Source organism: Nocardia asteroides, from assembly GCA_019930625.1.
GTDB classification, from domain to species: Bacteria; Actinomycetota; Actinomycetes; order Mycobacteriales; family Mycobacteriaceae; genus Nocardia; species Nocardia sputi.
On the sequence record CP082844.1, the window covers coordinates 6,093,386 to 6,554,758 of the forward strand.

At 68.4% G+C, this 461,373-nt stretch carries 411 protein-coding genes, 3 rRNA genes, 12 pseudogenes and 1 riboswitch (2 of these 427 only partly in view); of the genes and pseudogenes, 238 read left to right on the forward strand and 188 right to left on the reverse strand.

The genetic code is table 11. The features are described from left to right. Positions 1–59, forward strand: the 3' end of a protein-coding gene (locus K8O92_27490) for a hypothetical protein (protein UAK31488.1). Its footprint begins 115 nt before the window's first position; 59 of the gene's 174 nt are visible here — the last part of the coding sequence; the start codon falls outside the window, past its left edge; its stop codon occupies positions 57–59. A gap of 802 nt (positions 60–861) precedes the next feature. Here K8O92_27490 and K8O92_27495 read toward each other — a convergent pair. Together K8O92_27495 and K8O92_27500 are read right to left on the reverse strand one after the other, a co-directional pair. After that, positions 862–1,665 (reverse strand): annotated as a pseudogene (locus tag K8O92_27495) (serine/threonine protein kinase). A 303-nt stretch (positions 1,666–1,968) separates the two neighbouring features. Further along, the gene (locus K8O92_27500) at positions 1,969–4,383 is read right to left on the reverse strand and encodes a hypothetical protein (GenBank protein ID UAK31489.1); all 2,415 of its coding nucleotides are present in this window, start codon (positions 4,381–4,383) and stop codon (positions 1,969–1,971) included. A 35-nt stretch (positions 4,384–4,418) separates the two neighbouring features. Between K8O92_27500 and K8O92_27505 the strand changes: the two genes are divergently transcribed. The 3 genes from K8O92_27505 to K8O92_27515 all read left to right on the forward strand — a co-directional run bounded on the left by K8O92_27505 (position 4,419) and on the right by K8O92_27515 (position 7,031). After that, complete coding sequence (locus K8O92_27505; GenBank protein UAK35975.1) at positions 4,419–4,985, forward strand: GtrA family protein; 567 nt, start codon at positions 4,419–4,421, stop codon at positions 4,983–4,985. Positions 4,986–5,113: 128 nt separating this feature from the next. Next, complete coding sequence (locus tag K8O92_27510; GenBank protein ID UAK31490.1) at positions 5,114–6,475, forward strand: M20/M25/M40 family metallo-hydrolase; 1,362 nt, start codon at positions 5,114–5,116, stop codon at positions 6,473–6,475. A 22-nt stretch (positions 6,476–6,497) separates the two neighbouring features. Next, positions 6,498–7,031 (forward strand): YbhB/YbcL family Raf kinase inhibitor-like protein, encoded by a 534-nt coding sequence (locus K8O92_27515; protein UAK31491.1) that lies wholly within the window; start codon positions 6,498–6,500, stop codon positions 7,029–7,031. A gap of 60 nt (positions 7,032–7,091) precedes the next feature. On the opposite strand, the gene K8O92_27520 is transcribed toward K8O92_27515, so the two are convergent. Then, the gene (locus K8O92_27520; GenBank protein ID UAK31492.1) at positions 7,092–7,748 is read right to left on the reverse strand and encodes a maleylpyruvate isomerase family mycothiol-dependent enzyme; all 657 of its coding nucleotides are present in this window, start codon (positions 7,746–7,748) and stop codon (positions 7,092–7,094) included. Between the two features lie 72 nt (positions 7,749–7,820). Between K8O92_27520 and K8O92_27525 the strand changes: the two genes are divergently transcribed. From K8O92_27525 to K8O92_27535, 3 genes are all read left to right on the forward strand, one after another. Beyond that, positions 7,821–8,771, forward strand: coding sequence for a MerR family transcriptional regulator (locus K8O92_27525; GenBank protein UAK31493.1), 951 nt, complete (start codon positions 7,821–7,823; stop codon positions 8,769–8,771). Between the two features lie 117 nt (positions 8,772–8,888). Beyond that, a complete protein-coding gene (locus K8O92_27530) occupies positions 8,889–9,308 on the forward strand; it encodes a hypothetical protein (GenBank protein UAK35976.1) in 420 nt (139 codons plus the stop codon). A gap of 158 nt (positions 9,309–9,466) precedes the next feature. Beyond that, positions 9,467–10,660 carry a glycosyltransferase gene (locus K8O92_27535; protein ID UAK31494.1) on the forward strand — a complete coding sequence of 398 codons (1,194 nt, stop codon included), beginning with the start codon at positions 9,467–9,469 and terminating at the stop codon, positions 10,658–10,660. Positions 10,661–10,831: 171 nt separating this feature from the next. Here the strand turns inward: K8O92_27535 and K8O92_27540 are convergent, their stop codons facing one another. Then, the gene (locus K8O92_27540) at positions 10,832–10,984 is read right to left on the reverse strand and encodes a hypothetical protein (protein UAK31495.1); all 153 of its coding nucleotides are present in this window, start codon (positions 10,982–10,984) and stop codon (positions 10,832–10,834) included. Positions 10,985–11,411: 427 nt separating this feature from the next. Here K8O92_27540 and K8O92_27545 point away from each other — a divergent pair, with 427 nt between their 5' ends. Further along, positions 11,412–11,558, forward strand: a complete 147-nt coding sequence (locus K8O92_27545; protein UAK31496.1) for a hypothetical protein — start codon at positions 11,412–11,414, stop codon at positions 11,556–11,558. A 55-nt stretch (positions 11,559–11,613) separates the two neighbouring features. Here K8O92_27545 and K8O92_27550 read toward each other — a convergent pair whose 3' ends face one another. Continuing rightward, positions 11,614–13,446, reverse strand: coding sequence for a long-chain fatty acid--CoA ligase (locus K8O92_27550; protein ID UAK31497.1), 1,833 nt, complete (start codon positions 13,444–13,446; stop codon positions 11,614–11,616). A gap of 278 nt (positions 13,447–13,724) precedes the next feature. Beyond that, complete coding sequence (locus K8O92_27555; protein UAK31498.1) at positions 13,725–15,227, reverse strand: hypothetical protein; 1,503 nt, start codon at positions 15,225–15,227, stop codon at positions 13,725–13,727. 769 nt (positions 15,228–15,996) lie between these two features. On the opposite strand from K8O92_27555, the gene K8O92_27560 reads away from it, so the two are divergent. Further along, complete coding sequence (locus tag K8O92_27560; protein ID UAK31499.1) at positions 15,997–16,380, forward strand: hypothetical protein; 384 nt, start codon at positions 15,997–15,999, stop codon at positions 16,378–16,380. Positions 16,381–16,395: 15 nt separating this feature from the next. Here the strand turns inward: K8O92_27560 and K8O92_27565 are convergent, their stop codons facing one another. From K8O92_27565 to K8O92_27575, 3 genes are all read right to left on the reverse strand, one after another. Continuing rightward, positions 16,396–17,472 (reverse strand): quinone-dependent dihydroorotate dehydrogenase, encoded by a 1,077-nt coding sequence (locus K8O92_27565; protein UAK31500.1) that lies wholly within the window; start codon positions 17,470–17,472, stop codon positions 16,396–16,398. Between the two features lie 4 nt (positions 17,473–17,476). Further along, entirely contained in the window at positions 17,477–17,698 is a 222-nt protein-coding gene (locus K8O92_27570) for a DUF5703 family protein (protein ID UAK35977.1), read from the reverse strand. A gap of 77 nt (positions 17,699–17,775) precedes the next feature. Beyond that, entirely contained in the window at positions 17,776–18,786 is a 1,011-nt protein-coding gene (locus tag K8O92_27575; protein ID UAK31501.1) for a hypothetical protein, read from the reverse strand. A gap of 153 nt (positions 18,787–18,939) precedes the next feature. Here K8O92_27575 and K8O92_27580 point away from each other — a divergent pair, with 153 nt between their 5' ends. The 3 genes from K8O92_27580 to K8O92_27590 are packed head-to-tail and all read left to right on the forward strand — an operon-like array spanning position 18,940 to position 21,945. Beyond that, a complete protein-coding gene (locus tag K8O92_27580; protein ID UAK31502.1) occupies positions 18,940–19,293 on the forward strand; it encodes a hypothetical protein in 354 nt (117 codons plus the stop codon). A gap of 6 nt (positions 19,294–19,299) precedes the next feature. Further along, the gene (locus tag K8O92_27585) at positions 19,300–19,836 is read left to right on the forward strand and encodes a hypothetical protein (protein ID UAK31503.1); all 537 of its coding nucleotides are present in this window, start codon (positions 19,300–19,302) and stop codon (positions 19,834–19,836) included. 15 nt (positions 19,837–19,851) lie between these two features. Next, on the forward strand, positions 19,852–21,945 hold the full coding sequence (locus K8O92_27590; GenBank protein UAK31504.1) for an MMPL family transporter: 2,094 nt from the start codon (positions 19,852–19,854) through the stop codon (positions 21,943–21,945). Positions 21,946–22,134: 189 nt separating this feature from the next. On the opposite strand, the gene K8O92_27595 is transcribed toward K8O92_27590, so the two are convergent. From K8O92_27595 to K8O92_27610, 4 genes are all read right to left on the reverse strand, one after another. After that, on the reverse strand, positions 22,135–22,968 hold the full coding sequence (locus K8O92_27595) for a heme ABC transporter ATP-binding protein (protein ID UAK31505.1): 834 nt from the start codon (positions 22,966–22,968) through the stop codon (positions 22,135–22,137). A gap of 82 nt (positions 22,969–23,050) precedes the next feature. Continuing rightward, a complete protein-coding gene (locus K8O92_27600; protein UAK31506.1) occupies positions 23,051–24,145 on the reverse strand; it encodes an iron ABC transporter permease in 1,095 nt (364 codons plus the stop codon). Next, on the reverse strand, positions 24,142–25,197 hold the full coding sequence (locus K8O92_27605; GenBank protein UAK31507.1) for an ABC transporter substrate-binding protein: 1,056 nt from the start codon (positions 25,195–25,197) through the stop codon (positions 24,142–24,144). Before K8O92_27605 ends, K8O92_27600 begins: the two co-directional genes overlap by 4 nt. A 20-nt stretch (positions 25,198–25,217) precedes the next feature. Further along, positions 25,218–26,183, reverse strand: a complete 966-nt coding sequence (locus K8O92_27610; protein UAK31508.1) for an aldo/keto reductase — start codon at positions 26,181–26,183, stop codon at positions 25,218–25,220. Between the two features lie 291 nt (positions 26,184–26,474). On the opposite strand from K8O92_27610, the gene K8O92_27615 reads away from it, so the two are divergent. The 7 genes from K8O92_27615 to K8O92_27645 all read left to right on the forward strand — a co-directional run bounded on the left by K8O92_27615 (position 26,475) and on the right by K8O92_27645 (position 32,657). Next, positions 26,475–27,404 (forward strand): undecaprenyl-diphosphate phosphatase, encoded by a 930-nt coding sequence (locus K8O92_27615; protein ID UAK31509.1) that lies wholly within the window; start codon positions 26,475–26,477, stop codon positions 27,402–27,404. Between the two features lie 16 nt (positions 27,405–27,420). Next, on the forward strand, positions 27,421–28,179 hold the full coding sequence (locus K8O92_27620) for an MSMEG_4193 family putative phosphomutase (GenBank protein UAK31510.1): 759 nt from the start codon (positions 27,421–27,423) through the stop codon (positions 28,177–28,179). Positions 28,180–28,252: 73 nt separating this feature from the next. Next, positions 28,253–28,837: a DUF3090 domain-containing protein gene (locus tag K8O92_27625; GenBank protein ID UAK31511.1), complete on the forward strand. Its 585-nt coding sequence runs from the start codon at positions 28,253–28,255 to the stop codon at positions 28,835–28,837. Positions 28,838–28,841: 4 nt separating this feature from the next. Then, on the forward strand, positions 28,842–29,651 hold the full coding sequence (locus K8O92_27630) for an SCO1664 family protein (GenBank protein UAK31512.1): 810 nt from the start codon (positions 28,842–28,844) through the stop codon (positions 29,649–29,651). A gap of 84 nt (positions 29,652–29,735) precedes the next feature. Next, positions 29,736–30,158, forward strand: coding sequence for a hypothetical protein (locus K8O92_27635; protein UAK31513.1), 423 nt, complete (start codon positions 29,736–29,738; stop codon positions 30,156–30,158). Between the two features lie 137 nt (positions 30,159–30,295). Then, complete coding sequence (mshC, locus tag K8O92_27640; GenBank protein ID UAK31514.1) at positions 30,296–31,534, forward strand: cysteine--1-D-myo-inosityl 2-amino-2-deoxy-alpha-D-glucopyranoside ligase; 1,239 nt, start codon at positions 30,296–30,298, stop codon at positions 31,532–31,534. Between the two features lie 43 nt (positions 31,535–31,577). Next, on the forward strand, positions 31,578–32,657 hold the full coding sequence (locus K8O92_27645) for an MBL fold metallo-hydrolase (protein ID UAK31515.1): 1,080 nt from the start codon (positions 31,578–31,580) through the stop codon (positions 32,655–32,657). Here the strand turns inward: K8O92_27645 and fadD11 are convergent. Further along, positions 32,641–34,488: a fatty acid--CoA ligase FadD11 gene (fadD11, locus tag K8O92_27650; GenBank protein ID UAK31516.1), complete on the reverse strand. Its 1,848-nt coding sequence runs from the start codon at positions 34,486–34,488 to the stop codon at positions 32,641–32,643. The genes K8O92_27645 and fadD11 overlap by 17 nt on opposite strands. A gap of 723 nt (positions 34,489–35,211) precedes the next feature. Further along, a pseudogene (locus tag K8O92_27655) lies at positions 35,212–35,805 on the reverse strand (TetR family transcriptional regulator). A 202-nt stretch (positions 35,806–36,007) separates the two neighbouring features. On the opposite strand from K8O92_27655, the gene K8O92_27660 reads away from it, so the two are divergent. Further along, positions 36,008–36,556 carry a TetR/AcrR family transcriptional regulator gene (locus tag K8O92_27660; protein ID UAK31517.1) on the forward strand — a complete coding sequence of 183 codons (549 nt, stop codon included), beginning with the start codon at positions 36,008–36,010 and terminating at the stop codon, positions 36,554–36,556. A 9-nt stretch (positions 36,557–36,565) separates the two neighbouring features. Here the strand turns inward: K8O92_27660 and K8O92_27665 are convergent, their stop codons facing one another. After that, the gene (locus K8O92_27665; GenBank protein UAK31518.1) at positions 36,566–38,422 is read right to left on the reverse strand and encodes a Na+/H+ antiporter; all 1,857 of its coding nucleotides are present in this window, start codon (positions 38,420–38,422) and stop codon (positions 36,566–36,568) included. A gap of 127 nt (positions 38,423–38,549) precedes the next feature. On the opposite strand from K8O92_27665, the gene K8O92_27670 reads away from it, so the two are divergent. The 5 genes from K8O92_27670 to K8O92_27690 all read left to right on the forward strand — a co-directional run bounded on the left by K8O92_27670 (position 38,550) and on the right by K8O92_27690 (position 42,488). Further along, positions 38,550–39,452, forward strand: coding sequence for an alpha/beta hydrolase (locus tag K8O92_27670; protein ID UAK31519.1), 903 nt, complete (start codon positions 38,550–38,552; stop codon positions 39,450–39,452). A gap of 84 nt (positions 39,453–39,536) precedes the next feature. Further along, positions 39,537–40,508 (forward strand): enoyl-CoA hydratase/isomerase family protein, encoded by a 972-nt coding sequence (locus K8O92_27675; protein UAK31520.1) that lies wholly within the window; start codon positions 39,537–39,539, stop codon positions 40,506–40,508. Between the two features lie 80 nt (positions 40,509–40,588). Beyond that, complete coding sequence (locus tag K8O92_27680) at positions 40,589–41,161, forward strand: TetR/AcrR family transcriptional regulator (GenBank protein ID UAK31521.1); 573 nt, start codon at positions 40,589–40,591, stop codon at positions 41,159–41,161. Positions 41,162–41,582: 421 nt separating this feature from the next. Continuing rightward, positions 41,583–42,059, forward strand: coding sequence for a DUF1772 domain-containing protein (locus tag K8O92_27685; GenBank protein UAK31522.1), 477 nt, complete (start codon positions 41,583–41,585; stop codon positions 42,057–42,059). A gap of 30 nt (positions 42,060–42,089) precedes the next feature. Then, positions 42,090–42,488 carry a PPOX class F420-dependent oxidoreductase gene (locus K8O92_27690; protein UAK31523.1) on the forward strand — a complete coding sequence of 133 codons (399 nt, stop codon included), beginning with the start codon at positions 42,090–42,092 and terminating at the stop codon, positions 42,486–42,488. Between the two features lie 253 nt (positions 42,489–42,741). Here K8O92_27690 and K8O92_27695 read toward each other — a convergent pair whose 3' ends face one another. The 3 genes from K8O92_27695 to K8O92_27705 all read right to left on the reverse strand — a co-directional run bounded on the left by K8O92_27695 (position 42,742) and on the right by K8O92_27705 (position 45,991). Next, positions 42,742–44,955 carry a molybdopterin oxidoreductase family protein gene (locus tag K8O92_27695; GenBank protein ID UAK31524.1) on the reverse strand — a complete coding sequence of 738 codons (2,214 nt, stop codon included), beginning with the start codon at positions 44,953–44,955 and terminating at the stop codon, positions 42,742–42,744. A 65-nt stretch (positions 44,956–45,020) separates the two neighbouring features. Next, on the reverse strand, positions 45,021–45,611 hold the full coding sequence (locus K8O92_27700) for a GNAT family N-acetyltransferase (protein UAK31525.1): 591 nt from the start codon (positions 45,609–45,611) through the stop codon (positions 45,021–45,023). A gap of 218 nt (positions 45,612–45,829) precedes the next feature. Continuing rightward, entirely contained in the window at positions 45,830–45,991 is a 162-nt protein-coding gene (locus K8O92_27705) for a hypothetical protein (GenBank protein ID UAK36109.1), read from the reverse strand. A 507-nt stretch (positions 45,992–46,498) separates the two neighbouring features. On the opposite strand from K8O92_27705, the gene K8O92_27710 reads away from it, so the two are divergent. Next, on the forward strand, positions 46,499–46,690 hold the full coding sequence (locus K8O92_27710; GenBank protein ID UAK31526.1) for a hypothetical protein: 192 nt from the start codon (positions 46,499–46,501) through the stop codon (positions 46,688–46,690). A 70-nt stretch (positions 46,691–46,760) separates the two neighbouring features. Here K8O92_27710 and K8O92_27715 read toward each other — a convergent pair whose 3' ends face one another. Together K8O92_27715 and K8O92_27720 are read right to left on the reverse strand one after the other, a co-directional pair. Continuing rightward, on the reverse strand, positions 46,761–47,387 hold the full coding sequence (locus K8O92_27715; GenBank protein UAK31527.1) for a histidine phosphatase family protein: 627 nt from the start codon (positions 47,385–47,387) through the stop codon (positions 46,761–46,763). Positions 47,388–47,506: 119 nt separating this feature from the next. After that, positions 47,507–48,445, reverse strand: coding sequence for a hypothetical protein (locus K8O92_27720; GenBank protein ID UAK31528.1), 939 nt, complete (start codon positions 48,443–48,445; stop codon positions 47,507–47,509). 533 nt (positions 48,446–48,978) lie between these two features. On the opposite strand from K8O92_27720, the gene K8O92_27725 reads away from it, so the two are divergent. Together K8O92_27725 and K8O92_27730 are read left to right on the forward strand one after the other, a co-directional pair. Beyond that, positions 48,979–49,521 (forward strand): ATP-binding protein, encoded by a 543-nt coding sequence (locus tag K8O92_27725; protein ID UAK35978.1) that lies wholly within the window; start codon positions 48,979–48,981, stop codon positions 49,519–49,521. Positions 49,522–49,765: 244 nt separating this feature from the next. Beyond that, entirely contained in the window at positions 49,766–50,329 is a 564-nt protein-coding gene (locus K8O92_27730) for a substrate-binding domain-containing protein (protein ID UAK35979.1), read from the forward strand. A gap of 41 nt (positions 50,330–50,370) precedes the next feature. Here the strand turns inward: K8O92_27730 and K8O92_27735 are convergent, their stop codons facing one another. Both K8O92_27735 and K8O92_27740 read right to left on the reverse strand, forming a co-directional pair. Beyond that, a complete protein-coding gene (locus K8O92_27735) occupies positions 50,371–50,619 on the reverse strand; it encodes an SCO4226 family nickel-binding protein (GenBank protein ID UAK36110.1) in 249 nt (82 codons plus the stop codon). Between the two features lie 240 nt (positions 50,620–50,859). Further along, positions 50,860–50,937 (reverse strand): annotated as a pseudogene (locus K8O92_27740) (GNAT family N-acetyltransferase). Here K8O92_27740 and K8O92_27745 point away from each other — a divergent pair. Together K8O92_27745 and K8O92_27750 are read left to right on the forward strand one after the other, a co-directional pair. Beyond that, a complete protein-coding gene (locus K8O92_27745) occupies positions 50,936–51,166 on the forward strand; it encodes a hypothetical protein (protein ID UAK31529.1) in 231 nt (76 codons plus the stop codon). The pseudogene K8O92_27740 and the gene K8O92_27745 sit on opposite strands and share 2 nt — an antisense overlap. 126 nt (positions 51,167–51,292) lie before the next feature. Then, complete coding sequence (locus K8O92_27750) at positions 51,293–52,528, forward strand: glycosyltransferase (GenBank protein UAK31530.1); 1,236 nt, start codon at positions 51,293–51,295, stop codon at positions 52,526–52,528. 524 nt (positions 52,529–53,052) lie between these two features. On the opposite strand, the gene K8O92_27755 is transcribed toward K8O92_27750, so the two are convergent. After that, the gene (locus K8O92_27755) at positions 53,053–53,991 is read right to left on the reverse strand and encodes a DMT family transporter (GenBank protein UAK31531.1); all 939 of its coding nucleotides are present in this window, start codon (positions 53,989–53,991) and stop codon (positions 53,053–53,055) included. On the opposite strand from K8O92_27755, the gene K8O92_27760 reads away from it, so the two are divergent. From K8O92_27760 to K8O92_27775, 4 genes are all read left to right on the forward strand, one after another. Further along, positions 53,990–55,399, forward strand: a complete 1,410-nt coding sequence (locus K8O92_27760; GenBank protein UAK31532.1) for a PLP-dependent aminotransferase family protein — start codon at positions 53,990–53,992, stop codon at positions 55,397–55,399. The two genes, K8O92_27755 and K8O92_27760, sit on opposite strands and share 2 nt — an antisense overlap. 338 nt (positions 55,400–55,737) lie before the next feature. Next, on the forward strand, positions 55,738–56,988 hold the full coding sequence (locus tag K8O92_27765; GenBank protein UAK31533.1) for an MFS transporter: 1,251 nt from the start codon (positions 55,738–55,740) through the stop codon (positions 56,986–56,988). Between the two features lie 1,107 nt (positions 56,989–58,095). Beyond that, positions 58,096–59,265, forward strand: coding sequence for an FAD-dependent monooxygenase (locus K8O92_27770; GenBank protein UAK31534.1), 1,170 nt, complete (start codon positions 58,096–58,098; stop codon positions 59,263–59,265). Positions 59,266–59,766: 501 nt separating this feature from the next. Then, positions 59,767–60,528, forward strand: a complete 762-nt coding sequence (locus K8O92_27775) for an AraC family transcriptional regulator (protein UAK31535.1) — start codon at positions 59,767–59,769, stop codon at positions 60,526–60,528. Here K8O92_27775 and K8O92_27780 read toward each other — a convergent pair. Together K8O92_27780 and K8O92_27785 are read right to left on the reverse strand one after the other, a co-directional pair. Beyond that, a complete protein-coding gene (locus K8O92_27780) occupies positions 60,460–61,035 on the reverse strand; it encodes a dihydrofolate reductase family protein (protein UAK31536.1) in 576 nt (191 codons plus the stop codon). The genes K8O92_27775 and K8O92_27780 overlap by 69 nt on opposite strands. A 145-nt stretch (positions 61,036–61,180) precedes the next feature. Further along, on the reverse strand, positions 61,181–61,810 hold the full coding sequence (locus K8O92_27785; GenBank protein UAK31537.1) for a TetR/AcrR family transcriptional regulator: 630 nt from the start codon (positions 61,808–61,810) through the stop codon (positions 61,181–61,183). Between the two features lie 65 nt (positions 61,811–61,875). Here K8O92_27785 and K8O92_27790 point away from each other — a divergent pair, with 65 nt between their 5' ends. From K8O92_27790 to K8O92_27815, 6 genes are all read left to right on the forward strand, one after another. After that, positions 61,876–62,283: a RidA family protein gene (locus K8O92_27790; GenBank protein ID UAK31538.1), complete on the forward strand. Its 408-nt coding sequence runs from the start codon at positions 61,876–61,878 to the stop codon at positions 62,281–62,283. Positions 62,284–62,655: 372 nt separating this feature from the next. Then, positions 62,656–63,231 (forward strand): EF-hand domain-containing protein, encoded by a 576-nt coding sequence (locus K8O92_27795; GenBank protein UAK31539.1) that lies wholly within the window; start codon positions 62,656–62,658, stop codon positions 63,229–63,231. Between the two features lie 191 nt (positions 63,232–63,422). After that, a complete protein-coding gene (locus K8O92_27800; GenBank protein UAK31540.1) occupies positions 63,423–63,668 on the forward strand; it encodes a hypothetical protein in 246 nt (81 codons plus the stop codon). Beyond that, positions 63,665–64,600, forward strand: a complete 936-nt coding sequence (locus tag K8O92_27805; protein UAK31541.1) for an NAD(P)-dependent oxidoreductase — start codon at positions 63,665–63,667, stop codon at positions 64,598–64,600. Before K8O92_27800 ends, K8O92_27805 begins: the two co-directional genes overlap by 4 nt. Positions 64,601–64,687: 87 nt before the next feature. After that, positions 64,688–65,125 carry a MarR family transcriptional regulator gene (locus tag K8O92_27810; protein ID UAK31542.1) on the forward strand — a complete coding sequence of 146 codons (438 nt, stop codon included), beginning with the start codon at positions 64,688–64,690 and terminating at the stop codon, positions 65,123–65,125. Beyond that, entirely contained in the window at positions 65,122–65,970 is an 849-nt protein-coding gene (locus tag K8O92_27815; GenBank protein ID UAK31543.1) for an alpha/beta hydrolase, read from the forward strand. The genes K8O92_27810 and K8O92_27815 overlap by 4 nt, the downstream gene beginning before the upstream one ends. Here the strand turns inward: K8O92_27815 and K8O92_27820 are convergent. The 6 genes and pseudogenes from K8O92_27820 to K8O92_27845 form a co-directional block, all read right to left on the reverse strand. Continuing rightward, positions 65,926–66,999 carry a MerR family transcriptional regulator gene (locus K8O92_27820; protein UAK31544.1) on the reverse strand — a complete coding sequence of 358 codons (1,074 nt, stop codon included), beginning with the start codon at positions 66,997–66,999 and terminating at the stop codon, positions 65,926–65,928. The two genes, K8O92_27815 and K8O92_27820, sit on opposite strands and share 45 nt — an antisense overlap. 13 nt (positions 67,000–67,012) lie before the next feature. Continuing rightward, a complete protein-coding gene (locus K8O92_27825) occupies positions 67,013–67,678 on the reverse strand; it encodes a HEAT repeat domain-containing protein (protein ID UAK31545.1) in 666 nt (221 codons plus the stop codon). A gap of 284 nt (positions 67,679–67,962) precedes the next feature. Next, positions 67,963–68,273: pseudogene (locus K8O92_27830) on the reverse strand (hypothetical protein). A gap of 313 nt (positions 68,274–68,586) precedes the next feature. Then, positions 68,587–69,120, reverse strand: a complete 534-nt coding sequence (locus K8O92_27835) for a hypothetical protein (protein UAK35980.1) — start codon at positions 69,118–69,120, stop codon at positions 68,587–68,589. A gap of 273 nt (positions 69,121–69,393) precedes the next feature. Then, entirely contained in the window at positions 69,394–70,176 is a 783-nt protein-coding gene (locus K8O92_27840; GenBank protein ID UAK35981.1) for an SGNH/GDSL hydrolase family protein, read from the reverse strand. Between the two features lie 77 nt (positions 70,177–70,253). After that, on the reverse strand, positions 70,254–70,670 hold the full coding sequence (locus K8O92_27845; protein ID UAK35982.1) for a nuclear transport factor 2 family protein: 417 nt from the start codon (positions 70,668–70,670) through the stop codon (positions 70,254–70,256). A gap of 119 nt (positions 70,671–70,789) precedes the next feature. Between K8O92_27845 and K8O92_27850 the strand changes: the two genes are divergently transcribed. Both K8O92_27850 and sigJ read left to right on the forward strand, forming a co-directional pair. Continuing rightward, positions 70,790–71,353, forward strand: coding sequence for a PadR family transcriptional regulator (locus K8O92_27850; protein ID UAK31546.1), 564 nt, complete (start codon positions 70,790–70,792; stop codon positions 71,351–71,353). A gap of 175 nt (positions 71,354–71,528) precedes the next feature. Continuing rightward, on the forward strand, positions 71,529–72,464 hold the full coding sequence (gene sigJ, locus K8O92_27855) for an RNA polymerase sigma factor SigJ (GenBank protein UAK31547.1): 936 nt from the start codon (positions 71,529–71,531) through the stop codon (positions 72,462–72,464). A gap of 100 nt (positions 72,465–72,564) precedes the next feature. Here sigJ and K8O92_27860 read toward each other — a convergent pair whose 3' ends face one another. Then, entirely contained in the window at positions 72,565–73,275 is a 711-nt protein-coding gene (locus tag K8O92_27860; protein ID UAK31548.1) for an alpha/beta hydrolase, read from the reverse strand. Between the two features lie 153 nt (positions 73,276–73,428). Further along, positions 73,429–74,076, reverse strand: coding sequence for a TetR/AcrR family transcriptional regulator (locus K8O92_27865; GenBank protein UAK31549.1), 648 nt, complete (start codon positions 74,074–74,076; stop codon positions 73,429–73,431). A 75-nt stretch (positions 74,077–74,151) separates the two neighbouring features. Here K8O92_27865 and K8O92_27870 point away from each other — a divergent pair, with 75 nt between their 5' ends. Together K8O92_27870 and K8O92_27875 are read left to right on the forward strand one after the other, a co-directional pair. Further along, a complete protein-coding gene (locus tag K8O92_27870; GenBank protein UAK31550.1) occupies positions 74,152–75,048 on the forward strand; it encodes an alpha/beta fold hydrolase in 897 nt (298 codons plus the stop codon). Between the two features lie 243 nt (positions 75,049–75,291). Next, positions 75,292–76,115 (forward strand): annotated as a pseudogene (locus tag K8O92_27875) (NAD(P)H-binding protein). A 255-nt stretch (positions 76,116–76,370) separates the two neighbouring features. On the opposite strand, the gene K8O92_27880 reads toward K8O92_27875, so the two are convergent. Continuing rightward, a complete protein-coding gene (locus K8O92_27880; GenBank protein ID UAK31551.1) occupies positions 76,371–77,570 on the reverse strand; it encodes a lipase in 1,200 nt (399 codons plus the stop codon). A gap of 358 nt (positions 77,571–77,928) precedes the next feature. On the opposite strand from K8O92_27880, the gene K8O92_27885 reads away from it, so the two are divergent. Continuing rightward, entirely contained in the window at positions 77,929–78,543 is a 615-nt protein-coding gene (locus K8O92_27885; GenBank protein ID UAK31552.1) for a YdcF family protein, read from the forward strand. Between the two features lie 44 nt (positions 78,544–78,587). Beyond that, complete coding sequence (locus tag K8O92_27890) at positions 78,588–79,631, forward strand: MaoC family dehydratase N-terminal domain-containing protein (protein ID UAK31553.1); 1,044 nt, start codon at positions 78,588–78,590, stop codon at positions 79,629–79,631. 21 nt (positions 79,632–79,652) lie between these two features. On the opposite strand, the gene K8O92_27895 is transcribed toward K8O92_27890, so the two are convergent. From K8O92_27895 to K8O92_27910, 4 genes are read right to left on the reverse strand one after another with little or no spacing between them, the layout of a single operon-like run. Further along, positions 79,653–80,705, reverse strand: coding sequence for an LLM class flavin-dependent oxidoreductase (locus K8O92_27895; protein ID UAK31554.1), 1,053 nt, complete (start codon positions 80,703–80,705; stop codon positions 79,653–79,655). Positions 80,706–80,748: 43 nt separating this feature from the next. Further along, the gene (locus K8O92_27900; GenBank protein UAK31555.1) at positions 80,749–81,777 is read right to left on the reverse strand and encodes an esterase family protein; all 1,029 of its coding nucleotides are present in this window, start codon (positions 81,775–81,777) and stop codon (positions 80,749–80,751) included. After that, positions 81,774–82,724 (reverse strand): acyl-ACP desaturase, encoded by a 951-nt coding sequence (locus tag K8O92_27905; GenBank protein ID UAK31556.1) that lies wholly within the window; start codon positions 82,722–82,724, stop codon positions 81,774–81,776. Before K8O92_27905 ends, K8O92_27900 begins: the two co-directional genes overlap by 4 nt. Before the next feature lie 57 nt (positions 82,725–82,781). After that, positions 82,782–83,759, reverse strand: a complete 978-nt coding sequence (locus tag K8O92_27910; GenBank protein ID UAK35983.1) for a transcriptional regulator — start codon at positions 83,757–83,759, stop codon at positions 82,782–82,784. Between the two features lie 550 nt (positions 83,760–84,309). On the opposite strand from K8O92_27910, the gene K8O92_27915 reads away from it, so the two are divergent. The 5 genes from K8O92_27915 to K8O92_27935 all read left to right on the forward strand — a co-directional run bounded on the left by K8O92_27915 (position 84,310) and on the right by K8O92_27935 (position 90,984). Next, positions 84,310–85,860: an acyl-CoA carboxylase subunit beta gene (locus K8O92_27915; GenBank protein ID UAK31557.1), complete on the forward strand. Its 1,551-nt coding sequence runs from the start codon at positions 84,310–84,312 to the stop codon at positions 85,858–85,860. 1,259 nt (positions 85,861–87,119) lie between these two features. After that, complete coding sequence (locus tag K8O92_27920; GenBank protein ID UAK31558.1) at positions 87,120–87,938, forward strand: hypothetical protein; 819 nt, start codon at positions 87,120–87,122, stop codon at positions 87,936–87,938. A gap of 326 nt (positions 87,939–88,264) precedes the next feature. Beyond that, on the forward strand, positions 88,265–88,426 hold the full coding sequence (locus K8O92_27925) for a hypothetical protein (protein UAK31559.1): 162 nt from the start codon (positions 88,265–88,267) through the stop codon (positions 88,424–88,426). A 260-nt stretch (positions 88,427–88,686) separates the two neighbouring features. Beyond that, positions 88,687–89,706 (forward strand): sterol desaturase family protein, encoded by a 1,020-nt coding sequence (locus tag K8O92_27930; GenBank protein UAK31560.1) that lies wholly within the window; start codon positions 88,687–88,689, stop codon positions 89,704–89,706. A 300-nt stretch (positions 89,707–90,006) separates the two neighbouring features. Then, positions 90,007–90,984, forward strand: a complete 978-nt coding sequence (locus tag K8O92_27935) for a YdcF family protein (GenBank protein UAK31561.1) — start codon at positions 90,007–90,009, stop codon at positions 90,982–90,984. Between the two features lie 357 nt (positions 90,985–91,341). Here K8O92_27935 and K8O92_27940 read toward each other — a convergent pair whose 3' ends face one another. The 7 genes from K8O92_27940 to K8O92_27970 form a co-directional block, all read right to left on the reverse strand. Continuing rightward, positions 91,342–91,923, reverse strand: a complete 582-nt coding sequence (locus K8O92_27940) for a hypothetical protein (protein UAK31562.1) — start codon at positions 91,921–91,923, stop codon at positions 91,342–91,344. After that, a complete protein-coding gene (locus K8O92_27945; GenBank protein ID UAK31563.1) occupies positions 91,905–92,564 on the reverse strand; it encodes a TetR/AcrR family transcriptional regulator in 660 nt (219 codons plus the stop codon). Before K8O92_27945 ends, K8O92_27940 begins: the two co-directional genes overlap by 19 nt. Positions 92,565–92,698: 134 nt before the next feature. Continuing rightward, positions 92,699–93,562: a helix-turn-helix domain-containing protein gene (locus tag K8O92_27950; GenBank protein UAK35984.1), complete on the reverse strand. Its 864-nt coding sequence runs from the start codon at positions 93,560–93,562 to the stop codon at positions 92,699–92,701. 116 nt (positions 93,563–93,678) lie between these two features. After that, positions 93,679–94,605 carry a helix-turn-helix domain-containing protein gene (locus K8O92_27955; GenBank protein ID UAK35985.1) on the reverse strand — a complete coding sequence of 309 codons (927 nt, stop codon included), beginning with the start codon at positions 94,603–94,605 and terminating at the stop codon, positions 93,679–93,681. A 271-nt stretch (positions 94,606–94,876) separates the two neighbouring features. After that, the gene (locus K8O92_27960) at positions 94,877–95,941 is read right to left on the reverse strand and encodes a MaoC family dehydratase N-terminal domain-containing protein (GenBank protein ID UAK31564.1); all 1,065 of its coding nucleotides are present in this window, start codon (positions 95,939–95,941) and stop codon (positions 94,877–94,879) included. 184 nt (positions 95,942–96,125) lie between these two features. Further along, the gene (locus K8O92_27965) at positions 96,126–97,487 is read right to left on the reverse strand and encodes a lipase family protein (protein UAK31565.1); all 1,362 of its coding nucleotides are present in this window, start codon (positions 97,485–97,487) and stop codon (positions 96,126–96,128) included. 232 nt (positions 97,488–97,719) lie between these two features. Next, a complete protein-coding gene (locus K8O92_27970) occupies positions 97,720–98,895 on the reverse strand; it encodes a lipase family protein (GenBank protein UAK31566.1) in 1,176 nt (391 codons plus the stop codon). A gap of 344 nt (positions 98,896–99,239) precedes the next feature. On the opposite strand from K8O92_27970, the gene K8O92_27975 reads away from it, so the two are divergent. Continuing rightward, positions 99,240–99,482, forward strand: a complete 243-nt coding sequence (locus K8O92_27975; protein UAK31567.1) for a hypothetical protein — start codon at positions 99,240–99,242, stop codon at positions 99,480–99,482. Between the two features lie 10 nt (positions 99,483–99,492). On the opposite strand, the gene K8O92_27980 is transcribed toward K8O92_27975, so the two are convergent. Beyond that, complete coding sequence (locus K8O92_27980; GenBank protein ID UAK31568.1) at positions 99,493–100,602, reverse strand: lipase family protein; 1,110 nt, start codon at positions 100,600–100,602, stop codon at positions 99,493–99,495. A 216-nt stretch (positions 100,603–100,818) separates the two neighbouring features. Between K8O92_27980 and K8O92_27985 the strand changes: the two genes are divergently transcribed. From K8O92_27985 to K8O92_28000, 4 genes are all read left to right on the forward strand, one after another. Continuing rightward, positions 100,819–101,295 (forward strand): DUF2599 domain-containing protein, encoded by a 477-nt coding sequence (locus K8O92_27985; protein UAK35986.1) that lies wholly within the window; start codon positions 100,819–100,821, stop codon positions 101,293–101,295. A 34-nt stretch (positions 101,296–101,329) separates the two neighbouring features. Then, positions 101,330–101,989 carry an SDR family oxidoreductase gene (locus tag K8O92_27990; GenBank protein ID UAK31569.1) on the forward strand — a complete coding sequence of 220 codons (660 nt, stop codon included), beginning with the start codon at positions 101,330–101,332 and terminating at the stop codon, positions 101,987–101,989. A 62-nt stretch (positions 101,990–102,051) separates the two neighbouring features. After that, positions 102,052–102,354: an antibiotic biosynthesis monooxygenase gene (locus K8O92_27995; GenBank protein ID UAK35987.1), complete on the forward strand. Its 303-nt coding sequence runs from the start codon at positions 102,052–102,054 to the stop codon at positions 102,352–102,354. 298 nt (positions 102,355–102,652) lie between these two features. Further along, positions 102,653–102,880: a hypothetical protein gene (locus tag K8O92_28000; protein UAK31570.1), complete on the forward strand. Its 228-nt coding sequence runs from the start codon at positions 102,653–102,655 to the stop codon at positions 102,878–102,880. A 249-nt stretch (positions 102,881–103,129) separates the two neighbouring features. Here the strand turns inward: K8O92_28000 and K8O92_28005 are convergent, their stop codons facing one another. Next, positions 103,130–104,017 (reverse strand): helix-turn-helix domain-containing protein, encoded by an 888-nt coding sequence (locus tag K8O92_28005; protein ID UAK31571.1) that lies wholly within the window; start codon positions 104,015–104,017, stop codon positions 103,130–103,132. A 90-nt stretch (positions 104,018–104,107) separates the two neighbouring features. After that, positions 104,108–104,329, reverse strand: a complete 222-nt coding sequence (locus tag K8O92_28010; GenBank protein UAK31572.1) for a DUF397 domain-containing protein — start codon at positions 104,327–104,329, stop codon at positions 104,108–104,110. 326 nt (positions 104,330–104,655) lie between these two features. On the opposite strand from K8O92_28010, the gene K8O92_28015 reads away from it, so the two are divergent. The 4 genes from K8O92_28015 (at position 104,656) to K8O92_28030 (ending at position 107,943) form a co-directional block, all read left to right on the forward strand. Continuing rightward, positions 104,656–105,453 carry an SAM-dependent methyltransferase gene (locus K8O92_28015; protein ID UAK31573.1) on the forward strand — a complete coding sequence of 266 codons (798 nt, stop codon included), beginning with the start codon at positions 104,656–104,658 and terminating at the stop codon, positions 105,451–105,453. Between the two features lie 225 nt (positions 105,454–105,678). Further along, the gene (locus K8O92_28020) at positions 105,679–105,915 is read left to right on the forward strand and encodes a hypothetical protein (GenBank protein ID UAK31574.1); all 237 of its coding nucleotides are present in this window, start codon (positions 105,679–105,681) and stop codon (positions 105,913–105,915) included. 236 nt (positions 105,916–106,151) lie between these two features. Further along, the gene (locus K8O92_28025; protein UAK31575.1) at positions 106,152–107,414 is read left to right on the forward strand and encodes a helix-turn-helix domain-containing protein; all 1,263 of its coding nucleotides are present in this window, start codon (positions 106,152–106,154) and stop codon (positions 107,412–107,414) included. Positions 107,415–107,508: 94 nt separating this feature from the next. Continuing rightward, positions 107,509–107,943, forward strand: a complete 435-nt coding sequence (locus tag K8O92_28030; protein ID UAK31576.1) for a CBS domain-containing protein — start codon at positions 107,509–107,511, stop codon at positions 107,941–107,943. Here K8O92_28030 and K8O92_28035 read toward each other — a convergent pair. Next, entirely contained in the window at positions 107,940–108,371 is a 432-nt protein-coding gene (locus tag K8O92_28035; GenBank protein UAK31577.1) for a pyridoxamine 5'-phosphate oxidase family protein, read from the reverse strand. The two genes, K8O92_28030 and K8O92_28035, sit on opposite strands and share 4 nt — an antisense overlap. 205 nt (positions 108,372–108,576) lie before the next feature. Here K8O92_28035 and K8O92_28040 point away from each other — a divergent pair, with 205 nt between their 5' ends. From K8O92_28040 to K8O92_28055, 4 genes are read left to right on the forward strand one after another with little or no spacing between them, the layout of a single operon-like run. Further along, the gene (locus K8O92_28040) at positions 108,577–109,773 is read left to right on the forward strand and encodes an aminotransferase class V-fold PLP-dependent enzyme (protein ID UAK35988.1); all 1,197 of its coding nucleotides are present in this window, start codon (positions 108,577–108,579) and stop codon (positions 109,771–109,773) included. After that, positions 109,770–111,056 (forward strand): heavy-metal-associated domain-containing protein, encoded by a 1,287-nt coding sequence (locus K8O92_28045; GenBank protein UAK31578.1) that lies wholly within the window; start codon positions 109,770–109,772, stop codon positions 111,054–111,056. Before K8O92_28040 ends, K8O92_28045 begins: the two co-directional genes overlap by 4 nt. Beyond that, positions 111,053–112,591: a decarboxylase gene (locus K8O92_28050; GenBank protein UAK31579.1), complete on the forward strand. Its 1,539-nt coding sequence runs from the start codon at positions 111,053–111,055 to the stop codon at positions 112,589–112,591. The genes K8O92_28045 and K8O92_28050 overlap by 4 nt, the downstream gene beginning before the upstream one ends. After that, positions 112,591–113,916: a pyridoxal-phosphate dependent enzyme gene (locus K8O92_28055; protein UAK31580.1), complete on the forward strand. Its 1,326-nt coding sequence runs from the start codon at positions 112,591–112,593 to the stop codon at positions 113,914–113,916. Before K8O92_28050 ends, K8O92_28055 begins: the two co-directional genes overlap by 1 nt. Positions 113,917–113,940: 24 nt before the next feature. Here the strand turns inward: K8O92_28055 and K8O92_28060 are convergent, their stop codons facing one another. Beyond that, on the reverse strand, positions 113,941–114,261 hold the full coding sequence (locus K8O92_28060) for a hypothetical protein (protein ID UAK31581.1): 321 nt from the start codon (positions 114,259–114,261) through the stop codon (positions 113,941–113,943). Next, positions 114,242–115,009, reverse strand: a pseudogene (locus K8O92_28065) (hypothetical protein). The gene K8O92_28060 and the pseudogene K8O92_28065 overlap by 20 nt, the downstream one beginning before the upstream one ends. Positions 115,010–115,205: 196 nt before the next feature. On the opposite strand from K8O92_28065, the gene K8O92_28070 reads away from it, so the two are divergent. Beyond that, positions 115,206–115,835 (forward strand): TetR/AcrR family transcriptional regulator, encoded by a 630-nt coding sequence (locus tag K8O92_28070; GenBank protein UAK31582.1) that lies wholly within the window; start codon positions 115,206–115,208, stop codon positions 115,833–115,835. Between the two features lie 20 nt (positions 115,836–115,855). On the opposite strand, the gene K8O92_28075 is transcribed toward K8O92_28070, so the two are convergent. Then, on the reverse strand, positions 115,856–118,882 hold the full coding sequence (locus K8O92_28075) for an ATP-binding protein (protein UAK31583.1): 3,027 nt from the start codon (positions 118,880–118,882) through the stop codon (positions 115,856–115,858). Between the two features lie 119 nt (positions 118,883–119,001). Here K8O92_28075 and K8O92_28080 point away from each other — a divergent pair, with 119 nt between their 5' ends. From K8O92_28080 to ligD, 5 genes are all read left to right on the forward strand, one after another. Beyond that, a complete protein-coding gene (locus tag K8O92_28080; GenBank protein ID UAK31584.1) occupies positions 119,002–119,235 on the forward strand; it encodes a hypothetical protein in 234 nt (77 codons plus the stop codon). A 20-nt stretch (positions 119,236–119,255) separates the two neighbouring features. Continuing rightward, positions 119,256–120,356, forward strand: a complete 1,101-nt coding sequence (locus tag K8O92_28085) for a flotillin (protein UAK31585.1) — start codon at positions 119,256–119,258, stop codon at positions 120,354–120,356. A 38-nt stretch (positions 120,357–120,394) separates the two neighbouring features. After that, positions 120,395–120,790, forward strand: coding sequence for a cold shock domain-containing protein (locus K8O92_28090; GenBank protein UAK35989.1), 396 nt, complete (start codon positions 120,395–120,397; stop codon positions 120,788–120,790). 127 nt (positions 120,791–120,917) lie between these two features. Further along, a complete protein-coding gene (locus K8O92_28095; protein UAK31586.1) occupies positions 120,918–122,003 on the forward strand; it encodes an ATP-dependent DNA ligase in 1,086 nt (361 codons plus the stop codon). Next, entirely contained in the window at positions 122,000–123,001 is a 1,002-nt protein-coding gene (ligD, locus tag K8O92_28100) for a non-homologous end-joining DNA ligase (protein ID UAK31587.1), read from the forward strand. Before K8O92_28095 ends, ligD begins: the two co-directional genes overlap by 4 nt. Positions 123,002–123,010: 9 nt before the next feature. Here ligD and K8O92_28105 read toward each other — a convergent pair whose 3' ends face one another. The 3 genes from K8O92_28105 to K8O92_28115 all read right to left on the reverse strand — a co-directional run bounded on the left by K8O92_28105 (position 123,011) and on the right by K8O92_28115 (position 125,889). Continuing rightward, positions 123,011–123,766, reverse strand: a complete 756-nt coding sequence (locus K8O92_28105) for a DUF4190 domain-containing protein (protein UAK31588.1) — start codon at positions 123,764–123,766, stop codon at positions 123,011–123,013. A 331-nt stretch (positions 123,767–124,097) separates the two neighbouring features. After that, complete coding sequence (locus K8O92_28110; GenBank protein ID UAK31589.1) at positions 124,098–124,760, reverse strand: TetR/AcrR family transcriptional regulator; 663 nt, start codon at positions 124,758–124,760, stop codon at positions 124,098–124,100. Then, positions 124,744–125,889, reverse strand: a complete 1,146-nt coding sequence (locus K8O92_28115) for an acyl-CoA dehydrogenase family protein (GenBank protein ID UAK31590.1) — start codon at positions 125,887–125,889, stop codon at positions 124,744–124,746. The genes K8O92_28110 and K8O92_28115 overlap by 17 nt, the downstream gene beginning before the upstream one ends. A 349-nt stretch (positions 125,890–126,238) precedes the next feature. On the opposite strand from K8O92_28115, the gene K8O92_28120 reads away from it, so the two are divergent. The 3 genes from K8O92_28120 to K8O92_28130 all read left to right on the forward strand — a co-directional run bounded on the left by K8O92_28120 (position 126,239) and on the right by K8O92_28130 (position 129,133). Further along, on the forward strand, positions 126,239–127,171 hold the full coding sequence (locus K8O92_28120; GenBank protein UAK31591.1) for an alpha/beta fold hydrolase: 933 nt from the start codon (positions 126,239–126,241) through the stop codon (positions 127,169–127,171). Positions 127,172–127,281: 110 nt separating this feature from the next. After that, entirely contained in the window at positions 127,282–128,712 is a 1,431-nt protein-coding gene (locus tag K8O92_28125; GenBank protein UAK31592.1) for an SDR family NAD(P)-dependent oxidoreductase, read from the forward strand. A 46-nt stretch (positions 128,713–128,758) separates the two neighbouring features. Continuing rightward, positions 128,759–129,133, forward strand: a complete 375-nt coding sequence (locus K8O92_28130) for a DUF2784 domain-containing protein (protein ID UAK31593.1) — start codon at positions 128,759–128,761, stop codon at positions 129,131–129,133. A 34-nt stretch (positions 129,134–129,167) separates the two neighbouring features. On the opposite strand, the gene K8O92_28135 is transcribed toward K8O92_28130, so the two are convergent. Continuing rightward, positions 129,168–130,109, reverse strand: a complete 942-nt coding sequence (locus K8O92_28135; GenBank protein ID UAK31594.1) for an alpha/beta fold hydrolase — start codon at positions 130,107–130,109, stop codon at positions 129,168–129,170. Between the two features lie 52 nt (positions 130,110–130,161). Next, complete coding sequence (locus tag K8O92_28140) at positions 130,162–130,701, reverse strand: hypothetical protein (GenBank protein ID UAK31595.1); 540 nt, start codon at positions 130,699–130,701, stop codon at positions 130,162–130,164. A 590-nt stretch (positions 130,702–131,291) separates the two neighbouring features. On the opposite strand from K8O92_28140, the gene K8O92_28145 reads away from it, so the two are divergent. Next, positions 131,292–132,632 (forward strand): CoA transferase, encoded by a 1,341-nt coding sequence (locus K8O92_28145; GenBank protein UAK31596.1) that lies wholly within the window; start codon positions 131,292–131,294, stop codon positions 132,630–132,632. A gap of 88 nt (positions 132,633–132,720) precedes the next feature. Further along, entirely contained in the window at positions 132,721–134,307 is a 1,587-nt protein-coding gene (locus K8O92_28150; protein UAK31597.1) for an MFS transporter, read from the forward strand. Here K8O92_28150 and K8O92_28155 read toward each other — a convergent pair. Next, a complete protein-coding gene (locus K8O92_28155; protein ID UAK31598.1) occupies positions 134,304–134,879 on the reverse strand; it encodes a TetR/AcrR family transcriptional regulator in 576 nt (191 codons plus the stop codon). The two genes, K8O92_28150 and K8O92_28155, sit on opposite strands and share 4 nt — an antisense overlap. 117 nt (positions 134,880–134,996) lie before the next feature. On the opposite strand from K8O92_28155, the gene K8O92_28160 reads away from it, so the two are divergent. From K8O92_28160 to K8O92_28170, 3 genes are read left to right on the forward strand one after another with little or no spacing between them, the layout of a single operon-like run. Beyond that, on the forward strand, positions 134,997–136,049 hold the full coding sequence (locus K8O92_28160) for a nucleoside hydrolase (protein UAK31599.1): 1,053 nt from the start codon (positions 134,997–134,999) through the stop codon (positions 136,047–136,049). Further along, complete coding sequence (locus K8O92_28165) at positions 136,046–136,930, forward strand: amidohydrolase (protein ID UAK31600.1); 885 nt, start codon at positions 136,046–136,048, stop codon at positions 136,928–136,930. Before K8O92_28160 ends, K8O92_28165 begins: the two co-directional genes overlap by 4 nt. Then, entirely contained in the window at positions 136,927–138,018 is a 1,092-nt protein-coding gene (locus K8O92_28170) for an endonuclease/exonuclease/phosphatase family protein (GenBank protein UAK31601.1), read from the forward strand. The genes K8O92_28165 and K8O92_28170 overlap by 4 nt, the downstream gene beginning before the upstream one ends. Positions 138,019–138,046: 28 nt before the next feature. Here the strand turns inward: K8O92_28170 and meaB are convergent, their stop codons facing one another. From meaB to K8O92_28185, 3 genes are read right to left on the reverse strand one after another with little or no spacing between them, the layout of a single operon-like run. After that, the gene (meaB, locus tag K8O92_28175; GenBank protein UAK31602.1) at positions 138,047–139,090 is read right to left on the reverse strand and encodes a methylmalonyl Co-A mutase-associated GTPase MeaB; all 1,044 of its coding nucleotides are present in this window, start codon (positions 139,088–139,090) and stop codon (positions 138,047–138,049) included. Continuing rightward, the gene (gene scpA / locus K8O92_28180) at positions 139,087–141,366 is read right to left on the reverse strand and encodes a methylmalonyl-CoA mutase (protein ID UAK31603.1); all 2,280 of its coding nucleotides are present in this window, start codon (positions 141,364–141,366) and stop codon (positions 139,087–139,089) included. The genes meaB and scpA overlap by 4 nt, the downstream gene beginning before the upstream one ends. Next, positions 141,366–143,222 (reverse strand): methylmalonyl-CoA mutase, encoded by a 1,857-nt coding sequence (locus tag K8O92_28185; GenBank protein ID UAK31604.1) that lies wholly within the window; start codon positions 143,220–143,222, stop codon positions 141,366–141,368. Before K8O92_28185 ends, scpA begins: the two co-directional genes overlap by 1 nt. Before the next feature lie 274 nt (positions 143,223–143,496). Here K8O92_28185 and K8O92_28190 point away from each other — a divergent pair, with 274 nt between their 5' ends. Next, positions 143,497–144,180 carry a TVP38/TMEM64 family protein gene (locus tag K8O92_28190; GenBank protein UAK31605.1) on the forward strand — a complete coding sequence of 228 codons (684 nt, stop codon included), beginning with the start codon at positions 143,497–143,499 and terminating at the stop codon, positions 144,178–144,180. A gap of 7 nt (positions 144,181–144,187) precedes the next feature. Here the strand turns inward: K8O92_28190 and K8O92_28195 are convergent, their stop codons facing one another. From K8O92_28195 to K8O92_28205, 3 genes are all read right to left on the reverse strand, one after another. After that, a complete protein-coding gene (locus K8O92_28195) occupies positions 144,188–145,090 on the reverse strand; it encodes a trypsin-like peptidase domain-containing protein (protein ID UAK35990.1) in 903 nt (300 codons plus the stop codon). A gap of 320 nt (positions 145,091–145,410) precedes the next feature. After that, entirely contained in the window at positions 145,411–145,779 is a 369-nt protein-coding gene (locus tag K8O92_28200) for a nuclear transport factor 2 family protein (protein UAK31606.1), read from the reverse strand. Positions 145,780–145,926: 147 nt separating this feature from the next. Next, entirely contained in the window at positions 145,927–146,868 is a 942-nt protein-coding gene (locus tag K8O92_28205; GenBank protein UAK31607.1) for a hypothetical protein, read from the reverse strand. 838 nt (positions 146,869–147,706) lie between these two features. On the opposite strand from K8O92_28205, the gene K8O92_28210 reads away from it, so the two are divergent. Beyond that, on the forward strand, positions 147,707–147,955 hold the full coding sequence (locus K8O92_28210) for a metalloregulator ArsR/SmtB family transcription factor (GenBank protein ID UAK31608.1): 249 nt from the start codon (positions 147,707–147,709) through the stop codon (positions 147,953–147,955). A gap of 33 nt (positions 147,956–147,988) precedes the next feature. Here K8O92_28210 and K8O92_28215 read toward each other — a convergent pair. Continuing rightward, positions 147,989–148,324 (reverse strand): annotated as a pseudogene (locus tag K8O92_28215) (hypothetical protein). Here K8O92_28215 and K8O92_28220 point away from each other — a divergent pair. Together K8O92_28220 and K8O92_28225 are read left to right on the forward strand one after the other, a co-directional pair. Next, positions 148,235–148,831 (forward strand): TetR/AcrR family transcriptional regulator C-terminal ligand-binding domain-containing protein, encoded by a 597-nt coding sequence (locus K8O92_28220; protein ID UAK35991.1) that lies wholly within the window; start codon positions 148,235–148,237, stop codon positions 148,829–148,831. The pseudogene K8O92_28215 and the gene K8O92_28220 sit on opposite strands and share 90 nt — an antisense overlap. A gap of 350 nt (positions 148,832–149,181) precedes the next feature. Beyond that, entirely contained in the window at positions 149,182–150,489 is a 1,308-nt protein-coding gene (locus tag K8O92_28225; protein ID UAK31609.1) for a hypothetical protein, read from the forward strand. 21 nt (positions 150,490–150,510) lie between these two features. Here K8O92_28225 and K8O92_28230 read toward each other — a convergent pair whose 3' ends face one another. Further along, complete coding sequence (locus tag K8O92_28230; GenBank protein ID UAK31610.1) at positions 150,511–151,335, reverse strand: helix-turn-helix transcriptional regulator; 825 nt, start codon at positions 151,333–151,335, stop codon at positions 150,511–150,513. An 11-nt stretch (positions 151,336–151,346) separates the two neighbouring features. Between K8O92_28230 and K8O92_28235 the strand changes: the two genes are divergently transcribed. The 4 genes from K8O92_28235 (at position 151,347) to K8O92_28250 (ending at position 155,746) form a co-directional block, all read left to right on the forward strand. After that, complete coding sequence (locus K8O92_28235; protein ID UAK31611.1) at positions 151,347–152,267, forward strand: NAD(P)-binding domain-containing protein; 921 nt, start codon at positions 151,347–151,349, stop codon at positions 152,265–152,267. 115 nt (positions 152,268–152,382) lie between these two features. Continuing rightward, a complete protein-coding gene (locus K8O92_28240; GenBank protein UAK31612.1) occupies positions 152,383–152,832 on the forward strand; it encodes a helix-turn-helix transcriptional regulator in 450 nt (149 codons plus the stop codon). A 5-nt stretch (positions 152,833–152,837) separates the two neighbouring features. Further along, positions 152,838–153,248: a VOC family protein gene (locus tag K8O92_28245; protein ID UAK31613.1), complete on the forward strand. Its 411-nt coding sequence runs from the start codon at positions 152,838–152,840 to the stop codon at positions 153,246–153,248. A gap of 104 nt (positions 153,249–153,352) precedes the next feature. After that, entirely contained in the window at positions 153,353–155,746 is a 2,394-nt protein-coding gene (locus tag K8O92_28250) for an excinuclease ABC subunit UvrA (protein ID UAK31614.1), read from the forward strand. A 56-nt stretch (positions 155,747–155,802) separates the two neighbouring features. Here the strand turns inward: K8O92_28250 and K8O92_28255 are convergent, their stop codons facing one another. From K8O92_28255 to K8O92_28265, 3 genes and pseudogenes are all read right to left on the reverse strand, one after another. Continuing rightward, a complete protein-coding gene (locus K8O92_28255) occupies positions 155,803–156,144 on the reverse strand; it encodes a metalloregulator ArsR/SmtB family transcription factor (protein UAK31615.1) in 342 nt (113 codons plus the stop codon). Next, positions 156,141–156,593 carry an SRPBCC family protein gene (locus K8O92_28260; GenBank protein ID UAK35992.1) on the reverse strand — a complete coding sequence of 151 codons (453 nt, stop codon included), beginning with the start codon at positions 156,591–156,593 and terminating at the stop codon, positions 156,141–156,143. The genes K8O92_28255 and K8O92_28260 overlap by 4 nt, the downstream gene beginning before the upstream one ends. 159 nt (positions 156,594–156,752) lie before the next feature. Next, a pseudogene (locus tag K8O92_28265) lies at positions 156,753–157,377 on the reverse strand (LppP/LprE family lipoprotein). A gap of 239 nt (positions 157,378–157,616) precedes the next feature. Between K8O92_28265 and K8O92_28270 the strand changes: the two are divergent. Both K8O92_28270 and K8O92_28275 read left to right on the forward strand, forming a co-directional pair. After that, entirely contained in the window at positions 157,617–159,164 is a 1,548-nt protein-coding gene (locus K8O92_28270) for a phosphatase PAP2 family protein (GenBank protein UAK35993.1), read from the forward strand. Positions 159,165–159,248: 84 nt separating this feature from the next. Then, positions 159,249–159,791, forward strand: a complete 543-nt coding sequence (locus K8O92_28275) for a YaeQ family protein (GenBank protein UAK31616.1) — start codon at positions 159,249–159,251, stop codon at positions 159,789–159,791. Positions 159,792–159,875: 84 nt separating this feature from the next. On the opposite strand, the gene K8O92_28280 is transcribed toward K8O92_28275, so the two are convergent. The 3 genes from K8O92_28280 to K8O92_28290 all read right to left on the reverse strand — a co-directional run bounded on the left by K8O92_28280 (position 159,876) and on the right by K8O92_28290 (position 161,885). Then, positions 159,876–160,331, reverse strand: coding sequence for a hypothetical protein (locus tag K8O92_28280; GenBank protein ID UAK31617.1), 456 nt, complete (start codon positions 160,329–160,331; stop codon positions 159,876–159,878). 164 nt (positions 160,332–160,495) lie between these two features. Further along, positions 160,496–161,296 carry a MerR family transcriptional regulator gene (locus K8O92_28285; GenBank protein UAK31618.1) on the reverse strand — a complete coding sequence of 267 codons (801 nt, stop codon included), beginning with the start codon at positions 161,294–161,296 and terminating at the stop codon, positions 160,496–160,498. A gap of 97 nt (positions 161,297–161,393) precedes the next feature. Beyond that, positions 161,394–161,885, reverse strand: coding sequence for a hypothetical protein (locus tag K8O92_28290; GenBank protein UAK31619.1), 492 nt, complete (start codon positions 161,883–161,885; stop codon positions 161,394–161,396). 834 nt (positions 161,886–162,719) lie between these two features. On the opposite strand from K8O92_28290, the gene K8O92_28295 reads away from it, so the two are divergent. Beyond that, positions 162,720–163,136 (forward strand): hypothetical protein, encoded by a 417-nt coding sequence (locus K8O92_28295; GenBank protein ID UAK31620.1) that lies wholly within the window; start codon positions 162,720–162,722, stop codon positions 163,134–163,136. Between the two features lie 21 nt (positions 163,137–163,157). Here the strand turns inward: K8O92_28295 and K8O92_28300 are convergent, their stop codons facing one another. The 6 genes from K8O92_28300 to K8O92_28325 form a co-directional block, all read right to left on the reverse strand. Beyond that, positions 163,158–164,879: an urease subunit alpha gene (locus tag K8O92_28300; protein ID UAK31621.1), complete on the reverse strand. Its 1,722-nt coding sequence runs from the start codon at positions 164,877–164,879 to the stop codon at positions 163,158–163,160. Positions 164,880–164,931: 52 nt separating this feature from the next. Continuing rightward, positions 164,932–165,243, reverse strand: a complete 312-nt coding sequence (locus K8O92_28305) for an urease subunit beta (protein ID UAK31622.1) — start codon at positions 165,241–165,243, stop codon at positions 164,932–164,934. Positions 165,244–165,299: 56 nt separating this feature from the next. Beyond that, the gene (locus K8O92_28310; GenBank protein UAK31623.1) at positions 165,300–165,602 is read right to left on the reverse strand and encodes an urease subunit gamma; all 303 of its coding nucleotides are present in this window, start codon (positions 165,600–165,602) and stop codon (positions 165,300–165,302) included. A gap of 76 nt (positions 165,603–165,678) precedes the next feature. Beyond that, the gene (locus K8O92_28315; GenBank protein UAK31624.1) at positions 165,679–166,125 is read right to left on the reverse strand and encodes a PaaI family thioesterase; all 447 of its coding nucleotides are present in this window, start codon (positions 166,123–166,125) and stop codon (positions 165,679–165,681) included. Positions 166,126–166,167: 42 nt separating this feature from the next. Beyond that, a complete protein-coding gene (locus K8O92_28320) occupies positions 166,168–166,941 on the reverse strand; it encodes a carbonic anhydrase family protein (GenBank protein UAK35994.1) in 774 nt (257 codons plus the stop codon). A 436-nt stretch (positions 166,942–167,377) separates the two neighbouring features. After that, on the reverse strand, positions 167,378–168,088 hold the full coding sequence (locus K8O92_28325; protein UAK31625.1) for a hypothetical protein: 711 nt from the start codon (positions 168,086–168,088) through the stop codon (positions 167,378–167,380). Between the two features lie 129 nt (positions 168,089–168,217). Between K8O92_28325 and K8O92_28330 the strand changes: the two genes are divergently transcribed. The 13 genes and pseudogenes from K8O92_28330 (at position 168,218) to K8O92_28390 (ending at position 182,811) form a co-directional block, all read left to right on the forward strand. Beyond that, positions 168,218–169,264, forward strand: a complete 1,047-nt coding sequence (locus tag K8O92_28330; protein UAK31626.1) for an iron ABC transporter permease — start codon at positions 168,218–168,220, stop codon at positions 169,262–169,264. Positions 169,265–169,338: 74 nt separating this feature from the next. Then, the gene (locus K8O92_28335; protein UAK35995.1) at positions 169,339–170,352 is read left to right on the forward strand and encodes an iron chelate uptake ABC transporter family permease subunit; all 1,014 of its coding nucleotides are present in this window, start codon (positions 169,339–169,341) and stop codon (positions 170,350–170,352) included. Then, the gene (locus tag K8O92_28340) at positions 170,349–171,248 is read left to right on the forward strand and encodes an ABC transporter ATP-binding protein (GenBank protein ID UAK31627.1); all 900 of its coding nucleotides are present in this window, start codon (positions 170,349–170,351) and stop codon (positions 171,246–171,248) included. The genes K8O92_28335 and K8O92_28340 overlap by 4 nt, the downstream gene beginning before the upstream one ends. Positions 171,249–171,319: 71 nt before the next feature. After that, positions 171,320–171,718 (forward strand): BlaI/MecI/CopY family transcriptional regulator, encoded by a 399-nt coding sequence (locus K8O92_28345; GenBank protein ID UAK31628.1) that lies wholly within the window; start codon positions 171,320–171,322, stop codon positions 171,716–171,718. Between the two features lie 49 nt (positions 171,719–171,767). After that, complete coding sequence (locus tag K8O92_28350; GenBank protein ID UAK31629.1) at positions 171,768–172,706, forward strand: M56 family metallopeptidase; 939 nt, start codon at positions 171,768–171,770, stop codon at positions 172,704–172,706. 179 nt (positions 172,707–172,885) lie between these two features. Next, positions 172,886–174,472 carry a DEAD/DEAH box helicase gene (locus tag K8O92_28355; protein ID UAK31630.1) on the forward strand — a complete coding sequence of 529 codons (1,587 nt, stop codon included), beginning with the start codon at positions 172,886–172,888 and terminating at the stop codon, positions 174,470–174,472. A gap of 4 nt (positions 174,473–174,476) precedes the next feature. Next, complete coding sequence (locus K8O92_28360; GenBank protein ID UAK31631.1) at positions 174,477–175,322, forward strand: DMT family transporter; 846 nt, start codon at positions 174,477–174,479, stop codon at positions 175,320–175,322. Between the two features lie 55 nt (positions 175,323–175,377). Continuing rightward, the gene (locus K8O92_28365; protein ID UAK31632.1) at positions 175,378–176,814 is read left to right on the forward strand and encodes a GuaB1 family IMP dehydrogenase-related protein; all 1,437 of its coding nucleotides are present in this window, start codon (positions 175,378–175,380) and stop codon (positions 176,812–176,814) included. A 244-nt stretch (positions 176,815–177,058) separates the two neighbouring features. Beyond that, entirely contained in the window at positions 177,059–178,441 is a 1,383-nt protein-coding gene (locus K8O92_28370) for a hemolysin family protein (protein ID UAK35996.1), read from the forward strand. Beyond that, positions 178,434–179,498: a hemolysin family protein gene (locus tag K8O92_28375; protein ID UAK31633.1), complete on the forward strand. Its 1,065-nt coding sequence runs from the start codon at positions 178,434–178,436 to the stop codon at positions 179,496–179,498. The genes K8O92_28370 and K8O92_28375 overlap by 8 nt, the downstream gene beginning before the upstream one ends. Positions 179,499–179,526: 28 nt before the next feature. Next, positions 179,527–180,447 (forward strand): 3-methyladenine DNA glycosylase, encoded by a 921-nt coding sequence (locus tag K8O92_28380; protein UAK31634.1) that lies wholly within the window; start codon positions 179,527–179,529, stop codon positions 180,445–180,447. A gap of 146 nt (positions 180,448–180,593) precedes the next feature. Next, positions 180,594–182,167, forward strand: a pseudogene (locus K8O92_28385) (hypothetical protein). 2 nt (positions 182,168–182,169) lie between these two features. After that, complete coding sequence (locus K8O92_28390) at positions 182,170–182,811, forward strand: DUF305 domain-containing protein (protein UAK31635.1); 642 nt, start codon at positions 182,170–182,172, stop codon at positions 182,809–182,811. Between the two features lie 8 nt (positions 182,812–182,819). On the opposite strand, the gene K8O92_28395 is transcribed toward K8O92_28390, so the two are convergent. Next, the gene (locus K8O92_28395; GenBank protein UAK31636.1) at positions 182,820–183,578 is read right to left on the reverse strand and encodes an NAD(P)H-dependent oxidoreductase; all 759 of its coding nucleotides are present in this window, start codon (positions 183,576–183,578) and stop codon (positions 182,820–182,822) included. 181 nt (positions 183,579–183,759) lie between these two features. Here K8O92_28395 and K8O92_28400 point away from each other — a divergent pair, with 181 nt between their 5' ends. Next, complete coding sequence (locus K8O92_28400; protein ID UAK31637.1) at positions 183,760–184,494, forward strand: hypothetical protein; 735 nt, start codon at positions 183,760–183,762, stop codon at positions 184,492–184,494. Positions 184,495–184,516: 22 nt separating this feature from the next. After that, a complete protein-coding gene (locus tag K8O92_28405) occupies positions 184,517–185,440 on the forward strand; it encodes a hypothetical protein (GenBank protein ID UAK31638.1) in 924 nt (307 codons plus the stop codon). Here the strand turns inward: K8O92_28405 and K8O92_28410 are convergent. After that, complete coding sequence (locus K8O92_28410; GenBank protein UAK31639.1) at positions 185,434–185,949, reverse strand: hypothetical protein; 516 nt, start codon at positions 185,947–185,949, stop codon at positions 185,434–185,436. The two genes, K8O92_28405 and K8O92_28410, sit on opposite strands and share 7 nt — an antisense overlap. Positions 185,950–186,602: 653 nt before the next feature. Continuing rightward, positions 186,603–188,783, reverse strand: coding sequence for a malate synthase G (locus K8O92_28415; protein ID UAK31640.1), 2,181 nt, complete (start codon positions 188,781–188,783; stop codon positions 186,603–186,605). 244 nt (positions 188,784–189,027) lie between these two features. Between K8O92_28415 and K8O92_28420 the strand changes: the two genes are divergently transcribed. The 9 genes from K8O92_28420 to K8O92_28460 all read left to right on the forward strand — a co-directional run bounded on the left by K8O92_28420 (position 189,028) and on the right by K8O92_28460 (position 196,389). Continuing rightward, positions 189,028–189,768 carry an SDR family oxidoreductase gene (locus tag K8O92_28420; protein UAK31641.1) on the forward strand — a complete coding sequence of 247 codons (741 nt, stop codon included), beginning with the start codon at positions 189,028–189,030 and terminating at the stop codon, positions 189,766–189,768. Next, a complete protein-coding gene (locus tag K8O92_28425; protein ID UAK31642.1) occupies positions 189,765–190,814 on the forward strand; it encodes an alcohol dehydrogenase catalytic domain-containing protein in 1,050 nt (349 codons plus the stop codon). Before K8O92_28420 ends, K8O92_28425 begins: the two co-directional genes overlap by 4 nt. Continuing rightward, positions 190,811–191,449 (forward strand): TetR/AcrR family transcriptional regulator, encoded by a 639-nt coding sequence (locus K8O92_28430; protein ID UAK31643.1) that lies wholly within the window; start codon positions 190,811–190,813, stop codon positions 191,447–191,449. The genes K8O92_28425 and K8O92_28430 overlap by 4 nt, the downstream gene beginning before the upstream one ends. Positions 191,450–191,451: 2 nt before the next feature. Further along, positions 191,452–192,741, forward strand: a complete 1,290-nt coding sequence (locus tag K8O92_28435; protein ID UAK31644.1) for an acyl-CoA dehydrogenase family protein — start codon at positions 191,452–191,454, stop codon at positions 192,739–192,741. Between the two features lie 159 nt (positions 192,742–192,900). Then, positions 192,901–193,434: a DM13 domain-containing protein gene (locus K8O92_28440; GenBank protein ID UAK31645.1), complete on the forward strand. Its 534-nt coding sequence runs from the start codon at positions 192,901–192,903 to the stop codon at positions 193,432–193,434. Positions 193,435–193,477: 43 nt separating this feature from the next. Next, complete coding sequence (locus K8O92_28445) at positions 193,478–193,705, forward strand: hypothetical protein (protein UAK31646.1); 228 nt, start codon at positions 193,478–193,480, stop codon at positions 193,703–193,705. Positions 193,706–193,759: 54 nt separating this feature from the next. Beyond that, positions 193,760–194,305, forward strand: a complete 546-nt coding sequence (locus tag K8O92_28450) for an HNH endonuclease (protein UAK31647.1) — start codon at positions 193,760–193,762, stop codon at positions 194,303–194,305. A 28-nt stretch (positions 194,306–194,333) separates the two neighbouring features. After that, positions 194,334–194,606, forward strand: coding sequence for a WhiB family transcriptional regulator (locus K8O92_28455; protein ID UAK31648.1), 273 nt, complete (start codon positions 194,334–194,336; stop codon positions 194,604–194,606). Positions 194,607–194,724: 118 nt separating this feature from the next. Next, complete coding sequence (locus K8O92_28460; GenBank protein UAK31649.1) at positions 194,725–196,389, forward strand: substrate-binding and VWA domain-containing protein; 1,665 nt, start codon at positions 194,725–194,727, stop codon at positions 196,387–196,389. Between the two features lie 39 nt (positions 196,390–196,428). On the opposite strand, the gene gcvP is transcribed toward K8O92_28460, so the two are convergent. The 8 genes from gcvP to K8O92_28500 all read right to left on the reverse strand — a co-directional run bounded on the left by gcvP (position 196,429) and on the right by K8O92_28500 (position 205,124). Then, on the reverse strand, positions 196,429–199,239 hold the full coding sequence (gene gcvP / locus K8O92_28465) for an aminomethyl-transferring glycine dehydrogenase (protein ID UAK31650.1): 2,811 nt from the start codon (positions 199,237–199,239) through the stop codon (positions 196,429–196,431). A 156-nt stretch (positions 199,240–199,395) separates the two neighbouring features. Further along, a riboswitch (glycine riboswitch) is annotated at positions 199,396–199,496 on the reverse strand. Between the two features lie 101 nt (positions 199,497–199,597). Next, on the reverse strand, positions 199,598–200,950 hold the full coding sequence (locus K8O92_28470; protein ID UAK31651.1) for a hypothetical protein: 1,353 nt from the start codon (positions 200,948–200,950) through the stop codon (positions 199,598–199,600). A gap of 142 nt (positions 200,951–201,092) precedes the next feature. After that, the gene (locus tag K8O92_28475; protein ID UAK31652.1) at positions 201,093–201,650 is read right to left on the reverse strand and encodes a MerR family transcriptional regulator; all 558 of its coding nucleotides are present in this window, start codon (positions 201,648–201,650) and stop codon (positions 201,093–201,095) included. Between the two features lie 187 nt (positions 201,651–201,837). Then, positions 201,838–202,311 carry a bifunctional nuclease family protein gene (locus K8O92_28480; GenBank protein ID UAK31653.1) on the reverse strand — a complete coding sequence of 158 codons (474 nt, stop codon included), beginning with the start codon at positions 202,309–202,311 and terminating at the stop codon, positions 201,838–201,840. A 159-nt stretch (positions 202,312–202,470) separates the two neighbouring features. Further along, positions 202,471–203,274: a MerR family transcriptional regulator gene (locus tag K8O92_28485; GenBank protein UAK35997.1), complete on the reverse strand. Its 804-nt coding sequence runs from the start codon at positions 203,272–203,274 to the stop codon at positions 202,471–202,473. Positions 203,275–203,368: 94 nt separating this feature from the next. Then, on the reverse strand, positions 203,369–203,854 hold the full coding sequence (locus K8O92_28490) for an FHA domain-containing protein (GenBank protein ID UAK31654.1): 486 nt from the start codon (positions 203,852–203,854) through the stop codon (positions 203,369–203,371). Positions 203,855–204,023: 169 nt separating this feature from the next. Then, positions 204,024–204,422, reverse strand: coding sequence for a glycine cleavage system protein GcvH (gcvH, locus tag K8O92_28495; protein UAK31655.1), 399 nt, complete (start codon positions 204,420–204,422; stop codon positions 204,024–204,026). A gap of 42 nt (positions 204,423–204,464) precedes the next feature. After that, the gene (locus tag K8O92_28500; GenBank protein ID UAK31656.1) at positions 204,465–205,124 is read right to left on the reverse strand and encodes a CDP-alcohol phosphatidyltransferase family protein; all 660 of its coding nucleotides are present in this window, start codon (positions 205,122–205,124) and stop codon (positions 204,465–204,467) included. Between the two features lie 145 nt (positions 205,125–205,269). Between K8O92_28500 and K8O92_28505 the strand changes: the two are divergent. The 3 genes and pseudogenes from K8O92_28505 to K8O92_28515 all read left to right on the forward strand — a co-directional run bounded on the left by K8O92_28505 (position 205,270) and on the right by K8O92_28515 (position 208,249). Beyond that, a pseudogene (locus K8O92_28505) lies at positions 205,270–205,757 on the forward strand (GMC family oxidoreductase). A gap of 73 nt (positions 205,758–205,830) precedes the next feature. Beyond that, positions 205,831–207,228, forward strand: coding sequence for a DUF2252 domain-containing protein (locus tag K8O92_28510; protein ID UAK31657.1), 1,398 nt, complete (start codon positions 205,831–205,833; stop codon positions 207,226–207,228). A 124-nt stretch (positions 207,229–207,352) separates the two neighbouring features. Beyond that, positions 207,353–208,249 (forward strand): NERD domain-containing protein, encoded by an 897-nt coding sequence (locus tag K8O92_28515; GenBank protein ID UAK31658.1) that lies wholly within the window; start codon positions 207,353–207,355, stop codon positions 208,247–208,249. A gap of 96 nt (positions 208,250–208,345) precedes the next feature. On the opposite strand, the gene K8O92_28520 is transcribed toward K8O92_28515, so the two are convergent. After that, positions 208,346–210,298, reverse strand: a complete 1,953-nt coding sequence (locus K8O92_28520; GenBank protein UAK31659.1) for an acyl-CoA dehydrogenase family protein — start codon at positions 210,296–210,298, stop codon at positions 208,346–208,348. A gap of 103 nt (positions 210,299–210,401) precedes the next feature. Between K8O92_28520 and K8O92_28525 the strand changes: the two genes are divergently transcribed. From K8O92_28525 to K8O92_28545, 5 genes are all read left to right on the forward strand, one after another. Then, positions 210,402–211,055 (forward strand): TetR family transcriptional regulator, encoded by a 654-nt coding sequence (locus K8O92_28525; protein UAK31660.1) that lies wholly within the window; start codon positions 210,402–210,404, stop codon positions 211,053–211,055. Beyond that, a complete protein-coding gene (locus K8O92_28530; protein UAK31661.1) occupies positions 211,055–211,987 on the forward strand; it encodes an ABC transporter ATP-binding protein in 933 nt (310 codons plus the stop codon). The genes K8O92_28525 and K8O92_28530 overlap by 1 nt, the downstream gene beginning before the upstream one ends. Then, positions 211,984–213,618, forward strand: a complete 1,635-nt coding sequence (locus K8O92_28535) for an ABC transporter permease (GenBank protein UAK31662.1) — start codon at positions 211,984–211,986, stop codon at positions 213,616–213,618. Before K8O92_28530 ends, K8O92_28535 begins: the two co-directional genes overlap by 4 nt. Positions 213,619–213,773: 155 nt before the next feature. Beyond that, on the forward strand, positions 213,774–215,651 hold the full coding sequence (locus K8O92_28540; protein UAK31663.1) for a VWA domain-containing protein: 1,878 nt from the start codon (positions 213,774–213,776) through the stop codon (positions 215,649–215,651). Positions 215,652–215,811: 160 nt separating this feature from the next. Further along, positions 215,812–216,666, forward strand: coding sequence for an alpha/beta hydrolase (locus K8O92_28545; GenBank protein ID UAK31664.1), 855 nt, complete (start codon positions 215,812–215,814; stop codon positions 216,664–216,666). A gap of 294 nt (positions 216,667–216,960) precedes the next feature. Here K8O92_28545 and K8O92_28550 read toward each other — a convergent pair whose 3' ends face one another. Continuing rightward, complete coding sequence (locus K8O92_28550) at positions 216,961–217,860, reverse strand: bifunctional helix-turn-helix transcriptional regulator/GNAT family N-acetyltransferase (GenBank protein UAK31665.1); 900 nt, start codon at positions 217,858–217,860, stop codon at positions 216,961–216,963. A 308-nt stretch (positions 217,861–218,168) separates the two neighbouring features. Further along, on the reverse strand, positions 218,169–219,023 hold the full coding sequence (locus tag K8O92_28555) for an LLM class F420-dependent oxidoreductase (GenBank protein ID UAK35998.1): 855 nt from the start codon (positions 219,021–219,023) through the stop codon (positions 218,169–218,171). Positions 219,024–219,161: 138 nt separating this feature from the next. On the opposite strand from K8O92_28555, the gene K8O92_28560 reads away from it, so the two are divergent. From K8O92_28560 to K8O92_28575, 4 genes are all read left to right on the forward strand, one after another. Next, complete coding sequence (locus K8O92_28560; protein UAK31666.1) at positions 219,162–220,682, forward strand: threonine/serine exporter family protein; 1,521 nt, start codon at positions 219,162–219,164, stop codon at positions 220,680–220,682. Between the two features lie 107 nt (positions 220,683–220,789). Continuing rightward, on the forward strand, positions 220,790–221,446 hold the full coding sequence (locus K8O92_28565; protein ID UAK31667.1) for a biliverdin-producing heme oxygenase: 657 nt from the start codon (positions 220,790–220,792) through the stop codon (positions 221,444–221,446). A gap of 79 nt (positions 221,447–221,525) precedes the next feature. Next, complete coding sequence (locus K8O92_28570; protein UAK31668.1) at positions 221,526–223,217, forward strand: bifunctional metallophosphatase/5'-nucleotidase; 1,692 nt, start codon at positions 221,526–221,528, stop codon at positions 223,215–223,217. A gap of 316 nt (positions 223,218–223,533) precedes the next feature. Beyond that, positions 223,534–225,567 (forward strand): SDR family oxidoreductase, encoded by a 2,034-nt coding sequence (locus tag K8O92_28575; protein UAK31669.1) that lies wholly within the window; start codon positions 223,534–223,536, stop codon positions 225,565–225,567. A gap of 72 nt (positions 225,568–225,639) precedes the next feature. Here K8O92_28575 and K8O92_28580 read toward each other — a convergent pair whose 3' ends face one another. Together K8O92_28580 and K8O92_28585 are read right to left on the reverse strand one after the other, a co-directional pair. Continuing rightward, positions 225,640–226,296, reverse strand: a complete 657-nt coding sequence (locus K8O92_28580; protein UAK31670.1) for a cutinase family protein — start codon at positions 226,294–226,296, stop codon at positions 225,640–225,642. A 157-nt stretch (positions 226,297–226,453) separates the two neighbouring features. Continuing rightward, a complete protein-coding gene (locus K8O92_28585; GenBank protein UAK35999.1) occupies positions 226,454–227,458 on the reverse strand; it encodes a zinc-binding alcohol dehydrogenase family protein in 1,005 nt (334 codons plus the stop codon). Between the two features lie 226 nt (positions 227,459–227,684). Here K8O92_28585 and K8O92_28590 point away from each other — a divergent pair, with 226 nt between their 5' ends. Further along, on the forward strand, positions 227,685–228,350 hold the full coding sequence (locus K8O92_28590) for a TetR/AcrR family transcriptional regulator (GenBank protein UAK31671.1): 666 nt from the start codon (positions 227,685–227,687) through the stop codon (positions 228,348–228,350). Beyond that, on the forward strand, positions 228,326–230,011 hold the full coding sequence (locus tag K8O92_28595) for an FAD-binding dehydrogenase (GenBank protein UAK31672.1): 1,686 nt from the start codon (positions 228,326–228,328) through the stop codon (positions 230,009–230,011). Before K8O92_28590 ends, K8O92_28595 begins: the two co-directional genes overlap by 25 nt. A gap of 3 nt (positions 230,012–230,014) precedes the next feature. On the opposite strand, the gene K8O92_28600 is transcribed toward K8O92_28595, so the two are convergent. From K8O92_28600 to K8O92_28610, 3 genes are all read right to left on the reverse strand, one after another. Continuing rightward, on the reverse strand, positions 230,015–230,854 hold the full coding sequence (locus tag K8O92_28600; GenBank protein ID UAK31673.1) for a hypothetical protein: 840 nt from the start codon (positions 230,852–230,854) through the stop codon (positions 230,015–230,017). Positions 230,855–231,107: 253 nt separating this feature from the next. Next, positions 231,108–231,947 (reverse strand): IclR family transcriptional regulator, encoded by an 840-nt coding sequence (locus K8O92_28605; GenBank protein ID UAK31674.1) that lies wholly within the window; start codon positions 231,945–231,947, stop codon positions 231,108–231,110. A 170-nt stretch (positions 231,948–232,117) separates the two neighbouring features. Then, positions 232,118–232,375: a hypothetical protein gene (locus K8O92_28610; GenBank protein ID UAK31675.1), complete on the reverse strand. Its 258-nt coding sequence runs from the start codon at positions 232,373–232,375 to the stop codon at positions 232,118–232,120. A gap of 263 nt (positions 232,376–232,638) precedes the next feature. On the opposite strand from K8O92_28610, the gene K8O92_28615 reads away from it, so the two are divergent. Both K8O92_28615 and K8O92_28620 read left to right on the forward strand, forming a co-directional pair. Continuing rightward, the gene (locus tag K8O92_28615; protein ID UAK31676.1) at positions 232,639–233,115 is read left to right on the forward strand and encodes a nuclear transport factor 2 family protein; all 477 of its coding nucleotides are present in this window, start codon (positions 232,639–232,641) and stop codon (positions 233,113–233,115) included. Positions 233,116–233,191: 76 nt separating this feature from the next. Then, positions 233,192–234,244: an aminotransferase class V-fold PLP-dependent enzyme gene (locus K8O92_28620; protein ID UAK31677.1), complete on the forward strand. Its 1,053-nt coding sequence runs from the start codon at positions 233,192–233,194 to the stop codon at positions 234,242–234,244. 39 nt (positions 234,245–234,283) lie between these two features. Here K8O92_28620 and K8O92_28625 read toward each other — a convergent pair whose 3' ends face one another. Next, positions 234,284–235,360 (reverse strand): diacylglycerol kinase, encoded by a 1,077-nt coding sequence (locus K8O92_28625; GenBank protein ID UAK31678.1) that lies wholly within the window; start codon positions 235,358–235,360, stop codon positions 234,284–234,286. Position 235,361: 1 nt separating this feature from the next. Further along, positions 235,362–236,153, reverse strand: coding sequence for an SDR family oxidoreductase (locus K8O92_28630; protein ID UAK31679.1), 792 nt, complete (start codon positions 236,151–236,153; stop codon positions 235,362–235,364). Between the two features lie 93 nt (positions 236,154–236,246). Here K8O92_28630 and K8O92_28635 point away from each other — a divergent pair, with 93 nt between their 5' ends. Next, positions 236,247–237,119: a MarR family transcriptional regulator gene (locus tag K8O92_28635; GenBank protein ID UAK31680.1), complete on the forward strand. Its 873-nt coding sequence runs from the start codon at positions 236,247–236,249 to the stop codon at positions 237,117–237,119. Positions 237,120–237,184: 65 nt separating this feature from the next. On the opposite strand, the gene rrf is transcribed toward K8O92_28635, so the two are convergent. From rrf to K8O92_28655, 4 genes are all read right to left on the reverse strand, one after another. After that, positions 237,185–237,301, reverse strand: a 5S ribosomal RNA gene (gene rrf / locus K8O92_28640). A gap of 138 nt (positions 237,302–237,439) precedes the next feature. Further along, positions 237,440–240,552 (reverse strand): 23S ribosomal RNA (locus tag K8O92_28645). A 326-nt stretch (positions 240,553–240,878) separates the two neighbouring features. Beyond that, positions 240,879–242,397: ribosomal RNA gene (locus tag K8O92_28650) — 16S ribosomal RNA — on the reverse strand. Together the 16S, 23S and 5S rRNA genes form the textbook arrangement of a ribosomal RNA operon. Before the next feature lie 682 nt (positions 242,398–243,079). Continuing rightward, positions 243,080–244,048: a WYL domain-containing protein gene (locus K8O92_28655; protein ID UAK31681.1), complete on the reverse strand. Its 969-nt coding sequence runs from the start codon at positions 244,046–244,048 to the stop codon at positions 243,080–243,082. A 54-nt stretch (positions 244,049–244,102) separates the two neighbouring features. On the opposite strand from K8O92_28655, the gene K8O92_28660 reads away from it, so the two are divergent. The 6 genes from K8O92_28660 to K8O92_28685 all read left to right on the forward strand — a co-directional run bounded on the left by K8O92_28660 (position 244,103) and on the right by K8O92_28685 (position 251,880). Continuing rightward, positions 244,103–246,397, forward strand: coding sequence for an excinuclease ABC subunit UvrA (locus K8O92_28660; GenBank protein ID UAK31682.1), 2,295 nt, complete (start codon positions 244,103–244,105; stop codon positions 246,395–246,397). A 78-nt stretch (positions 246,398–246,475) separates the two neighbouring features. Then, positions 246,476–247,354 (forward strand): family 43 glycosylhydrolase, encoded by an 879-nt coding sequence (locus tag K8O92_28665; GenBank protein UAK31683.1) that lies wholly within the window; start codon positions 246,476–246,478, stop codon positions 247,352–247,354. A gap of 122 nt (positions 247,355–247,476) precedes the next feature. Beyond that, positions 247,477–248,889, forward strand: a complete 1,413-nt coding sequence (locus tag K8O92_28670) for an L-fucose/L-arabinose isomerase family protein (GenBank protein UAK31684.1) — start codon at positions 247,477–247,479, stop codon at positions 248,887–248,889. Further along, positions 248,886–250,373, forward strand: coding sequence for an FGGY-family carbohydrate kinase (locus K8O92_28675; protein ID UAK31685.1), 1,488 nt, complete (start codon positions 248,886–248,888; stop codon positions 250,371–250,373). The genes K8O92_28670 and K8O92_28675 overlap by 4 nt, the downstream gene beginning before the upstream one ends. Positions 250,374–250,429: 56 nt before the next feature. Further along, complete coding sequence (locus K8O92_28680) at positions 250,430–250,873, forward strand: thioredoxin family protein (protein UAK31686.1); 444 nt, start codon at positions 250,430–250,432, stop codon at positions 250,871–250,873. Next, positions 250,870–251,880: a DUF2961 domain-containing protein gene (locus K8O92_28685; GenBank protein UAK31687.1), complete on the forward strand. Its 1,011-nt coding sequence runs from the start codon at positions 250,870–250,872 to the stop codon at positions 251,878–251,880. Before K8O92_28680 ends, K8O92_28685 begins: the two co-directional genes overlap by 4 nt. Here the strand turns inward: K8O92_28685 and K8O92_28690 are convergent. Continuing rightward, complete coding sequence (locus K8O92_28690) at positions 251,871–252,365, reverse strand: hypothetical protein (GenBank protein UAK31688.1); 495 nt, start codon at positions 252,363–252,365, stop codon at positions 251,871–251,873. The two genes, K8O92_28685 and K8O92_28690, sit on opposite strands and share 10 nt — an antisense overlap. Before the next feature lie 332 nt (positions 252,366–252,697). Between K8O92_28690 and xylB the strand changes: the two genes are divergently transcribed. Then, complete coding sequence (gene xylB, locus K8O92_28695) at positions 252,698–254,104, forward strand: xylulokinase (protein UAK31689.1); 1,407 nt, start codon at positions 252,698–252,700, stop codon at positions 254,102–254,104. A gap of 154 nt (positions 254,105–254,258) precedes the next feature. Continuing rightward, complete coding sequence (locus tag K8O92_28700; GenBank protein UAK31690.1) at positions 254,259–254,888, forward strand: maleylpyruvate isomerase family mycothiol-dependent enzyme; 630 nt, start codon at positions 254,259–254,261, stop codon at positions 254,886–254,888. Between the two features lie 12 nt (positions 254,889–254,900). Here K8O92_28700 and K8O92_28705 read toward each other — a convergent pair whose 3' ends face one another. Beyond that, entirely contained in the window at positions 254,901–255,686 is a 786-nt protein-coding gene (locus K8O92_28705; protein ID UAK31691.1) for a helix-turn-helix transcriptional regulator, read from the reverse strand. 87 nt (positions 255,687–255,773) lie between these two features. Here K8O92_28705 and K8O92_28710 point away from each other — a divergent pair, with 87 nt between their 5' ends. Further along, positions 255,774–256,154 (forward strand): nuclear transport factor 2 family protein, encoded by a 381-nt coding sequence (locus K8O92_28710; protein ID UAK31692.1) that lies wholly within the window; start codon positions 255,774–255,776, stop codon positions 256,152–256,154. Positions 256,155–256,204: 50 nt separating this feature from the next. Beyond that, entirely contained in the window at positions 256,205–256,726 is a 522-nt protein-coding gene (locus K8O92_28715; protein UAK31693.1) for a DinB family protein, read from the forward strand. A gap of 146 nt (positions 256,727–256,872) precedes the next feature. On the opposite strand, the gene K8O92_28720 is transcribed toward K8O92_28715, so the two are convergent. After that, positions 256,873–258,552, reverse strand: coding sequence for a 2-isopropylmalate synthase (locus K8O92_28720; GenBank protein ID UAK36000.1), 1,680 nt, complete (start codon positions 258,550–258,552; stop codon positions 256,873–256,875). 260 nt (positions 258,553–258,812) lie between these two features. Here K8O92_28720 and K8O92_28725 point away from each other — a divergent pair, with 260 nt between their 5' ends. The 5 genes from K8O92_28725 (at position 258,813) to K8O92_28745 (ending at position 262,607) form a co-directional block, all read left to right on the forward strand. Continuing rightward, positions 258,813–259,484: an FCD domain-containing protein gene (locus K8O92_28725; GenBank protein UAK31694.1), complete on the forward strand. Its 672-nt coding sequence runs from the start codon at positions 258,813–258,815 to the stop codon at positions 259,482–259,484. Continuing rightward, positions 259,481–260,320, forward strand: a complete 840-nt coding sequence (locus K8O92_28730) for an ATP-binding cassette domain-containing protein (protein ID UAK31695.1) — start codon at positions 259,481–259,483, stop codon at positions 260,318–260,320. The genes K8O92_28725 and K8O92_28730 overlap by 4 nt, the downstream gene beginning before the upstream one ends. 47 nt (positions 260,321–260,367) lie before the next feature. Further along, positions 260,368–260,718: a YciI family protein gene (locus K8O92_28735; GenBank protein UAK31696.1), complete on the forward strand. Its 351-nt coding sequence runs from the start codon at positions 260,368–260,370 to the stop codon at positions 260,716–260,718. Positions 260,719–260,731: 13 nt separating this feature from the next. Then, complete coding sequence (locus K8O92_28740) at positions 260,732–262,012, forward strand: RNA polymerase sigma factor (protein ID UAK31697.1); 1,281 nt, start codon at positions 260,732–260,734, stop codon at positions 262,010–262,012. A 115-nt stretch (positions 262,013–262,127) separates the two neighbouring features. After that, complete coding sequence (locus tag K8O92_28745) at positions 262,128–262,607, forward strand: hypothetical protein (GenBank protein UAK31698.1); 480 nt, start codon at positions 262,128–262,130, stop codon at positions 262,605–262,607. Between the two features lie 139 nt (positions 262,608–262,746). Here the strand turns inward: K8O92_28745 and K8O92_28750 are convergent, their stop codons facing one another. Both K8O92_28750 and K8O92_28755 read right to left on the reverse strand, forming a co-directional pair. After that, the gene (locus tag K8O92_28750) at positions 262,747–263,268 is read right to left on the reverse strand and encodes a hypothetical protein (protein ID UAK31699.1); all 522 of its coding nucleotides are present in this window, start codon (positions 263,266–263,268) and stop codon (positions 262,747–262,749) included. Next, positions 263,265–263,633, reverse strand: coding sequence for a hypothetical protein (locus tag K8O92_28755; GenBank protein UAK31700.1), 369 nt, complete (start codon positions 263,631–263,633; stop codon positions 263,265–263,267). Before K8O92_28755 ends, K8O92_28750 begins: the two co-directional genes overlap by 4 nt. A gap of 21 nt (positions 263,634–263,654) precedes the next feature. Here K8O92_28755 and K8O92_28760 point away from each other — a divergent pair, with 21 nt between their 5' ends. Continuing rightward, positions 263,655–264,248, forward strand: coding sequence for a TetR/AcrR family transcriptional regulator (locus K8O92_28760; GenBank protein UAK31701.1), 594 nt, complete (start codon positions 263,655–263,657; stop codon positions 264,246–264,248). Between the two features lie 25 nt (positions 264,249–264,273). On the opposite strand, the gene K8O92_28765 is transcribed toward K8O92_28760, so the two are convergent. Next, a complete protein-coding gene (locus K8O92_28765; protein ID UAK31702.1) occupies positions 264,274–264,924 on the reverse strand; it encodes an HAD family phosphatase in 651 nt (216 codons plus the stop codon). Positions 264,925–265,124: 200 nt separating this feature from the next. On the opposite strand from K8O92_28765, the gene K8O92_28770 reads away from it, so the two are divergent. After that, positions 265,125–265,799 carry a PaaI family thioesterase gene (locus tag K8O92_28770; protein ID UAK31703.1) on the forward strand — a complete coding sequence of 225 codons (675 nt, stop codon included), beginning with the start codon at positions 265,125–265,127 and terminating at the stop codon, positions 265,797–265,799. A 436-nt stretch (positions 265,800–266,235) separates the two neighbouring features. Here the strand turns inward: K8O92_28770 and K8O92_28775 are convergent, their stop codons facing one another. The 3 genes from K8O92_28775 to K8O92_28785 are packed head-to-tail and all read right to left on the reverse strand — an operon-like array spanning position 266,236 to position 269,348. Next, on the reverse strand, positions 266,236–267,405 hold the full coding sequence (locus K8O92_28775; protein UAK31704.1) for a sulfotransferase: 1,170 nt from the start codon (positions 267,403–267,405) through the stop codon (positions 266,236–266,238). 3 nt (positions 267,406–267,408) lie between these two features. Beyond that, a complete protein-coding gene (locus tag K8O92_28780) occupies positions 267,409–268,185 on the reverse strand; it encodes an SDR family oxidoreductase (GenBank protein UAK31705.1) in 777 nt (258 codons plus the stop codon). After that, positions 268,185–269,348: a hypothetical protein gene (locus K8O92_28785; GenBank protein UAK31706.1), complete on the reverse strand. Its 1,164-nt coding sequence runs from the start codon at positions 269,346–269,348 to the stop codon at positions 268,185–268,187. The genes K8O92_28780 and K8O92_28785 overlap by 1 nt, the downstream gene beginning before the upstream one ends. 84 nt (positions 269,349–269,432) lie before the next feature. Between K8O92_28785 and K8O92_28790 the strand changes: the two genes are divergently transcribed. Genes K8O92_28790 through cysC form a run of 3 tightly spaced genes read left to right on the forward strand, consistent with a single transcriptional unit; the run spans position 269,433 to position 273,120 of the window. Beyond that, complete coding sequence (locus tag K8O92_28790) at positions 269,433–270,320, forward strand: helix-turn-helix domain-containing protein (GenBank protein ID UAK31707.1); 888 nt, start codon at positions 269,433–269,435, stop codon at positions 270,318–270,320. Positions 270,321–270,352: 32 nt separating this feature from the next. Further along, a complete protein-coding gene (gene cysD / locus K8O92_28795; GenBank protein UAK31708.1) occupies positions 270,353–271,285 on the forward strand; it encodes a sulfate adenylyltransferase subunit CysD in 933 nt (310 codons plus the stop codon). Then, a complete protein-coding gene (gene cysC / locus K8O92_28800; GenBank protein UAK31709.1) occupies positions 271,285–273,120 on the forward strand; it encodes an adenylyl-sulfate kinase in 1,836 nt (611 codons plus the stop codon). The genes cysD and cysC overlap by 1 nt, the downstream gene beginning before the upstream one ends. 115 nt (positions 273,121–273,235) lie before the next feature. Here the strand turns inward: cysC and K8O92_28805 are convergent, their stop codons facing one another. The 3 genes from K8O92_28805 to K8O92_28815 all read right to left on the reverse strand — a co-directional run bounded on the left by K8O92_28805 (position 273,236) and on the right by K8O92_28815 (position 275,093). Beyond that, positions 273,236–274,234, reverse strand: a complete 999-nt coding sequence (locus tag K8O92_28805; GenBank protein ID UAK31710.1) for an FAD-dependent monooxygenase — start codon at positions 274,232–274,234, stop codon at positions 273,236–273,238. Positions 274,235–274,383: 149 nt separating this feature from the next. Continuing rightward, positions 274,384–274,752: a hypothetical protein gene (locus K8O92_28810; GenBank protein UAK31711.1), complete on the reverse strand. Its 369-nt coding sequence runs from the start codon at positions 274,750–274,752 to the stop codon at positions 274,384–274,386. Continuing rightward, complete coding sequence (locus tag K8O92_28815) at positions 274,752–275,093, reverse strand: hypothetical protein (GenBank protein UAK31712.1); 342 nt, start codon at positions 275,091–275,093, stop codon at positions 274,752–274,754. The genes K8O92_28810 and K8O92_28815 overlap by 1 nt, the downstream gene beginning before the upstream one ends. 213 nt (positions 275,094–275,306) lie before the next feature. On the opposite strand from K8O92_28815, the gene K8O92_28820 reads away from it, so the two are divergent. Then, entirely contained in the window at positions 275,307–276,518 is a 1,212-nt protein-coding gene (locus K8O92_28820; protein UAK31713.1) for a helix-turn-helix domain-containing protein, read from the forward strand. A 110-nt stretch (positions 276,519–276,628) separates the two neighbouring features. Here K8O92_28820 and K8O92_28825 read toward each other — a convergent pair whose 3' ends face one another. Beyond that, a complete protein-coding gene (locus K8O92_28825) occupies positions 276,629–277,126 on the reverse strand; it encodes an NUDIX hydrolase (protein ID UAK31714.1) in 498 nt (165 codons plus the stop codon). A gap of 228 nt (positions 277,127–277,354) precedes the next feature. Next, the gene (locus K8O92_28830) at positions 277,355–278,512 is read right to left on the reverse strand and encodes an epoxide hydrolase (GenBank protein UAK31715.1); all 1,158 of its coding nucleotides are present in this window, start codon (positions 278,510–278,512) and stop codon (positions 277,355–277,357) included. A 158-nt stretch (positions 278,513–278,670) separates the two neighbouring features. On the opposite strand from K8O92_28830, the gene K8O92_28835 reads away from it, so the two are divergent. The 10 genes from K8O92_28835 (at position 278,671) to K8O92_28880 (ending at position 292,665) form a co-directional block, all read left to right on the forward strand. After that, a complete protein-coding gene (locus tag K8O92_28835) occupies positions 278,671–281,514 on the forward strand; it encodes an AAA family ATPase (GenBank protein ID UAK31716.1) in 2,844 nt (947 codons plus the stop codon). Between the two features lie 136 nt (positions 281,515–281,650). Further along, positions 281,651–283,447, forward strand: a complete 1,797-nt coding sequence (locus tag K8O92_28840) for an acyl-CoA dehydrogenase (protein ID UAK31717.1) — start codon at positions 281,651–281,653, stop codon at positions 283,445–283,447. Positions 283,448–283,478: 31 nt separating this feature from the next. After that, positions 283,479–284,105 (forward strand): TetR/AcrR family transcriptional regulator, encoded by a 627-nt coding sequence (locus K8O92_28845; GenBank protein UAK31718.1) that lies wholly within the window; start codon positions 283,479–283,481, stop codon positions 284,103–284,105. Positions 284,106–284,628: 523 nt separating this feature from the next. Further along, positions 284,629–285,414, forward strand: coding sequence for a GntR family transcriptional regulator (locus K8O92_28850; protein UAK31719.1), 786 nt, complete (start codon positions 284,629–284,631; stop codon positions 285,412–285,414). Next, positions 285,415–285,642 (forward strand): ferredoxin family protein, encoded by a 228-nt coding sequence (locus K8O92_28855; protein UAK31720.1) that lies wholly within the window; start codon positions 285,415–285,417, stop codon positions 285,640–285,642. It begins immediately after the preceding gene. A 12-nt stretch (positions 285,643–285,654) separates the two neighbouring features. Beyond that, entirely contained in the window at positions 285,655–287,079 is a 1,425-nt protein-coding gene (locus K8O92_28860; protein ID UAK31721.1) for an ABC transporter substrate-binding protein, read from the forward strand. After that, entirely contained in the window at positions 287,076–287,936 is an 861-nt protein-coding gene (locus K8O92_28865) for an ABC transporter permease (GenBank protein ID UAK31722.1), read from the forward strand. Before K8O92_28860 ends, K8O92_28865 begins: the two co-directional genes overlap by 4 nt. Beyond that, the gene (locus K8O92_28870; protein UAK31723.1) at positions 287,933–288,673 is read left to right on the forward strand and encodes an ABC transporter ATP-binding protein; all 741 of its coding nucleotides are present in this window, start codon (positions 287,933–287,935) and stop codon (positions 288,671–288,673) included. The genes K8O92_28865 and K8O92_28870 overlap by 4 nt, the downstream gene beginning before the upstream one ends. Continuing rightward, positions 288,670–291,378 (forward strand): fumarate reductase/succinate dehydrogenase flavoprotein subunit, encoded by a 2,709-nt coding sequence (locus K8O92_28875; protein UAK31724.1) that lies wholly within the window; start codon positions 288,670–288,672, stop codon positions 291,376–291,378. The genes K8O92_28870 and K8O92_28875 overlap by 4 nt, the downstream gene beginning before the upstream one ends. Positions 291,379–291,525: 147 nt before the next feature. Continuing rightward, complete coding sequence (locus K8O92_28880) at positions 291,526–292,665, forward strand: MarP family serine protease (GenBank protein ID UAK31725.1); 1,140 nt, start codon at positions 291,526–291,528, stop codon at positions 292,663–292,665. A 6-nt stretch (positions 292,666–292,671) separates the two neighbouring features. On the opposite strand, the gene K8O92_28885 is transcribed toward K8O92_28880, so the two are convergent. From K8O92_28885 to K8O92_28915, 7 genes are all read right to left on the reverse strand, one after another. Then, on the reverse strand, positions 292,672–293,256 hold the full coding sequence (locus K8O92_28885) for an NAD(P)H-binding protein (GenBank protein UAK36001.1): 585 nt from the start codon (positions 293,254–293,256) through the stop codon (positions 292,672–292,674). Positions 293,257–293,336: 80 nt separating this feature from the next. Beyond that, entirely contained in the window at positions 293,337–293,825 is a 489-nt protein-coding gene (locus tag K8O92_28890) for a GNAT family N-acetyltransferase (protein ID UAK31726.1), read from the reverse strand. Positions 293,826–293,876: 51 nt separating this feature from the next. Then, positions 293,877–295,574, reverse strand: coding sequence for a GMC family oxidoreductase (locus K8O92_28895; GenBank protein ID UAK31727.1), 1,698 nt, complete (start codon positions 295,572–295,574; stop codon positions 293,877–293,879). 118 nt (positions 295,575–295,692) lie between these two features. Further along, positions 295,693–297,462 (reverse strand): cytochrome c oxidase subunit I, encoded by a 1,770-nt coding sequence (gene ctaD, locus K8O92_28900; protein UAK31728.1) that lies wholly within the window; start codon positions 297,460–297,462, stop codon positions 295,693–295,695. 174 nt (positions 297,463–297,636) lie between these two features. After that, the gene (locus K8O92_28905) at positions 297,637–298,047 is read right to left on the reverse strand and encodes an arsenate reductase ArsC (GenBank protein ID UAK31729.1); all 411 of its coding nucleotides are present in this window, start codon (positions 298,045–298,047) and stop codon (positions 297,637–297,639) included. A gap of 70 nt (positions 298,048–298,117) precedes the next feature. Beyond that, positions 298,118–299,203 (reverse strand): ACR3 family arsenite efflux transporter, encoded by a 1,086-nt coding sequence (gene arsB / locus K8O92_28910; GenBank protein ID UAK36002.1) that lies wholly within the window; start codon positions 299,201–299,203, stop codon positions 298,118–298,120. A gap of 32 nt (positions 299,204–299,235) precedes the next feature. Then, entirely contained in the window at positions 299,236–299,613 is a 378-nt protein-coding gene (locus K8O92_28915) for a metalloregulator ArsR/SmtB family transcription factor (protein UAK31730.1), read from the reverse strand. Positions 299,614–299,730: 117 nt separating this feature from the next. Here K8O92_28915 and K8O92_28920 point away from each other — a divergent pair, with 117 nt between their 5' ends. The 3 genes from K8O92_28920 (at position 299,731) to K8O92_28930 (ending at position 301,281) form a co-directional block, all read left to right on the forward strand. Further along, positions 299,731–300,081 (forward strand): hypothetical protein, encoded by a 351-nt coding sequence (locus K8O92_28920; protein ID UAK31731.1) that lies wholly within the window; start codon positions 299,731–299,733, stop codon positions 300,079–300,081. Between the two features lie 5 nt (positions 300,082–300,086). Then, entirely contained in the window at positions 300,087–300,521 is a 435-nt protein-coding gene (locus K8O92_28925; protein ID UAK36003.1) for a MerR family transcriptional regulator, read from the forward strand. Between the two features lie 235 nt (positions 300,522–300,756). Continuing rightward, the gene (locus K8O92_28930; GenBank protein ID UAK31732.1) at positions 300,757–301,281 is read left to right on the forward strand and encodes a MerR family transcriptional regulator; all 525 of its coding nucleotides are present in this window, start codon (positions 300,757–300,759) and stop codon (positions 301,279–301,281) included. On the opposite strand, the gene K8O92_28935 is transcribed toward K8O92_28930, so the two are convergent. Then, on the reverse strand, positions 301,282–302,487 hold the full coding sequence (locus K8O92_28935) for an FAD-dependent monooxygenase (GenBank protein ID UAK31733.1): 1,206 nt from the start codon (positions 302,485–302,487) through the stop codon (positions 301,282–301,284). 280 nt (positions 302,488–302,767) lie between these two features. On the opposite strand from K8O92_28935, the gene K8O92_28940 reads away from it, so the two are divergent. Further along, complete coding sequence (locus K8O92_28940) at positions 302,768–302,929, forward strand: hypothetical protein (protein ID UAK31734.1); 162 nt, start codon at positions 302,768–302,770, stop codon at positions 302,927–302,929. A gap of 71 nt (positions 302,930–303,000) precedes the next feature. On the opposite strand, the gene K8O92_28945 is transcribed toward K8O92_28940, so the two are convergent. Next, positions 303,001–303,399, reverse strand: coding sequence for a TetR family transcriptional regulator (locus K8O92_28945; GenBank protein UAK31735.1), 399 nt, complete (start codon positions 303,397–303,399; stop codon positions 303,001–303,003). Between the two features lie 469 nt (positions 303,400–303,868). Between K8O92_28945 and K8O92_28950 the strand changes: the two genes are divergently transcribed. Continuing rightward, positions 303,869–305,269 carry a DEAD/DEAH box helicase gene (locus tag K8O92_28950; protein ID UAK31736.1) on the forward strand — a complete coding sequence of 467 codons (1,401 nt, stop codon included), beginning with the start codon at positions 303,869–303,871 and terminating at the stop codon, positions 305,267–305,269. Between the two features lie 318 nt (positions 305,270–305,587). Here K8O92_28950 and K8O92_28955 read toward each other — a convergent pair whose 3' ends face one another. Next, entirely contained in the window at positions 305,588–306,772 is a 1,185-nt protein-coding gene (locus K8O92_28955) for an FAD-dependent oxidoreductase (protein ID UAK31737.1), read from the reverse strand. A gap of 312 nt (positions 306,773–307,084) precedes the next feature. On the opposite strand from K8O92_28955, the gene K8O92_28960 reads away from it, so the two are divergent. Together K8O92_28960 and K8O92_28965 are read left to right on the forward strand one after the other, a co-directional pair. Next, positions 307,085–308,155: an acyl-CoA desaturase gene (locus K8O92_28960; GenBank protein ID UAK31738.1), complete on the forward strand. Its 1,071-nt coding sequence runs from the start codon at positions 307,085–307,087 to the stop codon at positions 308,153–308,155. Positions 308,156–308,536: 381 nt separating this feature from the next. After that, a complete protein-coding gene (locus K8O92_28965; protein UAK31739.1) occupies positions 308,537–308,806 on the forward strand; it encodes a hypothetical protein in 270 nt (89 codons plus the stop codon). A 124-nt stretch (positions 308,807–308,930) separates the two neighbouring features. Here K8O92_28965 and K8O92_28970 read toward each other — a convergent pair whose 3' ends face one another. Next, entirely contained in the window at positions 308,931–310,199 is a 1,269-nt protein-coding gene (locus tag K8O92_28970) for a DUF3754 domain-containing protein (GenBank protein UAK31740.1), read from the reverse strand. Positions 310,200–310,763: 564 nt separating this feature from the next. Next, positions 310,764–311,726, reverse strand: a complete 963-nt coding sequence (locus tag K8O92_28975) for a ferritin-like domain-containing protein (protein ID UAK31741.1) — start codon at positions 311,724–311,726, stop codon at positions 310,764–310,766. A gap of 387 nt (positions 311,727–312,113) precedes the next feature. Here K8O92_28975 and K8O92_28980 point away from each other — a divergent pair, with 387 nt between their 5' ends. From K8O92_28980 to K8O92_29000, 5 genes are all read left to right on the forward strand, one after another. Next, on the forward strand, positions 312,114–312,821 hold the full coding sequence (locus tag K8O92_28980) for a hemerythrin domain-containing protein (GenBank protein ID UAK31742.1): 708 nt from the start codon (positions 312,114–312,116) through the stop codon (positions 312,819–312,821). 1,016 nt (positions 312,822–313,837) lie between these two features. After that, complete coding sequence (locus tag K8O92_28985) at positions 313,838–314,452, forward strand: hypothetical protein (protein UAK31743.1); 615 nt, start codon at positions 313,838–313,840, stop codon at positions 314,450–314,452. A gap of 180 nt (positions 314,453–314,632) precedes the next feature. After that, positions 314,633–315,670, forward strand: coding sequence for a magnesium and cobalt transport protein CorA (locus K8O92_28990; GenBank protein ID UAK36004.1), 1,038 nt, complete (start codon positions 314,633–314,635; stop codon positions 315,668–315,670). 262 nt (positions 315,671–315,932) lie between these two features. Continuing rightward, positions 315,933–331,469, forward strand: coding sequence for an amino acid adenylation domain-containing protein (locus K8O92_28995; protein ID UAK31744.1), 15,537 nt, complete (start codon positions 315,933–315,935; stop codon positions 331,467–331,469). 15 nt (positions 331,470–331,484) lie between these two features. Further along, positions 331,485–332,240, forward strand: coding sequence for an alpha/beta hydrolase (locus K8O92_29000; protein UAK31745.1), 756 nt, complete (start codon positions 331,485–331,487; stop codon positions 332,238–332,240). Between the two features lie 127 nt (positions 332,241–332,367). Here K8O92_29000 and K8O92_29005 read toward each other — a convergent pair whose 3' ends face one another. Beyond that, a complete protein-coding gene (locus tag K8O92_29005; GenBank protein UAK31746.1) occupies positions 332,368–333,579 on the reverse strand; it encodes a cytochrome P450 in 1,212 nt (403 codons plus the stop codon). A gap of 404 nt (positions 333,580–333,983) precedes the next feature. On the opposite strand from K8O92_29005, the gene K8O92_29010 reads away from it, so the two are divergent. Both K8O92_29010 and K8O92_29015 read left to right on the forward strand, forming a co-directional pair. Then, a complete protein-coding gene (locus K8O92_29010; GenBank protein UAK31747.1) occupies positions 333,984–334,925 on the forward strand; it encodes an alpha/beta hydrolase in 942 nt (313 codons plus the stop codon). A 158-nt stretch (positions 334,926–335,083) separates the two neighbouring features. After that, entirely contained in the window at positions 335,084–335,749 is a 666-nt protein-coding gene (locus K8O92_29015) for a hypothetical protein (GenBank protein UAK31748.1), read from the forward strand. Positions 335,750–335,763: 14 nt separating this feature from the next. Here the strand turns inward: K8O92_29015 and K8O92_29020 are convergent, their stop codons facing one another. Beyond that, positions 335,764–336,327: a hypothetical protein gene (locus tag K8O92_29020; GenBank protein UAK31749.1), complete on the reverse strand. Its 564-nt coding sequence runs from the start codon at positions 336,325–336,327 to the stop codon at positions 335,764–335,766. A gap of 281 nt (positions 336,328–336,608) precedes the next feature. Here K8O92_29020 and K8O92_29025 point away from each other — a divergent pair, with 281 nt between their 5' ends. Continuing rightward, on the forward strand, positions 336,609–337,712 hold the full coding sequence (locus K8O92_29025) for a glutamate--cysteine ligase (GenBank protein UAK31750.1): 1,104 nt from the start codon (positions 336,609–336,611) through the stop codon (positions 337,710–337,712). 195 nt (positions 337,713–337,907) lie between these two features. Next, the gene (gene lipB, locus K8O92_29030; protein UAK36005.1) at positions 337,908–338,528 is read left to right on the forward strand and encodes a lipoyl(octanoyl) transferase LipB; all 621 of its coding nucleotides are present in this window, start codon (positions 337,908–337,910) and stop codon (positions 338,526–338,528) included. Between the two features lie 313 nt (positions 338,529–338,841). Here lipB and K8O92_29035 read toward each other — a convergent pair whose 3' ends face one another. Continuing rightward, complete coding sequence (locus K8O92_29035) at positions 338,842–339,582, reverse strand: DUF2236 domain-containing protein (GenBank protein ID UAK31751.1); 741 nt, start codon at positions 339,580–339,582, stop codon at positions 338,842–338,844. After that, entirely contained in the window at positions 339,579–339,806 is a 228-nt protein-coding gene (locus tag K8O92_29040; protein ID UAK31752.1) for a hypothetical protein, read from the reverse strand. The genes K8O92_29035 and K8O92_29040 overlap by 4 nt, the downstream gene beginning before the upstream one ends. A 476-nt stretch (positions 339,807–340,282) precedes the next feature. On the opposite strand from K8O92_29040, the gene K8O92_29045 reads away from it, so the two are divergent. From K8O92_29045 to K8O92_29055, 3 genes are all read left to right on the forward strand, one after another. Beyond that, complete coding sequence (locus K8O92_29045; GenBank protein UAK31753.1) at positions 340,283–340,492, forward strand: hypothetical protein; 210 nt, start codon at positions 340,283–340,285, stop codon at positions 340,490–340,492. A gap of 225 nt (positions 340,493–340,717) precedes the next feature. Beyond that, the gene (locus K8O92_29050) at positions 340,718–341,671 is read left to right on the forward strand and encodes a DUF5996 family protein (protein ID UAK31754.1); all 954 of its coding nucleotides are present in this window, start codon (positions 340,718–340,720) and stop codon (positions 341,669–341,671) included. Between the two features lie 337 nt (positions 341,672–342,008). After that, positions 342,009–342,257, forward strand: coding sequence for a hypothetical protein (locus K8O92_29055; GenBank protein ID UAK31755.1), 249 nt, complete (start codon positions 342,009–342,011; stop codon positions 342,255–342,257). Between the two features lie 157 nt (positions 342,258–342,414). Here the strand turns inward: K8O92_29055 and K8O92_29060 are convergent, their stop codons facing one another. From K8O92_29060 to K8O92_29100, 9 genes are all read right to left on the reverse strand, one after another. Continuing rightward, positions 342,415–342,696 carry a hypothetical protein gene (locus K8O92_29060; protein ID UAK31756.1) on the reverse strand — a complete coding sequence of 94 codons (282 nt, stop codon included), beginning with the start codon at positions 342,694–342,696 and terminating at the stop codon, positions 342,415–342,417. A gap of 596 nt (positions 342,697–343,292) precedes the next feature. Next, positions 343,293–344,234 (reverse strand): ABC transporter substrate-binding protein, encoded by a 942-nt coding sequence (locus K8O92_29065; GenBank protein ID UAK31757.1) that lies wholly within the window; start codon positions 344,232–344,234, stop codon positions 343,293–343,295. A gap of 31 nt (positions 344,235–344,265) precedes the next feature. Next, positions 344,266–344,973: a class II aldolase/adducin family protein gene (locus K8O92_29070; GenBank protein ID UAK31758.1), complete on the reverse strand. Its 708-nt coding sequence runs from the start codon at positions 344,971–344,973 to the stop codon at positions 344,266–344,268. A 13-nt stretch (positions 344,974–344,986) separates the two neighbouring features. Beyond that, positions 344,987–346,156 carry an LLM class flavin-dependent oxidoreductase gene (locus tag K8O92_29075; GenBank protein ID UAK31759.1) on the reverse strand — a complete coding sequence of 390 codons (1,170 nt, stop codon included), beginning with the start codon at positions 346,154–346,156 and terminating at the stop codon, positions 344,987–344,989. Continuing rightward, a complete protein-coding gene (locus tag K8O92_29080) occupies positions 346,153–347,253 on the reverse strand; it encodes an LLM class flavin-dependent oxidoreductase (GenBank protein UAK31760.1) in 1,101 nt (366 codons plus the stop codon). The genes K8O92_29075 and K8O92_29080 overlap by 4 nt, the downstream gene beginning before the upstream one ends. Further along, complete coding sequence (locus K8O92_29085) at positions 347,250–348,275, reverse strand: ABC transporter substrate-binding protein (protein UAK31761.1); 1,026 nt, start codon at positions 348,273–348,275, stop codon at positions 347,250–347,252. Before K8O92_29085 ends, K8O92_29080 begins: the two co-directional genes overlap by 4 nt. Further along, positions 348,272–349,075, reverse strand: a complete 804-nt coding sequence (locus K8O92_29090; GenBank protein UAK31762.1) for an ATP-binding cassette domain-containing protein — start codon at positions 349,073–349,075, stop codon at positions 348,272–348,274. The genes K8O92_29085 and K8O92_29090 overlap by 4 nt, the downstream gene beginning before the upstream one ends. Continuing rightward, the gene (locus K8O92_29095) at positions 349,048–349,887 is read right to left on the reverse strand and encodes an ABC transporter permease (protein UAK31763.1); all 840 of its coding nucleotides are present in this window, start codon (positions 349,885–349,887) and stop codon (positions 349,048–349,050) included. The genes K8O92_29090 and K8O92_29095 overlap by 28 nt, the downstream gene beginning before the upstream one ends. A gap of 1 nt (position 349,888) precedes the next feature. Then, positions 349,889–350,929 (reverse strand): NrtA/SsuA/CpmA family ABC transporter substrate-binding protein, encoded by a 1,041-nt coding sequence (locus K8O92_29100; GenBank protein ID UAK31764.1) that lies wholly within the window; start codon positions 350,927–350,929, stop codon positions 349,889–349,891. Between the two features lie 256 nt (positions 350,930–351,185). Between K8O92_29100 and K8O92_29105 the strand changes: the two genes are divergently transcribed. The 3 genes from K8O92_29105 (at position 351,186) to K8O92_29115 (ending at position 353,350) form a co-directional block, all read left to right on the forward strand. Continuing rightward, entirely contained in the window at positions 351,186–351,941 is a 756-nt protein-coding gene (locus K8O92_29105) for an IclR family transcriptional regulator (protein ID UAK31765.1), read from the forward strand. Positions 351,942–352,092: 151 nt separating this feature from the next. Continuing rightward, positions 352,093–352,911 (forward strand): SAM-dependent methyltransferase, encoded by an 819-nt coding sequence (locus K8O92_29110; GenBank protein UAK31766.1) that lies wholly within the window; start codon positions 352,093–352,095, stop codon positions 352,909–352,911. 85 nt (positions 352,912–352,996) lie between these two features. Further along, positions 352,997–353,350: a hypothetical protein gene (locus K8O92_29115; GenBank protein ID UAK31767.1), complete on the forward strand. Its 354-nt coding sequence runs from the start codon at positions 352,997–352,999 to the stop codon at positions 353,348–353,350. Here K8O92_29115 and K8O92_29120 read toward each other — a convergent pair whose 3' ends face one another. Further along, a complete protein-coding gene (locus K8O92_29120; GenBank protein ID UAK31768.1) occupies positions 353,351–354,376 on the reverse strand; it encodes an NADP-dependent oxidoreductase in 1,026 nt (341 codons plus the stop codon). 51 nt (positions 354,377–354,427) lie between these two features. After that, complete coding sequence (locus K8O92_29125; protein ID UAK31769.1) at positions 354,428–355,201, reverse strand: SDR family oxidoreductase; 774 nt, start codon at positions 355,199–355,201, stop codon at positions 354,428–354,430. A gap of 66 nt (positions 355,202–355,267) precedes the next feature. Here K8O92_29125 and K8O92_29130 point away from each other — a divergent pair, with 66 nt between their 5' ends. Both K8O92_29130 and K8O92_29135 read left to right on the forward strand, forming a co-directional pair. Continuing rightward, complete coding sequence (locus K8O92_29130; protein ID UAK31770.1) at positions 355,268–355,855, forward strand: TetR/AcrR family transcriptional regulator; 588 nt, start codon at positions 355,268–355,270, stop codon at positions 355,853–355,855. Between the two features lie 151 nt (positions 355,856–356,006). Then, complete coding sequence (locus K8O92_29135) at positions 356,007–356,813, forward strand: LLM class flavin-dependent oxidoreductase (protein UAK31771.1); 807 nt, start codon at positions 356,007–356,009, stop codon at positions 356,811–356,813. Between the two features lie 7 nt (positions 356,814–356,820). On the opposite strand, the gene K8O92_29140 is transcribed toward K8O92_29135, so the two are convergent. Then, positions 356,821–357,405, reverse strand: a complete 585-nt coding sequence (locus K8O92_29140) for a LysE family transporter (GenBank protein UAK36006.1) — start codon at positions 357,403–357,405, stop codon at positions 356,821–356,823. A 113-nt stretch (positions 357,406–357,518) separates the two neighbouring features. Between K8O92_29140 and K8O92_29145 the strand changes: the two genes are divergently transcribed. The 3 genes from K8O92_29145 (at position 357,519) to K8O92_29155 (ending at position 360,382) form a co-directional block, all read left to right on the forward strand. Beyond that, on the forward strand, positions 357,519–358,400 hold the full coding sequence (locus K8O92_29145; GenBank protein ID UAK31772.1) for a LysR family transcriptional regulator ArgP: 882 nt from the start codon (positions 357,519–357,521) through the stop codon (positions 358,398–358,400). 167 nt (positions 358,401–358,567) lie between these two features. Further along, positions 358,568–359,317: a hypothetical protein gene (locus K8O92_29150; GenBank protein UAK31773.1), complete on the forward strand. Its 750-nt coding sequence runs from the start codon at positions 358,568–358,570 to the stop codon at positions 359,315–359,317. A gap of 54 nt (positions 359,318–359,371) precedes the next feature. Beyond that, positions 359,372–360,382 (forward strand): zinc-binding dehydrogenase, encoded by a 1,011-nt coding sequence (locus tag K8O92_29155; GenBank protein ID UAK31774.1) that lies wholly within the window; start codon positions 359,372–359,374, stop codon positions 360,380–360,382. Positions 360,383–360,955: 573 nt separating this feature from the next. On the opposite strand, the gene K8O92_29160 is transcribed toward K8O92_29155, so the two are convergent. Next, a complete protein-coding gene (locus tag K8O92_29160; protein ID UAK31775.1) occupies positions 360,956–361,852 on the reverse strand; it encodes a helix-turn-helix domain-containing protein in 897 nt (298 codons plus the stop codon). 424 nt (positions 361,853–362,276) lie between these two features. Between K8O92_29160 and K8O92_29165 the strand changes: the two genes are divergently transcribed. The 3 genes from K8O92_29165 (at position 362,277) to K8O92_29175 (ending at position 364,553) form a co-directional block, all read left to right on the forward strand. Then, positions 362,277–362,744: a hypothetical protein gene (locus K8O92_29165; GenBank protein UAK31776.1), complete on the forward strand. Its 468-nt coding sequence runs from the start codon at positions 362,277–362,279 to the stop codon at positions 362,742–362,744. Between the two features lie 175 nt (positions 362,745–362,919). Beyond that, positions 362,920–363,843 (forward strand): SAM-dependent methyltransferase, encoded by a 924-nt coding sequence (locus K8O92_29170; GenBank protein ID UAK31777.1) that lies wholly within the window; start codon positions 362,920–362,922, stop codon positions 363,841–363,843. Positions 363,844–363,848: 5 nt separating this feature from the next. Further along, positions 363,849–364,553, forward strand: coding sequence for a DUF6081 family protein (locus K8O92_29175; GenBank protein UAK31778.1), 705 nt, complete (start codon positions 363,849–363,851; stop codon positions 364,551–364,553). A gap of 72 nt (positions 364,554–364,625) precedes the next feature. Here K8O92_29175 and K8O92_29180 read toward each other — a convergent pair whose 3' ends face one another. The 13 genes from K8O92_29180 to K8O92_29240 all read right to left on the reverse strand — a co-directional run bounded on the left by K8O92_29180 (position 364,626) and on the right by K8O92_29240 (position 376,159). Next, a complete protein-coding gene (locus tag K8O92_29180) occupies positions 364,626–365,528 on the reverse strand; it encodes an oxygenase MpaB family protein (protein UAK31779.1) in 903 nt (300 codons plus the stop codon). Between the two features lie 97 nt (positions 365,529–365,625). Then, entirely contained in the window at positions 365,626–366,270 is a 645-nt protein-coding gene (locus tag K8O92_29185) for a hypothetical protein (protein UAK31780.1), read from the reverse strand. Between the two features lie 8 nt (positions 366,271–366,278). Next, entirely contained in the window at positions 366,279–367,457 is a 1,179-nt protein-coding gene (locus K8O92_29190; GenBank protein ID UAK31781.1) for an MCE family protein, read from the reverse strand. Further along, on the reverse strand, positions 367,454–368,578 hold the full coding sequence (locus K8O92_29195; GenBank protein ID UAK31782.1) for an MCE family protein: 1,125 nt from the start codon (positions 368,576–368,578) through the stop codon (positions 367,454–367,456). Before K8O92_29195 ends, K8O92_29190 begins: the two co-directional genes overlap by 4 nt. Next, positions 368,575–369,669: an MCE family protein gene (locus K8O92_29200; GenBank protein UAK36007.1), complete on the reverse strand. Its 1,095-nt coding sequence runs from the start codon at positions 369,667–369,669 to the stop codon at positions 368,575–368,577. The genes K8O92_29195 and K8O92_29200 overlap by 4 nt, the downstream gene beginning before the upstream one ends. Before the next feature lie 5 nt (positions 369,670–369,674). Next, the gene (locus K8O92_29205; protein UAK36008.1) at positions 369,675–370,694 is read right to left on the reverse strand and encodes an MCE family protein; all 1,020 of its coding nucleotides are present in this window, start codon (positions 370,692–370,694) and stop codon (positions 369,675–369,677) included. Further along, the gene (locus K8O92_29210; GenBank protein ID UAK31783.1) at positions 370,685–371,707 is read right to left on the reverse strand and encodes an MCE family protein; all 1,023 of its coding nucleotides are present in this window, start codon (positions 371,705–371,707) and stop codon (positions 370,685–370,687) included. The genes K8O92_29205 and K8O92_29210 overlap by 10 nt, the downstream gene beginning before the upstream one ends. A gap of 1 nt (position 371,708) precedes the next feature. Beyond that, positions 371,709–373,148 (reverse strand): MCE family protein, encoded by a 1,440-nt coding sequence (locus K8O92_29215; protein ID UAK31784.1) that lies wholly within the window; start codon positions 373,146–373,148, stop codon positions 371,709–371,711. A 6-nt stretch (positions 373,149–373,154) separates the two neighbouring features. After that, positions 373,155–374,018 (reverse strand): ABC transporter permease, encoded by an 864-nt coding sequence (locus K8O92_29220; GenBank protein ID UAK31785.1) that lies wholly within the window; start codon positions 374,016–374,018, stop codon positions 373,155–373,157. 2 nt (positions 374,019–374,020) lie between these two features. Continuing rightward, positions 374,021–374,896 carry an ABC transporter permease gene (locus tag K8O92_29225; protein ID UAK31786.1) on the reverse strand — a complete coding sequence of 292 codons (876 nt, stop codon included), beginning with the start codon at positions 374,894–374,896 and terminating at the stop codon, positions 374,021–374,023. Positions 374,897–375,182: 286 nt separating this feature from the next. Continuing rightward, a complete protein-coding gene (locus tag K8O92_29230) occupies positions 375,183–375,368 on the reverse strand; it encodes a hypothetical protein (protein ID UAK31787.1) in 186 nt (61 codons plus the stop codon). After that, a complete protein-coding gene (locus K8O92_29235; GenBank protein UAK31788.1) occupies positions 375,368–375,592 on the reverse strand; it encodes a hypothetical protein in 225 nt (74 codons plus the stop codon). The genes K8O92_29230 and K8O92_29235 overlap by 1 nt, the downstream gene beginning before the upstream one ends. A 417-nt stretch (positions 375,593–376,009) precedes the next feature. Beyond that, positions 376,010–376,159: a hypothetical protein gene (locus tag K8O92_29240; GenBank protein UAK31789.1), complete on the reverse strand. Its 150-nt coding sequence runs from the start codon at positions 376,157–376,159 to the stop codon at positions 376,010–376,012. Between the two features lie 456 nt (positions 376,160–376,615). Here K8O92_29240 and K8O92_29245 point away from each other — a divergent pair, with 456 nt between their 5' ends. Both K8O92_29245 and K8O92_29250 read left to right on the forward strand, forming a co-directional pair. Continuing rightward, positions 376,616–376,912 carry a hypothetical protein gene (locus K8O92_29245; GenBank protein ID UAK31790.1) on the forward strand — a complete coding sequence of 99 codons (297 nt, stop codon included), beginning with the start codon at positions 376,616–376,618 and terminating at the stop codon, positions 376,910–376,912. A gap of 287 nt (positions 376,913–377,199) precedes the next feature. After that, the gene (locus tag K8O92_29250; GenBank protein ID UAK36009.1) at positions 377,200–378,786 is read left to right on the forward strand and encodes an AIM24 family protein; all 1,587 of its coding nucleotides are present in this window, start codon (positions 377,200–377,202) and stop codon (positions 378,784–378,786) included. A gap of 15 nt (positions 378,787–378,801) precedes the next feature. Here the strand turns inward: K8O92_29250 and K8O92_29255 are convergent, their stop codons facing one another. Both K8O92_29255 and K8O92_29260 read right to left on the reverse strand, forming a co-directional pair. Further along, on the reverse strand, positions 378,802–380,097 hold the full coding sequence (locus K8O92_29255) for a metallophosphoesterase (GenBank protein ID UAK31791.1): 1,296 nt from the start codon (positions 380,095–380,097) through the stop codon (positions 378,802–378,804). Between the two features lie 58 nt (positions 380,098–380,155). Then, entirely contained in the window at positions 380,156–380,776 is a 621-nt protein-coding gene (locus K8O92_29260) for a DinB family protein (GenBank protein UAK31792.1), read from the reverse strand. 109 nt (positions 380,777–380,885) lie between these two features. Between K8O92_29260 and K8O92_29265 the strand changes: the two genes are divergently transcribed. From K8O92_29265 to K8O92_29295, 7 genes are all read left to right on the forward strand, one after another. Next, the gene (locus K8O92_29265; GenBank protein UAK31793.1) at positions 380,886–381,233 is read left to right on the forward strand and encodes a hypothetical protein; all 348 of its coding nucleotides are present in this window, start codon (positions 380,886–380,888) and stop codon (positions 381,231–381,233) included. Between the two features lie 604 nt (positions 381,234–381,837). Then, a complete protein-coding gene (locus K8O92_29270) occupies positions 381,838–382,389 on the forward strand; it encodes a hypothetical protein (GenBank protein ID UAK31794.1) in 552 nt (183 codons plus the stop codon). A gap of 257 nt (positions 382,390–382,646) precedes the next feature. Continuing rightward, a complete protein-coding gene (locus tag K8O92_29275) occupies positions 382,647–383,849 on the forward strand; it encodes a transcriptional regulator (GenBank protein UAK31795.1) in 1,203 nt (400 codons plus the stop codon). 106 nt (positions 383,850–383,955) lie between these two features. Continuing rightward, on the forward strand, positions 383,956–385,473 hold the full coding sequence (locus K8O92_29280; GenBank protein UAK31796.1) for an aldehyde dehydrogenase family protein: 1,518 nt from the start codon (positions 383,956–383,958) through the stop codon (positions 385,471–385,473). Then, positions 385,473–385,874 (forward strand): DUF779 domain-containing protein, encoded by a 402-nt coding sequence (locus K8O92_29285; GenBank protein UAK31797.1) that lies wholly within the window; start codon positions 385,473–385,475, stop codon positions 385,872–385,874. Before K8O92_29280 ends, K8O92_29285 begins: the two co-directional genes overlap by 1 nt. Positions 385,875–386,059: 185 nt before the next feature. Continuing rightward, a complete protein-coding gene (locus K8O92_29290; GenBank protein UAK31798.1) occupies positions 386,060–387,469 on the forward strand; it encodes an MFS transporter in 1,410 nt (469 codons plus the stop codon). A gap of 202 nt (positions 387,470–387,671) precedes the next feature. Then, entirely contained in the window at positions 387,672–388,040 is a 369-nt protein-coding gene (locus tag K8O92_29295) for a DUF4345 domain-containing protein (GenBank protein ID UAK31799.1), read from the forward strand. A gap of 22 nt (positions 388,041–388,062) precedes the next feature. On the opposite strand, the gene K8O92_29300 is transcribed toward K8O92_29295, so the two are convergent. After that, entirely contained in the window at positions 388,063–389,460 is a 1,398-nt protein-coding gene (locus K8O92_29300) for an amino acid permease (protein ID UAK36010.1), read from the reverse strand. 258 nt (positions 389,461–389,718) lie between these two features. Between K8O92_29300 and K8O92_29305 the strand changes: the two genes are divergently transcribed. Then, on the forward strand, positions 389,719–390,906 hold the full coding sequence (locus tag K8O92_29305; protein UAK31800.1) for a beta-lactamase family protein: 1,188 nt from the start codon (positions 389,719–389,721) through the stop codon (positions 390,904–390,906). A gap of 68 nt (positions 390,907–390,974) precedes the next feature. Next, the gene (locus tag K8O92_29310; GenBank protein ID UAK31801.1) at positions 390,975–391,967 is read left to right on the forward strand and encodes an LLM class flavin-dependent oxidoreductase; all 993 of its coding nucleotides are present in this window, start codon (positions 390,975–390,977) and stop codon (positions 391,965–391,967) included. 10 nt (positions 391,968–391,977) lie between these two features. Here the strand turns inward: K8O92_29310 and K8O92_29315 are convergent, their stop codons facing one another. Further along, positions 391,978–392,814 (reverse strand): NADPH-dependent oxidoreductase, encoded by an 837-nt coding sequence (locus K8O92_29315; protein UAK31802.1) that lies wholly within the window; start codon positions 392,812–392,814, stop codon positions 391,978–391,980. A gap of 101 nt (positions 392,815–392,915) precedes the next feature. Between K8O92_29315 and K8O92_29320 the strand changes: the two genes are divergently transcribed. Continuing rightward, a complete protein-coding gene (locus K8O92_29320) occupies positions 392,916–393,671 on the forward strand; it encodes a siderophore-interacting protein (GenBank protein UAK31803.1) in 756 nt (251 codons plus the stop codon). A gap of 54 nt (positions 393,672–393,725) precedes the next feature. Here K8O92_29320 and K8O92_29325 read toward each other — a convergent pair whose 3' ends face one another. The 6 genes from K8O92_29325 to K8O92_29350 all read right to left on the reverse strand — a co-directional run bounded on the left by K8O92_29325 (position 393,726) and on the right by K8O92_29350 (position 399,696). Then, the gene (locus K8O92_29325) at positions 393,726–394,481 is read right to left on the reverse strand and encodes an HD domain-containing protein (protein UAK36011.1); all 756 of its coding nucleotides are present in this window, start codon (positions 394,479–394,481) and stop codon (positions 393,726–393,728) included. Positions 394,482–394,827: 346 nt separating this feature from the next. Beyond that, the gene (locus tag K8O92_29330; GenBank protein ID UAK31804.1) at positions 394,828–396,039 is read right to left on the reverse strand and encodes a NupC/NupG family nucleoside CNT transporter; all 1,212 of its coding nucleotides are present in this window, start codon (positions 396,037–396,039) and stop codon (positions 394,828–394,830) included. A 160-nt stretch (positions 396,040–396,199) separates the two neighbouring features. Beyond that, positions 396,200–397,252, reverse strand: a complete 1,053-nt coding sequence (locus K8O92_29335; GenBank protein UAK31805.1) for an ABC transporter substrate-binding protein — start codon at positions 397,250–397,252, stop codon at positions 396,200–396,202. Positions 397,253–397,254: 2 nt separating this feature from the next. Next, entirely contained in the window at positions 397,255–398,142 is an 888-nt protein-coding gene (locus K8O92_29340) for an ABC transporter permease (GenBank protein UAK31806.1), read from the reverse strand. Beyond that, positions 398,132–398,938 (reverse strand): ABC transporter ATP-binding protein, encoded by an 807-nt coding sequence (locus tag K8O92_29345; GenBank protein UAK31807.1) that lies wholly within the window; start codon positions 398,936–398,938, stop codon positions 398,132–398,134. Before K8O92_29345 ends, K8O92_29340 begins: the two co-directional genes overlap by 11 nt. 473 nt (positions 398,939–399,411) lie before the next feature. After that, positions 399,412–399,696 carry a hypothetical protein gene (locus K8O92_29350; GenBank protein ID UAK31808.1) on the reverse strand — a complete coding sequence of 95 codons (285 nt, stop codon included), beginning with the start codon at positions 399,694–399,696 and terminating at the stop codon, positions 399,412–399,414. Between the two features lie 338 nt (positions 399,697–400,034). Between K8O92_29350 and K8O92_29355 the strand changes: the two genes are divergently transcribed. From K8O92_29355 to K8O92_29385, 7 genes are all read left to right on the forward strand, one after another. Continuing rightward, on the forward strand, positions 400,035–401,723 hold the full coding sequence (locus tag K8O92_29355; protein UAK31809.1) for a sensor histidine kinase: 1,689 nt from the start codon (positions 400,035–400,037) through the stop codon (positions 401,721–401,723). Further along, the gene (locus K8O92_29360) at positions 401,705–402,379 is read left to right on the forward strand and encodes a response regulator (protein ID UAK31810.1); all 675 of its coding nucleotides are present in this window, start codon (positions 401,705–401,707) and stop codon (positions 402,377–402,379) included. The genes K8O92_29355 and K8O92_29360 overlap by 19 nt, the downstream gene beginning before the upstream one ends. A gap of 284 nt (positions 402,380–402,663) precedes the next feature. Then, positions 402,664–403,716 carry a Gfo/Idh/MocA family oxidoreductase gene (locus tag K8O92_29365; GenBank protein UAK31811.1) on the forward strand — a complete coding sequence of 351 codons (1,053 nt, stop codon included), beginning with the start codon at positions 402,664–402,666 and terminating at the stop codon, positions 403,714–403,716. Positions 403,717–403,805: 89 nt separating this feature from the next. After that, positions 403,806–404,696, forward strand: a complete 891-nt coding sequence (locus tag K8O92_29370) for a bile acid:sodium symporter family protein (GenBank protein UAK31812.1) — start codon at positions 403,806–403,808, stop codon at positions 404,694–404,696. An 87-nt stretch (positions 404,697–404,783) separates the two neighbouring features. Beyond that, positions 404,784–406,460 (forward strand): protein kinase, encoded by a 1,677-nt coding sequence (locus tag K8O92_29375; GenBank protein UAK31813.1) that lies wholly within the window; start codon positions 404,784–404,786, stop codon positions 406,458–406,460. Positions 406,461–406,540: 80 nt separating this feature from the next. Beyond that, positions 406,541–407,335 (forward strand): M50 family metallopeptidase, encoded by a 795-nt coding sequence (locus K8O92_29380; GenBank protein UAK31814.1) that lies wholly within the window; start codon positions 406,541–406,543, stop codon positions 407,333–407,335. A gap of 149 nt (positions 407,336–407,484) precedes the next feature. Continuing rightward, entirely contained in the window at positions 407,485–408,399 is a 915-nt protein-coding gene (locus K8O92_29385) for a DUF5995 family protein (GenBank protein UAK31815.1), read from the forward strand. Here the strand turns inward: K8O92_29385 and K8O92_29390 are convergent. Continuing rightward, positions 408,396–408,878 (reverse strand): gluconokinase, encoded by a 483-nt coding sequence (locus tag K8O92_29390; GenBank protein UAK36012.1) that lies wholly within the window; start codon positions 408,876–408,878, stop codon positions 408,396–408,398. The two genes, K8O92_29385 and K8O92_29390, sit on opposite strands and share 4 nt — an antisense overlap. Positions 408,879–409,113: 235 nt before the next feature. On the opposite strand from K8O92_29390, the gene K8O92_29395 reads away from it, so the two are divergent. Continuing rightward, positions 409,114–410,034: an LLM class F420-dependent oxidoreductase gene (locus K8O92_29395; GenBank protein ID UAK31816.1), complete on the forward strand. Its 921-nt coding sequence runs from the start codon at positions 409,114–409,116 to the stop codon at positions 410,032–410,034. Between the two features lie 37 nt (positions 410,035–410,071). Here the strand turns inward: K8O92_29395 and K8O92_29400 are convergent, their stop codons facing one another. Next, complete coding sequence (locus K8O92_29400; GenBank protein UAK36013.1) at positions 410,072–412,075, reverse strand: CocE/NonD family hydrolase; 2,004 nt, start codon at positions 412,073–412,075, stop codon at positions 410,072–410,074. 223 nt (positions 412,076–412,298) lie between these two features. On the opposite strand from K8O92_29400, the gene K8O92_29405 reads away from it, so the two are divergent. The 5 genes from K8O92_29405 (at position 412,299) to K8O92_29425 (ending at position 416,427) form a co-directional block, all read left to right on the forward strand. Continuing rightward, positions 412,299–413,198, forward strand: coding sequence for a dienelactone hydrolase family protein (locus tag K8O92_29405; protein ID UAK31817.1), 900 nt, complete (start codon positions 412,299–412,301; stop codon positions 413,196–413,198). Positions 413,199–413,305: 107 nt separating this feature from the next. Beyond that, on the forward strand, positions 413,306–414,424 hold the full coding sequence (locus K8O92_29410) for a PQQ-dependent sugar dehydrogenase (protein ID UAK31818.1): 1,119 nt from the start codon (positions 413,306–413,308) through the stop codon (positions 414,422–414,424). A 128-nt stretch (positions 414,425–414,552) separates the two neighbouring features. Continuing rightward, the gene (locus K8O92_29415) at positions 414,553–414,999 is read left to right on the forward strand and encodes a MarR family transcriptional regulator (protein UAK31819.1); all 447 of its coding nucleotides are present in this window, start codon (positions 414,553–414,555) and stop codon (positions 414,997–414,999) included. A 2-nt stretch (positions 415,000–415,001) separates the two neighbouring features. Further along, positions 415,002–415,424, forward strand: a complete 423-nt coding sequence (locus K8O92_29420; protein UAK31820.1) for an organic hydroperoxide resistance protein — start codon at positions 415,002–415,004, stop codon at positions 415,422–415,424. A 16-nt stretch (positions 415,425–415,440) separates the two neighbouring features. Next, complete coding sequence (locus tag K8O92_29425; protein ID UAK31821.1) at positions 415,441–416,427, forward strand: zinc-binding dehydrogenase; 987 nt, start codon at positions 415,441–415,443, stop codon at positions 416,425–416,427. On the opposite strand, the gene K8O92_29430 is transcribed toward K8O92_29425, so the two are convergent. Beyond that, complete coding sequence (locus K8O92_29430; GenBank protein ID UAK31822.1) at positions 416,415–417,974, reverse strand: NAD(P)/FAD-dependent oxidoreductase; 1,560 nt, start codon at positions 417,972–417,974, stop codon at positions 416,415–416,417. The two genes, K8O92_29425 and K8O92_29430, sit on opposite strands and share 13 nt — an antisense overlap. 299 nt (positions 417,975–418,273) lie before the next feature. On the opposite strand from K8O92_29430, the gene K8O92_29435 reads away from it, so the two are divergent. After that, a complete protein-coding gene (locus K8O92_29435) occupies positions 418,274–418,558 on the forward strand; it encodes a hypothetical protein (protein ID UAK31823.1) in 285 nt (94 codons plus the stop codon). Positions 418,559–418,803: 245 nt separating this feature from the next. Here the strand turns inward: K8O92_29435 and K8O92_29440 are convergent, their stop codons facing one another. From K8O92_29440 to K8O92_29465, 6 genes are all read right to left on the reverse strand, one after another. Further along, positions 418,804–419,280, reverse strand: a complete 477-nt coding sequence (locus K8O92_29440; protein UAK31824.1) for a DUF3237 domain-containing protein — start codon at positions 419,278–419,280, stop codon at positions 418,804–418,806. Positions 419,281–419,283: 3 nt separating this feature from the next. Further along, entirely contained in the window at positions 419,284–419,730 is a 447-nt protein-coding gene (locus tag K8O92_29445; GenBank protein ID UAK31825.1) for an ester cyclase, read from the reverse strand. Between the two features lie 138 nt (positions 419,731–419,868). After that, positions 419,869–420,930 carry a hypothetical protein gene (locus K8O92_29450; GenBank protein UAK31826.1) on the reverse strand — a complete coding sequence of 354 codons (1,062 nt, stop codon included), beginning with the start codon at positions 420,928–420,930 and terminating at the stop codon, positions 419,869–419,871. A gap of 407 nt (positions 420,931–421,337) precedes the next feature. Beyond that, complete coding sequence (locus K8O92_29455; protein ID UAK31827.1) at positions 421,338–421,499, reverse strand: hypothetical protein; 162 nt, start codon at positions 421,497–421,499, stop codon at positions 421,338–421,340. A 14-nt stretch (positions 421,500–421,513) separates the two neighbouring features. Continuing rightward, on the reverse strand, positions 421,514–423,520 hold the full coding sequence (locus K8O92_29460; protein UAK31828.1) for a serine/threonine protein kinase: 2,007 nt from the start codon (positions 423,518–423,520) through the stop codon (positions 421,514–421,516). Positions 423,521–423,688: 168 nt separating this feature from the next. Next, positions 423,689–424,294, reverse strand: a complete 606-nt coding sequence (locus tag K8O92_29465; protein ID UAK31829.1) for a TetR/AcrR family transcriptional regulator — start codon at positions 424,292–424,294, stop codon at positions 423,689–423,691. Positions 424,295–424,405: 111 nt separating this feature from the next. On the opposite strand from K8O92_29465, the gene K8O92_29470 reads away from it, so the two are divergent. Both K8O92_29470 and K8O92_29475 read left to right on the forward strand, forming a co-directional pair. Further along, entirely contained in the window at positions 424,406–425,221 is an 816-nt protein-coding gene (locus tag K8O92_29470; protein UAK31830.1) for an SDR family NAD(P)-dependent oxidoreductase, read from the forward strand. 231 nt (positions 425,222–425,452) lie between these two features. Beyond that, positions 425,453–426,622 carry a type III polyketide synthase gene (locus K8O92_29475; protein UAK31831.1) on the forward strand — a complete coding sequence of 390 codons (1,170 nt, stop codon included), beginning with the start codon at positions 425,453–425,455 and terminating at the stop codon, positions 426,620–426,622. 86 nt (positions 426,623–426,708) lie between these two features. Here K8O92_29475 and K8O92_29480 read toward each other — a convergent pair whose 3' ends face one another. Continuing rightward, entirely contained in the window at positions 426,709–427,887 is a 1,179-nt protein-coding gene (locus tag K8O92_29480; GenBank protein UAK31832.1) for an MFS transporter, read from the reverse strand. A 297-nt stretch (positions 427,888–428,184) separates the two neighbouring features. Continuing rightward, positions 428,185–429,555 (reverse strand): helix-turn-helix domain-containing protein, encoded by a 1,371-nt coding sequence (locus K8O92_29485; GenBank protein UAK31833.1) that lies wholly within the window; start codon positions 429,553–429,555, stop codon positions 428,185–428,187. Here K8O92_29485 and pruA point away from each other — a divergent pair, their 5' ends adjacent. The 5 genes from pruA (at position 429,556) to K8O92_29510 (ending at position 435,784) form a co-directional block, all read left to right on the forward strand. Beyond that, positions 429,556–431,193 (forward strand): L-glutamate gamma-semialdehyde dehydrogenase, encoded by a 1,638-nt coding sequence (gene pruA, locus K8O92_29490; protein UAK31834.1) that lies wholly within the window; start codon positions 429,556–429,558, stop codon positions 431,191–431,193. After that, positions 431,193–432,152, forward strand: coding sequence for a proline dehydrogenase family protein (locus tag K8O92_29495; GenBank protein ID UAK31835.1), 960 nt, complete (start codon positions 431,193–431,195; stop codon positions 432,150–432,152). Before pruA ends, K8O92_29495 begins: the two co-directional genes overlap by 1 nt. A gap of 126 nt (positions 432,153–432,278) precedes the next feature. Beyond that, the gene (locus K8O92_29500) at positions 432,279–433,721 is read left to right on the forward strand and encodes an amino acid permease (protein UAK31836.1); all 1,443 of its coding nucleotides are present in this window, start codon (positions 432,279–432,281) and stop codon (positions 433,719–433,721) included. Positions 433,722–433,833: 112 nt separating this feature from the next. Beyond that, the gene (locus tag K8O92_29505; GenBank protein UAK31837.1) at positions 433,834–435,243 is read left to right on the forward strand and encodes an amidase; all 1,410 of its coding nucleotides are present in this window, start codon (positions 433,834–433,836) and stop codon (positions 435,241–435,243) included. A gap of 58 nt (positions 435,244–435,301) precedes the next feature. Then, positions 435,302–435,784 carry an Lrp/AsnC family transcriptional regulator gene (locus tag K8O92_29510; GenBank protein UAK31838.1) on the forward strand — a complete coding sequence of 161 codons (483 nt, stop codon included), beginning with the start codon at positions 435,302–435,304 and terminating at the stop codon, positions 435,782–435,784. Between the two features lie 20 nt (positions 435,785–435,804). On the opposite strand, the gene ald is transcribed toward K8O92_29510, so the two are convergent. Next, the gene (gene ald, locus K8O92_29515; GenBank protein ID UAK31839.1) at positions 435,805–436,911 is read right to left on the reverse strand and encodes an alanine dehydrogenase; all 1,107 of its coding nucleotides are present in this window, start codon (positions 436,909–436,911) and stop codon (positions 435,805–435,807) included. A gap of 239 nt (positions 436,912–437,150) precedes the next feature. Between ald and K8O92_29520 the strand changes: the two are divergent. After that, positions 437,151–438,036 (forward strand): annotated as a pseudogene (locus K8O92_29520) (MFS transporter). Positions 438,037–438,190: 154 nt separating this feature from the next. On the opposite strand, the gene K8O92_29525 reads toward K8O92_29520, so the two are convergent. Both K8O92_29525 and K8O92_29530 read right to left on the reverse strand, forming a co-directional pair. Next, positions 438,191–438,622 carry a nitroreductase family deazaflavin-dependent oxidoreductase gene (locus tag K8O92_29525; protein UAK31840.1) on the reverse strand — a complete coding sequence of 144 codons (432 nt, stop codon included), beginning with the start codon at positions 438,620–438,622 and terminating at the stop codon, positions 438,191–438,193. Positions 438,623–438,716: 94 nt separating this feature from the next. Continuing rightward, positions 438,717–439,124 carry a TIGR03668 family PPOX class F420-dependent oxidoreductase gene (locus K8O92_29530; GenBank protein ID UAK36014.1) on the reverse strand — a complete coding sequence of 136 codons (408 nt, stop codon included), beginning with the start codon at positions 439,122–439,124 and terminating at the stop codon, positions 438,717–438,719. 139 nt (positions 439,125–439,263) lie between these two features. Between K8O92_29530 and K8O92_29535 the strand changes: the two genes are divergently transcribed. Next, entirely contained in the window at positions 439,264–439,716 is a 453-nt protein-coding gene (locus K8O92_29535; protein UAK31841.1) for a hypothetical protein, read from the forward strand. A 4-nt stretch (positions 439,717–439,720) separates the two neighbouring features. Here K8O92_29535 and K8O92_29540 read toward each other — a convergent pair whose 3' ends face one another. Further along, a complete protein-coding gene (locus K8O92_29540) occupies positions 439,721–440,500 on the reverse strand; it encodes an MBL fold metallo-hydrolase (protein ID UAK31842.1) in 780 nt (259 codons plus the stop codon). A gap of 556 nt (positions 440,501–441,056) precedes the next feature. On the opposite strand from K8O92_29540, the gene K8O92_29545 reads away from it, so the two are divergent. The 10 genes from K8O92_29545 (at position 441,057) to K8O92_29590 (ending at position 449,675) form a co-directional block, all read left to right on the forward strand. Continuing rightward, on the forward strand, positions 441,057–442,388 hold the full coding sequence (locus K8O92_29545; protein UAK36015.1) for an ATP-binding protein: 1,332 nt from the start codon (positions 441,057–441,059) through the stop codon (positions 442,386–442,388). Then, positions 442,385–442,801 carry a roadblock/LC7 domain-containing protein gene (locus tag K8O92_29550; GenBank protein ID UAK31843.1) on the forward strand — a complete coding sequence of 139 codons (417 nt, stop codon included), beginning with the start codon at positions 442,385–442,387 and terminating at the stop codon, positions 442,799–442,801. Before K8O92_29545 ends, K8O92_29550 begins: the two co-directional genes overlap by 4 nt. Continuing rightward, positions 442,798–443,163 carry a DUF742 domain-containing protein gene (locus K8O92_29555; protein UAK31844.1) on the forward strand — a complete coding sequence of 122 codons (366 nt, stop codon included), beginning with the start codon at positions 442,798–442,800 and terminating at the stop codon, positions 443,161–443,163. Before K8O92_29550 ends, K8O92_29555 begins: the two co-directional genes overlap by 4 nt. 52 nt (positions 443,164–443,215) lie before the next feature. After that, positions 443,216–443,788 carry an ATP/GTP-binding protein gene (locus K8O92_29560; GenBank protein UAK36016.1) on the forward strand — a complete coding sequence of 191 codons (573 nt, stop codon included), beginning with the start codon at positions 443,216–443,218 and terminating at the stop codon, positions 443,786–443,788. Beyond that, positions 443,785–445,056, forward strand: a complete 1,272-nt coding sequence (locus K8O92_29565) for a cytochrome P450 (GenBank protein UAK31845.1) — start codon at positions 443,785–443,787, stop codon at positions 445,054–445,056. The genes K8O92_29560 and K8O92_29565 overlap by 4 nt, the downstream gene beginning before the upstream one ends. A gap of 41 nt (positions 445,057–445,097) precedes the next feature. Beyond that, positions 445,098–446,282 carry a cytochrome P450 gene (locus K8O92_29570; GenBank protein UAK36017.1) on the forward strand — a complete coding sequence of 395 codons (1,185 nt, stop codon included), beginning with the start codon at positions 445,098–445,100 and terminating at the stop codon, positions 446,280–446,282. Between the two features lie 27 nt (positions 446,283–446,309). Further along, the gene (locus K8O92_29575) at positions 446,310–447,161 is read left to right on the forward strand and encodes a helix-turn-helix transcriptional regulator (GenBank protein ID UAK31846.1); all 852 of its coding nucleotides are present in this window, start codon (positions 446,310–446,312) and stop codon (positions 447,159–447,161) included. A 76-nt stretch (positions 447,162–447,237) separates the two neighbouring features. Then, positions 447,238–448,008 carry a glucose 1-dehydrogenase gene (locus K8O92_29580; protein ID UAK31847.1) on the forward strand — a complete coding sequence of 257 codons (771 nt, stop codon included), beginning with the start codon at positions 447,238–447,240 and terminating at the stop codon, positions 448,006–448,008. Between the two features lie 67 nt (positions 448,009–448,075). After that, entirely contained in the window at positions 448,076–448,474 is a 399-nt protein-coding gene (locus tag K8O92_29585; GenBank protein ID UAK31848.1) for an NUDIX domain-containing protein, read from the forward strand. A 307-nt stretch (positions 448,475–448,781) separates the two neighbouring features. Further along, a complete protein-coding gene (locus K8O92_29590) occupies positions 448,782–449,675 on the forward strand; it encodes an IS5 family transposase (GenBank protein UAK31849.1) in 894 nt (297 codons plus the stop codon). A 47-nt stretch (positions 449,676–449,722) separates the two neighbouring features. Here the strand turns inward: K8O92_29590 and K8O92_29595 are convergent. Next, a pseudogene (locus tag K8O92_29595) lies at positions 449,723–449,941 on the reverse strand (PaaI family thioesterase). Between the two features lie 60 nt (positions 449,942–450,001). Further along, a complete protein-coding gene (locus tag K8O92_29600; protein UAK31850.1) occupies positions 450,002–450,193 on the reverse strand; it encodes a DUF6011 domain-containing protein in 192 nt (63 codons plus the stop codon). A gap of 309 nt (positions 450,194–450,502) precedes the next feature. Between K8O92_29600 and K8O92_29605 the strand changes: the two genes are divergently transcribed. Further along, positions 450,503–459,625: an IPT/TIG domain-containing protein gene (locus K8O92_29605; protein UAK31851.1), complete on the forward strand. Its 9,123-nt coding sequence runs from the start codon at positions 450,503–450,505 to the stop codon at positions 459,623–459,625. 30 nt (positions 459,626–459,655) lie between these two features. Here K8O92_29605 and K8O92_29610 read toward each other — a convergent pair whose 3' ends face one another. After that, positions 459,656–460,060 (reverse strand): hypothetical protein, encoded by a 405-nt coding sequence (locus K8O92_29610; protein ID UAK31852.1) that lies wholly within the window; start codon positions 460,058–460,060, stop codon positions 459,656–459,658. Positions 460,061–460,528: 468 nt separating this feature from the next. Between K8O92_29610 and K8O92_29615 the strand changes: the two genes are divergently transcribed. Beyond that, positions 460,529–461,373, forward strand: the 5' portion of a protein-coding gene (locus tag K8O92_29615; GenBank protein UAK31853.1) for a lipase. 316 nt of this gene lie beyond the right edge of the window; the window shows 845 of its 1,161 coding nt (coding positions 1–845); it begins with the start codon at positions 460,529–460,531; its stop codon lies off the right edge, out of view.

Genomic DNA, 461,373 nt, shown 5'->3' on the forward strand with positions numbered 1-461,373 from the left:
CCGCGATGGTCGAACACTGGTGGAGTGAAGCGCTGGCCCGTGAACTGCTGAGCTCGTGAACCGAGCCGCTGCCGACCGCCCCGGGTGCAAGCCTTCGGCCATCGAGCTGCCTGCTCGCGCGGCTTCCGCCGCGACGGGGGAATCATTTCTGGCCGAGGGAACAAGCGCACCGACGAGTCCCGGAGGCGGGTCACCAGGCAGCTGCCTCGGTCTTGCACCTCACCGGGTCCTGGATCGCTTGTAGGCGATCCACCGCTTGGTTGAGGGAGACACCGTGCACGCCAATCCTGTGAACGCCAACATCAGTATCGTGCCGGAGAACACCACCTCCCCGAGGGTGTTGCCCAGGCTGGCTCCTACCGCGATCACCCCGAGCAACGTGAGAATCCCGGTGCCCAGCGCCACAGCGATACGCCCGGCGCGTCTGCCCGCGAAAAGTGCGAGGGAACCGCAGATCAGCAGCAGCGACATCGTCGAAGAGGCCGCCACGGGCCCGACGAGATCAATGGCCGTTGTCCGCGGCGTTCGGCCGTGGCCGCCGCTGCGCCGGGTTGCCCACTCGGCCACCCCGAGCGCGACGAGCAGGGCCACGAGCACACCGAAACCGAGTCCGACGACGGCCCCGATCCTGGCGACGACCCCGGAGGGCCGCCGATCGCCGAGGGGAGCGAGGGCACGCGCGGCGGGGCCGAACTCCGCGCGCGGGATCGGGTCGGGAGGCTGGTGGAACTCGGACGGTCCGGAACGAAGCCACGGATCGACCGCCACGGCCGGGTGAGCGGATCTCTGGTTGACCACGGTTCGCGCGGGTGCGGCCCACGCACCGGGATCTTCCCCGCGCAGCGCCGCCGCCGCGACCGTGGCGAAGTCGCCGCAGCTGGCGAATCGTTCGTCCCGGTGTTTGGCCATCGCGCGTGCGATGACGTCGTCGAGCCGCCGGGGCAACGCGGGACGGATATCACTCAGCCGCGGCACCGGCTTGGCCAGATGCCCTGCGACGATCTGACCGGGATTGGTCGAGGGATACGGCGGCTGTCCCGCCAGCAGGGTGTACAGGGTGCAGCCGAGGGAATACTGATCGGCGCGGTGATCGACCGGCTCACCGGAGAGTTGTTCTGGTGAGGCGTAGGCGAGGGTGGCGGTGAATGTGCCGGTGGTGGTCAGTTTCGTGTCGGCGTCGAGCAATCGCGCGATCCCGAAATCGGTCAGCAGGGCGCGGCTTTCGCGCCCGGCTTCCGGCTCGGCGATCAGGATGTTGGCCGGTTTGATGTCGCGGTGCAGCACACCTCGGCTGTGGGCGTAGTCGAGCGCGTGGGCCGTATCGCGGATGATGCCGACGATTTGATCCGGGCTCGCGGTGCGTGGATCGAGCCGGGCGGCGTCGGTGCCGCGGATGTACTGCATCGAGATCCACAGGTGCCCGTCGTGGGTGCCGCGATCGTAGACGCCGACGATGCCCGGATGGTCCAGGCGCGCGACGACATTGGCTTCTTGCTCGAACCGCCGCCGCAGCTCTCGATCTTCGGACACCCCGCGATTGAGCAGTTTGAGCGCGACCAGCCGCGGCAGGCGCGGGTGCCGGGCCAGATAAACGGTGCCCATGCCTCCTTGCCCGAGTACGCCCTCCACCAGGTAGCCGGCGAACGACTCATGCTGCCTCAACACCTGTAGCCCCCTTAGACCAAACCCACCCGGACCGAGGGCAGCATAACGCCCCGGACCGGAGACGAGCCGGGTCGGCGAATGCCGCTCACTTCCTTACCGCATGCACGCGGACGCCGACAGCTTCCCGGTGAAGCTTCGGCCAGCCGAGGTGTCGAAATCGGTGGCCGGGCGTGGGAGCGGTAGAAGTGCTCGCTTTCCTGGTCCACACGAGGCCTGGCCGCGCCGCACGTCGCTGTTGCAGGCGGGCGACAGTGCGTCCACCGTCGGATCTGCCGCGTCGCCGAATTGTTGCCGAAAGCCTGTTCAGCCGAGCAGTTCTCGGCTCAACGCCACCAATTCGGCGGTGGAAAGGACCTCCTCCGGCGTCAGCGGGTCCACCGGCCGTACCGGATCCGCTATAGGTGTACTGGTCGTGCGGGCGAGCGGCTCCCCCGGTGCGTGACCCGGCCCGAGTCTGGCGCTCAGTTCGGCGGCCAGCGACTCCACCGTCGGGCAACCCCAGATGATAGCGGCGGGAACGTCGATGCCGAGACGGGCGGCGAGGCGGGCGGACAGCTCCACGGCGTGCACCGAACCGATGCCGAGCTGATCGAAGTTCTGGCGCGCGGCGACCCGGTCGGGGGCGATGCCGACGACTTCGGCCAGTTCCCGCGTGACCAGCACGGCCAGCGCCGCGACGCCGGAATCGTCAGCGGCTTGCGGCGGTCCTTGTTGCGTGGTCGCGGACTGCGCTGCCGCATCTCGCACGGCCGGTGCGGCGGTCGGCATCGATGGCACGGTCGGCTTCTCCGACCACACGCGGACAGCGGCCGAATGATCGACCCGTACAGCGATTTCGACCGGGTCGGTGGCGGCGGTCGGCGCCGCCGGAGTGCCGCCGCGTTCCCCGGCGGGTGTCTGCGGATCCGCCCAATGCCGTTCCCTCTGGAAGGGATAGGTGGGTAGCGAGATCGGACGTCCGGGCGGGTTCACGGCCGCCCAGTCGAGTTCGATGCCACGCTGGAACAGTGTCCCCGCCGCGGTGAGCAAGTCCCGGCGGGCCACCGTGCCGGGGCGTAGCGCCGCCGACAGCACCAGGTTCAGCGCTTTGCGCTCCGCGTCGCCTGCCCGTTCCGGAGCGGTCTCGCCGAGGTAGCCGTCGAGGAACTCGACGACCTGGTCCACCTCGTCGGCCACCACCGAAAGCCGATGCTGGAACGGTGTTCTCGTCGCGAGAGTGTGCGCGATGTCCCCGAGGCGGATGCCGGGATGGCGCACGAGATGCTCACGTAGCCGCTGCGCGTGCGCGCGCAACGCGGTCTCGGTGCGCGCGGACAGCACCACCAGCCGCTCCGAGAATGCGGGCGCGGTCAGCGGGCCGGGTAGGGGCGCCGCTTCGACCACGACGTGAGCATTGGAGCCGCCGAAACCGAACGCGCTCACCGCCGCGCGCGCCGGGCCGTCGTGCCGTGGCCACGGCAACGCGGCGTCGGCGATCCGCAGTCCCGTGGTCTTCGAATCGAATTCCGCTGGGAGGCGGTCGAAGTGGAGACTGCGCGGAATGCGACCACGGGACAGGGCGAGCGCGACCTTCACCAGCCCCGCCAGGCCCGCCGCCGCTTCGGTGTGCCCGATATTGGTCTTGATCGAGCCGACGATGAGCGGCGCTTCGGGAGCGCGGCCGGTGCCGTAGACCTCGGCCAGCGTGGACAACTCGGCGCGGTCACCGACAGCGGTGCCGGTGCCGTGCGCCTCTACGTAGTCGATGGTGGCGGGATCGACCCCGGCGTGCGCGCAGGCGCGCCGCAACAACTGCCGCTGCCCATCGGCGCTGCTGGCGGGCATGGAGCGATGCCTGCCGTTGTTGTTGGTGGCGCTGCCCAATAGCGTGCAGTAGACGCGGTCGCCGTCGCGCAGCGCCTGCCGCAGTGGCTTGAGAATCACGACTGCGCCGCCTTCGCCACGAACGTAGCCGTCGGCGGAGGCGTCGAAGGTGCGCGAGCGGCCGCGCTCGGACAGCACCCCCAGAGCGGACAGCCCGATCGCGGTCTCCGGGATCAGATTCAGCTGCACACCACCGGCGACGGCCAGCGTGCTCTCACCCGCGCGCAGCGCCTGGCAGGCCAGGTGCACCGCGACCAGGGACCCGGCGCAGGAGGCGTTCACGGTCATGCTGGGGCCGTCGAGACCCAGGAAGTACGACACCCGGTTGGCGATCACGCCCTCGACGTCTCCGGTACTGGTGAACGGCGTGATCGCGGTGGCGCCCCTGGCGAGTTTGACGGCGCGGTAGTCGTTGAACTTGTTGGCGAAATACACGCCGGTCCGCGGAATTCGATCGGGCCGGATCGCCGCGTCCTCGAACGCCTCCCACGCCAATTCCAGCGCCAAGCGTTGCTGCGGATCCATATCGGTCGCCTCGCGCGGGGTGATTTCGAAGAACTCGGCATCGAAACCGGCGACGTCCGGCAGATATCCACCGGCGACCGATACCGTTTTGCCCGCGGCGGCGCGGTCACGGTCACGGTAGTCACCCGGCCAGCGACCGGGCGGCGGTTGGTCGGCGACCGCGTCGGTCTCCTCGATCAGCAACCGCCACAACGCTTCCGGGGAATCCGCGCCGCCCGCGAAGCGGCAGCTCATGCCGATCACGGCGATCGGCTCCACGGCGTAGGCGGGGACGTCGGACTCTGCCTGCCGAAGACGGTTGCGCCGCTTGGCCTTTTTCACGCTACTCACCTGCCCGCGATCCACCGACCGTGCACCCGCGGAACATGCGGTGCGGTGAATCCGCCGATCTTGTTGTGGGGTCGGGACATGTGCCGGAGACTTTACCTGTGCTGTTTTCCGAACGCCCCGTTTTCGCTCGGGTGACGTCCGTGCTGGGGGGCGAGGCACGGCGTCGAGAACTATTTCGTTTCGCCTCCGTCGGCCTCGCGGCGTTCACGCTGGACACCGCGGTCTTCCTGACATTGAAGAGCACTGTGCTCGAGTCGCACCCGGTCACGGCGAAGGTGGTCGCGGTGCTGGCGGCGATCACGCTGTCGTACGTGCTCAACAAGCAGTGGTCCTTCGATGCGCGCGGCGGGCGGCGCGGGCATCACGAGGCCGCGCTGTTCTATCTGGTCAGTTTCCTGGCCGTCGCGATCAACACCGCACCGCTGTGGGTGTCGCGGTATGTGCTGCATCTGGAGGTGCCCGAGGTCTCCCGCTTCACTCAGAACGTGGCCGACTTCGTCGCCGCCCAGCTGATCGGCACGGCGCTGGGCATGGTGTTCCGATTCTGGGCGTTCGTGCGGGTGGTGTTCCCGCACGAGGTGGACCGCCCCGGCACGGTGTGAACGCGCGGTTGCGATCACCCTGACCGCAACCCTGTCGCGCGTGATCGCCCACCGTGCGGGTAGCGGCGCCACGTCGCGATACCCCGGTCACACGTTTGCGCCACCGCGCGGGTGGTAGGAAGGGGGACGTGTCCGCAACTGGCGAAGGAATCGACCCGAACAGAAGCTCGCGCGCGGTGTCGGAAGTGGTGGAGCTGGTCAGCACGCTGATCCGCTTCGACACCTCCAATACCGGTGACCTGGCCACCACCAAGGGAGAGCGCGAATGTGCGCAGTGGGTGGCCGACCAACTGCACCAGGCCGGATATGTCACCGAGTACGTCGAGTCCGGAGCGGAAGGTCGCGGCAATGTCTTCGCGCGGCTGGAAGGCGCGGACCCGCGGCGCGGCGCCCTGATGATCCACGGGCATCTGGATGTGGTGCCCGCCGAGGCCGCGGACTGGAGCGTGCATCCGTTCTCCGGCGCGGTGCGCGACGGCTACGTGTGGGGTCGCGGCGCGATCGACATGAAGGACATGGTCGGGATGACGCTGGCGGTGGCCCGCCAGTTCAAGCTCGAGGGCACGGTGCCGCCGCGGGATCTGGTCTTCGCCTTCCTCGCCGATGAGGAGAACGGCGGCAAATGGGGTTCGCAGTGGCTGGTGGACAACCGCCCCGACCTCTTCGACGGCGTCACCGAGGCGGTGGGGGAGGTCGGCGGGTTCTCGCTGACCGTGCCGCGGCCCGACGGCACCGAACGCAGGCTCTACCTGGTGGAGACCGCGGAGAAGGGGCTGGGCTGGATGCGGTTGCGCGCCAAGGCCCGCGCGGGCCACGGCTCGTTCCTGCACGAGGACAATGCCGTCACCATCCTCGCCGACGCGGTGGCCCGGCTGGGCAAACACACCTTCCCGGTGGTGCTGTCGGATTCGGTGGCCGCCTTCCTCGCCGCCGTCGCCGAGGAGACGGGCCTGCAGTTCGATTCGACCAGCCCCGACATCGAGGGACAGCTGGCGAAGTTGGGCACCATTTCCCGGATCATCGGCGCCACACTGCGTGACACGGCGAATCCGACCATGCTGCAAGCCGGCTACAAGGCCAACGTGATCCCGCAGACCGCCGAGGCGGTGGTCGACTGCCGCGTGGTGCCCGGGCGGCAGGCGGCGTTCGAACGTGAGGTCGACGAGTTGATCGGCCCCGACGTCGAACGCGAGTGGATCACCAAGCTCGATTCCTATGAGACGACCTTCGACGGCGATCTGGTCGACGCGATGAACAACGCCGTGCTGGCCCATGATCCGCGGGGCCGCACCGTGCCCTACATGCTCTCCGGCGGCACGGACGCGAAAGCGTTCGCCCGCTTGGGTATTCGCTGCTTCGGTTTCGCGCCGCTGCAGTTGCCGCCGGAGCTGGACTTCACCGCCCTGTTCCACGGCGTCGATGAGCGGGTGCCGGTGGAGGCTCTCGAATTCGGCACTCGCGTGCTGGAACACTTCCTACTGCACAGCTGAACCCGACTCGAAAAGAGGTTCCATGACCTACAACCCCTACGACGCGCTTCCCCAGGTGCCGTCGTTCACCCTCACCTCCACCGACGTCACCGACGGGCAGCCGTTGGGCAACGATCAGGTCAGCGGCATCTTCGGCGCGGGAGGCAAGGACATCTCCCCGCAGCTGTCCTGGTCGGACTTCCCGGCGGAGACCAAGAGCTTCGCGGTGACGGTGTACGACCCCGACGCACCCACCGCCTCCGGTTTCTGGCACTGGGCCGTCGCCGACATCCCCGCGAGCGTGACCTCCCTGCCCGCGGGCGCGGGCAGCGGTGAGGAAGGCGGCGCCATGCCGACCGGCTCGATCACCCTGCGCAACGACGGCGGCTTCCACGGCTTCGTCGGCGCCGCCCCGCCGCCCGGCCACGGCCCCCACCGCTACTTCGTCGTCGTTCACGCCGTCGACGTCGACAGCCTGGGTATCGACGAGAGCGCCACGCCCGCCTACCTCGGCTTCAACCTGTTCTCCCACACGCTGGCGCGCGCCACCCTGATCGGCACCTACGAGCAGAAGTAGGGCACCCTCGCCGGAATGTGGCCTCGAGCGGACGCTCGGGGCCACAATGCGTTCCGCCGCCTACGGGCGGTCATCTGCCGCGAACCGTGCCGCCCCGTCTCCGGAGAGCTGGTCCCACGCTTGGCTGCGACCGGTCACGGTCAGCAGGAGGGCAGCGATCGGGCCCGTGATGATCGCCCCGTCGCCCGCGGCCCAGTCGGCGTCGGTAGCGACGAGACGGTAGCCGGCGAATTTCCTCCGCGCGTGGAAAGGGGCGCCCGTCGTCCAGATTCGCTCCATCGCCACTCGCGCGGCGGCGCTCGGCATCTCCCGGGCGATGCCGAGCGGGATCGCGATGTCCTGGCCGTGCACCAGCAGGTCCATCAGCCGGTCCGCCGGTGTCGTGCCGAGCGCCGTGACCCGCGCGTCGATGCTGCCACGCAGTTCATCGAGCAACTGGCCGGTCGTGACGCGGTCCGCGTGGCGAATGGCGGTATCGCGGATCGCTCGGTCCAGGCTGCCTCGGGCGCGGATCAGATTGACCAGAATCCAGCCGATATCGGCGCGGGCCGACAGGACCAGGTGCGCGACGACCTCACGCACCCGCCAGCCCTCGCACAGCGAAGGGTGGTCCCAGCCGGTTTCGGGCAGTTGTGCCAGCAGCGCGGCCAGACCGGCTCGTTCGGCGGCGACAGCCCGCCAGATCTGCTCGGCGCTCATCGTGGTGTCCTCGGTCATCGGTGTAGCTCCTTGTCGCAGTGGGTGTTCCGGTACGGTAGGAACTCCACTCGGGTGGAGGTTCCAGCGATCGTGACGGAGAACACACGCCGCGACGGCCTGGTGAGTATCGGGGAGCTGTCGCGATCGACCGGCGTCGCGGTGCGCACGCTGCGCTTCTACTGCGACGAAGGGATTCTGGAGTCGCGGCGCAGCGGAGGCGGTCACCGGTTGTTCGATCCGGTGACCGCGGCCGATCGGGTGCTGCTGGTGCGTCGGCTGCGCGCACTCGGTCTGAGCCTGTGCGCGATCACCGACGTTCTCACCGGCGGGATCTCGATCGCCGAAGCAGTCGCCGCCGAGCGTGCCGCGCTCGACACCGAACTCGGCGCACTGGCCTGGCGACGGGCCTCGCTGGTCGCGGTCGAGAACGCTGCCCCCGCCGACCGCGCCGCACGCTTGAAGATGCTTGCCGCCGTGCAGGACCGCAGCCACGCGCACGACGCGCTCGTGCGGTTCTGGCGACGACTGCTCGCACCTCTACCGCCGGCGATGTTCGACGGGTTCGTCGCGATGAACATCCCCGACCTGCCGGCCGACCCGGATCCTCGGCACGTCCTCGCCTACGCCGAACTCGCCATCGGCATCGCCGACCCAGCCCTGAGCGCCGCACTCTCACACCAGCTCTGGCGCACAGATCCCGCCGGAATCGGCGACAAACGCGCCCTGCTGACCGCGGTGGCCGAAGTCTGCGAGAGCGTGGACTCGCTCATCACCACATACCGCGAACCGCACCCCGGTCCCGAACTCGACCGATTCGTCCACGCCCACGCAGCCGCTCGACGCGACCGCGACACCCCGCGCCTGCGGCGCCAACTGCTCGCCGACGCCACCGACACCGACCCTCGCATCCACCGCTACTGGACGCTCACCACTCGGATCACCGGCGCCAGGACCACCGGGGCGGCTCAGTATTGGCTCTACCGAGCACTGGCACGATGGGCCGATCAGGCATCGCTGGATGGTGGCCGACTCGATTGCTGAGGGTATGCCCAGCAGTGGTTGTCGTTGTCGCGCCACGGTCGGCCGAAGGCGGTACTCTGCCGCTGGACGGCCGCCCAAGTGGGTGCGCGATGGAGTGATGAGGGCACGGATTTGATCATTCGCACGGAAACGGCTTGGGTACTGTTCTTCGCTGGGCTCATCTTTCTGTGGGCACTGATTCTCGGCGTATGGAAGTGGCAGGCGATGACCACCTCCCCGGATGGTCTGGCACATCCTTACGTCGACATCGCCCACCGAGCCGCTTTGCTGTATTCGTTCGCGACCGGACTGATCGCACTGTTCGTCGAACTGTCCGGCTGGCCGACCGCGGTGAACGCCACAGCCGCCGGTGCGATAGTCCTGCTGTTCGCAGTCACCATTTCCAACTACATCCGCCTGGGATTGCAGCGCGAAACCGACAACCAGATGCGCAACCCACCGCCCTCGATGCGTTTCGTCCTCGTCGCCCTGATCATCGGCGAGATCGGAGGCTTCGCCGTACTGCTCACCGGCTTCGCCGTAGAGCAGTTGGGCTAGGGGTTCGACGTCACACACAGGTGATTTTCAAGGGTGGGAACGATTCTGGGGTCGTGGCATGGCGCTTCGGCTCGATGATGGTTGGCATGGGCGGCATCGATGACCTCGTTCTGACTGAATGGCTCACTGCGGATCCGGCTGCGGATCGTCGGTGACACGTGCGGGCGTTATTGGTGGCCAGCGGGTCGCGTGGGGACGTCGAGCCGCTGTTGGGGCTCGCGCTGTGGTTGCGGGAGCTCGGCGCCCAAGCGCGTGTGTGCGCGCCGCCGGACATCGCGCCGCGTTGCGCTGAGCTCGGGTTGTCGCTGGTGCCGCTGGGGCCGCTGAAGGCCGGTTCGGGAGGCGGGAGGCTGTCGCGGGTCGAACTGTCGCAGTACGTGACCGATTGGCCCGCGATTCAGTTCGACACGATCCTTCCAGCGGCCGCCGGATGCGACGTGGTCGTCGCATCCGGCGTGACACAGATCGCGGCCCGGTCCGTCGCCGAGAAGCTGGGCATCCACTACCAGTACGTCACCTACCAGCCGACCACCCTGCCCTCGCCACATCACCCGCCGATGCCGCTGCCGGGCGATCGACCCGCACCGGCCGCCATCGGCAACCAGCTGCTGTGGGAAATCGACACCCACGGTTGGAACGCGCAGTTCGGTTACCCGCTCAACACCGGCCGGGCGGCGCTCGGGCTACCGCCGGTAGCCGCGGTACGCGACCACGTCATCACCGAGAGCCCATGGCTGGCCGCGGACCCGGTCCTGGGTCCATGGTCGCCATCGCCGGATCTGAACGTTGTGCAGACCGGTGCCTGGATCGTGCCCGACGAACGCGCATTGCCCCCCGAGTTGTCGGCGTTCTTGGACGCTGGCACACCACCGGTGTACGTCGGGTTCGGCAGTATGCCGATGCGCGCCGGCATCGCCCGGGCGGCGATCGAAGCGATCCGCGCCCACAACCGCCGTGTGCTTCTTTCTCGTGGCTGGGCCGAGTTGGCTTTGACCGATGACCTGCCCGATTGCATGGCCGTCGGCGAGGTCGACCATCAGGCGCTGTTCGCTCGGGTCGCCGCCGTCATCCACCACGGCGGCGCCGGCACGACGACGGCCGCCGCACGGGCGGGCGCGCCTCAAGTGGTGGTACCCCAGATGATGGACCAGCCGTACTGGGCGCGCCGAGTAGCCGATCTCGGCGTCGGCGCGGCATGCGAAGACGCTGACCCCAGCACCGCGTCGTTGTCCGCCGCTTTAGACATCGCCTTGGCATCCACCACCCGAGCGCGCGCGAGCGCGGTGGCCGACATGATCCGCGCGGACGGGGCGGCGGTGGCGGCGAAACTGCTGATCGACGCGATCAGCTGAGACTCCACCCGCACCCGGCCCGATGCGGACACGATCGCGGGTCGCCGGTCTGCGATGGTGTGTGGCTCTGCCACCGGCCCGCACCCCGGCGCCCCGAACGCGAACACCTATGTCTCCCGCCGATTGTGCCCTATCCGTTGTCGCGTCGGAACCCGGTGCTGGGTAGACGATTCAGAACGCGTAGCGGTGGTATTGGGCGATCATCCGCACGGCCGGAACCAGTGATATCAGTTTGCCCATCAACCGGTAGCCGCGGGACACGCCCTGTTCGAACGACTCGGAGTCGAATACCGATATCGCATCCCCGGTCGCAACGGTGGACATTTCTGACACAGCCCGATTTGCCGGAGGACATGACGTTGTTCGCGGAACTGTTCCGGCTCGACGTCTCGGTGGTGCGGGCGGCTGGCACGGTGGCGTTGCCGAGTCCTGCCGATCGGGGGACCGGGTTCCGTGCGTGGGTCGTGTGCCCGCGCAGTGGTTTCCGGATTTCCGGGAGTGTTGTGGTCGCCGCGATTCGTGGCTGTGCCGCCGAGCGCGCCGCTCGCCGGAGGACGGGCCGCGTGTATGCGCAGGGGTGCGAAGGGGCCCTGGATCATGTTGGTGCACTGCGGGTTCGGCACATGCGATACTTGTTTGCTGGCGCGCTACAAGAGCGTAGGGAGCGACAGTGAACCGTGATGAGCGGCGGGAATCTCCGAGGCCTTGCGAGCCGGATGTCCACCTGTCGGTGTTCTGGCACGGTGCCCGGATGGACTTCGTCGCGTGCGTCACCGCCGCGTGCTTGTTCGTGCAGGAGTGGCGTGCCCGGCACTGGCACGAGGCGGTCGAGGTGTCGGCCGACGACACCGACGGGTATCCGCGCTTGCCCTGTGAGCGGCTGTATCTGGAACCGTGAGAGCGCTGTGGCCCTGAGCGTAATACTCAGGGCCACAATGCTTTCGGCGCGCCGCCTACTTGACGTTGATCACCCGATCGGAGGGTTCCTTGGCGTACAGCGCCTCGATCTCGGCCTGGTACTCGGCCGCGATGGGGGCGCGCTTGAGCGACATCTTCGGAGTCAGCTCCTCACCGCCGGGCTCCCACACGGCACCGAGGATGGTGAACCGCTTGATCTGCTCGACCCGCGACAGTTTGGCGTTGCCCGCCTGCACCGCCGCCAGCACCTCGTCGACGATCTGGGGGCGGGTGGCCAGGGCGGCGATGTCCTCGCCGGTGGCGTCGAGTTCCTTGGCGCGGATCGCGGCGACGTCGGGGTCGAGCACGATCAGCGCGGCGATGTAGGGCTTGGCGTCGCCGATCGCGACGGCCTGGCCGATCAGCGAGGAAGCGGCCTTCACCGCGTTCTCGATGTTGCTGGGGGCGATGTTCTTGCCCGCCTCGTTGATGATCAATTCCTTCTTGCGGTCCACGATCCGCAGGTAACCATCCGCGTCGAGAGTGCCGACATCACCGGTGTGCAGCCAGCCGTCGGCGTCGATGGCCTCGGCGGTCTTGTCGGGCATGTTGCGGTAGCCGCGGGTGACGATCGGTCCGCGCACCAGCACCTCGCCGTCGGCGTCCAGCCGCAGTTCCATGCCGTCGACCGGGCGCCCCACCGAGCCGGGGCGGGGCTTGTCCAGCTCGGTGAAGGTGCCCACGCCGGTGGTCTCCGACATGCCCCACACCTCGCTCACAGTGAAGCCGAGACCCAAGAAGTATTCCAACGTCTCCGGCGGGATCGGGGCGGCGCCGGAGGAGGCGACGGTCAGCTGATCCAAGCCGAGTGCGTGGCGCAACTTGGACAACACCAGCGTCTCGGCGATCTTGTGCTGCGCGCTCAGCAGAGGACCGCGACCCTTGCCTGCCAGATCGGCGCGCGCGGCGGCGACTCCGGTGGCGATCGCCCAGTTGGCCAGCGCTTTCTTGACCGGGCTCGACTCTTCGGCGAGCTTGCCCTCCACACCGGCCTTGATCTTCTGCCACACGCGGGGCACGCCGAAGAAGGCGGTCGGGCGCGCGTCGGGCAGCGCCGCGGCGACTTCGCGCGGGTCGGGCACGGTGGTGATCTGGATGCCGGTGAGCAGGTTGATCGCGTGGGCGGAGATCCGGTCGGCGACGTGCGCGGCGGGCAGGTAGGAGACTGCGCGGTCGTCCAGGCCGACCTGTAGCGGGCCGTTGACCAGGGCGATGATCTGGGCGAGCACGTTGCGGTGGGTGATCTCCACACCCTTGGACGGCCCCGTGGTGCCGGAGGTGTAGATCAGGGTGGCCAGATCGTCGGCGCCGACGGCCTGCCATGCGGCGTCGAAATCGAAGTCGGCGGCGGGGGCGGCCTCGACCTGCTCCAGGGTGATGGCGCCCTCGGCGGGACCGTCGACCATGATGATGTGCTCGATCGGCACACCGGAGGCGGTGATGCGGTCGAGGAAGACCTGTTCGGTCACGACGACTTTGTTGCCCGCGTTGGTGAACAGGTGGGTGATCTGGTCGGGGGAGCTGGTGTTGTAGATCGAGAACGGGGTGGCGCCCAGGTGCAGTGCGGCGGTGTCGACGAGGTTGAATTCGGGGCGGTTGGTCAGCATGATGCCGACGGTGTCGCCGTGGCCGATGCCGAGACCGGCCAGGCCCGCGGCGATCGAGCGCACCCGTTCGGCGTACTCGCGCCAGGTGTATTCCTGCGTGCCGCCGACCTTGCGCAAGGCGATCTGCTCCGGGCGCAGCCGCGCGGTCTCCTGGAATGCGGCGGGCACGGTGTACACCGTCTTGCCCGATTGGTGCGCGTATCCGATTTCTGTTGTCGTCATATCCCTGTTCCCGATATCGCTGGGGGTGAACCGGACGCCGGTGTGCGCCGATGCCCGATCCGAAACTCGAAATTTGACGTGATGCGGTGAATGCTCCATCAGTCTCTCACGAGTCGGTGCGCCACGTGTGGCGCGGCTCACTCATCGTAGCCAGACGCGGCAATCCGGGTGGGCCGAACTTCAACAATCCTTCAGGCAATGATCGGGCTCGTCGCCGCACTGCGGACTGCCGGATCACTGCCCTTACGACGAACCGGTGCCGGGCGTCGCCAGGCCGGTCAAGGCTCGTGTACGGCCAGCCGGGAAATCCTGTCGATCTCACTGGGTAGCGGCATGGCTCCGGGAACGTCGCCCACCGATTGGGTCGCCACCATGGCGGCGGTCGCCCAGAGGTAGTCCTCGCGTGCGGCGGGGCGCCGCGATGTGAGCAGACGGTAGACCAGAGCGGCGCAGAAGGCGGCATGAGCGCCGACAGAGCGCTCGAGCGCGGTCGGATAGGGCTGGAATCGGTCGTCGACCTCATCCGACCACACCGCGCACCGGAAATCCCGCAGCGCGCACACCGTGCCCACGCCGAGCGCCCGCAACCGCGTCGCGGTCTGTGCACCGCATGCGGTCGCGCCGTCGGCGACCATCGCCAGCGCCTCCAGGTCCTTGTCGCCGCCGACGAGGTAGTCCACCACGCCGAGATGCCGATACAGGTATTGCGGGCGATCCAGGCGCGGGGCCGGATGCGCGACCACCAGCGGGCGGGCCGGGAGCTTGCGCAGCTGGGCCAAGATCAGCTCGAGCACCCCGGCGGGTTGCTCGAAGGTCAGCAGCAGCGCCTCGGAACCCGCGATCGCCGATGCGATGGCGTGGCCGCGTAAATCCGGGGCGCTCAACCGGATTCGCTCGTCTTTGCAGCCGACTCGGCTGGCCACACCTGTACTCGCGACGATCACGGCCGTGACCGGTGTCGGCGCATGGGGCACCACTTTCACCAGTTCGGTGTCGACACCTTCGCTGCGCAGATACTCCAGGATGCGGTCGCCTGCGCCGTCGTCGCCCACCGCCGAGATCAGCCGCACCCGCAGGCCGAGCCGGGCGGCCGCGACGGCGCGGGTGAGTCCCTTGCCACCGGGATGCTCCTGATAACTGCCGCGCGCGGCGGCACCCGGACCGGGGATCTCGTCGACCACGTACATGTGGTCGATGACCGCGTCGCCGATCACGGTCACCACGCCGCGGCGATCTGACGAATTCCGTTGCGGAGCAAACTCTTTCGATGAGAAATCAGCGTCCACGGCATGTGCTCCGGCGAATACCGAGGCCGTGGCCAACCGCACGGCCAGTTCGGCGAACGCGCGACGCGCGGGAGTCCCGCGCAGGGACCGCACCGTCAGCGTGCGGGGAATCGGTTGCGCCCCGGACGTTTCGTGCAGAACCGACCATTTTTCGGTGAGGTATTCGCGGCGCTCGCCCAGATCATGGGCGTAGAGCCGGGCGGGATCCACATCCGGGGGCGGATTTTCGCGCAACAGTCCCAGCGACAATTCCGCGTCGGTGATGAAACGATCACTGGGCGTCAATCGTCGCGCCAGCTCACGTACCACCGGCAGCACCGCCTCTTCCCGCGGGACGCCCGCCCGTCGCGCGAACTGGCGCACTGCCAGCAGATCCAGTAGCGGCAGCACGTCGATCTCGGTGCTGCGCAACCGATCCGAGCTCAGACCCGAGCGCGTGCACAGCCGGGTGAGGATATCGCGAATGGCAACCATTCCCGGATCGGGCGCGACCATGGCGATGCCACCTCCTCGATCGGCGGGAGACCGACGCGTGTACGCGCCTACGCCGCGCAAATCGGGTTTATCCAGCAGGCGAAATGTCAATTACCAAATTACAACGGCAATTGCACTCGGGGAACGGCAAATGCCACAATGGTTGTGGCGATCCCATCGCTCCACCAGGCGCATCGGGAGGGCTGGTGACGAGAATGCTACTTCAGATCAAGCGGCTCCGACGGCGACGGCGGCACCGCCCCGCCGCACCGGAGATCGACCCGGCGCCGAAGTCGGTGATGGACTGAACGGCCCGTGAGCTACGCTCGCGGCACCGAGCACCGGACATCGACCGGCCTGCGTGCTCTTCATGGCGTTTCCCCGCCGACCACGCCTCCGACGAGGACGGATTCGTTCCAGACGTCGCCGACGCCCGGTATCCCCCTGTCACGGGCGCCGTCGGCCCCGGCAACGTCCCTCACCGGCCGCACCGCACCACGCCGCAGGCGTGGACCGCACAGCTGCGGCGAACTCACCGCCGACCCATCTCGCCGACACACCCGTACATCACCGGACCGCACCGCTGCCGAGCGACGCGCTCGACGGCTTGGGCCGGCCGCGGGCCACTCGGCCCGGGCACGGGCTGCCCGCGCCCACCGACACAGCACACGGCAGGTGCGGCACATCCACCGCGCCGCACCAACAGATGCACGACCGGAGGCATTCGTGATCATCGAACTCGAAGCGCCCTGGAGCCTGCCTCACTCCACCTGTCGCACCGGAGACCGCGATGACCATCCACACCACCGAGTGGACGATGACCAGTGACCTGACCCCGGAATCGGCCTGCCGCGACACCGACGCCACCGACGACTGGCGGCTGAGCTGGCTGCCGGACCGACGGCTCACCCGCAGTCAGGCGCTGGCCGGCATGCACCTGGACGAACTGCTCAGCGACCCGCACCTCGTGCACGACCGCATGGCACAAGCCCGCGTCGACGTCTACGCCGACCAACTGGGCATCTTGCGCGACCACGCGGTGATCCTGCTCGCCAAGCGCATGGCGGCGCGGCTGGGCCGGCAATTGGCAGCGAAGGAGGATCCGGCGCCGCCGGGGCACGATACCCGCGACCGGCGATCGCACAGCCCGGAAACACCGTTCGTGCACGGCTGAACGCCATCGCGCGGGTCAGGCGTGCGCTTTGTGCTCCGCGCCGACTGCCTCGCCGATGCTGCCGTACCCCTCGGCGCGCAACCGCTGCGCCAGGCCGCGATGGATCCTGCGCATCCAGAACGGACCGCCGTAGATGAAACCGGTGTAGCCCTGCAACAGCGTCGCACCGGCGAGGACGCGTTCCCACGCCTGGTCGACGGTTTCGATACCGCCGACCGAGATCAGCACCAGACGATCGCCGACGCGCCGGTACAGCCGCCGCAGCACTTCGAGCGAACGGTCGGCGACCGGCGGACCGGACAGACCACCCGCCCCCATGGCCTCGACCTCACCGACCGGGGTGCGCAGGCCGTCGCGGCGGATGGTGGTGTTGGTGGCCACGATGCCTGCCAGGCCGAGTTCGACGGCCAGTTCGGCGACCGCGTCGATGTCCTCGTCGGACAGATCCGGTGCGATCTTCACCAGCACCGGCACCCGCACGCTGTCCAGCACCGCCCGCAGCAGCGGGCGCAGCGATTCGACCGCCTGCAGATCCCGCAGGCCGGGGGTGTTGGGGGAGCTGACGTTGACGACGATGAAATCGGCCAGCGGCCCCAGCAGCGCCGCGCCGGCGGCGTAGTCCGCGGCCGCGGCATCCGGCTCGACGACCTTCGTCTTGCCGATGTTCGCGCCGATCGGCACCCCGCCACGCCGCCTGCGCAGACGTTCGGCGGCCGCGGCGGCGCCGTGGTTGTTGAAACCCATCCGGTTGATCAGCGCCCGATCGGCGGGAAGCCGGAACAGCCGCGGCGCCGGATTGCCCGGTTGCGCCTGCGCGGTGACGGTGCCGATCTCGGCGAAACCGAACCCCAACGGCGCCCAGGCATCGACGCCGTCGGCGTTCTTGTCGAAACCGGCGGCCAGGCCCAGCGGCGCGGGGAACTCGACCCCGAAGGCCTCGGTGCGCAGGATCGGATCGCGGGTGCGCAGGATCTGACTCATCGCCCAGCGCAGGGGCGGTAACCAGGCGGCGAACCGCATGGCCGCGAACACGAGGTGGTGGATGCGTTCCGGCGCGACCAGGAACATCAGTCGGAGTAGCAGGGCGTACATCGGCTCACATTCCGGGTTCGGGCTGGGGTAGTAGTGCGGATTTTCGCCGCCGCAGCAGCACCCGCCTGCTGCCGTCGGTGTAGGCCCGCACGCGGGAGAGTTCCCAGCCACCGAACTCGGCCTGGATCGCCAGCCGCATGGACGCGGTCACCCGCGTGACATCCGGCGGCAGCCGCAGCGGCACGTACTCGTAGTCGTCGCTCGTGGTTTCCCAGCCCGCGGGCAGCGCGCGCCCGCGCCCCCGATGAGCTGTCGGATCAGCAGATGCCGCGGAATCGTCGCCCGCGCGTGATGTCCGAGCCATCAGTGCCCTCTCTTCCGATCGTCCGCACCGATCCGTTGCAGACCCTCGCCGGTCGCGGACCCTACGAACAGATCGCCGGTGCGTTGCTCGATGGCCACCGAGTTCGGTTGCCGGACGGTGGCGTAGCGGCCCACTTCCTTCGGTATACCAGTCGACAGGTCGAATCCGACGACCTCGTTGCGCTGCGTGCACGTCACCCACACGGTGTCGGACCGCTGATCGTAGGCAAGTGCGTAAGGCGAAGATCCTACCGGGAAACGCTGGCGCAACACGAGCGGTCCGGCGGTGTAGACCAGCAGTTCGCCCCCGGCGGTATCGGTGACCACGAACCGGCCGCGTGTGTCGCCGATCAGCTGCGTGGCCCCGTCACCGGCCCGCAGCGCCAATCCGGGGCGCTGCTGGGCCGGGTCGAACTCGAAGATCGCGGTCTGACGCCGGTCGAGCACGGTGAGCTTGCCGTCGGCTTCGGCGAGTGCGTCGGCGGAGACGAGCCCGGACACGGTGTGGGTCACCTCGCCGCCGGGGGCAAGCTCCAGTACCCGGCCGTCGGCGGTGCCGACGAGCAACCCGCCGTCCCGGCGGGCGCGTACCGACCGCACGTCGCCGTCGACGGCCACCTCACCGACCGCGCCCGAGGTCAGATCCACCCGCAGCACCCGGCCCGGCGCGGCCGCCAGCATCTCACCCGGCCTGCCCGGCGCGAGACCGCCGGCACGCTTCGGCAGCCGCACCGTGCGGACCACGGGCGGGGCGGCGTCAGGGTCGATGACGGTGAGAACGGCGCCGTCCAGGCCCACCAGCAGCCCGCTGGAGGGATCGGCTTCCAGCGCGGTGATCGGGCCCGCGGGCAGTACCCGCCCGGCCGGCGGTGTCGTCGCCGCGGGCGCGTCCGCGGCGGTGGCCGGTTCCCTGGTCGGCAGATCGGGACCGCCGCCGGAGGAGCATCCCGCCAGCAACGCCAGCACCGCCACACCCGCGAATGCCGAGACGACCGAGCCGCGAGGGCGCATCCACCGAACTCCTTCTACCGACGAATCATCCGCAACCTTTCCATCTGACCATGATGACGTAACGAACCGACCGACCGGGTATCGGCTCGAGCGGAATGTCGGTGCTCAGGGTTACGGTGGAGTCTCACACCGTCCGATACAGGGAGATCCGGGTTGGAAACCGACCATCCGTCGGAATTTGCCATCGACGACATCACCGTCGGCCCGTACGCGCACGGATTCGGGTCCACCGCCGATGGCCACCCCTTCGCGTTCCGCACGGTCCGCGCCACCCTGACACTGGAGATCTACCGCCGCGACCTCGGCGAGGTCGTCCCCGGCCCCGACGACGTGCTCGCGGTCGCCGAAGCCAGGGTCACCGACATCGACCTCGACGACGAACGCAGTGTCGCCGCCCTGGTGCGGGATATGATCCCCGACGCCGCGCCGGTCGACGCCGCGGCACGGGACGTCACGACCGTGCGTGCCCTGCTGGGACGGATCAGCTCCGTCATCGAAGGTATGTAGGAAGTGATGACCCACACACGACTCGCCCGCGCCGCGCTCACCGCCGCGGGCCTGCTGCTGGCCGCGGCGGCCGCCGCGTGCGGCAGCGACACCGTCGACGACGCCGCCGTCGACGCCGCCCGCTCGTCGGCCAACGCGTCGCTGTCGTCCTCGATCGCCGCCTCCTCCAGCGCCGCGCACCCGCCGCTGCCCACCGCCGCCGACCTCGACGCCCAGATCAAGCGGGCGCTGGACCCGGCACTGCCCGACAGCGAGCGCACCGCCCTCATCGAGGACGGGGAATCCTTCCGCCAAGCCATCCCCGACATGTACAAGGCGCTGCAGGACAACCCGCGCGCCGTCTACGGCGTGACCGACCCGGTGTTCGACAACCACGACGGCACGCTCACGGCCACCATGCGGCTGGACAAGGACGGCACCGGCACCGCGGTCCGCACCACGGTCGTGCATTTCGTGCTCGTAGACGGCAAGTGGAAGATCTCGCGCACCGACCTGTGCGGCATCCTGCGCTCGGCCGACTACCGCACCCCGGCCTGCGGCTGACCGGGCCGCGACGCGATGCGCCGTTCCGGATCACTGCGGTGGGGACGGTTCGTGCACCGCCACCGCTTCCTCGTCCTCGGCTTCTTCGTGCTGTTCGTGCTGGTCTCCGGCTGGTACGGCCGCGACTTGGCCGGGCGGCTGACGCAAGAAGGCTGGTTCGACGAGAGCAGCGAATCGGTCGCCGCCGCCGAACTGGCCGACGGCACCTTCGGCCGCGACACCGACAGCGACCTCATCCTGCTCTACACCGCGCCCGAAGGCGCCACCGTCGACGACCCGGCCGTCCGCGGCCCGGTCACCCGGCAGCTGGCCGGACTGCTGGCCACCTACCCCGACCGCATCCAGAAGATCGACAGCTACTGGGACAGCCCGTTCTCCGCCCAAGCCACCGACGCCACCCGCACCCACGCGTTCGCCAGCGTCGGATTGCGCGGCTCGGGCACCGCGACGGTGGAGAACTACACCGCGATCAAGGACCATCTCGGCGCCGGACGCGCAGGCGGCGGCCCCGGCGGCACGACGGTGCAACTGGCCGGGTTGCAGCCGATCGTCGAAGGCATCAACACCGGCATGCAACGCGACATCCGGCGCGCGGAGATGATCGCCCTGCCGCTGGTGGCGATCCTGCTGTACTTCGTGTTCGGCGGCGTGATCGGGGCGCTGCTGCCGGTGCTCATCGGCGGCATGACGATCCTGGGCACCCAGGGCGGGCTGCGGCTGCTGACCGACCACATCGACGTCAACGTCTTCGCCAGCGCGGTGATGACCCTGGTCAGCCTGGGGCTGGCGATCGACTACGGCCTGTTCACCGTCACCCGGTTCCGGGAGGAACTCGCCGCAGGCCACACCGTCGAAGACGCCACCGCCCGCACGGTCGCCACCGCCGGGCGCACGGTGCTGTTCTCGGCGGCGATCATCGCCGTCAGCCTGGGCGCGCTGTTCATCTTCCCCAACGGGGTACTGCGCTCGGTGCCGCTGGGCGGCATCAGCTCGGTCCTGCTGGCGGCGCTGCTGTCGGTGACCGCGCTCCCGGCGGCGTTGAGCATCGTCGGACGCCGTATCGACTTCCTGGGCTGGAAACGGTTCTCCCGCAGCAAAACCGAAGCGCAGATCGACGCCGGATTCTTCTCCCGTCTGGCGCTGTGGGCGATGCGCCGCCCGCTGGCGGTGGCCGTGCCCATCGTGCTGGCGCTGCTCGCGCTGAGCATCCCGATGCGCCACATCGAATTCGGCGGGCTCAGCGAACGGTACCTGGCCGACGACAGCCCGGCCCGGGTGGCGCAGGAACGGTTCGACGAACTGTTTCCCAGCTTCCGCACCGAACCTCTGAAACTGGTGGTCGTCGGCGCCGACCCGCGGCAACTGAGCGACATCCGCTACGCCGCCAACCAGGTCCCCGGTCTCACCGGACGCTTCGAGCCCGCAGCGGCTACCAAGGACGGCATCAACGTGCTCGCCGCCGGGCTGGCCGACAAACGCGACGCCGACCGGGTCATCGACGCGTTGCGCGCGATCCCCGACCCACCCGGGGTGCGGGTGATGATCGCCGGTGTGCCCGCACTGGAACGCGACAGCATCAACGGATTGCTCGACGGCCTGCCGACGCTGCTGGCCATCCTGGTGGCGGCGGCGCTGGCGCTGATGTACGCGGCGTTCGGCTCGCTGGTGCTGGCGCTGAAGGCCGTGGCGATGAGCGCGCTCAGTCTCGTGTCCACCCTGGGGGTGCTGACCTGGGTGTTCGTCGAGGGGCACGGCGCGGGGGTTTTCCACTTCACCCCGGGACCGTTGATGTTCGCAGTGCTGGCGCTGATCGTGACGGTGGTGTTCGGGTTGTCCACCGACTACGAGGTGTTTTTGCTGTCGCGGGTGTCGGAGGCCCGCACCGCCGGCGCGGACCCGCCCGAGGCGATCCGCTACGGCATCGCCCACACCGGCGGCGTGATCACCTCTGCGGCCGCGATCCTCATCGTGGTCACCGGCGCGTTCGGGTTCTCGGATCTGGTGCTGATGAAATACATCGCCTACGGCATGATCGCGGCGCTGATCCTGGACGCCACCGTGATCCGCATGCTGCTGACGCCCGCGGTGCTGAAACTGATCTGGCGATAACGCCGTCCGGCCGCAGCCCACCACGGCTCCGGCTGGCAAGCCTGCGGTTGCGGTGGGCGGCGCCACCGCGTGTGCGACCCGGCGTATCGACCCGACGCACACCTCGGTGTGGCATAGAGAACGCGCCCGAAGCGGGGCGGATCGGCGGCGCCCGGCCACGGCGACGACGGCCATCGCAGTGGCTCGAGCTCAGCGGCGCACGGGCAGGACCAGTTGGGCGCCGGTGACCGGGTGGTCGAGCACTTCGACCGGGTGCTGATAGACGCGCGTGAGCAGTTCGGTGGTGAGCACGTCGCGGGGCGGTCCGTCCGCGGCGAGGCGACCGGAATCGAGTACCGCGACGCGGTCGGCATAGGCGGCCGCGATACCGAGATCGTGCAGGACGACCACCACGGCGGCGCCTTCGGCGGCGCGGGCGGCGGCCAAGCCCAGCACGGATTCCTGATGCCCGAGATCCAGAGCCGCGGTGGGCTCGTCCAGCAGCAACGTGGCGGTGTCCTGCGCCAATACCCGCGCCAGCGCGACACGAGCGCGTTCACCGCCGGACAGGGTCGGAAACGACCGGGCGGCGAGGTGTTCGACGTCGGTGGCGGCCATCGCCGCGGCGATCTGTTTCTCGTCGAATTCGCGGCGCTCGGTGCGCACCCAGGGCGCGCGGCCCATCGCCACCACTTCGCGTGCGGTGAAGGGGAAGCCCACGGTATGGGTCTGCGGCAACACCGCTCGCCGCCGCGCCATGTCCAGCGTCGTCCAGTGCGACAACGGCTGCCCGTCCAGTTCCACCGTCCCCGCGCTGAGCGCCAATTCCCCGGCCAACGCGGCCAGCAGCGTCGACTTGCCAGCGCCGTTGGGTCCGACGAGGGCCACGATCCGCCCCGCCACCGCCTCGAAGTCGATACCGTCGAGCACCAGCCGTGACTGCCCGCCACTCCTGCGCCGGACGCTCACCCCGTCCGCCCGCACCGTCGCATCCCCCTTCCGCGGCCACTCCGGCAACTGGTGCACCGTCCGCAACACGCTCACTGCACACCCCCCTGCCCTGAGGGGCACACCATCGTGAGGTCTTCTCGGTGTTCGCGGCAGCCATGTGCCGCTGAAGGAGGGGTCATGCCCAGCCTCCGGAGCGGGCTCGGGTGCGGCGCAGCAGCCAGAAGAAGACAGGCCCGCCGATGAGGGAGGTGAGCATGCCGAGCGGGAGGTCGGCGTTGTCGACCAGGGAGCGGGCACTGACGTCGGCGGCCAGCAGCACCACCGCGCCGACCACGGCGCTGAGGGGGATCAGCACCCGGTGGGCGGGACCGACGAGCATCCGCACCAGGTGCGGGACGATGAGCCCGACGAACAGGATGATGCCGGTGAACGCGACACCGGCGGTCGCCAGGACCGCCACCACCACGATCACGTTGCGGCGCAGCCGCTCCACATCGACCCCGAGATGACGAGCCGCGGACTCCCCGAGCGCCAGCAGATCCAGCCGCGGCGCCAGCAGCACCGCCGCGGCGACTCCGACCGCGGCCAGCGGCGCCACCACACCGACCGACTCCCACGTGGCGCCGTTGAGCGAGCCCAACTGCCAGAACACGATCTGGTCGCGCGCCGCGGGGGAGGCCACGAACAGCAGCAACGCGATCAAACCGCCCGCGAAAGCATTGATCGCGACCCCGGTGAGCACGAGCGTGACGACCTCGGTGCGGCCGCCGGAGCGGGCCAGCAGATACACCAGCAACGTGGTCGCCAACCCCGCGACGAACGCCGCCGCGGCCACCGACCACGCCGCCACGAACGCCCCGCCCACGACGATGACCGTGCCCGCACCGACCGCCGCCCCCGCCGACACCCCGATCACCCCGGGCTCGGCGAGCGGATTGGCGAACACACCCTGCAACAACGCACCCGCTGTCGCCAGCGCCGCACCGACCAGCATCGCCAGCACCACCCGCGGGAACCGCACCTCCCACAGCGTCACCTCACCCGCCGGATGCGCGGGCATCGGCCCGATATCCAGCCCGATCCGGTGCAGCACGCTGCCGGCCACTTCGGCGGGCGTCGTCGGCACCTGCCCGATCGCCGCCGACACCACCGCCAACGCCACCAGACCCGCCACGGCGATCGTGAACGTCAGCAGCACCCGGGAACGGCCCCGCGACCTCGGCACGGACGTCACCGGCGGCCGCGCCGCCCGAGTCCCCGAAAAGCTCATGCCCCGGTGCCGTACACCGCCGCGCTCAGCGCCGCGATCACCCGGCCGGTGTTGGGCCCGAAACTCAGCAGCACCGCATCCGACATGTCCACCACCCGCCGGTCCCGCCCGGCCGGGGTCTGCGCGATACCGGGCACCTTCTGCAACCCCTCCACACCGCCGACGGACTTCAGACCATCCGACATCACCAGCAGCACATCCGGCGCAGCACCGATCATCGCCTCACTGGTGATCGCGGTGAACGGCTCGGTCAACCCGGCCACGGTGCCCGCGTCGCGCGCACCCAGCGCCGCGATCAACGCGTCCGCGCCCGACCCCGGGCCCGCCAGCATCGTGATCGCGGTGGAACGCAGATACAGGAACGCGATGGTCAACTGCGGGTCTTGATCGGGTACCGCGGCGCTCGCCGCGGCGATCTCGTCGCGGGTGCGCTGCGCCAGCGCCTGCCCCCGCTCCGGCACCCCCAGCGCGCCCGCCACCGCCTCGATCTGCGGCGTCACCCCGTTCATCGTGCGCTCCGGGTCGAAATAGACGACCGTGACACCTGCCGCGCGCAACTGCTCGCGCACCGCGGGAGCGGCGCTGGTGGTGTCGGTCAAGAACACCGACGGCCGCAACGCCAGCACCGATTCGATGTTCAGCGACCCGTTGCCACCCGCCACGTTGGGCACCTCGCGCACCGCCGGAAACGCCGCCGAGGTGCTGCGCCCGACCAGCTTGGGACCCAGCCCCAGCGCGTACACGATCTGCGCGAGCGTGCCGTAGCGGTCCACGGCGATGATGCGGGAGGCGTCGGTGACGGTGACCTCCGCGCCGTCGAACGAACGCACCGTCACCGGCAACGCGGGCGTAAGCTCCGGCCCGATCGGCACCGGATCCAGATCGGTCAGCGTCGCCGTGGTGGGCCCGTGCCCGCCGTGCGAGGAACCCGCGTCGCCGCCGCACGCCACCGACCCCGCCAGCAGGCACGCCGCGAGCAGAGCCGCCGCCGCACGCCACCACACGGCTCGGACTCGGTTCCCACGCCCACCCCGGGCCACTGCTGTGCTCATGCAGGCAAGGCTAATCTGTGTCACTCGGCGCGTGCACTGACGTCGTCCAGAGCGGCCGCGATCGCCCGCGGCAGTTCCAAGGTCTCGGCGGCCAGCACGCCGGTGAGCTGCCCGATGTCGCGGGCGCCCACGATCATGCTCGCGATGCCCGGCCGGTCACGGATCCAGGCCAGCGCCACCGCCAGCGGCGAGGTACCCAGCCCGTCGGCCGCGGTCACCAGCGCATCCACCACCCGGGTGGCACGGTCGTCGAGACCATCGCGGATCTCCGCGGCGGTCGCCTCGTCGGCGCCCCGCGAATCCGCCGGGACACCGTCGCGGTACTTCCCGGTCAAGATGCCACCCGCCAGCGGCGCCGAGGCGATCACCCCGACTCCGTGATACCGCGCGGCCGGTACGACATCGTCCTCGGCACCCCGCGCCAGCAGCGAATACGGTGTCTGCGCCGCGGTGACCGGCGCGACCGCCGCCAAGCTCGCCAACTGCCAGGCCCCGAACCCGCGCACCCCCGCGTAACGGACCCGGCCCGACCGCACCGCCTGCTCCACCGTCGATGCGACCTCCTCCAGCGGCGTGCGCGGATCCCACACCGCGACGTTCCAGATGTCGAGGTGATCGGTGCCGAACTCCAGCAGCGTGCGATCCAGCTGCCGCAGCAGCGTCCGCCGCGAGGTGTCCACCGTGACCTGCGCCGCTCCCGGCACCGGCACCCCGGCGGCGGAGAACCCCCACGGCGCGGTCCCCGCGCACCCGCTGAGCACCAGATCGTCGCGGGAGACCAGATCGCCCAGCAGTTCGGCCAGGATCCGCTGCGCGGCGCCACCGGCGTAGGCGGGGGAGGTGTCCACCAGCGTGCCGCCGGCCTCGACGAACGCCACCAGCTGCCCCGCGGCGTCCTCGGCGTCGGTGTGCGAACCCCAGGTATGGGTCGCCAGGCCCATCCGCGATACCCGCAGGCCGCTACGGCCCACCGTCCGCTGTTCCATCACCGTGTCCGCGCATTCGTCACGGCGCCAAGCCTAGAGTGTGGATACGCGACACGGCGCCCACCAGCACAGTGGGTCGCACATCGGTGCGCGGGCAAACCGCCCCACCCTCGCAAACCCGCGCGGTGACCGCAGCGCAGCGGCCGGGCACGCCGCACCGGCCTCGACACTGTACTGTCGCTGCGTGATTGGGGCGGTAACGACGGTGACGCGACCGAGCGCCGCGCCAACGCCCAGGCAGGAACGCGTGTTTCGCGCGGAAGTGGAGGATGGTTTGTGGTTGGCGAGTCGATGACCTGGGTGCAGGCCTTGGTGCTGGGGCTGGTACAGGGACTCACGGAGTTTCTGCCGATCTCCTCCTCGGCGCATCTGCGCATCGTGTCGGCGGTCTTCTACGGCGAAGACGCCGGCGCCTCGTTCACCGCGGTCACCCAACTGGGCACCGAGGCCGCGGTGCTGGTGTTCTTCGCCAAGGACATCTGGCGGATCGTGCTGGCCTGGTTCGCGGGCCTGCGCACGCACGTGACCGCGCGCGGTCGCCAGGAACTGCCGCTGCACGATCAGCCCACCACCAAACTTCCGGTCCTCACCGCCGACCACACACGCGTCCTGGACGAACAGGCCCAGCGCGAACTCGACTACCGCATCGGCTGGTATGTGATCATCGCCACCATCCCGATCGGTGTGCTGGGTTTCGTGTTCAAGGACCAGATCCGCACCGGCGCCCGCAACCTGTGGCTGGTGGCGTTCATGCTGATCTTCTTCGCCCTGGTCATCGCCGCCGGTGAGTACTTCGGCCGCAAGGAGCGCTCGATCGAGCAGCTGACCACCCGCGACGGCCTGGCCATGGGTTTCGCGCAATGCCTGGCGCTGATCCCCGGGGTCTCGCGTTCCGGAGCGACCTCGACCGCGGGCCTGTTCCTGGGATTGGAGCGCGAAGCGGCCGTGCGGTTTTCGTTCCTGCTGGCCATTCCGGCGGTGACCGCCTCGGGACTGTTCAGCCTGCCGGACGCGTTCGAACCCGCTGGTGAGGGACTCAACGCCAGTGGGCCGCAACTGCTGGTGGCCACCGTGCTGGCGTTCGTGGTCGGCTACGCGTCGGTGGCGTGGCTGCTGCGTTTCGTGGCACGGCATTCGCTGTACTGGTTCGTCGGCTACCGCATCGTGCTCGGCGCGATCATCATGGGTCTGCTGGCGGGCGGCGTGGTCTCGGCGACATGATCGCTAGGCTTGCCGCATGACGGTGATCCTGTTGCGGCACGGTGTGTCGACCTCGAACACCGCCCGCACCCTGGCCGGTCGCAGTACCGGCGTCGAGCTCACCGAGCGCGGCGAGGAGCAGGCGAGGACCGTGGCCGAACGATTGGCCGGGCTGCCGATCGAACGCATCGTGCACTCTCCGCTGCTGCGCTGTCAGCGCACGGTCGCACCGCTGGCGGAAAAGTTCGGCCTGGAACCGGTTTTCGACGATCGGCTGCTCGAGGTGGACTACGGCGAGTGGACCGGCCGCCCCCTCGCCGAACTACTGGAGGAGCCGCTGTGGAAAGTCGTGCAGCGACATGCCTCCGGCGCGGTGTTCCCCGGCGGTGAGGGCTTGGCTCAGGTACAGGCCCGTGCGGTGGCCGCGATCCGCGACCACGACCGCGCGCTGGCCGAGCAGCACGGCGGCGACGCACTGTGGGTGGCGTGCACGCACGGCGACGTGATCAAGTCGGTGCTCGCCGACGCGCTGGGCATCCATCTCGACGGCTTCCAGCGGATCGTCGTCGAGCCCGCCTCGCTCAGCGTCGTGCGCTACACCCCGACCGCGCCCTACGTGTGGCGGCTCAACGACACCGGCGCCGATCTGTCCGCCCTCGCAGCGTCCGGCGGGCAACGCCCGGCGGCGGCGTCGGCGGCCCCGGGACCGGAGGTCTCCGGCCCTGTTCCCGGTGGCGAGCTCGGCGCCGCGGGGAGTGCGGATAATGGGAATGCGGAGCGCCGCGATTCCTTGTAAACAACCGAGCGGTCGTTGTATGGAATCCCCGCGCCGCGGGTAGTCGATCAGGGTCACGTATCAGGAGGTGCATGTGTCACGCGCAATCCATGTATTCCGCACCCCCGATCGTTTCGTCGCCGGGACCGTCGGTGAGCCGGGCGATCGCGCGTTCTATCTGCAGGCGGTGCAGGAACCGCGCGTGGTCAGCGTGCTGCTGGAAAAGCAGCAGGTGAAGGTGCTCGCCGACCGGATGGGCCTGCTGCTGGACGAGGTCGCGCGCCGCTTCGGCGCGGAAGTGCCCCCGCAGGCAGAGGACGTCAGCGACAACGCGCCGCTGGTCACCCCGATCGACGCCGAATTCCGGGTCGGCACCATGGGCCTGGGCTGGGACGCCGACGCAGGCGCGGTGGTGGTGGAGCTGCTGGCGATCACCGAGACCGAGGTCGACGAGTCGGTAGTGCTCGACGACACCGAAGAGGGCCCCGACGCGGTGCGGGTGTTCCTCACCCCGATCCAGGCACGCGAATTCGCGCTGCGCTCCACCCGGGTGATCGCGGCGGGCCGCCCACCGTGCCCGCTGTGCGGCGAACCGCTGTCGGCGCGCGGGCACATGTGCGTACGCACCAACGGCTACAAGCGCGGCGACATCTTCGGCGCGGCCGAACTAGAGGAGTGATTCGGTGGCGCAGGCCGGGGACGGATTCCACAGCGGCGAACTGACGGTGATCGGGCGGGTGAACACCGCCAGCAACGTCACCCTGGTCTGCGAGGTGACCGACACCGCCGCCGGCGACGCGCCGCTTCGGGTGGTCTACAAGCCGATCCGCGGCGAACGACCACTGTGGGACTTCCCCGACGGCACCCTGGCCGGGCGTGAGGTGGCCTCCTACCTGATCTCCGAGGCGATCGGGTGGGGCGTGATCCCGGAAACCATTCTGCGCGAAGGGCCTTTCGGCCCCGGCATGGTGCAACGCTGGGTCGTCGGCGTGGACAACCACACCGACCGCGGCGACCGGCTGGACCTGATCGATCTGTGCCCCGCGGGCGCGGTCCCCGACGGATTCCGCGAGGTGCTGCGCGCACAGGACGACGCGGGCAACGAAGTCTCGCTGATCCACGCCGACGATCCGCGGTTGCAGCGCGTGGCCTTGTTGGACGTGCTGCTCAACAACGCCGACCGCAAAGGCGGGCACGCCCTGGAAGGAGTGGACGGGCAGGTCTACGGCGTCGACCACGGCATCTGCCTGCACACCGACCACAAACTGCGCACCGTGTTGTGGGGCTGGGCCGGTCAACCCATCGGCGAGGGTCTGATCGCGGACGTCACCGCGTTCGCCAAACAACTGCCGGGCGAGTTCGCCGACACCCTCAGCCGGCACATCAGCGACGCCGAGATCGACGCGTTGATCGAGCGCACCCAGCAGGTGCTCGACGAGCCGGTGATGCCGCTGCCACGCACCGCACGCCCCATTCCCTGGCCCGCCTTCTGAGCGTGACCGCCGCCGATGCCGCGCGGGAAGATTCCTGGCACAGTTGAAGCTTCCAATGCCCGGCGCGACGAGCAGGAGAACGCGATGACCCACGCGAGCGGAGACCGCGCCGCGCCGGCGGTGCGGATCGTCATCGGCGCCCCGACCTACCGCATCGCGCTGCACTACCTGCGCCTGTATGACAAGAAGCCATATCCCGACACCGACCTGCATCTCTACGACAACGGCGTCTACTGGCTGAGCTCGGAAGGGGAGAACCACTTCGGGGTCTATGTCCTCACCGAGGGCTCGGTGGACTCCGGGCGGTTCACCATGCGGTTCATCTCGTTACCTTCTCCGGACTGGGGCGATACCGTCGCCTATCACGAACTCGAGTTCGACGTCGCCCGCGGCCGATTCACCCAGCTCGCGCTCGCCGACACCGACCCCGACATCCCCGAACTGGACGGAACGTTCGCGATCACCCGCAATCCGATCGCCGATCCCACCCGCCGCGCCGACGGGTGATTCAGCGAAACCGAAATCATTGACATCCCACGATTTGCTGGAAGACGCAGGTCGCGGCGGACGAGGACTACCGGGGGACGAGCGGGGACACCGGGGCGGGAGCGGATGACCTCCACCACACCTTTACCCTCGTAAGCATGCAGTCCTGGTCCGATACCGCCCTCCCGACCGTCCCCGGAGCAGGACCGCCGCTGCGGTTGTACGACACCGCCGACCGTCAGGTGCGCCCGGTCGCCCCCGGCGCCACCGCAACCATGTACGTCTGCGGCATCACCCCCTACGACGCCACCCACCTCGGGCACGCCGCGACCTACCTGACCTTCGACCTGGTCAACCGGCTGTGGCGCGACGCAGGCCACGAGGTGCACTACGTGCAGAACGTCACCGACGTCGATGATCCGCTGTTCGAACGCGCCGCCCGCGACGGCTTGGACTGGCGCGAGCTCGGCGCCTCGGAAACCGATCTGTTCCGCGAGGACATGTCCGCGCTGCGGATCATCCCGCCGCGCGACTACGTCGGCGCCGTCGAATCCGTCGACGAGGTCGTGGAATTCGTGCAGAAACTGCTGGCTTCCGGCGCCGCCTACATCGTCGAGGACGCCGAGTACCCCGACGTCTACTTCCGCGCCGACGCCACCGAACAGTTCGGCTACGAGTCCGGCTACGACCGCGCCACCATGGAGCGGCTGTTCGCCGAACGCGGCGGCGACCCCGACCGTCCCGGCAAACGCGACGCCATCGACGCGCTGCTGTGGCGCTCCGCGCGTCCGGGCGAGCCGTCCTGGCCCGCCCCCTTCGGCCCGGGGCGTCCCGGCTGGCACATCGAGTGTTCGGCGATCGCGCTGAACCGCATCGGCCCGGAGTTCGACATCCAGGGCGGCGGCAGTGACCTGATCTACCCCCACCACGAGTACTCCGCCGCTCACGCCGAGTCGCTCATCGCCGGCCGTCGCTTCGCCCGCCACTACGTGCACGCCGGACTGATCGGGCTGGACGGGGAGAAGATGTCGAAGTCCCGCGGCAACCTCGTGCTGGTGTCGGCGCTGCGCCGCGGCGGCGTCGACCCGGCCGCCATCCGCCTCGGCCTGCTGGCCGGCCACTACCGCCAGGACCGGATGTGGACCGATGCCGTGCTCGAGCAGGCGCAGCGGCGCCTGACCCTCTGGCGCGAGGCCGCCGCCCGCCCGGCGGGCCCTTCGGCCGCCGACACCGTCGCCCGCCTGCGCCAGCACCTGGCCGACGACCTGGACACCCCCAAAGCGCTCGACGCGATCGACAACTGGGCCCGCCGGGCCCTCGACTACGGCGGCCGCGACACCGACGCGCCCACTCTGATCACCACCGCCGTCGACGCCCTGCTCGGCATCCGGCTGTAGTCGAACGCTTGCCCCATCCTCTCGCGCGTGGTGGGGTACCGGTGTGTGCACGCTTCCCGGCTCGGGCCTGTTCGGTCCCGGCGGCAAACTGGCGACTCTCGCGGCCGGACGATTGCGGCCCGCGGCCGATCCCGCCGATCCACGCACGATCGCGGCACGCACCCGATTCTTCGGCGCCGACACCGTCGATCCCGGCAACGGCGCGCTGCGCACGGACCGGGTCGTGCTGTCCTGGGTGGGCTGCACCACCTACGCCCTGGCCATCGGCGGGGCGGTGTTCCTGCTCGACGCGTGGGTGCCGCGGCTGACCAGCACCGGATACGTCCCGGCCACCCCACAGCAGTTGGTGGATCTGGCGCCCGCGGCGATCTTCATCGGTCACGGCCACTTCGACCACGCCGCCGACGCAGGCCGGATCGCCCAGGCCTGCGGCGCAGGCGTGCACGGCACCGCCGAGCACTGCGCGGCGATCGCCGCACAGGTCACCGACCCGGCGTTCCCGACCGTCCGCCACGGTGACGCCGACACCGCGGTCGGCACCCGACACGACTACACCGTCGGCGAGGTCGAGGTGACCGTTGTCCGGCACCTGCACTCCGCACGCACCCCACCCGATACCGTGGACGGCTCGCCACGTTTCTTCCCCCGTCCCGAACCGGGCGTGATGCGCACACACCCGCCGACGCTCGCCGGCCTGCTGCAAGGGCTGCCGCGCTTGCGCGACCCCGAAGGCGGCGTGCTGCTGTATCAGTTCCGGGTGCCCGGCTTCGCGCTGGTCTGGCACGACTCGACCGGACCGCTCACCGAGCGCGCACCTCACGTGTTCGACGTCCTCGCCGCGCTACCGGCCACCGACGTGCAGATCGGCGCGGTGCAGGGCTACAACCAGATCAGCAACGGCCTGCGCGATCCCCGCACCTACATCCAGGCACTCACCCCGGCGCTGTTCGTCCCGGCCCATCACGACAACTGGCTGCCCGGCCTCACCGCGAGCGCGTCACACTACGACGCGCCGCTGCGCACGGAACTGGACAAGATTCCCGCGGCGCGGCGACCGGAACTGCGCGCCCTGCACGATCCCGCCGACTACATCCGCCCGCAGCGCCTCACGTTCCCGCTGTGAGCGCGTCCGCATCACCGACCCGGGATCCTCGCGGCCGCGCTCGGGGTTCGTGCACGGTCTCGGCGAGGGCCTCGGCGTAGAGCAGGGCGATCCGGTCGGCGTATTTGGCCTCGATCGGTTTGCGCCGCAACTTCATCGTCAAGGTCACCTCGTCACCGCCGGGTTCCCAGAAGACCGGCAGCACGGTGAACCGTTTGATCTGCTCGACCCGCGACAAGGTCGCGTTGCCCGCGGACACCCCGTGCCCGATCTGCGCGATGACACCCGCGTCGGCGGCCAGCGCAGCCGCCGACGCGTCCGGCAGCGCATGCCGGGCGGCATACAGTGCCGCGGTTTCGGCATCGAGCACGATCAACGCCGTGTTGTAGGGGCGCGCGTCCCCGATGGTGGCGATGGCGCCGACGAGCGGGGTGGCGGCCTTGATCGCGTTCTCGATGTTGGCCGGCGACATGTTCTTTCCCGCCGAGTTGATGATCAGCTCTTTCTTGCGGTCGACCACCCGCAGGTAGCCATCGGCGTCGACGGACAGGATGTCGCCGGTGTGCAGCCAGCCCTCGGCATCGAGCGCCTCGGCGGTCTGCTGCGGCTGTTTGCGGTATCCCTTCATCACCAGCGGTCCCCGCACCAGGAATTCCCCGTCCTCGGCGATGCGCCACTGCATCCCCGGCAGCATCCGGCCCACCGAGCCCAGCCGCGCCTGCTGTGGCGAACACGCGCTGGCCACGCAGGTCAGCTCGGACATGCCCCAGATCTCGGAGATCGGGATGCCGAGCCCGAAGAAGAACGCGAGGGTCTGCGGGGGAATCGGCGCGGCGCCCGACATCGCCCACTTCAGCTGGTCCAGACCGATCTTCGCGCGCAAACCCGACAAGACCAGTTCGCCGGCCTCCGCCCATTCCTCGGCCAGCGCCGCATCGATCGGCTCCCCGCGCAGTTGCGCGCCGGCCTTGCGCGCCGCCACGCCCAGCGCCCATTCCAGCGCGCCGCGCTTGGTGTCGTCGCGCTCGTCGGCGACGGAGAACTCGATGGCCGCCTTCATCTTCTCCCAGACCCGCGGCACCGCACCCCAGATCGTCGGGTGCACGTCGACCAGCGCGGCGGGCAGCAGTGACCGGTCGGGCACCACGGTGATCTGCGTGCCGTACACCTGCTGCAGATACAGCGAGCAGAACCGGTCGGCCATGTGCGCCGAGGGCAGGTAGGAGGTCTGGCGGTCACCGAACTCGACGGGCAGCACCGCGTGGAACGCGCGCGCCTCGGCCAGCAGATTGGCGTGGGTGATCTCCACGCCCTTCGGGTTGCCGGTGGTGCCGGAGGTGTAGACGAGGGTGAGCACGTCCTCGGGCCGCACCGCCCGCCAGGTCGCCTCGAAGTCGAAATCGGGGCGACCCAGGGCTTTCAGCTCGTCCAGTCCGACCGTCCCGGGAACGGTGGCGTCGATGCAGACGACGGTGTCGACGGTCGCGCCGCAACCGCGGATGCGCTCGAGGTACTGCTGTTCGCAGATCACCACCTTGTTGCCCGCGTTGGCGAACACATAGTTCAACTGTTCGGGGGAGAGGGTGTTGTACACCGAGAACGAGGTCGCGCCGGTGTGCTGCGCGCCGACCTCCAGGGGATAGAACTCCACCCGGTTGCCCATCATCAACGCCACGGTGTCACCGCGGCCGACGCCCAGCGCGGCCAGCCCCGCCGCGACCGCGCGAACCTGTTCGGCGTACTCGCGCCAAGTTAGTGCCCGCTCGCCGCCGATGGACCGCACGGCCACCGCGTCCGGATCGATCGCCGCGGTGTGTTGGAATGCGGCACAGGACGTGTTCGGTTCGTTCATCGCACACCTCGTTCGGTACATCCCTGTGCACCGGACAGTAGGTGCCCGACCCGCCGCGTGGGAGCGTTTCGACCGATTCCGCACGGTGAGTTCATGCCCACGCGACGGTAATTCCCCTGTCCGGCAACAGGTTCGGCGCGTCGAGAGGCTCGATCGTGACGAGTTCGGCCGCAGGCGCGCTCAGGTGATCGTGTGAGTGACTCGACGCTGCCCCGCCACGACATGCGCGGCGGGGGCTCGTCCCGAGCTCAGGCGAACAAAAGGCGCAGCACACCACCGATGGACGAATTGCTTTCATGAATTCGACGACGCATTGCACCGCCGGCATCCGAAAAGCGCGCCGCATCCGATCCGACGCCGCGAAGCACACCGTATCCGCATTCACCGGACTCGGGAAAGTTGCTGTGGCACAGCGTTTCCGCGACCGTGACCGGGAGCGGTGACCGACCTCTCCTAGCCGGTCAGCGCCGCGACGGCGGTGGCGTACATGGTGTGGGCACCGGCAGGGTGTTGGAGTAGAACTTGCCACTGGCCGTGGTGACCAGGCCGTGGGCGCCGTCGGCGAGCGCGGTGTCGAGGTGGGCGCCGACCTGTTCGAGGAAGTCGGGGGAGAAGCGGTTCCCCTCGCCGCCGAGATCGAGCACGGCGATCTTGTCGTGGTAGTCGAGCGTGGGCATGGTGGTTCCTTCCGTGAGGGGGTCGCGGATCGGGGGGGCACCGGGGCGGCGGGCCGACGTCGAGGACGGCGCGTACGGCGCTGCGGAGGTACTCCCGCGCGCGGGGATCCGCCAGCCGGTCACGACGCAACAGCACGGCGGTGGGCAGGTCGACCAGGCACAGGGTCATGACGTCGACGGCGTGGCGGTCACCGCGCTGCCACAGCTGACGCGACAACCGCACCAGCAGCTCCACCGCCACCGCGTCGGTGGCCGCCAGGTCGGCGGCGACACCCTCGGGTACATCGCCCAGCAACTCCTCGCGCCGCACGGCGAGCAATAGCCGGGAGGAGTCGGGGTGGCGTTCGGCGAAGAGCGCGGGCGCCTCGGCGGCCGCGACCACCGCCTCGCCGGCGTCGCGACTGACGAGTGCGTCGGCGACCAGCGCGGTTTGCAGGTCGAGGAACCGGCGCGCGGCGCGCAGCCAGGTGCGGCCGAGCAGCTCCGCGTGGGATCCGAAGGTGTGGTAGATCGCGCCGTTGGAGATGCCGGTGGCGGCCGCGACCGCGCGGGTGGTGACCGCGGCGGGGCCGGAGCGAACGGCCAGTGACTCCGCGGCGTCGAGCACGAGATCAGGATCGTGGATGCGGGGCCGGGGCATGACGACACCATAATAGAGCAATTGCTCTGCTATGTGCCCGGCATCGGATGACCCGAGAGGGCCGGCTATCCACGCAGGTGACAGCTATCGAAGGGTGTGCTGGGGGTACGCATCGGTACTTCCCGAGCTCGGTCCCAGCGACGCTACGATGGGGTACTGTTCGGTCCCTCCCCCCTGACCGAACGAAGAGAACGGCGCGCGTATGTCACGAGTGGTCACCAAGGAGCAGTACTTCGACACCGGCTTGGAAGTGCTCGCCGAACTCGGCTTCAAGGGTCTCAACATCGGCGTGCTGTGCCGGCAGCTCGGCGTCACCAGCGGGTCGTTCTACCACCACTTCGGCAGCTGGCAGGGATTCGTCGACGCCCTGCTCGAGCACTGGGAGAACCGCCAGGTGCGCATCCTGGGCACCATGCCGTTCAACCAGGGCAACCCCGACGATGACATCCGCGCGATGTCCGCCCTGGCCGCCGGGCTGCACCACGCCGCAGAAGCCGCGATCCGCGCCTGGGCGGCCAACGACGAATCGGTCAACCTCGCCCTCAAACGCGTCGACGAATCCCGCAGGCGCACCGTACACAAGGCCGTCAAAGGCGTCGTCGGCGACAACGAGACCGCCGCCGTCGTCACCGCACTGGGTATGGCGATGCTCGTCGGCTACCAGCAGATCGCCGCGGGCGGCGAGGACCTGTCCCTGGATCAGCTGCTGGCCGAATACGCTCGACTGATCTACTCTCACACCCAACGCTGACCCGCGCGGCTACCCCAGCAGCTCGTCCACGTAGCACCACCGCCACGCCTCGCCCGGCTCCACACTGCGCATCACCGCATGGCCGCTGCCGGCGTAATGCTTGGTGGCGTGATTGCCCGGGGAGGAGTCGCAGCAGGCGATGTGCCCGCACGCCAAGCACATCCGCAGATGCACCCACGCCAGTCCCTCCTCGACGCATTCGGCGCATTCGTCGGGTCCGCCGTGCGCCCGCACCAGCGGCGCGGCACGCAGATGCGCGCACGAGTGCTCGGCCACCGGCGCCGCCAGCGGTTCGGCGCGGTCCTCCTCGGCCTCGTCGTAACGATCGATGATCGACTCCTCGAGATCCAACTGCGCCAGCACGTATTGCAGCACCTCGTAGTCGACCGTGCCCGAATCCCGCACCCGCAACACGGTTTCGCGTTCGGCGTGCAACATCTCCAACCGCAGCCGCCGATACTCTCCGGTGGGCGTCACCATCTCCGACTCCGCCCGCCCGAGCCGCTCCCATGCCGCGTTGGTCTTCCACATCACCCGATCGCGCAACGTCTCAACCACCCCCGGCGGCGTATCGGGCCCGGCCTGCCGCTCGAGCACCGCCAAGCCCGCCGCGGTGGCCTGCTGCATCAAGTTGGCCTTCTGCAACGCGTCCTCGGCGCGGCTGGGACCGCGCAACCGCAACCACCGCACCAGCCACGGCAGCGACGTCCCCTGCACCAGCAGCGTCCCCGCCACCACCACCAGCGCCAGCAGCTTCAGCACCGGCAACTGCGGAGTGTCCTGCGGCAGCAGCAGCACCGCCGCCAGCGTCACCACCCCACGCATCCCCGCCCACGACACCACGACCAGATGCCGCGTCGGCGCCGCACCACCGAGCCCGAGACCTCGCGACAGCAGCGAGGAGCCGAATACCCACACCGGACGGGACAGCACCGCCGCCGCCAGCACCGCCAGCACCGCCAACACCAGGGTGCGATGGTCGAGCCCGCTGTGCCAGGCGCCCTCCACGATCCCGCGCACCTGCAACCCGATCAGGGCGAACACCGCGCTCTCCAGCAGGAACTGGATGGTCCGCCAATTGGTGCGCTCGGCGATCCGCGACGCGGCGCTCTGCCACAGCTGCGCGTTGTGCCCGAGAATCATGCCGCACACGACCACCGCGATCACCCCCGAAGCATGAATCCGCTCGGCGGGCAGATACGCCGCGAACGGCGCGAGAAACGACAGCGAGGTGTCCATCACCGGATCGGTGATCCGCCGCCGCAGCATCGCCAGCACGTAGGCCACGACGACCCCGACCGCCGCGCCGCCACCGGCCGCCAGCAGGAAATCGCCCCCGGCCTCCCACACCGACACCGTGCCCGCCGTCGCGGCCAGCGCCGTCCGCAACGCCACCAGCGCGGTCGCGTCGTTGAACAGCGACTCGTCCTCCAGGATCGTCACGATCCGCCGCGGCATCCCGATCCGGCGCGCCACCGCCGTCGCGGCCACCGCGTCCGGCGGAGCCACCACCGCCCCCACCGCGACCGCCACCGCGAACGGCACCGGCAGCAACCACCACACCACCACCGCCACGACGAACGTCGTGAACAACACCAACCCCACCGACAACAACGCGATCGTGCGCATATTCGCCCGGAAATCCACCAGCGACGTGCGGATCGCGGCGGTATACAGCAAAGGAGGCAGGAAACCGAGCAGAATGATCTCCGGTTCCAGGTGGATCTCCGGCACGAACGGCAGATACGACGCCGCCACCCCGCCCACCGTCAGCACCAACGGTTCGGAGACCCCGAACCGGCGCGCCAGCGCCGCCAACGCGGCCGCCGACGCGACGAGAACAACCAGGCCGATCGCGACATCCACGGTGGAATTCTCGCAGAGCGCACGATCGGCAAACGGACCGCGCGGTAGATGACACGTGCGCGACCCACCGAATGGCTGTGCCCGGGCGCACCCACGCGCCATGCTTGTCCACGAACAGGAGGTAGACATGGAGGAATTCGCGTCCTGGCGGGCGAACGGACGACGCCACACGCACCGCGGCCACCAGATCTTCTGGCGCGACGGAGGCCGAGGCGCCGACGGGACGCTGGTATGCATCCACGGATTTCCCACCGCGTCCTGGGACTGGCATCGGATCTGGCCCGGCCTATGCGAGCGTTTCGCCCGGGTCATCGCCCCGGACATGATCGGTTTCGGCTGGTCGGCGAAACCACGCCACTACGACTACCGCATCGCCGACCAAGCCGACATCCACGAGAACCTGCTGCGCGAACATGGAATCAGCCGATTCCACATCCTCGCCCACGACTACGGCGACACCGTCGCCCAGGAACTGCTGGCGCGCGACAGCGAACGCCGCGCCGCCGGCGACGACTCACTGACGGTCGAATCGGTGTTCCTGCTCAACGGCGGCCTGTTCCCCGAGGCGCACCGCCCACGCCCGGTGCAACGTCTGCTGGCGAGCCCGCTGGGCCCGCTGGTCGGCGTGCTCGGCACCGAACACACCTTCCACCGCAGCCTGGCAGCGGTGTTCGGGCCCGACACCAAACCCACCGACGTCGAACTCCACCAATTCTGGCTGCTGTGGTGCAGCAAGCACGGCAAACGCAACGGCCACAAGCTCGTCGGCTACATGGCCGAGCGCCGCAAGCAACGGCAGCGCTGGGTGGGCGCACTGCAACAGGCGCACGTTCCGGTCCGGTTCGTCGACGGAGCGGCCGACCCCGTCTCCGGCGGCCACATGGCACGCCGCTACCGCGAACTGATCCCCGACCCCGACGTGGTGGAACTGCCGAGAATCGGCCACTACCCGCAGGTGGAAGCACCCGAGCAGACGCTCGCGGCGCTGCTGGAATTCCACACCGACCGAGTGCACAAGCCCACGGCCTGACCGGCCGCCCGAGACGTCGTCCGGACCGGCCCACGGCCGGTCCGGACACCGGGAGCACCATGTAGCGCACCGAAGGAGCCGCCGATGTCCGCCGCCGAACTTCCCCTGGAAACCATCGAACTCGAACAAACCGGCCGAGTCCTCACCGCACGGGTCGTCGCCCCACCGTGGAATTTCGTGACCCCCGCCGTCGTCCGCGACCTCGACACCCTCACCGCCGCCGTCGACACCGACGACACGATCGGCGCGGTCGTGCTCACCGGGGGACTGCCCGGCCGCTTCCTCACCCACGCCGACCCCGCCGCCCTCGGCGGCATGATCGAACTCCCACACCCCTTTGTCCCCGCCCGCGCCGCCGCACCGTTCCTGCGCGCCGCCGCGGCCGCGCTGCGCGTACCTGGCGCCACCGGCGTCCTCGAACGCCACGGCGGAGGCCTCGGCGCGGGCCTGGTCTGGGGCTACCGCTGGAAACGCACCACCTTGCGGATGAACCGCTCCGGCGTCGCCTACCTCGCCGCCGTCAACGGACCCGCACTCGGCGGCGGTCACGAGATCGCCCTGGCCTGCGACCTGCGCTACGCCGCCGACGCCGACCACGTTCGCCTCGGCCAGATCGAGACACTGGCCAACCTCATCCCCGGCGGCGGCGCCACCCAACGCCTTACCCGCCTGCTCGGCGCGGCCAAGGCCATCGAGATCACCCTCGAAGGAACGCCCTACACCGCGCAGCAAGCATTGCGCCTCGGCCTGCTCCACCGCGTGCTGCCCGCCGAAGACCTGCTCGCCGAAACGCACGCGACCGCCACGCGACTGGCCGCCCGCAACCCGATCGTCGTCGCCGAACTCAAACGCGCCGTCTACTTCGGCGGCGACAAATCCCTCTCCCGCGGCCTGGACGCCGAACAAGCCGGATTCGTCTCCGTCGGCACCACTGCCGCGGCCGCCCGCACCACCAAAGCCTTCTTCGAAGACCTCGACCGCCTCGCCGACACCCCCTTCCTCGCCGACCCACAACCGTGGCTGGACGGCACCCGAGTCGACCAGGTGAGCAAATGACCACCCCCGCCGTACCCGCCACCACTGCGGCGCGGTAGATCTAGTAATACTAGATTGCCGAGCGATGCTATTATCAGCCTATGACGCCCCAGACGCGACGAGAACGGGAACGCGCCGAACGGCACCGGCTGATCATCGACACCGCTCGGGAGCTGGCCGAGTCGCAGGGCTGGGACGCGGTGACTGTGCGCAGGCTGGCGGAACGGATCGAATACAGCCAGCCCGTGCTGTATTCGCACTTCGCCGGCAAGGACGAGATCGTCACGGCGGTCGCCGAGGAAGGCATCGCGGAGATGGCCGCGTGGAGCCGCGCGGCGTTGGAGTCCGCGGGCGGCGAGCCGCGCGCGGCGTTGGCGGCGGTGGCGCGGTCCTACCTCGACTTCGCGACCGCGCGGCCCGCGCTCTACGACGCGATGTTCCTGATGAAGGTGAACCTCGCGTTCGGCGAGAATGCCTCCCAGCCGCTGCGGGACGCGTTCGCCGTCATGTTCGCCGCCTTCTCACCGTTCGCGGGGGAGCACGATCCGGAGACCTTCACCGAGGTCGGCTGGAGCGCCCTGCACGGCCTGGCGACCTTGGACCGCGGTGGACGTCTGCGGCTGGCTCAGCGAGACGCCCGCCTGGCGGTTCTGGTCGACCAGTGGACCAGGTAGACCTGCGCCGAGACCGACGGATCTAGCGGCGCTTGCCACGTTCGTCGGTCTCGTCCTACATCCGGCGCGCTTCGAGCGCCCGAAACTCGGTCGACGCCGCCGACCGCCCGCGGCCGCGAACGCGAACGGATTCGAGCCCTTCCAGGGCGCCCTCGCCGATGAGGTCGGCGGTCATGTCGTCCATAGCAGCGATGACGTAGCACCACCTGAGCAACAGCAGACCGAAAGATCTGCCGACGTTCGGTGACCAGCATGCCTGCGACAGCGTCCGCTTCGGCCGGAACGGGCATGTGCAGCTTGCTGACAGCGCGATCCCGCGAGAACGATCGGAAATCTAGCAAGGCTAGACAAGGTAGCGTCCGAATGTTACCGTTGCTTCAGTTTCTAACGCTGCTAGAATTTGGAAGGGGAGCCGCCGAAAATGCTCATTCTCACCGGCCAGGCCATTGCCGCCACCGCCGTTCTCTCCAATGCCATCGTCTATGGCACCGACGTCTGCGGGGCCGTGATCACCCGGTCCGTGTACCGCAAGCTCGATGATGCGGCCGTGACCATGAGTGCGGGCTGGGGGCACTATTACGGCGACAAGCGCATGCCGGTTGTCGGTGTGGTCGGTGTGGTCACCGCCGTGCTCACGCTGCTGATCGCGCTGTTGGCCGGACAGCTCGGCGCCGCTGTCGCGGCGGGGATCACCGTGGCGGCACTGCTCACCTGGCTCACCTTCTACGTCCGCATCGCCAAACCGATCAATTCCCAGCAGACCGCCGCTGCGCAGAGCGGCATCATCCCGCCCGATGCCCGCGCACTGCAGGACAAGTGGGACAGCATTCTGAAGTACCGGGTCACCCTGCAGTTCATCGCCATCGCTGGACTGTGCGCGGCGCTGATTCTGTTCTGATCTCATCGAAATCACCGAGGAGTAACCGACATGACCTTCACCAGCAACGAACAGCAGTTTCTCGCCGAGGCCGGGATCGGCCGCCTGGCCACGGTATCGCCCGACGGCGTCGTGCAGAACAACCCGACCAGCTATCGGGTGAACGCCGACGGCACGATCGACATCGGAGGCATGCGAATGCGTGCCAGTCGAAAGTACCGCAACGTCGAGGCGGGCAGCCGGGTGTCGTTCGTGGTCGACCAACAGGTGTCATTGGAGCCATACGTGATCCGCGGCATCGAGATACGCGGCACGGCCGAGGCGCTCGATGACGAGGAGCCACCGTTCCCACCGCAGGAACGCGCGGTCATCCGCATTCACCCCGAACGGGTCATCTCCTGGGGCATCGACGGCGGATCCTTCGACTTCACCAGTCGCCGCGCCGAGTAGTCAGGCCTCGCAGGCAGTTCCACGAGAAAGGCCGTCACCGACCGTCCGGTGATGAGCGGAATGGACCACCGCAGCGAACGCGACCGGGCACCACGACATCGGTACCCGGTCGCAGGTACCCTTCCCGACCAGCACGGCCGCACACACTGACCACCCGTCAGCCGCCCGTAGGCGGGAAATCCGGCTTCGGCCATCGAATCACAGCGCACAGTGAAAAGCGGCACCCCAGGCAAGACGGCACACGCTGCAACCGTCAAGCAGTCGGCGCGGGCTCGCGCTCACCCACCTCGAGGCGCTCATCGGAATCGACAGCCGCCCTGGTCACCGTCACCCAAGTGTTGTTTACCGCCGCAGTCCCCGAAAACGTATCCGTCAACGCCGGATCGTGCAGCAAATTCACATTCGCCCCCGGCAACGACGCCGCCACCGTCCACCCGACACCCGGCTCCTGATGCCCCCACCCGTGCGGAATCGCCACCGTCCCCGCCCGGATATCGTCACTGACCTCCAACGGCACCACGATCGATCCGGTCCGCGAACGCACCGTCACCGGCTCACCATCGCGCAACCCCCGCACCGCGGCGTCCTCCGGGTGCATCAGCGCCGTGCAACGATCCCGCCCCTTCACCATCGACGGCACATTGTGCAGCCACGAATTATTGCTGCGCAGATGACGGCGACCGATCAACTTCAAGTCATAACCATCGACCGGCGCGGTCAACGCCTTTCCTCGCTGCGCGTCGGCCAGCACATCACGCGCGGCCGACACGAAATCCTCCGGCGCCAAATGAACCTTCCGATCCTTGGTGCCCAGCAGCTCACGCAACCGCGGCCGCAACGGCCCCAGATCGATACCGCCGCACGCCGCCCGCGCCTTACCCACGGTCAAGCCCTTGCGGCCCCGCCGCAAAACCCCATACGGCCCCGCAGCCACCCCGAGCGAGGCGATCCGAACCGGACTGACCCGATCGAACAACCCATTGAGCACCCGCGCGGCGAACCGGCGCACAGGCAGCGGCGCCACCTCGGTGATCAACCGCGCCATGATCTGCCAATCCTCCAACCCGCCTGCGGGCGGCTCGAACACCCGCGCGTCGAAACGCAGATTGTTGCGCACACTGAACATCGGGAACAGGATATTGACGTCCTCCCGCTCCAACGGCGAAATAGGAGGCAGGATGATATCCGCGTGCCGCGTCGTCTCCGTGACGTACATGTCCACGGCCACATAGAAATCCAGCGAGTCCAGCGCCGCCCCCAACCGCCCGCGCTGCGGCGTCGACAACACCGGATTGCCCGCATACGTGATCATCGCGCGGATCCGGCCCGGCCCCTCGGTCAGCATCTCCTCCGCCAACGCCGCCACCGGCAACTCCGAACGGAACGACTTGTAGGTCCCCGAACGATCCGTCCACGCCCCGTACCCCATCGGCAGATACTTCCCGTACCGTGGCGCATCGATCGGCGGCGTGGCGAACATCTGACCACCCGCCCGATCCAGATTCCCCGTCACCGCGTTGATCGTGTTCACCAACCAATGCGTCAACGTACCGGTCACCTGCTGACACACCCCGATTCGCGCATACAGCACCGCCGAGGTCGCCGCCGCGTGCTCCCGGGCCAGCCCACGAATCGTCTCCGCGTCCACCCCCGCGTACACTGCCATCTTCTCCGGGGACGCCTCGGCCACCAGCGCACGCACCTGGTCCCAGCCGGTGCTCGACCCACGAATCGCCTTCTCGTCACACAAATTCTCAGCGACCAGCACATGCAGCATCGCCAGCAGCAGATACACATCACCACCCGGAGCCACCGCGACGTGCTGATCGGCCAGCCGCGCCGTCTCCGTGCGCCGCGGGTCGATCACCACGACCTTCCCGCCGCGCTGCCGCACATCCCGAATCCGCTGCTTCGCGTTGGGCATGGTGGTCACCGACCCGTTGGACACCGCGGGATTCGCCCCCAGGATCACCAGCCGCTCGGTCCGATCGATATCGGTCACCGGCATCAGCACATTCGAGCCGAACATCCGCCAGGCGACGAACTCCTGCGGGAACTGGTCGATCGAGGACGCCGAGAAGAAATTCCGGGTCAGCAACACCGCACGCAGCAGCCCCGCGTACAGCACCGACGAGCTGTGCGCGGCCGGATTACCGAGATACATGCCGATCGCGCTGTTCCCGTGCTCACGACGCACCTTCCGCAGCCGCTGCCCGATCTCCAGGAAGGCCTCGTCCCATCCGATCGGCTCGAACGACGAGCCCACTCGCCGCACCGGCGTACGCAGCCGATCCGGATCATGGTGCAACCCGCCCATCGCCGTCGCCTTGGGGCAGATACACCCCTTCGACAACACGTCCTGCGGATTACCCTCGATCCGCGTCACCTGGTCGCCGGAGACCGTCACGAGGATTCCGCAGTGCGCTTCACACAAGGTGCACTGCCGGGCGATGGTGGTAGCACTCATGAATTTCACCTTCTGCCGGATCGCTGCCCACAGACTATCTGGGACAGTACGTTCCGTACAGGGATCTACGTCGCGCGGACGCGCGCATGCACATGCATGTCGTGCCACCCGTCAGCGTGCAATCCGGCGCTGCGCCTGACACTTTCCGCCGCGAACCCCGCCTTCACCGCCGCACGACACGACGGCAGATTGCGCACCGAGTGCAGCACCTCCAGCCGATGGAAACCGACCTCGAATGCCCAGCGAGAGACCGTCTCGACCGCCGCAGGCGTCACCCCGCGCCCACGCCACGCCGGCGCGGTCCAATACGCCAGTTCAGTCAAGCCCTCCGGCGGCGACATCTTCCGCAACCCGATCCGGGCCACGACCACATCATCGACGACGACCGCCCACTGCGGACCGTCCCCGTTCGTCCACCCCGCCCGCCAGCGCGCGATCAGCTCCCGAGCCTCGGCTTCGGAGACCACATCGCGAACATGCCAGCGTCGAATGTCCGGATCTCGGTAAACCGCGTGCACCACGGCCGCGTCGGCATCAACCCACGGCCGCAACAGCAGCGTCTCACTCCTCAACGTGGGTTGGATTCTCGCGGCGAACACTTCGGCGGGCACCACGTCGGGCAGCAGAGCGGACACACCCGAATTGTCCCCGGACATGCCGCCGATCACCACGAATTACCAGCGCCAGGGGACAGGCATGCCGATCGAAGGCGGTGACCGATTGCGCTCCCTCGCAAGCGATTCGATGTCACCTGGAACGAAATGCACCACTGATCCGACCGGACTGAGACTTCTCCCGAGCGACCAACTTCGTCACTGTGACGATAACTAATCCACCAGCGCGGGACCGAACCGATAGGGGAGTCAGCAACCGATCACACCGCGGGGGCCACACCGACAACAGGTTCCAGCTCCGGCTCCGACGGCGCGAAGCCCGGCAGGAAGCCGTTCACGGCGGGAATCATCAGGTGAATCAGCGGGCCGATCCCGAAGGCGTACACCAGCGTTCCGATGCCGACGCCGCCGCCGAGGATCAAGCCCGTTACCCGTACAACCACAATCCGACGTACAACGCGACCAACCGACGAACCAGCACCGACTCAGGGTGCCGCGAACTGGACACCACATCCAGGGCTAATCACCGATCACTGGACCTACCACCGACAGCCACCGCACGCGGCAGCGGGCGAGAACGCCACGAGAATCGTCACTGTGACGTTTACATGCGACCGACACTAACGCCAGAGAGGTCACTCTAGGGAAAACGCAAGATTCACCAAGCAAGCCGATAATCACCGGAAAATTTCCACCAAGCGGACAAAGGGGCCAAGTGGGACCAATCGTCGAGCGCGAACATCCGACCACTCGAGACTCCAAGGGCGGATCCCAGCTGGGGCGTAGGAGCCAAAGGCGTGACACAGCAAGGACATACCGCAGACATCCACTCTCACAACCTGCGCCGGATTTGCGCCGATAATCAACATTATGTCAACTAAAGGTTCTCGGCTCACCGCCCCAACGCCGGAAACATCACCGCCGCCACCTTGATCTTGCGCGGCGAATACGACTTCTGGAGCCGACCCGAAGATATCGAATCGTTGACGCGGCATCTGGTAAGGGCAGAGAAGGTGCGCGCGGTCGAACTCACCGGGGCAACGCATTTCGCACATCTCGACCGCGCCGAACACGGACGTGGCCAGTTGCTCGACGCCCTTACCACCTTTCTCGATGAGTGAATCGAGTGGTGCGAGGACCAGCATCCCTCCCGGCGCAGGGTCTTCCGGCGACCTCGAACCCTACCCCGTCCTACCTCAAGTGAGACGTATCGGCGAGACCGAGCACCGCACGGTTGCGCCAGTAATCGTCATGCCGCAGGTGGGTGATCGCGCCGGGCACGGTCGCGAAGGAGGCGAAACCGGCCGCCTCGACCGGGATCATCATCCATGTGGTGATGACGAATGTCAGCGCGTAACCGTGCGTGACGACGATGTGGTCATGATCGGTGTCGGCCATCAACTCACGCACACACTCATCCACTCGGGTCGCGACCTCACGCCGCGTCTCCGCCTCACGGATGGGACCACGGTGGTCGAGCCGATCGTGGTCGGGTGCGGGCACCTGCCGTTGCGCGAGCCACGCATTCGGTCGGCCGTTCGCATGCCCGAAGCTGATCTCCCGCAACCGCCGATCCGCCGCAACCGGAACAGAGAGTGCCGTGGCGAGAATCCCCGCCGTCTCGGTACAACGAGCGAGGTCGGACGTCGTGATCCGCACCGGCCGCAACGCACCCGCACACCGGCGCGCCAACTCCTCGGCGACAAGGCCGGCGTCACGCCGACCGCGCGCCGTCAGCTTCGAGTCGTACCACCCGCCGACGAGATCACTCTCGGTGTGCTCCGCGTGCGGGTGACTCACTATGTAGAGGTCCTGCAAGCCTCTCCCCCTATTCGCACGCCCGGCGATTTCCAGCGCTCCACCCTATCGGCGTGAGAACGAACCGCTCGGCGCCGGGCCCAACCCCGGAAACATGGCCTGGCGCCGAGGCAGTCGGCTCACGCCAACGTGTCCGCCAGTTCCGCGTGCAGGTCGAACAAGTCCGGGATCTGGTCGGCTGGGCGGCGGCCCATGCCGCACTCGGTGGCGATGCCGAACTCGGGGACCGAGTGGCGGGCAGCTTCGATGCGCTGGAGTGCGCCCGCCCGGCCGTCGGTGGCGTGGACCAGGCCGAGGTACAGGTCCGTCTCAGGCGGAAGGACCAGATCTGCGAGGGGTTCGAAATAGGCGGCGTCGGTGCGCGAACGCGGGACCGGCAGATGGATCCAGTTCACCGGACGCTCCAGCCCGGCCAGGACGCGACCGGCGACGGCGGCGAGCCGGCCGGTGTCGGCGGGTTCGGCGAAGTGACGGTGACCGAAATCGCCGTAGCAGAGGTGGTAGCCGAGCTCGACCGACTCGGGCACCGCGGCGCCCAGCCGGATGAGGCGCTCCCCCACTGCCTCGAGCTGCGTCGGATAGTCGTCCCCGAACCAAGACGGAAAGATGCCCTCGAAGATGGCGAACTCGACGGCGCAATCCCACTGCACCGCAAGGTCCTCCGCCGGGATCGCGGCACAGATGGTGTCCAGCTCGTCGAGCAGACGCGCCTCGTATCGGCGCTCCAACTCCCCCTGCGGACCCGCGACGAAGGCCCCGATCACCGCGATCGGCGTCGGCAGACTGACCTGGAACCGGACCCGCGCCGGAATCGTGCCCTCCGCACGCAGCTGTCGGAACACCTGCCAGGACTCGAGGGCGGCCTCCGCGTAACCCAACGGGCCGAAGTCGACCGACGCCGCGTCCACGCCGGGCTTGGGTTGCACTCGTTCGCTGGGCCCGTATTCCGGGCTCGGCGGTGGCACGGTTTCCAGGTCCGGATTCGCTTGCATCTTGGGCAGTTGCCACACCACCCAGTTGTCCCGCACTCCGGTCTCACCGTCTGGAATGCGCTTCACGTGCGACCCCATGCGCCGTGCTGCCTCTGAGAAGACCGTGCGCGCATCCGCCAGAGGAACGCTGCCGCACAGATGGACTCCGCGACCCTTACCCACCGCAACCTCCCACATATCCCTACCGCTGTTCCAGCCGATCTGGTCGAAACCAGAGAGTTGCCAGGCGTCTCAACGACATTCGCCTTCGCACTCGGCAATCGATCGGTTCGCGCTACGCGATGCAGCGTAGGCGCGTACTACGAACTGGAATCCCCACAATTGGGAAATACCTAGCGACCAGTTCACTGGCAGGTCTCGCGCACCGGGCCCGAAAACATCCGCTCCTCGGCCGCACGATCGAACACACTTGCCGTTCCCGCCGGTCGACTACAAGAATCACGCCATGACGGTCGAGGACAAGCCCCGCAGACGGGATGCCGACGCTTCCGCCGACGCCATCGCGGACGCACTCGACCGGATCGGTGCGGAGTCTCGACCAGCTACTCCACGCCATCCGCTGACCCGGTGCCCGCGGGCCACTCTGGAGGTTTCGTCACATCTGCGAACTACTCATTCTCGTCAACGGACTGCCCGGCTCAGGGAAGAGCACGTTGGCCCCGACACTGGCGCGAGAACTCGGCGCGCACCTGCTCACCAAGGACGTCATCAAAGAGGCACTCGGCTCCGGGCTCGACGGCGCTGCCGTTCTACCGAACATCGGCGCGATAGCGATGGAGGCCGCGTGGACGCTCGCCGCCGCCCTCCCCGGCGTGGTCCTGGTCGACTCTTGGTGGTTCAAACCCCGTGACACGCGGTACGCCGCGGACGGCATCGCGACTTCCGGGGCGACACGAGCCGTCGAGGTCTGGTGCTCGGTTCCGCCGGAACTCGCACGCGCCCGCTACCGTGGCCGTACCCGCGCTGCGCTGTACCACGACGACGCCCACCTCGCGCACGACTGGGACCGCTGGGCGCGGCTGGCCGAACCTCTCGCGCTCACCCCGGTCGTGACCGTCGACACCACCGCGCCGGTCGACTGCCTCGAGCTGGCGCGGCAGGTGATGGCTGCGGCGACAGTTGCCATCGGCGACGTCCTCTAGCACCGAATTACTCGACGGGCACTGGTGCGCGCCCTTGCGCGGAGAAGAATAGGTCCCCGGCGCCAATGGACGGCCCGCCAATGGCCGCCCACCGTGGTCCGCATCCGATCAGTGATTCGGGATCTGTCCCCTCGTCTGCCTCAGGTGCCGCAACTGCGCGCTATTTCTTGGCCTCTGTGCTTTTCGAGCTGTAGAGGATTGGGAGGTGACGTTGTTTTGGGAGGATATATGTATATATACGCAAATGAACGTATCGCAATCATTGGGATGGTGCGCTTCAAGCGAAACCGAATCCGGCGGCATCGAACGATCAGCGAGCCCCTCGCCGCCACTATTCCGACCGTCCGCGCAACACCTTTCGAGCGACCGTGCCCATAGACAGCACTCCCCTACCCCGTCACAGGCCAGGCCCGACATCGAGCGATCAAGATCATCTCGACTCGAGCCTCCCCTACGCAACGGCATTCGCGTGATCACCGGTTGGGCCCGCGACGGCGTGACCGCCGTATGCACCCAAAACGACGAGACCGCGTTCAGCGTCCTACACGGCGTGCGCGAGGCCGGCTTGCACTGCCCCCAGGACATGGCGGCCATCGGCGTCGACGCCATCCCCCTCGGCGCAGTGAGCACCCCACCCCTGACCTCCATCGGCTTGGACGCCGGAACAATCATCGAGCTGTCGGTCTCGGCGATGATGGCCGAACTCGGCTTCGCCCCGCCCCCACCGCACACCCTCGGCACCTCGATCGGCTTACCTCATCGACCGCGCCTCCGCCTGACAAGGAAGCCGGGGCTCTATGCGGAGTGATGCCCTCTACGGGCCATGGCGCGGAGAGGCGGCCGGTGCGGTCAAGCCTGGACCGGCACCTGGTAAATGTTGTCGGCGGGATGTCCCGCGCGCTCGTGAATCCTCTGCACCGCCTCGCCATCGGGTGCTTCGGACAGGCAGAAAACCATCCCCGACTCGGGGTCCGCCCAGGCGTGCTTGAAGTTCACTTGCTCGTCGTCCTGGATCGCGAGGTCGGCGTTGTGGGCTTCAGTGAGGGCTTCGGGAGTAACTCCCTTCATCGTCGTGTGCACATCCATGAACTCAGGCATGACACGTCCCCTTTCTCTGAGACTTCCCACTATCCTCCCTTGTCCGCCGCGCCGCCATGGCGGATCAGATTCGCGACGGTTCAGAATCCGCAGTACATGACGTGCACACCGACCCGGCCGAGCGCGGGATGGTGAAACGCTCCGGGCACGGTACCCAGATCTCCAAGCCCAACCGCTGGTAGACATCAACAGCCCTGCGATTGGAATCGGCCACCGCGTTGAATTGCATAGCGGCGAAGCCTTTTCCTTCGCCCACTCCATCACATGCCGGCACAAAGTTGTACCAATGCCCTGACCGCGCGCCGTGGCGTCGACCATGAAGCTTGTGGTCGATATGTGCGCGCCCGCGCCCGGCCGATCAGCCTCCGCCGCCGCACCCTCCGCCCCCGTCGTCCGCTACAGCCGCGACGCCAGCTTCCAGATCCTGTGCGCCGATACCCGTTTCGTGCTCGTCATGGCCGCCGGGTCGATCGCTGGCACCATCGTTGGAGGGCTGTTACTCGGTGTCGTGCCCAGTGCGGCGCTCATGCAAAGGAGAAGTACCTAAGGCGAGAAGACAACACTTCCCGCCACTTTCAACATATAGCGGACGGGGGGGCTTGCGGCAAGACCCGGGTCGCAGCGCAGAATCACCGGCCGAGAGCCAGAACCTGCGGAGATGGGGAGTTGCGAAGTGCGTGTGTTGTTGACGACGTGGGGGTCACGCGGGGATGTCGAACCGCTGGCGGCGCTCGCGGAGGCGTTGCGGGAACTGGGCGCCGAGGCGCGGGTGTGCGCGCCGCCCGACGAGGAGTTCGCGAAGCTGCTCGAGCGTGTCGGCGTGCCGCTGGTGCCGCTCGGCCCGACGGTGCACTCGGTCGTCGCCAACCCGAAGCCACCGACGGCGCGAGACGCGTTCGCGCTCGCTCCCGCGCTGGTCGCCGCGCGGTTCGACACGCTCACCGCGGTGGCCGAGGGATGTGACGCGCTGTTGGCGACCGGCCTGATGCCGGCCGGCGCACGAGACGTGGCCGAGAAGCTGGGCATGCACTACGTGTTCGCGTGCTTTCACCTGCTCGGGCTGCCGTCGCGACATCTCCCTCCGGGGAGACGGCCGGGCACACCGTCCCCGCCGGATGAGACCGACAACCGGGTGCTGTGGCAGCAGGACGCCCAGCGGGTGAACGCCTTGTACGGCGAGGCGCTCAACAGCCATCGGGCGGCGATCGGCCTGCCGCCGGTGGACAACGTCCGCGACCACGTCTTGACCGGCAGGCCGTGGCTGGCGGCGGACGCGACGCTGTGTCCGTCGCAGGGCATGACGGACCTCGACGTCGTACAGACCGGGGCGTGGATCCTGCCCGACGACCGCCCGCTCCCGAACGGCCTGAAGGCGTTCCTGGACGCCGGCGCGCCACCGGTATATGTGGGCTTCGGCAGTATGGCCGCACACGCACCGAAGGACATCGCCCGGGTGGCCATCGAGGCGGTCCGCGCGCAGGACCGCCGAGTGCTCCTCGCCCGCGGCTGGGCGGAGCTGGCCCCGATCGACGACGTCGACGACTGCTTCGTCGTCGGCGAGGTCAACCAGCAGGCGCTGTTCGGTAGGGTGGCCGCGGTCGTGCACCACGGCGGCGCGGGCACCACCACCACGGCAGCCCGAGCCGGCGCGCCCCAGGTGATCGTGCCCCAGATCGCCGACCAACCGTACTGGGCCACCCGAGTGGCCGAGCTGGGCATCGGTGTGGCACACGAGGGCTCGACGCCGACCGTCGACTCCCTGTCCGCCGCGCTCGCCACGGCCCTGGCCCCCGAGACCCGAACACGAGCCAGGACCGTGGCCGGTGCGATCCGGGCCGACGGGGCGACGGTGGCCGCGAAACTGCTCCTCGAGGCAGCGAGCCGGACGAAGCCACCCGTAACCGTGTGAGCCCGGTCGGTGTCGGACTCGGGGCGTGACGGCGGAACGAGCGGACTGTGAGCTGCCGCTTGATGAATGCACGGCAGCGCTGCCGCGGGTCCGATTCCGGGCCGATCAGTCATGTGGCAATGATCGCCGGAAGGATATCGGCGGTCACAACGCGTTGTATGTCGCGGCCACGAGGTCGTAGGCGCGGCGGTCGCCGGACAGCCAGTCGCGGCGCAGGTTCGGAACGAAACGCGATCGCCGCCCCTCCGGCGTTCCGGCCGCCGGCGAAGCTTGCCTCGAACACATCGCGCACCGGCAGGAAGGCGGGATCCACCTCGCCGTCCGCGCATTTACTCACTGAAAATACATGTTCTAGTTTGTGGGTCCAGTTCAGCCAATCGACACGGTTCAGCCGGTAGCGCGATGGCTCACCGCCGACGAAGCTGCGGTCAGCTCACCCACGGTGATCGAATCAGCCGCACCGGCCGTGTCTGATCAACCGGATCTCGTGCCGTCGTCCCGCAGCAGCGCGGTGTCCACTTCGGTCACTCCTTCGGGGTGGTGTCGACACCGCCGAGCCGATTTCGAACCGCACCGCCCGCGCAGGCGATGACCACGAGTCCGCCCACGAACGTGAGCCAGCCGATGCGTTCCCCGAGCAGCAGGGCCGCCCAGCAGAGGCTCATGATGGGCTGCACGAGCTGGACCTGACTGACCCGGGACATCGGACCGATGGCGAGCCCTCGGTACCAGGCGAAGAAGCCGAGGTACATGCTGACGGCCGAAAGGTAGGCGAAACAAGCCCATTCGACAGCCGACCCCGACGGTGCCTGACGCCCGAACGCGACGACGGTCAGCGTGAGCATCAGCGGCGAGGAGAGAATCAGGGCCCACGACACGGTCTGCCAGGACCCGATTTCGCGCGCGAGTAGGGCACCCTCGGAATACCCCACCGCGGCCGCCAGCACAGCACCGAAGAGAAGCAGGTCGGCCCAGTGGACCCGGCCGATCCCCCCGCTCTGCAGCAGAGCGAACACGACCGTGGCGATCGCGCCCGCGAGTGAGAAGAGCCAGAACGCGCGTGTCGGCTGCTCGCCGGTACGCAGCACCGCCGTCACCGCAGTCGCGGCGGGCAGCAGGGCGACGACGATGGCACCGTGACTCGCTGGTGTCACGCTGAGGGCGTACGACGTGAGAATAGGGAAGCCGACGACGACCCCAGCCGCGACGACAGCGAGACGCAGCCACTGCCTGCTCCCCGGAACCGTCTGCCGCGTGGCCGCCAGGGTCGCTCCCGCCAGCACAGCCGCGACCACCGCGCGACCGGATCCGATGAACAGGGGCGAGAGTCCGCCCACTGCGACACGGGTGAGTGGCATCGTCAACGAGAAGGCCGCGACACCCACGAGTCCCCAGGTCAATCCGGTCGGCCTAGGCGATAGCGGAGTTCTGGATTTGACAGTAGCGCTACTCTGAACTGACATGTCCAACGATAGCAGTAGCCGCTTGGCTGACGGTATTCGCGCCTGGATGGCGACGGCTGCCCCGGGTGCGCGACTACCGTCCACACGACAGCTGGTGACCGACTACGCAGCCAGTCCGGTCACAGTGCAGAAGGCCATCCGGTCACTCGCCGCGGAAGGCCTCATCGAGTGCCGCCCGGGCGTCGGCAACTTCGTCCGGGCTCCGCGTTCCACCCGTCCGCAGGACTACGGCTGGCAGACAGCCGCATTGGGCTCCCCGCGCAGCACCCTGCCGAGCGTGGCAGGCGCCCTGCGCACCGCTGCGCCCGATGCCCAGGAACTCCACTCCGGCTATCCCGAGGCCGACCTGCTGCCAGGGCGGCTGGTCCGCGCGGCCCTCATCCGCGCGGCGAGAGGCGCTTCGGCGACGTCACGCACGGCCCCTGCCGGGCTGCACGATCTCCGGACCTGGTTCGCGGCCGAGTTGGCCGGCCTGACGCCCGCCGGTCTCGCCGTGCCCACGGCCAACGATGTCGTCATCGTCCCAGGAAGCCAGAGCGGGCTCACGTCGATATTCCGTGCACTGGTCGCGCCGGGACAACCGCTGTTGATCGAGTCCCCGACGTACTGGGGCGCGATCCTCGCCGCGCACCAGGCGGGTGCGCGCCTGGTCCCCGTGCCGAGCGACGCCGATGGGCCCGACCCGGACGAACTCGACCGGTTCTTCCGCGAGACTCGGGCGAGAGCCTTGTACGTCCAACCGAACTACGCGAACCCTACCGGGGCTCAGTGGTCGCCGGACCGCGCCGAGGCTGTGCTGGACCTGGTCCGTGCGCACGGTGCGTTCCTCGTCGAGGACGACTGGGCACACGACTTCGGGATCGACACAGAGCCGAGGCCGGTCGCTGCCCACGACACCGCCGGCCATGTCGTCTACCTCCGTTCGCTGACCAAGAGCATGTCACCCGCTATCCGGATCGGCGCGCTCGTTGCCCGTGGGCCCGTCCGCGATCGACTGCTCGCCGACCGATCCGCGGAGTCCATGTACGTGAGCGGGCTTCTGCAACAAGCGGCTCTCGAGGTCGTCACCGATCCCGGCTGGAAGACTCACCTGCGCAGGCTTCGTGTCCAACTCCGGGAACGCAGGGACCTGCTCGTCGCCAGTCTGCGCGAGCACGCCCCCCGGCTCCATGTCGACCACGTTCCCGAGGGGGGACTCCACCTCTGGGCACGGCTGCCCGACGGCACGAATACCGACCGACTCGTGCGCGATTGCGAGACCCGAGGGGTGTACGTCGCATCCGGTCACGAGTGGTTCCCGGCTGAGCCTTCGGGCCCTTTCCTGCGCTTGAACTTCACCGGCCCCAACCCGAATGGCTTCCCGGCAGCAGCCCGGACCATCAGCGCGGCACTCGCCTCCCAATGGTGAAGGAAATCCACCATCTGGCCTATCGCTCCGTCAGAGCCGCCGACTGCGCGTGGCCGAACGATGCCGAGGGCGGCGGTGATCGGTAGGAGAAGTCCGAGCCTGCCGCTGGGCTGATGCTCCTTCAGGTCCACTTGACCAATGCGTCCCGGATTCGGCAACAGTGTTTGTCGGTTTCGGGCGCCATCTCCGATGCTCGTATCGGAGGTGATCGCAATGAACGCAAGCATGTATGAACCGAATATGTCTCTGCCAGAAGATCTTTGGCACGCGATCGTTGTCGGAAGAGATCTGTCCGCTGGTGCCATCCCGGACCGGCTCGATGTCGGAGGTGCCCGCTGATGGTTACCGTCATTTCGGAGTCGCCGCGGGGCGGTCGTCTCGAACGATTGCCCGCCGGGGTGTATCTGCTGGCTTTCAGCCTGTTCGCGATGGGTAGCGCTGAGTTCCTGATGGCTGGGGTCCTGCCCGCGGTCGCCACCGACCTCGATGTCGCGCTCTCCTCGGCCGGAATGCTCATCACCGCGTTCGCATCGGGTGTCGTCGTCGGCGGGCCGCTTTTCGCCGTGATCAGCCTGCGCTGGCCGCGACGCACCGCCTTGGTGGTCACTCAGGTGGTCTTCGCTGTCAGCGTTGTCGTCGGTTTGCTGGGCAACTTCCCGGTGATGTTGCTGTCCAGGCTTGTTTCCGGCCTGGCCTATGCCGGCTTCTTCGCTGTAGCGTCGGTGACCGCGATCAGCTTGGTGACCACCGACCGCAATGCCCGCGCATCCGGCGTCGTGGTCAGCGGTCTCACCATCGCCATGATCGCCGGGGGCCCCTCGGGTACTCTGCTCAGTCACTTCACCGACTGGCGTGGCGGATTCTGGGCTGTCGCGGTGCTGACCCTCGTCGGAGCCATCACCTGCGTGCTCGGTCTCCCCGCCGGCAAGTCGGGCGCCGGCCCGGCGACGGGGACCAGCCTGTCGCGGGAGATCGCCACGATGCGCGAACCCTCCCTGTGGGGGTTATACGGGATCACCATCCTCACTACCGCGGCTTACATGATCTCGTTCAACTACCTTGCCGCCATACTCGCCGACATCACCGGCGTCCCCGAGGTCTGGATTCCGGCGATCCTCGCGCTCTTCGGAGCAGGCGCCTTCATCGGGCTTTCCATCGGCGGCCGGATCTCCGATCAGCGCCCGCACTTCGCGCTGATCATGGGGGTGGTCGGCGTAGTCACACTGTCTGTGGTCAGTGTCATCGTGGTCGAGCGGATCTGGGCAATGGTGGCCGCGGTGTTCCTGACCGGTATCGCGGCGTTCGTGCTCAATCCCGCGATATACGGTCGCGTCTTCACGATCGCAGCCGATGCGCCCACGATCGCGGGTGCCACAACGGTGTCAGCCTTCCAATTGGGCATCAGCATCACTCCCGTGCTGGCGGCGGCGACACTCACCCGCGGTGCCGCTCTCACGTCGGTGTACTGGTTCGGAGCCGTACTCGCCACCCTCGCCGTCCCGCTCATCCTCCTCGACCGAACGCGGCAGGCCCGAGCCACGCCGACGCGCGAGGGTGACTCGCAGACCACGCAGCGTCCGGCGTCCTGATCAGTCCACGCCATCGCCGGCTGGAACGTGGTCAGCGGCGGACCAAGCGCTTGACCTGGTCGTTTGTGTAGGAGATCGCTGAGAGGCAGCGGACCGGCTGCCCCTCAGTCAATTTTCATCGAGCGGATTGGAGACAGTCCGTTCTGGCCCAGCCCCGCTGTCAACTCCGTCGCTGCATACCCCGGCTTGCGCTTCGCCTGGCCATTGGAACAGTGATGTACAAAGGACTTGGCAAAAAGCCGAGCCGGGTATGCCCTGACGAGCGCGTCCATGAAAGACGGGTGTCCGTTCCATGTGAACGTTGCGTTTGGCTAATTCGTTGGCCTGCGATCCGAAATCTGGACGATGTTTCGTTTCCCGGTTTTCCGGATCCAGTTGCCGATTATGTGATCTTCCCTGCCGCCGCCGTCCGCGGCTCATCCGAGCCGGACGGCCGCCGTCGCGGGCTCCCTTCACCGCCGGCTACCGTCGCCACGGAGTACACGGGTATCCTCGGATTAGGCCGCGTGGGAAATGTGGCGAGCAATATATATTAGTCAACGCGGCGGCTTCTGGAGTCCGCCGAAAACGCGTAGACTTCGAGCAGGTCGGGACTGTATCTGGAGCCCTATCATGTTCGAGAGAAAGAATTCACACACGAAGTTGGCCCGGTTGGCGGCCGCCGCCGGTATGGCCGCAGTTGCTGCGATTCCGGTCGTCGCAGCCGCGGCGCAAGCGCCTACCGCGCAAGCAACGACGCCCACGTCCGCAACCCAACTCGTCGACAGCCCCGGCTGGGGTAACAGCCCAGGTTGGGGTTGGGGTCGAGGCCAAGGCTGGGGTCGCGGCCCCGGTTGGGGTGACGGGCGCGGTTGGGGTAATGGCCCTGGTTGGGGATGGAATCCCGGCTGGGGGAATTGGTGGAACCCACCCGGCTGGGGTGGCTGGGGCGGCTGGGGCAGCTTCTAGCGCCGGTGATCGAGCCCGGACACGCACAGCGTGCCGGGCTCGGTTGCATCGAGGACCGATCATGTGAAGCCAGGTTCGACCGACCGTGCTGCAGTTGGTGACGAGATGAAGATCGTGTGTATCGGTGGTGGGCCGGCCGGCTTGTACTTCGCTATCTCGATGAAACGGCGCGACCCAGCCCATGACATCACGGTGATCGACCGCGATCCCCCCGGGTCCACCTATGGCTGGGGCGTCGTGTATTGGGACGACCTGCTCGACATTCTGTATCGGAATGACCCCGACAGCGCCCAGGCGGTGCGTGCCGGGTCCGTCGTCTGGCGTGAACAGGCAATCCACGTGCGCGACAACCAGACCGCGCACTTCGGGGGCTACGGATTCAGCATGGGACGGGCGGCATTGCTCGACGTACTTTCCCGACGGGCGAGCGACCTGGGCGTCGATGTCCAGCACGGGCGAGAGGTCCACGATCTGTCCGGCTTCGACGACACCGATCTCATCGTCGCCTCCGACGGCGCGAACAGCCGGGTACGGCAGCTGGGTGATCATCGTTTCGGCACGTCGGTCACCTTCGGCGAGAACCGGTATCTCTGGCTCGGTACGGACAAGGTCTTCACCCGATTCACCTTCGCCTTCGAACACACCGCGGCCGGTTGGATCTGGTTCCATGCCTACCCGTCGGTCGCCGAAAAGATCAGCACCTGCATCGTCGAGTGCCAACCGCAGACTTGGCATGGACTGGGATTCGATTCGTTGGACAACCTGGAGAACCTGCGTGTCTTGGAGAACATATTCACGCGCCTTCTCGACGGTCACTCGTTGCTCAGCAAGACACGAGGCGAGTTCGCTAGGTGGAGCCGATTTTCCGAGGTAACCAACAAGACCTGGTATCACGACAACGTGGTGCTGCTCGGCGACGCAGCGCACACCACGCACTTCACCATCGGTTCGGGCACCCGGTTGGCGATCATCGACGCCGTCGTCCTCGCACAGAACCTGTACGAGCATGCCGAGGTAGCCGACGCGCTGGAGAACTACGATGCGCAGCGGCGCGCTGCACTGCGCCCGATACAGGCCGCCGCCCGTTCCAGCATGGCCTGGTTCGAACACGCCGACCGGTACCTCGACCGCAGCGCCGTGCAGTTCGCCTATGCGATGGCGGCTCGACACGGGCTGCAAATGCCGTGGCGATATCAGCTACACCTGCTCACGCAGGTATCCGCTGTGCGCAAGATCCGGCGTGGCATCGACTCCGGACAGCGGTGGTGGCGCGCTGCCCGACGGGGGGAACTCGCGATGGCACAGCCGCCGGGGGTGCCTGGCCGGTGACTCGTCCGGTCCGGCTCATCCGAGGAACATCGCGCCCAGACCCACGCCGCAGAACCTCACCAGCCGCCGCAGCGCGGGCCGAGTTCGGCCCACACCGTTTTGCCGCCGTCGTGGTAGTCGACACCCCAGCAGGTTGCGAGCTGGTCGACCAGGAGCAACCCGCGCCCGCCGGTGTGATCGGGCCGACGGATCCGCGCCGGCGCGGGCGAGCGGCTCGAGCAGACGCCGCACCTCCGCCCGGACCTGCCTCAACGGCACGACCCCGAGGTCCAACTCGACAACACCGCGGTCCACGGATCGACCGGCGTGTGCCGGATTCAATATCGAAACGCCCACCCTGCACCCCTCCTCTCACTCGCCCAGTGCCCCGACCTCCGCGGGGACAGCCGTTACTTCGGCGACATACCCCCGCTAGACCCCCGAAAACCGCCGAGAAACCACACATCGGGACCGTCACAGAACGCTTCAGGTGCGGCCCTGTCCTCGGATTAGGATGCCGCCGTGGGATTGCTGTTCGAGACACGTGCGTCGGATTCGCCGTGGATCGCGTCGGTGTGGACCTGCCGGAGCGAGCAGGTCGCTGAGATGACCGCTGTGGCGACCGAGACCTGGGGGCTGGTCTTCTGGGAACAGGAAGGCACAGCGTACGCGTGCGTCACCGGTCCCGAGAGCCGCACCAGCACTGCCCCTGTGCCTGAAGGCGCGACCTTTGTCGGTATCCAGTTCGCGGTCGGCACGTCCCTTCGCGCGGTGGCCGCTCCTTCCCTGCTCGACAGCGGGATCGTCTTGCCCGAGGTGACCGCCCGGACCTTCTGGCTCGACGGTGCTCGCTGGGAGACGCCGCACCCGGACGATGCCGAGGCGCTCGTCGACCGACTCGTCCGAGGCGGAGTCGTAATCCACGATCGCTTGGTAACGGAGGCTCTGCGGGGCCACCGTCCAGCGGTTTCCGATCGGACGCTCGAGCGCCGCTTCCGAGCGGCGACGGGCCTCACCCGAGGCGCGGTGCGGCAAATCGCGCGCGTCCGCACCGCGGCGGCACTGCTGAGCTCAGGTGAGGCCGACAGCGATGTCGTCGGCCTGCTCGGGTATTACGACGAACCCCATCTTGCCCGCGCGCTGCGACGGTACGTCGGGCGCACGGCACGGCAGCTGCGCGGGGGCGTGGGCGGTGCGATCGCGCTCGATCCCGCTTCAGCGAACGACTTTGTAGACGAGTTTGGCCACTCCGTTCGAGTAGGTCGCCGACTCCTCGAGGCGTAGCTGCTGCTTGTCCCGGTCGGCGGTGCTGAACAGGCTTTTGCCCGCCCCCAGCAGCACCGGGAACACGAGCAGGTTGTACCGGTCGATCAGATCGGCGTCCGACAGGCGCCTGGCCAGTTCGGCGCTGCCGTGGATGAAGATCGCGCCGCCGTCGCCCTGCTTCAGTTCGGCGACATCCTCGATCGACCGCAGGATCGTGATCGGACCCCATCCGTCGATCAGGGCGTCGTCGGTGAGGCTGGTCGAGACGATGTACTTGGGGAGTTCCTTGTATGCGACATGATCTTCCGAAGCGGGCCACATCGGGGCGAACGCCTCGTAGCTGCGTCGGCCGAACATCAGCGCTGTGGTCTCGGCGAGTTCCTCCGCCTTGAGCGAGTAGGCCTCGGGCACGAACTCGGTGTCCATCACCCAGCCGCCGCTGCGATGTCCCTCGACCGCGCCGCCTGGCGAGTCGACTACTCCGTCGAGCGACATGAAGCCCGTGTAGACCAGTTCGCGTGTCACAAAATCCTCCAGAGAACGGACGGCGGAGATCGCCGGTGGTCAGTTGATACCGGCTCGGAGCCTACGGGCGGAGAGCTCTGCGGTCTTGGACGAAACCGACACCCACGCCACTCGCGGCATCGACCGCATCGCCGCCTTCCTCCCGTCAGCGGGAGTCATTCCGGGGGTGGCTCGGGGTCCAGCCGAGTTCGACTGACCGGCGGCAGGTGTCGGGGTCGTCGCCGCAGCTGGTGAAAAGAGCGGTGAGCATGGGTGCGCCGTAATCGAGCGCTTCGCGCGGTAAGGGGCCGGTTGCCACGAGGGACACCAGTCCATGGCCGATGGCCCAACTCTGGGTAGCGAGAGCCTGGGGGTCGACGTCGGAGCGGAACCGTCCGATGGTTTTCGCCCGTTCGACGGCGCGCACCAGGCAGTGCAGGGTTTCGTCGGCGGCGGCGGGGTCTTCCAGTGCGAAGTCGGCGTCGAACATGACCCGGTAGAGGTCCGGACCGGCAAGGGCGTTGGAGAGGTACGCGGCCCCGAGGGCGGCGAGGTCTCGGACCGGGTCCGCCGTCAGGGTGACCGCGTTGAGCTCGGCCGCCAGGCGAGTGAACCCTTCCTGGCGCATCGCCTGCCACAGGCCCTCCATCCCCCCGAAGTAGGTGTAGACGGCCATGGTCGACAAACCGGTTCCCGCGACGACCGATCGCAGAGTGATCGGTTCCCGGGCTCGAAGCATGCGCGCCGCCCGCTCGATCAGCTGGGTGCGGACCGCCGGATCTTTCGTTCTGACCACGGCACCACATTACATAGCGATGCTATGTTCAGAATCGTCGATCTTGCGTGAGTGAGGAGGGCGTTATGGCCGTGGAAATGGTCAACCCGGACGGATTGCCGAAACCCGAGGTGTACCGGCAGTTATCGATCGCCACCGGCTCGAGGCTGGTGTTCCTGGCCGGGCAGGTGGCCCGCGACGCTACCGGAAAGCCCGTCGGCGAGGGAGATCTGGCCGCACAGGTCGAGCAGGCCTATCTCAATGTCGGTACGGCCATGGCCGGGATCGGCGGATCGTTCGATGATGTGGCGAAACTGACCATCTATGTAGTCGACTGGTCCCCCGACAAGATGCCGTTGCTCGGCGAAGGCGTGGCCAGGGCGGCCGCGAAGTTGGGTGTCGATCCAGTCAAACCGATCACCCTGCTGGGGGTCGCTGCGCTGGGTGAGCCCGACCTGCTGGTGGAGGTCGAGGCCACCGCTGTTATCGACTGACATGCCACGCACCGCAGGGCGACGTCGGCGGCGGTGAGTCTGCTCGCCGTGCGGAGTTCGAGGCTCCCTCCGAAGCCGGAGAAGACCAGCCCGAGGATCGGATGCCGAGATCGCTTGCCGCTGCGGCCATTACCGTCTGCGGCAGTTGCCACTTCGCCTTGAACAGGTACCCGGTTCCCGCGCGGCGGGAGACCACAACAGGGCGGCCAGGCGCGCCTGATTCAATGATGTCCGTCCGTAGACCACGGTCCCACCGGCGAGAGTCGATCACGAAATGTCCACCGGGAAAACGGTTTCGTGGCGTGGCGCGGTCGGAATCAGCGGAGAATTCCGCTGGTGGCCGACCGGCCACGGTGGCGATGATGGACTCGAGTGGACGGGACAGGCATGGAGATCAGCGAGTTCTTGACGCGCAAGTTGGAACGGCGGTTCGAGACGTTCGATTTCGACGGAGACGGCCGGATCGAGCGCAGCGATTTCGAGAGTTCGGCGCGCGCGGTGGCCGCGGAGTTCGGCCACGAACCGGATTCGCCTGCCGCGCACCAGTTGCTGCAACTGAGCTTGCAGCTGTGGGGCCGCCTGGCATCGGTGGGCGATGTGGACATCGACGGATCGGTCGATCTCGCCGAGTACAAGCAGGCTTTCGCGGAAGGCCTGCTGGTGACCGAGGAATCATTCGACCAGGGCTATCGACCGTTCCTCTCGGCGATCATGGCGATCGCCGACGGCGACGGCGACGGCAAACTGAATGCCGAGGACTACGCCCGCTGGACGGGGGCGCTCATGCACCTGCCTGCCGGCGATGCCCGCGAAATCCACCGCAGGCTCGACACCGACGGCGACGGCTTCGTCACCACCGAGGATCTGCTGCAAGCCATCCACGACTATTACTTCGACGAGAACCCGGAAGGTGTCGGCAGCTGGTTGCTCGGCAAACTTCGCGGCTGACGGCAATTCTCGCCGATCGCCGTCGCCTTCACGTCGTCGATCGGACCGACCGAATCGCGCGGCTTCATCCGCGTTCGCCGCCTCCGGACGCGGGTATGTTGCTCAGATCACACGCGAGGCCCCATCACACCCCGACGGCCCGTCTCGTCTCCAGTTCGGTACCGCGTTCGCGGCCTTAGAAGGAGGCAACCATGAATCGTTCGGTCACCGTCGTCACCCTTGTGGCAGCGGCATCGATGCTGGGTATCGGGATCTGGTGCCGCATCGACCCGGCTGGTTTCGCCGAATGGGCCAACTGGCCGGAGCACGAGCATTTCCTGCACGACGCGGGCGTCTTCCAGATCGGGATCGGGCTGATGATGATCGCGCCTCGTCATCCGCCTGCGGGAACTGCGCACGCGGAATTCAGCCGCCACGGTCTCGAGGTGAAACCATGAGGATCCTGCTCGCCGGCGCGACCGGAACGATCAGCTCCGCTTTGATCCCTCTGTTGCGGTCGGCCGGCCATACCGTGCTCGGCCTCACCCGAACAGCCGCCGGCGGCCATCGCCTCGCCGAGTCCGGTGTTCGTCCGGTGGTCGCGGACATCCTGGACGCCGCTGCGCTACGCAACGCCGTCGCGGGTCTGCGTGCGGACGCGGTGGTCCACCAGGCCACCGCGCTCACCAGGACACCGACCCGGCATCGGGACCTGTACGCCACCGACGAACTGCGTGACAAGGGCACGCGCAATCTGCTGCGGGCGGCGGAAACCGTCGGCGCCCGGCAATTCGTGACACAGTCGTTCTTCCTCGGCTACGGCTGGTGCGACCACGGCCCGGCTCCGCTCAGCGAGGATCATCCTTTCGCGCCCCTCGGTCACGGCCCATTCGAGACCCATATGCGCTCACTGCGCTCCAACGAGGAACAGGTGCTCGGATACGGAGGTATCGCACTGCGCTACGGCTTGTTCTACGGGCCGGAACCGGCCACCTTCGGGATGATGGACAGCCTCCGCCGCCGCAGGCTGCCGGTGCCGCGCGAACCCGGGACCCTGCACCCGATACACATCGCCGACGCCGCTTCCGCGACCCTCGCGGCCTTGGCACGTGGCCGGCCAGGCGAGGCGTACAACATCGCCGACCGGGAGCCGGTCGATATGGGCGACTACCTCGATGCTCTCGCGGCCGTGGCCGATGCCCCGCCGCCACGCCGCATCCCCGGGTGGCTGCTACGAGCGACACCTTATCTGCACGCCCTGCTGGTGAGCAGTCGCATCCGACTGGACACCGCCAAAGCCGAACGCGAACTCGGCTGGTCCCCCGCCTACCCGACGTATCGGGAGGGCCTGCCCCCTCTCGGTGCCGCGCACGCGCCGAACGAACGCTGAATCCAGCACCCCGCGTCACTGCTCGACGATTGCCCGACCGAATCGAACGAGCAATCGATTTGCATTGCTAAGTTAGCATGCTAAGTTATGGAGGTGGAACCGACTCTGAGCTTCGACCTGCACGTGCTCACCGCCCGTCTGGATCGAGCGGCGGACCGCATTCTGCGAGCCGAGCACGGCGTGTCCTACAGCCGCTTTCTGGCATTGACGTTCGTGGGCGAGTTGGGAGCCTCGACGCAGCGGACTCTTGCCGACCGGCTCGGTGTGACGGAACCGTCGGTCAGTCGCATGGCGGCGGTCCTCTCCGCCGACGGGCTGCTCGACGTGCGCCCCGACCCGGGAGGCGGACGAAGCCGCCGGCTCAGTCTCACCGGCAAAGGGCAGGAGCTGGTAGCCGCGGCCCAGCGCGGCCTCGAAGAGCGGTTGGCGGCAGTCGTCGCCGAAAGCGGCGTGCCCTACGACGAATACGCGCGGCACACCGCGCGATTGCTGGCCACCTTCGAGCGCTTGGAGTCCCTCACATGAATGCCGACGTACCGGTCACACCGGCCATGCAGCGCTCGGTCGTCTCGACAGACGGCACACCGATCGGCTACCGAACCATGGGCAGCGGGCCGGGAGTGATCGTGATCGGCGGCTCACTGTTCACCGCGCAGGACTATCTACCGTTGGCATCGGCACTGGCCGAGTCCTGCACGGTGCATCTCCTCGAACGACGCGGACGCGGCGCGAGCGGGCCACTCGGGGAGGACTACCTCTTGCGAAAGGAAGTGGACGACGTGCTCGCCGTGCACGCTGAAACCGGCGCGCGGCTGGCGTTCGGACACAGCTATGGCGGACTCGTCGTTCTCGAGACGGAACGGTCGTCACCGGTGTTCGACCGCGTCGTGCTCTACGAGCCGGGGGTACCCGGCGGCCAGGTAGCCACCGGATGGATGGCCCCCTACCGTGAGCGGCTGGCCGCGGGCGGCCCCTACGCCGCCTTCGCCTACTTCATCCAGGGATCCGGTGGCGCGCCGGGATTCGTTGCCAGGCTGCCCCACTGGTATCTGCGCACCGCGTTACGCATCGGACTCCGCGGGCGGCGATGGCAGCGAATGCGGCCGCTGCTCGCAGCCAACCTGGCCGAACACGAGCAATTGGCCGCGCAGCACGACCGGCTGCACGAGTTCGCCGACCTCACCACCGCGACCTTGATCCTTCGCGGAACTCGCACGCCGTCGACAACGCGTACAGAACTCGACGTCCTTGCCCGCACACTCCCCCACGCCACCGTCGACACCATCGACGGACTCGACCACTTCGGACCGGAGGGCAAGTCGGGATCAATCGTTGCGGAACGGGCGGCGGGCTTCCTCCTCGAACGTTGAGAGACGTCCGAGCGAATCTGTGAACTCGATTTCGGGCGGTCTCGAGCGCAGAATCGCGGAGGCGGTCGCCGCGATCGTCCGGTCGTCGTCGGCAGTCAGCGCTATGAGGGCTTCCCGTGCCGCGGTGCCCGCAACCTCGGCGAGCGCCTGCGTGATCCGCAGACGTGTCGGGGCGTCGACAGTGTTGTCGAGCCGGTCCCGCATCGCCCGGACGATGTCGTCGGCACAGGCCGCGTCCTGCGCCAACAATCCCAGCATCTCGGCGGCCTCGACATCGGACCGCCCCTCGACGACCATCTCGAGCAGGGCAGGCATCGCCTCGGCGACACGCCGGGAGCCCAGAGCCAGGGCAGCGCGGTCTCGCACCGTCGCGTCGCGGTCGTCCAGAGCCCTCCTCAGCAGCATCGTCGCCTCCGCGGCGGGCACTGCCGCTATCGCGACAGTCGCCCGCCGCCGGACCTCGACCGCCCCCGAATCCAGACCGACGGCCAGGTCCTTCAACCCCTCACCGGCCGCCCTCGCCAACGACCACCGCAGCGCTCCGGCGACATTCGGGTCGTCCTCCGACAGCGCCGCCTCGACCAGGGCTTCGACCGGCAGCGACGTGCGCTCGTTCTGCGACAGCACCGCTTGCTGACGGCGGGCTCCGGACTCCGATTCCAGCGCGTGCAACAACGTGACGATGCCAAGGACGTCCCCCCACTGCGCGGGCGCGGCCGCGTCGACGCGCTCGAGCTTCCTGAGCAGTTCCTCCTCGGACGCGATCCGCGCTCGCGTGTGCCGGATGAGCTCTCCCACCAATTCGGCCGGAGCGAAACCGGGTTCGTCCAGCGCCCGCTTGGCTTCGTTCAGCGACAGCCCGAGAGTCCTGAGGCACTCGACGTGGAAGAGGCGACGGATGTCGTCGGCGGAGTATTCACGGTAACCACCGGATGTGCGGAGCGTCGGTTTCACCAGACCCAACGCGTCGTAGTGGCGCAGCATGCGGGTGCTGACGCCGGAACGCCGCGAAACCTCACCGATCAACATCCATCGTCTCCTTTTATACGTCCGGACCGGTCGCGGCGACGCGCTTGGCCATTTCCACCGAGAGGGTGAACCCGCTGTCGGGGTCACGACGCAGCCCCTCGGTGGCCTCCGCATGCGCGCGAACGCGTGGATCCGGATTCGCCATCGCGGCAACCAGAACCGGCGCGGCGGCCTCTCCGAGCGCCGCCAGTGCGCGGCTCAGACTGAGCTGCACATCGTGGTCACCCCGTCCGAGCGCGGTCGCCATATCGGCGGCGAGCTCGCCCTCCTCGCCGGGCGCAACGAGCACCACGCCGGCCCGCCAGGCGCTTTGCGCGACCTCGTCGTGTTCGTCGTGCAGCAGTCTCGACACCGCGGGCCAGGCACTCCGATCGCCGATCTTCGACAGGGTGTGCAGCGCCTGACTGCGGGCCTGGGCGATGCCGGACCCGAGTTCGGCGAGCAGCCTCGGTACCGTGATCTCGGGGGGCAACCGGCACAACGCCCAGGTCAGCATGTCCCGGACGAAGAAATCCGGTTCGACGGCACACCGGGCGACGAGGATCTCCACGAGACGGGGATCGCCCAGCGTGCCTGCCGATAGCGCCGCCCGCAGCCGAGCCGACGAATCAGTGTCGGCGAGAGCGTCGACAAGGCGAGCATCCGGCTCGCCGTGGTTGGTTGTATTCACGACAACCACCTCCTTCGTCGACCACTCAAGTCCTTGTCACAGTGTCAGGGTCAAGCCGTGGAGTCACGCCGAGCCGCGCCGATCCGTCGCGCCGCGCCGATCCGGTTCCGAACGGGCGCGTGGCTCGGTGCGCTCGCGCGGGGATGGACGACGCTTCGGGTGCGAGAGCACCCCTCGGGGAGCTCGGTGTCATGGGGCCACGCCGAGTGCGTCGGGACAATTCGAGCGCGGCCCGGCAGAGCTATCGGCGGGCGTTGAGCCGGGCGGCCTGGCGCGGCAGGTCATCTCGGAGGTCACTCCGTGATGGGCGGCGCGGTCAGGAACGGCCGCGCCTCGAGTCACTCACCATCCAGCCGCCGACGAGGTCCAGGGTCTCGGCGAAAGGGCCGTCGGTGACCGGCGGTCGGCCCTCGCCTTCGCACCGGACTGACATGTCCTCGGGGGCGAGCGTCTGACTGTCGACGTACTCGCGGTCTCCTCGAGCCGGGCCGCGAAGTCGCGCATGTATTGCATGTGAGCCGAGAACTCCTGCGGCGTCCACTGGTCCATGGGCACGTCGTCGACCGCAGCCGGGGCAGTGCTCGAGCAGCAAGTACTTCGCCATTGTGGTCGCATTCGTGTCAGGGGCGGAGCCCCTCCCGAGTTCTCGACCTCACCATCCGGATTTCTCGGTTCTCGTCGACGAATCGGGCGGAGCCGACTGTGGTGACCGGCTCCGCGATTCATTTTCTGATGGAAGCGTTCGAGAATTCCGCGCTTGTTCGTCTGTCGGCGGCACCGGACACAATGATCACCGCACTGCTCGCGTACTGCGATCGGGCCGTCGACCGAACGACCATTTCGCATGGCGAAGCCGAGCGGGTTCGTGGCCCGCTCGGCCGTGTCGACTATCTTGATTCGGTTCTTCCCGATATCGATCAGAACGGGGTGAAGAAGAAGCCGAACCAGGCACCTACCGCAGCACCGACCGCGCAGCCGATGACGGCGCCGACGACGAAGAACCAGATTCCGATGGCGATGCCGATCGCGCAGCCGATCGCCGCACCCAGCAAGGCGCCACCGAGCAGGGCATCGTGCATCAGGCCCTGCACCTCGGGTGTGACCGCGGCGGGTGACGGTGTGCCACCTGCCGGCGTCATCGTCAGCGTCCTACCCGACGGGTCGAGCGACGGTGTGACGCTGAAGTTCTGGCCGGTCTCCATACGCAGTGTCGTCGGGATCGTTCCGACAATCGCACCGTCGTCCGCGACCACGTTGACCGCGTCCGGCGTTACTTCGAATCTGCCGGAAGCGAGATCGACGACTGCGCTGCGGTGATCAGCCGCCAGAGTTGTCGTGTAGGCGATAGGCCCATCCACCCCGTTCATCGTGAGGTTTGCCAGGGTGCCCTCACCGTGTGCCGTTGCCATGGCAATGCCCGTTGACGCGATGGCCATCAGGGCGGTCGCCACTAATTTCTTGAATATCATCGGGAGTCCAATCATCGGGACCGATATGTGTTGGATTCCCCCCGGGCGGGCGACGTTGACCGTCAGGTATGATATTTACTCCTCAACTTGTTCTATGTCGATAGGTATCCGGTAGGGAGAATTTTTCGTACTTCAGGTCGAATATTCTCTCCACCTTTCCCCCTTCTTCTATAACAAGTCAGAACGCTCCGCAGCATTCTGTTATCTATCCGAAGCAGCATTCTGTTATCTATCCGCAGCGTCCGGGGACCGTGTTCACCGGTCCGTGGTCGCGGCAGTCGCAGCGGCCGTGCGGTCGCAAACCGGCAGCAGGTCGGGGCGTTTGGCGGTACGGCCGTCGCCGGAAGACCGCCCGGTCAGCCGTCGCCCCAGCCAAGGGCCGAGGAAAGTCGCCGCCCAGCGCAGCTCGTTCGCCGCCACGGCCAACACACCGCGCTCGGGCAGCGCCGGTTGCAACGGGCTGGTCCAACGGTCGTCGGCGCCGGGCAGCCGCAGCGCGTGGGCGAGAGCGTCGGCGATGCGTTGATGGCCGATCGGGCTCGCGTGCAGCCGATCGGGGCTCCACAGGCGGGGATCGGTGACGACGGCGTGGGGGGTCGTTTCGGCGACGATGACGCCGTGCCGTTGGGCGCATGCGCGGATGCGATGGTTGAGTGCGATGACCCGGCCGCCGATCGGACGCACCAGCGGGGTGATGCGCGTGACGTCGGGGAAGGTCAGCGTGGCCACCACGGCGCCGTGGGCGGTGAGCGCCGCGAACATGGCATCGAGGTGTCCGGCGACCTCGTCGGCGTCGAATCCCGGGCGCAGCAGGTCGTTGATTCCGGCGACCACGGTGACCAGGTCCGGCCGTAATGCGAGGGCGGCCCCGAGCTGTTCTGCGTGGACCTGTCGAGCGAGTTTGCCGCGAACGGCGAGGTTGGCGTAGCGCAAATCCGGATTGATCGCGGCGAGCAGTTCGGCGAAGCGATCGGCCAGACCACGTAAGCCGCCTTGGTCGTCGCGATCGCCGACGCCTTCGGTCTGGCTGTCGCCCATGGCGACGTATCGCGAGTAGGTCGCGGCAGTGCTCGAGCCGGCGTTGCCCGCGCCGATGACCGTCGCGTCGAAGTCGCTCACGCCTGCGCCGCCGGACGCCCGAGCTGCGCGGCGGCCTCGGCCTCGATGCGCTCGAACTGCTCCCCCATCCGCGCGGCCAGGGCGTGCGCGGCCGACAGCGGCCGCACCATGACCATGAAGTCGTCGATCTTCCCGTCCGCGTCGAAGTGCAGAAAGTCGCAGCCGGTCAGCTGCTTGCCGTCCACTCTCGCCTCGAACACGAACGCGTGGTCGCGACCGTTCGCGTCGGCGATCTCACGCACATAACGAAAGTCCTCGAAAACGCGGATCACCGCGCGCAGGATCGCCGCGGTCACGGCCTTGCCCGGATACGGCTTGAACGCCACCGGACTGGTGAACACCACATTGTCGGCCAGCAGCGCCTCGATCGCCGCTTCGTCCCGTGCCTCCACGGCTGCCCGGAAGGGATGCACGCCCACCTCCATAGTAAATTAGTTGAGTAGGTACTCCCAACGCTAGTGCGCATCATCAGCGGTGTCCAGGAGTCGGCGCGCAAATATTTGAATAGTCGCATGCGTGGTAATTTGACTGGATGGCGCTACGTAACGCGGTACTGGCCGCCCTGCTGGAGGGCGAAGCGTCCGGCTACGACCTCGCCAAGGGCTTCGACGCTACGGTGGCCAATTTCTGGATGGCCACGCCTCAGCAGCTCTACAAGGAACTGGAGCGCATGGCTGCCGATGGCCTCATCGAGACCAGGGTCGTGCAGCAGGAGCGCCGCCCCAACAAGCGCCTGCATGCCATCACCGCCGCCGGGCGAGCGGCGCTGCACGAGTTCGTCCGAGCACCCGCCAAGCCCACCGCCATCCGCGACGAGATGATGGTGAAGGTGCAAGGCATGGACGTCGAGGACGCCCCGGCCGTGCGCGCCGCGGTGGCCGACAAGCTGGAGTGGTCGAAGGCGAAACTGGCCCGCTACGAACGCCTTCGCTCGCGGCTGCTGAACGGCCGCAGCGAGCAGGCGTATCTGGTCGAGGCCGAACGCGTCGGCCCCTACCTCACGCTGCTGCGCGGAATCTCGTTCGAGCAGGAGAACATTCGCTGGGCGGAGTTCGCGCTGGCGGTGATCGATCGGCGGATCGCCGCGCACGTATAGCGACTTGTTCCCCGCCCGTTCCACCCTGCCGGTCTCCAGGTCCGCGCAACCGTGGTCCGCGTGTGGCCGAGGCGGTGCGTGACCACAGCGACAGTGCGTCGTGAGAACGTCACACATCGGTGCGGTATCTCGTCGAACCAGTGAAGACGGACGCGACCAGAGGAGCCGGTACACCATGACCACCAGATCCCAGCAGGCAGGCGGCTCGGCGGATCCGAGCCTGGGCGCGATCATGGACGAGCGGCGCCGGCTGATCAATCTCGCGTACCGGCTGCTCGGGTCCCTGGCCGAGGCAGAGGATGTCGTTCAGGAGACCTACGCCCGCTGGTACGCCATGCCCCGCCGACGGCAGGACGCCATCGAATCCCCCGGCGCCTGGCTGACGACGGTCGCCGGCCGCATCTGCCTCGACCTGCTCGGCTCGGCACGCGCCCGGCGAGAGCGCTATGTCGGCGAATGGATCCCCGAGCCGCTGCCGGAGCGTACGGAGTGGATCACCGGATGGTCCAGTGGCGGCATGGACGACCCCGCCGACCGAGTCACCCTCGACGAGTCGGTCAACATGGCATTCCTGGTCGTCCTCGAATCGATGACCCCGGCCGAGCGCGTCGCGTTCGTCCTGCATGACGTCTTCGGTTACGCGTTCGCGGAAGTGGCCGAGATCGTCGGCCGCAGCCCGGCTGCCTGTCGCCAGCTGGCTTCCTCGGCGCGTCGGCGCGTTCGCGCGTCGCAGGGCATCGCGGTTCCGCCGCTCCAACGCGCCGACATCGTCCGGGACTTCAAACGGGCGTGGGAAGCCAAGGACATCGACGCCCTTGTCGCCCTGCTCGACCCCGATGCCACGGCGATCGGCGACGGTGGCGGCCTGGTCAGCGCCGAACTCCACCCGATCGACGGAAGCGAGCGGATCGCGCGGGCCGTTGTCGCCATCGCGGCGAAGGCGCCGGATATGGCGATCCTGGAACGCACTGTGAACGGACAGCCCGGACTCGTGATTCAGCAGGCCGGTGCCACCGTGACGGTGATCGCGTTCGATATTTCCGGTGACCGGATCACCCGCCTCTGGGCGATACGCAATCCCGACAAGCTCCGACCCTGGACAAACGGCTGAGGCATACCCCAACGCAGCGGTGAGCTCACGTCCGCGTCCTGCCGCATCGAGTAAGTCGTCCGTCACGCCACCGCGCCCGAATGACAGCAACTAACCGAACTTACTCGGACACGGTGATCAGGTGTGCGCGGCATAGTCTCGTGACGAGGTCGACCCACACGTCAGGATCGGTCGACCACAGGTTGTGGGCCATGCCGGGTAGTTCCTCGAACCTGCCGTGCGGTACCAATGTGGCGAGCTGCCGCAGCGGCCACGACGGACGGATATCGTGCTGCGGGGCGACGAAAGTCATGACCACATCGGAGTCCGCCAGTCGGCGGAGCAGATCCGGTTCGTGGATCCACTCCACGAACGACGCACTCAGTGCGGCGTGGACGCCTGGGTCCCAGTCGATGTCGATGTCGGCTTCCAGATGCCGCGAGGACTCGTACGCCTGCGACCAGGTGCGGTCCTTGTGCAGGCCGTGCCCGGCGACGCCGACAACGGCCCCGACTCGGTCGGGGTGGTCCAGCGCGTAACGCACCGCCAGGTCCGAGCCCCAGGAATGGCCGAGCACTACCCAGCTGTCGACACCTCCGGCTCGCCGCACCGCTTCGATATCGGCGACTGCCTGGCGGAGGTCGTGCGGCCCACCCTGGGAGCGGCCGACGCCCCTGGGCTCCGGGTACCACGCCCGCATCCCTTGTGGCGCGAGCCCGTCATCCTCGAGGTAATGGACGCCGCCCGGTCCACCGGACAGGACTACGACATCCGGACCGTGTCCCGTGACGCCGACGTGCAGCAAGGCACCGTCGTCGGCGGGCACCATCATCGATCGCACATCGCCCCCTGCCGCCACGAGATCGGAGCACCGATTCGCCGTCTCCACCTTACCTATTGCCCCGCAGGCGACCTGCTGCGCGGACGTCGCTGCGCATCCGTCGCTTCCCCTGCGGCCGGTTCCCCGTCCTCGGCGCCATGGCCGTCAGCAGGCGGACGTTCCCGCCTCTAGTCCGGTGAGGATGATGCGCATCCCGGCTCGGAACTCGGCTTCGGGGGTGCTCGTGACCGCCGCGTGGGCGATTTCGATCAGTTTGGGAAACCGCTCGGATGACAGGGCAGCGACCCGGTCGGTGATCGTGGTGGCATCCTCGCCGCGTGCGAGGGATAAGGGCCCAGCGAGTTCGGCCTGGGCGAATCCGGTGACGAATCCGGACACCGCACGAAATGCCACCAGCAGTTCGGCCCCGGACCTGCCGCTGCGCGCGAGCGCCCGCAGAAGGGCTTCGGCGGGCAGCAGTGCCGCCAGATCGACGCTGCGCCGGGTGAGAATCAGCGGGATGGCGTGCGGGTGGGCGCGCACGGCACGCCACATTCCCTCGGCGACCGCGAGGACCTCCGCACGCCAGTCCTCGGAAGGTGCGTGATCCCAGCGCGTTTCGTTCATCACGGCCTCCGTGACGAGCTGCTCGAGCCCCTCACGGCCGTCGACGTAGTTGTAGATCGTCATCGCGCCGGTGCCCAATGTCGCCGCGAGGCTGCGCATGGTCAAGCCGGCGAGCCCTTGGTCGTCGACGAGGGCGAGCGCGGCGATCTGTAACTGCTCCCGAGTGAATTTCCGGGGGGCGGGCATACTCCTCCTTGATTACGTACGAAGTACGTGTTTAACTCTGCATGTTCACGTACAACGTACCTAAATCGAGGTGTCATGACCATGACCATCCGCACCACCTTCCCCTCCGGCGACGACCAGTGCGCCGCCTGGCTGACCCTGCCGGAGGGCCCCGGGCCGCATCCGGTCGTCGTGCTCGTCCACGGCGGGGGCGCGACCCACGAGATGACGCTCGGCCAGTACGAGAAGTGGTTCTCCGAAGCGGGCCTTGCCGTGGTGGCCTTCGACTTCCGCCACCTCGGTGAATCGGGTGGCCTGCCCCGCCAGCTGGTCAGCCATCGCCGGTATGCCACCGACGTCGACTCGGCGCTGGCGTTCGTCGGAACCCGCCCCGAACTCGATGCCGGCCGAATCGCGCTGTGGGGAACATCGTTCGGCGCGAGCCATGTACTCGCCGCAGCGGCCCGTCACCCCGAACTCGCCGCGGCGGTCGTGCAGTGCCCGGTGTTCAGCGGGCGCGCGGTGGTCGCCAAAGCGGGAGTGCGGCACCTGGCCCGGTTCACTGTGCCGATCATCTCCGACCTGGTGCGCGCCGCGTTGCGGCTCCCCCGGCGATACGTGCCGCTGGTCGGTCTGCCAGGCGAGGCGGCCTTCGTCACCCAGCCCGGCGCTCTGGAAGGGTGGCAGTCAGTTACTCCCCCTGGCTACCGGTTCGACAACCGCATCACAGCCAGTTCCGGGCTGGGTATGTTGTTCTACAACGCCGCGGCGCTCGCCCCACGCGTGCGATGCCCACTGCTGGTGTGCGCTTGCGACCGCGAGAATCTCATCGATCCCGCCATCGCGGCGAAGGTGGCCGCCACAGCACCGCGCGCCGTCGTCGAGCACTACGACGCCGACCATTTCACCGTCTACCACCCACCGATCGTCGAGCGGGTCGTCGCCGATCAGCTCGACTTCCTCACCACACACCTCGAGTCGAAACAGCGCTGAGCAGAACAGCTTTCAACGCGGCCGCGAAGGGCTGCCACCACTGCCGAGGCCGCGACGTGGGCCGAGAGCCCAGCGAGTGCGATCGGGATACCTGCCGATCGCGAGGGCGTTGCTACCAGCGCTTCGTCGCGCCTCTTCCAAATCCACCGCCGGGGGTGATCCCGCGCGAAGGGGGATCGCTCCCGAGTCCTTGACCTCGAGCAAAGTTGAGCTTCTAGCGTCGACGCGACGAGAGGAGTTCGAATGACAACACTGGTCACCGGCGCCACCGGGAACACCGGCCGCCACGTCGTGACAGAGCTGGTTCGCCGCGGCGAGCACGTCCGGGCGCTGACACGCGACCCCGTTGCCGCTGCGAGGCTTTTCGCACCGGAGGTCGAGGTGGTGGCGGGCACGCCCCGAATACGCTGGGCGCGGCCCTCGACGGCGTCGACCGGCTGCACATCACCGTGACGGCGGGGCTCGCCGAGACCGGCCCCGAGCTGGTGCGGCAAGCGGTGGACGCGGGCGTGCGACGAATCACCGTGGTGTGGGGCGGCGGGGTCGGGCCGGTCGAGCAGGCAGTGGCGGACTCCGGTGTGGAGTGGACGCGCCTGGAACCGCAGGAGTTCATGTCCAACACGCTGACCTGGATCGACTCCGTGCGGACCGAGGGCGTAGTGCGCGAACCGTACGACTCGCCCAGCGCACTGGCGCACGAAGCCGACATCGGAGCCGTGGCCGCGGTCGCGCTGCTGCACGACGGCCACGCGGGGCGGGCCTACAACCTCACCGGCCCGGAATCGCTGACGCCGCGGCAACGGATCGCGATCCTGGCCGAGGCCCTGGACAGAGAGATCACCTTCGTCCCGATCACGCACGAACAGGCCGTCGACAGATTGATCGCCACCGGCGTGTCCCGAGCGGACGCCGAGTACGTCATCGGCTGGTACGCCGCGGCCGATGCGGCCGCCACCACGGTCGTCGACACCGTCGAACGGGTGACCGGCCGACCGGCACGCACCTTCGCGCACTGGGTGGCCGAACACGCCGACCGATTCCGGAGCCCGCGGTCGCCGGGAGCCTGAGGATCGCCGAAGAACATTCGGCGAGTTAGGGCACCGGGCATCCCGTGACAGCCCGATGCCCACCGAGCGGAGGGTGCGAAGATCCGCTCGGTGGGCATACCGCCACGTGTCGGGGACGTGCGCGCCGGGCCAGGGGCGGGGTTGAGGGATCCTGTCCGGCGGGCGAAACGCGTGGCGGGCGGTGCTTCCGTCGAGCGAGCGCGCGGAGTCAGGGGCACAGGTCACGCCGCTCGACGCAAGCAAGTCATCCGGCGGTCACAGCGAGCCTCCGCCGCCGAGCAACCACGGGTTAAAGGTGCACTCCAGATTCGGATGCCCGGCCGGGTCCAGCGCACGCAACGCGATGGACAGTGCCCGTGGCGAGTACATGATCGTGAGGTGATCGGAGACGTCCTGCTCGCATCCTTCCTGCAGGGTGATGTTGTGCACCGTCACGCCGGGCGCCGCCTTCAAGAAAGTCAGATCGTAGGGATTGGTGATTTCGTCGTAGCGGGTGCCGACGATGGTGTAGTCCACGCCGGGGATGGTGTCGCCGTTCTCGTTGAGCTTGTTGACGAAGTCCGAGCCGATCGTCTGCTGGATGCCGGCGTGCCCGACGAAGATCTCGATGAAGCCCAGGATGTCGATGCCGAAGTTGTTGATCGCCCGGCCCAGCGCGCCGATGCCGATCAGGCTGGTGCCGTGGTGGGTGGCGCCGTAGGTGACCAGATTCTTGACCTTGGCCGCGCCGCCCTCGAACTTGGTGTACCAGTTCGACATCGAACCGCCCTGCGAATGCGCGACGATGTCCACCTCCGAGGCTCCGGTCGCGGCCAGCACCCGGTCGACGAACGTAGCCAGCTGCTCGGCCGAGTCCTGGATGTACCCGGTGCCCATCACGCCGGGCAGCACCGATCCGAGACCGCCGCCCTCGAGCAGGTTGGACCGCCCGTAATTGAAGGTGAATGTGCAGAAGCCCGCGTCCTTGATGGGCTGACCCATGAAGGCGAAGCCGTTGTAGGCGTTCATCCAGGTGCCGTGCACCATGACGACCGGGCGCGGGCGTTCGGCGGCCGGCTTGCAGTTCCAGTCGTTGGACCCGGGTGGCGCGGCGTCGGGATGGGTCAACCCGTAGCCGAACGCGGCCAGCCACGAGGTCATCGGCGGACCGTAACCCACGGTGTCGCTGGCGTAGCCGCCGGAGGACCCGGAGCTGCTGCCCGAACCGCCGTAGCAGTCACCGGACCCGTTGCCCGACCCCGCGCCACTGCCCGAGGTACACGCCGAGCCGGTACCCGCGCTGCCGGAGTCGGCTACCGGCGCCACTTTCCGTCCCGCCGCGATGTAGTCGGCCAGTTGCTGCTCGGTCGGTTGCGCCTCCGGCGCCGCGTTCGCGCCGGTCGCACCGGCAGCGAGCACCGATACGCTCAGCAGCACCGCCGCCAGGGACGAGCGTCCGTAGGTACTTCGTTTCATTGGTTGCCTTCCTGCAGAACAACGGTGTTCGACGGCCGGCGCCGTTCTTGCCGATCGACGGCGCCGAAGCTGCGCCAACGCTAGAACCGGGGAACGCGACCGCCTACGCGGAACGGCTGGCTCTGGAGACCTCACGAATGCGTTTGTCGCGACTAGGGATTCGGCACAATGAAGCGCGGGAAGCGCAATTCCGGGAATTCGACGAGTAGGTCGAGACGCACAAGCGGTCAGCCCGAAAACGGTGAATTATCCAAATCACCAGACGGTTACGGTTCCGAAACGGCCGATGGGCTCATCATGGACGAAGCTTCACACCAGCCGTCGGTGGCCATCCGATGGCTAACCGCTTGGAGATCCCATGTCCGTCACCATGGTTCCCACCGCCCGCACCGCGGCTCGCGTCTTGCTGGGCGCGCTCGCGGTCACCGCCGCGCTGACCCACCTCCCGTACGCCTCGGCGGAGGGCTCGGGCTCCTCCGCCACCCCTTCGGCCCTGGGCCCGCTCGGCACGGCGCCGTCGCCTCCGCCGACGGTGCGCGGGCCCGTGACCGCCATCGTCGTGCTCGGCTACGGACTGCTGCCCGACGGCGGCATGCGCCCGGAGTTGGTCGACCGTCTGCACGCCGGCTACCTGCAGGCCCTGCTGGCGCCCTTCTCGCCGATCATCGTGACCGGCGGCAACGCGCGCAACGGCGTCACCGAGGCACGGGCCATGGCCGACTGGCTGATCGCCCGCGCCATCCCGGCCGCCCGGATCCATCTCGAACCGGAGGCGGGCACGACCGTGCAGAACGCCGCGCACTCGGCCACGATCATGCGCGCGATCGGCGCACGCGACGCCGTGGTGATCACCTCCGCCGACCACGTCGACCGGGCGGTGGACACCTTCCACGACGCCGGAGTGGACGTCGTCGGCACCGTCACTCCCGAGCAGATGCCTGTCCGGATCTGGCGGTTCGGCCCGCTCGCCTGACGCGGGCAGGCCGTGATCCCCCGTTTCGCAACACAGGAGCAATTATGAACGACACCGCGGTGAACGCGGCCGATCAAGCCAGATCCCTGGTCGACCATCGTTACCGTTCCACCCTGCGCTACGAGGTCGAACGGGAAAAGATTCGCGAATTCGCCCGAGCCGTCCAGGATTCGCATCCCGCGCATCGCAGCGAGGCCGCCGCTGCCGAGCTCGGATTTCCCGGACTCGTCGCGCCCGCGACGTTCAGTTCGATAATTCTCACCAGGGTGCAGCGCGAAATTCTGGACACGCTGATCACCGGCTACGATCCGACCCGGATTCTGCACGCGGACCAGGTTTTCGACTTCGGCAGGCCGCTGGTGGCAGGCGACCGCCTGACCTGTGACATCTATTTCGAATCGTTCCGGCACTTCGGCGACTACGACGTCCTCGCGATCAAGAGCGTGCTCATCGACCAGCACGGCGCCGTCGTGCAGACCGGCTCGAGCGCGCTGCTCGCACGCGTCGGCGCACGTCATCCGGGATTGGCCGACGCCGTGCGCAAAATCGCCATGGGACAGGGAGATCCGGGCACACCGCGACCGGCGCGAGGCAACGCCGTCGTTCCGGCCGCCGCCGACTATCTCTCGCCGACGCCCACGCGCCGGGAACCGCGGTCATGCGTCGATTTCGCAGGCCTCTCGGTGGGCTCCGAATTGCCCGTCCGCACCATGCGCCTGTCCCGTGGAGACCTGGTCAACTATGCCGGAGTGACCGGCGAAGCCAATCCCGTGCTGTTCGACGAGCGAATCGCCGTCGCCAGCGGCCTGCCGACCGTGGTCGCGCCGGGCATGCTGAAACTCGGCCTGGCCACCTCGTTCCTGAGTTCCTGGCTCGGCGACCCCGCGGCGATCACCCGTTTCCGCGCGCAGTTCGCGCACAACACGCACTATCTGCGCATACCACCGTTGGGAGCCGGGACGATCCACTTCCGCGGCCGGGTCACCTCGATCGATCCGCGCAGGCGACGGGCCACCCTCGCGGTCGACGCGCGCGCCGACGGGCGCAAGCTGTTCGGCTACGCCGCCGCCGAAGTGCTCTTCGCGTGAGCGGTCGCGGTCACGCGCCGATCAGGCAGCGGTGCCGGATCGCGCATCAGCTCGATCGGGGGCGCCCGCCCGACGACGCGACAGGCCGGTGAGCAGCGCCAGGCGGCGATGGGACGCCAGCCGGGCAGCGCGATCGTAAGTACTGGTGTGTACGAGGATTTCGTCGGCGCCGGTCCTGCTCACCAACTGTTCCAGTTGGTCGGCGACCGAGTCTTCGGTGCCGTACAGATGGCCGCGCAGCCCGTCCTCGAAGAGGCAGCGTTCGCGATCGGTCATGGTGCGTGCCTCGATCTCCGAGGGCGGTGTCAGAGGCGGGAACTCACCGCGGGTGCGCGCGTACGCGGCCGACCACGCCTCCGGCAGCAACAACCGACGCGCCTGCGCGGTGGTGTCGGCGATGACGATCGATCCGGAGACCATCACGTACGGTCGCGCGCCCGGTAAGGCGGGGCGGAACTCGGCGCGATAGCGCTCGATGGCCTCGACCATGTGATCTTCGCCGCCGACCGCGGCGATCACCAGCGGCAACCCGAATCGCGCCGCGCGCTCGGCGCCGGACCCGGTCGCCAGCAGGAAGGCCGGGACCCGCAGCCCCTCGGCGGGCCAGGCGTGCACGCCCTGCCTGCCCTCGGTGAAATACGCCAGCAGTTCGGCCAGCCGGGTGTCGAAGTCTTCCGCGTCACCCTTGTCGTGCCCGAGCGCACGCCGCACGCCGTCGGTGAACCCGACCGAGCGGCCCAAGCCCATGTCGATGCGCCCCGGATAGAGCGATTCGAGCACGCCGAACTGTTCGGCAACCACCAGTGGCTGATGGTTGGGCAGCATCACCCCGCCGGTGCCGATCCGGATACGGGAGGTCGCGGCCGCGGCAGCGGCCGCGAGCACGGTCGGCGCCGAACCTGCCACGCCCGGCACGCTGTGGTGCTCGGAGACCCAGAATCGGTGATAACCCCACTCCTCGGCGAGCCGCGCGAAGTCGACGGTCTCGCGTAGCGCGTCCGGATGGCTCTGGCCGCGCCGGACGCGCGAGCGATCGAGAACGGAGAACCGGACGGAGGACAGCACCGAGGTCATATCGATGTCAACGCGGGCGCGCCGCGCTGATTCCGCCCCCGGCTCAGGAGGTGCCCGCCACTCCGAGCGCCTGCGCCAGCACCTGCCACGCCTTCGGCAATTGCGCCTGGAAATCCGGCCAGGTGTGCATGCCCTCGGCGGTGTACTCCACGGTGGCGGGGATGTTCAGCTCGGACAGGCGGGCGGCGAACCGTTCGGTGCACGAACGGGCGCCCGCCTCCAGCGCGGCGCCGCCGCCCGCCGTCCGCAGCGCGTCCGCGATCGTCGGAGAGTTCGCGACCGCCACCAGATCGGCGCCGGTCGGCAGCCCGGTGGCCGCCGAGAGGTAGATGGCGGTGCCGCGCAGCGATTCCGCGTGCAGCAAGCTGTCGTGCGCGGCCCATTCCGGTGAGGTCGGCGGGCCCCAGAGGTTGTCGACGTTGCCGCCGCGCGAAGCGACCGTGATCGTGGTCACCGCGTGACCGAGCGGGTCGGCCGTGGAATAGCACCCGCTCATCCCGGCCACGGCGCGATACCAGCCGGGATGGCGCTGGGCGAGCATCATCGCGGCCTGCGCTCCCATCGACACTCCGGCGATGGCCCGGCGCCCGTCGGAGCGCAGCAGCGACTCCACGATGGGCGGAAGCTCGGTGGTGAGGAACGTCTCCCAGCGGTTGAGTCCCAGCGCGGTGTCGTGCCGGACCCAGTCGCTGTACATGCTGCCGGTGCCGCCGCCGGTCAGCACCACGTCGACCGGTTTGCCCGCGAAGAACTCCGCGGCCTTGCCCTTCGACAGCCAGGCCGACGTGGCGTCGCCGTCGACGCCGTCGAGCAGATACAACACCGGACGCGGCCCCTCGCCACCGCCGCGCAGCACATCGACCGTGATGATCCTGCGCATCGCCGAGGAGGCGATCGACAGCCGTTCCCGCCCCGCGGCGACCTTCTCGATCGAGAGCAACCCGGTGCGAGTCATGCCGGGATCGACCGCGGGCGGCGCAGTGGGCGGCGCCGGATCGGCGAACACGGGCGCAGCGGCGACCGCGGCGATGAGGACCATCGCCGCCGCGGTAATCGGCACGCGCGACTTCATCCTGCCAGGGCAGCCCGTTCCGCTCGTCTGGCCGCCGCGCGTTCGCGCTGCTCCTCGAACCGCCGCGCCCGGATCTCGAGGTCGTCGAGGTAGGCGTGCAGTTCCTCGCGCGCACGTTCGCCGTCGCCGGTCAGATCGGTCCGTTCGAACACGTGCCAGGCACGCAGCACGGGACGGACCACCACATCCAGATGCCGGCGCAGGTCGTAGATACCGTGCTCGGCCTGCAGCACGGCGTTGCGCCGAAAGTTCGGCTGGGTCAGCCCGGGCATCTGGAAGCGCGTGACCACGTCGGTGATCGCGCGCAGCGCCTCGTTCGGCAACAGGTCGAGGGCCGCGGCGCTGATGTTGCGGTAGAAGATCATATGCAGGTTCTCATCGGCGGCGACACGCTGAAGCATACGCTCGGCGATGGGTTCCTCGCACGCCGCGCTGGCGTTCCGGTGGCTGATCCTGGTCGCCGACTCCTGCGCGGTGAAATAAGCGACCGAACACAGGAACTGTTGTCCTTTCTCGGGTTTCACGACTCCGGCGGTCATGTGCGCCATCCTGGCCTGCTCCAGTAGCACCGGATCGACCGCGCGGGTGACCACCAGATAGTCGCGCAGCACGATGGCGTGCCGGTTCTCCTCGGCCGTCCACCGTCCCACCCAGGTACCCCGGATGCCGTCCAGGGAGAACGACTCCGAGATCTTCCGGTGATACGAGGGAAGATTGTCCTCGGTGAGCAGATTCGTGATCATCGCGGTCTGCGCCACTTCGGAAAGCCGGGATTGTCCCGGCTTCCAATCGATTCCGCCGAGGGCAGCGAAATTGCGCCCCTCGTCCCATGGCACGTAATCGTGCGGATTCCAGGATTTTGCTTTGCGCAGATGATGGTTGAGCAGGCGTTCGGCAGTGGGCTCGAGTTCCCGCAGAATTTCGCGATCGGACAACGCGGTGGTCACTCGCACTCCTCAGCTCACCCCGACAGCAGGGCACACTTCGACGATAGCGGCGAAAGTTCAAGCTGTTCGCCCTATCACGCGATCGTTGGGCGAGTCGACGATGGTCATGTGGCCCGGCTGGGGCGGTTCACAACCCGACGGCTCGCCGGCCTCGCCTACCGGGTACAGCCCCGGTGGCCTGCCCGCCGCCCGCAAGCGGTCCAGCAGATCGTGGGCGCGGCCGGCCAGCTCGGGAATGCGCGCGGTGCGCCCGGTGGTCACCGCGGCGGTCAACGGCACCTCGGCGGCCTCGCCGAGGATGGCCAGCACGTCGTCGGTCATGCTGAACGTTCCGGTTCGGGCAGGCACGTCGTCGATCGGCACCAGCACCGTGCCGCCCGCGGCCGACAGCACCGACAATGCGCGTGAGCCGAGCGGATCGGCCAGCGCAGCCTGGACGCGACGGAGTTTGCGCCGGGCCGCGTCCGCGCCGGTGCCGGGTCTTCGCTCGTCCGGGTGCGCCGGAATGCCCAGCGCCACGACCTGGTACGACCGTGCGATCGGAATACCGGTCTCCCTGGCGAGCTCGCCCACCGCGTGTCCGCCCAGCAGCGCCGAAACCAGCGTCTGGGCCGCAGTCTGATGTTCCCGCGCGACCGCGCGGTGCTCGTCCACATAAGCGGTCGAGGCCGCCACGGTCACCATCTCCAATAGGTGGACCGCCAGCCGCGCACCCGCGAGAAAATGATCGGCCTGGTCATCGGCGACCTCGTCGGCGAGGAATTCCAGTCCGTTGCGGATTTCGTCGTGGTACGCGCCGAGCACCGTTTCCAGCGCTATACCCTCCCGCGCCCAGCGCGAGGCGAAACCGGCGATCTCCGGTGGCCGCACCGCCGCCGGCGCCGGAGGCGGAGCCAGCAGTTCGACGGCGGCCGCCAAACAGTTCCGCGCGGTGGTCGTGACATCGCCGGACACGCCGTGGCCAGGGTGCTCGGCCAGGTGTTCGACGAGTTTCGATGTCAACGTCTCGGTACTCGGTCTCGGCTGCCTGCCCATCATGCCTCCCGAAGGTTAGCGACGGATCGTGATGGAATCGAGATATGTTCGGCCGAATCAGGTAAGTCATCAGCGGCCGTCCTACCCGTTGGGCGGAATCACAAGCGTTTCGAGGCGATTTCGAGACGGAGGCGAGTCCTGCGCGAACAGCGCTACCGGGGCACCGTACTATTCGGATCCAGCCCCTGACCGGGGGCGGACTCACCGATTTCCGGAGTATGCGACCCGGAGTAAGTGACGCAGCGCCGTCCGCGCATTTTCCGGCGCTGCGTCGAGATCACCCTAGATCCGTCCGCCCGCCCTGAGAAGGGCTCGCCGACGCCCTCGGGATGGTTCATCGGCGCCCGTGCCCGGGATTGGGACCTCGCACAACCGTGTCGCCGCGGCGGGCCGAACCCACGCCGTGCTATTAACCGTGAGGCGCACGGGCAAACCTGTGAGCTGTCCCATGACATCCTCCGAACGCCTGTGCGGCAGATCGCACCGCCGATAACATCGAGCGCCGCGCTGCCGTACGGCGTCGCGACGAGTTCGAAGGGCTACACCACATATGAGCGGTACGCGAGAAAAGCTGGATGAGCTGCGGGGGATCCTGGAGCTGGCCGAGGAACCCGCCGGCGAGACCGGCATCGCGAAACGCAAGAACAAGGGCATTCCGAGCGCGCGGGAACGAGTGCGCGCACTACTCGATCCCGGGAGTTTCGTGGAGATGGGCGCTCTGGTGCGCCAGCCCGGCACTCCCGGAGCCATGTACGGCGACGGCGTGGTCACCGGACGCGGCCGGATCGACGGCAGGCCGGTGGTGGTGATCGCGCACGATCAGACCGTCTTCGGCGGCTCGGTCGGTGAGATGTTCGGTCGCAAAGTCGCCCAAGCGCTGGACTTCGCCACCGCCAACGCCTGCCCGGTGGTCGCGATCAACGACTCCGGCGGCGCCCGCATCCAGGACGCGGTCACCTCGCTGGCCTGGTACGCGCTGATGAGCCGCCGTCAGGAAAGGCTGTCGGGTTTCGTACCGCAAGTATCGATCATGCTGGGCAAATGCGCGGCGGGGTCGGTCTACGCCCCGGTGAACACCGACATCCTGATCGCGACCGAGAAGTCGTACATGTTCGTCACCGGCCCCGAGGTGATCAAGGAGGTCACCGGCGAGGAGGTGACCATGGAGGAACTCGGCGGCGCGCAGGTGCAGGCGGCCAACGGCACGATCCACCACGTCGCCGCCACCGAGCAGGACGCGTTCGACTGGGCCAGGACCTATCTGAGCTATCTGCCCTCCAGCTGCCTGGAACAGGGACCGATCGTCAATCCGGGCCTGGAGCCGCAGGTCACGCCGCAGGATCTGGAGCTGGACTCGATCATTCCCGATTCCGATCGGGAGGGTTACGACATGCACGAGATCTTGCTGCGGCTGTTCGACGACGGCGACTTCCACGAGATCAGCGCCGCCACCGCGCAGAACCTGATCACCGGCTTCGCCAGGGTGGACGGACGCAGCGTCGGGGTGATCGCGAATCAGCCCTTGGTGCTCGGCGGCGCCATCGACGCCAGATGCTCGGACAAGGCGACGCACTTCATCCGTCTGTGCAATGTCTTCGGGTTGCCGCTGATCTTCGTCGTGGACACCCCCGGCGTGCTGCCCGGCGTGGAAGAGGAGCGCAGCGGGGTGATCAAGCGCGGCGGGCGGTTCTTCCGCGCGGTGATCGAGGCGACCGTACCTATCGTGACCGTCGTGGTCCGCAAAGCTTACGGCGGCGGCTACGCGGTGATGGGCTGCAAGCAGCTCGGCGCAGACATCAGCCTGGCCTGGCCCACCGCGCGCATCGCCGTGATGGGAGCGGAGAGCGCGGTGAGCATCGTCGGCAAGCGCCAGCTGGCCCAAGTAGCCCCGGAGCAACGCGCGGCCGTGCGGGACTACATGATCGACCAGTACAACGCGACGGTCGCCACGCCGTGGATCGCCGCCGAGCGCGGCTACATCGACGCCGTGATCGAGCCCTCGCAAACCCGGCTGGAGATCCGTAGGGCGCTGCGCCTGCTGCGCGAGAAAGAGGCGAGCGCCGAGCCCAACCCGCGCAAGCACAGCCTCTACCCGGTCTGAGACGACCTCGCGCCTCTGATTATGTTGCCTCACAACGTAACCGGCCATTCGATGGATTCTTCGGTGATCCGCGCCGAATCGGGCCACCCGGCACGCCGATGCCTTACGCTCATCAGCAGTGCCGGGTCCCTTCGTTCGCCGCGTCGTGGCTCGGCACGCGACGTGCCCGCTGCGCCTGTTCCCTACCCTCGCCCGGCGGGCACGCCGCACTAATACTGCAGCCGGTGCGCATGGACCCCGCGACTGGGCGCGGGTGCCGATCCGTATCGGGTGGGAACCCGGGCGCGGGCACTGGCTGGTCGACGTCATCGGCACGGCCCGCGACGGCCAGTGCGCGGTCCGGCCCGCCCAGTGTTTCCACCGGCACAACGGTCAACCGGTGGCCGAAACAGGGCTGCACCCCTCGAAACCCCGTTCAGCCCTGTTCGTGCGCGAAGGGCATCACGAAGCCCCGGCCCATCCGCGCGATGCCCGGCCAACTGCATGGTCATGTCGGTGCTCCTCGGAGCCGACGGCGACGTGGACAACGACGCCACGCTGCGCGCATACACCCGACACGCGATGGCACAGGCCGAAACCGGAGCTGCGTCGTGGCCCTGATCGAGGCCCGTGACCCGAGGGACAACTGTTCTCGATCCGACGGATGGCACGCCTGCTCGGTGTGTCGGCGTGGGGCTGCTACCAGTATGTGAAGCGCAGGGCGGCAACGGTTTCCACGTGCGTCAGCAGCGGCGTGCCGATCTGACAGTGAAGATCGAGCGCGGGGGAGGGTTCACCGCGGGATTGACAGTGCAAGTCCGCCACCGTCACGGGTTGAAAAGATCAATGGGCGATACCGGAATCTATTGGGACAACAGCCCTGCCGAATCATTCCGGCCGACCTGCAACACGAATCGTACTACCGACACGTCTACGCCACCAAAGCCGAACTCGCTGCCGCCGGTTGACAATTGGAACCGAAGATACAACCATGACCAGCGGCACTCCGCCCTCGGGATGCTCAGCCCATACGCTACGAGGAATCCCTGACAGACGCAGCAAAGGCTGCTTGAAACCCTCTCCACCATTCGGGGTGAACCTCAGCCGAGGCGTTCACGCGTCCAGATGGCATGCTCGATCGCATCGAGCGGGGATTCAGCGCACTACCTCTTCTTCCCCCAGGTGGGCATACTGCCGATCTACCGATGCGCGCCGTATACCTATCCCACGAGGATTCTCTCATCACCCCTGCCGGGGGGCAGAAAGTGTCGAGGTTGGCCATGTTCGATGAATGGCATGAGGAATGCGTCAGGAGCCCGCAGTATCCGGCTCCCGAGCCCGGCCAGGGCCTTTGGCTACGGCGAACCTGTCAGATTGCCCGGTGCCTGAATCTGGGTTGGCTATTCTCGACGTGGAGCCTGTCTAAGCTGCGGGATATGCTTGCCCGCAAGGAGAGAGTCGATATCGGCCGGGAAACTCCGCGGCAGATCCTGAAAACCAGAGGGGTGTCGTGGCAGGCTAGCAAGACTGAGGATGCCGGTAACGTCCCGGATTTTGCAGCGAAGATGGGACATGTACTCGATCGCCACCATAATCCACCCACTGACGGGCGAGTGGTGTGTGTCGATGAGTTCGGACCGCTGAACTTGCAGCCGCTTGGCAGCTGGCTTCCGCGGCGCCGCCTGAATCGATTGTGCGCCAGCCACAATCGCACGCAGGGAGTGCGGCACACGTTCGGTGCGGTGGACCCGGCGACCGGCCGGCTCGACTTCCGAATTCGTGACCGGAACCGCTGGATCGAGTTCCTGGCTTTCCCTGAGTTCCCGCGAGCGCGCCGGCCGCAGGAAGATCCCTATCTGATTCTGGACAACGACGCGGCGCACAAGCACCTCGAGGTACGGGAATGGCACCGGCGACGCGGTCGAATCGGTGTTCGCGCTTACCTTTTCTTTCCGGTCAACCCGGATCGAGTCCGAGTTCGCCGCGATCGGCGACCACATCCGCGGGAGCGACCAGCACGCCGGACCGATCCGCAACTTCGCCACCGGCTCAAAGGTCCGGCGCCCGGATTACTTGACCTGTATTTCTCGACGATGTGACCGACCCCAGAATTCACCGACTAATGATGCCGGAATCAGCTGGCGCAGCCAAGAAGATCGAAGCCATAGTGCCGATCGGCGATACGGTACAGCAAAATCCAATGCGGTGAGACCAAAAATCGCGCGGCTTCACCAAGGGAGAATGCGTCGTCACCTGCCCTCTGGCGTTTTCCGATGCCTCCAATCACCGGGAAGTCGAGGAATTGTTTTTGTAGTAGTTAAAAGCTTGACAATGTCGCTTGACTGCGTATATTCAGTATCGTCCTCGACGATGAACACACGGTCGGCAAGTTCGAGGGCGAATAAGGATCGGAAAGGAACTGATCATGATCACCATAACCTCCACCAAGACAAGAAAAGTCGTTGCCTCGGTGGCCGTGGCGCTAGCCGCCTTCGGCACCCTTGGGTTCAGCGCGTCTGCAAATTCCACCACTCACCATCAGCCCGTCGGCAACTACTCCGGCGGCCTTTACGCCGGCTGTTGTTGACAATCCGCTGGCCAGCGGCATGTCCGCTGGCCAGCGGACATCCGCTTCTGTCGCGCCACACTCGGCTCTCTACTCGGTTTCCGCACGTTCGGGCCGAACTGCGCGTTGTTCTACAAATCTCGGTCACCGACGGCGACCTGGGCAGGCACGACCTGAAAACCGCGAAAGTCGAGTCCGTCGGTGCATGTCAGAAATCCTCGCCGAGTCACGCAGGGGATCACCGAGCCCGAGCCCATGCCTTTTAGATCGGAGTATCGGCGATGTACTGGTCTGTCGTCGACGCATTGTGGAGTGCCGTAATTCAGCCATTTCGGCTGCTACTCAGCGCGAACGTCGATGTCGGCATCTTGTTCTACCCATTTCTACTGGTCGCCATGATATGGACATTTCGGCGTCAACCACGCGAGGAGAGCCTGACCAGCTATGTGACCTTCCGGCGTGCACTGCTCAGCCGGTCAGGAAGGCTGGATATCAGATTCTATTTCACCAACATCATCCTGATGACATTGCTGTACACCTACAGCGATCCTTGGTACCGGCAGGTGCCCCATGTGGTGGAATCGGGCTGGGCGTGGCTGCTCCAGGAACCTCGTCTGTACCTGCTCAACGGCGGATTTCTCGCCAGTACGGTGGTGACCGTCCTTGTCTTCATGGCCGCCGATCTCTCCTTTTTTCTTTTCCATATGCTGATGCATCGGGTGTCGTGGTTGTGGGAGTTCCACAAGATCCATCATTCGGCAACCGAGTTGAATCCACTGACGAGCTTTCGCGCCCACCCGGTGCAGCTCTACCTGACCACCACGGCCGGGGTCGTCTTCTCGGGCGTTGTCCTCGGCAGCGCCGGGTACTTCTCCTCGGGCACGGTACAGGTGCTGTCCTGGCTAGGCTCCAATGTCCTGTTCATCGGCAGCGGAGCATTCCTGCTCGCCGCGCTCCGGCACTCCCACGTGTGGATACATTTCGGTCCCCGGCTCAACCGAATCCTCTACAGTCCGGCCCATCATCAGATACACCACAGCGGCGACAGCGCCGACTACAACGCGAACTACGGCGGCCTGCTCGCGCTGTGGGACTGGATGGCGGGAACTCTCATCATTCCCGGACATGAACGCCCGATCTACTACGGGCTGGGCAGTACCGCGCAGAACAACCAGTACACCAGCATCGCAATGCTCTACACGCGGCCGTTCGTCAATCTGTGGCACCGGGCCAGCCGGCGAGACTTCAACAAGAGCGAGTCTGGGAACTCTGGTCAACTCTCAGGCGAGCAGCCGCGATAGCGCGGCGATAATCGCGATGTCGACATGGCCCGTGATGGTAGGTATCGACCGGCTCAACGCCGACCGCACTCCCGCTCCGCACCGCCCCGGCGATCGATCGGCCGGGGCATCGCGCCCTGGAGTATCTGCGCAGCGAACGTGTCGACACCCCACGGGTTGCCGCGGGTGTCGATCCACACCGCTGCCGGCGTCTCGGGCTAGTGTAGCTGGCCTGGATCCGGCGCTGAGACGCAAATTCCGGGCTAATGGTCAGCGGGTTGGCCTACGCGTGGTTTCAAATTGTGAGTTCCAAGAGGACGAATGGGTGGTCTAGATCTGCCGGGCGCGAACAGCCCGGCGGGGATTGCTGGAGACGCTGCCGGTCGGGCTGTACGCGCCTTGACAACCGGTATCTCGAATGTGGTCGGCAACGAGCGAGTACTGATCAGTGAGACCCGGGCATCGGCCGGCATGTTCGTCCGTGCGGACCGTGACGCTGCGATACCGGTCGATACGTCCGCGCGAGCGTTGATCAGTAACGATCAGGTCTACGGCGGGCGGCGGGAGGATGCCTACACCGGGTGGTTACAGGAACTCCACAATCGCGGGGTGGATACCGACCGGGCGATGTCGGACCTGGGGAAACTGTGGGATTACCTGCGCCGCGACCCGAAATGGGAGATCGATCCAGCACGGAACTACGGAGGAATCATCTTCTTCGGCAGCAAAGATATCGGCGGCGCCTCGGTGATCGCGAACCTGGTCCGCGACCGTGGGCTCTACGATGTACCTGTCGTGTTCTCCGGAAGCAATGGCGAAGCAGCCAAATTCCGGCTGGCCGCGGAGAAGAAGAACCTCGACCCCCGCCAGATCATCGAGGAACCCAATGCAGCCAACACCGGGCAAAACGCTGCCTTCTCGACCCAAATGCTCGCCGACCACGGCCGCGATATCTCATCGCTCATCGGGGTATGCACCCCGTTCCACGCACGCCGGGTATGGGCCACGATCATGCAGCAGGGCTTTGCCGACGTGAACGGCAAGCGTGTTTCGGTCGATCATGTCGCCATGTCCACACCCGATGTCTCCCTGGAAAACTACATGAAGTACGGCAACCGGCCCGATGCCGATACAGCACCGCACCCGAAATCGATCGTCGCAGTCACCATGGGAGAGATCAAACGCCTGGACGAGTACCCCGATGAAGGCCATATCGTCCGGCAAGACATCCCCGGCGAGGTCCGCGATGCCTACGAGCGGCTCAGTGAAACCTTCCGTCCCGCCGAGCGGCGATACTGACCACCGAATGCGCAGTCGAACGGGATGCGGCGCCAAGGATTTACCGCAGATAAGACACGTTATCTGCGGTAGTCGCTCATGTGAGCTGGGGTGTGGCAGTCAGGCCCGCGTGACTCGGTGAATTATCTGCGGTAGGGCGATCAAGACATGATCGCACTCACGCTACCGGAGATCCGACGCCTCACCATCGCCCTGCTCCTCCCCACCATCCGCTGCACCCACCGCGTCTGGGCATGGTCGACCTGGCGCCGCCGACGACAACACCAAGCCCGCCTATCCCACTACCGACGACGAGGACACCCACTCACCTGACTGCCGTTGCAGCACTAAGCCCCCACCGAGCCCTCGCAGCGAGACTCAGCCGTGGCCCCAGTTGAGGTCGGCAGCCATCCACTCGGATTCCCACTGTTGCAGCCGCCGCCGATCGAGTCCCCGGCGCACCAGCAGGTAGCTGCCCGCGAGCACGATCGAGACCCCGAGCAGCGCACCCGCGGTGAGCATCACCGCTTTGCTCGCGGGCTGGGACGGCGACGGCGGCTCCACGATCGCGCCGCCGTCGTTCAGCCAGATCGACACGGTGGATCCCGGCTCCACCACCGTCGTCGACTGATAGTCGCCGGTGTGGATCACGCCTTCGGCGTCCTTCCAGGACACCCGCGCGGGTACCACCGGTGCGTACAGCGGCGCCTTGCCGGTCTCGATCACGGTGGCCTCCACTTGACGCAACCGCGCCGTCTCGGCTCGCACCGCGGCCGTCTCCACCTGATACACCCGGCCGCCGACAGTCACGACGAGCACGGGCACGATGATCAGGAACACCAGGGCGAGCAGGACCGCGCACGCGGTCTGCCAGCGGTCCTCCCTGCGACGCAGCGGATTTCGGTCCAGACCGACGCGCCGGCACGTCCGGCGGTACATGTTCACCGATCCGGTAGACATGACGGTGACTCCTCGTGACGGGATTCGGCGGTGAGGGTGACGAGGGTGTCGAAGAACTCTTCGACGAGGCCGGGCAGGCCCATCGGATCCGGGCCCGCCGCCCAACTCTGTAGCGCCGCGAGCAGCATGCCCGCACCGGCGGCGACGGCGACGGCGGGACGTGGATCCGTCAGCGGGTCCACCCCCAGCCGGGCCGCTGTGATCCGGACCGATTCGCGCTGCCCTTCGATACGGATGCGCTGATAGCCGGCGAACAGTTCGGGTTCGTCCTCGAAGCGCTGGAACAGAGCCCAGCGGCGTGCCAGCAGGGCGGCACGGGCGCCGCCATACTCGGTGGCCAGCCAATCGCGCACGGCGTTGCGATAGGCGAGCAACGGCGGCTCGTCGGGAGGGCGGCGGCACAGCGCCTCGTTGAACAGATGGACGTCCTGATCGACATCGCCGAGAATCGCCTCCTCGATGGAGGCGAAATGTCTGCTGAAAGTACGCCGGGTGACGCCGGCCCGCATCGCGATGTCCTCGACGGCCACCGCGTGCAGGCCCCGCTCGGTGAGCAGGTCGAACGCCGCGCGCGACAGTGCCTCGCGGCTACGCCGAGTGCGCAGCCGACGACCGTCCAGACCGACACCGTCGTCGCCCACGAGCACATGATACCGCTTATTGTCCCAATGGGACAATAATTCGCCCATCCCCGGCATCCGCATCACCTCATCACAGGAGATGCCCTGTTCATGCCCGATTCATGCGCGCCGAATCCGCGAGGAAGCCCATTCGGTCACCCCCTCGAGTGGTCCGCGGGTTCGTCGACGGTCGGCGGGACACCGTCACGCAGGACCTGAAGCAACCGGCGGGTGTGCTCCGGTTGCGGCGCCAGCAGCGAAAGTTGGTTCAGCACCGCGTAGTACACGTCCAGATCAGCGATCTTGTCCAGATACAAGGCGCTGGTGAGCTGCTGGAGGTAGACGATGTCGGGCAGATCGGTCTCGGCGAAGCGCAAGACGGTGAAGGCGCCGTCGGTGAGCGCCGGGCCGCCCACGTGGTCGGCCAAGATCTGGATGGTGATGTTCGGCTGCGCCTCGATGCGCAGCAGATGGTCGAGCTGGGCGCGCCAGACGGTCGAACCGCCGATCCTGCGGCGCAGCGCGGCTTCTTCGACGATCATCCACAGCTGAGGCGGGTGCGGGCCGGTGAGAATGTCCTGCCTGCGCATGCGCAGCGCGACCCGACGTTCGATAGACTCCTCCGGCTCGCCCGGATGCGACAGTGTGAGCAGCGAGCGAGCGTACTCCGGCGTCTGCAGCAGCTCGGGTACCGCCCGCGGTTCATAGCCACGGATCCGGCGCGCCGCCTGCTCCAAACCGAGGTAGGTGTCGAACCATTTCGGCAGCCAATCGTTGTCCCGCGCCCACCATCCCGACGCGTTGGCCTGCCGGGCCAGCTCCAGGTACCGCTCCCGCTCCTCCGGATCGGCCACCTCGTAGAAGTCGAGCAGGTCGACCAGATCGCGTTGCCGGCAGCCGGTGCGGCCGAGTTCCAGCCTGCTGATCTTCGAATGCGACCCGCGAATGGCCTCGCCCGCGGCTTCGCGGGTGATGCCGCGATCCTCGCGTAGGCGACGCAGACGACCGCCGAGAACCATGCGTAGCACCGTCGGCCCGCCGCCGGACACCGGATGGGCGCCGAGTCCGGGCGAATCGGGCGCTTGTCGTTCCTTCGAAGCGCGCATGTCCCGAGTCTGCCACGTTCCCCCGGTCGTCATCTATGGTCGAAAGTCCCTGTACGAGCGGGTATTCCTGGTTCCATCAAGGTCATCCGACCGTTCGGTCGGCAATTCACCGACGGCAGGTCCACGATGTCGGGCTCACGCTCGCGCAACGCCGCGACGAGCTCGCGGGTGTACTCGGGTGGCGCGGCGTGCACCGAAAGCAGATTCGCCACCGAGCGGTAGGCCGCGAGATCGGCGTCCTTGTCCAGATACAGGGCGCCGGTGAGCTGCTGGAGATAGACGATGTCGGGCAGATCCGTCTCGGCGAAGCGCAGCATCGTGAACGCGCCGTCGGCCAGCGCGGGGCCGCCGACATGATCGGCGAGCACCTGCACCGTGATGTTCGGCGCGTCCGCGGCCCGCAGCAGGTGCTCGAGCTGAGCCAGCCACACCCGCGAGCCCCCCATCCTGCGGCGCAGCGCGGCCTCCTCGACGATCAGCCACAGTTGGGGTGGGTCCGGCCTGGTCAGGATTTCCTGGCGGCGCATCCGCAAGACCACGCGCCGCTCGATCGACTCCTCGTCCTCGTGCGGATGAGCGAGCACGAACAGCGCTCGGGCGTAGTCGGGAGTCTGCAGCAGCTCCGGGACGACCCGCGGCTCGTAGCAGCGGATCAGCTGGGCGGCCTGTTCCAGCCCGAGGTAGGTGTCGAACCACTTCGGCAGCCAGTCGGCGTCGCGATGCCACCACCCCGAGGTGTTCGCCTGCTTGGCCAGCCGCTTGAACTCGGCGCACTCCTCCTCGTCGGTGACGCCGTACAGCGCGAGCAGGTCGACCAGGTCCCGCTCCCGGAAACCGGTACGCCCCAATTCCAGCCGGCTGATCTTGGAGTGGGAGCCGCGGATCGCCTCGCCCGCCTCCTCGAGGGAGATACCGCGCGCTTCCCGCAGCCGCCGCATCCGTGCGCCGAGAATCATCCGTAGGGCGGTCGGACCGCCCTCGGCGATGGGAGCCGTTCCGCGAGTGATGGATTCGTTCTGAGGCCGCACTACCGAAGCACGCATGCACCGAGTCTCGCATGTGCACGGCCCACACTCCAGCACCGCGCTCCTCGAATCGGAGCGTATGCGCAGGTGTAAGCACATCCGCAAGATCACCGACGTGACCGCTCGGCGCTCGCCCGCCCTGCGGCATTCAGGAGACGAGACGATCCACGCCGGCTCACGCACCGGAACGCTCGGGAGCTGTTCAGCGCAGCAGCACGTCCGCCGTCGCGCGACCGAACAGCTTGCGCTCCCCGCAGATCGCGGTCAACGCGATGGTTGCGGAGCGGGTGTCCGGATTCAATCGCATGACGCGGCCACGGAATTCGATCGCGCTCGCCTCGGTCGCCGGAACCGGCGCGAACCCGGCGAACCGCACCCCGTACCGCGTCACCGCGGCCGGGTCGCCCAGCCACGATGTCAGATACCCGGCTCCAAGACCCATCGTCAGCAGTCCGTGCGACACCACGTCGGGCAGACCGGCACTGCGCGCGACCACGTCGCTGAAATGGATCGGATTCGAATCACCGGACACACCGGCGTAATTCACCAGATCGCCCCGTGAGAGCAGCACCGTTCGCGGGGCGAGTTCCATGCCCACGGACAGGTCCTCGAAAGCGGGGACCGTCCGCGGCGTCCGAGTCTCGTCGGGGGAATCCGGCTGCACCTCCTCGTCGAAGCTCTCGACCAGGCCGCTGTCCTCGCCGAGCTTCCGCGCGGCCGCCGCGTCCGACCGGTCGGTGGCCGACTGCCCGGTCATGATGACGCCCTCGACCGCCGCGCGCAGATCGGTGGCGAGGTCCACCCCGGTCTGCGCCACCGCTGTGGTGTGCGCGGTCTGCAACACTTCCTTGTGCTGGTTGCTCAGCACGTTCCTGGTGACCATGAAGTCCTTGTCACCGAACTGCCGGAACGACTCGATGTAGGAGTCGCATCGCACCTCGTCGCCCGCGACGATCGGACGGTGCACCTGGATCGACTGCTCGGTCTGCAGCACTTGCCCGAGGTCGTAGCCGGTGAGCACGGACTCGAACATCTTGCGCTGCGTCAACATGAGCAAGATCGAGGAGAAGGTCAGCGGCGCGACGAGCCCGTCGAAGCCCAGCGCCATGGCGGCGTCCTCGTGCCGGTGCGCCGGATGGCCGTCCTGCAGCGCTCGCGCGAATTCCCGGATCTTCTCGCGCCCCACCTCGTACGTATCGGTCAGGCGGTAATGCCGTCCCACCAGTGCCTTGGCTTGCTCGGACGCGGTGGTGGTGATGTCGTTCATGTGCCTCTCTCGGGAATTCGGGCGTAACCCCGCCCGGACCGGCCTACCGTACCCAAGCCGCGATGACGCCGCAGGGCGCCCTCGCCAGAGCCGGGCATGCGATCAGTCGGGTCGACGGGAGCCGGTCGCGATTGCGATCCCGGCGGATCGCGTCACCGGAATTCCGCCCGGCGCCGTCGCACGGTCAGCACTCGTCGGGCGCCCGGACCCCGCGCAACCGTTCGTCCAGCCAGAGCATGGCTTCCGGATAGCCGAGCGCACCCGCGATGATGTGCTCACCGAGCACACTACGGTACACCGCGGGCACCCCGAGGCGGCATTGCTCCAGATAGAGATTGCGCGCACCCTCGGCCGGGATCCAGAATTCCTGCTCTCCGTTGTAGATGAACAGCGGCGTCGCCGATTTCATGCCCGCCATCTTGGTCACCCGATAGATGTCCGCGGCCAGCGCCGAATTCAGCGGATCCGGAAAGTTCGCGGCGATATCGATCGGCAGCATGAGCACGCCGATCGCGCCATAGCTGCTGCCGCACATATCCTTCACCGGCGAGGTCGCCACCCACTGGGCGAGATTGTTCATCCTGGCCAGGATCTCCGGCCGTTCGCGGCCGATGCCGAACACCGCGCCCATGAAGATCGCCGACGCGAGGTTGCCGTTCATGCTGCGGGCCAGGATCTCGAAGTCGGCGGGAACCCCGCCCAGCACGGCGCCGACGATCACCTCCGCCAATTCCGGTGCGTATCCGTCGATCAGCTTCACCGCCCCGTGCGTGGCGATCGCGCCGCCGGAATATCCCGCCAGCCCGAACTCGGCGGCGCCGAACTCCTCCGGGAACAGATTTCGCACGGCCCTGATCGAGTCGAGCACGGCGTGCCCGGCCACGATCGGTTCGGCGTAGGCCATCGACGGCCCCTCGTGGTCCGGGATCAGCACGGCGTAACCGCGCAGCGCCGCCACGTGCGTCGTGGGTGGCAGGAAATCGGTGAAGCTGGTGTCGGGGTTGAGCCCGTGCGCGAGAGTGTATCCCGGCGTGCAGGTCCGGCCGAGGGCGTCGATCGGCAGATTGTTCACCACCACCGGCCGCGGGCCCGGGCCCGGCCAGTGCGCGGCGGGGACGATCAGCGTCGCCGTGGCGTACGACGGCGCACCGTGGGCGTCCGTCGTGCGGTACTTCACCAGGAGCGCGCGCTGGATCGGCAACAGCATCAACGGCGCGGCCGTCGCGCGTACGTCGCGGACTTCGATGACCTGCCCCTCGGCCAGTTCGTCCAGGTTCGCAGGCCGCACGTCGAATATCGGGTCGCCGATGGCGGAGGGTAGCGTGGCCAGGCGCAGCGCCGCCAGCGACGGGGACAGCGTAGTCGCCTCGTGCGTGGGCGAATTCGGCTCCGGCAGCGGTGCGATCGGTGGTGGCGGGATCACCTGATCGATGAGTTGCTGGATTCCGGGCAGCAGCCCGCCGGGCGGCGGCTGCGCGGCGGCTGGTACGGCCGAGACCGAGCCGACAGCGAGCAAAGCGACAGCAATGGCACGCGATATTCTCATGGCACACGCCTCTGGGTGCGAACGGCAACGTCGTCTGGCACCCGGGCGCAATGGCCTTCGACCCCCGAAAATCCCCTGTCAGACCGGAAGCCAGGACGTCAGGCTACGTCAGCGGCCGTGACTCGACGCAGAAAAGCGTCCGAGTTGTGTTCTCGCGTATCCATATCGCAACAACCGGCCGAGACCCGTTTCCGGAGAACGGGTCCCGGCTCGGCCGTCCAGGTATCGACGCTCAGCAATTGCTCGGCGCAGGTTCCCCCCTGAATCGGGCGTCCAACCAGTTCAGTGCCGCGGGGATGCCGAGCGCCGCCGCGGTCAGGTGGTCCGGCACCGGGATCTCCTCGGATTGCACCTTGGCGCCCGCCGCACACCATCGCTTGTCGGTGTTGACCACCGCGTCGATCGGGATGAGGCCGTCGATCGGCGAGTGCCACTCGAAGACCGGGGTCTCGGGCACGCCGTCGTAGAGCTCGAGACTGTTCTCCTCGACCACGGCGCGCGCGGTGTCGTCGTTGATCATCGAGGTCGTCTTGGCGAAGTCCAGCGCACCGCGGCCCGCGCCCGTGGAGAGGATGTCGTTGGTACAGCTGTTGGCGATCTGCGCGCGGGCCGCGAGCCCGCGCTCGTTCAGCTGGTCACTGAGCGGGAAGCGCGTCGGATACTCACGCTCCAGCCCGAACCCGGCGGCGAATGCCAGCCCGAACACCGGGTGCGGGTTCAATCCCAGTCCTTCGAGCATCTTCACCAGATTCATCGGCACACCGCCCATGGCCGCGCCCGCGAGGTCCAGTTCCGGTGCGTATCTCGGCTGCAGGGCAGCCGCCCAGGCGGTGGCCATCCCGCCGCCGGAGTATCCGACCATCGCCACCGGGCTGCGCTGCACGCCGAGTTCGGTGACCTGCTTGACGGCGCGGATCCCGTCGAGCGTGATCTGCCCGCCGAGTTTCGCCGCGCCGTAGGCGAAGTTGGGGCCGAGGTGGTCGGGCAGCGCCACGCTCCAGCCACGCGCCAGCAGGATGTTCCAGCCCGGCGCTTCCCGCACGATCAGGTTCGGATCACCGGTGTAGAGCACGCGGGAGACCGAGCACTCCGAGCCGAGACCGTTGATGATGTGCTGGAACGACAGCAGCGGCCCGTCCGGGCGATGCGCCTTGGGCGTGAGCACCGTGGTGGTCGCGGCGATCGGCTTTCCCTCCGAACTCGTCGACCGGAACCTGACCACGGTCACCGTCGTCTCCGGGAAGATCGCCAGCGGGGGCATCACCCGGGTCGCGATCACGTCGCCGGGCTTGCGGTCGGCGATGTCCGCGGGTGTGGCGTAGAAGGGATCTGGATCGGGATCGGGGTACAACGGCGCGCTGGTCGCCGCGCCTGCCATGCTCGCGACGAGCACCAGGCCCGCGGCCATCGCTCCGATCGCACGTGCGAGACGTCTTCGCCCCACTCCCCTACCCAGCGAACGTGGGCCCTGACTCATCGACGTGTGCCTCCTGCATCGTTCAACGCTGTGCTCATCCTCGGCAACATCACGCATACAGGACATCACCCGACGCGAACATGTTGACAAATCACAAGTTTGGGGCGGCCATGCTGTGAGCGCGGCGCGCCCCGGCTGGTGACTGTACCCGACCGCGCGAGGTCCGTTCTGTGACATTTCCAGCCGATGATCTGGAACATGTTCTCAGCAGTGGCGGGCACTTACCGTCGATCTCACCGGCGCGGCTGCCGCGCCGGCCGGAAGGAGACGGTGGCATGGACGGCGCTGCGCGCGGACTCGCGGACCGCGACGACACCCAGGATCCGCCGAACCGGCGGATCACCGTCTACTTCGACGGACCCACCCCCGAGGACGCACTGATCCTCGAGTACGCCGCGACGCGGACCGAGGCGGGGGAATTCACTTCGGCCGCCGTGCACGCCGGGCTCACCGTCACCGTGGACGGCCACGTTCGCCCCGGCCTTCGCAGGCTACCGTGCCGATCGCTCTGGCGCTGAGTACGCGGGCTCAGGGCCGATCGAGCACACCACTCAGGAACGTGAGCGCGTCGGGGAACGCTTCCCTGGCCGCCCCCAGGTGGTCGCCGGGATACCAGCCGACCCGCAGATCGGTCCCGGAGGCGTGCAATTCCGCCACCAGCTCGAGCGTCAGCGGCGCGGGCACCTCGAGGTCGGTCACCCCCTGGCCGAGGTACAGCGGCACCGAATAGCCGCTGGTCGGCACCCTCAGCATCGTGCGCACGGCGGCCAGCAGCGCGGGATCGTCCAACGGCCGCGACAACATGGCGCCGATGCCGATGCCGGACACCTGCGCGTCCGCCTCGGTGGCGCACTCCGTTTCCACGATGCGCAGGACGTCTCGGCCCACCGGTGTCAGGTAGCCGTCGATGTCGAGCTCCGGTGCGCTGTCGCGCAAGCCCGCCAGCAGCATGGCGAAGTAGGTGGTCGTCTTTTGCAGCGGCAGCCGCGGCAGCCAGGGCCCGGCCAGGGGGAAAACCCGATCCAGATTCGACGGCGTCCCGGTCGCGGCCGCGCCGCGCAGATCGAGCTCCGGTGCGTCGCCGGGTGCGAGGTGGGCGGTGAACAGCGCCGCCTGCCCACCCTGCGACTGGCCGAACACCGCCCAGCGCGTGCCGAGCGAGGGGGCGATCGCCCGTGCGGCCCGCACGCCGTCGATGATGCTGCGAGCCTCCGAGGGACCGTCCAGATAGGGGTGAACGCCGGGAGTGCCGAGCCCGACGTAGTCGGAGATCACGACCGCGTATCCCGCGCCGAGCAGAGCCGGGAACACCGAAGTCAGGTAGTAGTCCCGCGGGTGCACCGTGAACGCGCACTCGTCGGCGATCCCGGAGGTGCCGTGCGCGTAGGCGATGATCGGCCAACCGCCCTGCGGCGGAGAGCCTTCGGGCAGGTACAGCACTCCGGTGCTCTGCATCGGTCCGCGCGGGCCCCGCGACCAATACGTCAGCCGCTCGGCGGTCGTCGCCCCCTGTACACGCAGCCGCCCGGCCAGCTCCACCCGATCCGTCACGGTGCCGGGCGCCTCGCCCACCCGCGCGTCCGCGGGCCCGGCCAACGCGACCGTCACCGACACCACGACGCCTGCCGCCCCTACCATGATCCGTCCACACCGCACCGACCGACTATCCCGGGTCGGAGCCGTACCGGCAAGCCACCACAATCGGTGGCGCTGCAGGAGAATCTCGCCGGGGCCGCTCGGGCTCGCTAGGCTCGGGTGAGCACGCCGGAAAGTGGTGCCGAGGAGGACACAGGAGGTTCGACCGTGGCGCAGCGGTACCCGCATCGCCTCCTCGCCCGGCGTCGGGCCGCCGCGCTGTTCTCGGCGGGCCTGCTGCCGTGGACGGTGGCCTGCGGCGCCGATGAATCCCCGCCGGCCACGGCCACAGCCACAGCCACAGCCACAGCCACGACGGCCCCGAGCGCCCCGCCATCGCCGGTGTCGACACCACTCGCCGCCGTACCGTCCGTCGACCCCTATGCGGGACAGCCTCTGGTGGATCACGTCGCCTGGACCGAGACGGTCGACGGGCCGCGGCTGCTCGTCTTCCCCACGCAGGCCGGTCGGCGGACCACCTTTCCCGGCTCGGACGAACGGGCGTGGCAGGAAGTGGTGGCCCGGTCGGCCGACGCCGACGCACCCGGCATGCGCGACCAGTTCGTCTGTCACTGGGCGTGGGCTCGGCTGGTCCAGCCGGACAAGCCGAGCTGGAATCTGGAACCGTGGCGGCCGGCGGTCGGCTACCCGGCCACCGTCGAAGCACGCTGTAATCCCGGCGGTCCCGAGCGCTGAGCGCGGGCGCCGCCCCGACCGGAAGGAGCGATCCATGCGCGTGGTCATCGCAGGCGGACATGGCAAGATCGCGTTGCTGCTGGCCCCCGTGCTCACCACGAACGGCCACGAGGTCGCCGCGCTGATCCGCGATCCAGGGCACGCCGCCGACGTCCGCGCGACCGGCGCCGAGCCGGTGTTCTGCGACCTGGAGAACGCGGGCACCGACGAACTGGCCGAAGTCGTGAAAGGCTGCGACGCGGCGATATTCGCCGCTGGAGCGGGGCCTGGCAGTGGGGTCGAACGGAAATACACCGTCGACCTGGGCGGCTCGGTCCGTTTGGCCGAGGCGGCCGAGCGAACCGGGGTGCGCCGCTTTTTGCAGATCTCCACGATGGGAGCCGGTCGACCCCCTTCTCCCGGCACCGATGAGGTGTGGGCGGCGTATATCGACGCCAAGACCCAGGCCGAGAACGATCTGCGAGGTAGAGAGCTCGACTGGACCATTCTGCGACCCGGCCGGCTGGTCGACTCGCCCGGCACCGGGCTGGTGACCCTCGCCCCGCCCCCGGTCGAGCGCGGCGAGGTCCCCCGCGCCGATGTGGCGGCCGTCCTGGCCGGATTACTGCCCGCCGCGCACACCTTCTCGATGACGCTCGAACTCGTTTCGGGCGGTATTCCGAGTAACCAGGCGATTGCGCAACTGGCCGACTGAGCCGTCGTGAACCTCGCTAGTCCTTGCCGATTGACGCCAACGGTCACGATGGGAGAACAACCGTGTTCAGTCGTATCGTCTCGATGAAGATCCGCCCCGGGTCCCGCGCCGAGTTCCTCGCCGCCATATCACGCAGTGCCGAAGCCTCCGTACGGACCGAGCCGGGCTGTCTGCGCTTCGACATCTGCGCAGATCGGGTGGATCCTCACCGGTTTTTCCTCTATCAGCTCTACACCGACGACGAGGCGGCAGAAGCACACCGTTTCACCGAACATTTTCTGGCCTGGCATGCCGCGGCGGAGCAATTCGTCGAGCCGGGTACACAGATCGACTACAGCACGGACGTCCTCTTCGGACAGGAGTGAAAATTCCTCGCCGTGGCACCGTACCGGCAAACTTTTGGACGTGAAATCCGCACTGCGCACGTGCAATCGATCGTGCAGATGTGCTTGCATCTGAAAGGTACGGCGGCATAAACTCGGTCCCGCAACTCTTTACAGGGGACCACCAGGGGAGGCCGCGTGGGCGAGCCGAAGGCCGAAGCCGCCGTGGGTTTGCCGCCGCCACAAAAGCAGGGGCGTTCGAATGGAACAACCACTTACCGGCGGTCGGTTCGGATCAGCCGACACCGCACTGGCCGACCAGCCAGCGAACGGTAGACATATGAACACATCGTCGGCCCGCAGCGGCCACACCAATACCGCATTCTCCCGAGAAACCGCCGTGGCATACGTCATCCATGCCGTCGAATCCACCGGTGCGGCGACTCGGCACGATTTCGATATCGAACGAATCGTCACCACCGCACACGCGATGGCCGACGACTGGGATCTCGAGGCATTGCAACCCGCGACCTTCTGGCGCATTGCCTCCAGCTTCATCAAGCAGTAGCACCGCCCCGCCGTCCGAGACCGGCTGGTAACGAGTCATCCTGTGCCACGAGCACTTTCGTCGCGTCACCCGACGCCGGTGCACTTCCACCACGATGCCACCGACGCCGGGCGCCGACTTCATGAAGATATTTCCGGCGCGCCGTCGCCATTGATCCGAAGAGCGAACGCCAGATGACCACCTCCGCTTCAGAGGTGGTCATCTGGCGTTTACAGGTCTTCCGGCCGCACGGGATGTTGCCGCAGGACCTCAGTGTGCGTCGGCGTACTTCTCCATGATCTCGATCGACTTGTCCGGACGCTCGGCCTGGACGCTGAGCCGGTCCATGACCGACAGATACAGCGCCAGGTCCTGCCGCCGCTCGAGATACAGCGCGCTGGTCAATTGTTCGAGATACACGATGTCCGGAAGTTCGGACTCGGCGAAGCGCAGGATACTGAAGGAACTACCCGCCGCGGCGTGCTCGCCCGCAGTGAACGGCAGTACCTGGATCGTCACGTTCGGCAGCTTCGCAAGCCTGACGAGGTGCAGCATCTGCTCCCGATGGACCTGCGGTCCACCGACGGGCCGGTGCAGCACCGCTTCATCGATCACTGCCCAGACCACCGGCGGGTCCGAGCGGAACAGGATTTCCTGCCTGCGCTGACGCACCGCGACCCGACGATCCGTGTCGGCGTCCTCGTGCCCGAGCGCCACGACCGCCCTGGCGTATTCGGGCGTTTGCAGCAGGCCGGGAACAAGATGCGACTCATAGGTACGGATCTTGCTCGCGGCCTGTTCCAGACCGAGGTAGGTACCGAACCACTGGGGCAGCAGGTCGCTGTAGCGATGCCACCAGCCGGGCTCGTTGGCCTGCCTGGCCAGCTCGAGGAACGACTCGCGCTCCTCGGGATCGTGGACGCCGTACAGGGTCAGCAGGTCGCGGATGTCGCGTTCCTTGAAGCCGGTACGGCCCAACTCGAGTCGACTGATCTTGGCATGCGAGCCTCGGATCGCATCACCCGCGGCCTCGCGGGTGATGCCCTTCTTGTCCCGAAGCTTGCGCAACTGGCCGCCCAATGCGATGCGTAGCACAGTCGGACCACGTTCCGCGACAACGGATTGCACGTGACCATCGTCATCGGGTTCAGCGATCATCGAGTTCGTCTCCGATACTCCGGGGTTTGCCCACAGTGTGTCACAACCAGCTGACGGGAGACACACCGTACCGACCGCTAATGCTACCGCTCAGCTAGTCAAATAGTCGAACTCTCCGGCCTTCGCGCCACGGACGAACGCATCGATCTCCGGACGCGTGTAAAGGAGGATACCGCCCTCCGGATCCCGCGAGTTGCGCACGGCCACCTGGCCGTTGGCCGCCTCGGCCACCTCGACGCAGTTGCCGCTGGGATTGCTGAAGGAACTCTTGCGCCAAGTTCCGATGATCTCGTTGGTGGATGTATCCGACATCTTCCCCACTCCTCGGTTGCCGCAGTTAGGCGATTCGGTTCGTGCAGATGCACGTTCAAACGTTCTTGCATTTGCACCAACACCGGACGATAGCACGAAGTTCGCGCTCTGTGCGCCCGCAGATTCGGACCATCCGGACGGGATTGTGAAACACGATCACCTCGCCCAGAAACACCGAGATCAGCTCCCCCGTCCGGCCCGCTCGACGAGGGTGAATCTTGTACTGTCGCAGTGCACATCGGATGTACCAGTCATTCGCGACACCTCCACGCGCCCACCCGCACGGCCGTGCCGCGGACAGTTTTTTTGCCGAGGAGTCCAACCCCATGCCCGAAGACCACAGCCCCCTCATCCGGACCGACATCCCCCACTCCGCGCGGATCTGGAACTACTGGATGGGCGGCAAGGACTACTACGAGATCGACCGCATCGCAGGCGACGCCGGCATCGAAGTCGATCCGGACATCACCACCATGGCGATGCAGTCGCGCCAATTCCTCATTCGCGCGGTGCGTTACCTCGCCGGCGAGCAGGGCATCCGCCAGTTTCTCGATATCGGCACCGGCCTGCCCACCATGCAGAACACCCACGAAGTCGCCCAGAGCGTCGCGCCCGAGTCCCGGATCGTCTACGTGGACAACGATCCCCTGGTGCTCACGCACGCGCGAGCGCTACTCACCAGCACCACCCCGGAAGGCGTGACCACCTACATCGACGCCGACTACCACGATCCCGAGCTGATCGTCGCCGACGCCAAGCACGTCCTGAACTTCAACGAGCCGGTCGCCGTGATGTTCATGGGCGTGCTCGGCCACGCCAAGACATACGACGATCTGCTCCGGATCGTGCACACCGTGCTGGACGCCGTTCCGTCGGGCAGCTACCTGGTGATGTGGGACGGCACCGACGACAGCAAGGCGTATGTCACGCTGTGCGAGAACTACACCGGCACCGGCGGCACTCCTTATGTCCCCCGCCCACAGGCGCAGATCAAGGCCGTCTTCGATGGTTTGGAGCTCGTGGAGCCCGGTTTCGTGTCGATTACGCAGTGGCGCTCGGGCGCGACCGAGGTCGGGGAGGCCCGGCCGATCTCCGCCTACGGTGGGGTCGCACGCAAGCCGTAAGACCCCTGGACACGAAATTACAAGCGGCACAGTGGCGGTCGCCGGTTCCATACCGGCGACGGCCACCGCTTTTTCTGCGACCGATCGTGCAGATGTACTTGCATCTGTAAGCGACGGAGGCATAGACTCGAAGACGAAATCAGGGAGATACGCAGGGAGTTCGAGCCCGCGTCGCCAGCACGCCGAGCACTCCCTGCCGCACGTTCGGACGCGAGGGGTAGTCGAATGATCGAGCCATTTCGAACTCCCCACCGGGTTGCCGTCATCGATGGCGCCGGTGCCGAAGCCTTGCGCCAATACCCTGCGCCCGATTTCTCCCTGTCCGACTGCGGGGTGGAGCCCCGTGGCCTCACCTACCGGCAGGCGCGCGACATCCTCTATGCCCACGAAGTCCACGGCCCGCAATGCAGGCAGTGGCTGGCCGCCGCCGCCTACTTGTCAGCCGGGCTGGACGACGAGTAGACGAAGACTTCTTCTGACACGCAAAGACATCCACTCCAGCGCGTACCTCGCTCCAGCACGCTGAGCGGCGTGCGGCGTGCCCAGCGTCGGAGTCACGATCGCCGCATCGCGTAATGCGACGACAACCAATCGATCTCACAGATCACTCCCGGTGTCCACGGCCCTTTCGTATAGTGATCGATCGACTCGGGCGCGATTTCTCACACGCCTGGCGTGGCACTTGGAGCGAACTCGTAATGACATACTCCGCGTTGGATCTGTCCGCCGACTCGTCCGACTCGGTACTGGAAATCGGCGGCCGACCGGCTTCGGCGCCCTTGCAGAACACCGACAGCGTGGCCACGCACATGGTCGGATACCTAGAGAACGTCATGGCTCCGTGCCGCAGCTTGCCCGGCGAACATGTACGCGGCGACGTCACGAAACTCACTCGCAGCTGCCTGAACCTCGCCGCCGAGATGTTCGACCGGCGTACCGTGCCGGACGAGCGACAGCTGGGCCCGGTACGCGCGACGGCCGCCCGCTGGGCCCGCGAGAGCGTGCCGCTGAGCACTATCCTGCGCGCTTACCACGAGGGACTGCGCATCGCCTTCGGCCTGGTCACCGCGCGAGCCGAGGCCGACGACGTCGATGAGGTGCTCGTCGCCGCCGATCTGCTGTTGGAGCTGCTGGAGGCGATCACCGCGGCGGTGTCCGACGCCTACGTCGACGAACAGCGCCTGGTGGCAAAGGAACATCAGACGGCGACACAGACGCTCGCCTCGGCGCTGCTCAGCGGTCGTGGCAGTTCGGCTCTGGCGCGCCAGACCGGCATTCCGATCGCGGAGTCCTATCAGGTTGTCGCGCTGTCGATTCCGGAGCATCCGGACGAGCGCGATCCGCGCGTCGACGGCAACGTCGCCGCGCGCCGCAAGCTACGGCGGCTGCAATCCGAGCTGGCCACCGTGTTCGCCTCGCGTGCGCTGGCCCTGCTCAGCGCCAAGGGCGGCACACTGCTCATCCCGTTCGGTGACGAGACCGATACCGTCCTCACGGAGACGACACTCGCGCTGCTGGCCGACGCCGCCGAGGTTGCGCTCACCGCCACCGTCGTCCCGACCGATACCGAGCAGATCCCCGAATCGGCCGATCAGGCGCACGAGCTGCTCAATCTCGTGCGCGTCGGCGCCCGGCCGCCCGGCCTCTATCAGATGTCCGATCTGGCAGTGGAATATCAGCTCACCCGCAGCGGCCCGGCGACGCGGCGGATCGCGACCATCCTCGACCCGCTCGACGCCCATCCCGAACTGTTCGACACCATGCGCGCCTACCTCGGCAACGACATGAACCGGCAGCTCACCGCGCGCCAACTGTACGTGCATCCCAATACCGTCGACTACCGCCTGCGCCGCATCGCCCAGTTGACCTCGATCGATCTGGCGACCTCGGCGGGCATCTCGCAGGCGGCGATCGCCCTGCTCGCCCGCGACCTGGACCGCAGCGTCGCGCGCCGCCTCTGACGTGAGGCGAACCGTGGCCTGTAATGGATTCGTGCTGGTCACCGGACTACGAACTTGCGATCCTGGTAATGCCGCGACGTCTGGATGGTGAAACATGCGAATTTCGGAGATCCTGCGCAGGAAGGGCAGCGACGTGGCCACGGTCGCACCCGACACGACCGTCCGCAGACTGCTGGCCACCCTGGCCGAACGGAACATCGGTGCGGTCGTCGTCTCTCCCGACGGCGACGCGATCGCGGGGATCGTCTCCGAGCGCGACGTGGTACGCAGTCTGCACGCCCGCGGCGCGGCCCTGCTGGACACGCCGGTCTCGGCGATCATGACCTCCGAAGTACGCACCTGCACACCCGACGACCGGGTCGACGGCCTGCGCCGCACCATGACCGAACACCGCATCCGGCACCTGCCCGTGGTGCACGAGGGCAGGCTGGTCGGCATCGTCAGCATCGGCGACGTGGTGAAGAGCGCGATCTCCGAATTGGCGACCGAACGCGAACACCTCGTCGAGTACCTGCAGGGCAGGTACTAGAACTCGCTCGGGTTCCCCAGGTCGGCCGAGAGCCAGCGCTCCGGCCGCAGGAAGACCGCGACCTGCTCGCCGTAGGCCTCGGCCGCCTTCAGATAGGCGTCGACCGATTCGGCGGGCAGGTACCGCGCCGCCATCTCGCGGTGCTGCTCGTCGGTCATCGGGGTGATCCGGGTGACCGGGCCCTCCACACTCACATACCGCACCGTGGGTTCGACCTGCTGAACCATCAGACCGAACCGGCCGGCCTCCCGGATGTAGCGCATCTTCCGTGACTCCGGGCCGGTCAGGATCCACGCCTCGCCACCGGGGCTGTAGTGATACCAGATCGGGAGGGTGAGCGGGGCACGACCGGAACCCGCGGCCACCGAGAACGCGGCCACATGCGGCTGAGCCAGGAACTCTTGACGCTGTTCGGAGGTCAGAGGCATGTCGTCCAGGCTAGTCGTGAAAGACCTTGTCCGCGAGAAAACTTCGAAGTCCGTACCAAAAATGCGTATCGTGGGTGACGTCCTGGTTACCGGTGAAGGGAGCGTCGCGTTGCGGTCCCCTGCCCCGAGATCGCCGGTGACGCGGGCCGAAGCGGCCACCCGGTTACCGGAGACGCCGCCGTTCGCGCCTACCACGGTCCGGTCGATGTTCCCGGCGCTCACCGCGGCCTCCGAGGTCTACCTCGACAGCGCAGCCACCACCCAGAAGCCGCTGCCGGTGATCGAGGTGATGAACCGCTATCACAGCAACGGCACGGCCAACGTCGGCCGCGGCACCTATCCCTGGGCAACCGGCCTGACCGCCCGGATCGCCCGCGTCCGGGAGCGGACCGCCGCTTTCATCGGCGCGGAACACCCGGACGAGGTGGTCTTCACCGGCGGCGCCACCGCCGCGCTCAACGCTGTCGCGCTGTCCTGGGGCCTGACCGCCCTCGCCGACGGCGACCAGATCCTCTACAACGCCAGCGACCACGCGTCGAACGTGTACCCCTGGCAGCACCTGCGCGGGCTGCTCGCCCGGTTCGGACGCCGCATCGACCTGATCCCCTACCGGGTGACCGGCGCCGGTGAGGCGGACACCGACGACATCCTGGCCAAGATCACGCCGCGCACCAGGCTGATCACGGCCGGGCATCTGCACCACGTCTTCGGCGGTCTCAGCACCCTGGAGGGAGTGCGGGGGCGCATCGATCCGGCCATCCTGCTGTGTTTCGACTGCTCGCAGAGCGGCGGGCACCTACCGGTCGACGTGACAGCGCTCGGCGCGGACTTCGCGATCTTCGCCGCGCACAAGATGTTCGGCGCACCGGGCACCGGAATCCTGTACTGCCGCCGACGCGTGCACGACCAGTTGGTGCCGTTCCTGCCCGGCGGCAATTCCGGTGCCCGGCCCGGCCCGGCCGGGCTGGACTCGGGACCGATGCCCGCGCTGTTGGAAGGCGGTACCCCCAACATTGCCGGCATCCTCGCCCTCGGCAGCGCGCTCGAGGTGCTGGAATCACTCGGCATGGGCGTGATCGCCGCGCACAACCGAGCCCTGACCCTGCGCCTGATCGACGGCCTGCGCCCGGTTCCCGGGTTGGAGTTCCTGCCCGGCCCGGCACACGCCGCGTGTGAAGTCGGCTACGGCATCGTCTCCTTCACCCTGGACGGAATCTCGGCCACCGACGCGGGCTTCGTGTTGAGCGAGCTGGGTTTTCTGGTGCGTACCGGCGCGCACTGCGTCCCCGCCGTGACCGATGGCGCGGACTCGGTGCGAGTCAGCACGCACATCTACAACACTCCCGACGAGATCGACCGATTCGTCGCGTGTGTGCGAACCATTGCCGAGGAGGTCACGTGAGTATCGACATCCCCCGCTACGACCGGCGGTCCGCGTCCAGGGTGCTTGCCGAGTTGGCGCAACCGGGGTTGTTCACCGCACCGGCTCCCGTGCCCCCGCCACGCCGGTTCGAATTCATCTGTACCGCACTACGTCCCGAGACGGACAGTCATCTCACCTATTCGCAGCGGCTGTATCTGGAGCGGTTCATGCGGCCGTGCCGCGCGGATCAGGTGACCAGCGCGACGCACCGGATCGCGTGGACCGACAGCGACGGCATCCCGAATACCGGCCACTTCCGCGCCGACGGTCTCGGCCCCTCGGTACCGATCGCGATGCGTGAGACCGTCCTGGCGCTGTGGCGCCACCTGGACACCGACCCCGGTTTCGCCGCGCGGGTCGCGGCGATCGGACCGGGCGAACACGCCGTGCTGGCGGGCACGACCACCGACCACGATCCGCGCGACATCTTCCGGGTCGGCATCGAGGCGGCGGGGCGCGTGCTGGCACAGCACGCGCTGCTGGCCGCCCAGACCCCGTACCGGGATGCCGCCGAATTCGCCGCGGGGATTCGCGATTCCGGGATCTTCACCGCGGTGGCCACTCGATGGTTCTGGGAGTTGCAGGCTTCGACCTATCGGCGCGGCATGATCCCGGTGACGCTCGTCGCACAACCCGACGGAACCGTCCGCTACACCGCGGAGACCGTGGCGACCCTGCGCGCGATGAAGGACGCCACCATCGCCGACGCGCACGCCGTGATGGAGCGCGCCACCACCGTCGAAGGCCTCACGGTCGCGGAGGCCATCGCCAAGTATCACGACGACCTGGACCTGATCTCCCGGCAATACGCCCTGCTGCCCACCGGAAGCCACCCTTCCTGCCTGGCGGCCACCCCACAGCAGCTCGACAGCGGGCACGTCAGCATCCTCCCGCAGCTGGCCGGCCGGTTCGTCGCGACGTTCACCGAGATCATCGGCCGCTGCGAGATGGTCGAAGTGCGCGCCGAACTGGACGAGACGACCGCCGACCGCGCCGCCACCGCCGAGGACCAGGTGTTCTACGTGCCGGATATGACCTGCAAGCACTGCGTTCGCACGATCGGCGGAGTGCTGGAATCGATGGACATCCGCGTGGTCGAGATCGACCTGGACAGCAAACGGGTGGTGGCCGAGTTCCGGAGCCCGCGCAATCGGGCACGCGCGTTCGAGGCGATCCGGGACAGCGGCTACAATCCGGCCGCGCAGCGTCCCGACGGCGCGGCACGGACTTCGGCCACCGAGCCGTCGGAAGCCGCCGTATGACGCCGTGGCCGCCGGCGCTGCCCGCGAAACTGCATCCGACGGTCCGCGCTTTTCTCGACACGCCGGGCGTCGCGGCGCAGGCGCTGACACGATTCGGGTCGCCTGCGCATCTGCTGTTCCCGCAGATCTACTCGGAGAATCTGCTCCGTCTGCGCACAGTCCTGGAGCGGCACCTTCCCGGATACCGGATCTGCTACGCGCACAAAGTGAACCAGTCCCGGGCGTTCGTCCGCACCGCCGAACGCGAGGGCATCGCCATCGACGTCGCGTCACCGCACGAACTGTCCAGTGCCCTCGGGGCGGGATTCGCGGCGGCGCGCATCGAGGTCACCGGCCCGAAAGGCGAAAGCTTCCTCCACGACCTCGTCGGCCGCGGGGTGACGGTCAACGTGGACAACTCGTGGGAACTGGGCCGCATCGCGGAACTGGCTCCCGGACATCCGAGAATTCCCGTGCTGCTGCGGGTTTCCGGCTTCGACCCGGGCCAGGTGAGCCGGTTCGGGATGCCGCTCGCGCACGTCGGACAGGCCCTCGATCTGCTGGCTGCGCAGCGCGCGCGGATCGCCTTCCTCGGCTTCGCTTTCCACCTCGACTCGGGCGAGCTCGGCGAGCGGGTGCGGGCGATCGAGGCCTGCCTGCGCTTGATCGAGCAAGCCTACGATCGCGGTCTCGCCCCGTCGGTGCTCGACATCGGCGGCGGGTTCCGTCAAGTGTTCACCGCCGATGCCGAGCGGTTCGACGCCTACGTGCTCGCCCTGCGGGAATCGCTGCTGGGCCGGGGTGAGTCGATGACGTGGGGCAGCAACACCTTCGGCTATCACGTCGCGGGCGGCGCCGTGCACGGCACACCGGTTTTCCACAAGTACGCCAACACCGTCGCGGCCGACACCATGCTCGCGGAACTTCTCGCCGCGCCGCTGGAGCGGCACGGCGGGCGCACGGTGGCACAGGTGACGGGCGACAATCTGCTGGAGATGTGGCTGGAGCCGGGCAAGGCGCTGGTCGATCACGCGGGCGTCACGGTCGCCACGGTCGAGTTCGTCAAGGAGGTCGCCGACGGCAGCGTGCTGGTGCACGTCGACCTCAGCCGCGACTCCGTGACGCCCGCCGACCAAGAGGTCATGGTCGACCCCATCCTGCTGCCCCGTGCGGGCGACGGGCTCACACCCACCCACGCCACCGCTGAAAGCGGTGGCGGCACAGGCCCGATCGGCGTCTATTTCGCCGGACGTCTGTGCCTGGAGCGAGACCTCATCACCAATCACAAGGTGTGGTTGCCCACCACGCCCCGGCCGGGCGACGCGGTGGTGTTCCCCAATACCGCCGCCTACCACATGGACCTGTCGGCCGCGCGGGCATCGATGCACCCGCTGCCCGTGAAACTCGCCGTCACCCACGGGCCCGACGGATTCCGGATCGTCCGCGACGCCGAGTACGAACCGGATTTCCCCGTCGAGTCGCCGCGATCACGCCATATCTCGCCGCATACCGCCCACCTTGCGACCAGCCCGGTCCGATCCGTCGAGGCTCCCTGATGCGATACGAGCACATCACCGAACTCATCGGCAACACGCCACTGCTGCGGCTCGACCCCGCGGTGCACGGGCTGGCGAACGTAGAGCTCTACGCGAAGTTGGAGTCGCACAACCCGTTCGGCTCGGTCAAGGACCGGGTGGCCTGGGGGATGCTGCGCGACGACCTGGCGGAGATCCGGGCCGGCGCTCGGACGCTCATCGAGGCATCCAGCGGGAACACGGCCAAGGCGCTGCGCGTCCTCGGCTCGATGTACAGCATCGACCTGCGCGCGGTGACCAACCGGATCAAGGTGGCCGAGGTCCGTGACCTGCTGCAGCTGCTCGGGACGGAGATCGTGGAACTGCCCGGGCTGTCGGAGTGCCCGGACCCGACCACGCCGAACGACGTCTACTCGGTGATCGAGGCGACCATGGCGCAGCACCCCGGCGCGTATCGGCATCTGTCGCAGTACACCAACGAGAAGAACATCGAGGCCCACCACCACGGCACCGGACGGGAGATCCATGAGGACCTGGCGGCCGATGGCATCACCAGGATCGATTATCTGATCGGCGGGCTCGGTACCACCGGGTCCACCCGAGGAACCGCCACCTATCTGCGTAAGTACAACCCCGAATTACGCACTGTCGCCGTGGTTTCCGAACGGTCCGACTTCATTCCCGGCATTCGGTCGGAGACCGAGATGTGGGATGTCGGGCTGTTCCAGCCTGATTTCTACGACCGGATCGTCACCGTGTCGGCGGGCGACGCCGTGGACGCGACGCTGCGCCTGGCGACCGGCTACGGCGTCCTGGCCGGGCCGACCAGCGGCGCGGGGTACGCCGCCGCGCTGGAAACGCTCGGCGCGCTCGATCTCTCGGCGACCGATCCGCAAGACCCGATCGTCGCGGTGTTCATCGTGTGCGACCGGCTCGAGCCCTACCTGTCCTACATCAAGAAGCGAAGGCCGGAACTGTTCGGCCGCGCCGGACGCTCAGCCGAGCCGACCGCGGCCGAGCTGGCCGCGGTACCGCGCCTGTCGCCCGAGCAGCTCGCCGAACTGGACCGGACCGCGCGTCCGACCATCGTGGACAGCCGGGGCGCCATGGCCTACCGCATCGGGCACGTGCCGGGCGCGGTGAACATTCGCGACGACCAACTCGACGAGATGTTCGGTCACGGCATCCCGTTCCCGCGATCGCGTCCTGTCGTCTTCGTCTGCCCGGTCGGCGAGCTGTCGGTGCGCTTCGCCGCACGCGCCCGGCAGGCCGGATACGACGCCGCCGGCTTGGCCGGTGGCGTGGTCGCCTGGCGCGATGCGGGCCTGCCTCTGGAACGAGGCTGACCCTCCGGGGATTCGAGGCGGCCGTCACCGCTGCCCGGCGGGGAAGCCGGACAGCAACGGGGCGATCGGTCCGCGATAGCCGGTGGCGAGCAGTTCGACGGTAGCGGTGAACAGTTCGACGAAGGCGACCGCCGTGTCCTGCGCGAACAATGTGGTGACGTCGGCGCTGTCGGAGAACGCGCCGACCGCCACCGCGAAAGCGGTCTGCAACACCATGAACAGACTGGCCCGGGCGGCGCACGCCCGATCGAGCAGCGCGCGGTGCACGTCGGCGCCGAACGCTACCGGCACGACCGCCCCCGGCGCCTGCCGCCCCGGCGCGGCGGACCGGACGTGGACGAGCACAGGGGAATTCGAGCACCGCGGGCCGACCGGCCAGTGTGTTCGCCCAGTAACGCAACTGCTGGGTGGCGCGGCTCCATTCGTCGGAGTAGTCGCCGAGCTGGGCGTGTTTCCCCAAGGTGTAGTCGGCGTAGTCGATCGGCAGGGGCGTCCAGTCCGGCGCGGCCCCGGCCTGCCTGGCGAGGTATGCCGTGCCGAGATCGCGCAGCAGCGGCCCCACCGAGCGTCCGTCGATCGAGATGTGGTGGACCACCAGCACCACTACGAGGTCGTGCGGACCGAGGGCGAACAGCCGGGCGCGCAACGGCAGGTCGGTCGCCAGATCGAACTCGCCCGCGGCGAAATCCGCGATGCGCTGCCGCAATTCGGTTCCGGTGGCCGCGACGACCTCGGCCTTCGGCCTGGCCTCGTGCACCGGAACGATCACCTGGGCAGGGCCCGAGGCGGTCTTCGGATAGCAGGTGCGCAGCGGTTCGTGTCTGGCGACGACATCGCCGATCGCGGCGACGAGCGCCTCCGGCGACAGCGCGGGCCCGGACAGGCGGACCGCTCGAGCCACAATCCAGTCACTCGAGTTTCCGGCCCGCGCGGCGTGCCACATCCGCTCCTGCGCGGGGGCGAGGGGGATGTGCGCCGGACGTGGCCCGCGTGCGAGCGGCAGCGGGCGCCACGGCGGCGGGAGGTGCCGAACCGCTGGTCTCGCCCCGTGCACCGCCGTACGCCCGCGTCCGTCACCGAGCGCATCGGACATGATCACCGCAGCGGAGTTGTTCACGCGCCATTACCCTCCACTACCGAACCATCGAGAGACCCAGGGTCGGTAACCAGACCGAGTAAACCGACAGTTACCACTCTGTGACGGCACGGGATCCGTTTCGGCAAGACGCCGCAGGCCGTGGCGGGTGAGCGCGGCGTCGAGGTACGCCGCCAGGCATTATCGTTGGGCCGTGCAGACAGGTCAGGAATCAGACGACGACGGGAGCCCGCGGATCTGGGGTGGGACGACGCTCACCGAGCGCAGGGAGACGCGACGGACGGCGCTGCTGGAGGCGGCGCTCGATCTGATCGGCGAGTCGGGTGCGAGTGGCGTCACCATGCGTGCGGTGTGCCGCAAGGCCAACCTCACCGACCGCTACTTCTACGAGAGCTTCGCCGGCCGCGACGAGTTGCTGGACGTGCTCTACCGTCAGGTCGCCGACGAGTTCCTGGAGCCGATGACGGCCTTCGCCGCCACCGACGACCCGTCCCGCGATCGCGCCCTATCGGAGATCCTGGTCGACAAGGTGCTCGCCGACCCGCGCAAATCACGGCTTTTCCTGGTCGAGCCGTATTCCAGCACCGGGCTCGGGCAGACCACCTTCGCGGTGATGCCGGTCTTCACCCGGATCATGCAGGACCATCTGTTCGGTCACATCGAGGACCCGGTCAAGCGCAGGCTGGCGGCCGTGACCATGGCCAGCGGGAACGCGGGCATGTTCTCGGCGTGGCTGAACGGCTCGCTGCGCGCCACCCGCGAGCAGATCATCGAGCACTGCGTGGCGACCCTCACCGTGTACCGCTCGCTCTACCGTTCCTGACCGCACGGCCGAGGCCACCGTCAGTCCACGTACTGGCCCCGCCAGTACGCCAGGGTGTTCCTGGTCCGGATGGTGTGGGCGTGATTGGGGCCCAGAGCGCGCAACTCCGCGACCAGCAGGACCTCCAGCTCCGCGATGGCGCGGGCGAGGTCGCCGTGACGAGCGCGGCAGCACACGAGATCGTGGCGGGTGTCGAAGGTGTCCGGGTGATCGGATCCGAGTACGCGCAACCGGTCGGCGAGCAGTTTCTCCAAGTCGGTGATCGCGCCCGCGAGATCGCCGCTGTCGGCGCGGTAGGAGGCCAGCCTGCCGCGGGTGAGCAGAGTGTCGGGATGGTCCGGGCCGAGTACCCGCAAGCGATCGTCGAGTAAGCGGGTGAATTCAGTGCCCGCCCCGGCCAGGTCACCGCTACGAGCGCGAAATGCCGCGAGGTTGTTGCGCGCGCCGAGTGTGTCGGCATGGTCGGCGCCGAAGACGCGGAGATAGTCGGCCACCAGTTGTTCGAACTCGGCGCGGGCGCCGAGCAGATCGCCGCTGTCGGCACGCCAGTACGCCAGGCTGTTGCGGGTGCGCAAAGTATCCGGGTGGTCGGCCCCCTGCACGCGGGCGCGATCGGCACGCAGCCGTTCGAATCGGGCGATGGCCCCGGCGAAATCGCCGATGTCGCCGCGATTGGACGCCAGATTATTCCTGGTCCGCAGGGTTTCGGGATGGTCGGGACCGAGCAGTCGCAACTGGTCGGTGAGTAGTCGCTCGAACTCCTCGCCCGCGCCCGAGTGATCACCGCAGCGGGCGCGGTAACTGGCCAACCGGTCGCGGGTGTCCAAGGTGTCGGGATCGTCGGGACCGAGGACCCGCAACCGGTCTTCGAGCAGCAGCTCGAAATCGGCGACGGCGCCGACCAGGTCGCCGCTCTCGGCGAGGTGATAGGCGCGCCGCTCGCGCGTGGTGAAGGTATCGGGGTGGTCGGGCCCCAGTGTCCCGACGAAATCGGGCACCCACGCGGCCCACAGATCGCGATCGTCGGCCGACCTGCCGGTCTCCAGCTTCACCAGGAAGTCGACGGCCAAGGCGGAGGCGCCGTAGGCCAGGCAGTGGCGCACGGCCGAGCCGCGGGCGTAGTCCGCGGCCCGGTCGGTGTCGTCGGCCTGGATCGCCGCGACGAGGGCACGGTGCGCGTCCACGAGGCGCACCCCGAGACGATCGCATTCCGCGCCCAGCGCGGGCAGGAACGCGCTATGGCTCACACCGAGCGACTCGCGGACGGTGCCTGGATGGCTGCGGGTGACCAACGCGCCGAGATTCACGGCGACGTCGCGGATCCGGGCCGCACTGAGGTCGACGCCGAGCGACGACAACGCCGCGTCCAGCAACTCCAGCGGCAGCACGGGGCCGACCCCCGCCGCCACCAGCACTCCGAGCAGAGCCGCCGTCGCACTCGCGGTCTCGGGATCGACCCCGCGCAGCGCCGTCTCGACCCGCAGTGCGATGACCCGGTCCAAACCGATTCCGGAGGCGACCGCCCCGTCGGTCAACCTCGACGCGACCTCCAGCAGGATGCGCGCCACCAGCCAGCCGCCGGAGACCACCCGCGAACCGCTCGCGTCGGTCGGCGTCTCGGCCAGCAGCCGCTGGATCCAGCCGATCCAGTCGACGGGGCCGAGCGGGGCCGTCCCGCGCGCGGAGTCCACCACTGCGGCGATGTCGTCGGCAGCCGGTTCGGCGATTTCGATCCGGTGCATGTGCGCCAGCTTCGGATCGTCCTCGACACCGGTCCCTGGCCGGATGCCGACGATCACCCGCACGTGCCGCAGATCCTCGCGCTCGGTCAGATCGACGATCGCGGCCACCAGCAGCCGCCTGGTCCCCTCCTGCGGTTGGTTCAGGCCGTCGAACACCAAGGTGACCCTGCGGCCCGCGGTGGACAGGCGGGCCAGCGGGCGGCGGACCAGGATGTCGAAGATGTCGGACTCGTCTCGGGGCCGATGCGCCCGTGCCGCTCGCGCCGCCTCCCGGAAGCCGGGCAGGCGGGCGTCGAGTTGCACGGCCAGTTCGGCGGCGACCGATTCCACGGAGCTGTTGACCGTCAGGAAAACCGCGGCGGTGATGTAGTCGGGGGTGACGGCGAGTCCGTCGACCAGGCTGGGACGGATCAGCATCGCCAGCAGCGTGGACTTGCCGACACCCGCGGGCCCCAGCACGGCCCGCAGCCGGTGGCTGCCCGCGTCGACGATCGCGTCGAGCCGCTCGCGCACATCGGGCGTCAGCAGCAGACGCCGGGTCAGCTGGTCGACGAACCCGGCCGCGGAACGTCCGCTCACCGCGTCGCGATGACGCGCGGTGTTCGGCACCAGCCACAGCCCCGGGTCGACGCCCTGTGTCGTGGATACCGCGCCGGAACTGAAGGAAAGATGTTGCGGCTGTTGATGCGTGCACTGCACGGCGATCGGATCGACCAGGTCCGAGGGCAGCAGATTCTCCCCGCGCAGCGGCAGGCCGAGGCCGAAGGTGGCGAGCATGGTGCGGGTGAAGCACCCGGAATACGCCGGCCCGTCGCCTGAGGCGACCAGCAGCTCCATCCGGCCGCCCGACTGCGCCAGCAGATCGGTCCACCGGCGGGCGGCGCCCTGCACACCCTGACCCGCCTCGCAGGCGTCGACGAGCATCACCAGCCCGTCGAGGGCGGCGCGGTCGAGCCGCTCCCTGATCGCCTGGGTCAGGTGGAAAGCGTTGTGCGAGTTCGGATCGCCGGGGGAATCGTGGCCGAGCAAGTAGAAGTCCTCGGCGGTCGTGGCCACTCCGTGCCCGATGAAGCCGAGCAGCAGCGTGGCCTGCTGCTCCGATGCCGCCGCGAAGGCCGTGTCGACCGCGGCGAACATCTGCGCCGCGGTCGGATTCAGGACCGGGCCGTCGAGTTCGATCGCCGATCGCCAGCCGCCGGTCTCGGTCAGGCTCCCGTACAGGCCGTTGGCGAGTTCTTCGGTGAAACCCAATTCTCCCAGCGCCGCGCATTCCGACCCCACCACCAGCGCTAGCCGTCCTCCCATGCAAGAAACATACCTGCGCCACCGCCTCCATTCCGCCCCACCGTCGGACCCGTCGATATCGAAAGGCGCTGTGCGAGACGTAGGGTGGCGATCCGAGAGGCGAAAAAGGAGATCGTGGGATGACCGACCCGGTGGTGGGTTTGACGGGTAGGCTCACATCGCCGATCCGGGGCGCCGGGACGCTGGGCGAGGTCCTGGTGGCGATTCGAGGGGGCACCGAGCTGTACATCGCGCAGGCCACCGAACCGATCTCGGCCGGCGCGGCCGTGCTGGTCATCGCGGTCCATCCGGGGCGCGTCGTCGACGTCGTCCCGTGGATTCCGCTCGACCCGGATCGGCCGCAGCAGGCTTGAATTAGCAAGGGAGAAAAGACGTGCTGGGTTACCACGTGCCGGACCCGGACGAGGCGATGCTGGTCAGTGGCGCCAAGAGCCGCGACAACGCGCCGTTCGAAGTGATCATCGGGCGTGGCGCCTGGGTGATCCCGCTGTTTCGCAAGGTGCGCTATCTGTCACTGGCGATGTTCGAGTCCGAGATCAAGGAGCGCTGCGTCACCAAGCAGGCGATCCAGCTCGACGTTCGCGCGGTGATCGCGTTCAAGGTGGCCAACGACACCCAGTCCATCGTGAACGCCGCGCAGCGGTTCCTCTCCGAGCAGGAGCGGGAGATGTCGGTGCTGACCGGGCGGATCTTCTCCGGGCACCTGCGTTCGATCGTGGGCTCGATGACGGTCGAGGAGATCATCCGGGAGCGTCAGAGACTGGCCGACGAGGTGCTGGTCGCCTCGAAAGTCGAGATGAGCAATATCGGTCTGTGGGTCGATTCGTTCCAGATCCAGTCCATCGACGACGGCAACCTCGGCTACATCGCCGCGCTCGCCGCGCCGCACAATGCCGCCGTGCAGCGCGACGCGCAGATCGCGCAATCGCATGCCGCGCAGGCCGCGGCCCAGGCCGAGCAGGAATCCCAGCGCAGGCAGGCGGAATATCAGCGCGAGACGGCGATCCTGCGCGCGCAATACCAGCGCGATATCGACAAGGCCAACGCGGAGGCGGCGCAGGCGGGTCCGCTCGCCGAGGCGCTGGCGTTGCAGGAGGTGCTCACCGCACAGGCCGAGCAGGCGCGCAAGGAGGCCGAGTTGCGCGAGCAGCAGTTGCAGGCCGAGGTCGTGAAACCTGCTCTGGCCGAAGCGGATAGGGTGCGCATCCTGGCCGAGGCCGAAGCCGACCGCACCCGCATCCAGGCCGCGGCGGCCGCGTCGAACAACCGGATCGCGCTGGACCAGATGTTGATCGAACAACTTCCGGAAATCGTGAAGCAGGCGTCGAACGGGTTGGCGAACGCGCATCTCACCGTCCTCAACGGGCCCGAAGGAGTGGGCGAACTGGTGAACGGAATGGTCGGTCAGGGACTGACCGTTTTCCATTCGTTGCAAAAGGCGCTTTCCTCCGACGACGGCGAAAAGGCGGGTTAAAGTTGCCCAGTAGCGACGGCGACGAGGAGCGGGTGTTGGTGTCCATCGGGAAATTGGTGTCGTTCGACAGCTCTCGGGGATTCGGATTCATTCGGCCGGAGGACGGTGGACCCGACGTGTTCGTCCACGTCAACGACATCGGCCTGGACGAAGACGAGTTGCGGCAGGGGCGGGTGTTCGAATTCGAGGTGACCGAGGGCGACCGCGGACCCAAGGCGGTCAACCTCAACGTGGTCGGCGCAGCCCCGGCGCCACCTGCCCGGCACAAGGGTAAGGATCGGCCGACTTCGGGACAGCTCACTGTCGCCGAGCACAAACGCCTGATCACCGAGCTGCTCCTGGACGCGAGCCCCGCGCTCACCGCGGGCGAGATCCTCACCATCCGCGACCGGCTCACCGCCTTCGCCGACCAGCACGGCTGGCTGGAGAGCTGACCGGCGAAGTCCACGTTCGGTGTCGGGGTGGCCGCCTACGATCGAGCCGAGGCCGCGACCACAGACCGATGAGTTCGCTCGGCGCGCGCCGTCGGTATGGGTGAGGATCGAACCCGAGGAGGATCGCGTGGACCTACCGGTGATGCCACCAGTACGGCCGATGCTGGCCAAATCCGCGCCCGTGGTGCCGCGCGAGCCGGGCCTGAGTTACGAGCCCAAATGGGACGGCTTCCGCTGCGTCGTGTTCCGCGACGGCGCCGAGGTGGAACTCGGCTCCCGCAACGACCGGCCGCTGACCAGGTACTTTCCCGAGGTCGCCGAGCTGCTGAAGCAGGCGTTGCCACAGCGCTGCGTGGTGGACGGCGAGATCGTGGTGGTCACCGAGCAGGGTCTGGATTTCGACACTTTGCAGAACCGCCTGCACCCGGCCGCGTCCCGGGTCGCCAAGCTGGCCGCGGAGACACCGGCCAGTTTCGTGGCCTTCGACCTGCTCGCGCTCGGCGACGAGGATCTGACCGGCAAGCCGTTCACCGAACGCAGGCGCCTGCTGGAGACGATCCTGGACACCGCGCTCGCTCGCGTCCACCTCACCCCGATCACCCATGACCCCGACGTGGCCCAGGACTGGTTCACCCGTTTCGAGGGCGCCGGATTCGACGGCGTGATGGTCAAGTCCGATGACCTGGCCTATCTCCAGGACAAGCGGGTCATGCTGAAGATCAAGCACGAGCGCACGGCCGACTGCGTGGTGGCGGGCTTCCGCTGGCACAAGGACGGCGTCGGCGTCGGTTCGCTGCTGCTCGGGCTCTTCGACGACGAGGGCCACCTGCACCACGTCGGCGTGGCCAGCAGCTTCACCGCCGCTCGGCGCAAGGAACTGGTCGAGGAGCTCGCGCCGCTGCGGAAGAACGCGCTAGAGGACCACCCGTGGCGGCAGTGGGCCGATGCCGCGGCACAGGCGGCGGCGGAGGGCAAGATGCCCGGCGGCGTGAGCCGCTGGACCGGAGGCAAGGATCTGTCCTGGGAGGCGCTGCGGCCGGAACTGGTCGCCGAGGTCCGCTACGAGCACGTGCAGTCGGGCAGGCTGCGCCACGGCGGCAGGCTGGTGCGCTTCCGCACCGACCGGACCCCGCGATCGTGTACCTACGCGCAGCTCGACGAAGTCGCGCCCGCGGAACTGAGCACGCTGTTCGGCGAAGGCGCGGCGCGATGACCGAATCCGTCGACATCGAGACCAACGGCCGGACCGTCACGATCAGCCATCCGGACAAGGTCTATTTCACCAAGCGCGGCGAGACGAAACTCGATCTGGTGCGTTACTACCAGGCGATCGCCGAACCGTTCCTGAGTGTGGTCGGTGGGCGGCCGCTGCTGCTGGAGCGGTATCCGGACGGCGCGTCGGGCAAATCCTGGTTCCAGAAGCGGGTGCCGAAATCCGCGCCGGAGTGGCTGCGCACCGTCGAGGTGTCGACGCCGAACGGCACCACCAGTGACGCCCTCGTCGCACACGATCTCGCCCATATCCTGTGGGCGGTGAACCAGGGATGCCTGGGGTTCCACGTCTGGCCCAACCGCGCCGACAATCTGGACATCGCCGACGAGTTGCGCATCGACCTCGATCCCTCCCCCGGCATCACCTTCGCCGATCTCGTACAGGCCGCTTTCCGCACGAGGGACCTGCTCGCCGAACTCGGCATCGAATCATGGATCAAGACCTCCGGGTCACGCGGCTTACACCTCTACTCCGCGCTGGAACCGAAGTGGGACGGTTATCAGGTGCGGGCCGCCGCGGTAGCGCTGGCCCGCGAATTGGAACGCCGCTATCCGGACGACATCACCGCGCAGTGGTGGAAAGAAGAACGCGGAAACCGGGTGTTCATCGATTTCAATCAGAACGCGCCGCACAAAACGGTTTTCGGCGCCTGGTGTGTGCGTCCGAAGGTCGGCGCGCAGGTCTCGACGCCGATCAGCTGGTCGGATCTGGATACGGTGGTGCCCGACGAGTTGACCATCGCGACCGTGCCCGCGCGCTACGCCGAAACAGGCGATCCGTGGGCCGACCGCGCGCCCCAGTCCATCGCCCCGTTATTGGAGATGTCCGACCGGGACATGGCGGCCGGGCTCATGGACGCGCCGTGGCCGCCGCAGTACCCGAAGATGCCCAACGAGCCACCCCGGGTGCAGCCCAGCCGCGCGAAAAAGCACGAATAACGGCGCCCGCTATTCGGTCCACAGCACCCACGTGCCGCCGCGGCCAATGACCTCGCACACCAAGGCTCGGCCGTCGGCGGTGCGGCCGGTCTTGGCGCCCGCGGCGTCGCATTTGGATCCGGCCTGCTGCACCGCGGTCGCCACGGTGTGCGGGCCCGACCACTGATAGCCCCCCGCGGTGGTGAGACAGATGAGGGTGCCGCCGTTGGTGGCGCTGCCGATCTTTCCGAGCTGGGCCTCGGTGCAGGGCGCGCCCTTCGTGACCGGTTCCTGACTCTCCGGCGGCGTGGTCGTCACGGCGGGGCTCGGTGCGGCGGTCGTGGTGGTCACCACCCGAGGTTCGACGGTCGTGGGTACCGAGGCAAGAGGTGTCGGCGCGATCGCGGCTGTGCGGTTGGTCAGGTCGGGCAGCCAGTTGTTCGTCAGCAGGACGAATCCGGCCACCGCGGTGATCTCGGCTACGCCGAGCAGCAGGGCGAACATCGCCATGACCCGGCCACGCGGGTGGCTGAAGGCGATGAATCCGAACACGATGGCCACGGGGAACAGCCCGAGCAGGGCCGCCACCAGCGCGACGATCGCGTACGGGTTGACGATCGGCGGAATCTCCACGCGTAGTCGTCCGGTCCTGCGGCTGCTCGGCGGCTGCTCGGGCCAGCGTTCGTCCTCGTCGTCGGGCCAGGGGCCGTCGGGCTCCGGCTCCGACCAGCGTTCTTCCGATGCCTGCGGCCAGCGATCCGTTTCACGCCGTTCTGCCCGTGTCATCCAGGTCCTTTCACCAACACACCGCGCAGGAACCTCGGATTCGTCCGGACCCGCCCCGATATACCGACCCAGAATAGGACGCGCGAGGCGAGAAGTTGATCCGAAGTATCCGATATTCGTGATCGGGCCGTGATAACGAACTCTCCGCGACTCCGGCGAGCCCGTCAGCCGTGGTGCGTGCCGGTCCGTAAGCGCCCGGCCCGACCGCGACGCATCGGAGGTGGATCCGTTTCCGGCCAAGTGACGTCCGGCGGCCGAAACACCGGCAGTAGGCAGCAAGAGCGGGCAATTCGCTCGAGGACGCCGCACCTTGCCCGGCACCCCGCGACCATCACTGCCTGCGATCGACCTTCGGCAGCGACTCGGTGACCAGCGTCAGCAACATGTCGCACAGCAACTCGTGCACCTGCTCACGGGTGAGCGTGCCACGGGTGATCCATTCCCGGCCCGCCACCTTGACCAACCCGCCGTAGGCGCGCACCATCGCGCGCAGTTCGGCATCGTGTGCCGACTGGGCCAGCCCCACCATCAGCAGCAGACGCTCGGCCGCCGCGTCGTCGGCCGCGTCCAGGATCTGCTGCACCTCCGGATCGTCACCGACCCCCTCGTGACTGGTCACCTTCACCCAGGTGCTGCCGTGCTCGGCGATGGTGTCCAGCAGCCAGCGCACACTCGCCTCGACGCGCTCGCGCCAGGTTCCGGTGGGCACGATCATGTCGTCGAGCTTGGGCAGCGTCACCATCCGCCGTACCACCGCGAGGTAGAGATCGCGCTTGTTGCCGAAATAGTGGTTGATCAGGCCGCGGGCCACACCGGCCCGCTGCGCCAGTTCGGCAGTGGAGACGGCCGCGTACGGACGTTCGCCGAACATGTCGATCGCACAGGCGAGGATCTGCGCGCGCCGCTCGTCGGGTTCGAGCCTGCGGCGGCGCGGTAACGCCGGATCGGCGCCACCGCCTGCGGTCGCGCTCGTGGTGTCAGAGAGACCGGGCAATGAGATCCTTCATCACCTCGTTGCTGCCCGCGAGGATGCGTAGCACGCGAGCGCCGGTGTAGAGCTGGGAAATGGGATACTCCGTCATGTAGCCGTAGCCGCCGAACAGTTGCAGGCAGCGGTCCACCACGATACCGAGCTGATCGGTCAGCCAGTACTTCGACATGGCAGCGCTGGGAATATCGAGTTCGCCGCGCAGGTGCTTGTCGATGCAGTCGTCGAGGAAGGTGCGGGAGACCTTGGTGATGGTCGCGCACTCGGCGAGTTCGAACTTCGTGTTCTGCATGGCGAACAGCGGTTTGCCGAACGCCTCGCGGCCCTTGGTGTAGTCCACGGCGAGCTGCACGGCCTTCTCCATCATGGCGACCGCTATGATCGCGGTGACCAGGCGCTCCTGCGCGAGCATCCGCATCATCTGGTAAAAGCCCTGCCCCTCGGCGCCGCCGAGTAGGTCGGAGGCGGGCACGCGCAGGCCGTCGAAGAAAAGCTCGGCGGTGTCCTGGGCCTTGCCGCCGATCTTGTTCAGGATGCGCCCGCGCTCGAAGCCGGGGGTGTCGTCGCCGACCTCGGCGAAGATCAGCGAGACGCCGGCCGCGCCTTTGGTCGGGTCGGTCTTGGCGGCGATGATGATGCCGTCGCAGAGCCAGCCGTTGGTGATGAAGATCTTCGAGCCGGTGATGACGTACTCGTCGCCCTCCCGCACCGCGCGGGTCTTGATGTTCTGCAGGTCCGACCCGGTTCCCGGCTCTGTCATGCCGATGGACAGCACGATCTCGCCGCTCGCGGCCTTGGGCAGTACACGCCGCTTGAGTTCTTCGGAGCCGAATTCGTACAGGTAGGGCGCGATGATCGAGCTGTGCACGGGAATGCCCATCGATCCGTCGCCCGCGCGCGCCTGCTCCTCGATGATCGCGGCCTCGTGGGCGAAGTTCCCGCCGCCACCTCCGTATTCGGCGGGGATCGCCGGGCACAGCAGGCCGAGTTCGCCCGCCCGGTTGTACAGCGCGCGATCGGGATGCCCTTGGGCGACGAATTTCTCCTCATGGGGCACAACCTCCTTCTCGAAGAAGGTCTTCGCCAGGTCTCGTACCGCCTCGACCTCGTCGTCACTCCACGCCGCGCGTGCCATCGCTGGATCCTTTGCTCGCTCCCGGTCCGGCCTCGTCGCCGGTTACGCCCAGATTCCCGAACTATTGGCGAGATGTCAACAAGAGCAGGAGCCATCCGGAGTCGGTCCGGACAGTCGATGCCGGCCCAGGGATTCCGGCAACCTTTCGAAAGAGAGACCCGGGGACCTCGGCAATGTCGGCGGTGCGCCAACGATGCCGCGCGACCGCGGGTGAGCTGCGCCATATTCGGGCGTTTCACCCCTGCCTCGAGCGGTCAATACTTCGTACTGTCCGTATGGGAATTACTGACATCTGGCACGACGGCGACGTGCCTTCGGATCGGTAGCCGGCAGCGAACGAGGTAAGGACATGACCGAACTGCTCGACACCACCGAAACGCCCCGCCCCGACCGCACCTGGACGGTCGACCGGGACGGCGCCGATCTCGCTGTCTTCGAATGGGGCGACGTTGCCGCGGACCCCTTGGTTCTGGTGCACGGCCTCACCGATACCCATCACGTGTGGGCCACGGTCGCGGCCCTGCTGGCCGACGGATTCCGGGTGATCACCTACGACGTGCGCGGACACGGGCGGTCGGTCGCCTCCGAAGAGCTGTCGGAGTATCGCCTCGGTCGACTGGCGGAGGACTTCTTCGCGGTGATCGAGGCCGCCAGCCCGAACCGTGCGGTGCACGCGTGCGGCCACGGCTGGGGTGCGGTGCAGCTGTGGGAGGCGGTCTGCGACGAGCGCGCCAACACCCGCGTCGCCTCGTTCACCGCGATCGCCGGACCGAACCTCGACCATCTGGGCCTGTGGCTGCGCGCCCTGGCGCCGCGCGCCGGCCGTGAAATCGGCGACCTGGGCTGGTGGCTGCGCGGGGCGCGCTGGGCACTCACCCCCGGCGCGATCGCCCGCAGGCTCTATCCGCCGCGCGTGCGCGGTCTCCTCGTGCGACAGCACGGCGGTGTCTCGCCGTTGCCCGCGCGGGTGGCACGCACGTGGCGCACCGACCTCGTCGCGGGTGCGCGCATCGCGCACGCCAATCTGCTGCACCACCTGGGCAAGCCGCGGGTGCGGCGTACGGCCGTTCCGGTCCAGTTGCTGGTCGACGCCACCGACCCGTTCATCCCCGCCGCCGTATACGACGCCTCCGCCCGGTGGGTCGACAAGCTGTGGCGCCGCGCCGTTCCGGCGGACCACTGGCTGCCGATCACCGAACCTTTGCTGGTCGCCGAGGCGATCGCCAATTTCGTCGACGACCTGCGCGCCGACCGCGCCACGATCACCCCGCGCAGCAACTGAGAGATGGTGGTCCGGCGCGTTCACCGGCGACCGGGCGGCTACCCCGCGGGCGGGTTTGCGACAATGGGCCGGTCGATTGCCCAGCTCGCCGAAGGATGTCCATAGCCGCGATGGCAGAAAGCATGATCGATCCCGAAGACCTCGCGACCTGCCTTCGGGTCCTGGAGCACGCCGGAACGCTGGAAAAGGATCATCCCGACTCGATGGCCGTGCAGCGGGCGGTCGGGCACATGTTCAAGAAGCTCAAGCAACGGCGCCGCTCGCAAGCGCGCGAGGCGGTCTCGGCCGCCGACCGCGCGGTGATCGCCGCAACCGCGACCGGCTCACCCAACCGGATCGACGACGAGACCGCGGGCATCCCGATCAGCTCGGCCACGACCGGGGCCAGCGCGGGGACGCTGACGCGCCCGCGGCCCTGCTACATCTGCAAGCAGCGCTACACCCGGGTCGACGCCTTCTACCACCAGCTGTGCCCGGACTGTGCGGCGAGCAGCCACGCGAAACGAGATGCCCGTGCCGATCTGAGCGGCCGACGAGCACTGCTCACGGGCGGCCGCGCCAAGATCGGCATGTACATCGCGCTGCGGCTGCTGCGCGACGGCGCGCACACCACCATCACCACGCGCTTCCCCAACGACGCCATTCGGCGTTTCGCCGCTATGGACGACAGCGCGGACTGGCTGCACCGGTTGCGGATCGTCGGAATCGACCTGCGCGACCCCGCCCAGGTGGTCGCCCTGGCCGACGACGTCGCCGCCCAGGGCCCGCTGGACATCCTGATCAACAACGCCGCGCAGACCGTGCGCCGCTCCCCCGGCGCCTACAGCGCGCTGGTCGAGGCCGAATCAGGACCGCTGCCGGCCGGCGCGTTGCCGGAAGTGGTGAGCTTCGGCAAGACCATGCAGGCGCACCCCACCGCGCTGACCGCCTCGCTCACCCCGGCCCTGACCGCCGCCGACGTCGCCGAGCTGGCCTTGGTCGCGGGATCGGCGACGCCGGAACGCATTTCGCGCGGCGTGGCGATCGACGCCGGCGGCCTGGTGCCCGACCTCGCACACACCAACAGCTGGGTGCAGACCGTCGCGGAGGTCGATCCCACCGAACTGCTCGAAGTGCAGCTGTGCAACTCGGTGGCGCCGTTCATCCTGGTCTCGCGTCTGCGCCCGGCCATGGCCGCCGCGCGGGCGCGCCGCAAGTACGTCGTGAACGTCTCGGCTATGGAGGGGCAGTTCTCCCGTGCCTACAAGGGCCCCGGGCACCCGCACACCAATATGGCCAAAGCCGCGCTGAACATGTTGACCCGCACCAGCGCGCGGGAAATGTTCGAGCAGGACGGCATTCTGATGACCGCGGTCGACACCGGGTGGATCACCGACGAACGCCCCCACTACACCAAGATGCGCCTGGCCGAGGAGGGGTTCCACGCGCCGCTGGACCTCGTCGACGGCGCGGCGCGGGTCTACGACCCGATCGTGCAGGGTGAGAACGGCACCGATCTGTTCGGCTGCTTCCTCAAGGACTATCAGCCTTCCCCGTGGTAGCCGCCGCTCCAGCGTCCGCCGCGCGGCGAAAGGCTACCCTGGAGAGGTGCTCTATCGGCTGTTGGCCGACGCCGTCGCCGTCACGCATTTCCTGTTCGTGGCCTACGTGGTGATCGGCGGGTTACTCGCGTGGCGCTTTCCGCGCACGATCTGGCTGCACCTGATCGCCGCCGGATGGGGGTTCAGCACGATCGTGGCCGGATTCGACTGCCCCCTGACGCATCTGGAGAACTGGGCGCGCGAGCGCGCCGGCCAGTCGCGGTTGCCGTCGAGCGGGTTCATCGACCACTACATCACCGGTGTGATCTACCCCGAAGACGCGCTCGGATTGGTACGGGCATCGGCGGCCGCGCTGGTGGCGGCGTCCTGGATCGGTTACATGTGGATGATGCGCAGGCGGCCCGCCCCGGCCGTGCGGTAGCACCCGTCCAGCCGATCGAACCGTGCTCCCGCTGTCAGGGGCGGAGGTGGCGTTCGATGAAGTCCGCGACCTGCGCACCGTGCTCGTCCAGGTAGAAGTGCCCGCCGGGGAAGGTCGCCCGGTCGAATTCTCCGCCGGTGTGCGCCCGCCATTCGTCGGCCTGCTCGGGCCGCATCGTCGGATCCTCGGTGCTGACCAGCGCCGCGATGTCTGCGCGCAACGGCTCCCCAGGCTGATAGCGATAGGTCTCGACCGCGCGGTAATCGGCACGCACGGCGGGCAGCACCAGTTCGGCGATGCTCGGCTCGGCACGCAGCATCTCGAGTGGCGCGGGGTCGGAGGCCAGCCGCACCAGGTCGTCGATGAGGTCGTCGTCGGAGGCCAGGTGCAGCCGCTGCGTCTCCTCGAATGTCGGCGCGGGACGGCCGGACACGAACAGCGTGGCCACCGGCTGCCCGGCACGCTCGAGCCTGCGTGCGGTCTCGAACGCCACGGTCGCGCCCATGCTGTGCCCGAACAACGACAGCCGCGCGACCGGTCCCTGCGCGAGCACCTGCTGGGCGATCCGGTCCGCAAGGACGACCAGGTCGGCGATCAAGTCCTCACCCAACCGGTCCTGCCGCCCGGGATACTGCACCGCGAGCACCGCGACACCCGCCCCGAAGCGCTGCGCGAGGTCCCGGTATGCCGTGGCCGATCCGCCACCCGGCGGGAAACACAGCAGGTGTTGCCGCACGACCGCCTCGGATCGCAGGGTCCGCAACCACTCCGAGTCGGTGATGGCGCCAGCCACGTTCGGTCTCCCTTCTTCGTCGTCGGCCCCGGCGCGAGCCGGACCAGACCACGGTAGCGGCCCGGCCACAGGGGGAGGACGATCAGGGCGTGATGGTCTGTAGCTGATCCACGCTGACGAAGGCGCTCCACGGGCTCGCCGCGACCACGGCGGCCCGAAAGATCTACTGCGCCGATGCGGCATCCGTCCCGGGCGGCGCGCACCGCACCGGGGTCACGGGAGCGGGGCGGACAGTTCAGAAACCGCCGGGACGATGCTGTGCCAGCCGCTGTTCGAGCTCGGCGACCCGCCGCCGATAACCGTCCAACTCGCTGAGACGCGAATGCATTTCGTCGGTGAGCTGGGCGATGCGGCCGAGGTAGCGATGGGCGGGCCGATCGGCCCAGTAGGCGCCGTCGCGGCCGTACTCCACCGCACGATCGACGTCGGCGGAGTCGACTCCCGCGGCGAACGCGTCCGCCGTCGCCGCCGCGAGCGCGACCTCGAGTTGCCGCGCGCGCAACCGCGTGGCCTGGTCGTGACCGGCGGTGCCGAGCGCGGCGCGCTCGGCCGCGAGATCCTGGATCTCCCGCAGGTATCCGGCGTTCTGTGCGTCCTGCACGGCCAGCAGTTCGTAGTCGTGGCTGATCGGTGCGCAGCGAACCCGGTCCGGGATCAAGGCAGTGCGCGTCTGCATGTCGTTACCGAAGGCCGGAATGCTTTCCCGCATCGGGAAGCTCTTGGTCCTGGTCGTCGGCACCGTATATTCCGCACTTCCGGCACGGACGTTCGTCATCGTCGCTCGACCTCACATATCGGAGCCGCGCGCTATCCCAGTGCGGCCGGTCATGCTCTGCCTCGATGTCCGCACGCGGCGGACAGGTCATCGGATCAGCGCGGCGTCCCGCGCCGGTTGCTGCGGCGCAGCATTCGAATATCCTGGCCAATTCGGCGGATTCACGCGCGGGTCGCTATCCTCACTGGCGAGAAGCCCGCTCCGGCAGCTTCTTTCAGCCCTGTGGAATCCTAGTGGCTCTGACCGGCAACCGTCAGATAGGAGAAGCCGAAGTCCACTGGATGACACCGCCGACGAGCCGGGGCCCAGCACCTCATCCGCTATCTCGGCGACACACTCGCGCGATCGGACGGCCCGCGCGGCAGCGCCCTCGGCGAAACCACCCGCGCGAGCGCGCTATCGGATCCGTGCACACCCCGCCGTATCGAGCCACAGCGCACCGGCACGGGAGCCGTCCTCATGCGCGAGCCGGAACGCCGCAGGTCGCGTCTCGCAACGGCGGCGCGGCCCCGATATCGCGGTCTTCGCCTGCCGCGGCCGCGACGACCACCGCGGGCGGCGTCTCATAGGGAGCATCTAGGCTGAAGCGAGTGAACACGCACGCACGGCTCGTCCGCGACTACGAGGCCGGTATCGGTGTCACCGCCTCGCCCATCTCCCCCGCGCCCGATCCGGGTAGCAATCTCGCCGCGACGCTACCGGTCTGGGCGCTGGCCGCCGGTTCGATCGCGGCGCTGACGGCGGCCGCGAACCGGATGCGGACCGCGCGCGGTCTCGACCCGGTGGCACACCGCATCGATCCGGCCCGCATCACCGCGGCCTTCTCCAGTGAGCGTCTGCTGCGCATCGGGGGCCGGGCGCCGACGTCGTTCGCCGACCTCTCCGGCTTCTTCCCCACCTTCGACGGGTGGGTTCGCACGCACGCCAACTATCCGCATCACCGGGCGCGGCTTCTGGCCGCGCTCGGGCTGCCCGAGTCCGCGCCGGTCGATCTCGCCGTCGCCCAGATGGCCATGCTCCGCGCCTCGGACCTGGAGGATCAGGCCGCCGCGCACGGCGCCGTCGCGGTCCGCGTGCGCACCGAGGAGGAATGGACCGCCAGCCCGGAAGGACAGGCCGCCGCCGCGGGCCCGCTGGTGGCGATCGCACCGCGCGGCGACCGCGGCGAGACCGGCCTGCCCGCGGGCGCCGCGCCTTTGCGGCCCCTGCGGGGCCTGCGCGTGCTGGACCTGACCAGGGTGATCGCGGGCCCGGTCGCCACACGGGCGTTGGCGTTGCTCGGCGCCGAGGTGTTGCGCGTCGATCCGCCGCGGCTGCCCGAGATTCCCTGGCAATTCACCGACACCTGCCAGGGCAAACGGTCCACATTGGTCGACCTGCGTACCCGCGGCATCGACGACTTGGTCGCCGCCGCCGACGTGCTGGTCACCGGATACCGGCCGGGCGCGCTCGAGCGCGCGGGCGTGCGGGCCGCCGCCCGTCCCGGCCTGGTGCACGGCCGGGTGTCCGCGTGGGGTGAGGCCGGCCCGTGGGGCGGACGGCGCGGCTTCGACAGCATCGTGCAGGCCGCGTCCGGCATCTCGATTCTCGAGGGCGCGCCCGCCGTGCCCGGCGCGCTGCCCGCCCAGGCACTCGACCACGCGTCGGGCTACCTGCTCGCCGCCGGCGTGATCGACGCTTTGGTGGCGCGCCGTGACGACGGCCGAGGACGGGACGTGCGCGTGGCTTTGGCCCGCACCGCGTCCTGGCTGCTCGACGCGCCGGAGCGCACGCCGCGCCACGCCACGGCGGCAGCGCCGAGCGCGGCGGAAGTGGTCCGGCACGGTCAGGTCGTCACCGCGCCGCCCGCGCTCGCCGAATACCCGGATTATTCCTGGCCCGCGCCCGCCTACGGCGCGGATAGTCCCGCCTGGCCACTGCCCGCGCACTGACCCCTCGCGCCGGGGCGCCGCGGAAAATCCTTTGCGGCGCCCCCGGTGCGGGCGATGAAATGGTGCTTCTCGCGTCGTCTGAACCGGCATGACGCTCATCGACACCGTTTCGGAAGGAACCCGCGCCGTGGACACCACGCTCGACCGCGTCGCCGAACCGCTGGCAGGCAAGCGCGAGTGGATCGGCCTCGGTGTGCTGGCGCTGGCCTGCCTGGTCTACGCGATGGACATGACGGTGCTGCACCTGGCCGTGCCGATGATCAGCGCCGAACTGCGTCCGACCAGCTCGCAACTGCTGTGGATCATCGACGTCTACGGGTTCATGGTGGCCGGGTTGCTGGTCACCATGGGCACCCTCGGTGACCGCGTCGGCCGCCGCAAACTGCTCATGGTCGGCGCGGCGGCGTTCGCGGTGGTCTCGGTGGTCGCGGCGTTCGCGCCCAGCGCGGAACTGCTCATCACCTGCCGCGCGCTGCAAGGGGTCGCGGGCGCCACGCTTGCGCCGTCCACACTGTCGCTGCTGTTCAGCATGTTCCGGGACACCAGGCAGCGCTCGGTCGCGGTCGGGGTGTGGGTCGGCGCGTTCTCCGCGGGCGGCGCGGTCGGACCGTTGTTCGGCGGCGTGCTGCTGGAGCGGTTCTGGTGGGGCTCGGTGTTCCTGCTCGCCGTGCCGGTCATGGCGTTGCTGCTGGTCCTGGGGCCGAAAGTGCTGCCGGAGTATCGCGACCCGGATGCCGCGCGACTCGACCCGCTCAGTGCCGCGCTGTGCGTCGCGGCGATGATCGCGCTGGTGTTCGGCATGAAGAAGATCGCCCAGGACGGGCTCGGCGGCGGTGCGGCGCTCGCGATCGCCGGTGGTCTCGCGGTCGGCGTCGTGTTCGTGCGCAGGCAACTCGGCAGCCGGGACCCGATGCTGGATCTGCGGCTGTTCCGGTTGCGCACGTTCCGGATCGCGCTGCTGATCAACGTGGTCGGCGTCTTCGTCGCCTTCGGCTACTTCCTGTTCGTGGCCCAGTACTTCCAGCTCGTGCTCGGCCTGTCCCCGCTGGCCGCGGGCCTGGCGATGGCGCCGTCCGGTCTCGGCTTCATCGTCGGTTCCCAACTGGCCCCCCGCATCGTCCGGGTGGTGCGCCCGGCGTACCTGATCGGCTCGGGCTTGGCGGCCTCGGCTGTCGGGCTGCTGCTGATGACGCGGATCGCCGTGACCGGCGGTGTGCTGCTCGCGCTCATCGCCTCGGTGATCATCGCGCTGGGTCTGGCCCCGGTGTTCGGCATCACCACCGAACTGATCGTCGGCTCGGCGCCACAGGAGCAGGCGGGCGCCGCCGCGGGCGTCTCCGAGACGGGTGCGGAACTCGGTGGCGCGCTCGGTATTTCGATCCTCGGCAGCATCAGCGTCGCGCTCTATCGCGGCGATCTCGCCGACTCGCTGCCCGCCGGTCTGCCCGGCGAGGCCGGGCGCTCGGTGCGCGACACCCTCGGCGGCGCCGTGCACACGGTCGCCGGCTTGCCCGCGGAGCTGGGCGAGGCGGTTCTGCGTGCCGCGCGGGAAGCGTTCTTGCACGGGGTTCATGTGACGGCCTACATCGCTGCCGTGGCGGCCCTCGCGCTTTCGGTGGTCGCCGTGCTTCGTTTGCGCCACATTCCCGCCGGGGAGCTGTCGAGCGAGCACTAACCCTCGATTCCGGCGAGCACGGCGACCGCCTGTGCCAGGCGGTCGCCGTCCGGCAGGTTCGATTCCGGAACGAGGGTCTGCAGCACCCCGAGCCCCTGAACGAGCACGAAGTACAGCTGCGCGAGCGCTCCGGCCTGGTCTTGGCTCAGCTGGGGATGCGCATGCCGCAGCGCTTCCGCGATGTCCCGATAGGCTCCGGGCAGGCTCTGGGCGAAGTACTTCTGCGACTCCGGCGACCGGGCGACGCGCACCAGGTTCTCCATGCTCGCCAGCATGCTGTCACGATTCTCGGTGAACACCGCGGGCATCTCGTTCCACAACGCGGCGAACGCCGCCAGCGGCGCCGTACCGCTGCCCTGGCGAATCTTCGCCTCCATGCTGTCGCCGATCGCGGTGCCCAGCGTGTCGGTCAGCGCCTCGGTGATCAATTGCTCCTTCGAGCCGAAGTGGTATCCGATCGCGGCCAGGCTCACACCGGCCGCCGAGGCGATGTCGCGGGCCGTCGCCTTGGCGACGCCTCGCTCGACGATGACTTTCCGTGCTCCCGCCAGCAGATCCTCGCGATTTCCCATGACCACAGGCTACCGCGTCTCAGACAAACGTACTAGACACATGTACTATCTGGCGCGACCACCTGGTTACCGTGACCTCCGCGCCGCGCCGGGGTCTCGGCTCGCTAGTCTCGTGCCGTGCGGCAGAAGATCATCCTGGACGTCGATACCGGCATCGACGACTCCCTCGCGCTGCTGTACCTGCTCGGTTCCCCCGAGGCCGAGATCGCCGGGATCGCCGCCACGGCGGGCAACGTCGGGGCGGCGCAGGTGGCGGCGAACAATCTGGCTTGGCTCGACCTCTGCGACGCGCCCGAGATCGAAGTGGCGCTGGGCGCCGCCGATCCCTTGGCGATCCCGCTGCGCACCACCGAGGACACGCACGGACCGCAGGGCATCGGCTACGCCGAGCTACCCGTGTCGGCTCGCCGCCTGTCTCCGCGATCGGCCGCGTCGATGTGGGCGGAACTGGCGCGCGCGCATCCCGGCGAGATCGTCGGCCTGTGCACCGGACCGTTGACCAACCTCGCCCTCGCCCTCCGGATCGAACCGGACCTGCCGCTGCTGCTGAACCGTCTGGTGATCATGGCCGGCGCGTTCAACCATCCGGGAAACACGACCCCGACCAACGAGTGGAACGTGCACGTCGACCCGGAGGCCGCCAAAGAGGTCTTCGACGCGTTCGCCGCCGCGCCCGCCGAGCGCAGGCCGATCGTCTGCGCGCTCGACATCACCGAGACCATCGAGATGCGTCCCGAGCACCTGGTCCGCCTCGCCGAACGCGCGAAGAGCTTCCCGGTGGAGATCGTCTCACCGGCCGATCCGCCCTGGAACCGCTCGGCCACGAGCAACCCGATCGTCCGGCACGTCACCGATGCCGTGCGGTTCTACTTCGATTTCCATCACGGCTACGACCTCGGATATCTGGCTCATATGCACGATCCGTTCGCGGCCGCGGTGGCACTGGACCCGGCGCTGGCCCGCACCCGCCCCGCGACAGTGGACGTGGAGTTGGCGGGCGCGATCACCCGCGCCACCACGGTCGCCGACTGGACGGGCATGTGGGGCCGGGAACCCAACGCCGAGATCGTGATCGGCACCGACCCGGAGCTGTTCTTCGACCGCCTGATCGCCCGCGTGGGCGACTTCGCGCGAATGGTGCACCCGCCCGCCGCTCAGGAAGTCCGATGACCGGCGCCGATGACACGGCCTACCTGTCCGCTTTCCGCGCCGGGCTGGGACTGCCCGGCATCATCGACGTTCACACCCATTTCATGCCCGACCGGGTGATGCGGAAAGTGTGGGCGTACTTCGACGCGGCCGGTCCGCTGACCGGCCGCAGCTGGCCGATCACCTACCGCGCCGACGCCCAGGTCCGGTTGAAAACCCTGCGCGACTTCGGTGTTCGCGCGTTCACCGCGCTGGTGTACCCACACAAGCCGGACATGGCGGCGTGGCTCAACGAGTGGACCGCCGACTTCGCCGCACGCACCCCGGATTGCCTGCACACCGCCACGTTCTTTCCCGAGCCGCACGCGGCGAACTATGTCGGGGAGGCGGTCGAAGGCGGAGCCCGCGTGTTCAAAGCGCACGTCCAAGTCGGCGGCTATCATCCGGGCGACCCGCAGCTGGACCCGGTGTGGGGTCTGCTCGAGGACGCGCGCGTTCCGATCGTCATCCATTGTGGTTCCGGCCCCGCCCCCGGAACGCATACCGGGCCGGAGCCCATCGCCGGCGTGCTGCGGCGGTTTCCGCGCTTGCGGCTGATCGTCGCGCACATGGGCACACCCGAGTACTCCGAGTTCCTCGACCTGGCCGAGAACTACCCGGAGGTGCGGCTGGACACCACGATGGTGTGGACCGATTTCTCCGAGGCCGACGCGCCCTTCCCGAGCCACGAACACGGCAGGCTGCGCGACTTCGCCGATCGCATTCTGTTCGGCAGCGATTTCCCCAATATTCCGCATTCCTATAGTCATTCGATCGAGGCGCTGGAACGTCTCGATCTCGGTGACGACTGGTTGCGCCGGGTCTGCCACCACAACGCGGCGGCATTGTTCGGCATCGAATGACCGGCCGATCGGTTCAGGCAGCCGCCGACTCCTCGGCGACACAGTCCGATCGCGACCCGCGCACCAGGCCTCCCGGGCACGAACCGCCGGAACGCTCCGAACCATCGGTGTGTTCGAGTGTGGGTGTGAGATCGAAGGCCGTTCGAGTCGGTGTCGACCTGCTCGCGTGGATTGCCGCACTGACCGGGGCCGCGGGGGTCGCTCTGCACTTCAACGGGTCGTCATCCCGCGTTCTGGCCCTGGCGGCTTCGGGAGCGCCGTATCTGATGAGCTCCACGCTCGTGGGAGCGGCGGCGTTCCTGGCCAGGCGGCACTGGATCGGAGCGGGAGTCGCGATTCTCGTCGGCGCCGCCGCGCTGTGGACACAAGCTCCGCTGTACGCCGGTAGCCCCGGCCACGAGGACGGTCACCCGGTCACGGTGATGCAGGCCAATCTCCTCTTCGACGGAGCTGATCCCAGGGCGCTGGTCGACGAGGTGCGCGCGCGGGACGTCGCCGTGCTCACCGTCAACGAGCTCACCCCCGCGGCGATCGAGGATCTCGGCCGCGCGGGCCTCGACCAGTTGTTGCCCTACCGGTATGTCTCCCCGGCCAGAACCGCTGCCGGGACTGGAATCTGGAGCAGCTACCCCTTGTCGGAGACCGTCGAATACGACGGCTACGTGCTCAACCAGCTCTCGGCGACGGCGCGGATCCCCGGCCTCGGACCGGTCACGGTGTACGCCTTCCATCCGGTGCCGCCGGTGTACGGCACGCGGGTCTGGGCCGACGAGTTGTCCCGGCTGCGCGCGATCCTGGAACGATCGCCCGCGGATCGACCGGCGATCGTCGGTGGCGATTTCAACGCGACCTACGACCACCGGCAGTTCCGCGCGTTGCTGTCCGGCCGCTTCGGCGACGCGGCCGAACAGGCGGGAGCCGGACATCTGGTCACCTATCCGACCGACAAGCGCTGGCCGCCGCTGGTCGGCATCGACCACATCCTGATCGCCGGCGGTCGCGCGGGCACCGTCGACACGGTGGAACTTCCGGGTGCCGACCACCGCGCTGTGGTGGCGCGGGTCTACTTCAACGGCACGCGGCAGTAACCGACACCCGTGCCGCGGGCCCACCGGATCAGCGGCCGTCGAAGGCGCGAAGCAGTTCCTCGGCGGCGAGCGCGGCGGTGAGCGTGCCGTCGCGGACCTGCTTTTCCACCTGCGCCCGAATGGCTTTCACCTCCGGGTTGTCGGCGAGCCTGCGCAGCAACTGGTCGTGCACCATGGTCCAGGTCCAGTCGACCTGCTGGCGGCGGCGCTGCGCATCGAACTCCCCGGCGTCGGTGAGCACCCGGCGGTGTTCGAGCACCGTGTTCCAGAAGCGATCCAGACCGACGCCTTCCAACCCGCTCATGGTCAGCACCGGTGGACGCCACAGCGCGTCGTGCGGGTGGATCAGGCGCAGCGCACCCGCGAGCTCCCGCGCTGCGGCCTTGGCCTCGACCTCGTGTTTGCCGTCGGCCTTGTTCACCGCGACGACGTCGGCCAGTTCGAGCACGCCCTTCTTGATGCCTTGCAGCTGGTCGCCGGTCCGGGCCAGGGTGAGGAAGCAGAACACGTCGACCATGTTCGCGACGGTGACCTCCGACTGACCTACGCCGACGGTCTCCACCAGGATCACGTCGTAACCCGCCGCTTCCAGCAGTGCGATGGTCTCGCGCGTGGCCTTTGCGACGCCGCCGAGCGTGCCCGCGGTGGGCGAAGGCCGGATGTAGGCGTCACGTTCCACCGACAGCCGCGCCATCCTGGTCTTGTCGCCGAGGATGGAGCCGCCGGTCCTGGTCGAGGACGGGTCGACCGCGAGCACGGCCACCCGGTGCCCCTGCGCGATCAGGTACATGCCGAGCGCGTCGATGAAGGTCGATTTGCCGACCCCGGGAACGCCCGTGATGCCGACCCGGTTGGAGGGCGCGGCCGCGGAGCCCGCCTCCGGCGTGAGCTTCAGCAGCAGTTGCTGCGCCAGCGCCCGGTGATCGGCCCTGGTGGACTCCACCAACGTGATCGCCCGCGCCAGGGCGGCCCGCTCGTTGGCGCGGACCGCCGCGGCGAGGGCGTCGACGTCGATCGTCCGGCGCGCGGCCACCCTCGGGGTGTCCCGCGCCGCGGAACCGGCTTCGCTCATTCGGTCGCGGCGGAATCCGCGGCGCCGCTGCCGAGTTCGTGACCGAGTTCGGCGCCGAGCTTCTTCAGCAGGTCGATCGCCGCGTCGGCGATCACCGTGCCGGGCGGGAAGATCGCCGCCGCGCCGGCCTGGTAGAGCTCGTCGAAGTCACCCGGCGGGATGACGCCGCCGACGATGACCATGATGTCGGGGCGCCCGGCATCGGCCAGCGCCTGCCGCAGGGCGGGCACCAGCGTGAGGTGGCCTGCCGCCAGCGACGACACGCCGACGACGTGCACGTCGTTGTCGGCTGCCTGCCGCGCCACCTCTTCCGGGGTCTGGAACAGCGGGCCCACGTCGACGTCGAAGCCCAGGTCGGCGAAGGCCGTGGCGATCACCTTCTGTCCCCGGTCGTGGCCGTCCTGCCCCATCTTCGCGACGAGGATGCGCGGCCTGCGACCCTCCGCTTCGGCGAATTCCTCGACCAGCTCACTCGCCTTCGTGATGTTGCTGACCTTTCCTGCCTCGTCGCGGTACACACCGGAGAGCGTACGGATCTCGGCCTGGTGGCGGCCGAACACCTGCTCGAGCGCGTCGGAGATCTCACCGACGGTGGCCTTGGCCCGCGCCGCGTCGATCGCCAGCGCGAGCAGATTGTTCGCCATGCCGCCCTCGGAAGAGGCCGCTGCGCGAGTCAATTCGGCCAGCGCCCGCCGCACGGCGTCGGGGTCGCGCTCGGCGCGCAGCCGCCGCAGTTTCTCGAGCTGCTCGGCGCGCACCCGCGAGTTCTCGACCTTGAGGACCTCGACTTGCTGGTCTTCCTCGACCTGGTACTTGTTGACGCCGATCACCGGTTGCTGTCCGGTGTCGATACGCGCCTGGGTGCGGGCAGCGGCTTCCTCGATGCGCAGCTTCGGGATTCCCTCGCCGATCGCCTGGGCCATGCCGCCGTGCGCCTCGACCTCGGCGATGTGCGCGCGGGCGCGGTTGGCCAGCTGGTGGGTGAGCCACTCGACGTAATACGAGCCGCCCCACGGGTCGATCGGACGGGTGGTGTTGGACTCCTGCTGGATCAACAGCTGGGTGTTGCGGGCGATGCGGGCGGAGAAGTCCGTCGGCAGCGCCAGCGCCTCGTCGAGCGCGTTGGTGTGCAGCGACTGGGTGTGGCCCTGGGTGGCGGCCATCGCCTCGATGCAGGTGCGGGCGACGTTGTTGTAGGCGTCCTGCGCGGTGAGCGACCAGCCGGAAGTCTGCGAATGGGTGCGCAGCGACAGCGATTTCGCGCTCTTCGGGTTGAACCCCGCGACCAGCTCGCTCCACAGCAGGCGCCCGGCGCGCAGCTTGGCCACCTCCATGAAGAAGTTCATGCCGATGGCCCAGAAGAACGACAGCCGCGGCGCGAACTTGTCGACCTCCATGCCCGCGTCGATGCCGGCGCGAATGTACTCGACGCCGTCGGCGAGGGTGTAGGCCAGCTCCAGGTCGGCGGTCGCGCCCGCCTCCTGGATGTGATAGCCCGAGATGGAGATCGAGTTGAACTTCGGCATCTTCGCGCTGGTAAAGGCGAAGATGTCGGAGATGATCCGCATCGAGGGCTTCGGCGGGTAGATGTAGGTGTTGCGGACCATGAACTCCTTCAGAATGTCGTTCTGAATGGTTCCGGCCAGCTGCTCGGGAGCGACGCCCTGCTCCTCGGCGGCGACGACGTACAGCGCCAGGATCGGCAGTACCGCGCCGTTCATCGTCATCGAGACGCTGACCTGGTCCAGCGGGATGTGGTCGAACAGCTGCCGCATGTCCAGGATCGAGTCGATGGCGACGCCCGCCATGCCGACGTCGCCCTGTACCCGCGGATGATCGGAGTCGTAGCCGCGGTGGGTGGCCAGGTCGAACGCGACCGACAGACCCTTCTGGCCCGCCTGCAGATTGCGCCGGTAGAAGGCGTTCGAGTCCGCGGCGGTGGAGAAGCCCGCGTACTGGCGGATGGTCCACGGCTGGTTGACGTACATCGTGGGGTACGGCCCGCGCACGAACGGCGCGACGCCGGGCACGCTGTCGAGCGGATACCCTTCGGCCGCGATGGCATCCCGGTCGGCCTTGGTGAACACCGGCGGCACATCGATGCCTTCGGGCGTCGACCACACCAGCTGTTGCGGGGCGTACTGGTTGGCCGCCGCGGCGGCGCGCACGTACTCCGTCACCTGGGCCGCGTCGACCGCGGCGGGCTCCGGTGCGCGCTCGGTCAGCGGGACATCGGCGAAACTGCCGATCACGTGCTTGATCTCACGAGTAGTCATCAGGCTCCCACCTTCTCCAGCAGGCCGGACAGCGCGGCGACGGCGTCGATGCGGGCGGCGAGGAATCCGTCCGGCCGCTGCGCGTCCTCGAGTTCGGCGAGGGCTTTCGCCGAGCCGGCCAGCAGCACGGTGGGCACGCCCGCGGCGCGCAGTTGTTCCACCGCCGCACCGGCTTCAGACCCGTAGCGCGTGTCCGATCCGCACAGCACCGCGATCGGCGCCCCGGCTTCGGTTGCCGCGGAAGCGATTGCGCTCACCTCGAGCGGACCGGGGTTGATCGACTCGATGCCGCCCGAGGCCAGCAGGTTCGCGGTGAAAGTGACCCGTACGTTGTGCTCGGCCACCGAACCGAGCGGCACCAGCAGCGCCTTCGGCCGCGCACCGTGTGCGGCGAGGTAGGCGTCGGAGCGGTTGCGCAATTGCTCGAACGCGGCGCCGTAGCGGGCTACCCGTCCGGTCTGCCGCGCCGCCTCCGACAGCGGCTGCTCGGACAGGTTCGGGAATTCGTTCACGCCGGTGACGGCGGTCTTGCGGTGGGCGACATCGCTGTCGCGGGCGGCCTTGGTCGCGGCGACAGGCTCGGCGAGCAGACCGGACTCCAGCGCGGCGAGGTAGCCGCCTGCCGCCTCGATCTCCTGGAGGAACTCCCACGCTTTCGCCGCCAGCGCGGCGGTGAGGTCTTCGATGTACCACGAGCCCGCACCCGGATCCAGCACATGGCCCAGATGCGATTCCTCGAGCAGCAGCAGCTGGGTGTTGCGGGCCATGCGGTCGGCGAACGCCTTCGAGACGCCGAGTTCGCCGGGCGGCAGGGCCGAGTCGAACGGCAGCACGGTCACGGTGTCGGCGCCGCCGATGCCCGCGCCGAACGCGGCGAGCGTGGTGCGCAGCATGTTCACCCAGGGGTCGCGCTGGCTCATCATGGCGGCCGAGGTGACCGCGTGCTGCGGCGCGCCGCCGAAATCCGGTGCGCCGCACACCTGCGCGACCCGCCCCCACAGCTGCCTGGCGGCACGGAACTTGGCGATGGTGGCGAACTGGTCGTCGGTGGCCGCGAACCGGAACTCCAGTTGCCCCAGTGCGTCCGCGATGTCCAGGCTCTCGGTCAGCGACCGGAGGTAGGCCAGGCCCGCGGCGACGGCCGCGCCCAGTTCCTGTGCGTCGGAGGCGCCCGCGTCGTGGAACACGGTGCCGTCCACGGTGATCGCGCGGACCGTCTCCGGCCGCCCTGCCGCCTGCCAGGCGAGCGCGACGGCCTCGGCGAGGCCGATATCGGCGAGGTCGGCGAAGCGGCTGGTCAACGGTGCGGCGCCGAGGGCGATCCGGATGTCTTCGCGCTCGGGTGCCGCGTACTCATCGAGCACGGCGAACACCTGCGCCGCCGCGGCGGCGGCCTCGCCGCCCGCGTCCAGCGTGAGCGGGGCCAATTCGAACAGCAGGCCCGCCAGGGCGGTCGGCAGCTCCGCCACCGGCACGCCGCGCTCCCCCGCGCCGAGCCAGATCGCGCTGATCCCGTTCTCCAGTCCGGCGAGGATCTCGCGATTGGCCGCCGCGGCATCGTGTCGGACGACCCGCGCGCCGACGAACCAGCCCCGGTGCGGGTCGCGGGTGGCGTCCCGGCCGCGGACGAAGGGGAAGGTCCCGGGCAGCGGCTGCTCCGGCAGCTCGTCGCGCCGGGTGTAGAGGGGGGCGACGGTCAGCCCGTCGTAGGTGGTTTCGTCGAGCAGCCGCTCGGGCTCCTCGGGAAGGTCGGTGACATCGACGCGGCGAGCCTTCGCCAGCACCCCGGCTACACCCTTGCGCCATGCGGCGTATTCGGGCACCTGATCCGCACCCGGATCTGAAGCAATCGGCATAGCTTGCTGTTCCTCTTCCTCAACGCGGACGCACCGGCAGTGTGCGCCCGATTCCCTCACATTCGCCCAGCTCAGCGACTACTTCGGTTAACGAGCATTCGTCCCGCTTCCACTGATGCTAGCGGGCGGATTCGCGGCCGGTTGATCCTGCCCGCCACTACCAACCGGTAACCTGTCGCGGGTGACCGAGCGTGGCGAGGGAACAATCGAATACAGCGCCGATGGGCACGACGCCGATGAACACGACACAGCCGAGCGCCGGCGAGGTGGAGTCGTGACGAGGCTGATCCGTGACCCGCGTATCGTCGCGCTGATCGTCGGGGCGGTCGCGTTGTTCGGCGCGGCGCTGCTGGTTCCGCTGCCGTCGCCGCGGCAGGTGCAGGAGTGGGCGACGTCCGTCGGCCCGGTCTTCCCGCTGCTGTTCTTCGTGGTGCACGCCCTGGTGACGGTCGCGCCGATCCCACGCACCGTGTTCACCGTGAGCGCCGGGCTGCTGTTCGGCCCGCTGCTGGGCATCACGCTGGCGGTGGGTGCCACGACTGTCAGCGCGGTGCTGGCGATCCTGCTCGTCCGGGCCCTCGATCGAGATCGAGTCGCCGCACGCCTCACCCATCCCGCGGTCCGCGCCATCGACGACCGTCTCGCGCGCCGGGGCTGGCTGGCGGTGGGCTCGCTGCGGCTGATCGCGGCGGTGCCGTTCTCGGTGATCAACTATTGCTGCGGATTGTCCTCGATCCGGTTCTGGCCGTACCTGGTCGCCACGGTGCTCGGCGTGCTACCCGGCACGATCGGCACCGTCATCCTCGGCGATGCGCTCACCGGGACGACTCATCCGGCGATGCTGGCGCTGTCGGGCGTCTGCCTCGCGGTCGGCATGGCCGGATTGATCTTCGACGCGCGATGGAGAACGGCGCCACCCGCGCCGATGGCCGCCGCCGAGCCCGTCGCCGCGAAGTAGGCCGCGCTCAGTCCGCGGCCAGTTCCACCGGGACCGCGATCACGTCCACCATGGCCCCGTTGCGCAGCACGGTCACGGGCAACTGCACACCGATCGCCTCGGCGAACAATTGACGCTGGATGCCTTGCGCGTCATGCACTTGCGCACGCGCCACGCTCAGCACGAGATCGCCGCGGCGCAGCCCGGCGTGCTCGGCGGGGCCGCCGCGGACCACCTCGACGATGCGCACCCCGGCGCCCTGCCCGGTGCGCGCGGCGACCGGCTCCGGCAGCGGCGCCGGCACACCGACCAAGCCGAGGTACGCGCGCCGGACGCGTCCCTCGGTGTGCAGCGTGCCGATGATCCGGCGCGTCGTCGCGTTGATCGGGATGGCCAGGCCGAGACCGATGCCGGCGACCGCGGTGTTGATGCCGACCACCCGGCCGGCCGAATCCGACAACGCTCCACCGGAATTACCGGGGTTGAGCGCGGCGTCGGTCTGGATCACGTCCTCGATCACCCGCCCGGCGCGGCGGGAGGCGACCGGAACCGCGCGCCCGAGCGCGCTCACCACGCCCGCGGTGACCGAACCGGCCAGGCCGAGCGGGCTGCCGACCGCCACCACCAACTGACCGACCACCAATCGGTCGGCGTCGCCGAGGGTGACCGCGTCCGGGGCGCCGTCGCGTGCGCGCAGCACCGCCAGATCCGACAGCGGATCCACTCCGATCACGTCGAAACGCGACTCCACCCCGTCGGCGAAGACCACCTCGCCCCCGCGCGCCACGCCGATGACGTGCGCGTTGGTCAGCAGATACCCGTCGTCGGTGAAGATCACCGCCGATCCGCTCCCCCGCCTGGTCCGCACACTGGCCACATGCGGCGTCACCGACGCCGCCACCGCGATCACCGTGCGCGAGTAGGCATCCATCGCGGCGTTGTCCACGCCGACCACCACCCTGCTTGCCGGATTGCACTCCTGGGGTCCAGGATGCCTTCAGGGCGCGGGCGACGCACCGTGTTCGCCATAGGCGCAACGGGACCGCTGGGCGCCGGGCGTGTCGTGGTGGCCTGCGCCTGGTGCGCGACCGGCCACCGCCATCTCCGCAGCGGCTTCGCGTTCGGAAGCGACACCGACGCGACTCGGCCCGACCGCGATTCCCGCAGTTCACCACGGACGGATTCGCGCATTCTCCGCTGTCGCTCCCGCACGTGTCGAGCCGAGCCGACGCCCGTCGAGGGGCAGACCCGTCAGGCCGAGGGCAGCCGGTCGAGAAAACCGTGCACATTCGTGATCCGCCCGTCGGCACCCAGGGTGATCACGTCCGACCCCGCGACCGGGGCGCTGCCGTCGGCCGCCGACACCAACTCCCAAGAGAAACGGGCGATGTCGTGGTGGCCGTCGACCTCGCCGAGGCGACGGAACTCGAAGCCGGGGAACTGCGCCTGCGCGCCTGCGATCGCCGCCGCCAACTCGGCGTGCCCGCTCACCTCGGCGAGCGGATCGGTGTACCCGCCGTCCTCGGCCCAGGCAACCGCGACCGCCGCGGCCCTGGTCTGCTCGTCGGTGGCATTCCACGCGGCGAAGTACCGATCGACCGCTTCCTCGTAGCGCGACATGCTGAATCCTCCTGTGCCGTAATGGTTTTCGTCCGCCGACCCGCTCTTCCGTTCGGCTGTCTCCAACCTTGCCGTGCCGCGGGCCGCGCGTCGATTACGCGCGAGGTAATGATCGCCGGAAACGAGTGGCGGCCACGCGGCCCGGACTCAGCGCAGTCGGCCCTTCTTCTCGAGGTAGGCCCACGGGATCGCGGCGGCCAGCAGCGTCATCAGGGTCACCGCCAGAATCTCGTACGGCCAGGACAATGCGGCGACGAGGGCGAAATAGATTCCGGAGCAGGTGACGATCAGCGTGGGCGGCAGGAGGACCGCGGTGATGAAGGTCCAGACCCCGAGGGCCCGGCCACATTGCGCGTCCAACCGGATCTTCACGGCTTGCTGCAGGTAGCGGGCCTTCTCGTGCGCGAAGCCCGCTTGCTGCGCCACCCCTTCGATGTCGGCGGCGAGAATACGGATCGAACCGTTCAGCTCGTGGCCGGGCACCGTGTCGGCCGTCAAGTGGCGCGCGGCACGGGCCAGTTGCAGCTGGGCCTGCCGGGTGCGCGAGACGACCTGTTCGGTCGCGTTCATCCGCGATATGGTGCCGTGCAGGTCGGGAATCCCGATCGCACGCCCGCGCCGATCGTCGCCGTCCGCCGCCGTCTGGATCTCGTCGCTCATCGCCTCCAGCGCGTCGACGGCGTGGTGGATCACCCGCTCCGACTCCTCGTTCAGCGCCCACAGCAGCGCGTACATCACGCCCTGCGCGGAACCGGCGAGGGCGGGATCGCGGCGCATCTTCGTGACCGCTTTGTCGAACGGGAGGAAATGTTCCGACGGCTGCAACGTCACCAGGAACTCACCGCCCAGTGCGAAGACGATCGTCTCGCGTTCGATGGTCTCGCCGCGCCGGTAGGTGGCGGCCACCGGGAAATAGCGGAAGTTGTCGCTCTCCCACACCTGGGTGCGCGCGGCGGTGAAATCGATGCCGAGCCGTTCCCGGAGCACGGCCGCGGTGTCGGCGTCGTCGGCGGCGAGCGGAATCCAATGCTGCTGAAGCACTTCGGTGTCGAAGTGGTCGGCGGTCACGGCATTGAGAAAGGTCGTCATCGGCTACTGCTGCCCCGAGAACCTGTGTGACGAGGAGCAGGAGCTGACCGGCTGCCGCGGATGGCCACAGTGCACGGTCGGCACGCCCGGGCCGGTGGAGAGGGGGCGATCGGTGGTGGACCGGATCGCCTGATGCTCCAGATAGCCTGGGTGAGGCGATATTTCGGCATTTCCGAGCAATGTGGCCATAGTGAGGGCTCCAATACTTACTATCGTTCGGGCTGGCGCGCGCCTCCCCCGGAGAGAGGACGGGCGCGCGGGGACGGGCAGCGTCGAGCCCCGACGAGACCAGACACGGTGACGCCGCGGGCAAAGGACTGCGCATCGGTGGAAATCGGATGCGCCGCCCTTACGCGTCGAAGAACTGAAAGGCGGATTCCGTGCCGCGTCGGGCGATCGGGGCGCCGTTGCCCGGCCGACGGTTACGCACGCAGATCAACAACGCGCCGGCGCAACCCGTTTCACGAGGGCGACCCGGCTGTGGACGTCGATACTGTCATCCGGCATCTGCCGCTCACCTCGCTTCGTTGGTCGACCGGCGCACGAATTGCGCCATCCATCATTAGAAACCCGTCGATCGGGGTACGTCAATCAGTTGCGCAAGTGTTCGACGGCGCGCCACTCGGTGGAAATCTAGCGGCACGCTCCGCCCGGACGACCCTGCACGCCAACCGCTTTCGCCGACGCACCGGACAGGCCGGTCGGCGGCCAGCGGTTGCGCCGGCGAACAGGGTCGTGCCACCCTACCGACAGCTTTGGAGGCGGATGTGACCCAGCACGGCGAGCCGCCGGATCTCATCCCGGCGGACCGACTACAGGACGCCGCGGCGGTTTCGGCATGCTCGCGGCCACCGCCCGCTTGCAGATACTCTGGCTGCTCGCCCAAGGCGAGCACGATGTCGGCGCCCTCGCCGCCGCTGTCGGCCAGTCCCTGCCCGCCGTGAGCCAGCACCTGCCCAAGCTCGAACTCGCCGGACTGGTCCGCGCCCATCGCGACGGCAAGCGCAACATCTACGCGATCGCCGACCCCGACATCGCCGACCTCGTCCGGTTGGCATTCCGCCACCACCGCCGGCGTCCCGACTGACCCACCGTCACCCGCCGGACTCGGGCTCGTGTCTCAACGCCTTCGGTAGTACTCGGCCAGAGCGGTGAACGCGGCTTTGGGCTCCCACGGGAGGTCGGGGTAGGTTTCGCCGTGGCGGTCTTCGAAGACTTTGACCACGCCGTAGCTCGCCAGGTCCAAGTCGTCGCGGGGGTTGCCGCCTGGGCGGTGCACGTGGTCGTAGAGCGCGAGAACGAACACGAACGCGCTGTCGACGCCCTCGGCATCGAAGGTTTCCAGCAGTTCGCGTACGTACCGCGCCTGCCCGGGCTCGTCGCGGGCGTATTCGCCGTTCAATCGGACCGGTCCGTGGGTGTCGTCGTATTCGACGATCTCCAGGCCCTCGCGCCCAGATCGCCCGCGCCCTGGAAGGTCGCCGCGCGGGCCGGCACCAACAAGAACGCCATCTACCGGCGCTGGCCCAACCGCTTGGCGCTCGGCGTCGCCGCCTATCGCCTGCTGGCCACGACGGCGCAGCCGCCCGATACCGGAGACCTGCGCGAAGACGCACTCGAACTACTGCGCCGGGTCAACCGCCATTGGAGTTCGCCACTCGGCGCGATCCTGCGCGAACTCATCGCAGCCGCAGGTGGCGCGGCGGAACTGCTGGTCCAGCTGCCGGACCAATCCGGCGATGCCGCCGCCGCGCCATGGCTCACCGTCCTCCGCCGCGCGGTGGCGCGAGGAGAAGTCGCTCCCGAATCGCTGCATCCGCGGGTCGCCACCGTCGCCCTTGTCCTGCTCCGCAACGAATTCGTCGTGCGCGGCGCGCCGAGCGCGCCCGACGACGTCCTGGTCGAGATCGTGGACGAGGTCTACCTGCCGCTGATCCGCCGGCGCGCTCCGGCGTCGAGCTGAACCCGCCCAGCCACCCCTCGGTGGCCTATGGGCGCCCACCCACCCCAAGCGTTCTCGGCTCTTTCTCGGCAACCCTGCCGCTGTCGGCGCCAGGACGGTGGCACGCGCGCTGAACAGTGCACTCTTGCGCGCCCCTGGCGCTGAGTCGCGCCGCTCTGCCCGGCACGTGAGCACGAGATCAGCACCGAACCCGCCAGTAGGGTTGACCACGGCGTTGCCGGACCTGAATGCTCTGTGTTGACCGCAGCTCGAACGGGGTATGCGAACGATTTCCATCTTCGTATCGCCGAGCTGACGGCGACGACACCGGCGCACTCCTGCTCCGGCGTCCGGACTCGAGGGAGATTCGCGTGACCTACCGCCTGGACGACATCGACTCCGTGAGCGCACGGGGGCATGCCGCGCTAGGGGGGACTCTGGCCATACAGATCGTCTGGCGGTACGACCGTCCGGTGGACATGGCCGCCCTGGAGAGATTCCACGAGGCGTTGCGGCACGGCAGGATGGGGCAGGTGGTCGCGCCCGCGATGCTCTCCGCCGCCGGGGACCGATGGACCACCCGAGCCGAGTTCAGCCCCATCGAGGTCGCGGACGCGCCGATACCCCGTGGCGAACTCGAGGCCTGGATCGCCGAGCAGGGGCGCGCGCGGTTGCGCACCTTCGGCGGGCCGGCGTGGCGGTTGGCCGTGACCGACCTCGACAACGGGGAGAGCGCCGTGTCGCTGCTGGTATCCCACACCATCGCGGACGCCCAAGCATTCTGCGCGGCGATCGCGGAGGCGGTCGCGGGCGAGCGGCTCGATCCGCATTACCGGACCGACGAGTTCGGCAGGCTACGGTTGCTGACCAGCGATCTTCGCGCTGCCACGCGGCGTGCCCGTTTGCTGCCCTCGGCTCTCGGTTTGGCGCTGCGGCTGGCCGTCGCCAGGCGCGGCGCCGAGGCCCGGGATCTCGACGAGCAGGCTCAGGACTTCCGCCTGCCGACGGTCACCGCGACGGTCCCGGCACAGCTCTGGCACGCGGCGGCACGCAACCGAGGTGGAACCGGCACCACGTTGGCGGTGGCGATGATGGCGGCCATCGCCGCCGAGATCGGTCGCACCGACGAGCAAGGCCGGGTCCGCATGATGATGCCGGTCAGCACCCGCACCGCCGGTGATCAGCGCGCGAACGCTCTGACCTCGATCGACTTCGAGGTCGATCTCCGTGACGGCGAACCGGCCGACCTCGCCCCGCTGCGCGCGGTGATGAAGGAAAAGCTCGTCGCGGCCGCTGCCGCGGGTCGCAACGTCCCACCGCTGATCCCGGTCGCGGTGGCGCTGCCGCGCGGCCTCTACGCGAAACTGGCGCGGCAAGCCGCCACCGACGCGGTCTCCACGGTGTGCTCCAGCGTCGGAAAGCTCGACCCCGACGTCCTTCGCATCGATGGCCGCCCGGCCTCGGCGATAACGCTCGGCTTGGTCAATCAGAGCCTGAACGACCGGACCGTGCTGACCGAACGCGGCGGCAACCTCTACGTCGCGCTGGTCGAAACCGCCGACGCGATCACGCTGCGCTTCAACGGTTTCCACCCGCCGAAACTCCTCGACGCCGAGCAGCTCACCGAGCTGGTGCGGCGGGCGCTCGCACAGTACGAACTCACGCCGACCTTCTGGTAGCGGTCCGGGCGGCAGGTCGGCTCAGCGGTTGCCGAGTTTCCGCAGCGCCTGCTCGGACGCCGAACCCGGCTCGGCGGCGAACAGGTCCAGCCCGCAACACAACGGCTCGTCGGGCAGCGCGACGAGTTCGCCGTGCAGGACCAGCTCGCCCACCACCGGGTGGTGCAACGCGTAGGCCCGAGACCGGACCTGCGCGACCGAGCGCTCGTCCCACAGTCGGGCGAAATCGGCGCTCTCCTCCCGCAGGTGATCTATGTGTGCGGTGAGTGCGGCATCCCCTCGATATCGTCCGAGCAGAACGCGCAGATGCGCCACGTGATCGTGCGCCGCCCGCTCCCAACCGGTGCGGTACAGCGCACGTGACCGGGGTTCGCCGAACAGCAGATGCGAGAAGGTGCGGCGGTTCTCCGGCAGCGTGGGAAAGTCACCGAACACCGCCACGGCGAGCTGATTCCAGCCGACGATCTGGGTGTGTCGACCGACCAGCAGGGCGGGGGTCATCACGAACGACTCCAGCAGGCGGAGCAAGCCCGAGGTCACCTCCGGCGCGGCTCGCGTACATGGCCGGGGCCGCCGAGCGAGCCGGTGGAGGTAGGCGAGTTCGTCCCGGTCCAGGCGCAGTGCCGCGCCGACGGCCTCCAGGACCTCGTCCGAGACGCGGTCACCGCTGCCCTGTTCCAAACGTGTGTAGTGGGCGACGCTCACGCCCGCCAGCCGAGCCAGCTCCTCCCGTCTCAGGCCCGCGACCCGGCGTACCGTGCCGTAGTCTCGCAGCCCGACGTCCCGCGGGCGCACGCGGGCACGGCGTGATTTCAAGAACTCGCTCAGCTCGGTCCGGTCGTCCACTCCATAACCCTATGTACGCCGGGACGTCGGAGGGTGCTCACACCGTGAGTACCCAGAACGCGGGGCTGGTCCGGCAGCCGGAACGGCTCGATGCTGTCGGACGAGTCACCGTCGCGAACCGGGCATGGCTTTCCGCGCTCGCTCGCCGCCGGTCTCACGATGTCCCCACGAACGAACGGAGCGAACGCGTGCCCCGAACCCTCGGACTCATCGGCAGCGGAATGATCGGGTCCACCATTGCCCGCCTGGCCCTCGCGGCCGGACTCGAGGTCATCCTCAGTAATTCGCGTGACCCTCGGACACTCGTCGCGCTGGTCGCCGAGCTGGGTGAAGGCGCCCGAGCGGCCACACCAGCGCAAGCGGCACGCGCGGCCGATCTGGTGGTGGCGGCCGTCCCGCTGAAAGCCCACGAACATCTCCCCGCCGAGGCGCTGGCCGGCAAGACCGTGCTGGACACCGCGAACTACTACCCCGAACGAGACGGTCACCTGTCCGAACTGGACGACGGCTCCCTGACCTCGAGCGCACTGCTGCAACGCCACCTCGCGGGCTCTCGAGTGGTCAAGGCATGCAACAACGTCACCCCGCACCAGCTGTTGTGCCTGGCCCGTCCCGCGAGCGCGCCGGATCGCAGCGCGCTGCCCATCGCCGGCGACGACGCGGAGGCGAAGGCGGAGACCACCCGGCTGTTGGACCTCCTCGGCTATGACGCGGTGGACATCGGCACACTCGCCACCAGCTGGCGCAGTGAACCGAACACACCGGTCTACGTCCAGCCCTATCTCGGCGAAGTACCCGCGATGAGCGTCGAGGCATTCCTTCGCTGGACTCTCGGGGCACCCGGGATCGTGGTTCCCGCGGCACGGGTGGCCGAGCTCGCCGAGATCGCGGTTCGCCGACCCGCCGGCGAGGCCAGGTTGCCGAGCGACTGACGCCGAACTGGGGAGGAAGGCACTCGAATCTCACCCGGCCGCCTTGGGGTGATGCCGGGTGGCCGCATCTGGACATGCGCCCGACTCGTCCCCCGGATGTGGCACGATCTGGTAGGTGACCAGCAGACCCGCCGCAGCGCAGCATTTGCACGACCTCGCGCGACTACGCCGCGTACGCGACCGTATCGACCGGGAGTATGCGCAGCCGCTGGACGTCGAGGCGCTCGCCCGGGACGCGCACATGTCGGCCGGACATCTCAGCCGCCAGTTCCGGCTCGCCTACGGCGAGTCGCCGTACTCCTATCTGATGACGCGGCGCATCGAACGCGCGATGGCGCTGCTGCGTCGCGGGGACCTCAGCGTCACCGAGGTCTGTTTCGCGGTCGGCTGCTCGTCGCTGGGCACCTTCAGCACTCGCTTCACCGAGTTGGTCGGCGTGCCGCCCAGCGTCTATCGCAGGCAGGAGGCGGACGCGGCGGCGGGGATGCCCGCGTGCGTGGCCAAACAGGTCACCAGACCGATCAGGAATCGAGAAGCGCCGGTTACCGAGCCGCAATTAGCCTGACTGCCATGGACATCACCATTCACTCGAGCTTCCTGCCGCACAACGACGCGGAGGCGGCTCTCGCCTTCTACCGTGACACCCTCGGCTTCGAGGTGCGCAAAGACGTCGGATACGAAGGGCTGCGCTGGCTCACCGTCGGCCCCGTCGGCCAGCCCGAAACGTCCATCGTTCTGCATCCGCCGGGCGTCGACCCCGGCATCACCGACGACGAGCGCCGCACCATCACCGAGATGATGGCCAAGGGCACCTACGGCGGCATTCTCTTGGCAACCAAAGATCTCGATGGCGCCTTCGAGCGGCTGGCGGCCCACGACGCCGAGATCGTCCAGGAGCCGACCGATCAGCCGTACGGAGTTCGCGACTGCGCCGTCCGCGATCCCGCGGGCAACCTGATCCGCATCCAAGAACTGCGCTGAGGCGCAGCGCCCCAGCCACGACACCGGGCGATCACCGTCGCATCCGGCACCGGCACGGCGACGCAGACCAGCCGGCCCGCCCCGACCGAACAGATGGAGACACGATGAGCACGGCCACGAGGACGGACCCGCAGTCGACTGCGCCGCACGCTGCCGACAGCCACGATCTGATTCGCCTGCACGGAGCGCGCGAGAACAATCTGAAGGACGTCAGCATCGAGATCCCGAAACGCCGTTTGACGGTGTTCACCGGTGTCTCCGGATCGGGCAAGAGTTCCTTGGTGTTCAGCACGATCGCCGCGGAGTCGCAGCGGCTGATCAACGAAACCTACAGCGCGTTCGTGCAGGGCTTCATGCCGACGCTGGCACGTCCGGAGGTCGACGTGCTGGAGGGGCTGACGACCGCGATCATCGTGGACCAGCAGCGGATGGGCGCCGATCCCCGCTCCACGGTCGGCACCGCCACCGACGCCAACGCCATGCTGCGCATCCTCTTCAGCCGGCTCGGGAAGCCGCACATCGGCTCCCCACAAGCGTTCTCGTTCAACGTCGCCTCGATCAGCGGAGCGGGCGCGGTGACGGTTGAACGTGCCGGGAAGTCCGTGAAGGAACGTCGCAGCTTCAGCATCACCGGTGGCATGTGCCCGCGCTGCGAGGGCCGGGGATCGGTGTCCGACATCGACCTCACCCAGCTCTACGACGACTCCAAGTCGCTCTCCGACGGCGCGTTCACCATCCCCGGCTGGAAGTCCGACAGTTTCTGGACGGTGCGGGTCTACGCCGAGTCGGGTTTCGTGGACCCGAACAAGCCGATCCGCGAGTTCACCAAACGGGAGATGCAGGACTTCCTCTACAAAGAGCCGACGAAGGTGAAGGTCGAGGGCGTCAACCTCACCTACGAGGGGCTGATTCCCAAGATCCAGAAGTCGTTCCTGTCCAAGGACCGGGAGGCGATGCAGCCGCATATCCGGGCGTTCGTGGACCGGGCGGTCACCTTCGCCGTCTGCCCGGAGTGCGACGGCACCCGGCTCAGCGCGGCGGCTCGATCATCCAAGATCGAAGGGATCAGCATCGCCGACGCTTGTGCGATGCAGATCAGTGACCTGGCCGAATGGGTCGGAGGCCTCGACGAGCCGTCGGTGGCGCCGCTGCTGGCCGCGCTCCGGCACACTCTCGACTCGTTCGTGGAGATCGGGCTGGGCTATCTCTCGCTCGACCGGCCCGCCGGAACGCTGTCGGGCGGTGAGGCGCAGCGCACCAAGATGATCCGCCACCTCGGTTCCTCGCTCACCGACGTCACCTACGTCTTCGACGAGCCGACCATCGGCCTGCACCCCCACGACATCCAGCGGATGAACAACCTGCTGCTGCGGCTGCGGGACAAGGGCAACACAGTGCTCGTCGTGGAGCACAAGCCGGAGACGATCGTGATCGCCGACCATGTCGTCGACCTCGGCCCCGGAGCCGGTACGGCGGGCGGCACCATCTGCTTCGAGGGTACCGTCGAGAGCCTGCGGTCCAGCGGCACCGTCACCGGGCGCCATTTCGACGACCGGGCCACTCTGAAGGAGACGGTGCGCAAGCCCAAAGGCACGCTGGAGATCCGCGGCGCCAAGGCGAACAACTTGCGCGACGTCGACGTCGACATTCCGCTCGGGGTGCTCGTCGCCGTCACCGGTGTGGCCGGGTCCGGCAAGAGCTCGCTCGTGCACGGGTCGATCCCCGCGAGCGAGGGTGTGGTGGCGGTGGACCAGACCCCCATTCGCGGCTCGCGGCGCAGCAACCCGGCGACCTACACCGGGCTGCTCGAACCGATTCGTAAGGCTTTCGCGAAGGCCAACGGCGTGAAACCGGCGCTGTTCAGCGCCAATTCCGAAGGCGCGTGCCCCACCTGCAACGGCGCGGGCGTCATCTACACCGACCTGGCGATGATGGCCGGTGTCGCCAGCACCTGCGAGGAGTGCGAGGGCAAGCGATACCAGGCGTCGGTGCTGGAGTACCACCTCGGCGGCCGCGACATCAGCGAGGTGCTCGCGATGTCGGTGCTCGAGGCCGGGGAGTTCTTCGGAGCGGGTGCGGCGCGCACGCCCGCCGCGCACGCCATCCTCGAGCGCCTCGCCGACGTAGGGCTCGGCTACCTCAGCCTCGGCCAGCCGCTCACCACGCTGTCCGGCGGCGAGCGGCAGCGGCTCAAGCTGGCCACCCACATGGCCGACAAGGGCGGCGTCTACGTCCTCGACGAGCCGACCACCGGCCTGCACCTAGCCGACGTCGAGCAACTGCTCGGCCTGCTCGACCGGCTCGTCGACTCCGGCAAGTCGGTCATCGTCATCGAGCACCACCAAGCGGTCATGGCGCACGCCGACTGGATCATCGATCTCGGTCCCGGCGCGGGCCACGACGGCGGCCTGGTCGTCTTCGAAGGCACACCCGCCGATCTGGTCGCCGCTCGTTCCACCCTCACCGGGGAGCACCTCGCGGCATACGTCGGCGCCTGACCGCGCACACGACAGCACCTCCACCGGTAACGCTTTCCCGTATGACCTTCATGCGTTCACTGCTGGTCCTGCTCGCGCTGGATGGCCTCGGCGATCCGCTTGATACGCCGGAGCCTGGCGTCCCACGCCGCGCCCACCGAGGACAGCTGCGCGATCGCGCGGGCCAGTTGCTCCTCGTCCACCCGATACCTCCGCTCCCGGCCTGCGGGCGTGGCATGCACCAAACCGACGCGGTCGAGCACGCCGAGATGTTTGGCGACCGCCTGCCGGGTCACCGGCAGCCGCTCACTGAGACCGGTGGCCGTGCCGCCACCATCGGCCAGCAGCAGGTCGAGCATCCGCCGACGGGTCGGGTCCCCGACCGCGGACCACAGGTCGTCGTCGACGGCGGCGGTCACGGGGTCGACACCAGCCGAGCCAGGTACTCCCCGAGCCGGGGAACGAAGGTGTCCCACCCCGTGCTGTGTTCGCGGTATTGCTCCGCAAGCTTCGCGGCCTCCCAGCCCATCTCCCGGAACCCGGTCTCGACGAGCCGGATCCTGGTGCCCGTGCCCGACGGGGTGAGCTCGAACGTCACCAGCAGCGCGTTGGCGGAGTCGTCGACCTTGCCCTCCGGATAGCACCAGCGGAACGAGAACAATCGAGGCGGCTCGGCGTTCACCACGGTCATCGGGACCACTTCCGCCCGGTCACCCCAGACGAGCTCACCGACCGCGCCGGGAGTCACGTCGAACGAGGCGTCGTCGGTCCACCATTCCGAGATGTGCTCGGGGCTGCTGACCACCTCGAAGACCACCTCGGGCGAGGCGTCGACGAATATCTCCCGTTCGATGCTGCCGTACTCCATATCGATCACCCTTCTCCATGTGCAACTTTCGGTTGCACATGAAGCTAGTCCACCGCGCGCCATCACGCAACCATTGGTTGCCCTTTTTCGGTGCGCCCCGTGTGATCCGACGGCCGCACCCCTGCACGCCGCTGTGTCGGAAGCCCCATCACCACTCGGTTAGCCGCCGGGGTTGGCGACCTGGTCCGGAATCGCCGGGTTCGGTGTCACGGTGCGGCCGTCGCCGCCGAGCGTGAACGTGATGACGACCGGACCGCCGGAGGGGCAGCAATTCGCATCGCTGCCCGCGAGCCACCGATACTGCACCTGCACACCGCGTTCGGTCGAACCGACCACCTTCGTGTAGGACGTCGCTTTCGCCGTCGCGGTGCCGAGATAGCCGTCGTGGCTGAAGAACATCACATGCCAGGGTGAACTCGCGGTCCCGCGGGGGTGTCGCCACCAGGACCCACAGCAGTGCGGGGCAGGACCCGGCGGGTGCGTCGGTGGCGCTGTCGACGACGTACGACGCGCCGCCCGGCGCGGGCCCGAGCGAGTTCACCGCTTCGGCGACCGCGCTCGAGTCCGGATCGACGCAGCGCCCCTTGCCGCTGGTAACAGGAACTTTCGGGGCGGGCGCCTCGGATGTGTCGCCTCCCTGTGCGGGCGTCGATCGAGTCGCCTCGATGGTGGACCGGCCGGGCTGGTTCGTTCCGGTCGCCGACGTATCCGATTCGCCCTGACATCCCCCCGCAGCGATGCTCACCGCGATCGCCGCCACGACCGCACCGATGATCGTCTTCATTCGCCTCCCTTTCGAATTCCCGACACCTGGGAGTCGGCTCGGGAAGAACGCTGTTACACCCCGGTTTTCGGGGCTTGCGTCCGTAGGACCGGATATGAAGGCGATCACCGCGCCTACCCGGCCGCACAGTTGGCGTCGAAATGTTTCGCGTCACGGTGTTTCGCGACGTTCGCGCGGTGATCGGTAGTGTCGACCGGGTGAGTAGCAGGGTGCGCCGGAAGTTCCACGGCATCGGACGAATCGATCGAGCGATCGGCGGCGTGGTCGCCGAACTGCCTGCCTCGGCGGTCGACCACGGTCTGTTGCGGATGACCGGCAGCGCGAATTTCAGCGGACTGTGGCTGGTCATCGCGGCGCTACTCGCCACCCGCCAGGGCGCGCCGCGGCGGGCGGCGTTCCGCGGTGTCGTCTCCGTCGCCGGCGCGAGTCTCGTCGTCAACGCGGGCCTGAAGCCGCTCGTCGCACGGCGCAGGCCTGCCGCCGAACTGCTGCCCGCGCACCGGCGGCTCACCCCTGCCCCGACGTCCTCCTCGTTCCCTTCGGGACACAGCGCCTGCGCCGCGGCCTTCGCCACGGCCGTGGCTCTGGAAAGTCCGCGCACCGCATTGGTTGTCGCCCCGCTGGCCGCCACCGTCGCGTACTCCCGGGTACACACCGGCGTGCATTGGAGTTCCGACGTGCTCGTCGGAGCGGCCGTCGGTTCCGGTGTCGCCCTGGCCACCCGCCGCTGGTGGCCGGTGCGCGAGTCGGACGAAGCGCAGGCCCGCCCGGTCCGCGAGGTACCCGCGCTGGTCGAGGGCAAAGGCCTTGTGGTCATGGTGAATCCGATCTCCGGCGACCCGAACTACGATCCCACCGACGACGTCGTCGCGGCGTTGCCCGCGGCCACCGTGCTGCGCACGCGACCGGACCTGGACTGTGCCGAACAACTCGAGCAGGCCATCGCCGAACACGGCGAACCGGTCTCGGCGGTCGGCGTCGCGGGCGGTGACGGCACGGTGGCCGCCGTGGCCGCGGTCGCGCTGCGCCACGAGTTGCCGTTGGTCGTCATCCCGACCGGCACACTGAATCATTTCGCCCGCGACCTCGGCGTCTACGACCTGCGCGAGGTCATCGACGCCACCGGTGTCGGCGAGGCGGTCGCGGTCGATATCGCCAGCGTCGAGTGCGAGGACGAAACCGGTTCGCGCACCAGGTACCTGATCAACACCGCCAGCCTCGGCGCCTATCCGGATCTCGTGCAGCTGCGTGAGAAGTGGCAGTCGCGCTGGGGGAAATGGCCCGCATTCGCCGCCGCGCTCGTGGTCACGCTGCGCCGGGCCGAACCGATCGAGATCTGCTTGGACGGGCGCTGGCAGCGGGTGTGGTTCCTGTTCATCGGCAACGGCCCCTACCATCCGCACGGCGCCGTGCCCGCGTTCCGCGACCGGCTCGACGCCGGGCTGCTCGACGTACGCTGGCTGCGCGCCGATCTGCGCTGGTCGCGCACCCGTGCGGTGCTGGCGCTGCTGCTGGCGGCGATCGGCCACAGCAAGGTCTACGGCGAGCGCCAGTTACCCGAACTCTTCGTACAGCTACCCACACCGGAGGCGCTGGCCACCGACGGTGAGGTGGTCGGCAAAGCCACCCGCCTGCACTTCGCCATCGCGGGCCAGCTACCGGTCTACCGTCGCGACGAATCGAACCCGCTGTGGGCCGATCGCAGCCGCCCCCATCACCGCAGAGCCCCTTGGTTGCGGGACGTATTCCGGGCCCGCCCGTATCAGCGCCGAGCGGGCGAAGACTGAGCCGGCACTACAGGGCGCGCTATTCGTGGTGATCGCCATGGCACTTCCGGGCTGCACTGCGACCGCCGTTAAGCTCCTGCACCTATGGCACTCAGCGCGACACTGCACAACTTCGCCGTCCAACTGGCCGACGTCGATCGGGGCGTCTACCAGGAGTTGGAGTTGCGGGTAGCGCGTCACCCGTCCGAAACCGCGGAGTTCATGCTGACGCGAGTGCTGGCCTATTGCCTCGAGTACGAGGAGGGAATCGCCTTCAGCGACGGCGGGGTCTCCTCCACCGACGAGCCCGCGGTGCTGGTGCGCGACCTCACCGGACGCCTCACCGCGTGGATCGAAGTCGGCGCGCCCGACGCCGACCGGCTGCATCGCGGGAGCAAACTCGCCGAACGCGTCGCGGTCTACACCCATCGTGACCCCGCGAAGGTGCTGGCGCAATACACCGGCAAGCGCATCCACCGCGCCGAAACGATTCCGCTCTACAGCTTCGATCGCGACGTCATCGATGCCGCCGTCGCCGCGATCGAACGCCGTAACACGGTCATCCTCTCCGTCACCGAACGCCTGCTGTACTTGGACATCAACGGCACGGGGCTGAGTACATCGATCCATGAGCATCGGCTCGAGTGATCCTTCGCTCGGCGCCTCGGCGATTGTTTGCACCTGGTCGGCGTGCTTTTTCCCCGCACTCCGCGCCGCTCACAGGGTGCACGGCTAGGTGCGCCCATTCGACGTTCCACGCACGTCTGTTTGTTGTGCCTCCCGTATCGCATCCGCGAGCTGCGACGGCTCGTCCACATACAGGCATATCGTGGTGACAGGCCCTGAGCTGCGCCATTTCTCGATGAAAGCGGGCGTGGCGTCAGTTCGCTGCCGGAGCGAAAGCTCGATGTTGGTGCCTTCATGATTCGGGAGGTGCAGACTGCCGCCCTCGATCGCGGGTGCCGTACGCGAATACCGCCGCATGGTCACGACACGCGTTATGTGGTTGACCGGAACCTCGGCGACGACTTTCCCGGTCCGCCGAAGAACGAGCACGCCTCCCGACAAATAGTGCGGATGTACGACGTCGTCGGCGATGAACGCGGCCAGCAGTACGAGGGACGACAGAGAGACCACTGCGAGAACGATCTTCAGCCAGACCCACGGAAGAACCAGATGCAGGACCACGACCTCGATCAGTGTGGCGGCCGCGAAGGCGACAGGCATCGTGAGCACGCCCGCTGACGCCGTGAATACCAGCCCGTTCCCTGGATCGGTCTTCCCTCGGATCCACATCCACACCGACCGATATGCCCTGAGCCGCGAACGAACGAAGCGAAAGATCGGCGACATCATGAAGTCACCGGCTCAGGGTGCGTCGACAAGATCTCGAGAGCACGCAGTACGACCTGGCGCTGAGCATCGTCAGGAATGCATTCGTCGAGCCGGAGACCGCCGATTGTGTCGTCGTCGGGCACAGCGAAGACCGTCCCCGCAGGGAGCGAGCTGCTCAGATGACCGGCGAGCTCATTCGCAGCGAGTTCGATCTGTTCGGCGGCATCCCCGACCCGCCTCCCCTCGAGCTTTCCCCATGCCTGAAGGAGCTGCCGATAGACGACACGCGTGTCAGCGCAGCTCAACATCTGCGCGAACCACGTCAAGACCTGATCCGGCAGAGCGCTCGAAATCGCAAGGACCTCCAGTAGGTCCTTTTCGCGCTCGAGCGTTCGAATCTCTGCCTCGCAGCTTGCTTCCGATCGCACCGTATGGAACGCCGCAACCAGATCCGCTGGAAGAGCGGTCAGCTCCTCTCCTTGGACCGCGGATTGCAGCAGTCGCGTCAATCGCTGTCGCTTCAGTTCCAGCGTAGTGATCTCGCGCTCGCAGCTCGAGATGAGTGCGTGCAGATCGTCACGGAGATCGTCGGCGCCGGTGGTCGATCGTTTCTCGGCCAGGACCGTCGCCACGGAACCAAGCGGTAGGCCGTTCTCGGCAAGCCAGCGGATACGCATCAGTCGCGCAAGGTCTTTGAGCGAGTAATCGCGATAGCCGTTTGCGCTGCGCGTGGGTTCTGCGAGTAGACCGAGCCGGTGGTAGTGGCGCACTGCACGAGGTGTCGTGCCCGCGGCCCTCGCGAGTTCGCTGGTTCTCATGCGACCCAGTCTCAACTATGACCTTGCGTCATGGTCAACGCTCCGAGAGTGGCTCGATTACAGGAAGCCTGTTGGCGTCCGCAGCGGTCCCGAGGCGTCAGACACCGAGTTCGTCGCATAGATCGAGGTAGCGATGGAGGTAGTCGGGCGACGATCTGTGCGCCGACAATCCGACCGTGTCGAACTCGTCCAATCCCGCTGCCGCGGTGACACCCAGAGTCCGCAGCGCCGCATTGATCGTGCTCACGGAGAGCAACGGCCCACCCGCAACGGATACCGTGGCCCACTGCTCTCCGGCACCGGCGAAGTAGTCCGTGAACACCACTGCGAAGGTCGGATCGGGCCTGGCGGACAAGTCGGCGGCGAGTATGCGGAGAACGCCTTCGCGGGGGAACAGCCCAGACGCCTCCGATGGCAACTCGACATAGTCGGCAACCTTCCGCGTCGCTTGCCAAAAGGCCGTGTAGTAGTGCGTGAGATGAAAAAGCGTCAGGCCACCGTGCAGAGGCACCGGCACCAGGTCCCACCGGTCTGCCGCCGCAGTGTCGTGGGTCCCGGGAAGTATGAGCGCGGTAATGGCATGCGGCACAGTGGAATTCTATTGACGGCACGTCCCGGCCGGACCGGCTCGAAGCGTTGTCACGCCGACGTAGCGCGTCTCATCGGATTCGGCGTTCGCACTCTTCGAACGCCGCTCCCGTCTCGAAGCAGTCGTAACGGCCGCTCTGCATGTCACCACTGGTAGGAGGCTCACCACAGAGCAGCCCGCAGCGCTGATAGTTCGGGACGCCGGTGCCGTCGGGCCAGCGACAAGCATCCCTGTCGCAGGTGTAACCACGCGTGTTGGGATCGCGAGGGATCGGATCGCGGCTGTAGGACCACACGAACGCGTCGGCACCCCGCACCTGTGTGCAGTAGGCGGTGCGACCGTCGGCAAGTCGGCCGACCGCCCCGCGCTCCGGGCAGTAGTCGTTCAAGGTGACAGTGGGACCCGATGATTGCGATCCGGACCCACTCCCGGACGGCGGCGCTGCCGCGGAAATCGCGAACATCGCAGTCAGAAGCACCACCACTCCAACGCCCCCCACGGCCAGCCGACGCCTCACCCCTCGCCCCTTCCTGTTTCGGCCACGAGTGGCACACCTGCGAGAGCCCTACTCACAACTCGCCCAGCCGTGTGCCACTCCCGGACCTCGAATCGTGTCAGGCGGTGCACAACTCCCAGCTACCCGCCGGACAGGTCTCGCGATCGCGATTCATCGAAAGCTGTACGCCGAATGGCCGAAGCAATGTCATGGTAGCGCCGCAGATCACCGGCGTGCTCCATGTACAGGTCGGCCTCTGGCGTCTGTCCCGAAGTCGAGAATCCCGAACGCGCCGTGCAGAACACCTCCGTCTCCTGGCCCAGCAGCGCTCCGCCGACATGCGCTCCGACCTGCGCTCGGTCGAATGGCCGACGACCTGGACGGGTGGCGCACCCGTCCAGCCGCTCCCGCTCGCCGAAACACATCTCGCGATGCAGTTGCACCGCGAGCACGGCTGCGCCCGCGAGCGCGCCGCGTTCGCGGCGTTGGTCGCGGCCGGGCGCATCACGCCCGATTCGACCCGAGCACACCGATTTCGGGAGGACCTGATGACTGACAGCGAACGCCACCTGCCGGAAACGGAATGCCTGAGCCTGCGACTCCACCAGCTCACCGCGCGAGCCGGACGAGCGGGCTACCGCCTGCTGCGCGGCGGCTCGGTGCCCTACATCTGGGAACTCGTCGACGCCGACGACGGCGCACCCATCACCGCCGCGATCGACCTCGACCAGATCGAGCAGTGGCTCGACTCGTGAGCGCGATTCAGAAGAGGAAATTCAGAAGAGGAAATATCGCTGCGCCATGGGCAGTTCGGTGGCGGGTTGTTCGCGCCAGACCTCGCCGTCGATGCGCACGGTGAAGGTGTCCGGCTCGACCTCGATGCGCGGCATGGCGTCGTTGTGCGGCATGTCGGTCTTCCGCACGCCACGGACGTTGCGGACCGGCGCCAGTTTGCGCTGGACCCGCAACCGGTCGGCGAGGCCGTCCCCGATCGCCTGCTCGGAGACGAAATGCAGCGAAGTGGCGGCGGCGGTCGCCGGGGCGGCGCCGAACATGGGGCGCGGCAGCACCGGCTGCGGCGTGGGAATGGAGGCGTTGGCGTCGCCCATCGCGGCCCAGGCGATCGCACCGCCCTTGAGCACGGCGTGCGGGCGGACGCCGAAGAACGCGGGCTCCCACAGCACCAGGTCGGCGAGCTTGCCGACCTCCACGGAACCGATCTCGTGGTCGAGGCCGTGCGCGACGGCCGGGCAGATGGTGTATTTCGCGACGTAGCGCCGCACGCGGGCGTTGTCGGCGGGGCCGTCGCCCGGCAGCGGGCCGCGACGGCGCTTCATCACGTGCGCGGTCTGCCAGGTACGCAGCACGACCTCGCCGATGCGGCCCATGGCCTGCGAGTCGCTGCCGATCATCGAGATGGCGCCGAGGTCGTGCAGCAGATCCTCCGCCGCGATGGTGGACGGACGGATGCGGCTCTCCGCGAAGGCCAGATCCTCCGGGATCGAGGCACTCAGGTGGTGGCACACCATGAGCATGTCCAGGTGCTCGTCGAGGGTGTTGATCGTGTGCGGGCGCGTCGGATTGGTCGAGCTGGGCAGCACATTGGGATGGGCGGCGACGGTGATGATGTCGGGCGCGTGCCCGCCGCCCGCGCCCTCGGTGTGGTAGGCGTGGATGCCGCGGCCCGCGATGGCGGCGAGGGTGTCCTCGACGAATCCGGCCTCGTTCAACGTGTCCGAGTGCAGCGCCACCTGCACTCCGGCGGCGTCGGCCACGGTGAGACAGGCATCGATCGCGGCGGGCGTGGAGCCCCAGTCCTCGTGCAGCTTGAAACCCGATGCGCCGCCGCGTAATTGTTCCCACATTGCCTCGGCGCTGACGGTGTTGCCCTTGCCGAGCAGCACGATGTTCACCGGCCAGCCGTCGGTGGCCTCGAGCATCCGCGCCAGATGCCACGCGCCGGGCGTCACGGTGGTCGCCTTGCTGCCCTCGGCCGGGCCGGTGCCCCCGCCGATGAGGGTGGTGATGCCGCCGCCGAGCGCCTCCTCCAGCAGCTGCGGGCAGATGAAGTGCACGTGACAGTCGATGGCGCCCGCGGTGAGGATGCGGCCGTTGCCCGCGATGATCTCGGTGGAGGGGCCGACGACGAGGTCCGGGTGCACCCCGGTCATGGTGTCGGGATTGCCCGCCTTCCCGATGGCGCTGATCCGTCCGTCGCGAATCCCGACGTCGGCCTTGACGATCCCCCAGTGATCGATGATCACCACGCCCGTGATCACGGTGTCGGGAGCGCCGTCGGCGCGGGTCGCGCGGGACTGGCCCATCGACTCGCGCAGTACCTTGCCACCGCCGAACACGGCCTCGTCGCCCGCGCGGCCCGGTCCCCCGCTGCGGTCCTCGGTGATCTCGATCAGCAGGTCGGTGTCCGCCAGGCGGATCCGGTCGCCCGTCGTCGGCCCGAACAGTTCGGCGTACCGCGCCCGGCTCAGCTCACTCATCGCATCCTATCTCCTGAGCCCTCGTACGGCTGACACTCCTCGTCGCCTGCGCCTAGTCATCGAGGCGGCCCGGCGGGGTCAGGGTGATCCCGTGGACCTCACGGGCGCCGCCCAACGGCACGAGCCGAACCCGTTGTGCCAGACCGGGCTCGAAGCGCACCGCCGTCCCGGCCGGGATGTCGAGACGGCGGCCGTGGGCGGCGTCTCGGTCGAAGTCCAGGGCTGCGTTCGCCTGCGGGAAGTGCACATGGCTGCCGACTTGCACGGGGCGATCACCGGTATTGAGCACGTCGAGTTCGATGCCCTCCGCGCCGGAATTCAGCTCGATGACGCCCTCGGCGCAGAAATACTCGCCGGGAATCATGCCCGGCCTCGGCGCGATCCGCAGGCGGCCTCGCTCTGATACCGCATGACGTCCGCCTAGCCGATCGGGTGGTGCACGGTGACGAGTTTGGTGCCGTCCGGGAAGGTCGCCTCCACCTGGACGTCGGGAATCATCTCCGGCACGCCTTCCATCACGTCGGCGCGGGTGAGCACCGTGCGTCCCGAGGACATCAGCTCGGCGACGGTGCGGCCGTCCCGCGCGCCTTCCAGCACGTGGTCGGTGATCAACGCGACCGCCTCCGGATGGTTCAGTTTGAGCCCGCGTGCCTGCCTGCGCCGGGCCAGCTCGGCGGCGTAGCTGAGCAGCAGGCGCTCCTGCTCATGCGGCGACAGTCGCATCCTGGCTCCTCACCGGTTCGCAGTGGCGGGTGACGGACATTCTGGCACGCTCGTTCAGCTGTCGCCGGACGAGCGCTCAGGAAGGCCGCGGCAGATTCTGCAACCGCACCTGACCGCGCGCCACGGTGCGTCCCTGCTCGTCGGTGATCACGACCTGCCACAGCTGTTGCAGCCTGCCGCGATGCAGGGGCGTCGCTTCACCCGACAGCGTGCCCTCGCGCACCGCGCGCAAGAAATCGGTGTTGTTGTTCACGCCGACGACCGTGCCCTGGTCGCCGAACCAGATGCCGCCGGCGATGCTGGCGAGCGTCTCGATGACGGTGCAGTACACGCCGCCGTTCTGGATACCCGCGGGCTGGTAGAGATGCGGTTTCACGACCCATTCGCCGCGCACGCGGTCGGGGGTCAGCTCGGTGTAGCGCAGGCCGATCAGGTCGGCGAAGGTGCCTTCGCTGTAGGCGTTCATCTGCTCCGGTGTGACGCCCGACAGCGAGCCGAACCGCTGCGTCTCCTGCTGTGTCATGCATTCACTGTCGCACAGCTCGCACGGCCCGCCGTCGCGGCCTCACCCGCCGGCAAGCGTGATCGGACGCCCGTTCAACGGCTGAGTCGGCCGATTGCTGTGCGCGAACAGCGTCCGGTACCGCTCCGCGTCGGCGGGGTCCACCGCGACCGGACTGCCGAGCACCGTCCACGAGACGCCCTCGCTGCACGGAGGGGTGGTGAGTGAACCCTCGTACCGGTACTGGTCGACGACGGCCGGCAACAGCGAGCGCAGGTCTATCGGGCCCGGCACGATGGGTCCGACGTCCACCGCTCGCGGCGCGACCGAGAGGATCGGCGCGTAGGCCGAGGGTCCCGGTGTGGCTTGCAGCAGCACGCCCAGCACGGCCAGCTTGCCCGTGGCGCTCTTGTGCACGAAGTGCGCTTCCATCGTGGTGCCCACGCCGTCCACGGTGTGCTCACTGGGCAGATGGAAATGGAACTGCGCGAGTTCGAACGGCACGCCGTCGACCATGACGCGGTTTCCGTTGCCCGGTCGCAGATTCGCCTGCACGGTGTGCCCGTTGTTCCGCAGCGTCACCGCGGGCACCGAGTGATAGTCGATGACGATGTGCTCGGACGACTCGAGCAGGGCGTGACTGGGCAGGTCGACGGGTGACTGCTGATGGCCGCTCTTGCAGGTCAGATAGTCCCGGTCCAGCTCGGCCCAATGGTCGGGCCCCTCGGCGTCGTAGTCCCAGTGCGGCGCGGCGTGCGGAGTCGGCTGGGCTGGACCGGTCCCCTCCCGCTCGCCGGCACCACAGGCGGGCAGGACGAGTACCGCGACAGCGGCCAGCGCGGTCGCGATCGAACGGGGACGGGACGGTCTGATGGTGAGCAAGTCGGTACAACCCCTCGAACTACCGTTGAGCCGCCGCGAACGCCGGTGACTCCGGCGGCGTCATCGGGACTCGGAGATAGGGCGCGCGACGATGCGCGCCGATAGTCGTGACACGGCACCGAGCGCAGCCGCGGCGTGGCGGTGACCTGCCGACGGCGGCCCGGACATCCAATGCTCTTGATGTGCAGGGTGTTCGGCGTTCGTGTCGGCGTCAGCGTAGATCCGAGACATGACGGCACGCCAGAGCCGAGCGGCGCGACATAGTTCACAGCGGGATACAGAGCGGCGGGCCCCACAAGGAGTGGAGCCCGCCGCGGCAAGGGATCGGGGGTCACCGCAGCCCTCGGGACTCTCACGCGATCCGTACGCCGAGAACAAGTATAGGTCAGGCTTACCTAACTAAGCAAGACCCCGACCGGCGCACCGGCAGCCCCCGCTCGGCCATCGCCGCCAGCAGTCCCTGACCGCGCCGCGCACCGGCGGCGGAATCGGTCCGCGCCAGATCCGGCACGTAAGTCGATGCGCCCGCGACGGATTCACCCACCAGCGACCAGAACCGCCGGGCACTCAGCCCCGAGCAGCGCGCCATGTTCTGCTGGACGACGCTCAGCGCGGACTCGCAGCGATGCGCCAGCCAGATGTACATCGCCTCCGCGCAAGGCAGCGTGACCACACCCGGCCCGCCCACCAGCGGATCGCCATCTACCACGCGAATCGTGGTGTCCGACAGGCCTGCCCAGTCGATTCCGCCGTCGTTGTCGGTATGGATCCAGAGATTCTCCAACCCCGGGTCCCACGCCCGCTCCTCCGCGACGAGCAGCGCGACCACCCGTCCCACGATCGCGTGGATGAGTGCTGTGGCAACCACTTCCGCTGCGATGTCGGCGCTGATCATCTCCGCCGCGTGCCGCCGGTACATGAGTTCGACCCGCCCCTCGCGCACTCCGTCCGCCAGCTGCCACCAGCGTCGTTTCCCCTGCTCGGCCATCGCCGCGACCGCGTATACCCGAGGATGTTCCGGTTGCAGCGTGCGAAGCCGGGCGCAGGCGCGTCCGAACGCCGTCATCGATCGATGTGATGGCGTGGTGATGAGCTCGGTCATCGAACCTCCTCCGGGATCGGCTCCGTCGCAGGGCGCGGCGGACACTCGGCCATGCCCGTGTAACGAAAGATAGGTTAGGCTTACCAGACCCAGCAACCGTACCGCTGATTCCAGGAGCAGTTCGACGCCGTGACCCCTCTTGCCACCGTGAGGCGGCGACGTCTTTCCGGACTCCTCGTCTCGACCGTCCTGCTCCTGCTCGCCGTACTCGCCGGTGTCGCGGTCGGCGCGCGCTCCCTCGCGCCGGCAACCGTGTACGACGCCGTGCACCACGCGCTCACCTGCCCCGGCGGACCCTTCACCTGCGCGGCGGGGTCCACCGAAGAGCAGATCGTGCGCGGACTGCGCCTCCCTCGCACCGCGCTGGCGCTCGTCTGCGGGGCCGCCCTCGGCATCGCGGGCGCGCTGATCCAGGGTTACACCCGCAACCCGCTCGCCGACGCCGGATTGCTCGGACTCAACGCGGGCGCGGCGTTTCTCGCGGCGCTGAGCGTGTACCTGTTCGCCTTCACCGCGCCGGAGCAATACATCTGGTTCGCGTTCGCCGGAGCGCTGATCGCCGGGCTGGTGGTGTTCGGGACCTCGTCCGTCGGCGGCGGTAAGGCGAACCCGCTGAGCCTGGTGCTCGCGGGCGCAGCCGTCACCGCGTTCCTCCAGGCGATGACGAACGCGGTAGTGCTGTTCGACGCGTCGGCGCTGGACACCTACCGGTTCTGGGTGATCGGCACGGTCGCAGGCCGCGACGCGGCGGTGTTCTGGCAGGTACTTCCGTTCCTGGCGGCCGGCATGCTGCTGGCTGTGGCGGCAGCGCCGGGACTGAATCTGCTCGGCCTCGGCGACGACGTCGCTCGCGGGCTCGGCGTGCATGTGGGCCGGAGCCGGGCGCTCGGCCTCGCGGCCGTCGTGCTGCTGGCGGGCGCGGCGACGGCGGCGGTCGGGCCGATCGCGTTCCTGGGCTTGGTCGTCCCGCATCTCGCGCGGGTCGTCACCGGACCGGACTATCGCTGGCTGGTCCCCTACTCCGGCATTCTCGGCGCGTTGCTGTTGTTGCTCGCCGACGTGGCCGGTCGGTTGGTGACCCGACCCGGGGAGCTGGAGGTCGGGGTGATGCTGGCCTTGCTCGGCGTGCCGTTGTTCCTCGCGTTCGTGCGGCGGCGAAAGTTGGTGGATCTGTGACGATTTCGCTGCGAAACACGAGCGCGCGGCCCGCACTGCGCGTCGGACCGGTGTCGGCGGTGCTGCGGCCGCGGATGGTGCTGATCGTCGCGGCACTGATCGTGCTGGCGTTCGGACTGTTCTGCCTGGACATCGCGGTGGGCGAGTCCCCTCTGCCGCTCGGGCGCGTGCTGGACGTGCTGACCGGCGGCGGCACCCGGGCACAGCGGTTCATCGTGCTGGAATCCCGGCTGCCGCGCGCGCTGACCGCGCTGGTGGTGGGGCTGGCGCTCGGACTCGCGGGCGCGATCACCCAATCCATCCTGCACAACCCGCTGGCCGCCCCGGACATGCTCGGCATCACCACGGGAGCGAGCCTGGGCGCGGTCGTGGTGCTGGTCGGCACCGGCGGTGCGACCACCGGACTGGCCGCCTCCCTCGGCGCTCCGCTGGCCGCGATGACGGGCGGCCTGCTCACCGCGGTGGCCGTCTACCTGCTCGCCTGGGGACGCACGTCCACCGGCGCGTACGGCGCCACCGGGCTGCGGCTGGTGCTGATCGGCGTCGGCGTCAACGCGCTGCTGATGGCGGGCATCAGCTGGCTGCTCACCCGCGCCAGCCTGATCGACGCGCAGCGCGTGCAACTGTGGTTGAACGGATCGCTCAACGCGGCCGACTCCGCGCACCTGGCGCCCGCCGCGATCGCCGCGGGCGCCGCCGCGCTCGTCGCACTGGGCTCCGCCCGCACACTGGCCGCGTTGCGCCTCGGCTCGGACACGACCCGAGCGCTCGGGGTGCGGATCCAGACCCAGCAGGCCGTCCTGATCGGCGCGGCCGTCGTGGCGGCTTCGGTCGCCACCGCCTCCGTCGGACCGGTCGGGTTCGTCGCCCTCGCCGCGCCGCAGATCGCGCGACGCGTTCTGAGCACTCCGGGCGAACCGCTCGTCGGCTCCGCCGTGGTCGGGGCCATCCTGGTGGTCGGCTCGGATGTCGCCTCCCGGACGCTGTTTCCGGTCGACCTGCCCGTCGGCGTCGTGACCGCGGCATTCGGCGGCCCGTTCCTGCTGTACCTGCTCGTGCGTATGAACCGGAAGGCGACGCTGACATGACGATCGCGGACATCACCACCTCCGAAGCCGAGGCACCGGCGAGCGCGACGGGGCACCGGCTCGGCGCCGAGGGGGTCACCCTCGGTTACGGCGACCGGGTGATCGTCGACGGACTGAGCTTGGCAATCGCCCCGGGCGTGGTCACGACCGTGATCGGGCCCAACGGTTGCGGAAAGTCCACCCTGCTGCGTTCGCTCGGCCGTCTGCTGCGCCCGCGCCACGGCCGGGTCCTGTTGGACGGCAAGGCCATTTCGACGATGAAGACCAAGGACGTCGCCCGCATCGTCGGCATGCTGCCGCAGTCGCCGGTCGCCCCGGAAGGACTCACCGTCGCCGATCTGGTCGCGCGCGGACGCCATCCCCACCAGTCCTGGTTCCGGCAATGGTCGGACACCGACGAATCCGAGGTGACGACGGCACTGGAACAGACCGGGATCGCCGACCTGGCCGACCGCGCGCTCGACGAGCTGTCCGGCGGACAGCGCCAGCGCGCGTGGATCTCGATGGCGCTGGCCCAGGGCACCGACATCCTGTTGCTCGACGAGCCGACCACCTACCTGGATCTGGCGCACTCCATCGAGGTACTCGACCTCGTCGACCGGTTGCACGCCGATCTGGGGCGCACCGTCGTCATGGTGCTGCACGATCTGAATCTCGCGATCCGCTACAGCGACCAGCTCGTCGTCATGCACGACGGACGCGTCGTGGCCACGGGGGCCCCGGGCGAGGTGGTGTCGGTCGAGCTGCTGCGCGAGGTGTTCGAGCTGGACGCCACGGTGCTCGAGGACCCGGTGTCGGGGCGGCCGATGATCGTGCCGATCGGCGCCAGGCACGTGCGCGGGAAGGTCGGTGGACCGGCTGCCGCGACCTCGGAATCCGCGCCCTATGAGAAATGACACACCAGCTATTTCATGGTTACGACACCCTGTAGTACGCATCGGCGTCGTTGAGTACCTAAAATTGTGGGATGGCAGGTCTTGGTGAACTCGAGAAAGCGGTCATGGACCAGTTGTGGTCGGCCGACGAACCACAAACGGTCCGGCAGGTGCACGAGGCGCTCGCCGCACGCCGTGAGCTCGCGTACACCACGGTGATGACCGTGCTGCAACGACTCGCGAAGAAGAACCTCGTGGTCCAGCGGCGCGACGACCGGGCGCACCGCTACGCACCCGTGCACACTCGCGACGAGCTCGTGGCCAGTCTGATGGTCGACGCGCTGCAACAGGCCGACGCGGCGGGCAGCCGCGCCGCCGCGCTGGTGCACTTCGTGGAACAGGTAGGCAAGGACGAGGCTGCCGCTCTCCGCGAAGCACTCGCTAAGCTCGAAGCAACCGAGGACGAGGACTCGGCGCCACCGCCGCAGTAGACGTAGACTCCTCGGGCGCCCTGGCCCCACAACGCAGTGAGCTGAGTCGATGAACGCAACCGCGCCGGTCTTCGCCGGACTGGCATTGCTTCTCGCGGGGCCCGCCCCGGCCTTGCTCAGCCGGGCGAGGTGGACCTATCGGACGCCCCGCGCAGCGCTGGTGCTCTGGCAGGCCATCGCGCTCGCCGCCGTGCTCAGCGCGTTCGGCTCGGGGCTGGCCATCGCCGCCGAACTGCTCGTACCCGGCCCCGACGGCCGCCCGACCACCGCGCCGACCAGGGAGATCGACGCGCTCGGCCTGCCGCTGTGGCTGGCGTACGTGTTCGTCTTCGCGCTCACGCTGCTGATCGGCGCCCGGCTGATCTACGCGATCATCCGGGTCGGCGTGCACACCCGCAGGCGGCGGGCGCGTCACCGCATGCTCGTCGACCTGCTCGACCAGAGCGGTCCGCACCGGCGGGCGGCCGACATCCGGGTCTTGGCCGCCACCGAGCCGATCGCCTACTGCCTGCCCGGCCTGCGCCAGCGCGTGGTGCTCAGCGAAGGCACCCTGACCAACCTCGCCGACGCCGAGATCACCGCCATCGTCAGCCATGAGCGTTCGCACCTGCGCGCCAGGCACGATCTCGTACTGGAAGCGTTCACCGCGGTGCACGAGGCCTTCCCCAGGGTGGTGCGCAGCAAGGCCGCGCTCGGCTCGGTCAAACTGCTCATCGAGTTGCTCGCCGACGACTCGGCCGTCAAGGTCACCGGCCCGAAACCGCTGGCCCGCGCCCTCGTCGCGTGCGCGAAATCCACCGCCCCGCAAGGCGCGCTCGCCGCGGGCGGCCCCACCACGCTGATCCGCATCCAGCGGCTCAGCGAGCGGATCGGCGACATCCGCATCGCCGCGGCCGCCTACCTCGGCTCGGCGGCCATTCTGGTGGTGCCGACGCTGGCCGTGGCCGTACCCTGGCTGGTGGAACTGAGTCGGCTGTTCCACGGCTGATTCGCGGACACGTATCCTGGACGTTCGGCTGACCTTCGGCCGGCCACACCTCTCGCTCCACCCGGCGCGCGTCATCGCCCGCGCCGCAGCGCGATGAACCGCATCGTGCACCGCTCTCCATCCCACCGAACAGCACGTTCGTGTCGAACGCGCTGTGCGACGAAAGGCACACCCACCTCGTGACCTCCTCGACCACCGTCGCCGCGGAGCCCACCGCGACCTTCGCGGATCTGGGCCTGCCCGCCGTGCTCATACAGGCACTGCGACGCGACGGCATCGAGACGCCGTTCCCGATCCAGGCCGCCACGGCGCCGGATGTCCTGGCAGCCAAGGACGTCCTCGGCCGCGGACCCACCGGTTCCGGGAAGACCCTGGCCTTCGGCCTCCCGATGCTCACCCGTCTGTCGGGCGGCGCGGCCAAGCCGGGCCGCCCGCGCGGACTCGTGCTGGTGCCGACCCGCGAACTGGCCGCACAGATCGAGCGGGCGCTCGACGAACCGGCGCTCGCGCTCGGCCTGCGCGTCGCCGCGGTGGTCGGCGGCGCTCCGATCAAGCGCCAAGCCGACCGCCTCGCCCGCGGTGTCGACCTGCTCATCGCCACGCCCGGACGACTCGCCGACCTGATCGCGCAGGGGTCGGCCGACCTGTCCGACGTGATGATCACCGCCCTGGACGAGGCCGACCACATGGCCGATATGGGCTTCCTCCCGCAAGTGACCAAGCTGCTGGACCGCACCCCGCGCGACGGCCAGCGCCTGCTGTTCTCGGCCACCCTGGACGGGGAGGTCGACAAGCTGGTCAAGCGCTACCTGCGCTCGCCCGTGACGCATTCCACCGCGCCGCCCTCGGCGTCGGTCACCACGATGTCGCATCATCTGCTGTACGTCGGCGACAAAGTGGCCAAACGGAACGTCGCCACCGAGATCGCCGCACGCGACGGGCTGACCATCATGTTCGTCCGCACCAAGCACGGCGCCGACCGGCTCGCCAAACAACTGCGCGGCGCGGGCATCGCCGCGGGCGCGCTGCACGGCGGCAAGGCGCAGAACAACCGCACCCGCACCCTCGCGGCGTTCGCCGACGGCTCGGTGCCGGTGCTGGTCACCACCGATGTCGCGGCGCGCGGCATCCACGTCGACGGGATCTCTCTCGTCGTGCACGTCGATCCGCCGCCGGAGCCGAAGGCCTACCTGCACCGGGCCGGGCGCACCGCCCGCGCGGGCGAGGACGGCGTGGTCGTCACGCTGGTGATGGACGAAGAGCGCCGCGAGGTCGAGACGATGGCACGCAAGGCGGGCGTCGAAATCGACGGAGTCGCGGTGCGTCCCGGCGACAGCACACTGATCGCCATCACCGGCGCGCGCCGCCCGTCCGGCGTTCCGGTCGAGGCGGCGGCCGCGCCCGTACCGGTTGCTGCCACGGATCCGGCGAAAACCGCGCGGCGCAAGCCGGGTAGGCGCGCAGAGCACGCGCCGTCCGGTGGCCGCGGCGGGAAACAGTCCCGGGGCCGGTCGGGCGAGACGGGCCGCGCCGAGCCGGTCACCGCGCCCGCGCGCCGCCGTGGCAACGCAAAGGCCGCCACGGGCGGCACCGTGGTCCGCGGTGCGGGCTCGGGCAAGAGCACGCCCGCACGCGGATCGGGCACGACGAGCGGGCTCTCCAGCCGCGCCGCAAGTCCCGCCTCCGGCGACACGCCGGGGCGGACACGGCGACGCGCCGTACGAACCCAGCAGCCCTCAACCCGAGGCAATCGAACAGCAAACTAATCGGGTGTCGAGTCATCCGGCGGCCGCCGTCGTCTGCGCACTGCTCGCGGCGCTGCTGTTCGCGGTCGCCGCGGTCGCGCAACAACGCGCGGCGGCCGCGGTGCCCGAGGGCGAGTCGCTGGTTCGCGCGCTGCTGAGCAACCCGCGCTGGTGGGCAGGCGTCGGCGGCGACACGGGCGGATACGCCATGCAGGTCGCCGCGCTCGCCCTGGGCGCGGTCCTGCTGGTGCAGCCGATCCTGGTGAGCGCACTGGTCTTCGCGCTGCCGCTGTCCGCCCGGCTCAATCGCCGCCGCGTGACGCCGGGCACCTGGGCGACGGCGCTGGCGCTCACCGCCGCGCTGGCCTGCTTCCTGCTCGTCGGCAATCCGACGGCGGGCAATGCCGATGCGCCGCTGCGGGATTGGCTCCTACCGCTGGGCATTCTGCTCGGCCTGATCGCCGCCGCCACCGCGACGGGCGTCACCGCGCACGACGCGGGATGGCGCGCGCTGCTGCTGGGCGCCGCCGCAGGCGCGCTGTACGGGCTCGCCGCCGCCCTCACCTCCTACGTCACCGACCTGTTCGAACACGGTCTCGGCCACGTGCTCGGCGGCTGGCAGACGTGGGCGCTGATCGCGGCCGGCGGCACCGGCGTGTACCTGCAGCAGCGCGCCTACCAAGCCGGGCCGCTGACCGCGTCGCTGCCCGCCCTCACCATCGCCGAGCCGCTGGCCGCGGCGTTCGTCGGTTTCGCGGTGCTGGACGAGCGGTTGCGCGCCGATGCGGCCGGGCTCGTCGTCGCGGCGGGCGCGGTGATCGTCATGTGCGCCGCCACCGTCTCGCTGTCCCGCTCTCAAGCGGCCGCCTGAGGCGGCTCGCGCGGAAGAGCCCGCGTCGATCGGCTCGGCGGATATGATCGGTCGAGTGCGCTTTCTCCCCGGTCATCAGCCGCCGTACGACCTGACCTACGACGACCTCTTCCTCGTCCCGAACCGGACGGACGTGGCGTCGCGCTTCGATGTCGATCTCTCGACCAGCGACGGGTCCGGCACCACCATCCCGATCGTCGTGGCCAACATGACCGCCGTCGCCGGGCGCAGAATGGCCGAGACCGTCGCCCGCCGCGGCGGCATCGTCGTCCTCCCCCAGGACCTGCCGATCACTGCGGCCGCCGACACCATCGCGTTCGTCAAGAGCCGCTCGCTCACCGCCGACACCCCCGTCACCCTCGACCCCGACCGCTCGGTCTCCGAGGCGGTGGCACTCATGCACAAGCGCGCGCACGGCGCGGTCGTGGTGGTCGACGCCGGCCGCCCGGTGGGTGTGGTCACCGAGGCCTCCTGCGCCGACGTCGACCGCTTCGCCCGGCTCCGGGAAGTCGCGGTGACCGATTTCGTGCGAGCCCCCGCGAGCACCACCCCGCGTGACCTGTTCGACCTGTTGCACGCAGAGCACGCCGACTTCGCCGTGCTCACCGCCGAGGACGGCACCCTCGCCGGGATGCTGACCCGCACCGGCGCCCTGCGCGCGGGCATCTACCAGCCCGCCGTCGACGCCGCGGGCAAGCTGCGCGTCGCGGCGGCGGTCGGCATCAACGGCGACGTGGCCGCCAAGGCCAAGTCACTGGTGGATTCGGGCGCCGACCTGCTCGTCATCGACACCGCGCACGGTCACCAGGCGAAAATGCTCGAAACCCTCGCGGCGGTGCGCGATCTCGGGCTCGGCGTTCCGTTGGTCGCGGGCAACGTCGTCTCCGCCGAAGGCACCAGGGATCTCGCGGAGGCGGGCGCGGACATCGTCAAGGTCGGTGTCGGGCCGGGCGCCATGTGCACCACCCGGATGATGACCGGCGTCGGCCGCCCGCAGTTCTCCGCGGTGGCCGAATGCGCCGCCGCCGCCGAGGAACTGGGCGTGCACATCTGGGCCGACGGCGGTGTGCGCCATCCCCGCGACGTGGCGCTCGCGCTGGCCGCGGGCGCGTCCAACGTGATGATCGGCTCCTGGTTCGCCGGTACCTACGAGTCCCCCGGCGATCTGCGCGTCGATCGCGACGGCAACGCGTACAAGGAGAGCTTCGGCATGGCCTCCAAGCGGGCCGTCGCCGCCCGCACCGCCTCCGACAGCGAATTCGACCGCGCGCGCAAGGGGCTGTTCGAGGAGGGAATCTCCAGTTCCCGGATGCGGCTGGACCCCGAGCGTCCCGGCGTCGAGGACCTGCTCGACCACATCTGCTCCGGCGTGCGCAGCGCCTGTACCTACGCGGGCGCCCGGACGCTGGCCGAATTCCACGACAAGGCGGTGCTCGGCGTGCAGTCCGCGGCCGGATTCGCCGAAGGACGCCCGCTGCCCAGCGGTTGGTGAGCGCCGACACGCGCATCACACCGGTACCGGCCCACGCCGCTCGGCACGTGGGCCGGTAGCATGGTGGTTGCCGGACACCGGCACCACGACTCGTTTGCGAAAGGATCCAGTTGTCACCCGCGTCCGAGGGCGCCGTACAGGAGGGCTCCTCTAGCGAGCCGGGTGACGAACCCGGCGTCCCCCTCCCCGCAGTAGTCCTATTCCGCACAGGCCCCGTCCCAGCACCGTTCGGGTGGTGCTGAGGATGTCGATCGCGCTCACCGCGCTCAGCCTGATCGGGTTCATCGCACTCACCGTCGGCACGGCCCTGTTCGTCGCCGCCGAGTTCTCCCTCACCGCGCTGGAACGCAGCACCGTCGAGGCGCACGCCCGCAGCGGCGACGTTCGCGCCCGGATGGTCCGCAAGGCGCATCGCACCCTGTCGTTCCAGCTGTCGGGCGCCCAGCTCGGTATCACCATCACCACGCTGATCACCGGTTACATCGCCGAGCCGGTGCTGGCCAGGCTGCTGAATCCGGTGTTCACCGGCATTGGGCTGAGTGAATCCGCGGCACACGGCATCGCCCTCGCGCTCGCCCTCATCCTGGCCACCTCGCTGTCGATGATCTACGGCGAGCTGGTGCCCAAGAACATCGCCATCGCCAAGCCGCTGGCGACCGCCCGCGTCACCGCCGGACCGATGATCGCCTTCTCGGTGGGGTTCAAGTGGATGATCCACTTCCTCAACGGCACCGCCAACTGGGTGGTCCGCAGGCTCGGCGTCGAGCCCGCCGAAGAGTTGCGCTCGGCCCGCTCCCCGCAGGAACTCGGCTCCCTGGTGCGCACCTCCGCCTTGCGCGGGGCGCTGGACCAGCCCACCGCCCAGGTGATGGACCGCTCACTGCAGTTCGGCGAGCGCAGCGCCGAGGAACTGATGACGCCACGGGTGAAGATCGAATCGCTCGACAAGGACGACACCATCGCCGATCTCATCGACGCGGCGGGCCGCACCGGCTACTCCCGCTTCCCGGTGATCGACGGCGACCTCGACAACACTCTCGGCTTCGTGCACGTCAAGCAGGCGTTCACCCGGCCGGTGCACGCGCGCAGGACCATTCCCCTGCACCGGCTCGCCCAGCCCGTCCCGATCGTGCCCGCCAGCTTGGACGGCGACGAGGTGCTCGAACGCGTCCGCTCCGACGGCATGCAGGTCGCCCTTGTCGTGGACGAGTACGGCGGTACCGCGGGCCTGGTCACCATGGAGGACATCATCGAGGAGATCCTCGGCGACGTCCGGGACGAGCACGACGAGGAGGAGCGCGACGTGCGGCGCGTCTCCGACGGATGGGACTGCTCGGGGCTGCTGCGCATCGACGAGGTCTCCCGGGCGACCGGATACGACGCCCCGGAGGGCGAGTACGAGACGCTGGGCGGCCTCGTCCTGACCAAGCTCGGCCGCATCCCGGTGACGGGCGACGAAGTGGTGCTGCCGAATCCCCGTTCGCAGCAGTGGTCGATGACCGACAGCCACGACGAGGGCGGCTGGATCGCCCGAGTGGAGCGCATGGACGGACGGCGCATCGACCGGGTGCGGCTGATCCCGGTCGACGCAGACGCCCTCGCGACCAAGGAGCACAGCCATGGGTGATGTGTTCGGCGTACTGCTCACCATCGTGCTGCTGGCAGGCAACGCCTTCTTCGTCGCCGCCGAGTTCGCGCTCATCTCCGCCCGCCGCGACCGGCTCGAAGCGCTGGCCGCACAAGGCAAACGCAACGCGAACACCGTCATCCGGGCGGGTGAGAACCTCTCGATCATGCTCGCGGCCGCGCAACTGGGCATCACCATCTGCTCGATCCTGCTCGGCCGCGTCGGCGAACCCGCCGTCGCCCACCTGCTGGAGGGGCCGTTCGAGCTGATCGGCCTGCCCGATCAGCTGCTGCACCCGGTGGCGTTCGCCATCGCGCTGACCATCATCGTCATCCTGCACATCTTGTTCGGCGAGATGATCCCGAAGAACATCGCGCTGGCCGGGCCCGAACGCAGCGCGCTGCTGCTGGTGCCGCTGCACCTGATGTGGCTGCGGCTGGCCCGCCCGCTCATCGCGCTCTACAACCTAGCCGCCAACTTGTCGCTGCGCCTGCTGCGAATCGAGCCGAAGGACGAGCTGGAGGCCACCGTCTCGACGGTCGAGCTGGCCGAAATGATCGGCGAGTCCCGCTCCGAGGGGCTGCTCGACGAGGAAGAGCACCGCCGCCTCACGCAGGCCCTCGGCACCAGCGAGCGGGTGGTGGCCGACGTGATGGTGCCGCTGGACGCGACCCGATCGATCCCGCTGCGCGGCAACGGCACCACGCTCGGCGACATCGAGTTCGCCGTCGCCGAAACCGGGTTCTCGCGCTTCCCCGTACGGGCGAGCGACGGCTCACTGGTCGGCTACCTGCACGTCAAGGACGTCCTGGACAAGGTCGCCGACGAGAGCGCCGGTCCCACAACGCCGATCCCGCGCACCGATATCCGCCCTCTGCCGACAGTGGGCATGGGCACCGCCCTCTACGAGGCGCTGGCGCGATTGCGCCGCACCAACAGCCATCTCGGCCGCGTGGTCGACGCCCGGGGCAACACGACCGGCATCGTCGCCCTGGAGGACTTGGTGGAGGAGTTCGTCGGCACCGTCCGAGACGGGACGCACCGGGTGGGCGAATGACGACCTCGGCACTGCGAGGGGTGGGGTGATGCGGGTGTTGCCCGGCGCGCTGTGGCGAGCATCCGCCGCCGCGCATCGGGCCCGGTTGGACGAGCTGGTCGGGCCTTATCTCGAGCGGCGGGCGCAAGGTTCGTCGCACCCGGTGATCGACTTCTTGTTCACCTACTACGGACACAAACCCGCCCAGTTGCGGCGCTGGCATCCGGGATACGGCATCGGCCTGGCGGATGCGGCCGAATACGACGGCGCTCGGGGATATCATCGCGTCGTCACCGGCAATCCCGCTGCGGACGACGTTTTCACGGCCGACCCCGCTTACCTGGACAAACGCCGCGACACCCTCGCGTTCGTCGCCGACCTGTTACGCGCCACCGCATCCCGGCCCGCGCAGCTGTCCTGCTTCGGCCTGCACGAATGGGCGATGGTGTATCGCACCGATGACATCCGCCACCAGAAGGTGCCGCTGCGACTCGGGCGAGCGGGAACCGACGCCGTGGTCGAATCGATGTCGCTGCGGTGCACCCATTTCGACGCCTACCGCTTCTTCACGCCGGACGCCGTCGGCCGCAACGCCGAACCGCTCACCCGCGCCGACCAGCTCCGCCGCGAACAGCCGGGCTGCCTGCACGCGAACATGGACTTGTACAAGTGGGGCTTCAAGCTGGTCCCGCTGATCTCCTCGGCACTGGTGCTGGACTGTTTCGAGCTGGCCTGCGCCGCTCGCGAACTCGACATGCGCGCCAGCCCTTACGACCTCGCCGAGTTCGGCTACGAACCGGTTCGCATCGAGACCGCGGCGGGACGGGCGGAGTACGTCCGGGCTCAGTCCGCGTTGGCGCAGCGCGCAACCGGATTGCGCCGGACGTTCCTGAGTGTCTGCGACGAGCTTCTGGCGTCGGACGTCGATTCCGCCGCGGTCGAGGGCGCCGGATCAGCTCAACCGCGCTGACAGCGGAAAACTTCGCGAATCCGAACCGGAATCGGCGAAACCCACACCGGAGTTGTTGAGCATCACTACCATTCAGTCAGCTCAGCGGTGACTGTCCCAGTCACTCTGGGTAGTCAACTCGAAAGACGAAGTTGGGGGTCGCGATGATGCGCCCATTGGCCAGTCTGTGCCGTGCCAAACCCTTGGCCCTGCTTACGATCGGCATGGTCACGGCCATGCTGCTGCCCGTGAGCGCCTCGGCGGATCCGCACTCGGAAATCCAGAACACACTGCGGGAATTTCTCGATGTCGGGCGCACCTCGGTGCCCCGCGCCGACTGCGGACCGGGCGCCGCACCCGAGAACGGCCTGCAAGGCGACGTCACCGCCGCCGACCGCGACAGTGGGCGCAGTACCCAGGGCTACCGGTGCAATATCTCCCTCGTCGGCGGCTACGCGGGGCGCGGCGCAGGCATCACTTCCACCAGCTTCGAGCACTGCGCCTACCTGGGCTCGTTCTTTCCCGGCGCCCTGATCAGCGAAGGACGCGGCGTCCAAGTGCTCGACGTGTCCGACCCGGCGACCCCGCGCCCGACGGCCACGCTGACCGAACCCGCCATGCTCGCGGGCACCTGGGAGAGCCTCAAGGTCAATACCAAACGGAAGCTGCTGGTCGGGACCGGTGTTCCGCTGCTCGCGGGCGTGGGCTACCTGTCGGTCTACGACGTCTCCGACTGCGCACATCCGAGGCTGCTCAATCCCGGCCCCGGCACGAATCCGGCGATGCCGCTGCCGATCATCACGCACGAGGGCGGCTTCTCGCCGGACGGCAACACCTACTGGGCCTCGGGGATCGCGCCCGGTTTCGTCAGCGCGGTCGACCTGTCCGACCCCGCCGACCCGCGCGTGGTGTGGCAGGGAGTGACCGGCATCGAGGCGCACGGGTTCGGCATCAGCCCCGACGGCAACCGGATGTATCTCTCCGCCCTCGGCGGGTTCACCGTCCTCGACATCAGCGCGGTGCAACGCCGCGATCCGAACCCGCAGGTGCACCACCTCGGCCGGGTGTTCTGGACCGACGGCTGGGCGACGCAGCACAGTGTTCCGGTCAGCTACGACGGCAAGCCCTACCTCTACACCGTCGACGAAGGCGGCTCCGGGGGCGTCAAACTCGTCGACATCTCCGACGACACCGCGCCCAAGGTAGTCAACAAGATCAAGCTCGAGATCAACCTGCCCCAGCACATCGACAGCAATATCGGCTCCGCCATGGGGGTTCCGCCTTCGCCTACGAAGCGCACTACTGCGCCGCGGACCGGCAGGAGAACCCGACCGCCCTGGCATGCGGATGGGTGTCCTCCGGCATCCGGGTATTCGACGTCCGCGACCCCTACGCCATCCGCGAGATCGCCTACTACAACCCGCCCGCCCGCACCGGGCAGAACCTGAGCCTGTGGAACTCGCCGCACGCGCTCGCCTCCCTCATCGGCGTTCCGCTGATGAGCGCGCCTCCCGCCGTGCGCGCCGCACTGGAAGGACAATTCCACCCGCTGGACGCCACGACCCCGCGCACCGGTCGTCTCGCCTTCGGCGACGTGTCCACCGACTGGTGTTTCTCGCCGCCGGAATGGCGCGGTTCGCAGCTCTACGTCGCGTGCTCGGACAACGGATTCATGGTGCTGCGACTGGACAACGACGTGTATTCGCCTCCGGCGGACCAGCGGTCGATCGTCGGGTCGTAGTGATGCGGCACTGGGCGCGAACCGCGGCCCTGGCTTCGGCGGCCTTCGCGCTGCTCGTGCTCGGCGCCGGGCTGCGGCCACTGATGTTTCCGGAGCATCCCGCCGCGACACCGCTTCTCGACGAGATCGAGATCGGCTTCGTCCAGGATATGACCGTCCATCACCAGCAGGCGCTGCTCATGGCGCAGCGGCTCGACCGCTCGGTCGATCCGGCGATCGCCCGGTTGGCCGAGCAGCTCGACCGCACCCAGCGCATGGAGATCGGCACCATGCTCGGCTGGCTGCGCCTGGCGGACGCGGCCCCGAGCTCCGCGCACCCGATGGCGTGGATGCCCACCGCAGCCGCGCATCGGCACCCGGCAGCGGTCGCACCGACCGCCCCCGCACCGGTCATGCCCGGGATGGCGAGTACCGCGGAGCTGGATGCGTTGGCCGCCGCACGAGGCCGCGACGCGGAAGTCCTCTTCCTCCAGTTGATGTTTCGTCACCACCGAGGCGGAATCGCGATGGCCGAGGCCGCCGACGATCGACTCCACTCCGGACCGGTCAAGGAGATCGCGCGTTCCATGATCCACGGGCAAGGCCAGGAAGCGGGGATGATGGGGCTGATGCTCACCCAGCGCGGGGCGGCCCCACTGCCCTGACCGCCGGGTCACGACGCCACATGCAGCCCGAATCCGGTCGCGCCTCGCCTCTCGCGCCCAGGCTCGAGACGCAAACTCCGGTCGTAGTCGCCCCCGCTCTGCGGGCGGTAGCGGATCGGCTCCAGCTCCGCCAGATCCGTCATCCGCTGCCGAAGGTCGTGGGCGACCTCGTCGAAGCGCGCGGAGCCGAGCCCGATCGTGCCGTGCACCAGAAACGGCGGCAGCACGTCCATGCCGGTGTAGTAGAGAATGCCGTGGTGGATGGGGAACAGCAGATCATCGACCGGGCCGTTGATTCCGCGATCGGAGTACGACGGCTGCTTGCCCCCGACCGAGACCACGAGCATCGCACGCCTGCCCGCCAGTACGCCCGCCCCGTATCTGGGCAGCGCCTTGCCTCCGGCGCCATAAGCGAAATCGCAGGTGAGGACGCGGTCCACCCACCCCTTCATGATCGCGGGCATGCCGAACCACCACAGCGGGAAATGCAGGACGACGGCGTCGGCCCACAGCAGCTTCTCCTGCTCGGCGCGGATGTCGGGACTCAGCGTCCCACCGCGGTAGGCCACGCCCGAGGCCAGCATGAAGTTGGGCTCCTCGACCCCGCCGAAATCGTCGGTGTCGGCGGCGGCCTTCCAGCCCATCGCGTAGAGGTCGGTGATCCGCACCTCGTGTCCGTCCGCCCGCAACTGGCCCACGGCAACGTCTTTCAGCGAGCCGGTGAGTGAGTCCGGCTTCGGGTGGGCGTACACGACCAGTACGTTCATTCCGGCTTTCGTCACGTCTCGGCGCAACAGCATCGAGCGCGCGGGAATTCCGGCCTGCCGCTGACCTGCGCGGACATGACGCGACTCGGCGTGGCCGCGTCGCCCGGCCGGTCGCCCGGCAACAAACCGTTCGTTCCGCGCGGGTATCGTCGGCGCAACGGCCGCAGAGATTGGGCGAGAGATGATTCGGACCGATGCGTTCACGGTGCCCGCGCATGTGCGCGGCTATCCGGGGGTGGCCTTCGGCGGGTACGTGGCAGGGCTGCTGGCCGCGGCGAGTGGCGCCGCGGAGGTGCGCGTCGACTTCCGGCGCAGAATCGCCGTGGACACCCCCGTAATGCTGGCCGCCGACGACTCCGGCGGCGCGAGCCTCACCGACCCGGACGGCGAAGTCCTCGCGCAAGCGTCCGTGTCGACGCTTGCGGTCACGCCGCGGCCCGCGCCTTCCTGGACGCAAGCCCGAGCCGCAGGAGCGACCGCCGATGTGCTGCGCAAGATGAGCCGCTGCTACGGCTGCGGCGCCGCCTGCGCGCCGGGCCGTGGCCTGCGCCTGTCGCCCTGGGCGATGTCCACGCACGACATGGTCGTCGCCGCCTGGACACCCGATCCCGCCCTCGGCGGCCCCGATGGCCTCCTTTCCACCGAGAACGTCTGGGCCGCTCTGGATTGTCCCGGCGGCTGGGCAGCGATGGCTCTGCGTGACATGCAGCCGGGAGCGGTCACCGCCGCCCTCACCGCCACGCAGCTCGAGCCCGTCCGCACCGGCGAGCCCTACCTCTCCTACGGCTGGCCCATCTCCGAGAACGGCCGGAAACACACGGTCGGCGTAGCACTGGCCCGAGCCGACGGCACCCTCTGCGCGCTCGCCGAAGCCCTCTGGATCGAACCGCGCCAACCGCTGCCGTTCGAATGGTGACCCACCTCATCCGAACCTGTCGGTGGCTATCGGTACCGTCCCCGCCATGCCCTCGTCGGTACACGAAGTCCTCATCGAATTGGTCCGGCGCAGACCGACTTTGGTCGCCGAACTCCTGATCTCCACACTCGGGCTATCCCTTCCCGAGTTCGATCACGCACGGGTCGATTCGGGCGACCTACCGGACATCGAACCGACCGAGTATCGCGCGGACCTGGTGGTCACGCTCACCGAGGCCGAGGTCCCTGTCCTCGGCATCGTCGTCGAGGTGCAACTGCAACGCGACGACGACAAAGCGTGGAGCTGGCCGGTCTACCTGACGACTCTGCGAGCTCGCCTGCGCTGCCTGGTCCTGCTCGTCGTCGTGTGCCCGAACGAGCGCGCCGCAGGCCACTGCCGCCGTCCGATCACTGTCGCGCCCGGATTCACCCTGTCGCCGATGGTTCTCAGCCCGGCCAACGTGCCCGTCGTCAGCGATACCTCCACCGCGCTCGCGCGCCCCGACCTGGCCGCCCTGTCCGCCATCGCCCACCGCAACGACCCGGAACGCGATTCGATTCTCACCGCCCTCGCCGCGACAGCGCACGACTCCGCGGACGGCAAAAGGTACATTGACCTGGTACTGGCCGCACTGCCCAAAGCAGCGGCCCGGCACTTCCTGGAGATGCTGATGACGACAGACACGTCCCCGTACTACAGCCAGTACTTCAAGCAGCTGTACGCCGACGGCATAACCGAAGGAATCGCCCAGGGCAAAGCCGAAGGTAAAGCCGAAGGAGAGGCCAAAGCACTGCTGACCGTCCTCGCGGCCCGCGGATTCGACGTCCCCGCAGCGCTGGCCTCCGACATCAACGCCTGCACCGATGACGCCCGCCTCACCGCCTGGATCACCCGCGCCGCCACGGCCAACACGCTCGAGGAGGTTTTCGGCGATCGGGATCAGTGAGTGTCGACGAACCGGTACCACTGGCCGTCGAAGGCGGCGTATTCGATGCCGTTGGTGGCCGGTGGACCGAGATGGGGCGGGGTGGCCGGGTCGCGGAAGTAGGCGAAGCCTTCCGAATTCGAGTCTCCCGCTTGGGTGTAGAACAGGCAGCCGCCGTCGCGGGGCGTGATGAAGGTGATGGTGTAGACACCCAGACGGCCGCGGTGGCCGGGGTGGGCGCAGTCGAGGGCCTGGTCTTCGAGGATGCCGCGCGACAGCCGCCAGCCGGTGTCCTCCGGGACGTCGTAGAGCGTCAGCGCCACGAGTACGCCGATGAGCACGGGCGAGGCGAGACTGTGGAACAGCGCGCGGTAGCGCAGCAGGCCGAGCAGTCCGAACAGGACGGCGATCCCGCCGAGCACACCGAGGACCACCCACAGGACGACGAGGGTCGGAAACGTGCCCTCGGCGGCGAGTTGCCAGAACAGCGCCGCGCAGCAGAGCGCGACCAAGGCGGTCAGCAGCCCCATCCACAAGACGAACCAACGAGGAATACGTGACCGTGTGCGCGACGACCCTGCGGAGTTCACGTGTTCAAGATACGAGGGGTCGCGGTTTCGCGCGCGGGATCGGTGACGAAAGCGCCCGGCCCGTGGCCGGTCACGGCGACGCGGCGGTCAGGACAGCGGCGACGAAAGCCGCGGGACCGGTATACGTCCAATTCCGAAGCAGCGCGCCCGAGTTGGTGTGGTCGGCACCGCGCTGCCCGTTGAATTCACGGCGAGCCGATGAGAACTTGCTGTCACGGCACAGCTGGGCCGGTCAGTGTGAAAACAAACATTCCGGAACGTTTGGGCGAATCCGGCCGAAATCGCCGAAATCCCCCGGCCAGTGTGCCTGGCCAGGGGATTCGCTACTACTCGAAGTCGATCGTGCGCCGCACGCTCACAGTGGCGGGAAGCCCGACGATCCGGTGGCCATCCAATTCCAGAACATCGCCGCGCGGTTGGCGAGCAATGCCACGATGTCGAGCACAACGCTTCCCATAAATCTTCCTCACAAATCGACGATCTCGTGCGGCACCCAGGGTAACGGACCGATAAACGGGAGTCGAAACTCCTGATCAGCGGGGAATGCGCGAATCCCCCGGCCGACGGACCGGGGGATTCGCGATGCGCGGTGGCTAGACGCAGGCCAGCGCCTTCGCCTCACGGCGACGGCGGTGCAGGATCGGCTCGGTGTAGCCGTTGGGCTGCTTGGTGCCCTCCAAGATCAGCTCCTTGGCCGCCTGGAAGGCGATGCTGCCCGCGAAGTCCGGGGCCATCGCCCGGTAGTTCGGGTCACCGGCGTTCTGCCGGTCCACGACCGGGGCCATCCGCTCCAAGCTGGCGACCACCTCGTCGGCGGAGACGATGCCGTGGCGCAGCCAGTTGGCCATCAGCTGGCTGGAGATGCGCAGGGTCGCCCGGTCTTCCATGAGCGCGACGTCTTTGATGTCGGGCACCTTGGAGCAGCCGACGCCCTGGTCGATCCAGCGCACCACGTAGCCGAGGATGGACTGCGAGTTGTTGTCCAGCTCCTGGCGCTTCTCCTCGTCGGTCCAGTTCGGCGCGGCGGCCAGCGGGATCTCGAGGATCTCGTCGACGGTGGCGCGCCGGCCGCCCTTGGCGATCTCCTGCTGCCGCTTGAACACGTCGACCGGGTGGTAGTGCGTCGCGTGCAGGGTGGCGGCGGTCGGCGAGGGGACCCACGCGGTGTTGGCGCCCGCGCGCGGGTGGCCGATCTTCTGGGTGAGCATGTCTGCCATCAGGTCCGGCATGGCCCACATGCCCTTGCCGATCTGCGCCTTGCCGGGCAGACCCGCCGCCAGGCCGGTGTCGACGTTCCAGTCCTCGTAGGACAGGATCCACTGCTGGGACTTCATGTCGGCCTTGCGGACCATCGGCCCGGCCTCCATGGAGGTGTGGATCTCGTCGCCGGTGCGGTCCAGGAAGCCGGTGTTGATGAACACCACGCGCTCGGCGGCGGCCTGGATGCAGGCCTTCAGGTTCACCGTGGTCCGGCGCTCCTCGTCCATGATGCCGACCTTGAGGGTGTTGCGCTCGAGCCCGAGCACGTCCTCGATCCGGCCGAACAGCTCGCCTGTGAACGCGACCTCGTCGGGCCCGTGCATCTTCGGCTTCACGATGTAGACCGAGCCGGTGCGGCTGTTCTTCAGCTTCACCTCCTCGGCCAGGCTGTGCTTGGCGATCAGCGAGGTGATCAGCCCGTCCATGATGCCCTCGGGCACCTCGTTGCCCTCGGCGTCGAGGATCGCGTCGGAGGTCATCAGGTGACCGACATTACGCACGAACAGCAGCGAGCGGCCGTGCAGCACCAGTTCGCTACCGTCCAGCGCGGTGTACACGCGGTCGGGGTTCATGGTGCGGGTGAAGGTCTTCTCGCCCTTGGTGACCTTCTCCGCGAGTTCGCCCTTCATCAGGCCGAGCCAGTTGTGGTAGCACAGCACCTTGTCTTCGGCGTCGACCGCGGCGACCGAGTCCTCGAAGTCCATGATCGTGGTGACCGCGGACTCGAGCACGACGTCCTTCACGCCGGCGGTGTCGGTGCTGCCGATCGGGGACTGCGGGTCGATCTGGATCTCGATGTGCAGGCCGTTGTGCTTCAGCAGCACCGACCTCGGCGACTCGGGGTCACCGAGGTAGCCGACCAGCTGGGAAGCGTCGGCCAGACCGATGCTGGTGCCATCCTCCAAACCGACCTCCAGCTCGCCGTCGACGATCTTGTAGGACGTCGAGCCGATGTGCGAGCCGGTGATCAGGGTGACCGAGTCGTCGAGGAAGTTGCGCGCCCACTCGATGACCTTGTCGCCGCGCACCTTGTTGTAGCCGGTGCCCTTCTCCGCGCCGTTGTCCTCGGGGATCGCGTCGGTGCCGTAGAGCGCGTCGTACAGCGAGCCCCAGCGCGCGTTGGCGGCGTTGATCGCGAAGCGGGCGTTCATGACCGGCACGACGAGCTGCGGGCCCGCGGTGACGGCGATCTCGTCGTCCACGTTCTGGGTGGCGATCCGGAAATCGGCGGGCTCGGGGCGCAGGTAGCCGATCTCGGTCAAGAAGTGTTTGTAGGCGGCCTTGTCGTAGTTCGCGCCGGGGTGCTCGGCGTGCCAGGCGTCGACCTTGCCCTGGATCTCGTCGCGTTCGGCCAGCAGAGCGCGGTTGCGCGGAGCGAGATCGTTGATGACCTGCTCGGCGCCGGCCCAGAACGCGGCGGAATCGACGCCGGAACCGGGGAGCGCCTCGTTCTCGACGAACTCGTGGAGAACGCGTGCCACCTGGAGCCCGCCGACCTGAATCCGCTCTGTCATCTACTGCCTCACTTCCGAAAAAGCCGAGTGGGAAAACAGTGCCATGTTACCCGTGGGTAGTGGTGCTACCGCGCGCCGGGTCGTCCGGCCGTCTGCCCATATCCGTCCGCCGCACCGAGGTGAGCTGGTCCTTCACCCGTCGGGTCGTCGAGCCGTCGGCGGTCGGCCGGACCGGCCGCTTGATCGTAACGCCCGCCCGATTTAATGTACTGATCGGAACATTAAGAGACAGGCAGGAGTTCAGGTGCCACTCACCGACAAGGTCGCCGTCGTCACCGGGGGGAGCCGGGGTCTGGGCAAGCAGATGGTTCTCGCGTTCGCCGAGGCGGGCGCGGATGTGGTGATCGCCAGCCGCAAACTGGACGGGTGCGCCGCGCTCGCCGAGGAGGTGACGCGGCGGTTCGGCCGCCGCGCGCTGCCGGTGGCCTGCAACGTCAGCGACTGGTCGCAGTGCGACGCCTTGGTGGAGACCGTCTACGACGCGTTCGGCCGGGTCGACGTGCTGGTCAACAACGCGGGCCTCTCGCCGCTGTACCCGAGCTTGGACCAGGTCACCGAGGCGTTGTTCGACAAGGTCATCGGGGTGAACCTCAAGGGCCCGTTCCGGCTGTCGGCCCTGATCGGCAGCCGCATGGCGGCTGACGGCGGCGGCTCGATCATCAACATCTCCTCGATCGAGGCGACCAGGCCGGAGCCGTTCGCGGTCCCCTACTCCGCGGCGAAGGCGGGTCTCAACGCGCTCACCGGCGGGCTTGCCCAGACGTTCGCTCCCACCGTGCGGGTCAACACCATCCAGTGCGGCCCATTCGCCACCGACATCGCCACGGCGTGGCCCGACGAGCTGCGCGCGGAACTCGCCGAGCACAACGCGTTGCGCCGCGTCGGCGAACCGGAGGAGGTCGTCGGGGCGGCGCTGTTCTTCGCCACCGACGCCTCGGCGTTCTGCACCGGCGCCACCCTCGCGGTCGACGGAGGTTGGCGATGAAGGCGCTGACTTACGAAGGTCCGCAGCATATTTCTTACAGCGATCGACCGGAACCCGCTCTGCCCGGCCCCGACGGCGCGATCGTCCGGGTCACCGCGGCGGGCATCTGCGGCAGCGATCTGCACATCTACGGCGGACACGGATTCGTCGCGGGCGCCGGGTACGGCGTGGGGCACGAAGCGGTCGGCGAGATCGTCGAACTCGGGCCGCACACCCGCGGGTTATCGGTAGGCGACCGCGTGCTGGTCGCGGCCTCGGCAGGCTGCGACAACTGCCCGCAGTGCCGCGCCGGGAAGGTCACCGCCTGCGCTCGCCACCCGCTGCCGGTCGACGCCTGCTACGGGCTCGGCGGCGCGCTGGCGGGGTGTCAGGCCCAGTCGCTGGCCGTCCCGCACGCCGCGGGCAATCTGGCGAAACTGCCCGACGAGGTGAGCGACACCGCCGCCGTAGTGCTCACCGACAACGCGCCCACCGCGTGGTACGGAGCCCGCCGAGCCCGGATCGCGCCGGGCGACACCGTGGTGGTGATCGGGCTCGGGCCGGTCGGTCTCATGGCGGTCCAGTCGGCCTTCGCGATGGGCGCGGCGCGGGTGCTCGGGGTCGACCTGCTGGCCGAACGCCGCGAGCGCGCCGCCGGCCTGGGCGCCGAGCCGGTCGAGTCGGACGACCCGAAACTCGCGATCCGCGAAACACTGCGCGGCGGAGCGGATGTCGCGATCGAGGCGGTCGGGGCGGACGAGACCATCAAGCTGGCGATCAGCGCGGTCGGACACGGCGGCCGGGTCAGCGTGATCGGCGTGAGCCACAATCGCGCCTATCCGTTCCATCTGATGGCGGCGCAGGTGAAGGACCTCGAGTTCCACATCGGATTGTGTTCGATCCAGTACGAACTGCCCGCGCTGCTGAAACTCACCGCGGGCGGCAGGTTGCGGCCGGAAGCCGTGGTCACTCACCACCTCCCGATGTCCGAAGGGCCCGCCGCGTACCGGATGTTCGCCGAGCGCGCCGACGGGGTGGGCAAAATCGTTCTGGATCCGTCGCGATGACCGCTCCGTCGCGCAGGCGCGGCCGCCCGCCCGCCGCCGAATCGACGGCGAGCGATACCAGGGAGCGGATCGTGGGAGCGGCGATCGACCTGTTCGCCGAACAGGGTTTCCACGGCACCGGCGTAGCCGAGATCGGCGAACGTGCCGACGTGCAACGCGGCGCGCTGTACTACCACATCGGTTCCAAAGAGGAACTGCTGTGGCAGATCCTGCGCGACTATATCCAGTTGATGCTGGCCGATGCCGAACAGATCGCCGACGGGCCCGGCGATCCGGTCACCAAGCTGCGCGAACTGATCCACAGTCACGTGCGGCTGATCATCCGTCATCAGCGTGAGGTGGCCATCCAGGTGCGCGACGTCGGCGCGCTCACCGGCGAGCGCGCCGCGCAACTGCAGGACCTGCGCGACCGGGTGCAGCACTGCTGGCAGCGGGTCGTCGACGCCGGTCACGCGGCGGGGCTGCTGCGCACCGACGACCACGTGGTCACCAACAGCGTGCTCGGCATGCTGAACATGGTGTCGTTCTGGTACCGCCCGCACGGTGACCGCTCGCCCGGCGAGATCGCCGACATCCTCGCGACCACTTTGCTCGACGGCGTGGTGACCGGCACCGCGCGGGACACGAAAGGCTGACCATGGCTTGGGATTTCGAGACCGACCCGCAGTACCAGCGCAAGCTGGACTGGGCGGCGGAGTTCGTCCGCACCGAGGTGGAGCCGATGGATCTGCTCTACCTCAATCCGTACGACCGCACCGACACCGAGGCCATGGCGCTGCTGCGGCCGCTGCAGGAGCGGGTCAAGGAGCAGGGCCTGTGGGCCTGCCACCTCGGACCGGAACTGGGCGGCCCCGGCTACGGGCAGATGAAGCTCGCCCTGCTCAACGAGGTGCTCGGCACCTCGGTGTGGGCGCCGTCGGTATTCGGCTGCCAGGCACCGGATTCCGGCAACGCGGAGATCCTCGCCCACTACGGCACACCGGAGCAGAAGAAGACCTATCTCGAGCCGCTGCTGGCCGGCGAGATCGGCTCCTGCTACGTCATGACCGAGCCGACCGGCGGCTCGGACCCGACACTGTTCCGTACCCGCGCGGTGCGCGACGGCGACGACTGGGTGATCAACGGCGAGAAGTGGTTCAACTCCAACGCCCAATTCGCCGCCTTCCACATCGTCATGGTGGTGACCGACCCGGACGTCGGTCCGTACCAGGGCATGTCGATGTTCATCGTGCCCGCCGACACCCCCGGTCTGGAGATCGTGAAGAACTTCCACGTCGCCGGGTTCAGCGAGCACGAGGGCCATCTGCGGTTCACCGACGTCCGCGTTCCCGCCGACCACCTGCTAGGTGCCGAGGGCCAGGGCTTCGTCGTCGCGCAGACGCGACTGGGCGGCGGCCGCGTGCATCACGCGATGCGCACGGTCGCCATGGTCGGCAAGGCGTTCGACATGATGGCCGAGCGGGCGGTGTCGCGCCCGATGCGCGGCGGCACGCTCGCCGGACTGCAGATGACCCAGGAACGCATTGCCGACAGCTGGATCGAGATGGAGCAGTTCCGGTTGCTGGTGCTGCGCACGGCGTGGCGCATCGACAAGGAGCAGGACTACAAGAAGGTGCGCAAGGACATCGCCGCCATCAAGGTCGCCATGCCCAAGGTCATGCACGACATCGCCCAGCGGGCGCTGCACCTGCACGGCGCGCTCGGCGTCAGCCGAGACCTGCCGTTCGTGGACATGCTCACCTACGCCGAGGTGATGGCGCTGGCCGACGGCCCCACGGAGGTGCACAAGATCACCCTCGCGAAAGAGGTCCTGAAGGACTACGCCCCCTGCGACCCGGTGTACCCGAGCGGCTACCGGCCCGCGCTGCGCGAAAAGGCGCGCGAACTGGTCGCCCGGCGTCTGGAGCACGTCGTCGGCAACCTCTGAGCGCAGGGAGGCGTGTTTCCGCTCGGGCACTCCCCGATCGGATGACATGGTTCCGATTCGTCGACGCCGCCACCGCTGGCCCCCATAATGCGATGGGGGGGCGAAAACCTCTGCACAGCGACCTGCACCGGTCGCGCGACCACGCTGCGAGGAGAAGTCATGGTATCCGCACGCAGGATCGCTCGATCGCCGATCACCTGGGCCGTGGCGGTGCTGCTGGTGGCGGGGCTCGGCGTGGGGCTTGCCGCATTCCAGCCGTGGCGGCTGTTCACCGACACCACCGTCCACGAGGCCGCGCCGTCCGCCGCGCCGGCGCGCCCGGGCGATGCGCCGCCGCAGCCGCGGGTCATCGCGCGGGGCGCGTTCGTCTCCCACGAACACGCCACCTCGGGCTCGGTCGTGGTGCTGCGGCTGCCCGATGGCGGCACGGTGCTGCGGCTGGAGAATCTCGACACCTCCGATGGCCCTGACCTGCACGTCTGGCTCACCGACGCGCCGGTGCGTGAGGGTCGCGACGGGTGGTTCGTCTTCGACGACGGCGCGCACACCGACCTGGGCGAGCTCAAAGGCAACCAGGGCGACCAGAACTACACCGTTCCCGCCGACGCCGACCTGGCACAGCTGACCAGCGTCGCGATCTGGTGCGACCGGTTCGACGTCTCCTTCGGCGCGGCCGAACTGCGACCGGTCTGACCGCGGCGCTCCCACCCGGCGGCCCCGGCCGCACCGCCGAAAAATGACCCGACAACGGCGGGTGCGCTGTGCCACCATGTGTTTCGACAACGACCACCGCCTCCAGGTGGTCGCCGAGCAGTGGAGAGGAGGGGCGGCAGTGATTCCGGATACGACGAAGCGAATGGATGCCGAGACGGCGCGACCGTCGGCCGTGGGCTACGCGTTCGGCGAACCGATGCGGGCACCGCACGGCACACCGGGCGACAGCCGCCTCCAGGCCCTCGGCTGATCGCCGCATTCCTCTCCTCCTTCGCTCCATTCCGCACGAAACATGGTGATTCCCATGACGTTCCGCCGTGCCGCCGATCAGGCGGCGATAACCGCCGACAACTGGATACACACCGGGGTCCTCGTCCTGAACGCCTCCTACGAGGCGCTCGACGAGATCAAGGCCGATCGGGCCGTGGTGCTGCTGGTCGCGGGAGCCGCGGAGTCGGTCGCCGACCGCGAGCCGCACTTCCCCATCCGGTCGCGGCACGTGGAACTCGTACTGCCACAGACGATTCGGCTGCTGCGCTACGTGTATCTGGAGCACACCGTGCTGGTACACGACGAGAGCAGGGCCACGCTGGCGGGCGTTCTGCGCCGCGACAGGAACCGCTGCGGTTACTGCGCGGGGTGGGCGCGCACCGTGGACCACATCCGGCCGCGGTCGCGAGGCGGCCCGAACACCTGGAGCAACCTGGTGGCCTGCTGCGCGCCGTGCAACGCGGCCAAGGCGGACCGCACCCCGGAGGAGGCGGGCATGCGCCTGCTCTGGGAGCCGAAGGCCCCCACCCATCAGGTCCGGCAGCAGCGCCGGATCTGGAAGCAACTCGCCGCGACCTGACCACGACCCGAGAAAGGAGAAGATCGCGATGACGCGCACCGAGACCACCGCCGTCGCGGAGCTGACCTTGGCCGACCTGCTCCCGCTCTCGGATTCCCGAGGGTGGCACCGGGCGGCCTGCCGCGGCGACCCCAACCACGAAGCCTGGTTCCCGTACCCCTCGCAGGACTTCGATTACGCGCGGGAGGTCTGCGCGCGCTGCCCCATCCGGGACGCGTGCGGTGACTTCGCCGCGCGCACCGGGCAGTCGGGTGTCTGGGGCGGGCACGAGTTCGACCGCGGACGAGTGATCCGCCACTGAGGTTCCGTCGTCGCGCACCTTCCGGTGCGACGGCGGGCCGGTGCTGCCAACCGGCTCGCTCCCGGTCAGGGGAGCCTTGCCGAGTTCGTCGGGAGCCGGTGACCATACACTGAGGCGCGTGGGCACTCATCGCAGCGGAACCAGGTCCCGGGGCGTCAGCAAAGGTCCGGTTATCGTGGTGGTCGCCGTTGCGTTACTGGCCGCGATCGTCGTCGGCTGGTTTCAGTTGCGCGATCGCGCGGCGAGCCAGGACAGCGCGGCGGCGGCCGAATGCGTAGAGGGGCCCGCGACCCTCTATGTGACGGCCGATCCGAGCATCGCGGCGCAGGTGCGGGCCGTCGCGGACAGCTACAACGCCACCCAACCCAAAGTGCGCGACCACTGCGCTCGGGTCACCGTGACAGCGCAGCCCTCCGAGGCGATCGTCGCCGCGTTCACCAGCGGCAAACCGTGGGATCAGGCGCTCGGGCCGCAACCGGCGCTGTGGATCGCCGATTCGACCCGTTCGATCGAATCCATGCGCGTCCCGGGCCTGATCGAGGGCGCGCCGGTATCGATCGCCGCCAGTCCGATCGTGCTGGCGGTGCCGGAGGAGCTGCACCGCGCACTGGAGCAGGCGGAGGCCTCCTGGGCGGATCTGCCCCGGTTGCAACAGGGTTCGCTCGGCGAGATCGGGCTGAGCGGATGGGGCGGGCTGCGGCTGGGCCTGCCCGCGGGTGACGCCACACTGGCCGCGGCCGCGGCGGTCGGGTCCGCGGTGTCGGGCGCCGAGCCGCTCAGCGAGCAGGCGGCGCAGTCCGGTCAGGTCGTCGCCGCTGTCTCGGGGCTCGCCGCAGACGCACCGCAGGTCTCGGACACCGCCGCCGCGCTGACCGAGATCACGACGCAGGACGCGCCGATGCACGCGATTGTGGCTACCGAACAGCAACTCAGAGGCCTGCCCGGCGTCGTCGCATTCCGCCCCGCCGGATCGGCGCCGGTAGCGGATTATCCGGCCGCCTTGATGTCCGGCGCCTGGGTGGACAAGACGCAGAACCTCATCGCCGGGCGATTCACCGACTACCTGCGCAGGCCCGAGCAGGCCCAGGCCTTCGTCACCGCGGGTTTCGGCGGTGCGCCGCAGACCACGGCCGCCGTCCCGACCCGCGCCGCACTCGACAAGGTACGCGCCACGCTGGCGAATCCCGTTCTCGGCGTGCGGTCCACGGTCCTGGTCGACGTGTCGGCGTCGATGGGGACCGCCGAGGGCGCGACGACGCGACTGGCGAACGTCCTGGCCGCCCTGAACTCCACCATGACGGTCATGCCACCCGATTTCGGCCTCGGGGTATGGACCTTCGGCAAGAACCTCGACGGCAACAACCCGTACCGGGTGGCGGCCGCCACCGCCTCGCTCAGCCCCGACCAGCGGACGAAGATCAGTACCGCGCTGAGCGCAGTGCGGCCCGGTGAGAGCAAATCCGACCAGGCGTACCCGTCCCTGATCGCGGCGTACAAGAGCGCGGCCACCGGGTACACGCCGGGCCGCACCAATTCGGTGCTGCTGATCACCGACGGGCCCGACGACGATTCCACGGTCACCGGCGCCCAGCTGGCCGCCGACATCGCCGCGGCGACCGACCGTGCCCGACCGGTGCGCGTCGACGTCATCGTGCTCGGCGGCAGCGGCACCCAGACACTCCAGGCTGTGGCGCAGCAGACCGGTGGGAGTTACACCCGGCTGGCGAGTACCGACGATATCGCCTTCGGTTCCGCCGTCGTCGAGGCGCTCACCACACCGTAGCCGCCTCCGAGTGCCCCGGAGGCACGGCCGGTGCGGACATCAATTCGCGTACGCCTCCAACGGCGGACAAGCGCACACCAGGTTCCGGTCGCCATAGGCGCCGTCGATCCGGCGCACCGGCGGCCACACTTTCGCCCTGGCATGCCCGAGACCGCGGGGATAGACGGCCACTTCCCGGCTGTAGGGGTGCTCCCAGTCCCCCACCAGCGACGCCGCGGTGTGCGGCGCACCGCGCAGCGGGTTGTCGGTCACCGGCCACACGCCCGCGGCGACCTGGTCGATCTCCGCGCGGATCGCGATCATCGCCTCGATGAAATCATCCAGCTCGGCGAGGTTTTCGCTCTCGGTGGGCTCCACCATCAACGTGCCCGCCACCGGGAAGCTCATGGTGGGCGCGTGGAAACCGTAGTCCGTCAGGCGTTTTGCCACATCGTCGACGGTGACGCCGGTCTGTTTGGTGATCTCGCGCAGGTCGAGGATGCACTCGTGCGCCACCATGCCGTGCTCGCCGGTGTAGAGCACCGGGAAGTACTCGTCCAGCCGCCGCGCGATGTAGTTCGCCGAGGCGATCGCCGACAGCGTGGCCCGGCGCAGTCCGTCGGCGCCCATCATGCGGATGTAGGCCCAGGTGATAGGCAGGATCGACGCCGAGCCGTACTTCGCCGCCGACACCGCGTGCGAGCCCGATTCCAGCGGGTCGCCGGGCAGGTACCGCGCCAGGTGCGCGCGCACGGCGACCGGGCCGACGCCGGGACCGCCGCCGCCGTGCGGGATGCAGAACGTCTTGTGCAGGTTCAAGTGGCTCACGTCGCCACCGAACCGGCCCGGCCTGGCGAGGCCGACCAGCGCGTTCAGATTCGCGCCGTCCACGTACACCTGGCCGCCCGCGTCGTGCACCAACGCGCACAATTCGGCGACCTCGTGCTCGTAGACGCCGTGCGTGGAGGGGTAGGTGATCATGATGCAGGCCAGCCGGTCGGCATGGTCGGCGATCTTGGCCCGCAGGTCGTCGAGGTCGACGTCGCCGTTGGCGCGGCACTTCACCACCTCCACGCGCAGCCCCGCCATGGCCGCCGACGCCGCGTTGGTCCCGTGCGCGCTGGACGGGATCAGGCAGGTGTCGCGGTGGGTGTCACCGCGGTCGAGGTGGTAGCGGCGGATCGCCAGCAGCCCGGCGTACTCACCCTGGCTGCCCGCGTTGGGTTGCAGGCTCACCGAGTCGTAGCCGGTGATGTCGGACAACCAGCGTTCCAGGTCCGCGATCACCTTCAGCAGACCTGGGGCGTCTTCGACCGGCGCGTAGGGGTGCACGCGCGCGAAGCCGGGCCAGGTGATGGCCTCCATCTCCGCGGTGGCGTTGAGCTTCATGGTGCAGGAGCCGAGCGGGATCATGCTGCGGTCCAGCGCGATGTCTTTGTCGGACAGCGTGCGCAGGTACCGCAGCATCGCCGTCTCGGTGTGGTACTTCGTGAACGCGGGGTGGGCCAGGAACTCCGAGGTGCGGTTCTCGATCGCCGCGACGGGCGCGGGCGCCCCCGGGTCCGGCGATACCGCGGTGCCGAAGGACTCGAGCACGGCCGCGACATGCGCGTCGGTGGTCGCCTCGTCGCAGGCGATGCCGACGTGGTCGGCGTCGACCAGCCGGAGATTGATGCCGCGCGACTTCGCTTTCGCGACAACGGCTTCCGCGCTACCGGGCACGTGCGCGAGCACCGTGTCGAAGAAGCTGTCGTGCACGACCGCGCCGTCCAGACCGGCCGCGATCGCCGCCGCGTGCCCGTGCACCCTGCGGGCGATGGCCCGCAGACCGTCGGCGCCGTGGTAGGAGGCGTACATCGCGGCCACGACGGCCAGCAGCACCTGCGCGGTACAGATGTTGGAGGTCGCCTTCTCCCGCCGGATGTGCTGCTCGCGGGTCTGCAAGGCGAGGCGGTAGGCGACCGCGCCGTCGGCGTCCACCGAGACGCCGACCAGGCGGCCGGGCAGTTGCCGGGCCTGCGCCTGCCGCACCGCGAGGTATCCGGCGTGCGGGCCGCCGAAGCCGAGCGGGACGCCGAAGCGCTGGGTGGTGCCGAAGCAGACGTCGGCGCCCTGCTCACCGGGCGGGGTGATCAGCGTCATCGCCAGCAGGTCGGCGCCGATCGCCACCAGCGCGCCGCGTTCGTGCGCCGCCGCGATGAGGCCGGTCCGGTCGAGAATCCGGCCGGAGGCCCCCGGCGTCTGTGCCAGGACACCGAAGAACTTCCCGTCGGGCAGTTCGCCCGTGGACAGATCCGCCTCGACGATCTCCAGGCCCAGCGGCTCGGCCCTGGTGTAGAGCACTGTTCTGGTCTGCGGGAACAGGTCGGTGTCGATCAGTAGCCGGGCGGAAGAGGACCGGCCCGCGCGACGCAGCAGCGTCATCGCCTCGGCGGCGGCGGTGGCCTCGTCCAGCATGGACGCGTTGGCGACGTCCATGCCCGTCAGCTCCGACACCATGGTCTGGAAGTTGAGCAGGGCCTCGAGCCTGCCCTGGCTGATTTCGGGTTGGTAGGGGGTGTAGGCGGTGTACCAGGCCGGGTTCTCCAGGAGGTTGCGCACCAGCACCGGCGGGGTCAGCGTGTCGTAGTAGCCCAGGCCGATCATCGAGGTGGCCACGGTGTTCGACTTCGCGAGCGCCGCGAGTTCGGCGAGCACCTCGTGCTCGGAGCCCGCCGCGGGCAGTCCGGCAAGGCCGTCGCTGTCCAGGATGCTCGCCGGGAGCGCCTCGACGGCCAGCTCGTCGAGCGACGGCACGCCGACGACGTCCAGGATCCGGGCTAGTTCGTCCCGGTCGGGTCCGATATGGCGGTCGGCGAATGAGCGAGTCACAACAGCTCCCAAGGTCGGGCGGGTCGACCGGGCGGTCGACGGGTACCTGCCCTCCCCCTCTGTCGTGGCGCCTGAGAGATTCGGGTGCCGCGACCGGTGGCCGAGCCCCTTTCCCCATGGGCGGGCGGCTCGAAGCCACCGCTTTCCAGAGGCGCCGAAGCCCGCACGGTCCCTGTTGCCTGAGAGATTGACGGGGAGGTGCTGCTCCTTCGGCGCTCGGACTCGTTTCGAGACCGAGACTCTCCCGCACGGCGGCGACGCACCGTCAGTTTATGCCGCCGCCACGCCGGGGCGCGCCACCGGACCCCGCCTGGGCCGTGTCGTCCTGGTCACTCGCCAGACCGAGGGAGAATGACCGTCAGACGGCCAGGCCCGCGCGCAACCTCGTCGCGGCGAGCACGATCGACTCCGCTTGGATGCCCACCAGACGAGCCAGCGGTACCGCGACACCTGGCGCGTTCTGCTCCACGTCGGCGCACCACTGGTCGAATATCGCGGCGAACCGGTCGCGCTCGGCGGCCAGCACCGGTGCGGCGTCGCGAGCGTATTCGTCCTCGAGCAGACGCAGCAGCATGCCGCCCAGCCGCAGGCGCAGCATCGCGGTCCAGTCGTAGCGCCCGACGAATATCTCGCCCCTGGTCGCGATGCGGTTGCGTTCCGGTGCGGCCTGTCTGCTCACCGCGAGACCGGGCAGCCCCGCGACCAGCGCACGGACCGACCGCTCGAACGGGCTGCGGCCGCTCAACCGGCCGTCGACGCGGGCGAGCACCTCGGAGGCCACCTCGGCCATGGCCCGGTAGTCGGCGGCGGTGGCGTCGAGCAACTCGCCCAGTACGCGGTCGCCCGCCGAGGCGTCGCCGATGCGCGCGTCGACCCAGAGCGGCAATTCGCACACCAGGATCGCCGTGCCGTAACGCGCCGCGTAGTCGCGGCAGCCACCCCCGCCCAGCGCGGCGACCGAGTCCAAGCCCTGCGCGGCGAGCAGGTCGGCCATCGCCGCGAAGGATGGCAGTTCGAAGACTCCGGGGGCCAGCGTGCGGGCGCCGGGTGAGTCGGGTTCGCCGTGGTAGATCGGCACGTCGGCGGCGGCGAGGCGAGCGGTCAGCGCCGACCAGTACTCCGGGTCGCCGCCGGATGTGTAGAAGAACCCGCCGCCGAATTCGGCGTTGTGCAGCGAGGCGATCAGTACGGGCCGCGTGCGGTCGATCAGCGACATCATCGCTCTCGTCTCCGGGAGCGGGATGCCCACGCGGCGGCCACGCCACACGGTCGGGAAGCACCATTCCGGTTGCTCGGCCGCGGGTGGGCGGTAGAAGCCGCGTGCGACGCCGGTCCTGGTGTGCGGACCGGCGAACCACCCTTCGTTCAACCGGGTTCCGTCCGGGTCGACGCACAGCACGAAATGCCACGTCGCGCCCACGGTCGCCGTCTCGTCCACGACCATCCGGCCGAGAAGGTGGCGGATCGTGGCCATGCCGATGGGCTCGTTCGGATGCGGATTGCCGAAGACCAAGATGTGCCGGTCACCCGATCCGACCGTCACCTCGCGGATCGGGTCGCCCCCGCGGGAGCGTCCGAGTTCGGTGATGGAGATCCGGTCGGGATGGCCGGCGGCCAGTGCGTCGGCGAATCCGTTCAGTTCGTCGACGGTCGGGAACGCGTCGATCCGGCCGATCGGCCCGACGAGCCCGGTGATGTCGCCCAGTCGCACGGCGGCCCCCCTCTCGCTGCCGCCACGGCCCGGTCACCCCGCCGGACGGCGCTCTCACACACGCACGGCCGGGAGGCTGCCCCGCTCTACCCGGCCGTGTGTGCGCATCACCTGTTTCTTTCCGCGCCGAACGGCGCGGGGTCTAGCCGGTCTTGCGGTTCATCCGCGCCTTGCGGCGGAACGACAGCTCGTCCTCGGGACGTTCGGTGATCGCCGACGCGCGCTCCGCGGGGAAATTCGCGATGGCGCCGGTCAGTTCGCGCATGGCGCCGCTGACGGCTATCCCGAAGACCCCCTGCCCGCCCTGCAGTAAATCGACGACCTCTTCGGCCGAGGTGCACTCGTAGACCGAGGTGCCGTCGGAGAAAAGCGTGATCCCCGCCAGGTCCTGCACGCCACGGCTACGCAGATGATCCACGGCTATCCGGATGTTCTGCAGCGAGATGCCCGCGTCGAGCAACCGCTTGACGATCTTCAGGACCAGAATGTCCTTGAACGAGTACAGCCGCTGACTTCCCGACCCCGCCGCGCTCCGGATGGAAGGCACCACCAGACCGGTGCGCGCCCAGTAGTCGAGCTGCCGGTAGGTGATTCCGGCCACCTGGCATGCACTGGGAACGCGATAGCCGACCAGATCGTCAGGTACCGAGTCGTCGGGGAACAGGCCTGGCTGTACCACATCCTGCGATTGCTCTGCCACTGACCACTCCCTTGCCTCGCCGACGCATTCCCAGCCTCATCAATGACCCGGCTCCGTCACCGACCGAATCGGTGCGGATTCGGCCGAAACGGTCGTGGCCCAACTGTCGAGATTACTCCCCACGATTGTCCAGGGAGCGACGTCATCGAGCCAAACGCGACGCGCGGTAAAAGTCTCGACCTCTACTTCAGCTGTCGGTCGCCTTGAAGTCATCGGGGGACACCGACTCGAGGAACTCCTTGAACTTCTCCACCTCGTCCTCACGCTCGTCCGGCATCACCAGCCCGGCCTCCTCCAGAACCGACTCCTCGGCATGGATCGGGCAACCCACCCGCAAGGCGATCGCAACCGAATCCGACGGCCGCGCCGAGATCCGCAGATCGTTCTCGAAGACCAGATCCGCGTAGAAGGTGCCCTCCTGCAGATCCACGATCCTGACCTCCTTGAGGGTGTGCCCCAGTTCGGTGATCAGGATCTTGATCAAGTCGTGCGTCAGCGGGCGGATCGGCGTCACCCCCTCCTGCTCGAGGACGATCGCAGTCGCCTCGGCTTGCCCGATCCAGATCGGCAGATACCGGTCGCCCGCCACTTCGCGGAGCAACAGCACGGGCTGGTTCTGTGGCTGCTCGACACGGATGCCGATCACGCGCATTTCGCTCATCGCACTGCCTCCCATACTCGCCGCCGGCCCGGCATGACCGCTGCAGAGCTCGCCGTACCACGAGTCTAGGCGAACCCGCACCGGTCCAGCGATCCGTCTGCACAGCCGAAATCACAGTGCCGGTTCGGCGAAACCTCCGAGCCCGGGGCGCGCCGGGGATCAGCCCCCGAGCGACCCCCGGACCGAGGACTTCACCAGACAGGTGTGCAGGGTCAGCGACAGCGCGGCCAGTTCGCGCACCGTCTCCTCCGCGCGGGCGCGCGCACCCGCGTCACGGCTCTTCGCGATCGGGGCGACGATCTGCGCCACGAGCGCGGCTTCGCGGTCGGCGGCGAGTTTGAAGGCACGCAGATGCCGTGCCTCCAAACCGAATTCGGCCATCGCCCGCGCGGTCTTGGCAAGCGTGACCGCATCGGCGTCGAAGTAACCCGCCGGACCGGGCGTGATCAGGTTCGCCCGGATGAGATCGATGAGGAACCTCTCATCGATCCCGGCCTGGTCGAGCAGATCAGCCCGGGTCACCCGGATTTCGTGATCGAACCGCAGATCTTCCGGGGAGACCTCGCTCGGCACGACGCCGAGCCGCCGAGGCGGGGGCACCGGGCGCCCGCCACGGTCGGAACCCGGTACGGCCTGTTCGGCATCGGGTGCGCCGGGTCCGGGCTCCGGCGCCCCGGACCGGACGGAGTGCGCTCGGGCGCGGGCTTCCCGCACGCCGAGCGTCGCCGCACCGCTGTCGATGGCCTCGAGCTGTTCCTTGATCACCTTCAACGGCAGGTACTGATCGCGTTGCGCGGTCAGCACGAACCGGAGCCGTTCGACATCCGCCACGGAGAATCTGCGGTAGCCCGAAGGCGTCCGCTCCGGCCGGATCAAGCCCTCCGCTTCCAGGAAGCGGATCTTGGAGATGGTGACGTCGGGAAAGTCGGGGCGCAGCAGGTCGAGCACGGAGCCGATCGACATCCCTCCGCGTGCCCACTGCGCCGCACCGGTCACAGCGCCAGGTCCTTCATGATCACGAGCCTTTCATGAGGTATACGACCCAGCGCCGACGTTGTCATAGACTCCCCGCGCCCGCCGACGAGTCGGTCACCTGGGCGCGCGGTCCGGTGAGGAACACCAGCCGGAACTTGCCGATCTGCACCTCGTCACCGTTCTGCAGTTCCGAGGAGTCCACCGGCTCCCGGTTCACGTACGTGCCGTTCAGGCTGCCCACGTCGACGACCTGGAACGAGTCGTCGTCCTGACGGAACTCGGCGTGCCGACGGCTGACGGTGACGTCGTCGAGAAAGATGTCACTGTCGGGGTGACGGCCGGCCGACGTGGTCGGCTGATCCAGCAGGAACCGCGAGCCCGCGTTCGGGCCGCGCTTGACGACCAGGAGGGCCGCGCCAACGGGCAGACCCTCGACCCCTTGGACCGGCTGCTCGCCGGTCTGCTCTCCGGAGCGCGACGCGTCGACCTCGTTCAGGAAATCCGCGCGGAAGACCGACGTCGTCTCGGCCGCGGTCTCCCCGTAACCCGGGTCTTTGTTCTCGCTCACCGTTTCTCTCCTCCTCGAACCTGATTATCCCATGCAAGCAGGTGATACCTCTGGCACCACGACCTGCCGTCGAGTCTCTCGGATTCCCGGCGGGGGCGCCGGGGCATCTGTTGGCATTGACCGTACCCTGCCGGGCCGCACCCGTGCAGGTAGAACTGGGAAGGCTGCTTCAGCCCCCGATAACTCCTTGATAACCTGCGGCATCCAGCAGTTCACCGAGTGTCGCGTCGAGGCTCGCCGCATCGCGAACCTCCAACTCGAACAACCACCCCTCACCGTAGGGGTCGGCGTTCAACGTCTCCGGCTCCGAGGTCAGCTTGTCGTTCACCGCAACGACTTTCGCGCTCAGAGGGGCGTAGATGTCCGACACGCTCTTGGTCGACTCCACCTCCGCGATGCTGTCCGCGGCGGCCACGTCCGCGTCCGTCTCGGGCAGCTGCACGAACACAACGTCACCGAGTTGAGACTGGGCGTAGTCGGTGATGCCCACCCGCACCCGGGTCGGGGCGATCCGGCGTACCCACTCGTGCTCCTCGGTGTAGAGCAGATCCTCGGGGGTCTGGGTCACGGGCCGTCCTTTCTTTTGAACGTTGCACGCAAACTCTATCGGCTACGCCGTTCGATGCCCCACAGCCGGTATCGCTCTTGCGACCGCGACGGCTCTAGCGGTGTAGAGCACGCCGGTCCACACATAGACCGCCGTGCCCCAGATCAACAGCGCCCCGCCGAAGGCGCGCCCGAAACCGGCGGCCGCCCAGTCCATCTGCCCGGCCAGCAACCAGGGCAGGGCGGACATCAGCGCGAAGGTGGCCGCCTTGCCCAGGTAGATCACCTCCGGCGGAGGCAGGTCGCGGCGTTTGTACACCGGCAGCGTCGCGGTGAGTACGAGGTCGCGCCCCACCAGGATCGCCGCCACCCACCACGGCATCAGACCGCGGATCACGAAGGCCGCCAGCGTGGTGACCAGATAGAGCCGGTCGACGAACGGGTCCAGCAGCTCCCCCAGCCGCGAGGACTGGTCCAGCAGCCGGGCCAGCTTGCCGTCCAGGAAGTCGGTCAGGCCGCTGGCGACCAACAGCGCGAACGCCCAGCCATCGGCCCGCTCGATCAGCAGCAACCACAGGAACAGTGGCACGCCCAGCAGGCGCAGCACGCTCAGCGCGTTCGGCACGGTCAGGATGCGGTCGGCGAAGACGCCCCGCACTCCGCCGGCGCGTTCCTCCGGTTGCGCTGTGCCCGATTCGGTTGTCACGACCCGTGCATACCCCATCGACCCGGTTCCCCGCCATTTCCACGCGCCGAATTTCCGGCTATCGGCGCGCCGGGCCCGTGCGAGGATGGTTTCCGCCACAACGCGGCGGTGACAGAATGATCGGAAAATTTTCTCATCGTGCGGGCCGCTGTGTGGCGCCCGCAACTCGCTGACCTCGTTCCGCAGGCGTGGGCGGCTGCGCACCAGGCAGGGCACCGGCCAGCCGAACCCCTACCTGGATCCCGCCGGCCCACGACATCGGCCGCCGGTTCGAGGCGAAGGTCGACGGCGACACCCACGGATTGATCATGGACGTGTTCGACATCCCGGCCACCGCGCACTACATCGGTGGATGCGTAATCGGCGACAGCCCGCAGACCGGCGTGGTCGACCCGTACCAGCGGGTCTACGGTCATCCCGGCCTGCATGCGGCGGACGGGTCGGCGGTGACCGCCGACCTCGGCGTGAACCCGTCGTTGACGATCACCGCGCCGGCCGAGCGCGCGATGGCGTTCTGGCCCAACCGTGACGAGCCCGAGACCAGGCCGGAGCTGGGGTCGCCCTACCGGCGCATCGCGCCGGCGTCCCCCGCGCGTCCCGCGGTCCCCGCGTCGGGACCGGGCCGCGCTGCGGCTGCCGATCGAGCCAGTGCCGCCCCGCGCGCCGGTGCGGTGCGGCGACACCACGCGGCGGTGGCGGTCCGCACCGGCTAGCGTGATCCGTTGTGTCAGACAGTGGTATCGACCTGCGCTCCTACGTGCCCGCCGAGGAGGTCCACGCGCGGGGCCGCGCGCTGCGTCAGCGGGTTCCGGTCATCGCCAGGGACAGGGAGGCGACCAGCGTGCGGCGGCCGGGCGTGCTCGACTTCGTCGAGGCGAGCAACGCCGGGCGGCTGCCGCACCTGATACCGCTGCGCATCGGGCGGATGATCAGCTCGCCGTTCACCTTCTACCGGGGCGCGGCGGGTTTGATGGCGGCCGATCTGGCGGGTGGCCCGGACAGTGGGCTCCCGGCCCAGCTGTGCGGTGACGCGCACGCGGCGAACTTCGGCCTGTACGGCACGGCGCGCGGCAAGATCATCATGGACATCAACGACTTCGACGAGACCGTCGAAGGACCGTGGGAATGGGATCTGGAGCGCCTCGCGGCCAGCCTGGTACTGGCCGGGCGCGAGGCGGGCGCCGACGAGGACGAGTGCCGCACCGCGGCGCGCGATGCCGCCCGCTCCTACCGCCTGGCCGTGGACGAGCTGGCCGCGATGCCGTTCATGACGTCCTGGTGCGCGCTTCCGGACGAGTCGGTGATCACCCAGGCCAAGGCCGACGCGCTGCTCGACGATTTCCAGAAGGCCGCCAAGAAGGCGCGCAAGAACACCAGCGCCAAAGTGGTGGCCAAGTGGACCGCGCACCTGGAAGATCACCAGACCGGCATCCGCAAGCACCGCTTCGTCAGCGATCACCCGATTCTCACCACGGTGGACGAGCGCGTCGCCGAGGCGGTGATCGGCGGGCTGGAGCGCTACGCCGACACCCTGCCCGAGTCGCGGCGCAACCTGCTGGCTCGATTCGCCGTGTCCGACATCGCTTTCCGGATCGTCGGGACCGGAAGCGTCGGCCTGCGCACCTATCTCGCGCTGCTGCACGGCAACGACGGCGAAGCGCTTGTCCTGCAGGTGAAGCAGGCCCCTTCCGCGGCACTCGCCCCGTTCCTGCCGACGCCCCCGGTGCGGCACGAGGGTGAGCGAATCGTGCGGGGAGCCAGGCTGGTTCAGTCCGAATCGGACATCCTGCTCGGATGGACGTCTCTCGATCCGGACGGAGGCGGCGCCGAAATGCCGTTCATCGTACGGCAATTCCGCAATCTCAAGGGCAGCATCGATCCCGCCGAGCTGCCCGCGAGCGACCTCGACGACTACGGACGGCTGGCGGGCGCGTTGCTGGCCAGGGCTCACTCCCGCTCGCTGGATCCGCGTCTGCTGTCGGGATATCTGGACGGCGACGAGCGCTTCGACGACGCGGTGGCCGCCTTCGCCGTGCGCTATGCCGACCGCACCGAAGCCGATCACGCCGAGTTGCTCGCGGCCGTGCGGGCGGGCCGGATCCCGGCCGAAGAACCGGCGTAGGAGCCCGCGCGACCGGCGCGGCGCCGACAGCCGACACGCCATGCGTCGGCGTGCGCGCGGCGAACCCGTTGCGCCACCTCGTATCCTGTCCTCTGTCGAGTGTCGACGTGAAGGGCGGTCGCCAATGCTCGTGCGAGTCCAGAACGCCGCAGGCACCAATGCCGAGCGCGCGCTGATCGATTGGTTGCGCACCTGGAAGGACCCCGACAGTCCGCATGGTGTCGCGACGATCACCTGCAGCCTGTTCCACAAGAATCGGCTGCACCAGTTCGACGCTGTGATCTGGACGCCGACCAGCTGCGTGGTGATCGAGGCCGACGCGCTCGTCTCCCGCCAGGACGGTGTGCTGGAGGTCCCGCTGAACGGGCCGTGGTCGATCGACGGCGAGCCGGTCGCGACGGAGAGCCGCGATCGCCGCACACCGGTGGACAAGTCCCGCGAGCACACCTTCGCGTTGCAGGAGTGGCTCGCCGCCCGTGGTCTCGGGCAGCGCGTCGTCCACGGCGTCGCGCTGTTGGTCACGATGCCGGGCGCTCAGCTCCAGCTCGAACAGCGATGGGCCGATCCGAGCTTCGACGTGATCCTCGGCGACGATCCCGGCCGCTTGCGGCACTACTTCGAAGCCCTCGCCGCGCAGGAGAAGCACCTCTGGACGGCCAACGACGTCGCCGTCGCGTTCCGCGGACTCGGCATCCTGCCCTATCTCCCCGCCCCGCAGGACCTGCTCAACGAGGGCTTCCTCGGCCCGATCGACATCACGCTCTGGCACGGCGGTCCCAACCAGGCGCAGGCCGAGGCGTACGCGGAGGAGCTCGCGCAGGCCGAACGGGAGGCGCAGGCGTCCGCCTTCGCCATCCGGGCGCCGTGGTACAGCCCGTGGAAGCTGTATCCCCGAGAGGCCGGTGACCTCGACTTCGGCCGTGCGGTGATGCGTACTGTCCTGGCGATCGGGATGGTGATCGGCTTCGTCTGGATCGTGTGGTTCGTGGTCACCGCGATCACCGCGTACGGGCCGGGCTGACCGGCCGCGGTGTAGCGCGCGGACGGCCTGGCCTGCGCGGGCGCAACCTGACCAGTGCCCGCGGCAGAAACCCGCGGTCCCCGACCAGGGCGTCTGTTACGAGGGCGCCGAGATCGGCTGGTTCCGGTCGAAGACGCTCGCGTCGTCGAGCATGGCGGCGCGCAGCATCGACTCCGGCACACCCATGGCCTCGACCAGCGTCAGAGCGTGCGGCCGCAGCCGGTCGACCAGCTCGTTGACGCCACGGCGGATCGCTTTCGCCCGCTCCACCGACATGAACCGGTGCATGATGAACCAGGCCTGGTTCTCCTCGATGGTGGTGTAGACGAACAGGTCGCACATCCACTCGGCGAGTTCGCGCGCGTCCGGATCCTCGATGTCGGCGATGCCCTCGATGAACGCCTCGAGCACGAGGCGCTCGATATGCGCCGACCCCGCGGCCAGGATGTGGTCCTGGGCGTTGTTGAACGCCTCGAACGGACCGGTCTCCTCGGCCCTCGCGCGCAGCCGGTGCGCCGCCGTGCGGACCAAGTAGTCCTCGCGGTCGGCGAACAACTGCAGCTGCACCGACCGGCGCGACAGATCGCCTTCATCGATGGACTCGCCGCTGCGGTCGCGCAGCGTCTGGATCAGCTGACGCACGCCGGATCGCTTGCGCACCACGTCACCGGCCATGGTCGCGGCGAAGCGCACCCAGCCCAGCGCGTCCAGGTCGCGCACCTCATCGGCATAGGCGGTGAGCAATTCCTTGGCCACCAACTGGGTGAGCACGACGTTGTCGCCCTCGAAGGTGGTGAACACGTCGGTGTCGGCCTTCAAGGTGACCAGCCGGTTCTCCGTGAGATACCCCGCGCCGCCACATGCTTCGCGGCATTCCTGGATGGCGCGAGTGGCGTGCCTGGTCTGCGCGACCTTCAGGCCGGCGGCGCGCTTCTCCAGCGCGCGTTGCGCGCCCGCCTCGAGATTCTGGCCGGTCTGCACCAGGTGCATCCGGCGCACCAGGTCGTTCTGCGCGAAGGCTAGTGCGTAGGACTTCGCGACCAACGGCAGCAGCCTGCGCTGATGGCTGCGGTAGTCCAGCAGCACCGTCTCCACCCCGGTGTCCGGGTCGGAGAACTGGCGGCGCTGCAGCGCGTAGCGCACCGCGATGCTCAGCGCGACCCGCGCGCCGGCCGCGGCCGCGCCACCGACGCTGACCCGGCCGCGCACGAGGGTGCCGAGAGTGGTGAAGAACCGGCGGCTCGGGTTCTCGATCTCGGAGCTGTAGGTGCCGTCCGGCGCGACGTCGGCATAGCGGTTGAGCAGGTTCTCCCGTGGCACTCGCACGTGATCGAAGACGATGCGCCCGTTGTCCACGCCGGGCAGGCCGCCTTTGAGACCGTCGTCATAGGTGGTCACGCCGGGCAGGTCAGCGCCGTTCTCGTCGCGGATCGGCACCAGCAGGCAGTGCACGCCTTTGTTCTCGCCACGGGTGATCAACTGCGCGAACACCGCGGCCATCCTGGCGTGTTCGGCCGCGCCGCCGATGTAGTCCTTGCGGGACGACGGAGTGGGCGAGTGCACGACGAATTCCTGGGTCTGCGGATCGTAGGTCGCCGTCGTCTCCAGGTTCGCGACGTCGCTGCCGTGCCCGGACTCGGTCATGGCGAAGCATCCGAGCAGGTCCAAGGAGATCAGGCGCTCGATGTACTCCCGGTGCCGTTCGGTGCCGAGGTTCTCCACAGCCCCGCCGAACAGCCCCCACTGCACGCCGGCCTTCACCCACAGCGACAGATCGGCGTAGGCCAGCATCTCCATGCCGACCACCGCCGCTCCCGGCTCGCTGGTGCCGCCGTTCTCCCGGCGGAAGCCGCGCTCGGCGAACCCCATCGTGGAAACGGCCTTCATCTGGTCGAGCACCCGGGCCCGAGCGGCCTTGAAGTCGAGGTAGGGGTCGCCGGTGAACTCCTCCCCGGCCAGCAGGATCCGGGCTTCCTCCCGGACGGCCGCCCAGGGTCCGTCGAGTGCCGCGCGTAGGTGGTCCGCCGTCGTTGCCGTGCTGGTAGTCATAACTCGACGATAGCCCCGTACACCGGCGGCAAACCGTGATGCGCGACAAGTCCGCGGGAGGGTCTTGCTAGACCGTTGAACAACTGTTTAATATACTGAACATGTGTTTAATCAACAGCCCGTTCCGCAAGGATCCACCGAGGACCTGACCACCGCGGCCCGCATTCGCGATACCGCGATCGAGGTCTTCGGCGAACACGGATTCCAAGTCGGAGTCCGCAAGATCGCCGCCGCCGCCGGCGTCTCCCCCGGGTTGGTCAACCATCACTTCGGTTCCAAGGACGGCCTGCGCGCCGCCTGCGACGACCGGGTCCTGCAGTTGATCCGCGACGAGAAGGTCAAGGCGATCACCGCGTCGTCCATGAAGGCGGGGATGCTCGAGTCTCTGGCCGAGCTCGAGTCGTACGCGCCGCTGGTCGCCTATATGGTGCGCAGCCTTCAGGCGGGGGGACCGATGGCGGAATCATTGTTCGAGCACATGGTCGCCGACGCCGAGGGGTACCTCGAGCAGGCGGTTCAGGCGGGCACCATCAAGCCGAGTCGCGACCCCGCGGCGCGCGCGCGTTACCTGATGATGCTGAACGTCGGCGCGACCATGCTGTACATGCAGATGCGCCAGCACCGCGACGAAAAGATCGACTATCGCAAGGCGATTCGCGAGCTCAGCGATGAACTCACCCCACCGGCCCTGGAGTTCTACACCCAGGGTCTGCTCACCGATCCCACGATCTTGGACACTTTCACCAAGGAGAAGTGATGTCCGACATCATCGAAGTCCGCGGCCTCCGCAAGACTTTCGGTCACGTCACCGCGCTGGACGGCCTCGACCTCACGGTCGCCGAAGGCGAGATCCACGGCTTCCTCGGCCCCAACGGCGCGGGCAAGTCCACCACCATCCGGGTGCTGCTGGGCATCCTGCGCGCCACCGGAGGACAGGCCCGGCTGTTCGGCCGCGATCCTTGGGCCGACGCGGTCGCCCTGCACCGCGAATTAGCCTACGTGCCGGGCGATGTCACGCTGTGGCCCTCGCTCTCCGGCGGCGAGACCATCGACCTGCTCGGACGGATGCGGGGCGGCATCGACGAGAAACGGCGGGACGAGCTGATCGAGCGCTTCGACCTCGACCCCCGCAAGAAGGCGCGCACCTACTCCAAGGGCAACCGCCAGAAGGTCGCGCTGGTCGCCGCACTGGCCTCGGACGCGCGGCTGCTGCTGCTGGACGAGCCCACCTCGGGCCTGGACCCGCTGATGGAACAGGTCTTCCGGGAGTGCGTGCACGAGGCGCAGCAGCGCGGCGCGACCGTCCTGCTGTCCAGCCACATCCTGTCCGAGGTCGAAGTGCTGTGTGAGCGGGTGACCATCATCCGTGCCGGCCGCACGGTGGAGAGCGGTTCGCTGTCGGAGCTGCGCCATCTGTCCCGCACGTCGATCACCGCCGAATTGACCGGCGACGCGGGCGATCTGAGTCGCATCCCTGGTGTGGCGGACATCGAGTTCGACGACCACACGCTGCGCTGCCAGGTCGACAACGAACACCTCGGCGAGCTGATCCGGGTGCTCGGCGATGCCGGCGTGCGCAGCCTGACCAGCACCCCGCCGACGTTGGAGGAGCTGTTCCTGCGGCATTACCACGTCGACGGCCACAGCACCGAGACCGCGACGGCCACCGGGGAGCAGGTGCGAGCATGACCACCGCCATCGCGGGCCGCGCCGCCGCCGCGCCGGTATTCGGCGTATCCGGCGACTTCGCGGGCACCGGGCGATTGCTACGGCTGTACCTGCGGCGCGATCGGGTCGTGCTGCCGCTGTGGACGCTGCTCATCGGCCTGATGCCCGCCTTGCAGGTCGTCAGTGTGAAAGATCTGTACGACAACCAGGCCGCCCTGGACAGTTTCGCGCGCACCACGGCGGACAGTCCCGCGCTGACCGCCATGTACGGACCGGTCTTCAGCTCCGCGCTCGGATCGATCGGCACCTGGAAAGCCGGCGCGATGTACACCATGATCGCCATCGCCACGGTGCTCACGGTAATCCGGCACACCAGGGTGGAGGAGGAGACCGGGCGCGCGGAACTGGTGGGCGCCACCAGCATCGGACGCTACGCAGGTCTCACCGCCACGCTGATCATGACCTACTCCGGGGCGCTGCTGGCCGGGATCGTGTGCGCTGTGTCGCTGTCCGCCGCCGACCTGCCCGGCGCGGGATCGGTGGCCTTCGGCGCCGCCCTCGCGGCTTCCGGCATCGTCTGGGCGGCCGTCGCGGGAGTCGCCGCCCAGGTGAGCGCCGGTGCGCGAGTGGCTCGCGGCGTAGCGTTCAGCGCCCTCGGCGCGGCCTTCGCCCTGCGGGCCGTCGGCGACGCCGGAAACGGCGTGCTCTCCTGGTTCTCGCCGATCGGTTGGTCGCTGCAGATCCGTCCGTACGCCGACGAACGGTGGTGGGTGCTGATCGCCTCGGCCGCCGTCGCGGTGCTGGGCACCGCTGTCGCGTACGCGTTGCTCGGCAACCGCGACATCGGTTCGGGGCTCATCGCGGAGCGCCCCGGGCCACCCGCCGCCGCGCCCGGCCTGTCCGGCCCGTTCGGTCTGGCCTGGCGGTTGCAGCGTGGCACCCTGCTGGCCTGGATGGTGGGCTTCGCCCTGTACGGCCTGCTGATCGGCGGCGCGGTGAGCAGCGTCGGCGACATGCTCGACGGCAGCGCGTCCATTCGTGACATGGTCACCCGGATGGGTGGCTCCCAGCAGCTGCAGGATTCCTTCGTCACCTACGCGATCACGATGCTGGCCGCGGCCGCGGCCGCCTACTCGGTCTCCGCCGCCCTGCGGCTGCACGACGAGGAGTCCAGCGCGCGGGTGGAGGCCACGTTGTCCGGCGCCATCGGCCGCGGTCGCTACGCGCTGAGCCACATCGGCTTCGCGCTGCTGGGTCCCGCGGCGGCGCTGCTGGTCTCCGGTGTGGCGATCGGCATCGTGTACGGCGCCTCGGACGGCGATCTCGGTACGAAGTTGCCCCAGTCGATCGGCGCCGCGGCTGTGCAGGTGCCCGCGGTCTGGGTCGTCACGGGCATCGCGGTGGCGCTCTACGGTCTGGCGCCGCGGTTCGCTCCGGTCGCGTGGGGTGTGCTCAGCACCATGGTGGTGATCTTCTTCGTCGGTTCGCTGGACGGGCTGCCGCAGTGGATGGTCGATCTGGTGCCGTTCGTCCATCCGCCGAAGGTGCCCGGCGCCGAGTTCCATGCCCAGCCGGTGCTGTGGCTGCTCGCGGTCGCCGCGCTCCTGCTCGGTATCGGCGTCGCGGCGTTCCGCAGACGTGACCTGCGCTGACGACGCCCTCCCGGCCCGCGCGAAGCTTCTTCGCGCGGGCCGCTTCCCGTCAGGGGGCAGTTCGGCTCGCGGCGCGGCAGGATCGGCCAATACGGTCACCGGGACCCGATTTGCCGTGCCGTGCGCCAACGCAGGCGAACCCATCGACGAGGACCATGCCGAGAATCACCCAATTCATCGCCGGGCTCACCACCTGTCTGATCGGCGCGGCACTCGCCGCGCCCGGTGCGGCGGCCCAGCCGGACCGCACCGAACAGCCACCGCGGTACGCCCCGACCATGTTGATCCTGGATGCCTCCGGCTCGATGCTGCGGCCGGATCCGGCGGGCACCATGATGGACGCCGCCAAGAACGCCGTCCGCACCTTCGTCGGGTCCGCCCCCGCCGAGTCGAAGGTCGGGCTCGTGGCATACGGCACGAGCACCGGGAACGCGGAGTCGGACAAGGCCGCCGGATGCCGGGACGTCCACCTGCTGCGGAGGGCCGACCCGCTCGACAAGGTCGCGCTGACCGCCGCCGTCGACGGCATCCGGGCGCGTGGCTGGACGCCCATGGGCCCCGCGCTGCGTACGGCCGCCGACGCTCTGCCCGGCTCCGGTCCGCGCTCGATCGTGCTGGTCTCCGACGGCGAGGACACCTGCGCCCCACCTGACGCGTGCGAAGTGGCGCGGGAAGTGAAGCAGCGCGGGATCGATCTGGTCGTGCACGCGATCGGGTTCGCGGTGGACGCCGCCGCCCGATCCCAGCTGACCTGCATGGCGCAGGCCACCGGCGGCACCTACACCGATGCCGCCGACGGGCGGGCACTGGAGCGGGTCCTGCCGCGCGTGAGCGCCGCGGCCCTGCGCAACTACCGCGCCGCGGGAACGCCCATCACGGGCACGAGCAGTCACGAGACCGCACCGATCGCCGCGCCCGGCCAGTACCTCGACACCATCGGACAGCGCGAGAAGCGGTACTGGTCGGTGGACGTGCCCGCGGGCGCGACCGCCTATTTCAGTGGCACGGTGTCGTTTCCCCGCCTCCGGGACGTCTCCGCCACCGACGACATGAACACACTGCAACTACGCGTCTACGGCGCGAACGGTCAGGACTGCCACGTCTTCGAATCCGAGCTGACCACCAAATCCAGTGACGGCGTGGCGCTCACCATCGCCAAAGCCTTCGACGGCGCGACCAAGGAGCGCGGCGGCAGCGACGACTGCCGCGGCGGCGGCCGCTATTCCTTCGCGCTGACCTGGGACAAGGTTTCCGCCGGAGTACCGGAGCGTTTGCCGATCGAACTGCTGGTGGGCATCGAGCCTGCCGCGGCCGCCGCGGGCACAGCACCCACGACGACGCCGACCGCGTTCACCGAGCCGACCGGAGCGGACACCCCCGTGCCCGGCGGCGGATCGTTCAACGTGGCCGCGCCGCTGACGGGTAGCGGCCGCTACAGCGACACCCTGAGGCAAGGCGAGTTCGTGTTCTACCGTGTCCGGCTGGACTGGGGCCAGGGCCTGGCCTACCGGGTGCGCTTCGGCGGCAACGGCGGGCGCGGGCTGGGCAACCTGTCCAATATCAACACCACGCTCTACAACCCGATCCGCCAGGAGATCGGCTCCGACTTCGCCGCCTACACCGGCACCGACCAGGTGTTGCCGAACCAGGACCCGATGGCGACGGTTCCGATCCGCTACGCCAACCGGACCGCGGGCGACAGCAAGGCGCGCAGGCAGGCGGTGCCGGGCTGGTACTACATCGCGGTGAAGCTCGGCTCCACCTTCGAGGAGGGCGACGCGGCGCCGGTGCCGATCCGGCTGGATCTGAGCGTCACCGGCCATCGGGAACCAGGGCCGACGTACTCCTCCGGCGTCGCCGATGGCGTCTTCGGGGAGAAGGCCGATACGCAGCGGGTCGCGCAGCGCACGGAGGCGGCGGGCGCGGACTCCGGGCCGAGAAGCCGATGGCCTCTGTTCGCGGGACTCGGCGCGACCGCCGTCGTCGTGGTCGGCGTCATCGCGGGTGTGGTGGCGCTGCGCAGACGCGATTAGTGTGCTGAGTTGTCGATTCGCATTTCTATTATCGGCCGTGGCGGTGCCCAGCCCGAATTCATACAGGCCTGCCCTGCCTGAGCCGATCCGACGAGTCAGCCCCGTCCGGGTGTCTGCCGCCCGGTGCGGGCTCGGAAATACTCACCAGGAGACACCCTCAATGAGCACACGGCATCGCTGGATCACCGTCGACGGCATCGAAACTTTCTATCGAGAAGCGGGCCCCGCCGACGGCCCGATCGTCCTACTGCCCCACGGCTACCCCTCGTCGTCATTCGAATTCCGCGACCTGATGCCCGCACTCGCCGATCGTTGGCGGACGATCGCACCGGATCTGCCCGGCTTCGGCTACAGCGATGCCCCGGCGAACTTCGCCTATACCTTCGACAGCTACTCGGTGTACCTGCGCCGCTTCGTCGAGACGCTCGACCTCACCGAATACGTGATCTACCTCCACGACTACGGCTCCCAGTTCGGACTGCGTCTGGCGATCGACGCACCCGAACGAGTCCGCGGCCTCATCGTTCAGAACGGCGATATCTACGAAGACGAACACGGACCGAAATACGCACCTCTCAAGCAGTTCTGGAACGATCCCACCGAGCAGGGCCGGACCGACCTCGCGGCAGCGGTCAGCGAAGCGGGCTTCCGGGGCGAGTTCCTCGGAGAGTTACCCGACCATCTCGCCGATCGGGTGAGCCCGGACCTCTGGAAACTCGCGTGGTCGGTGACGAGCCCACCGCAACGGCAGGCCAACCTCGTGAATCTCCTCGCCGACCAACGCCATACCGTCGCTTGGTTCCCTATCCAACAGGCCTACCTGCGCGAGCATCGCCCACCGACCTTGATCATCTGGGGCCGCAACGACGGCTACATGCCCGAACCAGCTGCCCGCGCCTACCACCGCGACCACCCCGATGCCGAACTCCACGTCTTCGACGGTGGCCATTGGCTGCTCGAAACGCACCTCGACGAGGTCGTCCCACTGATCCGCGATTTCCTCGACCGGTTGTAGGTGATGTTGTCAGGCGAATCTCGCTAGATAGTCAGCAGCCCACAAGGTGTACTGGCGGTGCATGCCGCGTAGTGTCCGAAGTAGGCCGGTACGCACGTGCGCGATCGCGCGCGTAGAAAAACGAGGGGCATCGCCACGTTCACGATCATTGATGACACCGGTTGACATTTTCACTCCCGTCGGCTGTCCGAGTTGGGAATCTACGCACTCTTCCACGAATCCGGCCTTGTGGCCGTAGCAGCAGTGACCCGACATCCCGGCCGGAAGTCAAGCAACCACCCGTACCAACACTCATCAGCCGGATATCGTTGTGATGATTCGTTTCTCGAACCAGTGATGAGCGTATGGCTCGTCATTGAAGGCGGCGGTTTCCGTGAAGCCGCAGGAGCGGTAGAGGTTGATGGCGGGAGTCAAGGCCTTATTGGTGTCCAGGAGGAGCGTGCTGTGCCCGAGTCGGGCGGCCCGCGCTTCGAGTTCGGCGAGAAATCTGCGGGCGAGGCCGAGATTGCGAACATGGGGAGCTACCCACATTCGTTTGATTTCCGGTGGCGTGCAGGGCGGCAGTTTCAGTCCGGCACAACCGACGGGTTGACCGTGGAGGCGAGCGATCAAGAGCAGGCCGTGCGGAGCCGCTAGTTCATTCGCGTCGGGCAGCAGGCTTTTGGCAGGATCGAATCCGGTATCGAAGAGTTCCCGCATTTCGGCGTAGTAGGACTGCAAGCAGTATTCGGCGTCGGGGTGATCGGGAGCGACGGTGTCGAAGGTGACCATGGTAGCGGTCAGCAGTCGGCCCACTTCCTCCATTGCCGTCACAAGTCGGTCACGCTGGGCGGGGTTGAGCGGCTCGAGCAGACGGCCCGCCAGCTCGTCGCTGCGTTGATCGAGAAGATCACGTTCGATCCGGCCGATGGGGGTAAGTCGCACAGTGCGGACTCGTCGGTCATCGGCTTGCGGTTCGACGGTGATCAGGCCATCGGCCTGCATGGAGCGCAGCAGCCGGCTCATGTAGCCGGAGTCCAGGCCGAGCCGTTGCCGCAACCAACGCACGTCACGCCCTGGTTCGTCGATCTCCCAGAGCAGTCTCGCCTCTCCGATGGGTCGGTCCATACCCAGGTAATCGTCTTGGAGTACGCCGACCCGCTCGGTGACGATGCGGTTGAACTGACGCACCTGGTCGATCTGCCCCTTGTTCATTTACCTGACCTTAGTCAGATACTTCAGTCCTTGCCAAGTGGCCTCCAGCTGACTCCCCTGCTGCAGATGACGAGGTGCAGATCAGGTGTGCATCGATAGAACAGCACGGTCTGTCCCTAGGGTTTCGATGGCCCGATACCCCCTAGAGCCGGTTGAAGCAGCCCGCGTCCACGGCAGGTGCGTCGCAGGCGGCGCGCAGCCGGTGATCCGTGACGGTGGCGGCATGCCGCGGATCGGACTGTGGGTGTCGGACGGCATCTGTCGTGGATTGTGGCTTGCCGACAACGCCCGGCGGCACGGTCGATGCGTCACCGGGTGTGCTCGATCCCCAGTTTCCCGGCCAACCGGGTGAGGTAGGCCCGCACGTCCTCCACCGGACGGTCGGGCAACCCGAAAACCGCTTCGGTGACGCCGGATTCGGCCCAGCGCGTCAATTGCTCGGCGTCGTAGCGACCGGCCAGCGCGACGACGTCGGGCCTGCCTGCGCGGTCGTGCTCGTCCCAGATCCGCCGCAACGAAGCGATTTTCTCGTCCAGGCCGTCCTCGGTCGGCGTGGTGATCCAGCCATCGGCGTGTTTCGCCAGCCAGGTGAAGTTCTTCTCGGTGCCCGCCGCACCGAGCAGGACCGGAATGCGCTTCTGCACCGGCTTCGGCCAGGACCAGCTCGCGCCGAAGGTGACGAACTCGCCGTCGAAGCCGGCCTCCTCCTCGGTCCACAGCACCCGCATGGCCTCCAGATGCTCGCGCAGCACGGTCCTGCGCTTGCCCGCGGGAACACCGTGATGGGCGAGTTCGTCGGTATTCCAGCCGAATCCGACGCCGAGGCTGACCCGGCCGCCGGACAGGTGGTCCAGCGAGGCGATGGTCTTGGCCAGCGTGATCGGATGGTGTTCCGCGGGCAGCGCCACCGCGGTGGACAGCCCGATGCGCTCGGTCACCGACGCGGCGGTTCCGAGCGCGACCCACGGGTCGAGGGTGCGCAGATAGCGATCGTCGGGCAGGCTCGCGTCGCCGGTGCGCGGGTGCGCCGCCGCACGGACCACCGGGATATGTGTGTGCTCGGGCACATAGAACGTGTCGAACCCGGCACGCTCCGCGGCCAGCGCCGCATCCGCGGGGGTGATCCCCCGATCGCTGGTGAACAACACGATTCCGTACCGCACCGTACGCGCTCCCATCGCTGAAACTAGAACAAGTTCTACCACGATTCGCCGTTCCGACCAAGGGCGCAGCGCGACCGGCCCGCCCGCCCGCGACCCGCACGGATGCCAAGGGCACGCCGGATGACTAGGTTCGCCTCCATGAGTCCTGACGCATCTTCCGTAGGCGATGTGACCACCGGACGGGTGGATCACCTCGGCTGGCGTCGCGGGCTTCGCCTGCGGCGCGCCCGGCCGATTCCCGTCGTCAGCCAGGCCGTGGGTTTGCTGGTCGCGGACCGGCAGGCGACCGCGGACACCATCGTCACCGCGCCGACGCCGTTGCAGCCGATCGATCTCACCGACGACGCCCGGGTCACCGAAGTCCTCGATCTCGCCGTCCGGGTCGGCGAGGTGGTGCTGTCCTCCGGCACCGGCGTGGTGGACACGACCAACGCGGTGCGCTTCATCGCCGCCACCTACGGGCTGTCACGCTGCAGCATCGACGTCACCTACGACGCCATTCGTATCTGGGCCGACCGCGGGCCCGCGCTGCCACCGGCCAGCACCATGCGGATCGTGCACTACCGCGCCCTGGATTTCACCAGGCTCGCCGCCGTGGACCGCCTGACCCGCCGCATCCGCAACGAAGTGGTCCCGCCGGGCGAGGCTCGCGCCGCGCTCGACGCGATCACGCAGGCGCCGCACCCCTACCACCGGTGGACCGCCACCGCCGCGTGGTCGCTGATGGCGGCGGCGATCGCCGCGCTGCTCGGCGGCGGTGCCGTGGTGGCCGCGGTCAGCTTCGCGACCACCGCGGCGATCGACCGCACCAATCGCGTCCTCAATCGCTATGGTCTGCCGTTCTTCTTCCAGCACATGGTCGGCGGCGCCATCGCGGCGATCCCGGCCATCGTGCTGGCGGGCCTGGCCGCGCGCCTGCGGATCGATGTCGACCCGACCCTGATCATCGCGGCGGGGATCACCGTGCTGCTCAGTGGGTTACAGCTGGTCGGCTCGGTGCAGGACGCGATAACCGGCGCACCCATCACCGCGACGGCCCGCATGCTCGAGGTGATGATGATGACCGGCGGCATCATCGCGGGCATCGCGCTCACCCTGCGCATCGCTGACCTGCTCGACGCCACCGTGCCGCCGGTGTACCTGACTTCCGCCGGCGACATCACCGACCTGCCGGTGAAGATCGTGGCCGGCGCGGTGGCGGCGTTGGCGTTCGCGCTCGCCTGCTACGCCGAACGCCGGGCCCTCGCCGCGGCCGCGGGCAGTGGCGCGGCAGGCACCATCTGTTTCCTGCTCATCCAGCAGGCCGGGTTCGGTCCGGTGATGTCCTCCGGCGTCGCCGCGACGCTCGTCGGCCTGGCGGGTGGTCTGATGGCCCGCCGTGCGCTGACTCCCCCGCTGGTCGTCGCGGTCGCGGGCATCACGCCGCTGCTGCCGGGCCTCAAGGTCTATCGAGGGCTCTACGCACTGCTCAACGACGAACTGCTGATCGGAGCAAACCAGCTGCTGTCGGCCTTCGGCATCGGCTGCGCGCTGGCGGCAGGCGTCACCCTCGGCGAGTGGTTCGACCGCACCGTGCGCAGACCGCGGATTTTGCGCCGCTTCGGCTCGGTGCGGCGCCCGATCGTGCGGCGTCGCCGCCGGTCGGCGCCCGTGCACTGAACCGCGAGGTGCATGCGCGGCCAACGCCCGCCCGGTAACCTCATATCGAACTGGTCAGGGTGGCCTCCTTCGGCGGCGGCCCCGGTGTGAGGTGAGGTGTTTCGGATATGTCGGAAGCAGTGCCGTTCTCGACGCAGATCCGCACCGCCACCGCGCAACAGCATGCGGAGGCGGAGAACTCCCGCTTCATGAGCGACATGCTCGGCGGATCGCTCGGCGTCGATTCGTATCACCGCTACACCGGCCAGCTCTGGTTCATCTATCGCGCGCTCGAGGGCCGGTGGGCGACGCTGGCCGACGACCCGGTGGCCGGACCGTTCATCCGGCCCGAGCTCGCCCGCACCGCGGAACTGGAGCGCGACCTCGCACATCTCATGGGCTCCGACTGGCGTGCCGGCCTGGAACCCCTGCCCGCGACCGCGGCCTACGCCGAACGCATCGATGAGTGCGCGCGCAATTGGCCCGCCGGGTACATCGCCCACCACTACACCCGGTACCTGGGCGATCTGTCCGGCGGACAGGTCATCCGCGGCACTGCGGAGAAGTTGTGGGACCTGCCGCATCGCGGCGACGGCGTCCGTTTCTACGTCTTCGACGGCGTCGGCAATCCCGCGGCGTTCAAGCGGGAGTACCGCAGTCTGCTCGATGGCCTGCCGCTCGACGATCTGGAGCGCCGCCGCATGCTCGATGAGGGGCGGCGTGCCTTCGCGATGAACACCGCGCTCTTCGAGGAGCTCGCCGAGGAATTCCCCGCCGCGCAGTAGCCGGCCGAACGCATCGTGCTGGGCGGAGCGGCATTTCGGCCGTCGTGCGCGAACGACGCGGACGTGCGACAGTCATGGCATGAGAGCGCGCCGTCGCATCGCCGTGGTCCTTGCCGGTCTTGTAGGCGTCGGTCTGGTGGGGGGTTGTGGCACGACATCCGGTCCCGGCTCGTCGACTGCGGCCCGGATAGTGCCGTTGATCTCGACGAACGACTTGCGTCCCGCACAGTCGGACGAAGTGCACCTGTTCGGATTCAACGATCTGCACGGGAATCTGCAGCCGCCGGGGGGGTCCACCGGAAAGATCGCGGGGCACGACGCGGGCGGCGCCGCCTATCTCGCCACTCATCTGGCGCGGCTGAAGGCCGCGTATCCCTCCAGCGCCGTGCTGGCGGCCGGAGACAACATCGGGGCCAGCCCCTTGGTCTCCGGGCTGTTCCACGACGAGCCGACGATCACCTTCCTGAACAACGTCGCTGTGGCGGCGTCGGCGGTCGGCAATCACGAATTCGACGATGGGGTACTGGAATTGGCGCGCTTGCAGCGGGGCGGCTGCGCGGTGGACGGATGCTCTCCCGGCGCGCCGTTCACGGGCGCGCGGTTCCCCTATCTGGCCGCGAACGTCGCGGACGCCCACGGCGACCTTCCGCCCGCGCTGCGGCCGTGGACGTTGCTCGAAGTGGGCGGGCACAAGATCGGCGTCATCGGGACGGTGACGCCGGACACGGCCCAGATCGTCCTGCCCGAGGGGATCCGGGGCTACCACTTCGGTGACCAAGCCGCCGCGATCAACCGTCATGTGCCGGAGATGAAAGCGGCGGGCGCCGAGGCGATCGTGGCGCTGGTGCACGACGGAGGCGCGCAGCGGCCCGAGAGCGACGCACCCCTGGACTACAACGGATGCGCGAACGTCACCCCGAACGTGACCGGGCTGGCCGAGCGGATCGACCCCGCCGTCCGCGCGGTGTTCACCGCCCACAGCCACCAGCCCTACGTATGCACCGTCGGCGGCACGGTGATCACCCAGGCGGCCTCGTACGGCCGGCTCATCACCGATGTCACGCTGCGTTTCGGCGGCGACGGCGTGCAGGCGTCGGCGGTCAACCGAGTCGTGACCCGCGAGGTGACGCTCGATGGCCCCACGACCGCGCTGATCGATTTCTACGCCGAGCAAGCACGGCCCCGCGCGGGCCGCGTCGTGGGCGCGACCGCGGATGCTCTCCCGCACAACCCGCGCCCGGCGGGCACCTCGCCGCTGGGCGACGTGATCGCGGATTCGATGCTGTCGGCCACCGCGGGGCCCGCCGCCGCCGTGGCCGCCTTCATGAATCCCGGCGGTGTCCGCGCCGATCTGAAGCAAGGACCGATCACCTACGGCGACATCTTCACCGTCCAGCCGTTCGGCAACCAGGTCGTCACGCTCACCCTGACCGGCAGTCAGATCCTGCGTTTGCTGGAACAACAGTGGGACGACTCCGGCAATCCGACGGTGCTGTCTCCCGCCGGCATCACCTACGCGTACTCCGACATCGCACCCAAGGGCGCGAAGGTGGTCCCGGACAGTGTCCGGATCGCCGGCGCGACGCTGAACCCGGTCGCCACCTATCGCATCACGACCAACAGCTTCCTCGCTTCCGGAGGAGACGGGTTCACCGTCTTCACCGAGGGCACCGAAACCACGGTGGGTCCGACCGATCTGGACGCCTTCGAGACGTTCCTGCGCGGCAAGCCGCCGCTGCGTACACCGCCCGCCCGCGTGGAGAAGAAATAGCCGGATGGAAGTAGCCGTACCGGACGCTGCCAGATTGCTGGACACTCGACCAGAATGTCGGTAACTGGAAATTCCTGTAACACATACCGTTTGACCTGCACCGACAGGTGATCAGTCCCACAAGCCGAACGGGTCATGATCGCTTGCCGGTGCCGCGCACGGTCGATTACTGTTCAGTAATAAGTCAGGACGAAGGTGTTCCTACTTTCGGCCCGACGTCTGTCGCTGGGGGCCGGATCAACGCTGTCCGCATTCATTGCCGCATGCCGGATGACTTGTGCGACAACATGGTTCGAGTGAACAGCAGGAGAGTGCGATGGCCACTTACATCGTGACGGGCGGAACCGGATTCTTGGGGCGGCGGGTCGTTCAAGACCTTCTGGATCGCGACGCCGAGGCGATCGTCCACGTGCTGGTGCGTGAGACGTCCCTGGCGAAATTCACCGACATCGCGGCGGGCTGGCGCGGCGCCGAACGAGTCTTCGCGCTGATCGGCGATCTCACCGCCGACGGGCTGGGACTGGCGTGCGAGGCGCCGCGGGCCGACCATGTCATACATCTGGGCGCCGTCTACGACATGACCGCCGACGAGGACACCGCGCACGCGGCCAACGTCACCGGCACGCGCTCGGTGCTGGCCTTGGCCCGCGAGCTGGGCGCGGTGCTGCATCACGTCTCCTCCGTGGCGGTCGCGGGCGACCACAAAGGCAAGTTCTTCGAGGAGGATTTCGACCTCGGCCAGCAACTGACCTCGCCATATCACCGCACCAAGTTCGCCGCCGAGAAGCTCGTGCGCGAATCGCGCGGCGTGCGCTGGCGGGTCTACCGGCCCGCGATCATCGTCGGCGATTCCCGCACCGGTGAGATGGACAAGATCGACGGCCCGTACTACTTCTTCAGCGCGATCGCGAAGCTGAGCGCGCTACCGTCCGATCTGCCGTTGCCGCTGCCCGACCTCGGTGCGACGAATATCGTGCCGGTCGACTATGTCTCGGCCGCGATGGTGGAACTGATCCGCCGCCCCGGCCTGGACGGACGCACCTTCCACCTGGTCAACCCGGAGCCGCAGCCGTTCGGTGAGGTGTACGGCGCGCTCGCCGCCGCGGCGGGGGCACCGACCGGCGTGGGCACGGTTCCCGGCAGCGGACTGGCGCTCAGCGGCCTCGCGCAGATCCCGGGTATCGCTTCCGTGCGCGATTTCCTGCTCGAGCAGGTGGGCATCCCCGCCGAAGTCGCTCCGCACACCTCGTTCTCCGCGGAGTTCATCAGCGACTCCACTCGCGCCCAGCTGCGCAGCTCCGGTCTGACCGTGCCGCCGTTCGACAGCTACGCCGAGCGGCTGTGGCAGTACTGGCGCGACCACCTCGACCCGCAGCGTGGACGCGTGTCCATCACCGGTGACCCGCTCGCCGGGCGGATCGTGCTGATCACGGGCGCGTCCTCCGGTATCGGGCTGGCCACCGCGCACGCCGTCGCGCGGCGCGGAGCCACGGTCGTGATGGTCGCCCGCGGTCACGACGACCTGGCGGCCGCCGCCGACGCCGTGCGCGCCGAAGGCGGTGTCGCGCATACCTATCCGTGTGACATCACCGACTCCGAAGCCGTCGAGAAACTCGTGCAGTGTGTCCTCGACGACCACGGTCACGTCGACTACCTGGTGAACAACGCGGGCCGCTCGATCCGCCGCTCCGTGCTCAACTCCACCGACCGGATGCACGATTTCGAGCGCACCATGGCGGTGAACTACTTCGGCGCCGTGCGGCTCATCCTCGGACTGCTGCCGTCCATGCGGGCACGCCGGTTCGGGCACGTGGTCAACATCTCCTCGATCGCGGTGCAGACCAAGGTGCCCCGGTTCGCCGCGTACGTGGCGAGCAAGTCGGCGCTGGACAACTTCAGTGAGATCGCGGCGGTCGAGAACCGGGATGCCGGTGTCACGTTCACCTCGGTGCGGATGCCGCTGGTGCGGACCCCGATGATCGCGCCGACCGATCTGTACCGGTCGCTGCCGGTGCCGGATCCGGAACAGGCCGCCGCGATCGTGGTCCGTGCGCTGGAGGACCGGCCGCACCGCATCGACACCCCGGTCGGCACCTTCGCCCAGGCGGTCGAGTTGCTGATGCCGTCGGTGAAGCGCCAGATCATGCACCAGGGCTTCCGCATGTTCGGGGAATCCAGCGCCGCTCAGGGCGACTCGGACCGCCGTTCCGGCGCCGATTCGCCGACCGCTGCCGCCCCGGCGCCCAGCCGTGGCCCGCTGTCCGCTCTCGCCCCGGTGGTCATGCCGCTCATGGCGTTGCCCGCACCCGCGGCGCGCCTGGCCCGCGTGGTCCCCGGCTTGCAGTGGTAGCTGCGCGACCCACGACCGACGGTGGGGCCGCCCTCGGACGGCCCCACCGCGCGGATTCCCGGTTCCGCGACGTCACACCCGGTCCACCGCGAACTCGACGGCCGGCCACATAGCCCACCGGTAGTCGGTGTGCGCAGCCGGACGGATCCCGCCCTCGCACACCGGATCACCGCTCGCGCAGTAGTTTCCGGTCCGCCAGGCGTAGTGCTGCGGCACATTCCAGCCGATCAGCCGGATGGGATCGCCGAACAGCAGCACCGCGGCCACCCGGGATTGCAGCTGCGCGGGCAGCGAATGGATGCCACCGAGCGCGGTCACCACGCCGGTGCCGAGCACCCCGTGCGTCACGACCGCGCCTTGCGAGAAGCCGACCAGCACGAACCGCTGCCCCGGGCACCTCGCCGCTTGCCACATGATGTGGGCGGTCATGTCCTGGGTGCCGCGGCTGATCGAGGACGGGTCGAGCAGGTCGGCGGGATAGTCCACCCGGTAAGCCTGCGAATCGGCTGGAAGTGCCTGCCACAGTGCGTCATAGAACGGGTCGCCCACCACCGAACCCAGATATCCGGGTTCGTGGGTGCCTCTCGCGACGACGACGTCGACCGACGCGCACGACGTCGCCCATGCGTGCAATCCCGTCGCGGCCCCGAATCCCGCGACGAGCAGTAGCACAGCGAATGCCCTTACTACACGCCACTTCTCGAAGTGAATTACCTTCCGGTTGGCCATCGTACTCACCTACTCACGCCGTTGTGAGACAGCCGATCGACACTTGTCAGTGACAATTACTCGGCTATATCCGCGAAGGTAAGAACGGCGGAAGGGGCCGTCAAGGAACTCCACCCGACCGATACGGAGTCAGCGCCGAATCGTGTTCTACGGATTCCTACGGCACGAGAACCGCTGCGCCCGTGAATCGTCCGTGCGCGAGATCGGTCAACGCTCGATCGGCCCTGTCCAGGGAGTACCCGTGCGTGGTCAGATGTATCCGGTGTTCGCCGGCGAAAGCCAGGAATTCGCGGGCGTCAGCGCGGGTATTCGCGGTGACGGAGCGAATTTCGCGCTCTTGGAACAGATGCCGCTGATAGTTCAGCGCGGGAATGTCGGTGAGATGGATACCGGCGATGGCCAGGATCCCGCCGCGATCCAGTGCCGCCAGCGCGGCCGGCGCCAACTCGCCGACCGGCGCGAACAGGATCGCCGAATCCAGCAGCACCGGAGGCGGTTCCGCCGCGCCCCGCACCGACGCGGCCCCCAGCGCGGTCGCGAGCTCCCGGGCAGCGGGATCGCGTGTCATCACGTGCACCTCCGCTCCTCGGGCGGCGGCTACCTGAGCGGCGATGTGGGCGCTGCCGCCGAAGCCGTAGATGCCCAGCCGCCCGCCCGGCGGCACGGCGGCCCGCAGCAGTGCGCGGTACCCGATGATGCCCGCGCACAGCAGTGGGGCGGTGTCCGCATCGGAGTATCCGGAGGGCAGTCTCAGCGCGTAATCCCATGGCACACAAGCTAATTCGGCATAACCGCCGTCGGCGTCCCAGCCCGTGTAAGCGGAATGCGGACAGAGGTTCTCCGCCCCGCGCAGGCAGAACTTGCATTCCCCGCAGGTGTGCCGCAGCCAGGCGATTCCCACCCGATCCCCCACCGCGAAGCCCTTTCCCTGCGCGTCTCGCCCGACCACGACGACCTCGCCGACCACCTCGTGCCCCGGCACCACCCCGGTGCGGCGCACCGGAAGATCGCCTTCGGCCACATGCAAGTCGGTCCGGCACACACCGCAGGCCAGCACACGCACCATCAGATCGCCGGGTCCGGGTACCGGGACAGGCGTGCGCTCCGCGTCCAGCGGGCCGGTTTCGATCGGGCCGGGCCTGCGCACCCGCCAGCTACGCATGAAGGTGTTACCGCCGTGGAACTCGCTCATCATCGCCTCACCTCACCTCGCCTCACCTCGCATCGCTCGGATCGACCCGGATCACCCATCCCGACCTGGCGGAATACGCCGGAATCACCCTACTCGGCGAAACCCGCCACACCGGACGACGACACCTGATACGTTTCTGTATCGAGTACATTCCTGTATTCGATGCCGGGTCGAGGCCGAACCGAGGAGGTGCCCGATGACGTCCGATGCCGCGCAGGCCGCGCCCGCCCGGGTCACCCGCCGCCGCGCCGAAACCAGGAACCGGCTGCTCGTCGCCGCGTACGAGGCGTTCGCCGAGGAGGGCTTCGGGCGCGCCACCGTGGAGCGGGTGTGCGAGCGCGCCGGATTCACCCGTGGGGCGTTCTACTCGAATTTCAGCTCACTGGACGAACTGTTCCTGGCCATGTGGGAGCAGCGCTCGACGGCGATGCTCACCGAGGCGAGCGCCATCCTCGACGAGATCGCGGCCGAGGGCACCGACGACGTGCGCACCGCGGTCGAGCGCCTGGAACGAGCTGTCCCGGTGGACGAGAGCTGGTACCGGATCACCGCCGAATTCACCGCGCACGCCCTGCGCACTCCCGCGCTGCGCAGGGTGATGGCCGCCCGCGAGGAGGCCATCGTCGCCGCGCTCATGCCCACGATCGTCGCCGCGCTCGCGCGCGGCGGCCGCACCGTGCCGGATCCGGAGGCGTTCGGCCAAGCACTCATCGCCGTCCATGACGGCACCAGCGTGCAGGTGCTGATGGAGCCGGACAGCCACGTCGTGCGCGAGCGCCGCACCGAACTCTTCCACCACGTCGTGCTGGCCTACAGCACCGCAACCGAAGGATCGACATGTCTCACAGCAGTCCCGAAGTGACGCCGGAGGCGGACGTCCTCGTCGTCGGCGCCGGGCTGGCCGGCCTGGTCGCCGCGCACGAATTGGTCAAGGCGGGCCGCACAGTGCACATACTCGACCAGGAGAACCGCAACAACCTCGGCGGCCAGGCGTTCTGGTCGCTCGGCGGGCTGTTCTTCGTCGACAGCCCCGAACAGCGGCGCCTCGGCATCAAGGACTCCTACGATCTCGCCTTGCAGGACTGGCTCGGCTCGGCCGGGTTCGACCGCGACGACGAGGACAAGTGGGCCCGCCAGTGGGCGCAGGCGTACGTGCGGTTCGCGGCCACCGAGAAGCGGGAGTACCTCCGCGAACTCGGCCTGCGCGTGACGCCGCTGGTCGGCTGGGCCGAACGCGGCGGCGACCGCGCCGACGGACACGGCAACTCGGTGCCGCGCTTCCACCTCACCTGGGGCACCGGCCCCGAGGTCGTCCGGGTCTTCGCCGAGCCGGTGCTCGAGGGCGAGCGGCGTGGCTTGGTTCGTTTCAGCTTCCGCCATCAGGTGGACGAATTGGTCGTGGAGGACGGCGCCGTCGTCGGCGTGCGCGGCACGGTGCTCGAGGACACCGATCTGGATCGCGGCCGCGCTTCGTCCCGGACCGGAGTCGGTGAGTTCGAATTCCGCGCCGAGGCCGTCATCGTGGCCTCCGGCGGAATCGGCCACAATCACGAACTGATCCGGCGCAACTGGCCCACCGAGCGGCTCGGCCCCTGCCCGCAGACCATGATCTCCGGCGTGCCCGCACACGTCGACGGCCGGATGCTCGGTATCACCGAGACCGCGGGCGGCGCCATCGTCAACCGGGACCGCATGTGGCACTACACCGAGGGCATCGTCAACTGGGACCCGATCTGGCCCGACCACGCCATCCGCATCATCCCCGGACCGTCCTCGCTGTGGTTCGACGCGAACGGGAAGCGTCTGCCCGCGCCGTGCTTCCCCGGATTCGACACCAACACGACGATGAAGGAGATCTTGAAGACCGGCTACGACTATTCGTGGTTCGTGCTCACCCAGTCGATCATCGAGAAGGAGTTCGCGCTGTCGGGCTCCGAGCAGAACCCGGATATCACCGGCAAGGATCTCAAACTCACTCTGAAAAGCCGCGTGGCCAAGGGCGCCCCTGGCCCGGTGGAAGCCTTCAAACAGCACGGTGTCGATTTCGTCGTTGCGGATACGCTGCGGGAACTTGTCGCGGGCATGAACAAGATCGCTCGCGGTCCTGAGCTGGACTACGACGACCTGGAACGCCAGATCGTGGCGCGCGACCGGGAAGTGGCGAACAAGTACAGCAAGGACAGCCAGCTGATGGCGATGGCCAACGCACGCCGGTACATCGGCGACAAGGCCGGCCGGGTCGCCAAACCCCACCGCATCCTCGACCCGGCCGCGGGTCCGCTGATCGCCGTTCGGCTCAACATCCTCACCCGGAAAACGCTGGGCGGCTTGCAGACCGACCTGAATTCCCAGGTGATCAGGCCGGACGGTACGCCGTTCCCGGGTCTGTACGCCGCGGGCGAGGTCGCCGGTTTCGGCGGCGGCGGCGTGCACGGGTACAACGCGCTGGAGGGCACCTTCCTCGGCGGGTGCATCTTCTCCGGCCGGGCCGCGGGTCGTGCGCTGGCCACGAAACTCGCCTGAGCGCTACGCCCCGCAGCGGGAGGCGACCCTGGCAGGTCCCGTCGAGGTGGCCAGGGATGGTGCCGACGACGCGAACGACGGCGCGCCGGCGTAGAGCCGGGCACCCGCCGAGTAGCGCCCCGGTTCCCCCGTGACACCGGGGATCTCGGCCTCGTTGCCGAAGACGTCGGTCACCCGAGCCGTGAACGGGCCGAGCCCCGCTCCGGAAATCGTCCAGTAGTTGTCGGCCCGGCGGGTGAGCGGTCGCCACGGTCCGCCCGCCGCCGGGCGAACGGCCGCCTCGCGCAAGGGGTTTCCGGTGCCGCCGAACAGGATGCCGAACCAGGTCCTGGTCGAGTCCGGTCTCACCTCGTAGGTCAGTTCCCCAGCAGGCTGCGGGTCGCGAACCAGCCGGTAGCGGACTTGCGTCACGCCAGCGGCGGGATCGGCGATCTGCTCGAACGCCGCCGCGCTCAAATCCAGTTGTCCCGCGGCGCATGCCGCGCAGCGATCGACCACCAGTGCCCGGACCGACCCGTATGGACTCTGGATGTCCAGATACGCCCCGCAGAGATCGGCGCGCCCGTAGTCGGAGGTGGAGAGCCCGGCATAGTAGCCGTCCGGCGGCAGCTCGCGGAAGGAACACGACACCTGCTCGCCGAACACATAGTAGCGCGCCTCGACGGCCACGTCCGGGCCGATCGGGGCGAAAGTCACGGCGGACACCGGAAAACGCGAAGGCGCGGACGCCTCGTTCGGCGAGTTCTCGGCAACGCAGGTCGGCGCCGACGGCCGCACCAGCCAGACGACCACCGCGACGGTGGCCAGCACGCCTGCCGCAAACCACAGCCATTCGGAACGCAATGGCCGCTCTTGAATGGGTACCCGGTGCATCGCTTCCCCGACTCCGGCTCACCTGCTCGCGAACTGTTCATCCTGACTGCACCAGGAAAGCAGCCCGACCGCTCGTGCACCTGGCGAACGAAAATTCTTCACTGTGAAAGATTCCCAGTTCAGCAACAACCCGGCTATTGCAGCTGTCGCGGGCGCAGCGGCGCCGGCCGATCGGAAATGATCCGGCGCTTTCGGCGAACGACGCCGGGCCTGCGCGGTGCCGCTAGCGTCGGCGCGCGTGCCGGGGAAAGAGGTCTTGCCCCGCCTCGTGGGCCACGTCGACCAGCGCGCGGGCCAATCGCGCGGTATCCGGCACCGCTCGGTCGGCGCCGATCCGGATCGACAGCGACACCGCGGCCACCGCCGCGCCGCGACCACGGATCGGCACCGCCACGCACGTGATGCCGGACACGGTCTCCTCGTTGTCGACCGCGACACCCCGCCGGTTACGGATGCGGCCGAGTTCGCGATGCAGTTCGGCGCGGTCGGCGAGCGTGCGCGCGGTCAGCTGCGGCAGGCGATCCCGGAAGGATGCCTCCACGATGCTCGGCTCCAACGTGGCCAGCAGCGATTTGCCGAGAGCCGTGCTGTGCGCGGGCATCCGGCCGCCCAACCGTGTGGGCACGGTCGCGGCGAACCGGCCGCCGACCTTGTCGAGATACAGCACGTCGCGCCCGTCCAGGACGCCGACGTGGCCGACCATGCCGGTCTGCTGGCACAGATCGTGCAGCAGCGGACTCACCGCGTCCCGGATCTCGTTGTGGTCGGCGGCGAGGCCGCCCAACTCCAGCGTGCGCAGGCCGAGCCGGTAGCCGCCGGGCGCGTGCGCGAGCCAGCGCAGCCGGATCAACTGGTCGAGGATGCGGTGCACGGTGGACCGTGGCAGCCCGGTGCGTTCGGCGAGTTCGACAAGAGTGAGCGTCGGCGTCGCGGCGTCGAATGCCTCCAGTATCAGCGTCATCCGCTCGATCATCGACACCGGTGGCCGGCCCGGCCGTGCTGCCTGCCCGGAACCGGGCCATAACTCCCCGGGTTCGGGATCGGTCATCACCTCGACCGTCATTGCCAACCTCCACGCGTGTTCGCGTAGAGCTTAGGAGTATTACCACCAGACATGGGTGATTCGAGCATCCTTTCGGCGCGGCGGCGCCGACCGGGCGCGGCGCGGCGCGGCGCGGACGAGCGCCTCCCGCGCCGATCACCTGTGCACACGTGGCCGCGCCGGTGCAACCGCTACGCGGGCCCGTGTGCGGCATCCGCGAGGCTGAACAGCCACTCACGGGTGTACCGTTCGGCCAGCAGCGGCAAGTAGTTCGTGACGGTGGCGTGGTCGGCGAAACGGTCGTACGACGAGTACAGATGATCCTCGATCGCGGCTTCGCTGACGCCGTCGAATTCGTCCTCCAAGCGCTGTGCGGCCGCTTTCAAGGCGATTTCCTGGTCGAGAAGGCTTTCGTGGTTCGAGTGGTGGGTGGCTGGACGGTCGGTCATCGCGAATTCCCCTGGTCGTGACGAGATCGGTGCCTGGGACGCCGTCGTAGCAGCACGATTGCGCCCGTCACGCGGGTACCCGGTCGTGCCGGTTCGACACCCCATCCGCCATCCGGTTCCGCAGACGAGGCCTGAATCGAGCCTCCACGCCGACACCGGCGGTCGTTCTCACAGCCGGCCGTAGCCTACCGGTGCGCCGCTCCCACACCGGCGAAGTAGAACACGTTCTTGTCCGAATGGCCCGCGCGTGCCAGGCTCTACAGATGGATCTCGACGCCATCGAAGCCGTCCGCCGACTGAAGTACCGCTACTTCCGGACCCTCGACCTCAAAGAGTGGGACGAGTTCGCCGACACCCTCGCCGTCGACGCGAAAGGACGCTACGGCACCCATGCCATGGGTGAGCCGCTGCACCTCGACGGCCGCGACGCCATCACCGCGTTCATGCGGGAGAACCTCGGTCCCTCGGTCGTCACGGTCCACATCGCCAACCATCCGGAGATCGGCGTCGACGGCGAAACGGCCACGGGATCCTGGGCATTCGAGGACACCGTGATCGCCACCGAGTACGGAGTGCTGATCCGAGGGGCCGGCTACTACACCGACACCTACCGCCGCGACGCCGACGGCGAGTGGCGCATCGCCTCCACCGGTTACCGGAGAATCTACGAATCCATGCAGTCGCTGGCGGACACGCCCAGCTTCCAGCTGCTGTCCAACATGTGGGCGCCGAAGCCCTGACCGCCGGGCGTAAATCGGTCCACTATTCGCCCGGTGGCGCTGGACGGTCCACCCGCGCCCGGCGGATGCTGCGGATATGCCCTCCCTAGCGCCTGGCGAGTTCGCCCCCGAAACCACCTACCTGAACACCGCCTCCTATGGCCTGCCGTCCACCCGCGCCCTGACCGCGGTGCGCGACGCGAGCGCGATCTGGGCGACCGGCCGGGGTGGGCCGACAGCCTCGCTGGATCAACTGGTCCCCGGCCTGCGCGCGGGTTTCGCCCGGCTGCTCGACGGCGCGACGGCCGACGACATAGCGCTCGGCAGTGGTGTCGCGGGCCTCATCGCCCCCGTGGCCGCCGCGCTGCCCGCGGGTGCGGAGGTGCTGCTGCCGGAAGGCGAATTCGCTTCGGTTTCCATGCCTTTCGTCTATCGGGGTGATCTCGTCGTGCGCTTCGTCCCCTTGGCGGAGCTGGCCGCACAGGTGCGGCCGGAGACCGCGCTGGTGGCCGTGAGCGTGGTGCAGTCCGCAGACGGCCGCGTCACCGATCTGGCCGAGCTGCGCGCTGCCACCCGGGCCGCCGGCGCGCGCCTGCTCGTGGACGCCACCCAGGCCGCCGGCTGGTTGCCCTTGCGCTTCGCCGACGCGGACTACTGGGTCTGCGCCAGCTTCAAATGGCTGATCGGCGCGCGCAGCGTCGCGTTCCTGGCCACGACGCCCGAACTCGTCCCGCAGCTGCGTCCGATCGGGTCCAGCTGGTACGCCGCCGAGGACCGCTGGGCCGAGCTCTACCATCCGACCGCACTGCCCGCGACGGCGCGGCGGTTCGACACGACACCCGATTGGCTCGGCGTCGTGGCGGCGGCGGCCGGGCTGTCCCTGATCGAGGAACTCACCGTCGACAAGATCGGCGCGCACAACGTCGAACTCGCCGACCGGTTCCGCGCGGGGCTGCGACAGCTGGGTTTCAAGCCCGTCACGGAACGTTCCCCGATCGTTTCCGTCCCCGGCGCGGGAAACATGGCGGCCCGGCTCGAACAGGCCGATGTGATCGTCTCGGCGCGTGGGGGCGGTCTGCGGTTCGCCTTCCACCTCTACAACAGCGACGACGACGTCGAACGCGCGCTGTCCGCGCTGCGGGCCGGATAGTCCGGCGCGCAGCGGGGCAGCGCGACCCCCGGCGTTCGGTCAGTGACCAGAGCGCTGTGCCGGCGCGGTGATCAGCGGGAGATCGAGCGCGGTGAGGATGCCTGCGGGGGCGGCGACCACCGCGGGGACGGCGTTGACGATGCGCATGCCGGTCGCCAGCAGGGTCGCGTGGTTGTGATCGCCGTTGCCGCTCGAGGTCACCAGGTCCATCGCGTAGCTGGGCTCGCCGGTGATCTCCACGCGGTAGGAGCCCTCGGGGTGCGCGGGCTGCGGCCAGTCGGGGCACAGATCCGGCCGCAGCCGGGTCACGTGCTCGAGCACGGTGACGGGCACGTCACCGACCATGCCACGAACCTCGAATCGCAACGCGGCCGCGGTTCCCTCGGCGATGTGTCCCGTCGCGATGTCGAACGACTCAGGAGCCGGAATCCGTTCGTAGGTCTCGGTGACTGCGTCGAGGGTGACCCCGATCCCGGCCGCGAGTTGACGGACCGTGCCGCCCCAGGCCAGCGACAGCACCCCGGGTTGCAACAGCATGGGAATCTCGTCGACGGGCTTGCCGAAGCCCATGATGTCGACCATCACCGCACGATTGTCGTAGCTGGCGTAATCGACGATCTCGAGGCAGCGCACCTGGTCGACACGCAGGCAGGTCCCCGCGAGCGCGAGCGGCAGCAGATCGTTGGCGAAGCCGGGATCGATGCCGTTCACCCACAGCGACGAGTTCCCTTGCGCGGCGGCCTCCCGCACCGGCTGAAGCAGCTCGTCGGGCAGCACGCCGTAGGGGTACTGGAAGAACACCGGCGCGCACGCGACGACGTTGATTCCGGCGGCCAGGATGCGCTGGAGGTCCTGCACGGCCTCCACCAGCCGGTTGTCGGTCATGGAGCAGTAGACGACGCAGTCCGGACGCGACGCGAGCAATGACTCGGCGTCGGTCGTCGCGGTGACCCCGACCGCACGGTCGAGTCCCGCGAGCAGGCCCGCGTCGGCTCCGTCTTTGGCGGGCCCGGAGACCCACACGCCGGTCAATTCCAGTTCGGGATGGGCGATGACGCCGGCCAGGGCATGTCTGCCCACATTGCCGGTGCCCCACTGCACTACGCGATATGTCATGTCACAGATCCGGGATCGGGAGGTCGAGGTTCGGGACGATCAAGCCGCCGTCGGGCTCGAGGATCTTGCCGGTGAGGTACTTCCCTGCGGGCGATACCAGATAGAGCGCGGCCGCGGCGATGTCTTCGGGTTCACCGATGCGGTGCAGGGGCGTCTTGGCCTCCAATTCGGTGCGCATGGCGTCATTGCTCGCGACGATCTCCAGCGCGGAGGTCAGGATCGAGCCGGGTGCGATGGCATTCACCCGGATACGGGGGTTCAGGTCCAGGGCGGCGAGCTTGGTGTAGTGGGCGAGAGCGGCCTTGGCGGTGCCGTATGCCGCGAACGCACGCCCCGGCAGCCGCCCCATCGTGGAGGTGATGTTCAGAATGGAACCGCCTCCCGCGGTTTCGAGCATGCGCGGCACGGCGGCCCTGACCAGTGCGTGCGCATTGACGACGTTGAAGTCGAAGGCCTGCGCCAGCGCCTGCGGCGTGGTGTCCAGCAGCGGGCACGGCAGTGCCCCGCCCACGTTGTTGACCACGATGTCCAGCCGCCCGAAGCGTTCGACCGCCGACGCGGCGAGGGCCGCCGTGGCATCGGCGTCGCTCAGGTCCGCAGGCACCACATGGGCCTGTCGCCCGGCAGTGGCGATCCGCTCGGCGACCTCCTCGAGCTGGCTCTCCGTGCGTGCGGCGATGACGACGTCCGCGCCCGCCTCCGCGAACGCGACCGCAATCGCCGCGCCCAGACCGCGGCCCGCACCCGTCACTATGGCGACCTGATCGTCGATTCGGAACCAATCCAGGATCATGCGCACTCCCTACTGTCGAATATTCGACAGGACAATGATCTAATATTCGTCATAGTAAGTCGCTCGCTCGATAGAGAACAAGAGGTTGTGCCGATGCCGGACCGGTCCGCCTCGCCACCGACGCGTCGCGTCGTCGACATCGTGTCGCTGCTGGCGACTTCCGGGGAGCCGATCAGCGTCGCGGGCATCGCCGAGCGTCTCGGCATCGCCCGCGCGACCGCGACCGCGATCCTGGCCGAACTGGACGCGGCCGGTTGGGTGGCTCGCGACCAGGCTCGCGGCTACGTAATCGGGCCAGCCCTGGCCGGGTTGCACGGTGCCGCCCTCCCGCACGGCGTCGGCGATCTCCTCGCCGGCCTCGCCGCCCGGACCGGGTACGGCGCCACGTTCAGCCGCATCGAACCAGACCGGCTGACGGTGCTCGACGTGCGGCACGGCGTCGACCGTGTCGTTCCCGGAATCCCGGTGGGCCAGCGCATTCCGCTCCAGTTCCCGGCCGGTGCCAGCGTGATGCCGTGGCGGCCTGCGAGCGAGCAGAACGCCTGGCTGCGCACCGCCACCGATGACGATCAACGGACCGCCGGTGCGCTACTGACGCTGGTACGCGATCGTGGGGTGGCCGTCTTCCGGCCACGCGCCGACGACGCGGGGATGGTCGATCTGCTCGCCGATCTGCTCGGCGCGGTGGGATCCGAACTGCTGCAACCTCATTTGCGCACTCGCGCGCTTCGGCAGCTCGCCGCGCTCACGTCACGGCCCTTCACCCGGGCAGAGCTGGATTCGGAGGAGATATTGCCGCTGAGTTATCTGGCGGCGCCGGTTTTCGACGCTCGCGGCACCGCGGCCTACGAAGTGCAGCTGGGACCGTTGCGCGCCGCGACAACGCAAGCCGAACGCGAGCATTTCATTGATGCGACACGCAGCGCGGCGAATGAATTGACGAACGCACTCGCCGTCGATCGGTAAGAAAGTAATTCCGGGATAAACGACGAAAGGCCCTCAACAGTGTTGAGGGCCTTTCGTGAAGGATGTTCCGGCGGTGTCCTACTCTCCCACACCCTGTCGAGTGCAGTACCATCGGCGCTGGCAGGCTTAGCTTCCGGGTTCGGAATGGGACCGGGCGTTTCCCTACCGCTATGGCCGCCGTAACTCTATGAAACTATCCACACACCCCGCGCGCTCCCACCCACCAACCCCACCCCGGTAAAGAAGGGGGGTTCATGGGAAAAAGCCGGGGTATCTGTGTGTTGTTTCAGATACCGCACAGTGGACGCGTAGCAACCTTTGTCAGTAAGTCCTCGGCCGATTAGTACCGGTCACCTCCACACGTTACCGTGCTTCCAGTTCCGGCCTATCAACCCCATGGTCTATAGGGGGCCTTAACCACTCGAAGGTGGTGAGAAACCTCATCTTGGAACAGGCTTCCCGCTTAGATGCTTTCAGCGGTTATCCCTTCCGAACGTAGCCAACCAGCAGTGCCCTTGGCAGGACAACTGGCACACCAGAGGTTCGTCCGTCCCGGTCCTCTCGTACTAGGGACAGCCTTCCTCAAGTTTCTGACGCGCGCGGCGGATAGAGACCGAACTGTCTCACGACGTTCTAAACCCAGCTCGCGTGCCGCTTTAATGGGCGAACAGCCCAACCCTTGGGACCTACTCCAGCCCCAGGATGCGACGAGCCGACATCGAGGTGCCAAACCATCCCGTCGATATGGACTCTTGGGGAAGATCAGCCTGTTATCCCCGGGGTACCTTTTATCCGTTGAGCGACACCGCTTCCACATGCCGGTGCCGGATCACTAGTCCCGACTTTCGTCCCTGCTCGACCCGTCAGTCTCACAGTCAAGCTCCCTTGTGCACTTGCACTCGACACCTGATTGCCAACCAGGCTGAGGGAACCTTTGGGCGCCTCCGTTACATTTTGGGAGGCAACCGCCCCAGTTAAACTACCCACCAGGCACTGTCCCTGAACCCGATCAGGGTCCGAGGTTAGAAGTCCAATACGACCAGAGTGGTATTTCAACGACGACTCCACGAACACTGGCGTGCCCGCTTCACAGTCTCCCACCTATCCTACACAAACCGTACCGAACACCAATACCAAGCTATAGTGAAGGTCCCGGGGTCTTTTCGTCCTGCCGCGCGTAACGAGCATCTTTACTCGTAATGCAATTTCGCCGAGTCTGTGGTTGAGACAGCAGAGAAGTCGTTACGCCATTCGTGCAGGTCGGAACTTACCCGACAAGGAATTTCGCTACCTTAGGATGGTTATAGTTACCACCGCCGTTTACCGGGGCTTAAATTCTCAGCTTCGCGTCCGAAAACGCTAACCGGTCCTCTTAACCTTCCGGCACCGGGCAGGCGTCAGTCCGTATACATCGTCTTACGACTTCGCACGGACCTGTGTTTTTAGTAAACAGTCGCTTCTCTCTGGTCTCTGCGACCACACCCAGCTCGGAGAGCAAATCTCGTCACCAGACGTGGTCCCCCTTCTCCCGAAGTTACGGGGGCATTTTGCCGAGTTCCTTAACCACAGTTCTCTCGATCGCCTCGGTATTCTCTACCTGACCACCTGTGTCGGTTTGGGGTACGGGCCGTGTACCAACTCACTAGAGGCTTTTCTCGGCAGCATAGGATCACTGAATTCGCCTCAATCGGCTACGCATCACCTCTCAGGCACATGAATGGCGGATTTGCCTACCACTCGCCCTACAGGCTTACACCAGGTACTCCATCACCTGGCCCAGCTACCTTCCTGCGTCACCCCATCGCTTGACTACTACACCCAGGGTCTCGTGCATCCCCTTCCGGCTTCCCGAAGGAAGTCCATCCAGTTCAGGACGATTAGCACAGATGACTCGCCATTGGGCGCGGATACACGGGTACGGGAATATCAACCCGTTGTCCATCGACTACGCCTGTCGGCCTCGCCTTAGGTCCCGACTCACCCTGGGCGGATTAACCTGGCCCAGGAACCCTTGGTCATTCGGCGGACGAGTTTCTCACTCGTCTTTCGCTACTCATGCCTGCATTCTCACTCGCACAGCCTCCACAACTAGTTCACACTGCTGCTTCCACGGCTGCACGACGCTCCCCTACCCATCCCAGCTCCTGGCTCGAAAGCAAGATAATACTGGAATGCCGCGGCTTCGGCGGTGTACTTGAGCCCCGCTACATTGTCGGCGCAGGATCACTTGACCAGTGAGCTATTACGCACTCTTTCAAGGGTGGCTGCTTCTAAGCCAACCTCCTGGTTGTCTTCGCGACCCCACATCCTTTTCCACTTAGTACACGCTTAGGGGCCTTAGCCGGCGATCTGGGCTGTTTCCCTCTCGACTACGAAGCTTATCCCCCGCAGTCTCACTGCCACGCTCTCACACACCGGCATTCGGAGTTTGGCTGACTTCGGTAAGCTTGTAGGCCCCCTAGGCCATCCAGTAGCTCTACCTCCGGCGTGAAACACGTGACGCTGCACCTAAATGCATTTCGGGGAGAACCAGCTATCACGGAGTTTGATTGGCCTTTCACCCCTACCCACAGCTCATCCCCTCAGTTTTCAACCTAAGTGGGTTCGGGCCTCCACGACGTCTTACCGTCGCTTCACCCTGGCCATGGGTAGATCACTCCGCTTCGGGTCCATGATGTGCGACTCAACCGCCCTATTCGGACTCGCTTTCGCTACGGCTACCCCACACGGGTTAACCTCGCCACACACCGATGACTCGCAGGCTCATTCTTCAAAAGGCACGCCATCACCCCACCCCGAAGGGAAGGCTCTGACGGATTGTAAGCGTCCGGTTTCAGGTACTATTTCACTCCCCTCCCGGGGTACTTTTCACCTTTCCCTCACGGTACTAGTCCGCTATCGGTCACCAGGGAGTATTCAGGCTTACCGGGTGGTCCCGGCAGATTCACAGCAGATTTCACGGGCCCGCTGCTACTCGGGCACCCACTACAACAGAGCACGCATTTTCGCCTACGGGACTCTCACCCTCTACGACAGGCCGTTCCAGACCACTTCGACTAACACGCACTTTTCTGACTGTTGCCCACCACGGCAGTGATAGGAAAATGGGCCCCACTACCCCGTCCAGACAACCCCTGCCGGGTATCACATCTGAACGGTTTAGCCTCATCCGCTTTCGCTCGCCACTACTCACGGAATCACAATTGTTTTCTCTTCCTGTGGGTACTGAGATGTTTCACTTCCCCACGTTCCCTCCACACCGCCTATATATTCAGCGGCAGGTGACACGACATCACTCGTGCCGGGTTTCCCCATTCGGAAATCCTCGGATCTCAGCTCGGTTGACAGCTCCCCGAGGCTTATCGCAGCCTCCTACGTCCTTCATCGGCTCCTGGTGCCAAGGCATCCACCGAACGCTCTTCAACACTTACAAAACAAAGATGCTCGCGTCCACTGTGCAGTTCTCAAACAACACACCCACTCGAACCCGAACCCGACACCAGCCGAAGCAACAAAGCCCCGCGGTATGAACCGGAGATCCGAACGGATCGTATTTTTTGCCTGGAAAGAACGTCTGTTCTTTCAGGACCCAACAGTGTGTCGACTACATCCGACCCTCATCATCACAAAGACTCCGAGAACGATCGGCCCATGTCAGCGTTCCACCCATGAGCTCCGCAGTCCCACATTCGGGGACATAAGCGGCTCTGCCAGAAGCGATCCCGACTCCACGGGACACTCACTGGAGATGCTCCTTAGAAAGGAGGTGATCCAGCCGCACCTTCCGGTACGGCTACCTTGTTACGACTTCGTCCCAATCGCCGATCCCACCTTCGACGGCTCCCTCCCACAAGGGGTTAGGCCACCGGCTTCGGGTGTTACCGACTTTCATGACGTGACGGGCGGTGTGTACAAGGCCCGGGAACGTATTCACCGCAGCGTTGCTGATCTGCGATTACTAGCGACTCCAACTTCACGGGGTCGAGTTGCAGACCCCGATCCGAACTGAGACCGGCTTTAAGGGATTCGCTCCACCTCACGGTATCGCAGCCCTCTGTACCGGCCATTGTAGCATGTGTGAAGCCCTGGACATAAGGGGCATGATGACTTGACGTCGTCCCCACCTTCCTCCGAGTTGACCCCGGCAGTCTCCTGCGAGTCCCCGGCATAATCCGCTGGCAACACAGGACAAGGGTTGCGCTCGTTGCGGGACTTAACCCAACATCTCACGACACGAGCTGACGACAGCCATGCACCACCTGTACACCGACCACAAGGGGGCCTACATCTCTGCAGGTTTCCGGTGTATGTCAAACCCAGGTAAGGTTCTTCGCGTTGCATCGAATTAATCCACATGCTCCGCCGCTTGTGCGGGCCCCCGTCAATTCCTTTGAGTTTTAGCCTTGCGGCCGTACTCCCCAGGCGGGGCGCTTAATGCGTTAGCTACGGCACGGATCCCGTGGAAGGAAACCCACACCTAGCGCCCACCGTTTACGGCGTGGACTACCAGGGTATCTAATCCTGTTCGCTACCCACGCTTTCGCTTCTCAGCGTCAGTTACTGCCCAGAGACCCGCCTTCGCCACCGGTGTTCCTCCTGATATCTGCGCATTTCACCGCTACACCAGGAATTCCAGTCTCCCCTGCAGTACTCAAGTCTGCCCGTATCGCCTGCAAGCTCACAGTTGAGCTGTGAGTTTTCACAGACGACGCGACAAACCGCCTACAAGCTCTTTACGCCCAGTAATTCCGGACAACGCTCGCACCCTACGTATTACCGCGGCTGCTGGCACGTAGTTGGCCGGTGCTTCTTCTACAGGTACCGTCACTTACGCTTCGTCCCTGTCGAAAGAGGTTTACAACCCGAAGGCCGTCATCCCTCACGCGGCGTCGCTGCATCAGGCTTTCGCCCATTGTGCAATATTCCCCACTGCTGCCTCCCGTAGGAGTCTGGGCCGTGTCTCAGTCCCAGTGTGGCCGGTCGCCCTCTCAGGCCGGCTACCCGTCGTCGCCTTGGTAGGCCATTACCCCACCAACAAGCTGATAGGCCGCGGGCCCATCTCGCACCGATAAATCTTTCCACCCCCAGCCATGCGACCAGAAGTCATATCCGGTATTAGACCCAGTTTCCCAGGCTTATCCCGAAGTGCGAGGCAGATCACCCACGTGTTACTCACCCGTTCGCCGCTCGTGTACCCCGAAGGGCCTTACCGCTCGACTTGCATGTGTTAAGCACGCCGCCAGCGTTCGTCCTGAGCCAGGATCAAACTCTCCGTTGAAGACTCACAACCACACCCCCGAAAGGGTGCAATCAGATCAAAAACTAGAGTCCGAAAACCTAGCAAAACAATCGCCAGCAAAAAGCTGACAAAAAATGCCCGACCCTCCACACGGGGAGTGTAAGAGCCGGAACCAAAAATATTTGGCACTGACATTCATCGACACACTATTGAGTTCTCAAAGAACACACGCACACACCATCACCCGGTGTGAACCGATTGATCGGTGAAGCAACTTTTCCAGCTTAGCTCATTTGTTAACCCGATCAAAATCGGGCTCCCGATCGAGCCAGTGCGATCGCCAGGCGCTCCTCGTCCTACCTCGTTTCCCGGTCCATCCGCTCAGCGTCTCCGCTTCGCTTCTCGGCTCCGGGTCGGTGTCCGTGTCGCTCTGACCTGGAATAAGTTACGCGGCGTCGAACGCTTCGTCAAATCGCCTGCGCAACGCACGATTTCGCAGGTCAGAGGCGTGCACTCACCCCGGTTCGACACCGAATGACACAAATGTGATTCAAGCCACCCGAGATCGACTTCGGAAGCTCACCGGGCTGCGCGACCACTCCATGAATCGAGTTCTCCCGTTGCCCACCAGGCGGGCGTGTCGGGCGATCCAGCGATGACGTCATGCGCCGCACCGTAGCGCCGCTTCCGACGGGGGTCTGGCGAATATCGGCTTGGGTGGTCAGCCCGTATTCCTGGCCGCACGGAGTAATTTCGCGCCGAGATCACCGAGCAGAGCTTTCATTTCGGTGGGTTCGACGACCTCGAACTCCAGGTCCAGGTGGGCGATGCGGAGGGCGGTCCACTCCAAGGAATCCGCCGAGGTGCGCAGAAGACAGGTCCGCGCGTCCACCGGTTCGATCTCCTCCGCGCGAACCCGGAACGCTTCGACGAGAGTGTCGGCGCGGGCGTGGACCCGCAGGATCACTTCTCGGACCGGCCTGGTCCGGGCCAACTGGCTGGTCACGAAACTCGCCGCGTCCTCGGCGGGCAGCGCTCGGGGTGCGCAGCGTATTCCGGTGGGCTGCGGCGCGGTCAAGCGGTCCACGCGGAAAGTGCGCCAGTCACCGCGACCGACATCCCAGGCCACCAGATACCAGCGACGGCCCGCGGAAACGAGGCTGTGGGGTTCGGCGAGGCGGCTGGTCTCCGCGTCGGCCTTGTCCCGGTAGCGGAAGCGGATTCTTTCGTTGTCGCGTGCGGCGGCGGCCAAGGCGACGAGAACTTCCGGATCGATCCTCGGACCGGCGGCGGGTCCGCCGAGCGACACGGTGGTGGTGTCTATGGCGTCGACCCGGCGGCGCAACCGCGACGGCAGCACTTGCTGCAGTTTCACCAGGGCGCGGGCGGCCGATTCCTCGATACCGACGACCGCGCCTTGTGCCGCGCCGCGCAGTCCGAGGGTGATCGCGACCGCCTCCTCGTCGTCGAGCAGCAGAGGCGGCAGCGCCGCGCCCGCCTCCAGCCGGTATCCACCGATCGCGCCGAGGCTCGCGACCACCGGATATTCCAGCTCACGCAGGCGCTCCACGTCCCGGCGCACCGTCCGCACCGTGACCCCGAGACGCGCCGCCAATTCCGGGCCGCTCCATTCCCGGCGGGTCTGCAGCAGCGACAGCAGCTGGAGCAGTCGCGCGGCGGTCTGGGTCACGCGCTCTAGTATGGCCGCGAATAAGGACAGAAACCGACCTCATCGGCTCCTAGCGTGGCCTTCGTGCATGCTCATCGAGACACCATCAAGATCGTCGGGGCCCGCGAGAACAACCTGCGCGACGTCTCGCTGACGATCCCCAAGGGCAAGATCGTGGTCTTCACCGGCGTCTCCGGTTCGGGTAAGTCGTCGATCGTCTTCGGCACCGTCGCGGTCGAATCGCAGCGACAGCTCAACGAGACGTTCACCTGGTTCATCCGCAACCGGCTGCCGAAATACGAGCGGCCGGAGGCGGACGCTATCGACAACCTGGCCCCCGCCGTGGTTGTCGACCAGAAGCCGATCGGCGGCAATTCCCGTTCCACGGTGGGGACCATGACCGACATCCAGTCGATCATCCGTGTGCTGTTCTCCCGGCACAGCGTGCCGAGCGCCGGCGAGGCCACCCGCTATTCGTTCAACGACCCGCTGGGTATGTGTCCTGCGTGTGGCGGGCTGGGCCAGGTGGTGCGCCCGGATCTGGACAAGCTCATCGATACGGGCAAGTCGCTCAACGAGGGCGCCATCACCTTCGGGCCCTTCGCGGTGGGAACGTTTCAGTGGCAGCTCTATGCCGAGTCGGGACTCTTCGACGCGGACAAGCCACTGCGGGAGTTCACCCCGGAAGAATGGGAATTGTTCCTCCACGGCAGAGGCTTCCGGGTGCCGCGCAAGAATCGGAACGGCTCGGCGGGTAACAACGCCTACGAAGGCCTGCTGGAGCGGTTCGACCGTCTCTATGTCAAGCGTGATCTCACCGCGCTTTCGGACAAGAATCGCGCGGCCGCCCGAGCGGTGGTCACCGAGGAGGTCTGCCCGGAGTGCGGTGGCGCCCGGCTCAACGCCGCCGCGCTGGCGAGCCGCATCGATGGGCTCGGCATCGCCGACTACGGCAGGCTGGAGATCACCGAACTCATCGAGGTGCTCGAAGGCCTGGACGATCCGGTCGCCGCACCGATCGCGCGGGCCACCGTCGCCCGGTTGCGCCGGATCCATGAGGTCGGGCTCGGCTATCTGTCGCTCGATCGGGAAACCGCGACCCTGTCCGGCGGGGAGGCGCAGCGCCTGAAAGTCGTCCGGCATCTGGGCTCCAGCCTCACCGGCATGACCTACATCTTCGACGAGCCGAGTGTCGGCATGCATCCCCGAGACGTGGGCCGGCTGAACAACCTGCTGATCCAGCTGCGCGACAAGGGCAACACCGTCCTGGTCGTCGAGCACTCCCCCGACGTCATCGCCGTCGCCGACCATGTAGTCGACATGGGGCCGGGCGCTGGAGGACGCGGCGGACAGGTCGTCTTCCAGGGGACGGTCGATCAACTGCGGGCCGCACGGACGCCGACCGGGGAACGACTGCGCCGGGCGCGGCGGGTCAAGGAAGACGTCCGCGAGCCGGACGGATGGCTCACCGTCACCGGCGCCGACACCTACAACCTGAAGAATCTCACCGCGCGCTTTCCGACGGGCGTGCTCACGGCGGTGACCGGAGTGGCGGGCTCCGGGAAGAGCACACTGGTGTCCGGCGCGTTCGTCGCGGCACATCCGCAGGTCATCGTGGTCGACCAGTCCGCAATCGCCGCCTCCCGCCGCTCGAGCCCCGCCACATATCTCGGCATCATGGATCCGCTGCGTCAGCTTTTCGCCAAGCAGCACGGGGTCCGGCCAGGCCTGTTCAGTTTCAACTCGGATGGCGCCTGCGGCGAATGCGATGGCGCCGGGGTGATCTTCACCGACCTGGCCTACATGGATCCGGTCACCACGGTTTGCCGGTCCTGCCACGGACGCAGATTCCGGCCGGAGGCGCTGGCCTACGAGATTCGCGGCGCGTCCATCGCCGACGTGCTGGAGATGCCCGCCGAACAGGCGCTGGACTTCTGGGCCGAGGAGGGCGACCGGAGGATTCGCACGCCGTTGCGGGCACTGCTCGACGTCGGGCTCGGCTACCTCGCCCTCGGCCGCTCGCTCACGTCGCTGTCCGGCGGGGAGCGCCAGCGCGTCAAGCTGGCCGACCATCTCCAGCGTCGCGACGGAGCCGGCGTCTACGTGCTGGACGAGCCCACCACCGGGCTGCACATGGCCGACGTCGACACCCTGGTGGCGCTGCTGGACCGGCTGGTCGACGCGGGCAACACGGTGATCGTCATCGAACACGACCTGGACGTGGTCGCGCGCGCCGACTGGGTGATCGATCTCGGACCCGACGGCGGAAAGCACGGCGGCGACATAGTTTTCGCCGGGACGCCGGCGGCCTTGCTGCGGGACGATCGGTCCCTCACCGCGGAGTACCTGCGGCGCAGCGTCGCCGCCTGAGCATTTCCGCATGCCGAGGACGCGGACCCGAGAGCTCAGGACGGCACGCGACGACCGCCGCGGCGGCATCATGAACCTATGACGACGCGGCAGGTGGTTCGAGCGGGGGCATTCGCGCGGATCTACGATCCGAGCGTCGGCGAGCCGGAAGCCTGGTACATCAACGACCACACGATGGTTCGCGACGACGCCGGGCGGTGGCATCTGTTCGGAATCACCCACCCGGAGCCCGCGGATCCGTTCGACGAGGTCGAGTTCGCCCATGCCAGCGCCGACCGGCTGCTCGGGCCGTGGACCAAGCACGACGCCGCGCTGCGGGTGAATCGGGACTACGGCGAAACGCATCTCTGGGCGCCCTATGTGATCGGCGTCCACGGGCAGTACCACATGTTCTACGCGGCGGGCGGCGCGGACCGCACCCGCGCCGCGATGAACTCGGCGACCTCGCCGGACCTGTTCCGCTGGACCAGGTCGCCGGCGGGTCCGCTGTTCCGCGACGGATACGACGCTCGTGACCCGATGGTGGCACGTGTCGGCGACCAATGGGTGATGTACTACTGCGCGACCAGCGCCCCGGCCGGTGGTCATCACGTCGTCGCCTATCGAACCAGCACCGACCTCGTGCACTGGGGCGAGCGGCATGTCGCTTACACGGACCCGACCAAAGGCACGGAAGCGGGCAATACCGAATCTCCTTACGTCCTGCGGCACGACGGATGGTGGTATCTGTTCATCGGTCCGCGTCCGCATTACGTCGGCACCGACGTGTTCCGCAGTGACAGTCCATTCCGGTTCCGCATCGGGGACAAGGTCGGTCACATTCCGGCGCACGCCGCCGAAGCGGTCCACGACGACGGCCGCTGGTGGATCACCAGCGCGGGCTGGGGCCAGGGCGGCGTGCATCTGGCGCCGCTCACCTTCCCGCACTCACGCGTGGCCAAAACGGTTCCGAGATAAGCGAAGCGGTCCGAAGCGCCGAGCCGGGCTCGATTTCGGCGAAACGCCAACGGGCTCGGTCGTGACTGGTATCTGTTGATCGAGTCGAACTCTCCGATCACCCACCTACGGGAGGGACCGGCATGGCCCGTATCGGCGTTATCAGTATTTCCGATGGCCGCGATTACGTGCATGCGGGCATCGCCGACTTCATCGCCTCCACCGAGGATCGGCTGGTGGGCGCGCTCGCCGCGGCGGGACACGACGTCGTTCGCGGCGCTGCCCCGGTCAGCGACAACGCGCTGGCGAGTTCGGTGGCGCGCACGGTCGCGGGCGCGGGCGTGGATCTCACCGTTCTGCACTATGCGGTCTGGGCGTTCCCGCACTTCACCATGCTCGCGGCGGGCGCGATCCCCGGGCCGCTGCTGTTGCTGTCGAACGTCGACCCGGTGCAACCCGGCATGGTGGGCATGCTCGCCGCAGGCGGCGCACTGGACCAGATCGGACGCAAGCACAGCAGGCTGTGGGGCGATCCGTCCGATCCCGAACTCATCGATGCCATCGGTGTGCGCGCGCGTGCCGCCGCGGCCGTCTCCGGCCTGCGGGGTACGACATTCGGGCGCTTCGGCGGGCGGCCGATGGGGATGAACACCGCGGTCGCCAACACCGATCAGTGGCAGCGGCAATTCGGCATCGACGTCGAGGAGATCGACCAGTGGGAGATCGTGCGGCGCGCCGAACTCGCCGACGCGGGCGAGGCCAGGGCCGCGCGCGAGTGGCTGGAGCGGCACACCGCGGGCGTGCACTACGACGGCGCCAAACTCACCCCCGAGCTGCTGGAACGCCAGATCCGCTCCTATCTGGCGGTGCGCGAGCTGATCGCTGAATGGCGCTTGGATTTCTCGGGGATCAAGGGACAGCCCGAACTCACCCAGTACTTCGCCACCATGGACGTCACCGAGGCGTTCCTCAACGATCCCTACGACTGGAACGGCCCCAAAGAGCCGCACGTCTGCGCCACCGAGGCGGACATGGACGGCGCGCTGACCATGCAGCTGCTCAAGCGGATCGCCGGCACCCCGGTGCTGTTCGCCGACGTCCGCCACTATCACGCCGACCGCGACATCTGGGATCTCTGCAATTCCGGCCAGCACGCCACCTGGTTCGCCGCGCGCAGCGCCGATCCCGCGGAGAATCTGGCGAAGGTGCACCTGTACCCGGAGGTGTTCTTCTTCCCCGCGGGCGGCGCCTCGGTGCACCACTTGGCCGCGCCGGGCCGGATGACGCTCGCGCGGCTGACCCGCCTCGACGGCCGCTACCGCATGCAACTGATGCTCGGCGAGTTCGAGAACTACGACCAGCGGACCAACGAGGCGCTGATGAAGCAATCGACCTGGGAGTGGCCGCACGCGTTCGCCCGGCTGGACGCGCGCGCCGAGGACTTCTTGAACCGCTTCGGCGCCAACCACATCCACGCGGTGCCCGGTGATCACCGGGCATCGATCCGCGCGACGTGCGAACTGCTCGACGTCACGCTGGACGAGTTCACGCGGTGACGATGTTCCTCGGCATCGACATCGGAACCTCGAGCTCCAAAGGCGTCCTCACCGATGCCCGCGGCACGATCGTCGCCAGAGCCGAACGAGCGCACGACGTTTCCATGCCGCACCCGGGCTGGGTCGAGCACGACGCGGAAGCGGTGTGGTGGGGCGATTTCGTGGCGCTCGCCCGCGACCTCGTCGACGCGGCGGGCGGCGCCCCGCTCGACGGTCTGGCGGTATCCGGCATCGGCCCGTGCCTCCTGCCCGCCGATGCGCAGGGCACGCCGCTGCGTCCGGCCATCCTCTACGGCGTCGACACCAGGGCGAGCGCCGAGATCACGGAACTGAACGACGAATTCGGCGCGCGGGCCGTGCTCGACCGCGCCGGATCGCCGCTGACCAGCCAGGCCGTCGGTCCGAAGGCCCGGTGGCTGGTCCGGCACGAACCGGAGGTCGCCGCACGCACCGAAATGCTGCTGATGGCGAGTTCTTTCCTGGTGTACCGGCTCACCGGCCGGTACGTTCTCGACCACCAATCGGCCAGTCAGTGCGTACCCCTGTACGACTTGCGTGCCCGCGCGTGGGCGACGGATTGGGCCGAGCGGATCGTGCCGGGATGGTCGCTGCCCGAACTGGCCTGGCCCACGCAGATCGTGGGCCGGGTGACCGCGGACGCGGCGGCCGCCACGGGTCTTCCGGCGGGCCTGCCGGTCACCACCGGCACCATCGATGCGTGGGCCGAGGCGGCCAGCGTCGGCGTCCGCGCGCCGGGCGACGCGATGATCATGTACGGCACCACGATGTTCCTGGTGCAGGTGCTCACCGACCCCCGCCCGCATCCCGGCCTGTGGGGCACCTGCGGCACCTGGCCGGACACGTACACGCTCGCCGCGGGCATGGCCACCTCCGGCGCGGTCACCGACTGGCTGCGCAAGCTCGTCGGCGGCGAGTTCGCCGACCTGGTCGCCGCGGCCGCGGACGTGCCGCCCGGCAGCAGAGGGCTGCTCGCGCTGCCCTATTTCGCCGGGGAGCGCACTCCCCTGTTCGACCCGGACGCCCGCGGCATCGTCGCGGGACTGACCCTCGGGCACGGAAAAGCCGAGCTCTACCGCGCGGTCCTGGAAGGCATCGCCTACGGGGTGCGGCACAATCTCGAGGCCATGACCGAAGCCGGTGGGCGGGCCGGGCGTCTGGTCGCGGTGGGCGGTGGCACCAAAGGCGGCCTATGGACCCGGATCGTCTCCGATGTCACCGGCCTGCCACAGCAGTTGCCCGCCGACACCGTCGGCGCGAGTCTCGGCGACGCGCTGCTCGCGGCCGAAGCCGCCGGCGTCGATACCTCCGCGTGGAATCCCGTCGTAGACACGGTGCGGCCTCATCCCGCGCGCACCGCGAAATACGAAGAGTATTACCGTCATTACCGCGATCTGTACGACCACACGACGAATATCGCGCATTTCCTGGCGGCCGAACAGCATCGTGCCGGTGCGCCTTCATGATCGCGGATATCCATGCGACGATGCAGAGTTGCTTCGCAGAACGATACGAGGATTCCATGCCCACGATCACCTTGACCCAGCACGATTTCGAGTCCGTCGTCGCGTCCCACGCCATAGTGCTCGTGGATTGGTGGGCGGGCTGGTGTGGGCCGTGCCAGCGATTCGCTCCCGTGTACGAGGCGTCGGCGGATCGGCATCCGGAGATCGTGCACGGCAAGGTCGACACCGAAGCAGAGGTCGCATTGAGCGCGCGTGCCCAGGTCACCCAGTATCCGACGCTGATGGCGTTCCGGGAGGGTGTGCTGGTCTACTGCGAGGCGGGGGCGTTGGCGGCGGACGCGCTGGAGGACCTCGTGCAGCAGATCCTCTGGCTCGACATGGACCAGGTCCGGCGGGAGCAGGCCGAAGCCCGGCAGCTCGCCACGACCGGCGGGTCCGGCGCCTCCCGCAGAGCCGGACTCGCGCCGACCGCACCCCGATACGGCTGGCCGGGACTGTGACCGCGCCGGGCGGTGACCTGTGGCGGCTGGACGGCACGCGCACGCGGTCGGTCAGCGCCGAGAATCCGACCGGAGCGCCCGGCGCGGGCGCCCGAGCGACCGACGGCACCGGAGCGCGCGCGGCCAGGCTGCTGGGGGCGGGGTGGAAGGTTTCCCCGTCCATCGCGCTCGCCGATGGGGAAAACGCCACGTTGGCCGATGTTTCCGGGCCCGGCGTGTTCCGGCATTTCTGGTTGACCACCGAACGTTCCGTCTTGCGCGGGCTGACGTTGCGGATGTCCTGGGACGACGCGGCGCGGCCCGCGATCGAGCTGCCACTCGGTGACTTCTTCTGCAACGGCTGGGGCGAGCTGGCCTTGCTGAGTTCGGAGATGGTGGTCGTGGCGCCCGCCGGAGGACTCAACAGCTACTGGCCCATGCCGTTCCGGCATCGAGCGCGCATCACGCTCGAGAACGGCTGCGGCCGTGAGGTTCCGGTGTACTACCAAGCGACCTATTCCGAAGAGGACGTGCCGGACGGCGCCGGGTATCTGCACACTCGGTGGACGCACACCACCGGAGTGGGCAATCCGGCCGTACACACGATTCTCGACACGACACCGGGACCGGGCCGCTACGTCGGCACCTATCTAGCCATTCGCCCGGGTGCGCCGGGATGGTGGGGCGAAGGTGAAGTCAAGTTCTTCCTCGACGGAGACACCGATCATCCCACTATTTGCGGGACAGGCACCGAGGACTATTTCGGCGGCGCCTGGAATTTCGATCTCGACGGGACCTACCGGACATATTGCACGCCCTATCTCGGGCTGCACCAAGTGCTGCCGCCGGAAGAAATCTATCGACCGGATCAGCGATTCGGGATGTACCGCTGGCATGTGCGCGACCCGATCTGTTTCGAGCGCGAATTGCGCGTCACCGTGCAGGCCCTCGGATGGCGGGACGTGGAGACCTATCTTCCGCTGGAGGACGCCGACGTCGCGACCACCGCATGGTGGTATCAGGCCTGATCAGGGTCGTCCGCGTCCGATGCCGCGAAGTCCGGTGCCAGCAGTTCGTCAGCGCGTGCCAGCGCCGCGTCCAGGTCCGCGGTGACACCGTCCAGGACGGTCAGCCCGTCCAGCAGTCCGGCGAGTTCGTCCTGCACGGCTCGCAGTTCCGCGAACGCCGGGTCGACGGGGAACCACGCGACCGAGTCGTGCCACCACGGATCACCGGAGAGCCAAGCCCACAGCACGTCGCGCACGAGCACCGGGTCGGAGGTGTACATCTGGAAGGTTTCCGTCGCCGACCCGGCCCGGTGCTCCAGTTCGTAGACGCCGTCGGGCAGCAACCTGGCACGGATGTCGTGCAGGTCGGCCCGGCTGAGCTCCAGAATGGCGTGTTCCGGACCTGCGGATTCGTCGAGCAGGTCGCCGAGCGCGTCCTCGGTCAGTTCCGGCAGCGGCGTCCCGTCTCCCGTGCGGATGCGCACGTCGGTGGGGTCGATGCTCATCGCGCCAGTCTGCCCGATACGGCGGTCGGATACGTGAAAGGGGCCGGTGCGGGGCGGTCGGGGTGCAAGGTGGTCGGTATGCGTGTGCTCGAGACGATCGAAAGGTTCGTGGTGCGGCAGGCGCGTGACGCGTCGTACCGTTCCAGCGGCCGCGCTACGCCCGGGTTCGGTCAGCGGTGGGCAGCAGGGGGTCCGGGCAAGGCCGTCCGCCTCGGATCACGCGGCGGATTCGTCCTCGGGATTCGACCGGATTCGTCCGGGGTCGTGCCGATCGCCCCGCGCCGGGGATGCCGCGTCGGCGGCGCGAGCGGAATTCGATGGGGGTGGGCAGGATGACGACGGTCGCGGGAATCGACAGCTCTACCCAGTCGTGCAAAGTCGTCGTCTGTGACGCCGACAGCGGTGAAATCCTCGGTCGAGGTCAGGCGCCCCACCCCGAGGGGACGGAGGTCGCACCGGCCGCGTGGTGGGACGCACTGTGTACGGCGGGCGCGGGATTGCTCGAGCACGTCGACGCGATCGCCGTCGCGGGACAGCAGCACGGCCTGGTCGCTCTGGACGCGGCAGGTCGTCCGGTGCGGGACGCGCTGTTGTGGAACGACCTGCGCTCCGCGGACGCGGCCGAGGAATTGATCGCCGACCTCGGCGGAGCGCGGGCGTGGGCCGATGCGGTGGGCAGCGTGCCGGTGGCGGCCTTCACCGTCGCCAAGTTGCGCTGGTTGGCCGACCACGAGCCCGAACTCGCCGACCGCACCGCGCACGTCCTGCTGCCCCACGACTACGTGACCTGGCGACTCCGGGACGGTGGCGCCGGCCATATGCCCGAGCCGACCACCGACCGGGGCGACGCGTCCGGCACCGGTTACTGGTCGCCCGCCGATGGCGGCTATCGCGAAGACCTACTGGCCATGGCCTTTCGCGGACGTAGGCCATTCCTGCCTCGCGTCCTTCGCCCGGACGAGCCCGCAGGCCGGACGCCGTCGGGTGTACTCGTCGCCGCGGGAACGGGCGACAACGCCGGGGCCGCGCTCGGTTTGGGCATCACGGAAGGCGACGTGGTGGTCTCCCTGGGCACCAGCGGGACGGTCTTCGCTCGTTCCGGTCGCCCCGGCGCCGACCCGAGCGGCGCGGTGGCCGGATTCGCCGACGCCACCGGCGCGTTCCTGCCGCTGGTCTGCACGCTCAACGCCGCGCGCGTCCTGACCTCGACCGCCGACCTGCTCGGCGTGGATCTGCCCACGCTGGAATCGCTGGCCGCGCCGGAACCGCCGGGCGCCGACGGCGTGGTCCTGTTGCCCTACCTCGCCGGTGAACGCACACCCAACCTTCCGCACGCGACGGGCAGTCTGCACGGTCTGCGGCCGGGCGCCATGCGTCCCGGCACCGTGGCCCGTGCCGCCTTCGAAGGCTTGCTGTGCCATCTCGCCGACGCGCTCGACCACCTCACCGGTTCCGGGGTGACGCCCCGGCGCGTCCTGCTCATCGGCGGCGCGGCACGCTCGCGGCTGGTCGCGGAGGTGGCCGCGCAGGTCTTCGGCGTCACGGTGACGGTGCCGGAACCGGCCGAGTACGTCGCGCTCGGCGCCGCTCGCCAGGCAGCCTGGGCACTGAGCGGTGCATCCCGGCCGCCGGGCTGGCCCGCGCGGACGGTCGCGGAGATTCCCGCGCCTACCGATGCCGCTGCCGGGCGACGGATCCGCGCCGAGTACGAGCGGGCACGCCGGGCGCTGCACGGCTGACCACGAGCTTCGCGTGCCCTGCCAGGCCGGGTCCGCCGGTGCCGGGACCCGAAGCCGCGCGTGCACCGCTGTTCCGGTCGCCGATTTCCATCGCTGGGGTGGCGTCTCGACGGCCGGAGGGGTTTGATCACCCTCGTCGAAGAGAGGTGGACGAATGACCGATACCCAGGTGCGAAGGGCGGTGACGGCGGAACGGACGGAACTCGCCGAACTGTTGGCCGGGCTGGATGCCGCGAGCTGGGACGCGCCGACGCTGTGCGCGGGCTGGCGGGTACGCGAAGTGGTCGCGCACATCACCATGCCGTATCGGCTGTCGAGTGCCCGCTTCGCGCTGGGGATGCTGGCGGCGTTCGGCAACTTCAATCGCATGGCCGACCGCACCGCCCGGGTGGACGCCGCCACGCTCAGCGCGTCGGATCTGCTGAAATCGCTGTGGGACAACGTCGATCATCCCTGGCGGCCACCGGGCGGCGGACTGTCCAACGCGTTGAGTCACGACGTGATCCACGGCCTGGACATCACCGTCGCGCTCGGCCTGGACCGCCGGGTGCCGGATGATCGGATGCGCTTGGTCCTGGACACGATCGATCCGAAGACCGTCAAGCTGTTCGGAGCTGAACTCGGCGGTGTCGAACTGCGCGCCGACGACCTGGACTTCAGCTACGGCTCCGGCACGGTGCTGTCGGGTTCGGCTCAGGATCTGCTGCTCGTACTCTGCGGCCGCAAGCTGCCCGCCGGACATCTGCGCGGCTCGACCGCGCCGCGATTCACCGCGCCGGGATGACCCGACTGTGCGCTATCGGGCGGCGTCGGCAAGCCCGCGCAGATAGGCGGCTGTTTCGTCGTCGGCAGGGAAGTACGCTTCGACCGCGACCTCGTCGAGCGTAATGTCGAAAGCCGCGCCGAAGGTGGTGATCGTGCTGAAGAACGAGAGTTCGGCGTCGCGGTGGCGCAGCCGGATCGGCAACATGATGTCCGCGGGGTCGCTGTCGGCACTCCCCGGGGCGCCGCAGCCCCACAGTTCCTCCTGCAGAGCCGCGAGTTCGGCATCTCCGGTCGCCGTGACCTGGCGCGCCAGGCGGGGCAGCAGGAAGGCCCGGACCTGTTCGAGATTGCGCAGCCGGGAGGCGAATCCCCGTGGGTGCAGACCGAGCCGCATCATGTTGACCGGAGGTTCGAGCAGATCCGGATCGACGTCGTCGAAGAAGACACCGACGCAGTCGTTGGCCTGTACGAGATTCCAGCGCTGGTCCACGGCCAGCGCTGGAAAGGGTTTGTGCAGATGCAGGACTCGCTGTACGGCGGAACGGGCGCGCCGTAGCGCGGGATCGGTCCAATCGCGGCGCTGGAACTCGGGAGCGTGTCCGGCGGCGAGCAGCACTCGGTTGCGTTCGCGCAGCGGGATGTCGAGCTGTTCGGCCAGGTGCAGCACCATGGATCGGCTGGGAATCGTGCGGCCGGTCTCGACGAAACTGACGTGCCGGGCGGACACGTCCGCCTGAATGGCCAGATCGAGCTGACTCAACTTCCGCCGGTGCCGCCACTCGCGCAGCAGCTCGCCTACCGGTCGGTCACCGTTCATCGGCCCAGTATCGCGACGGCGGGGTCGTACCGCCATTACATGGCAGGTAATCGACACTTCTGTCGGCCCGCTGCCAGTCTCGGCGGCATGACGAACGACAACAACGTGGCACCACGCAACAAGGAACTGGTCCTGCGATGCTTCAGGGAATTCGCGGCGGGCAACATCGACGTGCTGCGAACGCTGCTGCACGAAGACTTCCTCGAGCACAGCCCCGGAAACCCCTCCGGGAAGGACGCCTTCATCGAGTTCATCGCGCAGGCGCCCGTGGCCGCGTCCCGGCTCGAGCTGGCGCGGGTGATCGCCGACGACGAGTACGTGGTCACGCACTACCGCATGATCCCGCCGGATGAGCCCGCCGAAGCGGTCGTCGACATCTGGCGGTTCGTCGACGGGAAGATCGTGGAGCATTGGGATGTCGTCCAACCGGTGCCCGAACCCGATCGAATACCGCACGGCATGTTCTGAGGCGGAAATTCGTGTGCTCGATGGATCCGGGCGAGGCTATGGTCGAGCGCGTGAGGTGGATCGCGCCCGACATCGAACGCACCGAAGCGCCACTGGTCGCCGACGAGCGCACCATGCTGCGGGCATGGCTCGACCGGCACCGCGACACACTGCTGTGGAAGTGCGCCGGGCTCGACGGCGACCAGCTTCGCGCGCGCTCCGTCGAGCCGTCGACCATGTCGCTGCTCGGCCTCGTCCGGCACCTGACCGAGGTCGAGCGCGGCTGGTTCCGGCGTGCCGCGGCGGGCCGGGAACTCGGATACGTATATTGCTCCGAGGACAATCCGGACGGCGACTTCGTCGACATCGCCGACGCCGACCCGGAGGCGGCCTTCGCTGCCTTCCGGGCCGAGATCGCTGAAGCGGACGCGGCCGTCGCGGCCTTGCCGCTGGACCACACCTTCCGCCATCGCTGGAGCGACGACGTCTACACCTTGCGCTGGGTATACCTGCACATGATCGAGGAATACGCCCGGCACAACGGTCACGCGGACCTGTTGCGGCAGCGGATCGACGGTCTCACCGGCGACTGACGGGCCACCGGCCGCTTCCACCCGTATTCATCGGATCCGGTTTCGATCGCGAACCGGACCCGGCCCGATCGAGGTGCCGGCCCGCCCGAGCACCCCGATCGGGTCCACCGGCCGCTGAACGCCGCTGGACCGGTCGCGTCAGACGATCATCGTCGCGCCGAGCGCCCAGCGGCACGCACCACGGCGGCCAATGATGCCGCCAGTACGGAATCGCTCCGGCCGCAGGACCATCCGGTGTGTTCGCCGCTGCGATATTCCAGATAGGTGATCGCGGCGCTGTCGTTGCCTCGCTCGATCGACTGCTGGGTCAGGCCGAGCACTTCGATGGGGTATCCGGCTGCGGCCAGCGCTTCGGTCAGCACCGCGACAGGACCGCCGCCGCGGCGGCGTATATGGTGGGCGACCCCGTCGACGGTCAGCGTCATCTCGGTGAGCGCCGCCGCACCATCGCCGCTGGTGCGCCACTCCTTCAAGTCCAGCCACGACTGGTCCTCGCAGTAGATCGCCTCGAACAGCTCGAGCAGTTCGGCGGCGGTGATCTCGACCCCCGTGTCGTCGGCGAGCCCCTGGACGTGTCCGGCGAAATCGATCTGCAAGCGCCGCGGCAGGTCCATGCCGTACTCGGTGTGCAGCAGATAGGCGATGCCGCCCTTGCCGGATTGGGAGTTGACCCGGATCACCCCGTCGTAGCCGCGGCCGAGGTCGGTGGGGTCGATCGGCAGATACGGCACGTGCCAGTCGAGTTCCCGCTCCTCGATGCCCGTCGCGGCGGCGCGGGCGCGATGCTCTGCCATTCCCTTCTTGATGGCGTCTTGATGCGTGCCGGAGAACGCGGTGTGCACCAGGTCGCCGACGTACGGGTGACGTTCGTGAATCGGCATGCGCGTGCAGTATTCGACGGTGCGGCGGATCTCGTCGATGTCGGAGAAGTCGATCATCGGGTCCACACCTTGGGCATGCAGGTTCAGCGCCAGCGTGGCGATGTCGACGTTGCCGGTGCGTTCACCGTTGCCGAAGACGCAGCCCTCGACGCGTTGCGCGCCCGCGAGCACCGCCAGCTCGGCGCACGCGATGCCGGTGCCGCGATCGTTGTGCGGGTGCACCGACAGGATCACGCTGTCGCGGCGGGCCAGATTGCGGTGCATGTATTCGATCTGATCGGCATAGACGTTCGGGGTGGCGACCTCGACGGTGGCGGGCAGGTTCAAGATGACCGGCCGCCGCACGGTGGCGTCCCACAACGTGGTCATCCGGTCGCAGATGTCGAGCACGTAATCGGGCTCGGTCAGATTGAACACCTCGGGTGAGAACTCGAATCGCACGTTCGGCAGGTCCCCGGCGCCGGCCAGCACGGCACGGCCGCCGTCGAGGATCAGCTCGCGCAGCGCCGCGCGGTCCTTGCCGAGCACGATGTCGCGCCAAGCGGGAGCCGTGGCGGTGTACATGTGGATCACGACGTGGTTGGGTATGCCCCGGATGGAGGCCACGGTGCGCGCGATGAGATCGCGACGCGCCGGGGTGAAGACGACGATCGTCACGTCCTCGGGTGCGAGATCGTCCTCGGCGATGAGCCGGACGAAGTCGAAGTCGGTTTGGGAGGCCGAGGGATAGCCCACCTCGATCTCCTTGTAACCCATGGCGATCATGAGTTCGAAGAAGCGCCGCTTGCGCGCCGGGTCCATCGGCTCGGCGAGGGCTTGGTTGCCGTCGCGCAAGTCGACCGGCACCCACAGGGGCGCCCGGGTGATCCTGGCGTCGGGCCAATGCCTCTGCGTGAGCGGCACTTCCACGCGCTGGTAGATGTCACGGTAGCGATGCGAGGGCATGTGGGAATGCCGCTGACGATTCCACGCCGGAGCCTGATCCGGTACGTCGCCCACGGGTGTGTCGATGCTGGGGAATGCGGTGGTCATGGGTCTGCTTCCTGGCCGTTGCGGCCGTCACGACGAAGTGACCGGCCACGACGAAGCCCCACGGCGGGGGGCCGGTCGTTCAGGCCCCGCCGTGGCGGCTAAGCAGGAGCATGGTGCGCATGATGGCAGACTGTAACACGACTCCTCAGACAAGTAGAGAGGTACTGGTTCTGATGATCTCGCAGGTACGGCGCCATCCCCTGGCCGCCCAGGCGGCCGAGTTGCTGCTCACCCGGATCCGGGCGGGCGAATGGCCGCTTGGTCACCGCCTGCCGGGCGAGACGACACTGGCCGCGCAGCTGGGGGTCGGACGCTCGACGCTGCGCGAGGCGATCCGCGAGCTGGCGGGCAAGGGCGTGCTGGACAGCCGCCAAGGCGCGGGCGTCTTCGTGACCGCACTGGACGTGCCCGAGGAGTGGGACGCCGTGCTGCGCCGCGCCACCATCGCCTCGGTGATCGAGGCGCGCATCGCCATCGAGGCCGAGGCCGCCGCACTGGCCGCGCGGCGGCGGACTCCCGCCGACCTACGGGCGATCCGCCGGGCACTGGCCGCGCGTGCGGCGCACGGGGAGTCGGCGCCCGAGCACGTCGACGCCGATATGGCATTTCACCGGGCCGTCATCGTCGCCGCTCACAACGACGTGCTCACCCAGCTGTTCGACAGCTTTCTGCCCCGGCTGCGGCTGGCGATGATCGACATGCTGAAGATCCGCCCGGTGCCGTCGGAGTCCGCGGACCACGCCGCGCACGAGCGGCTGGCCGACGCGATCGCCGCCCGCGACCCCGCCGCCGCGGCCGAGCACAGCCGCGCGCACCTGATCACCCTGAGAGAGGCTTTCGTGTGACCACTCCGGTGCTCGAACTGTCCGACGTGACCTTCCGCCGCGACGGCAAGAAGATCATCAACGGGATCTCGCTGACAGTGCGCGCCGACGAACGCTGGGCGCTGCTGGGTCCCAACGGCGCGGGAAAGAGCACGTTGCTCGGCTTCTGCGGTGCGGTGACCTTCCCGACCTCGGGGTCGGTCCGCGTGCTCGGGGCGGAACTCGGCCGCGTCGAATTGCAGCGGCTGCGCCGCGACATCGGCCAGGTCGACCCCCGCCATCCGCTGCGCTCTCCGCTGACCATTCGCGAGGTGGTGCTGACCGGCCTGACCGCGACGATCGACACCCCGATGCGCTGGGCGCCGACGGCCGGCCAGCTCGACCGAGCCGACGCGATCATCGACACCGTCGGTTTGACGGGAAAGGCGGACGAAATCTGGCCCACGCTGAGCCAAGGTGAACGCGGCCGCACGCTCATCGCTCGCGCGCTGATCGCGCGACCCCGGCTGCTGCTGTTCGACGAGCCGTCCACCGGTTTGGACGTGGCCGCGCGCGAGCAACTGCTGGACACCCTCGACACACTGGACCGCACCCATCCCGACGTCGCCTCCATCCTGGTCACCCACCATTTGGAGGAACTTCCCAGCACGACTACCCACGCGCTGCTCATCGCCGACGGCCACACCGTCGCGGCAGGCCCGGCGCCGGAGACGATCACCACCGAGAACGTCAGCGCCGCGTTCGCGCACCCGGTCGAGGTCCGCTACGACGAGGGCCGCTGGACCGCACGCGCGGCGCGCAGAACCACCGCGTGGCCCTCGCATGTCGATTCGGACGGTGCTCGTTCGATGCAGTGATGTGAGGATCGACCGATCCTGACGACACATCGACCGAGGATGCCCAGATGCGATACATGATGCTCATCCACGTGGACCCCGCCACCGCGCCGCAGCCGGACGAGGCGCTGTTCGAGCAGGTTGGAAAGGTGATCGAGGAGATGACCAAGGCGGGCGTGCTGCTGGACACCAACGGCCTGCGCCCGATCACCGAGGCCACCAAGGTCAGGCAGTCCGGTGGCAGGCAGACCGTGCTGGACGGCCCCTTCACCGAATCCAAGGAGGTAGTCGGCGGATACTCCCTTCTGCAGGTCAAGTCGAAGGAGGAGGCGGTGGAATGGACCTCGCGTTTCCTCGGTGCGCACGGCCCGCAATGGGACATCGAGGTCGAGTTGCGGCGCATCGACGAGCCCGCCTGATCGAGTCCGGCGGATGAGCGGGCAGCGGTCAGCGGAGTCGGCGCGACGCGCCGTCGAGGCGGTGACCCGGATGGAGTGGCCCCGGTTGGTCGCCGGGCTCACTCGAATGGTCGGCGACCTGGGCGCTGCCGAAGAGCTGGCACAGGATGCCTTGGTCGCGGCACTGGAGCAGTGGCCGAGCGCGGGCGTGCCGCCGAATCCGGGCGGCTGGCTCATGCTCACCGCCAAGCACCGGGCGATCGATCTGGTGCGCCGCAACCGGACCCTCGCCCGCAAGCTGGAGCTGCTCGGTCGCGATATCGTGACCGAGCAGCCGCCGCCATCCGGCGCGGACCATCACCCGGTGGAGGACGACCTGCTGCGGATGATGTTCACCGCCTGCCATCCGGCGCTACCCGAGCCGGCCCGGGTGGCGCTGACGCTGCGGCTGCTCGGTGGGCTGACCACCGGAGAGATCGCCAGGGCGTTCCTCGTGCCGGAATCGACGGTGGCGCAACGAATCGTGCGCGCGAAACGCACCATCGCCGACAAGCGGATTCCCTACGAGGTCCCGGGCGAGCCGGAGCTGGGTGAACGGTTGGCCTCGGTGCTGGCGGTGGTCTATCTCGTCTTCAACGAGGGGTATGCCGCGACGGCGGGCGAGGACTGGATGCGGGTGGAGCTGTGCCAGGACGCGTTGCGTCTGGCCCGCATGCTCGCCGAGTTGTTGCCCGCCGAGCCGGAAACGCACGGTCTGGCAGCGCTATTGGAGCTGCAGGCTTCCCGCCTGCCCGCGCGCACCGGCCCCACCGAGGTCATCGTCCTGCTCGACGAGCAGGACCGCTCCCGCTGGGATCGTCTGCTGATCCGGCGCGGACTGGCCGCCCTCGGACGGGCGAACAGTTCGGCGCGCGAGCGCAGGCGGCCGCCGGGCCGGTACGCTCTGCAAGCCGCGATCGCCGCGGTGCATGCGATGGCCGCGACGCCGGAAGAGACCGATTGGCGGCGCATCGCTGGATTGTATGCCGTTCTCGCGCAACGCTTTCCCTCTCCTGTCATCGAGCTCAACCGCGCCGTGGCGGTGAGCCGGATACACGGCCCCGCAGCGGGGTTGGAGCTGGTGGACGCACTCACCGCTACGGGCGCCCTGGACAACTATCACCTTCGCTACGCCGTGCGCGGTGATCTGCTCGCCCGGCTGGGCCGGTACGCCCAGGCACGCACCGAATTCGCTCGCGCGGCCGAACTCACCGGCAACGCTTCGGAGCGAGCCCTTCTGCTCCACCGTGCTTCGGCGTGCGCGGAGGCCGACTAGCCGCACCACGGTGGTAACGCCGTTGTAATCGCCACACCGCAAACGCGTGTGAGCATGCAACGAAATCGACTACCACCGAAGGGAATACGGTTACGTGTGGCAGCTGTATCGAGCAGTGCTCCGCACCGGCGACCACCGCCTGCTCGGCTATGTGGACGTCGGCGCCAGGCTGATGGAACACGCCAGGATCGGCAACCACCTCGTTCAAGGAATCGAACGACTGCTCTGGCAGCCCACCAGGGTCGTTTGGGCGGGACGGGACGCGCCACGGCGCGGGCAGGACAACGAAAACACTTACCGGACAGCAAGTTCCGTTGCGGCGCTGGTGCCCCCGGAACACGGCGCGGTCGGCCGCTACCTGCTCAATCACGACCTTCGGATCTTCATGGACAAAGCCACGGTGCTGGAGAACCAGGCCCGCCACCGCATCCACCCGCTTCCCTTGCTCACCGCCGAACCCGCGCCGGAGCAATGCCACACCTCCGGCGACCACACCCTCCTCGGCGCTTGGGCGGACGCTCTGATCTCGGTGCGCGACACCGTGCCGGAAGGTTTCGAGCAGCGGAAGTTCGACCTGGTGGAACGTCGCCGCTGAGCGCGAGGTTCTGTCCTCGGATCATCCCTCGCGCTCGAATCGACATCGGCGCGGCTGCGCACCGAGTCACAGCCGGACGCGGGCGCCGGCTGCCAGTGTGTCGCCGGGCATCGCGATGACTCGATGCCGACGTGGCGCGTCAACGTTGCGGTGGCTCCGGGGAGGCCGCCGAACCGGTGCGGTGTTCGGCTTCGGCGAGTTCCTTCAGCGTCAGCAGTTGCTTGCGCATCATGAGCACGTCACCGAGGGCCAGCGCCGCCGCGAGCAGTTTCGGCCCGCCGAAGCGTATCCGCACCACGAGCCGGGTTCCCCCACCTTCGGGACGCACCGCGTAGGTGACGCATATCTTGTCCGCGACCAGGGTGATGTGTCTGCCCAGGACGAAGGAGACCAGCTCGAACTGGGACATGAACCGTTGGCCCACTTCCAGTTCGGTGAGCATCGGGTCGCGCAGGCGCGGACTGCGTCTGCCGAAGTTGTCCAGCAGGTCGTAGCTGTACGGACCGACGCGCAACTGGCACAGCCAGGCGTAGACGAGGGTGGGCGGCGCGTCGATGCTGATCGCCCGGTCGGCCTGAACCCCGCCGGGCTGCCGGTCGTCGCACGGCAGGGGTGCTTCGCGCTCGGCCTCGGTGGCGCCCCACACCGTTCCCGGGATCATGCCGCCGCCGCGATTCGGCGCAGCATCTGCCGCACCACCACCCGGTGGCATCCGGTCCCGATGACCAGCGCGCGGTAGATCCGGCCGTGCAGGCCGGGGAAGTCCCCGTAGCTGCGGGCGCGAACGCGGGTGCGGCTGGGTCCTTCCTCGTCCAGTTCGAAGATCAGCGCGTATTTCGAGAACCAGTGTTGCCCGCGCAGCGCCAACCGGCGCGGTTCCTCGGCGGAATCCAGCACGAAGCCGGTCGGCGCCGCGGCGGGATCGTGCGGGTCTTTACACACCACTTTCACCACCGCCTTCCACGCCCGATCACGATTCGCCTCGACCGATCTGGCATGCTCATCTATATAGGACAAACGCTCCATATAGAAGGAACGTACTAGTACATGGCCCCACCCCGCAAGCACGACACCGACGTGATCCTCGACGCAGCGCGCACCCTGGCGCTGGCCGAGGGACCGCGCGCGACCAGCGTGTCGGCCATCGCCGAGGCCAGCGGCGCGCCGGTCGGCACCCTGTATCACCGGTTCGGCAACCGCAACGGCGTGCTCACCGCGGCGTGGTTGCGCGCGCTGCGCCGCTTTCAGGACGGCACCCTCGCCGTGGCGGACGAACCGGACCCGGTCGAGGCCGGTGTCGCGATGGCGCGGGCGGCCCTGCGGTTCGGGCGCGAACTACCCGAGGACGCCAAGCTCCTGCTCGAGCTGCGTCCCAGCGATCTCCTCGACGGCGGACCGGACGCCGAGTTCCGCGCCACCCTGGCCACGATGAACGCCCCGTTGATCGAGCATCTGCGCCGCATCGCCGCCGCGCTGTTCGGCCGCGACGGTGACCGCGAGCTCGACGCGATCTCCCGGGCGGTCGTCGATCTCCCCTACGCGGCGCTGCGCCGCCACGCCCACACTCCGTCACTGCCCGGCTGGCTGGAGGACGACCTGACCGCCGCCGTCCGGACCCTGCTGATCTCCTACCGTCCTTGACCTGCGCGGGTGCCCGGTCCGCGGATCAGCCGGTGATCAGCGCGGGGGTGAGTTCGTCGAGCGAGGAGATGACTCGGGAGGCCAGTCCCAGCGCGTCGGAAGCAGGCGGATACTCCGGGCGCGGCGCGGCGATGACTCGCATGCCCGCCGCATGGGCCGAGCGCAGGCCGTTGCTGGAATCCTCCACTGCCACACAGTCGGTCGGCCGTTGACGCAGGAACGTCGCGACCGTCGAATAGACGTCCGGAGCGGGCTTGCCGCGGTCGACCTCCTCGGTGGAGAAGGTGACGGTGAAATACTCGATCAGGCCGGTCCGGCCGAGCACGGTGTCGATCAGGGCGCGCGGCGACGAACTGGCCAGCCCGAGCGGCCAGTGCTCGCTGATCCGCTGTACGGCCTCGACGGCCCCGGCCAGCAACGGCACGCCGTCGTCATAGCGCTCGGCCATCCGCTCGATCACTTCCCGCGCCACGATCTCCGGCGGCTCGCCGACGCCGAGGTCGCCGCTCAGATAGGCCGACCACTCACCGGTGCTCATCCCCATCAGCCGCTGCTGGGTGTCGGGCAGCCACCGGCCGCCCTTCTCCGCGACATAGCCGCGCCGCACCAGTTCCCAGACCGGCTCGGAGTCGATCAGTACGCCGTCCATGTCGAAGACGACCGCGGTGATACCCATGCACACAGAGCCTTTCGCCAGCCGGAGCGGTCAGAGGTCGATCGCGGCCGAGTCGCACTGCCCACCCGCCCGAATCGTGCCGGTACCACCCGCGAAAACGCGATACCCGGCCGCGCATCAGCCTAGGCGGTGCGCGCGTGCGGCGACGCACGCGGCACCCGCCCGGCGAGCATTCCCCGGGCAACCGATAACTTGTTCTTATGAACGAACCGCAGGCCGGCGACTCGCTGCCGAGCAAGGAACACCACGAGGGCGGGTTCCGGCCGATGACCGAGCTGATCGCCGCGCACGAAGCCGCCAAGGACGACATCTCCCGCGGCGGGCCGCACTACGGACAGTTCATCGAGCAGGTGCGCGGCCTGATGGACCGGGTCCGGCTGACCTCCCCCTCCGACGAACTGGCGGTGGAGGCCATCGGCATCCTCAAAGAGCTCAACGACAAGCTCGACGCGGCCGTGGTGGACGAGTGGTCGACGCCCAACTGGACCCGCTTCGACCTGCCCGCCCGCGGCAACATCACGCTGCCGCCGTTCGTCATCGACCACGTCGACCGGCAGGGCGTCGACGCGCGCCTCACCTTCCGCACCTTCCACCTCGGCGGCAACAGCGCCGCCCACGGCGGCCAGATCGCCATCGCCTTCGACGACCTGCTCGGCATGGCGGCCGCGGTGCACTCCGGCTCGGTCACCAGAACCGCCTCGCTCACCGTCGACTACCGCTCGATCACCCCGTTGAACACCGAGCTGAAGGTGCGCGCGTGGGCCGAGCGGCAGGAGGGTCGCAAAGTCTACGTGCGGGCCACCCTGCACAACGGCGACCGGCTGTGCGCGGAGGCGAACGGCTTGTTCATCGTGCTCGAGCCCGGACAGCCCTGACGCGCCACGGCACGACGCGCGGTCGCGGACCGGGATCGTCGGCTTCCTGGCCGCCCATGTTCCGTCCGTGTCACTCACGCATGGTGAAGCGACCCGGTTACCGGTCGACACGCGCAGACCTACGCGCTGACGCGACTACCCGCCCGCAGCGGCCGGACCATCGCCGAGAGTAATTGCGGCCCAGGTCTTCCCCCGAGCGTTGGCGATGGACTCCCGCCCCACGAGTGCGGTCGCGAATGGCGCACCGTGCACCAATGCATGAATTGCCCTGTCCCAGCCGGAAATCCGGATCGATCGAAAGAGTGCAGGTAGAGGCAAGGCGCACGACCCCGGAGTCGCCGCGTGTGCATTCATTGCAAATACGCGTGAAATGCATGCGCCGCAAGCACGTTCAGCGCGCGCCGGTCGTGCCGGACGACCGGCGGGCGCCGAGTGATCACGGCCCGGGGAAATGCGCTTCCCGGTACGCGGCGAACCGCGCGTCCACCTGCTCGGCGGTCAGCCCGAAGTCGCCGAGGGTGTAGCGGTGCGCCGGACGCGCCGCGCCCGTGGTGCTCTGCGCGTGCAGCGCGGTCATCGCGGCGCTCGCCTCCTCGGTCAGCGGTAGCTCGAAGCGCCGGTAGATCGACTCGACGGTGCCGATCGGGTCGGCGACGAACTCGTCGTAGTCGACGTCGCAGAACTGCCCCGCGGCGAAGCGCTCGCGGTCGGCGAGGAATCGCTCCGCGCCCCGCGCCCACAGATCCAGTTGTGCCGTGCCCACCACCGGACCACGGAATTTCTCCGACCAGCCCGCCGACGCCTGCTCGTTCAAGCTGCACACCGACGCGATGATGGTGCGCGGATCGCGGTGCATCTGGATGACCAGCGCGTCCGGATAGACCTCGAAGATGGCGTCCAGCGCGAACAGGTGGCTCGGGTTCTTCAGCACCCACCGTTTGCCCGCGTCCGGCAAGCCGATCAGCTGGAGGTTGCGCCGGTGCCTGCGGTAGGCGGGCGTCCAATCCCGGTCGCGCAACCACTCGGAGTAGGTGGGCAGGTAGGCCAGGCACTCGTAGGACACCGACATGGCCGATTGCCGCAACAGCTGCCAGCACTCCTCGACCTGGTCGGCCGAAATGTGATGGACGCCCATGAATTCCGGGTGTTCGACGTGGTGCTTGTCGTAGGCGGCCGCCAGGCGCTGGTACACCGGGTTACTCGCCCACGTCTCCCGCGGCGGGCGCGGTTGCGGCATCTCGGTCAGCCACATCTCCAGCCCTTGGTGCGCGGGGTCGGCGTTGAGCAGACGGTGCACCGCCGTCGTGCCCGAGCGCGGCAGACCGGTCACGAAGATCGGCCGTTCGATCGCCACGTCGGCGTGCTGCGGGTGCTGCCGCCAGGCCGCCTCGCTGAGCAGGCGGGCGATCAGGGCGCCGCGCAGGAAGGCGCGGTTGACCTTGTTGCCGAACGGGGTGAGTGCGGCGTCCTTCGCATACGACTCGAGCAGCACCTCGAGCCCCTCGCGATAGTCATCGGTCCCGAAGTCGTCCAGCCCGACCACCTTGGTCGCGGAAGCATGCAGGTCATCGACGGTGCCGACATCGTCCCTACCGATCACGGTCATCTCCTAGTGGTGGTATTCGCCGGCGTTGACGTCCAGGCACGCGCCGGTGATCGCGCGGGCCATGTCGGACGCGAAGAACACGACAGCGTCGGCGATCTCGTCGGGTTCGGGGAGCTTGCGCAGGTCGGTGGTCTTCGCGGTCTCGTCGTAGACCTCCTCTGGGGTGATCCCCCGCTGCTGCGCCAGGTAGTTGAAGTACCACTTCAGGTTGTCGGCCCAGATATAGCCGGGCGCGACGGAATTCACCCGGATACCTTTCGGCCCGAGTTCGGTGGCCAGGCTCTGCGCCAGCGCGAGCAGGCTGGCCTTCGCCATCTTGTACGGCCCGAAGGTCCGCCGCGAGTGGCGCAGCACAGCCGAGTTGATCATCACGACCGAACCCTTGGTCTCGGTGAGGGCGGGCACGAACAGCCTGGTCAGGCGCAATGCGGCCAGCACGTTCGTCTCGAAGCCCGCCCGCACCTGGTCCAAGTCGACATCGGCGAGATCGACGATGGGCGGGATGGCGAACGCGTTGTTCACCAGCGTGTCCACCTTGCCGAACGCGCTGCGCGCGGTCTCCACCAGATCGGCCGCGGCGGCCTCGTCGTTGATGTCGGTGGGCGCGACCACCGCGCGCCTGCCCAGTGCGGTGATCTCCGCGGCCACCTCGGTCAGCCGCGACTCGGTCCGGGAGGCCAGCACCACGTCCGCGCCCGCTTTCGCGCTCTGCACGGCGATCGCGCGCCCCAATCCCGGCCCTACGCCGGAGACGACGACCACTTTGTCCCGCAACAGCATCAGCCGAGCATCCTTTCCGCGACGGCGACTTGCCGCGCCGCGATCCGCGTACGCCACTGCTCCGGCGTGACCCGGGCCTGCTCGTAGAAGGGCAGGCGATTCGGCAGATCGGCGACCGAGACCAGCTCCACGGTGGGCCCGTCGTCCGGTTTCATCTCCCTCGACAGCCGCTGCCAGCGGAATTGCAGATAACCCCTGGCGTGCCCGGTGCGCTCGATCCAGTTGGCCAGACCGGGATCGCGCTCGCTGACCACCAGCCGGATCATCCCGTCCGGGTCCACGTGCGCCTGGTCGGCGGTGAGGCTGGTCTGGTGGTTGATGTAGTCCAGCGACAGGTACCACATGCTGCCGAGCTGGAAGCCCTGGTAGGGCGCGTCGGACTTCGGCACCGTGATGATCATGGCCTGGTCGTCGTCCAGGTCGTAGTGACCCACCGAGGAGAACTGTGTGCTGAGCCCGCCCGGCGTCGGCCTCGGCTCGGTCAGCGTGTTCACCGGCAGGTTCAGGTAGAACCACTCCGGGAAGGCGAGGAAGGTCTTCAGCCGCGACACCAGCATCTTGCCCGCGACGCCGTACCGCTTGGTCAGCACGTCCTTGGTCAGCGGCGGCGGCGCGTCACCGATGCGGTCGACCCGCTGGATGCGGATCGTGCCCGCCTTCTCGGTGGCCCAATCGCTGTGGACCTCGCGCACCACCAGCATCGCCGCGTCGGCGCCGAGATGAACGTATCCCGGGCCCGCTTCGCCCGGTCCGAAGCGGAGCTCGTAGCTGCCGTCAGGGCGGATGTCGAGCTCGCGGTCGTCGAAGGCGGTGAGGCTGTCGGGCACGTCCACCGGCGAGTAGTTGCCATTGAGCACCTGGAAGCTCAGGTCGCGGGTGGTGCCGCGGGTTCCGGTCACCACGTATTCCGCGTCTGGCCGCAGATAGGCGTGGAAATAGAGGGTATCGGGGTTGTCCAATCCCATCTTGGTGTAGGGCCCGGTGGACATCACGAAGAACGGGAAGTCCAGCTCGTACGCCCAGGCCATCTGCAACGACGCGCGGATGCTGCCCGCCAGGTAGTCGTAGCCCTCGACGAGGTCCTGTTCGGTGCGGATGTGCGCGGCTCCGGTGATGATCTGCTCGGCGGCGGCGATGGCGTCCGCGAACGGCTGTGTCAGCAAGAGGCTCTCTCCGGTGTTCCATATATGTACCGCTCTGGTACATTTCGATCAAGGCAAGATTAGAACGTGTTCTAGGAGTGGTCAATGGTCGGCCGTCGGTCCGCACCCACCGCGCGGGTGGTTCAGGTCCTCGATTTCTTCGTCGAGCAGCGCGGGAAACGCTTCGGGCTCTCCGAGCTCGCCCGCGAACTCGACTTGGCCAAACCGACCTGCCTGGGCATCCTGACCGAACTCACCGCGGGCGGCTACCTGACGCGCGACGCCGATACCCGCACCTACGGGCTCGGACCGGCGCTGATCGCGGCCGGACGGGCGGCGCAGGACAGCTTCGCCATCTCCGCGCTCGCGCGCGTCGAGCTGGAGAAACTCTCCGCGCGGTACCACACGACCTGCACGGCGTCGGCGGTGGTCGGCGAGCAGATCATGGTGCTGGAGAGCACCGGTCCCGGCTTGGTGAAGGTGGGCGCGGCCTACCATTTCGCGCCACCGGTCGGCCTGATGTACGTGCTCTGGGACATCGACGCGGCCTTCGACGCCTGGCTGGCCAAGCCGTCGGCGGTGCCGTTGCGACAGGACGAGGCGCGCCTGCGCCAGGTCGTCGCCGAGTGCCGCGAGCGCGGGTTCCTCGTGGAGAGCATGACCACGGCCGGACGGCGGCTGTACTCGCTGCTGGCCGGGGTCGCCGACCGCGATCTGCCGCCCGAGCTGCGCGAACTGGTCGGCGAGCTGGTGACGAGCCTCGGCGAGCGGGTGTATCTGGGCGCGGATCTGCGCCCCCGCAAGGAGCACGCGGTGAGCCTGCTGGCGGCCCCGACCTACGACGGCGACGGCAGGCAGAACATGGTGCTCACGATGTACGTCGGCCGGTCGGTCACCGGGGCCGAGATCGCCAGGCGAGGCGCCGCGCTGGTGGCCGCCGCCGACGCGGTGACGGCGAACTCCGGCGGGCACAAGCCGGGCACAAGCCATTGACCAAAGACCGAAACGTGTTCTAGTTTTGCGGTGTGAGCCAGTACGCGAAGTCGACGGCGAGCACCTACGAGCTGCCCCATCTGGACGCGCTCGAGGCCGAGTCGGCGCACATATTCCGTGAAGTGGCAGCGACATTCGAACGCCCGGTGTTGCTGTTCTCCGGCGGCAAGGACTCGGTGGTGATGCTGCATCTGGCGGCCAAGGCCTTCTGGCCCGCGCCGCTGCCGTTCCCGGTGCTGCACATCGACACCGGGCACAACTTCGACGAGGTGATCGCCTACCGTGACGCGACGGTGGCCCGCTTGGGGCTGCGTCTGGTCGTAGGACGAGTGCAGGACGACATCGACGCGGGACGGGTGGTCGAGGAGACCGGGCCGCGCGCCTCTCGCAACCGGCTACAGACCACGACGCTGCTGCGCTCGATCCAGGAAGGATCGTTCGACGCGGTCTTCGGCGGCGCGCGCCGCGACGAGGAGAAGGCCCGCGCCAAGGAGCGGGTGTTCAGCTTCCGCGACGAGTACGGCCAGTGGGATCCGCGCAGGCAGCGCCCCGAACTGTGGAACCTCTACAACGGCAGGCACCGCGCGGGCGAGCACATCCGGGTGTTCCCGCTGTCGAACTGGACCGAACTCGACATCTGGAGCTACATCGCCGCCGAGGATATCGAGCTGCCCCCGCTGTACTACGCCCACCGCAGGCCGGTGGTGCAGCGCGACGGAATGCTGCTGGCGCACACCCGTTTCCTCGAACTGCTCGACGGCGAGCAGCCCTACGAGGCCACCGTGCGCTTCCGCACCGTCGGCGACGCGACCTGCACCGGCTGCGTCGAATCCACCGCGGCCACCCCCGCGGAGGTGGTCGCCGAGGTCGCCGCGGCACGGGTCACCGAGCGCGGCGCCACCCGCGCCGACGACCGCATCTCCGAGGCAGGCATGGAAGACCGCAAACGCGAAGGCTACTTCTGATGACGACCACACTGTTGCGCCTCGCCACCGCGGGCAGCGTCGACGACGGCAAATCGACCCTGATCGGCCGGCTGCTGTTCGACTCCAAGACCCTCTTCACCGACCAGCTCGCCGCGGTGGAGCGCACCAGCCGCGACCGCGGCGACGACTATCCGAACCTCGCCCTGCTCACCGACGGCCTGCGCGCCGAACGCGAACAGGGCATCACCATCGACGTGGCACACCGCTACTTCGCCACGCCCAGAAGAAAATTCATCATCGCCGACACCCCCGGCCACGTCCAGTACACCCGCAACATGGTGACCGGCGCCTCCACCGCCGACCTGGCGCTGATCCTGGTGGACGCCCGCAAAGGCGTGGTGGAGCAGACCCGTCGGCACGCGTTCCTGGCCGGCCTGCTCGGCATCCCGCACCTGGTGCTGTGCGTGAACAAGATGGACCTGGTGGACTGGTCGCAGGAGCGATTCGAGGAGATCCGCGAGGAGTTCGCGCGGTGGGCCTCCAAACTCGACGTCTCCGATCTGACCTTCGTGCCGGTGTCGGCGCTGCACGGCGACAACATCGTGCATCGCGGCGCGAGCATGCCGTGGTATGAGGGCACTCCCCTGCTGCACCATCTCGAAGAGGTGCACATCGCCTCCGACCGCAACCTGATCGACGCGCGCTTCCCGGTGCAGTACGTCACCCGCAGGCACGCGCAGGACTTCCGTGGCTACGCGGGCACCGTGTCGGGCGGCGTCTTCAAGCCGGGCGACGAAGTGGCCGTGCTGCCTTCGGGTTTCACCACCACCGTGGAGGCGATCTGGGGACCGGGCGGCGCACCGGTCGCGGAAGCCTTCCCGCCGCAGGCGGTCACCATCCAGCTCGCCGACGAGCTGGACATCTCCCGCGGCGATCTGATCTGCCGCCCGAACAACCGCCCGAACACCGACCGCGATATCGACGCGATGGTGTGCTGGTTCGCCGAGGACGCCCAGCTCACCCCGGGCGCGACCTACACCATCCGGCACACCACCCGTGCCGTCACAGCCGAGGTCCGCTCCCTGGACTACCGGCTGGACGTCAACACGCTGCATCGCGACGAGCGCGCGGAGTCGTTGACGCTCAACGAGATCGGCCGTGTCCAGTTGCGCACTCGCCAGCCTCTGCTGTTCGACCCGTACCGGCGCAACCGCGCCACCGGCAGCTTCATCCTCGTCGACGACACCACCAACAACACCGTCGCCGCGGGCATGATCACCGGCCCGAGCCTGCCCTCCTCCCGCGTGGTCTGGCATTCCACCGCCGTCGAGCGCGACGAGCGCGCCACCCGTGGCCTGACGGTCTGGTTGACCGGCCTGTCCGGCTCCGGGAAATCGACCGTCGCGGTGGAACTGGAGCGCCGATTGGTCGCCGCGGGGCGTCCGGCGTTCCTCCTCGACGGCGACAACCTGCGGCACGGGCTGAATTCGGATCTCGGGTTCAGCGCGGCGGACCGGGAAGAGAACGTCCGGCGCGTCGGCGAAGTGGCGAAACTGTTCGCCGAAGCCGGTGTGGTCGCGGTGGTGTCCCTGATCAGCCCCTACCGCGCCGACCGCGACCGGGTGCGCGCCGCGCACGAGGCAGCGGGAATCCCGTTCCTGGAGGTGTTCGTCGACACCCCGCTGGCGGTCTGCGAAGCCCGCGACCCCAAGGGAATGTACGCCAAGGCCCGCGCGGGCGAGATCCGCGGCTTCACCGGCATCGATGACCCGTACGAAGCACCCACCGAAGCCGATATCGTTCTCCGCCCCGACCATGGGGACCCGGCATCGATGGCCGCCACGATCATCGCGAGGTTGACGCGATTGGACTGACAACGTGTGTGGGCAACCGCCGGATTTCTCCGCGCGATCGGTCGGATCCCGCGAACTCACCTTGGGGGTGCCGAGCCGTTGATCGAGCCCCACGGCCGCGACCGGCTGCCACGGGTCAGAGCCGCAGATCGGCCGCTGACACTTTGGGAGGCTGCCGCACCGATCCCGGCCGATAGGTCGCTTGCGCTATCGGGCGACGCGTCCGGGTGTAGGACTCCAGCGCCATGGCAATGGAGTTCGCACCACGCAAGGTCTTCGCCAAGACGATGGCGTCCTCGATCGCCGAGGTCGCTCCTCGCCCCGCCGCCGGCGAAACGACGTGTGCCGCATCACCTATCAGCACGGTGTCAGCGCTGTGCCAGAGGCCATCGGGGTCGAGTTCGTACAGGGCGATCGGCGCACTCACCTCCGAGTGCTCCAGTACCTGCGCCACTTGCGTCGCCCGCAGCATTTCGAGAAACACGTCGGCGTCGATAGCCGCGGCCGGAGACTCCGCTTTTCGCCTGCTGAACCAGAAGGAACCATCGCGCTCGTCCCCCACGTACCCCGCGACCCCCTCCGAGTGCGCCCAGAAGTGCAGGACGTTCGTCGGTAGCCCTCGCACCGGAACCGGGCAATGTCCGTACCGGATCACTTGCCCGGTGTATGCGGGCTCCTGGGAACTGCCGAGCATGCGCCGGGTTTCCGAACGAGCGCCATCGGCGCCGACGAGCAGGTCACCTGTGCGCTTGCCGGGATCGGCCCGAGTTCCGTAGGCGCAGGGAATATTCGCCCCGTCCAAGCCTTCACGCAGTACGGCCAACAGATCCCTGCGCCACACATGGATACTCGACCAGCGATGACCGGGCTCGGTCCGAGCGAAGGACTTCGTGCGCCCCGTCAGCGTGTCGGCCGAACTGACACCGACAACCGGAAACCCGGCCGCCCTGACCTTCTCACCCAGACCGATCTGATCGAGCGCGGTCGATGCCGCAGGACCGAGCGTCACCCAACCGCCGACATCGGCCGCGCGCTCCGACCTCTCGTAGACCGTGACGGCGGCACCGACTTTCGCCAGCGCCAGCGCCGCGCACGCCCCTCCGATACCGCAACCGATGACCTCCGCTCGAAACACCAGGGCACCCCTTCGCTGTAGGCCGGGCCGATCGATGACACGCCCGGATCATGCTCTCCCCCGGACCGGCCACCATGTGCACGTGCGGTTTTACAGTCCGCATCGAACGTATCAGCCTGTTGCGCAATGCCTATCGGTCCTGTCGGTCGTCAAGGCCGATTCGATCGGCGCGGGTACTTGCTCGGTCGCATGCGCCCGGTGGTCCGCAGGGTCTCGACAGCGGCGCTTTTCCACGAGCACTCGTCCGCGTCGCACTCCCGATGCACCTGCATGAGCGCGTGGGCATCGCCGGTGCTGAGCTCTGGGCCGTCCACCGGATCTACCGCAGGCCAGCCCAGCGGCGGCCAGCCCAGAAGGCACAACTGCTCATGGCCCACACGTTCGGCGATGTGATAGACACTCGGCCCGCGCAAGGGCCTTCGCCACCATCTGCCGGCCGCGAAGAAGACCCCGAGCAGCACCATCACCATCGCCGACGCCACGACAAAAGCCGTGCCGTACTCGTGCCAGCCGGTCATCAATACCGCACCGCGCCGTCAGGTGAACCGAACGGCGTCCACCGATGGCCACGCTCCCATATCGCCTCGGGCGCAACGACGATCAGAGTCACTTCCTCGGTGAGACCGCGTCTGCTGGTCCAGACGTGCTCCCGGGTCGGTGCGATGACAACCGAAGCGCCGACCCTGCGGATGGCCTGCATCAGCAGGAGCGTCGGCATCAGTGCGTCGCGATCGACCACCAGCACTTCCGGGTCGGGGTAACCCCTCCGCTCGGCTAGAGCCCGGATCGCGCGCTCCTCACCTGCGTAATCACTGCCGGACCGATCCAGCCGGATGTAGCCGAGCGCGATTTCTGCCATGTCCACCCCTTGTTCGGTTGATGTGGTGTGGCACCCGGCGCCGGGGACTCTCGCATCTCCAGCGGTGTAAGCAACGCCGGAGATGTGGCGCGATCCGGAAGGGCTTCACCCGCCGCCGGGGCCGGAACATGACTTTGAAGGACGAACAACACAGCGAACCGGCAAAAGATTTGTCACCCTGGGCATGAGGAAACGTGTCGAATGGAACCCGTGATGACGATGACCCAGGAATCCGGTGTCGGCGAGAAAGTCCGCACAGCCAGGAAGCTTGCGGGCTGGAGCCAGGAAAGACTCGCGCGGGAAGCCAACTTCTCGGCGAGTCTGGTCCGCAAAGTCGAGCGTGGCCGTGCGCCGGCATCACCGGCATTCGTCGCGGCATGCGCCCGCGCCCTGCGAGTGAACGTGGTCGATCTGCTCGAGCAGCCCTATCCCCGGCAGACCCGCGACGAACAGCGAGTGCACGCCGGTGTACCCGAGATTCGCCGGGAACTGGCCGCGTACAAGATCGAGCCCGACGGGTCCATGGACCCTCGTCCCGAACGCGACCTCGCCGCCGACGTCGCGAAAGCTTCCGCATTGCGGCACTCGGTCAACCTCGGTGACCTCGGCACGCTCCTTCCCGGCTTGCTCGCCGACCTGCGCATCGCGTGGAATGCCGCGACGGGAGCCAAGCGTGAGCGCGTCTTCGGACTTCTCGCCGAAGCGTTCGCCGCAACCGGGCAAGTCGTGTATAAGCTGGGCTATATCGACCTTTCTTCTTTGTGTGTCGAGCGGTACGAGTGGGCAGCCGCACAGTCCGGCGACCCGCTGGCCGTCCTGGCGGGCGATTACCAGCGCGCGGGGGAACTGATCTGCGCGGCCGACTGGTCCACGGCCCTTCGGTTTCTCGAATCAAGTCGTGCCGCCATCGAATCCGATATCAGCGGTGACGATCCGGCCGTCCTCAGCATATGGGGCAGCCTGCACCTGAAATCGGGCCTCGCCGCCGCCCGAGCAGGTCGCCGCGACCTCGCCGATGAACATCTCGCCGAAGCGCGGGACACCGCCCAACGCGTCGGTGTCGACCGTGACGATTACCGGCTGTGCTTCGGCGTCACCAATGTCGACATCTGGTCGGTCGGCCTGGCTGTCGAGATGATGGACGGCACCGAGGCCGTAAAGCGCGCCGAGCGCGTGCATCTCCCGGCGACCACGCCACGGGAGCGTGCGGGCCACCACTACATCGACTTGGCCAGAGGCTATCTGCTTCACGGCAATCGCACGAAAGCCCTCGGCTCTCTGCGAAAGGCCAAGGAGATCGCGCCCACCCAAACCCGATACCACCCAATGGTGCACGAGACCATTCGCGTCCTCGCCCGCGACGATGCACGAAGCAACGAAAGCGTGCGCGGGTTCGCCGCGTGGTGTGGCATCGACCGCACCTGATCAGCTCGCCTGCACTCGCATCCCGCTTGGCCTTCAAGGAGGATGGGTCGGCTTTACCCGGCACTGCCGTTCGACCGTCGCGAAGTCACGACAACAGGCGCTGTGACGCACTAAGCGGGCAGAGCGATCACCCGATAGACCGCGACCACCATAGCCGCTCCGAGGATTTCGCCGCGCTCGATCATTCGCACCGCCTCGTCGAGCGAGAACCAGCGCATGCCCTCCGCCTCGTGGACATCCGGCCGATTGTCTGTCAAGTCCGCGCCACGAGCGAGGTATATCTCCTGCGGATGATCCAGCGGGCCAATAGCTGGTTGATACGTGACCAGATGCTCCATTCTTCTCGGCCGCCAACCGGTCTCCTCCTCGACCTCTCGTGCGGCCGCGATCACGACATCTTCCGCTCTATCGACATAACCGCCGGGAAGCTCCCACACCCAGCGGTCGATGACGAATCGATGTCGGTACTTCAACAGCGCTTCACTTTTCTCGTTGAGTACCAATGTCATTGCGCATCGAGGCATCCGCGCGACGTACTGCGTGAATCTGACGCCGTCAGGTAGCTCCACATCCACAGTCGACAGCCGGATATGGCGATTCTCGCCCACGAGACGCTCACCGTGGATCGTCTACCGAGTGCGGTTCACCTGCTCGACGGTATCGCAGGCTGAAGCGCCAGACTCCGATCGTGGTCGCCAGCTATCTGCGATCGACAAACGGGGGTGAGGCCGAAGATGTCCGCCCCCCTTCATTGCGCGCTCGACCGGATACGACACCGTCTCGGCGACGGCGAGGGGCAGGTGGAGATGAGCGCCCGCCCCTCGGGTCCTGCCGGTTCAACCGAGCGTGCGGAAGAACTCGCGGATATCGCCGACCAGCAGCTCCGGCACCTCCAGTGCCGGGAAATGCCCGCCGGAGTAGAACTCCGACCAGTGGGTGATGTGGTGGGCGCGTTCGGCGTAGCGGCGGATGGCGTAGTCGCCGTCCTTGAATACCGCGACGCCGGTCGGCACGGTGCCCTTCGGCTTCGGGGCGAACATGGTCGCATCGTGGAAGCGTTCGTAGTAGAGGTCGGCGACGCTGCGGGCGGTGTCGGTGAACCAGTAGATGCTCACCGTGGTCAGCAGGCGATCGAGGTCGACGGCCTGTTCGGGCAGGTCGTGGGACTGGTCGGTCCACTCGCGGTACTTCTCCACGATCCAGCCGAGCTGGCCGGTCGGGGAATCGGCGAGCAATTGCGCGATGGTGTTCGGGCGTGAGCCCTTCAGGTTCATGTAGGCCGAGCCGTCGTCCTGGAACTTCTTCATCCCGCCGAGGCGCGCCTTCTCCGCGTCGGTGAGCGCGGCCATGTCGGCGGGATCGCCGGTCGGGAAGGTGACCAGCGCGTTGACGTGCACGCCGACGACATGTTCCGTGTCGATCCGCCCCAGTGCGGGGGCGATGAAAGCGCCGTGGTCACCGCCCTGCACGCCGTAGCGGTGGTAGTCCAGCCGGGCCATGAGTTCGGCGAGGGCCGCCGCGATCCGGCCGTCGTTCCACCCCGCCTCGGTGATCGGGCCGGAGAACCCGTGGCCGGGCAGCGACGGGACGACGAGGTGGAAGGCGGGAGCCTGGGGTGCGCCGTGGGCGGCGGGGTCGGTGAGCGGGCCGATCATGTCGAGGAAGTCGGCCACCGAACTGGGCCAACCGTGCAGGAGCAGCAAGGGGGTGGCGTCCTCCCGGGCCGAACGAATGTGGAGGAAGTGCACGTTCTGACCGGCGATCGTGGTGGTGAACTGCGGGTGGGCGTTCAGCTCGGTCTCGGCGGCGCGCCAGTCGAACTTCTCGGCCCAGTAGCCGGCCAGGTTCTTCAGGTAGGCGGTCGGCACGCCACGTTCCCATCCGGTACCGGGCAGGTCGTCGATCCAGCGGGTGCGGGCCAGGCGCAGGCGCAGGTCGTCCAGGTCGGCCTGGGGGACGTCGATGCGGAAGGGGCGGATCTCGGTGTTCGTCATGCCATTGATGCTTCGGGTAACGAGGGGGTGAGCGAATCACGAGAATCCGTTATTTCGCGCGTTCGGTGTGCGGGCTCATCTCTCACCCCGGGTGCGGCGCGGGCCCTCGCCCGACCTCCGCAGTTGTCGCCGAGGCGCGGTACGGGCATGATCGCGCCGTGGTCAGCCTTCCCGTAAGCGGCGCCTTCGTGGGGCGGGCCGCCGAGCTCGCAGCATTGCAGGACGCCTACCGTGATCCAGCGGTGCACACCGTACTGATCGGCGGCGAAGCGGGCATCGGCAAGTCGCGGCTGGTAGCGGAGTTCACGACGCGGCTCGGCGGACGCACGGCGGTGTTGTCCGGACGGTGTCCGGAGTTCGGCGCGACGGGCGTGCCGTTCACGCCTTTCGTCGCGGTCATGCGCGCGGTCCTGCGTGAATTGGGGGTGGAGGGCCTAGCGGCGCTGCTTCCGGTGCCCGAGCCGGCGGTGGCGCGCTGGCTTCCCGAGCTGGCCGCGCGGTCCGGCACGGCGGGCGCCGAGACCGATCGAACCCGGTTGTTCGGCGAGATCCTGACCGTGCTGGAACAGTTCGCGCTGACCAGGCCCCTGGTGGTGGTGCTGGAGGACCTGCACTGGGCCGACGACGCCAGCTTGGCATTGCTCGCTTTCCTGGTGGCCAACCTGGCCGAGGGCGATCTGGTGCTGGTCGGCACCTACCGGCCCGCCGACTCCGAACCGCTGCGCAAGCTGGTCACGGGCCTGCGCCGCGACCCGCGTGTGCGACTGCTGACTCCGCCGCCGCTGACCAAGCACGAAGTGGGCAGGCAGCTGGCCGCACTGCACGCCAGAGAACCGGAGCCAGGGACGATCGCGAGGGTCTTCGAGCGCAGCAGGGGAATTCCGCTGTTCGTGGAAGCGCTCGGCCCCGCGCCCGAGGACACGCCCGCCGAGCTGTCGGAGCTGTTGCTCGGCTATCTGTCCGACCTGCCCGAGCAGACCGCTTCGGTGCTGAGCCTCGCGGCGGCGGCCGGGTCTTCGGTCCCGCACACGCTGCTGGAGGCCGCCACCGACCTCACACCGGCCGCGCTCACCACTGCCCTGCACCAACTGATCGATCGGCAACTGCTGGTCACCACCGACACCGGCTACGAGTTCCGGCACGTCCTCATCCGTGAAGCGGTCTACGACGATCTTTTACCCGTCGAACGAAAGCGGTTGCACGCCAGAATTTCTCAGGTACTCCTCGAGCACAGGAAACAGGACCCGCACCAGTTCCCCTCCGCCGAGCTGGCCTACCACGCGTATGCCGCCGGAGAGCTGCCGCCCGCCCTCGAGGCCGCGTGGGAATCGGCGTCGGAGGCCGAGAGCATCGGCGCGCATCGTGATCAGGTGCGCCATCTGGACCGGGTGCTCGAACTGTGGGATCACGTGCCGGACGCGGCGAGCAGGGTGGAGGTCGAGCGGCTCGATGTCGTGGAAGCGGTCGTGGCGGCGTGTCATCGCGGCGGTGTCGTCGAGCGCGGGATCGCCGCAGCCGACGCGGCGCTGGCCGCCATCGATGCGGCGACCGAACCGGAGCGCGCCGCCCGGCTGCACCACTATCGCGCCGGACTGCGGAATCAGAGCAGCAGCGGCGGCGAGGACGACCTGCTCGCGGCCCTGGCACTGCTTCCCGCGCACCCGCCGACCCGGCTGCGCGGCGAGGTGCTCGCCGAACTCGCCGCGGCGCGCGTGTTCAGCGGTGCGGCGGCTGCCGCCGAGAACGACGCGCGCTCCGCCGCCGAGGTGGCCGAACAGCTCGACGACCTACCGCTGGCCGCGCGCGCCCACGCCTATCTCGGACTGGCCACCGCGGATCGCTCGGAGGTCGCCACGGCGCATTTCGACCGTGCGCATGCCGCGGCGAAGGCAGCGGGAGATCCGGGAACCCTGCTGACGGTGGTGCTGTGGGAGTCAGCGCTGCTGGTGTCGGCAGGCGCCAACGAGAAGGCCATCGCCGCCATCCAACAGGGTCTGCGAGCCGCGCACGAGACCTACCGGTTCGCCGAAGCCGCGCCGATTCTGCTGGTCAAATGGGCTCAGGCACTCACAGCCCTGGGTCGATGGAACGAGGCGCTCGATCTGGTCGACGAATCGCTCACCGAGCGGTTGCCGCCGTTGAGCACCGCCGCGCTGCTGCTGTGTCACGCCAGGATCATGCTGGCGCGCGGCGACGCGAACGCCACGGCGACGAGCGCGAGAACCGCGCAGCCGTTGCTCGGCGACAGTCGATGGGCCAGGCAATACCAAATTCAGCTGTACACGGTGCAATCCGAGATCGCGCACGCGGCGGGCGACCCGCAGCGCGCCGCTGAGATCGGCGCGGCGACGCTGATCGCGGACGATCTGGCCGCACATCATCACGAGGCGTGGGCGCTGGCCGATACGGTCGCCCGGACGCGCTGCGCTCCCATGGTTCTGCATTCGGTCACGGAAAAGCTGCCCGTGACCAGCGCGGTCGACGCCGCGTACCGGAATTCCTGCCACGCCGTGCGCAGTGGCCGTCCCGCCGACTGGGACGCGGTGGTCGCCTCCTGGCGGGCCCTTCGTCAGCCGTACGAGCTGGCGCGCAGCCTGCTGGACTCCGGGGCAGCCGAACTGGCCGCGGGCGATCGCCCGGCAGCGCGCGACGCACTGCGGTCGGTGCTCGAGCTGGCCGACGAACTGGCGGCGCCTCCCCTCGCCGAGCAAGCCAGACAGTTGGCCGAGCGCGCCGGAATCGTTCTCGCCGAATCCTCCGACCGGTCCTCCCCAGCGCGGCGGCCGAGCACCGCGGGCCTGACGCCCCGGGAACTCGACGTGCTGCGGCTGGTAGCCACGGGCGCGAGCAACCGCCGGATCGCGGCCGAACTGTTCATCAGCGCCAACACCGCCGGTGTGCACGTCTCGCGCATCCTCGCCAAACTCGGCGCGGCCACCCGCACCGAGGCCGCGGCGATGGCGCACGCCCGCGGCCTGCTCAGCCCCTCGACCGACGGGTGAGCGGCGCATGGCGGGGCCGTTCGGCACTGGTGAGTGGCGCGGCGATTCCGACGCCGACTTTCCGTCGGGGCGGGACCCGGTCCCATCCCGGTCCGTAAGATACAGTGAGTCGAACATGTCTCGAAAGGACGGGCTGATGCGGTCGACCTTGCTGTCCCGGCGCGATCTCGATTTCCTGCTCTACGAGTGGCTGGACGTCGAGAACCTCACCAAACGCGAGCGGTACGCCGAGCACTCGCGGGAGACCTTCGACGCCGTGCTGGAACTCAGCGAGCAACTGGCCGCCAAGTACTTCGCACCGCACAACAAGCTCAACGACGCCAACGAACCCACCTTCGACGGCGAACGCGTGACCATCATCCCCGAAGTCGGCCAGGCGCTGGCCGCCTTCGCCAAAGCCGGGCTGCCCTCGGCCGCGATGGACTACGAACTCGGCGGCGCACAGCTGCCCGCGACCGTCGCGCAGGCGAGCTACGCCTGGTTCCAGGCGGCCAATCCGGGCACCGCGGGTTACCCGTTCCTCACTGTGGCCAACGCGAATCTGCTTGTCGCCCACGGTGGTCCGGAGCACGTGGAGAAGTTCGTCAAGCCGATGCTCGCGGGCCGTTTCTTCGGCACCATGTGCCTGTCGGAGCCCCAAGCCGGTTCGTCGCTGGCCGACACCGTCACCCGCGCCGAACCACAGGACGACGGCACGTATCGCCTGTTCGGCACCAAGATGTGGATTTCCGGCGGCGATCACGAACTCGGCGAGAACATCGTGCACCTGGTGCTGGCCAAGATCCCCGGCGGACCGGCGGGCACCAAGGGCATCTCACTGTTCGTGGTGCCGCGATTCCTGGTCGGCGACGACGGCGCGATCGGCGAACGCAACGACGTCGCCCTGGCCGGGCTCAACCACAAGATGGGCTTCCGCGGCACGGTCAACACCGTGCTCAACTTCGGCGAGGGCCGCTGGACGCCCGGCGGCGCGCCCGGTGCGATCGGCTACCTGGTCGGCGAACCGCATCGCGGGCTGACCTACATGTTCCACATGATGAACGAGGCCCGCATCGGCGTCGGCCTGGTCGCCACCGCGCTCGGCTACACCGGATACCTCGAGTCGCTCGACTACGCCCGCACCCGCGCGCAGGGCCGGGCCAAGCTGCCCGCCGACCCGTCCGCGCCGCAGCGTCCGATCATCGAGCACGCCGACGTCAAGCGGATGCTGCTGGCACAGAAGGCCTATGCCGAGGGCGCGCTGGCGCTGGTGCTGTACTGCGCGCGGCTGGTCGACGAGCAGCGCACCGCCGAATCCGACGAGGAGCGCCGCGCGGTCACCCTGCTACTGGACATCCTGACCCCGATCGCCAAGAGCTGGCCCTCGCAGTGGTGCCTGGAGGCCAACAGCCTCGCCATCCAGGTGCTCGGCGGCTACGGCTACACCCGCGAGTACAACGTCGAGCAGCACTACCGGGACAACCGGCTCAACCCCATCCACGAGGGCACGCACGGCATCCAAGGGCTGGATCTGCTCGGGCGCAAGGTGACTCAGCAGGGCGGCGCCAGCCTGCTCGCACTCGGCTCCCGCGTCGACGCGACCATCACCGCCGCGCGGGCGGCGGGCGGCGAGGCGGCGGAGCTTGCCGCACACCTGGATTCGGCGTGGCGGCGGCTGGTCGAGGTGACGGCGGGACTGTTCGCCTCCGGTGACATAGAGGCCGCGCTGGCCAACAGCTCGGTGTACCTGGAGGCATTCGGGCACACCGTCCTGGCCTGGATCTGGCTCGAACAGTTCCTCGCCGCCGCGGACCGGTCCGGCGACTTCTACGATGGCAAGCGGCATGCCGCCCGGTTCTTCTACCGTTTCGAATTGCCCAAGACCGCACCGGCACTGGACCTGCTCGCCAGGTTGGACACGACTACCCTGCAGATGCGGGACGCCTGGTTCTGAACTCAGCCCATTTCGATACACGTCTTAGACGATGTATCATTCCGCGGTGATCGATTCCAGTCAGCGGACCACCCGCCCTCCCGGCCGCCCGGCCTCCGCGACCAGGGAACAGGTCATAGAACTCGCTCGCCGCGCGTTCCTGTCCGGGGAGCGCGTGGACATCCAGGCGATCGCCGGGCAACTCGGGCTCAGCCGCGCCTCGGTGTACCGCTGGTTCGGCTCCCGCGACGGAGTGCTCGGCGCGGTCCTGGCCGGGGAGTTCGAGGCGCTGCTCAGGCATGCGGACGCCCGCCGCCGCTCCAGCGGCGCGCGCCGCATCCTGGACGTGCTGTACCGGGTCAACCGCTGGATGCGTGACAACGAACCGTTCCGGCGCTACTTCGAGAACGAGCCACTGTCCGGGTTGCGCATCCTCACCGCGAGCGACGGACCGGTACAGCCACTGGTCGTCGGCACCGTCCAGGAACTGATCGTCCGCGCCACCGAAGAGGACGGATACCGTCCTCCGCTGGAACCGGCGTTGCTGGCCTACGCGCTGGTCCGGCTCGGCGAGGCGTTCCTGTACAACGACAACGTCGCGGGCATCCGCGGCGACGTCGACCGCCTGCACGAGGTCCAGGCGGCGCTGCTGGGCATCCCCGAGGCGATCACCCCCTGACCGCCGCACGACCACGGTCCCGCAATCACCGGCACGTTGCCGTTCGTGCGGCTCGGCACCGCCCTGACGCCCGCACCCTCGCCGCCGCCTCCTAGCTGTGGTGCGAGGACGACGGCGTCTACGGCGACGGCCACCACCGCTCGGCCCCGGATACGCCCGCACCACCGGCCCCGGCTGCCCGACACCGAAAACGCCGGACTGCGGCTGAAGATCGTTTACACCGCCGAAGCGCTCGCCGCACTGCTCGACCTAGACAGTGCGGCGACTTCGGAGATTCGCCGGTCGATTCCTAGGTACCTACGGTGCGCGACAGTAAACAAGGGCCGCTCAGCCCCCGCGTTCCCCTTTTCGAATCGCCGTGATCGGAATTCGACGCACGGCGCACTACGTGGCGTATTCCCCGAACAGCGGCGCATATCGCCAGGTCGGACCGGGCGGAGCCCGGCGCAATAACATCCCCTGAATTCCGCGGGCGCGAACACCGGCACGGCCCCGCCCGCAACCCCCGTTATCGTCGCTATTCGTGCAGGTCAGCGACGGAAAGGCGGAGAAAGTGGCAGCGGAACCCACGCCGGTGCGGCAGTTGCGCGCCGATCAAGCGCGGCGGGTGGCCGACATCTTGCGCCATCAACTGCACGCGGGCGCGTTCGACGGCGCGCTGCCGAGCGAACAGCAGCTCGCCGCCGAATACGGCGCTTCCCGCAATACCGTCCGCGACGCCCTGACGCTGCTGAAGGACGAGGGCTTGATCGACCGGGCGCCCAAAGTGGGCACCCGGGTGGCCACCCGCAAGTACGACCACGGGCTCGACGCGCTGCTGGGGTTGCAGGAGACCTTCAAAGGCCACGGCACCGTGCGCAACGAGGTGCGCGCGGCGATGCACGTCGCCGCGCCGCCCGCCGTCGCGCGCAGGCTCGGTCTGGCGCCGGGCGAGCGCGTGGTCTACCTCGAGCGGCTGCGCTACCTGGCGGATCTGCCGCTGAGCCTCGACCTCACCTATCTGACGCCCGACATCGGCACCGAGGTGCTCGGCCACGACCTCGAGCACACCGATGTCTTCGTGCTGCTGGAACGCATCAGCGGCCACTCCCTCGGCTCCGCCGACCTCGCTGTGGAGGCCGTTCCCGCCGACCCGCACACCGCCTCCACCCTCGACGTCCCCGGCGGTGCGCCGCTGCTGATGCTGGAGCGACTGACGCGCCTGGACGACGGCCGCCCGGTCGACCTGGAATACATCCGGATGCGCGGCGACCGAATCACCATGCGCGGCAGCCTGACCCGCAGCACCCCCGAATGGAAGGTCCTTTAGATGGCACTCGTGAACCAGCGCGCCGACATCCCCGTCACCATCGACGAATCCCTCTGCATCCAGGGATGCACCCTCTGTGTGGAGATCTGCCCGCTCGACTCGCTGGCCATCAACCCCGACAACGGCAAGGCCTTCATGCACGTGGACGAGTGCTGGTACTGCGGCCCCTGCGCGGCCCGCTGCCCCACCGGAGCCGTGACCGTCAACATGCCCTACCTGCTCCGCTGATCTGGAAGACCGATGAAAGTGAAACTCGTCCCCGTCCTGCTCGCCGCCGCGCTCGCGCTGACCGGGTGCTCGCTCGAGCAGTCCGACGACACCCCGGCCGGCACCGTCAAGGTGGTCGTCGGCTACCAGTCCAAAACAATCAACACCGTCACCGCGGGCACGTTGCTGCGCGCGCAGGGCTACCTCGAGCAGCGGCTACAGAAGATCACCGACAACGGCGGGGCGAAATACCAGGTCGAATGGCAGGATTACGACACCGGCGCGCCGATCACCGCGCAAATGGTGGCCGAGAAGATCGACATCGGTTCGATGGGCGATTACCCCCTGCTGATCAACGGCTCCCGCACCCAGGCCAACGAGCGGGCGCGCACCGCACTGGTGTCGGTCACCGGGTACAACCCCAAAGGCGCGCTGAACATGGTCGTGGTGCCGAACGACTCGGCGGCAACCAGCATCACCGACCTGGCGGGGCAGAAGATCTCGGCCAGCGTCGGCTCGGCCGGACACGGCACTCTGGTGCAGGCGCTGTCGCGGGCCGGAATCGATCCGGCCAAGGGCGTGGAGGTGCTCAACCAGCAGCCGCAGGTCGGCGCGACCGCGCTGGAATCGCGCCAGGTGGGCGCGCTGTCGCAGTTCGTCGCATGGCCCGGCCTGGTCGTCTTCCAGAACAAGGCCAAACTGCTCTACGACGGCGCCGAACTCGGCGTGCCGACCTTCCACGGCGTGGTGGCCCGGCGCTCCTACGCCGCCGATCACCCGGAAGTGCTCCAGGCGTTCCTCGCCGCGCAACTGGACGCCACCCAGTTCCTGCGGGAGAAGCCGTTCGAAGCCGCGAAGATCGTCGCCGACGGCTCCGGTCTGCCTCACGAGGTGGTGTATCTCTACAACGGTCCCGGCGGAACGAGTTTCGACACCACGCTCGAGCCGAGCCTGATCGCGGCGCTCAAAGGCGATGTGGCCTACCTGAAGTCGATCGGAGATTTCGCCGACCTGGACATCGACCGGTTCGTCGACGACGCGCCGCTGCGCAAAGCGTTCGCCGACACCGGACGCGACTACGACCGGGAATCGACCGACACCGCCAACCCGACGCGGGTCACCGGCAGCGATCCCGTCTGCGGCATCGCGGCCGAGAATCCCGCACTGGCAGGTGAACTGTGGCTGGACGGGGAACCGAAACCCCAACCGGCCGCCGACCCGACCTGCCTGCTGCGCGCGATCCAGGCCGCGAAGGCGCAGGGCAAAACGATCCGCGCCGCCTACATCCCGGACACCGAACTCGGCACGCGCTGGTTCGCCGACAAGTCGATCTGGTTGCGCGACGGCGCCCGCTACCTGCCCTTCACCACCGCCGCCGCCGCGCAGCGCTACCGGCAGGCGCATCCGTCCGCCGCACCGGTCACCTACGACCAGGCCGTCACGGAAGTACGCGGATGACCAGCGAACTCGCCGTCCCAGCGGTGCGGGCGGGCGCGGCGGAGGCCGCCGCGACCCGCCCGGACACCGCCCCCGCACCGCGCTCGGCATGGCGCTCCCGGCTGCTGCGGGTCGCCTCGGTCGCCGTCGCGGTGGGTCTGTGGCAACTGCTCACGGTCACCAACGTGCGGGCGGGCCTGCGCTTCGACACCCTGCCCACCGTCACCGAGATCGTCGCCGAATTCGGCACGCAACTGCGCGCCGAGCAGTACTACCTGGATATCGCCCAATCGCTGCTGCGGATCGTCACCGGATTCGGACTGGCCGCGGTGGTCGGCGTGATCGCGGGCATCGGCCTGGGCCGGTCGCGGCTGTTCGCCGACACCATCGGCCCGCTGGCCGAACTGATCCGGCCGATCCCGGCCATCGCCCTTGTCCCGGTAGCGATCCTGCTGTTCCCCAGCGACGAGTCGGGCATCGTGTTCATCACCTTCACCGCGTCGCTGTTCCCGGTGCTGGTCAGCACCCGGCACGCGGTGCGCGCCCTGCCCACGATCTGGGAGGACGCGGTCCGCACGCTCGGCGCGTCACGGCTGGACGTGCTGGCGCGGGTAGTGTTCCCCGGCATCCTGCCCGGTGTCTTCAGTGGACTGTCTGTCGGCGTCGGCGTGGCATGGATCTGCCTCATCTCCGCGGAGATGATCTCCGGACGCCTCGGCGTCGGCTACCGCACCTGGCAGGCCTACACCATCGTGGACTATCCGGCGGTGTTCGTCGGCATGATCACCATCGGCGTCCTCGGTTTCGCGACATCGGGGCTGGTCGAGCTGGCCGGCCGCCGTATCACCCGCTGGCTGCCCAGAGAGGTCGAAGCATGACCACAGTGATCGACGCCCCGGCCTCGACCGGAATGCGCCTGAGCCTCACCGATGTCCGGATCGCCTACGGCGGCGAACCGGTGCTCCACGGACTCGACTTGTCGATCGCGCCGGGGGAAATTCTGGTCGTGGTCGGCAAATCCGGCTGCGGCAAGTCGACCCTGCTACGCGCGGTCGCCGGGCTGCGCACCCCGGAAGGCGGTACCATCCTCGCCGACGGCGCCCCCGTTACCGGCCCCGCCGCCGACCGCGCCTTGGTGTTCCAGGACGACGCGTTGCTGCCGTGGCGCACCGTGCGACAGAACATCGAACTCGCGCTGCGCCTGCGCGGCGCGCCCCGCGCCCAGCGGCGAGCCGCCGCCCTGCACTGGGTGGACGAGGTCGGGCTCACCGGATACGCCGACTATCTGCCCCGCGACCTGTCCGGCGGCATGCGCCAGCGCGTTCAGCTGGCGCGCAGCCTGGCCGCCGCGCCGCGCGCCGTGCTGATGGACGAGCCCTTCGGCGCGCTGGACACTCAGACCAGAGAAACCATGCAGCGCCTGCTGATCCAGACCTGGCGCGCCCACCCCACCACCATCGTCTTCGTCACCCACGATCTCGACGAGGCCCTGCTGCTCGGCGACCGCATCGCCGTGCTCGGCGGCGGCACCCTGCGGGCGGTGGTACCGGTGCCCAGCCCGCGGGAAGCGATCGACCGGGCCGCGACGAAGGCCGAGATCCTGGAGAAGCTGTGAACATTCCGCAACTGTCCGAACGCATCCGGATGGACTGCGACGTGCTCGTGATCGGCGGCGGCACGGCGGGCACCATGGCCGCGCTCACCGCCGCCGAGCAGGGCGCGAACGTGCTGCTGCTGGAGAAGGCGCACGTGCGGCACTCCGGTGCGCTTGCCATGGGCATGGACGGCGTGAACAACGCCGTGATCCCGGGCAAGGCCGAACCGGAGGACTACGTTGCCGAGATCACCAGGGCCAACGACGGAATCGTGAACCAGCGCACCGTGTACCAGACCGCGACGCGCGGCTTCGCCATGGTGCAGCGGCTCGAGCGCTACGGCGTGAAGTTCGAGAAGGACGAGTACGGCGAGTACGCGGTGCGCCGCGTCCACCGCTCCGGCTCCTACGTGCTGCCGATGCCCGAGGGCAAGGACGTCAAGAAGGCGCTGTATCGGGTACTGCGCCAGCGCAAGATGCGCGAGAGGATCCGCATCGAGAACCGGCTCATGCCGGTGCGCGTTCTCACCGACAACGGACGCGCCGTCGGCGCCGCCGCACTGCACACCCGCACCGGCGAATTCGTCGCCGTCGGCGCGAAGGCGGTCATCCTGGCCACCGGACCGTGCGGCAGGCTCGGACTGCCCGCGAGCGGGTACCTGTACGGCACCTACGAGAACCCGACCAACGCCGGGGACGGCTACGCGATGGCCTATCACGCGGGCGCCGAACTCAGCGGCATCGAATGCTTTCAGATCAACCCGCTGATCAAGGACTACAACGGCCCCGCCTGCGCCTACGTCGCCAACCCCTTCGGCGGCTACCAGGTCAACGCCGACGGCGAGCGCTTCGTCGACTCCGACTATTGGTCCGGCCAGATGATGGCCGAGGTCAAGCGCGAGATCGAGTCCGCGCGCGGCCCCATCTATCTCAAGGTGTCGCACCTACCCGACGAGACGCTCAGCACGCTCGAGGGCATCCTGCACACCACCGAGCGGCCGACCCGCGGCACCTTCCACGCCAACCGCGGCCACGACTACCGCACCCACGACATCGAGATGCACATCTCCGAGATCGGCCTGTGCGGTGGACACTCCGCCTCCGGCGTGTGGGTCGACGAGCACGCCCGCACCACGGTGCCCGGCTTGTACGCCGCGGGCGATCTGGCGTGCGTGCCGCACAACTATATGATCGGCGCCTTCGTCTTCGGCGATCTCGCCGGTGCGCATGCCGCGTCCACCCTGGAGGACCTCGCCGCGCCCGCCGAGCTGCCCGAAGACCAGCTGGCCGCGGCGCACGAGCTGATCTACCGGCCGCTGCGCCACCCGGACGGGCCGCCGCAGCCGCAGGTCGAATACAAGCTGCGCCGATTCGTGAACGACTATGTGGCGCCGCCCAAGACAGCCACCAAGCTGGCCATCGCGGTGGAGACCTTCGACCGGATGCGCGAAGAGGTCGAGGGCATCGGCGCGCGCACCCCGCACGAGCTGATGCGCGCGGTGGAGGTGTCGTTCATCCGCGACTGCGCCGAAATGGCCGCCCGCAGCTCACTGACCAGAACCGAATCCCGCTGGGGCCTCTACCACGAGCGCGCCGACCTACCCGAACGCGACGATGTCGAATGGCGATACCACCTGAACCTGCGCAAGAACCCCGACGGAACCATGGCGTTCCTGAAGCGGCCGGTGGCGCCGTATCTGGTTCCGGTTCCCGGGCTCGACGACCTGCCCTCGGCCGATGCCGACGCCGTCCCGGTGCACCAACCGCACCTGATCGCAGGCCGTGCGCCGCACACCGCCGCCGTTGAGCAGGATCGCGCCGGATCCGGCACTTCGGCGCAGCCCGCCACTCCCCCGTCGCCGAGAATCGTCGCGCTGCTCGCGCTCGACGAACCCACCGTGGCGCATCTGTCGTCCTATCTGACGGATCCGGACGCGGGCGTTCGGGCCGCGGCGATCTCGGTGCTGACCGAGCACACACCGGAGGGCTTCGCGACCGCCTTGGCCGACGCCCTGGATGACGAGGCGGCCTCGGTGCGGCGTGTCGCCGCGGCAGGCCTGCGTGAACTCGTGGAGGTCCTGCCCTCGGCGGCCGGGCTCGCCGACCGGCTCGATTCGAGTGATCCCGTCGTGCGGGCCACCGTGATCGACCTGTTGCGCACGCTGCGGGCGGGCGATGCCGCGCGGTATCGCGCGGCCCTGGCCGACGTGGATCATCGCGTCCGCATCGAGGCGGTCCGCGCGCTGGTCTCGCTGAACGATCGCACCGGAGTGGCCACGCTCGCCGCGGACGACAACCGGGAAGTGCGGATCGCGGTCGCCCACGGCCTTGCCGCCATCGGCGACGGCGGAACAGAGGTGATCCGCCGTCTCGCCGCCGACCCGGATCCGCTGGTGCGCGCCGCGGCTCTGACCGCGTTCGCACAGCTGGGCGCCGAGCCAATCGACGTCACGGCGCTGGAGACCGCGGTTGGCCACTCGGCCTGGCAGATCCGGGTGGGCGCGGCGCGCGGGCTCGCCGGCGCCGACCCGGATCTCGCGGTGGCTGTCCTGGCCGCGGCCCTGCACGATCCGCATCTCGACGTCCGCAAGGCGGCGGTGCTGTCGCTGTCGGCGTGGCCGGACCTACCGGCAGCGCACGACGCGCTGCGCACCGCGATGGATGACACCGACGCCGATGTGCGCGCGTATGCCCGGCGGGCGCTGGCGACCCAGCCCACGGCCTAGCGCGACGTGGTTGCCGCAGCTCGAATCGCTGATTAGATTAGCGGCTCGACCGTTGCCGACTCGCTAGCCGGGTTATAGCCGGGCGGCGGCGGGACGGCCGGCGACGAGTGCGTCGCCGTCTTCCTCATCAGCGACGGGAGTGTGGCGTTGACCGTGCCGAACTGGCTGGATCTCGCCGTGCTCGGCATCCTCGTGGTCGCCGCGGTGCTGGGCTGGCGCCGCGGCGCGATCGTGGGGCTGCCCGGTTTCGCCGGCGCCTTGGCCGGAGCCATCCTCGGTGCGGCGCTCTCGGCGACGGCCCTCGGCCAGCTGGCTCCGGGCGCCGTGCGGCTATTGCTGGTGCTGACGGTGATCGTCGGATTGGTCGCCTTCGGCGCGGTCGCCGGGCACCGGGCCGGATGCGCCGCGCGCGCGGGGGTCTCCGCTCCCGTCGCACGACGCGCGGACGCTCTCTTCGGATGCCTCACCCATGCGCTCGCGGTCCCCCTGGTGGTGTGGTTGTTCACCGCGCCAATGGAATCCGCCGCCTTGGTGCGTCATTCGGCGACGGTGCGGACCGTCGACAGCGTGGCGCCGTTCTGGCTGACCGGCTTGTCCGAGGTGCTCACCGGCCCGATCAGGGACGCCGGGCTCGCCCGCCCGCTCGCGCCGGTCGATCCCCGCATCGTCGAGGGACCGATGCCCGCCGAACTGCGGCCCAGTGTCCTTCGAATCCAAGACCTGGCACCGACCTGCGGAATACGCCAATCCGGTTCCGGATTCGTCATCGCCGCGGAACGAGTGCTGACCAACGCTCACGTCGTCGCCGGAGCCGGCAAAGTGTCCGTCGACGCGGCGACGGGACCGCTCCCCGCGACGGTCGTGCAGTTCGATCCGATCATGGACATCGCGGTGCTCGCCGTCCCCGGCCTCGGCGCACCAGCCCTGACCGTCGCGCCCGAACCCGCCGGGCCCGGGGCCGACGCGATCGCGCTCGGCTATCCCAGGGGCGGGTCCTACACCGCGTCCGCCACCCGGGTGCGCAGCCGGGCCGCGCGCCAGGTGCGCGACATCTACCGCACCGGTCTGGGAGAACGCGAGATCTACACCCTGGACGGTTCGATCCAGCACGGCAATTCGGGCGGGCCGCTGGTCGACCGCGACGGGCGCGTGCTGGGCATCGTGTTCGGTGTCGACGAGAACGACAGCAACGTCGGGTTCGCCACGAGCCTGCCGGAGGTCCTCGATCGACTCGACCACGCATGGCGATCCGACCGGCCCGTCGACACCGGCCCCTGCGCCTCCTGACCCGCGTCAGGAAGCGTCGGCGACGATCACCACACCGCTCGACGCGTCGAGCAGCGGAATCGTCCGCTCCGCGGCGTCGTCGACGTGCACGCGCGGGTGCGGGGGCAGTTCGGTCTCGAAATAGGTGCCCGGCCCGTAGAACTGGCCGTACTTCACCACCACACCGTCGAAGTCCAGCACGGCCGCTTCGTGCTCCTGGATCACCGCACCCCGGCCCGCGGGCGGCTCCCACGCGATGCTCTGCGCGAGAAAGCGTTTGGCCCCCGCTGCCCGCGCGGCGGCGATCAAGTTCCGGGTGCCCTCGGTGCGGATGCGCGCGTTCGCCTCGGCCCGCTCCGGCAGCAATGCCGCGTCGTCCGGCAGATCCGTGAGCTGATGCATCACCATGTCGGCTCCGAACCCGGCCACCGCGGCGATCACAGCTTCCACGTCGTAGACATCGCACACCACCGGCTCGGCGCCCGCCGCCCGCACCTGGTCGGCCTTCGCCGCCGACCGGGTCATCCCCGCCACCTCGTGCCCCGCCTCGATCAGCAGCGGAAGCAAGCGGACACCGATCACGCCGGTCGCACCGGCCAGGAAGATGCGCACGGTGTCATTTTGCCGCGCCTGCGCCGTGGCGTGTTCGCGGGCCCTGACTCCGGCAAGGCCGAGTAGCGCGGCGCGATAGCTCAACGGCAGCTCACCCAAGCGGTGACCGCATCGTCGTTCACGGTGTATCCGATCCCGCGGGCGGTGAGCATGCGCAGCACCGCCGTGTTGTCCGCTGTGGTGCTCACGAAGATTCGCGAGTAGCCCTCGACGGTCGCGCGCTGGATCAATGCGGTGAGCACCGCCGTTCCGACGCCCGATCCCCGGCGGGAGCGGCCGATCCATACGCCCGCCTCCGCTGCACCCTTCGCGGTGGGGAGCGGACACAGGCGCGCAGCCCCGACCACCTCACCGTCCACGCATACGCAATAGGTCGATTCGACCGGCGGACTCGCCAGCGCCCGGCTTCGATGGAACTTCCGGAAGCTCGCTTCCCGGTCGGCATTCCAGCTCGTATCGGGTCCTTCGACCGGCATCACTTCGCCTGGCTCCGCGTCCGCCACCGCGGTGCGCAGCAGATCGGTCAGCAGGTCTTCATGGAGCGGTTCGAGGGTGACATGACCGGGCACGACCCGATCCTGTCATCGGGCCCGCCCGCACGCGACCGGTTTTCCGCCCGCTCAGACCGGGGTGATCGGCAGTCGCAGTGCGCCGGGCGCGGCGACCGGCACCACGGGGTTCTTCGGTTCGATCGGCGCGAGTCGGCGGTAGGCGTCCCCGAGGGGCGGGCGCGGGTCGTCCTCGCCCTTGTTCGGCCACAACGACATGGCGCGTTCGGCTTGGGCGGTGATGGTCAGGGAGGGATTCACGCCCAGGTTCGCCGAAATGGTCGAGCCGTCGGTGATGTGCAGGCCGGGGTGACCGTAGACGCGGTGATACGGGTCCACGACGCCGGTCTCGGCCGAGTCGCCGATGGCGCAGCCGCCGATGAAGTGACCCGTGATCGGGATGTTCACCAGCTCCGTCCAGGCCCCCTGCGGAAGGCCGCCGACCTTCTCGGCGATCCGCCTGGTGACCTCGTGGCCTTCCGGAATCCAGGTCGGCGGCGCGACGCCCTCCCCCGGCTTGGTCGTCATTCGCCTGCCGAACAAGCCGCGCTTGGTGTAGGTCACGATCGAGTTGTCGACGTTCTGCATGACGAGCACGCCGATCATGCGTTCTGACCAGCGTCGCGGACTGTGCAGCCGAATAAGATGGCGGCGTTGCGCGATCAGTTCCTTCACTCCCAGCAACCAGCGCGCCCTGCCTTCCTGAGCGTCCACCAGCACGGTGGTCAGCAAACTCATCGCGTTGCTGTCCTTGCCGTAGCGGACCGGCTCGATGTGGGTGTGATCATTGGGGTGGATCGATGAGGTGATCGCGACACCTTTGGTGAAGTCGGCGTCCCTGCGCAGAGAGCGCGCGCCGAGCACCGCTTCGGAGTTGGTGCGGGCAAGATACCCCAGCCGCGGCGAGACATGCGGCAGGCTGCCGCTGTCACGCAGCCGGTGCAGCAGTTTTTGGGTGCCCAGCGCGGCCGCCGCGAAGATCACCTGGTCCGCGGTGAACGTCTGCTTCGCCTTGCGGACCCATCGCCCGGTGCGCACCGTCCGTACTTCGTAGCCGCCCGCAGGCCGCGGCCGCACGTCCGTCGCCGTCGTCAACGGGTGCACTGTGGCCCCGGCCTTTTCGGCCAGATAGAGGTAGTTCTTCACCAGCGTGTTCTTCGCGCCGTGCCGGCAACCGGTCATGCACTCGCCGCAGTGCGTGCAGGTCGAGCGCGCCGGTCCGGCTCCGCCGAAATACGGATCTGCGATCTGCTGGCCGGGGCGGGAATCGTTGTCGGCGAACAACACACCCACCGGCGTGCGGCGGTAGGTATGGCCGATGCCCATGTCCTGCGCCACCGAACGCAGAATCCGGTCGGTCGGAGTGGTCGCCGGATTCTGCGTGACGCCGAGCATTCGTTTGGCCTGGTCGTAGCACGGCGCCAGCTCGGAGCGCCAATCGGTGATGTGCGCCCACTGCTTGTCGCGGTAGAACTTCTCCGGCGGCTCGTACAGCGTGTTGGCGTACACCAGCGACCCGCCCCCGACCCCTGTCCCGCTCATGACGAAAGTGTCGTTGAGCAGCGTCATCCGCTGGATGCCGTAGCAGCCGAATTTCGGCGCCCACAGGTACTCGCGCAGATGCCAGGAGTTCTTCGCGTACTCGTCGTCGGCGAATCGGCGACCGGCCTCCAGCACGCCGACCCGGTATCCCTTCTCGGTCAACCGCAGGGCGGCAACGCTGCCGCCGAAGCCGGACCCGATGACGAGCACGTCGTAGTGGCTGTCCATGCGCTCGAGCCTATGGCGGCGAACGCGCAGGCCGGAGGAGAGATACGGACGCGATATCGAGATTTCCGGCCATACTCGCAATCGGTCTGCACCGCAGCCAGCCGCGCGGATCGGCTGCTCATTGTTGGTCGGATGCCGGCCTCTCGTCGACGTCGGCTTGCCGGTCCGCTGCCGCGACCACAGCGTGAGCGACGTGGGTGGTGCGGCCTGCGTGGGCTTCGGTGCGCATGCGTTCGGACATATGGGGATAGTGCAGTTCGAAGGCCGGGCGTTCGGAGCGGATGCGCGGCAGTTCGTAGAAGTTGTGCCGCGGTGGTGGTGAGGTGGTCGCCCATTCCAGGGAGTTGCCTTGGCCCCACGGATCGTCGACGGTCACGACCTCGCCGTATCGCCAGCTCTTGAACACGTTCCACACGAAGGTGAGCATGGAGACGCCTAGCAGGAAAGAGCCGATCGTGGACACGGTATTGAGCGCGGTGAATCCGTCGTCGGGCAGGTAGTCCGCGTAGCGGCGAGGCATTCCCATGCTGCCGAGCCAGTGCTGGATCAGGAACGTCAGGTGGAATCCGATCAGGGTGGTCCAGAAATGGATTCTGCCGAGCCGCTCGTCGAGGAAGCGGCCGGTGAGTTTGGGGAACCAGAAGTAGATGCCCGCGAAGGTGGCGAACACGATGGTGCCGAACAACACGTAGTGGAAGTGGGCGACGACGAAATAGGTGTCGTGCACGTGGAAATCCAGCGGCGGGCTGGCCAGGATGACGCCGGACAGGCCGCCGAGCAGGAATGTCACGATGAACCCGACCGAGAACAGCATCGGTGTCTCGAAGGTCAACTGGCCCCGCCACATGGTGCCGATCCAGTTGAAGAATTTCACCCCGGTCGGTACGGCGATCAAGAAGGTCATCAGCGAGAAGTACGGCAACAGGACCGCGCCGGTGGCGTACATGTGGTGCGCCCACACCGCCACCGACAAAGCGCCGATGGCCAGGGTGGCGTAGACCAGGGCGGTGTAGCCGAAGATGGGTTTGCGGCTGAACACCGGAATCACCTCGGTGACGATGCCGAAGAACGGCAACGCGATGATGTACACCTCGGGATGCCCGAAGAACCAGAACAGGTGCTGCCACAGGATCGTGCCCCCGGTGCCCGGATCGTAGATGTGACCACCCAGATGCCGGTCATAGGCCAGCGCCATCAGCGCCGCGGTGAGGATCGGAAAGGCCAAGAGCACCAGGATGCTCGTAACCAGAATGTTCCAGGTGAAAATGGGCATCCGGAACATCGTCATCCCCGGCGCACGCAGGCAGATCACCGTGGTCGTCATGTTGACCGCGCCGAGGATGGTGCCGAGACCGGAGACGGCGAGACCCATGATCCACAGATCCGCGCCCACTCCCGGCGCGTGCTCGGACAAGCTGAGCGGGGTATAAGCGGTCCACCCGAAATCAGCCGCGCCGCCCGGAGTGATAAAACCCGCGGTGGCCATGCTAGCCCCGAACAGATACAGCCAGTAGCTGAACGCGTTCAGCCGGGGGAACGCCACGTCCGGAGCGCCGATCTGCAACGGCAGAATGGCGTTGGCGAAACCGAAGACGACCGGTGTCGCGTAGAACAGCAGCATGATGGTGCCGTGCATGGTGAACAGCTGATTGTATTGTTCGGGCGAGAGGAATTGCAGTCCGGGCGCGGCGAGTTCTCCGCGCATCAGCAGCGCCATCAAGCCGCCGATCAGAAAGAACCCGGTCGCCGAGGTGAGATACAGGATTCCGAGCACTTTGGGGTCGGTGGTGGTGACCATTTTCCACAGGAACGAGCCTTTCGGCCCGACTCGCGCGGGGTACGGCCGCGTCGCCTCGACAGGTGGAATTTCACGCGCCATCGCAGCCATCGTGCACCTTCTTCCTGGTCGGACGCGCACGCCGTACCCGGGAATCGAGGCTCTAAACCCGGGTGAAAGGCGAGGCTCGCCCGCTCGGTGTTCTCTCGATGACCGTTCCCGATCGGTGGCCATGGCGCGTACCGACCCACAGGCGAGGCTGCGGCCCGGCGAACGGTTTCGTGGTCAGGTGTGCGCGGGCAGAAGTTCGGCGACGAGTTCCTCGACGAGAGTCTTGATCTCATCCCGAATCGGGCGCACCGACTCGACACCCTTGCCCGCGGGGTCCTCGAGCACCCAATCCCGGTAGCTCACCCCTGGAAATACCGGGCAGGTGTCACCGCAGCCCATCGTGATGACGACATCGGAGGCTTCCACGGCGTCGAAAGTGAGAATCTTGGGCGATCGGTCGGAGATATCGATGCCGATCTCGCGCATGGCCTCGACCGCGGCCGGATTAATGGATTCGGCGGGTGCACTACCTGCTGAGCGAACTTCGATCTCGTCTCCGGCGAGGTGGGCGAGGAAGCCTGCGGCCATCTGGGAGCGGCCGGCGTTATGGACGCAGACGAACAGAACACTGGGCTTGGATGCCATGAATCAATGGCCTTTCAGCTGGTGGAGATGTCGGATACGGTCGGCACCAACAGCAGTGCGCGGGTCACGCTCATCGCTCGAGCACCTTTTCCTGCGTCGAGTCGGCAGGTGTGGGTGCGGCGGGGGTGGTGAGACGGAAGCGTGTGCGTAGTGCCAGGGAGACGTACACCAGCCCGACGAGGACGGGGACTTCGATCAGGGGTCCGACGACTCCGGCGAGGGCTTGGCCGGAGGTGGCGCCGTAGGTGGCGATGGCGACGGCGATGGCGAGTTCGAAGTTGTTGCCCGCCGCGGTGAACGCCAGTGTGGTGGTGCGTTCGTAGCCCAAGCCCATCACAGCGCCGAAGAGGTAGCCGCCGCCCCACATGATGGCGAAGTAGGCCAGCAGCGGGATCGCGATGCGCACGACGTCGAGGGGTTGGGAGGCGATTTGTTCGCCTTGCAGGGCGAACAGGATCACGATCGTGAACAGCAGCCCGTACAGCGCCCACGGCCCGATGCGGGGCAGCAGTGTGGATTCATACCAAGCGCGGCCTTTGGCGCGTTCGCCGTAGCGGCGGGTCACGTAACCCGCCAGCAGGGGGATGCCAAGGAAGATCAGCACCGATTTCGCGATCTGCCACGGCGAGGTGTCGATCGTGGTCTGCTGCCACCCGAGCCAGCCGGGCAGCACCGACAGGTAGAACCAGCCCAGCACCGCGAACATCAGCACCTGGAACACCGAGTTCAACGCCACCAGCACGGCGGCGGCTTCGCGGTCGCCACAAGCCAGATCGTTCCAGATGATGACCATCGCGATGCAGCGCGCCAACCCGACGATGATCAACCCGGTGCGGTACTCCGGCAGGTCCGGCAGCAACAGCCATGCCAGAGCGAACATCAGCGCTGGACCCAGCACCCAGTTCGACACCAGCGACCCGATCAGCAGCTTGCGGTCGCCGGTGACGGTGTCGAGCCGGTCATAGCGCACCTTCGCCAAAACGGGGTACATCATGATCAGCAGCCCGATCGCGATCGGCAGCGAAATGCCATCGATCTCCACCGCGCTCAACCCATTCCCCAGACCGGGGATCATCCGCCCCAGCAGCAGGCCCGCGGCCATCGCGACACCGATCCACACCGGCAGGAACCGATCCAGCGTCGACAGCTTCGCCACCACGGCATGGTCGCGTGTTGTGGTGGCGGCGCTCACGCGTGCACCCCCGCGGCGGCGCCGCTTTCGACCAGCAGCACATCCGACAACCGTTGCAGCGCCTCGGGGATCACCCGGTAGTAGACCCAGGAGGCGCGGCGCTCGCTGGCCAGCAGCCCGGCCTCGCGCAGCACCTTCAAATGATGTGAGATCGTCGGCTGCGTCAGGTCGATGCCCTCGGACAGATCGCACACGCACGCTTCCTGCCCTTCGCGCGAGGCGATCGCGCTCAGCATCCGCAGCCGCACCGGGTCCGACAGCGCCTTGAACACACCCGCCAGCTCGGCGGCGGTCTGCGCGGGCAACGGTTGGCGCACGATCGGCGCGGCCGTACACGCTTGTACGGGAACGATCGGAAGCTGCGACTTCGACATGGACCTATATTGATCGATATCAATACTGGATCGCAAGCGAACAGTGGGCGAACAGAGTGCACGGACTGTTCCGTTCGGGTTGCATCCGGTACCCAGGTACAGGCTTACCGTGAGGTCATGACGATGATCACGCCTTCTCCCGGCGATCGGGTGCCGGACTCCTGCACCCTGCCCACCGCCGAGCAACCGGTTCGGGTCGCGGAGTTCGACCGCTTCTTCGCCGAGTTCGTGCGGCGCGCGCGCCAGCCGACCCGCACACGGCTGGATCTGCTGCTGGACGCCGACGCCGAACCCACCGCCCGCGATCTTGCCGCCCGCGAGTCCGCCTGCTGTTCTTTCTTCGCCTTCACCTTCGACTCCACCATCGATGGGCTGGTGATGCGCATCGAGGTGCCCGGCAACCAGGTCGAGGTCCTCGACGCGCTCGCGGTGCGGGTCGATGCCGCGATCGGCGGGGACCGGCGTTGACCGGGTTGCGCACCAGCCGGCTTGCCGCGGCCGCCGGGGTGAATACCCAAACGCTGCGGTACTACGAGCGCCGTGGGCTGCTCGCCGAACCGGAGCGGTCACTGGGCGGACACCGGCTGTATCCGCAGGAAGCGCTGACGGTGTTGCGGGTGATCAAGGCCGCCCAGCGGCTCGGGTTCACCCTCGAAGAGATCGCCGAACTGCTCGACCTCACCCGGATCGGGCGCCGACGCGCCGACGCCGGGTTGCAAACCCGCGCGACGGCGAAACTGGCGGAGATCGACGCGAAGCTCGCCGAGCTGACCGCGGTGCGCGACACCCTGCGCGCCGCGATCGCGGCCGGATGCGACGACCTGATCGCATGCAGTGAAAGCCCGCGCTGCCCAGTGCCCTTCACCGACGATCACAGCGACGTCACCGGATGCCACCGTGACTGTTGAATGAGCCACCGCGTCCCAGCGTTCACCGAGCGTTGACCTGGTCGCGCAACTCGACGACCGCGTCGATCGGATAACCGACCTCGCCGAGCACGGACGCGATCATCTCCTCGGCCTCCCGCAGCAGCGCATCCCCGCCAGCGTGGAACGCAACTCGACCGCGCGGCGATCGTGCGTGCGTCGAACACCTTCGACCAGGCCTCGCGACTGGAGGCGCTGGATCGCTGAAGTCGGCTTCATGCCGAGGTCTGCTCAGGAGCCGGTAACGTTCTCGATCGGCGAGGTGGCCAGGCGGTGCGGCGTGGCGGTGCCCGCGCTGCGGTGGTGGGAAAAGCAGGGCCTGCTGGTGCCTATTGCTCATGAGTCCGTGCGGCGGCGGTACGACGCGGCGGGCGTACGGCGGATCGCGTTGATCCAACTGTTGCAGCAGACAGCGCTGATGAGTCTTGATGAGATCCGCACGGTGCTGAGCGGCGAACACCACTCGGGAGGGTGGCGGCAGGTTGTCCGGGCGCGCCTGGCCGCCTGCGAGGAGCAGCGGCTTCGGTTGCAGGCGGCCCAGGCCTACCTGTCCCACACGTTGACATGCCAGCGCGATGACCCGATCGACGGAGGCCCATACCTTGCCGAGGAGATCGACAGGTACCTGAAGTCTGTCGGCGACCGTTCCTGTGATCACGCACCGCGGACGCCGCGGCAGCCTCAGCGACGCTCCGAAGCACTGACCGAACTATCCATCGACGGGCGGAAGGGCCGCCCGTAGTCAGCATGACCGGCCGGGGAGTCGAGCACCTGCTGCCACGGCACGATCGGCGTCGTAGCCGTAGAGCCAATCGAACCGGTTGAGGGTGAACCCGCGCATGACCACGTCGCGAGCCCGCTGCCTGATGCCGTCCGGCAACTGGAACAGATCACCGTTACGGATGGATCGTTGCTGGACGGTGGCGGTGCGGGCGTGCCGGGCTCGCTCATATCGACGAAGCGCGTCCGGCACGCCGGCCCTGCTCACCCCGTCGAGGCTGCGGCCCAGCACCCAGGCGTCCTCGATCGCTTGGGCCGCACCTTGGGCGAAGAAGGGCAGCATGGGGTGCGCGGCGTCGCCGAGCAGGGTTACCCGTCCCAGTCCGATCTTCTCGAGGGGTGGCCGGTCGAAAAGGGGCAGCCGAAGAGTCGTCGTCGCGGCCGCGAGGATCGTGTGCAGATCGGGATCCCAGCCCGCCATCGTGGCGGCGAATTCATCGACCGGGCCCTCGCGAGTCCAGGATTCGATGTCCGCGTCCGGGGCGGGCACCGCCGCGGCCAGGTTGAGCAGACTGCCCGCGGAGATCGGATAGCAGACAACGTGTTTGCCCGGCCCGAGCCACATCCGCGTCATGGGCGGCTCGGCCAGGTGCGCGACGGAATCGACGGGGACCAGGACGCGCCAGGCGGCCTTCCCGGAGAAACGCGCTGCGCCGGAATGGAGGAGCCGGCGAAGCTCGGAGCCGAGACCGTCGGCGCCGATAACGACGTCCGCACGATGACCAGAGCCGTCGTCGAATCGGAGACTCACCCCGTCGTCGTCCTGGTCCACGCCGACACAGCGAAGGCCGGTACGAATGACTCCGCCAGGTAGGGCATCGACGAGCACGCGGTGCAGATCGGCGCGGTGCACTGTGTAGTACGGGGCACCATAGATCGCGGCAACATGACCACCGGCGTCGATTTCCTTGATGATCTTTCCCGAATTCCACCGGCGAATTTGCACGCGGGCCGGCTCGACGGCCACGGCGGCGAGCGCGTGGGACAACCCGAGGCGGTGCAGTAGCCGTGAGGCGTTCGGCCCGATCTGGATTCCAGCTCCCACCTCGCCGAGCTCGCTGGACCGTTCGAAACACACCACCTCATGCCCGGCACGCCGCACCGCGAGCGCTGCACTGACACCACCTATGCCCCCTCCGACGATGGCCACCTTCAATGGCGAAGTCACGACGATCTACCTCTTTTCGACACGGTCGAGATCCGTACCGCGACTATGTCAGCTGAAGTCGACTTCAGGTCAAGGTCGATTGATCGCACTTGATTCCGGATCGCGGTTCGCAGGCCCATGCTGTGTCGATGAACCAAAGGGAGTCGCAGCCGATCTCGCCGAGCTCGATTCGCCTTCCGCTACCAGCTGATCGCCGCACACCCATCGACCCGGCCCACGTCATCGTCGAGGACTCCGCCGTAACAGGCCTTCTCGTCGTCCGGGGGTTTGAATGCCAGCGATGTCGACCCAGCCCCTCGCCGCCCAACTCGTCGCCCCGTACATTTCCTGCCCACACCGCGACCCACCACAAGTCGACGGCCACATTCCCTCGCGACCCCTCCGGGCGGCGGCGTTCTCGGACAATTCGCGGCGCACCACCTCGGTCCAGGCCTCGCTGTGAAGCCCCCGGCCGGGAACTCGTGCAGCGCACCGGCGGCCAGAAAACCGAGATCGATGCCCGTTGCAATGAACCTACCGGCGGCAGCCGTCGAGCAGCAGTCGAATGGTCAGGCGCGCATCGTAATTCGGATCTGCTGTTTCCGCGCCCGCGCAGATGTCGCCGATCGCGCGCATCAGCTGGTAGGCGGTGATATCGGCGGGGAATTCGCCGGCGCTGCGGGCGGTGGCGAGGATGTTGTCCAGTGCTGGTACGAGGCGATCCAGGAACAGGGCGTGCAGACCGGTGAAGCCGTCGGGGTCGTTGCGCAGAGCGGCGGCTAGGCCATGCTTGGTCGCCAGGAAACTGACGAACAGATCGACCCATCGACGCAACGCGTCGGACGGCGAGGTCGCTGTTTCGAGCAGGGCGGGCACGGCCTCCGCGCATGCTTCGACCTGGTGCCGATAGACCGCGGCGACGAGGTCCATCAAGCCGGTCGCCCTACCCGCGCCGGAGCGCGGCGACGACTTGCAGGTTCGGGTGTCGGCCCCGGCTTCGGGCACCGACGTCCCGGTCGTCGTCCTCGCCCATGGCTTCGGCAAGTCGATGTCCTCCTACGACCCGCTGGTCGACGCGCTCGGCGACGGCGTGTCCGAGGGTTCGCTGTAACGGGGCGGGCGAGCAGGAGTTCGGCTGCCCAGCCGTGGCCAGATGCGAGAAACCTCACCCGATGAGTACGAACCACCCCATCACAGGCTATTGTCGATCAGGTGCGTGACTTGTCACGCCAAGCGTCGTAGATCGCATTCGCTTCGCAACCAGCGCTTGCCGCATCCGCTCTTATTACGGCGATCGATTTTGCCCATCGGCAATCTCGCCATTTCGTGCCCCCGGCGCGGACCCGCAAGGTCCGCAGACGGCCCGGGCACCACCTGATGCCCGAAAGGCACCGCAACACATATGAGTTCTGCTGACATCTCTTTTGCCGCGCTCGGCGTGAGCGCACCGCTGGTGAAGGCGTTGACTCGCGCCCAGATCACCGAACCTTTTCCGATCCAGTCCGACACCCTGCCCGATTCGCTGGCCGGACGCGACGTGCTGGGCCGTGGCCGGACCGGCAGCGGCAAGACGCTCGCTTTCGCCATTCCGATGGTCAACCGTCTCGGCGGCGGTCTCGCCGGTAGACGCGCACCGAGCCGACCGACCGGCCTGGTGCTGGCGCCGACTCGGGAATTGGCCACCCAGATCGCGGCCGCGCTGGAACCCCTCGCCGCGGCCTATCGCATGACCGTCACCACGATTTTCGGTGGGGTCCCGCAGAACCGGCAGGTCCGGGCGCTGCGCGCCGGTGTCGACATTGTCGTCGCCTGCCCCGGCCGGCTCGAGGATCTGATGAACCAACGTCTGATCTCCCTGGATGCCGTCGAGGTCACCGTTATCGACGAGGCCGACCACATGGCCGACCTCGGGTTCCTGCCAGGTGTGACCCGCATTCTCGCAGCCACCCCGAAGGACGGTCAGCGCCTGCTGTTCTCGGCCACCCTGGACAACGGCGTCAACAAGCTGGTCAGCCGCTTCCTGCCGGATGCCAAGCTGCATTCCGTCGACGAGGCGAACTCCCCGGTCGCCGCCATGACCCATCATGTTTTCGAGACCGCGAGCGTCGAAGCCAAACGCGAGCTCGTGCACCGGCTCGCCTCGGGCTCGGGTCGGCGAATCCTGTTCATGCGCACCAAGCATCAGGCTCGCAAACTGGCCAAGCAGCTGACCCTCGCCGGAATCCCGGCCGTCGATCTGCACGGCAACCTCTCGCAGGGCGCCCGCGACCGCAACCTCGCGGTCTTCGCCGCCGGTGATGCCCTGGTGCTGGTGGCCACCGATGTGGCCGCGCGCGGCGTGCACGTCGACGGTGTCGAGCTGGTCGTGCACGTTGACCCGCCCGCCGAACACAAGGCCTACCTGCACCGTTCGGGCCGTACCGCGCGGGCGGGCAACTCCGGTGAAGTGATCACCCTGGTGCTGCCCGGCGAACGACGCGACCTGGCCGACCTCATGCGCAAGGCCAAGATCACGGTGACCCCGCAACGGGTCACCGCCGATTCGCCCGTGGTGGCCGAGCTCGTCGGCACGACTGCCCCATTCGTCGCGCCCTCCTACAGCGATCGGGCGGCACGTGAAGACGACCGCCGCAGCAGCGGCGGACCGTATCGCAGCAGTGGCGGACCGCGCCGAGGCAATGGCGGACCCCGCAAGAGCAGTGGCGGACCGCGCCAAGGCAGCGGCCGTCGCAACGGCAATGCGGCGCAAGGGCAGTCGCGCGCCAAGCCGCGCGCTCATTCCGCGCGCGGAACGGCCGCATAGGGCCCGCTTTTCGGTCGCTCCCCAGACAGGCCTATACCGAGATCGCCGAGGTGCTGAGCATCGCCAGCGGACTCCCGGACAGCGAATGCTGGTGAACGTGGCCGATGAAGCCGGTACCGGCGGGCAACCCATCGGGTGCGAGGCATCGCTCGCGCACCTGATGGGTTGCCGTGCGATTGCGTAGCCGCGAAAGCTTGGTCGGCCGTCCGACTCGGCCGGTCGAGACCATGGCCGAGTGGGATCTTCGAGGGCTGCGGCGGAAGTAGGGCGGGCAGTGTCGGCTCGTCCCGTCCGACACGGCCCGCAGAGGGCGCGGCGTCACGCGGTGAGGGCGCGGGTCGGCTCGGCGGTGGCGATGTGACGGCGGCGGGACGGGAGCATCGAAGTCGGGTGCGAAATGCTCCAGGCCGCGCTCTTGCAGATGAACTCCTTGACTCGCGCGGCCGCCCTACCGGTGAGAGCCGAAGGCTTGGGCTGATCGTCGGGGGTGACCCACTGGACCACAGCGTCGCGGCGGCCGAGGCTGATGCACTGGGCGGTGTAGCCGATCGAATTGCAGGGGATCTTGCGACCGGTCAGACGTGCGGCGATGGCGTCGGCGGCGTGATAAGCCGAAGGGACACCCGAGGCGCAGGACATGCGCAGCGGATCGCCGTTCGCCCCGGGGGCGAGCGCGGCGTCGCCAACGGCGTAGACGTCGGGGTGCGACACCGACCGCATCGTGTCGTCGACGACGATCTGCCCCGTCGCCGACACCTGCAGGGTGGTGGCCGCGGCGATCGGGTGGACGGCGAAACCGGCTGTCCACACGGTGATTCGGGCCGGGATCGTGCGGCCGTCGGCGGTCTGGGCGCCGGTCCGCTCGACGCGGGCGATGTCGGTGTGCTCGTGCACGGTGATGCCGAGCCGGTCGAACGCTTTGCGCAGATGCTGTTGGGCCTTCTCGCTCAGCCAGTCGCCGAGGCCACCGCGAGCAGCGAGTGCGACCTCGAGGTCCGGCCGGGCTTCGGCGATTTCGGTGGCGGCCTCGATTCCGGTGAGACCACCACCGGCGACCAGCACGGTCGCACCCGCGCCCAGGCTCGCCAGCCGCTCGCGCAGCCGCAGTGCGGACTGCTTGCCGGCGATGTCGTAGGCGTGTTCGGCCACACCGGGCACGCCACAGTCGGTGGCGGCGCTGCCGAGGGCGTAGACGAGAGTGTCGTAGGTGATCGACCGCGAGCCATCGGCGGCGACGATGTCGACGGTCTTGCGGTCGGCATCGACCGCGGCCACCCGGGCCGACACCACCCGCACGCCGGTGTCCGCGAAGACGTCGGTCAGCACGCGGCTCTTCAGCTCCTGACCTGCGGCCAGCTGGTGCATACGGACGCGCTCGACGAACTCCGGGTCGGCGTTGACGAGGGTGATCTCGACATCCGCGGGGTGCAGCCGCTTGGCGAGGCGCCCGGCCGCGTTGGCTCCGGCGTATCCGGCGCCGAGAACGACGATGCGGTGTTTCATGGTCTCACTCCTGTCTGGATGGTGTTCGCTTCCTGAACCGGATAGCGGCGCGAAACCTGACAGAATTGGACTGTGATATAGGTCACCACCCTTCCTGGAGGGGGTGAGCGTGCCGACCGGCCGCCTCGATCCGCGTTGGGCACCGAATATCACACCGCAGTCCGATTCCATGTAATACCAGAGGGTTACGGCTGACGAGAATCCGGCCGATAGCTTCGAGATATCGAAATCGGCGCCCCGCTCCGACATCGACCGGCCGGCATCGTCGACGGACGGAGATGGCGTCCCCGACTCGAGCTCTCAGGAAGATCTATGACGACACCTGCCTTGGTCCCCCAGTCATCTCCACGGTCACCGCAGCGCGGCGCCGACGGTGATTACGCCCGTCTGTTGCGCCGGATCTCCGCCGCGGGGCTGATGAACCGGCGTCCCGTCTACTACGCCGTCCGGCTGAGCCTCGTCGGCGTCGCGTTCGCAGCCGGGTGGGCGGCGTTCGTCCTCATCGGCGATTCGTGGTGGACGCTGCTGGTCGCGGGGTTCATGGCCGTGACGTTCGCTCAGATCGCACTCGTCATGCACGATGTCGCACACCGCCAAGTCTTCCGGCTACGGCAGCCGACGGAACTGGTGGGACGTCTCGTGGGCAACGCCGGCATCGGCCTCGGCTACGGCTGGTGGCAGGACAAGCACACCCGGCATCACGCCAACCCCAACCACGAGGAACTCGACCCCGATGTGGCACCCGACATTCTGCTCTGGTCACAACAGCAGGCACGGTCCAGCCGAGGTCTGCCTCGTCTCATCGGGAGGACGCAGGCGTTCCTGTTCTTCCCCCTGCTGTTGCTGGAAGGCCTGAACCTCCATGTGGCCGGCGTACGCGCCCTCAGAAATCGATCGGTCAAACACCGCGGAATGGAGGGCGCACTGCTGTTCGGCCACTTCGCCGCGTACCTGGCCGCACTGTTCGCGGTTCTGCCCGCCGACAAAGCGTTCGCGTTCCTTGCCGTGCATCAAGGCCTCTTCGGCCTGTACATGGGTTGCATCTTCGCCCCGAACCACAAGGGCATGCCGACCTTGACCGGCGACGACCGTCCCGACTACCTCCGTCGCCAGGTGCTGACCTCCCGCAACGTGCGGGGTGGCGCGTTGACCGACGTCGCCCTCGGCGGGCTCAACTATCAGATCGAGCATCATTTGTTCCCGAGCATGCCGACGCCGAACCTGCGTCACGCCCAGGTGATCGTCCGCGACTACTGCACCGAGATCGGCGTGCCCTATCACGAAACCGGGCTGTTCTCCTCTTACCGCGAGGCACTGAGACACCTCCACCACGTCGGCGCCCCCCTGCGCCCGGAGGCCGGAGTGCCACAACGCAATCGTTGACCGATCCACTGCTTGATTCGGTGGTGCCGGTGGCCGTGTCGCACGAGGATCGGGTGGTATGAGACCGGAGGTCGGTGCCGCTGTGGTGCGGTGTGTCGAGTGTCGCGGTTACGAGTACGCGGGTGCCCCGCAGTGCCATCGTTGCCTGCGGCTGGTCGACGATATCGTCGAGGAGGAGTGGCGGCGCTTCTTCCTCGACTGGCAGAGCGAACCCGCGCCCGAGGTCGCCCGACTCGTCGTCGCCGAGCCCGACCGGCACGACTGGCGGGTCGTGGACGCCGCACTCGATCGGATCGTCTGCGACGAGTGCGGCAATCGGCTCGGTCGCGGACCGATGGACTGTGCGGAATGTAACTTGCGCACGGATTTCGTTATGCCGCAATGGAGACCGATCGGCCGGGCGTCCCGCCGGGCAACGAACACGCGATCCGCGTCAACGTCTCGGTCATCCGCCGACCCTGGGTGGCCTCGGCGCAAGAGCTGCTGGCTCGCAGACTCCTGCTGCCCGCCTTGCTGGTCGGCTTCCTACCGACCACCACGCAAGCCCAGCGAATCAGCACCCTGATCAAATCCGACCCCACCCCGGAGCGAGCCACCCGCGTAGTAGATGACTTCCTCCGGGACAACGGCCTGGAAATCCCCACTCGGTGAGCACGCACCCGACTGCCCCTCGGATCGAACCTCCGCGTTCGGCAGCACAGGGAGCAAGACGAGAAGCGGCAGCGATGTCGGTGCGCTGATGTCTGCGCGAGCAAGTCCGGTCTGGGTGAACGCTTCAGCCGGAGGTGACTGCGGCCCGGCGCGCATCGGCGGTCCCGTCTCCTGAAGGGCGGACACGAAACAGGTTGTCCCAGTGGTGATCCAACCGCTGCCTGGCCTCGTCCGGCGGCAGCACACCGAGTGCGGCGTGCTCGTGCTCGATGAGCAGTTCCCAGTCCCGGAGTCTGCGCAGGCCGTCGCGGATCTGGAAGTCGAAGCTCGTCCCCCACTGCCTGCGAAACCAGTCCTCCACGCGTTGATCGAGTTCGGCGGCGGTGAGCGGGCGGTCGGCCGTGCGCAGGAAATGGTAGGCGAGGACGGCTTCCTTCACCTCCGATTCCTCGGCGGCACCCAGCAAATGACGGAACACTCCCGCATCGTTGTCGAGATTGCTGAAGTAAAGGTGTTCCGACAGCGTCTTCATCAACTTGATCTTGCGGTTCATGAACTTGGAGAACTGCCGAACCAGGTAACCGCCGAAAGCCGCCACCCCCGCGCCCAGGGTGACCAGCGTGGCCTGATCCAACGGCACGGACTCCTCGCGCAACCCGGCCCAAAACGCGAGCAACAGCACCAGCGGCCCCAACGAGGCAACGAGCTTCGTGACGACCACGACGATTCCGGAGACCACCGCGGGCACCCCGATCAGCAGCTTGTCCAGCGGCCGCATCCGCACCCGAACGCTCGGATACAGCATCTCGAGGTCGTTTCTCGGGACATTCTGGAACAGCTTCAGCAGCACACCGCCATTGGGGCGATCCACGACCGCCTCCGGACGCTCGGCGAAAGCGACGTACACCAGAACTTTGCCGTAGCTGGTGAATTCGATGCTGCGCCGCCGCAGACCGAACAACCACCTCACCTGTTCGGTGCGCTGCGACACCCCCCGTCGAAAGAACATCGCCGTCTCGATGTCCTCCTCGTCGACCTCCAACCGCACCTTCACCAGGGAGTGCTCGGCGAACGCGCGCTGAATCTCAGCGGCATCGATGCGCGTGAAATCCGCCGCCTCGGCCAGCGCGACCAGCTCCCGCTCCACCCGCACCCGCGCCGCCGCCCGATCCTCGGCTGTCGCGGCACGGATGGCCCGTTCATCCTCCGCGGGATCGACCAGCTGATACGCGTCGAGCACCTTTTCACCACGCACATGAAACTCGTAGTGCACCAAAGCCGCCAGCAGACGAGCGAACTCCGCGAACGACTCGCGTTCGGCATCGGGAAGTTCGTCGGTACACAGAGATATCACCGCGCTCTTGCGGAACGGCAGGAAGTGTTCGGCATCCATCGGCAACTCCTCTCGACGGACCAGCCCGTCGGCCATAACCCTAGGGGGAAACCGATATTCACCGCCGATCGTTGATCGATCCGGAGAGGTCGTGCGGCACGCAGCACGCAGCCACCGTCGATTCGATGCGGGAGGCTTTTGGCGACATCATGCGGCTCGTGCTCGCGACCGCGCCACAATGCCGAGGCATTCGGCTACACGGGCTCCTTCACGCTGGTCGACGACAACGGCTGAGACAACGCCACCGGCAGACCAAGGACGGGTCAGAAGCACGTCACCACCGAACTTCGAAAAGGCTCGGGTGAAGTGCACGCTCGAAGCGAAGCGCGGATCACCTCGTGCTGACGCGGAGGTGACCGCGCCCCGGCCTGCCGCCGTGGGGGCGTCCCGCCTGCCAGCGCGAGGATGACCGTGCCCGGCCTGCCGCCACGCAAGCCTGCGGCGCGTTCTAGTTGCGGGCGCCGACAGCGATGCTGCTCGCAGGTCGATGCTCAGCCGCTGTTGCCGACCAGCGCGGCGGGCATCGTCGGCTGGCCGGGGCGTGTCGCTGCTCGGCGGCGGCGTTCAGTTGATGCCGGCGATTTCTTGGGCGATCGCCGCGAGCCGCGTCTGGGCGGCCGAGACGACACCGTGCCGGTTCTTGTGGGCTTCCTCGTAGGCGACGATCGATCGAATGTCGGCGGGGTCGGAGAGATCCTTGACCGCCGCGACGGCTTGGCTGACGTTCAGCTCGTCGTAGTCGCCGATGGGCAACTCGTCGGGTTCGAGGACGCCGGTGGTGGTACGGATCGAACGCAACGCGTCGGCGGCGGTATCGGCGCCTTCGCGGCGGGTGACCTGCTCGGCGGTCTCGAGGGCGGCGTCGCGAGAGGCCGAGAGGGTTTTGACGGCGACATCCCCTGCGCGCGCACCTTGGGCGAGCAGTTCGCCGAGCACGGGTGGGGTGGCGCGGACGGTGTCCAGTGCCCGGTCCAGACCACGAGCGGACCAGGTGACCGGGAGGTTGACCAGCTTCACCGCGGTTCCGGTGGCCGCCTGCAGTGGTGTGCGGCGCAGTGCGGCCGGCCCGCCGAGGGCGTCCTCGGCCAGGACGGTGGTCAGCCAGTCCACGGTCGCCGAGTGCGCGGTGATCAACCGCTCCGCCAGAGCCACCACCTGACGTTGACCGGCGGTGGTAGCCAGGGCCTTGATGTAGCGGGCGCGGTCGAGGAGTTGGTGTTCGAGGGTGAGGTCGCTCAGCAAGGCTTCGTCGAACGGCTGGGCCTGTTCGACCATCGCCTTGACCGCGGCCGCCGCGCGCCCGAGGAAAGGGCCGACCAATTCCGGGACGCTGCCCAGGTCGCGGATGGCGGCCTCGATGGCCTCGGCGCGGGCACGGCCGTTGTCGGCGTTCTCGGACAGCTCGCGCCGCACCGCTTCGGTCCGGGCTTGAGCTATGCGGGTTTCGGCGACCTGGATTTCGGTGTTGGTCAAAGCGAGGACAGCGCGCAGCTGCGCCAGCAACGTGGTGGTGTCGGGAGTGCTCATGCGAATCTCGTCCCTTCGACGTTGACAGCATCGGGTCGGCGCAAGGTGCACCGCTATCCGCTTACCCGGCACTACCCGAGAGTAACCTGCTCCGAAAAAAGCATGCCTGACCGACATATGCCGAGGTAAGCATGGAATCTCCCGGCCAACGGATCATCCGGCTCGAGCTGCGGCGCGATTGTGCCCAAGTCGCGCATCGGGCCACCGGTGGCACCAGGCTTACGTGCAGCCAGGCGCCCGTACAGCTGGGAGTCGTCTCCCGTGGCAAACCTTCAGCTCTCGGTTGGCGTCTGCGGATGCGCGGGCTGGGCTCGACTCGCCAGAGCGGTCGGTCTCGCTCCGCGCAGTGCGGGTAGGACGAGCACGAACCGACCGAAGGAGCCTCCGATGCCGGGTTCTCTTGCCGAGCAGACCGAAGCGGAGCTTGGTGGTCCCCGCAGTGTGCTGAGCTTGCAGCGCCGCGATCACCAAATCCTCGACGGGTTGCTGTCCCGCATCGACAGCAGCGGCGGCGACGAGCGCCGGGACGCGATGACGGCGCTGTGCTGGCTGGTCTTCCCGCACGCGTTCGCGGAGGAGGCGGTGCTGTGGCCGCTGGCTCGGAAGGTCCTCCCGGACGGCGAGGAACTGACGTTGCGCGTCGAGCAGGAGCAGCAAGAGATCAACGAGCTGTTCAGCGAGCTGGAGACGATCGACGCCGACAGTCCCGAGCATCGCGGGCTGTTCGCGAGGATCGAGGGGCTGCTGCGCCAGGACGTGCGGGACGAAGAGGACGTGCTGCTGCCGAAGTTGCAGGAGGCACTCGACGCGCAGGCCTTGCGCCGGGCGGGCTGGGCGTGGCTGGCCGTGCGAGTCACCGCGCCCACACGGCCGCATCCGACCGTCGCGCGGCGGTTGCCCGGTAACGCGCTGGCGGCGGTGCCGCTCGCGCCGCTGGACCGTTCGCGCGACCGGCTCGACCAGGTGGCTCGCCGAGCGCCGCGACGATGGGCGAGCGGGTGCGCGCACGCCAGTCGCGCCCTCGCTGTAGTGGCGGGCGTGGTGGAACATCTGCCGCCGTTGCGACGCGGCGAGCACCCGTCCACGCGCACCTGAGCGCGCGCGATCCGGTCACCGGTGCGCCGGCGTCACCCGTTCGACGAGAGCGTGGTCGGATGCCGGCGCGCCGGCGTGAGTACACCCGTAACCGCAGCGCCGATCGTGAATTACGCAGGGAACCGATGGTTTTCAGTGGGATCCGGGCTCGGGCTCGAGTAGTCCGATGCGAAGTCGGGTGCTGGCATGCGCTATTCCGGCATTGCGAATGTAGCTTTGTCGAGCAGTTCGGCGTGACTTGCACGCCGCTGAGATCCTCGGCAAGTGCGAAATTGACCGCACCACCGAAATTTTCATGATTTTTACAATCGCCGACAACATCGAACCCGACGCACTAGGGACTCCGCCAGCGCGTCGGGCGCCGTGCCCGACCGCGCGGGAGTATTCGAACCCGGTGCGAAGTTCACTGTCTTCACACCCGCCGAATAACTGAGACTCCGCGTCCTTCGGTGTGCGAGATGATCCGCGTTCGGCTGACGCAGGCGCCTGAGCGATCGCCGGCACCCGACAGACCCGCTCATTTCCACCGCAAGGTTCATTCCTGGTCGCCGCCGGTGACCGCCGTCACCCGGTCAGCATGCGGTCGCCGAAGCAGTCCCGGCCGCCCTGGGACTCCCGGTCCCGTACGACGAAGGCATCGCTCCCGCAACTCGCCCTGCGGGTTCGGCACGCAGTCGCGCCAGGAATTACGAGTCGTCTCAGTGGAGCATCTCGACGGGTCGGAAAGTTCATACACGATTTACCTGGCCGTCGCGCCGCCATCAACGCGTGGCTTTTTTCGTGAGGACGCACGAAGGGCTGGATTCACGCATTCCCAGCAGTGGCGATAAACTCCGATTCGGACAATCAGCCGGTCTTAGACTGAGCCAATGGTGCAGCCGACGCCGTGGCGAGGGAACACTCCTCGAAATGGTCGGGGAAAGATCGTCAGTAATGCCACGGCGCGAGGGCCGAGGGCGTATCAGGTTGCGCTGCGCGGATATTGGGGCTATGCCTGGGCCGCAATCGGCAGCCTGGTGACACTCGCATTACTGTTCCAGCCGTGGATCACCGCGTCCGGCGCGGATGGCAGCGTCCGCGCGAATGCGTTCGGCCGCATGCAAATTACAACGGTGTTTCTCAATGTCTGGTCACGATCCAATCCGCGCGCCCCGCAGATCACCGGCTTCTGGGCACTGCTCGCCAGCGCGGCGATCGTCGTCACCGTCTTGGCCGTGGTGATCAATCTGCGGTTCCGCATCGAGGCGCTCACACGGCTGGCGACGATGTCCACGCTGGCCACAACCGTGTTCGTGCTCATCACGGCCCTCTATGTCAACAGCAAGGGCGGCCAGCTGAAGTCCATGGTCTCCCGCACCTCGGATCTGGGTGGTCAGGTCGGATCGTTGCTCAATTGGGCGTTCAACAACGGCAAGCTCGCGGTGCCGGGCTTCGGTCAGCACGCGTACGCCTCGGCGAGCCTCACGCCGTGGGCGTTCCTGGCCATCGCGGTGTCGATCGGATCGACCGTGGCGGCAGTCACCCAGTGGATGCGCAGCGGCTCGACGAACCTCTTCCGCATGCCCGTGCACATCCATTTCAGCAAGACACCACCCCCGTCTTCGGAAGCGGGCGACACCGACGGACCATGAACCGGCCCGCAGGCGTCCGCCTCCGGCGAGCCGCGCATCGACTGTCGATCCCCCATACCGAGCAGATCGCGACCCCGGCGAGCGCCCCCGGGTTCCGGTGGGTTCTAGGCTCGTGCGGTGGTTAACAAGTCTGGCCGGGACGCGGCTGCCGACGCGGTCGTGTCGTTGAAGCGAATTCCGGTGCCGGTGGCGCGGGCGGTCGTGGATTGCGGGGTCTACCGGGACGGGCACCGGGAACCGGGCCGGTTCACCCCGGCCCAAGCGCTGGCCGCCGTCCGCGACACCGCCACCGGCGCCGCGGGTGACGGCGCCGCCGGTGAGGGTGGCGGATTCGTGTGGCTGGGGTTGCACGAACCCGATGCCGGGCAGATGGCCGAGGTCGCCGCCTTGTTCGGGTTGCATCCGCTGGCCGTGGAGGACGCGGTGGTGGGGCATCAGCGCCCGAAACTGGAACGCTACGACCAGACCCTGGTACTGGGATTGCGCACGGTAGCCTACGTCGAGCACGACATGCACGCCGTCAGCGAGATCGTGCAGACCGGGGAAATCCTGATCTTCTGCGGCCCCGACTTCGTCGTCGCGGTGCGCCACGGCGCCCACTCCGGACTACGAGAGGTCCGCGCCGAACTCGAGACCGACCCCGCCCGGCTGGCGCTGGGACCGGCCGCGGTGCTGCACGCGATCACCGACCACGTCGTCGACGCCTACCTCGAGGTCACCGCGCAAGTCGAAGCCGACGTCGAGGAAATGGAAGAAGAGGTCTTCACCCCCCGCTCCCGGCTCACCATCGAAGCCATCTACCAGCTCAAGCGCGAGGTCGTCGAACTACGGCGAGCGATCACCCCGCTGGCAGTCCCGCTGCAGGCTTTGACCAAGCCCGACTCCGGGCTCGGCAAGGAAGTACGCCGCTACCTGCGCGACGTCGCCGATCACCACGCCACCGCCGCCGAACGCGTCCACGACTTCGACGACGCCCTCTCCGCCCTGATCACCGCTTCCCTGGCGCGGATCGCGGTGCGCCAGAACACCGACATGCGCAAGATCTCCGCTCTCGTCGCCCTGGCCGCGGTCCCCACCATGATCGCGGGCATCTACGGCATGAACTTCGACCACATGCCCGAACTGCGCCAACCCTGGGGCTACCCCGCGGTCCTCATCCTCATGGTCGTCGCCTGCAGCTGGCTGGCCCTGCTGTTCCGCCGCAACGGCTGGCTCTGACCAGGGCCGTGACCGACGGCCGACCGGCGTAGCCAGGAGTTGGCCCGGCGACAACACCACCGAGGAGCCGGCGCGGCTGACGTTGCTCGGCGTGCGGTCGATCCAGCGGCACCGATGGCTTCCCAATGACGGCAGGTCGATCCACTCGTCGTTCGCTAAGGTCCGACCGCACGCTCCGGTCATGGGTTCGAGCATTCGAGGCCTTGCTTGCTGCTTCATTGCCGGGGCGCATTTTGCTCGATGTAGAGAGTGACCCCACCGCATGACCGCAACACGCCGTTCCGTACGTCGCGTCCACCATTCCCGATCACGCAATCGCCTGTTCCCGCAATTGCTGACGGCGGCGGTCGATACGGCGTTCGACTCGGTCGCGCTTCGGTTCAATCCGAGCGGGGACCCGGTTGATCAGCGCCAGCTGACCTACCGAGAGCTGGACGAGGAGTCTTCGCGGCTCGGTCGCTACCTGATCGAGTTCGGGGCGGGGCCGGGTGACGTCGTGGCGGTAGCTCTGACGCGGTCGGTGGAGTCGGTGCTGGCGGTGTGGGCGGTGGCGAAGACGGGCGCGGCCTACCTGCCGGTCGACCCGGGTCATCCAGCGGAGCGTGTTTCGCACATGCTCGCGGATTCCGGCGCCGTGCTGGGTGTGACCGTCGCGGCGGACCGGGCTGGGCTACCGGTTGGTGCTGTTGAGTGGGTCGAACTCGATGCCGCTGTACACAGGGAGCGAATCGCCGCCGAGCCGGCGCATTCGATTTCCTATCTGGACCGACTGCGGCCGTTGACCGAGCAGCATGTGGCGTACGTCATCTACACCTCCGGGTCGACGGGCAGGCCGAAGGGGGTCGCGGTCACTCATGCCGGTCTGGCGGGTCTGGTTCAGCACGAGGTCACCGCACGGCAAGTGACGCGGGGATCGCGGGTGACGCACTTGTGTTCTCCCAGTTTCGATTTCTCGGTGGTCGAGATACTGCTGGCGTTCTCGGCGGGCGCGACGCTGGTGGTGGCGCCGCCGACGGTGTTCGGGGGTGTGGAGCTGGCCGACCTGCTGCGGCGGGAGCGGGTTACGCATCTGTGCATCACCCCGGCGGCGTTGGAATCGCTGGACCCGGCGGGGCTCGACGACCTTCGCGCGATCTTGTGTGGCGGTGAGCGGGTCGGTGGCGAACTGGTCGCGAGGTGGGCGCAGCACGGGGCGTTCCATATCTTGTACGGCCCGACCGAGACCACGGTCGTCGCGACCGGCACCGCGGCGCTCGCCGTGGACGACTCGCCGCATATCGGCACGCCGGTCCCAGGGCTGGGCGCGCATGTCCTCGATGCGCGATTACGTCTGGTGCCGCCGGGAGTGGTCGGTGAGTTGTATCTGTCCGGACCCGCACTGGCCGAAGGTTATCTGCGGCGTCCCGGGTTGACCGCGCAACGATTCGTGGCCAACCCGTTCACCGCGGCAGCCGGCGGCCGTATGTACCGCACGGGTGATCTGGTGCGGCGCACCACGGCGGGGATGCTGGAATATCACGGCCGAGTGGACTTCCAGGTCAAGATCCGCGGCTTGCGGATCGAGCCGGGCGAGATCGACACCGCGTTGACCGCGCATCCGGACGTCGACTATGCGGTCACGCTCGGGATGACACTGCCCTCGGGGGCGCAAACGCTGGTGTCTTATGTGCTGCCGCGCCATGTGTCCGCGGAGAATCCGGCCGGTGGCCGGGTCGGGGTGGACACCACCGACCTCCTCGAATTCGTCGCACGAACGCTGCCCGTGTACATGATCCCGGGTGCGATCACCGTGCTCGACGATCTGCCGCTCACCCCCGTCGGCAAACTCGATCGCGCCGCATTACCGCAACCGGTGCTCGCCGCACGGCAATTCCGGGCGCCCACCACAGCGACCGAGCGGTTGGTCGCCGAAACCTTCACCGCCGTGCTGCTGCCGCAGGGCGGTGACCATGCCGGCCGGGTCGGCGTCGACGACGACTTCTTCGAACTCGGTGGCAACTCGCTGCTGGCCACGCAGGCCGCGGCGCGTATCGGTGCGGAGTTGGGTGTGCGGGTACCGGTCACCTTGCTGTTCGAGGCCTCGGCGGTGACGAAGCTGGCCGAACGGCTCACCGAGCTGACCGATCGGTCCGATCCGGTGCCGCGGCCGATGCCGCGACCCGAGCGGGTGCCGTTGTCCTATGCGCAGCAGCGGATGTGGTTTCTCAACCGGTTCGATCCGGCGAGTGCGACCGACAACATCCCGCTGGTGGTGCGTCTGCGTGGGCGGCTGGATGTCGCCGCTCTGCGGGCGGCGATCGATGATCTGGTCGAGCGGCACGAGGTGCTGCGTACCAGCTACCCGGACCACGACGGTTCCGGTAGCCAACGGGTGCATGCGATTTCGGATCCGCCGGCGGTCCCGGAGCTGACGGTGTGGGAGGTCGGCGAGGCCGAGATACCCCAGTACACGCTGGCGGCGATAAGGGAAAGCTTCGATGTGACGGTGGCGCCGCCGCTGCGGGTGCGGCTGTTGCGACTGAACGACAGCGAGCACGTGCTGGTGTGCGTGGTCCATCACATCGCGGGCGATGGTTCCTCGATGGGGCCGCTGACCCGCGACCTGATGACCGCCTATGCTGCCCGGGCGGCCGGCGCGGCCCCAGGCTGGGCGGCGCTGCCGCTGCAGTACGCGGACTACACCCTGTGGCAGCGGGAGATGCTCGGGGACGAGACAGACCCGGATTCGATCCTCGCCCGCCAGATCGGGTATTGGCGACAGCGGCTGGCCGACCTGCCCGAACGGCTGGATCTGCCCGCGGACCGGCCACGCCCCGCGGTGTTCTCCGGGCGCGGCGCGAGCTACGAGTTCACGATCGACGCGCCCACGCACGCGGCGCTGACCCGTCTCGCGCGCCGGTATGACGCCACGCTGTTCATGGTCGCGCACGCCGCCTTCGCGGTGCTGCTGGCACGGTTGTCGAACACGCGTGACATCACCGTCGGCACGCCGGTGGCCGGTCGCGGTGACGCCGCGGTGTCCGACTTGATCGGCATGTTCGTCAACACCTTGGTCTTGCGCACCGAGATCGACCCCGGCCGCGGCTTCGCCGACCTGCTCGAGCAGGTGCGCGGCGACGACATCGAAGCGTTCGGGCATGCCGAGGTGCCGTTCGAACGTCTGGTGGAGTTGCTGGATCCGGTGCGGTCGAGCGCGCATCACCCGCTGTTCCAAGTAATGCTCACCTTCCACAATTTCGCGCCCTCGACGCTGGAACTGCCCGCGCTGACGGTTTCGGCGGTGGACGTGCCGGTGCCGGTGGCGAAGTTCGATCTCGAGCTGACCATGCTGCCGCGCGAAGACAACCGCACCCCGCTGGGGATCGCGGCGGCGTTCACCTACTGCACGGACCTGTTCGACGAAGCCACCGTCGCCGGATTCGCCCGGCGATACCGCGCGATCCTCGCCGCCGTGGCCGAGTCGGCGGATCGTGTGGTGGGAGACATCGAGCTGCTCGACGCGGCCGAACGCACCACGATCCTGCGCGACTGGAACGACACGCGCTATCCGATCACCCCTGGGCCGTTGCTCGCCGGATACCGGCGCGCTGTCGCGCGGCACGCCGATGCGGTGGCCATCGCGGACGCGAAGCAGGAGTTGACCTATCGCGAGTTCGATGAGCGGGTCAACCAGCTCGCGCGAGTGCTCATCGGCCACGGTGTCGGCTCGGAATCGCTGGTGGGACTGGCGGTTCGGCGTTCGGTGGATCTGGTCGTCGGCATGTACGCGATCCTCACCGCGGGTGGGGCGTTCGTGCCGGTCGACCCCGATCACCCGGCCGAACGCATCGGACACGTCCTCGACACCGCCGAACCGGTGTGCGTACTCAGCAGCACCACCGATGCAGTGCCGATACCGCCGCACATGCCGGTGCTGTATCTGGACACCGTCCGGACCGAACTGCTGCCGGGCACGGCGGTCGATGCCGGTGAACTGCTGCGCCCCGTCCTTCCCCAGCACCCGGCGTACGTCATCTTCACCTCCGGCTCCACCGGACGGCCGAAAGGCGTGATGGTCTCGCATCAGGCGATCGACAACCAGATCGCGTGGATGCTCGCCCACTATCCGATGGGCCCGGGAGATGCGTACCTGCAGAAGACCGCGACGACCTTCGACGTCTCGTTGTGGGGTTACCTCATGCCGCTGCGGTCGGGCGCGAAACTCGTCGTCGCCGATCACGACGGACACCGCGACCCGGCGTATCTCGCCGAAACCATTGGCGCGGAGAGGGTCACTGTCACCGACTTCGTGCCCTCCATGCTCACGGAGTTCGCCGCGCACCTGCCCGCCGGATCCCTGCCCACGCTGCGGGAGGTGCTCGTGATCGGCGAAGCCCTGCCACCGCGAACCGTGCACGCGGTCGGCGCGGTTACCGGCGCACGGGTGCACAACCTCTACGGTCCTACCGAGGCCGCGGTCTCGGTCACGTCCTGGCCCGCGGGCGCCGCCGAGGAACCGGCGGTGCCGATCGGCACACCCCAATGGAACACGCAGGTCTACGTGCTGGACGCGCGACTGCGACCGGTGCCCGCCGGCGTGCCCGGCGAGCTGTATCTCGCCGGAGAGCAGCTCGCCCGCGGCTACGCCGGCCAGTCCGCGCAGACCGCCACCCGGTTCGTCGCCAACCCCTTCCGGGCCGCAAGCAGGATGTACCGCACCGGCGACCTGGTCGTGTGGCGCGCACCGAACGCGGGCCGTTCACAACGACTGGAATATCTGGCCCGCACCGACTCCCAAGTCAAATTCCGCGGCCAGCGCATCGAGCTCGGCGAGATCGAGACCGCCCTCCTCGCGCAACCGTCGGTCAGCCAGGCGGTCGCGGCGGTGGTGGCAGCGCCTCTGGGCGACCGGTTGGTGGCCTACGCCGTCCCCCGACCGGGCGAGGTCATCGACCAGGGAAACCTGCTCGCGGCGGTCGCCGCGGTGCTGCCCGCGTACATGATTCCCTCCGCGGTGGTCGCTTTGGCGGAGCTGCCGCTGAACACCAGCGGCAAACTCGATCGCAAGGCACTACCGGAACCCGTATTCGAGGCCGAGGAGTTCCGTGCCCCCCGCACGCCTGTCGAGCAGGCGATCGCTCAGGTGTTCGCCGATCTGCTCGGCGTCGACCGGGCGGGTCTCGACGACGATTTCTTCGCGCTCGGCGGCAACTCGCTGCTGGCCACCCGAGCCGTCGCGCGCGTCAACGAAGCTTTGAACGCGCGGGTCACGGTGCGTGATCTGTTCGAGGCGACCCGGGTTTCCGCTCTCGCCGCCCGGGTCGCCGCTCACGGCGCGCCCGCCCGGCCCGCGCTCGTTCGTTCGGTTCGACCGGAGCGGGTCCCGCTCTCCCTCGCGCAGCAGCGGATGTGGTTGCTCAACCGTATCGATCCGGATTCCCCCGCCTACAACATGCCCTTCGCCCTGCGGCTGACCGGCGCCCTCGACCAGCCCGCACTGCATCAGGCGGTGGTCGACGTGCTGGTGCGGCACGAGGCGCTGCGCACCCGCTACCCAGCCGACCCGGAGGGGCTGCCGTACCAGGAGATCCTGCCGGTCGACGCCGTACTCCCGGATGGACTGGTAGTCGAGTTCGGCGCCACCGGCGTCGCGGACATGGTGACCGGATTGATGTCCACCGGATTCGACGTGACGGCGTCCGCGCCGATTCGGCTGCGGCTGTTCAGCTCCGGCGACGAACATCTGCTGGTCTTGGTGGTGCACCACATCTCGGCCGACGGGTCGTCACTCGTCCCGCTCGCCCGCGATCTGGCCACCGCCTACCTCGCCCGCACCGGCGGCGGCGCGCCGTCATGGTCGCCATTGCCGGTGCAATACGCCGACTTCGCCCTGTGGCAGCACGCCGTGATCGGCTCCGACAGCGATCCGTCTTCGGTTGCCGCGGCGCAGTTGTCGTACTGGCGCGAGCAGCTGGCCGGGCTCTCCGGGCCGCTGGAGCTGCCCACCGACCGCCCCCGTCCCGGCACGCCGTCGACGCGTGGCGCGGCGACGGCGGTCACCATCCCGGCACAGGTGCATGAACGGCTGGCCGGGATCGCGCGCGAGCTCAACGCGAGCCTGTTCATGGTGGTCCACGCGGCTCTCGCCGCACTGCTGGCACGCCTGTCCGGCGGCACCGACATCGTCATCGGAACCCCCATCGCCGGACGCGGCGAACGAGCACTCGACGACCTCGTCGGGATGTTCGTCAACACCCTCGCGCTGCGCGTCGTGGCCGATCACGCGGCAACCTTCCACGACCTCGTCGAACGCTCCCGCGAAGCGGCTCTTTCGGCCTTCGGCAACGCGGACATCCCCTTCGAGCGGGTGGCGGAAGAAGTCGCTCCCGCCCGCAGCGCTGTGGCCGATCCGCTCATCCAGGTGATGCTGTCGTTCCAGAACATCGAGCAACCCACCTTGCAGCTGCCCGATCTGACCGTCACCGCACTGGACACCGGAGAGGTCACCGCCAAATTCGACTTGCAAGTGCTCATCGAACCCCGGCACGCCGCCCACGGAATCGGCGAGATGGACGTCGTATTCGCTTACGCCACCGACATTTACGAGGAATCGACCATCCGCTCCTTCCTTACCCGATTCGCGCGCATCCTGAGTGCGGCGGCGGAGGAACCGTCGACGGCGGTATGGGACATCGACATCCTCGAGCCGGAAGAGGCCCGGCGCGCGGTGTCCGGGGGCCCTGCGACAGTGCCACCGAACCGGGTCGAGCCCGCTGCCGTCGCGCTGCTGCCGGACCTGCTGACCGCCGCCGCGGAGGAGAACCCCGACGGTGTCGCGGTGATCTTCGCCGACGGCTCCCAAACGCATGCCCAACTGGATTACGTCGAACTCGACGAGCAGTCCACACGATTGGCGCGGGCGTTGATCGCGCGCGGCATCGGGCCCGAAGATCTGGTGGCCGTGGGCATTCCGCGGTCACCGGAGTCGGTGCTCGCGGTATGGGCCGTGGCGAAGACCGGTGCGGGTTTCGTCCCGGTCGACCCGAACTATCCGCGCGAGCGGGTGACGCACATGGTGTCGGACGCGCGCCCGGTACTCGGCCTGACCGTCGGCGCGGTGCGCGGCGACCTACCCGACGAGCGGGTGGAGTGGCTGGTCATCGACAGCGCCGAGTTCACGCGCGGACTCGGGGAACAGAGCACCGACCCGGTGACCGACCGGGACCGGACGCGACCGCTCCGTCCGGAGCACCCCGCCTACGTCATCTACACCTCCGGCTCCACGGGCACACCGAAGGGTGTGGTGGTCACCCACACCGGGCTGCCCAGCTTCTGCGCGGAGCAGCGCCAGCGTTATCGCGTGACAAGCGCTTCGCGCACACTGCATTTCGCCTCGCCGTCCTTCGACGCATCGGTGCTGGAGTTGCTGCTGGCCGTCGGGGGCGCGGCGACCATGGTGGTGGTCGCACCGACCGTCTACGGCGGCGACGATCTGACCGCGGTGCTGCGCCGTGAACGGGTGACCCACGCCTTCGTCACGCCCGCGGCGTTGGCGTCGATGGAACCGGCCGGACCGGACCGGCTGCGGGTGGTGATCGCCGGTGGCGAGGCCTGCCCGCCGGAGCTGGTGCGACGCTGGGTGCAGCCGATCTCCGGCAGGCGGACCCGCGAGTTCTACAACGGCTACGGGCCGACCGAGACCACGATCATGACCAATATCAGCGATCCGCTGTCGCCCGACGAACCGGTGACGATCGGCGGGCCGATCCGGGGCATGCGCGCGCTGGTGCTCGACGGCAGGCTGCGCCCGGTCCCCGACGGCGTCGCCGGCGAACTGTATCTCGCTGGCAGCCAGCTCGCGCGCGGCTACCACGACCGCTTCGCGCTCACCGCGGCCCGGTTCGTCGCCGACCCTTACGGTCCGCCCGGCGCGCGGCTGTACCGGACCGGCGATGTCGTGCGCCGTCGCCGAACCGGCGAGCAGACCGTCCTGGATTACGTCGGCCGCAACGACTTCCAGGTGAAGGTCCGCGGTTTCCGGATCGAGCTCGGAGAGATCGATGCCGTGCTGTCCCGCCGTCCGGACATCGATTTCGCGGTCACGGTCGGGCGGGAAACCGATGCCGGTGCGACCATCCTCGTGTCCTACGTGCTGCCCGCGCCGGACGCGTCCATCGACACCGGTGCACTCGTCGACGAAGTGGGGCGCACACTGCCCGCCCACATGGTGCCGACGGCCGTCGTCGTACTCGACGAGATCCCGTTGACTCCGGTCGGCAAACTGGACCGGCGCGCGCTGCCGGAGCCGCGGCTGCCCAACGCCCCGTTCCGGCCGCCGTCGGGGCCGCTCGAACAGGCCGTCGCCGACGTGTTCGCCGACCTGCTGCGCACCACCCGCCGACTCGGCGCCGACGACGATTTCTTCCGCCTCGGCGGCAACTCGCTGCTCGCCACCCAGGCCGCGGCCCGGCTCGGCACGGTGCTGGAGGCCCAGGTGCCGGTTCGGATGCTGTTCGAGGCGTCGACCGTCGCTGCCCTGGCCGCCCGGCTGGCCGGGTACGCGGGCTCCGGCGGGCGGCGACCGCTCACCGCCCACCGGCGGCCCGAGCATGTTCCGCTGTCCTCGGCGCAGCAACGGATGTGGTTCCTCAACCAGTTCGACACCCGATCGGCGGCCTACAACGTTCCGATGGCGGTGCGGCTGACGGGAGCGCTCGATGTGGACGCGTTGCGCGCCGCCATCGTGGACGTGGTCACCAGGCACGAAATCCTCCGCACCGTCTACCCGCAGACCGCGCACGGGCCCACGCAAGTGATCCTCGCACCGGAGCGAGCCACGCCGCGGTTCGAGGTTCGCACGGTGGCGGCTGGTGACGTGGAAGCCGTTGTCGGCGACTTCCTTTCGAGCACCTTCGACGTCACCGTGGAAGTTCCCGTCGCGGTGGCGCTGTTCCGTGTCGCCGAGGTGGACCGACCCGGCCCCACCGAGCACGTGCTCGCCTTGGTGGTGCACCACATCAGCGCCGACGGCTTCTCCCTGCGTCCGTTGACCACAGACCTGATGGTCGCCTACGGCGCACGCGCGGCGGGTGCGGCGCCGAACTGGACGCCGCTGCCCGTGCAATATGCCGACTACAGCATCTGGCAGCACGAACTCCTAGGTTCGGAAAGCGACGCGGACTCCCTGGCCGCCGAGCAGATCGCCTACTGGCGTCACGCCCTGGCCGGCCTGCCCGATCAGCTGGATCTGCCCACCGACCGGCCGCGTCCGGCCGTGCAGTCCTTCGCCGGCGGCAAGGTGGCGGTCCACGTCGACGCGGCAACCCATCAGGCCCTCGCCGACCTGGCCCACGACCACGGCGCGACGCTGTTCATGGTGGTGCACACCGCCTTCGCGGTGCTGCTGTCCCGGCTGGGTCGGACCGACGACGTCGCCATCGGTACCCCGATCGCGGGCCGTGGTGAAGCCGTGCTGGACGACCTCATCGGCATGTTCGTCAACACTCTGGTCTTTCGCACCCGGATCGACGGCGGTGAACCGTTCACCGAACTGCTGGCTCGGCAACGCGATACCGACATTCAGGCGTTCGCCCACGGCGATGTGCCGTTCGAGCGGCTGGTCGAAGTGCTCGATCCGGTTCGCTCCACCGCCCGCCACCCGCTGTTCCAAGTGGGTTTCTCATTCCAGAACCTGTCCGAGGCCATCCTCGAGCTGCCGGGTCTGACGGTTTCCGGCGTGGATCCGGACACCGGTCTGTCGCAATTCGACCTGCACCTGATCGTCACCGACACCTATGCCGAGTCCGGCGCCGCGGCCGGTATCCACGGCTTCCTGACCTACGCCGCCGACCTCTTCGACGCCTCGACAGCGCGTGACATCGTCGCGCGACTGTCGCGGGTGCTGGAGACGGTCGCGCGTACTCCGAAGACCGCGGTCGCCGAGATCGACATCCTCGACGAGGCGGAGCGCGCGGAGATCCTGTGGCGGCGCAACACCACCCAGCGGCCGGTCGACGCCTCGGCGACACTGGTTTCGCTGTTCGACGCCACCGTGGCGAATTCGCCGGATGCCGTCGCCTTGGTCGCCGACGCGCCGGAAGGCGCCACCGAGCTGACCTATGCCGAACTGGATGCGCGCGCCAATCGACTCGCACGGTATCTCATCTCGCGAGGCGTCGGTCCGGAGCACCGGGTGGCGCTCGCGTTGCCGCGGTCGGTGGACCTGGTCGTGGCGATGTACGCGACGGCCAAGTCGGGCGCCGCGTACGTGCCGGTGGACCCGGATCAGCCCGCCGAACGCGTCCGCTATGTCCTGGAGGCGGCGGACCCGGTCTGTGTGCTGGCCGGAACACGATTCGACACGGATGTCGCGCCGGTGCTGCGCCTGCCCGAACTCGATCTCGCCGGGCTCGACGCGACATCGGTCTCCGATGCCGAGCGCATCATCCCGCTGCGACCGGAGCACTTGGCGTACGTGATCTTCACCTCGGGCTCCACCGGTCGTCCGAAGGGCGTCGCGGTGCCGCACGCCGCGATCGCCAATCAATTGCAGTGGAAGATCCTGGAGTTCGGCCTCGACGCCGCCGACGCGATACTGCTGAAGACCGCGGCGACGTTCGACCTGTCGGTGTGGGAATTCTGGTCGGCGGCGGCCTGCGGCGGGCGGCTGGTCATCGCCGCACCCGACGGACACCGCGATCCGGCCTATCTCGCCGATCTGGTGGCCAGGGAATGGGTGACCACCCTGCACGCCGTGCCGTCGATGCTGGAGGCTCTGCTCACGGTCGGGCTACCCGATTCGCTGCGGCGGGTACTGGCCATCGGTGAGGCGCTGCCCGCCGGACTCGCGCAGCGGTTGCGCCGGGAACATCCGCGCACCGAACTGTTCAATCTGTACGGGCCGACCGAGGCGGCGGTCTCGGTCACCAGCCACCGGGTCGTCACGAGCGACGAGGCGAGCGTGCCCATCGGCGTCCCGGAGTGGAACAACCGGGTGTACGTGCTCGATGATCGTCTCCAACCGGTGCCCGACGGTGTCGTGGGCGAACTGTATCTGGCGGGTTCGCAATTGGCGCGCGGCTATCGCGGACAGGCGACGGTGACCGCGGAGCGGTTCATCGCCGACCCCTTCGGCACCGGTGAGCGCATGTATCGCACCGGCGACCTGGCCGTGTGGAATCGCGACGGCGTCTTGGAATACCGGGGCCGCAGCGACTTCCAGGTCAAGATCCGTGGCTTCCGCGTCGAACCCGGAGAGATCGAGACCACCCTGCGCGGCCTCCCCGAGATCGGACAGGCGGTGGTGACCGCGTGGACCGACGCTCAGGCCGGTGACCGCCTGGTCGCCTATCTGGTGCCGTCGGAGGCCTCGGCGAAACTCGACCCCGCCCGGGTGCGGACGATGCTCGCCGCCCTGCTGCCGTCGTACATGGTGCCGTCGGCGTTCGTCGTGCTGGACGGGTTGCCGCTCACCGTCAACGGCAAACTCGACCGATCCGCCCTTCCCGCACCGGAGGTCGCGCCCGCGGTCTACCGGGCGCCGTCCACGCCGATCGAGGAGATCGTCGCCGGTATCTACGGTGACGTGCTCGGCGTCGACCAGGTGGGGGCCGAGGACGACTTCTTCGCCCTCGGCGGCAATTCGCTGCTGGCCACACAGGTCGCGGCCCGGCTCGGCGCCGCACTGGGGACATCGGTCCCGGTGCGCGCCCTGTTCGAGGCGTCCACGGTGGCCGGGCTGGCCTCGCGGTCCGAACGCCACGCGGGAGCAGTGGGCCGTCGTACGCCGGCGGCAGGCCCACGACCGGAACAGATTCCGCTGTCGCTCGCCCAGCAACGAATGTGGTTGCTCAACCAGTTCGACACCGCCTCCGCCGTCGACAACATCCCGGTCGCCGTCCGGCTCGTCGGCCGGCTCGACCCGGCTGCCCTCGGGCAAGCCGTCCTCGATGTCGTGGGCCGCCACGAGACGTTGCGTACGGTCTACCCGCAGACTCCCGCGGGTCCGGTGCAGCGGGTGCTCGAAGCCTCCGACGTTTCGCTCGATCTGCTGCCCGTGCGGATCAGCCCAGATGAACTCGCCGAGCGAGTCCACGCGGTCGTCCGGAGAGGTTTCGACGTCACCGTCGAACTCCCGTTGCGCGCCGCGCTGCTGCGGTTGTCCGAGGAAGAACACGTCCTGGTCTTCGTCGCCCATCACATCAGCGCCGACGGATGGTCGATGGGGCCGCTGACCCGGGACGTGATGCTCGCCTACACCGCGCGCGTGGCTGGGGTCGCGCCCGACTGGGCGCCGCTCCCGCTCCAATACGCGGATTACGGTCTGTGGCAACGCGACGTGCTCGGCTCGGAGGACGACCCGGACAGCCCCCTTTGCGAGCAGATCGGATTCTGGCGCTCGGCGCTGGCGGGACTGCCCGACGAACTGCCGCTACCGACCGACCGTCCCCGGCCCCCGGTGCAGACCTTCGCCGGTCGCCGCGTCGGCTTCACGGTCGACGCCGAGCTGTATCGGCAGTTGCGGTCCCTGGCCAGGGACCAGAACGTGACGCTGTTCATGGTCGTGCACGCGGCCTTCGCGGTCCTGCTCGCGCGGCTGTCCGGCACAGACGATGTCGCGGTCGGCACGCCGGTGGCGGGACGCGGCGAGCCCGAGTTCGACGACTTGATCGGCATGTTCGTCAACACTCTCGTGCTGCGCACGCAGGTGCCGGGCGAATCGTCCTTCGCGGAACTGCTCGCCCGGACCAGAACGACGGACCTGCGGGCATTCGCCCACGCGGACCTGCCCTTCGAACGCCTGGTGGAACTGCTCAACCCGCAACGCTCGACCGCCAGACACCCGCTGTTCCAGGTGTCGCTGAGCTTCGACAATCTGCCCGAACAGCGATTCGACCTGCCCGAAATGCGTTTGGAGCAAGTCGACTTCGAGGTCGGCACCGCGAAGTTCGATCTGTCGCTCAGCCTCCGGGAGAACACCGCGGCGCTGCATGCCGACTCCGGCCACGACGTAGGACTGTACGCGGAATTCTCCTTCGCCAGCGACCTCTTCGACGACGAGACCGTAGCGCGCTTCGCGGAGCGCTTCGGTCGCATCCTGGCGGCGGTGGCCGCCGATCCCACCGTGCCGGTGGGCGACATCGATCTGCTCAGCGCGTCCGAACGCGCGATCCTGCTCGGCGAGGACGCGGCGGCCCGCGTCGCGGTGCCCGCTGCGACGCTGCCGGAGCTGGTCGGCGAGCAGGCGCGGCGGCGACCCGATGCCACCGCCATCCGATTCGACCAGGCCACGGTGAGCTTCGATGCGTTGCACCGGCACGCGAATCGGATCGCCCGCGCGTTGATCGCGGCGGGTGCGGGGCCGGAATCCGTTGTCGCTGTCGCTGTGGCACGGACGGAGGAACTGCCGGCCGCGTTGCTCGGCGTGCTGGCGGCAGGTGCGGCCTACCTGCCGATCGATCTCACCTACCCGGCGCAGCGGCTGGCGTTCGTGCTGGACGACGCGACGCCGGTGTGCGTACTGACCACAGCCGCGCAACGATCCGGCCTGCCGGACAACGACCTTCCGGTCGTGCTGCTGGAGCGGGCGGAAGGGTTCCCGGATGATCCGGTCACGGACGCCGAGCGCGCGGCGCCGCTGCGGCCGGACCATCTCGCCTACGTCATCTATACCTCCGGTTCCACGGGTGTGCCGAAGGGCGTCGGTGTCACACACCGCAACGCGGTGGAGTTGTTCACCACCACCCGGCCGTTGTTCGGGTTCGACGAGCACGACGTGTGGACGTTGTTCCATTCCTTCGCGTTCGACTTCTCGGTGTGGGAGTTGTGGTGCGCGCTGGCGACCGGCGGCAGCGTCGTGATCGTCGACTACGCCACCTCGCGTGCCCCGGAAGCGTTCCGGGAGCTGCTGATTCGCGAGCAGGTGACGGTGTTGAACCAGACACCTTCGGCGTTCTACCAGCTCGTGGACGCCGACCGGGACGCCGCGACCGGCGGGTCGGCGCTGCGCTATGTGATCTTCGGCGGCGAGGCACTGGATCTGCGGCAGCTGCGGCGCTGGTACGAACGCCACCCCGGCAACGCGCCGCGGCTGGTCAACATGTACGGCATCACCGAGACCACCGTGCACGTGTCGTTCCTGCCGATCGGCGAAGATTTGATCGACAGTCCGGCTGCCCTCGTCGGCCGTGCCCTGCCCGGCCTCGACACCTATGTGCTCGATCAGCGGCTGCATCCGGTGCCGCGGGGAACCTCCGGAGAAATCTATGTCGCCGGTGGTCAGGTGTCGCGGGGTTATCTGGGTCGGTCCGGCCTGACGGCGACCCGGTTCGTGGCGAACCCGTTCGGGCCACCCGGTTCGCGGATGTACCGATCGGGCGATCTCGCCCGCTGGGTGGGGTCCGGACTGGCCTATACGGGGCGTGGCGACCAGCAGGTGCAGCTGCGCGGGTTCCGGATCGAACTCGGAGAGATCGAGACGGCGCTGCTGCGGTGCGAGGGGGTGAGTCAGGCTGTCGCGGCGGTGCGGACCGACCCCGTGCTGGGGGATCAGCTGGTCGGATACGTTCTGCCCGAGGCGGGCGCGCGCCTCGACCCGGCCGACCTCCGCACCCGGGTCACCGAATTCCTGACCGCTTTCATGGTGCCCGCCGCGATCGTGGTGCTCGATACCATCCCGTTGACGGACAACGGAAAGCTCGACCGTCGTGCGCTGCCCGCCCCCGCGTTCCGTGCGCGGGTATACCGCGCGCCCGCCACGCCGGTGGAGCAATCCGTGGCCGGCGCCTTCGCCGAGGTGCTGGGCCTCGACCGATTCGGTATGGACGACAACTTCTTCGAGCACGGCGGCAACTCGCTGATCGCCGCGAAGCTCACCGCGCGGCTGTCGACCGTGCTGGGCACGAAGGTGCCGGTGATGCGGGTGTTCACGACGCCGACGCCCAGCGGATTGGTCGCCGACCTCGCCCGTCGCGCCGCCGGCAGCCTGGAAACGGAGGCGGCGTTCGACATGCTGCTGCCGTTGCGTCCCGCGGGCTCGGCCGCGCCGCTGTTCTGCGTGCACCCGGTCTCCGGCATCTCCTGGTCCTACGCGGGACTGGCCGCCTACCTGGACCCCGAACGACCCATCTACGGGTTGCAGACTCCGGTGCTGGCCACCGCCGCCGCGATGCCGGATTCGATCGAGGAATGGGCGACCCGCTACGTCGAGTTGATTCGATCGGTGCAACCGCACGGGCCTTATCACTTGCTGGGGTGGTCCTTCGGCGGCGTCCTCGCGCACGAGATCGCGGTGCAATTGCAGCGCGGTGGCGAGCGGGTCGCGCTGCTGGCGGTGATGGACAGTTACATGGCCGATCCGCCCGGCACCGTGGTCACCGACGCCGGGCAGGTACCGGTCGCCGAACTCATCGGCGGCCTGCTCGGTGAAGCCGCGGGGGATCTCGGCGCCGCCTCGGACATGGATTGGGCCGCTCTCCCGCAGCGATTGACGCAGCTGCCCGAACCGTTCGCCTCCTTCGGCTCCGACCGAGTGGGCCGAATACTCGACGCCGCCGTGCAATCCGTGATGCTGCGCAGTGCGTACCACCCGCCGATCTACCACGGCGACGTCCTCTATTTCACCGCCGCCCTGGACGACCCGACAGGTCGCGTCGGAGCGACGATTTGGGGTGACATCGTCGACGGGGCCGTACACAACCACGCGGTTTCCACCACGCACTGGCAGATGACCACCGCGAGGGGATTGGCCCAGATCGCCGACGTCCTGACAAAGGCATGGCAGGAGGGGCGGATTCGTCGGGGTTACGAGGAGTCTTCGTAAGCGTACCGGTGACGTATGCATACGAACATCGGTGCGGCGAGGTGGCTCGCGGACGGTGTAGCCGTTGGGCTTCACCGTCGCGTGTGCCCGGCAACTACCCTGTTCTCGACAGAGCTACCGGAACGCAGTTGCCACCGCAGCCGCACTTTGCATCGCCTGGCCGACGATCTCAACGACGTGCTCGACCACTTCGAGCCGGGACCGTTCATCCTTGTCGGCCACAGTGCCGGCGGCCCGATCGTGCGCCTCGCCGCCGCCCGTCGCCCCGATCGGATCGCAGGCCTGATACTGGTCGACCCCGCCGACGAAGCGGCCGATGTGCTGTTCAGCCGCAGCTTCCGCCGAGGTGAGCGCATCGCGCTCGGTGTCGGAACCGTCCTCACGCCGCTGGGGCTGACCAAAGTGCTGTTTCGAGGGCACCTGCGCGACATCCCGGCCGATGTTCGCCGTGACCTGCGGCGAGAGGGATTCACTTCCGGCGTGCTGCGCACCCAGCGGCACCAGGCCCGGACCTTCCTCGACGAGCTCGCCACCTGGCGCGACAACCCGCCCGACGACGGGTCGATTCCGGTCACCGTCATCTCCGGCGGGCGCGTCGGCGACGGGATGAACGCCGCCATCCGCGCCGAGGCCATCGCCTCCCACGCCCACCGCGCCGCACGAGCGCACCAGGGCCGTCACGTCATCGCCGAACACTCCGGCCACTACGTCCCCCTCACCGAGCCGGACCTGATCGTCCGCGAGATCACCAGGATGACAGCGCCGTCGTAGAGCGCGACCGGAGGCGCCCGCGCACTGTGTTCAGCAGTGTGCGAGCGCCGTCCCCGCCTGACCGGCAGGGGTTCCGCGAGTCGCGACGGCCTCGAGCGAAGTGCCCGGACCTTTCTGTGCGGTGAGGTCAGTTCGCGGGAGGTTCGAGCAACACCGGAAGAGTGAGGGGACCGCTGGTGATGAACTGTGGGCTGTGCGGGATCAGGGCGGGATCACATGCGAGGCTCAGGCGCGGGAACGTGTCGAACAGCGCGGACAGCGCGATTCGGGTTTCCAGTCGTGCCAGCGGCGCGCCGAGGCAGAAGTGCGGCCCGTGGCCGAAGGCCAGTTGGTCGCGATGATCGTGATCGATGTCGAAGACATCGGCGTCGGGATACCGTCGCAGATCCCGTCCGACTCCGGCGAACCACCCGACGATGGCGCCCGCGGGGATGTCGACCCCGGCGATGCTGACGTCCCGTAGCGCGTAGCGGTTGAACATCACGCATGCCGAGGAACGGAAACGCAGTGCCTCCTCCACCACATCCGTCCACCGATCCTCGGCGCGGGCTTTGGCGAGTTGCCCGGGATGGGTGCACAACGCGATGACCGCGTTCCCCAGCAAGTGCACTGTCGTCTCATGTCCGGCGATGATCACCAGCCACAACGTTTGAACCAGTTCCTCCTCGCTCAAACCGTTCTCGACGTCGGCCCGCAGCAGGGCCGAGGTCAGGTCGTCACCGGGTGCGCGCCGCTTGCGGTCGAGAAGTTCGGTGAGATAGGCCAGCATTCCCTCCACGGCGGCCTTCGTCTCGTCCCCTGTGCTGGTGTGTGCCACGACCGTCGTGGCCCAGCGCCGGATCTGTGCTTGTTCGGCCGCGGGCACACCGAACAGTTCGCAGATCACGCGCACCGGTAAGGGTGTTGTGAAGTGGGGCACCAGATCGATCTCGGTGTCGTGATCACGCAGCTCATCGAGGAGCTCGCTGGTGATCTGCCGGATTCGCGGTTCCAGCGCGGCCACTCGGCCGGGGGTGAACGCTTGGCCGATCGCCCTGCGCAACCGGCGGTGATCGTCCCCGTCCTTGTTGAGCATGTGGTCGATGTCGGTCAGCGCGCGCAGGGGCCAGTCCGCCGGGATGGTCCCATCGTGCAACGCGGGGCAGTTGCGGGCGTTCTTGCTGAACAGCGTGCCGTCGCCGGCGAGGACTTCACCGACCGCTTCGTGACCGACCGCGAGCCACGCCTCGACCGCGCCGGGCAGTTCGATCGGAACCACCTGCCCACGTACACGGATTCGCTCATAGGTGTCGAAGATGGATTCTCCAGCGGTGGGCAGCTGGATCACGGCCTCGGTCATGCTGTCTCCCAGGATCGCGAACAGGTGGCGCGCACGCAGCCGGGTCGGTTGCGGCGCCAAGTAGTGTGGACCGCCGCTCCGCGTCGCCTCATCCGAACCGAATTCCTCTGCCCCGGAACGCAATTTCGCGGCACAAAACCGATGGATGACATCATCGAGATCACGTTCGGCGTCGCCGGAACCTTCACACTCGGCATCCCCCTGGCGCCCGTGCCGAACTGCCAGCGCACGAACCGTCGCCCGCGACGACGTGCATACGCGGTAGGAGCCCGACCACCCGCAGCGCGAAACTCGCTCAGCCCGGCCTTGGGCGGCGCGAGTGGTGAAACAGGCCACATACCATCACGTCGGCGGTGGCTGTCTCGTCCTCTGATCGAAGACATCCACCTGCCAAGGAGTGCCCCATGCGAACCAAGATCCGGTTCCCCCGCTCGGCCCTTGCCCTCGCCGCCACCATGACCGCGCTGTTCGCGCCGACTGTTCCGGTCGCAAACGCCTGGGAGCCGCCGAGGTCGGACCTGCCCTCCCGATACCTGACGGGTGTCGAATCACGATATGCCGAAACCGATCTCGCTCGATTCCACTACACGGTTTCCGGTAGCGGATCGCCCGTCGTACTGATCGCCGGTGGCGGCTTGTGGGGCTACTCCTGGCGAGAGGTGGCCCCCGCGCTCGCCCTGCGGCACACCGTCTACGTAGTGGACCTGCCCAGCCAGGGCTACACCGAATCACGCAGCGCCGAGTTCGCCTTCGACCTGCCCGCCATGGCGGACGCCATCGCGAGCTTCCTCGACGCCGTCGGCTTGCATCGCGCCGCGCTGGTCGGGCACTCCTGGGGTGGAGCCTGGAGCCTGTACTTCGCCGAACAGCATCCCGAACGCGTCGAGCGGCTGGTGCTCTTGGATTCCCCCGGGCTGGACGCCGAGAAGGCGCCGATCACACCCTTGTTCCAAACCCCGGTGATCGGTGAACTGACCACCGACCTCATGACCCGGTCGCTCTACGCCGAGAGCATCCGCGGTACGTTCACCCACCAGGAGCTCGTCACCGACGAACTGATCGATGAGTTCTACGAGCCGTTCTCGCGGCCCGCCAACCGCGACGGTTTCCTGACCCTGTGGCGAAATCTCGACTACCGCCGCACCGACGCCGGACTGCACCAGGTGAGCGCACCCACCCTGGTGCTCTGGGGCGGCGACGACCAATGGCTGCCGTCCTCCCAGGCGACCCGACTGGCCGACCGAATCCCCCATGCCGAAGCGGTTATCCTCCCCGGCTGCGGCCACACCGTGCACGAGGACTGTCCCGCCGCGGCGATCCCCCGGATCACGACCTTCCTGAACTGATCACCACGAACGGGAGCAGCCGAGCACCGGAACAGAACGCCGGATTCGTCCGGTTGTCAGGGTTGGCGGATCGGGGACTGCCGTCAACCCGCCCGCTGGTCGACGGGACGCGAATACTGCGGCTCGGCCGTGTCAGCGCGCGTCGCTAGTCTGCCGACATGGTCTCACCCGATTCGGCACTGCGCCGCCTGCTGCGTGAAACAGGAAAACTGCTACAGCAGTACGGGTTCGACGGCGCCGACCCCACCTGGATACGGGTCGAGCCCGGCGGTGTCGCCTCCGTCGGCCGCACCAGGGTCACCCGCACATGGGTCAGCGGACAGCAAGTGCTCAGCTTCGGCTTGGACCTGAACGCCACACCGACCGCCTGGTGGGAATACTGCAACTGGCGCAACGCACGACGGGGCCTACCGCCCACACCGTTGGAGAAAGCCACCGGCCCCGACCTCATCGACACCCATCCCCTACCCGACCGGCTGACCACGCCGTGGTCTCTGCGCCTGGACCCGACTCAACCGGGCCAACACGTGCTGCAGACCGACATCGACGCCATTCGCAGCGAACTGCCCTCGCGCGTGCACGCATACGCGCGCAGAGCGCTCCGACTCGTGGAGCCCGGTCGCTACCTCGACGAACTCTGCTCTCGGCCCGACCCGCGGATACAGACCTGGGAGGCCGTCACAGTCCTGCTCGCCGAACGCGGACCAGGACCAGAACTCGACGACGCGATACACCACCTGCGCCAAGGCCGCGCGGACAACGACGACTCGGCTCACGCACAGGAGGTCATCGCCTATGCGCGGACCCGAGCCGCCCTGGTCTGAGCACGCGGCACCGGTCAGGGCTGGACTTGGGACAGCCCGAACGCGGCGAGGAATCCTGCCACGATGATCAATCCGATCCACAGGTGTGCGTCGCCGAATGCTTCGGGGATCATCGTGTCGGCGATCATCGCCAGGATCGCTCCGCCCGCGAGCGCGGTGATCGCGGCCAGCACGGCGGCGGGGACCCCGCCGAGCAGCCCGTACCCGGTCATGGCCGCGACCGCGCTGATCACCGCGATCCCTCCCCACAGGGTGAACACGTATCCGCGGCTGCGTCCGGCTCGCAGCATTCCCGAAGCACTGGGATGCGCACCGCGACGCGCGAGCACCACATTCGCCAGGGTGTACAGCACTGCCCCCGTCACAGCGCCCGCGGCGGTCGCGGCCATCCCGCCGCGTTCGTGGGCTTCGGCGATCAACTCGAACGACACCGCCGACAACAGCACGCCGCTGCCGAAAGCCATGACACCGGCCACCACTCGTGCCGGGATCCGCTTCGAAAGGCCCGCCAGCGCTCCGATCAGCAACGCTGATCCCGCCAGCAGCCCCCAGCCACCCGCGACCAATACTCCAGGCACTCTTCATCCCTCATCCACACACGGTGACAACCGAAACCACGCTCACTACGAGCTATCCGACCGCCCCGATCCCAAACGTCCACGCTCGCAACCGGGACGATCCTCACTCGTGCGCGTGGCGACCCGGGCTGCCCCGCCCGTGTCGGCGACGTGGCAGATCAGTGGCACGACCATCCGCCGCTGCCTGTTTGGCCGTTCGAACCGGGGGTACGGTCCGATCACATTCGTTCGCATCGTCGGCGCGCGCGCCGGACAGTTGGCAGAAGGGAGCGACCACGACCATGGATACCCATGTACCGACTGTCGGTGTCGAAGAGGAATTCCTGCTGACCGATCCGGAAACAGGCGCCCCGACGCCCAAGAACACCCAGGTCGCCGAAGCGGCGAAGAAGGCGGACATCGACCTGCAACTGGAACTGACCAGCTGTCAGGTGGAGACCAGTAGCGGTGTCCACTCCGATATCGGCGACCTACTCACGGAGTTGCGCACGCTGCGCAGGACCGTTGCCGAATGCGCGGCCGACAACGACGCTCGACTGCTCGCCGTCGCGGTGCCCCCGACGGTGCCCGAGGAGTTCCCGGTCACCGACACGCCTCGATACCGGCGGATCGCCGACACCTTCGGCATGATCGCCCATGAGCAAGGATTGTGCGGCTGTCACGTGCATGTGGGTGTCCCCGACCGGGACACCGCGATCCTCGTCGGCAATTACGTGCGCCCGTGGTTGCCGGTGTTCCTGGCGTTGACCGCCAACTCCGCGATCTACCGTGGCAGCGAGACCGGGTACGCGAGTTGGCGCAGCATATTGTGGCGGCGCTGGCCGAGCGCGGGACCACCTCCGTACTTCGCTTCCGTCGACGACTACGACTCGATCGTGGCGATGATGCGGGCCAGCGGCAGCATCCTGGACAACAAGATGGTGTACTGGGACATCCGGCCCTCGGAATCGTTCCCCACGGTGGAGATTCGCGTCAGCGACGTCCCCGCCACCGCGGAGGAAGCCGCACTCCTCGCCGCGCTGATCAGGGCTACCGTCGCCACGGGCTTGCGATCGATCGAACGGGGTGAGCCCGCCCCGCCCATCCCGGCCGAAGTACTTCGCGCCGCCTACTGGAACGCCGCGCGGTCGGGGCTGGACGGCGGCGGACTCGACCCGCTCGAAGGCCGGGTAGTCCCCCACCGCGACTTGCTGGACAAACTCGTCGGTCACATCGAGCCCGCGCTCCGGGAGTCCGGTGACCACGCCTTCGTCGCGCGGGCGATCGTGGCTCTGGACGCGCGTGGCAACGGCGCCCGGCGTCAGATCCGAGCCAGGCGCGCCCGCCACGAAATCGCGGACGTGGTCGCGGAACTGGCACACGCGACCCTCGAGGGATGCGCTTGAGCAGCCCGTCCCAGCTCGACGGTCATCGGCGGACAGCTGATCGCGGATCCGGCCGGCGCTCGAATGGTGCCGGTGTCATCGAACCGCACCTTCGCGGCGCACTCGTCGACGCCGACCGGCCCGTGCTCGTCCTCTCCCCTGGCGCCGCCGCCCGGCGAGGGAGCGCGATATCGTCGGAGCATGCAGTCCCGGCCGCTGACTCTGATCCAGGACGACCTCGTCGACTACGACAAGGCCATGGAGCGCATGACCGAACTGGTTGAGGAGCGCCACAGCGGCGCGCGGCCGGATACGCTGTGGCTACTGAGTCATCCGCCGGTCTACACCATCGGTCGCCGGACGCCACGAGAACACCTGCCGGACCCGGCCCACCACATCCCGGTAGTGCAGACCACTCGCGGGGGCCAGCTCACCTACCACGGACCCGGTCAGCTGGTCGGCTATCTCATCGTCCGGCTCGGCGCAGGCGAAGGGGTGGTCGACTACATCCGCGAGGTCGAGTTCCGCCTGATCGAGGCACTCGGCCGCCTCGGTGTTCCCGCCGAACGCCGCGACACCCCACCCGGCTCCGAACTGCTCACCGGCGTGTGGACCAAGCAGACCGACCGCAAGATCGTCTCCATCGGCATGCGCCAGAGCCGTGGTATCACCAGCCACGGCTTCGCACTCAATGTGGACGGTGATCTCGACCCCTGGCGCTGGGCTGTGGCCTGCGGACTCCCCGACGTCGACATGACCTCCGTGGCGCGCGAATCCGGGACAACGACCATGGAGCAAGTGCGCCGGACCGTCGCCACCGCCTTCGAAGCGAGCTGACCGCAGAGTTCGCGAACGATTCACCGACCGCCGAAGACGATATCCCGGCACGTCTGCGCCCGGTCTGCGGATACTTCCGTACCTCCACACGGCAGCAGCGATGAAGGTCGGCACCGCGGTTTCAGCGATATAGGAGAACCACGGGGTCGGTACCCGGTGCAGCGCAGCGACCTTGCAGGCGAGAGCCAGGGATGAGCTGCGCAGTTTCCACGGCGGGCATCGTAGGAGTCGCGACGGACATCCCGCCACATCTGATCGGCCGAACCATCCGAGAACCCGGCCGGTAGAGGTCGGCAGTCCTGATACCGAGGCGTCAGGCGCGCGCCGCGGGCACCGATCGCGCTCGGGAGGTCAATGCGCGCGTGCCCGTCTTCACGACCTTCGCGTAAGCGGCGGTCGCGGTCCGGTCGCCGGGCTGCAAAGAGATTCGCAGGAGCTGCCGGGTTCGGTCGTGCAGCAGAGTTCGCACGGCGAAGTCCGGAAGGGCGCGGGGCAACCAGACGTCGGGCCGCAGCAGTTGCGGCGCGAGCTTGTCGGTGTCGGGGGTGACGGCCAGTTCGGTGGCGCACACCGATTGCAGGTAGTCCTCGAAGTCCGCCCAGGTCCGCGGCATGTGCCGCGCCGAGATCCCGTACCGCCGATACCACTCGCAGCAATCGGCGTACAACGCCTTCTTCTCGTCGACACTCAGGGGGCGGTCGAAGGTTTCGATGGCCGTGTACAGAGTGTCGACGTAGGTGGCGTGCTGGAAGAAGAACAGTTCGGGCGTCAGGCCGCTGTAGCGCTTGCCCCGGCTGTCGACGCCGTGCACCACCCCGTGCCCGTACAGGATCGCCAGGTGCGGATCGCACAGGGTGTACGCGAGGTAGATCATTCGCGACACCGTCCGCTTCTTGTGCGCCCACAAACTGCTCGGCGCGTGATCGACGATGGCAGCCGCGACGGACGGGTGCAGTATTTGCAGCCCGACCGCGCGGGGCAGAGTGAGGGCGAAACGGCGGTCGCCGAGGTAACGACCGAGAAGGGAACCACGGTCCAAGGGCGCGGTTTTCATTCCCGCAGCCTTGCCCGAGCGACGACCGGCGCCATCCAACCGGGCGCCCACCAGTTGGCGGTTCCTGCTGTCCGCATGGCGGCGGGGACGAGGATGGTGCGGACGAGGGCGACGTCCAGGTACCCGCCTGGCCCCACGCCCTGCCGAGATGCCGCCTGGTTCGTATCAGGACCACCGGCTTCGTTGTCATACAACACTTTCCGGGTCACGATATGATCGCCCACAGCACCTCCTGAGTGCATGAGAAAGTATACGTTCCATTATCTCATCAGTCACCTCCGCGAGGTCGCATGGGACTCGAACGGCCGACCACTGCCGGATTCGGCCCACTTGCGACATGGTCCACAACTCCGTGTCACAGCAGGGTGACTCCCGGGTCCGTCGAAGAATTCCTGCCCGGGAATATTGCGGATGGCGGGTGAGCTCAGCCGGTAGGCGAACCGGCCCCGCCCCGTCACCGACTCGAAATGCGCGTATAGCACTCGCACCGATCCTCGATCAAATCCTCGATCTCGGCATTGACACCGACGCTTCCGGTCGCCGTCCGATCGCGGCATTATGCGTTACCGGACGTATCCCAAACCCCGGCGTCCAGCGTGCTGTCACACCACAGAATCCGCGTGTCGATTCGCGTCGGCGGCGCGTGTGAAGAATGCTCACAAGTACGAAATCAATTGTCCCCCTGAGCATAACGTGCCATATGGAGCGGACGGAATTGATCGGAGAAATAGCGGTGGTACTGCTGTGGGTGGCAATCGTTGCCATCGTCCTGATTCTGCTCAGCGGTGCGGCCGCGGCCATGGTTTGGGATCCGAACTCCCGGCGTAGGGCTCGGGCGATGAAGAAGGGTGCCGCACTGCCGGTGACGAGCATGCGGACCGGGCACGAAATTTGGCCACACCGGCACTGAGGGGTCGCGCCTCGATCGTGTTCCGTCTTCGCTCACCGGTCCGGCGACCGACTCGACAGCACTTCGCATCGGATTTGCCAGACGGTTGCTCTTTGTTCGGCATTCGGGCCTGCGAGCACCTGTTCACCGGGTAGGTTGAGATGCCAGGAACACTGCGCCGAACTTGCCTGGGCGTCTGAACGCGGCGCAGGCGCCAAGAATTGCCGAATGAGCGGAGGTGCAGCGATGACGGGCACAGATGCCGCTCCCGAAGCCTGGCCCGCCTTGCGCGTCGATAGCTGGACTTCTACTCGCGAGACGCTGCATATGTGGACACAGATTGTCGGCAAGATCAGGCTTTCGCGCGCGCCGCTGGTCAACCATTGGTGGCAGGTCACTTTCTACGTCAGCCCGAGGGGACTCACCACCTCCGCCATCCCGCACGCGTCCGGTTGCTTCGACATCGAATTCGACTTCCTCGACCACCGGCTGCACATCCGCTCCAGCGACGGCCGCACTCGCCAGGTCGCGCTCGAGCCCAAGCCGGTGGCGGTCTTCTACGGCGAAACCGTCCGAGCACTCGGTGAACTCGGCATTCCGGTGCACATCCAGGCCAGACCCAACGAGGTCGAGCCCGCCGTCCCGTTCGCCGACGACTACGAGCATCGCTCCTATGACGCCGCGTCCGCCACCTTGTTCTGGCGCCAACTGATCGCCGCCGATCGCGTCATGCACCAGTTCCGTTCGCGTTTCCTCGGCAAGGTGAGCCCGGTGCACTTCTTCTGGGGCGCGATGGACCTGGCATGCACCAGATTCTCCGGGCGGGCCGCGCCGCCACACCCGGGCGGCGCCCCCAACTGCGGCGACTGGGTCATGGTCGAGGGCTACTCGCACGAACTGAGCAGTTGCGGCTTCTGGCCCGGCGGCGGGACCGAAGGCGCTTTCTATGCCTACGCGTACCCGGAACCCGCCGGCTTCGCCGACTACCGGGTCGGCCCGCGCGCAGCCTCCTACAGCGGCGACTACCGGCAGTTCCTCCTGCCGTATGAGGCAGTTCGCACCGCCGAAGCGCCCGAATCGGCACTGCTCGAGTTCCTCGACACGACATATGCGGCCGCCGCCGAACTCGGCCACTGGGACCGCTCGGCCCTGGAGGCGGACCCGGGCCGCTGGAACCACAAGCGCCGGCCCCCGACGTAATGTGGCACAGCCGTGATCGGCCGAGCCGGGAGAGTGCCGCGACGGCGACGGTCACGCTCCTTCGACCCACCTCGGCGACACGCCTCGGCATGCCGTCCATGGCGGAGCCCCTGCTCACCTGCCACACACCGAAGCCGCTTCGCGCCCGGCCGAACGGCACGTCGGACAGGGCGTAAAACTTCCACCCGCCCGCGGTGACCGGCATCGTCGGCCTGATCAGCGCTTACATCATCGCTCCCACTCCTGGGAATAGTTGCGCCTACATCGGCCCACTGATTAATGTATCGTTATATGACGGCACGTTAATCGACGGGATAGACTCATGCAGAACACGAGGATGCGCGTAACAGTAGGTCGAGTGGTGGCTTCGGCGCTGATCGGCGGGGCGGTCGTGACGGCGGCGGCCATCGCCTCGCCGGAGCCCATCGTGACCACCACAGCGGACCGGTACTCCCACGACCCTGCCGACAAGCGCGGTTCCGGCGTGGGAAGACGGGGCCTGAGCAGCAACCACGGCGGATACCAAGGTCGCAACGAACGTCCCTGCCAGTACACCCCGGAGGGGTACTGCACCGGAGGGCGTTGACCCGACTGTCGCTACGGCGGGCCGGATCGTCCGGGCACCCCGCATGGGCCGCCCTTCCGTGTGCATCGAACCGAGCAATCGAGACCAGCGATCGGATACGAAGACACCGGCCCGACAGAGGCCGTCGGGCCGGTGGTCACACGTGCGGGGCCGTGCGTCAGCCGATGATCGCGTTCATGATGGTGCCCGCGCTCGTCGCCACCGCGCCGCCTGCCATCGCACTGGCGACCATTTTCGGCGACTGGAGGGTGCCGCCATTCCATTTCTCCCACGCGAACCTGCCGCCGCCGTAAGTGATCGCCGTGATTCCGGAGAGCTGGACCAACCAGGTGAAGTAGCGGCCCAGCTGCATGAATTTGTCCGCGATCGGCGGCTCTTCCGCAGTCGGATTTTCGAACTGCTGCGCGACCACGGTGTCGTGCAGCGCGGCGAGGATCATGCTCACGTTCGTTCTCCTTTTCGCATGCCGAGGTGATGCTGGAGACAGATTCGAGAGAAAGAGCTGCGGCTACCGAGCAGTTCGGCGCACCACGGGCACCGCGACATCCACGGCCGCCGACCCGGCGGTCCCGTGTCGTGGTCGTGTGCCGCTTTACGAGCGATGACCGGGAAAACTCGTGACAAGATCAATTAGACCGCATGGCGCAGGTGTATTCCCCGCGACACACCGTAGTGCGCATGATTCAACTCACAGGCACGCGCCGTGCCGGAGAAGGCTGCGACCTCTAGGATTTCACTCAGTGCAGGGGCTGACATGATGTCGGTGCAGTGCGGCGCCGAACCTTCCGCTGAGATCACCGTGACCGCGGGGAGGGCACAATGCACACCGCTTTCTTGATTCCACTGCTCATCACGCTATTGATCGTCACCGCGACGGCAGTCGTGGCCGGTTATGCCACCGTTGTCGCAGCGTATTGGTTCGAGCTGCGCTCGACCGAGAGACACGGTGGCCGACCGGATATTTCACCTCGCTGACCGGGGCGGAACACCGAACGCGCCGGGGCGTCGATCCGACACTGCGGCGCGTTCAGCCGTTCAGACCGATGCCACCGATTCGGCGAGCACCGTCCGGCCGATCCACGGCAGGACCGCATCCCGGACGCGCACCGTCCGCGGCAGCAGACCGTTTGCGGTCAGCAGATCCGCCGCGTGCTGCTGCTCGTCCAGGAAATCCTCGGATACGGGTTCGACGCCGAACGGCCTGCCGCGCAGGGCGGCTTCCCACTCGTCCAGGCTCGCGGTGGCGCCACGGGCGATCGCGTCGTCCACGAAGTACTGGGCGGCCGCTCGCGGGTTCTCCCTGATCCAGGCGTCGGACTGCTGCAAAGCGGTGACGATCGCCGTCAGCGCCGCGCGATTGTCTTCGGCGAAGTCCCGGCGGGTGAACCACAGCGAGGGATGGCTGAACAGGGACTCGGTGTCCACGAGGGTCCGCAGCTCGGTGGCCGCCTCGACCGCCGCGAGACCCGGGTACGCGCCGACCCAGGCGTCCAGGTCACCGCGCAGCAGCGCCGCGCCGCCGTCGTGCACGTCGGTGTCCACCGGCTCGATGTCTCGCCAGGCAAGTCCCGCGCGGTCCAGCGCGAGCAACGCGAGGGTGGTCTGCCAGGAACCGTGCGCGATGCCGACTCGGTTGCCCTTCAGATCCAACACGGTCTCGATACCGGAATCGGCCTTGGTGACCAGGCGGCCGTTCTCCACCCGAGGTCCGGAGATGCCGACGTAGACGATGTCGCGCCCGCCCGCGAGTGCGGTCAGCGGCGGTGTGAAGCCGGTGCCGATGAAGTCGTAGCCTCCGGTGAACAGATGATCCGAATGCGACGACGGCAGTCCCGTCCTCGGGTCGACCGGCGCCGGGCGGGGCAGGTCACGCAGGTCGACCCATTCCGGATCGGGCAGCAGCTTTTCCAAGATGCCGCGGTGGCGCAGGACGAACAGTGAATTGTTGTGCGGGAAGTAGCCGACACGAACGGTCATGATGGTCCTCGATTTCGGTGGGTGGCGCCGGTCAGATCAAGCCGCGTCGGCGGGCTTCGTCGGCGAGTCCGCTGCGGCTCCACTGCACCGCCAGGTTGGACGGATCGAATTCGACCGCGCCGCCGAGGGTTTCGGCGATCGCCTGATATTGCGCGCCCTCCTCGAGCAGCACGACGAACTTCGCCAGCTCCAGCAACCCCGAGCGGCCGATCACGTTCGCGCCGCCGTTCGCTTCGAAGATCGCGACCAGGTCCGGGTCGTCGACCAGCTTCGACAGGATGAAATCCCCCGCCCCGATGCTGCGATCGATGTGCGGCGGAATCCCCCTGGACAGGGTGAGGCGCTGCGAGGCCGCGTATCGGATCGGCAGCGTGCGGTGAGTCTGCGCCCATCCGCCCAGCCACGGCGTGTGGATGTGCACCACGGAGGTGATCTCCGGATGCGCGCGGAACACCTTCGCGTAGCCGGTGACGAAGCCGGCGGAGCCGGTCCCGGACAGCACCTCGCCGTCGAAGGTGGCGATCACCGGCGCGACGGTACGGTCGTCGGCCCACGGCCCCGGCTCGTTCAAGGCGACGGCGATCTCCTCGCCCGGCACGCGTTCCACGAAGTTGACGGTGCCGTTGCCGGAAACGGTGCCGGTCTCCCGGAACACTCGGAACGCCTTCTGCGCGTCGCGGGTGGCGGCGGCGACGAAAGCGGTGACGGACTCCGGCAATCGGGTCTCGGTGGTGGTCATTGTCTCTCCTGAATCATCGAGCGGGGGAAAGGGACGTCGCGGCGGCAGACGCGGTGAGCCGGGACCGGCCGAGCAGTGGAAGCACCTCTTCGCCGACGCGGTAGGCCTCCTCCAGGTGCGGGTTGCCAGCGAGGATGAACGCGTCGACGCCGAGGTCGATCAGCTCGTCGAGCCGCTGCGCCACCTGCTCGTAGCTGCCGACCAGGCCGAACGCCGGTCCGCCGCGGATCAGGCTGAACCCGCACCAGACGTTGGGCTGTACTTCCAGGTCGCGGTACCCGGTGATGGTTTCGGGCACCCAGCCCTGGATACGGGCGGCGCCGACCGAATCGCCCTTGGCGGCCCGCTCGGCCGCGCCGCGGTCGACGAAGGCCCAGCCCTGCTCGATCTCCGCCCAGGCCGCCTCCTCGGTGTGCCGGGCCAGGATGTCGATGCGGACAGCGAATCTCGGTGTCCGGCCGATCGTCGCGGCGTGTGCGCGCACGCCGTCGAACTTGGCGCGCAGATCGCCGAACGGCTCCAGCCAGGACAGGTAGTAGTCGGCGTGCTTGCCCGCGGCTTGGACCGCGGCGGCCGAGGACCCCGAGAAGTACACCTCGGGGAACGGCTGCCCGGCGATGCCCGGCGCCAGCGCGGCGCCCTCGGTGCGGAAGAACCGGCCGTCGTGGTCGTAGGGCTCGCCGTCCCACACACCGCGCAGCACGTCGAGGAATTCGCTGGTGCGCGCGTAGCGATCGTCGTGCGCCACTTTGTCGCCCCACCACAGCTGGGCGGGCCCGCCGCCGCCGCTGATGATGTTGTAGACCAGCCTGCCACCGGTAGCGCGCTGCAAGCTCGCCGACATCCGCGCCGCCTGCACCGGATGCAGGAAGCCGGGCTGGAAGGCGACCATGAACCGGTAGGTGGTGGTCTCCCCGGCCAGCGCGGCCGCGACCGCCCACGGGTCGTCGGTCACCGGGAACGACGGCAGCAGGCCGCCGAGGAAACCGGCCGATTCGGAGGCTTTCGCCACCGCCGCCATGTGGTCGATGTAGCCGTAGCCGTCGAGTGCGCCGCCACGGATGGCGGGGGCGATGTTGCCCGGCCCGTAACCGCCTGCGTGGCCGCGGTTGTATCGGCGCGGGGTGCGCAGCGAGGCGTGGTCACCCTCCATGCCGATGCGCCAGTAGATGTCGATGGTCATGCGGTTACCTCCTGAGCGGTCAGGGTGCGCCCGACCGGGTCGGCGAGGAACAAGAGATGTTCGCCCGCGCGATGCAGTTCCTCGATGTGCGGGTGCCCCGAGAGCACCACGCTGTCGACGCCTGCCTCGGCGTAGGACGTAAGGCGGTGCGCCACCTGGGCGTAGCTGCCGACGAGGCCGATGCTCGCGGCGTATCCCAGGTCGGCGAACCCCGACCAGCGGCCGTCGCCCAGATCGTGTTCCCGTGCGCCGGGTCCATCCGGGTGCACCTCGCGCCACTGCCGTTCGACGCGCGCCCACGCCTCGTCCTCGGTTTCCCGCGCGATGACCGGCAGCTCCAGTCCAGCCCGTACCGTCCGTCCCGCCGCCACGGCGCGAGCGCGCAGGGCGCCGATCGCGGTCCGCACGCCCGCCGCGGTCTCGGTGAAGACGTGCACGTCCCCGTGCTGGGCCGAAAGCTCGAGCGCCGCGGCGGAATCGCCGGACAGGTAGACCGTGGGGAACGGCAGCCCCGACAGGATGCCGCGAAAGCCACCGTCGATCACGTCGTAATGAGCGCCCGCGTAGTGGAACCCGGTGCCCGCGAATCCCGCCGCGGCCACCGGAGCGTCGTTCCATACGCCGCGGGCGACGGTGAGGAATTCAGCCGCCCTGGCGTAGCGGTCGTCCCCGGTGACGCAATCGCCGCGGGTCCGGGCGTCGGCGGGGTCGGTGTCCACGGCCGGCCGCCATGCCAGGCGTCCGCCCGAAATACGTTGCAGGGTCGCGGACATCTTCGCGGCGTAGACCGGTGTCCCGAAGGCGGGCTGGAATTCGACGACGACGCGGGAGTATCGCGTGCCGCGCAGCGCGCCGCCCGCGACGATCCACGATTCCTCGCCGTCCGGGTCGTAGGGCGCGAGCACCCCGTCCAGTCCGGCCAGTTCGGCGGCATCGATGATCTGGGCGAGGTCGTCGAACGGGCCGTACCGTCCCGGTCGCGGGTCGGTCGCGGGTGTCCCCGGCACGGGTCCGCCGAAGCCGCCGCGGTTGCGCTGTCGCGGTCGGGCGTGGCGGCCGTCGCCGCGGGAAGGCAAACGCCACAGGAACTCCGTCATGCGGGCACCCGCCCGGACTCGACGAGTTCCCTGGCCCGGGCCAGCGGTTCGGGCGCGATCCAGGAGTCCAGGTCGAAATCGGCGGCGAGGAAACCGTGTGTGTAGAGGAAGTGCTTCTGCACGCCGAGCAGCTCGATCCGCTCTTCCGACAGCGAGGGGTGCAGGTCGCGGTGGAAGTTCTCGCCGTACGCCGCGACGACACCCTCCGGGCCGGACAGCGTTTCCCGTTGCAGCACCTCCCGCACCCCGTGCAAATCGCCCGCGGCCCAGTCCGCCGCCCGCAGACTCTGCGCGAGGAACTCCACGACCACCTCCGGACGCGCCTGGAGCAAGTCGGCGTGCACGGTGATCGGGCGGGGGGTGCCGTTGTTGACCCGCGAGCGTTTGGCGTCGGTGGCGTCCAGATCCACGGCGACGCGCAGACCGTGCTCTCGCGCGACTTCCTGAGCGCGGGCGCCCTTGACGTAGACGGCGTCCACTTCGCCGCGCAGCAGTTCCTCGACACCCCAGGTGACGGCGCGCCGGTTCGCCTGGACTTCGGTGCGCACCTGCGGGTTCCGCTCGACGCCGAGTTCGACGATGGTCACGTCGGCCAGGGTGTGTCCACCGAGCCGCAGTGCGTTCGCGAAGCCGTGCAGGGCCATCGCCCGGGGGAAGCTGCGCGCCTGGTCCTGTGCCCACGCGGGAACGCCGACGCGCAGCCCGGTCAGCTCGGCGGGGCCGCCGACCGTCGAGTCCGGACCGACCAGAATGGCCTGTGCCTCATCGATCCAGGTCAATCCGATCAAACGGGTCGGCGACCCCTGTGCGCGCGCCGCGAGGGCCGGAACGTTGCCGCCCTCCCGGATCAGCCCGGACAGGTCGTGCAGGAAGTGGTGGCCGGCCAGCTCCGGTCCAGCGTCCTGGAGGACGCCGAAGTCGAGCCCGGCCCGCGTGGCGGTATCGCCGAGCCAGCCGAGGCTGTGCGCGAGCCCGCTCGCGGTCGGAACCGGGCAACGGGTGTACCAGAGGGTGTCGGTCATGGGGCACTCCTTGGAGCGGGCGTGGTGTGACCCACGCCGAGCTGGGTGAGGAAAAGGGATCGGTAGCGCAGGGTCTCGGGGTCGGCGCGGTCGCGCGGGTGGGCCACGTCGATGTCGACATCCACGGCGAAGCGCCCGTTGTCCAGGATCAGCACCCGGTCGGCCAACCGGATCGCCTCGTCGACGTCGTGGGTCACCATCAGTACCGCGGGACGGTGCCGGGCGACGAGGTCGCCGACCAGATCCTGCATCTGCAAGCGGGTCAGCGCGTCCAGCGCCGCGAACGGCTCGTCGAGCAGCAACAGTTCGGGGTCGCGCACGAGGGCGCGAGCCAACGCAGCGCGCTGCGCTTCGCCGCCGGAGAGTGTGGCAGGCCACTGCCGGGCTTTGCCGACGAGGTTGACCTCGGCGAGCGCACGCAGTCCCGCTTCCCGGTTGTGCCGGGACCGGCGCTGCCCGACGATGACGTTCGCCAGCACCCGTTTCGAAGGGATCAACCGCGGCTCCTGGTACACGGTGGTGCGCCTGCCGGGGACGAGCACCTCCCCTGCGTCCGGCGCTTCGAGTCCGGTGAGCAGGCGCAGCAGCGTGGTCTTGCCGGTGCCGCTGGGCCCGAGCAGGACGACGAACTCGCCGCGCCGGATGGTCAGATCGGCGCCGTCGAGAACCGTCTTGTCGCCGAAGGACTTCCGCAGGCCGGTGATCGATACCGCGACCGGTTCGGTCGGCGCGGGCGCGGTGGTCAGCTCCGCTCCGGGTTCGGTGACGGCGGTCATCGGATCGCCACCTGTCCGCGCCATGGCATCGCGAAGCGCTCCGCCAGCCGAACCAGCCCGTCGAAGACCAGACCGAGCAGCGCGTACAACACGACACACAGCACCATGTAGTCCGTGCGGTTGTACTCCTGGGCCAAGGTGACCAGGTAGCCCACACCCTCCCTGGTGCCGACCTGTTCGGCAGCGATGAGACCGGTGATGCTGATGGACAAGCACACCCGCAGCGCCATCAGCACCCCGGGCAGCGCCGAAGGCAGGACGACCTCCAGCACCAGCCGCGGGCCCGCCAGCCCGAAACCGCGGGCGGCCTCGACCATCTTGCGGTCGACGTTGCGGACGCCGAGGTAGGTGTACGCGTACATCGGCGCGACCGTCGCGACGGCGATGAGCAGCACCTTGTACAGCTCGTCGATGCCGAACCAGGCGATGAACAGCGGCACCAGCGCGAGGAACGGCACCGCGCGCAGGATCTGCATGGTCGAGTCGACCAGTTCCTCACCGAGGCCGGACAACCCGGACAGCAGCCCGAGCGTCAACCCGATGGCCACGCCGATGCCGACGCCGAGCGCGGCGCGCACGAACGACGCGACCGCGAAGTCGACCAGCTGGCCGGTGCCGAGCAGCTCGGTGAATGCCGTCCACACGGCGGGCGGGCCCGCCAGTACACGCTCGGAGAGTGCTCCGGTCGCGGAGCCCACCCACCAACCGGCCACGATCACTGCCGGAAGCAGGAACCGTAACGGCACCGAGAACCAAGTGGGCCTGCGCTTTCCGGCGCGGCTACGGGGCGGGGCGAGCTCGGTGGGCCCCGGCCCCGCCGCGGCGATCACCGCCATCTCAGCTGCCCGCCTGGACCGATGCCAGCTGCTCGGGCGTCAGCTTGGACTTCAGGTCGTAGAAGATGTCCGCGGCGGTGATCCTGCGGGTGATGACGCCGTTGTCGAAGAAGGTGTTCACCACGTCGGCCAAGGCGGCGGCGTCCGCCTCGTTCGGCAGGTGCGGCACGGTGGCCTCGGCGCCGACCCGGTGGGCGTCCGACAGCCGCTGGCCCGACAGCGCGCGCGGACCGGTCTTCTCGAAGACGTTCTCGAACTCGGCCGGGTTGGCCCGTTGCTTCACCGACAGACCCTGCAGCACTTCGAGATACTTCGCCGCCACGTCCGGGCGCTGCTCGAGCACCTCGGTGCGGAACACGACGACCGTATTGTCGTTGGAGCCGATACTCTTCTCGGTGGCGATCTCGACACCGCCGTTGGCCTTGGCCTCCTGGTAGGGCACCAGGAACGACGCCCAGCCGTCCACCTTGCCGGTCGCGAACGCCGAAGCGGCGTCCTTCTGTTGCAGCGGAACCCGCGTCACTTTGTCGGCCGGGACCCCTGCCTGCGCGAGCGCCTTGAGCAGGATGTACTCGCCCTTGGCGGCGGGATTCACCGCGACGCGCTTGCCGACCAGCTCGGCGACCGAACGCACGCCCGATTCCGGAGCCACGATGATGCCGCTCTGATCCTTCCCCGCCGGATCCTGTACCGCGACGATCCGCACGCCAACGTCCTTGGACAGCGCGCCGACGACGGGGCTGAACGCCGCGCCGGACACGTCGAGTTCTCCGGTGTTGAACAGCTTCAGGTTCGAGCTGAAGCCGGGGGTGATACCGACCCACTCGATCTTCGCGCCGAGCGGCGCCAGCGCGGCGTCGAAGGTTCCGTCGCGCTTGCCGACCGCCAACGGCCCGGAGTTCCCGGGATCGGCGACCTTCAGCACGAAAGAGGCTCCCGCGCCGGTGTCGTCGTCGGCGTCCGAACCACACGCGGCGACGAGTGCGACTAAGGGAACGATCGCTAGCGCGATGCGCATGAGGGCTTGCCGCCTGCGGGACATCGTGAGGACTCCTTGTCGGAAATGTCGATCAATGCCTTCGCAGAGTAGGGAGGAGGAGACCTGGTCACGAGGTAATGCTTTCCGTAGATCGGAAAGCTTGACATATCGGGGTCAGTGCCCAGCTCGTCCGAAACCCCCCTTACTTCCGCTCCTAAACGGAGTGTTGCGGAAGTGTCCACCTTGACCTTCTCATCCCTTTCCAAATATCGGAAAGATCGAACGGTTTGGTCCGCAGCCCTGTGTTACCGTCGCATTCGTGGAACCCTCCGGCGTGCAGACCGTCACCCGCGCTCTCTCGGTCTTGGACTGCTTCCGCGACGGCCGGGAGCGCGGCGTCTCGGAGGTGGCGCGGCAGCAGGGCCTGGCGGTGAGCACCACGCATCGCCTGCTGGCCACGCTCGTGCAGGCGGGATTCTTGGAGAAGAACGCCGAATCCAGCAGGTATCGCATGGGCGGCGCACTGGCGGAGTGGGGACAGATCGCCTACCGCCAGCACCGGATCTACCTCGCCGAACCGTATCTGGAACACCTCGCGGGCACCACCGGCGCCAGTTGCTCGGTCGCCACCCGCCACGGGATCCACGCCGTACTGCTCGGCACCAGCCGGTGGCGGGAGACCGACGGGCACGCGCTCCAAGGCGTACGCCTGCCCCTGCACGCCAGCGCGCTCGGCAAGGCGCTGCTGGCCTGGTCCGAGGCCACCGACGAGCAGCTGCGCGAGCTGCCTTACGACGAAGGGACCGAGCGCTCGGTGTCCGGGCCGGACGAGCTGCGCGCGGAACTGGTCACCACGCGCGAGCGCGGGTACGCCTACAACGACGAGGAACTCGATCCCGGATTCCGCACCATCGGGCTGCCCATCCTCGACCCGGCGGGCCGCTGCCGGTTCGCGCTGGGTCTGCGCGGCCCCACGACGTTGATGATTCCCGAACGCGTGCCGTTCTTCGTCGAACTCGCGAAGGTCACCGCACAGGAGATCTCGGCCGGATTCGCCGCCGCCGACCAGGTCTGAGCGAAGATCGGGATCATCCGGTCGAATCACCGTGTGCCAGATGTTCGCACCCCTATCCTTGACGCGTAATTCGTCACACGGGGTCGTCATTCGGGAGGCGACAGCGGTGCCGCGCCGGCTGTGCCCGGCGCCGCCTCGGAAGGGAGTCGCCATGCCGGACGGTCACGCGTGGGTGCGCGCCGGGTCGCCGATCAAGCTCGACACGAACCTCGCGCACGAGGCGCGGGTCTACGACTATTGGCTCGGCGGCAAGGACAACTACCCCGCCGACCGCGCGCTCGGTGACACGATCGCCACGCACATTCCCGGCATCCGCGATATGGCTCGCGCCAATCGCGCGTTCCTCGGCCGGGCGGTACGCTGCCTCGCCGGCGAGGCGGGCATAGATCAATTCCTCGACATCGGCGTGGGCCTGCCCACAGCCGGCAGCACGCACGAGGTGGCCCAGCGGATCGATCCGTCCGCGCGCGTAGTCTACGTCGACAACGACCCTCTCGTACTCGCCCACGCCAGAGCCTTGATGGCGGGCAAACCACCGGGCCGGATCGCGTTCCTCGACGCCGATCTCCGCGATCCGCGCGCCATTCTGGACGCGCCCGACCTGGCCGACACTTTCGACCCGGACCGGCCGATCGCGATAATCCTGGTGGCGATCATGATGTTCCTACCCGACAGCGCCGATCCGCACGGCGTCGTCGGGAGGCTGCTGGACGCGGCGCCGTCGGGCAGCTACCTGGTGCTCACCCATTCCACCGCCGATTTCGACCCGCGTGCGATGGCGCGCGCGACGGCCGCGGCCGAGCGGGCGGGCATCGCGTTCCGGCCGCGCAGCCGCGAGGAAACCGAAACCTTCTTCACCGGCACCGAACTCCTGGAGCCGGGTGTCGTGCCGATCACCGCCTGGCGTGCGGAATCGGATGCCGATCCGCGATCAGCCTGGTACTGGGCGGGGGTCGGGCGCAAGCCCTGAGCCGAAGCGGGCGACGTTTGAGCCGTCGCGGCGCGGCAATCACGTCGGATGGACCCGACGGCCGCGGACGGCGAAGGCGGTGAACATGGTCGAAGACGTCGAGAAGCGCTGGCGCGATCCGCGCGGCTTCCGCCGCGCCGTGACCTACGTCGCCTCGGTGCTCGCCACCGCCGCGCTGGTCTTCGTGCTGATCCTGCTGTGGGCCGCCCAGCGCGAGTGCGCGGAACGGGACAGGCTGCTGTGTGACAGCGCCGCGCAGGTCGCCGTGGTGCTCGGACCGTCCGCGATCCTGCTGATCGGCGGCATCGGCGCCTTCGTCGAAACCTATGTGCAGTGGCGCCGCGGCCGGACCTGGCCGATCTGGCAGGGTGCGGGCTGGTTCCTGTTCGTGCTGATGGTGGTGTACCTCGGAATCGGCGGCGGCGCGGTCGCGCGTTGATCAGTCGGCGACCCGCACGACCACCTTGCCGAAGTTACGCCCCTCGAGCATGCCGATGAACGCCTCGGGCGCTGCCGCCAAGCCGGGCACCACGTCCTCGAGATAACGCACACGACCCTCGGCGACCCATTCCCCCATCTCCCGCAGGAAGTCCGGGAACAACTCGCGGACGAACTCGGTCTGGATGAATCCGCGCACCGTCAGGCTCTTGGTCAGGATGCGGCCGTAGTAGGCGGGCAGCCGGTCCGGCCCCTCCGGAGCGCCGGCCGCGTTGTAGTTGGCGATCAGCCCGCAGACGGGCACGCGCGCGTAGGTGTTCAGCAGCGGATAGACCGCGTCCGCCACCGCGCCACCGACGTTCTCGAAATAGACGTCGATGCCGTCGGGCACCGCCGCCGCCAACTGCTCGGTGAAGTCGGGGGCGCGATGGTCGAGCGCGACGTCGAAGCCGAGTTCGTCCAGGTAGGCGACCTTGCGTGGCCCACCCGCGATGCCGACCGTGCGCGTGCCGCCGATCTTGGCGATCTGGCCGACGGCCGAGCCCACCGGTCCGGTGGCCGCGGCCACCACGAGTGTTTCCCCCGGCTGGGGTTTGCCGATCTCGCGCAGTCCCGCGTAGGCCGTGAACCCGGGCATGCCGAGTACACCCAGTGCGGTCGAGACCGGGGCCTTGCCCGGGTCGAGCTTGCGTAGCCCGCGCGCCGGGGCGACGTCGTAGGTCTGCCACCCCGAGTAGGCCAGCACCACATCGCCTTCCGCGACCGACGGGTCGCGGGATTCGAGCACTTCGGCCACGGTGGCGCCGACCATCACCCCGCCGATCTCCACCGGGTCGGCGTAGGACTCGGCCGAGCTCATACGGCCGCGCATGTACGGGTCGAGCGACAGGTAGAGGGTGCGCAGCAGGACTTCGCCCTCATCCGGTGCGGGGAGCTTCGCGATCTCGGTCCGGAAATTCTCCGGGGTGGGCGCGCCCACCGGCCGGGAAGCAAGCACGATTCGCGTCGACTCGACCATGCGCCCCACCCTAACCGGAAACGCGGGCGCCGGACGTCCGCGCCCGATCGTGTCCGGCGCTCACCACGACGGCGCTTTCGGCCCCAGGAACAAGCCGCCGTTCACCTCCAGCGTCTGGCCGGTGACCCAGCGCCCGTCGTCGGAGGCGAAGAAGGCCACCGCGTCGGCGATGTCCGCGCCGCTGCCGACGCGCTCCAGCGCGGTCATGCCCGCGACGCCCGCGATCGCGCCGTCGTTGGTGTGCAGCCAGGAGTTCATGTCGGTGTCGGTGATGCCCGGCGAGACCGTGTTCACCGTGATCCCACGCGGCCCCAGCGTGTTCGCCAGCGACCTGCTCAGCACGTTGAGCGCGCCCTTGGTCATGCCGTAGACGACCTCCGGCGTGGCGAACCAGGTGACGCCGGAGGAGATGTTGACGATGCGCCCGCCGTCGCGCAGCAACGGCAACGCCCGCTGGACGATGAACAGCGGCGCCCGTACGTTGACCGCGAACAGCCGGTCGAAGTCCTCGGGCGTGGCCTGCTCGACGGTGGCCTCGTAGGCGATGATCGCGGCGTTGTTCACCAGGATGTCCAACGGCCTGCCGCCCAAGCCTGCCGCCAATTCGCCGAACAGCTGGTCGATGTCGCCCTCGACGCCCAGTTCGGCGCGCACCGGGAACGCCCGGCCGCCCGCGCGCCGGATCGCCGACACCGTCGCTTCGGCCGCCTCCTTGTTGGTGCCGTAATGCACGGCCACCTCGGCGCCGTCGGCGGCAAGGCGCTCGGCGATGGCCCGGCCTATCCCCCGCGAGGCCCCGGTAACCAGGGCGGTCTTCCCGTTCGACTCGGTCATTCTGCACTCCCGCACTCTTGTTATGGAACGTTCCCTAACATCATTGACAAGCGCTACTGTAGACCCGTGGAACCGAAACGTCGAGCCGCCGCGGAAACCAAGGAGCACATCCTGGTCGTCGCACGGGAGCTGTTCTACCAACAGGGAATTCGCGCGACCGGCGTGGATCGCGTCGCGGCCGAGGCCGATGTCGCGCCGCCCACTCTGTACCGGCTCTTCGGCTCCAAAGACGATCTGGTCGCCGCGTACCTGGAGCGGGAGGACCGCCACTACCGGGAGTGGTTCACCGCGGCGGCCAGCGGGGACGGTCCGCGCGAACGCATCCTCGCCCTGTTCGAGGCGCTGGCCGAACAGGTCCGTCCCGAATCCTGCCGCGGTTGCCCCTTCCTCATCGCGCTCGGTGAGTTCCCGGACCACGACCTGCTCGGCCACCAACACGCCGTCGCGATGAAGAGCTGGGTGCGCGCCCAGTTCGGCACCCTGGTCGGCGAACTCGCGGCGTGCGCGCCGATCCCCGATCCGGACGCGCTGGCCGACCAGCTGATGCTGGTGATGGAGGGCGTCTACGCGACAACGCAGGCGTTCGGCACCACCGGTCCGGCCGCCCGGTCCCTCTCGTTGGTCGAGGCATTGCTGCCCCGCGCATCGGCCTGACCGAAGCGCGACCGCTGTCGCAGGAACGGACGCATCCGCGCGTCGAACAACGGAATCATTGGCGCGCAGCGGAATCGAGATGAGCGTACGGAGCATCGACTCGAGCGACCGGAACATTGGCGTGGGCGTCGCGACTTCGTAGCGTCGAGGCATGACGTTGGAAATCGGCACCATCCTGCCCACCTCGACCCCCGATCCCGCGCGTCCCATCCTGGGCGACGTGCGGGCCGCCGCCCGTCTCGCCGAGCAGATCGGCATCGACTCGGTCTGGTCCACCGATCATCTCGTGGGCAGCGCGCCGATGCTGGACAGCACCGTGGTGCTGGCCACCGCCGCCGCCGTCACCGACCGCGTCCGCATCGGCTACGGCGTGCTGCTGCTGGCGTTGCGGCCGGTCGCGTGGGCGGCCAAGCAGATCGCCACCTTGCAGTATGTCTCCGGCGACCGGCTGATCCTGGGCGTCGGCACCGGAAACCCGGCGCACGGGGACATCGGATGGCGCGCGGCGGGCGCGCCGTTCGCCGAGCGCGGACGGCGCACGGACGAGGCGTTGCGCGTACTGCCCGACCTGGTCGCCGGGCGGCAGGCCACTCTCCCGGACGGCACGGAGGTGACCCTGGCGCCCGGCGCGACCATGCCGCCGCTGCTGGTAGCGGGTGACGGCGAGCGTGCTCGTCGACGCGCCGCCGCCTATGCCGACGGCTGGGTCGCCATCGGACTCGAGCCCCCTCAGGTCAGCGCGAGCGTGGTGGAATTGGCCTCGCTCGCCGAGGAATACGGCCGCAAGCCGCTCACCGTGACGATCGTGGCGCCCCCGTTGGCCACCGATCCCGGCCATGCGGCCGAGCAACTGGCCGCCTACGCGGAGGCGGGCGCCGAACGCGTCATCCTCGCCCCGACGGGAGCGGAGTGGCGCGCCGACTACGAGTTCGCCGCGAAGATCAAAGAACAGCTGTGATCGCGGCTCACCCGGTGCACAGCAGTACCAGCCCGAGGGCGAGCAGCACCGCCGCGATCACCGTATCCAACACCCGCCAGGCGAGCGGACGGGTGAACAGCGGCCCGAGCAGCCGCGCGCCGAAACCCAGTGCGGTGAACCAGAGGACGCTGGCCAGCATCGCCCCCGCGCCGAGGAACCAGCGATCGGGGCTCGCGTAGGTGCTGGCCAAGGAGCCGAGCAGCACCACGGTGTCCAGATAGACGTGGGGGTTGAGCCAGGTCAGCGCCAGGCCGGTGGCCACCGTCGCACCGAGCGCCGCGGTGGCACCTGCCGGTTCGGCGATCAGCGCGGCAGAGCCGAACGCGCGCCGGGCCGCCAGGACCGCATAACCGATCAGGAACGCCGCGCCCGCGTAGCGAGCCGCCACGAGCACCCCGGGGGCAGCCTCCACCACCACACCGAACCCGCCGATCCCAGCGGCGATCAGCACGATGTCGGACACCCCGCACACCGCGACCACCGCCGCCACATGCCTGCCGCTGATTGCCTGGCGCAACACGAACGCGTTCTGCGCACCGATCGCCACGATCAACGACAGGCCGAAGCCCAAACCGGACGCGGCCGCTACCGCCGCGGAGGAAACGCTCACGTCCAGCGACGCTAGGACCCCGGCAGATATCCAGGCAAGCTAAAGATTCTTATCCAACATTAGAATTCCTTGATATGGATCTCCAGCTCGACCAGCTTCGCGCCCTCGACGCCGTGATCACCGAGGGCACTTTCGAGGCCGCGGCACGGCGGTTGAACGTCACGCCGTCGGCGATCAGCCAGCGGATCAAGGCGCTGGAAGACGCCGCGGGAAGGATTCTCGTGCAGCGCGCGAAACCGGTGACGGCCACCGAATCCGGGTTGGCGGTACTCCGGCTGGCCAGGCAGATCCAGTTGCTGGCCGGGGACGCCGCACGCGAACTCGGCGGCGAGCCCTCGGACGGGCCGATCCGGGTGCCGATCGCGGTCAACGCCGACTCGCTGGAGACCTGGGTGCTGCCCGCGCTCGGCCGCGCACCGCGCGGGGTGTGCTTCGAGATCCACCGCGAGGACGAGGAACACACCACCCGGCTGCTGCGCGACGGCACCGTGATGGCGGCGATCACCTCGACCGCGCGGCCGGTGCAGGGTTGCAAGGTCGAGCGTCTCGGCGCGATCCGCTACCGGCCGATGGCGACCCCGGAGTTCACCGCCACCTGGTTCGCGGCGGGCGCGACGGCGAAGTCCTACGCCACGGCTCCAGTTGTGCTGTTCGACCGCAAAGACGACTTGCAGGATCGGCTGCTACGCAGACGCAGTCGCAAGCCGCTGGATCCGCCGCGCCATTACGTGCCCTCGTCCACCGGTTTCGCCGAGGCGGTCCGGCTCGGGCTCGGCTGGGGCATGCTCCCCGACCTGCAAACCCGCGAGGACCGAGTCACCGGCCGCCTGGTCTCGATCGACCCCGGCGTCGTCGTCGACGTCCCGCTGTACTGGCAGCAGTGGCGCCTGGACTCTCCCGCACTGAGCGCCGTCGCCGCCACCATCGCCGCCGAGGCGGCGAACGTGCTGCGCTGACACCGGCCGGGACGATCCGGATTCACCGAGGCGCGGCACGACACCGGCCGCCCCGAGCACCGCGTATCCGTCCGCGACGGGGCACAGCGGGGTAAGTTCGATCACCGCACGCCGACCACATCTTCAGCTCCCTTTCGCACCCGACACCCAGATGCACAGGAGTTCCCTTGGCACGGCACCGTCGCCCGCATCGCTCGCGCGCCCGCGCGGCATTCGCCAGCGCCGCCGCGCTCGGCGCACTGCTCACCGGTATCGGGACCGACGCGGCCGCACGCCCGATCGGCCCCTACGACGTCGGCGGGGCGATCGAAGTCGAATACGACCAGGCAGGCGGGCGGGCGTTCTTCGGCGATCCCGTGAACCCCGAGTCTCCCGCCGCACGCGGTGGCCGCTATCAAGCGTTCGAGCGATCCTCCTCCATCTACTGGCATCCCGACACCGGAGCTCACCAGGTCGGCGGCGCCATCCGCGACAAGTGGGGCAATCTCGGTTACGAGGGCGGATCGCTCGGCTACCCCGTGACCAGGGAAGCGGCGACACCGTCGAAACCCGGTAGCTACAACGTCTTCCAGAACGGCTCCATCTACTGGTCCCTCGGCACCGCCGCACACCAGATCGGCGGCGTGATCCGGGACAAATGGGGCTCCTACGGCTGGGAGAGCAGCCCGCTGGGATTCCCCATCACCGACGAGTCCGCCGCCCGCGCCCGCGGCGGCCGCTACAACCTCTTCGGCGGCGGCGCCATCTACTGGTCAGCGCGCACCGGCGCCCACGTCATCTGGGGATCCATCCGGGAGTCCTGGGAAGCCGCGGGCGGCGAGTCCGGCCGCTACGGCTACCCCACCAGCGATGAATACGACTTCCAGAACGGCAAAGCCCAGGACTTCGAGGGCGGCCGCATCACCTGGACCCCCTGACCAGGGGACTCGCAGCACACGAAGCAACCGACCGTCCGCGGAGGAGTTTTCGACATGCTTGCTGGACGACTGTATCCGCGCGCCACCAACGGGCGGCGATTCCGCCTGGAGGAAGTACCGGTGCCGACCCCTGGACCGGGCCAGGTACTCATCGAGGTCGCGGCCGCCGGTGTCTGCCTATCGGATGTCCACCTCATCGAGGGCGTGCTTTCGCCGATGTACCTGGCCGACGATGCGGTCACTCTCGGACACGAGGTCGCGGGCACGGTGCATGCCCTGGGCCCGGACGTCCGGGGTCCCCGGCCCGGCGATCGAGTGTTGCTGCAGGCAGGTGAGATCCGCGACGGCAAGACCTACACCCGAGGCGTGGACTACGACGGCGGCTGGGCGGAATACGCACTGGCCGCCGTGGACACCGTGGTGCCCATTCCCGACGATCTGCCCTTCGAACAAGCCTGTTTCATCCCCGACGCGGTTTCGACGCCGTGGGCTGCCATCACCCGCACCGGCCAGGTCCGGGCCGCCGAGTCGGCAGGCGTCTGGGGCGTCGGCGGGCTGGGCGCGCACGGGGTCCAGTTGCTCCGGCTGATCGGCGCCGCACCGATCATCGCCGTCGACCCGCTGCCCGCCGCGCGGCAGCGTGCGCTCGCATTCGGCGCGGACCTCGCGCTCGACCCGTCCGACCCGGACCTGCCGAAGAAGGTGTACGCCGCCACGGAAGGCGCGGGACTCGATGCCGCGTTCGACTTCGCGGGCGCCGCGCCCGTCCGCGAACAAGCCGTCGGTTGTCTCGCCGAGGAAGGACGCCTGGTGCTGGTCGGACTCACCGACAAGCCGATCACGATCACGAACGGCACCATCTTCAGCTTCCGGCAACAGCAGCTGCGCGGGCATTACGGCTCCGAACCGGATCACGTGCTCGAACTGGTTCGCCTGCGCCGCGCCCATCGCATCGATTTCGCCGGGTCGGTCAGCGCCGTCCTCCCGCTCGCGGAAGCGGAGGCAGCGGTGCACGCGCTGGAGAACAAAGAAGGCGACCCGATCCGGATCGTGCTGACGCCGTGAACTCTCGGCAATCCGGATGTCGGGACGTGTCGTCACCGGCTCCGCCGGCGACCCCAACTCGCGTTGGGGCCGCCGCGGCCGAACCAGCCAGTGCCCGAGCCGATCGTCAGACCCCGACCTCGACAGGGATACTGCCACATGACAGCGGCCGCGTCGCATCGGTGATCGTCCATCGGTACGTACATGCGCGCGTGCATGTGCATGGACGCCACCGCCACCGAAAACAGGGAAGATCGAGGTAGCCGAGTGGCGATTGATAACAGATACGCATCGTCGAAGGGCTTACGATGCCGAACTGTTATCTGCGGATCATCTCGTTCTGTCGAGTTCGTCCCGCGTGCAACGGATTTCATGCCTCAGCACGAGTAACCCCCTCGGCATCTGACAGATTCAGCGGAGCAGACTCACATCGAGCCGACCGGCCGGTTTCTCGAATGCTCCGCGGAGACCGCACCCGAGGGCTCACATCACCGCCTGCGAAGGCGCGGATTACCCCGATCGGCAAACTATCCGCGCACAGGGAAGCACACCAAGTCGAGCGCGGAGGCGGGGCCTGACGCCGCCGCCCGAGTCCTAATCGCCCGTCCGCATCTCGGTGAGCAGATCGCGTAGGAAACGAATGCTGTCGACCGGAGACAGCGCTTCTACGCTGATCCGATTCATCACCGACATGTACAGCTCGACATCGCGCTGCTTGTCGAAATACAACGAGCTGGTGAGCTGCTCGGTATAGACGATGTCGGCCAGCTCGGGTTCAGGGAAACGAAGGATGCTGAAGGGACCGCCCGCGGCCGAGTGCCCGCCGGCCGAATACGGCAGCACCTGAATCCTGATGCTGGGGCGGTCGGCCATCGTGAGCAAATGCTCGATCTGCTCCTGCAGCACCTCCACCCCGCCGACCGGCCTGCGCAGCGCGCTCTCGTCGATCACCGCCCAGAGCGTGGGGGCGGCCACCCGGTAGAGAATCCGCTGGCGGCGCATACGGATGGCGACGCGGCGTTCGGTCTCGTCGGTGTTGCCCAGCTGGATCACCGCGCGCGCGTAGTCGGCGGTCTGCAGCAGCCCGGGAACGAATTGCGCCTCGTAGGTGCGGATGGTGGTGGCGGCCTGTTCCAGGCCGATGTAGGTCTCGAACCACGCCGGGAGCAGATCGCTGTAGTGCTGCCACCAGCCCGGGTCGTTGGCCCGGCGAGCCAGCTCGAAGTACGTTTCACGTTCAGCCGGGTCGACAACTCCGTAAAGAGTCAGCAGGTCGTGCAGATCGCGTTCTTTGAATCCGGTCCGGCCCAGCTCCAGCCGGCTGATCTTGGCGTGCGATCCGCGGATGGCGTCGCCCGCGGCCTCCCTACTGATCCCGCAGCCCTCGCGCAGCTGACGCAACCGGCTGCCGAGCGCGATCCGCAGGACGGTCGGACCACGTTCCGCCGCAGGGAAATCCGCGTGGTCACCACTGTCCTCGTCGTTCGTCATGCATGCCTCCGGCCGATCGGGGGTTAGACCGCGGGGCGTTGCGCCTCCACCATCACAGCTGTCTGAAACGTCGGTTGACGATCCTACTCGGCCCCACCCTGGCGCCGATTCCGCCGCGAGCGCGTGGCGGAGATTGTGTTCGCACGCATGGATTCGCAAGAGCGACAATGCAATATCCCGACCTGAATCGCCCGCGAGCTGGGACGGGTGTGCGTAGAGTCGCCCCCGACGGCGGCCACGCGGAGGAGAAGCGCCATGACGTCAGCACAGGGATCGGCCCGCTCGGCGGGCGCGGCCCCAGATGGTGCTGCACGACCCGGTGGCGCGGCGGCCCCCGCTGCGGACGCCGTGGCCCGGCGACCGTCTCGTCCACGGTGGCGTCGGTCGCACGAGTCAGCACCCGTCACCCACCACGGAGCCCGCCATGACATCGAACGACGTGCAGATCACCGATCAGGACATCCGAGACAAGCTGACCGGCATCCTCAGCTTCACCAGCATCGACCTCGCGACGTCGAAAGACGGCGTGAACTGGTGCTCGAACGCGTTCTTCGCCGCGCTGAACGGGGATCCGTTCCGCTTGACGCTCGTGCTCGAGTCCGGGGGGCGTACGTTGGACAGCCTGCGAGCCAATCCGAGCATCGGGGTCAAGGTCGTCCCCGAGGGTTTCCTGAACCCGTTCGCACAGGGCTTGGGCACGGCCGTGGTCCGGGCGGAGGCGAGCGAGCGAGAAGAGACCTTCCGGACGCTGTTACGGAAGGAGCCGCGGGTCGAACCGTTCCTGTCCACGCCCATCGAGGCGGTGGCGGTGCACATCCACTGGTGGCGAGTGACACATGTGCAGGGCGGATGGTTGCCCGGGCGGGTGCTGCACCGGCCCGGCGCGTCTTGAGTCGAGCACGTCATCGAGATGAGTACCGACCGGTCTTGATGCGCGATCGTATTCGGCGCGACAGCCGATCGATCCCACGAAATCTGCACTGGCCGAACGAATCCGCACGGATTGCTCGGCGATGCGGCGGACCCTAGGCTGTGAGCCAGGCTAAGGAAACTAGAGAGAGGTCTCCATGCCCGATTCCGCTCCCCAGACCGGTGTCCGCGCCCCGGTCGGCGTGGACACGACCCGCGCGAGCATCGCTCGCGTCTACGATGCCACCTTGGGCGGCAAAGACAACTACGAAGTCGACCGTTACGTACGCGACAAAGTCGCCGAAGTCGCTCCGCGGCAGAGCGAAGTCGCCCGCATGAACCGCCGGTGGCTGCACCGGGTGGTCCGGTACCTGGCCGGGACGGTCGGTATCGACCAATTCCTCGACATCGGCGCGGGTCTGCCGACCGTCGGCAACACCCACGAGATCGCGCAGCAGGAGAACCCCCGGGCGCGCGTCGTGTACGTCGACAACGACCCGGTGTGCAACATCCACGGCCGCGTGCTGCTCGAGCGCAACGAGTACACCCATTTCGTCCCCGCGGATCTGACCGAGCCGAACACCCTGCTGGCGCACTCCGAGGTCACCCCGCACCTCGACCTCACCCGCCCGCTGGCGCTGATCCTCTGCGGCATCCTGCATCACGTCGACGACGACCTCGATCCCGCCGGAATCATGCGTCAGTACATCGATGCGCTGCCGGTCGGCTCCTATGTCGCGATCACGCACTTCTACGATCCCGCCGACGGCGGCGAGGCCCACGACATGGCCATCGAGCTCCAACGACGTTTCACCGAAATGGGTTTGGGCTCCGGCTGGTACCGTACCCGCGAGCAGATCGCCTCGTACTTCGGCGATCTGGAACTGATCGAGCCGGGTCTGGTCGAACTCGACGACTGGTGGCCGATGGGTCCCGCGATACGTCCACGGCTGACCGAGGAACGTCTCCTACTCGGGGGTGTCGGCTACAAATCGTCGAACGGCGTCGTGACCGCACTGCGCCGCCGGGCGACCGAGCACGACCTATCGGATTCCGCCGAGAACGGCTCGGCTGAAAGGTAAACGCGATGACATACGACGACCTCAACGGCCCGGAGCTGCGCGAAGACCGGTGGCGTTTCCTGGAGGTCCCGCTCGGTGCCGACCAGACCTGGCGCTACGCCGATCCGGCCGCACACACCGAGGTCGGCGAGGGCACCGTGTCGCTCCGGATCGACGCTTTCACCCGATCCCACGCCGAAGTCCAGATACTGGACAATCCGAAGCATCTGCTGGTGTCGACCGAGGCGTTCGATCTCACCGCCGGAGCGCGGACCTTCGCCGTGGAGATGGCCGCGGAGAACATCGGCGTCACCGGCGAGGACTACCGCGACGGGTTCGCCGCGTTCAACGTCCTCGACATGAGCAGCGCCCAGGTCTTCGATCTGATCGCGACCGGCAAGCACGCGTACGCCATCCACGAACGGCTGTTCGTGCCCGGCGTCGTCCCCCAGGAAGAGGCGTTCACCCACGTGGTGCACGCGCCGCTGGCCGGGGTCGACATCAAGCCCGGCGAGTTCCACCGCTACGCCGTCACCATCGACCGTACAGCGGGCACCGCCGACTGGTACGTGGACGACTCCCCCGTGTACACCACGCGCGCGCCGCAGCTGCCGGAGACGGTGCAGATCGGTTTCGGCATCATCACCTTGCATCCGATCGAAGACGGCCGCAGCACCTCGCTGCGCGGGCAGGGCCTGCACGGGTCCTGGCGCAACTTCACCGTCGACTGACGGCCTTCCCGGCCAGGGCACTTTTCAGCGCCCCGGTCACGTGGTCCCCGGTCCGTCCGCGGCGGTTTCGGCTCAGATCAGGTTCTTCTGTCTGCGGATACGGCGGCGGATGTCGGCCATCAGGCCATAGGTGCCGCCGTGGCGCACGAACCGCGGGATGAACCGGTTGACGAACGCGACGAACACGAACAGATGCTCGAAACGTCGCTGGTCGGCAGCGGTCCATTCGACCCGCATCTGCTCCCGGAAGAGCGGGGCGAGGAACCCGATCGTGAGGAAGCGCAACAGGTTTCGGAACGGCAGCCGCAGCGTCCAGTGGATCATCCGCAGGTCGAGCAGATCGTTCAGATAGCCGCGCACGTAGTCGTCGATCGCCACGTGGGCGCAGGCCTCGTTCCAGTACCGGTCGAAGTCCGCCCGGGTGGCCGGCCACATGTCCTCGGTGACCTGCAGCGTGGTCCCCAACGTCGAGGACGAGCGGTAGAACGCCTCGGCCTGCTCGTCGTTCATCCGGCCTTGCAGCAGCTGGTAGGTGTCCTCGAAGCCGATGTACAGACACGCCGCCACCCACAGTTGCAGGTGACGATCGAACGCGTTGTATCGCACGGGCGCACCCGGCGCCGAGTGCACTTGGCGATGGGCGACGTTCACCGCTTCGCGGTAGGCTTCGCGTTCCTCGTCGGTGCCCAGGATAGCGACGGCCAGATACTGGGTGGTGGTGCGCGCCCGCTTCCACGGGTGCTTCATCAGCGACCCGGACTCGACTTTGCTCTCGGCGACACCGTAACCGACGCCAGGGCGGGCCATCTGCATGACGACATTCGCCGCCGCGCCCGCGAAGGACCAGAAGTCCAACGCGTCGGTCAGCTTTATCGGGCGCTTTGTAAGCGGTCGATGGGCCGCGTCGACATGGATCCGGGTGCGATCCTTGGTCAGCGGCACGGCGCCGTTCGATGGTTCTGCCACAGCGGACATGACGGTCCTTCCCTTGTCTTCCCTACACCTCGCGCGACCCGGCTCAGCCGCGTCGGCGACAGCCGTGTGCGTCCGCTGCCGTGTCGCCGCGGACAGTTCAGGGCAGCCGCGGCGGCGCCAGCGGCGAGTTGACCTTGTTCACCAGCCAGCGATCGCCCGACTTCTCCAGGCGCAGCACCATCGACAGCTGCCCGGGCGCGGGCTTGCCCTGGGTACCGAGACTGGTGATGCTCTGTCCGATGACCACGATGGCCTCGGCGGAGCTCTCATCGGCGGTGCGAATGGCGCACTGCACGTCGTTCGTCTTCGACACCACCTCGCCCTGGGTCAGCACTTCGCGCAATTCGCGGCTGGTGGAGTCGAATTGCTTCTTCCAGTCCCCGGTGGCACCGTCGAGCACCGCGGCGAAATACGCGTCGAGATCCTTCGCGTCGTAGTTCGCCAGCACCGGTGCGTACCGGCAGGCGGCGGTACGAGCCTGATCCTGGGCTTCCAGCAGGTCTTCGTTGTTCTTGTTCTGGACGAACCAGAAGGCCGCCGCCGCGACCGCCAAGACGAGCGCGGCCGCGGTCGCAGCGCGCACCGCCAGGGTCGCGCGGGGCCCTCCCAACCGGCCCCGCAGCCGGGGCCGGCGCGCACCGGAGTTCTCGGCGGCGTCGTCCGCCGCGTTTTCGGGCTCGCGCACCTCGGTCGCGGTCGTGTCCTTCGTTTCGTCGGTGTTCTCGACGTCGGTGTCGCTCATCGTTTCTCCTAGTTGCCGGGAGCGGGTCGGGACAGTTCGTCGCCGGTGACGCCCGGCGGCGGTCCGGACCCGTTGTCCGGCACGTTCGGCCGCGGCGCGTTCGCCGAACCGCGGATCTGCAGCGCCGGGTCGTCGGTGACGCAGTAGTTGTAGAGACGCACGCGCGTGTCGGTCATCTTCTGGGTGGGCACCACCGGGATGGTGTCGTACTCGCAGGTCGGTCGCGGCCAGATGTCGACCATCGTGTGGAATGCGTTGTCGTGCGCCGGGATGCCCAGCGCCTCCGAACCGGCCCGCAACGCCGGGAAAAGTGCGGCGATCGCGGGCTCACGGAGTTTGGCGGCTCTGGTGATCGCGACGAAATTGGTGACCAGATCGGTGATGGGGTCCTGCGTGCGGGACACGAACCCGCCGAGGGTGGCCAGTTGGCCGGGACCTTCGTCGAGCAGGTGACGCACTTCGCGGTCGGCGGCGCTCAACTGCTCGAACAGCACCCCACCGGCCCGCGTCAACGTGGCTAGGTCCGGTTGGGCGTGGGAGGTCGTCTCCGCGATGATCTCGAGATTCTCGATCAGCTGCCGGGTCTGCGGCAGCAGATCGGTCAACCCGGCCATGGCCCGGCTGATCCCGGAGATCATGTTCCGCAGCTGGTCCGGCCCGCCCGCCAGCGCTTTGTCGAGTTCGTCGATGATCACGTTCAGCCGATCGGGGTTCATGCCGCCGATGAGCCCGCTCAGATTGGTCAGCATCGACTGCACCGAGACGGGCACGGACGTGCGGGATCGGTCGACCAGCGCGCCGTCGGTGAGATACGGCCCGGTGTCGGCGTCCGGCCGGAAGTCCAGATACTGCTCGCCCGCCGCCGACAGCCGACCGACCACGACCGCGCCGCCGACCGGGATCTTAGCCGTAGCATCGATTTCGGCGATCGCGGCTACGCCGGAACCGGACGCTGCCACCTCCCGCACCGACCCGACCCGGGTACCGCGGAAGGTGACGTCGTTGCTCGGTAGCAGCCCGCCGGAAGACGGCAAGTCCACCGTGACCGCGTACGTGCCGCGCATCGGGTCGATCCGCAGCACCACCGCGCCCAGGTAGGCCGCGCCCGCCAGCAGCACCACGACCAGACCGAGATTCGCGACGGCGACACGGCGACGGACCAGCCATTGCCACAACGGTGGATTCATCGTCCGCCCTCTTCCTGCTCCGGTTGCCGCGGCGGACTGGTGACCCGGCCGATCACCTTCTCGATGACCTGGGCCAAGCTGCCGATGAAGGCGGGCACGTCACCGAGTTCGGGCAGTCGGCTCCCGGACGGGTCGGTCAGTGCGCCGACGCTGAGGTAGGACACCGTCGCCGCCACCGCCAGCACCGGCCCGTCCAGGCTGCCCATCAGCGACGGGTAGATCGTGTGCAGCCCGTCGAGCGTGCCGCCCAGGTCGTCGCCCATCTGGGTGAAACCCGACATCAACTGCTGGATGCTGTCGAACAGGCTCACCGCTTGCGGTCCGGTGGTCTCGGTGAAATCGCCGAGCGCCGTCATGGTCACCGACACCTTGTCGAGCAGATCCACGATGGCCTGGTTGTTCTCGGCGAGCAAGGCGAGCAACTGCGGGAAGGTGTCCGCGGCGGCCCCGAGTTCGGCCTTGCGCCGGGCCAATTCGCCGGTCAGGACGTTCATTCCGGTCAGAACGTTGTCGATGTCGTCGGTGCGCGCGTTCAGCGCGGCGATCACGGCGGTCAGTTCGGTGATCAGGTGGGCGAGTTCGGGAGCCCGGCCGGCGAACATTGTGTTCAGCTCCGCGGTGATCTTCGCGGCCTGATTGATGCCGCCTCCGTTGATCAGCATCGACACCGACATCATCAGCTGTTCGACCGACGCGGCCGCCGCCGTGTGATCGGCGCCGATGGTGTCGCCCGCCGACAAGAACTCTGCGCCCTCGGTGGCAGGAGGCAGCGTCATCGCGACGAAGATGTCGCCGAGTGGTGTCGCCTGACGCAGCTCCGCGGTGGTGCCGCGCGGCAACTGGATGTCCTCGCGGATGAGCATTTCGACGTCGGCGAGAAAGTTGGTGGTGCTGATGCCGGTGACCACGCCGATGTCGGTGCCGCCGATCTTCACGTGCGCGTGGTCGGGCAGGTTGAGCGCGTCGCGGAAGGTGGCGTGGATCGGGTAGCCCGGGGCGCCGAGCCCCGGCTTCGGCATCGGCAGATTCGAGACGCCGACGCCGCAACCGGTCGCCCCGCCGACAGCCGCCACGGTCACCACGGCGGCGGTGATGCGCTTCAGCGCGGTCGCCCGGTTCATTCGGCGATCCCGAGCAGTGCGGCGGTCAAACCGAAATCGGGACCGAAATCCTGCGGCTTCCCGGTGCGGCAACCGTCGAGGCGCAGCTGGATTCGTTCACAGAACTGGGATACGACCTCGTTGTCCAGCACCACTTTGTCGGTCAGCGCGTGCAGGCGCAGCGCCTGGTGTTCCCGGCTGACCGCGTTGGACAGGTTCTCGAACAGCAGCGGCCCCACATCGATGATCTCGGTGAGCCCGCGGGCGTTGGCCCGCATCTGCGCGGTGATCGCGGTGAAACGGTCGAGCGCGCCGGCCAGCTGGTCACCGTTGCGGCCGACCAGCGTCGAGGTGTTCGTGACGAACTGATCCAGTTGCTCCAGCACCGCCTGCAGACCGGGCGCCTGTTGGCCCAGCAGAGCGATCAACTCGGTGAGCCTGCCGCTGAAATCGCGAACCGTCTGGTCATTCCGCGCGATGATCTGGGTGATCTCGGTGAGCTTGATGATGGTGTTGGAGATCTGGTCGGCATTCGCGAAGGACACTTCGAACGCGGCCGACAGCGCGTCCAGGGTCGCGCGCAGCCGGTCGCCGTTGCCGTCCAGCAGCGGGAACAGCACCCGGCTCGCCATCGGGCCGTTGTCCGGATCGCCCTTCAGCGCGGCGCCGAGCTGATCGAAGTTCTGCAGGATGCGGTCGAGCTCGACCGGTGTGCGGGTCCGCGTGAGCGGAATGTGCGTGCCGTCGGTGAGCACCGGTCCGCTACCGCTGTAGGCCGGGGCGAGCTCGACGTGCCGATTGGTGATCAGTTGCGGTGACACCAGCGCGGCGATCGCGTCGGCCGGAATCGCCACCCCCTTGTCGAGACTCATGGTCACCTGGACATAGCTGCCCTTGGCTTCCACCGTGTCGACGCGGCCGACCGGCACACCGAGCACGGCCACCTCGTTGCCCGCGTACAAACCGGCGACGTTCTCGAAATCCGCGCTGATCCGCAGATGTTCGCCGAGATAGCGGTCGGGCAGCGTGGTCAGGCTGTCGGGCACCAGCGAGCATCCCGCCGCCAACAGGGCGGCCGCGCACACCGCCGTGGCCTTGCCCAGCATTCGCATTCTCCTCACTTGCACCCCTGTACGGCTTGGGCGAAACACAGCCAGTTGTCCGGGAAGAACCACGGCGCCCACACCTCGCCGTAGGGACCGTTGCCGGTCACATTGGTGAACTGCCGCAACGTCACCGGCATGATCTCGTAGAGCCGGTCGAGGTTGTCGCGGTTCTTCGCCAGCCCCTCCGACATCGTGTTCAGGTCGTGGATCAGCGGCTCGAGCTGGTCGTTGTTCTCCAAGCCCATGTCGCGCAGCAGGCCCGACAGGCTGGCGACGTTGTCGAGCAACTGCCGCAGCAGCGCTTGGCGCTTCTGCACCGCGGCGCCGATGGCCTCGCCGCGGGTCAGCAACAGCAGCACGCTGTTCTGATTGTCCGAAACCAGCTGGGAGACCTGATCGAGGCCTTTGAGCAGCGCGTCGACCTCGTCGCGGCGATCGTCGACCACCTTGGCCAGCGCGCCGATGCTGTCGAGCGCCTGCACGGCCAACTGCGGAGAATCGCCCAGCTGTTGGTTCACCGCGTCCAGTGCCTGCCGTAGTTTCCGCGGATCGATGCGCTCGATCCGCTCGAACGAATTCTTGTACTGCGGATCCTGGATCACCTTGCTCAAGTTGTACGGCACGGTCGTGTTGATCAGGCGAATCCGGTTGCCCGGCAAGCCCTTACCATCGCCGGGCAGCAGATCCACGTGCAACCGGCCGAGGATGGTGGACATCTCGATGGCCGCGCGCGCGTCCGGCCCCAGCCGCAGGTCGCGACGGACGCGCAGCTCGACGACGACCTTCGGCCCCTCCAGACGCACCGATCGCACCGCACCGACCTCGATACCCGAGACGTCCACCGTCGCACCCGGGCGCAGGCCCGCGGCTTGCGCGAACTCGGCCTCGATGGTCTTGTCCCCCAGCCGCGCCTGTTTCAGCACGCTGGAACCGACGAGCAGAGCAGCGACGAGCCCGGCCGCGAGGAGCCCCAGCCGCAGATGCCGGTTGCGCAGGAAACCCGGCAGCCGCAATTTCTCGATCACCGGCAGACCTCCGAATGCGAATCGCCGCCCACCTGTGAGAACAGTCCCGGTGGCAGCAGCACGCCCCACAGCGAGATGTCGAGGCTGCACAGGTAGGCGTTGCCGTATGCCCCGTAGCCGGTGAAGCGGGCGATGCCGTTGAGCACCGTGGGCAACTCCACCGCTGCCTGGTCCAGCGAGGCGCCGTTGAGCAGCAGCAGCGCCACACCCGTCGTGGCTTCCCGCTGGGCGGTCGCCAGCCCCGGCTTGACCTGCATCACCAAGCGGGTGAGCGAGTCGGTGGTGCCCGCGACCCGGTCGACGGAGTGCTTCAGGCTCTCGCCCTGCGCGTACAACCCCTCCATCAGCGCGCGCGCCTGGGTGAGCAGCGTCTCCAACTCGTCGCTGCGATGGGCCAGACCGGTCACCACACTGCTGAGGTTGCCCAGCACCTCGCCCAGGATCTCGTCCCGCTGACCGAACGTGCCCGCCAGCTGCGCCGCCTGCGTGATCAAGGCGCTGAGCGACACCTGGCTGCCCTGTAACGCCTGGATCAGCGTCTCCGACAACGAGTTCACCTGATCGGGTTGCAGCACGCCGAACAGCGGCTCGAAGCCCGACAGCAGCGCGGACACGTCGAACGAGGGCTCGGTCCGCTCCAGCGGGATCTGCGCGCCCGCCTCCAGCACCGTCCCCGCCCCATCGCCCGCGGCCAAGGCCACGTAGCGCTGCCCGATCAGGTTCTGGTAGCGGACCATCGCCTTTGTCGTCGTGGTCAGCCGCTGCCCGTCCTCGAGCCGGAAATCGACTCTGGCCAGGTACCCGTCGGTGAAGTCGATCTTGTCCACCCGGCCGATCCGCACGCCCGCCGCGCGGACGTCGTCGCCGACGCGCAAGCCGAGCACATCGGAGAACACCGCCGAGTAGGGCTGGGTGCGCCCCTCGACCGATCGCTGCAAAGTGGACCAGATGGTGTAGGTGAGGGCGATCGCCACGACCGCGAACAAGCTGAAACCGATCAGCGCTCTGGTGGATCTCATCTCATCGTCCTCCGCTGCCGGGAGCTTGCTCGGACACGGTCACCGAGCCGCCCGCGAGGACCGGGGTCAGCAACAGCAATTGCGCGACGGTCGGTCGGCCGCCGACGATCGCCGCGACGGCGTCGGCGCCGCGCAGGGCGATCGGCCGGGCGGTTCCCTGCGGCGCCGGACCGGGCTCCGCGGGTACGGGGGCGCCTGGCCCGGGCAGGCCGGGCAACGACAGACCCGGAATCGCGGGCAATCCCGGAATCGCGGGCAGGCCGGGGATTCGAAGAACAGGTTGCTCCGGCTGCGCCGCGGGGATCGGCCGTGGCCCCGCCGCGTCGAGCCATCCGGGCAGCAACTGCGGCGGGAACTGCTGCGGCGGCGCGGTATCCGGAACAGACGCGCCGAAGCAGCGCGGACCGTACCGGTCACCGTAACGCGGGCAGTCCGCGGCGGTGTACTGCTGGAACGGCGTGAAGGAGACATCCATCTTCCACACCATCTGCTTCATCGGACCGAATCGGAAAGTGGTGGCCAGCCGCTGCAACGCGACGTTCAGATTCCGCGCCGTGTACGGGATGGCCTGGGGATCGTCGGCGAGGTTGCCGAACAAGTCGTCCAGGCCTGCCACCAGGAACTTGCCCGCATCGGGATTGCGGGCGAACAGCGCGTTCACCGAATCCACCGTCGCGTTGCCCGTAGTCAGCAGGCTGATCAGCTCGGCACGGCGTTCGGCGAGAGTTCGCGCGCTGGTGACCGACTCCGAGAGCAGTCCGACCAGATCGGGCGCGGACACGCTCAGCGCTACCGAAGCGCGTCCGAGATCACCCAGCAGATCACCGATTTCGGGAATCCCGCGCACCTCCGTGAGCCAGTGGTCCAGTCGTTGGATCGTCGAGCCCGGCGCCCGCGCGGCGGGGTCCAGCGCGGCCGACAGCGTCGCGAGCACTCGGCCGAGTTTCTCGGGCTGGATGTTGTTCAGCACGTCGCGTAGCACGTTCAAGGTGGTCTGCAACGCGACGGTGGCCGAGCTCGTGTCCTCCGCGATGGTCGCGCCCGCGCGCAGGCTACCGGTCCCCGGCTCGTTGTCGAGCAGTTCGATCGCGGTGACACCGAACAGATTGTTGGGGATGACCCGCGCCGTGACATTCGCCGGAATGGTCGATACAACGCCCGGTTTCAGATCGACGCTCGCGTGCTGCCGCGCGCCACGCGCCACGACGTCCACACCGGCGACGCGGCCGACCACCATGCCGCGGAACTTCACGTCGGCGCGGCTGGGCAACCCGTCGCCGGTACTGGTGAGGACTACGGTCACCGGGACCTTGTCCTCGAAGTGACCGGTGTAGCGCAGCGCCAGCAGATACAGCAGCGCGGCGATCGTGGTGAGCACGGCGAGCCCGTAGAGCGTCAACTGCCGGCCGGAGGGCCCGCGACCGCTGGGATCCAGGATCATCGGCGCTTACCCCGAGATCCGGAATCCGGGATCGATGCCCCAGATCGTCAGGGTCAGGAACAGATTCGCGAAGACCATCACGACGATCACCATCTTGATCGCCTGTCCGGCGGCCACCCCGACACCCTCGGGGCCGCCGGTGGCAACGTAGCCGTAGTAGCACTGGATGAACGTCGCGAGCAGGACGAACACCACGACTTTCAGCAGGGAGAAGAACACGTCCGGTCCGATCAGGAACTGGAAGAAATAGTGGTCGTAGGTGCCCGCCGCGGTGCCGCCCAGAAACAGCACGGTGATCTTCGTCGTCAGGTACGCGGTGGCGAGACCGATGCTGTAGAGCGGGATGATGGTCAGCGTCGCCGCGATCATCCTGGTGCTGACCAGATACGGCAGCGGACGGATGGCGATGGATTCCAGGGCGTCGATCTCTTCGGAGATGCGCATCGAACCGAGCTGCGCGGTGAAGCGGCAACCGGCCTGGATCGCGAAGGCCAGCGTCGCGAGGATCGGCGCCAGCTCCCTGGTGGTGGCGAAACCGGAGATCGCGCCGGTCAGCGGCGACATGGTGAGGAGGTTCAGCGCCGTGAACGACTCCATCCCGACGATGATCCCGCCGAAGGCGCACAGGATCACCACGACGCCGATCGTGCCGCCGCCGACGATGAGCGAGCCGTTGCCCCAGCCGACGTCGGCGATCAGCCGCGCCACTTCCTTGCGATAGTGCTTCAGCACGAAGGGGATCGCCACGACCGCTCGAACGAAAGTGAAGGCCTGGTGCCCGATGCGCTGATTGGCGTGCACCGGAACCATGGCGGCTTTCCCGACGGCCCGCACCGGCTGCATCGCGGGCGGCGTATAGGTGCTGGCCATGCTCACACCACCTTCGTCGGGAACAGCGTGTTGTACAGCTGGGTGAGAATGATGTTGGTGGCGAACAACATCAGCGCCGAACTCACCACCGCGGAGTTCACCGCGTTCGCGACGCCGCCGGGACCGCCGTGGGCGTGCAAGCCGATGTCGCAGGCGATCACCGCGGTGAGCATCCCGAAGATCGCGGCCTTCACCAGCGCGACCAGGAGGTCGTTCGCGACCGCGAAGGAGGCGAACGAGCTGATGAACGAGCCCGGCGTCCCGGATTGGGCGTAGACGTTGAACATGTAGGCGGTCGCGAAGCCGACGAAGACCACGAAGCCGCAGAGCAGGACGCTGACCAGCACCGCCGCCGCCAGCCGCGGCGCGACCAAGCGGCGCACCGGGTCGACGCCCATCACCATCATCGCGTCGATCTCTTCCCGGATCGTCCGGGAGCCGAGGTCGGCGCAGATCGCGGAGCCCACCGCGCCCGCCACCATCAGCGCCGACACCAAGGGCGCGCCTTGGCGGATGATGCCGAGACCGGCCACCGCGCCGATGAACGTCGTCGCGCCGACCTGGTTGACGAGCGCGCCGACCTGGATGGAGACGACCACCGCGATGGGAATCGCGACGAACACCGTCGGCGCGGCCGAGACGTTCGCCATGAACGCGCACTGCTTGATGAATTCCTGGTAAGGGAAACGACGGCGCACCAGAGAGACGATCAGTTGCGCGAGCGCGTCCCGGCCGAGCATGACTTGCCGCCCCAATGTCTCGAGCGATCGCTGCGGGTGCCTGCGCCACAGCCCCGAGACGCTGTCGACGATCTTCTCCAGCTCGCTCGCTCCGCCGACAGGGTCGGCGGGCCCGCGATGGAGGGTGGGGACAGTCACTCTTCGCCGGTCCTTTCTGGAATCCGCCCCGCGCGGCAATGACCGTCGGCGGTGGCATGCGGTGTGCAGTGTTGCACACCGCACAGGCGTCAAACAAGCATTATGTTAATCGTTATTCTTATAGCTCTGCGCGGATGAGCAAGGAGTGCTGCGCAAGGAACCGGCGGCTATACCCTCTGCACCAGTAGGTTTGACAGCAAGCATGGTAGATACCCACAGCATCCTTCGCCAGACTTTACGAATATGTGATCAGGCGATCTGTCGCCTAGAGGGCGACTTCGAACCCTCACATGCTCGCCAGCCAACGTTGGAGCAGAACCATCAGCGCCCCGAGAACAGCGAACCCCGCGACCGCCGCGCTCGACACCGCGATCCACAACCCGAGACGCAACACCGGGTTGACCTTCATCCGCCCACCGAGGATCTTCACCACGATCACCACGACGTCGATGAGCCACACCATCGCCATCATCAGGTCATGCACACATTCGAGAAGGTGAGCACCGGCCAGCACACGATCGATCCGAGGAACGAGATCACCAGGTCGATGCCGTGCATGTTCCGCAAATGGCTTGTGTGCGTGAGGGTCCAGACCACCCCGGCCAGTCCGTAGGGAATGCCGAGGATGATGAGGGTGCCGAGGAACTCCGAGACCTTCATCTCGTAGCCGAGTATTCGGTCCAGCGTCTTGAGCATGCGCCGATGCATCCTTTCCGTCCGATCGCCACCGCGCGGCCGGATCGTCCGTCACACCCCCGCGAGCGTGACGCACTACCCGAGCCGGGCTGCCGATACCGCCGTTGTGTTACCCGCCATTCTCACATAAATGGAACCCTACCGGGTGATCTGATCATCGACAGGCGCGCCCGTATATGCTGTTGGAGGCAGTCGAATCGTCTTGATAGCGTCTCGCTATGTTTTTCAAAATTCCTGGTATCGCACGGCAGTATCGGCCCGCGAGGAGATCACCCGACCCAGCCACAGCACGGATGCGAGAGTCGATTGCCGGCACTGGCCGCCGAGCGAGCGGGGCGGCCCAAAACAAAAGGTGCCCAGCCGCACTCGGCTGGGCACCCAAGTTCCTCCACCGCCCGCCGGGCGGCGCCATACAGGTCAGACGGTCTCCTTGCGCGGCCACTCGACGCCGCGCTGGCGGACGTACTCGCCTGCGGTAGCGTCACTCTCGTCCAGGTCGTACTCGTACTCGTACTCGTCCAACTCGGGGCGACGGCGTGGATCCCAGACCATAGCCGCGGCCGACACGGCCAACAACGTAACGACAATGGCCGCAATGACTACGTAGAGCACGTCTTTCACCCTCCTGAAGAAAACCGAAAAGAAACACACAGCCGTGCCGGATACTCAACGCACACAGCTTCTTTGACGCCGGACGCATAGTAAGCCGCGCCGCCGGTCGCGCGGCATTCCCACGACGGTTACCGGTCGGTCGCCGCCGGATCCGGACCGGGCGGCCACGTCCGGCGATTCAACGGAAACGCCACCGCGAACGTTCAGCGTCGCTTAGGCTCATCGCTGTCCCGGTGGCTCCGGGGCATCCAGCGCGGCACCGGTACGCCCAAGCCTGCCGCGATCGCTGGTGGTAGCGGTGGGGTTCACCCAACTAGATGAACCTCGCCGTCCCCCACTTCCCATGAAATCCCACCGACATTCGCGTGGAATCACCCACTTCCGGCATCCTTCGAGCTACCGTCTTCGGTCATGGACGACATCGAACTGCAGCCACCGACCGTCGCCTCCGCCAAGCACACCGGACTGGTCCTGGACATCGCCACCCTCGCCATCCACAACCCGCTCGCCGGGCCCGGCGAGATCACCTACCCGTACGTCCGCTGCACCGACCATCGGGTTCTTCGTCTACCCGAACCGTTGCACCGGTGGGCCACCGAGACCATCGCGATCAACCACACCCAGCACGCCACCGGCGCCCTGCCCCTGTTCCCCGGACAAGTCGAATTCGGCATCCTCGACGGCACCATGTACGCCGAAGTCCTGTAGGCCGGATTGCCGACCAGAGCCCGATCGATACGGCCGGGCTCTAGTCGCGCTTCCGAGGATCGGCCGCCGCAGCCGAACAGGTGCGGTGCCGTCGCGCCGGATGCCGTGTCGCCGGGGTGCGGCGAGGGCCGTATGCCGGGGACGCTCAGGCGGCGATCAGCGTTCGGGCGGGTGCTGGCCCGCGACCGGCCCATGGTTTGCCGACCTCACCGGGACGCAGGAGCTGTCGCCGCGACCAGGACGCCGCCCGCGAACGGACGCAAGCGCCTGTCGTGGTCCGGCCGGGTATGCCGGTGGCGCGGGTTCCGGACGCACGACACACTGGAAACCGTGAATCGCATGTCAACCCGACGACGCCCCGACGGATCGGACGGCCTGCCGTGACCGACCTCGCCCGCGGTGAGAACCGCCCCGCGCCGGGCGATCGGCTGGCGGTGACCGTCACCTGCTCGGCTCCCGTCGACGTATCCGCGCTGTTGCTGAACGCGGCGGGGCGGGTGCGCTCCGACGCCGACTTCGTCTTCTTCAACCAGCCGGTCGCACCGGGCGTCACCTACCGGCACGGCCGGGGGGCAGGCGACGTGGTGGACATCCAGACCAGCGCGTTGCCCGGTGACGTGGAGCGTGTCGTCGTCACCGCGAGCCTGGACGGCAACGGTCCGCCCACCTTCGCGTCCGCGGGCTCGCTGCGCGCGACCATCGCCTCCGCCTCGAGCACGCTGGCCTTCCCGATGACAGGGCTGAGCACCGAGACCGCCGTGGTCTGCGTGGAAATCTACCGCCGCGGCGGCGGATGGAAGGTGCGCGCGGTCGGGCAGGGTTACGACAACGGGCTGGCCGGAATCGCAACGGCTTTCGGGGTGAACATCGATGACGAGCCGGCCCCGCCGACCTCGTCACCCGCTTCGACTCCCCCACCGGCGTATCGATCTGCTCCGCCCCCGCCACAGCAAACCGCCTCTGCTCCCCCGTATCCACCTGCCCCACCGCAGGCACACCAGCCCGCGCCGCCACCAGGCTCCCCGCCGCAACCGGCCTACCCGCCGCAACCCACCTACCCGCCGCCACCGGCCTATTCCGCCCCGTCCGCGGCGCCGCCACCACCGATGCCCTCACCTCAGCAAGGAGCGCTGCCGATGCAGAGCGAACTGTTCGCCCCCAGCCACGCCGAAGTCACCGGCGCGGGCATCCAGAAGCAGGGCGGCAAGATGATCAAGGTGGCCGTCAACGGCGACGTGATGGCTCGCGCCGGATCGATGGTCGCCTACCAGGGCGACCTGCAGTTCCAAGCGCTCGGGGCGGGCGGCATCGGCCGGGCGATCCAGCAGCGGCTGACCGGCGAAGGCGTTCCCCTGATGAAGGTGACCGGGCGCGGCGACCTGTTCGTCGCCAACGGCGCAGCGGATGTGCACACCATCGATCTGGACGGCACCGACGGTCTCACCATCAACGGCGCCAACGTGCTCGCCTTCGATTCCACCCTGCGCTACGACATCCGGATGGTGCAGGGCGCCGCCGGGTTCGCCAGCAACGCCGGCTTGTTCAACTGTGTCTTCACCGGCCGCGGCCGCATCGCCATCACCACGCACGGCACGCCGGTGGTGCTGAATGTCGACCAGCCGACCTACGCCGACCCGCAGGCGGCGGTGGCCTGGTCGTCGAGTCTGCAGACCGGCATCAAACGCAACGATTCGTTCGGGCTGGGCCGGTTGATGGGCCGCAGCACCGGGGAGGGGATGACGCTGTCGTTCTCCGGACGCGGTTTCGTCATCGTGCAGCCGTCGGAGCTGCCGCCGGGCGGCTTCCTCGGCGGCACCGGCGGCGGACAGGAAGCCGGGCAGAGCGGCGGTGTGCTCGGCGGACTGTTCGGATGACGGCGAGATCCGTCATCAAGCCTGGAGCGAGACGAGTTCCACGACGGTGATGTCCGACGGTGCGCCCACCCGCACCGGCGGACCCCACGCCCCGGCTCCCCTGGAGACGTACAGCTGGGTGTCGCCGTACCGCTCGAGCCCGGCGACTGTCGGATTGGCCAGGGCCGCAAGGTAATTGCCGGGCCAGATCTGGCCCCCGTGGGTGTGGCCGGACAGCTGGAGATCGACGCCGTGCGCCACCGCGTCCTCGATCAGCACGGGCTGGTGCGCCAAGAGGACGGCGGTGCGGGCGCGGTCGCGATCGCCGAGCGCCTCGGCGAAGTCCGGTCCCCGGCCGGTTCGTGCGCCCTGCACGTCGTTCACGCCCGCCAGGTCGAATCCGGGCAACTCCGTGCGGGCATTCGCGAGCAGGTGCATGCCGAGTTCCTGGACATGCTCTATCCACTGCTCGGCGCCGGAGAAGTACTCGTGGTTGCCGGTCACGAAGAACGCGCCGTGCCGGGCGCGCAGCCCGGCCAGCGGTTCCACGGCCGAGCGGAGGTGCTCGACGCTGCCGTCCACCAGGTCACCCACGACCGCGATGAGGTCGGGCTGGGTGTCGTTGACGGTCCGCACCACCCGCTCGGCGAAACCGCGCCCGAGAATCGGGCCGAGGTGCACGTCGCTGACCACCGCGATGCGAAATCCACCGGCCTGGCGCGGTAACTTCGCCAGCGGCACGGTGACACGCTTGACGCTCGGTCCGTCCAGGACGCCGTAGGCGCCGACGCCGACGGTGGTCGCCGCCGCGGCGACGGCCGCTCCGCTCACCACCCGCGAGACGAAGACGCGGCGCGGTAGCCGCGTGGCGGCCGGTCCGGCCTGGTCGCTCGCGGAGGCGTTCTCCGGCACGGGATCCGGCGCAGGCGCGGATTGAACGGGTTCGGCCGCGACGACCGGTTCGGGCACCGGTTCGCCGTGATCGAAGCGGCGCAACAACAGGCGGCGGATCGGCTCACCGACCGCCAAAGCCAGCAGCAGATAGACGAACAGCGCACCCCACAGGTAGCCGGGCCAGGCGATAACCCGCACCAAAGCGAACGGAGCATCTGCCACTTCGGCAACCGTGGTGCCGACCAGCAGCACAGGCCCCGCCACCACGATCGCCGTGCCCGCCCGCCGGGCCGGTGAGCCCACGACGGTCGTATCCCGGACCAAGCGACGCCACACGTACCAATGCAGCGCCACCACCGCGGCGGCGATCAGTACCACGAGCACGATGGCTCCGACCACAACAATTCCAACCACTACGGCGGCACTCTCTGTGAACATATCGGATGCGCGGCACCAACCTACGGCACGGCTGCGCCGACGCGCCCCGCGCCACCGCTCACCTCGTTCGCTCGACCACCCCGCGCAGGAACGCGGCCTGACCGGCGTGCTGCAGATCGTCGGAGATCACGCTGACCAGCCGCACCCCCAGCGTCACCGGCGGATCCCACCGGCTGTCGACAACGCGGTCGAGGTCGTCGTCGCCGAGGCCGCGCACGAAGCGCAGCGTCTGCTCGTGCACCGCGTCGAAGTACCCAGCGAGCAGTTGCGCGGAGGCACGGATCACGGCCACGCCCTCGGGGCGGTCACCGTATCCGGTCGCCGACTCGTCGATGGGCAGGCCGAACCGGTCGTACCAGCCCTGCGCGGTCCAGACCTGTTCGGTACCGGCCACATCCGCGATGTGATCGTCCTGCACGCGGGCCAGATGCCAGATCAACCACGCGATCGAGTTCGCGCCGGGATCCATGCGGTAGCCGAGGTCGTCCTCCGCCAGCCCGTCCACCGCTTCGTGCACCACCTCCTTGATCCGCTCGTAGGCGTCGGTCAGCACATCGGCACTGGTAGCCACGGTCGACTCCTCCTCGAGGTCGGGTATTCCGACGGTACCCAGCGCGACCGGCCTGCACGAGCGTCGACGTGCCCGGGCGGGGCGAATTCTCGCACGACCGAACCACATTGAATGTACCGTTATACAACGGTACGATGCGTGATGGTGAGATTGGGCCGATGGCCGCCGAATCGGGTCACCGGCAGGACAAGGAACGTACCGAAGTGAGGAAGTACCGATGATCCACGACGTCGAGACCGGGCGCGCACGGCGAGCGGTCGTCCGCGTGGCGATGGTCGCCGCGCTCGCGCTGACACCCGTCGCCGCGGCCGCCGCGCCCGCGATGGCACAGCAGCCCACCGTCACGCAGACGAGTCAGGCCGAGGAGATCCACGGCGGCTGGCACCGCCACGGCGGGTACCACCGCCACGGCTGGGGCGGTTACGGCGGCTGGGGTGGTTACGGCGGCTGGGGCGGTTACGGCGGCTACGGCCACTGGGGCAACCCGTACGGCTTCTGGGGCAGCCCGTTCGGCATCTGGCCCGGCATCGCCTGGCTGCTGCCCGGCACCGGAAGCGCGTTCTGAGCACGCACTCTCCGGCACGCTACGCCCGGTGATCTCCGGCTCCGCGCAGGCCGGACGCTACGAAGGCGTCCGCACTCAGCACGGGCGCGGAGCCGGAATCACCCGAACCGTGGAGACGATCGCCTACGTCGGCGACAACGTCCACCCCGATGCCATCTCCGCCATCCGGCGCGAGTGCCGCAACACCGGTGGAGCCTCGAATCACCGCCTGCCACACCGCGAACGACCGTGTGGAGAAGATCTCCCTCGGCGTCGCACCGAGTCGCGGTGCGCCCGGCAGCGCAGAGCACCGGCCATCGAGCCCACCGCGAATTCGACAGGTGCCAGCAATTTTCGAGAAAACTCGGTGTGACGCCGATCTAATTCCGAACCACCCCGATGGAATCAGCACACATTCTGCAATCTCTCGAAATCAGCACACGAAACCGGCTCTGCCCGGGCAGAATTCGCGCGCGAGAGCATTGCGGGCAACTCATCGATTTCTCGTGAAATTCGCAGAACGATTGCTTCGGGAAAGCCCTGCGGCCAGAATGGGTGGGGCCGAAACCCGGCATCTTGGGGATTCGTCGGCACTCGTGGCCGACACGACTATGTGGGGAATACGATGAGAGTCAACAGATTCGCCGCCACCGCCCTACTCGCGGTCGGAGCCACCGGAATAGCGACGGGCGTCGCGCACGCCCAGCCGGCCACACCCGCGCAGGTCAGCGTGCACGGTGTCGAACAGGGAATCGGGTTCACCTCGGCGCCCGCCGCCGACGGCACCGGGGTGGTCACCACCTTGGACGCGGGCAGTTTCGCGTTGACCGCCGACGCCAGGGCGGTCGAACTGCGCGACGGCGCGGGACAGGTCGTCGCGACCGTGCCCCTGGCGTTCCAGGCCTCCGGCGCGACGCACGGACTCGCGCCGGCGATCAGCGACGCGGGCCGCACCCTCACGGTGACGCCGGTGGGCGCCCCCGCGGTGACCGAGCGCCTCACGCAGATCAATGAGGACGAGACGCTCGCACGCAAGCAGCACAACGCCGGTGTCGGCGCCCTCATCGGCGCGGGTATCGGCGCCGTGATCGGCTTCTTCCTCGGCGGGGTCGGCGCACTGGTCACCATTCCGATCGGAGCCGGCATCGGGGCGCTGATCGGATTCTCCACGCCGTAACCAGCTGGTTCGGTGTGCGGCCGCCGACGACGACCGCACACCGACCGCCGGTCGCACCGCCGGGATTCCCTGGGCACACGCACGCTTCGCGCGGCACTCGGCCGAGGGGGACGCGGCGATCCGATCGTCGACAGCCGTCGTCCACCGCGAATCGTCCACTCCCGTGGACGGCAAGCCGAAACGGAATGTCCGGGCGCGCGCTGGGGCATGATGGGAGGGCACGCAGACGATCGGAGCGACGACACAGGATCCGCCAGATGGCACAGCGCAGTTCCCTCTCGCGGCAACGCGCCGCACTGGAACAAGAGTGGTCCCGATGGATTCCCGCCGGGACACCGCAGGGTGATACCGCGCTGCGCAGCGAGGTCGCGCAATCGTGGCTGCGGTCGCTGCGCACGGTCGATCCGGCGCGCAGGCACGCGCCCCTGGCCGAAGCCGATGTGGCGGCCCGCTGGGCCGAGTCCCCGTTGCGCACACCGGTATCCGAGCTGACCGATCAGTTGCGCGACATCACCGAGGGCGCCGGCTACGTCGCGGCGATCACCGACGAGACCGGGACCATCTTGTGGTCGCACGGCGGTCCGGTGATGCGCCGCCGCGCCGAACAGGTGAACTTCGCGCCGGGTGGCTGCTGGGACGAGGCGCACATGGGCACGAACGCGCTGTCGCTGGCGTTGCGTACCGAACGGCCGCACACGGTGTTCTCCGCCGAACACTTGGTCGCCGCTCTGCACGGATGGGTCTGCTATTGCGCGCCGATTCGCGCCGCGGACGGTCGCCAGCTCGGCGTGCTCGATCTGTCCACCACCTGGGATCGCGCCCACCCGCTGGCGATGTCCACGGCCAGGACCTTGGTCACTGCCATCGAGACCAAGCTGCACCACCGGATGGCCGCGCCGGGGGTCCGGCTGACCTGTCTCGGCGCCGCCCGCTTGATCCGCGACGGCGCTCCTGTGCGGCTGCGCCCCAGGCAGCTGGAGATCTTGGCGTTGCTGGCGCTCGAGCCCGACGGCTGGACCCACGAACGCCTGCACTTCGCGGTGTACGGCGACCGGCCGGTCGGCGCGAGCACGCTCAAATCGGAGATGTCCCACCTGCGGCGCGCCACCGGCGGCGAGATAACCAGCCGGGTCTATCAGCTGATCAGCCCGCTGTCCTGTGACGCCGTGGACGTGCTGGCGGCGCTGGAAGCGGGCGATACCGCCACCGCGGTCGAGTTGTATCGCGGACCCCTGCTGCCGGACTCGGACACGCCGGGGATCGTGCAGTGGCGCGACTATCTGGAAGTCGGTGTGCGCACCGCGGTGCTGTCCAGCCGGACCGTCGAGCACGCGCTGCGCTATGGCGAGCGCGCGCCCCACGACATCGAGATCCACGAACACGCGCTGCGCCTGCTCCCCGCGGGCGACGGTCGTCGCGCGCTCGCGGCCGCCCGGCTGCACAGCGCCCTGCGCGGCTGAACTCGCGCGCCTCAACGTTTCCTCAACCCTCGCCGGGCATAGTGACCCGCATCACGGCCGCTCCGCCGTGTGCATCACGTCCGCAACAAGCGAGGAGGTACCCGCCATGAGCTACGCAAAGCCGGGAACCGAGGGCAGCGTCGTCGAATTCGCGGCGCGCTACGACAACTTCATCGGCGGTGAATGGACCGCTCCGGTCGAGGGCCGCTATTTCGAGAATCCCTCCCCGGTGGACGGTCAGACATTCTGCGAGGTAGCGCGCTCCTCGGCCGCCGACATCGAACTGGCCTTGGACGCCGCGCATCAGGCGGCCGACGCGTGGGGCGCCAGGTCGGCGGCCGAGCGGGCCAACATCCTCAACAAGATCGCCGATCGGATCGAGGACAACCTCGAGGCGCTCGCGGTGGCCGAGACCTGGGAGAACGGCAAGCCGGTACGCGAAACCAAGGCGGCCGACCTGCCGTTGGCGGTCGATCACTTCCGCTACTTCGCCGGCGCGGTCCGCGCGCAGGAAGGCGGCATCAGCGAAATCGACGCCGACACCATCGCCTACCACTTCCACGAACCTCTCGGCGTCGTCGGCCAGATCATTCCCTGGAACTTCCCGATCCTGATGGCCACCTGGAAGCTCGCGCCCGCGCTGGCCGCGGGGAACGCGGTGGTGCTCAAGCCCGCCGAGCAGACCCCCGCCTCGATCCTGAAGGTGGTGGAACTGATCGCGGATCTGCTCCCGCCCGGGGTCCTCAACGTGGTCAACGGATTCGGCGTCGAGGCGGGCAAACCGCTGGCCGCCAGCCCGCGCGTGGCCAAGGTCGCCTTCACCGGCGAGACCACCACCGGCAGGCTGATCATGCAGTACGCCAGCGAGAACATCATCCCGGTCACCCTCGAGCTGGGCGGCAAGAGCCCCAACATCTTCCTGCCCGACATCATGGCCGCCGACGACGCCTTCCTCGACAAGGCGGTGGAGGGGTTCGTGATGTTCGCGCTCAACCAGGGCGAAGTGTGCACCTGTCCGTCCCGCGCGTTGATCCATTCCTCGATCTACGACGAGTTCATCGCGCGCTGCGTCGAGCGAACCGAGGCCATCCGCAGTGGCAACCCGCTGGACGAGGCCACCATGATCGGCGCGCAGGCCAGCAACGACCAATACGAGAAGATCCTGTCCTACATCGACATCGGCCGCCAGGAGGGCGCCGAGGTGCTCACCGGCGGCGGCCCGCGCAAGGTCGAGGGGTTCCCCGACGGCTTCTATGTCGAACCGACGATCTTCGCCGGGCGCAACGACATGCGGATTTTCCAGGAGGAGATCTTCGGGCCGGTCGTGTCGGTGACCACGTTCGACTCCGTCGACGAGGCGCTGAAGATCGCCAACGACACTCTCTACGGCCTGGGCGCCGGTGTGTGGACCCGCGACATGAACACCGCCTACCGGCTCGGTCGGGGCATCAAGGCGGGCCGGGTATGGACCAACTGCTACCACGCTTATCCCGCGCACGCGGCTTTCGGCGGCTACAAGAAATCCGGCATCGGACGCGAGAACCACCGCATGATGCTCGACCACTACCAGCAGACCAAAAACCTGCTGGTCAGCTACTCGCCGGACAAACTCGGATTCTTCTGATGCCGGATCAGGTGCACCGCGTCGACTTCACCGGCCCCGCGGAAGCGCTGCTGCGGCAGTTGATCGAACAGCACGGCCCGGTCATGTTCCATCAGTCCGGCGGCTGCTGCGACGGCAGCTCACCGATGTGCTATCCGCGCGGCGAATTCCGGGTCGGTGCCTCGGACGTGCTGCTCGGGTATCCGGCGGCGGACACCCCGTTCTGGATGAGCGCCGACCAGTACGAATACTGGCGTCACACCCACCTCACCGTCGACGTGGTGCCCGGCCGGGGTAGCGGATTCTCCCTGGAAGCGCCCGAAGGCGTGCGCTTCCTGATCCGCTCCCGGCTGCTCACCGACGAGGAACTCGCCGTCCTCGAGACGAGGCCGCCACGCACCGGGGCGGATCTGCCGCAATGACCGGTGCACCGGCCGCTGATGGATACGGCAGCGGCCGGTGCACCACCAGGGGCTGCTCACCGGACCGCGCCTCGGTGAGCAGCCCCCTCTTTCGTTCCAGGGCAGGAGAAAACTCGGTGCGGGAATAGCTGGTCAGCGGATACCGTCGTTCGAGGTGGTTAGTCTGGCGAACGAGAGGGGCCCCGGTGGCGACCGAGACTGTGCCCGCGTCCATCGGCCTGCGCTCCGAGCGCGGGGCCATCCTCGGTTCGCTGATGCTGGCGACAGCGTTGGTCGCGCTGGATTCGACGGTCATCGCCACGGCGGTGCTCACCATCACCGACAGCCTCGGCGGCTTCGCGCAGTTCCCCTGGCTGTTCTCCATCTATCTGCTGGCGCAAGCGGTGACGGTGCCGATCTACGGCAAGCTCGCCGACACCGTGGGCCGCAAACCGGTGATCCTGTTCGGGATCACCATCTTCGCGCTGGGCTCGCTGCTGTGCGGCATGGCGACCAGCATGCTCGGCCTGATCATCTTCCGCGCCGTGCAGGGCATCGGCGCGGGAGCGATCCAGCCGATGACCATGACGATCGCGGGCGATCTGTACACGCTGTCGGAACGCGCCAGGGTGCAGGGTTATCTGGCCAGCGTGTGGGCCATGTCCAGTGTGGCGGGCCCGGTGCTGGGCGGCTTGTTCGCCGAGTACGTCAGCTGGCGCTGGATCTTCCTGATCAATCTTCCGCTCTGCGCGCTGGCCGCGTGGATGCTGGTGCGCAGCTTCGCCGAGAGCGCGCCGCGGCGCGGGCAGAGCGTCGACTATGCGGGCGCGGCACTGCTGACCGTCGGCGCGGGCGCGGTGATCCTCGGATTGCTCGAAGGCGGCCAGGCGTGGGCCTGGTCCTCTCCCGTCGGCATCGGCATCTTCGTGGGCGGCGCGGCCATGCTGGTGTCGTTCGTGCTGGTGGAACGCCGAGCGCGGAATCCTATCCTGCCGTTGTGGGTGTTCACCCGCCGCGTGGTGATCGCCAGCAGCCTGGTGTCGGTTCTGGTCGGCGCCATCGTGCTCGGAGCGACCTCGTATGTCCCGACGTTCACCCAAGGCGTGCTCGGTACCGGGGCGCTGGTGGCAGGCTTGACGGTCGGCGCGCTCAGCCTGGGCTGGCCGTTGGCCGCTTCGCTGGCCGGGAAGGTGTACTTGCGCCTCGGCTTTCGTACGACCGCGCTGATCGGCAGCGGTTCGGCCGCCCTCGGCGCGGCGAGCACGCTGCTGATCACGCAGCACTCGACGGTGTGGCAGATCGCCGCGTCCTGTTTCGTGATCGGCGCCGGCATGGGCTTGGTCGCGACCCCGACCCTGATCGCGGCGCAGACCAGCGCCGAATGGACCGAGCGGGGCGTGGTCACCTCGGCCAACATGTTCGCGCGTTCGATCGGCAGTGCGGTGGGCGTCGCGGTGTTCGGCGCGATCGTGAACTCCGAGGTCGGCCCCACCGACCATCCGGCGCCCGCCACGCTGGCCTCGGCGGTCCATCTGGTCTTCGTCACCATCGCGGCGATGGCCGTGGTCCTCCTGGTCGCGGCGGCCATGATGCCGCGACGCTCGGAGAGTGCCTGACGTCCGTGCTGGGCCAGGCGACCGTCGGCTCGGTCACTCCGTGGTCGGGCTCACCGACCATTCCGACCACAGCCTGAGTGATCCGATCGGTCGAGCGCGCCGGTCCGGGCGACGCGTCGGAAGCGGCGGGTTTTCGGAAGCGGCGGCTCCCGACTCGGTACAAGCTGGGTTTTCCAACCGAACCGAAACCTTGGAGGTCGCAGTGGCACAGGCCGTATGCGGAATCGTCGGCGTCTTCTTTTTGGGCATGGGTGTGTACGCGCTCGCCGCACCCGTCGCACTGATTCGGCCGTTCGGCATCCACCTCACCGAACCGAGCGCACGCTACGAGGTCCGCGCCGTCTACGGCGGCTTCGGCGTGGCGATGGCGGCGGTGCTCGCGGTGGCCGCCGCGGACCTGGGTTCCCTGCGCTCCGGGATCATGGTCGCCGTCGCCGCCGCGCTGGCGGGCATGGCCCTCGGCCGGGTGGCGGCCGCCGTGCTCGACGAGCGGACCGCCTTCTACCCGAACTGGTTCTACTGCGGCGTCGAGGCGCTCGGCGCCGCGGTCCTGTTCCTCACCGCCCGGTGAGCCCGCGACCAGCGCCCGATCGCTACCTGCTGTGCACGCTGCCTGTGGCCGCGCCGGACTTGCTCAGCTTGCGCAACCCCAGGTAGCCGGCCGACACCAGCGCCGCCCACACCACGCCCACGACGATCGCCGTGCGCCCGCTGTCGGTGAACAACAGCAGCACGACCACCAGCCCGAGGAAGGCCAGCGCCAGGACGGTGGTGTACGGCGCGGCGGGCAGCCGGTAGTCGCTCGCGGGCAGCTCGCCGCGGGCCACCTTCGCACGGTAGAGCAGGTGGCAGACCAAGATGACGCCCCAGACGAAGATGATGCCGATGGTCGACACCGAGGTGATGTAGGCGAAAGCCTTGTCCGGGGAGATGACGTTGACGACCACGCCGAGCACCATCGCCGCCGCCGACGCGGTGATGCCGACATAGGGCACCGCGTTCGTGCTCAGTTTGTTCAGCCGGGCAGGGGCCTCACCGTGCAACGAGAGGGTGCGCAGCATCCGGCCGGTGGAGTAGATGCCCGAGTTGCACGACGACAGCGCCGCGGTGAGCAGCACGAAGTTCACGATGCCCGCCGCGCCGGGGATGCCGATCTGCTCGAAGACCTCCACGAACGGGCTCTTGCCCGCGTGGAAATTGCGCCAGCTGGACACCGACATGATCACCACGAGCGCGCCGACGTAGAACAGGCCGATCCGGAACGGCAGCGTGTTGATCGCCTTGCGCAGCGTCTTGCGGGGCTCGCGCGCCTCTCCGGCGGTGACGCCGACCAATTCCACGCCGACGTAGGCGAACAGCACGATCTGCAACACCAGCAGCGACTGGCCGATGCCGTTGGGGAAAACGCCGCCGTCGGCCCACAGATTGGTGACGGTGGGATCGGAGGCGTGACCGAAGCCGAACAGCAGCACGCCGATGCCGAGCAGGATCATGCCGATGATCGCGGTCACCTTGATGGCGGAGAACCAGAACTCGCCCTCGCCGAACAGCCGCACCGAGATCAGGTTGGCGCCGAACATGACCGCCAGCACGACCAGCGCGGTGATCCACGGCACGATGTCGAACCAGTACTCGACGTACTTACCCGCCACGGTGATCTCGGCCATGCAGGTGGCCACCCACACCGCCCAGTACGACCATCCGGTCACGAAACCGGCGAAGCGGCCGAGGAACTCGTGGGCGTATTCGGCGAAACTGCCCGAGATCGGCCGATAGGTCAGCAGTTCGCCGAGTGCGCGCATGATCACGAAGATGGCCAGGCCCGCCGCCAGGTAGGCGAGGATGAGGCCGGGGCCCGCCTGCTCGATCGCACCGCCCGCGCCGTAGAACAGACCGGTGCCGATCGCGCCGCCGATGGCGATCATCTGGATGGTGCGCGGGCTCAGGCCCCGGGCATAGCCCTCCGAGTCCCCGCTGTCCGCCGGATCCAACGGTCCGGCATCCTGAAGGTGACGGTCGGAGGCGGTCATATCGTGGTCCTTCCCCTCGCTGGGCCGCGACGCGACGACGCCGGTCGCCGGCCGGTGCGCCGAACACCCGATGTCGGACCATCGCGCGTTCGGCCTGAATCAGCTCGTCACGCTACCGCCCCGATGGGACGCGTCGTTTCCGGGCCGCTCCAGGCCGCCCATCTATCGGAGCTGCGTTCCGGCGTGCCATCATCGGTTCCCCCACTGAGAGCATTTGTCATGACCGTTTTGCCAGCCGGGCGCTCGCGGGCGGTCCGCTATGCGCTCCGCACGACCGTTGTCCTGCTCGTGATCGTCGCCGTCCTGGTCGGCGCGGCGTTCGCGACAACGGCGGTCCTGCACATTCCGTCGCCGCCGACGCTGCTGCGGCTCATGACCGACCCACCCTCCGAGCAGGGCGCGTTGTTCGAGAGCCGGACGGTGACCGCCTCCCCCGCCCCGCGCCCGTTGCCGGTCGCCCCGCGGCCGCTGCCCGACCGCGTGCCCTGGAAGGGCTCGCAGCTCTCGATCGCCGACTTCCTCGACGCCACGCACACCAACTCGTTCCTGGTCCTGCGCGGCGGCGCGCGCACGCACGAGTGGTATCGCGACGGCGTCACGGCGACCACCCGCCAGTCCTCCTGGTCGGTGGCGAAGTCCATCGTGTCGCTGCTGACCGGCCGGGCGATCGCCGCGGGGAAGCTCCGCGAGGACGACCGCCTGGTGCAGATCCTGCCCGAGCTGACCACCGGCGGCGCGTACGACACCGTCACCATTCGCGAACTGCTGGACATGGCCTCCGGTGTCGACGTCTCGGAGAACTACAACAAGTACATGCCTCTGACCGGTACGGCCCGGATGTACCTCACCGAGGATCTCGCCGGGTTCGTCCGCGAACACCACGGCCTGCGGTTCCCGCCCGGCAGCAAGGGCGAGTACCGCAGCGTGGACACCCAGTTGCTGGGCATGGCGCTGGCTCGGGTCGAGGGCGTGGCGCTGAGCGAGCTGTTGGAGCGTGACCTCTGGGCTCCGATCGGCGCCGAGGACGACGCGTTGTGGAATCTCGATCGCGCCGGCGGCCAGGAGAAGGGGTTCTGCTGCCTGAACGCGACGGCCCGCGACTTCGCCAAGATCGGGCAGTTGGTGCTGGACGACGGGCGGGTGGGCGACGCGCAGATCGTGCCGAGGGCATGGATCGAGCGCATCCGCACCCCGGCCCCGCACCGGGTGGGCGACTGGCCCTACACCGCGCAGTGGTGGCACCCGACCGGCGGGGACGGCGCCGACCTCACCGCCGTCGGCGTCTACGGGCAGTACGTCTACGTCGACCCGCCCAGCGGCACCGTCATCGTCAAGCTCAGCGACCACGGCACCACCCAGGACGAGCAGGAGATCATCGAGGTGTTCCGGGCGATCGCGCGCGGCTGAGCCTTCCGGCGAAATACACCCGGGACGCCGGGCGTTGGCACTGGAGATCGGCACTCTGGAGGAGATAGATGATCGACGTCCCGCTGTCCGTACTGGACCTGGCGCCGGTGCAGTCCGGTCGCACCGTCGGCGAGGGGCTCGACGCGACCACCGAATTGGCCCGGCGCACCGAAGCTTTGGGCTACCACCGCTTCTGGGTCGCCGAACATCACAACATGCCCGGCATCGCCAGTTCGGCGCCGAGCGTGCTCCTGGCCCACTTGGCGGCGGCCACGTCGACCATCCGGGTAGGTTCCGGCGGGGTGATGCTGCCCAACCACGCTCCGCTGGTGGTCGCCGAGCAGTTCGGCACCCTGCACGCGCTGCATCCCGGGCGGATCGACCTGGGCCTCGGCCGCGCGCCGGGCACCGACCAGGCGACAGCCCGCGCGCTGCGGCGCACCGCCGACGGGCTCTCGGCGGAGTCGTTCCCCCAGGAACTGGCCGCCTTGCTCGGCTACTTTCGCGGCGCCGATCCCGGCGGCATCGCCGCGACGCCGGGCCGCGGCGAGGAGCCGGAGATCTGGCTGCTGGGTTCCAGCGGTTACAGCGCCCAGGTGGCCGCCGTGCTCGGATTGCCGTTCGCGTTCGCCCACCACATCAGCCCCGACAACACCGAGCCCGCGCTGGCCCTGTACCGCGAGCACTTCCGGCCCTCGGAGCGCCTGGAGCGTCCGCACGCGATGGTGGCGGTCGCGGCGATCTGCGCGGACACCGACAAGCGCGCGGAAGCTCTGGCCGGTCCGCGCGATCTGGCCTTTCTGAATCTGGTGCGTGGCACGCCGCAGGCGCTCGCCACGCCGGAGGAAGCGGCCGCCTTCCGCCCGTCGGAACACGAGCGCGTGTTCATCCGGCAGCGCCGGGCCGGCCAGTTGCTCGGTTCGCCGGAAACGGTGCGCGGTCAGCTCGCGGACCTGCTGCGGCGCACCCAAGCCGACGAGCTGATGATCAACACTCTGGTCTACGACATCGACGACCGCGCCCGATCGTTCGAACTGCTCACCGAGAAGGTCGCGGCTTGATGCGGCAGGGTCAGTGCAGCCGGAAGCCGTGGTTGGTCAGCGACTCGCGCAGCCGGTGCCTGCCGCTCAGCGCCGCCGCCGAGGCCAGCCTGGCCAGCACGCGTTCGGTCCAGGAATGCGAGAGCTGTTGCTCGGCATAGAATTCCGCGATCCGGGTCTCGTACTCGGCGACGTGCGCGCGCTGCGCGTCCAGATCGTAGGTCTCCCGGTGCAGGACGGCCTCCTGCGGCAGCCGCGGCTTCACCCGCGCGTCCTCGGCGGGGTCGGGATGGCCGACCACCAGGCCGAAGACCGCGAACACCCGCGGCGGCAGGCCCAGCTCGGCCGCCACCTCTTCCGGCTTGTTGCGCAGCGCACCGATGTAGACGGTGCCGAGCCCGAGCGATTCGGCCGCCACGACCGCGTTCTGCGCCGCCAGCGCGGCGTCGATGAATCCGACGTAGCTCGATTCGAGGTAGTCCGCGCCCTCCAGCGGCGCGTTCCGGTCGTCGGCGAGCTGGCGTGCGCGCGCGAAATCGGCCGTCCAGACCAGCAGCAGCGGCGCCTGCACGATGTGGGCCTGATCGCCCGCGAGCGCGGCCAAACGCGCCTTGCGCCGCGGGTCACGCACCGCGACGACGCTCCAGACCTGGAGGTTCGACGAGGTCGGCGCGGACTGCGCCGCGGAGATCAGCAGGCGCAGCGTGGCGTCGGACACCGGGTCGGACAGATAGCTGCGCACCGAGCGATGTTCGTGCAGCACCTGCAACACCGGGTTCCACTGCGCGGGTTCGACCGGCCGGGGGTCGCGATAGCGCTGTTGCACGGCGTGGGTCGGTGTCGGCACGGACTTCGTCATGGCGCTCATCTTCCCGCTCGGGCGGCGCGCCGTCAGCGGTTGCCCGCACCCTGAGCGGAACGCAGGTAGGGTAAGTAAGGCAATCCTAATTAATCCAATCGGAGGTTCCCTTGGCACGCCCCCGCACCACCTTCACGGTGCAACGCACCGAATGGCTGACCCCGCACCTGATCCGGGTGCATCTCGGCGGCCCCGGCTGGGCCTCGTTCCGGCCCAGCGAGTTCACCGACTCGTACGTGAAGTTCATCTTCGAGCAGGACGGCAACGAGGTGCTGCGCACCTACACCGTCCGTTCGGTGGACGCCGTGGCCGGGGAGATCGCGGTGGACTTCGTCTTCCATGGCGCCGAAGGCATCGCGGGACCGTGGGCCGCCGAGGTTCAGCCGGGCGCGACCATCGACGTGTACGGCCCCGGCGGCGCCTACTCCCCCCGGCCGGATGCCGACTGGCATCTGCTGGCCGGTGACGAGGCGGCGTTGCCCGCCATCGCCGCGGCCTTCGAGGCCATGCCCGGCGAGGCGACCGGGCTGGCGTACGTCGAAGTCGCGGGCCCGGACGACGAGCTGCCGCTGAAGAAGCCGGACGGCATCGAGCTGACCTGGCTGCACCGCGGCGTGCGCCCGCCGGGCGAATTGCTCGCCGAAACCGTCCGCGCCGCGCCGTGGGCGCCGGGGCAGGTCCAGGTGTTCATCCACGGCGAGGCCAAGGCGGTCATGCAGGATCTGCGCCGCTACGTGCGCAGGGAACGCGGTGTCCCCGCCGAGTGGGCGGCGTCGATCTCCGGGTACTGGCGTCGCGGCCGCACCGAGGAAGGCTTCCGGGAATGGAAGGCGCAACAGCGGGCGACCGAGGAAGCCGACGGCTGAACCGGCAGCCTCCGCTGTGCGCCCCCGCCGCACCACCCGCGGGGCATGGGGAGCTCAGTCGCGCCAGCCGCTCGACGCGAGAATCTCGTCCCAGGTCAGAGACGGCAGTTCCGGATGGCGCTGTTGCAGGATCAAACCCGCCAGGCTGCCGGGCGGGGCCTTGCACGGATTCGCCAGAGCTTGGGTTTCGACCGCCGCGCCGAGCGCGCGACTGCCGCCCAGCCGCGGATACGCGGCGTGCACCAGGTCGGCGAAACCGGGCGGCAGGTCCGTCGGCGCGCCGCCGACGTCGACACCGATGCCGTCCACGGCGATCCAGGTTTCCGGCGGCCTGCGGCGGCGCCACACCGGCGAGTCGGTGAAACCGGACAGGTGCGCGGCGATCGTGTCCCAGATCGTGTCCACTCTGGCGTCGGTGACGCCGTTGTCCTCGAGGAATCGCGCGGCGTAGTCGGCGCCGTCGATCTCGAATCTCTGGTCGCCATCGGCGAGGTCGGCCAGACCGATGTCGTGCAGTGCGCATATGAGGTACATGGTCTCCTCGTCGTAGTCCGCACCGGGCCGCAGGCCCTGCCGTTCGGCGACGGCGCGGCCGAAGAGGAAGCCCCGCACGCTGTGATTGCGGAGGAACGGCGGCAGGTGGGTGTCGATCAGCGCACTCACCCTGCCCGCCAACGAGGTGGTCGGGAGACTGAGCGGAAGTGGTTGTGCGGTAGCAGGTTTCGCGGCGACGACGTAGGCGCTCGCGGCGATCTCCTGCCGGAACAGGCGGCTGAGGTGACGTTCGCTCAGCGCGGCACGGGCGGCCATGGCGGCCAGGCTGTGGTCGGCGCACAGGTCGGCGATCACCGCGTCGACCACCTGACGCACGCTGTCGGTGCGTGGCGTCGGGATACTCGTACGCACGCTGAATTGCGACTGGCCGCCGGGCCGGTGCAGGAACACGACGAGATGTCTGGCCAGCGAACGCGCGAGTTCGGCGCCGTGCTCCTCTTCCACCAGCGCCAGCGCCATGTCGATTCCCGCGGTGACGCCCGCGGATGTGACGATCGGACCGTCGCGCACATAGATGGTCTCGAGCCACGGGGCCGGGTCCGCAAGGACACGTAACCCACAGATCCGGACACACGATATGCGTCGGTCGTCTGCTTCCGGCTCAACTCAACAGGCCGACGAGCGTGGCGGACAGGAAGCTGACCAGGGTGGCGCCGTAGAGCAGGCGCAGCCCGGTGCGGGCGATGACGGTTCCCTGTTTCTCACTGAGGCTGCGGACCGCACCGGTGACGATGGCGATCGTGGAGAAGTTCGCGAACGACACCAGGTAGGTGGACACGATCGCGACGGTGCGGTCGGACAGTCCATCGTGTTGTTCGCGCAATTCCTGCATGGCGACCACCTCGTTGGACACCAATTTGGTGCCCATGAACCGGCCCGCGTCCGCCGCCTCGTGCCACGGGATGCCGGTCAGCCACGCCAACGGGGCGAAGACGTGCCCCATCACGTCCTGGAACGTGGTGCCGTTGAACAGGGCGGCGAAGATGCCGTTGACCATGGCCAGCAGGGCGATGAATCCGATCAGCATGGCCGCGACGGTGAAGGCGACCTTGAAACCGACCAGGATGTAGTCGGTGAGCATTTCGAAGAACGACTGCGACTTGCGACCGGCGGCGATCTCCGCGCCGAGCAATTCGGCATCGTCGGCGTCGGTGACGGAGTAGGGATTGATCAGCGCGCACACCACGAATGCGCCGAGCATGTTCAGCATGATCGCCGCTGTCACGTACTTCGGGTCGACGAGCTGCATGTAAGCGCCGAGAATGGCCGCCGAGACCGTCGACATCGCCGACGCGGCCAGGGTGTACATCCGCTGCGGCGGGATGTCCTCCAGCATGCCGCGCAGCGAGATGAAGACTTCCGACTGCCCGAGAATGGCGGCGGCCACCGCGTTGAACGATTCGATCTTGCCGAACCCGCTCACCCACGACAGCAGCAGGCCGAGGAACTTGATGATCAGCGGCAGCACCCGCAGGTGTTGCAGGATGCCGATCAGGGCGGAGACGAACACGATGGGCATCAGGACCGAGAACAGGAACGCGGGCCCGCTCCTGCCGGTGTTCGGCAGGTCGCCGAAGATGAACGCGGTGCCCTGGGCGGCGTAGCCGAGTATGTGCGCGAAACTGTCGCTGACGGCGCGGATCACGGTCTGCCCGACGCCGGTTTTGAGCAGTAGGAAACCGAGCGCGAGCTGCGCGACCAGCAGGACCGCGATGCGCGGCAGCCGACCGGCGGCGGCGCGGCGGTCGGTACTCGGCAACCAAGCCAGCAGCAGGAAGCACACCAGCCCGGCGAACCCGATCAGATAATGCACGCGCACCTCGGATGCCGTGCCGGGTAACCGCTTCTGGGAGCACCTCTCATGTCGGTCTATGGTGCGGTGCCCCCACAGTTGAGAAGTTCGCGAGTTCCACCGGCCGCGCCGCCCGAGAGAACGCGAGCTCTCGGGCGGTGCGGCTGGGTACCCGCCGGTGCTACTGGCGCGGCGCGCGCAACGCCTGCTCCACGAATTTCGTGGTGTAGGTCTCGGACAGGTCTATGCGATCGCGCACGGGGCGCACGTTCTTCGAGTACTTCCCGAGGATGTCGAGCACGTTCTGCGCCCCCTCGGGTTTCATCAACCCGTCGCCGTTGAACATGCCGATCGAGTCGCGAATCGACTGGACGTACAGGTCCTTGCCCGCGCTCGCGTACTGCGAGGGCATCTTCTCCGCGATCTCCTCCGGGGTGTGCGTCTGGATCCATTGCAGCGTCTGCACGAACGCGGTGGCCAGCTTCTGCACGATCTCCGGGTGGGCATCGACGGTCGCGCAACTCATGTACAGCGACGTCGCCGGATACAACCCGCCCAGGGCGGCCCTCGTCCCCGCCTCGGTGCGCATGTCGACCAGGATCCGCGCTTGGCCGGAGTTCACCATCTGCGCCACCGTGGGGTCGGTGGTCATGCCCGCGTCGATGCCGTCGTGGTTCATGCCCGCGATGAAGGTTTGTCCCGCACCGACTTTCACCCGCGTGTAGTCCGCGGTGGTCATGCCCTCCTTGCCGGTGAGCGCCTGGGTGAGGAAGTCGGTCGAGGAACCGAGCGAGGTGACGCCCAGATTCCTGCCGCGCAGGTCGGCGATAGACGTGACGGTGGCCGCGTCGGCCGCCGAGACGAGTTCCACCTCGCCCGGCACGTCCGACATCTGCACCACCGAGCGGATGCACTGGTCCTTGGCCTGCAGGTCGATGGTGTGGTCGTAGAATCCGACCACACCTTGCACGTCACCGCTGAGCAGTGCGGTTTCCGCGGTGGCGCCGGACTGCTCGCCGAGCAGCTTCACATCGATGTCGTTGCTTTTGAACAATCCCAGCTGCTGGGTGAGCATGGCGGGCAGGTAGATCACCTTCTCCAGCCCGCCCACCATGATGGTGATCTGAGGGCGGCCGTCGGCCATCGGAATGACGCGCGAGTCGCGGCATCCGGTGGTCAGCAGCAGTGCCGCGATCGCGGCGACGACGAGCGCCCAATGCTTGCGACGGTTCATGATCAGATCCCGTGGTTCGATGTCGCCTGCGACGGCCGCCATTTCAGCAACCGGTTCTCCGCCATGCCGATCCCCCACTCCGCGATCAGTGCGATCACCGTGATGATGATCATGCCCGCGTAGATTCCCGCCGAGTCGAAGGTGCCCTGCGCATTGCTGATCAGCAGGCCCAGACCTTTACTCGCACCCGCGTATTCGCCCACCACCGCGCCGATCAGGGCAAAGCCGAAGGCGGTGTGCAGACTGGACAGAATCCAGGTGGTCGCGCTCGGCAGCACGATCGACATCAGCACTTGCCTGCGGCTCGCGCCGAGGATGCGGGCATTGTTGATCACGTTGCCGTCCACCTCGCGTGCCCCGGTGAACGCGTTGAAGAACACCGCGAAGAACACCAGCACCACCACCGTCGCCACCTTCGAACTCAACCCGAGGCCGAACCAGATGATGAACAGCGAGGCGAGCACGATACGCGGAACCGCGTTGAGCGCCTTGATGAACGGCGCGAGCACTTCGGCCCAGTACCGGCTGCGGCCCAGCAGCACGCCGAGCACGACGCCGGCCACCGTGCCGATGACGAAACCGAGCACGGCCTCCTGCACAGTGGTGTAGATCTGCAACCAGATCGTCCCGAATTGGGTTCCCTCGGTGAACCATTCGACCAACCGCGCCCAGATCAGCGAGGGCTTGGAATAGAAGAAGGGGTCGATCCACACCGTCGCGGTGAGTTCCCACGCGCCCAGCCACAGCGCCACCAGCGCCGCGCGCAGCCCCCAGGTGCGCAGGCGAGCGCGGCGCGCGTTGGTCCGCACCCGGGCCAGGATCTGCTCTTCGGTCTCGTTCTCCAGTACCGGCTCGGTCACGGCATCCTGGACGAGTACGTCATGCGACACGGGAGGCTCCCTTCGCTCGGGCCGCCTCGACCTGGTCGCGCAGCGTTTCCCAGATTTCCTTGTAGATGTCGCGGAACTCGATGGTCAAGCGCACGTCTTCGACGCTGCGCGGCCGGGCCAAGCCGACAGTGAAGTCCCCGCAGACGGTGGCGGGGCTCGCGGTCATGACCACCACCCGGTCGGCGAGCACGATCGCCTCCTCCAAGTCGTGCGTGACGAAGATGACCGCCGCGTTGGTGCCCGCCCAGACCCGCAGCAACTCGTCCTGCATGAGCTGGCGGGTCTGCACGTCCAGCGCGCTGAACGGCTCGTCCATCAGCAGGATCTCCGGTTCGTTGACCAGCGTCTGCGCCAGTGCGACGCGCTTGCGCATGCCGCCGGACAGCTGGTGCGGGTAGTAGCTCTCGAACCCGGCCAGGCCGACCGTGCGCACCCACCCGGCTGCTTTCGCCCGCGCGTCGGCTTTCGACGCGCCGCGCAGGCGCGGGCCGAACGCGACGTTGTCCAGCACGCTCTTCCAAGGCAGCACCGCGTCCTGCTGGAACATGTAGCCGATGCCGTCCGGAATGCCGTCCACGTCCTTGCCGCGCACCAGCGTCCGGCCCGCCGAGGCCGGTTCCAGGCCGGACACCAGCGAGAGCGTGGTGGACTTCCCGCATCCGGTCGGGCCGACTACGGCGACGAATTCGCCGGGCCGCACCTCGAGGTTCAAATTCCGAACGGCGGTGTGGATTCCGCCGCCGGTGCCGGGGAAGCGCTTGGTGGCGCTCCGCAGCTCGATGAGTGATTGCGTCATTGCTTCCTACTCCTGCGAGATCGGGATAGGGCGACCGTACGTGTCCGGCGTCACATGACGGAGCTTGTGCGCACAACCGCCCCAAACGCGGGATTTGCCGCTTTTGCGCATTCTGCACAGGCTCCATAGGAGGTGAGACCGCCGCAGCCGGACGACGTGTCCGCAACCTTCATGCCTGGATCCGTTTCGTCTCATGGGTCTCGAGAATGTCGACCCGATATACGTCGGTCCGGCCGGTCAGTCGACTGGCGAGATAAAGCGCGCGGTGCAGATTCCCGGTACGGATGCACTCGGACTGATACGCCTGCCCATCGGCATCGCGGTAGTGCACACGGTATCCGTATCTCTCCACTTCTTTCATCGTCGTCGAATTCCTGCTCCAGGAGACATTCCATCCGGGTCGCGCCGGCCATCGTCGATCGCGGAACCGCCGCCGTGGGGGATGAACAGGGAACGACATACACCTCGACGTGTCATGCCGGCAATTCCATGAGGTGCGCATTGCCGCGGGCCGCGAGGAAATCCAGTAGGCAGATGCGCGGCATCGCCATCCCGGACAGGTGGCCCGCGAGCGTTACGACCACATGCGCTCCCGAGCGGCGACACGCGTGCACGAGCTCGGCGAACGCGTGCGGAACCGAGCAGGTCTGCGGTGACGGCTCGTGGAACACCGCCCCGAACTCATAGTCGTGCTCCCTGGCGAATGCCTCCAGCTGGGCCTGGCACCGGGAGATTTCCGAATCCTCCAGCAAGTCCAAGCGAAGGTATCCGTACACCAGCGGCCGGCCCCTCGGGCCAGTGGACCACTCGACATCCCCCGTATTGCTGTTCCCCTTGTTGATAGTGCTCATGGTGCGTCTCGGATCGATGGTGGATGATCAAGAGCGAGTATTGTTTTCGGCCCTGGAGAAGTGCTTCGTTGCGCTTCCGGCTCGATGAGTGATTGCGCCATTGCTCACTTCTCGAGATCGAGATAAGCGAACCGTACGTGTTCTGCGTCACAACGTGGAGCTTGTGCGCGCAACAGACACAAACGCGAAATTCGCAGGTTTTGCGCGTTCTGCTCATACGGGTGCGAGTGGTCTATGCTGCGGCTATGGCCAGTGAGGGCGCGAGGGCCGTGCGGTTGCGGACACAAGTTCTGCTGTCGCAGATCGTCGTCGTCACGCTGACGCTGGGCGTCGCGTTCGCGGTATTCGGCTACCTCAGCGATCAGCGGCTGCGCGACACCTATGGGCAGCGCGCGCTGGCCGTCGCGCGGACGGTCGCCGCCGACCCGGTGGTGCGCCGCGAGGTGGCCCGGTATGCGCCGGGCACCATCAGCGATGATTCCGCTACATATCAGGAGCTCGCCACGGGCCCACTGGAGCGGCTGGCAGTCGACGCCACTCTGAGCAACCGGGCATTGTTCGTGGTGATCGTCGACGACGCGGGCATCCGACTAGCGCATCCGGATCCCGGCCGGCTCGCCGAACACGTCAGCACCGACCCGTCCGCGGCGCTCGCGGGCCGGGAGTCGATCACCGAGGAACGCGGCACGCTCGGCGACTCGGTGCGCGCGAAAGTCCCGGTTCGAGCCCCTGATTCCGAGCAGGTGGTCGGCGCGGTGAGCGTCGGCATCTCCACCGACGCGGTGCGCGATCAGCTGCTCGACGATCTGCGCACCGCGGGCGCGCTGGTCGGCGCTGCGCTGCTGGTCGGCATCGCGGGCTCGATCCTGCTCGCCCGGCGATGGCGGGGCCTGACGCTCGGACTGGAGCCGGACGAACTGGCCGAACTGGTTCGCGGCCAAGCCGCCGTGTTGCACGGCATCGGCGGCGGCGTGCTCGCCGTCGACGCGTCGTGGCGGACGACCTTCGTCAACGACGAGGCACGCAGGCTGCTCGGTATCGCGCCGGATATCGGGCGGCCGGTGGCGGAGATCGGGTTGACGCGCCGGGTGCTGGAGACATTTCGCCGGATGGACGAGCAGCCCTCCCCGGCGACGGTCGGTTCGCACGCCGTCGTCGTCTCGGCGCGCCGGGTCAGCCGGGAAGGACGCGACCTCGGCGCGGTGCTCACCGTACGCGACCGCACCGACGTGGAATCGCTGACCAGGCAGTTGGACGCCGTGCAGTCGATGAGCACGGTGCTGCGCGCGCAGCGCCACGAGTTCTCCAACAAGATGCATCTGATCAGCGGCCTGCTGCACAGCGGGCGGGTCGAGGAGGCCTCGCGATCGATCGACGAACTGGTCGGCGCGGGCCCGCTCGGCGCCGCGACACCCGGCATCGACGCCATCCATGACGCCTACCTCCAGGCATTCCTGGCCGCCAAGGCCGCGCACGCCAGGGAGAACGGCGTGGAGCTCGTGCTCGGAGCCAACACGTGGGTCGAGGGCGATCTCATCGATCCGGTGGACGTGACGACGGTGCTGGGCAATCTGCTCGACAACGCGATGGAGGCCGTCCGCGCCACCGACCGTCCCGTTCGTCAGGTGGAAGTCGAGCTGGTACAGGAGGATTCGACATTGCACATCACGGTCGCCGACAGCGGAGACGGAGTCGCGCCCGGGCTGGTCGACACGCTGTTCACCGAGGGGATCTCCACCCGGGAGGACCACGGCGCTCCCGGCGGACGCGGGGTCGGCCTGGCCCTCATCCGCCAGATCGCGCGCGCCCACGGCGGTGACGTGCGGCTGTCCAGCCCGGGTGGCGGCAGGCCGCCGCTCACCGGCGCCGAATTCATCGCGCGCATGCCGGGCGTGCTCGTCGGCAGGGAGGTGCCGTGGCCACAACAGCTCTGACCGCCCTCGTCGTCGACGACGACTTCCGGGTGGCGAATCTGCACGCCGGAATAGTCGAATCCATCGCGGGGTTCACCGTGGCGGGCACCGCCAACACCCTCGCCGCCGCGCGGACGCTCATCGCGGCGCAGCCGGTCGACCTGGCGCTGGTCGACATCTACCTTCCCGATGGTTCCGGCATCGACTTCGTCCGCGAGATCCGCTGCGACGCCATGATTCTCACCGCGTCAACGGAGAGCGACGCCGTGCGAGCGGCGATCACGGCGGGCGCGCTGGCCTACCTGATCAAGCCGTTCCCGCACACCGAATTGGCCGCGCGGCTGGCCGCGTACGCCCGCTACCGGCGCATCCTCGCCGCACCACAGATCGACAACACCCGGGTGTCGGCCGCGCTGCACGCACTGCGCCCCACCGCCACCACGACGGCACCGGCCACGGCGGCGCCTTCCCCCACGAAAGACCTTGTCCTGCGATCCATTCACGAGGCGGGCGCACCACTGTCCGCCGGTGAGGTGGCCACGGCCATCGGCGTCTCCCGCGCCACCGCCCAACGCTACCTCGCCGCCCTCGTCTCGAGCGGCGCCGTGCGCATGCGCCTACGGTACGGCAGCACCGGACGGCCCGAGCAGGAGTACTCGGCGGCGACCCCGCACTGAACGAACGGCCCGCCGCGGTCGTTGACGCGGTGCGGATGGGAATGGCTGTGCCGTCGGCTCGTGCGGCGCACGCGCGGTGTCGGGCACGCAGCCGAGCAGTCGATACCAGCACGCGAGGATGACGAGTCCGAGGATCGGGCCATCACGGCAGCGGGCGGCGAGTTCCGCCGGAAATGTCCGCGATGTAGTGGTTCGTCGGCGAGCCGCACTCGTCCATCACCCGGAAGATTCGCGTCCGTGCTCCCGAGCCCCGACACGGGGCGGTACGACGGTAGCGTCGCGGTATGAGCATCCTCGACGTCGCCATTGTGGGCTATGGCTTGGCTGGGTCGGTGTTCCACGCTCCGCTGATCGCCGCCGAGCCTCGGATGCGGGTGGCGGCGGTCGTCACGTCGTCGGCGGAACGCGCCGAGCAGGCACGTCGCGAGCACCCGGGTGTGCGTGTGGTCGCGCGGGCCGAGGAGTTGTTCGCCGCGCCGACCGGGATCGATCTGGTCGTGATCGCGACGCCCAACCACACGCACGCGCCGCTGGCCGGGCGGGCGCTCGACGCCGGGTTGCCGGTGGTGGTGGACAAACCGTTCGCGGTGTCGGTGGCCGACGCCGAAGACCTCGTCGCGCGAGCGGAGCGGGCCGGGGTCGCTCTGTCGGTCTTCCAGAACCGGCGCTGGGACGGCGACTTCCGTACCGTGCGCGAACTCGTGCGCACCGGAAAGCTGGGCGTGGTGCGCCGTTTCGAGTCACGGTTCGAACGCTGGCGTCCGGTGCCGAAAGGCGGCTGGCGGGAGATCGGCACCGACGAAGAGGGCGCGGGCATCCTGCTCGACCTCGGCAGCCACCTGGTGGATCAGGTGGTGACGCTGTTCGGGCCGGTGCGCTCGGTCTATTGCGAGCTGGACCGGCGGCGCGAGGGGATCACCACCGACGACGACGCGTTCGTCGCGCTCACCCACACCGGCGGCGTCCGCTCCCACTTGTGGATGAGCGCCGTCGCCCCCCATCTCGGTCCGCGTTTCCGGGTACTCGGGTCGGCGGCCGGTTATGTCACCTACGGCCTGGACCCGCAGGAGGACGCGCTGCGGTCCGGTCGCCGCCCGGACGACGGATCGCCGTGGGGGACGGTAGACCCCGACCGCTGGGGCGTCCTGGGCGCTGAATCCGGCTTCGCGCCCACACCAACCGCGCCCGGCGATTACCCGGCGTTCTACTCCGCGATGGCTGCCGCGCTACTCGACGGCGCGCCGGTTCCGGTCGATCCGCGCGACGCCGTCATCACCGTGGGCCTGCTGGCGAAAGCACGCGAGTCGGCGGCCAGGGGTGTGACCGTCACCGCCTGATCGGGGCTGGCCACCTCCGCCGTGAGTCGATAACGTCGATTCCCGGATCGGCCGGGCGGAACCGGCCCTTCGGCGGAGAGGAGATCCGAATGGGTTCATCGGTTTTCGCGGTGTTCCTGCCGCCTGCCTTGGCCCTGGTCATGTTCGGGCTCGGATTGACCTTGACGATCGACGATTTCGCGCGCGTGCTGCGCTACCCCAAAGCGGCGGTGATCGCGCTGGCCTGCCAGATGGTGGTGCTGCCCGCAGTGTGCCTCGGCCTGATCCAGCTGTTCGGGCTCGAAGGCGCACTGGCCGCGGGCATGATGCTGCTGGCCGCGTCGCCGGGCGGCGCGTCGGCCAACCTGTTCAGTCACATCGCCGGAGGCAACGTGGCGCTGAACATCACGCTCACCGCGATCAATTCGGTGCTCGCGGTGTTCACCATGCCGGTGGTGGTCGCGCTGTCCTACGCGTTGTTCCTCGAAGGCGAAGGATCGGTCGGACTGCGCCCGGACAAATTCGCCCAGGTCTTCGCCATCGTGCTCGTGCCGGTCGCGATCGGCATGCTGGTGCACCGGCGGTTCCCCGGGTGGTCGCGGCGGATGCGCGGCGCGGTCAAGATCCTGTCCGTCGTGGTCCTCGTGCTGGTGATCGCGGCCGGAGTGGGGACGAATCTGGACGTGCTGTCGGAGCACGTCGGGAAGCTGGCGGCGATCTGCCTGACCTTCGCCGTGATCAGTCTGGCCGTCGGCTACTTCGTCCCCCGGCTGTGGCGGGTGGAAACCGAACAGGCGATCGCCTCGGCCATGGAGATCGGCGTGCACAACGCGGCGCTCGCGATCGCCGTCGCCGCTTCGGTGTTGCACAACGACACCATGGCCGTCCCGGGCGCGGTGTACGGAGTTCTGATGAACATTCCCGCGGCGGGCGCGGCATATCTGCTGGCCAGGCGCGCCCGTCGGGAGCAGCCCGCGGCGGCGCCGAGCATGGCGGGTTAGCGGCGGCAGCGGGCTGCCCGGACACCGACGTGCCCGATCGGTAGCCTCTCGGAGGATCGACGCCATTCGAAGGGAACAAGCTGCGCCATGCAACCGCTCGGCACGAACGATCCGACGCGGATCGGGGACTACCGTCTGCTCGGCGTGCTCGGCGCGGGTGGCATGGGGCGGGTCTACCTGGGACGGAACGCGGGTGGCCGCACCGTCGCGGTCAAGGTCATCCGTCCGGACATGATCGACGCCGAATTCCGTGAGCGCTTCCGGCGCGAGGTCGCCTCGGCGCGACGGGTCGGCGGAAGGTTCACCGCGCCAGTGCTCGACGCCGACGTGGACGCCGATCCGCCGTGGCTGGCCACCGGCTACGTGGCGGGGTTCTCGCTGGCCGACGCGGTCGACCGGTTCGGGCCGTTCACCGAGAACTCGCTGCTCGTGCTGGCGCACGGGCTGATCGAGGCCTTGACGGCGGTCCATGGGGCCGGTGTGGTGCATCGCGACCTCAAGCCGTCGAATGTCCTGCTGGCCCTCGACGGTCCCAAGGTGATCGATTTCGGCATCGCCCGCGCTGTCGACGACAGCAAGCTCACCACCACCGGAAAGGTGATCGGCTCACCGGGATTCATGTGTCCCGAGCAGGTGACCGGCGATCCGGTCGGCCCGGCCGCGGACGTCTTCGCCTTGGGCGGCGTCCTCGTATTCGCGGCGACCGGTCACGGACCGTTCGGCGTCGGCGAAACGGTGCAGATGCTGTGGCGGGTGGTCTACGAGGACCCCCAGCTCGACGACGTGCCCGAACGGCTGCGCCCGCTGGTGGCGGCCTGCCTGACCAAGGACGCCGCGGCCCGCCCGGCTCCCGACCAACTACTCGCCCGCCTCACCGCGCTCGGCATACCCGACCGCGGCGGCTGGCTGCCCGCGCCGGTGCTCGAGGAGGTCGGCCGCCGCGCGGTCGAGCTACTGAACCTGGACTCCGGCCCATTCGACCGGCAGTTTCCGGCACCTGCTGCCTCGAACCCGGCGCGCACCGCCGACACCATGGTCCGCCGCCCCCTTGACAACCCCCATTACACACCGGGCGACCTCGGACCATCGGTACCTATGCAGACCGGTCGTTTCGGCCTGTCCCAGGCACCTCCTACGTTCACACAACCACCCCACCACCCCGCGCACCAGAGCGCGCCTCGATCCGGTCCGGTCACCACCACTGCGCCCCCTCCGCGCCGCACGAGGAGCGCTCTGCTGATCGCCGGCGCGCTCGTAGTCTGCGTCGCGGTCGCCGTCGCCGCCTTCGTCGTAGGCGCCCAGCTGCGGAAGCAGGATCCGACCGATTCGACCGTGCAGACCACGCGTCCCAACCGCGATGTCGCCACAGCCACCGCAACGCCGACCGGTGACGCGGATACGACCGGCGACAGTCCTGCCGGCACGAGTGTTCCGCAGGCTTTCGTCGGGGAGTGGACAGGCGTCGCGCGCGACTTCCTCGCGTCGTTCGACATCGAGCTGACCATTCGAGACGGTGAAGTGGGCCAGGAGATCGCGCAGTCGTCGAACACCGGCAAATTGAGCGGCCAACGATGTTCACGTGCCGAGACACTGACCGGCGCGGGCGAGACAGAGCTGACATTCGTCGCACGGCTCTCGGGCGGCGCGGCCGACTGCCAGGACAACGGCTCTCGGTCGACGGTCACGTTGCGGCCGGACGGTTCGCTTTCCTACAGTTTCACCGGCATCCTCGGCAATATCGAAGGGGTGCTGCGCAAGAAGTGAGGCCCGGACGGTCATGGTTCGACGCCGCCGGTGAACGCATGCCCCGAGCGCGGGCGTGGTCGGGCGGTTAAGGTGCGGCGGTGGAGAGAGCGGAATTTGTCGAGCGCGGTGCTTCCATCGCCGAACGTCTGACGACCACTCAGGCGCAACCGCCGTGGTGGCTGGTGGTGGCGGCCGCGGTGGCGGCGCTCGTGCTGGTGGGTTACACCCCCATCTGGCGGTTCACCCGCAATATCGTCACCATCGCGCACGAAGGCGGGCACGCGCTGGTCGCGCTGCTCACCGGCCGCAAGCTCAACAGCATCCGGTTGCATTCGGACACTTCGGGGCTCACGGTGTCGAGTGGAAAACCCTACGGCCTCGGGATGATCCTCACCACGATGGCGGGTTATCCGGCGCCGCCGCTGCTCGGTCTGGGGTTCGCCGCTCTGCTGGGCGCGAGCCGGATCACCCTGATGCTCTGGACCGCCATCGTCCTGCTCGCCGCGGTCCTGATCAAGATCAGGAACATCTACGGCGGCATCACCGTACTCGGGCTCGCGGCGGTGGTCTTCGTCGTCTCCTGGTTCGGAACCGACACTCTGCAAGCGGGTTTCGCGTACCTGGGCGCCTGGTTCCTGCTGTTCGCCGGGGCACGTCCGGTGATCGAACTGCAAAGGGGCCGATCGCGGCAGCAGCGTTCCCGTTATCAGGACGTCGATTCCGACGCCGATCAGCTCGCCCGGCTCACCCGGCTGCCCGGCCTACTGTGGGTTCTCGTGTTCGGCACGATCGCCGTGGGCTCACTGCTGGTCGGTGCGTGGCTGCTCGTCTCCGCGATCGCCGAGATCTGCCTGCCGGGCGCGCCCGCCAGCTCCTGCTTCGCCGCGCGCTGACCGCCGCGGCCACACTGCGCGGTGCGCTGGGGTCGATTAGGCTCCGATCCTGCCCCGTGCCAACGCGTTTACTCGCGGCGGCACATCGCCGAGCGCACCCACGGCGGCTGCCCGGCGCAGAACGCGATTCACGACCCCCCGGAGCCTGCATGGCAACCCTCCTCGCGCGCACGCCTGCGCGGCACCTGCTTTCGGCGGTGATGCCGGTCGTCACGGCGCTACTCGCCTCGATCTTCCTCGTCGGGCCGACCGCCTCCGCCGCACCGTTCTCCGCCGGCTGCGGCGTCCCGTTGACCCCAGCCGAAACCGCCACGATCGCGCAACTGTCCGACACCGAGACGCTGACGGGTTCGTCACTGCGGCAGCTGGAGCAGGCCATCGACCAGCACCGGCGGATCACCGAGATCCTGGTCGGCCACCGCGACCCGCGCGGTGTGTTCGCCCTCGGGCTCGACGCGGTGGAACACGCCGCCGTCCTGCCGCTCCAGCGCGACTCCGCGTCGTTCGACGACCCGGAATGGGCGCATCGGATCAGCCTCGAGCTGCTGTCGCGCTTCCTGCGGAATGTGCACGCCGAATTCACCGGCGCCCCCGCCGAACCGCACTGGGCGCACTATTTCGGCCTGACCCGCCGCTGCGAGCTGTCCCCCGCGCGCGTCGCGATGGCCGGTTACAACGCGCATCTGACCGTCGACCTGTCCTATTCCGTCGCCGCTGTCGGCAGCACCGTCGCCAACGCGCGCGACTATTTCCGGATCGTCGACGCGATCGCCCAGCAGGGCGCGCTGATCGTGGAGACGACCAAGGCGGTCTACGGCGGTGACCTCGGGCCGCTGTGGCGCTTCTACTTCTTCGGCGAGGGCCTGGACGCGTTGCTCGGTCCCGGCGTCGCCACCGGTCCCCTGCTCCGTCTGGCCGACGCCGGCGCCAACGTCGTCATCTTCGGCAACGGGCTGGCCATGCGGGATCCCGCCTCGGCGCCGGTCGTCACCGCCGAGATCGACGCACTGTGGCGCGGGCTCGATCTGGGCTTCGAAGCTCTGTCCGGTCTCGGCGGTCTCTAACCGGCATATCTCCGCAGTGCTGCCACGGCTTCCCGGACCACATCCGCGGGAGGTCGTGTCGCGTCGACGGCGCCGCCGTCCTCGTCGGGATCCAGTGGCTCGAGGGCGGCCAGCTGCGAATCGAGCAGGCTCGACGGCATGAAATGCCCGCGCCGCTCGGCCATGCGGCGCTCGAGTTCACCCCGAGGGACGTGCAGGTGGAGAAAGAACGTATCGGGGGCACTCGCGCGTAGCCGGTCGCGGTATGCCCGTTTCAGGGCGGAGCAGGTGACGACAGCTCCCCGGCCGCGTCGCTCGGCCATCCAGGCGGCCAGGGCGTCGAGCCAGGGTTCGCGGTCGGCGTCGCCCAGCGGCGTGCCTGCCGCCATCTTCGCGACGTTCGCGGACGGGTGGAAGTCGTCGCCTTCGGCGTACTCGACGCGAAGCGCGTCGGCCAACCGGGTGCCGACCGTCGTCTTTCCCGAACCCGACACCCCCATCACGACGATCACCGGTACATCGCGCACTCGAACCTTCTTCCCCTACGGTGGCGCATCTCGTGCTCGCGAACTTGTCATCGGCCACAATCCCACGGCTGGTCACTTCGTCGGCCCGTGCAGTGACGATCGCACCGAGCGCCTCTGGATTTCGAGGACCGCAACTACGCGATCGGCCGGACAAAGCGCGACCATCGGCGCGAGTCGCCGATCGGCCGACAGACTAGGGTCGGGAGACATGGAACTACGCATCTTCACCGAGCCGCAGCAGGGCGCGAGCTATGACACACTGCTCACCGTTGCCAAGGCCACCGAGGACTTGGGCTTCGACGCGTTCTTCCGCTCCGACCACTACCTGAGCATGGGCGGCGCCGACGGGCTGCCCGGCCCCACCGACGCCTGGATCACCCTCGCCGGTCTGGCCAGGGAGACCCAGCGGATCCGCTTGGGCACCCTGGTCACCGCCGCCACCTTCCGGCTGCCCGGCCCGCTGGCTATCCAGGTCGCGCAGGTGGATCAGATGTCCGGCGGCCGGGTCGAGCTGGGCCTCGGCAGCGGCTGGTTCGCCGAGGAGCACGCCGCCTACGGCATCCCCTTCCCCGCCGACAAATTCGCCCGGCTGGAAGAACAGCTGGCCGTCATCACCGGGCTCTGGGCGACGAAACTCGGCGACACCTTCAGCTACGACGGCAAGTACTACCAGCTCACCGACTCCCCCGCCCTGCCCAAGCCGGTGCAGGATCCGGTGCCGGTGGTGATCGGCGGGCAGGGCGCCACCCGCACCCCCCGGCTGGCAGCGCAGTACGCCACCGAGTTCAACATGCCGTTCTCCTCGATCGAGGACAGCGCGCGGCAGTTCGACCGGGTGCGCGCCGCGGCCGAAGCGCGCGGCCGCGCGGCCGACGATCTGGTCTACTCCAACGCGCTGGTGGTCTGCGTCGGCGCGAACGACGCCGAGGTGGCGCGCCGGGCCGCGGCGATCGGACGCGAGGTGGACGAGCTGAAGACCAACGGCCTGGCGGGCTCTCCCGCCGAGGTGGTGGACAAGATCGGCCGGTACGCCGAGATCGGCACCAGCCGTATCTACCTTCAGGTGCTGGATCTGAGCGATCTCGGGCATCTCGAGTTGATTTCCGCGGAGGTGGGCTCGCAACTGTGAGTTCGCGTGGGTCGCTCTTCGGAGCAGCCCACGCGGCTCAGCCCAGCGGGCGGTTGGTCGGCACGATGACGAAGCTCGGCGCCGACGGATCCAACCTGAGGTGCTGAGGCTTCAGTTCGGTGTTGTTGAGCATCGGCCGGAAGGCCAGCGCCTTCGGCGAGTTGGCCGCGAAGACGTCGATCCGCAGCCGATGTCCGGGTTGCAGCACCGCTTGAGTCGGGATGACCGCGATGTCCAACGCCACCGGCTCACCGGGCACGACCGGCTGCACACTGTCGAGGGTGATCGGGTTGAACGGGTCGGTCAGGTCGCCGGTCGGCGTGCGGCCGCTCTTCTGTTCGTCGATGGCGCGCAGTGAGGCGGTGAGTTGCCCGGTGGTCAGCACCTTCGACGAGCCGTCGGGTGCGACGTCGTTCACCGTGACGCTCCAGTAGCCGTCGGCGGCGTCGTGCACGGTGTTGAGATGCACGTTCACCGGGCCCGAGATGACCGTGGGCTCGGTCATCGGCACGCTCGTGAAGGTCAGCGCGTTGCGCTCGGCGATGCGCGAGTCCTTCGCGCACACGTCCAGCACCGCGGCCATCCCGGCCGAGCCCTGCGCGGTGTCGCGGGAACACGCCGCGGCCAGGCCCGGCGCCACCGTCAAGGTCCGCCGTTCGTCCGGAACGCTCATCGTCAACGATCCGTCGTGCACGGCTTTTCCGGCGGTGCCGCTCGGCGCGGCCGACAGGTACACGCGGCGATGGTTGAAGTCCTTCTGCGGGAACTGCCCGAGGGTGATCCAGCCGCCGCCTTGTTCCCACACGGTGATCGGCCCGAACTCGCCCAAGCCGTGGTCGATGTCCTTCAACCACTTGTCGAACCAGATCCGCTGCAACACGTCCAGCCGCGGCGGCGCGCCGGGAACACCAGTCCCCGCACCGGGATTCGCGTGATAGGTGTCGCCGACGATCAGTTGTTTCTTGCCCGCGGGCAGCGGAATCGCGTTGTAGAGCTTGGTCGCGCTGTTGGCGAAGATGTCGTGCCAGCCGCCGTAGACGAAGGTGGGCACCGTGATGCGTTCCGGATGTCCCTGGATGCCGCGCCGGAAGTAACTGTCGGCGTCCAGCGCGTCGGCCAGCGCGGGCGGCACGTGATCGAGCGAAGGGGTGAGCAGCGCCTGGGCCAGCAGGTCGACATTGCTGGCCGGGTCGGACATCCGTTCGTGCAGCCACTGCCAGTCGAACGTGCCGTTCAGCATCGACCGCACGTCGGGAATCAGCTTCAACTGGTTGACGGTGCTGAGCCACATCGGAAGGAACGTCGTCCCCACACCGCCGCCCGGGGCGACGACGTCGCGCATGAGATCGCTGCCCGGTTCCACGGGAAAGATCGCCTTCAGCGGCGCGGGGGCGTTCTCGGCGGCACGGAGCTGGTTGATTCCGGAGTACGAGCCGCCGCTCATCCCGATCCGGCCGTTCGACCACGGCTGCGCGGCAGCCCATTCGATCACCTCACGGGTGTCGAGCTGTTCCCGCTCGCCGAGGGTGTCCCACTCCCCCTGGGAGAAACCGGTACCGCGCACGTCGACGACAACCTGGGTGTATCCGGCACGGATCAGGTTGCGATCGAGACCGAGCACGGTCTGCACGGTGCCGCCGTCGACCGCGTGCAGCAGGTCACCGAAACCACTGACCGGCGTCCGGGACAGGTTCACCCGGTTCACCAGCCGCAACGTCAGCGGCTGTAATCCGGGCACGGCGAGCGCCGTATCGATCAGATTGGTCATGAGCTTGGTGTACGGCGTGAGGTTCACGATGGTCGGCAGCGGCTGCTGCTCCACCACGCCTGCCTGCTTCACCGGCCGGTAGACGTTGGCCTTCAGCACGACACCGTCGCTCATCCGGATCGGGACGTCCCAGTCGATGTGCACGTCGGCATACGGCTGGGGACCGTCGTGCAACGCGGTCCACCGCACCCGGTGCGCGTCCACCGACGGCTCCGCCACCGCGGGCGCCGTCGCGAGACCCACGGTCGCCAGCACCACGGCCGTGGCCGCCATCCGGACCGCCCTGATCAACGTTCGTCCCACGACACGCCGCGATGCCATCTCGCTCCCTCGACCGGTATCCGGTTCACAGACCGGCCATCGATTGCCCGACTTGGCGCCGAACTTAGCAATCTGCTGGCAAATCTTGTGGGAGGTGCGGTCGGGCCGGTTTGTCGCGGGCGGACAGCGGGTGAACGCCGCCCAGGCGCGGGCGATGCGGATTATGGTGAGGCGCATGACGCCGCTGCAGCGCTACATCGCGGAGGAGATCGCGGCCGATCACGCCGACGGCATACTCACCCGGCGGGAGGCACTGCGAAGGCTGGGGCTGCTCGGGCTGGGCGGCACCACCGCGGCCGCCCTACTGGCCGCCTGCGCGAACAGCGACAACGGAAGCTCCGAGCGGGCGCCGTCCCCTTCGTCCCCTACGCCGCCACCCGGTGCCGCCTCCGCACTCCCCGCCACCCCCGTCACGTTCACCGGCACCGGCGGGACGTCGTTGCAAGCCGCCTGGGCGCCCGCTCCGCAACCACGGGGCGGTGTGCTCGTCGTCCACGAGAACAAAGGTCTCACCGACCACATCCGTTCGGTGGCAGGCAGATTCGCGGGCGCCGGATACTCCGCGCTCGCGATCGACCTCCTCTCCGCGCGCGGCGGCACGGCCGCGTTCACCGATCCGGCCGCGGCCACCGCCGAACTCGGACGTATTCCACCCGAACAGCTCGTCGCCGATTTGCGCGCCGGGCTCGACGAACTCCAGCGCCGGGTCGAGGGTAAGAAGCTCGGCGCCACCGGTTTCTGTTTCGGCGGTGGCCTGACCTGGTTGCTTCTGGCCTCCGGCCCGTCACCGCTCGCCGCGGCGACGCCCTTCTACGGGCCTTTCCCGGACAATGGTGATCTGTCCGCGTCGAAGGCGGCGGTGCTCGGGGTGTACGCGGCGTCCGACGCTCGGGTGAACGCCTCCAGGCCCGCCGCCGAAGCGGCACTGGCCCGCTCTGGCAACCCGAACCAGATCTTCACCGCACCCGACGCCGAGCACGCCTTCTTCAACGATACCGGCCAGCGGTACGACGCCACAGCGGCCACCGAGGCGTGGCGTCGCGTATTGGACTGGTACGGAACGTATCTGGGCTGATGTCGACTGCGGGCCACTTCCTCGGGATCCGAGCGCCTCTGCGAGGCGCGGGTTCCGGCCGTCGATCGCGATGGGCCGCCCGAGGGCAGCGCAGGACCGGAGGCCCCATGGCGAGGGCGGACTCGCAGGCGCCGCGAGCGCGTGCGGTGATCGCCGTGCTCCTGGTGACGGCGGTGGCGGCATGTGGCGAAGAGAACCCGGCCGGACCGAGCAGCCCGCCGCCCGCGAGTGCAGGCACCATCGCACCGAGCGACCCGGCGGGGTGGCCCGACCTCGGTGCCGCCGAGGAAGTCGCGACCGACATCGATGTTCCGTGGGGCCTGGCCTTCCTGCCCGACGGCGCCGCGCTGGTCTCCGAGCGGGACTCCGGACGGATACTGCGCGTCGCCGCGGGCCGTGCGCCGGAGCAGGTGTATCAGGTGCCAGATGTCGCGGCACGCGGCGAAGGCGGACTACTGGGACTCGCCGTCGCGCCGGATTACGCGGAAAATCCCTACGTATACGCCTATTTCACCACCGAGACGGACAACCGCATCGTGCGGTTCCGGCTCGACGGCCGGCCGGAGGTGCTGATCGCCGGAATCGCCGAGGCGGGAAACCACAACGGTGGGCGGATCGCGTTCGGACCGGACGGCATGCTGTACGCCGGGACCGGCGACGCCGGGCAAGCCGGACGATCGCAGGATCCGGCAAGCCCGAACGGGAAGATCCTCCGCTTGACTCCCGAAGGCCGCCCCGCTCCGGGCAATCCGTCTCCCGGCTCGCCGGTCTACAGTCTCGGCCACCGCAACGTGCAAGGACTGGCATGGGACCGGGACGGCCGATTGTTCGCGGCGGAGTTCGGCCAGAACCGGTTCGACGAGATCAATCTGATCGAGCCCGGCCGCAACTACGGCTGGCCCGACGTCGAGGGCTCGGGCGGCGCCGACCGCGGCTTCACCGATCCGCTGGTGACCTGGACCACCGCCGAATCCTCCCCCTCGGGCATCGCCATCGCCGGGGACACCTTGTACGCCGCCGCGTTGCGGGGCGAGCGGCTGTGGACCGTGCCGCTCACGGAAGGTCGCACAGGTGGCCCTCGAGCCGAACTCCGTGACCGTTACGGCCGGTTGCGCACCGTGGCGGTCGCACCGGACGGCGCGTTGTGGCTCACCACCTCCAATACCGACGGCCGGGGCGACCCCGCGGACGGTGACGATCGCGTCCTGCGTTTCCCGGCCCGGTGAGCCACCGAGGGAATCGGCACCGAGGTCGGTCGGCCGCACTGCCGTAGCGCCTCGGATGCTGGTGCTGTGACGAGCGTTACCGGTCATTTCTATTGTGCACAACAAAATTGCTCACTACGTTATTGCTCATGACCGATCACCTCACCCTCGACAAGCAGCTGTGCTTCCCGCTCTACGCGGCGTCCCGGGCGATGACGGCGGTCTACCGCCCGAAGCTGGAACGGCTCGGGCTCACCTATCCGCAGTACCTGGTGATGCTGGCGCTGTGGGAACGCGACGAACGCAGCGTCGGCGATGTCTGCCACGCGCTCGACCTGGATTCCGGCACGCTCTCCCCGCTGCTCAAGCGGCTGGAGGCGGCGGGACTGGTCGAGCGGCGGCGGTCGGCCGCCGACGAGCGACGCGTCGACATCCGGCTCACCGAGCGCGGGCGCGTGCTGCGGACCGAGGCGGGCGACATCCCGGCCCAGATGGCCGAGGCCAGTGGCCTGTCGATGGACGACGTCGTCGCGTTGCGCGACATCCTGCACCGACTGACCGACGCGCTGAAGTCACAAGTGAACGAAGGAGACTAGACATGCAGATCCTCTACACCGCCGAGGCCCTGGCCAACGGGGACGGCCGCAACGGCCACGCACGCAGCACCGACGGCAAGATCGATGTCGGCCTGTCGGCTCCCAAGGAAATGGGCGGCAGCGGCGAGGGCACCAACCCCGAGCAGCTGTTCGCGGCGGGCTACGCGGCGTGCTTCCATTCCGCGCTGCGCCTGGTCGGCAAGCAGGCGCAGGCGAACATCGATGACTCGGCGGTCGGCGCGAAGGTCGGCATCGGCACGAACGGCGCCGGCGGCTTCGGCTTGGCGGTTACGCTGGAGGTCTCGCTCCCCCATCTGTCCCGGGAGGACGCGCAGGCGCTCGCCGACAAGGCACACCAGGTGTGCCCGTATTCCAACGCGACCCGCGGCAACATCGACGTCCAGGTCCTTGTCGCCGACGACTGATCGAGAAGGAGCGGATATGCGTGCCGTAGTCATCGAACGATTCGGCGAACCGAAGGACGTGCTGACCACCGCCGAACGCCCGGTACCCGAACCCGGGCCTGGCGAGGTGCGGCTCGCGCTGATCCTGTCGCCGATCCACAATCACGACCTGGCCATCGTGCGCGGCGTGTACGGCTACCGGCCCGAGTTGCCCGCCGTCCCGGGCAGCGAGGCGGTCGCGCGCGTCGACGCGGTGGGCCCCGGGGTCACCCACATGTCGGTCGGCCGGCGGGTGACGGTCTCCGGTGCGCAGAACGTGTGGGCCGAGTACTTCGTCGTCCCGGCTCGTCAGGTCGTTCCACTGCCGGACACGGTGCCCGACGAGACCGCGGCGCAGCTGCTGGCCATGCCGCTGAGCGCGCTGATGCTGATCGAGGATCTCGGTCTGCGTTCCGGCGAGTGGCTGGCGATCAATGCCGCCAATGGCGCGGTCGGCAGGCTCGTCAACGTCTTCGCGCGGCAACGCGGTCTGCGCGTCTTGAATCTGGTTCGCGGCCCAGGCTCGGCCGCGGCGCTGCGTGAACTCGGCTACGAGCCGGTGCTCGACACCGAGAGCGAGGGCTGGCGCGACCAAGTGGAAGCGGCGACGTCGGGCGCTCCGATCCTCCGGGCGGTCGATCAGGTGGGCGGGCGCGCGGCTGCCGATGAAGTGGCGTTGCTCGCACCCGGCGGCCAGCTGATCTCCTTCGGCGCGCTGTCGGGTCAGCCGCTCGCACTCGATCCGGGCCGTCTCATCTTCGGTCAGACCGTGGTCAAGGGCTTCTGGGGCGCCAAGCGGATCGAGGAGGTCGACCCCGAGCACCGCGGACAGCTCATCAGCGAATTGGTCGACCTCGCGGCCCGCGGCGTGCTGCGGCTGGACGTCGAAGGCGCGTATCCGCTGGAGGCCGCGGCGGACGCCGCGATCGCCACCGAGACGCCGGGCCGCGCCGCCAAGATCGCGCTGCGCGCTCAGCCCGCCTGATCGGCGTCGAGCACAGCCATCGCGGCATTGTGCCCGGGGATGCCGCTGACGCCGCCGCCCCGGATCGCCCCCGCACCGCACAGGAACACATTGCGGTGGCCGGTCGCGACGCCCCACCGGGCGGCGGGGTCGGCCGGGTCGGCGTCCTCCGGGAAATAGGGGAAGGCCAGATCCCGGTGGAAGATGTGTCCACCGGGCAGGCCGACCTCGCGCTCGAGTTCGATCGGCGTCTTCGCCTCGAAGCAGGGCGCGCCGTCGGCATCCGTCGCCAAGCAGTCCGCGATCGGCTCGGCCAGCACCGAATCCAATTGCGCCAGCGTGGCTTCCACGATCTGGTTCTTCGCCGCCTCGTGATCGGCGGCGAAGAGCTTCCCGCGAGCGTGCAGCCCGAACAGCGTGAGGGTGTGCGCGCCACCCGCGGCCAGTTCGGGCGCCAGGATCGTCGGGTCGGTCAAGGTATGGCAATAGATTTCGGCGGGCGGCGCGGACGGGATACGGCCGATCGCGGCCTCGCCGTAGGCACGGTCGAGCTGAGCGTAGGACTCGCCGATGTGAAAGGTCCCGGCGAATGCCGCGCGCGGATCGACCTCGGCGTCGCGCAACCGCGGAAGACGGCGCAGCAGCATGTTCATCTTCAGCTGCGCGCCTTCGGGTTTCGGCGGCAGTGTGTCACCGAGCAGTCCGGCGAGTGTGTACGGCGCGACGTTCGCCAGCACGTGACGCGCGCCGACCTTTCCGTCCGGATAGCCGACCTCCGCTGTGCGGCCGTCGGTTTCGATGCTCGTCACTTCGCAGCCGGTGACGATCTCCGCGCCTGCCGCACGCGCGGCCTCGGCCAGCGCGTCGGTCAGCGCGCCCATGCCGCCGACCGGCACGTCCCAGTCGCCGGTTCCCCCACCGATCACGTGATAGAGGAAGCAGCGGTTCTGCCGCAGCGACGGATCGTGGGCATGGGTGAATGTGCCGATCAACGCGTCGGTGAGCACCACCCCGCGCACGACGTCGTCGTCGAAGGTCGACTCGATCGTCTCGCCCAGCGGCCGCTCGAACAGCGCCTCCCAGGTGGCCGCGTCGTCCACGATGTGCCGCAGCGCCTCCTTGGACGGAAGCGGCCGGGTCAGCGTCGGGAAGACCCGCCGGGCCAACTGCCCCGTGGACTCGTAGAACCGCCGCCACGCGGCGAACTCTCGATCCGACCCGGTCAGCCGGGCGAAACTCGCCGCCGTCCGCGCCTGCGCCGACGAGACCAGCAGACCCCCGTCACCGACCGGCGTGTAGGACGAGACCGACCGCCGCCGCGTCTCGAACCGCAAGCCCAGATCCTGGACGATCGCCCGGGGCAGCAGACTCACCAGATACGAATACCGTGACAGCCGCGCGTCGACGCCCGCGAACACCCGCGCCGACACCGCGGCGCCACCCGTGTGCGCCTGCCGTTCCAGCACAAGCACCGACCGCCCGGCCCGTGCCGAGTACGCGGCGGCCACCAAACCGTTGTGCCCGCCGCCGACGATCACGACATCGTAGAAGGAGCGCGTCGGCGTCATCCGTTCTCGATAGCACGAATCGGCGCCGAACGACAGCATCCCGGCCGACGACAATCGGAAGCGGGAGCGCCCCGCGAAGACAAAGCCGCGGTGGGAAACCCTCTCGCCGTTCACCGCCATCTATCAGCGATTGCGGTACGACGCCGGGTGGACGACCCATGCGCTCGACAGCGGGCACAACCTGATGCGAGACGCTCCCGAAGATCTGCTGCGGATACTGCTCGACGTCGCCCGACCGCGCTGAGCCCGGCCGCCCGGAACGCCGAAGACCCCGCCCGGCGGTGATCGGACGGGGTCGGGTGTCCCCCAACGAACGTTTCGTCGGGGTCGCCAATATCTACTTCGCCGGGACACAGCCGACGGCCGCGCCGCCCGATGCCGCCGACCAGGGTGCCGATGGTGGCGCCGACGGTGATGGCGCTGGTCATGCGGGAACAGCCGGGTCGTACTCGGTCCTCCACGGCGCCAGAGCCGCACCTGCAAATTCACCATTCCGCGCCCAAGGCGGGGCGTTCACCATCTGCGTGGCGCGCACCGGCGACTGCATCACGATGTTCGCGCTCACGGCGGCCGGCAGCTGCTGATCGCGCTGCTGGCTTCGTGCACGGTCGCGATGTACGCCTTCCCGTTCCAGAAGCTGCTGTACCTACGTGCTGACGATGGGCGTCTGCGCGTCCTCCGGCGGGATTTCCACGCGAATCATCGGCACGATCCGGCGAATATCGAGCACTGTCCGATCGGTCTCGCCACAATGCCGCTGCGACCCACAGTCGACTCGTCCCCGATATCCAAGAGTCGAACATGGCCGCATCGACCACGAAGCCCCGGATCAAAGGACCTCGAAAACGCGATAGGCGATGCCGCCCTCGACTGGATATCCCGAGCCCACGCACACGAGGTCGTTGACCCACAGATAATTTCGCGCACCGGTTTCGAACACCGGCGTGGTGCGGAAGTAATAGCGCTCCGGATCGACGAGATGCCGCGTGGCCGGATTCCCGATCTCGGCCCGCACTTCCTCCGGCATGGCCCACCGCCCGCCATAGGTCATCTGCAGCAGGGCGCCGTCGTCGGTCCGCAGGGTGAGCCGGACATCGAGCATCATGCTCCCGTCTTGCCGGAACAGCGCCCAATCACCTCCGCCCGGTTCCACCGCGCCGCGCAGCTTCTGCCCCTCGAACGACCCACCGGCCGCTCCGAACAGCACCCGCCCGTTCCCGATGGGCAGGGGCGGCGCCAGATCCACCACGACATCGAACAGTGGCCGGGTCTCGATTCCGGCGACGTCCTTGACCCGTGCGTCCACGATTCATCTCCCTCCGAACAGCTTCCGCCGTACCGCGTCGGTGGAGACGCCCGACTGGGCGCACAGCTCCGCCAAATCGATGTGGAAGTACTCTTCCGCGATCAGCCGGTCCGCGAACGCGAAGCGGAGGAACACCGGCAGCTCGGCGCGCCGGCCGTTCGGCTCGACTCCGAACCGGTTGTGCGCCATGGTCATTCGCGCCGTGCCCCAGCACACCAGCGTCTCTCCGTCCGCCGCGCGTCCGCCCAGTTCGATGTCATAGTCCGGGAACGAGGCGAAGAAGGTTTGCAGTGCGACCTCGTTGTCCCTCAGTCCGCGCGCCACCGTCCCGAAGGCGGGCGCCTCCAAGATCATCTCCGGATGCATGAGGCGCAATGCCGCCGGCACGTCCTGTCGACTCTTGACCATGGCGAGCTCTGTCGCCAGGGCCATCATCCCGACACTATCCATAATGCAACCATACGGTCGACCGCATTTTTTGTCTAGACCATCGGTCATCGGTTGTCCAGCGCTCGGCTCCGGCGCGACACAACAGGTGCCGCCGTGGCGAGCTTCGACATGCGGCGCCGGGCCGAGGCGCTAGGTCACCTAGTCGCTGACCTCGACCACACCGTTCTCGTATTCGGGCATGTGCCTGACCTTTTCGATCCACCCGACCGGCAACGGTTCGGTGAAATGCCAGGGCACCCGCAATCCGGTGAACTCGCCGGGCCAAGCCGCGCCGGTGATCTTGCCGTGCGTGCGAATCTCGACCAACCGAGCGAGCGCGCCGTCCACGGCCTTCTCGCTGATTTTGCTGTCGAGCAGGGCCGCGCGCAGCCGATCGAGATCGACCGCTCTCACCTGTGCCATGACCTCCTCGCTCAATTCGACGTCGAGGAATTGTTTGACGAAGCCGGAGCGAATACCGATCCGTGGATCCGGCGACTCGGGAAACGACAGCTGATGGTCGATGGCAACGATCTCGCCGTGCCGCCCGGTGCGGTAGTTTCCGAGATGGCGGTCGGTATTGCCGATGACGTAATCCAGCACCGCCATCTGTTCGCATTGCACCCGCGGATACCCGGTGATCAGGTGGCGCAGCCCGGCTTTGATTTCGAGCGTGGCCCGTTGTTCCGGAGACAGATCCTCGACCAGCGTGACCGGGTGCGCCGGGCCGGAGTGCACCCAGATCTGGTTCGAGCCGAGGCCATACGGGCCGTCGGCGACCGTTGTGGGCGGGACCCGACCGAATCCGAGAGCTTCGTCGACGCGGTAGGCGGCCTGCTCGCGGTAGGCGAGGTGTCCTGCCCCGAAGGGAATGCCGTACCGCAACGGTATGGGGGCATTCCCGTCCGACATGTCTTCCAGGTATCCCGGCTTGTACACCGAAAAACCTCCGCCGGGAGACCTGGCGCGGTACGTCCAGCCGATGCCTTTGCCCAATCGTACGAGCGGGTCGCTCACCCTGCGCATTGCCAACTCGGCCGCGCTCGGCTCGAATCGGACGTACCCGCGCTGATCGAGGTGCTGGAAGGATTCGACGATATCCGCCAAGGGCCGGACGAATCCCCATCGGTATCCTTCGGCCACACCGCCGCACAACTCTCGGCACGCCTCGACCGATCTGGATCGCAGTGTGTCGATCAGGCCGCGAAACTGATTGCCCATCTCACCTTTCGTCGACCCGTGGTACCCACGGCTGCCCGCCGAGTGCACGGCCCGCACGATCGTTCCCGATGGTAATCGGCTCTGTCGATGTCGCGTGTGAACGCTTCGATAGCGGGTCTTGCCGCGATCAGACCGGAGGGGGAACCCCCCGAGCTGACTGCGCACCCGCGCCCGCAGCATCAGGTATTCCGCCCAGCGATGCCGTGTCGATCCCGGCAGCCGCTCCACGATCCGGCCGGCGGAGATCGCCTGACCGCGCCGGAACTCGCGGGTCACCGCTCGGTAGGCGGTTCTACCAGTGATATCCCTCGACTTCGGTGCGCCGAGAGGCTTCGCGAACAACGAGATCGCCACCGACGATGTCGTCGATGATCAACGCCGTGATGTCGGCTGTGTGCGCGGCTAGGTCAGTGTTGTTCCGCCGCATCGGGTTTGCGGCGCTCGCCGATCAGACTGCCGCCGAGCAGTATCCGCAGTGCTGCGTTGATCATCCAGAGTGCGAAGAAGATCACTCCGATCACCGCTGCGCTGGCGGTGGCCCAGGCCAAGGCGCCGGTTATCGCGCCCACGGCCTGTTCAGGGCCTAGCCGAAGTAGCGGTGGAACCACTCCGTCAGGTCGGCTTCGCTCTTGGGCCCCTCGTCCGGATGATCGGCGCGCAGCGTGCAGAAATGCCCCGCGATCGCGAACTTGTGGTGCACCACGAACAGACAACTGGGCCCGAGTGCGGGATCGGTGTTCGGGTAGCAGAAGAAGCGGCCGAGGACGTCGCCGTCCTGCCGCCACACGTCGTCGCCCGGTTCGCCGCTACCGCACACATGACCCGAGAACTGTGCGCGATTGGCCTCGTACAGGTAGGTCGCGGATTCCTGGTCGGGTAAGCCGTAGAACTCCGCGGACGGAAAGCCGGCCTTCGTACCGCAGGCCAGCACCGCGTCCACCGGACCGGGCGGCGGATCGGCGTGGCGGCAGTTGGCCGGACCGAAATCACCGGCCAGATGGTTGAGCACCGCACGGTCGGCCTGCGTGTAGTAGTCCGGATCCCGGCCCGTACCGGGGGTACGAAAGCCGAAGCCGCTGCGCGCGGCCACATAGTCGCGGTATTGCTGCTCGGCGGGCTCCCAGAGGTACAGCGCCGCCGCCAACGCCTGCTCGTCCGTGATCAGCAGTGCGGGCCGCGGCGCGGCGGGATCGTCCACCTTGCTGAGAAAACACGACTTGCGGCCGACTTCCGCGCCGTCGCGCAGCATGGGTCCGTCCTGCCCCGGCGGATCTCCCGGACAGTTGTGTCCTTGCAGGCTTGCCAGCAACGCCGAGGTGTAGCCGCGCAGTTGGTCGACATCGCCGAATCGCAGGAACCGCGCCGCGGGATCGCTCGCCGCGGGATTCGCGGCACAGAACACGACCGCGACGGTGGGCGGATCGGCGTCCTCGTGCACGCAGTTGGCGCGCTTGTAGCCCGACGGGCCGACCAGCGACAGCAGTTCGACGTCCGGGCCGTTCGGGGCGCTCGCGTCGGGAACGGCGGTGCCGGTGTCCGGCCGGGTCAGCTCCCAGCCGAGGACGCCGAGGGTGGCGGCGAGCAGGACGACGCACAGCAGGGCGAAAACCCGGAGCACTCGGCGGCGGCGTGATCGCCGCCCGTCGTGCTCGCGACCCGGCGGCGTTCCGGTCGCCGCCGCACCCGCGACGGGCGAAGGACTCCCGTCCCCCGGTTCGGTCGGCCGTTCCGGAGAGTGGCCGGGGCCTGCGGCCTCCACTGTCGCCGCCTGGGCGGCCGCCCCGAGTTCACCCGCCGTGCCGTACCGCGCCTGCGGGTCTTTGGCCATGCCGCGCGCGACCACCGCGTCCAACCGGATGGGGAGATCGGGGCGACGGGAGTGCGGCCGGGGCGGCGGCTCGAACAGGTGCGCCGAGACGATCTGCGCCTCGGTGTCCTTCGGGTACGGCCGCGAACCGGTCAGGCACTCGTACAGCACGCAGGTGAGGGCGTAGATATCGGCGGCGGGGGTGACCGCGCGGGAGTGGAAGCGCTCCGGCGCCATGTAGTGGAACGATCCGATCGCCGAGCCGTCGCCGGTGAGACTTTCGCCGGTGGCCGACTGGGCGATCCCGAAGTCGACCAGATAGGCGAACCCGTCGGGGGTGAGCAGGATGTTGTCCGGCTTGATGTCGCGGTGCACCAAGCCGTCGGCGTGCGCGGCGTCCAGTGCCGCCGCCACCTGCCGGACCATCGCGACCGTCCGCTCCGGCTCCAGCGGCCCCTGCTCGTTCAGCAGCGCGCGGAGGCTGGCGCCGCCGACCAGCCGCATGTCGATGAACAGCCGGCCGTCGATCTCGCCGTAGTCGTGGATCGGGATGATGTGCGGTTCCTGCAGCCGCGCCGCGACATGCGATTCGCGCCGGAACCGCTCCCGGAACACCGGGTCGTCGTGCAGGCGTTCGGGCAGCACCTTCAAGGCGATGGTGCGGTCCTTGACCGTGTCGTATGCCTCGAACACTTCCCCCATGCCGCCACGACCGATCAAACGATCCAGGCGATACGGCCCGAATCGCGAACCCACCTCGAGCGTCTGACCTCGCGTCGTCATCTCGTCGTCCTCCGTGACGGGGACCCGGAGGGTGTCCGGCGCGGACCGAGCCGAACGCCTTCCCGGGGCCATGGCCCGGGTTCTTGCGCTCAACTGTAGAGCGCCGCGGACCCGTTCGGCAGGCATATGGCGCAGCGGTGGCGCCGCCTGGCCCGAGGCGCACGCACCTTACCCGGCGCTGTCCGGTCGCATGGCTTTGAGAAAGATTTCGACGAGGGCGTCGGCGTATTCGGTGGTGAGCGGGCCGGAGCGGAGCAGCCAGCGTTGGTAAAGGGGCGCGTACAGCAGTTCGAGTGCCAGGTCGAGGTCGGCGCCGGCGGCGAGTTGCCCGGCTCGTTGCGCGCTGCGCAGCCGGTGCTTCTTGGCCTCGTCCAGGGGTCCGGCCAGTTTGGCGCGGTATTGGGCGGCCAGGGCGGGGTCGTTGATGATCTCGGTGTTGAGCGCGCGGATCGGGCCCTCGAAGGCAGGGTCGGCGAACTCGGCCACCGTCGCCCGCAGTACCACTTTGAGGTCGGCTTCCAGGTCGCCGGTGTCGGGCAGCGCCATGCTCTGCTCCGGGCCGCCTTCGCTGAGCGCCAGGAAGGCGTCCAGGACCACCGCGCCCTTGGAGGGCCACCAGCGGTAGATCGTCTGTTTGCCCACACCGGCCTTGGCCGCGATGGCCTCGATGGAGAGCTTGGCGTATCCCATCTCGGAGACCAACTCTCGGGTCGCGGTGAGGATGGCCTGCCGGGAACGCTCGCTGCGACGGGCGGGATCGGGCTGTTTGACCATGCCCGGATACTAACACGAATGCAAGACGAGACGGACCGTCTTGACAGCGGACCACTCGAGACGTACCGTCTTGTCTCGCCACAACAGACCAAGCAAGAGGAGGTGGAGCCCATGGCCCGGGTGTGGTTCATCACGGGTGCGTCACGAGGACTGGGCCGGGCGTTCGCGGAGGCGGCACTGCGGGCGGGCGACCGGGTGGTCGCGGCCGCGCGTAACGTCGAGCCCCTCGCCGAACTCGCCCGGCGATATCCCGAGAACCTGGTACCGCTGCCGGTCGACGTCACCGACCGCGCAGCCGTGTTCGCGGCCGCGGAGCAGGCGTTCGCGGCCTTCGGCAGGCTCGACATCGTGGTCAACAACGCGGGCGCCATGCTCCTGGGCATGGTGGAGGAGGCGACCGAGGCGCAGATCAGAGCCCATTTCGACGTCAACCTGTTCGGCGCGATCTGGGTGACCCAGGCCGTGCTGCCCTACCTGCGCGCGCAGGGCGGCGGGCGCATCCTGCAGGTCACGACGATGGGCACCGGCGGCGGTTTTCCGATGGTCGGCCTGTACGCAGCCGGCAAGTCGGCGCTCGACTCGGTGAGCGAAGCCGTGGCGATGGAGGCCGAGCAGTTCGGCGTCGAACTCACCATCGTCCAGATGGGCGGCTACGACACCGGCTTGTTCACCACGGGCACCACGATGACGACACCCGACCCGCACTACCAGGAGCTGCGCGAGAAGCTGACCGAGATGTGGGGCGACGACGCCGGCCCCGCCCCGGATACTGCCGCCCCCGTGATCATGGAACTGGTCGACCTGCCGGACCCGCCGCGGCGTCTCATCGTCGGCGCCGGATCCTTCGACATGGTCCAGCAGGACCTTCAGGCGCGTGTGGCGCAATATCGCGCCTGGGAGCATCTGAGCCGCAAAGCGCCCGGCTGACGTTCACACCGAGACGAATGCTCATACGCGCCAGTCGGTCTGCCGCAACGTCTCGCGCCGCGGCCGCCCATGGCGAGATCACGGCTTGCCGACGGCATGGGTCTCGCACGCTGAGCGACATCCGACCCAGGGTGGGGGACCCTCACCCCTGGGGTCCCTATTTGCCAAACATTTGCTCTTCGATGATTGGAGTACCAACCCCCAATCGCTCGATCGAGGAAGAACGGCTCTATGTCAATCGCTCTCGACCACGTACTTCGCACCCGAACAGCTAGGCACACGCGCGAGCAGGCAACTTCGTCGGCGCCGCCGACGACCATACCCGTCATCGAAGCAATCGCGACCGGTGCGCCCAACCAAGTCCTCGACCAATCCGTCGCAGCGGACTGGATAGCTGAGCAATTCACCGATCCGGAGCAGCAAACTCGGATCAGACGCATCTTCCGCAAGACCATGATCGACACCCGGCGATTCGCGGTCGACCCGCTGGATCCTCGGCATCATGCGCCAAACGGCGAACCGGCGACGATCCAGGATCGCATGAATCTGTTCTACCGCCACGCCGTTCCACTGGCGGTCGATGTGGCGCGGCGCGCGCTCGACGGTGTGGACCCGGCCGACCTCGGACTGGTCGTGTTCGCCACGAGCACCGGTGTCATGGCGCCCGGCGTCGACGTCGCGGTCGTCGAAGACCTCGGACTGTCCCGGTCGGTCGCTCGCCTGGTGGTCAACTTCATGGGCTGCGCGGCCGCGATGAACGGAATTCGCGCCGCCTCGGATTTCGTCCGGGCCAACCCGGACCAGAAGGCGATGGTCCTGTGCATCGAGCTCAACTCGGTGCACGCCGTCCCCGTCGAAGACGTCAGCGACGCGGTGGGGCACAGCCTGTTCGGAGATGGCTGCGGCGCGGTCGTCGTCGGGGCGGACCGAGGCACACGGCAGGCCGCGGCCGGGACGATCGTCATCCGGGACAACTTCACCCACCTGTTCGAGGGCACCGAAGACGGCATCGCGGTCGGCGTCAACCACGACGCCATCACGTGCGAGCTGTCGGAGAACGTACCCCAGTACATCTACAACGGCGTCGCTCCCGTCGTCGAGGAGGTTCTGCGCCGCAATGGATTGCGACAGCCGGACATCGATGAGTGGGCGATCCACCCCGGGGGGCCGAAGATCTTGCTCGAATCCGCTCGATCGCTCGGCCTCCCACCGGAAGCCTCGTCGCCGAGCTGGGATGTTCTCGCCGAGTACGGAAACATGTCGAGCGTCTCACTGATCTTCGTGCTCGAACGGATCGCCGGTCAGGCCGGGGCGAACAAACCGACCTCGACAGGCGTCGCGTTCTCGTTCGCGCCCGGAGTCACGATCGAGGGGATCGTCTTCGACGTCGTTCGCCGGTGATCATGCCGACTCTCGGCCATCCGGCCCACTCGCGCGTCCTACCTCGGGACAACGGCGGTTCCCGCGAACAGGCTGCCGCGCCTCCCTCATCCACGCAGCCGTTTCCAGGCGATGATCGTGATCGCGGTCATCGCCGCGAAGGCGATCCAGTAGGGCCCGGTCAGTCCGAACCACCGGGCCAGGAAGCCGCCGAGCAGCGTGCCGAGGGCGACGCCCGCGACATCGAGCAAGCTGTGCACGCTCGCCACCCGCCCTTGCAGACGATCCGGGACCGCCCGCTGCTTGACGGTCGAGACCACCACGCCCCAGATCGTCGCGTGAATGCTGAACACCGCGAGGGTCACTCCGACCACCCATGCGCTGGCTGTGAGCGCCAGGACTAGGTGGGTGGACGTCTCCATCACCAGACCGAACCGCAACAGTGCGAGCGCGCCGAACCGCCGCTGGAGCCGGGCCGCGAACGCCGAGCCGACCAGCGCCCCCGCGGCATGGGTGGTGAGAAGGATCCCGAATCCGGCGTCCCCCACCCCGAGTCGGATCTTCGCGTATAGCACGAAGGTGGCGAAAGCCGCGCAGAACGGAATCTGCATGACCCCCATCGTCACGATCAAGGCGCGCAGCGTCCTGTGCCGCCGGATCCAGGTGATCCCCTCGCGGATGTCACGGAACAACCCCCCGGATTCGCTCGACGGCGCCGAGTACGGACGCATGCCCGCCACGATCAACGCTGCCAGCAGGAAGGTCGCCGCATTCACCCCGAACGGGGCAGCGGCGGACAACGCGAACAACCAGGCCCCTACCGGTTTGGCCACCCACATATTGATCACCGAGAAGGTCAGTCCGAGTCGGGCGTTCGCGTCGGGCAGCAGCTCGGAGGGAACGATGGCGGGCAGCCGTCCGGCGGCCGCGGTATCGGCGAGTGTCTCGCCGACACCCAAGAGGAACAGAACGCAGTACAACAACCCGATCGAAACCGTGTCCGTGGCGATGGCCACGGCCAGCGCGCCCACGACGAGGGCACGCAGGACATCGACGACGACGATCATCCGCTGACGGTTCAGCCGGTCGGATATCGCGCCACTGAACAGAGAGAAAAGTAGCCAGGGCAGTTGCTGTGCCAGTCCGGCACCGGCGATCAGCACCGGATCGGTGGTCAGCGAAGCGGTGAGCAACGGGCCCGCGACCATGCCGAAGCCGTCGCCGAGATTGGAGACCGCGCTGGCGGTCCAGAGCTTGGTGAAGTCCGCGCCGAGGCGCGCGGACATGAGGGCACGCAAAGGATAGCTCCTTGTGAAGGGCCGGAAAGGGTCCGTATGCCGCTTCGGAGCGTGGTGTCAGTACAGACCTACGCCGAAGCGAGGACCTTGGCCATACACATGAGAACCTCCTTTGCCGCCGCCGAGCATAGGTCGAACCGCCGACGAGATCCATCCATTTGCCCGGGTCACTCCTGCGGTGCGCCGGGATCACAACCCTGTTCGGAGACAATTCTTTCCGAGCAATAGACGACGCCGCTGGGCGATACCGGCAAGCCGAGCACCGAACCGGCGTACCGAGCGCCGTCAGCTCTGCGCGCGTGTGCGGGGACGGCGGTGCAGGGCGAGCTGGATCTCCAGCAGCAGGCGATCGGCGGGGTCGTCGAGATCCATGCCGAGAATGTCCTCGACGCGACGAAGCCGGTAGCGCAACGTGTTCGGATGCACGCGCAGCGCCGCGGCGGCGTTGCGCACGTCGCCGTGTTCGCGCAGATAGGTCTCGACGCTGTCGCGCAGGTTCGCGGAATGCTTGCGGTCGTAGTCGAACAGTGCCCGCAGCCGTGGATCGCGCAGTTCCGCCCGCGACCCGACCAGATCGAGCACCTCACCCAGCAGCACCGCGGTCCGCGCTTCGGCGAGGGTGGTCACCCGGCTCCTGGACGATGTCGCGACCGTGCTGTCGAGGACTCGATCGACCTCGGCGCGTGCCTCGGCCACCCGGCCGAGATCCGGGACGGGGCAGGCGATCGCGGCCAGCAACGACAGCGAGCGCTGAGCTTCGAACTGCTCGAGCAACTGCCGTGTCCAGGCCGCCACAGCCTGCGCGGACCGATAGCCGGGCAGCAGCACGTAGACGCGATCACCGATCGTGGCGGTCACCGAGTCACCGCGAAAAGAGCTGGCGTGCAGACGCAGAACGGTGCCCAGGACGACCGGCTCGGTGACCGCCTGCTCGGCGGCCACCGGCACGAACCCGATCACCGCCGCCGGACCACTCGACGGCAGATTCAGCGCGTGCGCCACCGCCGCCGCGTCGACCGCCGCACCACCCGCACCGAACAACCGCCGGATCAGCAGCGCCTCGGCGGTGGGTGCGTCGAGGCTGCGGGAGATCAGGCGTCCCGCGATGGCCGCCGCGCCGCGCAGGATCTCCGCCGCGTCCGGTTCGAACGGACGATCGCCCTGCTGCAGCCAGATCGCGCCCAGCACCCGCGGCGCGCGGGCATCCGCGTCCGCGGGTCGGCGAATGCCGATCACCAGCCTGCGCTTGATGTTCAGCTCGTCGTGTGCGGGCACATCGACGACCTCGTCGGTGTCGCGCAGACGATCGAACACGCCCCATTGCCGCAGCAGGGTCAGATACTCCCGTGGCCCCTCCCGATTGAGGATCGATCGCACACGCAACTGATCTGCGGTCTCGTCGGACGCCGAGTACGCGAGCACATGCGACTGCGGGTCCTCGATCGACACCATCCCGCCCGCGTTGCGCGCGATCATCTGCGCCAGCCCGAAGAGGTCGACGTCCGCGGCGACCTCGTCACCATCCCCGGCCACGTTCCCGTCCTTCGGCCAACTCGACAACGCGTTTGTCCCATCTTTGTCCGACTGACCCATTCTCCGGTCAGTTTTCCGGTATTGACTTCCCCTTACCGGAAAATCGTCGAATCTGGAGGTCATATGGATGGCGTCGTATCCCCGCCCCCGCCGGTCAACGAACCGGTGGGCAGCTTCGCGCCCGGCACGGCGGAACGCGAACGCCTGCGGGTGAAGCTGGCCGAACTCGCCGCGACGCCGACCGACGTCGCGCACGTCATCGGCGGTGTGCACCGGCACGCTGACGGCGAGCGGATCGAGGTGGTGCAGCCGCACCGGCACGCCGCCGTCCTCGGCACCCTCACCACGGCCGGGGCGGGCGAGGTCCGCGACGCGATCGCGGCGGCGACCGCCGCGGCCCCGGACTGGCGGGCGCTGCCCTTCCCCGAGCGGGCCGCGATCTTCCTGCGGGCGGCGGACCTGCTGGCCGGTCCGTGGCGGGAAACCATCACGGCCGCAACGATGCTGGGCCAGTCCAAAACCGCCTACCAGGCCGAGATCGACACCCCGTGCGAGCTGGTCGACTTCTGGCGGTTCAACGTGCATTTCGCCCGGCGGATTCTGGCGGATCAGCCGATCTCGACGCCCGGAGTGTGGAATCGGGTGGATTACCGGCCACTCGAGGGCTTCGTCTACGCCATCACGCCGTTCAACTTCTCCGCCATCGCGGGCAACCTGCCCACCGCGCCCGCGCTGATGGGCAACACCGTCGTGTGGAAGCCCGCCGTCACCCAGTCGGTGGCGGCGTACTGGACGATGAAGCTGCTCGAGGCGGCGGGGTTGCCGCCCGGCGTGATCAACATGGTGCACGGTCGGGGACCCGAGGTATCGGAGGTCGCGCTGGCCGATCACCGGCTCGCGGGCATCCATTTCACCGGCTCCACGGTGACCTTCCGGCACCTGTGGCGCACCGTCGCGGCGAATTTGGACCACTACGATTCCTATCCCCGCCTGGTCGGCGAGACCGGCGGCAAGGATTTCGTCGTGGCACACAGCTCCGCCGACCCCGAGGTGCTGAGCACCGCGCTGATCCGCGGAGCGTTCGACTACCAAGGCCAGAAGTGCTCGGCCGCCTCGCGGGCGTTCATCCCGCGATCGGTGTGGGATCGGATGGGCCGCGATTTCGTCGACCGGGTGGCCGCGCTCAGCTACGGCGACGTCACCGACTTCAGCCACTTCGGCGGAGCGCTCATCGATCAGCGCGCCTTCGTCAAGAACGCGGCCGCTCTCGCACGCGCCAAGGCGACCCCCGGCCTGACCATCGCCACGGGCGGTCACGCCGACGACAGCGTCGGCTACTTCGTCGAGCCCACCGTCCTGCTCGGCGACGACCCCTCCGACGAGGCCTTCCGCACCGAGTACTTCGGCCCGATCCTGGCCGTGCACGTCTACGACGATTCGGCCGCCGGATCCTTCGAGTCCACGCTCGACCTGGTCGACCGCGGCTCGCCCTACGGCCTGACCGGCGCGATCGTCGCCGAGGATCGGGCGGCGATCGGCGCCGCCGCCGACCGGTTGCGCTTCGCGGCCGGCAACTTCTACATCAACGACAAACCCACCGGGGCGGTCGTCGGCCAGCAGCCTTTCGGCGGGTCGCGCGCGTCCGGCACCAACGACAAGGCAGGCTCGGCACAGAACCTCCTGCGCTGGACCTCCGCTCGCACGATCAAGGAGACGTTCGTCCCCGCGACCGACCACCGCTACCCGCACCAGGAGTTGTGATGGCCTTCTCCGGACTGCTGCGGCCCGCCGTCCTGGCGGCCTCCCGTTCCTCGCGCGTGGAGCGCGCGATCACCCGCATGCCGGCCACCAAGAAGCTGGTCGACCGTTTCATCGCGGGCGAGACCGAGCGCGACGCGGTGACCGCGACGTCGGCACTGCTGGGCTCCGGCCGATTCGTGACGATCGACTACCTCGGCGAGGACACCACCGATCTCGACCGCGCACGCGGAACCGTCGCGCACTACCTGCGGCTGCTGTCGGCGCTGGCGGAGCTGCGGGCCGGGAACGAGACGTCGGTACCTCGACTGGAGGTGTCGCTCAAGTTGTCGGCGCTGGGGCAGGCGCTTCCGCAGAACGGGTACGCCATCGCCCGCGAGTACGCCTACGAGATCTGCACGGCGGCCAAGGCCGCCGGAGTCTGGGTGACCGTGGACGCCGAAGATCACACCACCACCGATTCGACACTGGCGATCGTGCGCGAGCTACGCCTGGACTTTCCGTGGCTGGGCACAGTCTTGCAGGCCTATCTCAAACGCACCGAGGAGGATTGCCGGGCCTTCGCCGGGCCCGGATCACGGATCCGCTTGTGCAAGGGCGCCTATCGTGAACCCGCCTCGGTCGCCTTTCAGAGCCGATCCGCGGTGGACGAGTCCTATTTGCGTTGCCTGCGGGTCCTGATGGAGGGCAAAGGCTACCCCATGATAGCCACGCACGACCCGGCGCTGATCGATGCGGCACTGAGCTGCGTACGCGAGAACGACCGGAAATCCGGCGATTTCGAGTTCCAGATGCTGCACGGCATCCGCGACGCCGAGCAGCGGCGCCTGGTCGCGGCGGGCCATTCGCTGCGCGTCTACGTTCCCTACGGAGACCAGTGGTACGGCTACTTCATGCGGCGGCTGGCCGAGCGCCCGGCCAACATCGCGTTCTTCCTGCGTTCCTTCGGCCGCGACCGCTGAGCCGCAGCAAGCACTGAACTTTATTTGTTCAGCTGACGGACCACTACGTCCCTGTGGTCGTATTAGCTGAGCATGCGATTCTGCGTTACCGCCTCGTCACGTAGCGCAGTGGACGAAAGGATGTCCATGTCCCTTGCGCACCTACGCAGCCAGATGACGCGCCGGAAACCACTCGGCGAGATCGAGGAGGAAGGCGCACCCGCCGACGAGCAGCTGTCGCGGTCGCTCGGATTGTGGCAGCTCACCGCGATCGGCGTGGGCGGCATCATCGGCGCGGGCATCTTCACCTTGGCGGGCGCGGTGGCGCACTCCGTCACCGGTCCTTCGGTGCTGATCTCGTTCCTCATCGCGGGTGTGGCCAGTGGCGCCGCCGCGCTGTGTTACGCCGAGTTCGCCGGGATGGTGCCCAAGGCCGGGTCCGCCTACACCTACGGGTACGTGTCGCTCGGCGAGATCGCCGGCTGGTTCATCGGCTGGGATCTGCTCTTGGAGTACATCGCGGTCGCGGCGGTGGTGGCCATCGGCGTGTCCGGCTACTTCAAATTCCTGCTGGAGCAGGTCGACATCACGTTGCCGGATTGGATGATGGGCGCCTCGGGCACCGGCGAAGGCCATGTCGTCGACGTGTTCGCCGTCCTGTTCTGTCTCGGCACGGCCTGGCTGCTCTCGCGCGGCATCCGCAGTGTCGGCCGGTTCGAGACCGTCGCCGTCGGCATCAAGGTCGCTCTCGTCGTGCTGATCGTCGTGCTCGGTGTGTTCCATATCGACAGCTCGAACTACACCCCCTACTTCCCGTTCGGCGCGGGCGCGGTGTGGACGGGCGCGGCCACCGTCTTCTTCGCCGTGTTCGGCTACGACGCGATGAGCACCGCGGCCGAGGAGTCCACCGACGGCAAGAAGCACCTTCCGAAGGCGATCATCTATTCACTGGCCATCGCCATGGTGCTCTACGTACTGGCCACCCTGGTGCTGACCGGCATGCAGAACTACACCGAGATCAGCCCGACCAGCGGGTTCTCCACGGCGTTCGAGTCGGTCGGGCAGCCGGGCGTCGCGAATATCATCGCGGTCGGCGCGATCGTCGGCATCGTCACCGTGGTGCTCACCTTCATGCTGGGCGTCACCCGCGTCTGGTTCGCCATGAGCCGCGACGGGCTGTTGCCGGAATGGTTCGCCAAGACCCATCCGGTACGGAAGGTGCCCACCCGGGTGACGTGGATCGTCGGCATCGGTTCGGCGCTGATGGCCGGGTTGCTGGACATCACCGTGGTCGCCGAACTCACCAATATCGGCATCCTGATGGCGTTCATCGTGGTGTCCGTCGCCGTGATCGTGCTGCGGCGCACCCGCCCCGACGAGCCGCGGGAGTTCCGGCTGCCGTTCATGCCGGTCGTGCCGCTGATCGGCATAGGCTTCTCGCTGTACCTGATCTGGTCGCTGCCGTGGGAGACCTGGGCGCGTTTCGCGATCTGGCTGGTCGCCGGGCTGATCGTCTACTTCGCCTACTCGCGTACCCACTCCAAGCTGGAGCGCTCCGGTTCCGCCACGACGGCGGGCCCGGCGACCTGATCTGCCCGTCGAACCGAACAGACTCGCCGGGCGGTATTCGTTGCGGAACGGTCGCTCCACCGCATACGGTCGGGAATGTCGGCTTCGGCGTCCCGGGAAGGAGCGGTAGCGGATGGATCTGCAGGAGATCGTTTCCTCGGGTGTGCTCGAACAGCGCGAGCTTCTGGCGCAAGGTGTGCTCTCCACGGAGCAACTCGTCGAGGCGACGCTCGACCAGATCGACGCCGCGGCAGATCTCAACGCTTTCACCCACGTCCTGCGCGAGCAGGCGATGGCCGAGGCCGTCGAGCGGGACCGTGAGCGGGCGGCGGGCGGCGCGGTCGGTCCCTTGCACGGGGTCCCGGTCGCGGTGAAGGACGAATTCGACGTCGCGGGTGTGGTGACCACCTTCGGCACCCGGGCGAATTCGGTTCCGGCGGTGTCGGACGCCGAGGCGGTGCGCAGGCTTCGCGCGGCCGGGGCGATCATCGTCGGCAAGACCGCCATGCCGGAATTCGGGCAGTGGCCGTTCACCGAGTCCAGTACCTTCGGTGTGGCCCGCAACCCGTGGGATCCCAGCCGCTCCCCCGGCGGATCGAGCGGCGGCTCGGCCGCCGCGGTGGCGGGCGGGCTGGTGCCCGCCGCACTCGGTGGTGACGGGGGCGGATCGATCCGGATTCCCGCGGCGTGCTGCGGCTTGTTCGGTCTCAAACCGCAACGCGGGCGCGTGCCGATCGCCCCGAACGAGCACCTGTGGTGGGCGCTGGGTGTCGCCGGGCCGCTCACCCGCGGCGTACTGGACTCCGCCGTCGTCTACGACGTCATCCGCGGCAGCACTCCCACCGACCGGTTCCGGGCGCCGGATCCGGCGATCTCCTTCGAAGCGGCGGCGCGCGAACCGGCCCGGCCGTTGCGCATCGGCTACAGCACCAAGTCCCCCACCCCTCTGGTGAAACTCGATCCGCAGCACGTGCGCGCCGTCCGCGACACCGCGAAGCTGCTCGCCGAGCTGGGCCATACGGTGGCGGAGATCGACCCGAGCTACCCGGATTCCACGCACGCCTTCTTCCCGCAGTTCTTCGGCGGCGTGCGCGCCGAACTGGCCGAGGTGGATCACCCGGAACTGCTCGAACGCCGCACCAGGCAGACGGTCACGTTCGGGGCCTGGGCACGCAGGCCGGTGGTCGAATGGGCGATCCGGCGAGGAGAGGTGCTGGCGCGCAAGGTGGATCGGATCTTCACCGAATGCGATCTGTTGCTGACGCCCACCATCGCGATCCGCCCGCCGCTGGTCGGCGTGCTCGACGGAGCGAACACCGTGCGAGCTCAGCTCGCCTCGGTTCCGATGGTCGCCTACACCGCGCTCTGGAACGTCACCGGGCACCCCGCGGCGTCCCTGCCCGCCGGCGTCGGCGACGACGGGCTTCCCCTGGCGGTTCAGCTGATCGGCCCCACCAACGGCGAGACGGCGATTCTGCCGATCGCCGCGCAACTCGAGCAAGCGCGTCCGCACCCCCGTCCGGTGAGCCGCTCCGCCCGATAGCCGAAGAAGCTTCACGCGGACGCGCGGCCTGGCGAATGGGATTCGGTAACGTCGGCCTATGGCCAAACCCGACTCGACGTCGACCGTCGCGATAGACGACATCGACCGGATCCTGCTCGACCAGCTGGCCCGGGACGGACGCATGACGAACAACGCGCTCGCCGCCGCCGCGGGCATCGCGCCCTCGACATGTCTGGGCCGGGTGCGACCGCTGGTGCAGCGCGGCGTGATCCGCGGGTTCCACGCCGACATCGATCCGGCGGCCCTCGGCCGCAGCCTGCAAGCCATGATCGCGGTGCGCCTGCGCGCGACCGCGCGCAGGCAACTGGCCGAGTTCGGCGCGCGTATGTCGGAACTGGACGAAGTGCTCAACGTGTACTTCATCGCGGGCGCCGACGACTACCTCGTACACGTCGCCACCGCGAACACCGACGAGTTGCGCGCTTTCGTGTTGGATCATCTCAGCGCCCACCCCGCGGTCGCCTCGACCGAGACGATCCTCATCTTCGAGCACATGCGTCCGCGGTCCGGGAACGCCTGACCGACCGTCCTGGGCAGGACCTAAGCGGCGAGAGTCCGGGCGGCGTACCCGTGTGCTTGCGCCACCGTCTCCGACAACAGCGCGCCGCGGTGGGTGCTCAATCCCGCGGCCAGCCCGGAATCCGCCTCGACCGCGCCGCGCCATCCCCGCTCGGCGAGCGAGATCACGTGCGGCAGTGTCGCATTGGTGAGGGCGACGGTGGAGGTGTTGGGTACGGCGCCGGGCATGTTGGCCACGCAATAGAACAGCGAGTCGTGCACCTGATAGGTCGGCTCGGCGTGCGTGGTCGGCCGCGAGTCGGCGAAGCAGCCGCCCTGGTCGATCGCGATATCGACCAGCACGGAGCCCGGTTTCATCTGCGCCACGAGATCACCGGGCACCAGGGTCGGCGCTTTGGCGCCCGGCACCAGTACCGCGCCGATCACCAGGTCCGCCTCGCGGACCGCGGTCTGCACCTCGAGCGTGTTGGACATGACGGTGCGGACCCGGCCCGCGTAGCGCGCATCGATCTCGCGCAGCCTTGCGATGTTCAGATCCAGGACGGTGACATCGGCGCGCATACCGTGTGCCACCGCGATCGCGTTGCCACCCGCGACGCCCGCGCCGAGCACGGTGACCTTCGCGGGCCTGGTACCCGGCACCCCGCCCATCAGGACACCGCGTCCGCCCACGCTGCGCATCAGGTGATAGGCCCCAGCCTGCGCCGCCAACCGCCCCGCGACCTCGCTCATCGGCGCGAGCAGCGGCAGCGTGCCGTCGGGGGCGGTCACCGTCTCGTAGGCGATCGCGGTGATACCCGCCGACAGCAACGCGTCGGTGCACTCCTTGGACGCGGCCAGGTGCAGGTAAGTGAACAGCACCTGACCGGCCCGCATGCGGCCGTACTCCGCGGCCACGGGCTCCTTGACCTTCAGCACCAGATCGGCGGCATCCCACACTTCGTCGGCGGTCTCGAGCACGTGTGCGCCCGCCACGGCGTACGCGTCGTCAGGGAAGGCCGAACCGCGTCCGGCGCCCGCCTCGAGATACACCTCGTGGCCACGCGAGACGAGTTCGTGCACGCCGGCCGGCGTGCATGCCACCCGGTACTCGTGGTTCTTGATCTCGCGGGGGATTCCGATTCTCACCTGCACTCCTGTCATCGAGGGACGGCTATTCGACGAACCGCTCCAGTGAGTATGAATATTATTCTGGCTGAGTGCTATATTTCTGAATATAATTCTCAATATTACGAATCTATCATTCGAATCCACCGATACAGCGGTCCCGCCGCCGCTTTCTCCGCAACATCTTCGACGCCGAGTCCCGCGTGACACCTGTGGCCGACCGTGTCCGGTGTGCACCAACTGCGACTACGAGGCCGGTGATGACGACACCGACCGGCACAGCGCCCCACGACCCGAACGTCTCCGTCCGGTGGCGCGGCGTCGCGGCGGCGATGTTCGCGATCGCCTGAGGCGGAAACGAATTCCCGCCGCTGCTGGTGATGTACGCCAACGACGGCATGGCGGCGACCACCGCCGATCTGCTGCTGTTCTACTACGTACTCGGCATCGTGCCCGCGTTGCTGGTCGGCGGCCCGCTGCCGGATCGCCACGGCCGTCGCGCGCTGCCGCGACCCGCGCCGCTCCTCCGCCGCCGGATCGCTGCTGCCCGCGTTCGGGTCCGCGTCGGTACCGCTGATGTCGGCGGGACGGGTGCTGTGTGGCTCGGCCCTCGGATTGGCGATGGCGGTCGGCGGCAGCTGGCTCAAAGAGCTGGCTCAGCCGCCCTACGGGCCGCACCTGCCCGCGGGCACGGGAGCGCGTCGCTCCGCGATGAGCCTCACCGGCGGTTTCGCGGTGGGCGCGTGCTGCGCCGGAGTACTCGCCCAATGGGCTCCGTGGCCGAACACCTTGGCATACCTGATCAACGTGGGGCTGTGCCTGATCGCGGCCGTGTGGGTCACCCGGGCACCGGAAACCGTTACCCCGCAGAGGAATCCGGGTCGGCTTCACGATGATCTACGAATTCCGGCTGCGGAACACCGGCGCTTTCGCACCGTCGCGATCCCGGCCGCGCTGTGGCTGTTCGCCTCCGGCGCGACCGCGTACGCGGTGCTGCCCGCGCTGATGGCGCCGCGGGTCGATGCGGCGCCGATCGCGTTCTCCGCCCTGGTGTGCGTCGTCAACCTCGGCTGCGGATTCGCGATCCAGTCCGCCGCGCGCCGGATCGACCGGCCCGGCACCGCGCGGGCGGCCGTGGTGGCGTGAGCGCGGTGACCGGCGTTGCTTTCGTTCCTGCACAATGCCTTCGGCCTCGGCTATCCGGCGATGTTCGGCGTCGGCGCGCTCGCGGCGGCCGGATGTCTCGGTCTGGCGCTGCGCGACTACCGAGCCCGGCCGGCGCCGATCGTGGGAGAGGGTCTCATTTCTTCGGCGTCAGCAGGACGAGCGGAATCTCCCTGGTGGTCTTCGTCTGATAGTCGGCGTAGGTCGGCTGCGCGGAGGTGATCCGGGGCCATAGCTGCGCCCGTTCCTCGGCGGTGGCCACTCTGGCCGTCATCGGCACCTTGGGTCCGCTCTGCACGGACACGACAACGTCCGGCTTGTCGCGCAGGTTCAGAAACCACGCCGGGTGCACGGGGTCGCCGCCCCGCGAGGCGACGATGACGTAGGTGTCGCCGTCGACGATCGGCGCGGTGAGCATGACCGCGTGCGGGCGACCGGATTTGCGGCCGGTGGTCGTCAGCTCCAGCGACGGCATGCCGGCGAACTCGTTGCCCAGCTTCCCGAAGCTGAGTTTCAGCAGGGCGCGATGCGCCGTATTCATGGCCTTCAACGCGAAATTCGAGGGCATGCGATCCTCACGGTCAGCTCGACAGGTGGCACGGCACGACGCCTCCGCTGGAGGCCCCGGCGAATCGGACTGTACCCGAAACGGCGGTCCCCGCTCAGCGCGCGGACCACCCCGACCAGCGGGCCACATCGATGGCTATCACCGGCCCCGGTGGCGGCTGTCGCTCGTATTGGGGATAGCGCTCGGACAAACGGCGGATCGCCGCTTCCGATTCGGCGGCCTCCGCGATGCGGGCATCCCCGTCGGCGCGTGCCCACCACAGCTGGGCCCAGTCCTCGTCGTAGCGGTCGACGAGCACGGTGACCGCCGGGTTCGCCGCGATATTCGCCAGCCGGCGCAGCGCGGTGGTCGTCTTCGGCTTGGCGTCGACGCTGGTGTAGATCACCTCGCCCGCCACGACGAACACGATAGGGACCAGGTGCGGGCGCAGCTGCGCCGAAACGGTTGCCAACCGCGCGACCGGACCGGTCGCGAATCGCCTGCGCGCCTCCTGTGAACTCAGCCGCACACCCACCTCCTCGAAGTCGTCACGCCCGCGAATCGGGTATCGGGTCCGTTCCATCCCCTATGCAACCGGACATTTGCCGTGAAATCACGGCGATCGACAACTCCCACGCTACGGTCGAGGGAATGTTTGACCCGTGAACTGGCGAAATCACCAGAAGGTGGAGGCGGTCGTGGACATCGATATAACTGCCCGGGTGAATCTAGCGTTCGAGATGTGGGAGCGGGCGCACGGGCGACCACTGGCCGACGATACGGTCGAGACGTGGGTGACCGCGGCCGGGTACGACCTGGAGCCGGGGCAGTTGGCGAAGGTTCGGCGCGGACAGCTCACCGCACTCCCGGAGCAGGCTCGGGCCGGTCTGGCCCACGTGTTCGGGCTCGACCCCAATTACTTCGTCTTCGATCCGGGCCCCGATCGGGCCGACGACGCCGAAGTGATCGCCCACCTGGACAATTCGGCGCTGCGCCGCCTCGGCCAAGCCGTGAACGGCGTGTCGCTGCGCACGCTGTTGTACCTGGAGTCCGTCGCCGAAGTACTCCGCGAGGCCGACGGCCTGCCTCCGTGCGAGCAAACCGCGCAACTCTGATCGATCACGTCAGCGGATCGGCTTCGGCCCCGGCTCGACTGCCCGTGGGCCGGCCACACCGCTGATCCCACGGCGGGACCCATCCGCCTTCCCGCACACCTTGCCCGGCGCGCCACGCCGCGGCCGCCGCGCCGAACAGCACATCGCCGTGGCCGACACAGATCGTCTCCACTTCCAGTCCGGCCAGCCGGGCAACGGCGTCCTCCACGGCCGCGCTGTCGGCGTTGAAGACGCCGGGCATGGTGACGCCTCCGACATTCGCCAAGGTGTCGCCGGTGAACAGCAGACGATGTCGCGCCAGGTGCAGGGCGATACTGCCTGCCGTGTGCCCGGGCACGGCGATCACCTCAGCGCCCCCGCCGAAGGCGATGCGATCGGCGTCGTCGAGTTCGCGGTCCACCGGTGACGGAGGTGGCGGGGAGAACGGCGGCAGCGCCTCGGCGATGGGGATCTCCCACTCCCGCAGCACCGGCGGCGGAGCCACCCGAGAACCACGGACGACGCCTGCGTCCGCGCGATGCACCAGCACCTGCGCACCCCAGTCGCGGATCGCCGCGGCGGCGCCGATGTGGTCGGCGTGCGCGTGCGTGATCACCAGCCGGCGCACCTGCTCGCGCTCTAATCCCAGTTCCGCGAGTCCAAGCCCGATCTCCTCGGCCGAACCCGGAGGGCCGCTGTCGATCAGGCTCACTTCGGCGTCGTCGTTCCACACGAAGACGTTGAGATCATTCACTTCGGGGAACTGGAGCGCATGCAGCTGGGGGCTGATCTGGAGGATTCTCATCCGAACGACGGTAGAGACCGCGCGCCCGGCGCGCCCGGCGATCTGCCGCAGGCAGACGAGCTCCGGCGACGTGGACCCGCCCGGCACGGATCGCTTCCGCCAGACGCGACACCGCAACGGAACGCGATAATCGACATTTCAAGCACCGCCGGAAATGCGGTGTCCGGCAAACGCCGGCTATCAATAGTGAATTCCAGGCAAACCGCCGTCGAACAATTCTCCAGCCGAACGAGCTGGCGCGGAGCCTTTGTGGGTCGGCGGAGTGACTTCCGAGCATCTGCGCGGCATGCGAAATATTCGGCCGAGCGCGTTCGTATCCGTTTCACTTCGAGTGGCGCCACACCGGCCGGGCGGCTATGCTCGGCCCGCGAGATTCGAAATTGCTTGTCGGTCTGCGTATTTGGGGTGAGGTAGGCACGCAGTAGGGGGTCAGGGATGCCATTTCCCCGCGGTGAGCGCGAGTGCGGAAGTACGGAACTTGTCAGAGTCGTTGGATGTGCCGGCGAGTGAGCCCGGCGAAAGCGCTGTACGGCGCTCGAAAACGCCGTACGCGACATTGTCGGCCTGTGTTATAGCCGGCGCGGCCGTCGTCACGACGGCGGTGTACTACGCACCCGACGAATTCCGCATTTCACTCGCTGCGGGCGGCGCCGTCGCCGCGATCGCCCTGTGCGCCGCGGTGACGGCGGCGGTCCACTTCCGCCGGGAAGCCCGGCACGCCCGGCGAGAGGCCGACCGAGCCCTCGCCGACCGCGCGTTCGCCGCCGCCGAGGCGCAAGCCGAGGTCACCGCCGCGAACCAGGCGGTCGCCGAGCACACAGCGCGCGCGAAGAGCAGCGAGAGCCGTCGCGCCGCGGCCATGGCGGCCTTCGCCGGGGCCGCGGGCCGCATGCAGGCGATGACCACCGGCATGCTGGCGGAGCTGCGCGAGATGGAGCATCGGCACGGCGATCCCACCGTGCTCGCCGACCTGCTGCAACTGGATCACCGCACTGCCCAGGCGGGCAGGCTGGCCGACAGCATCGCCGTGCTCAGCGGCGCGCGATCCGGCCGCAGGTGGGCCAAACCGATTGCCATGGAATCGATTCTGCGCGGCGCGATGGGACGCGTCGCCGGTTATCAGCGGGTGCGGTTGCGCGCGATCGCCGATATCGCGATCTCCGGTCACGCAGCGGAAGGCGTCATGCACGCGCTGGCGGAGCTGCTCGACAACGCTTGCAACTTCTCCCCGCCTACCACCGAGGTGCACGTCTACGCCGCCGAGGTCCCCGCGGGCGTCATCATCACCATCGAGGACAGCGGGTTGGTGATGAGCGCCTCGGCCCTGCGCCGCGCCGAGGCGGCGGTGTCGGCCACCGGACCGGACGCACGCGGCTCCGGCGTCGACCTGTCCTCGCTGACCGGGACCCGGCTCGGCCTCGCCGTGGTGGGCCATCTGGCGCGCAAGCACGGACTCACCGTCTCCTACCGGCCGTCGGCCATCGGCGGCACCGCCGTGGTCGTGGTGATCCCGCGAGATCTCACCACTCGCTCGCAACGGCCCCAGCCGTCCACCACCACCGGCACGCCGCCGGTCGCACGGGAGCGGGCCCGCACCAGCGCGCCGCCGGAACACTCGGACGCCGATCCGGAGTTCGTTCGCAGCGCCGCGCATCCACCCGCCCGGCCCGCTCCCGCCGTCGCGAGCCCGGCGCTGCCCAAGCGACGCCGAGGCAGCACGCTGGCCGCCGTCCACCCGGACGGGCTCGCGGCGCCGGAACCTGCCACGCCGGCTCCGCTCCCGGCCCGGCCGGACTCGCTCGGTGCGTTCCAGCGCGCGGTGACCAAGCGCGCGACCGACAGCGCCGCCACCATTTCCCCCGCACCCTCCGTGGAGAACCAACCATGACAACCTCCGAGACCGCGCACCCGAGCTGGCTGTTGGAACAGCTGCTCACCCGCACCCCGCGCACCAGGCACGCCCTACTGCTGTCGAGCGACGGGCTGAAGATCTGCCACACGCCCGAACTCACCGTGGACAGGGCCGACCAGCTCGCCGCCATCGCGGCGGGCATCCAGAGCCTCTCGCACGGCGCTTCGGTGGAATTCGGCGACGGCCGGGCGGGAGTACGCCAGTCGATGACCGAGTTCTACGGCGGCATCCTGTTCGTCGTCGAAGCCGGGCTCGGCGCGCACATCGCGGTCGTCGCCGCCGAGGACGCGGACGCGGGGCTGGTCGGCCACAACATGCGGGAACTGGTGGAACAGCTCGGCGAACACTTGGCGGCCACGCCGCGCTTCCCCGGAGCGGGCGTGCCGTGACCAGGCCGGGCCGGGACGACGACCCCGATCGGCTCTACACGCTCACCGGGGGGCGGAGCCAGCCGGACTCCGACACCTTCGACCTGGTCACCTTGGTGGTCAGCGAGTGCGCACCGGCGCCGGGCATGCAGTCCGAGCACGTGGCGATCCTCGACATGTGCCACGCCCCGACCTCCGTCGTCGAGATCGCCGCCCAGCTGCGCATTCCGGTCGGCATCGTCACCATCCTGCTGTCGGACCTGCTGCACGCGGGCAAGATCACCGTGCGACCGCCGCAGGCCGGGCGGCCCGGCGAGCCATGGCATTCCCTGCCCGACACCACCACGCTCGAGAAGGTGCTCGTTGGACTTCGCAAACTCTGATCCGCGCCCCGCCCGCGCGGACGCACCGCTGCATCGGGCGACCAGGCGGGGACTGAAGATCGTCATCGTCGGCGGTTTCGGCGTCGGCAAGACGACGATGGTCCGCGCGGTGAGCGAGATCCGGCCCCTCGACACCGAGGCGATCATGACCGACGAGGGGCTGGACATCGACGACCCCAGCGGCGCGCCGGGCAAATCGACGACGACCGTCGCCTTCGACTTCGGACGGATCACCATCGATGACGAGCACGTGCTGTACCTGTTCGGCGCACCGGGGCAGCAACGGTTCCGGTTCCTCTGGAATCGTCTGTTCACCGGCGCGCTCGGCGCGATCGTGCTGGTCGACCCGCACCGGATAGCGGATTCCTGGTACGCCGTCGACCGGCTGGAACACCAGAAGACGCCGTTCATCGTCGCCTGCAACGACTTCGGCGGCGGACATCGTCCCGACGAGGTCCGCGACGCGCTCGACCTCGATCCGCATGTGCCGGTGATCGACTGCGACGCCCGTTCTCGGGAGTCCGGCAAGGGCGTACTCATCACCCTCGTCGAGCACCTCTACGCCACCGCCCCGCCCCCGGCCGCCCCGCGCCCCTTGTTCCCGACTCCGGAGGCCGCGTCATGACCACGCCCGCGCCGAGTTCCACCGGCAACTGCCCCGTCCACGCCGCCCCGGTCCCATTGAGCGGGCCGCGTTTCCACACCGATCCGCACCAGCTCTATCACGAGATGCGCCGCGAGCACGGACCGGTGGTCGCCGTCGAGTTGCCCGGCGGCGTCCCCGCGTGGCTGGTCATCGGCTACCGCGAACTGCACCAGGTGACCAGCGATCCGGAGTTGTTCCCCCGCGATGTCGGCCGGTGGAACCAGTGGCCGAACATCCCGCCGGACTGGCCGCTGCTGCCGATGGTCGGGCAGCCGATGCCGTCGATCTATTTCACCGCGGGCGCGGAGCACCGCAGGCACGTGGCGATGGTGGAGCCCGCGCTGGAGAGCGTCGACACCTTCGAATTGCGGCGCACCTGCGAGGACCTGGCCGACCGCCTGATCGACGCGTTCTGTGGCCGGGGCGAAGCGGAGCTGGTCGCCGATTTCGCCGAGCCGCTGCCGGTGCTGGCCCTGGCGCGGATCCTCGGTTTCCCCGACGAGGACGGACCGCGGCTGGCCTGGACGATGAAGACGCTCGCCGACGGCGGGGCCGACGCCCAGGCCGCGCATCAGCAGTTCGCCGAGCACATACAGCGCCTGCTCGCGACCAAGCAGGCCGCGCCGGGCGCCGACCTCGTGTCCTGGATGCTGGCCCATCCCGGCCCGTTCACCGATCAGGAATACGTCTTGGACCTGATGGCGGTCACCGCCGCGGGGTATCTGCCCACGGCCGACTGGATCGGGAACTCGGTGCGGCTGATGCTCACCGACGACAGGTTCGCCGCCGCGCTCGGCGGCGGGCGCCACAGTGTGGGACAGGCGATGAACGAAGTGCTGTGGGAGGACACGCCGACCCAGATCCTGGCCGGGCGCTGGGCCGCCCGCGACACCCGGCTGGGTGACAAGGTCATCCGAGCCGGGGACATGCTGCTGCTCGGGTTGGCCGCGGCCAACGCCGATCCCCATGTGCGCCAGCATGTCCGCGACGGCGCCGAACCGGCGCACGCAGGCAACAGCGCGCATTTCGCGTTCAGCTACGGCGAATACCGCTGCCCCTTTCCCGCGCAAGAGATCGCCGAGGTCATCGCGCGCACCGGCATCGAGGTCCTCCTCGACCGGCTGCCCGACCTCGACCTGGCGGTGCCCGCCCAGAACCTGGTCCGGCGGCCCTCGGCCTTCCTGCGCGGCATGACATCCCTCCCCGTCCGTTTCACACCCGTTCGTACCGTCGGAGGTGCCCCGTGAGCAGAGAATGCCCACATGCCGCAACCCTTGCCATCGATCCGATGGTCGGTGACCTGGCCGCAGAGACCAGCCTGCTGCGCGCCGCGGGCCCGCTCGCCCGGATCGAACTGCTCGGCGTACCCGCCTGGACCGTCACTCAGCACGCGCTGGCCAGGCAACTGCTCGTCGACACCAGGCTGGTCAAGGACATCGGCGCCTGGTCGCTGTGGCGGTCCGGCGTGGTGACCAGGCAGTGGCCGCTGATCGGCATGATCGACGTGGGCCGTTCCATGTTCACCGTCGACGGCGCCGAACACCGCAGACTGCGGATCAAGACCACCCAGGCGTTGACCAAACGCAGGCTGGACGCGCTACGCCCGGCGATCGAGCGCATGACCGCCGAACTGCTTGACGACCTCGCCGAGGCCGGACGCGACGGCGCGGTGGACCTCAAGACGGTGTTCGCCTATCCGCTGCCGATGCGGGTCATCAGTGAGCTGATGGGCGTGGATCGGGCCGACCATCCGATGCTGCTCAGCTGGTACGAAGCGTTCTTCTCCCTGCTGACGCCGCAGGGTGAGCGGCTGCGGGTGATCGACGAGCTGGACGCCTACTTCACCGAACTGGTGCGCAAGAAGGCCGCCGATCCGACCGACGACCTGACCAGCGCTTTCCTCGTCGGCGGCGAGACCGAGCCGCTGACCGAGGAAGAGGTGGTCGGCAAGCTGAAAGCGCTGGTGGCCGCCGGGCACGAAACGACGATCGGGCTCATCCTCAACGCGGTGCGCGCCCTGCTGGGACGCCCGGAACAGTTGAGCGCCGTTCGCGCGGGCGATCTGACGTGGGATGCCGCGGTGGAGGAAACCCTGCGCTGGGACAGCCCGGTGACCCATCTGCTGATGCGGTTCGCGACCGAGGACATCGTCGTCGGCGACACCGTCATCGAGAAGGGCGAGGGAGTCGTCATGTCCTACCGCGCGATCGGGCGGGACCTCGCCGTGCACGGCCCGGGCGCCGACGAGTTCGACGTCGCCCGCCCCACGGCGAACCGGCACTTGGCATTCGGTTACGGCCCGCACATCTGCCCGGGTGCGGCGCTGGCCCGCTTGGAAGCGGGAATCGCGCTGCCCGCCTTGTTCGCCCGCTTCCCCGGCCTGCGCTTCGCCGTGCCGGTCGAGGAGATCCGCAATCTGCCGGTGCTCACCCAGAACGACCTCGAAGCGTTCCCGGTGTATATCGGGAACTGATCCGAAGCGCCGATTGTTACCGTGGCTATGGCCAGCGAAACCTCGGCGGAGCTGAACCGGCGTGCCCAGCTCCGCGACTTCCTCCGCACCCGTAGAGCCCGGCTGACGCCGCAGGACGTCGGCCTGTCGGCGGTAGGCCGTCGCCGGACGCCCGGCCTGCGGCGGGAGGAGGTCGCGATGCTCGCCGGGGTGGGCGTGTCCTGGTACACGTGGCTGGAGCAGGGACGCGACATCACGGTGTCGGCGGAGGTACTCGACGCGATCGGCGCGGCACTGCGCCTGTCCGGGCCGGAGCGCAGGCATCTGTATCTGCTCGCCGGCCTCAACCCGCCGCCGTCCGGCCGCACGCGCGACACCGAGGTCACCCCGCAGCTGCGTGGGCTGATCGAGGCGTGGGGCTCGCGACCCGCGGTGCTGCGTGACCGCTGCTGGAATCTGCTCACGGTCAACGACGCGGCGCGAGCCGTCTTCGGATTCACCGACGCCGACCACAACTGCTTGATCTCGTTCTTCACCAACGCCAGGTATCGCGGAATGCACGTGGAGTGGGCCGCGATCGCGCCCGCGGTCGTTGCCGCGTTCCGTGCCGACGCGGCGCATGCCCCCGGTGACCCGGAATTCGGCCGGGTGGTCGGCGAACTCACCGCCGCGAGCCCCGAGTTCGCCCGGTTGTGGGCCCGCCACGACGTGGACGCCGCCGTCCAAGCCGTGAAGGCGGTGCGCCATCCGGAGGCCGGTGACCTGCTGTTCGACACGACCACCCTCGCGGTGGCCGACCACCCGGACTGGTTCCTGGTGCTCTACAACCCGCAACCGGGCACCGAGACCGCGCAGCGAGTCGAAGGGCTGACGCGGATCGGACTCGCCGTCTCGGCATGAGGCATAACCTGGTGGTGCCACACCTAGGTCAACTGGACACTGTTCGGCCCGTGCTCGCTTCGGCACGCTGATTCCCATGACGCACAACATCTCCCGATTCGACGGCAAGGTCGCACTCATCACCGGCGGTTCGAGCGGCATGGGACTGGCCACCGCACGACGGCTGCTCGCCGAAGGCGCGCAGGTGGTCATCACCGGCCGGGACAAGACTCGGCTGGACGCCGCGCTCGAAGAGTTGAACGGCGACGACCGTGTGATCGCGATCCGGGCCGACGTGGGGCGTCTGGCCGACCTCGACGCGCTCACCGCCGCCATCGGCGACCGGCACGGACGCTTGGACGTGGTATTCGCCAACGCGGGGGTCGCGTCGTTCGGGCCGAGCGGCGAGATCACCGAGGACGAGTTCGATCGCGTCGTGGACATCAACTTCAAAGGCGTCTTCTTCACCATCCAGAAGGCCCTGCCGCTGTTGTCCGAGCACGCGGCGATCGTCATCAACGCGTCGTGGACGCTGCACCGCGGTCTGCCCGGCGGCTCCTTGTACGCGGCCACCAAAGCGGCCGTGCACAACCTGGCGCGCACCTTCGCGGCAGAGTTGGGGCCGCGCGGAATCCGGGTCAATTCCGTGAGCCCCGGCTACATCGAGACGCCCATGTTCCATGACAACGTCGGCCCCGAAGCGCACACCGCCGTGCTCGCCGAGGTCGCGGCCCGCCGGTTGGGCACCGCCGAGGATGTCGCCGACGCCGTGGCATTCCTCGCCTCCGCCGAGGCGTCCTACGTCAACGGGCAGGACCTGATCATCGACGGCGGCTTGGTCGCGGCCGTCTCCCGTGAGCTGATCTGACCGGCCGGTGGGCGGCGGCTGGAAATCCGGTCGACGCCCCGTTCGGGCCGCTCAGTACAGTGGGCCGGTGATTCGCACAGCCGCGCTGGCCCATGTCCGGGATCGTCGCCTGTTGCAGGCGCGCTCGGTCGGCAAGGAAGTCTTCTACATGGCCGGCGGCAAGATCGACCCCGGTGAGACGCCCGAGGCGGCGTTGCACCGCGAGGTGCGCGAAGAACTCGGTGTGGGCGTCGTCTCCTTCGATGAACTCGGAGTATTCCAGGCCGAGGCGTATGGGCACTCCCCCGGCACCCGGCTGCACATGACCTGCTTCACCGCGGAACTCGACGGCGAACCGCGACCGACGAGCGAGATCGCCGAGCTGCGCTACTTCACCGTCAGCGAGTACGCCGCGATGGACCACGTGGCCCCCGGCTCGATGCTGGTCTTCCGCAGACTCCACGAACTCGGCGCGGTCGACTGGTAGCCCACCGGGATACCGCCCCGTGACGGCGAGCAGCGCCTACGCCTCAGGCCGAGTCCTGCCCGGCCCGAGGTGGCGTACTTCCAGCAGCGCGAGCGGCGCGCCGAAGCAGGCACCATGCGGGGGTGAGCGCTCCGAAGCTCGCACCGGCGACCGACGCGATCGAATACCGGCCAGCTTCTGCGGCTAGAGCGTGTCTCGAAGTAGCGCCGCCGGTGTGAGACTGTTTGGCAGGGTGGGGGTTTGAGATATGGCGAGGTCTCCGGTAGTTGGTTGATCGACCAAGATTCAACTGAACACCGGAGACCTCGTGACCACCCTAGCGGTGACCGCGCGAGCGGACCTGTCCGATGCCCAATGGGCACGGCTGGAGCCGCTGCTGCCCACCCCGAAACGACCCGGCCGTCCCTCGAGATGGACCCGACGCCGCCTGCTCGACGGTATCCGCTGGCGGATCCGGGTCGGTTGCCCGTGGCGGGACATCCCACCGCAGTACGGGTCGTGGCAGGCGATCTACGCGTTGTTCCGCCGCTGGAGTCGAGCCGGGATCTGGGCGCATGTGCTGCGGCAACTCCAGGCGATCGCCGACGCCGCCGAACAGATCGGATGGCTGGTCAGCGTGGACTCCACGATCATGCGTGCCCACTGCCACGCCGCCGGGGCCCGCCGCGACGGCGACCGCCAGGCCGAACCACCCGGCGGCCACTACAGCGAACCGGCCGATCACGCGCTCGGGCGGTCTCGGGGCGGATGGGGAACCAAACTCCATCTGGCCTGCGAACACCGCCTGCGTCCGTTGTCGCTGCTGCTCACCGCCGGTCAAGCCGGTGACAGCCCCCAGTTCGCCGCGGTCCTCGACGGCATCCGGGTCCCGCGCCTGGGTCGTGGGCGGGCACGCGTGCGTCCGGACCGGGTACTGGCGGACAGGGCGTATTCCTCGGCCGCCAACCGCGCCTACCTGCGCGAGCGTGGTATCCCCGCCACTATCCCGGTCCCGGCAGATCAAGTAGGACACCGCCGCAATCGTGGCCGCGCGGGCGGGCGACCACCGGCGTTCGACCGTGAGATCTACCGGCACCGCAACACTATCGAGCGTGGCATCAACCGACTCAAACAACACCGCGCTGTCGCCACCCGCTACGAGAAACTCGCCACCCGCTACCTCGCCGTCATCCAGATCGCCGCCATCGACCAATGGCTGTGACCTCGACACCTACTTCGAGACACTGCCTAGCCGCTGGCCGCCCGCGAGGTCAGCCGCGAGCCGTCCAGCGTCGCCGACCGGATGAAGTTCACCTTCAGCTCCAGCGTCGTATACGCCACGCCATCACCGAGTTTCGTGAAGACGGCGCTGCCCATCGCCGTATCCATCAAGGTGGACAGCACACCGCCGTGCACGGTGAACATCGCGTTGATGGTGGCCGGGTTGGGGTCGAGGTAGTACCGGGTGTAACCGTCGCCCGCCGTCTCCGTGGCGAATCCGCCACTTCTCGCATACGGGACGACCGCGCCGGCACCAGCGCGATCACCTCATGCCGCGATGTCGAACAAGGTCAGCTCCCGTGGTTGTCGTGCGGTGACGGCGCGCAGTTCGGCGCTTTCCCGGACCGCGCAGGTCGGCCCGATGCCTCGGGCCACCGATTCGGGTGACAGCAGCCAGCCGCGGCAACGGCGGCAATGCGCGACAAGTCTCACGGTGGGGGCTTCGCCGGTCTCAGCCATGTCTTCTCCTCCGGCCGGGCAGATCTGTCGACAGCCTGACATAAGGGACCGACATCGAATCGAGAGTCGGGGGTGGTCAACAGGTCCGCGGCTCCAGCACCCGCCGCCGTACGGAGTGCGCCGGTACGAACGCCGGGCGAGGCGGGCCCAGAGGGGCCCTCGAAGGAAAAGTCGCGGAGAAACGGACAAGAACGGAGCGGGAATTCGTTGCGAAGCTGCGGTAACTCGAGGATTACTGAATAGGCCGGGCTACGACATCGTCGGCGGCGCACTCTGTTTCAGCTCACATCACCGCCGGAGGGCAGGCCCATGCCTACTATCACGTCGCTTTCACCGGCTTCGGGGCCCACGTCCGGAGGTAACAGCGTGCTGATCACCGGCGCCGGATTCAGCGGTGTCGGCCCCTTGACGGTGTATTTCGGCACGGCCGCAACGACATTCACCATCGATTCCCCGACGCGGATCACGGCGATCGCTCCACCCGGGACGGGCACGGTACAGGTCACCGTTACCACCACGGGCGGTACCAGCAACGGCTTCACCTACGCCTATCTCGCCGTGCCGTCACTGTCCTCGGTCAGCCCCCACTCCGGCCCGGCGGCGGGCGGTAACACCGTCGTCCTCACCGGTACGGGGTTCGCCGGAACCACGGCAGTGAAATTCGGTGCGACCACGGCGAACTCGTTCACCGTCATCTCCGGCACCCGAATCACGGCCGTGGCGCCGGCCGGAACCGGCACGGTTGCCGTCACCGTCACCAACCCGAACGGCACCAGCAACGGGGTCCCCTACACCTTCGTCGCCGCACCCGCACTCGCCACGGTGGCACCGGATTCCGGTCCCGAGACCGGCGGCAACACCGTCGTCCTCGAGGGCACCGACCTCACCGGCACCACCGCCGTCCGCTTCGGTGGCGCACCGACGGCCTCCTTCACCGTGATCTCCCCGACCCGGATCAGCGCTGTCGCCCCAACGGGCTCCGGCACGGTCGACATCACCGTCACCACCGCCGGTGGCACCAGCAACCCCGTGACCTACACCTACATCCCGGCACCGGCACTCGCCACGGTGGCACCGGATTCCGGTCCGGAGACCGGCGGCAACACCGTCGTCCTGGAAGGCAACGGATTCACCGGCGCAACCGCCGTCCGTTTCGGCGCGACCCCCGCCGCCTCCTTCACCGTGGTCTCCGCTACCCGGGTCACCGCCGTCGCGCCCGCCGGAACCGGCACAGTCGACCTCACGGTCACCACCGCCGGTGGCACCAGCAATGCCCTGACCTACAGCTACGTCCCGGCACCGGCACTCGCCACGGTGGCACCGGACTCCGGTCCGGAGACCGGCGGCAACACCGTCGTGCTCACCGGCACCGACCTCACCGGGGCCATCGGCGTCCGCTTCGGCGACACACCGGCGGTCGCTTTCGTGGTGGATTCGGACACCCGCATCAGCGCTGTCGCCCCAACGGGCACCGGCACAGTCGACATCACCGTCACCACCGCCGGTGGCGCCACCAACCCGGTGACCTACACCTACGTCCCGGCACCGGCACTGGCCACCGTCGTCCCGGCCTCGGGACCGGAAGCCGGAGGCAACACCGTCACCCTGACCGGGACGAACCTCGCCGACGCCGGCGCGGTGCTCTTCGATGGCACACCCGCGAGCTCGTTCACCGTGGTCTCCGACACCGAGATCACCGCCGTGGCGCCCGCCGGGACCGCCGGGCCGGTCGTCGTCACGGTCATCGCCACGGGTGGCACCAGCAACGGCGTCCTCTATACCTTTGTCGCCGCACCGACTCTCGTCTCGGTCGTCCCGGGCTCCGGTCCGGAGAGCGGCGGCAACACCGTCGTTCTGGAAGGCACCGACTTCACCGGCACGACCACGGTCCGCTTCGGAGGCACACCGGCGGTCGCTTTCGTGGTGGATTCGGACACCCGGATCAGCGTTACCGCGCCCGCGGGCACCGGGACCGTCGACGTCACCGTCACCACCGCGGGCGGTACCGGCAACGCGATGGTCTACCGCTATGTTCCGGCGCCCGCGCTCGCCTCGATCGTTCCCGGCTTCGGCCCGGAAACGGGCGGCAACACCGTCATCCTGACCGGCACCCACCTCACCGAGACCACCGCCGTGCGTTTCGGCGCGAATACCGCGATCGCTTTTACGGTCGTCTCCGACACCGAGATCGCCGCCGAGGTGCCCGCGGGGACCGGTTCCGTAGGTGTCACTGTCACCTCCGCGGGTGGCACCAGCGACTCGGTGACCTACACCTACGTCGCGGCCCCGGCACTGGTCTCCATGGAGCCGGGCTCCGGACCCGAGACCGGCGGCAACACCGTCACCCTCACCGGCACCGGCCTCACCGGCACCACCGCCGTCACCTTCGACGGAACACCGGCGCCGACCTTCACCGTGGTCTCGGATGCCCAGATCACCGCCGTCGCGCCCGCCGGATCCGGCCCGGTGGATGCCGTCGTGACCACAGCTGGTGGCACCAGCAACCAACTGACCTACACCTATCTCCCCACACCGGCACTGGCCTCGATAGAGCCGGGCTCCGGACCCGAGACCGGCGGCAACACCGTCACCCTCACCGGCACCGGCCTCACCGGCACCACCGCCGTCACGTTCGACGGAACGCCGGCGCTGACATTCACCGTGGTCTCGGATGCCCAGATCACCGCGGTCGCACCTGCGGGGACCGGCTCGGCCGACGTCACCCTCACCACAGCCGGTGGCACCAGCAACCCGGTCGCCTACACCTACCTCCCCGTACCGGCACTGGCCTCCATAGCGCTGGACCCCGGACCCGAGACCGGCGGCAACACCGTCACTTTCACCGGCACCGGATTCACCGATGCGACCGCGGTCCACTTCGGTGCGAACGCGGCGGTGTCATACACCGTGGTCTCCGATTCCCGGATCACAGCGGTCGTGCCCGCCGGATCCGGCACGGTGGATGCCACCGTGACCACAGCCGGGGGCACCAGCAACCCGGTGACCTACACCTACGTCGTGGCACCGGCACTGGCTCCGATAGAGCCGGGCTCCGGTCCCGAGACGGGCGGCAACGCCGTGCCCTTGACGGGCACGGGATTCACCGATGCGACCGCCGTCAAATTCGGTCTCACTCCGGCGACCTCGTTCACGGTGGTGTCGGATACCGAGATCATCGCCGTCGCTCCCGCGCAATCCGGCACGGCCGCGGTCACTGTCACATCCGTCGGTGGCGACAGCAACGGCGTCCTCTACAACTTCGTCCCGGCACCCGCGCTCGCCTCCGTCGACCCCGGCTCCGGGCCGGAGAGCGGCGGCAACACCGTCACCCTGAGCGGCACCGAGTTCACCGGGGCCACGGCGGTCGATTTCGGTGGGACAGCGGCGATCTCCTTCACGGTGATGTCGAGCACCGAGATCAGCGCCGTCGTGCCCGCGGGGACGGGCGCGGTCGACGTCACCGTCACCACTCCGGGCGGCGACAGCAACAGCGTCGGCTACACCTATGTGCCGGTACCGTCGGTCACCACGGTTGTCCCCGGCTCAGGACGCGAGACCGGCGGCAACACCGTCACCCTCACCGGCACCGGATTCACCGACGCGACCGCAGTCCACTTCGGCGCGAACGCGGCAGTGTCGTACACCGTGGTCTCCGATACCCGGATCACAGCGGTCGCGCCCGCCGGATCCGGCACGGTGGATGCCACCGTGACCACAGCCGGGGGCACCAGCAACCCGGTGACATACGCCTATCTTCCGGCGCCGACACTCGCTGGCGTGGCCCCGCGCTTCGGCCCGGAAACCGGCGGCAACACCGTCACCCTCACCGGCACCGGATTCACCGGGGCCACCGCGGTCCGGTTCGGCGCCACACCCGCCACCTCCTTCGCCGTCGTCTCCGACACCCAGATCACCGCCGTCGCCCCGGCCCGTACGGGCATCGCGGCCATAACCGTCACCACGCCGGGCGGCACCAGCAACTTCGTCGCCTATGGCTACACCCCGGCTCCCACCCTCGGCACCGTGGCGCCGCGCTTCGGCCCGGAAACCGGCGGCAACACCGTCACCCTCACCGGCACCAACCTCACCCGCACAATCGCCGTCCGATTCGGCACCACACCCGCCACCTCGTTCACCGTCGTCTCCGACACCCAGATCACCGCCGTCGTCCCCGCGGGTACCGGCACCGTGGCCATAACCGTCACCAGCCCCGGCGGCACCAGCAACTTCGTCGCCTACGGCTACACCCCGCCACCCACACTGAGCAATGTGACCCCCCGCTTCGGCCCGGAAACCGGCGGCAACACCGTCACCCTCACCGGCACCAACCTCACCCGCACGATCGCCGTCCGATTCGGCCGTACCCCGGCCACCTCGTTCACGGTGGTCTCCGATACCCAAGTCACCGCCGTCGCCCCCGCGCGCACCGGCATCGCGGCGGTCAACGTCACCACGCCGGGTGGCACCAGCAACTTCGTGGCCTACGGTTACACCCCTGTCCCGACATTGGCCACGGTCGCCCCTCGCTCCGGACCGACGACCGGCGGCAACACCGTCACCCTCACCGGCACCGGATTCACCCGAACCACCGCCGTCCGATTCGGCGCCACACCCGCCACCTCGTTCACCGTCGTCTCCGACACCCAGATCACCGCTGTCGCCCCCGCACGCACCGGCACCGTCGCGGTGACGGTCACCAGCCCGGGCGGTACCAGCAACGGTGTCTCCTACACCTTCGTTCCGGCGCCGACTCTCGCCACGGTGGTTCCCGGCTCGGGGCCCGCGACCGGCGGCAACGCCGTCACTCTCACCGGCACCGGTTTCACCGGGGCCACTGCCGTGCGGTTCGGCGCCACATCCGCCACCTCGTTCACCGTCGTATCCGATACCCAGATCACCGCCGTCGCCCCCGCGGGCACCGGTACGGCCGCGGTCACCGTCAGCACACCGGGCGGTACCAGCAACGGTGTCTCCTATACATATCTTCTCGTCCCCGGTCTCGATTCGGTCGTGCCGAATTCGGGTCCGGTCGAGGGCGGCAACACCGTAGTCCTCACGGGCACCGACCTCACCGGCGTCACCTCGGTGCTCTTCGGTGCGGTCGCGGCGAGTTCGTTCACGATCCTGTCCGGTACGCAGATCAGCGCCGTCGTCCCGGCTGGGACCGGAACGGTGTCGGTCACCGTCGTCTCGCCTTCCGGCACCAGTAACCGGGTGCTCTACACCTACGGCGGCGCCCCGGCCGTGGTCGCGGCGGTCCTCGACGTGGGGCCCGAGGCCGGCGGCAACACAGTCGTGCTCCAGGGCGACAACTTCACCGGGACGGTAGCGGTGAATTTCGGCGCTGCCTCGGCAACGTCCTTCACCGTCGATTCTGACGAGCGGATCACGGCCGTCGTTCCCGCCGGGGCCGGGGTGGTGCCGGTCACCGTCACCAACCTGGTCGACACCAGCAACGCGGTCCCGTACACCTACCTCGGAACTCCGAGCATCACCGCGGTCGCCCCGAACCAAGGGCCCACCTCTGGTGGCAATACGGTCACCCTCACCGGCACTCGATTCACCGCCGCCACCGCGGTCGATTTCGGTGGGACAGCCGCGATCTCCTTCACCGTGGTGTCTAGCACCCAGATCAGCGCCGTCGCGCCCGCTGGAACGGGCACGGTGAATGTCTCCGTCACCACCCCGGGTGGCGTCAGCGACGGCGTCTCCTACGTCTATGTCCCTGCGCCGAGCCTCACCGGGGTGGTCCCCGGCGCGGGACCGTCGACCGGCGGCAACACCGTCGTTCTGACCGGCGCCGGTCTCACCGGTGCGACTGTGGTGCGTTTCGGCGCGAACGCCGCGGTTTCCTTCACCGTCGTGTCGGCCACCGAGATCAGGGCGGTCCCCCCGGCGGGCGCAGGCACCGCCGCGGTCAACGTCACGACCACGGGTGGCGTCAGCAACAGTGTCGCCTACGCCTACGTCCCGGTGCCGACTCTCACCACCATCGTCCCCGATTCCGGCCCGGAGACCGGCGGCAACACCGTCACCCTCACCGGCACCGGACTCACCGGCGCCACCGCGGTCACCTTCGGTCTCACCCCGGCGACCTCGTTCACGGTGGTTTCCGGTACCCAGATCACCGCCGTCGCCCCTGCGGGCACCGGCACCACCTCGGTCACCGTCACCACCCCGGGGGGTGTCAGCAACGACGGCCTCTACACCTTTGTCCCGGCACCGACCCTTGCCGCGGTGGTCCCCGGCTCGGGGCGGGTGACCGGTGGCGACGCCGTCACCCTCACCGGCACCGGATTCACCGGTGTCACCGCGGTGCGCTTCGGCGCGACACCCGCCGCTTCGTTCACGGTGCTGTCGAACTCCGAGATCAGCGCGGTCGCGCCCGCGGGCACCGGCGCCGCCGCGGTTACCGTCGCCGCCGTGGGCGGCACCAGCAACGGCCTGCCCTATGTGTTCGTCCCAGCGCCGGTTCTCGCGGCGGTGGCGCCCGCCTCCGGCCCGGAGACCGGCGGCAATACAGTCACACTCGCCGGCACCGGATTCACCGGCGCCACCGCGGTCACCTTCGGACCCAGCCCGGCGACCTTCTTCAGCGTGGTTTCCGACACCGAGATCAGTGCGGGGGTACCTGCCGGGATCGGTTCGGTGAACGTCGTCGTCACCACCGCTGCCGGGACGAGTAATCCGTTCGTCTATACCTATGTGCCGGCACCGGCCCTGGCCGCGGTGGTTCCGGATGCCGGAGCTCAGACCGGCGGCGACACCGTCACCCTTACCGGCACCGGATTCACCGGTGTCACCGCGGTGCGCTTCGGCGCGACACCCGCCGCTTCGTTCACGGTGCTGTCGAGCACCGAGATCAGCGCGGTCGCGCCCGCGGGCGCCGGCACCGCCGCGCTCACCGTCACCGCCACCGGCGGAACCAGCAACGACGTCCTCTACGCCTACGTGCCCCCACCTGCACTCGCCGCGATCGTCCCGGATTCCGGACCGGAGACCGGCGGTAACACCCTCACCCTCACCGGCACCGGACTCACCGGCGCCACCGCGGTCACCTTCGGCGCGACACCCGCCCCTTCGTTCACCCTCGTGTCGGATACCGAGATCACCGCCGTCGCCCCGGCAGGCATCGGTGCCACCTCGGTCACCGTCACCGCCATCGGCAGCACCAGCAACCAACTCGCCTACGTCTTCGTCCCAGCACCCACGATCGCCTCGGTGGTCGCGGGCTCGGGACCGGAGACCGGCGGCGACACCGTCACCCTCACCGGCACCGGACTCACCGGCGCCACCGCGGTCACCTTCGGCGGGACACCGGCGGTGTCTTTCACCGTGGTCTCCGATTCTCGGATCACAGCGGTCGCCCCCGCGGGGATCGGATCGGTGACTGTCGAGGTCACCACCGCCGGTGGCGCCGGTAGCGGCGTCGTGTACACCTACGTCCCGGCCCCCACCCTCGCCTCCATCCATCCATCCGTCGGACCCACAACCGGCGGCAACACCGTCACCCTCACCGGCACCGGATTCACCGGCGCCACCGCGGTGAACTTCGGCCTCACCACGGCGACACAGTTCACGGTGGTCTCCGACACCCGGATAACCGTGATCGCGCCACCGAGGACCGCCGCGGCGGCGGTCACCGTCACCACCACCGGAGGGGACAGCAACGGCGTCGTCTACACCTACGTCCCCGCACCCACCCTCGCCTCCCTCGATCCCACCGCCGGACCCACAACCGGCGGCAACACCGTCACCCTCACGGGCACCGGACTCACCGGCGCCACCGCGGTCACCTTCGGCGCGACACCCGCCCCTTCGTTCACCCTCGTGTCGGATACCGAGATCACCGCCGTCGCCCCCACGGGCACCGGCGCTACCTCGGTCACCGTCACCGCCATCGGCGGCACCAGCAACGGCATCGTCTACACCTACGTCCCCGCACCCACCCTCACCTCCATCCATCCCACCGCCGGACCCACAACCGGCGGCAACACCGTCACCCTCACCGGCACGGACCTCACGGCAACCACGGCGGTGCGTTTCGGTGGCGTGCCTGCGGCGTTCAGGGTCATCTCCGGCAGCGAGATCAGCGCCACCGCTCCCCCCGGGGCCGGGACGATAGGCGTCGCCGTCACCACGGCGGGTGGCATGAGCAACCCCGTCCCCTATGCCTACGTGGCGGCGCCGTCCCTCGCATCGGCGATGCCGGATTCGGGTGCGACCACCGGTGGCAACACCGTCGTCCTCACCGGCACGGGGTTCACCGGTGCTACCACGGTCGACTTCGGTGCGACCGCCGCGGTCTCCTTCGTGGTGGTCTCGGATTCCGAGATCAGGGCCGTGGCGCCTGCCGGGGCGACCGGGAACGTCACCGTCACCGTCACCGCGCCCGGCGGGACGAGCAACGGCTTCTCCTACTCCTACGTCCCTGCGCCGGTCGTCGCCTCAGCCGTCCCCGGCTCCGGGCCGGCAACGGGAGGCAACACCGTCACGCTCGTCGGCAACGGATTCACCGGCGCGACCGCCGTCCGTTTCGGCGCGACCCCGGCATCGTCCTACACCGTGGTCTCCGACACCCAGATCACCGCTGTGGCGCCAGCCGGTGCCGCGGGACCGGTCGCGGTCACCATCGCCACCGCAGGCGGCACGAGCAACGGCGTCACCTACACCTACGTCGCCGCGCCCACTCTCACTTCGGTCGTCCCGGCTTCGGGGCCCACCACCGGCGGCAACACCGTCGTCCTCACCGGCACCGGCCTCTCCGGCGCTACGGGGGTGCGCTTCGGCGCGAGTGCCGCTGTCTCCTTCACCGTGGTCTCGGGTTCGCAGCTCAACGCCGTTGTGCCTGCGGGTACGGCGGGACCGGTCGCGGTCACCGTCGCCACTGCGGGCGGCACGAGCAACGGCGTCACCTACACCTACGTCACCGCGCCCACTCTCACTTCGGTCGTCCCCACTTCGGGTCCGGCCGCGGGCGCGGACACCGTCGTCCTTACCGGCACGGGATTCACCGCGGCCACCGCCGTCCGCTTCGGAACCACCCCCGCGATCTCCTTCACCGTGATCTCCGACACCCGGATCGCGGCCGTAACCCCTGCTCGCCCCGTCGGACCGGTGGCTGTCACCGTCACCGGCCCGGGCGGCACCAGTAACGGCGCCGTTTACACCTATCTCTCCGCACCGGCGATCGTGGCGATCCATCCCGACCAGGGCCCTGCCGCCGGGGGCACCACCGTCGTCCTCACCGGCACGGGATTCACCGGCGCGACGGCGGTACGTTTCGGCACGACGGCTTCCCCGTCGCTCACCGTCCTGTCCGACACGCTGGTCCGTGCCACGGTGCCCGCCGGGCTGGGCGTCGTCACCGTCACGGTCACGGCCCCCGGCGGCATCAGCAACGGCGTCCTCTACACCTACCTCGGCAGCTAGCGCCTTGTCAGCCGGACCCCGGCGGCTTCGTCACACTTCGGCCCCGCTGCGCGCGGTGTCCGGCTCACGACGGGCGTGCTCGGCCACCCAGACGCCGAGGCCGATCGCCCCGGCAACCGGCCACGACACCAGCCCGCCGATCGCGGCCGCGCCGAGGCCGCCGAAGTAGAGCAACGACTCCCGATCCGGCACGCTTTTGCGCACCGCCGTGGTCGCCGAGGAAACACCGGTCGCCACGGTGCGCGGACCGGGCGGAAGCGGAACTCGCGCCATCCGCATGCCGAGCGTGGGAACCGGGACACGCACTGCGGCGCGCCTGGCGGCCGCGGTGTCCGATCGGGTCGGCGATCGGGTTTCGGTGTCCGGCACCGAACGTGCCTTCTCGGGTGACTCGGGGCCGGATTCGCGGACCTTCTGAGTTGCTGTCTTGGACATACCACTCCTTCCTTCGTCCTGAACCTCGTCGCTGTTCTGCGATCCGGCCGAGCCGCAACCGCGAACAGTGTGAGCCGACGGACCGAACGGGCGTCGTCGGACCCGTTCGCGGCCGACGGCCACGCACGCGGGGGATCGAACCCTCGCCGACCGGCCCGTCGACGCGGCTGAGGGTCTGGAACCCCACGCGCGCGCTTGGCAATGGCTATCAGATTGCTGCGCACCATAATACCCAGCTGAAACCGGCAGGGCTCGAAGTTCTACAGCAGCTCTATTTGCCTTTCTGGTCCATTCTGGTCTCACTTCGATAGTTCGCTGGTAATTTGCTGACAGACAGAAGACTTCAGCCGGCTGATCGACGAATGCGGCGAACTACCCCTGGAGGTCAAGGTCGTGACTCGTCCATTTCTTCGTGTTCCGTGCAGGAGACGCATCGGTTCGGCCCGCGCCCTCGGTGCGCTCGGCGGTATGGCACTCACGCTGCTGCTGGCGACGACGGCAACCGCGGAACCGGTGTATCCGCTGCCCGATCCAGACCCGTTCTACGCCGCCCCTGCCAATGTGGGGGCGCACCGACCAGGTGACGTGCTCGACGTGCGGCCCTTGCCGCCGCTGGCTTCCTTCCCCGGCGCCACCGTCAGGCTGGTCGAGTTCCGTTCCACCAATTCGCGGGGCGCGCCGATCGCGGCTACCACCACGATCGTCACCCCCGCCTTCCAGCAACCCGGCATGCCGCTGCTTTCCTACCAGCACTTCATCAATTCACTCGGCACCAACTGCGCGGTATCGCGCCTGCTCTACGCGAACGATTTCAATCTGTCGATGGCGACGCCGATGTTGAACGTGTTGCTGCAGCAGGGCTGGAGTGTGGCGCTGCCGGACCATCTCGGACCGCACTTCGCACTCGGAGCCGGGCGTTTGGGCGGCCAGATCACCCTGGACGGCATCCGTGCGGCGAAACAGCTGCCCGAACTAGCCGTTCAGCAGAGCCCGGTGGCGCTGGCGGGCTACTCCGGCGGCGGTCTCGCGACGGCCTGGGCGGCCGCGCTGCAACCGTCCTACGCTCCGGACCTGAAGCTGGCGGGCGCGGCCATCGGCGCCGCCCCGCTGAACCTGGTGGCGATGGCGGAGGGGCTCGGCCTCAACCCGCACCCGGCCTTCGGCTTGGCCATGGCGGCGGCGATCGGCCTGGAGCGGGAGTACCCGGACCGGGTGCCGATGAGCTCGAATCTCAACGAGCGCGGCCGCGCGCTGCGTGACGCCATGGCCAACAGCTGCACCAACGAAATCCTCGCCATCGGCGCAGGCGGCAG

What these genes read in the sequence shown, in the direction of transcription:
- K8O92_28820 (UAK31713.1), top strand. Translation starts at nt 275,307, where the DNA reads ATGACGATGACCCAGGAATCCGGTGTCGGCGAGAAAGTCCGCACAGCC.
- K8O92_27540 (UAK31495.1), bottom strand. Translation starts at nt 10,984, where the DNA reads ATGTCCACCGTTGCGACCGGGGATGCGATATCGGTATTCGACTCCGAG.
- K8O92_28590 (UAK31671.1), top strand. Translation starts at nt 227,685, where the DNA reads ATGACGTCCGATGCCGCGCAGGCCGCGCCCGCCCGGGTCACCCGCCGC.
- K8O92_29410 (UAK31818.1), top strand. Translation starts at nt 413,306, where the DNA reads ATGGCGAGGGCGGACTCGCAGGCGCCGCGAGCGCGTGCGGTGATCGCC.
- K8O92_29100 (UAK31764.1), bottom strand. Translation starts at nt 350,929, where the DNA reads ATGTCCCGCAGGCGGCAAGCCCTCATGCGCATCGCGCTAGCGATCGTT.
- K8O92_28370 (UAK35996.1), top strand. Translation starts at nt 177,059, where the DNA reads ATGTCGATCGCGCTCACCGCGCTCAGCCTGATCGGGTTCATCGCACTC.
- K8O92_29285 (UAK31797.1), top strand. Translation starts at nt 385,473, where the DNA reads ATGCCGGATCAGGTGCACCGCGTCGACTTCACCGGCCCCGCGGAAGCG.
- K8O92_28565 (UAK31667.1), top strand. Translation starts at nt 220,790, where the DNA reads ATGTCGGAAGCAGTGCCGTTCTCGACGCAGATCCGCACCGCCACCGCG.
- K8O92_29275 (UAK31795.1), top strand. Translation starts at nt 382,647, where the DNA reads ATGGCACAGCGCAGTTCCCTCTCGCGGCAACGCGCCGCACTGGAACAA.
- K8O92_28350 (UAK31629.1), top strand. Translation starts at nt 171,768, where the DNA reads ATGAACGCAACCGCGCCGGTCTTCGCCGGACTGGCATTGCTTCTCGCG.
- K8O92_27900 (UAK31555.1), bottom strand. Translation starts at nt 81,777, where the DNA reads ATGAAGTCGCGCGTGCCGATTACCGCGGCGGCGATGGTCCTCATCGCC.
- K8O92_29055 (UAK31755.1), top strand. Translation starts at nt 342,009, where the DNA reads ATGCGCGTAACAGTAGGTCGAGTGGTGGCTTCGGCGCTGATCGGCGGG.
- K8O92_28400 (UAK31637.1), top strand. Translation starts at nt 183,760, where the DNA reads ATGATTCGGACCGATGCGTTCACGGTGCCCGCGCATGTGCGCGGCTAT.
- ligD (UAK31587.1), top strand. Translation starts at nt 122,000, where the DNA reads ATGACCGAATCCGTCGACATCGAGACCAACGGCCGGACCGTCACGATC.
- K8O92_28345 (UAK31628.1), top strand. Translation starts at nt 171,320, where the DNA reads ATGGCAGGTCTTGGTGAACTCGAGAAAGCGGTCATGGACCAGTTGTGG.
- K8O92_29430 (UAK31822.1), bottom strand. Translation starts at nt 417,974, where the DNA reads ATGACGCCGACGCGCTCCTTCTACGATGTCGTGATCGTCGGCGGCGGG.
- K8O92_28750 (UAK31699.1), bottom strand. Translation starts at nt 263,268, where the DNA reads ATGATCCCGGGAACGGTGTGGGGCGCCACCGAGGCCGAGCGCGAAGCA.
- K8O92_29210 (UAK31783.1), bottom strand. Translation starts at nt 371,707, where the DNA reads ATGAGATCCACCAGAGCGCTGATCGGTTTCAGCTTGTTCGCGGTCGTG.
- K8O92_29110 (UAK31766.1), top strand. Translation starts at nt 352,093, where the DNA reads ATGCCGGACGGTCACGCGTGGGTGCGCGCCGGGTCGCCGATCAAGCTC.
- K8O92_28295 (UAK31620.1), top strand. Translation starts at nt 162,720, where the DNA reads ATGCGCTCCGACCTGCGCTCGGTCGAATGGCCGACGACCTGGACGGGT.
- K8O92_28395 (UAK31636.1), bottom strand. Translation starts at nt 183,578, where the DNA reads ATGAACGTACTGGTCGTGTACGCCCACCCGAAGCCGGACTCACTCACC.
- K8O92_27840 (UAK35981.1), bottom strand. Translation starts at nt 70,176, where the DNA reads ATGGGCGACAGCCAGACCGAAGGCGTCGGCGATCGCGACGACCAAGGC.
- K8O92_29000 (UAK31745.1), top strand. Translation starts at nt 331,485, where the DNA reads ATGCATACGAACATCGGTGCGGCGAGGTGGCTCGCGGACGGTGTAGCC.
- K8O92_29345 (UAK31807.1), bottom strand. Translation starts at nt 398,938, where the DNA reads ATGACGCAATCACTCATCGAGCTGCGGAGCGCCACCAAGCGCTTCCCC.
- K8O92_27610 (UAK31508.1), bottom strand. Translation starts at nt 26,183, where the DNA reads ATGGAACAGCGGACGGTGGGCCGTAGCGGCCTGCGGGTATCGCGGATG.
- K8O92_28580 (UAK31670.1), bottom strand. Translation starts at nt 226,296, where the DNA reads ATGGCCAACCGGAAGGTAATTCACTTCGAGAAGTGGCGTGTAGTAAGG.
- K8O92_29220 (UAK31785.1), bottom strand. Translation starts at nt 374,018, where the DNA reads ATGGCCAGCACCTATACGCCGCCCGCGATGCAGCCGGTGCGGGCCGTC.
- K8O92_29195 (UAK31782.1), bottom strand. Translation starts at nt 368,578, where the DNA reads ATGAACCGGGCGACCGCGCTGAAGCGCATCACCGCCGCCGTGGTGACC.
- K8O92_29400 (UAK36013.1), bottom strand. Translation starts at nt 412,075, where the DNA reads ATGGCGGCCACGGCCGTGGTGCTGGCGACCGTGGGTCTCGCGACGGCG.
- K8O92_28140 (UAK31595.1), bottom strand. Translation starts at nt 130,701, where the DNA reads ATGACGAACGTCCGTGCCGGAAGTGCGGAATATACGGTGCCGACGACC.
- K8O92_29235 (UAK31788.1), bottom strand. Translation starts at nt 375,592, where the DNA reads ATGCTCAAGACGCTGGACCGAATACTCGGCTACGAGATGAAGGTCTCG.
- K8O92_28035 (UAK31577.1), bottom strand. Translation starts at nt 108,371, where the DNA reads ATGCCTCTGACCTCCGAACAGCGTCAAGAGTTCCTGGCTCAGCCGCAT.
- K8O92_28605 (UAK31674.1), bottom strand. Translation starts at nt 231,947, where the DNA reads ATGACGGTCGAGGTGATGACCGATCCCGAACCCGGGGAGTTATGGCCC.
- K8O92_27915 (UAK31557.1), top strand. Translation starts at nt 84,310, where the DNA reads ATGAGCGGTACGCGAGAAAAGCTGGATGAGCTGCGGGGGATCCTGGAG.
- K8O92_27800 (UAK31540.1), top strand. Translation starts at nt 63,423, where the DNA reads ATGAATCGTTCGGTCACCGTCGTCACCCTTGTGGCAGCGGCATCGATG.
- K8O92_29070 (UAK31758.1), bottom strand. Translation starts at nt 344,973, where the DNA reads ATGACCACCACCGAGACCCGATTGCCGGAGTCCGTCACCGCTTTCGTC.
- K8O92_29165 (UAK31776.1), top strand. Translation starts at nt 362,277, where the DNA reads ATGACATCGAACGACGTGCAGATCACCGATCAGGACATCCGAGACAAG.
- K8O92_28870 (UAK31723.1), top strand. Translation starts at nt 287,933, where the DNA reads ATGACCACAGTGATCGACGCCCCGGCCTCGACCGGAATGCGCCTGAGC.
- K8O92_27815 (UAK31543.1), top strand. Translation starts at nt 65,122, where the DNA reads ATGAATGCCGACGTACCGGTCACACCGGCCATGCAGCGCTCGGTCGTC.
- ctaD (UAK31728.1), bottom strand. Translation starts at nt 297,462, where the DNA reads ATGGCTGCGATGGCGCGTGAAATTCCACCTGTCGAGGCGACGCGGCCG.
- K8O92_27700 (UAK31525.1), bottom strand. Translation starts at nt 45,611, where the DNA reads ATGTCCGGGGACAATTCGGGTGTGTCCGCTCTGCTGCCCGACGTGGTG.
- K8O92_27865 (UAK31549.1), bottom strand. Translation starts at nt 74,076, where the DNA reads ATGCCCGCCCCCCGGAAATTCACTCGGGAGCAGTTACAGATCGCCGCG.
- K8O92_27755 (UAK31531.1), bottom strand. Translation starts at nt 53,991, where the DNA reads ATGTCAGTTCAGAGTAGCGCTACTGTCAAATCCAGAACTCCGCTATCG.
- K8O92_27965 (UAK31565.1), bottom strand. Translation starts at nt 97,487, where the DNA reads ATGAGAATATCGCGTGCCATTGCTGTCGCTTTGCTCGCTGTCGGCTCG.
- K8O92_28170 (UAK31601.1), top strand. Translation starts at nt 136,927, where the DNA reads ATGACCGGCCGATCGGTTCAGGCAGCCGCCGACTCCTCGGCGACACAG.
- K8O92_29270 (UAK31794.1), top strand. Translation starts at nt 381,838, where the DNA reads ATGAGAGTCAACAGATTCGCCGCCACCGCCCTACTCGCGGTCGGAGCC.
- K8O92_29565 (UAK31845.1), top strand. Translation starts at nt 443,785, where the DNA reads ATGACCACGCCCGCGCCGAGTTCCACCGGCAACTGCCCCGTCCACGCC.
- K8O92_27880 (UAK31551.1), bottom strand. Translation starts at nt 77,570, where the DNA reads ATGAAACGAAGTACCTACGGACGCTCGTCCCTGGCGGCGGTGCTGCTG.
- K8O92_28380 (UAK31634.1), top strand. Translation starts at nt 179,527, where the DNA reads ATGCGGGTGTTGCCCGGCGCGCTGTGGCGAGCATCCGCCGCCGCGCAT.
- K8O92_28250 (UAK31614.1), top strand. Translation starts at nt 153,353, where the DNA reads ATGAGCACGGCCACGAGGACGGACCCGCAGTCGACTGCGCCGCACGCT.
- K8O92_29065 (UAK31757.1), bottom strand. Translation starts at nt 344,234, where the DNA reads ATGACCGTTCGTGTCGGCTACTTCCCGCACAACAATTCACTGTTCGTC.
- K8O92_28415 (UAK31640.1), bottom strand. Translation starts at nt 188,783, where the DNA reads ATGACAGAGCGGATTCAGGTCGGCGGGCTCCAGGTGGCACGCGTTCTC.
- K8O92_29005 (UAK31746.1), bottom strand. Translation starts at nt 333,579, where the DNA reads ATGACCGAGGCCGTGATCCAGCTGCCCACCGCTGGAGAATCCATCTTC.
- K8O92_28545 (UAK31664.1), top strand. Translation starts at nt 215,812, where the DNA reads ATGAGCACACGGCATCGCTGGATCACCGTCGACGGCATCGAAACTTTC.
- K8O92_28530 (UAK31661.1), top strand. Translation starts at nt 211,055, where the DNA reads ATGTCCGACATCATCGAAGTCCGCGGCCTCCGCAAGACTTTCGGTCAC.
- K8O92_27960 (UAK31564.1), bottom strand. Translation starts at nt 95,941, where the DNA reads ATGAACGACATCACCACCACCGCGTCCGAGCAAGCCAAGGCACTGGTG.
- K8O92_28610 (UAK31675.1), bottom strand. Translation starts at nt 232,375, where the DNA reads ATGACCGACCGTCCAGCCACCCACCACTCGAACCACGAAAGCCTTCTC.
- K8O92_28615 (UAK31676.1), top strand. Translation starts at nt 232,639, where the DNA reads ATGGATCTCGACGCCATCGAAGCCGTCCGCCGACTGAAGTACCGCTAC.
- K8O92_29465 (UAK31829.1), bottom strand. Translation starts at nt 424,294, where the DNA reads ATGGTCAAACAGCCCGATCCCGCCCGTCGCAGCGAGCGTTCCCGGCAG.
- K8O92_29085 (UAK31761.1), bottom strand. Translation starts at nt 348,275, where the DNA reads ATGACCGACACCCTCTGGTACACCCGTTGCCCGGTTCCGACCGCGAGC.
- K8O92_28585 (UAK35999.1), bottom strand. Translation starts at nt 227,458, where the DNA reads ATGCGTAGCTGGCGGGTGCGCAGGCCCGGCCCGATCGAAACCGGCCCG.
- K8O92_27805 (UAK31541.1), top strand. Translation starts at nt 63,665, where the DNA reads ATGAGGATCCTGCTCGCCGGCGCGACCGGAACGATCAGCTCCGCTTTG.
- K8O92_29505 (UAK31837.1), top strand. Translation starts at nt 433,834, where the DNA reads ATGGATCTGCAGGAGATCGTTTCCTCGGGTGTGCTCGAACAGCGCGAG.
- K8O92_28305 (UAK31622.1), bottom strand. Translation starts at nt 165,243, where the DNA reads ATGATTCCCGGCGAGTATTTCTGCGCCGAGGGCGTCATCGAGCTGAAT.
- K8O92_28765 (UAK31702.1), bottom strand. Translation starts at nt 264,924, where the DNA reads ATGGGTATCACCGCGGTCGTCTTCGACATGGACGGCGTACTGATCGAC.
- K8O92_28105 (UAK31588.1), bottom strand. Translation starts at nt 123,766, where the DNA reads ATGACACGGGCAGAACGGCGTGAAACGGATCGCTGGCCGCAGGCATCG.
- K8O92_28195 (UAK35990.1), bottom strand. Translation starts at nt 145,090, where the DNA reads ATGGATGCCTACTCGCGCACGGTGATCGCGGTGGCGGCGTCGGTGACG.
- K8O92_29525 (UAK31840.1), bottom strand. Translation starts at nt 438,622, where the DNA reads ATGCCCTCGAATTTCGCGTTGAAGGCCATGAATACGGCGCATCGCGCC.
- K8O92_29395 (UAK31816.1), top strand. Translation starts at nt 409,114, where the DNA reads ATGGAACTACGCATCTTCACCGAGCCGCAGCAGGGCGCGAGCTATGAC.
- K8O92_27520 (UAK31492.1), bottom strand. Translation starts at nt 7,748, where the DNA reads ATGACCGAGGACACCACGATGAGCGCCGAGCAGATCTGGCGGGCTGTC.
- K8O92_28920 (UAK31731.1), top strand. Translation starts at nt 299,731, where the DNA reads ATGACGATGATCACGCCTTCTCCCGGCGATCGGGTGCCGGACTCCTGC.
- K8O92_27925 (UAK31559.1), top strand. Translation starts at nt 88,265, where the DNA reads ATGATCACCATAACCTCCACCAAGACAAGAAAAGTCGTTGCCTCGGTG.
- K8O92_27910 (UAK35983.1), bottom strand. Translation starts at nt 83,759, where the DNA reads ATGGGCAGGCAGCCGAGACCGAGTACCGAGACGTTGACATCGAAACTC.
- K8O92_29135 (UAK31771.1), top strand. Translation starts at nt 356,007, where the DNA reads ATGACGTTGGAAATCGGCACCATCCTGCCCACCTCGACCCCCGATCCC.
- K8O92_29095 (UAK31763.1), bottom strand. Translation starts at nt 349,887, where the DNA reads ATGGCGGTGATCGCCGCGGCGGGGCCGGGGCCCACCGAGCTCGCCCCG.
- K8O92_28690 (UAK31688.1), bottom strand. Translation starts at nt 252,365, where the DNA reads ATGAGCATCGACCCCACCGACGTGCGCATCCGCACGGGAGACGGGACG.
- K8O92_29610 (UAK31852.1), bottom strand. Translation starts at nt 460,060, where the DNA reads ATGTCCAAGACAGCAACTCAGAAGGTCCGCGAATCCGGCCCCGAGTCA.
- K8O92_28635 (UAK31680.1), top strand. Translation starts at nt 236,247, where the DNA reads ATGCCGGACCGGTCCGCCTCGCCACCGACGCGTCGCGTCGTCGACATC.
- K8O92_27895 (UAK31554.1), bottom strand. Translation starts at nt 80,705, where the DNA reads ATGACCTCGGTGCTGTCCTCCGTCCGGTTCTCCGTTCTCGATCGCTCG.
- K8O92_29250 (UAK36009.1), top strand. Translation starts at nt 377,200, where the DNA reads ATGCCGGTGGCGCGGGTTCCGGACGCACGACACACTGGAAACCGTGAA.
- K8O92_28155 (UAK31598.1), bottom strand. Translation starts at nt 134,879, where the DNA reads ATGGGAAATCGCGAGGATCTGCTGGCGGGAGCACGGAAAGTCATCGTC.
- K8O92_28790 (UAK31707.1), top strand. Translation starts at nt 269,433, where the DNA reads ATGGTCGGCCGTCGGTCCGCACCCACCGCGCGGGTGGTTCAGGTCCTC.
- K8O92_29230 (UAK31787.1), bottom strand. Translation starts at nt 375,368, where the DNA reads ATGATGGCGATGGTGTGGCTCATCGACGTCGTGGTGATCGTGGTGAAG.
- K8O92_28865 (UAK31722.1), top strand. Translation starts at nt 287,076, where the DNA reads ATGACCAGCGAACTCGCCGTCCCAGCGGTGCGGGCGGGCGCGGCGGAG.
- K8O92_27555 (UAK31498.1), bottom strand. Translation starts at nt 15,227, where the DNA reads ATGGTCGCGCCCGATCCGGGAATGGTTGCCATTCGCGATATCCTCACC.
- fadD11 (UAK31516.1), bottom strand. Translation starts at nt 34,488, where the DNA reads ATGAACGAACCGAACACGTCCTGTGCCGCATTCCAACACACCGCGGCG.
- K8O92_27930 (UAK31560.1), top strand. Translation starts at nt 88,687, where the DNA reads ATGTACTGGTCTGTCGTCGACGCATTGTGGAGTGCCGTAATTCAGCCA.
- K8O92_27990 (UAK31569.1), top strand. Translation starts at nt 101,330, where the DNA reads ATGCGCGTGGTCATCGCAGGCGGACATGGCAAGATCGCGTTGCTGCTG.
- K8O92_29485 (UAK31833.1), bottom strand. Translation starts at nt 429,555, where the DNA reads ATGACCTCCAGATTCGACGATTTTCCGGTAAGGGGAAGTCAATACCGG.
- K8O92_28665 (UAK31683.1), top strand. Translation starts at nt 246,476, where the DNA reads ATGACGACGCGGCAGGTGGTTCGAGCGGGGGCATTCGCGCGGATCTAC.
- K8O92_28775 (UAK31704.1), bottom strand. Translation starts at nt 267,405, where the DNA reads ATGACCGTGATCGGTAGGGACGATGTCGGCACCGTCGATGACCTGCAT.
- K8O92_29200 (UAK36007.1), bottom strand. Translation starts at nt 369,669, where the DNA reads ATGCGAATGCTGGGCAAGGCCACGGCGGTGTGCGCGGCCGCCCTGTTG.
- K8O92_28975 (UAK31741.1), bottom strand. Translation starts at nt 311,726, where the DNA reads ATGAGCACTCCCGACACCACCACGTTGCTGGCGCAGCTGCGCGCTGTC.
- K8O92_28010 (UAK31572.1), bottom strand. Translation starts at nt 104,329, where the DNA reads ATGTCGGATACATCCACCAACGAGATCATCGGAACTTGGCGCAAGAGT.
- K8O92_29495 (UAK31835.1), top strand. Translation starts at nt 431,193, where the DNA reads ATGGCCTTCTCCGGACTGCTGCGGCCCGCCGTCCTGGCGGCCTCCCGT.
- K8O92_28000 (UAK31570.1), top strand. Translation starts at nt 102,653, where the DNA reads ATGAACACATCGTCGGCCCGCAGCGGCCACACCAATACCGCATTCTCC.
- K8O92_27505 (UAK35975.1), top strand. Translation starts at nt 4,419, where the DNA reads ATGCGGTGCGGTGAATCCGCCGATCTTGTTGTGGGGTCGGGACATGTG.
- K8O92_28450 (UAK31647.1), top strand. Translation starts at nt 193,760, where the DNA reads ATGACGTTCCGCCGTGCCGCCGATCAGGCGGCGATAACCGCCGACAAC.
- K8O92_28075 (UAK31583.1), bottom strand. Translation starts at nt 118,882, where the DNA reads ATGGGAGGACGGCTAGCGCTGGTGGTGGGGTCGGAATGCGCGGCGCTG.
- K8O92_28185 (UAK31604.1), bottom strand. Translation starts at nt 143,222, where the DNA reads ATGCCGATTGCTTCAGATCCGGGTGCGGATCAGGTGCCCGAATACGCC.
- K8O92_28860 (UAK31721.1), top strand. Translation starts at nt 285,655, where the DNA reads ATGAAAGTGAAACTCGTCCCCGTCCTGCTCGCCGCCGCGCTCGCGCTG.
- K8O92_29405 (UAK31817.1), top strand. Translation starts at nt 412,299, where the DNA reads ATGACGCCGCTGCAGCGCTACATCGCGGAGGAGATCGCGGCCGATCAC.
- K8O92_29420 (UAK31820.1), top strand. Translation starts at nt 415,002, where the DNA reads ATGCAGATCCTCTACACCGCCGAGGCCCTGGCCAACGGGGACGGCCGC.
- K8O92_28720 (UAK36000.1), bottom strand. Translation starts at nt 258,552, where the DNA reads ATGCCCTCGCATCGCTACCGTGACATCTACCAGCGCGTGGAAGTGCCG.
- K8O92_28310 (UAK31623.1), bottom strand. Translation starts at nt 165,602, where the DNA reads ATGCGACTGTCGCCGCATGAGCAGGAGCGCCTGCTGCTCAGCTACGCC.
- K8O92_28725 (UAK31694.1), top strand. Translation starts at nt 258,813, where the DNA reads ATGATCTCGCAGGTACGGCGCCATCCCCTGGCCGCCCAGGCGGCCGAG.
- K8O92_29460 (UAK31828.1), bottom strand. Translation starts at nt 423,520, where the DNA reads ATGACGACGCGAGGTCAGACGCTCGAGGTGGGTTCGCGATTCGGGCCG.
- K8O92_28025 (UAK31575.1), top strand. Translation starts at nt 106,152, where the DNA reads ATGACATACTCCGCGTTGGATCTGTCCGCCGACTCGTCCGACTCGGTA.
- K8O92_29190 (UAK31781.1), bottom strand. Translation starts at nt 367,457, where the DNA reads ATGAATCCACCGTTGTGGCAATGGCTGGTCCGTCGCCGTGTCGCCGTC.
- K8O92_29025 (UAK31750.1), top strand. Translation starts at nt 336,609, where the DNA reads ATGGATACCCATGTACCGACTGTCGGTGTCGAAGAGGAATTCCTGCTG.
- K8O92_29155 (UAK31774.1), top strand. Translation starts at nt 359,372, where the DNA reads ATGCTTGCTGGACGACTGTATCCGCGCGCCACCAACGGGCGGCGATTC.
- K8O92_28040 (UAK35988.1), top strand. Translation starts at nt 108,577, where the DNA reads ATGTTCCCGGCGCTCACCGCGGCCTCCGAGGTCTACCTCGACAGCGCA.
- K8O92_28575 (UAK31669.1), top strand. Translation starts at nt 223,534, where the DNA reads ATGGCCACTTACATCGTGACGGGCGGAACCGGATTCTTGGGGCGGCGG.
- K8O92_29050 (UAK31754.1), top strand. Translation starts at nt 340,718, where the DNA reads ATGACGGGCACAGATGCCGCTCCCGAAGCCTGGCCCGCCTTGCGCGTC.
- K8O92_27550 (UAK31497.1), bottom strand. Translation starts at nt 13,446, where the DNA reads ATGACGACAACAGAAATCGGATACGCGCACCAATCGGGCAAGACGGTG.
- meaB (UAK31602.1), bottom strand. Translation starts at nt 139,090, where the DNA reads ATGAGCGAAGCCGGTTCCGCGGCGCGGGACACCCCGAGGGTGGCCGCG.
- K8O92_28165 (UAK31600.1), top strand. Translation starts at nt 136,046, where the DNA reads ATGACCGGCGCCGATGACACGGCCTACCTGTCCGCTTTCCGCGCCGGG.
- K8O92_29185 (UAK31780.1), bottom strand. Translation starts at nt 366,270, where the DNA reads ATGAGCGACACCGACGTCGAGAACACCGACGAAACGAAGGACACGACC.
- K8O92_28845 (UAK31718.1), top strand. Translation starts at nt 283,479, where the DNA reads ATGTATCATTCCGCGGTGATCGATTCCAGTCAGCGGACCACCCGCCCT.
- K8O92_28210 (UAK31608.1), top strand. Translation starts at nt 147,707, where the DNA reads ATGCTCGCGGCCACCGCCCGCTTGCAGATACTCTGGCTGCTCGCCCAA.
- K8O92_29550 (UAK31843.1), top strand. Translation starts at nt 442,385, where the DNA reads ATGACAACCTCCGAGACCGCGCACCCGAGCTGGCTGTTGGAACAGCTG.
- K8O92_27810 (UAK31542.1), top strand. Translation starts at nt 64,688, where the DNA reads ATGGAGGTGGAACCGACTCTGAGCTTCGACCTGCACGTGCTCACCGCC.
- K8O92_29090 (UAK31762.1), bottom strand. Translation starts at nt 349,075, where the DNA reads ATGGCGCGGACAGGTGGCGATCCGATGACCGCCGTCACCGAACCCGGA.
- K8O92_28030 (UAK31576.1), top strand. Translation starts at nt 107,509, where the DNA reads ATGCGAATTTCGGAGATCCTGCGCAGGAAGGGCAGCGACGTGGCCACG.
- scpA (UAK31603.1), bottom strand. Translation starts at nt 141,366, where the DNA reads ATGACTACTCGTGAGATCAAGCACGTGATCGGCAGTTTCGCCGATGTC.
- K8O92_29375 (UAK31813.1), top strand. Translation starts at nt 404,784, where the DNA reads ATGCAACCGCTCGGCACGAACGATCCGACGCGGATCGGGGACTACCGT.
- K8O92_29255 (UAK31791.1), bottom strand. Translation starts at nt 380,097, where the DNA reads ATGTTCACAGAGAGTGCCGCCGTAGTGGTTGGAATTGTTGTGGTCGGA.
- K8O92_28325 (UAK31625.1), bottom strand. Translation starts at nt 168,088, where the DNA reads ATGACCGAGCTCATCACCACGCCATCACATCGATCGATGACGGCGTTC.
- K8O92_27980 (UAK31568.1), bottom strand. Translation starts at nt 100,602, where the DNA reads ATGGTAGGGGCGGCAGGCGTCGTGGTGTCGGTGACGGTCGCGTTGGCC.
- K8O92_29475 (UAK31831.1), top strand. Translation starts at nt 425,453, where the DNA reads ATGTCAATCGCTCTCGACCACGTACTTCGCACCCGAACAGCTAGGCAC.
- K8O92_29540 (UAK31842.1), bottom strand. Translation starts at nt 440,500, where the DNA reads ATGAGAATCCTCCAGATCAGCCCCCAGCTGCATGCGCTCCAGTTCCCC.
- K8O92_27675 (UAK31520.1), top strand. Translation starts at nt 39,537, where the DNA reads ATGTCCGCCGCCGAACTTCCCCTGGAAACCATCGAACTCGAACAAACC.
- K8O92_29215 (UAK31784.1), bottom strand. Translation starts at nt 373,148, where the DNA reads ATGATCCTGGATCCCAGCGGTCGCGGGCCCTCCGGCCGGCAGTTGACG.
- K8O92_29175 (UAK31778.1), top strand. Translation starts at nt 363,849, where the DNA reads ATGACATACGACGACCTCAACGGCCCGGAGCTGCGCGAAGACCGGTGG.
- sigJ (UAK31547.1), top strand. Translation starts at nt 71,529, where the DNA reads ATGACCACCAGATCCCAGCAGGCAGGCGGCTCGGCGGATCCGAGCCTG.
- K8O92_29355 (UAK31809.1), top strand. Translation starts at nt 400,035, where the DNA reads ATGGCCAGTGAGGGCGCGAGGGCCGTGCGGTTGCGGACACAAGTTCTG.
- K8O92_29075 (UAK31759.1), bottom strand. Translation starts at nt 346,156, where the DNA reads ATGACCATCGACATCTACTGGCGCATCGGCATGGAGGGTGACCACGCC.
- K8O92_27680 (UAK31521.1), top strand. Translation starts at nt 40,589, where the DNA reads ATGACGCCCCAGACGCGACGAGAACGGGAACGCGCCGAACGGCACCGG.
- K8O92_27670 (UAK31519.1), top strand. Translation starts at nt 38,550, where the DNA reads ATGGAGGAATTCGCGTCCTGGCGGGCGAACGGACGACGCCACACGCAC.
- K8O92_27590 (UAK31504.1), top strand. Translation starts at nt 19,852, where the DNA reads ATGCGCCGTTCCGGATCACTGCGGTGGGGACGGTTCGTGCACCGCCAC.
- K8O92_28050 (UAK31579.1), top strand. Translation starts at nt 111,053, where the DNA reads ATGACGCCGTGGCCGCCGGCGCTGCCCGCGAAACTGCATCCGACGGTC.
- K8O92_28315 (UAK31624.1), bottom strand. Translation starts at nt 166,125, where the DNA reads ATGACACAGCAGGAGACGCAGCGGTTCGGCTCGCTGTCGGGCGTCACA.
- K8O92_29260 (UAK31792.1), bottom strand. Translation starts at nt 380,776, where the DNA reads ATGTGGTTCGGTCGTGCGAGAATTCGCCCCGCCCGGGCACGTCGACGC.
- K8O92_29470 (UAK31830.1), top strand. Translation starts at nt 424,406, where the DNA reads ATGGCCCGGGTGTGGTTCATCACGGGTGCGTCACGAGGACTGGGCCGG.
- K8O92_29480 (UAK31832.1), bottom strand. Translation starts at nt 427,887, where the DNA reads ATGTCCGCGCGCCTCGGCGCGGACTTCACCAAGCTCTGGACCGCCAGC.
- K8O92_28755 (UAK31700.1), bottom strand. Translation starts at nt 263,633, where the DNA reads ATGGAGCGTTTGTCCTATATAGATGAGCATGCCAGATCGGTCGAGGCG.
- K8O92_29450 (UAK31826.1), bottom strand. Translation starts at nt 420,930, where the DNA reads ATGGGCAATCAGTTTCGCGGCCTGATCGACACACTGCGATCCAGATCG.
- mshC (UAK31514.1), top strand. Translation starts at nt 30,296, where the DNA reads ATGCAGTCCTGGTCCGATACCGCCCTCCCGACCGTCCCCGGAGCAGGA.
- K8O92_28300 (UAK31621.1), bottom strand. Translation starts at nt 164,879, where the DNA reads ATGAGTGAGCTGAGCCGGGCGCGGTACGCCGAACTGTTCGGGCCGACG.
- K8O92_29015 (UAK31748.1), top strand. Translation starts at nt 335,084, where the DNA reads ATGGTCTCACCCGATTCGGCACTGCGCCGCCTGCTGCGTGAAACAGGA.
- K8O92_28015 (UAK31573.1), top strand. Translation starts at nt 104,656, where the DNA reads ATGCCCGAAGACCACAGCCCCCTCATCCGGACCGACATCCCCCACTCC.
- K8O92_27585 (UAK31503.1), top strand. Translation starts at nt 19,300, where the DNA reads ATGACCCACACACGACTCGCCCGCGCCGCGCTCACCGCCGCGGGCCTG.
- K8O92_28435 (UAK31644.1), top strand. Translation starts at nt 191,452, where the DNA reads ATGGCTTGGGATTTCGAGACCGACCCGCAGTACCAGCGCAAGCTGGAC.
- K8O92_29035 (UAK31751.1), bottom strand. Translation starts at nt 339,582, where the DNA reads ATGAAAACCGCGCCCTTGGACCGTGGTTCCCTTCTCGGTCGTTACCTC.
- K8O92_28125 (UAK31592.1), top strand. Translation starts at nt 127,282, where the DNA reads ATGGCAGAAAGCATGATCGATCCCGAAGACCTCGCGACCTGCCTTCGG.
- K8O92_28205 (UAK31607.1), bottom strand. Translation starts at nt 146,868, where the DNA reads ATGACGACCTTTCTCAATGCCGTGACCGCCGACCACTTCGACACCGAA.
- K8O92_28780 (UAK31705.1), bottom strand. Translation starts at nt 268,185, where the DNA reads ATGCTGTTGCGGGACAAAGTGGTCGTCGTCTCCGGCGTAGGGCCGGGA.
- K8O92_28080 (UAK31584.1), top strand. Translation starts at nt 119,002, where the DNA reads ATGACCGACCCGGTGGTGGGTTTGACGGGTAGGCTCACATCGCCGATC.
- K8O92_29125 (UAK31769.1), bottom strand. Translation starts at nt 355,201, where the DNA reads ATGACCGAGTCGAACGGGAAGACCGCCCTGGTTACCGGGGCCTCGCGG.
- K8O92_28735 (UAK31696.1), top strand. Translation starts at nt 260,368, where the DNA reads ATGCGATACATGATGCTCATCCACGTGGACCCCGCCACCGCGCCGCAG.
- K8O92_28425 (UAK31642.1), top strand. Translation starts at nt 189,765, where the DNA reads ATGAAGGCGCTGACTTACGAAGGTCCGCAGCATATTTCTTACAGCGAT.
- K8O92_28680 (UAK31686.1), top strand. Translation starts at nt 250,430, where the DNA reads ATGCCCACGATCACCTTGACCCAGCACGATTTCGAGTCCGTCGTCGCG.
- K8O92_27765 (UAK31533.1), top strand. Translation starts at nt 55,738, where the DNA reads ATGGTTACCGTCATTTCGGAGTCGCCGCGGGGCGGTCGTCTCGAACGA.
- K8O92_28700 (UAK31690.1), top strand. Translation starts at nt 254,259, where the DNA reads ATGACCGATACCCAGGTGCGAAGGGCGGTGACGGCGGAACGGACGGAA.
- K8O92_28535 (UAK31662.1), top strand. Translation starts at nt 211,984, where the DNA reads ATGACCACCGCCATCGCGGGCCGCGCCGCCGCCGCGCCGGTATTCGGC.
- K8O92_28335 (UAK35995.1), top strand. Translation starts at nt 169,339, where the DNA reads ATGGTGCTGATCGTCGCGGCACTGATCGTGCTGGCGTTCGGACTGTTC.
- K8O92_29060 (UAK31756.1), bottom strand. Translation starts at nt 342,696, where the DNA reads ATGATCCTCGCCGCGCTGCACGACACCGTGGTCGCGCAGCAGTTCGAA.
- K8O92_28445 (UAK31646.1), top strand. Translation starts at nt 193,478, where the DNA reads ATGACCCGACAACGGCGGGTGCGCTGTGCCACCATGTGTTTCGACAAC.
- K8O92_29115 (UAK31767.1), top strand. Translation starts at nt 352,997, where the DNA reads ATGGTCGAAGACGTCGAGAAGCGCTGGCGCGATCCGCGCGGCTTCCGC.
- K8O92_27635 (UAK31513.1), top strand. Translation starts at nt 29,736, where the DNA reads ATGACCCACGCGAGCGGAGACCGCGCCGCGCCGGCGGTGCGGATCGTC.
- K8O92_28980 (UAK31742.1), top strand. Translation starts at nt 312,114, where the DNA reads ATGCCGGGTTCTCTTGCCGAGCAGACCGAAGCGGAGCTTGGTGGTCCC.
- K8O92_29500 (UAK31836.1), top strand. Translation starts at nt 432,279, where the DNA reads ATGTCCCTTGCGCACCTACGCAGCCAGATGACGCGCCGGAAACCACTC.
- K8O92_29305 (UAK31800.1), top strand. Translation starts at nt 389,719, where the DNA reads ATGACCGTTTTGCCAGCCGGGCGCTCGCGGGCGGTCCGCTATGCGCTC.
- K8O92_28955 (UAK31737.1), bottom strand. Translation starts at nt 306,772, where the DNA reads ATGAAACACCGCATCGTCGTTCTCGGCGCCGGATACGCCGGAGCCAAC.
- K8O92_28550 (UAK31665.1), bottom strand. Translation starts at nt 217,860, where the DNA reads ATGAACAAGGGGCAGATCGACCAGGTGCGTCAGTTCAACCGCATCGTC.
- K8O92_27970 (UAK31566.1), bottom strand. Translation starts at nt 98,895, where the DNA reads ATGGCCGCGGGCCTGGTGCTCGTCGCGAGCATGGCAGGCGCGGCGACC.
- K8O92_29170 (UAK31777.1), top strand. Translation starts at nt 362,920, where the DNA reads ATGCCCGATTCCGCTCCCCAGACCGGTGTCCGCGCCCCGGTCGGCGTG.
- K8O92_29315 (UAK31802.1), bottom strand. Translation starts at nt 392,814, where the DNA reads ATGAGCGCCATGACGAAGTCCGTGCCGACACCGACCCACGCCGTGCAA.
- K8O92_28055 (UAK31580.1), top strand. Translation starts at nt 112,591, where the DNA reads ATGCGATACGAGCACATCACCGAACTCATCGGCAACACGCCACTGCTG.
- K8O92_28135 (UAK31594.1), bottom strand. Translation starts at nt 130,109, where the DNA reads ATGCCGCATCGGCGCAGTAGATCTTTCGGGCCGCCGTGGTCGCGGCGA.
- K8O92_28630 (UAK31679.1), bottom strand. Translation starts at nt 236,153, where the DNA reads ATGATCCTGGATTGGTTCCGAATCGACGATCAGGTCGCCATAGTGACG.
- K8O92_29310 (UAK31801.1), top strand. Translation starts at nt 390,975, where the DNA reads ATGATCGACGTCCCGCTGTCCGTACTGGACCTGGCGCCGGTGCAGTCC.
- K8O92_28515 (UAK31658.1), top strand. Translation starts at nt 207,353, where the DNA reads ATGCTCGTGCGAGTCCAGAACGCCGCAGGCACCAATGCCGAGCGCGCG.
- K8O92_27935 (UAK31561.1), top strand. Translation starts at nt 90,007, where the DNA reads ATGGGTGGTCTAGATCTGCCGGGCGCGAACAGCCCGGCGGGGATTGCT.
- K8O92_29570 (UAK36017.1), top strand. Translation starts at nt 445,098, where the DNA reads ATGGTCGGTGACCTGGCCGCAGAGACCAGCCTGCTGCGCGCCGCGGGC.
- K8O92_29325 (UAK36011.1), bottom strand. Translation starts at nt 394,481, where the DNA reads ATGGCCGCCCGTGCCGCGCTGAGCGAACGTCACCTCAGCCGCCTGTTC.
- K8O92_28485 (UAK35997.1), bottom strand. Translation starts at nt 203,274, where the DNA reads ATGTCGATCGGCTCCGTGCTCGACCTGCTGCGCCCCGACTTTCCCGAC.
- K8O92_28410 (UAK31639.1), bottom strand. Translation starts at nt 185,949, where the DNA reads ATGGGGCTGCTGACCGCCTTGGTCGCGCTCTGCTGCGCGGCGCTGTTC.
- K8O92_28260 (UAK35992.1), bottom strand. Translation starts at nt 156,593, where the DNA reads ATGGAGTACGGCAGCATCGAACGGGAGATATTCGTCGACGCCTCGCCC.
- K8O92_28570 (UAK31668.1), top strand. Translation starts at nt 221,526, where the DNA reads ATGAGAGCGCGCCGTCGCATCGCCGTGGTCCTTGCCGGTCTTGTAGGC.
- K8O92_28815 (UAK31712.1), bottom strand. Translation starts at nt 275,093, where the DNA reads ATGGCAGAAATCGCGCTCGGCTACATCCGGCTGGATCGGTCCGGCAGT.
- K8O92_28480 (UAK31653.1), bottom strand. Translation starts at nt 202,311, where the DNA reads ATGAGCGAAATGCGCGTGATCGGCATCCGTGTCGAGCAGCCACAGAAC.
- K8O92_29605 (UAK31851.1), top strand. Translation starts at nt 450,503, where the DNA reads ATGCCTACTATCACGTCGCTTTCACCGGCTTCGGGGCCCACGTCCGGA.
- K8O92_29335 (UAK31805.1), bottom strand. Translation starts at nt 397,252, where the DNA reads ATGAACCGTCGCAAGCATTGGGCGCTCGTCGTCGCCGCGATCGCGGCA.
- K8O92_28960 (UAK31738.1), top strand. Translation starts at nt 307,085, where the DNA reads ATGACGACACCTGCCTTGGTCCCCCAGTCATCTCCACGGTCACCGCAG.
- K8O92_27940 (UAK31562.1), bottom strand. Translation starts at nt 91,923, where the DNA reads ATGTCTACCGGATCGGTGAACATGTACCGCCGGACGTGCCGGCGCGTC.
- K8O92_28020 (UAK31574.1), top strand. Translation starts at nt 105,679, where the DNA reads ATGATCGAGCCATTTCGAACTCCCCACCGGGTTGCCGTCATCGATGGC.
- K8O92_28115 (UAK31590.1), bottom strand. Translation starts at nt 125,889, where the DNA reads ATGGCACGCGCGGCGTGGAGTGACGACGAGGTCGAGGCGGTACGAGAC.
- K8O92_28995 (UAK31744.1), top strand. Translation starts at nt 315,933, where the DNA reads ATGACCGCAACACGCCGTTCCGTACGTCGCGTCCACCATTCCCGATCA.
- K8O92_29575 (UAK31846.1), top strand. Translation starts at nt 446,310, where the DNA reads ATGGCCAGCGAAACCTCGGCGGAGCTGAACCGGCGTGCCCAGCTCCGC.
- K8O92_28520 (UAK31659.1), bottom strand. Translation starts at nt 210,298, where the DNA reads ATGACTACCAGCACGGCAACGACGGCGGACCACCTACGCGCGGCACTC.
- K8O92_27515 (UAK31491.1), top strand. Translation starts at nt 6,498, where the DNA reads ATGACCTACAACCCCTACGACGCGCTTCCCCAGGTGCCGTCGTTCACC.
- K8O92_29180 (UAK31779.1), bottom strand. Translation starts at nt 365,528, where the DNA reads ATGTCCGCTGTGGCAGAACCATCGAACGGCGCCGTGCCGCTGACCAAG.
- K8O92_29600 (UAK31850.1), bottom strand. Translation starts at nt 450,193, where the DNA reads ATGGCTGAGACCGGCGAAGCCCCCACCGTGAGACTTGTCGCGCATTGC.
- K8O92_27920 (UAK31558.1), top strand. Translation starts at nt 87,120, where the DNA reads ATGTTCGATGAATGGCATGAGGAATGCGTCAGGAGCCCGCAGTATCCG.
- K8O92_28430 (UAK31643.1), top strand. Translation starts at nt 190,811, where the DNA reads ATGACCGCTCCGTCGCGCAGGCGCGGCCGCCCGCCCGCCGCCGAATCG.
- K8O92_29245 (UAK31790.1), top strand. Translation starts at nt 376,616, where the DNA reads ATGGACGACATCGAACTGCAGCCACCGACCGTCGCCTCCGCCAAGCAC.
- K8O92_29415 (UAK31819.1), top strand. Translation starts at nt 414,553, where the DNA reads ATGACCGATCACCTCACCCTCGACAAGCAGCTGTGCTTCCCGCTCTAC.
- K8O92_28595 (UAK31672.1), top strand. Translation starts at nt 228,326, where the DNA reads ATGTCTCACAGCAGTCCCGAAGTGACGCCGGAGGCGGACGTCCTCGTC.
- K8O92_28855 (UAK31720.1), top strand. Translation starts at nt 285,415, where the DNA reads ATGGCACTCGTGAACCAGCGCGCCGACATCCCCGTCACCATCGACGAA.
- K8O92_28950 (UAK31736.1), top strand. Translation starts at nt 303,869, where the DNA reads ATGAGTTCTGCTGACATCTCTTTTGCCGCGCTCGGCGTGAGCGCACCG.
- K8O92_27730 (UAK35979.1), top strand. Translation starts at nt 49,766, where the DNA reads ATGAACGTATCGCAATCATTGGGATGGTGCGCTTCAAGCGAAACCGAA.
- K8O92_28705 (UAK31691.1), bottom strand. Translation starts at nt 255,686, where the DNA reads ATGAACGGTGACCGACCGGTAGGCGAGCTGCTGCGCGAGTGGCGGCAC.
- K8O92_29365 (UAK31811.1), top strand. Translation starts at nt 402,664, where the DNA reads ATGAGCATCCTCGACGTCGCCATTGTGGGCTATGGCTTGGCTGGGTCG.
- K8O92_28625 (UAK31678.1), bottom strand. Translation starts at nt 235,360, where the DNA reads ATGACATATCGCGTAGTGCAGTGGGGCACCGGCAATGTGGGCAGACAT.
- K8O92_29265 (UAK31793.1), top strand. Translation starts at nt 380,886, where the DNA reads ATGATCCACGACGTCGAGACCGGGCGCGCACGGCGAGCGGTCGTCCGC.
- K8O92_27860 (UAK31548.1), bottom strand. Translation starts at nt 73,275, where the DNA reads ATGATGGTGCCCGCCGACGACGGTGCCTTGCTGCACGTCGGCGTCACG.
- K8O92_29370 (UAK31812.1), top strand. Translation starts at nt 403,806, where the DNA reads ATGGGTTCATCGGTTTTCGCGGTGTTCCTGCCGCCTGCCTTGGCCCTG.
- K8O92_27615 (UAK31509.1), top strand. Translation starts at nt 26,475, where the DNA reads ATGACCTGGGTGCAGGCCTTGGTGCTGGGGCTGGTACAGGGACTCACG.
- K8O92_28375 (UAK31633.1), top strand. Translation starts at nt 178,434, where the DNA reads ATGGGTGATGTGTTCGGCGTACTGCTCACCATCGTGCTGCTGGCAGGC.
- K8O92_28740 (UAK31697.1), top strand. Translation starts at nt 260,732, where the DNA reads ATGAGCGGGCAGCGGTCAGCGGAGTCGGCGCGACGCGCCGTCGAGGCG.
- K8O92_27745 (UAK31529.1), top strand. Translation starts at nt 50,936, where the DNA reads ATGAAGCTTGTGGTCGATATGTGCGCGCCCGCGCCCGGCCGATCAGCC.
- K8O92_29145 (UAK31772.1), top strand. Translation starts at nt 357,519, where the DNA reads ATGGATCTCCAGCTCGACCAGCTTCGCGCCCTCGACGCCGTGATCACC.
- K8O92_28560 (UAK31666.1), top strand. Translation starts at nt 219,162, where the DNA reads ATGAGTCCTGACGCATCTTCCGTAGGCGATGTGACCACCGGACGGGTG.
- K8O92_27605 (UAK31507.1), bottom strand. Translation starts at nt 25,197, where the DNA reads ATGAGCACAGCAGTGGCCCGGGGTGGGCGTGGGAACCGAGTCCGAGCC.
- K8O92_28390 (UAK31635.1), top strand. Translation starts at nt 182,170, where the DNA reads ATGCGGCACTGGGCGCGAACCGCGGCCCTGGCTTCGGCGGCCTTCGCG.
- K8O92_29080 (UAK31760.1), bottom strand. Translation starts at nt 347,253, where the DNA reads ATGACGGAGTTCCTGTGGCGTTTGCCTTCCCGCGGCGACGGCCGCCAC.
- K8O92_28540 (UAK31663.1), top strand. Translation starts at nt 213,774, where the DNA reads ATGCCGAGAATCACCCAATTCATCGCCGGGCTCACCACCTGTCTGATC.
- K8O92_28905 (UAK31729.1), bottom strand. Translation starts at nt 298,047, where the DNA reads ATGGCATCCAAGCCCAGTGTTCTGTTCGTCTGCGTCCATAACGCCGGC.
- K8O92_27760 (UAK31532.1), top strand. Translation starts at nt 53,990, where the DNA reads ATGTCCAACGATAGCAGTAGCCGCTTGGCTGACGGTATTCGCGCCTGG.
- K8O92_28285 (UAK31618.1), bottom strand. Translation starts at nt 161,296, where the DNA reads ATGAGAACCAGCGAACTCGCGAGGGCCGCGGGCACGACACCTCGTGCA.
- K8O92_27620 (UAK31510.1), top strand. Translation starts at nt 27,421, where the DNA reads ATGACGGTGATCCTGTTGCGGCACGGTGTGTCGACCTCGAACACCGCC.
- K8O92_28895 (UAK31727.1), bottom strand. Translation starts at nt 295,574, where the DNA reads ATGGACAGCCACTACGACGTGCTCGTCATCGGGTCCGGCTTCGGCGGC.
- K8O92_27890 (UAK31553.1), top strand. Translation starts at nt 78,588, where the DNA reads ATGAACGACACCGCGGTGAACGCGGCCGATCAAGCCAGATCCCTGGTC.
- K8O92_27735 (UAK36110.1), bottom strand. Translation starts at nt 50,619, where the DNA reads ATGCCTGAGTTCATGGATGTGCACACGACGATGAAGGGAGTTACTCCC.
- K8O92_28620 (UAK31677.1), top strand. Translation starts at nt 233,192, where the DNA reads ATGCCCTCCCTAGCGCCTGGCGAGTTCGCCCCCGAAACCACCTACCTG.
- K8O92_29280 (UAK31796.1), top strand. Translation starts at nt 383,956, where the DNA reads ATGAGCTACGCAAAGCCGGGAACCGAGGGCAGCGTCGTCGAATTCGCG.
- K8O92_28500 (UAK31656.1), bottom strand. Translation starts at nt 205,124, where the DNA reads ATGGGGTATGCACGGGTCGTGACAACCGAATCGGGCACAGCGCAACCG.
- K8O92_29010 (UAK31747.1), top strand. Translation starts at nt 333,984, where the DNA reads ATGCGAACCAAGATCCGGTTCCCCCGCTCGGCCCTTGCCCTCGCCGCC.
- K8O92_28150 (UAK31597.1), top strand. Translation starts at nt 132,721, where the DNA reads ATGACGCTCATCGACACCGTTTCGGAAGGAACCCGCGCCGTGGACACC.
- K8O92_28670 (UAK31684.1), top strand. Translation starts at nt 247,477, where the DNA reads ATGGCCCGTATCGGCGTTATCAGTATTTCCGATGGCCGCGATTACGTG.
- K8O92_27690 (UAK31523.1), top strand. Translation starts at nt 42,090, where the DNA reads ATGACCTTCACCAGCAACGAACAGCAGTTTCTCGCCGAGGCCGGGATC.
- K8O92_28440 (UAK31645.1), top strand. Translation starts at nt 192,901, where the DNA reads ATGGTATCCGCACGCAGGATCGCTCGATCGCCGATCACCTGGGCCGTG.
- K8O92_27820 (UAK31544.1), bottom strand. Translation starts at nt 66,999, where the DNA reads ATGTTGATCGGTGAGGTTTCGCGGCGTTCCGGCGTCAGCACCCGCATG.
- K8O92_28965 (UAK31739.1), top strand. Translation starts at nt 308,537, where the DNA reads ATGGAGACCGATCGGCCGGGCGTCCCGCCGGGCAACGAACACGCGATC.
- K8O92_27600 (UAK31506.1), bottom strand. Translation starts at nt 24,145, where the DNA reads ATGAGCTTTTCGGGGACTCGGGCGGCGCGGCCGCCGGTGACGTCCGTG.
- cysC (UAK31709.1), top strand. Translation starts at nt 271,285, where the DNA reads ATGACGACCACACTGTTGCGCCTCGCCACCGCGGGCAGCGTCGACGAC.
- K8O92_28770 (UAK31703.1), top strand. Translation starts at nt 265,125, where the DNA reads ATGAACGAACCGCAGGCCGGCGACTCGCTGCCGAGCAAGGAACACCAC.
- K8O92_28340 (UAK31627.1), top strand. Translation starts at nt 170,349, where the DNA reads ATGACGATCGCGGACATCACCACCTCCGAAGCCGAGGCACCGGCGAGC.
- K8O92_27685 (UAK31522.1), top strand. Translation starts at nt 41,583, where the DNA reads ATGCTCATTCTCACCGGCCAGGCCATTGCCGCCACCGCCGTTCTCTCC.
- K8O92_27560 (UAK31499.1), top strand. Translation starts at nt 15,997, where the DNA reads ATGACCATCCACACCACCGAGTGGACGATGACCAGTGACCTGACCCCG.
- K8O92_28275 (UAK31616.1), top strand. Translation starts at nt 159,249, where the DNA reads ATGGCACTCAGCGCGACACTGCACAACTTCGCCGTCCAACTGGCCGAC.
- K8O92_29580 (UAK31847.1), top strand. Translation starts at nt 447,238, where the DNA reads ATGACGCACAACATCTCCCGATTCGACGGCAAGGTCGCACTCATCACC.
- K8O92_29445 (UAK31825.1), bottom strand. Translation starts at nt 419,730, where the DNA reads ATGGATAGTGTCGGGATGATGGCCCTGGCGACAGAGCTCGCCATGGTC.
- K8O92_27885 (UAK31552.1), top strand. Translation starts at nt 77,929, where the DNA reads ATGTCCGTCACCATGGTTCCCACCGCCCGCACCGCGGCTCGCGTCTTG.
- K8O92_28200 (UAK31606.1), bottom strand. Translation starts at nt 145,779, where the DNA reads ATGTCGCGCTACGAGGAAGCGGTCGATCGGTACTTCGCCGCGTGGAAT.
- K8O92_28120 (UAK31591.1), top strand. Translation starts at nt 126,239, where the DNA reads ATGACCGAACTGCTCGACACCACCGAAACGCCCCGCCCCGACCGCACC.
- K8O92_27575 (UAK31501.1), bottom strand. Translation starts at nt 18,786, where the DNA reads ATGCGCCCTCGCGGCTCGGTCGTCTCGGCATTCGCGGGTGTGGCGGTG.
- K8O92_29390 (UAK36012.1), bottom strand. Translation starts at nt 408,878, where the DNA reads ATGGGGGTGTCGGGTTCGGGAAAGACGACGGTCGGCACCCGGTTGGCC.
- K8O92_27975 (UAK31567.1), top strand. Translation starts at nt 99,240, where the DNA reads ATGGACGGCGCTGCGCGCGGACTCGCGGACCGCGACGACACCCAGGAT.
- K8O92_28810 (UAK31711.1), bottom strand. Translation starts at nt 274,752, where the DNA reads ATGACCGGCTGGCACGAGTACGGCACGGCTTTTGTCGTGGCGTCGGCG.
- K8O92_27695 (UAK31524.1), bottom strand. Translation starts at nt 44,955, where the DNA reads ATGAGTGCTACCACCATCGCCCGGCAGTGCACCTTGTGTGAAGCGCAC.
- pruA (UAK31834.1), top strand. Translation starts at nt 429,556, where the DNA reads ATGGATGGCGTCGTATCCCCGCCCCCGCCGGTCAACGAACCGGTGGGC.
- K8O92_28245 (UAK31613.1), top strand. Translation starts at nt 152,838, where the DNA reads ATGGACATCACCATTCACTCGAGCTTCCTGCCGCACAACGACGCGGAG.
- K8O92_28930 (UAK31732.1), top strand. Translation starts at nt 300,757, where the DNA reads ATGCCGAGGTCTGCTCAGGAGCCGGTAACGTTCTCGATCGGCGAGGTG.
- K8O92_27770 (UAK31534.1), top strand. Translation starts at nt 58,096, where the DNA reads ATGAAACGGCGCGACCCAGCCCATGACATCACGGTGATCGACCGCGAT.
- K8O92_28840 (UAK31717.1), top strand. Translation starts at nt 281,651, where the DNA reads ATGCGGTCGACCTTGCTGTCCCGGCGCGATCTCGATTTCCTGCTCTAC.
- K8O92_28970 (UAK31740.1), bottom strand. Translation starts at nt 310,199, where the DNA reads ATGGATGCCGAACACTTCCTGCCGTTCCGCAAGAGCGCGGTGATATCT.
- K8O92_28940 (UAK31734.1), top strand. Translation starts at nt 302,768, where the DNA reads ATGTCGACCCAGCCCCTCGCCGCCCAACTCGTCGCCCCGTACATTTCC.
- K8O92_28760 (UAK31701.1), top strand. Translation starts at nt 263,655, where the DNA reads ATGGCCCCACCCCGCAAGCACGACACCGACGTGATCCTCGACGCAGCG.
- K8O92_29385 (UAK31815.1), top strand. Translation starts at nt 407,485, where the DNA reads ATGGCAACCCTCCTCGCGCGCACGCCTGCGCGGCACCTGCTTTCGGCG.
- xylB (UAK31689.1), top strand. Translation starts at nt 252,698, where the DNA reads ATGACGACGGTCGCGGGAATCGACAGCTCTACCCAGTCGTGCAAAGTC.
- K8O92_29425 (UAK31821.1), top strand. Translation starts at nt 415,441, where the DNA reads ATGCGTGCCGTAGTCATCGAACGATTCGGCGAACCGAAGGACGTGCTG.
- K8O92_28235 (UAK31611.1), top strand. Translation starts at nt 151,347, where the DNA reads ATGTACGCCGGGACGTCGGAGGGTGCTCACACCGTGAGTACCCAGAAC.
- K8O92_27850 (UAK31546.1), top strand. Translation starts at nt 70,790, where the DNA reads ATGGCGCTACGTAACGCGGTACTGGCCGCCCTGCTGGAGGGCGAAGCG.
- K8O92_27790 (UAK31538.1), top strand. Translation starts at nt 61,876, where the DNA reads ATGGCCGTGGAAATGGTCAACCCGGACGGATTGCCGAAACCCGAGGTG.
- K8O92_28830 (UAK31715.1), bottom strand. Translation starts at nt 278,512, where the DNA reads ATGACGAACACCGAGATCCGCCCCTTCCGCATCGACGTCCCCCAGGCC.
- K8O92_27950 (UAK35984.1), bottom strand. Translation starts at nt 93,562, where the DNA reads ATGGTTCTCGGCGGTCGTCTGCGTCGCCTACGCGAGGATCGCGGCATC.
- K8O92_28710 (UAK31692.1), top strand. Translation starts at nt 255,774, where the DNA reads ATGACGAACGACAACAACGTGGCACCACGCAACAAGGAACTGGTCCTG.
- K8O92_27955 (UAK35985.1), bottom strand. Translation starts at nt 94,605, where the DNA reads ATGATTCTCGGCGCACGGATGCGGCGGCTGCGGGAAGCGCGCGGTATC.
- K8O92_29160 (UAK31775.1), bottom strand. Translation starts at nt 361,852, where the DNA reads ATGACGAACGACGAGGACAGTGGTGACCACGCGGATTTCCCTGCGGCG.
- K8O92_27660 (UAK31517.1), top strand. Translation starts at nt 36,008, where the DNA reads ATGTCACGAGTGGTCACCAAGGAGCAGTACTTCGACACCGGCTTGGAA.
- K8O92_27565 (UAK31500.1), bottom strand. Translation starts at nt 17,472, where the DNA reads ATGTACGCCCTGCTACTCCGACTGATGTTCCTGGTCGCGCCGGAACGC.
- K8O92_29045 (UAK31753.1), top strand. Translation starts at nt 340,283, where the DNA reads ATGGAGCGGACGGAATTGATCGGAGAAATAGCGGTGGTACTGCTGTGG.
- K8O92_28915 (UAK31730.1), bottom strand. Translation starts at nt 299,613, where the DNA reads ATGTCGAAGTCGCAGCTTCCGATCGTTCCCGTACAAGCGTGTACGGCC.
- K8O92_28455 (UAK31648.1), top strand. Translation starts at nt 194,334, where the DNA reads ATGACGCGCACCGAGACCACCGCCGTCGCGGAGCTGACCTTGGCCGAC.
- K8O92_29510 (UAK31838.1), top strand. Translation starts at nt 435,302, where the DNA reads ATGGCCAAACCCGACTCGACGTCGACCGTCGCGATAGACGACATCGAC.
- K8O92_27545 (UAK31496.1), top strand. Translation starts at nt 11,412, where the DNA reads ATGGACTTCGTCGCGTGCGTCACCGCCGCGTGCTTGTTCGTGCAGGAG.
- K8O92_28005 (UAK31571.1), bottom strand. Translation starts at nt 104,017, where the DNA reads ATGATCGCTGAACCCGATGACGATGGTCACGTGCAATCCGTTGTCGCG.
- K8O92_27870 (UAK31550.1), top strand. Translation starts at nt 74,152, where the DNA reads ATGACCATGACCATCCGCACCACCTTCCCCTCCGGCGACGACCAGTGC.